The organism is Uruburuella testudinis (genome assembly GCF_022870865.1).
Taxonomy (GTDB): Bacteria; Pseudomonadota; Gammaproteobacteria; order Burkholderiales; family Neisseriaceae; genus Neisseria; species Neisseria testudinis.
Window position 1 is genome coordinate 346029 of the sequence record NZ_CP091508.1, and the last position, 461373, is coordinate 807401.

Consider the following 461373-nt stretch of genomic DNA (forward strand, 5'->3'; position numbering starts at 1 on the left):
GAGCCGGTTTAGTCGCTAGGGTGTTCTGACCATTAAGAATACCCCGGGTTTTGCATGGGCATAAAAGCCGCACCATGTATCTTGCAGCCAAAAAGCTTAAATTGCTTTACAATAACAACATGTATGTAATTTATGCGGTTTGCTATTATTCATGAACGAACACACCACAGCGCCCGCCGCCACCGGCGACGACTATCTGCTGCTCGGCCAATACGCCGAACGCGCCTATCTCGAATACGCCATGAGCGTGGTCAAAGGCCGCGCGCTGCCTGATGTTTCAGACGGCCAAAAGCCGGTGCAGCGCCGCATTCTGTATGCAATGAAAGACATGGGCTTGAGCCACGGCGCCAAGCCGGTGAAATCGGCACGCGTGGTCGGCGAAATTCTCGGTAAATACCATCCGCACGGCGATGCTTCGGCCTATGATGCGATGGTGCGTATGGCGCAAGATTTCACCCTGCGCTATCCGCTGATCGACGGCATCGGCAACTTCGGTTCGCGTGACGGCGACGGCGCGGCGGCCATGCGTTATACCGAGGCGCGGCTGACACCGATTGCCGAATTGCTGCTTTCCGAAATCAATATGGGCACGGTTGATTTCGTGCCCAACTATGATGGTGCGTTTGAAGAACCGCTGCACCTGCCTGCACGGCTGCCGATGGTGTTGCTCAACGGTGCTTCGGGCATCGCCGTCGGCCTGGCCACCGAAATCCCGTCGCACAATCTTACCGAAGTCACCCAAGCCGCGATTGCGCTGCTGAAAAAGCCGGGCATGAATGTTGCCGATCTGATGCAGTATATTCCCGCCCCCGATTTTGCCGGCGGCGGCCAAATCATCACGCCTGCGGCCGATTTACAGCATATTTATGAAACCGGCAAAGGCAGCGTGCGCGTGCGTGCGCGTTATGAGATCGAAAAGCTGGCGCGCGGCCAATGGCGTGTGATTGTGAGTGAATTGCCGCCGAATACCAGTGCGCAAAAAATCCTCGCCGAAATCGAAGAGCAAACCAATCCCAAACCCAAAGCCGGCAAAAAACAGCTCAACCAAGACCAGCTCAACACCAAAAAACTGATGCTCGATTTAATAGAAAAAGTGCGCGACGAGAGCGACAGCCAATCGCCCGTGCGCTTGGTGTTCGAGCCGAAATCCAGCCGCATCGAGCCGGAAAACTTCATCAACACGCTGATGGCGCAAACCGGCCTCGAAGGCAATGTGTCGATGAATCTGGTGATGATGGGCTTGGATAACCGCCCGGCGCAAAAAAACCTCAAAACCATCTTGCAGGAATGGCTGGATTTCCGCGTGATTACCGTCACACGCCGTCTGAAATTCCGTTTGAACCAAGTGGAAAAACGCATTCACATTCTCGACGGGCGCATGATTGCGTTTCTGCATATTGATGAAGTTATCCGCGTGATTCGTGAAGCAGACGAGCCCAAACCCGAATTGATGGCGGCGTTTGACCTTACCGACATTCAGGCCGAAGACATTCTCGAAATCCGCCTGCGCCAGCTTGCCCGTTTGGAAGGCTTCAAGCTGGAAAAAGAATTAAACGAATTGCGCGAAGAGCAAGGCCGTCTGAATCTTTTGTTGGGCGATGAGGGCGAAAAACGCAAACTGATTATTAAAGAGATGCAGGCCGATGTGAAGCAGTTTGGCGATGCCCGCCGCACCTTGGTAGAAGAAGCCAGCCGCGCCACACTCACGCAAACCACTGCCGATGAGCCGATTACGCTGATTTTGTCGGCCAAAGGCTGGATACGCAGCCGTGTCGGCCACAGTCTCGATTTGAGCCAAACCAATTTCAAAGAAGGCGACGGCCTCAAACAGGTGCTGGAAGGGCGCAGCGTGTGGCCGATGGTGGTGCTCGATTCACACGGGCGCACCTACACGCTCGATGCGGCTGAAATCCCCGGCGGGCGCGGTGACGGCGTGCCCATCGGTTCGCTGATCGAATTGAAAAACGGCGCCGAAGTGGTGGCGATGATGACCGGCCTGCCCGAGCAGCATTACCTGCTCAGCAACAGCGGCGGCTACGGCTTTATCGCCAAGCTGGGCGATATGATCGGCCGTGTGAAAGCCGGCAAAGTGATGATGACGTTGGAAGCGGGGGAGAAAGTGCTGTCGCCGCAAACCGTGTATGCCGTATCGCTGATTAACCCCGACTGCAAAGTGGTGCTCGCCTCCAGCGGCAACCGTTTGCTGGCGTTTGCCTTGGGCGAGTTGAAAGTAATGAGCAAAGGGCGCGGCCTGCAATTGATGAATCTGGCCGACGGCGAAGAGCTGGCGCATGCCGTGGTGGTGAGCACGCCTGAGTTTGTGGTGGAAAGCACCGGCAAGCGCGGCGCGGCACACAGCGATCGGCTGCGGATTCGGGATATTGAAAACAAACGCGGCCGCAAGGGCAAGATGCTGGATATATCAGGCCGTCTGAAAGGTTTGAGTGGCGGTTGACGGTGTGTGTGATGTAAATAGCCGTTGCCGTAATATCAACAATAATGGTTTTCCGCTAGAATGCAATTATTCCGGCAGGATATCTGAAGTTTCAAAACAGAATAAAAGCAACAACGGCTGCATGCGGCAGGCTGCATGCGGGTTGACACAAAGCATACAAGGTGTAACCGGATGAGCGGACACAAGCTATTCGTCAAACAAGATTGGGAAAGCCAGAGCGAGCGGATTCCGGGGCTGATTAATATCGCCCGCACATCCATCGTGTTGTCGTTGCTGGTGTTCCAAGTGTTGAGCGGCGCCCTCGATGTGAAAAACGGAACCGCCCACACGCTTTTTCCGCAGGCAGAGTTTTACAGCTGGGTGGCGGTTTACGGCGCCATGATTCTCACAGCGGCATTCAAGCCCGAATGGCAGTGGCAAACGCTCGAGCTGCCCAACGCCAGCGCCGTGGCCGACATCACCATGATGATGGTGCTGACCTACCTTACCGGCGGCATCAATACCGGTTTCGGCATTTTGGTGCTGCCTTTTGTTGCCACTTCATGCCTGCTCAGCCACGGGCGCTATCCAATGCTGTATGCCACGTATGCGGCCATGCTGGTGGTGTTGAACCTGTTTCTCAGCGGCCACATCGGCCTGGATCCGGCGCAATGGGACAATCATGCGCTGATTTCCGGCGTGTTGCTCACCGGCGCATGTTATCTGGTGGCGGCACTCACGGCATTTTCTGCCACTTATCTTCAGGCGGCCACAGAGTCGGCAGCCAAACACCAATTGGCTTACCGGCGCGTGAGCGGGCTTAACCGGCTGGTGCTCAACCGCGTGCAGGAAGCCGTGGTGGTGATTGATGCCGCCCAGCGCGTGTGGTTGTTTAACCGTCAGGCCAAAACCTATTTTCCCAGCCTGGCGGTCGACCGTCAGGAAACCGTTTTCAGCGAGCTGGCCGCCCGTTGGCGGCGCCAGCCCGATAAAGGTTTTGAAACCGATATCCACATTTACCAGCACTCAATGCATGTGCGGGCAGTGCCGCTGATTCAGGAAGAAACCGAGCTGCTGATGCTGTATGTGCGCTCGCTGCGCGAAGTGGCGGCCGAAGCGATGGCCACCAAGCTGGCCTCGCTCGGTCAGCTCACCGCCAATCTGGCGCATGAAATCCGCAATCCGATGTCGGCCATCCGCCACGCCAACGATTTGCTGCAAGAAGACGACAACGACCCCACCAGAAGCCGGCTGCACGATATCATCGACAGCAATATCCAGCGCATCGATAAAATGCTGGAAGACGTGTCGCTGATTCACAAGCGCGACAGCATCAGCCGCGAAACCATCAACCTGATGAAATTCTGGCTGGCGTTCAAGCAAGAATTCACATTGAGCAACCCCGCTGCCGTCGGCTGCCTGAAAATGAATATGGACGGTAGCAATCTGAGCGTGAAAACCGATCCTATGCATTTGCAGCAAATCATGTGGAACCTCTGCAACAATGCCTGGCGGCACAGCCGGCAGGACGAGCACGCCATTACCGTGCTGATCAAACCCAGCGGCCGCATGCACATTTCGATTGTGGTGGCCGATAACGGCAAAGGCGTGCCACCCGATGTGCGCAATCATCTGTTTGAGCCGTTTTACACCACTGAAAAACAAGGCACCGGCCTGGGTCTGTATGTGGCGCGCGAGCTGGCGCATGCCAACTTGGGCCAGCTGCACTATCATGCCGAGATGAACGGGTTTGAATTGATTTTACCGAGAGAAGACCATGAGCAAGCATAATCTGCAAGATCCGGTGCTGGTGGTGGATGATGAAGCCGACATCCGCGATCTGATGGAAATGACACTGATGAAGATGGGCTTGCGTGTCGATACCGCCGTGGGTGTGGAAGAGGCTAAGGCCAAGCTGGATGAAAACGATTATTCGCTGGTACTCACCGATATGCGCATGCCCGACGGCTCGGGTTTGGAAGTGGTGCAATACATCAGCCGGCTGCTGCTCGATACGCCGGTGGCGGTGATTACCGCATTCGGCAACGCCGATCAGGCCGTGGAAGCACTCAAAGCCGGCGCGTTTGATTATCTGCAAAAACCGATTACCTTATCGCAATTGCGCTCACTGGTGAAATCGGCCGTCACCGTTAACGAGCCGGCAACCGCCATGGCCGAGCCGGAAAGCCCGGCGCCGAGCGCCGTTGCCGGCAAAAATCAGGAAGCAGCAGCCGGTGCGGCCGCTCCTGCGCCGGTGCTGAATACGCGTAAAGGCGTTTCAGGCGGCATCGACAAACCCATGAGTGTGCCCGACGGGCTGCGCTCGCTCAAGGAGCGTTTCAGCAGCGGCGAAACCGAAGCGCACACCCCTTTGCCGGAGCAGGAATTGTTCGGCGAAGAAGACATGCCGCGCCTGCTGGGGGTATCGCCGCAAATGGTGGAAGTGCGCCATCTGATCCGCCGCTTGGCCCGCAGCGATGTGCCGGTGTATATCGCCGGCGAATCGGGCAGCGGCAAAGAGCAGGCTGCCCGCAGCATTCATGAATTATCCGCACGGGCGGCGCAGCCTTTTATTGCGGTCAACTGCGGCGCCATTCCGGAAAACCTGATGGAAAGCGAATTTTTCGGCTATAAAAAAGGCAGTTTCACCGGCGCCGATGCCGACCGGATGGGGTTTTTCCAGTATGCCGACGGCGGCACACTGTTTCTCGACGAAGTTGCCGATCTGCCCTTGGCGATGCAGGTCAAGCTGTTGCGCGCCATTCAAGAAAAAGCCGTGCGCCGTTTGGGCGATGCGCGCGAAACACAAGTGGATGTGCGCCTGGTGTGCGCCACTCACAAAAACCTGCACAAGCTGGTTGAAGAAGGCAAATTCCGGCAAGACCTTTATTACCGTTTGAATGTTGTGTCGCTGAATATGCCGCCGTTGCGCGAAATGCGTGAAGATTTGGGCGGTCTGATTCTGCGCCTGCTGCACAAACACCGCCACGGCCAGGAAATGTACCGACTCAGCCCCAAAGCGCAAGATGCGCTGTTGCGCTACAGCTATCCGGGCAATTTCCGCGAATTGGAAAATATTCTCGAACGGGCGGTCGCACTGACCGTGGGGCAGATTATCCAGCTCGATGATTTGCAGATTCAAACCGATAACCTGTTGTACACCGATGCGGCGGCCGGCGCAGAAATGCACTTGCTTGACGAAATTGCCGAGCCGGCAAAAACCAATTTGGCCGCAGGCAGCCGCCTGCCTGATTTTGTGCCGGGCCAAACGCAGATTCAGGATTATCTGGACGATATCGAACGGCGCATCATCACCCAAGCCTTACAGCAAACCCGCTATAACCGCACCCAGGCCGCCAAGTTGCTCGGCATCAGCTTTCGCTCGATGCGTTACCGTATGGAGCGGTTGGATATCAGCTAGGGTGTCTTGGTGTGTCGTTTATGGAGGAATTTTGCCCCTGAAAACGCATCTGCTGCGTTAAAAAGCCTTGCAAGATGTTCAATCTTGCTGTGTTTTTTGCCTTGCACCTGCACTTTTATCACAAAAAATCTGAATAATTCTGAATCGTCAGGACACTCTAGGCTGATGTTGGGCGCAGCGCAGGTTGATATCCGTATGATTTTTCCGCAGCAGATATTTCAGACGGCCTGACAAACATCAGGCCGTCTGAAAAAGCATTCAAATCGATATAGTTGTTCAACTGAATCCTTTTACTTGATTGTTTTGCCGCCTTGTCAGCTTGTTGTGATGAACGGATATTGAGTTGAACGGCTATAATGCCGATTTCTATCTTTGAGGCCGTCTGAAAACCATGACCACTCCTGTTTACCTGATCAACACCGACGATAAGCTGCAAGCGCAAATCCGCTCGTTCGGGCTGCTGCCGCAAACCGAAGCACCGCAAAGCGGCGAATATCTGCTGGCCGGTCATGAAGGCATCGCCCTTTGCCGCGCCGGTGAAAAAGGGCAGGTCAGGGTGGATTTTGCCGGCGGTGCGGCGCAATACCGGCGCCAAAAAGGCGGCGGCGAGCTGATTGCCAAAGCCGTCAACCACACCGCCTCACCTACCGTGTGGGACGGCACCGGCGGCTTGGGTCGGGATGCTTTCGTGCTCGCTTCGCTGGGTTTGCACGTTGACGTGTTTGAGCAACACCCTGCGGTTGCCTGTTTATTGGCCGACGGCCTGCGGCGTGCGGCGGATGAGGATGCTGAAACCGCCGCCACCGCCGCCCGCATCACCCTGCATTTCGGCGACACCTGCACCTTAATGCCGCAATGGGCGGGTTCGGCCGGCCGTCCGGATGTGGTGTATCTCGACCCGATGTATCCCGAACGCCGCAAATCGGCAGCGGTGAAAAAAGAAATGGCCTATTTTCACGGTCTGGTCGGCACGGCGCAGGATGAAGCCCGCTTGCTGGCCGTTGCCCGCGCCGTTGCCAAAAAACGCGTGGTGGTCAAGCGCCCGCGTTTGGGCCAATTTCTCAACGGCGAAGCGCCGGCCTATCAATATTCGGGCAAAAGCACACGTTTTGATGTGTATCTGCCTGAATATCCCGAGCATGGATAAAACTGCACCGCCTATTTCCTATTTATAGACAGATGGGCAAGGCTATGCGGTTTGGTTGTGAAACGCTTGCTCAAGCCCGGGTATGAATCATCTGCACTTCGTAGGCTTGCCATCATCGGATACCAGGTTTCAGGCCGTCTGAAAACCGGATTGCCAAAGCGCTGGTGCAGACACATCAACAGCGGCCGGTATATTTGTTACAATTGCTTGTTTTACCGACTTCAATTGATTGAAAAATGAACGGACAAATTCGATTCGGCCTGCGTTTGAGCGAGACCGAGCATGCGCGCTTATGGGCGCGCGTGCAAAACCATTTTGCTTGGAACGAGCGCGAGTGGCAGCCTTTGTGGCTGAACGGCGAGCGTTTGGGTTTGGTCAGCGAAAAGTGGCGGCAGCTCATCCGGCAAGACTGGCAGGGCGGGCTGGACGTGCGCGAAAGCGGCTTGGCGCTGTCTGCCGATAATTGGCTGGCGATGGCCGATAATCTGCAAAATATGGCGCAAGGCTGGAACCGCTTGGGGGTGTTGGAAGGATGGCGCAACGAAAAATTCGATGTGGCCGATGATAGCGGGCGGCCGTTGTTTGCGTTGGAACGGGCGGCATTCCGTCCGCTCGGCCTGCTCAGCAATGCCATCCACATCAACGGCCTAACGTGCCGAAACGGCGAGTGGCGCTTTTGGATCGGACGCCGCAGCCCGTTTAAAGCGGTAGACCCCAATAAGCTGGATAATTTGGTCGGCGGCGGGGTGTCGAGCGGCGAGCGTATTGAAGAAGCCATGTTGCGTGAGGGTGCGGAAGAAGCGGGGTTGCTGCCGCCGCTGCTGCAAGGGCTGGATTGCCGCAGCTGCCGTTTGAGTATGCGCCGGGTGTCGCGCGGGCTGCACCGCGAGCGGCTGCATATTTTTGATGTGGTGCTGCCGCCGGACGTGCTGCCGGAAAACCAAGATGGCGAAGTGGCGGAGTTTATGCTGATGGATTGCCATGAACTGGCCGCAGCCATGGCCGACGGCCGCTTGATGAATGATGCACTGCTGGCCACGCTGGATTTATTTTTACGCGGCGGCCTGCTCGATGAGGCACATCCGCTTGCGCAATGGTTGTCAACCTCTGCCGACTGCCGTTCGTTAATCAATTTTTAAAAAACATTTTTTAATCAACAAAGTTATGCCGCTTTCGAATCATTAAAATAAATCGGCCTTAAAGTTTCAGACGGCCTGATGTCGGCATCGGGCGGTGATGCGAACACAGGGGCGTTAAAATTTTTTGCAGAGATAACGTGCGTGCAGCATTTTTTCAAGTGTTTGATGTTAATGAATTTCTTTTCAAGTGCCTTTTGGGCGGCATGGGTATCGGCTGCCCGGCCTCAGACTTCGGGCAGAGGTTTGCGGCGGTTTGTCATGATTTTTCTGTAATTGTATGTATAATCAAATCCGCAAGCACCTGAATTCGGCGGCGCCGGCGGTTTATGCCGGCCGGCAAGTGTGCTTTTATTATCAAAAGAAAATGATATATGAGTGGTTAGAATACCCTGGGACACACAGGGATTATATGAAAATAGTTTTGCCGGTTTTGTTGTGATTTGAATTAAATTGGAATACTATTTAGTTAAAGAGAGAAGCTTCTAAGTGCCGATTAAAAAAGGTTTTTAGCAGAAAATAGTTGGAGAAAGAAAATGTCTGCCCAATCAAAACATGCATCTGTTAATATCAGTCTGATTCAGGCGCGTGAAGCGCTGATGACGCAATTTCGTCCCATATTGAATAATGCCGGCATCACCGATCAGCAATGGCGCATCATCCGCCTGCTGGCTGAAAACGGCACTCTTGATTTTCAAGATTTGGCCAATCAGGCCTGCATTTTGCGCCCCAGCCTCACCGGCATTCTCACCCGTTTGGAAAAAGCCGGGCTGGTGGTGCGTTTGAAACCCTCTAATGACCAGCGCCGCGTGTATTTGAAGCTGACCGCATCGGGCGAAAAGCTGCACCGTTCTACTTGCGAGCAGGTCGATGCGCGTTATGATGTGATCGAAGAAGTGTTGTCGAAAGATAAAATGAAGCAGCTGCAAAGCCTGCTTGGCGAATTGTCGCAAATCGGGCAACATATCAAGTGATTCCCGAACAACGATAAAACACCATGTCTTCAGACCACACACACACACCTGCATTTCAGCAGGATTTCCGTCATGCTATGGCTTCGTGCGCTGCCGGGGTGCACGTGATCACCACCGACGGCGCCGCCGGGCGTTACGGCATTACCATGACGGCGGTAACGTCGATTACCGATGAGCCGCCCACCGTGATGCTGTGCATCAACCGCAAAGCCGCCATCATTCCGATACTTTCCGCCAACCGCGATTTGTGTATTAATGTATTGTCGGCCTCGCAGCAGGATGTGGCCGAACATTTCGCCGGCATGACCAAGCTCTCGCCCGAAGAGCGTTTTGAATATCATATTTGGCACCGGGGCGAAAACGGGCAGCTGCAAGTGGAAGGTGCGCTGGCGCATCTGCACGGCCGCATCATTGCCGAGCACGAAGTGGGCACGCACAAAGTGTTTTATGTGCGCATCGGCGAAATCAAGATACACGGTGCCGAGCCGGCGCTGGTGTATTTCCGCCGCCGGTTTTGCGAATTGGCCTAAACATACGCCGCCGGCTGCCGTGCGGCTTTTTTGTGCGGGCTTGGTGCCGACACCGCTTGCAAACAGAGTGCCGGCAGATTTTGGCAAGCGGCTTTTTGCACATGTTGCCTGTGAAACAGTTATAATGGCGCCGTAAACGCTTGGTTTTTGCCGCCCTGCCGCAGCATCGGGCGTTGCCGTAATCTTCATTTAGGAAGCTGCATGAGCGAGTTGGACAGTATTCTCACCCACAACCAAACATTTGTTTCATCAGGCGAATACGCCCAATTTTTCAGTAATAAATATCCCGAGCGCGAGCTGGCGATTTTATCCTGTATGGATGCGCGCATGGTTGAGCTGCTGCCGCGCGCCTTGGGCTTGAAAAACGGCGATGCCAAGCTGATTAAAAACGCCGGCGCCGTGGTAACCCATCCGTGGGGTTCGGTGATGCGCAGCCTGCTGGTGGCGGTGTTTGATTTGAAAGTGAAAGAAATCATGGTGGTGGCGCATTATGATTGCGGCATGCGCGGCCTGAATGCCGAGGCGTTTCTCAAGCGGGCGCATGAAAACGGCATTCCCGACGACCGCATTGTTACCCTGCGCAATGCCGGCATCGATCTCGACGGCTGGCTGACCGGCTTTGATGATGTGGAAGACAGTGTGCGCCATACCGTAAGCATTATCCGCCGTCATCCGCTGATGCCCGATAATGTTGCCGTGCACGGCTTGGTGATTCATCCGGCCACCGGCAAACTGACCTTGGTGGTGGACGGCAAAACCGAATGTGCCATTACGCCCAAATAATACCCATCCATTCACCGAAGTAAACGAACAAGGCGAACCAACGCCGTTAGATTATTTTTATGAATGGGTATAACCCCATAAGGCCGTCTGAAACGGCTATGCAAACCCTGACGTAATATGAAAAAAATCGGACTTTTCGGCGGCACTTTCGACCCCGTCCACAACGGCCATATCCACATCGCCCGTGCTTTTGCCGATGAATTGGCGCTGGAGCTGGTGGTGTTTCTGCCGGCGGGCGACCCCTATCACAAAGACAGCACCCAAACGAGCGCGCGCCACCGCTTCGCCATGACCGAGCTGGTCATGGCTGCGGATGCACGTTTTGCCGTCAGCGATTGCGATATGGTGCGCGAGGGCGCAACCTACACGTTTGATACCGTGCAGATTTTCCGTCAGCAATTTCCCGGTGCGCAATTGTGGTGGTTGTTGGGGATGGATAGTTTGCTGCAATTGCACACTTGGAAAAAATGGCAGACCTTGGTGCAGCAAGTCAATATTGCGGTGGCTGCCCGCCAAGGCGAAAGCCTCAACCGGGCGCCGCGCGAATTGCACGGCTGGATTGGCGAAGCGCTGCAAAACGGCAGCCTCAGGCTCTTGAATGCGCCGATGTATGATGTCAGCTCCACCGCCATCCGCAACACACTGGCGGCAGGCGGCAGCGCCGATGAGTGGCTCGACCGCAGAGTGGCGCGCTATATCGGGCAGCAGCAGCTTTACCGAAAATGATGCCTGCCCATTTGATTAGCAGAAGTATTTCAGACGGCCTTGAATCAGCGCCGTGATAGCCTTATATTCAGATAACAAATTTAATCAACAGGATAATGAATGAACGAACAAGAACTGCAAGATTTGCAAAAAATGGTGGCCGTGGCCGTCAACGCTTTGGAAGATATTAAAGCCAAAGACATCACCGTATTGGAAACCCAGGAAAAAACCTCATTGTTTGCCCGCATGATTATTGCCAGCGGCGACAGCTCGCGCCAAGTGAAAGCGCTGGCCAACAATGTGGCGGTGGATTTGAAAGAAGCGGGTTTTGAAATTTTAAGCACCGAAGGCCAAGACAGCGGCGAATGGGCACTGGTGGATGCCGGCGATTTGGTGGTGCACGTGATGCTGCCGGCCGTGCGTGATTATTACGATATCGACACCTTGTGGGGCGGCGAGAAGCCTTCTTTCCATGCCGGCGCCGCCAAACCGTGGCATGCTGCCGACAATGCCTGATGCAGGTTAACCGGAATAAGCCGTGAAATATCAGGCCGTCTGAAACTGATTCAGACGGCCTGATGTTTTCAGTGTCATAGATATCCGCAAAAAATAATCGAATACCCATTCATAAAGGTTAAGCAAACAAGGCGGCGGGCCAACGCCGCTAGGTTGTTTTGTGAATGGGGATGACTTGCATGATCTCCTGCGGCCTTATCAGCTTATTTTTTTCTAAGATACCTGCCAACAGAAAGTCTGACCGTTATGAACATTACCGTATTGGCCGTCGGCACCAAAATGCCGCGCTGGGTCGATGAAGCCGTGGGCGAATATGCGAAACGATTCGGCCGCGATGTCAACTACAGCCTTAAAGAAATCAAACCCGAAAAACGCGGTGCCGGCGTGAATGCCGCGCAAGGCATGGCGGCGGAAGAAAAGCGCATTCTCGAAGCCGTGCCGCCGGGCGCGTTTTTGGTGGTGCTCGACGAGCGCGGCAAAGCGCCCACTTCGGTAGAATTGGCCGGGCAGTTGAAGCAATGGCAGCAAAACGGCGAAAACGTGTGCTTCGTCATCGGCGGTGCCGACGGCATGACCGACCATGTGAAGCAGCAGGCCCGCATGATGATGCGCTTGTCCAGCCTCACGCTGCCGCACGGCATGGTGCGCGTTTTGCTCACCGAGCAGCTTTACCGCGCCGTATCGATTTTGCACAACCATCCCTATCATCGTGAATAGGCCGTAAAGCTTGAGGTCGTCTGAACGCTTTCAGACGGCCTCAAGCTTTACGGTGCGGATTTAACGTTGCGCCTATTGAAAAGAAGTATTACCCATTCACAAAAGTAAGTTAACCAAGCGGCGAGCCGAAGACGGAAAAAGTCGTACGACGAGGCGCGCCAACGCCGTGAGATGATTTTTGTGAATGGGTATCAGCCGACAAAGCCGTGCAGATAGGCGAACCCATGCCGCCAGGTTGTTTTGACGACACACTAGGGTGTCCGGACAATTCGATTTACGGGTGTATTTTGCCCCTGAAAATGCATCTGCTGCGTTAAAAAGCCTCACAAGATGTCCAATCTTGCTGCGTTTTTTGCCTTGCATCTGCATTTCCAGGAACAAAAATCCCCTCATAAACGACACATCAGGACCCTAAGCCATCAAGCTGCCGGGGTGCAGTTTTTCACCAGAATATTGTCTACCGGAGTGGCCTCTTGGTTGACTTCCTGTTGCTCGTGGCGCACCAGAAAGCCATTGTCTTCCCGATAAAAGTCGGCGTTGTGCTGGTTGCTGATGGTCCAGGTGTAGTCGCCGCCGCTGAATGCGGTTAAATCTTCATTGCTCAGTTCGCCGTCGTAATCCATGGTAACGGTTTGGCCGTTGTAGCGGATTTGCGCAACCGCATGAGCCTCGCCCGCCACATAGCGCGCTTCGATGCTGCGGTCTTCATCGCAGCGGTAAGCCTGCCATCGGGCATCGTTAATCACCAGCTGGTGTTCGGCGGGTGCGATATCGTCGGGTGCGGCAGATGCGGCCGCTTCTTGAGGCGCCGAGGCTGTGCCGGCATGGTCTTGCGAAGCGGGCGAGCAGGCGGCCAGCGCCAACAGCGCAGCAACCGGCAGGAAAAAATGTGTGTTCATCATATTCTCATCATGATACGGTTGGTAACATGCGATACGATAACACAAAAATGCCGTTATGCCGCAACCGCCCGGCGCCGCGCAGTTTCTGCGTGGTCAAAACAATCTCTGCTATAATCGCGCATAAAACCCCGCTTCAGATATTAAAAGAACATGCCATGAGCCAAACCCCCTTACTTGATATTGTCGATCTGCCGCAAGATTTGCGCCGTTTGGAGAAAAAACAGCTGCCGCAATTGTCGGCGGAATTGCGCGCGTTTCTGCTGGATTCGGTCGGCAAAACCGGCGGCCATTTTGCCAGCAATCTCGGTGCTGTCGAGCTGACGGTGGCGCTGCATTATGTGTATCACACGCCGGAAGACAAATTGGTGTGGGATGTCGGCCACCAGAGCTATCCGCACAAAATTCTCACCGGCCGCAAAAACCGCATGAATACCATGCGCCAATACGGCGGCTTGGCGGGTTTCCCCAAACGCAGCGAGTCGGCCTACGATGCTTTTGGCGTGGGGCATTCTTCCACTTCTATCGGCGCGGCGCTGGGCATGGCCGTGGCCGACAAGCTGGCAGGCAACGGCCGCCGCAGCGTGGCGGTGATCGGCGATGGCGCGATGACGGCGGGGCAGGCGTTTGAAGCGCTCAATTGTGCAGGCGATACCGATGTGGATTTGCTGGTGATTCTCAACGACAACGAAATGTCGATTTCGCCCAATGTGGGCGCACTGCCGAAATACCTCGCACGCAATGTGGTGCGCGATATGCACGGCTTGCTCAGCAGCATCAAGGCGCAATCGAGCAAAGTGTTGGGCGCATTGCCCGGTGCGATGGAAATCGCCCAAAAAGTGGAACACAAAATCAAGAGCATGGCCAGCGAGAGCGAACACATCAAGCAATCGTTGTCGCTGTTTGAAAACTTTGGTTTTGCCTACACCGGCCCCGTCGACGGCCACGATGTCGAACATCTGGTCGACGTATTGCAAAATCTGCGGGCGAAAAAAGGGCCGCAGCTGCTGCACGTGATTACCAAAAAAGGGCAGGGCTACAAGCTGGCGGAAAACGACCCGGTCAAATACCACGCCGTATCAACGCTGGCGAAAGAGGGCGATGCACCGCCGGCACCCGTGCCGCCGCCCCGGCCGACCTACACGCAGATTTTCGGGCGCTGGTTGTGCGACCAGGCCGCTGCCGACAGCCGGCTGGTGGCGATTACCCCGGCCATGCGCGAAGGCAGCGGGCTGGTGGAATTCGAGCAGCAGTTTCCCGAGCGTTATTTCGATGTCGGCATTGCCGAGCAGCATGCCGTGACCTTTGCCGGCGGCCTGGCCTGCGAAGGCATGAAACCGGTGGTGGCGATTTATTCCACCTTTTTACAGCGCGGCTATGATCAGCTGGTGCACGATGTGGCGCTGCAAAACCTGCCGGTGCTGTTTGCCGTCGACCGTGCCGGCATTGTCGGCGCCGACGGCCCCACCCATGCCGGCGTGTATGATTTGAGCTTTTTGCGCTGCATTCCCAATATGGTGATTGCCGCACCCAGCGACGAGCAGGAATGCCGCCTGCTGCTTGCCACCTGTTATCAGCTGGATGCTCCCGCGGCGGTACGTTATCCGCGCGGTTCGGGAGCCGGCGCCGATGTTTCAGACGGCCTCGATACTGTGCCTGTGGGCAAAGGCGTATTGAAACGGCAGGGCGGGCAAACCGCGCTATTGGCCTTCGGCAGCATGGTGCAGCCCGCCCTGCAGGCCGCCGAAGTGCTGGATGCCAGCGTGGCTGATATGCGTTTTGTGAAGCCGCTTGATGAAGCGCTGATTATCGAATTGGCACACCGCCACGATTATCTGGTCACCCTCGAAGAAAACGCCGTGCAGGGCGGTGCGGGCAGCGCGGTGCTGGAAGTGTTGGCGCAACACAAAATCATGAAACCCGTGCTGGTGCTGGGTGTAGAAGATACCGTGACCGAACACGGCGACCCCAAACAGCTGATGACCGATTTGGGCTTGAGCGCCGATGCGGTGTTGGCGCAGATACAAAGCTGGTTGGCCGGCTAGGGTATCCTAGCGTGCTGATTGATAAGGTAAAGGCCGTCTGAAAGGTATCATTGCTTTTCAGACGGCCTTTGTATGATTATGTGCAGTTTCGCAGTATCATAGCGCATTCACACCCCCATAAGCACGGCAGCCATGATCAGCATTTTCGATATTTTCAAAATCGGCCTCGGCCCCTCCAGCTCACACACCGTCGGGCCGATGAAAGCCGCCGCTGCCTTTTCAGACGGCCTCAGGCACAGCGGCCTGCTCGGCGATACCGCGCGGATTGTGGCCGAAACCTACGGCTCGCTGGCGCTGACCGGCCAAGGCCACGGCACGTTTGATGCGCTGTTGCTCGGGCTGGAAGGCAGCCTGCCGCACGATGTGCCGTTGGCTGATATTCCCGCACGTCTGGCACGCATCCGCGAGCGGCACGAACTGTATGTACACGGGTGTACTTTGGCCTTCGACTCCGCCGCCGATTTGCGCATACACGGCGATGAAGTGCTGCCGAAACACCCCAACGGCCTGCGTTTCTGCGCGTACGATGCAGACGGCCTCGAATTGCGTGCACAGGTTTATTATTCGGTAGGCGGTGGTTTTGTGGTTACCGAAGAAGCGTTCGGGCAGGAAAACGACACCGCCGCGCCCGTGCCTTACCCGTTTGCCAGCGCGGCAGAATTGTTGGCGCAGTGCCGCACCGAGCAGCTCAATATCTGCGAAGTGGTGCTGGCCAACGAAATGGCCTTGAGCGGGGAAAGTGAAGCCCAAGTGCGCCAGCGCGTGGCGGCGGTGGCGGCTGCGATGGAAAGCTGTATCAAGCGCGGCCTGGGGGCAGACGGCGAATTGCCCGGCGGGCTGAACGTGCGCCGTCGTGCGCCGCAATTAGCCGCCAAATTGAAGGTATTGCGCGAAACCGAGATTGTGAACACGCAATTGTGGCCGATGGTGTATGCGATGGCGGTCAACGAGGAAAACGCTGCCGGCGGCCGCGTGGTTACCGCACCGACCAACGGCGCGGCGGGCATTATTCCGGCGGTGCTGCATTATTACCGCAAGTTCAATCCGCACGCTTCGCAGGCGCGGGTAGAAAATTTTCTGCTCACCGCCGGCGCCATCGGCATTCTGTATAAAACCAATGCCTCGATTTCGGGAGCAGATGTGGGCTGTCAGGGTGAGGTGGGCGTGGCCTGCTCGATGGCCGCCGGCGCCTATGCCGAAGCCATCGGCGGCACGCCGGCGCAAGTGGAAAACGCCGCCGAAATGGCGATGGAACACCATTTGGGTCTGACCTGCGACCCTGTGGGCGGGCTGGTGCAGATTCCCTGTATCGAGCGCAACGGCATCGCCGCCGAAAAAGCGCTCAAACTCGGCGCGCTGGCGTTGCTGGAAGACGGCACCGGTAAAAAAGTATCGCTGGATATGGTGATTCAAACCATGCTGCAAACCGGCCGCGACATGAAGTCCACCTACAAAGAAACCTCGTTGGCGGGGCTGGCGGTGACGTTAAAACAAAAAGCAGTGCCGGTGTCGGTGCGGGTGGTGGAATGTTGAGGGTTTGCCCGCGCCCATCCATCGCATTATCTGACTGCATGGGTGTGCTTAAATCAATCAGGCCGCCGTCTGTTTGTGTGTTAACCAGCGGTTGGCCAGCAGCGCACCGGTCACACACACCGCCATCGGCATCAGAAAAGCGCCGGATACGCGGGTCAGCTCCAACACGAATACCAGCGCGGTAAGCGGCATTTTCTGCGACACGGCCAAAAAAGCCGCTGCGCCCACCAGCGCGGCGGCTTCAACCGATAAGGGCGGCAGCATATGGTTCCAGCCGAATGCGCATGCCAGCGCCAGCATGCCGCCCAGCATCATCGAGGGCGTAATCAGACCGCCGTAGGCACCTGCCGCCAATGCCAGCAATACCACCAGCCATTTCACGGCAAACAGCGTTAAGCTGCTCTGCCCGTCGAGCAGGCCGGCAAAACCCAGTTGGTTGCCGGCCTTGCCGTTACCCAGTACCGCCGGAAAATAGACTGCCAGCAAACCGATCAGCAAAAAAGCAGCCACCGCCACCAGTATGATTTTCGGATCGTCACGCCGCATCAGCGGCAGCGGCGCGACAGTTTTGCGAAACAGTGCCACCACGGCGCCGATCAGCGGCCCCATCAGCAGCGCCCAGCCGATAAGCGCGGTATTCACAGAGGCATCGATCAGATGGTATTGCACCAAATCGCCCATGCCCCAGCGCGATACTGCCGTGGCCACCACAGAAGTGAGCAAGGCTGCCGCCACCGCAGTCGGCGACCATACGCACAATAAGGTTTCCAGCGTAAACACTGCCGCCGCCAGCGGCACGTTGTACACCGCCGCCAAACCCGCGCCGGAAGCGCAGGCAATCAACAGGCGGGCTTCGGTTTCGCTCATGCCGAGGCGGCGCACCCACGCAGAAGCGAAGGCGGCGCTCATTTCCCGCGGCGCCACTTCACGCCCCATCGGCGAGCCCAGCCCCACGGTAACGATTTGCAGCAGCGAATGGCACACCGTGGTCAAAAAAGGCAGACCTTGGCGGGGTTTGTCGAGCGCCGCTTTAATCGATACCAACGGCGCACCGCGCCGTTTGATGAGATACCAGCCCACGCCCACCAGCAGCCCGCAAAGTGCCAAAGCAGCCACCCGGCGCCACGGCGGCGCATGCTCCACGCCCAGCCGGAACGGAATTTCTCCGGCACCTGTCAAGCCATAGCCGTAGGCATGGTGCTGGATAAAATGCAGCAGCCACGACAATCCGATACCGGCCAAACCGGCAATGATACCGATGGCAACCAGGGAAAACAGTAAACGCGGTGTGAATTTCATAAATTATGATGACCGGCAACGGTGCGGCAGCCGGCATGGCTTATATGCCGGTGTGGCCGGCGGCAGCGGGATAAAGCGCCGTCAAAACCTGAAAACCGTTGTATGCGTGTCTTAAGCAGAGAGAAAACGCACATTATACCCCAGGCCGTCTGAAAATAATGATGGTGGACAGCGCAATGAAGCAAACCTGCGGTTTGCCGCCCTCTCCCCAACCCTCCCCCGCAGGGGAGGGAGCCAGGGTGTCCTGACCATTCAGAATGATTCAGATTTTTTTGTGATAAAAGCACAGATGCCAGGCAAAAAACGCAGCAAGATTGGACATCTTGTGAGGCTTTTTAACGCAGCAGATGCGTTTTCAGGGCAAAAAACACCCGGAAATCGAATGGTCAGAACACCCTGACAATCGCTTGCAGATATGTGCAGGCCGTCTGAATAGCTGTGATGTTGTTGTTTTGGATGAACGGGCAAGATTAACCGTTGCCGGCTTCGACTTCGGCTGGCGGTGAAGCTGCCAGCAGCGGGCGGATGCAGGAAAGCACCCGGTCCTGCATTTGGTTGTTATCGGTGTGGTCGTCGGTCCACCAGTGCAGAGTCAGGGTTTCGCCGCCGCTGATGCCGGTGAGGGCGATTTCGGGCTGATAAACAAAGGGGGCGCATTCGCGGCTGAGTTTGTCGAGAATTTGCGCTTTGAGCCTGTCGGCATCGGTATCGGCGGGCAGGGTGAGCGTGGCGCTGAGGCGGTGGCGGCCGTTGCGGGTGTTGACCGTTACCGGCGAAGTAAACAGCTGCGCGTTGGGAATCACAATCCGCCGCCCGTCGTAGGTGCGCAGGGTGGTGGCACGGATTTCGATGGTTTCCACCGTGCCCTCGAAGCTGCCGTTGATGATGCGGTCGCCGATTTTAAACGGCTCGTTGAGCAGCAGCAAAATGCCGGACAGCAGGTTTTGGAAAATATCTTTAAACGCAAAGCCGACCGCCACCGAGCCGATGCCCAGCGCGCTCACCAGCTGGCCGGGGGTAAAGCCGGGCACGGCCACCATCATGGCAATCAAAAAGCCGGCGAACACAATCAGCGCCGCGCCGATGCGCTGCAAAACCAACAGCAGGTTGTAGCGGTTGGCCATCCGCCGCGACAGCAGGCGTGCGGCCAGCTTTTTAAACAGCCGCGAGGCGAGCCAAAACACGATAAACAGCAGCAGCGCCAACACCAGATAAGGCACGCGCTGCCAAAACGCATCAATCATGCCGTGCACGCTTTTCATCATGCCGGCATAATGGCTGAGGCTGGTTTGGGTGTGTTCGGCAAGGGCGGAAACGGAACGGTTCATGATGTGTGGTTTTGATGTGCGGTTTTCAGACGGCCTATACAGATGCAGAGGCGCTGTGTTATTGTCAAAGCCTATTCTAACATCAAACAATCAGCCGATGACACACATCCTTTCCCTGCACACGCCAGCGTTTGCGCAACTGCCCGAATCGTTTTACCGCCGTGTATCGCCCGAACCGCTGAACCAACCTTATTGGGTGGCGCAAAACCACACTTTGGCCGCCGAAATCGGCATGCCGTCTGAAATGTTTTCAGACGGCATGTTGGCTTATTTGAGCGGCAGTGCGGCACATTATGACCCTGCGCCGATAGCTTCTGTGTACAGCGGCCACCAGTTCGGCGTGTATGTGCGCCAGCTCGGCGACGGCCGCGCCATGCTGTTGGGCGATTGGTTCGATCCGGCAGGCGGGCGCTGGGAGTGGCAGCTTAAAGGCGCGGGCAAAACGCCGTATTCGCGCTTTGCCGACGGCCGCGCCGTGTTGCGCTCGTCGATTCGCGAATATTTGTGTTCTGAAGCCATGCACGGCCTCGGCATCCCCACCACGCGCGCGCTGGCGCTGGCCGGCAGCGATGATGCGGTGTATCGCGAAGAAGCGGAAACCGCCGCCGTGGTGACCCGCGTGGCGCCGAGTTTTATCCGCTTCGGCCACTTCGAATACCTCTATCACAACGGCCGCCACGAGCAGATTGCCACGCTGGCCGATTTTCTGATCGAGCATCATTTTCCCGACTGCCGCCAAGCCGAAAACCCTTATTTTGCGCTGTTTCAGCAGATTTCGCAGCGCACGGCCGATTTGGTGGCGGCCTGGCAGAGCGTGGGCTTCTGCCACGGCGTGCTCAACACCGACAATATGTCGGTGCTGGGGCTGACCATCGATTACGGCCCCTTCGGCTTTCTTGATGCCTACGACCGCCGCCATATCTGCAATCATTCCGACACCGGCGGACGCTATGCCTACAACGAGCAGCCCTATGTGGTGCATTGGAACCTGTCGCGGCTGGCTTCCTGCCTGTTGCCGCTGGTATCGGAAAGTGCGCTGATTGATGAGTTGGAGCGCTTTCCCGACCTTTTTCAGACGGCCTATGCAAACAAAATGCGCGCCAAGCTGGGCTTGCAAACCGAGCAGAAGGGCGATGACGAATTAATCGCCGATATGTTTACCGCACTGCAAAGCCGAAAAATTGATTTCACCCTCTATTTCCGCCATTTGGCCGATGTGGGCAACCGCCACGACGACCCCTTGCCCGAAGCCCTGATGGCGCTGTTTCATGGCCCCACCGAATCGTTTATTGCCTGGATAGGCCGCTACCGCGGCCGCTTGCGCGCCGAAAACAGCGACCCGGCCGCACGCAAAATGCAGATGCATGCTGTGAATCCGCTGTATGTGTTGCGCAATTATCTGCTGGAGCAGGCGATTGCACAGGCAAAAAACGGCGACTACCGCGAAATCGAACGCTTGCACCGCTGCCTGCAAAATCCGTTTGCCGAACAAAAAGCATTTGCCGATTTTGCCGAAGCCGCACCCGATTGGGCGGCGCAGATTTGTGTGAGCTGTTCGAGTTAATTTGGGTGGTTAAGCAATAATACCCATTCACAAAAGTAAGCTAACAAGGCGTCGAGCCGAAGACAATATAGTTATAGATTCGGCAATTTTAATTCTAAAAATATTTTCTTAATTTCTATTTAAAAACAATTAGATTGATTAAAAAAAATGTAGTTATTTAATTGCCGTTTCTATAGTACGGCAAGGTGGGCCAACGCCGTTAGGTTATTTTTGTGGGTTGGTATCAGGCCGTCTGAAAGCACGATGAATCTATTCTGCTTTCAGACGGCCTGTTTTATTGTGCGATTTGATTGTGCGAGGTTTAAAAGTATCAACCGCTATTTTCTGCCACGTTTGGCGCGATTCATTCGCAAAAGCCGCCGATGCGTGTAAAAATCCAAATAGCGATTGGAAGCGCTGCTTAAAAATTGTACAATTCCAACCTTTCCCACTGATTTCAGAGCCATGCAGATCGGCGCTTATTCCGTAGACACTCCTATTGCGCTGGCGCCGATGGCCGGCATTACCGACAAGCCGTTCCGGCAGCTTTGCCGTGCGTTCGGTGCCGGTTGGGCGGTGGGCGAAATGCTCACCAGCGACCCGTCGCTGCGCCATACCCGCAAAAGTTTGCGCCGCAGTGATTTTGAGGGGGAAACCGGTGTGCGGGTGGTGCAGATTGCCGGCAGCGATCCGGTGCAATTGGCCGAAGCGGCGCGTTATAATGTGGCGCAGGGCGCGCAGATCATCGACATCAATATGGGCTGCCCGGCGAAAAAAGTATGCAATGTGCTGGCGGGCAGCGCGTTGTTGCAAAACGAGCCGTTGGTGGCAGAAATCCTGCATGCGGTGGTCGGCGCCGTTGATGTGCCGGTTACCTTGAAAACCCGTTTGGGTTGGCATGACGAGCATCAAAATATCGGCACCGTTGCCCGCATGGCCGAAGATGCCGGTATTGCCGCGCTGGCGGTGCACGGGCGCACGCGTACGCAGATGTATAAAGGGCAGGCCAGCTATGATTTGATTGCCGAAGTGAAAAGCCGTCTGAAGATTCCCGTGTGGGTCAACGGCGACATCACTTCGCCGCAAAAAGCCGCCGCTGTGTTGCAGCAAACAGGTGCCGACGGCATCATGATCGGGCGCGGTGCGCAAGGGCAGCCGTGGCTGTTTCGCGATTTGGCTTATTTTGCCGAACACGGCTGTTTGCCGATGCCGCCGGATTTGGCCGAATGCAGCGCCACGGTGTTGCAACATGTGCAGGCGATGCACGCATTTTACGGCGAAACAGCAGGGGTGCGCATTGCCCGCAAACACATCGGCTGGTATCTCGACCCGCTGCCCGGCGGTGAAGCGGCGCGGCGCGACATCAACCGGCTCGACAGTGCGGCGGCGCAATATGATGCGGTGGCGGCGTTTTTAGACCGGTTGCCGCACCACACCGATGCATGGGTTTGCGCTTATCGGTAAAGTCATGGCTTTCAGACGGCCTCAAATCATGACCGGGCCGTCTGAAAAAATGAAATTTTGCCTAGGGTGTCCTGACAATTCATATATCATCATCTTTTTTGTGATAAAAGCACATTTGCTGCGTTAAAAAGCCTCGCAAGATGCCCAATCTTGCTACGTTTTTTGCCTGGCATCTGCACTTTTATCACAAAAAATCTGAGTCATTCTGAATTGTCAGGACACCCTAGGGTAGCCTGACCATTCGATTTTATAGTGTATTTTATATGCCGATAAAAAGTTTCAGACGGCCTCTGTGTTTGCCGATGCCGTCTGAACCGTTTCCAACCGAATAACGATAACAACAAAAAGATAATATGATGCCGAATAAAACCCATAATCTGGCCGACTGTGTGTCGCAAAATATCCGTCAATATTTCAAAGATTTGGATGGTGAAACGCCGTGCGGTGTTTATGATATGGTGCTGCACCAGATTGAGAAGCCGCTGCTCGAATGCGTGATGGCCGAATGCGCCGGCAACCAGTCGAAGGCGGCATCGGTGTTGGGGCTGAACCGCAATACGCTGCGCAAAAAACTGGTGCAGCACGGCTTGATCGAATAAGCCGGATTTTTGTTTTCTTTTCTTTTTCACTCACTTGTATTATCTGCATATAAAGGAACGACGATGGCAGCAGTCAAACGGGCATTAATCAGCTTATCCGACAAAAGCGGCGTGGTGGATTTTGCGCGCGCGCTGAATGATTTGGGCGTGGAAATCCTCTCAACCGGCGGCACCGCCAAATTATTGGCCGATGCGGGCGTGCCCGTGATTGAGGTGGCCGACTATACCGGCTTTCCCGAAATGCTCGACGGCCGCGTGAAAACGCTGCACCCGAAAATCCACGGCGGCATTCTCGGCCGCCGCGACCTGCCCGAACATGTGGCGAAAATGGAAGAATACGAAATCGGCAACATCGATATGGTGTGCGTCAACCTTTATCCTTTTGCCGCCACCATCGCCAAGCCCGGCTGCACGCTGGAAGATGCGATTGAAAACATCGATATCGGCGGCCCCACCATGGTGCGCTCGGCCGCGAAAAACTGGAAACACGTGGCCATCGTGACCGACAATGCCGATTTTGCTGATGTGGTGAGCGAATTGCAGGCCAACGGCGGCGCATTGAGCGACAAAACCCGTTTCAACCTCTCGCGTAAAGCCTTCAGCCACACTGCCCAATACGACGGCATGATTTCTAACTACCTTACCAGCCTGTCGGACGACAAACTTGCCGGCGAGCCGGAAGTGGGCGCGTTTCCCGGCCAAATCAACGGCAGCTGGCTGAAAGTGCAAGATTTGCGCTATGGCGAAAACCCGCACCAACAGGCCGCGTTTTACCGTGATTTCTATCCCGCCGCCGGCAGCCTGAGCGCTTACGAGCAATTGCAGGGCAAAGAGTTGTCATACAACAATATCGCCGATGCCGATGCCGCTTGGGAGGCCGTTAAAGCATTTGACGAACCGGCATGCGTGATTGTGAAACACGCCAACCCCTGCGGTGTGGCTGTGGCCGCCGACACTTTGAGCGCCTACAAACTGGCGTTTGCCACCGACACCACCAGCGCATTCGGCGGTATCATCGCCTTCAACCGCGAAGTGGATGCCGAAACGGTAGAAGCCGTTACCGGCCAGTTTCTCGAAGTGTTGATGGCGCCGAAATTCACCGACAAGGCCAAAGAAATCATCGCCGCCAAGAAAAACGTGCGCGTATTGGAAGTGCCGCTGATGGCCGGCGCCAACCGCTTCGAATTAAAACGCGTGGGCGGCGGGCTGTTGGTGCAAACACCTGATGTCCACCGTATCCGCCGCGAAGATTTGACGGTGGTCAGCAAGCGTCAACCGAGCGAGCAGGAATGGAAAGATTTGATGTTTGTGTGGAATGTGGCCAAATATGTGAAATCAAATGCCATCGTGTTCGGCAAAGGCGGCCAAACTTACGGCATCGGCGCCGGCCAGATGAGCCGCGTGGATTCTACCCGCATCGCCGCCCGCAAAGCGCAAGACGGCGGTTTTGATTTGAACGGCGCCTGCGCGGCTTCAGATGCCTTTTTCCCGTTCCGTGACGGCATTGATGTGATTGCCGAACAGGGCATTAAAGCCATTATCCACCCCGGCGGCTCCATGCGCGACCAAGAAGTGTTTGATGCCGCCGACGAACACGGCATCGCCATGGTGCTGACCGGCGTGCGCCATTTCCGCCATTAATTTTGATGTGATAAACGGTGAGGCCGTCTGAACGCGTAGGGCATTCAGACGGCCTTTTTGAATCAGCACCGGCAGTAAAAAGAAGCATGGAATGGGCAAGCTGATAAAAATCTTTGCAACAATCCGGCAACCAGATTCATGGCAACGGCATCCATACTTTCCGGCGCAAGAAAATGAAAACTGATAGGCGGCTTATGATGCCCATTCAGACGGCCTTTGCCGTAACCCGCAGTCAGCGCCCAAACAAATTGGCAATGGCTTCCATTTGTTCATCGGTATAAGCTTGTTGCCCCAAACGCGCAGATACTGCCCATTCGCCACTCAAGCCGTGTTTGGCGGCGGTGTCGTGCCATTTTTCGATTTTGGCTTCATCAGTGGCGTTTTTCGGCAGCGGCTCGGTTTTAATAATGGATTTAGGCAGTGTCTTCATGCTTTGGCGCTCATTATCGGCTGGTGGATTGATATAGCCGTTCAACTGATACCATGCATCAAAATAGCTTGACGGCATCGGCTTGCCGCTTTGTATGATGAAGTTGGACAGCTACAGCATACGCTTTTCAGGCCGGTTTGCAAAATACAGGCCGTCTGAAGCCTAGGGTGTCCTGATGTGTTGTTTATGGAGGGATTTTTGTTTCTGAAAATGCAGATGCCAGGCAAAAAACGCAGCAAGATTGGACATCTTGCGAGGCTTTTTAACGCAGCAGATGCGCTTTCAGGGGCAAAATACACCTATAAATCAAATTGTCTGGGCAGCCTAGGTAAAGTAATTGGGTTTCAGACGGCCAGAGGGTTTGCCAACAACAAGATTTGTGTTTCAAACAACAAGCTCAAACGGATGGCCTGTATTCATTATGCTGCCATATCGGCAAACACATCACGCGCAACTGCAACGGTTTCCTCAATCAGTTCGGGCGTGTGTGCGGCCGACATAAAGCAGGCTTCGTAAGCCGAGGGGCCGAAGGCCACGCCGCGATTGAGCATGCCGTGGAAAAAGCGCTTGAATGCATCTGTGTCGGAGCGGGTCATGTCGGCATAGCTTTGCGGCGGCTGTGCGGCAAAATAGAGGCCGAACATACCGCCGATGCTGTCGCTGCTGAAGGTAATGCCCGCATCGGCAGCGGCGGCATTGAAGCCGGCCAGCAGTTGGCCGGTGCGCTCGCTGAGTTGCTCGTAAAAGCCCGGGCGCTGAATGATTTCCAGCGTTTTCAAGCCGGCCGCTACAGCCACCGGGTTGCCCGACAAGGTGCCGGCCTGATACACGCCGCCGAGTGGGGAAATGCAGGCCATGATGTCGGCGCGGCCGCCAAACGCGGCCAACGGCATGCCGCCGCCGATAACCTTGCCCATGGTGGTGAGATCGGGGGTGATACCGTGCAGCGATTGCGCGCCGCCTAATGCCACGCGGAAACCGGTCATCACTTCGTCGTAAATCAGCACTGCACCGTGCTGTTCGGTCAGGGTGCGCAAGGCGGTGATAAAGGCTTCAGACGGCCTCACCAGATTCATGTTGCCGGCAAAAGGCTCCAGAATCACGCAGGCGATTTCTGCGCCGATTTGGGCGAAGGTTTCTTCCAACTGTGTCACATCGTTATACGACAACACTAAAGTATGTTTGGTAAAGTCGGCAGGCACGCCGGCGGAACTGGGGTTGCCGAATGTGAGCAGGCCGCTGCCGGCTTTGACCAGCAGGCTGTCGGAATGGCCGTGGTAGCAGCCTTCGAATTTGATGATTTTGTCGCGCCCGGTAAAGCCGCGTGCCAGACGAATCGCGCTCATGGTGGCTTCGGTGCCGGAGCTGACCAGGCGCAACTGCTCGACGCCGGGCATGATTTTGGCGATTTCTTCGGCAATCACGATTTCTGCTTCAGTGGGGGCGCCGAACGATAAACCGCCCAAGGCCGCTTCGCGCACGGCTTCAATCACTTCAGGATGGGCGTGGCCGACAATTGCCGGCCCCCATGAGCCGACATAATCGATATAGCGCAAGTCGTTTTCATCCCAAACATAAGCGCCTTCGGCTTTTTTGATAAAGCGGGGAATGCCGCCCACGCTGCCGAAAGCGCGCACAGGTGAATTAACGCCGCCGGGAATGATGGCTTTGGCGCGGTTGAAAAGTTGCTCGTTGCGGTTCATGTCGGAAATCCTTTAATCATCAAAAATGCCGTCTGAAAACGTTCAGACGGCATTTTAACAGTTTTGACGTGCTTTTTCAGAAGCCTTGCTTTTAAAAGCTTTTCAATTTTCGGGTGCTCAACACAATAATCACGGCACTCAGAATCATGCTGCCGCCTAAAAAGGTGATGGCTGCATTAAACGAGCCGGTCAGATCACGCAGATAGCCCACCACATAAGGGCCGAAAAAGCCGCCCAAATTGCCGATGCTGTTGATCATGGCAATGGCACCGCCGGCTGCGGCTCCGGTCAGAAAGGAAGGCGGAATCGCCCAAAAGGGCGAAAAAGCCCCAAACGCGCCACACAAAGCAATCATCAGCAGAATAAAAGCCAGCACGACATTGGCGGCAGCGATATAGGCGGCGGCTGTCAAAGCGACGGCGCTGATGCTCAGGCAAACTGCCACGTGCCGGCGGCGTTCGCGTTTTTTGTCGGAATGGCTGCCCACCCACAACATCGCCAGCATGGCTGCGAAATACATGAATCCGATCAGCCAGCCGAGGTTTTGCAGGCTTAATGAGGTAACGGCTACCATGCTGCGCGAGATGGTGGGCAAAAACATATTGATGCCGTAATAGCCCATCATCCAGAAAAGATAACCGGCCGACAGCAGCAACACATATTTGTCTTTCAGTGCTTGCAGGAAGGTGTAGTGTTTGACCGCTTGCTTGGCTTGCTGCTCTTTATCCAGCGTTTGCATCAGCCAGTTTTTTTCATCGGCACGAAGCCATTTGACATCGGCAATGCGGTCATCGAGATAGAAAAATGCCATGATGCCGAGCGCCACGGCGGGCAAGGCTTCGAGAATAAACATCCATTGCCAGCCGGCCAGCCCCCAGCCTTCGATGCCGAGCAAAAAGGTAGAGAGGGGCGCGCCCAGCGCATTAGCACCGGGAATGGCCAGCATAAAGGCGGCAATGGCTTTGGCGTGGTGTTTGGTTTGGTAAAAGCCGCTCAGGTAGTGCACCATGCAGGGATAGAAACTGGCTTCTGCAACGCCGAGCAGAAAGCGCACGGTATAAAATTGCCAGGGCGTTTTGATAAAGGCCATCAAAACGGCCAGCAGCCCCCAGCTGACCATAATCCGGCAAATCCATTTGCGCGCGCCTACTTTGGCCATCATGGCGCTGCCCGGCACTTCCAGCAGAAAATAGCCGAGAAAAAACATGCCGGCACCGAGGCCGAAAACGGTGTCGGAAAACTGCAAATCCTGATTCATTTGCAGGGCGGCGAAGCTGATGTTCACGCGGTCGAGAATGGCGATAAAAAAGCAGAGAAACAAAAACGGTATCAACCGCCGGGTAACTTTGCGCACGGTGCTGCTTTCCAATGCAGACAATTGGGTATTCATGAATTTCTCCTCATTATTTATGATTGTTGTTCAGGCGTTGCAAACGCCTGTTTTTTTATCTGTATAGGTTGTATGTTGCGGTAGTCAGGCCGTCTGAAACCTAGGTTTCAGACGGCCTGAAACGGCCGCTGTCAGCCCAGCCAGTTTTTGACTTGCGAAATGACGGCCTGTGTGGAAATACCGTAGCGCTCATGCAGGGTCGGCAAGGCGCCCGCATCCAGAAACGCATCGGGCAGGGCAATGCGTTTGAAGGGCACGGTAACTTGTCGGCTCATCAACAAAGCTGCCACCGCCTCGCCCAAGCCGCCGATAACGGTGTGGTTTTCGGCGCATACGAGCAAGCGCCCCTTGCCGGCTTCGTGCACAATCGTTGCTTCGTCTAAGGGTTTGAGTGTGGGCACATGCAACACGGCCGCGTCGATATGGTCTTTTTGCAATTGCTTGGCCGCTTCCAGTGTGCGCATGGTCATCAGGCCGGTGCTGACAAACAACACATCTTTGCCATCGCGCAACAGTTTGGCTTTACCCAATTCAAACTGATAGCCGTATTCATCGAGCAGCAGCGGTACTTGGCCGCGCAGCAGGCGCATATAAACCGGCCCGCGGTAATCAGCAATGGCGTGGGTGGCCTGTTGGATTTCCAAGGCATCGCAAGGGTCGATAACGGTCATATTGGGAATGCTGCGCATCAAGGCCAAATCTTCACAGGCCTGATGGCTGGGGCCGTAGCCGGTTGTCAGCCCGGGCAGGGCGGCACAGATTTTTACATTCAGATTTTCTTCGGCAATCACTTGGTGGATAAAATCAAATGCACGGCGGGTGGCGAATACCGCATAGCTGGTGGCAAACGGGGTCAGGCCGGTTTTCGCCATGCCGCCGGCGGCGGCCAGCAGCAGCTGTTCGGCCATGCCCATTTGATAAAAGCGCTCGGGATGGGCATCTCGGAAAAGATGGATGTCGGTGTATTTGGCCAAATCGGCACTCAGCCCGACGATGTCCGGCCGCTGCTCGGCAAGGGCATTGAGTGCATGGCCGAAGGGTGCCGATACGGTTTTCTGGCCGGCCTCGGCAATCGACGCAATCATGGCAGAAGTGGTCAGGCGGGGTTTGGCGGCGGTAGTCATGCGTCTGCTCCTTCGGTTTTATCGAGAACGGCCAATGCCTGCGCCCATTCGTGTGCATCAACGCGGATAAAATGGTTTTTCTCGCGCTGTTCTAAAAACGGCACGCCTTTGCCCATCAGGGTGTCGCACAAAATCACCCGCGGCTGTGCTTCATTCAAATGGCGTGCCGTGTCAAAGGCCGTCTGAACGGCATCAATATCATTGCCGTCAACGCGCTGGACGTGCCAGCCGAAAGCGGCCCATTTGTCGGCCAATGGTTCGAAATTCAGGATATCGGTGGAGGTGCCGTCGGCTTGCTGGCGGTTGATGTCGACAATGCAAATCAGATTGTCGAGCCGGTGGTGTGCCGCCGACATGGCTGCTTCCCAAGTCGAACCTTCGTCCAGCTCGCCATCCGACATTGAGTTGTAAACAAAACCTGTTTTGCGCTGCTGTTTCAACCCCAGCGCAATGCCGACGCCGATCGGCAACCCTTGCCCCAATGAGCCGCCTGAAATTTCCATGCCCGGTGTGTATGCGGCCATGCCCGACATCGGCAGATGGCTGTCGTCGCTGCCATACACTTCGATATCGTCGGGGCTGAGGATGCCGGCCTCCATCAGAGCGGCATAATGGGCAATCGCATAATGCCCGTGCGACAGCAAAAACCAGTCGCGCTCCGGCCATTCGGGGTTGGCCGGGTCAAAGTTCATCGCATGGCAATAAGCCACAGCCAATACGTCGGCATAGCCCAGGGCTTGGCCGACATAGCCTTGCCCCTGTATTTCGCCCATTTTCACCGCATAACGGCGGATATTGCGGGCGTGTTGGTGTAAAGTCGTCATCGTTGTGCTCCGTTTAGTGAATCAGCATGCCGCCGTTAACATCCAGCGTGATGCCGGTCAGATAGGCCGATAAGCCGCTGCCGAGAAACACGCAGGCATTGGCGACATCTTCTGCATCGCCCAAGCGGTTGAGCGGAATGCCTTTCAAAATATCGGCCCGCATTTCATCGGTGAGTTTGCCGGCGGTAATATCGGTTTGAATCAGCCCCGGCGTAATGCTGTTGACACGGATATTGTCTGCGCCCAACTCGCGCGCCATTGCCTTGGCCAAACCCAAGACCCCGGCTTTGGCGGCCGAATAGTGCGGGCCGCCGAAAATACCGCCGCCGCGCTGGGCAGATACGGAAGACAGGCAGATGATGCTGCCGCCGCCGCCCGAGCGCATTGCCGGCACCAAGGCCTGGCTCATGTTGAGCGTGCCGCGCAATGAAACATCGGTAACTGCGGTGTAGTTGTCCGGCGTGATGTCCATCAGCTTCAGCGGCTGGGTGATGCCGGCATTGTTGACCAATATATCCACACGCCCGAAGGCGGCCAATACGGCTTGGGCGGCTGCGGCACAAGCGGCATGGTCGGCCACATTGCAGGCCAAACCGAGATGCCCTCCGCCCGGTAAAGCGGCGGCGGCCGCTTGGGCGGCTGTTTCGTCCAAATCCAGTATCGCCACCCGCGCGCCCTCTTCGGCGAAGCGCACGGCCGTTTTACGGCCGATGCCGCGTAAAGACGCCGCACCGGTAATCACCGCAAATTTTCCATTCAGCAAACTCATCATCACTCCTTTTGATTTTTCGTTTGTTTATCGTTTGGCCAGTATAGAAAGCTTGACATCAAGTCTACAAACGAATAAAAAGGCCGAACAGATGAATTAAATTCACCCGAATATGCGCAAAATCCCCCCGTTGAAAGCCTTGCAGGCCTTTGAAGCCGCCGCGCGTAACGGCTCGTTTATCGCGGCTGCTGAAGAATTGTTTCTCACGCCCTCGGCCGTCAGCCACCAAATCCGCCAACTTGAAAACCGCTTGGGCTTAAAACTGTTTCACCGCGGCCACCGCAGCATTGAGCTAACGGATGTGGGGCAGCGTTATGCCCGTGCCGTCAGCACTTCGTTTAAGCAGATTCAGGCGGCCACGCGCGACATCGAATGCTCGGGTAAAAGCGATATTCTGACCATTCAGAGCACCCCCAGCTTTGCGGCGCAATGGCTGATGCCGCGGTTGGCGCGCTTTTCAGCTCAGCATGATGATATCGACGTGCGTTTGAATGCTTCGATGCAAATGGCCGATATTCATGCAGAAGAGGCGGATGTTGTGATTCGTTATGGTGATGTTTTTGCCGAGAAAGGCATTGTGATGGAGAGCTTGCCGGAAGAAAATATCCAAGTATTGTGCCCACCTTGCCTGATGCCGTCTGAAGGTTTTTCGTTATGTCATCAAGTATTGATTCATTCAGAAGTCAATCTTTATCAATGGCGCGATTGGGCAGGGGAATATGGCGTTGGCGGGCTGGCATTGGATCGGGGGCCGCGGTTTGACCGGACGTTTATGGCCATTCATGCCGCTACCGACGGCGTGGGGGTGGCTTTGGAAAGCGCATTGATGGCCGAGCGGGAATTATCGGAGGGAAAATTGCTGCTGCCGTTGGCTGATATGGGCATCAAAATCAGTACGCACAAATTGCTTTATTCTAAAATTAAAGCGCAATCGCCGAAAATAGTGCTTTTCCGGGCGTGGCTTTATGGTGAGTTGGCACAATCTTGCGCTGCGGTGGATGCTTTGATTGAAGAGAGCCGGCGCGTCTGATTGCCGCCGGCATGAATATGGTCAGGGCACCCTAGGGCGTCCTGACCATTCATATATCATCATTTTTTGGCCGGTATCTGCATTTTCAGGAGCAAAAATCCCTCATATAAAGACACATCAGGGCACTTTGGTTCATCATTCGATTAACAGAGCCAAATCACCTGTCAATCGAATGGTGAGGATGCGCTAACGCTGCCAAATATAATAACGCCCTTCCGAAGCCTGCATGGCCGTGTCGATTTCGCGGCGGGTGGTGTCGGAGGCGAAATGCGGCAGGTATTGCGCAAGCGCGGCCAGCATATCGGCCATGTTTTCAGTATCTTGCGGCAGGCGCACGCCTTGGTTGGGGCGGCCGATATACCAATAAGGAAAAGGCTCGAAATCGCCTTCGATGTTGATGGCGACGATTTCGATGTCTTGCCAGGCAATGCGGCCGAATTCTTTGCCGTTGGCTTCGCCGGTCAGATAATCCGGTGTGATGGCAGCGTGATAGCTAATGGGATCGGGTTGCTGAGGAGTGAGGTGTTCGGTTTCAAACCGGTGCCATTGTTGTTTCAGGGTCTCAAACATGATGTCTCCTTAGGGTGTTCTGAATGACTGCCAGCTTGAATACGGGTGTTTACTCAAATAGGCATTGGTATACATGCCGTCTGAAGTGATTTCTTCACCGAGCCAGCTGGGGCGTTCAAACGGGGTATCTTCGTCGGGCAGCTCCAGTTCGGCCACCATCAGGGGCGCGTTGTCGCCGAAATATTCGTCGATTTCAAACACAAAGCCGCCGTATTCGACTTCATAGCGGTGTTTTTCCAGCTTGAACGGGCACATGGTGGCCATCATGGTTTCGGCGTGGGCCAGTGGGATTTCATATTCGAATTCGCTGCGCGATACATCGGAAATATAGCCTTTGAGCGTGAGCCAGGCTTGGTTGCCGATGATGCGCACGCGGATGGTGCGTTCTTTTACCACGCTCAAATAGCCTTGGCGCAGGGTTTTGGGCGTGCCTGCCTGCGTGCGCCAGCTGTCGTTTTTTAACAGGAAGCGGCGTTCGATTTCAACAGTCATGTTTCAGACGGCCTTTCAGAAGGGTTTGAAAACAACAAGATAAAGCGCAATAATCATAATCAGCACGGGTATTTCGTTAAACACGCGATACCATTTGTGTGAATAGCGGTTGCGGCTTTCTTGAAAATCCAGCAACAGCCGGTAGCAGTAAAAGTGATAGCCGAGCAAAATCACACCGAGAGTGACCTTAGTATGTACCCAGCCTTGCCCCCACCAACCGGTAACGAACGGAATGGCAAAGCCGAACACCACCGCACCGACGGCCAGCGGCGTCATAAATTTGAACAGCCGCTCAGCCATGCCGAGCAGCCGCTGGTATTCGCCGCGGTTGCCCGGCTCGACTTGAGCCAGATTCACATAAATGCGGGGCAGATAAAACAGCCCGGCAAACCAGGCGATAATGAAGAAAATGTGCAGCAGCTTAAACCACAAATACATTTCAGACGGCCTTTCAGAATAAACAGGGGTATTGTAGCCGCAAAAGGTTAAAATATGTGAAAAAACGCCGGCGCCTTTCACTTTATCATCTTACTTTCTTGCCCCACCTGCGCCTGTATGATGATTGAGCCGAACGGCGCTATATCAGCTTGAAAAATCCGGCGGATAAGGTTGCGCAGCCGTGCTTGTTTGAAGAGAAAGTCAGCCGAAATTGAGCCATTGCAGCACACGGTTGCCCCACTTGCCCGCATAATAACCAAACAGTGAATAACTTTCTTGCAGCAGAAAATGCATTTTTTTGCGTGATTCGCTGTAGCGGCTGGTGGGGGTGCCTGAAGTTTCCGCCTGCAACCCCAAATCACGCGCCATCACTGCCGCTCGGGCTGTATGGTAAGGGTCGGTAACAATCACAATGTCGGCAATATCGTGTTCGCGCAGCAGCGGTTTGATGTTGAGCAGGTTTTGATAAGTGTCGCGCGAAGTGTTTTCAAACAAAATGTCCCGCGCGGGCACTCCTTGCTTGAGCGCATAGCGCCGCCCCACTTCGGCCTCGGTCATAAAGCCTTTTTTGGGGGTGCCGCCGGTGAATACCAGCTTATCAACCCGCCCGGCCTGATACAGCGCAATGGCATGATTGATGCGCTCTTGAAACACCGGAGAAGGGCGTTTGTCCCATGCCGCCGCGCCGAGCACCACCGCCGCATCGGCATGGTATTGGGCAGGCAGCACACGGTTGCCGCTGCGGTAAACCTCGGCTATGCACATGCCGAACAGCACCAGCACCAGCATCAGGCTGAGCATGATGCCGCGCAACAGGTAATAGCGCAAGCCGTTGCGGCTGCGTAAAAGCGATATCTTCATGAACGTTCAGACGGCCTTACATGCCATCAGGCAGGATTCGGCATCATAATAATGCTTCGATATTTTCCAACGGGCGGCCGACAGCCGCTTTATCACCCGCCACCGCAATCGGGCGTTCCAGCAGTTTCGGGGTGGCGGCGATGGCGCGCAATAAATCTTCATTGCTCAAATCAGGATTGTCCAGCCCCAGTTGTTGGTATTGTTCGTCTTTTGTCCGCATCATGCTGCGCACCGAGTCGGCACCGAGTTTGCGGAAAATAACGGCCAATTCTTCAACAGAAGGCGGTGTGTCCAAATAATTCACCACATGGGTTTTTACGCCGCGCACCTGCAACAGCGCCAGCGCCGCCCGTGATTTGCTGCAACGGCTGTTGTGGTAAAGCGTTACTGTTTGGGTCATGGTGTTTCCTGCTTTCTGTTTTAATCAGCTTATTGGATTTGATTGTAAACCAGCCCCGCCGACTTGTCGCCCCCGATGCATTTATTTCAACACATATCAACAGCGGTGCATGAAAAAGCCCATGGGTATGCGGGATAGCGATACTCCCATGATACAACAACCGGTGCGATATACGACATTTAGATAAACGGTTATATTTTTAGATAATCGGTTGTTTAAAGTGATGCTTGGTTATATAATCTCTTTAAATAATTATTACCAAGCTTAATAAAACTTAAGCAAAATGCACACTTAGGGCATTAAGGCCGTGAATCTTGTTTTGAGTTCAGCCGCTTGCTGTCAAACAATATTCTCGCTCCCCAAAGCCGGCACATTAAGAATAATACCCATCGGGAGAATGGATCATGACTGAAAAATGGCTACTGGGCGGCATGATGTTGCACATCGGTATGCTGCTGCCCTATGCATTCCAATTGGCCTGGTTGGGCTGGTGCTGGCGCCAACGCCGTAACCGCCCGCGCAAGGCCACGCCTGAAAATCTTTGGGAAGACGAGCTGGTGGGCGAACCGACGCCTTCAATGTTCCGTTGAAACACCGTTTAATGCCATTCAAAAAAGCTGTTTAACACTGCGACGGCCAGCCGATTTTAATTTGATTCTAAAAAGAAAATTCGGCTCCGATGCAGGGGTAATCGGTTTCGCATGCATCTTCTGTTGAAATGGTATCCTGACCATTCAATTTAGGGGGCTTTTCACTCCTGAAAACGCAGCAAGATGTCCAATCTTGCTGCGTTTTTTGCCTGGCATCTGTATTTCCAGGAACAAAAATCCCCTCATAAACGAATTGTCAGGGCACCCTAGCCCCGCCGCCTTGCTTTTTGAAATCGATATGATGGGCGCTGTTCGAAGGAAGTATAGACAAAGGCGTTGAAAAGCCTACAATAACGCCAAATCGATAACTGAGGAAGCGTGATGAAACTTTTGTCTGCCGTTTTGCTGGCAGCTGCATTAACCGCTGCCGGCAGTGTGCAAGCTGCCGATATTCAAGATTGGAAAACCGGAGCGCCGAAAAATCCGGCAGCTTTAAAAGCCCCGGTGCGCATCGTTAATTTGTGGGCGACATGGTGCGGCCCCTGCCGCAAGGAAATGCCGGCCATGTCGGCTTGGTATCAGAAACAGCCCAAAGGCAGTGTTGATCTGGTGGGCATTGCGCTCGACAGCAGCGATAATATCGGCAAGTTTCTCAAACAAACCCCGGTCAGCTACCCGGTTTGGCGCTATAGCGGCAACGACAGCCGGGTATGGATGAAAACGTTTGGCAACAATGTCGGTGCGCTGCCGTTTACCACGGTAGAAGCGCCCAAATGCAGCTACCGGCAAACCATTTTGGGGGAGGTAACCCCAAAAAAATTGGATGAAGCCGTGAAAACCGCGCGAACCAAATGCAGAGTATAAATTCCGGTGTCGGACGTCTGTTTAAAGAAGTAGGCTGACATAGCCGGTTTATTTTTAAATCGATAAACAGATTTGATTGATTCGACCGATGTTTCATACCCATTCACAAAAACAACCTAACCGTATTGATTCGCCTGTGCTCGAAGAGGATTGGTTTTGCTAAGGCACCGAAGCGCTAAGTTAACCGGCCCTGTACGTGTGTTTTCTTTGTCCCGCCGCCGTGTTTGCTTGTTTTTGTGAATGGGTATTGGTGTTAAAGAAAATATCAACTGAGTTATCTATTGGTATAATTCCACCCTCAAAAGGCCGTCTGAGAAATTTTTCAGACGGCCTTTTGATTGGTTTTATGGTGGCAATGCCGGTGCTTTTTGAATGAGTGGCATTAACCAATCATGATGGCATCCTAATCATTCTCGGGCATTCTGAACATTCGATTGAGGTCGCGCTGCATCCATTAAGTATGCTGACAATACGGTGAGCCAATGCGGTTAGGTTATACCACCCATTCACAAAAACAACCTAGCCGCATTGGCTCGTCTGTGCTCGAAGAGGATCGGTTTTGCTAAGACGCCGAAGCGCCAAGTCAACCGGCTCCGTATGTGCGTTGTCTTCGGCCCGCTGTCTTGTTCGCTTACTGTTGTGAATGGGTATTATATGGATGAATCGGCATGATGCGGCTTCTGTTTGGGTATGGGATGCATAAGCCGGTAAAGCAAAAACCCGCTAAAAATAGCGGGTTTTATGATTTGGCTCCCCGACCTGGGCTCGAACCAGGGACCTGCGGATTAACAGTCCGTCGCTCTACCGACTGAGCTATCGGGGAATTGAGTTGCACATTATATTTCTATGTCGGCCGGGCGTCAACTGTTTTCTTGCTTTTTGAGCCGGTAATTACAGAATATCGGCAATATGCTTGGCCGACCGTTTGGCATCCAGCAAAATCAACCCGAGTTTGCCGCTTTCTTTTGCCAGCAAGGCCAATACGGCGTTGTTGCCGGCTTGGCTCAGTAAAATATAGCCGTTTTTGCCTTTAATCATCACTTGATCCAATTCCCCGCAGGCCAGTTCTTGAACAGCGCGGTTGCCTAATGCCAGTAAAGTCGCCGACATGGCGCCGACACGATCTGCATTCAAATGATTCGGCAATAAAGTGGCAATCGGCAGGCCGTCTGTCGAAATAACGGCAGAAGCGGTAATATCGGGTGATGTGCTGTTTAAGTCGCTCAATACGGAAATTAATAACTGTTCACGCATAATTTATTCCATTCGGTTGGTCGGGCGGGTGCGCTCGTTGGCCTGATATCGGGGCATATCACAAGCCTGTTCAACGGCTGCCATAACGGCTGTATAACACTTTTACTAAGGTAACAAAAGCTTCTTTATTCAAATCAGGCATACCGCCAATCACCAAAATCAGCTTGGCCGCGCCAATATACAGTGGGAAAAAAGTCAGCTCGCTTTGGCCGGAAGGGTCGCAAATGCCCCAGGCGCTGTGGTGGATATGCAGGTTGTTTTTTACCAGCAATTGATGCTTTTCCGATACCTGGGTGATTTCGCTGGCCAATACGCCGATTTCTTCAGCCGCTTCATGGTGGAAGCCGGCATTGGCAAAATAAAGGCCGTTTTCGTCTGCCAACAGCGCTTTTCCAGAATTGGAAAGTGGCTCTAACAGCTCGGGCAGTTGTTCGTCAGACATCAAAACATCATCGGTGCTGATCTGTTCGTCGCCATATAGAAATTCGAGGCGCTGCAAACGGTAGAGCAGATTCAGAGCGGTATTGATATCGCTGGTATCCGCCCATGCCAACAGCTTTTCGCTGCTGATGGTTTCTGATGTGTCTGCGCGGAGCAGGCCGTATAAAAGGGTGCGGCTGGCGCTCGGGGTATTGCCCGACACGGCATAATAGGCGCCGGCCGGGGTAACTTTAGGATATAAATTCGATTGCAAAGAAAGTGTTGAGTCCATCTTATACCTCTAATCCCGGATCGATTGAAAACAGCATCGCGCTGACTAATTGCTTGACATCATCTTCACGACGGGCATCAATTTCAAAAACAGGCACGTTAAAATTATTTTGAGCCAGATACTTCTGATAAACATCCACGCCCGGCAGCGAGCGGATATCCATTTTGGTGATGCCTACCACCAAGGGTGCGGTTTTGAGCAGCTCGCGGAAAGCATCAAGAAAAAACTGCAAATCTTTTAAAGGATTGGTGCGCGTATTGTCTAGCAGCAGAATCAGCCCCATGCTGCCTTGGCTCAAAATTTCCCACATAAAATTAAAGCGCTCCTGCCCCGGTGTGCCGTAAAGATGCACTTTGATTTCTTCATCCAGCCGGATAACGCCGTAATCCATTGCGACGGTGGTGTAGCCTTTGCGCACCAAGGTCATATCGGATGCATTGGCATCGGTTTGCACCGGCGGCTCGTCAGACAAGGCGGCAATGGCGGTTGTTTTACCTACGCCCACAGGGCCGGTAAAGATAATTTTATTTTCTTTCATGAGCCGCCCTCCCTTAGCGTTTGCCCAATAGTTTGCGCATCAAGCGTTGCAGCAGGCTGCGTGGCTGCTCGGCCGACGGGCTCACGGCTTTTTGAGCTTCTTTGGCCATTTGGTCGTCCGGCACATCGCTGCTGACATTCATGCTGTCGGCGGTTGCGTTTTCTGCTTTGGCTTGTGCGGCGGCGTATTCGTCATCGGTCGCCAAAAATCCCGTTACCGAGGTGGCGGCCAAATAATTCAGGATATCCGGCATCTCCAAAGGCATCACCTTATACAAAACATTCAGGTTGACCGATGTTTTGGTTAAAAATGCAGACAAACGCATGGATTCGGGCACGGGAGCCAAACGGGTGAGGTTGGGCCACCGTTTCAGTGTAAACACGGTTTGCGGTGTCATCGGATAGACCAGCCGGCCTTGCGCCGTCCATATCGCCATTTGCCACAAACACGACATAATGGTCACCTTGGCCTTTTCTTTCCAAATCGGATTGTCGGGCACAATTTTTGAAACCACGGCCAGATGGTCGTCTTTACTCAATCGCTCAAGCTCGGCGGCACTTACGGTAAGTAAGACGCGCTGTATGCTCGGAAACACTATCAGCACCGGCCGGCCTTCGTGCAATACGGCAATATCCTGATGCCCGTGGCTTGCTGCTTTCAGCGCCCCCAGCAAGCCACGGCGGGGGCTGAAGCGGCGGATGGTGGTTTTGCGCGGCGCCCGGCTGTCGGGCGCTTCGCCGGCAGATTCGGTATTCTCCGACACTTCAAAGATGTGGCCGCCTTGAGAGAGGCTGCGCAACACCGGAAACAAAGTGTCGAACTTAATCGGTTTGGCCAGGTAGGGGCTGGTTTCTGACGGTGTTTTACCGGCAAACATGGCCACCGGCACGCCGGGGTAGGCTGCTTTCAATTCGCGCCAGCTTGCAAGCCCCGCTTCGCTGTCGGTATCGACCAGCACCAAATCGGGCTGCTCGGCAGATTCGCGGGTAATAATTTCGTAATGGGTGGTGTGGTGCATTTTAAACGCCATACGGAATACGGCATCCTGCTGCTCGCCCATTCCTTGCAACATCACCCGCACGGTTTTGATTTTTGGTAACAGATTATCCATTATCGCCACTCTTTATTGGTTTCATTGTTTGGCATGCTGGTTGACCCGGCGCAACAAACGGCTCATGGCCAACACCACCTCTTCAGGCAGGCTGTTGACACGTTTGCGCAAGATGCGCAGGAATTGCTCCAGACGCGGCCAATCTTCGGTGCGCTCATACAGATCAAACAACATAACATACAGCTGTGACTCTTGCGGATATTGCAGCACCGCTTGCTCCAATGTGCCGACAGCCTGCTCCAGCTGGCCATACATCAGCAAAGATTCCACTTCTTTCATGGCGGCTTCCGCAGGCGATGTGTGTGTGCTGACAACGGAATCGTCTTTTTGCACCAAATCGCGGTATTTCGATTTCATTTGTAAGGAAGAGGGCTGCAAATAGCCTTTTTCCAAGCCGATTTCGCGCACTTGCTGCTCATTGGGCCCTTTTTCCAAATCATCAAACACTTCGTGATAGCCCAAGCTGTATCCCCAGCCGAGCATGCGCTCTTTTACCTGGCGCCCGTATTGACCCAAGGAGTAATAGAGTTTCCATAAATGTTTGGCAAATTGGTTGACTTCTTCATGCTGATAATCAAGCTTTAGCGCATCGATAATCAGGCTCGCCGGTTTTGGCGATTTTTGAATGGCACGGTTGTATTGACGCAACACCGTTTCGTAATCCACGGTGTTTTGCAGCAGTTTGGCGCTTTTATCGGGGCGTACAAAACCGAGAACAGCGCCCATTTCTTCTTCAGACACGCCGGCCAGTTCGGCCTTGCCGACCACAATCGGATTGCGCCCCCGCGCAGTAAATACATTGCCGGTACGGCTGCCGGTGTGAATGGTCAGCGACGGATTGACGGCTTGGCTTTCGCCCAAGCCGGTTTTTTCGCCGATTTGGCGCGCCACTTCTTTCATGCCCCAGCCCAAGCGGTTCTCTGCCAATACCCGCAGGCGTAAATGTGTGGAATCGGCCATCAGGCCGGCTTTGATGTATTCGGAGAGGCTGTTTTCCGGCAAAGCTTCATCATGTTTTTCTAAGGTTGCAGCCAGTAAGTCGATGTTGCCGGTGCGCAAGCTCAAGCCTACCAGCTCATGCACTAATTTTTCCGGCGCGCCGGCGCTCAGGCTGTCGAGATAGCCGGCAAGCGACAATGCGGCTTTGTCTTCATAGCCGAACTGTTTGTACACCTGGTATTCGGTCAGCGGGTCGACTTCTTGGGCTGATACCGAAGCGGTTGCTGTGTCGTTGTTGCCGCCCCATTCCCAATCTTGATTATCGGTTTGCTCCACCGATTGGTTGATTTGGTTGATCCAGTCGTCGGCCTCTTCCGCATTATCCCCTTGCGTAGAGCGGCGCCGTTTGGATGCTCCCGATGCTGCGGTGCGCGGTTTGGTTGCCGCATCTGAAGCCGCACCCTGCTGATAGCGCACAAACAGCAGCACCAGCAGCAGTAACACCAGCAATATGATTAATAGTGAATAATTCAAGAATATCTCCCGATACGTGTATAGTGAAATCATCACAAAACCGCCATGATGCAGCGTTTTCCCAAGCTGCGCCGGTCATTTCCGGCAGCTGTCGGACGAATCATTCTGCCGTCCTTATTGTTTTGCACTGTCCACCCAACCCGGCAACTATGCTGCTGCCTGAGCGGTATGGGTATGATCATTCGTCAGCCAGAAAATACCTGAGCCGGCAAACAGGGCGCCGATTGCGCGGCAGGCATGCCTTTGGTGCTCGAGCGCGGCTGTTTCACGAGTTTATTATAATAGCATGATTTAACCGTTTATTACATCAAAACACATTGGCATACAGGCGGTTATTTTGATGCCCGCTCAAACCAAGCGATGGATTCCACATGCGCAGTTTGTGCAAACATATTCATCACTCCTGCGGCTTTGAAGCGGTAACCTTTTGCCACCAACACCGCGGCATCACGGGCAAAGGTGGCCGGATTGCACGACACATACACAATCCGCTGCGGCAGATAGGGCGCGTGCAGCGCCTGCACCACAGCATATGCGCCGCTTCGGGGCGGGTCGAGCAGCATTTTGTCGAGCTTGCCCCACGAAGCCACTGTGGCCGCATCGGTTTCAAACAAATCGGCCGTCTGAAAGCGGGTGTTTTCCGCACATCCGTTTGCCTGTGCATTTTGTCGGGCACGCTGCACCAGCGCTTCCGCTCCCTCAATTCCCAGCACGCGGGCGCCGCATTTGGCCATCGGCAGGCTGAAATTGCCCAGCCCGCAAAACAAGTCGGCCACCTGCTCTCCCGGCCGGATATCCAGCATGGCCAAAGCCCGGTGTACCATTAAGGCATTCATCTGCGCATTGATTTGGGTAAAGTCGCCGGGGCGGAACGGCATGATTATCCCAAATTCCGGCAAACTGTAGGCCAGCGGCGGCGCAACGTGCGGATAAAACGGATAAGCGGCTTCCCGCCCGTGCTGCAACCAAATCTGCCACCCGTCTCCGAGGCCGTCTGAAAGGTTGTGCAGTGCTGTTAATGCGCTTTCAGACGGCCTGTGTTGCGTGCACACATTCAATACGGTAAGCGCATCGCCTGCTAAAAATTCCACAAACTTCACCACGCAGCCGGCCGCCACCGCCGCTTGCAATGTCGCTTTCACTTCAGGCAGCGCTGAGGACACCGCATCCGGCAACACCGGGCAAGCGTTGATATCCACCACATCTTTGCTTTTGCGCGCTTGAAAACCCAGTTGCAAACGGCCTTGCTTATCTGCCGACACTGTTAGGCGCGCACGCTGGCGGTAGCCCCAAAACATGCCGTAAATCGGTGCGAGCAGCTGCTCGGGCCATACTTTGCCGATGCGCTGCAATTGTTCTTCCAGCACCCGCTGCTTGTAAGCCACTTGCGCTTCGGGGGCGGCATGTTGCAGCGAACAGCCGCCACATGTGTCAAAATAACCACACTTGGGCCGCACCCGCGCCGCACTCGGTTGTAACACCGCCACCGTTTCCGCTTCATCAAACTGCTTTTTACTGCGTACAGGCCGGTAGCTTACCCGTTCGCACGGCAACGCGCCTTTGATAAATACCGTTTTCCCGTTGCACCGCGCCACCCCGCGCCCTTCATAATCCAGCGAAAACACCTTCGCGATGCTGACGCCTGCCCCTGCTTTGCTCATGACAAATACCTGAAATATCTGTTTACATTGACTGTTTAACCGCAAATTACAGCCGAAAAACGTATATTTTCGCACAAAACCCATCGGTTTGCGGTATGATTTCCAGCTGTTTTAAATCACCAAACCATCACTAACACAATGAAAAAATTCGGATTCAGCCTGCTGGCGCTGACACTGGGCAGCCCGGTTTTGGCCAACACACCCATTCCCGACTTCCGGCCCGCCGCAGAAGGCCAGCATGTTGTGATTAATATTCCGCAGCAGCGGCTGTTTCTCTACACCAACGGCCGCCTGACCAAAGCCTACCCCGTTGCCGTGGGCAAAGCCATGACCCAAACCAATTTGGGCGAACACAAAATCGGCCCCAAAGCATTCAACCCCACTTGGTATATTCCCAAGAGCATTCAAAAAACCCGTAAAGACGGCGTCAAAACCATTCCGCCCGGCCCCAACAACCCGCTTGGGCCGGTGTTTGTGCGTATGGGCGACCCCAAGCTCGGGTTGGGTATCCACGGCACCAACACACCGAGCAGCGTGCCCGGCGTGCGCAGCCACGGCTGTGTGCGTATGAAATCGCCGGACGCGCTCGAATTTGCCAAAACCATTTCCAGCGGTTCGCCGGCTTCGGTGATTTACCAAATGGCCACGCTGAATACGGATGCTAACAACAATCTGTGGCTGGCGGCCTACCGCGATCCCTACAATCAGAAAAACCTCGATACTGCCGCTTTGCGTAAAAGCATCGCCGCCTGGGCCAAGGCACACGGCAAAACCGTTAACACCAAGCGTGTTGAGGCGGTGTTGAAAAACCGCTCCGGCATGATTAATTGCCTGACCTGCGCATCCGGTGTCAAAGTTAAAGGTCCGCTGAAGTCGGTGGCCTGGACCAGCGGTTCGGCCGAATATACCCAACCGAAACCGGTACCGAAACCCGCGCCGGTGGCAGATGAAATCATGCCGGCCGGCAGCGCCATCGAAGTGGATGCTGAAATAACCAAACCGCAAACCGGTGTGCCTGCCCATGCGCCGATACCGGTTGAAGCGGTAGAGCCTATGCTTCAATCGCAACCGGTGCCGCCCGTGCAGCAGCCGGTGCCGCCGCAGCAAGCGCCCGCCGCCGGTCAATACCGCCCCATTGAGCGCGAAAGCACCGACAATCTGTTTTAAACGCATTAAAACGCATATTGGTTTGATATGATTGAATAGGCCGTCTGAAACATGTTTCAGACGGCCTATTCAATCATGGCGGGTGATGACCGTTATTTTTTCAGATACATGGCTAAAGTATCGGGAAAATCGGTGAAAATACCGTCGGCTTGAGCCTGATGAAACAATGCCGCATACATTTCATCGAGATTGCGCACATAAGCCGGCAGGGTTTCGCGGCGCACGGTATAGGGGTGCAGCTGCATGGCGGTGGTTTGGATATCGGCCACCATCGGCGTAACGGCGATTCGGCCGGGGCGTGATTTTTTCTCGTCCAGCAGCATATACCAGGCCGGCCCCACGCCATCGGCGTAGCGGGCGATTTCTTTCATTGCGCCGGGCTTGAACATCCAGCCGTAATCATAATTCACCCATTTGCCGCCTTGCTGCTCCTGCGTTTCGCCCCAATCGCTATAGGCCACCAATTGCACCAGCTTGATATCCATGCCCATTTGCGGCAACAGCTCGGTTTTAATGCGTTTGAGCTCGTTGAAATCAAATGTTTGCAGATAAACGGCATCGCTGTTGCGGGTGTAGCCGTATTTTTTCAACATTTCCAGCGTGGCGCGGGCAATGTCTTTGCCTTCTTGATGGTGCAGCCAGGGGGCTTTGATTTCAGGATAAATGCCGATGCGCCGGCCGCCGGTTTTTTCCAGCCCGCGGATAAATTGCAGCTCTTCTTCAAAGGTGTGGATTGTGAAGTTGCCCTGCCACAGCGGAAAGCGGTCGGGATACACCGGTATTTGGCTGCCGTTTTCGGTTTTGAAGTTTTCAGTCATGCGCAGCGAACGGATTTCGTTCAGCGTGAAATCCAACACATAATATTTGCCGTCGGCACGGGCGCGGCCGGGAAATTTTTGCGCCACATCGGTGAGGCCGTCGAGAAAGTGATCGTGTATCACCACCAAATGACCGTCTTGGGTCATCACCAAATCCTGCTCGAGATAATCGGCTTTCTGTCCGTATGCCAGCGCCTTGCTTGCCAAGGTGTGTTCGGGTAGGTAGCCGCTGGCGCCCCGATGTGCGATAACCAGTTTTTCTGCCGCCATTGCGCTGCCTCCCATGGCCAATAAGGCCCATGCCCATAAAATACGCTTCACTTTATACGCCCTTGATGTGATTGAAAACACAAAAGTGTATAAAGGTTTGATGACAAGAATAAGGCCGTCTGAAAAGCAGGCGGTAAAAAGCATATTTTTCAGACGGCCTGTATACCGCGATATCGGTGACTACTTGTTGCGGATGCGCAAAAAAGTGGCGAAACGCGGTGTGCCTTTTTGGGTAAAGCCGCGGTATTTATAGGTAACGGTGCTGCCGATGGGCGGCGGGTTGTTGCGGTCGGCATCTTTAAAACCGCTGCCGATACGGAATTCGCCGTGGCGGTTTTTACAGCTGATGGCACCGAGTTTGCCTGCATATTTGCCTTTACCTGCGTGATGGCGGGTGACGGTGCATTCTTCGTCGTGTGCCGATTTCAGTTTCAACAGCTGGCTGCTGCGGCCGCCGGCATAAGGCAGATTGGGGTTGCGCAGCATCACGCCTTCACCGCCCGCTGCTTCGATTTGTTGCAAAAATGCCTGTGCATGGGCATTATCGCGGGCGGGTGTTTGGGGAATCACCACAATCGGTGCATCGGGGTGGCTTTTTAACCAGCGCTGCAATACCGCCAGTCGCCGGTAAAGGTTGCCTTGGGCTTGCGGCACATCAAAAACATGCAGCCTAATGCCGTGCCAATCGCCCGAACCTTTGCGCACGGCGGCAGATATCTGCTCGAAGCGGCCGCGGCTGCTGTAGAGTTCGCCGTCAAGCGGATAAGGCGGAAAAGCGCCTGTATAGCCGGCCGGCGGGGTAAAAGCATAACCTTGGCGGCTGAGCAGGCGTTTGCCGTCCCAATAGGCGCGCACGCCGTCGAGCTTTTCGCTCATGGCCCAACCGCCGACATTTTGGCCTTTGAATTCCTGCGCCAGCAATAAATCGGCGGCAGGGGCGGGGGCGGAGATGAAAAACAGTGTGCAAACGGGTATGATGGCTTTCATGAATCGGTTTCCCTTTTAATGTGTTTATAATTGATATGCATATTATTACAGGCCGTCTGAAAAATAAAGGAATGCAATATGGCTTTACAATTTGAAATCATGCCGGTAACGCCGTTTCGGCAGAATTGCTGTTTGATTTGGGATGATGAAAATAAAGAGGCGGTGCTTACCGATGTGGGCGGTGATACGGCGCATGTGTTGCAGGCTGTGGCAGAGCGCGGCCTGCACTTGAAAGAAATATGGCTCACCCACGGCCACCTCGATCATGCCGGTGGTGTGCCCGAGTTGCGCAAAACGCAGACGGTGCCGGTATTGGGGCCGCATGCCGACGATGAATATCTGTTGCAGTCGCTGCCGGAGGTTACCGCTTCTTATGCGGCTTACGGCTTTCCGGTGTCGCCTGCGTTTGCGCCCGAGCGCTGGCTTCATGAAGGCGACAGGCTTTCGGTGGGGGCTTATAGGTTTGATGTGCTGCATATCTCCGGCCACACGCCCGGACATGTGGTGTTTTATTGCGAACAGGCGGAATTATTGGTGGCGGGCGATGTCTTGTTTTATGAGAGTATCGGCCGAACCGATTTCCCGCGCGGCAACCATGCGGATCTTATCAGCAATATCGCCGCCAAACTGCTGGTGTTGCCGGCGCACACCCGCGTGATTCCCGGCCATGGCAGAATGACCACAATCGGGCATGAAAAGCAACATAATCCGTTTTTATAATCGGTATATCTGTAAAAATAGTTTAAGTTGTTTCATAAATACGCCTTATTCTCATTGCAGGCTGTAGTATTGTTTCCGTGCAGCCTGATGCGGCACGTGTTTGCGGGGCAAACATTTTTTTATCAAATATAAGGAGTGAGCTAATGTCTATTGATTTGGGCCATTTGTTGCAAAGCCAATTGGGTAATGTATTGAGCCAGTTTTTAACTGCCAAAGGCGAAACAGCAGAAACCGGCGCCCGTGCCGGTGCCTTGGCGATTCCGGCCATTGTTGCCGGTTTGGTGAAAAATGTCAGCAGCAATCCGAGCAATGCTTCCGGGCTGTTTGACTTGATCAAAGGCGCGGCCGGCAGTCAGTTGACCGGTGCGGTGCCGCAGGCGGCCGAAGGCAATTTCGACAGCCTGATTGATTTGGGCAAAAGCCTGCTGCCGAATCTGTTGGGCGGCAATGCAGCAGCGGTTTCCGATCAAATCGCCCAAGAAAGCGGCGTTTCCAAAGCTTCTGCCGGCTCACTCCTGTCGCTGGCTCTGCCGCTGGTGTTGTCGGTGTTGCGCGGTCATGCACAAACCAACGATTTGAACCAAAGCCAATTTTTGGGTTTGCTCAGCCAACAGCAAGGCTGGCTGTCGCAAGCGCTGAGCGGCAATATGCTTTCAGCCTTGGGCATCGGCAGCCTGAGCGGCCTGTTCGGCGGCTTGTCTAACCTGGCCGGCAGCATCGGCGGTGCCGGCGCGGCTGCCACTGCTACAGCTGCAAGCGTGCCTGCGGCCAAAAAATCAGGCATCGGCAAATGGATTGCCTTGGCTGTGGCCGCGCTGCTGGCCTTGTTTGCCTTCAAGAGCTGCAACAACCAACCCGCACCGGCCACTGCCGAGCCTGCCGCTTCTGCGGTATCGGATGTGACGGCTTCTGAAGTGGTGGTTGAAGAAACCGTGGCCGCTTCCGTGCCGGCGGCATCTGCGCCTGAAGCCGTTGCTCCGGCAGCTGCGGATACTGCCCGTGTGGTTTATGAAGACGGCGTGGCCAAATTCTTCTTCGCTACCGGTAAAAACGATGTGGCGGAAGGTGCTGAAGTGATTGTGGCCGATGTTGTGAATGCGGGTAAAGACGGTAAAAAACTGGTGGTCAGCGGTTTTGCCGACAGCACTGGTGATGCCGCCGCCAATGAGGCATTGTCGAAGCAGCGTGCCGAAGCGGTTAAAGCGTTCTTTGAAGCCCAAGGTGTGGATGCTGCCAACATTGAATTGCGCAAACCGGAAAATACCACCGGCGCTGTAGGCAATGATGTGGAAGGCCGTCGCGTGGAAGTGAAAGTAGAAGGTTAATCACCGGGCTCTTCTTTCCGATAAAGCGGTTGCGGCACCATGATTTGTGCCGCAACCGCTTTTGTTTGTGGGCAGCAACTGTGGCATTGCGGATAGGTGTTGACGGGTGTGTGCTGTTATTTATCGGCGTGTAGCTGCGTTTTTCTGTATGAATGTCGGGCCGTCTGAAACGGATTTCAGACGGCCTCAAAGCGGGTTATCGTCGCCGGGCTGCGCAATGACGAGCAAGCACAGTTCAGATACTTGTATCCGACAAATCATTCGATATTCTTATTGATGCCTAATGATTTTGGCCGTCTGAAAAATGTCGGATTCGAGAATTTAACCTACAGGGTGTATCGCATGGGTTTTGCTCACGAAAGCCCTATGCGAATGTAAGGCCGTCTGAAAGAAAGTGCTTTCAGGCGGCCTTATATATTCAAGCCCTAAACAAGGGGCATTTCTCACGATATCTTACTTGTTTTCAGAATAATACCCGTTCACAAAAGCAAGCTGACAAGGCGGTGAGCCGGAGACGGTGCGTACGGGGCTGGTTGGCTTAGGGTATCCTGACCATTCGATTGACGGGTGTATTTTGCCCCTGAAAACGCATCTGTTGCGTTAAAAATACTCGCAAGATGTCCAATCTTGCTGCGTTTTTTGCCTTGCATCTGCATTTCCAGGAACAAAAATCCCCTCATAAACGAATTGTCAGGACACCCTAGTGTTTCAGCGCCTTGGCGACGCCGGTCTCTGAGCTCAGGCGAGTCAAAAAACAGCCGCCGTTTAAGCAACGGCGGCTGTTGGGTTTTGCTTGGGGCTTAGAAAAAGGTGCGTAATAACAAGAAGCAGATAACCGATAAGGTGGCTGCGGCGGGCAGGGTAATCACCCAGGCCAAGCCGATGGGTTTCATCAGCGCCCAATTGGCATTGCGGTTGACCAGGCCGATACCCAATACCGCGCCTACCAGAATGTGGGTGCTGGATACCGGCAGACCCAACAATGAAGCCATCATCACCACTGCGGCGGCGGCAAGCTCTGCGGTAAAGCCGGATGAGGGGTGCATTTCTGCCAAGTTGGTGCCGACAGTTTGAATCACTTCTTTACCGATAAACCATAGGCCTACAATCAAGGCCACGCCGAAAGTCAGCATGGCAATCGGCGGAACGGGCGCTTGCGTACCGATGTCGCCGGTACGCAATACGTCCATGATGGCGGCAAAAGGGCCGATGGCATTGGCAATATCATTGGCGCCGTGGCTGAAGGCAAAACCTGCGGCGGTAAATACCTGCATCCAGCTGAACATCAAAAAGGTGGATTTGCCCAAGTCTTTTCGTTTCAGGGTTTTGGCGTAAATAAATGTGGCCATCCAGATGACCGCGCCTACCATAAAGATGGTCAGATAACTGCTCAGGCTGCTCATGCCCAGGTGCAGGTTTTTCAGGCCTTTGAAAATCAGCATGGAGGCAATCATCATGCCGCCCAGAGAGGCAATCAGCGGCACCCAGGATTGCAGGGCTTTGTAGACATCAATGGTGCTTTTGCGGTTGTCGATGTCATACAGGCCTTTGTAGTATGCAGATTCAAGCTCGCTAGGGTCGAGGTCTGATTCGCCGTAGATTTGCGCATCACGCGCCATGGCAGAAGCGCATTCGATTTTTTCAGACTCGCTCAGGCTTTCGAAATATTGGCGGTGTTGCTCTTTATAGGCTTTTTTCTCTTGTTTGATGGCTTTCAGACGGCCTTCCGCATCCATATTGTAATCGAGTACGTGTTTTTTGATTTGGGAAAACAGCAGATAGGAAACTAAGCCGCCCAATACGGGAGAGAGCACCCAGGAAGCAGCGATTTGCGCCATGTTGTTCCATTGGATCAAGGCAAAGCTGTTGGCGCCGCCGCTGATGAAGCCCAAGCACAAGGCACTGCCGACGATACCGCCGATAATGGCGTGGGTGGTGGATACCGGCCAGCCCCGCTTGGTGGCAAACAGCAGCCATAAAGCGGCGGCCAGAAGTGCCGACATCATGATATACACAAACTGCATCGGCTCAAGATCCATCTGGTTGAGATCAATAATGCCTTTGCGGATGGTATTGGTGACTTCGCCGCCGGCAATCACCGCACCGCTCACCTCAAAAATAGCGGCAATGATTAATGCTTGGGGAATGGTTAATGTGCCGGCGCCGACGCTGGTGCCGAAAGAGTTGGCGACATCGTTGCCGCCAATGTTGAAGGCCATAAATACGCCGAACAGCGTGGCCAGTAAAAACATAACGGTGTGGTTGTGGTTGGTGTAGCCCAACCCCCAAAAAATAAAGTAACCGACCATTGCAATCAGCAATGCGGCAAATACAAAATTGATTTTTGTTATGCTTGAGCTCGTGGGCGTTTGAGCCATGTTTGTTCCTTGCTGTTTATCAGGATGCTGCCGAGTATAAATGGGCGTATTCTATTACAAAAAAGTGACAGGAATGTGACATTCTTATTCTATCATTATAAAAGTGCCGCAGGCCGTCTGAAAGAAACTTGAAGATGTGTTTTGATGTGGATTCATAAAGAATGGCGACGGCGGTGTAAGCAGAAGAGTGTGCATGCAAACGACAGAGCAGAGCAGAGCAGAGCAGAGCAATGCAGCCGGATTATTTTTTTGAATAGCATGTGGCTGTCGGTATAAAAGGCCGTCTGAAAACAGACGGCCTTTTATCGGCACCCGGTTTAAGAAACCACCACGCCTTGGGCGCGTTGTTTTTCAATGGTGCGGTTGATATACCATTGTTGGGCGATGGTCAGGATGTTGTTGACTACCCAATACAATACCAAGCCGGCGGGGAAGAAGAAGAACATCACCGAGAATATCATCGGCATGATTTTCATCATTTTTGCCTGCATCGGGTCAGTGGGCGGCGGGTTGAGGTAAGTTTGGATAAACATGGTTACCGCCATAATAATCGGCAGAATAAACCAAGGGTCGGGGCGGCTGAGGTCGGTAATCCAGCCGATCCAAGGTGCTTGACGCAATTCTACTGATGAGAAAATCGCCCAATACAAACCGATGAACACCGGAATTTGCAACAGCATCGGCAGGCAGCCGCCGAGCGGGTTGATTTTTTCGTCTTTATACATCTTCATCATGGCTTGTTGCAGCGCCATGCGGTCATCGCCGAATTTTTCTTTCAATTCTTGCAGACGCGGTGCAACGGCGCGCATTTTCGCCATCGAGCGGTAAGAGGCATTGGTCAGCGGATACAGCACGGCTTTCACAATCACGGTCAGCAACACAATCGCCCAACCCCAGTTGCCGACAAAGTCATGCAGCTTGTTCAAGAGCCAGAATAAGGGCGAAGCAAAAATGTGTACTTTGCCGTAATCTTTGGCCAATTGCAGATTATCAGCGATTTGGCTGATGGTGCTGGTGGTTTGCGGGCCGGCATAGAGCTCAATCGGGAAGTTCAGCCCGGCATTGTCGGCAATGGCAGGCAGCGGCACGCGCACGCCGGCGGTGTAGAGGTTTTCACCGCTGCGCTTGATATCGAGTTGGCAGGCGCCGTTGCTGCAAACGGTTTGCCCGTCTTTGGGTTGCAGAATCCAGGTCGACATAAAATAGTGCTGGATCATGCCCACCCAGCCGGAATCGGCCTGGCGCACATAATCAGCCTGGTCGCGGCCGGATGTGAAGTCGTCATCTAAATCATCGAACGGCACTTTTTCAAATTTGCCGGCAGGTGTATACACCACCGGGCCGGTATAGGTGTGGTTGAAATAGCCTTCACCGTCGGGTTTGCCGTTATCGCGCAATACGCGGTAGGCTGCATCCAGTTTGACCGGCGCACCGCTGTGGTTGGTGACATCAAAGCGCACGTTAATCAGGTAGCTGCCTTTGGTAAAGGTGTAAACTTTATCGATTTTCAGACCGTTGGTTTCAGGGGCGCTCAGGCGCACTTCCACGCTGTCGCCGTTGAGGGTGTATTGGCGCTGGGGTGCCTGAAAGGCCACGTCTTTCAAAATGGGCTGGCCGTTGGCATTTAACAACTCTGATTGGGCCACGTATGTATGGTTTTTGCTGCTGTCAAACAGCACGAAATCTTTGGTTTCGTCACTGCTGGCATTGTATTTCAGCAGAGTCAGCTGGCGCAGATCGCCGCTTTTTTCATCAATTACTGCTTTTACCGTATCGGTGGTTACGGTAATCGGCGTGGTGTCGCCCAAAACAGGTATTGCGGTGGTGTTCGCCGTGGCTTGTTGCTGGCTTTGGGCGGTTTGTTGTTGCGCCGGCGTGGTGCGCGGTGTGGGAAATATTTTTTCCCAGCCGAGCAAAATCACCAGTGCAACGGCAAAAAAAGCCATAAGTCTTTTAAAATCCATAGTTTTTTCCTGATGGTGCTTAAGGTAAGTAGGTGTGTGGCCGTGGTTTCAGACGGCCATTATATATAAACCGATAAAAAATAACAGGAAAACACAGGTGTCTGCCGTATATTTATTTGGCCGGTATCGCGCCGTTATGGCGGTTTTCACCGGATGCCCTAAGGTACGGGATCGTGACCGTGGCCGCCGAAAGGGTGGCAGCGGGCGATGCGCTTGAGTGCCAGCCAGCCGCCTTTGAACGGACCGTATTTTTGCACCGCCTCTACAGCGTATTGCGAACAAGTCGGCGTGTAGCGGCAGCGGGGCGGAATCATCGGGCTGACGGCATATTGGTAAAACCGGATCAGCCCGAGCATCAGTTTGGACAGCATCTCAATGCGCCTCCATCAAGCGGGCGAGTTGCGCGCGCGCTTCAGCAACGTTGTCGGCATCAAAGGGTTGGCGCACCCGAACCACGAAATCATGCGGGGGCAGCGATGCCTTGTGGCAGCGGAACCATTCGCGGATGGTGCGCTTCATATAGTTGCGCCGGTTGGCACGTTTGGCCGCTTTTTTGCTGACCACCAAGCCCAACCTGGGGTGTCCCAAGCCGTTGTCGCCCGATTGTAACACTTGCAATAAGGGGCGGCTGCGTTGATTTCTTAATGCAAAAACGGATGAAAAATCATCCGTTTTTAATAAGCGATACTGCTTGCCAAAGCGATTGTCCAATTTAAACGGCCAAACGTTTGCGGCCTTTGGCGCGACGGGCGGCCAAAACGGCACGACCACCGCGGGTTTTTGAGCGAACCAGGAAGCCGTGGGTGCGTTTGCGGCGGGTAACGGAAGGTTGATAAGTGCGTTTCATGTCTGTTTCCTAAATTTTATCTGAAAATCAAACCGCAAATTACACCCGAATTTAAAGGTTTTGTCAATCAATATAAATGGTTTGCGCGTAAAAGCAGGCGCAGGCCGGGGTGTGCCGTTGCAATACCGTCACAACAATGTGTTGATGGCGGTTGTGGATAAACTTCGGTATAATCCGAAAATCTTTGCAGTAATGCTCGGGCCATCTGAAAAAAGATGGGCAGCATTGAGTTTAGTGCATTGATTTTAAATATTTTCAGACGGCATCCCGTTTGATTCCACCTTTGAGCAATAACCTCATGACGCTTGCAGAATTTTGGCCGCTGTGCCTCCGACAACTTCACGACACGCTGACGCCGCAACAGTTTGATACTTGGATTGCGCCGCTGACCGTGGGTGAAGAAAACGGCGTGTGGGTGATATACGGCAAAAGCCAGTTTGCCAGCAATATGTTGCGCAATCAGTTTGCCAAGGTGTTTGAAGCGGCGCGCGAGCAATGGGCGCCGACGCAGCAGGCGTTTGTGTTTAAGGCCGGGCGCGGTCAGGTTTATGCGATGGCAGCGGCTGCAAAAGCGCCGGCTTCGGCGCAAACGCCCGAGCTTCCCGCTGCCGCGACCGCAGCAGCAGAAGCGGCTGGCCGGTCTGCCGTTCAGACGGCGGCCAAGGCGGCGGGTAAAAAAAGTGCTCAAGAAATTCTGGCTGAGCGTATGCGCCAGCTGCCTCCTGAAAGCAGCGCTTTGCAGTCTGAACCGACCGAGAAACAGGCTGAAAGCCAAAAGCAAAAACACACACAGGCGCGCGCGCATGAAGCGCAGCGTTATGTGCAAACCAATTTGTCGTCAGACTATACGTTTGCCACTTTGGTAGAAGGTAAGGGCAACCGCATTGCCGCCGCCGCCGCCCAGTCGATTGCTGAAAACCCGGGGCAGGGCTATAACCCGTTTTTCCTCTACGGCAGCACCGGTTTGGGCAAAACCCACCTGGTGCAGGCCATCGGCAACGAGCTGTTGCGCAACAAACCCGATGCCAAAGTGCGCTATATGCATTCGGATGACTATATCCGCAGCTTTATGAATGCCGTGCGCACCAACTCTTATGATGTATTCAAGCAGCAATACAAGCAATACGATTTGCTGATTATCGACGATATTCAGTTTATCAAAGGCAAAGACCGCACCATGGAAGAGTTTTTCTATCTGTATAACCACTTCCATAATGAGAAAAAACAGCTTATTCTTACCTGCGATGTGCTGCCGACCAAAATCGAAGATATGGACGACCGGCTCAAGTCGCGTTTTTCATGGGGTTTAACGCTGGAGTTGGAGCCGCCCGAGCTGGAAATGCGGGTGGCGATTCTACAAAAAAAAGCCGAAGCGGCTCATGTGGATTTGGACGAACAGGCGGCATTTTTTATCGCCAAGCACATCCGCACCAATGTGCGCGAGCTGGAAGGTGCCTTCAAGCGTGTCGAAGCCCGCAGCCGTTTTTTAAAAAAACCGATCGATATCGATTTGGCCACCGAAGCCTTGCAAGATATCGTGGCCAGCTCGTATAAAGTGATTACCGCCGATTTGATTATTGACGCGACGGCGAAATATTACCGTATAAAAATCAGTGATATACTGGGCAAGAAACGCACCCGCCAAATTGCCCGCCCCCGCCAGATTGCCATGAGCCTGACCAAAGAGCTGACCAATCTGAGCCTGCCGTCTATCGGCGATGCATTCGGCGGGCGCGACCACACCACCGTGATGCACGGCGTGAAAGCGGTGGCCAAACTGCGCGCGGAAGACCCGGAGTTGGCGCAAGATTACGAAAAACTGTTGATTATCATCCAAAATTGATTACCCCGAAGGGACAAACATGTTGATTTTACAAGCCGAACGTGATGCCTTACTCAAACCCCTGCAAGCCGTTACCGGCATTGTGGAACGCCGCCATACCCTGCCGATATTGAGTAATGTGTTGCTGGAAAACCTGCACGGCCAAACCAACATTTTGGCCACCGATTTGGAAATCCAAATCAACACCATCGGCCCGCACAGCGATGCCGAAGATTTCCGCATTACCACCAATGCCAAAAAATTGCAGGATATTTTGCGCGCCTTGCCGGAAAGCGCGTTGGTGTCGCTTGATTGGGCGCAAAACCGGCTGACCCTGAAAGCCGGCAAATCGCGCTTCAACCTGCAAACCCTGCCGGCTGAAGATTTTCCGCTGATGAGCGTGGGTGAAGAGGTGAGCGCTGTTTTCTCATTGCCGCAAGAGGCGTTTAAAAACATGCTCTCGCAAGTGCAATACAGCATGGCTGTGCAAGACATCCGCTATTATCTCAACGGCTTGCTGATGCAGGCCGAGGGCGATCAATTGCGGCTGGTGGCTACAGACGGTCACCGTTTGGCTTATTCGGGCACCACCATTGATGCCGATTTGCCCAAAGCCGAAGTGATTTTGCCGCGCAAAACCGTGCTCGAATTGTTCAAACTGTTAAATCAGCCGAGCGAACCGATTACAGTTGAGCTGCTCAATAATCAGGTGCGCTTCCGCTGCAACGACACAATCATCGTGAGCAAAGTGGTGGACGGCAAGTTTCCTGACTTCAACCGGGTGATTCCGCTCGACAACGATAAAATTTTCTTGGTCAACCGCACACAGCTGCTGGGTGCATTGGAGCGGGCGGCGATTTTGGCCAATGAAAAATTCCGCGGCGCGCGGCTGCATATCCAGCCCGGCCTGCTCAGCGTGGTGTGCAGCAACAACGAGCAGGAAGAAGCGCGCGAAGAGTTGGAAATCGCTTATCAGGGGGGTGAGCTGGAAGTGGGCTTCAACATCAGCTATCTGATGGATGTGTTGCGCAATGTGCATGCCGACGATATGCAGCTGGCGTTTGGCGATGCCAACCGCTCGACTTTGTTTACCATTCCGAATAACCCGAATTTCAAATATATTGTGATGCCGATGCGGATTTGATTCGGATAAACCAACCAACAGGCCGTCTGAAAACATGTTTTCAGACGGCCTGTTGGTTGGTGCGGTATTGAGTGCCGGAATGGGCATGATGTGTTTTTTAGGCGAAGCCCGCGCTGCCATACTGCTTACCATCACCGCCCGCAGCGAGGACAAATAGGTGTTGGTTGGTACGCCGGTTAAGCGTTTGCCAATATGTTAAGGCCGTCTGAAAACGGTGACAATGCAGTTTCAGACGGCCTTGCTTTGATGGTGTTGCCGATAACGGTGCATAACGCAGGTGTAGCGTGGGCTCCGCCCGCAAGCTTTCTGCTTAAGTTAAACCCATTCATAAAAGTAAGCGGACAAGGCGGCGAGCCAAAGACAGCATACATGTGCGGGGTTGGTTGGTTTGGTGTTTCAGCCTTGACGAAATCCGCTCTCTTCGAGCTCAGGCAGGTCGAGGCCGTTAGCTTCTTTATTATGAATGGGGTTTATGTTGATGGCATTGGAAATTGGCTGCGCACGATGTCGAGCCAGGCCCGTAATGCCGGGCTGGGTTGCTGGTGTTTTTTCCAGCCCATCGCCAGCTGCCAGCGGATTTCCGGCTGGGTTAGCGGCACGGCGGCAAAAATTTCGGGGTTCATGGTGCGGGTGTAATATTCGGGCAGCAGGGCGATGCCCATATGCCGCTCCACCATATTGGCGAGCAGATCCCATTGACTGGTGCGGCAGACTACATTAGGCGCGAAACCTTGTTGCTGGCAGGCCGTCTGAATCATGTCGTTGAGCGAGAAATTTTCGCCGAATAAAATAAAAGCTTCGTGTTGCAGGCTGCGTAAAGGCAGCGGGTGATTGTGGCGCAGGGCATCGCGGCGCATCAACACCATCAGGCGGTAGTCGCACAGCGGTATCGAGTCAAATTCGCCGGACACCGGTGCCAGCAGCTGGCCGACATCCAGCTCGTTGTTGCGCAAAGCTTTTTCAATGGCCAGCGAGCCTTCTTCCAAAAACGATAATTCAATTCCCGGCCATGCCTGCCGGAAGGCGAAAAAAGCATCGGTCAGCAGGCGGCTGCCGAGCAGCGAAATGCCGATGCGCAAGGTGCCGGTTTTGATTTGACGGTAGTCGTGTATGTCTTGCAGCAGCAAATCGCGTTCGTGCAGCAGGTTGAGCGCATGGCGGTAGACTTGTGTGCCGATGGGCGTGGGGGTGACCTGGCGTTTTTTGCGGCCGCTTTCTTTATACAGCAGCGGTATGCCCAATTGTTGCTCCAGCGCCAAGATGATTTTGCTGACGGTGGGTTGGGTCAGGTGCAGTTTGTCGGCGGCGGCAGAGAAGCTTTGCAGCCGAACCACTTCAATAAAGCAATGCAGGCTTTTGAAATCCATTATTCCAATTCCGCATAATATTGGGTTGAATAATTCATATTATGCAAAATCGGCACGCCTATAATCAAGCACATCTTTTCTCGAATCGGGTAAAAACATGGAAAAACTGATTCAATTTGTGCGCATCGGTTGCCAATTGGCCATTGTTGGGGCGGTTTGGCTGCTGGCAGAGGGCATCTGCCGCATCACTGCGCTGCCGTTGTCGTCGGGCGTGCTGGGGCTGTTTATCATGCTGGGGCTGTTGGCAGGCGGGGTGGTTAAAGTCGGTATGGTCGGGGCGGGCGCCAAATGGGTGTTGGGCGAATTGGTGTTTTTCTTTATTCCGATTATGGTATCGGTGGTGCAATATCGCGATTTATTGTGGTCGCAGGGGTGGCAGCTGTTGCTCACCATTGCCGCCGGCACGGTGCTGGTGATGCTCAGCACTGCGTTTACGCTGAATTATTGCTACCGCTTGCAACGGCGCTGGCATAAGAAATTCCATGCTTGAAACGGATAGATAATATGGATGTTGTCGCCCTTTTATGCCTGTTGTGGACTTGTGCCGCTTATTTTGCCGCCCGCAAACTGCATGCGCGCAAGCCGCTGATGATTTTGTCGCCGGTGGTTACGGTGTCGGTTGCCACGGTGTTGCTGATGCTGTTGCTGCACATTTCATACGAGCGTTATCACCACTATACCCAAGGTATCGTTTTTCTGCTGGGGCCGGTAACGGTGGCGTTTGCGGTGCCGATTTATGAAAACCGCGAAGTGATTCGCCGGCAATTGCCGATATTATCGGTGGCGATTGTGGTGGGCATGCTGGTGGGGGTGGTCAGTGCCTTTGTGATGGCGCATTGGTTTCATTTTAGTGAAGAAGTGACCAACAGCCTGATGGCGCGTTCGGTGTCGACGCCGTTTGCAGTGGTGTTGGCCGGCCAGATCGACGGCTCGGCGGCGCTGGTGTCGCTGTTTACCATTATCACCGGGTTTGTCGGCATGATTTTCGGTGATTTAATTCTGGCGTTTTCACGCATCCGTTATCATGTTGCCAATGGTGCCGCCTTGGGTAATGCGGCCCACGGCTTCGGCACCTCCCGCGCCGCGCAGCGGCATGAAACCGAAGGCGTAACCGCCAGCCTGACCATGATTTTGGCCGGCTTGTTTATGGTGATATTGGGGCCGGGCATGGTGCATCTGGTGGTTTGGCTGTTGTCTTGAACCGGTGCAAAAACGGCAACGGCTGTATCGGGTATTAGCTGAAAAAACATTCAAAATCAGGTATAATTCAAAGATTATGCGCCTGATTTCGTGATGATGAAATCCAGGCCGTCTGAAAATCCTTTCAGACGGCCTTTTCAAAGAAGCGTTTTGATTCAGCCAATGCTTCCGGCGCAAAACAGCATTTATCCAGCAAGAAAAGACATCTATGAGCGACCAGCAAAAACACGAAGAATACGGTGCCGACAGCATTCAAGTTTTAGAAGGCTTGGAAGCCGTACGCAAACGACCCGGTATGTATATCGGCGACACCCAAGACGGCTCCGGCCTGCACCACATGGTGTTTGAAGTGTTGGACAACGCCATCGACGAGGCGCTGGCCGGCCATTGCAACAAAATCGTGGTCACCATTCATGCCGACAACTCAGTCAGCATCAGCGACAACGGCCGCGGCATGCCGACCGGCATCCACCACAAAGAAGGCCGCTCTGCCGCCGAAGTGATTATGACCGTGCTGCATGCAGGCGGCAAATTCGACAACAACAGCTACAAAATTTCAGGCGGCCTGCACGGCGTGGGCGTTTCTGTGGTTAACGCCCTTTCCGACTGGGTGACGCTCACCATTTATCGCGAAGGCAAAGAACATTTTGTGCGTTTTGAAAACGGCGCCGCCGTCGCCCCTTTGAAAGTGGTGGGCGATTCCGATCAAAAAGGCACTGTTGTGCGCTTTTTGGCCAGCGAAACCACCTTCGGCGAAGTCGAATACAGCTTCGATATTCTTGCCAAGCGCATCCGCGAGCTTTCCTTCCTGAACAACGGTGTCGATATCGAGCTCACCGACAAGCGCGACGGCAAACATGAAAACTTTGCCTTTTCAGGCGGCGTGGCCGGTTTTGTGCAATACATGAACCGCAAGAAAAACCCGCTGCACGAAAAAATCTTTCACGCTTTCGGCGAAAAAGACGGCATGAGCGTGGAGTGCGCCATGCAGTGGAACGACAGCTACCAAGAATCGGTGCAGTGTTTCACCAACAACATTCCCCAGCGCGACGGCGGCACCCACCTGACCGCATTGCGCCAAGTGATGACCCGCACCATCAACAGCTATATCGAAGCCAACGAAGTGGCCAAAAAAGCCAAAGTCGATACCAGCGGCGACGATATGCGCGAAGGCCTCACCTGCGTATTATCCGTGAAACTGCCTGATCCCAAATTCTCATCGCAAACCAAAGACAAACTGGTATCCGGCGAAATCGGCCCCGTGGTCAACGAAGTGATTAACCAGGCGCTGACCGAATTTTTAGAAGAGCATCCGGCCGAAGCCAAAATCATTACCGGCAAAATCGTTGATGCCGCCCGTGCCCGCGAAGCCGCCCGCAAAGCGCGTGAAATCACCCGCCGCAAAGGCGTGATGGACGGCTTGGGGTTGCCGGGCAAGCTGGCCGACTGCCAAGAAAAAGATCCTGCTTTATCAGAGCTGTATCTGGTCGAGGGCGATTCTGCCGGCGGCTCGGCCAAGCAAGGGCGTGACCGTAAATTCCAGGCCATCCTGCCGCTGAAAGGCAAAATTTTAAATGTGGAAAAAGCCCGCTTTGAAAAAATGCTTGCCAGCCAAGAGGTTGCTACGCTGATTACCGCATTGGGCGCAGGTATCGGCAAAGAGGAATTCAACCCCGAAAAACTGCGTTACCACCGCATCATCATCATGACCGATGCCGACGTAGACGGCGCCCACATCCGCACCCTGCTGCTCACCTTTTTCTACCGCCAAATGCCCGAGCTGGTAGAGCGCGGCTATATCTACATTGCCCAGCCGCCGCTTTATAAAGCTAAGCACGGCAAGCAGGAGCGTTATCTGAAAGACGAATTCGAGAAAGACCAATTCCTGCTCGGCCTCGCCTTGGATAAAGCCCAAATCGTTTCAGACGGCCTCATTCTCGACGGCGAAGCGTTGGCCAAAACCGCCAAGCAATTCCTGCTGGCCAAAACCGTTATCGAGCAAGAAAGCCGGGTGATTGATAACTTGGTATTGCAAGCATTGCTCTACGCGGATGAGGTGGATTTGAGCAGCACCGAATCCACCGATGCCGCCATTGCCATGCTCAACCCGCTGCTGGATGAAAAAGAAGTGGCGCTCGAACGGGTGGACGGCCATGAAGGCAGCCATTTCATCAAAATCACCCGCAAGCTGCACGGCAATGTGATGATCAGCTATATCGAGCCGAAATTTCTCGGCAGCAAAGCTTATCAAACCCTCATACAAACCGCCGCCATGCTCAAAGGCTTGATCGGTGAAAATGCCGAAGTGGTCAAAGGCGACACCCGCCAGCCCGTTACCAGCTTCGCACAAGCGCTTGATATTTTGATGAATGCCGCCCAAAAAGGCATGTCGATTCAGCGCTACAAAGGTTTGGGCGAGATGAACCCCGAGCAACTGTGGGAAACCACCATGGATCCCGCCGTGCGCCGCTTGCTGAAAGTGCGCATCGAAGACGCCATCGCGGCCGATGAAGTGTTTGTGACCCTGATGGGTGACGAAGTCGAACCCCGCCGCGCATTTATCGAAAACAATGCATTGGTGGCGCAGAATATCGACGTTTGATGACGTGATTTGAGTAAAGGCCGTCTGAAACAGCAAAGGTTTCAGACGGCCTTTTGATTGCCGTTTGCTTTATACCCATTCACAAAAATAAGCCAACGCGTTAGCTTATTTTTGTGAATGGGTATAAATTAAACAGCCATCAGATATTATGAGCGGCAGGCGGCCAAACAATCTTTTACCAGCCCGGTGCCGGCGTATACCAAGCCGCTGTAAACCTGTACGGCGGTGGCACCGAGGCGCAGCTTGTCGGCGGCATCTTCACCGGTCATGATGCCGCCCACGCCGATGATGGGCAGTTTGCCCTCGAGGTGCGCAGCCAGTTGTTGCAGCACGTGGTTGGCGGCTTTGCGCACGGGCAGGCCGCTGAGGCCGCCTTGTTCGCCTGCGAGCGGGTGGGTGCCGAGCGGGGATTTGTCGATGGTGGTATTGGTGGCGATGATGCCGTCCATTTCGGTTTGCACCACCATATGGGCGATGTCGGCGATTTGGGCTTCATCCAAATCAGGCGCGATTTTGACCGCCAGCGGCACGTAGCGGCCATGCGCGGCGGCCAGTTGCGCCTGCTTGTTTTTCAAGGCGGTGAGTAGGGCGCTCAATTCATCGCCGCCTTGCAGAGCGCGCAGGTTTTTGGTGTTGGGCGAGGAAATGTTCACCGTGATGTAGCCGGCGTGGGCATAGGCTTTTTCAAGGCAGATCAGGTAATCGTCGGCGGCCTGTTCGATCGGGGTAGCGGCGTTTTTGCCGATATTGATGCCGAGTATGCCATTGAAACGGCTGTGTTCGATGTTTTTAATCATGGCATCAATGCCGTGGTTGTTGAAGCCCATGCGGTTAATTACCGCCTGGTGTTCAGGCACGCGGAACAGGCGCGGTTTGGGGTTGCCTTCTTGCGGGCGCGGGGTCACGGTGCCGATTTCGATAAAGCCGAAACCCAGTGCCGCCAGCGCATCGATATATTGGCCGTTTTTATCCAGCCCTGCGGCCAGGCCGATGGGATTGGGCAAGTCTAAGCCCATCAGGCGGGTGGGGCAGGTCTGACGGTTGACTGCGGGCAGCAGGCCGAGCTTGTAGGCGCGGTTGAGCCCGTTGAGTGTGAGATGGTGGGCTTGTTCGGCATCGAGTTTGAACAGCAGTGGGCGGAGCAGGGAATACATATTGAGGCCGTCTGAAGAGTGGGTGGATGGATTTTATTTTACCTGATTATGTGTATTTAAAAAAATAGCCCGGCAGCACCGCTTATTTTAAATATGAGTATGATCGGTTTTAGGACATCATGACTATTCGTTTCGAGGAATTTTTGCCTCTGGTTGCGCAGCTGCGGCGTTCACAAGCCCGACAAGGTGTCGGTTTGGTCAAACCTGTTTTGCGGCCGATGTTTTATGGTTTTCAGTAGTATTAATAGCCATTATCGTTTATAGTGGATTTTATTATCTGCCTGAAGGAGTAATGAATATGAGCAAGCGTATTGAAAAAGACACCATGGGCGAAGTGGCGGTGCCTGCTGAAGCTTATTGGGGCGCGCAAACCCAGCGCAGCCGTGATAATTTTAAAATCGGCGGCGAAACCCTGCCGGCACCGATGATTCATGCCATGGCTTTGGTTAAAAAAGCCGCCGCCATCACCAATGCCGAGTTGGGGCGCCTGGATGAGGCGCGGAAAAACCTGATTGTGCAGGCGGCGGATGAAGTGATTGCGGGCGGTTTGGCCGACCAGTTTCCGCTGGTGGTGTGGCAAACCGGTTCGGGCACGCAGTCGAACATGAACATCAACGAAGTTTTGGCCAACCGCGCCAATGAGCTGGCCGGCGAGCCGCGCGGCAGTTATCGGCCGGTGCACCCCAATGACCATGTCAATCAGGCGCAATCTACCAACGACAGCTTTCCCACTGCCATTCATGTGGCCGCCGCGGTGGAAATCAACCGTTTGCTGATACCGAATATTCGAGCCTTGCGCGATACTTTGCAGCAAAAAGCTGCCGCATTCGACAGCATTGTCAAAATCGGCCGTACCCATTTGCAAGATGCCACGCCGCTCACGCTGGGGCAGGAATTCAGCGCTTATGTGAGCCAGCTCGATCATGCGCTGCTGCGGCTGGATGCGGCCTTGCAAGGCTTGTATGAATTGCCGTTGGGCGGCACCGCCGTGGGCACGGGGCTCAATAGTCATCCCGATTATGCGGTGCGCGCTGCCGAAACGCTGGCCGGCCTGACCGGGCTGCCGTTTGTGACCGCGCCAAACAAATTTGAGGCGCTGGCCGCCCGCGATGCGGCCGTGTTTGCCAGTGGCGCGCTGAAAACGCTGGCAGCCGGTTTGAATAAAATCGCCAATGATATCCGTTGGCTAGCCAGCGGGCCGCGCTGCGGATTGGGCGAACTGCGGATTCCCGAAAACGAACCGGGCTCATCGATTATGCCGGGCAAAGTCAACCCCACCCAAAGTGAAGCGATGACGATGGTGGCGGCACAGGTGTTCGGCAACGACACCACCATCGGCATGGCCGGCGCATCGGGCAATTTTGAGCTCAACGTGTTTATGCCGGTGATTGCTTATAATCTGCTGCAATCCATCCGTCTGCTCGGCGACAGTTGCGACAGCTTCAACCGTCACTGTGCCGCCGGTATCGAGCCGGTGCGCGACAAAATCGATCACTATCTGCACGATTCGCTGATGCTGGTTACCGCGCTCAACCGCCATATCGGCTATGAAAACGCCGCCAAAATCGCCAAAACGGCTTATCGGGAAAATAAAACGCTCAAGCAGGTGGCGGCTGAATTGAATTTGGTCAGCGAAGCAGAATTTGATGCTTGGGTACAGCCCGAAGAAATGGTGCGGCCGAAGTAAGAGTATGCGGGTGTCGTAAGTGGGTATGGAAGCACAGTATCATTGAGCCTGTAAATGGATAGCAAACAACAGGCCGTCTGAAAAGCACCGTGGCGGTGTTTCAGACGGCCTGTTGTTTGGGCAGTGCGTTGTGCCTACCAGTTTTTATCCAATGTTTCTTGCACTTTGGCTTCCACTTCGGCGCGCAAGCGGCGGCCGAGCAGGCTGCTGAGCGGGTCTTCCGGGGTGTAGTCGACCAGCTCGGGCGCTTTAATCACATCGCGCGCCACGCTGTAAACGTTGCCGTAGTCGTCGATCAGGCCGACTTTTTTGGCTTCGTTGCCGGTGTAGATGCGGCCGCTGAAAATATCGGGGGTTTGCGTTTCGTTGATGCGGTTGCCGCGGCCGAGTTTGACCGATTTGATGAATTCCTGATGGATATCATCGAGCATTTCGGTCCAGATGGCTTGCTGTTCGGGCGTTTCGGGGGTGAAGGGGTCGCCCATGCCTTTGTTGCTGCCGGCAGTTTTCAAGCGGCGTTTGATGCCGAGTTTGTCCATCAGGCCGGTAAAGTCAAAGCCGCCGCCGATAACGCCGATACTGCCGACAATGCTGGAGGGGTCGGCATAAATTTTGTCGGCGGCAGCGGCGATGTAGTAGCAGCCGGAAGCGCACATGTCTTCAGCCACCACATACAGCGGAATGTTTTGATGGGCGGCTTTGATGCGGCGGATTTCGTTAAAGGCGATGTTCGACACCACGGGCGAACCGCCGGGGCTGTTGGCGCGGATGATGATGCCTTTCACGCTTTTGTTGGCATAGGCCCTTTCCAGGCTGTCGCGCAACATGGCCACTTGGTCGGTGTAGGCATCGCCGATGGTGCCGTTGAGGTTGATGACGGCGGTGTGCCGGCCTTTGGCAAGGGTGGTGGGTTCGCCGCCACTGCTGCCGCAGCTGCGCAGGCTGACCAGCACTGCTAAAAACAGCAGCACGGCCACGCCGCGCCAGATGTTGCGCCACAAGCGGGCGCGGCGTTGCTCCTGATAGGCTTCGAGCAGTACATCGCGCAAAGTGTCTTGCGCCCAGCCATGTTGGGTGGTGGGGGCGGATGGCGGCAGGTTGTCGCCTTCGCGGCGGATACGGTATCGCATATAGGTTCCGTGGTTGGATGAGGTTGGGGCTATTGTAGGCGTATTGAGGCCGTCTGAAAAGGAAAGGTTCGCATTTGGGGATTTTGGCTGACTGATGAAACGCGGTAGGCATCATCATCTTGCGCAGCTTTTTAACGCAGCAGATGTGCTTTTGCGCAAAAAATCTGAATAATTCTGAATGGTCAGGACACCCTTAGAGTGTACGCAGAAAGCCGGGCAGCTCTGTCAGGCTGCTTAACACAGTCAGGCATGGGGCGCTTTGCAGCTGGGCGGCATGATGTGCGCCGGTGCTGACGGCAATGGCGCGGGCACGGGCATTGGCGGCCATTTCCAAATCATAAGTGGTATCACCGACCACAACGGCATCGGCAGGGCTCAAACCCAGCTCATCGCATAATTCCAAAACCATATCCGGCGCGGGCTTGGAAGGGCATTCGCTGGCGCAGCGGGTAGCCAGCCAGAAAGCGGCGGTGCCGGTTTGGGCAATGGCGCCGTCTAAGCCGCTGCGGCCTTTACCGGTAGCCACGGCCAGCCAGTAGCCTTGCTGTTTGAGTGTTTCCAAACAGGGCAGGGCGCTGTCGAACAGGCGCATATTGTGGTTGTTGGGGTTGAGGTAGTGGCTGCTGTAGGTGTGCATCAGTTTTTCACGCAAGGCTTCATCGGCTCGCGGGGTCAGCGCTGCGACAATCCGCGCCAGGCTGTAGCCGATAAAAGGGCGCACGGCCTCGGCAGCGGGGGCATCCAGGCCGTGTTCTTCAAAAGCCGCCTGCATGGTTTTGATAATCGGGCCGGTGGTGTCGGCAAGCGTGCCGTCCCAATCGAAAATAATCAGTTTTGGAGCCATGGCTTTCCTTTCAGACGGCCTTTGCCGTGTGATACCCATTCACGAAAACAAGCCGATAAGGCGATGATTGTTGCGTATGGGCATGATGGGCGCGTATCAAGATAATTCTGAATACTATAGCAAAGTTTTAAGGCATACACACAGCTTTAATGTATCCGCAGCAAACCTGTCGGAAAACAGAGGCCGTCTGAAAAAATACCGCTTTTCAGACGGCCTGTTGCGCATTCAAGAACACAAGCGGGCAAAGCAGGCTTGTGCAGGCAGGCGCTTGGTTTGAACGGATAGTGTGCAGCGGTGCCGCCGATATTAAGGTGTTTGGCGGTAAACCGGTATTTTTCGCGACAAAAGGCGCAGTTCCTGTTCGGTGTCTTCGATTAATTCAACCGCTGTGCAGTTGAGCCCCTTGGCCAGTTTGAAAATGGTAACCAGCGAGGGCTGCTGCTGCCCCAGCTCTAAAGTGCTGACGTAAACCCGTTGGATATCGGCTTCAAAAGCCAGTTGTTCTTGCGTGAGTTTCATTTCTTTTCTGCGTTTTCGTAATGCCTTGCCAAAGGCGGTGGGGATAGCTTCCAAAATCTTCTCCTACAGTTGTAGGAATTTCATCAGTATGCTATGCTCAAGTCTTCATACTATTACATGAATTATTAAATTTAAATATTGAAAGATTCGATATGGGCGGGTTCTCAGCTTTGTCAAATATTTCTCCGCACGCTTGGAAAAGATGCGGATCATATAAAGAAGCCGGTGATTGTATGAACACAGGTGCTGTTATGCGTATCGATGCTGAGGGCGTTATTTCGGTGCGGCCCTCGGCAGGTGCGCGGGCGGCCATTGAAAGCGTGTTACGGCCGGCGCATTCGTCCATCAAAATTTCATTGCTCTGCGGCGGTCATGCCATCGGCTCGTGTTTCGGTGATTGGAACAGCCGGGAGCAGATGCTGAAGCTTTGGTTGGACAAGGGGCGGATTCAGCAAGCCATTATGCAGCATGGTGTGATTGAGTTGAGAATGGAAGATTTGTTCCACCTCGGTATGTTTAATAATGAAAATTTTGAGTGCTAGGGTGTCCGGACAATTCGATTTACGGGTGCTTTTTGCCCCTGAAAACGCATCTGCTGCGTTAAAAAGCCTCGCAAGATAGCCAATCTTGCTGCGTTTTTTGCCTGGCATCTGCATTTTCAGGAACAAAAATCCCCTCATAAACAACACATCAGGACACCCTAGTGCCCATTCGTTCTGAAGTTGCTGAAGGATTTTCGGGTGAGTCATATTTTCTACAAGGTATGCGGCCAAGCCTGCCAGTTTCATATCTGTTCCAGCAAATCAAAAACCGACCAGAAGGTCGGTTTTTGATTCAGATTTAAGGGTTAGGCGGTCCAGTCTTGCAACTTCTGTTCAATGGTTGGATGTAATAACGCCGTTTGCATAGCATCCAATGTGCGGATAGCGTGCTTGTCGGCCACTGCCAACAGCCACTTCCTCGTTTTCGGATTGTCCCAGCGGACACACCATAGGTTACAGCTGTGGGCGGCCAGTTTAACTGCCCGTTCAGTGTGCCCGTGCTTCAATGCCAGCCGTAGTGCGAGTTTGTTGCGGTTGAAGTAACCCGCTAGTTTGTCACGCGTTTCTTCACGTGACTCCTGGTTCGCAGCCAGAGGGAGAATGGTAACGGGGATTGTGTGTAGGATATTCATACAGCATAGTCTTCGTCTGATAAACTGATACAATTATATTCAAATTCCCGCCGGTCGTCTTCGATTTGCGCCATCAACCATTTCTCCGCCAAGTTGTAGACTGCTTGCGGGTCTGCATCTACATAGAGAGAGTTTTAAAGAGGGGAATTTTGCTCCCGAAAAGGCAAATGCCGGGGGCAAAAAAATATCTGTAAAGTGCATGGCCGGAATGCCTCGGGGCATTTATCTTGGCGCTTGTGTCGGCTGCAACTGATGCTGTTGTTGCGGCATAAAAATCAAGGCCGTCTGAAAGATTTTTCAGACGGCCTTGATTTTGAAGGCATATTGATTGGGGCTCATTAATCAGTATCTATATCAATATGCTTATTTGCTGCATTGCCCCGGTGCGGCCATTTTTAGTTTTGCCACGGCCGCCCTGCCTTTTTGTTCGGAAACCTGCTCCAAATTGGCGCCGCCGACAAATACCCCCAGTTTGATGTATTGGCGGATAAAGTAATTTTTGCCCGGCTCAGTAGTTATCAATAATGGGTTGGGCGAAAATTCTGATTCGGTAGAAATTTTCTGTTCGCCGCTGGGCACTTCAGTGAAGAAAAACACATGAGGGGCAGATTCACCCAAGCATTCGCCGTTGACCCAGATGTCTTTTTTAAGCGTACTGCCAAAAGAACTGTCGCGGTACACATAAAGACCGGATAGATTTCCTTTGGGGGTATCGAATGATTTGGCTTGTGCCATCTCTTCGGCAGGCACCAGATTCACAGAAGCGCAGCCGCTCACCATGATCGATAAGGCCACGATTACCGGTAATGTTTGTTTTAAAATCAGCATGACTTTTTCAATGTAATTTAAAGTTAGGTATGTTTTTGTTAAGAATGCTGATTTTAATTGAAAACAAGAATCGAAGCAACTTGAGGTGCGCGTTAATCGAACAGGCTGAGGCCGTCTGAAAAGGCAACCCTGAGTTTGAGCTGTGCCTCCGACGGATGCCTTGGCCGGAAAATAACGGTATGCAGGCCTTTGCTTTCAGACGGCCTGTTGGTTTGCCAGCATCACCATCAATTGCTGCAACTCCTGCGGCAGCGGTGCCGAAAGTTTCAGTGGCTCATCGGTGAGCGGGTGGTTTAAATGCAGCTCGGCAGCGTGCAGAAACATGCGTTTGAGGCCGATTTTTTGCAGCCGTTTGTTGGCCTGATAGTCGCCATAACGCTCGTCGCCGGCAATCGGACAGGCTTGTGATTGCAGGTGTACGCGGATTTGGTGGGTGCGGCCGGTTTTGAGCGTGGCCTCGATGTAAGTCAGATCCGACAAGCCGATTTGATGTAATACACTGCCAGAATAGCGGCCGAGCACACGGAAAATAGTGTGCGCCGATTGGCCGTTTTCACTCACGCGCACCATTTTTTCGCCTTGTGCGCCGGTGTATTTGAACAACGGCAGTTTCACATGGATTTTATCCTGCAAAAGCTTGCCCACGCCTAGGGCGAGATAGATTTTTTTCGGGTGGTCGTTGCGGATGGCTTCGTGTAGCTTCACCAAGGCGCTGCGTTTTTTAGCAATCATCAATAAGCCACTGGTGTCTTTGTCGAGCCGGTGCACCAATTCCAGATAACGCGCTTCGGGGCGGGCGCGGCGGATTTGTTCGATAACGCCGAAGCTCACCCCGCTGCCGCCGTGCACGGCCACGCCGGCCGGTTTGTTGATGACCAGCAGGGCATCGTCTTCATACACGATATCGAATAGGCGCGCCGGCGCGGCGGCCTGCATTTCAGACGGCCTTTGCTTTGCTGCGGTGCGGATGGGCGGAATACGCAGCAAATCGCCCCCGGCAATGCGGTCGGTGGGCTTGCAGCGCTTTTTGTTGAGCCGCACTTCACCGGCGCGGATAATGCGCTGGATATGGCTTTTAGGCACGCCTTTGAGCGTTTTGATGAGGAAGTTGTCGAGCCGCTGGCCGGCATCTTCTTCGGCGACGGTTAAATGATTGACCAAGTCTTTGCTAATTGTCGGCATTTTCTCTATAATCTGTTAACTGTTTCAATAAAAGCGGACGTGCCGGCAAGCGCTTGAGCGCGGCCGTTTGAAACAGCGGCAGCCTGATGATTGCGGCTGCCATATTGCGAACTGAAATATTTTATATTAAAAACGCACTCATAGGGCTGCGGATATTCGGAATCATCAATATTCCGCCGCCTTCCAAAGCATTTCCTTTGTTTGCCGCCAAGCCAGGCAGGCAAAGCAGTAGTTAAGTTTGACCTTTTCCGGCAGGTGCCTGCCCGTGCATAAGACGCCCAGGCGCAGCTTCGGGCAGTGCGGCCGCCGGACGCAATGATGAAGACGGCTCAGATTTCCGGCGGTGCGCACTTATCCGACCCTTGCGCACACGCTGCGGTGATGTCGGCATTCTGTACGGCAGGCTGCCGCACCTGATGCCGCTGCCGGGCAGCACGGGCCATCCGGCCCGCAGCAGCCCCGGAGCTTTTGAACCATTTGTGAATCATCATCTTTTTTGCGCTGAAAGCACATCTGCCGCGTTAAAGAGCCTCGCAAGATGTCTGATCTTGCTGCGTTTTTTGCCCGGCATCTGCGCTTTTACCACAAAAAATCTGAATCGTTCCGAATGGCCGCAAAGCCCTATACGGCGGCACACCGCATGTTCTTTACTCCCTTCTCGTTCGAATAATGCCCCACACGCCGTTCAGACGGCCTGACCATTGGCGGCTTAACAAGTGTCGAATACTGATTACATGCCTCGTGAGTGCAATAACGAGGTTGTTTAAATGAAACGTATGTTATTTAATGCTACGCAGGCCGAAGAGCTGCGCGTGGCGATTGTGGATGGCCAAAACCTTTTAGATTTGGACATCGAAACGCTGGGCAAAGAACAGCGTAAAGGCAATATCTACAAGGGTGTGATTACCCGTATCGAGCCGTCGTTGGAAGCGTGTTTCGTAGATTACGGAACCGACCGACACGGCTTTTTGCCGTTTAAAGAAGTATCACGCGCCTATTTTCAAGATTATGACGGCGGCCGCGCGCGCATCCAAGATGTGCTCAAAGAGGGTATGCAAGTCATCGTGCAGGTGGAAAAAGACGAGCGCGGCAATAAAGGCGCGGCGCTCACCACCTTTGTCAGCCTGGCCGGCCGCTATTTGGTGCTGATGCCGAATAATCCGCGCGGCGGCGGCGTGTCGCGCCGCATCGAAGGCGAAGAGCGCCAAGAGCTGAAAGCGGCAATGGCCGAATTGGAAGTGCCGCGCGGCATGAGCCTGATTGCCCGTACCGCCGGCATCGGCCGCAGCGTGGAAGAGCTGCAATGGGATTTCAACTACCTGCAACAATTGTGGCAGGCCATCGAAGAGGCTGGTAAGGCACACCACGAGCCCTATTTGCTGTTTATGGAAAGCTCGCTGTTAATCCGCGCCATCCGCGATTATTTCCGCTCTGATATCGGCGAAATTCTGGTTGATAATCAAGAGGTTTACGAGCAGGTGTCCGAGTTTATGAGCTATGTGATGCCCAACAACGTAGGCCGTCTGAAACTTTATGAAGACCACACACCGCTGTTTTCCCGTTTTCAAATCGAGCATCAAATCGAGAGCGCCTTTTCACGCAGCGTCAGCCTGCCCTCCGGTGGTGCCATCGTTATCGACCATACCGAAGCGCTGGTGTCGGTAGATGTCAACTCCGCCCGCGCCACCCGCGGTGCCGACATTGAAGACACCGCCTTCAAAACCAATATGGAAGCCGCCGAAGAAGTGGCGCGCCAAATGCGCCTGCGCGATCTTGGCGGCTTGGTGGTTATCGACTTCATCGATATGGAAAACACCAAGCACCAGCGCGATGTGGAAAACACCTTGCGCGATGCCCTCAAAAAAGACCGCGCACGCGTGCAGATGGGCAAACTTTCCCGCTTCGGCCTGCTTGAGCTGAGCCGCCAGCGCCTGAAGCCCGCCTTGGGCGAAAGCAGCCATGTGGCTTGCCCGCGCTGTGCCGGCACCGGCGTCATCCGCGGCATCGAGTCGACTGCGCTGCACGTGTTGCGCATCATTCAAGAAGAAGCCATGAAAGACAACACCGGCGAAGTGCACGCACAAGTGCCGGTGGATGTGGCCACGTTTCTGCTGAATGAAAAACGCGCCGAGCTGTTTGGCTTGGAAGAGCGTTTGGATGTATCGGTATTCCTGATTCCGAATATCCATTTGGAAAATCCGCATTACGAAATCAGCCGCGTGCGCAATGATGATGTGGACGAAGATGCCGCGCCGAGCTATCAGCGTGTCAACAAACCCGAAGCAGCCGAAGATACCCTGTTTGGCGGCGCCGAAAAAGCTAAAGCCGCCCGCCCGGAGCCGGCTGTGAAAGGGGTGAAGCACACCCAGCCGGCACCGACGGTGAGCGAAGCGCCGGCCGCGGCTGCTTCGTGGTGGGACAACATCAAAGTCTGGTTCAGCAAGCTGTTTGGCAGCCACGCCGAGCCCGAAAAAACCGCCGAGGCCGAAAAGCCCGCGCGCAATAAAGAAAACGGCCAACGCAACAATGCCCGCCGCAATCAAAACCGCCGTCAGAACACCCGCCGCAACAGCAGCAAACGTCAGGACAATGAGGGCGGCCAGCAGGCTGAAGCCACGGAAAGCAAAAAAACCGAGAGCAGCGATAACCGTAACGGCGGCGGCAATAACAGCAACCGCAATCCAAACCAAAATCGCCGCAATCAAAATGATAACGGCAACAGCAACCGTGAGCGCAACAACCGCCAAAACGGTCAAAACAGCGAGCGCCGCAATGACAAGGCCGATGCGGAAGCCGTAGAAAAACGCAATCATCCGCAAAGCGAACAGCAAAACCGCCGCCGCAACAACCGTAACCCGCACAGCCCGGAAGCGCCTGCGGAAGCTCCGGCCGTTGCTTTAGCCGCCGTGCCGGCAGTAGAGCCTGTGGCAAACGAAGAGCCGCTGGTGGTGCGCGTGGGTGTGGATCACGAAAGTGAAGGCGAAAGCAAAAACAACCGCCGCCGCAGCAATAGCGAGCGCAATCGCAACCAGCGTGACCGCAACCGCAACAACAAAAAGCGCAATATCCCTTCCGCCGAAAAAATCGAGCATTATCTGATGATCGAAGAGGTTGGCGATAAAGTGCGCAATGCCGTTGCACATGTGTTCGGCGAAAGCGAAGAAGCGCCGGTAGCCGTGGCTGTGGCCGCACCGCTGTCGGAGCCGGAACACGAAGTTGTTCAAATTCCCGCTACCGGCGAGGTGCAGGAAGCGGTATTGTTCGGCATTGAAGATGACGTGGAGACGGAAGGCAAGATAGCGCAGGCAACTGATGCGCAAGCAGAGCAGATGATGGTTGACAGCGCTGCCGGTAAAGTGCGCGAAGCCGTTGCGCAATTCATTGCTGCCGATACGCCTGAAGCGCTTGCCGATGCCGCCGCGCACGATGAAGTTGGCACGGCTGAAAATGCCGAAGGGCCGGTGTTGGAGGTTGAAGCCACAGCGGCGGAAAGCCCGGCTGCGGAAGTATATGGCAGCCCGGATTTGGGCAGTTTGGTGCAGGTGCAAACCCGTGCCGAAGCCGTTGCCGAGGCCGCTAACCGTATCCAACCCGAACCGGCCGCGGGCTTGCGCCGTGCCGATTTGCCGAAAGTAGTTGAAACCGATGCGGCAGATGAGCCGATGGTGCAGGTGGAAACCCGCCGATAAATCGGTTTTCTGTGGTTAAAAGCCCGGTTGTGTGAGCAGCCGGGCTTTTTGCGATATGTGAATGGGCTTGATTTGCCAGATGGTGGCAAATCCCTTACAGTAAGGCCGTCTGAATAGATGACGGAAAACTGTTATGCATTCTCAAACCATTCTCGATTTCTGGTTTGCCGAAGAAACCCGCCCGCATTGGTTTGCCAAAAGCAATACCTTCGACCGCCTGATTGAAACGCGCTTCGGCGAAGTATTGAAACAGGCCGCCGCAGGCGGGTTGGCGCATTGGCGCACCACGCCGGAAGGGCGGCTGGCGGAAATCATTGTGCTCGACCAGTTTTCTCGCAATGTGTACCGCGACACGCCGCAAGCGTTTGCTCAAGACGGGATGGCGCTGGTGTTGGCACAAGAGGCGGTAGCGCAGCCGGGGTTTGCCAACATGCCCGCCGCGCAGCGCAAATTTGTGTTGATGCCGTATATGCATTCGGAGTCGGCGCAAATCCATGCGCAGGCCGAGCCTTTGTTTGCCGCGCTGGATGACCCGCTGACGCAGGATTTTGAAAACCGCCATCGGGCGATTATCGAGCGCTTCGGCCGCTATCCGCACCGCAATGCCATACTCGGCCGCACCGATTCGGCGGAGGAAGCGGCATTTTTGCAGCAAGAAGATTCATCGTTTTAAACCGGAGGGTGATTTGGCCGTCTGAACCGTCTCGGGTTCTATGATACAAAACGAATCTTAGATAGTTGATTTTATTTGTAAAGTGTTGGATTCGAGTGAGCTGTTTTGAATCGCTTGTACAGTAAAACTCAGATCAATGTATCACCGGGAGACAAATTACGAGGGTGTAATACCCATTTACAAAAGTAAGCTAACGGCGGCGAGCCGACGGCAGTACACGCGTACGGCAAGGCGGGTCAACGCCGTTAGCTTATTTGTGTGAATGGGTATGAATGATATTTTCAGACGGCCTTCGGTATGGCTTGCCCAAGCCGTCAATAAGCATCAAGCGGCATGGCCAACAGCGCTTCGCCGCCGTGGTGTACCTGTTCGGCAAAGGTGTTGACCTGGGGCAGCACATAAGCGAAATACACTTTGGCGGTGTGTTGTTGCGCTTGGTAAAACGCTTCGCCCAACGGCGCTTGCGCTTTGCCCGCCAGCGCATCGGCAGCGGCAAGGTAGGCGCGGGCTTCGGCAATGGCGCCGAGGGTGCAGCCCATTTGTTGCAGGTAGGCGTTGGAAGCGGCAGCGGCCAATGCGGGCTGCCCGGACATTTGCGCAACAATGTCGGCCACGCTGCGTTCGGCCAGAATGATGGCCTGTTGCAGGGCATCGGCCAGCGCGGGTTGGGATTGGGCAAGCTGTGCAGCCACGGTTTTGCCGGCTTCCAGCATCGCCAGCGGCACCGCGCCGCCGTTGGCTGCGGTTTTGCGGCCGATTAAATCTAATGCCTGCACGCCGTTGGTGCCTTCATAAATCGGGGTGATGCGGACATCACGCATGTATTGCGCCACGCCGGTTTCTTCTACATAGCCCATGCCGCCGTAAACCTGTATGGCCAGATTGGTGAGCACCACGCCGTTGTCGGTGCACCAGGCTTTCACAATCGGAATCAGATAATCCAGCGTTTGCGCGGCCTGCTTGCGGGCAAGCGGGTCTTCCAGCCCGTGCGCCTTATCGATGGCGGCGGCGGCCTGCATATACAGTGCGCGTTGGGCGGCAAGGGTGGCTTTTTGCACCAGCAGCATGCGGCGTACGTCGGGGTGGTGGATGATGGTGGCCGGGGCGTGGTTTTCGCTGCCCAATTCGCGGCTTTGTACACGCTCTTTGGCATAGGCAAGCGCATTCTGATAGGCGCGTTCGGCCACGGCATGGCCTTCGATGCCCACGCCGAGGCGGGCGTGGTTCATCATGGTAAACATATAGGCCAGCCCTTTGCCGGCTTCGCCGACCAGATAGCCTTCGGCTTCTTCAAACTGCATCACGCAAGTGGGGCTGGCGTGAATACCGAGCTTGTGTTCCAGCCCGACCACATGGGCGGCATTGCGCCCGCCGAGGCTGCCGTCGGCATTCACCAGATATTTCGGCACGATAAACAGCGAAATGCCTTTGACTCCGGGTGCGGCATCGGGCAGACGCGCCAGCACGAGGTGAACGATGTTTTCGGTGATTTCCTGCTCGCCCCAAGTGATGAATACTTTTTGGCCGCTGACGGCATAGGCGCCGTTATCTTTCGGCACCGCTTTGGCGGCCACCTGCCCCAAATCGGTGCCGGCCTGCGGTTCGGTCAGATTCATGGTGCCGCTCCACACACCCTGGCTCATTTTGGGCAGATAAGCCTGCTTCTGCTCGTCAGAGGCATGATTGAAAATCGCTTCAATCGCGCCCAATGTGAGCATGGGCAGCAGCGAAAAGGCCAGATTGGCGGCGCACCACATTTCTTCGCAGGCAGCGGCCACCACCGCCGGCAGGCCTTGACCGTCGTATTCGGCCGGTGCGCGCAAGCCTGCCCAGCCGGCATCGCAATATTCATGATAAGCGCCGGCCAAATCGGGGTGGCTTTCCACTTTGCCGCCGATGAGTTTGGCACCGTTTAAATCGCCGGTGCGGTTGGTGGGTGCGAGCACTTGTTCGGCAAAGCGCGCGGCCTCTTCGAGCACTGCATCCACGGTGTCGGTATCGAGGCCGTCTGAAGCGGGTAAAGCCAAAACTTCGTCTAATTTGCCGTGCACGTGCAGAGCAAAACGCAATTCGTTGACCGGGGCTTGGTAATTCATGGTTTCTCCAATATCAATAAGCTTGTTGTTGTGGTGTGTGCTTACTTTAGCGGCAATCACGCCGCTTGCAAAGGCCGTCTGAAAGCCTTTTTTGGAGCAAAGCGCCTAATCTTTGCGCAGCGGCAAGAAAAGCGTGATGTTGTGTGGTGTTGCGGCACATCTTCCTGTCGAATGATAAACGGGTATCCAGCCTTTCAGACGGCCTCATTGGGATGACAAACCCCGCACATCCCGCTATGCTTGCATCTTTGTCTTTTCAAGCTGCAAACCCCTATGAACATTACCCGAATCATCGCTCAAGAATTAAACGCCACCGCCGCCCAAATCACTGCCGCTGTCGAGCTGCTCGATGACGGCGCCACCGTGCCTTTTATCGCCCGTTACCGCAAAGAAGCCACCGGCGGGCTCGACGACACCCAGTTGCGCACGCTGGCCGAGCGGCTGCAATACCTGCGTGAGCTGGTCGAGCGTAAAGCCACCGTGCTCAAATCGATTGAAGAACAAGGCAAGCTTACCGATGAATTGAAAGCGCAAATTGAAGCGGCCGACAACAAAACCACGCTCGAAGATTTATACCTGCCCTACAAACCCAAGCGCCGCACCAAAGCCCAAATCGCCCGTGAAAACGGTTTGCAGCCCTTGGCAGAATTATTGCTCAACACGCCGTCTGAAAGCCCCGAAGCCGCCGCAGAAAGCTATCTCAACGAGCAAGTGCCCGACACCAAAGCCGCATTAGACGGCGCCCGTGCGATTTTGATGGAACAATTTGCCGAAGATGCCGAACTGATTGGCCGGTTGCGCGAAAAATTGTGGCACGAAGCCGAGATTCACGCCCAAGTGATTGCCGGGCAGGAAACAGCAGGCGAAAAATTCAAAGACTATTTCGACCACCGCGAGCCCGTGCGCAGCATGCCCAGTCACCGCGCCTTGGCCGTTTTGCGCGGCCGCAACGAAAACATTCTTCAGACGGCCTTAAAATACCAGCCCGATGAAACGCCGATTACCGAACAAAGCGAATACGAACAACTCATCGCCAAACAATTCAATATTGAAGACCAAGGCCGCGCCGCCGACAAATGGCTGCGCGACAGCGTGCGCTTGGCATGGCGTGCCAAAATCTTCCTGTCGCTGGAATTGGATGCCTTCAACCGTCTCAAAGAAGCCGCCGACAACGATGCGATTACCGTGTTTGCCCGCAATCTCAAAGATTTGCTGCTGGCCGCCCCCGCCGGCCGCCTGACCACCCTCGGCCTCGATCCCGGCTACCGCAACGGCGTAAAATGCGCCGTGGTAGACGACACCGGCAAGCTGCTCGACACCGTGATTGTGTATTTGCATCAGGAAAACAATATGCTGGCCACCTTGGCCAACCTGATTAAAAAGCACAAGGTCAAACTGATTGCCATCGGCAACGGCACCGCCAGCCGCGAAACCGACAAACTCGCCGGCGAATTGGTGCAAGGGCTGCCCGAGATGAAGCTGCACAAAATCGTGGTGAGCGAAGCCGGCGCATCCATCTATTCCGCCTCCGAGCTGGCCGCCAAAGAATTTCCCGAGCTGGATGTCTCCTTGCGCGGCGCCGTTTCCATCGCCCGCCGCCTGCAAGACCCGTTGGCCGAGCTGGTGAAAATCGATCCCAAATCCATCGGCGTCGGCCAATATCAGCACGATGTCAACCAAAGCCAGCTCGCCAAATCGCTGGATGCCGTGGTGGAAGATTGTGTGAACGCCGTGGGCGTAGATGTTAACACCGCCTCCGCGCCGCTGTTGGCGCGCATTTCCGGCCTCAACCAAACCTTGGCGCACAACATCGTGCAATACCGAGATGAAAACGGCGCTTTCCCGAGCCGCAAAGCCCTGCTCAAAGTGCCGCGTCTGGGCGACAAAACCTACGAGCAGGCCGCCGGTTTTTTGCGCATCAACGGCGGCAAAGAGCCGCTCGATGCCAGCGCCGTCCACCCCGAAGCCTACCCCGTGGTTGCCAAAATGCTCGCCGACAGTCAAATCTGCGCCGCCGAGCTGATCGGCAACCGCGATAAAATCAAACAAATCAAACCTGCGCAATACACCAACGAGCAATTCGGCCTGCCCACCATTCTCGATATTTTGAGCGAACTCGAAAAACCCGGCCGCGACCCGCGCGGCGAGTTTCAGACGGCCACCTTCGCCGAAGGCATAAACGAAATCAAAGACCTGCAAATCGGCATGATATTGGAAGGCGTGGTCAGCAACGTGGCCAACTTCGGCGCCTTCGTCGACATCGGCGTGCATCAGGATGGCTTGGTGCATATCTCCACCTTATCCGACAAATTCGTACAAGACCCGCGCGAAGTGGTGAAAGCCGGCGACGTGGTGAAAGTAAAAGTGATGGAAGTTGATGCCGTGAGAAAACGGATTGCGCTGAGCATGCGGCTGGATGACAAACCCGGCCAAGCAGTCAAACACGACAGGCCGTCTGAACGTTCAACAGGCGCACGCCGCGATAACCGCAGCAATACACGCAGCCAGCAACGTGAAAAAGCACCGAATAATTCGGCGATGGCAGATGCATTTGCGAAGTTGAAAAGGTAGGGAATTGATGATGTAAAAATGGGAAACGGCGCACCGGAGTGCGCCGTTTAATTTTTTGGATTTAGTCACAAGGACATCACCTTGTTAACGGAAATAATCCAATCTCTTTTAAAGTACGGTCTAATTATATTAGATTAAACACGTTACTACAAGTTTCTTGTTTGGTGTATATTTACCCAAATAGTTATTTTGAATCATAAGGGAGATGTGGGTTATGAATTACCGTCTGGGTTTTGATTTGGGTTATACATCATTGGGTTGGGCTTGCATTTTGCTGGATAATGATGATCAACCATGTGAGGTACACGATTTCGGTGCGCGTATTTTCCCGTCCGGGCGGGATGCTAAAAGCAAACAACCTACATCAGTAGAGCGCCGTAAGAAAAGGGGCGCGCGCCGCAATCGTGACCGTTATTTGGCAAGGCGGTCGCGTTTGCTCGCCCAAATGATAGCGTTTGGTTTGCAACCTGAAAATCAATCAGAGCGGCGTGAGTTGGCCAAGCAAGAGCCGTTGGCGTTGCGGGCAAAAGGTATCAGCGAGCAATTAACGCCGTTTGAGCTGGGACGGGCGTTGTTCCATTTAAATCAGCGGCGAGGTTTTCAATCGAATCGAATTGCTAAACGACAAGGTGGGGAAGATGAAGCTGGTTTGAAAAAAGGCATTCATGCATTGGAAGGCCGTCTGCAAGAGAGCCGGCAGACTCTAGGCCAATATCTGTATGCCCGATTGGAAAAAAACCTTAATACCCGCTTGAGTAAGGAAGAGACTGATGAACGCTGGACTTCGCGCCAAATGTATCGGGATGAGTTTGAACGCTTGATGAAAACACAACAGATTTATCATCCGACATTGCTGGCGGATGACGTGGTTGCTGCTTTACGCGAGACTATTTTCTATCAACGTCCGCTCAAGATAAAAGAAGCCGGATTTTGCGCATTGTTGGACGGGAAAAGGCGGGCCCGCTTGGCGTATCCGCAAATGCAGCGGTTTCGCATTTATCAGGAAGTTAATAATCTGGATACGGTAAAAGAAACAGCGGATACACCGGAAATTACACCGGAAATGCGACAGCAGTTGGTTCAATATCTGTGTGAAGATTTTTCCAAGTTGCGAAAAGACGGCGTATTAAGTTGGCATGCTATTCAAAAGATTATCGGCATTAAAGGTGTGAAATTCAATTTGGATGCCTTGGGACGTGGCGGACTGCAAGCGGACACTACCTCCCGGGCTATGATGACGGCGGCTCCTGATTGGTGGCCGACTTTGGATGATACGCAACAACGGGATGTTGTAGATGCTGTGATGAGCGCACAAACCGATACCGATCTGCAGCAACGGCTTAAGGTGAAATTTGATGCACTTCCGGAAAGAATTTCTGCGGCATTGGCAAAAGTCAGTTTGCCTGAAGGTTATGGCCGTATATCGATTGATGCGGCTGAATTACTGTTGCCGCCTTTGAGCGAAGGCAAGGTTTATAGTGATGCCTGCCGGTCAGTGGGTATCAATCACAGTGATGATTATGATGGTCTGCTTTATACTCAAGGCGATCTGCCTTTTTATGGTGAGGTATTACAAAAACATGTTGTAGGCGGCATCAGGACAGCACAATATCGTGAAAAGCCTGAAGTTTATTACGGGAAAATCAATAATCCGACCGTGCATATGGCATTAAATCAATTCCGGCGGGTGCTGAATGAGCTGGTTCAACAATATGGCTGCGCTCCGAAGGAAATTCATTTGGAGCTGGCGCGTGAAACGGCGCTTTCAGCTAAAGATTTGGCCAAATTGAATCAAGAGCATAGTAATAATCGAAGAAACAATGAAAAAATCAATGAGATCCTGCGGAAATTGAATGTTGCTGAATCTTATGATAATCGAATGAAGTACCGTCTGTGGGAAGATTTGGATAATGATCCCAGTGGCCGTTGTTGTCCGCTGAGCGGTAAGGTTATCAGCTTGGATTTGCTGTTTTCATCACAAATTGAAGTGGAGCACATTATTCCTTTCTCGCGCAGCTTTGATGATTCACGCAACAATAAAATGGTTTGTTTCAAGTTGGACAATGTTTTGAAAGGAGATGACACTCCTTATGAGGCATTCGGACAGTCGGATAAGTGGCCTGATATTTTGGCACGTGCCAAAAAAATGTCACCTGATGTGCACAAAGGCGGTAAAAATGCCAGCGGGTTTCGTGTAAACAAATTTTGGCGTTTTCTGCCTGATGCAATGGAACAATTGCAAGGTGATGCTGAAAGTTTTTTGGCACGGCAATTGAACGATACCAAATATATGACACGTGTGGCACGGCGTTATGCCGAATATGTTGCCGGTAAAAACCATGTTTTGGCGATTAAAGGCAAATTTACTGCTGATTTACGTCATCACTGGGGGCTGGACGAATTAACCGGCAATTTAGTGGAAGGCCGTTTTCAAAAAGACCGCAGTAATCATCACCATCACGCTATTGATGCAATTGTGATTGCCTTGAGTAGCCCAAGCATGATTCAAAAATTAGCGCAAGCCAATAAGCGTGCATACAAGCAGGAGGCAGATAAGATGGATTTGGACGTACCATTACCGTTTCCTGATTTTTCGGTAGCGGAGATCAAAGCACGTTTGCAGACCTTGGTGATTTCGCATAAGCAGAATCATAAAAGCCCGGAGCAGGCGCGAGCGCATGGCGGCAGTATCGGCCAGTTGCATGAAGACACCAATTATGGGCACATTCATGACAATATTTATGCGACTCGAAAGGATTTGCTGGCTGATAAATTCTCTAGCCGGAAAGATATTGATGAAATTGCCAGTCGAACAATCCGTGAAGCAGTGATGGCACTGTTTGAACCTTATGCTGATGAAAAAGGCAAGCTGAAAGACAGCAATAAGACGGCATACCATCAGGGTTTGGAAGCATTTAAACAGCAATATGGTGTGAAAAAAGTGCGCATTCACCAAGCCAAGAACGGACTCATTCCCATTTGTGATTCAGATGGCCATGCTTACCGTTATGTAATAGGCGGTAATAATTTTTGTGCAGAAATTTGGATGCCAACTAAAGGTAAAAAAGCAGGGAAGTGGCAGTGTGAAATTATCCGCAATTTTGATATCAACCAGAAAAACTTCCTGCCCAAGTGGCGGCAGGAAAATCCAACTGCTATGAAAATTATGCGTTTACAAATTAATGATATGGTTGCTTTGGATCGAGATGGCAAGCGGGTCATTTGCAGGGTGCAGAAAATGAATGTGAGGGGGCAGGTTATTTTACGGCATCACAATGACAGTGAAACAAAAGACAGTACGGGGATTTCCACTTCAGCCGGAACACTGCAATCCCAAAATGCCCGTAAACTGTTTGTTTCCCCAAGTGGGAGAGTATATGACCCCGGCCGGGCAAAGCAGCCCAAACAGAAAGGCTAGCTATGTCTGTTGTGGAAATCAGCGAACAAAGTGTTTATTTGCATACTGAGAGAGGCTTCCTGCTGTTAGCAAAAGGACAGCAGGAAGTTTCCAGAATTGATTTGGACCACATCACAGCCATTATCGCTAAAGCTCATGGGCTGACTTACTCTCACAATCTTTTAGTCAAACTGTCAGAGCGGAATATTCCTTTGGTGTTAACCGACAGCAGTTTTATGCCGGTCAGCATTATACAGCCAGTGGCTGTCCATCATGCACCAGTGCCAGTGTTGGCTGCACAAATAGCAGCCACAAACGGTCAAAATAATCTTTTGTGGCAGAAAATTATTCAGGCAAAAATCAAAATGCAGGCGGCTGTATTGAATGAAATCGGTCTGCCCGATCATGATTTACTTGATCTGAGGGCAAAGGTTTCATCGGGTGACCGTAGCAATGTAGAAGCTCAAGCTGCGAGAAAATACTGGGTTTTATTGTTTGGCCAAGCTTTTCGCCGTCATCAATATGGCGAACAGCCAAATAGCTTGCTAAATTACGGCTATACAATACTTCGCAGCACTCTGGCACGAGAAATTTGTGCCGCCGGCCTGCACCCTGCGATAGGCATACATCATAAACACCGGCACAATGCTTTTTGCCTTGCTGATGATTTAATTGAGCCATTCCGTCCTTTAGTTGATTACACTGTCTATCAGCTTGTGCAGAATGGGCATGAAGATTTGTGTGCACACAGCAAGAAAATCTTGGTAGATGTATTAGAACGGCTATTAAGGGTCGATACGCGCTGGCAAACGGTTGCCAATAGTATGCAAATACTGTCGCAGAGCTTGGCAAAAAGTTATTTGAACAATAACCAAGCTTTGAAATTACCTAAATCTATGCTAAAGCGTTTTATATAGCGCTTTACAAATTTTAATTGTTTGCTTATGAAACATTCAGGATACCGAACAATGTGGCTTGTTGTGATGTTTGATTTGCCTACGCTGGATGAGGCAGACCGCCAGAGAGCGAACCGGTTTAGAAATTTCTTGAAAGACAACGGCTTTCAAATGTCGCAATTGTCAGTTTATTTCAAATATATTGGTGTTCGTGAAAATTCGCCTAAAATCATTAAGTTGATCGAAGACAATACACCTGTTGGGAAAGTGAGCATTCTGTTTTTTACTGATAAACAGTTTGCCGATATTATTTGTATTCACAATAACCAAATTGAGAGGATGCCGGATAAACCCGATCAGCTTTTATTGTTTTGATATTTTTGAGATAAAGAAAAAGCGATAACTATCTGTAATGTTGATAGTTTATCGCTTCTATTGTACTTTAAAAGAGATTGGCTTAGAACCGCAACTGGAATGCCTAGCATACCAATAGCCGCCAAATTGTACTTTAAAAGAGATTGGCTTAGAACCGCAACTTATGCTAGAATCTATGCTTTCCCACCCTCATTGTACTTTAAAAGAGATTGGCTTAGAACCGCAACATCCCCCTGCTGGGGATATTTTCAATTAATATTGTACTTTAAAAGAGATTGGCTTAGAACCGCAACAGGCGGATGTTTGATAGCGTTCGGGCTGGTATTGTACTTTAAAAGAGATTGGCTTAGAACCGCAACCCAGCCTGGTTATCACACCGAAAGAAACCAATTGTACTTTAAAAGAGATTGGCTTAGAACCGCAACAGGGACGATGGTAGACGTGTTGAACTCTGCATTGTACTTTAAAAGAGATTGGCTTAGAACCGCAACGAACGGGGTGACGTGATGAATGCGCGCCAGATTGTACTTTAAAAGAGATTGGCTTAGAACCGCAACTTCTGGTTTTCCTTCTTGATTTGTGTATGGATTGTACTTTAAAAGAGATTGGCTTAGAACCGCAACTGAGGGGGCAGGCGCATGACATTCGCACCAATTGTACTTTAAAAGAGATTGGCTTAGAACCGCAACTGAGTAATTTTACTTAACCCTACTGTTCAGATTGTACTTTAAAAGAGATTGGCTTAGAACCGCAACCATACGCCCGTTGATGCATCATAGCCACGTATTGTACTTTAAAAGAGATTGGCTTAGAACCGCAACTATATGTAAACATTAATGCCCATACTATATATTGTACTTTAAAAGAGATTGGCTTAGAACCGCAACTACTGTCAGTAAGCGACTGGTAGTTGAGGAATTGTACTTTAAAAGAGATTGGCTTAGAACCGCAACCTCGGAGGTAGCTTAAAAAACCATTGGAGCATTGTACTTTAAAAGAGATTGGCTTAGAACCGCAACCTCGGAGGTAGCTTAAAAAACCATTGGAGCATTGTACTTTAAAAGAGATTGGCTTAGAACCGCAACAAACGGCTCTGTTCTTATAGTTGATGAAGCATTGTACTTTAAAAGAGATTGGCTTAGAACCGCAACTTCGAAGAACGGGAAAAACCCAAAGCCGAAATTGTACTTTAAAAGAGATTGGCTTAGAACCGCAACGGTATCGGTAGTATTCACACCAATAAGCTTATTGTACTTTAAAAGAGATTGGCTTAGAACCGCAACTACAAAACCAACATGCCTAAACACGTTGGTATTGTACTTTAAAAGAGATTGGCTTAGAACCGCAACTAAATGCCCCTAAAAGAACAAAAGCATTGCATTGTACTTTAAAAGAGATTGGCTTAGAACCGCAACGTTGCTTCATAATAAGTACCAATGGTATGAATTGTACTTTAAAAGAGATTGGCTTAGAACCGCAACCTCAGCCTCAGGCGACAAGTGCAAGGTGATATTGTACTTTAAAAGAGATTGGCTTAGAACCGCAACGCTGTTCTTCACCGGAAGACATTAAGCCCAATTGTACTTTAAAAGAGATTGGCTTAGAACCGCAACACCTCTAGACATATTCAGCACAACAGGCGTATTGTACTTTAAAAGAGATTGGCTTAGAACCGCAACCAATGACTGGTTTTACCGCAAGCACAGGGCATTGTACTTTAAAAGAGATTGGCTTAGAACCGCAACGATGGTTCAGTAACAACAACAGTCATTCCCATTGTACTTTAAAAGAGATTGGCTTAGAACCGCAACCATCGGGTGACCCAATACCTTCTTATCTCCATTGTACTTTAAAAGAGATTGGCTTAGAACCGCAACTAAGCGCAAATGTACCTGCTGCCACCCCGCATTGTACTTTAAAAGAGATTGGCTTAGAACCGCAACTATATTTTACCGATACCTGTTTCCAGCCAAATTGTACTTTAAAAGAGATTGGCTTAGAACCGCAACAATTCAGGGCAAGGGCGGCATTGGTAAATCATTGTACTTTAAAAGAGATTGGCTTAGAACCGCAACTAATTTAATGGAGAGTGTCCGTTTCGCCGTATTGTACTTTAAAAGAGATTGGCTTAGAACCGCAACGGTGTTGTTATGAAGGACAACACAATAGCCATTGTACTTTAAAAGAGATTGGCTTAGAACCGCAACTGCTTATGCGCGCATGTCGCTGGCTCAAGAATTGTACTTTAAAAGAGATTGGCTTAGAACCGCAACCAAGCGCAATGAAACATGGTGGTACTCGTTATTGTACTTTAAAAGAGATTGGCTTAGAACCGCAACAGATAACCGACAATATCGAAGCTGGGAAATATTGTACTTTAAAAGAGATTGGCTTAGAACCGCAACATCTTGTTTGTTCTGGTTTGCCGTCTTGATATTGTACTTTAAAAGAGATTGGCTTAGAACCGCAACCTCTAATAGTTCGTGGAGATGAAATGGCCCATTGTACTTTAAAAGAGATTGGCTTAGAACCGCAACAAGACAAACCAACTGCTGTTCTGCAACCTAATTGTACTTTAAAAGAGATTGGCTTAGAACCGCAACTGTGACGGCTACCGGGTGGCTGCGGTCTTTATTGTACTTTAAAAGAGATTAGCTTAGAACCGCAACCGTACTGGTGCGCTACAGCTATTGCATGAGATTGTACTTTAAAAGAGATTGGCTTAGAACCGCAACATATGCTTGCGCGCTTCCGCGAGCCATGCATTGTACTTTAAAAGAGATTGGCTTAGAACCGCAACTGTGACGGCTACCGGGTGGCTGCGGTCTTTATTGTACTTTAAAAGAGATTGGCTTAGAACCGCAACTTTCCGTTCCTGCGTTTCCGGATAAATCCGATTGTACTTTAAAAGAGATTGGCTTAGAACCGCAACCTATGACCGTGCGTTCAACGCGGCCTTGGCATTGTACTTTAAAAGAGATTGGCTTAGAACCGCAACTTTATCCCACTCCGTTATCATTTTCGGGCAATTGTACTTTAAAAGAGATTGGCTTAGAACCGCAACTACACACCCTTATCATCCCAAGCAGTGGCGATTGTACTTTAAAAGAGATCGGCTTAGAACGGCAACAAGATGCGCTGGTGGGCGGTACTATGAAGGTTATAATTCAGAAAGTTTGATTAGATTTAAAGTAATATGCCTTCGGAAAATAATATTTATAGATTCGGCAACTTTCATTCTAAATATTCCTTGTGAATTTTATTTTCAAAAAATTTTTTATTTAAAAGATACGGTTGCTTCATTTTCTTTTCTTTTCTATAAAATAACGCGGATATAGCTATGGCTGATTTTCCCACCGAAACCCACCCCTTACTTCCATTCACTCCGCCCAATGCCAAGCTGTTGATGCTTGGCTCGTTTCCACCGCCGCGTGTGCGTTGGAAGATGGATTTTTATTATCCGAATTTCCAAAACGATATGTGGCGGATTTTCGGGCTGGTGTTTTTTGATGACAAAGATTATTTTGTCGAGGCGGGCGGTAAGGCGTTTAAGGAGCGGCTTATTCGGGATTTTCTCAACGAAAAAGGCATTGCCATCAGCGATACGGCATATAAAATCAAGCGCTTGCAAGGCAATGCGGCGGATAAATTTTTGCAGATTGTCGAGCCGGTGGATTTGGCGGCTTTGCTGGCACAGATGCCGCGTTGCAATACGCTGATGACTACGGGCGAGTTGGCGACGGATACTTTGTTGCAATTGATGCCGTCTGAAACGGTGAAGCCTGCGATTGGCGCTTTCAGTAAAGCGCAGTTTGCGGGGCGGTGTTTGAGGCTGTATCGGTTGCCGTCGTCGTCGCGGGCGTATCCGTTGGCGTTGGCGAAAAAGGCTGAGGCGTATGCGGGTTTTTTTCGGGAAATCGGTTTGCTTGAGGCCGTCTGAAGGTTGGGTATGCCCAATAAAAACGCACCATGTTGATTGCATGGTGCGTTTTTATTGGGTTGTTTGATGCGGTTATATCCATTTACAAAAGTAAGCGAACAAGGCGGCGAGCCAACGCGGTTAGGTTATTCGTGTGCAAGGGTATTATTTGGCAACCCAATCGCCTTTAATCGGGCGGGCGAAGTAGGCAAGTACGGCAATCATACACACTTCAATCGATACCGACCAATAAACGTGGCCGAGAATTTCGCTCCACAATTCGGCGGCGTTGAGGTTCCACAGCCAGCCGGTGGCGCCGTCGGCATAGGCGGGGTTGCGGAAGCCGAGCATCGGAATCAGCAGGCCGTGCATCACGATGGTGATGACCAGACCGTAAAAAGCGCCGTACCACAGGCGGATTTTCGGCCAGTAAACCGAACCGGCCACGTAAACAAAGGCAAATACGAAGCTGAACAGCCAATGGTATAAAGTCACCGCGCCGGGTACGGTTACGCCTTGGTAAACGTAATCGAGCGAGTGGGAATTAAAGCCGAGCCAGCCGAGCCAGGCATCGATGTTGGCGCCCGGCGGCGAAATTTCGCCGGGCATGCGCGGCGGCATGTTGACTTCGGAGCCCCATTTGACTAAGGAGCTGAAAAAACCGCCGATCAGGGTGGTCCAGATAATGATTTTGCAGTTGATTTGGCGGGCGGAGGCGGGGGGCTTGAGTGTGCTCATCAGATGGTTTCCTGTTGGGTTTTGTAAATTTGGTGTCGCCATTATTGGGTGGTTTATGCGTTTAGACTTTGATATAAATCAAGTTTCAAAATAAATTGTAATATTATTACAATTCGGGAGTGGTGAAAATAATTTTACTGATTTGATATTTAATGATTTTTATCGACAAGCCAATTGTCATGATGATGGTTGCGTTAACATTTATTTGCTTATGGTGTTAAATCAGGTGCGGCTCAAATAAAAGGCCGTCTGAAACGTTGGGGCGTTTCAGACGGCCTGAGGCTTATTCACAGCAATAAGCGAACTGCATTTGGTTTCAACTGAGATTTTGCTAGGGTGTCCGGACAATTCAGAATGATTCAGATTTTTTGTGATAAAAGTGCTGATGCCAGGCAAAAAAACGCAGCAAGATTGGGCATCTTGCGAGGCTTTTTAACGCAGCAGCTGCACTTTCAGGGGCAAAATACACCCATAAATCGACACATCAGGACACCCTAGGGTGTCCTGACCATTCAGAATGATTCAGATTTTTTGTGATAAAAATGCAGATGCCAGGCAAAAAAACGCAGCAAGATTGGACATCTTGCGAGGATTTTTAACGCAGCAGCTGCACTTTCAGGGGGCAAAATACACCCATAAATCGACACATCAGGACACCCTAAGGGTTCGCTTTGTCGGAACAGCTGTTAAAAGCGGTGGTGCAGGCCGAGTTGGGCGGCGGTTTGTTGGATTTTGCCGGTGTTGCCGTTGTTGAGACGGGTTTTGCTGCCTACGCGCACATGCGCCATGGAGAGGCGGGCGGAAGTGCGTTTGCTGAAGCGGTAGTCGCCGCCGAGAATGATTTGGTCGAATTTGTCGACCAGCAAATCGCCGCTGTTGACGCCTTTGGCCGCCCAGCCGTGGGCATAGGTAATTTGCGGTTTGATGTTGCCGAAGCGGTAGGTGGCGGTAACGGCGGCGTCGGTTACTTTAACGGCTTCGCTTTTGTCTTCGCGGATAGAGGCGCCGTTATAGCTGTTGAAGCCGTTGGTGAAATAGCCGATATAGCTGTTGCCGGTTTCATAGCCTTTAGCATGCTGTGCGCCTACGCCGATAAAGAGGTTATTGGCATCATAGCCTGCCAGCAGGCGGCCTACGTGGCTGTCTTTGTAGGCGCCGTTGCTGTTTTGATAGCGGTTTTTGCGCATATTGTAGCCGAGTTGCACAAAATAGCCTGCGTTGCTGTAGTTGAGGCCGGCATCGTATTGGGTTTGTTCGGGCTGGCGGTGGGTGCGGCGGTCGGCCGGGTTTTGATTGTCGCGCGGGGAAACTTGAATGTTGGCGTCGAAGCCGGCAATTTTGGGGGTGTCGTAGCGGATGGAGGCTTTGCGGTTGCCGGTGCGGGTGAATACGCCGAGGCCGAGGGCGTTGTTGCTGTACATCCACGGGTCGATATTGTCCATCCAGTTGAGCTGGTTGCTGATGTTGCCGGCGCGGAGTTTGCCGAATTTGCCTTCAAGGCCGACAAAGCTGTCGCGGGTGGCCCAGCCTTCGCGGGCGTTGATAACTGAAATGCGTTGCTCCACCTGCCAAACAGCTTTTAAATCATCGCTGATTTTTTCGCTGCCTTTAAAGCCGAAGCGTGAGGTGTTGTCAACGATTTCGGTGGCCACGGCGCTTTTTTCGCTGCCGTTGCTACCGCTGATTTTGACTTGGCCGGCGGCGATGCCGGATTTGATTTGGCCGTACATTTTCACTTCGGCGGCCGCCAGCGCGGGCAGGGCGGTGAAGGCGAGGACCAGATATTGTTTCATTTGAAATTCCCTTGGAGCGGTTGTCAGAAACCTTGGATGCGGCTGCCGGTTTTGCTTGGTGTGATGGGCAGGCCTGGCCGTGGTTGCTTGAGTGTTAAAGTGATAAGGTGCGCACAAGTACACCGTGAAAAAAGGTAATGATAAATATTTATTTGTAAAAACTCAATGAATATTCATTTTTGAAGCCGTACAAAATACTTTTTCAGCGTGGAAGCGTGCAATCGCGCCGTCGTTTTGCGGTTGGGGAGACAGTTTTGCCAAAGCCTTATTCTGATGCTTTGGGCGGTTATTGTTTTTGGCTGAATCAGGCCGTCTGAAAAGTTGGGCGGCTTGTTTTCATGTATTTGTTATAAAACCTTCACGGTGTTGTCATCATGGCTTTGTAGAGTGGCGGTATTGTCCTATGGAGAATGATGATGCTGCAACGTGAAACCGCAAGCGGCCATGCCGCTGTGCCGAGTCGTTTAACTGTGTCGCTGGCACGCTGCGATGCGGATATCGAAGAAGCGCAGCGGCTGCGCTATAAAGTGTTTGCCGAAGAATTGGGCGCCAATATCCGAAGCGCCGATGGTTTGGATAGCGACCGTTATGATGAATATTGCCGCCATTTGATTGTGCGCGACGACAACAGCGGCCGGGCGGTGGGCTGCTACCGCTTGCTCACGGCCGAAGGCGCGCGTGCGTTGGGCGGCTGGTATAGTGAGAGTGAGTTTGATTTGGGGCGTATCGCGCATCTGCTGCCGCACACGGTGGAGCTGGGGCGTGCTTGTGTACACCGTGATTACCGCCACGGCGGTACGGTGATGCTGTTGTGGTCGGGCTTGGTGAAATTTATGCAGATGCAGAAATTGGAATACATGATCGGTTGCGGCAGCATGAGCATGGCCGATGGCGGCCATTTTGCGGCCAGCCTGTATCGGAAGCTGGCGCAGGATTATCTTTGCCCACCCGAATATCGTGTGTTTCCGCATTTGCCGCTGCCGTTGCAGGCTTTCAGCCATGATGTGCCTGCCGAATGCCCGGCACTGATCAAGGGCTATTTGCGCGCCGGAGCCTATATCTGCGGGGAGCCGGCTTGGGATGCGGATTTCAACTGCGCCGATGTGCTGATTATGATGCCGATGTCGCGCGTGAGCCCGCGGTATCTCAAGCATTTTGCCAAGTAAGTTTTCAGACGGCCTCTATCGATATGAATGAATCAAAAATCAGCCTTTTACGTTTGCCGGTACGCTTGCTGTGTATCGGCTGGCATGTGGCCGGCGGGGTGTTGCAGATGGCATTTTTGTTCCGCTTTTTAAGCCCGGCGCAAAAGCGTGACCGCATTCAGGCATGGTCGCAGCGCTTGCTGTCGATTTGCGGGGTGGCGTTGCAGGTGCGCGGCCTGCCGCCGCTGCCGTGTGCCGGCGGTAATCTGTTGGTGGCCAATCATGTGTCGTGGCTGGATATTTTTGCTCTGAATGCGGTGATGCCCAACCGTTTTGTTGCCAAGGCTGAGGTTGCCCGCTGGCCGCTGGTCGGCTATCTGGCGCGGCAGACGGGCACATTGTTTGTGGCGCGGGAACGCAGCGGCAGCACGCAGGCTAAAGTGGCTCAAGCGGCGGCTATTTTGCAGTCCGGCGATAATTTGGTGTTGTTCCCCGAAGGCACCACCTCTATGGGCGACAGGCTGTTGCCGTTTAAATCAAGCTTTTTTCAGGCGGCATTGGATCGGCGCAGCGCTGTATGGCCTTTGTTGTGCCGCTATGTGGATGGCGGCGGGTGCTTGAATCCGAATATGGCTTATTGCGGCGATACCAGTTTGTGGCAGTCGTTGTGCTTGATTTTGCGGCAGCGGCAAGGCAGTTTGGTGGTGTTGGATTTTCTACCGCCGGTGCCGGCGCAGGGCAGCCGTCGCGAATTGGCTGAAAAAGTGTATGCACGAATGGCGGATAAATTGGCCGAACCGGTGTGTCTGGTGCAGACAACCTACACTGCTACCGCGCAGGAATGGGCGCGGGCAAGCTGATCGGGCATGCTGAAGAGCGTGCAAACGTGCTTGAAGGAAAAATCACGCCTGATGCCCCCGATAGCGGGAGTGGTCAGGAGGATGTTGCAGCAGATAACAGGCCGCCTGAAAGTTTCAGACGGCCTGTTATCTTTAGCCGGTTGATTGTTTGGTGGGTGTAATTTTAGGTACTATACATTCTTTTATTATAAAAAAGATTATTAAAATCAAAAGATGAGGATAAATATCGATGGATAAAGCGTAAAATAGGTTGCAAACAGGAATAATTGCTATTAACATTGCGTGATTATGAAAAACGAACGTATCCTTACGCCATCGGTATTTGCCGTGATGGCATTATTGCACATCGGTTTGATGTCGTTGCTGTGGCGCACGGGCATGCCGGTGCAAGGGGTGGTCGAACACATCGAATTTGTCGATCTGGGCGACTTAGGCGGAGGTGACGGAAAGCCCGAAGCCGCCCCCGAAGCTGTCCGCCCGCCGCCCCCACCTCCTAAAAAAGTGGTGCCCAAGCCCAAGTCGGTGGAAAAGCCGGTAATCAAGCCGGTAGTCACCAAAAATGAGCAGGCGGATATCCGTCAGAAAATCGAAAAACCCAAGCCCAAAGAGCCTGAAAAAATCGAGCCGCCCAAAGAGCCGGAGCAGCCTAAACCGCAGCCGCGCGCACAGCCGGCAGAGCAGGCGCCGGCGCGTACGGCTGCGGCCGATAACCGCGGCAGCGGCGAAGCCCGCGGCAACAATGCGCCCGGCAGCAATGAAGGCCGTGGCAGCGGTCGCGGCGAAGGCACGGGAGCCGGCAGCGGCGGCAGCGGCTCCGGTATGGGCGGCGGCACCGGTGCGGGCAGCAGCGCCGGCAATGCGGTAAAAGCCACCGGCCAGCTTCCGCGCCCGCCTTATCCGCCGTTGTCGCAGGAAAACGGTGAAGAGGGCACGGTGTTGTTGAAGATTATGGTGGCGCCCGGCGGCAAGGTATCCAATGTTACCGTAGCCAAAAGCAGCGGCCACAACCGTTTGGATCGCGCCGCGCGGCAAGCCGCACGCAACGGCCGTTTCCAAACCAAAGTTTGGACCGAATACAGCGTGCCGGTGGTATTTAAGCTTGAGTAGCGCTTGCGTGCGGGCGGTTTTTGTTCAGGATTTTCGTGCTCGAAGCGCATATGAAGATATCGGGCAAAATACCTGTCGATTAAATGAGCAAAGCGCTTAAATTGAGGTTGGCCGCCGCCGTTTGCCGGGCTTTCGCGGCAGGTGCCGGTTGAAACCGCAGCAGCATATGGTAGCAGGTATGTGCCAAACCGATTGAACCTTCAGGCCGTCTGAAAACATGCGGGCGGTTTTAATGATTAATTTAATTTATATGGAATAAAAAATGAATTTAGCTTTAGTTTTCCAATCAGGCGATTATGTGCTGATGAGCGTGTTTCTCGTGCTGGTGTTGATGAGCATCATCACATGGACGGTAATTGTGGTGCGGGCGCTGAAATTGCGCCGTGCCAAAAAAGGCAATGCCGAAGTGCAGAAGCTGATTTGGAACGCCAATACTCTGGAAGAAGCTGTGGCACAAGTGCGCGATGTTGACTCGCCCATCAGCGACCTGACCCTCGAAGCTGTGAAAGCGCATGAAAACTACTGCCAGTATAAAGACACCAAAATTGCCGCCGCCGTGCCGTTGAGCGAATATCTGGTGCGCCAGATCCGCAACAGCATGAGCCAAATCATGCGCCGTTTCGACGGCGGCCTGACCGCTCTGGCCTCTATCGGCGCCACTGCACCGTTTATCGGTCTGTTTGGCACGGTATGGGGTATTTACCATGCATTGATCAACATCAGCGAGAGCGGCCAGATGAGCATTGCCGCCGTGGCCGGCCCCATCGGTGAAGCCTTGGTGGCCACCGCTGCCGGCCTGTTTGTGGCGATTCCCGCCGTGCTGGCCTACAACTTTTTGGTGCGCGGCAACAAAACCCTGTCGCAAGATATGGATGCTTACGCCCATGATTTGCACGTGCAACTGTTAAACAGCAAGGATTAAACCCATGGCATTCGGTTCGATGAATTCCGGCGAAGATGCGCCGATGTCCGATATCAACGTCACTCCGCTGGTGGATGTGATGTTGGTACTCTTAATTGTGTTTATGATCACCATGCCGGTGCTCACGCATTCGATTCCGCTGCAACTGCCCACCGCTTCTGAAAACGCCAAGCAGGAAAATCAGCCTAAAGAGCCGGTGCGGCTGACCATCGATGCGGACGGCGCCTATTATCTCGGCGCCGAAACCGCCGACAAGCAAAGCCTGGAAGCGCTGACCGCAGAATTGAAGCAGGCGCATGATGTTAATGAAAACACCATCGTGGCCATTGCTGCTGATAAAGATGTGCCCTATGATTTTGTGGCACAGGCGCTCAATGCGGCGCGTGAAGCCGGCGTGAGCAAAATCGGTTTTATCACCGAAACCAAAGCTGATTGATGCAGAAATAAATTGCCGCAAAGGCAGATTATCATCAGCTGGATATCAGCAGGCCGTCTGAAACCTTTGTTTCAGACGGCCTCAGTGTGTTTGGGCGGATTGTTGCAGAGGCGTTCAATAAAGTATGGTTGTGCCACCGAATTATTCTGACCTTGTTGTCTGATGCTCATTTACAAAATAAGCTAACGGCGTCGGCTCGCCGCCTTGTCAGCTTACTTTTGTAAATGGCTATCAGATAGCCGGTGCTTATCAAAAACTCATTTTGGGGTTTCAGACGGCCTGACCGTTATTTAAGCCTATCGGCTTGTTCCCTCTCCCAAGGGAGAGGGAACTCGGTTGCTGTTGTTTTGCCGTTGCACGTTTTTGCCGGCGTTTGTTTTTTCCCGCCAACCTTACCGCTTCAGCAACCTGGCTCCCTCCCCTGCGGGGAGGGGTGGGGAGAGGGCGGCAAAGCGCAGGTTTGCTTTATCGCGCATTCCACCATTATCCTCATTTTCAGACGGCCTATTCCTGCGCCAACTTCGGCTGCCTTGGCAACACCTCGGCGTATATCGGGTAATCTTGGCTGTACGCACCGCTCATACCCATTCACAAAAATAACCTGACTGTGTTGGCTTGCCTTGCCGTACTCACTGTACTGTCTTCGGCAGCCGCTTTGTCAGCCTACTTTTGTGAATGGGTATCATCTGGCGGTGTTGTCGTATCTGCTGCCCGTCGCTTGCCGGCAGCCAAAAAAAGCCCGGGAAGCCCGGGCTGTGAAAACTGCTGGATATCTTTGCTTATTCCACACGTTCGCCGTGTACATTCAGGTCGAGGCCTTCGCGTTCCACGTCTTTTTCTACACGCAGGCCGCCGCATACCACTTCCACCACTTTCAGAATCACAAAGCTAACCACACCGGTGTAAACCACAGTGGTCAGTGCATCTTTCAGTTGAATAAACACTTGCGAGCCTACGGTTGCATCGCCGCCGAAAACCTGGTTGTTGAAAAACACGCCGGTCAATACGGCACCGATAATGCCGCCGAAGCCGTGAATGCCGAAAGCATCAAGCGAATCGTCATAGCCCAGTTTGCGTTTGATGACTACGGAAGCCAGGTAAGCGCCTGCTGCGGTGAGTATGCCGATGGCCAAAGCACCTTGCGGGTCGACAAAACCGGCCGCCGGGGTAATGCCCACCAAGCCGGCTACTGCGCCGGAAGCCAGGCCCAATGCTGAAGGGCGGTGACCGGCAATTTTTTCACAAGCAAGCCAGGTTAATGCGGCTGAAGCAGCAGCAATTTGGGTAACGGCCATGGCCATGCCGGCAGAGGCATCGGCAGCAACGGCAGAACCTGCGTTAAAGCCGAACCAACCCACCCACAGCATTGCCGCACCCACTAAGGTGAGCGCCATATTGTGCGGCGGCATGGCTTCTTTGCCGTAGCCGATGCGTTTGCCCAACACAATGGCTGCCACCAAGCCGGCTACACCGGCATTGATGTGTACCACGGTGCCGCCGGCATAATCGAATACGCCGCCTTCACCCATAAAGCCGCCGCCCCACACCCAGTGTGCGGTCGGCACGTAAACCAGCAGCATCCACAAGCCGGAAAACAGCATCATGGCCGAATATTTCATGCGCTCGGCAAAGGCGCCGGTGATGATGGCGGTTGAAATGATGGCGAATGTCATTTGGAAAAACATAAACACGGTTTCAGGCACACTGCCGGCGTTGGGTGATACCGTGGTCATTTCTTTGGCCATGTCCATGCTCATGCCGCTCAAGAATATGCGGTCGAGGCCGCCGATAAAGGCATTGCCGGGTGTGAACGCCAGCGAGTAGCCGATAACCATCCATAACACGCTGACCAGAGCGGCAATCGAAAAGCTGTGCATCATGGTGGAGAGAATGTTTTTCTTGCGCACCATGCCGCCGTAAAACAGTGCCAGGCCGGGCAGGGTCATAAACAATACCAGTGCGGCGGAGGTCATCACCCAGGCGGTGTCGCCCGAATTGATATCGCTGAAAGGTTTCCACCAGTCTTCGGTGCCCGCGGCCATGGCTGCGGCAGGCACAAGGGCGAGCAGGGCGGCGGCGGTCTGCTTGGTGTTGATGTTTTTCATATTGGGGTTCCTTTTCAAACCGTTTTAATTGTAATTTGATTACACGGCAACATCGCCGGTTTCACCGGTGCGGATGCGGATAACTTGATCGACAGGGGTGACGAAAATTTTGCCGTCGCCCACTTTTCCGGTGCGTGCGGTTTCGATAATGGTTTCAATCGCACGCTCCACGGCATCATCGGCCAAGACAATGTCAATCTGGATTTTGGGCAAAAAATCCACCGCATATTCGGCGCCGCGATACACTTCGGTGTGGCCTTTCTGGCGCCCGAAACCCTTGACTTCGGTAACCGTCATCCCCTGAATGCCTATATCACTCAAGGCTTCACGCACATCGTCCAGTTTGAACGGCTTAATCATGGCTGTTACTTTTTTCATTTGCTGCTCCCTTTGAAGTGTCAACAATCGGTTGCTGGATAGGTAGGCTTAACCTTACTTCACAAAGCAGCTGCTTCGCAATAGAATTGTTGACAATTTTAACAAAATGGGCAGATTTAGCAGCAATCTGCGTTAAAATGGTGAATCTATATTTGTATATTAATTTCAAAATGTTGTTAATTAATATAATATTTTATTATTTAAATAATAATTGGAATTTTATAATTTTTATTTTGATTCAGACGGCCTTTTATCGACGGTTTGGCTGTTTTTCAGATGTAATCTATTAAATTTTTGAGATTGTATTCTGCTGTATATGGAATAAAACAACAAAAAACCCGGCGCGCCGTTCACAATATTTTGGGCTGGCACGGCAGTCGGGTATAATCGCAGCTTAAAGATTTATTTTCGTTGGCATATGGTGATGGAACACGGCAAACCAGATTCGGGCGCACGGTGCTCGAAAGATAATTGAGATAATTGAGGATCGGGCTTTTTCACCATCAACAGCAGTCAAACCTACTTTTCAGAGAAGCGCCATGTTAGTTTGCAACCCCTATGAAATCGTGATTCACGGCACCACCAGCAAGGGCAAAACGTTTCGTCCGAGTGATTGGGCGGAGCGTTTGTGCGGCATTTTGTCGTCGTTTGATAAGGGCAACCGCCTGTCTTATCATGAATGGGTGCGGCCGATGCTGGTGGATAAAGTCCGCTGTGTGGCTGTTGATAAAAAGCTGGAAGAAATCAATCCGCCCATGTTCCGCTTTTTGATGGATTTTGCCGCCGACAACGATTTGCGGGTGATGGATTGCAAAGCGCTGCTGGATGAGCGCAGCGAGCAGCAGGCGCAAGCCGATGCGGAGCCTGAGCGCGTGCTGTTGGCGCGGGCCATCGAAGAAAAACAGGCCGCCGAACGGGCGGAAGATACACAGGCCTCGGTGCCCAGTGTGCTGCGTGAAATCGAAACCGGCGAAACTGCTGTGGCATTTGCCGCCTTGAGCGTGCTGCGCCCGATGCTGACCGATGTCAACCGCTTTGTGGAGCAGGTAAACAGCTTGCAGCGCAGCGAGGGCTACCGCCTGCTCGGGGTGTTTGAAGAGGGTAAAACCAATGCGGTGGCGGTGTGCGGTTTCCGTGAAGAAACCAATCTGGTCAGCGGCCGCCATATCCATATTGATGATGTGGTCACGATTCCGCAGAGCCGCGGCAAAGGTTATGCCGCACGTTTGCTGGCGCAAGTGCGCCGGATTGCCGAAGATGCCGGTATCCAGCAGATTCATATCGATTCCAATGTGGGCAGCGAGCGGGCGCAAGCGCACCGTTTGTATTTTGAAAACGGTTTTGAAATCAGTGCGCACCATTTTGTATTGAAAGTGGAATAATTGGCACGAATATTCAAACAGGCCGTCTGAAACGTTTCAGACGGCCTGTTTGAATTAAGGTTAACCGTATTTATCAATCGCGTTTGTGTTCGATATAGTCGCGCGTGCCGGCTTTGCTTTGATCGGGTTCTACCGTGTATTCGCCTTCGATAATGTCGGCATCGTTGCGGCGCGTGCGGCTGCCCGGCTCGAAAGGGTTGGGGGCGGTAAACGTGCCCGACATTTCGGCCACCGGTTTGCCTTTAAACGGCAACAGCAGCAGCAGGGCGATGGCGAGCGATACGAAGCCGGGGCTCATCATCAGTAAGGCCGACACGGTATAGCGAATCGGCCACAACAATTGATAGAGCGATACCTGCTGGCCGCTGCGCATGGTGGCGCCGGCCAGCAATACGCCCGACAGGCCGGTGTGGCGCAGCATCATCACGCCGGCGACAAAACTCAATACCATCAGCCCGAAAGTGGCACCGCCGCCCAGCCAGTCGGCCATCCACACGATAGACATGATTTCTAAAAACAGCAGCAGTAAAAAACCGATACCGAAAAAGCGCATAAGGGCATTTCCTTTATTATTGATTATGGGTAAGCAAGAGGGGCACCGGCGTGTTTTATCGGGCATCAATCACATCACCGCCGCCGGTAGGAAACCCTAAAATAAAGCCAAAAACCGCGGCTTTCAAGCTGTTTGCTTGTCAAAACGGGTAAAGTAGGGCGGCAGGCGGGGCGGGTAAAAGAAAGTAAAGCCACTGCAATCCGGTGGGGAAAACGTGTCGGAGAGGGGTTGAGATTTGTTATCCTTATTGCTTATGAACACACCAAACCTTGTTATTCTGAAAAAAATCCTGCTGGGCGCTGTGGTTGCATTTCTGGCTGCTTGTGCCGGCAGCCCGGCCAACGGCCCGGTGCCGGAGGGGCATTACCGCGTGCAGCCGGGCGACAACCTCTACCGTATCGGTTTGCGCTTCGGCCAAAGTGTGAACACGCTGGCGCGCTGGAATAATCTGCGCGATGCATCGCAAATCGAAGTGGGGCAGGTGTTGCGGGTGCGCTCCGGCGGTGCGGCGGCGACTTCGTCACGCGCCACCCGGACGGCAAGTCATACCCCCGGCCGCAGTGTTGCACCGGTTAACCGGCTGAAGCTGCAATGGCCGGTGGCAGACGGTGCGCGTAATATTATCGCCCATTATAACGGCACCACCAACAAAGGCATCGACATCGGCGGCAACCGCGGCGCAGCTGTTCAGGCGGCCGCAGACGGCAAAGTATTGTATGCAGGCGAGGGGGTGCGCGGTTACGGCAAGCTGATTTTAATCAGCCACAACAGCAGCACGCTCACCGCTTATGCTCATAACGACAGCATCAATGTGCAAAAAAACCAAAACGTGCGCGCGGGTCAAACCATTGCCGCCATGGGCAGCAGCGACACCGATAGGGTGAAACTGCATTTTGAAGTGCGCATCAACGGCAAGGCGGTCAACCCGATGCCGTATCTCAACCGCTGAGCATGTTTAGCTGAGTATGTTTAATAGAAAAAAAGAAGGCCGTCTGAAGCAAAATGTTTTCAGACGGCCTTGCTTGATTTTGCACCGGCAGCTTGGCTATACGACAATGGCGCCCATCGAGTCAGTGGGCTTGAAGGCGGCCAGAATGCCTTCGATGATGCCGATAACGCCCGGAATAAACGTCCAGCTGAAGAGAAAATACAAAATGCCCATCCACACTCGCCCAGCGCAAAATTTGTGTACGCCGAACGAGCCGAACAGCAGCGCCATCGCCACATACAGCGCTTTGTTGCAGGTATGGGGATAAGAAGCGGCGTAAGAAACAGCTTGCATCGGGTGGTTTCCTTTGGTGGTAATTAACTGCACTTAAATGGCGCAAACGGCGGCGAATTAAAGTCGATGGGTGCGTAAAAATAAGCAAATCGGTTTCAGACGGCCTGTCGGTGCGGTATTGCCATCAGAATGGCAGCCTTATCTAGGGTGTCCTGACCATTCGATTTACGGGTGCTTTTTGCTCCTGAAAACGCAGCAGACGTGCTTTTAGCGCAAAAAAGTTGATGATATATGAATGGTCAGGACACTCTAGGGTGTCCTGACCATTCGATTTACGGGTGCTTTTTACCCCTGAAAACGCATCTGCTGCGTTAAAAAGCCTCGCAAGAGGTCCAATCTTGCTGTGTTTTTTGCCTTGCATCTGCATTTCCAGGAACAAAAATCCCCTCATAAACGAATGGCCGGGACACCCTAGGATGATAGAGGCTAATCTTAAATTTCTTTATTCCGCTAACGTTTTTATCAGCTGAATCAGCCGCTGTGCTTGTTGCGCTGCTTTTTGCCGGATGTCGTTTTCTGTATAACCCGCGTTTAATGATGTGCCGTGGAAATAAACAGGCTCGATATACTGCATTTGGGTGTAATAAGCGGTTTGTGCCAGGTTTTTGCAAAATTCTTCAATTTTGAAATGATGTTCGCCCAAAGGCTGGTATTCGCTTTGCGGCGCACCCACGGTAAAGCTGGGAATAAACAGCTTGTCTTTCAATTTATCGCCGTTGCGGCCATAGGCGAATTGATATTCAAACACGGTGTCGAACCACTGCTTCAAAATGGCCGGCATGTTATACCAATAAAGCGGGTATTGGAACACGATTGCTTTGTGTTGCAGCAAGGCCGCCTGTTCTGCTCCGGCATCGATATCGTAATGGGGATACAGCCGGCAGAGGTCTCTGATTTCGATATCAAGGCCGCTGTCGGCCAATTCGGTAATGATGGTTTTGTTGGCAACAGATTGTTGGAAATTCGGATGCGCTAAGATGATCAGTGTCATGATTTTACTTTCTTTACTATAAAAATGATAGTTGCTTGAATGGTTTGAGTGTATTAGGCTGATAACGGATTTTCAATAACTATCCGATTGAATAGGTTGGCAAAATGAAAGCAGAATGTTTGACAGACAATGTGCGGCTGGGCGATAAGGTTTATCCGTGTACCGTGAGTATGGCCATGGATTTGGTGGGCGGAAAATGGAAAACGGTGATTCTTTACCATTTGCAAAGCGGCGAAAAAAGGTTTGGCGAATTGAGAAAAGCGCTGGTGTCGGTAACCGAAATGACCTTGAGCCTGCAATTGAAGCAATTGGAGCGGGACGGTTTAATCGAGCGCCAAGTGTATGGTGTGAAACCGCCGTTGAAAGTGGTGTACCGGCTCACGCCGTTTGGCGAAACCTTTATACCGGTGTTGGCTGCGATAACACGGTGGGGCAATCAAGTGGCTGCGGAGCAGGGCAATTTTGCAGTGGCAGAGAATGCCCGTTTATAAAAGTATGGCTGTTCAAATCCATCATTATGCAAGACGGTGGGCTGCTCACAGAGGCACAGCGTCAGCTTATTGTATACATGGCTATCAGGCCGTCTGAACGGCCTCAAAAGCGGATGGTGCCGTGTTCGCACACAAAAGCGTCCAGCTTGATATCATGCGCTTCATGCGGCAGGGTGTCGCACAATTGGCAGGCAAAGCCGACGCCGATTTTGTGCGGCTGCAAACGGTGGCGGGTGGCGGCCAGCGACACATCGTAATAGCCGCCGCCTTGCCCCAGCCGGTAGCCTTGTTTGTCGATGCCCACCAGCGGCAGCAGCAAAGTATTCAAGCGGTGCATGCGGATTTTTTTGCCGCCGAATTGCGGAATCTTCAACCGGCCGCGGCTGCGCACCCGTTCGGCTTGAGCGGCATCGGCGGCGTAAGGGGTAAACCACAGCCGCAGCGAATTCGGTTCGATATAGGGCAGATAAACGCAGGCGCCGCGCTTGAAGGCCGTCTGAATAAAGCCATCTAAGCGCAATTCGCTGCCGATCGGCCAATATACGCCGATATGCGCACCGCGCCTGATGTGGCGGCTGAGCAGGCGGTTGATGCGGCCGGTGGCGTGTGCGCGCTCGCGGCGGCTGAGGCTTTGGCGCGCGCGGCGCAATTGCCGGCGCAAGTCGGATTTTTCAGTGTGGGGCATGTTCAGACGGCCTCGAAAATAAAGGAATTCAGACCGGGCGAAAGCAGGGAGTTGACCTCCCAAGGCCGTCTGAAAGACTTCTAAAGATACAGTGGTTATCGGTTCAGCAAACGGCGTCCGCGGTTAATATAAGCCTGCATTTCCGTTTCGGGCACCATGCTGCCGCCGGTGCTCCAAATCAAATGGGTTGCGCCAGCCAATTGGGCAGCGCTGAAACGCCGGTGGGCCGCATAAGCCGAGCCGTCATCAAGCAGGCGGGCAATACCGGCGATACCGGCCGCGGCGGAAGGCTCGACACGGTGGCCGTCGCTGTCGGCCAGCAGCGCCAACAGGCGGAACAATTCATCATCTGCAATGGTGTAATAGCCGCTGACCAGGCGCTGCATGGCGCGGCCGACCAGGCCGGAAGGACGGCCTACGGCCAAACCGTCGGCGGCGGTGCGGTTGTCGAGGCCGATATCGGCCACCGAAATACCATCGTGCAGGCCGCTGTAAACGCCCAGCAGCATGCAGGGTGAATGCGTGGGTTCGGCGAAAAAACAGTGCACCGCATCACCAAAAGCCAGCTTTAAGCCGAAAGCCACACCGCCGGGGCCGCCGCCGACCCCGCAGGGCAAGTAAACAAATAAAGGCTTGTCGGCGCTCACTTCGATGCCGCGTTCGGCAAACTGGTGTTGCAGGCGTTGCCCGGCAACGGCGTAGCCTAAAAAAAGTTGGGCGGAATGTTCGTCGTCGACAAAATGGCAATAGGGATCGGCTTCGGCCAGCGCCCGTCCGGCAGCCACCGCTTCGCCGTAATCACCCGCATATTCCACCACGTTGACGCCGGCTGCGCGCAACGTATCTTTTTTCCATTGCCGCGCATCGGCCGACATATGCACGCTGGCTTTAAAACCGAGTTTGGCGGCCATGATGCCGATAGAAAGCCCCAAATTGCCGGTGGAGCCGACAGCGATTTCGTGTTGTGCAAACAGCGCCTGCGCTGCTGCCTGAGCCAGCAGGGCATAATCATCGCCCACTTTCAGCAGGCCGGCTTGTAAGGCCAATGATTCGGCATGATGCAGCACTTCATAAATGCCGCCGCGCGCTTTGATCGAGCCGGATACGGGCAGTGCGTAGTCGGCTTTCAACCACAGCCTGCCGGGCAGTGCCAAGCGGTAGCGCTGCGCCAGCGCTTGTTGCAGCAGCGGCGTTTCATATAACGGGCTTTCAATCAACCCGCCCGCTTCGGCGGTGTCGGCAAAGGCCGTCTGAATATAGGGGGCAAACCGCTGCAAACGTGCTGCGGCATCGGCCACGTGATCTGCACCGAACGGCACGTCGGCAATGGCTTCGGCGCAGGGCGGCAGTGTGGGGAACCAGGCGGTTTCTGCGGCTGCGGCAAGTTGCGCCAGCAGCGGGTCTCGGATGATGTCGGCATGATTCATTTCAGACGGCCTTGAAGTGGGTTGGCGGCAGTAGCAGTATATATCGTAAAGCTATTGAATATCCACGATATGTTGTTTGCATGATGGGAAATTTAACACAAGCCATATTCATCCATGGTTGTTCCGATGAATGGATATGGCTTGTTGGAATGCTGATGCAAAGTGTTTCAGGCGGCCTGAGGCCTTTGCAAAATTTCTATCTTTGGCACATTTCTTCGTTATGTGTTGCTCGAAAGCTTGTCTATTTAGTTGATATGTCTGCGATTTCTGTGCTGCGCTAACTTTGAGCTGTACGCAAATCTAGGGTTTTGCAAAAGTCTCGGCCTCTGTTTCTGTTTGGTGTCGTCAATCAGTCCAGCCGCTCAATACCACTTTGCCGACCATGTCGCCACGCTCTATCATGGCGTGTGCTTCACGCAGGTTGGCAGCGTTGATGCCGTGAAATGTATGGTTCAGGGTGCTGGTGATGTTACCGGTATCGGCCAAATCCGCCACTTGCTGTAAAATTTCGCCTTGGCGCGCCATATCGGCGGTGTGGTAGAGCGGGCGGGTAAACATAAATTCCCAATGCAGGCTCAGGCTTTTGCTTTTGAGCGGATTGGCATCGAGTGTGCCGGGGTCGTCGATTAAGGCAATGCGGCCTTGCGGAGTAATCAAGTCAACGATTTGCGGCAGATAACTGTCGGTGTGGCTGGTGGAAAACACATAAGCAGGTGCGCCGATGCCGAGTGCGGCCACTTGTTCGGGCAGCGGTTGGCGGTGGTCGGCAATAAAATCAGCACCGAGCCCGCGCACCCATGCCCGGCTTTCGGGGCGTGAGGCGGTGGCGATAACGCGGGTGCGGGTAAGCGCTTTCAGCAATTGGATGGCAATCGAGCCCACGCCGCCCGCCGCGCCGATTAACAATAAAACATCGGCACCGCCGGCAACGGGGTTGCCCACAGCCAGCCGGTCAAATAAGGTTTCCCAGGCGGTGAGCGCGGTCAGCGGCAGGGCGGCGGCTTGGGCAAAATCGAGGGTGGCCGGTTTGTGTGCAGCAATACGTTCGTCTACTGCCTGCCATTGCGCATAAGCACCGGGGCGGCTGATGTCGCCGGCATAATAAACCTCATCGCCGGGTTGGAAGCGGGTAACAGCGCTGCCTGTGGCTTTGACCACACCGGCCGCGTCAAAGCCGAGAATGCGGCAGCTGCCCGGCGGCGGTGTGTGTGCGGCGCGGATTTTAACATCGGCAGGATTGACGGAAACCGCCTGTATTTCCACCAGCAAATCATGCGGATTGAGCGTGGGAACGGGCAGCTCGATATCGATAAGCGATTGGGTGTCTGTGATGGGAAGCGGGCGCTTGAAGCCGACGGCGTGCATGTTTTTCTCCAAATGCGGTTAAAGTAGCTGTATCATGCCGTCTGAACATTTTTTTAACAAGAACGCACTTATTTTTCAGATAGTTACTTAAAAGATACCCATGAGTAAAATTCCGCACCTGAATTTTGACTGTGCCGACGGTTGTTCGGTTGAAGCCGCTTTGGCCGTTATCGGCGGCAAATGGAAAGGCACGATTCTCTACCATTTGTTTACCGGTAAAGTGTTGCGTTTCAACGAAATCCGCCGCATCTTGCCAAACGTGTCGCAGCGCACGCTCACGGCGCAGCTGCGCGCGCTGGAGCATGAAGGCATTATTGTACGCACAGTGTTTGCCGAAGTGCCGCCGCGGGTAGAATATGCCCTCACTGATTACGGCCACACACTGCATGAAGCCGTTATGGCCTTGAAAGCCTGGGGCGATGTGCACAAATTGAGGCCGTCTGATACCCATTTATTAAAATAACCTAAAGGGTGTTCTGAATTGTCAGGATACCCTAGGGTGCCCTGACAATTCATATATCATCATCTTTTTTGTGCTAAAAGCACATCTGCTGCGTTAAAAAGCCTCGCAAGATGTCCAATCTTGCTGCGTTTTTTGCCTTGCATCTGCACTTTTATCACAAAAAATCTGAGTAATTCTGAATTGTCAGGACACCCTAGCCTTGCCGGCCGGATTTGATGTAGGCCTGAAATCAAATCTTCATCAAAATAAAGGATAATTTATGTGGCACATCGTTGCCGTCGGCTATCTGTTTGTTACCGTGCTGTTTGCCGCCGCACAGCCGAGCGTGGCGCGTGCGCTGATTTATTTGGTGTTTTGGTCGGTGCTGCCGAGCCTGTTTGTCTTTTGGGCGGTCAAAACGCGGCGGCGCAACCGCTTGATGAAATTGCAACAGCAGCAAGATGAAAAAGACGGATAAATCTTTTCAGACGGCCTTGTTTCTTATATAATTTTGCAGCTTTCATTTCGAAAGCAGTTTTATTTTATTTTGTAACGCTCGCACTTGGCGCCGAAGGGTGCTTATGAATCAATAAGTTCTATGCGCTAAAGTGTTTGCTTTAACCCTTTAAGGAAATTCAATGTCACAAGTTACTATGCGCCAAATGCTGGAAGCAGGCGTTCACTTTGGTCACCAAACCCGTTACTGGAACCCGAAAATGGAACAATACATTTTCGGTGCCCGCAACAAAATCCACATCGTCAATCTGGAAAAAACCCTGCCCCTGTTTCAAGAGGCTCAAGACGTAGTGCGTCGTTTGGTTGCCAATAAAGGTACCGTATTGTTTGTAGGTACCAAACGTCAGGCGCGCGACATCATCCGCGAAGAAGCCAGCCGTGCCGGCATGCCCTTCGTTGACCACCGTTGGTTGGGCGGCATGCTCACCAACTACAAAACCGTTAAACAATCCATCAAACGCTTGGAAGAGAAAACTGCTATCTTGGAAAATGCTGAAGAAAGCGGCTTCAACAAGAAAGAAATTCTCGACATGCAGCGCGATGTTGAAAAACTGGAACGCTCGCTGGGCGGCATCAAAGACATGAAAGGCCTGCCGGACGCGATTTTCGTTATCGATACCGGTTACCAAAAAGGCACTTTGGTTGAAGCCGAAAAATTGGACATTCCCGTGATTGCGGTTGTGGATACCAACAACAGCCCCGACGGCGTGAAACACGTTATCCCGGGCAATGACGACTCAGCCAAAGCCATCCGCCTGTATTGCCGCGGTATTGCCGATGCTGTGTTGGAAGGCAAAAACCAATCTCTGCAAGAAACCGTTCAGGCTGCGCAAGCTGCCGAAGAGGCTGCTGCCGAGTAAGGTGTTTTCGAGGGGCAGCCGCCCCTTTTTTCAGGCCGTTGCAAACAAAGTTTCAGACGGCCTGTCCTTATTTACGATACGGCTCACGGGCCGTATCCCGATAAAATTGTTAGGAGTGAACAATGTCTGTAGTAATTACCGCAAAAATGGTTGCCGATCTGCGTGCCGCTACCGGTTTGGGCATGATGGAATGCAAAAAAGCCTTGGTTGAGGCTGAAGGCGATATCGAAAAAGCCGAAGAAATCCTGCGCATCAAATCCGGCGCCAAAGCCGGCAAACTGGCAGGCCGTACTGCTGCCGAAGGTGTGTTGGCTTATGCCATTGAAGGCAATGCCGGTGCATTGGTTGAAGTAAACTGCGAAACCGACTTTGTGGCCAAAGACGAAAGCTTCCTGGCATTTGCTCAAGCTGCGGCTAAAGCCGTGGTGGCCGGTAATCCGGCGGATGTGGCCGCGCTCAATGAAGTGAAAACCGCCGATGGCGAAACTGTTGAAGAGCTGCGCAAAGCCGTTATCGCTAAGTTGGGCGAAAACATCAGTGTGCGCCGTTTTGAGCGTATTGAAACCGCCAACAGCCTGACTGCCTATATTCACGGCGCGGCTGCCGGCGAAGGTGTGCTGGTTGAGTTTAAAGGTGCTGAAGATGTGGCCCGTAAAGTGGGTATGCATATCGTTGCCGCCAAACCGCAATGTGTGTCTGCCGACCAGGTTGACCAAGCGCTGGTGGAAAAAGAGCGCCATATCTACACCGAGCAAGCCAATGCTTCGGGTAAGCCTGCCGATATCGTGGCCAAAATGGTAGAGGGCCGCATCAACAAATATCTGGCTGAAGTTACCCTCAACGGCCAGGCTTTTGTGATGAACCCCGATCAAACCGTGGCTCAGTTCCTGAAAGAGCAAGGTGCTGAAGTGGTTAGCTTTGTGCGCTATAAAGTCGGCGACGGCATTGAGAAAAAAGAAGTGGATTATGCTGCCGAAGTGGCTGCTGCGGCCAAAGTATAAATCTTGAATGAAAATGAAGCACTCAGATTCGCCAATGAATCGGAGTGCTTTTTTTTGAAAACGTTTTCTGTCGGCACCCTTTGGCAAACGCCAGGGTGCTCTGACAATCCGATTTACGGGTGTATTTTGCGCTAAAAGCACATCTGCTGCGTTAAAAAGCCTCGCAAGATGCACAATTTTGTTGCGTTTTTTGCCTGGCATCTGCATTTCCAGGAGCAACCATTCCTTCATAAATCGAATGGCCAAGATGCCTTGGTGCTGTTTTAGCAATACTTAACGGTAAACAAGGGTAAAATGCGCGGCAGGTTCGTTTTCAGTAAAACATTTCAATCATCAATGACAAGCGGTTGCCGGGTTGGCGGCCGCCCGGATTTCAAAGGCCGTCTGAAAGGTGTCAGATCGCCGTTAACCGCCCGTTTTTCAGAAAGCAAGGGATTAAAAATGACACAGCAAACCAAATACAAACGCGTTTTATTGAAACTTTCCGGTGAGGCTTTGCAAGGCAGTGATGCTTTCGGCATCAACCGCGATACGATTATGCAGATTGTCGGTCAGGTAAAAGAAGTGGTGGATTTGGGTGTGCAGGTCGGCGTGGTGATTGGCGGCGGCAATATTTTCCGCGGTGTGGCCACGCAGGCTCAAGGCATGGACCGTGCCACTGCCGATTATATGGGCATGATGGCTACCGTAATGAATGCATTGGCTTTAAAAGATGCGTTTGAATCATTGGGCGTGAAAGCGCGCGTGCAGTCGGCGCTGTCGATGCAGCAGATTGCCGAAACCTATGCGCGCCCGAAAGCGATTCAATATCTGGAAGAGGGCAAAGTGGTGATTTTCGCCGCCGGCACCGGCAATCCGTTTTTTACCACCGACACCGCCGCTTCGTTGCGTGGTGCGGAAATGAATTGCGACATCATGCTCAAAGCCACCAATGTCGACGGCGTGTATACGGCCGACCCGAAAAAAGACCCCGCTGCCACCCGTTACCAAACCATTACTTTTGATGAGGCGTTGAATAAAAACCTGAAAGTGATGGATGCCACCGCATTTGCCTTGTGTCGCGAACAAAAGCTCAATATTGTCGTGTTCGGCATTGCCAAAGAAGGTGCACTCAAGCGCGTGATTTGCGGCGAAGACGAAGGCACGTTGGTACACTGTTAATGTTTTCAGACGGCCTTGCGGCAAAGATAGCGGCATGCCGTCTGAATCGGCTGCGCTTGTGGGAAAGCCGCAAGCACGGTACTATTCGCTTTTAGCCATTGATTCAGGCCGCCTGAGCCGCGTTTCAGACGGCCTATAACCCTGTTTGAGAGAATGCTTGCAATGATTAACGATATTCAAAAAAACGCCGACAGCAAAATGCAGCGCTCGTTGGAAGTGCTGAAAGAAAACCTCGCCAAAGTGCGCACCGGCCGCGCCCATACCGGCCTGCTGGATCAGGTGGATGTGGAATATTACGGCAGCCCGGTGCCGGTCAGCCAGGTGGCCAATGTGACCCTGATTGATGCGCGCACTATCGGCGTAAAACCCTTTGAAAGCAATATGACCAATGCCATCGAAAAAGCCATCCGCGATTCCAATCTCGGCCTCAACCCGGCCGCTATGGGCGATTTGATCCGCGTGCCGATGCCGATGCTGACCGAAGAGCGCCGCAAAGACTTGATTAAAGTGGTGCGCAGCGAGGCTGAAGAAGGCCGCGTGGCCATCCGCAATGTGCGCCGCGATGCCAATAATGATTTCAAGCGTCTGTTGAAAGACAAAGAAATTTCAGAAGACGATGCCCGCCGCGGTGAAGAGCAGATCCAAAAGCTGACCGACAAATACATCGGTGAGGCGGATAAAATGCTGGCGGCCAAAGAAGAAGACCTGCTGGCGATTTAAGCCGCAGGGAAAGGGCAACATGACAAGCAGTACGCAAACCATTCTGGAACATACGCAGATTCCGCGCCATATCGCCGTGATTATGGACGGCAACGGCCGTTGGGCGAAAAAGCGCTTCCTGCCCCGTGTGATGGGGCACAAGCGCGGCCTGAATGCGCTGGAAAATATGGTAAAACGTTGCGCCGGGTTGGGCGTGCGCTATCTGACTGTGTTTGCCTTTTCCACCGAAAACTGGCGCCGCCCGGAAGAAGAAGTGTCGTTTTTGATGGGCTTGTTTTTACAGGCGCTGCAAAAACAGGTGCAGCGGTTGCATGAAAACAATATGCGTCTCAAAGTGATTGGCGACCGCAGCCGTTTCGGCGCCGATATTGTGCAAGGCATCGAGGCGGCCGAAGCGCTTACCGCCGCCAACAGCGGCCTGACTCTGACGATTGCTGCCGATTACGGCGGCCGTTGGGATATTTTGCAGGCGGCCAACAAGCTGGTGCAGGCCGGGGCAACCGAAATTACCGAAGCAGCTTTGGCGCAACATCTGATGTTGGCCGGCGCGCCGGAGCCCGATTTGTTTATCCGCACCGGCGGCGAAACCCGCATCAGCAACTTTATGCTCTGGCAGCTCGCCTATACCGAATTTTATTTTACCGATACGTTGTGGCCGGATTTCGGTGATGAGCAGGTCGATGCCGCCATTGCCTCCTTTCAAACCCGGGAGCGGCGTTTCGGACGGACCTCCGAGCAATTGCCGCTCGAGCAGCAGCGGAGTTGATTTATGCTGAAACAACGTGTCATCACTGCTTTGGTTTTGCTGCCGTTGATGCTGGGTATGCTGTTTTGGGCAAATGCTTGGCTGTGGGCGGCATTCAGCGGCTTGATTGCCTTGCTGGCATTGTGGGAATACGGCCGTATGAGCGGCCTGAGCGCGGGGCAGAATCACCGCTATTTGGCCGCCACTGCGCTGTTTGGCGTGGTGGCTTATGCCGGCGGGTGGGCGTTGCCGGGTATGGTTTGGCTGGCCGTGCTGGTGTTTTGGCTGTTGATAATGCCGCTGTGGCTGAACCGGAAATGGACGCTCAAGGGCGATTGGCAGGCATACAGCACCGGCTGGCTGCTGATGGTGCCATTTTGGTTTGCATTGGTGGGGCTGCGCCCCGACCAAGAGGCGGCCACGTCTCTGCTGGCGGTGATGGGCTTGGTGTGGGTGGCGGATATCTTCGCTTATTTTACCGGCAAGGCATTCGGCAAGCATAAGCTTGCACCTGCCATCAGCCCGGGCAAAAGCTGGGAAGGCGCCATCGGCGGTGCGGTTTGCGTAGCAGTCTATATGATTTTGGTGTGGCGGGCCGGCTGGCTGGCTTTTGATACTTCCTGGCTTGGCGCCGTGCTGATCGGTTTGGTGCTGACAGTGGTCAGCGTGTGCGGCGATTTGTTGGAAAGCTGGCTCAAACGGGCGGCCGGCGTGAAAGACAGCAGTCATCTGCTGCCCGGCCACGGCGGTGTATTCGACCGCACCGACAGCCTGATTGCCGTACTCAGCGTGTATGCGGCTCTGATGGCTTTGTTCGGATAACCCTGAATATTTCAGACGGCCTTTATCAATCACTCACCGGCCGTCTGAAAACTGATATCAGCCTTCCGCCGTTTGAGAAGCAGGCGGATGATGAATTTGGGGATGAACCGGCTTTTGAGATGGCTGCCGTTTCGTTTGGATTCAAAAGCGTGGATGATCGGCAGGAAATGACGCCGACCTGTGCCGACAGCACGGATATTTGGGCGGCGTTGAGCCAAGCCCTTGAGAACATTCAGTATGGCCGGCGGAATATTATAAAATTTCGGTTGAGCCGGATATTGTCCGCCATATTTTTGACGGTTTGCCGATGGGTAAAGCGTGGTTGGTGCAACACTTTCCCGTGCAAAATGGCCGTTCGGAAACGACCGACACCCTTAAAGCGCCGATTGAGAAGAGATTGGCTATCCTGTTTGTGATGAAATCTTTTGATTTGAGCAATAAGGCCGTCTGAAAAATATCTGAAAAGTATGTGTATCAGATTGATTATTTAAAATATTCAGCCGTCTGAAATGTTTCAGACGGCCTCAAACAGAACCAAACCATGACGCAACAAGTCTTAACTGTTTTAGGCAGCACCGGCAGCATCGGCGTGAACACGCTGGACGTGGTGGCACGCCATCCCGAAAAATTCCGCATTTTTGCCTTGGCCGGCCACAAGCAAGTGGAAAAGCTGGCGGCGCAATGCGTGCAGTTCCAACCGAAATACGCGGTGGTGGCCGACGGCGAACACGCGGCCAAACTGGCGCAGCAGCTTGCCGCCGCCGGCTGCAAAACCGAAGTGCTGCACGGTGCGCAGGCCTTGATTGATGTGGCTTCGGCGGCGGAAGTGAGCGGCGTGATGGCGGCGATTGTCGGTGCCGCGGGGCTGCCCTCTGCCTTGGCGGCGGCGCAAGCGGGTAAAACCATTTATCTGGCCAATAAAGAAACGCTGGTGGTGGCCGGTGCGCTGTTTATGCAGACCGCTGCGGCCAACGGCGCGAAAGTTTTGCCGATAGACAGCGAGCACAACGCGATTTTCCAAGTGTTGCCGCATGATTACCAAGGCCGTCTGAATGCCCACGGCATCCGTTCGATTATCCTCACTGCATCGGGCGGCCCGTTTCTCCATGCTGATTTGGCAACGTTTGACCGCATCACGCCCGCGCAGGCAGTGAAGCATCCCAATTGGAGCATGGGGCAGAAAATTTCGGTGGATTCGGCCACCATGATGAATAAAGGGCTGGAGCTGATTGAGGCGCATTGGCTGTTTCATTGCCCGCCCGATAAGCTGGAAGTGGTGATTCATCCGCAAAGCGTGATTCACAGCATGGTGCGTTATCGGGATGGTTCGGTGTTGGCGCAAATGGGAAATCCCGATATGCGCACACCGATTGCGTATTGTTTGGGCTTGCCCGAACGCATTGAATCGGGCGTGGATGCTTTAGATTTTGGCAGTTTGGGCGGCCTGACGTTTTGCGAGCCGGATTTCAAACGCTTCCCCTGCTTGAAATTGGCGTATGATGCGATGCATGCCGGCGGCGGCGCACCTTGCGTGCTTAATGCCGCCAACGAAGAGGCCGTTAGCGCTTTTCTGGCAGGCGCGATCCGCTTTACCGACATTGCCCGTGTGGTTGCCCACGCGTTGGCACAAGATTTTTCAGACGGCCTCGATAGTATTGAGGCGCTGCTGACGCAAGATGCACAAACCCGTGCCGATGCACAGCAATATATTGCCGCTTTGGGCGGCTAGGAGCAGTTTTGACGATTTTAGCGTTTATTGTCGCGATTTTGATTTTGGTGAGCCTGCATGAATTCGGCCATTATGCTGTAGCGCGCCTGTTTGGTGTGAAAGTGCTGCGTTTTTCGGTGGGCTTCGGCAAGCCGTTTTTCACCAGAAAGCGCGGCGATACCGAATGGTGCCTGGCTCCGATTCCGTTGGGCGGCTATGTGAAAATGGTCGATACCCGGGAAGGCAATGTGGCCGAGACCGATTTGCCGTATGCTTTTGACAAGCAGCATCCGGCCAAGCGTATTGCCATTGTTGCCGCCGGCCCGATAACCAATCTTGTGTTGGCAGTGATATTTTATGCCCTGAGTTTTTCCTTCGGCGTAACCGAAGTGCGCCCGTTTGTGGGCACGGTGGAGCTGGCCAGTGTTGCTGCACAAGCAGGCTTTGCACCGGGCGACAGAATCGTATCGGTTAATGGCGAGCCGATTGATGATTGGAGCAAGGCGCACACCGAAATGGTGATGAATTTGGAAGCCGGCAAAGTGGCCGTGGCGGTGCAGACTGGGCGCGGCGAAGATGTTGTGCGCACCATCGATGTGGCCGGCACCCCCGCAGCGGCGGAAGTTATCAGGCGCGAAGGCAACATCGGGTTGTGGCCGTTTAAAATTCTGAACCGGGTAGGCATGGTGGTTGATAACAGCCCCGCTGCCCGTGCCGGTTTGCAGCCGGGCGACACCTTGCTGGCGGCCAATGGCGAAAAATTAGATTCGTGGCAGCAGTGGACTGATTTGTTCCGCCGCAGCCCGGGCTTGAAGCTGGCTGTTGATTATGAACGCAATGGTGAAATCCGCCATACCGATTTGCGCCCCGACACAGAGGAATTGCGCGACGGCACCCTGATCGGCAAAGTGGGCATTGCTGCCGAGCGCGACCAGGCTTGGGCTGATCAAATCAGCCACCGCTACACTCCCGGTATCGGGCAGGCATTGGTGATGGGCACGGAAAAAATGTGGCATTATTCCACGCTCACGGTAAAATTTTTCGGCAGGCTGCTGACCGGGCAGGCATCTATGAACCATATTTCCGGCCCGCTGACGATTGCCGATGTTGCCGGGCGCTCCGCCGCCATGGGTTTGCAGAGCTATTTGGAATTTTTAGCGCTGGTCAGCGTGAGCTTGGGTGTGCTGAATTTATTGCCGATTCCGGTTTTGGACGGCGGTCACTTGGTGTATTATACCGCCGAGTGGATACGCGGCAAGCCATTGAGCGAGCGCATTCAGATGATGGGCTTGCGTTTCGGCATGATAGCCATGCTCATGCTCATGCTGGTGGCCTTCTTTAACGATATAACCCGTTTGTTTGGATAATACTTTATGAAACTGAAACAAATTACCGCAACCCTGATGATGTTGGGCCTGTCGCCTTTTGCTTTGGCAGACTTTACCATTCAGGATATCCGTGTAGAAGGCCTGCAACGCACCGAACCGAGCACGGTGTTTAATTATCTGCCGGTCAAAGTGGGCGATACCTTCACCGATGCCCGCGGCGAAGAAATCATTAAAAACCTTTATGCTACCGGTTTTTTTGATGATGTACGTGTAGAAACCATGGGCAACCAAGTGTTGCTGACCGTGGTGGAACGCCCCACCATCAGCAGCCTCAACATTACCGGCGCCAAAATGCTGCAAAACGATGCCATCAAGCAGAATTTCAATACTTTCGGCCTCGGCCAATCGCAGCCGTTTAATCAGGCCACGCTCAATCAGGCAGTTGCCGGGTTGAAGCAGGAATACATCAGTCGCGGCAAACCTTCGGTAGAAATCAAGCAAACTGTTACCAAACTGGCACGCAACCGTGTTGCCATCGATATTGCCATTGAAGAGGGCAAAAGCACCAAAATCACCGACATCAGCTTTGAGGGCAACGAGCGTTATTCCGACCGCAAACTGCGCAATCAAATGTCGCTCAGCGAGGGCGGTATGTGGACGTGGCTCACCAAGAGCAATCAGTTTAACGAGCAGAAATTCGCCCAAGACATGGAGCGGGTGAGCGAATTTTATCAAAACAACGGCTACTTCGATTTCCGCATTCTCGACACCGATATTCAAACCAATGACGATCAAACCCGCCAAACCATCAATGTGAAAGTGCATGAGGGCGAGCGTTACCGTTGGGGCACGGTGCAAATCGAGGGAGACACCCGCGAAGTGCCGAAAGCCGATTTGCAAAAACTGCTGACCATGAAGGAAGGCCGCTGGTATGAGCGCGAGCGCATGGTGAACAGCCTGCAAGCGATTCAGACGGCCATGGGCAGCGCGGGTTATGCATTCAGCGAAGTCAACGTGCAGCCGATGCCCAACCCCGATACCCGCGTGGTAGATTTTGTGCTGCATGTGAATCCGGGGCGCAAAGTTTATGTGAATGAAATCAATATCAGCGGCAACAACAAAACCCGCGATGAAGTTATCCGCCGCGAATTGCGCCAAATGGAGGCCGCACCTTACGATACCGGCAAATTGCAGCGTTCGAAAGAGCGTGTGGAATTGTTGGGCTATTTCGACAACGTACAGTTTGATGCCAAGCCGGTGGCGGGTACGCCCGATCAGGTGGATTTGGATATGTCGGTCAACGAGCGCTCTACCGGTTCGCTGGATTTGAGCGCGGGCTGGGTGCAGGATACCGGCCTGGTTATGGCTTTGGGCGTGGCGCAGGATAATTTGTTCGGCACCGGCAAATCGGTGTCTGCCCGCGTATCGCGCAGTAAAACCACCCAAAACGCTTCTTTGTCGTTTACCGACCCCTATTTCACCCCCGACGGCGTGAGCTTGGGTTACGACCTTTACGGCCGCGTGTACGACCCGCGCAAAGCCACTTCCAGCACCCAACAATATAAAACCACCACCATCGGCGGCGGTGTGCGCATGGGGGTGCCGATCACCGAATACGACCGTGTGAATTTCGGCTTGGGTGCCGAGCATCTGGCTGTGAATACTTACGCCGGCGCACCGAAACGCTATCGTAATTTTATTGAAGAGCATGGTGAAGGCACGGACGGCGTGGGCAAGTTTAAGGGTTGGATTTATAAAGGCAGCATCGGTTGGGGCCGCAACAAAACCGACAGCGCCTTATGGCCGACCCGCGGCTACATCACCGGTGTCAACAGCGAAATCGGTCTGCCCGGCAGCAAGCTGCAATACTATAGCCTGACCCACAACCAAACCTGGTTTTTCCCGTTAAGCAAAAGTTTCACGCTGATGTTGGGCGGCGAAGTGGGCTATGCCAACGGCTACGGCAAAACCAAAGAGCTGCCGTTCTTTGAAAACTTCTACGGTGGTGGTTTGGGTTCGGTGCGCGGTTATGAAAGCGGCACGCTCGGCCCGAAAGTTTATGATGACGATGGCGACGTGATCAGCTACGGCGGCAATAAAAAAGCCAATGTATCGGCCGAACTGCTGTTCCCGATGCCGGGCGTGAAAGATGCCCGCACCGTGCGCCTGAGTGCGTTTGCTGATGCCGGCAGTGTGTGGGACGGTAAAACCTATACTGCTGCCGACAGTGATAATGGTGCGAGTATTTATGGCAGCCGCAGCCATAAATCTTCATTCAAAGAAGAATTGCGCTATTCTACCGGTATGGCCGTAACCTGGCTCTCGCCGTTGGGGCCGATGAAATTCAGCTATGCTTATCCGCTGAATAAGAAAAAAGGCGATGAAATCCAGCGCTTCCAATTCCAGCTGGGTACCACGTTTTAATCATGCCAGCGCCGGCAGAAGCTAAGAAAACCGGCGTTTGAAAGCATTAGGCGGCACGCGGCTATTTCGTCTGCTCTGCCGCTGAGGCAGCATTTCAGACGGCATGGTGTTATTTGATTGGCACCGCCAAGCCTGAATGGCATGGAAAGCGGAAGTGGGCGTGTTGCGATTGAAGATTGCTGCCGTATATTTGCTTGAACACCGGCGATGCTCAGGCCGAAGGGCTGTTTGAAGCCCGGGTCAACTGTTACTGGAACTTGTTATGAATAAATGTTCACGTGTCATCAGCTGGGGAGCCGCAGCAGCATTAAGTTGCGGCCTGCTCAGCCCGGCGATGGCTGCCGAGAACCTGCAAAAGCTCGGCTTTATCAACACCGAACGCGTTTATCAGGAATCACGGCAGGCGCAAGGCATTCAGAAAACACTGGAAAAAGAATTCAGCGCCCGCCAGCGCAGCCTGCAAAAATTACAGGCTGAAGGCGAAGCTGCTGAGAAAAAACTGACCGCCGGCAGCCTGCGCGGTGCCGAACGAGAAGCGGCAGTGCGGCACTTGGGCGAATTGGTGCAACAATACCGTTCGCAGCAGGCCAAATTGGCCGAAGAATACAATCTGCGCCGTAATGAAGAATTTGCCGCCTTGCAGCAAAATGCCAACAGCGTGATTGTTGAGCTGGCTAAAAAAGAAGGCTACGACCTGATTATTCAGGATGCCATTTATGTCGACAGCAGATTCGACATCACCGATAGTGTGATTAAAGCCTTAAATGCCCGCTAGAATGCTTAGGTATTCTGACTATTCGATTTACGGTGTATTTTGCCCTTGAAAACGCATCTGCTGCGTTAAAAAGCCTTGCAAAGATGCCTTCTAAATCTTGCTGCGTTTTTTATCCGGTATCTGCATTTTCAGGAGCAAAAATCCCCTCATAAACAAATTGTCCGGACACCCTAGCGCCGGAGCGGATGATTATTTTTCAGACGGCCTATAAATGATGAATCAACAGATTTACACCTTATCGCAGATTGTGGCCGAGTTGGGCGGCGAATGGCGCGGCGAAGATGTCGGTATTGCCGCCGTGCAGCCGCTGGCTGATGCCACGCCTGATCACATCAGTTTTCTGGCCAACCCCAAATATAAATCGGAAGTGGCTGCCAGCCATGCCGGTGCGGTGATTGTCAGCCCGAAAGCGGCTGATGAATTTACCGGCCGCAACCTGATTGTGGTGCAGGATCCTTATCTTTATTTCGCCAAAGTAGCCCGACTGTTTTCGCCGGTTGAGCCGGCGGTGGCGGGGGTTCATCCCACCGCGGTAATCGAACCGACGGCCACCGTGCCGGCCAGCTGTGAAATCGGGGCACATGTATATATCGGCGGCAACACCGTATTGGGTGAAGGTTGCCGCATTCTTGCCGGTGCGGTTGTCGAACATGATTGTGTGTTGGGCAGCCGGGTGGTGTTGCACCCCAATGCAGTGATTTACCACGGCTGCACTTTAGGCGAGCGTGTCGAAATTCACGGCGGCAGCGTGATTGGCGCCGACGGTTTCGGTTTGGCGTTTGCCGGAGATTCGTGGTTTAAAATTCCGCAAACCGGCGGCGTAACGCTGGGCGATGATGTTGAAATCGGTGCCAACAGCATGATAGACCGCGGCGCGATGGCCGACACTGTGGTAGGCAGAGGCACCAAAATCGATAACCAAGTGCAAATCGGCCACAATTGCCACATCGGCGAACACACCGTGATTGCGGCCTGCGCCGGGATCTCCGGCAGCACCAAAATCGGTTCGTATTGCATCATCGGCGGTGCGGCCATGTTTGTCGGCCATATCGAAATCGCCGATAAAACCACCATCGGCGGCGGCACTGCCGTTACCCATTCGATTAAAGAGCCCGGCCATTATGCCACCTGCTATCCGCTGCAAACCCATAAAGAATGGGCGCGCAATGCCGTGCATGTGCGTCATTTGAGTGACATGGCCAAAAAAATCAAACAACTGGAACAGCAGCTTGATACGCTGCAACCCCAACACAATAAGGACAATACCTAATGGACATCCAACTGCCCATCGAAGCCAAAGATATTCAAAAGCTGATTCCCCACCGCTACCCGTTTTTGCTGGTTGACCGCATCACCGCATTCGAACCCATGAAATCGCTGACCGCGATTAAAAATGTGAGCATGAACGAGCCGCAGTTTCAAGGCCACTTTCCCGGTTTTCCGGTTATGCCCGGCGTGCTGATTATCGAGGCATTGGCGCAAACCTGCGGCACGCTGGCGATTTTGAGCGAAGGCGGCCGCAAAGAAGAGGAAATCTATTTCTTTGCCGGTATCGACAACGCCCGTTTCAAACGCCAAGTGATTCCGGGCGACCAATTGGTTTTCAATGTGGAGCTGATTGCCAACAAACGCGGTATCGGCAAATTTAAGGCCGTGGCCACGGTAGAGGGCCAAGTGGCGGTGGAAGCCGAAATCATGTGTGCCAAACGTGCCGTAGAAATGTAATGCCTCAGGCCGTCTGAACGTATCCGTGCCGATCGGCAGGGTTTTCAGACGGCCTGAAATTTTTGATGCAGCCACAATAAAGGAGTGCCGTATGAGCCTCATCCATCCTACCGCGATTGTCGACTCGAAAGCCGAGCTCGACAGCAGCGTGAAAGTCGGCCCTTACACCATCATCGGCCCGAATGTACAAATCGGTGCCGGCACAGACATCGGCCCGCACGTCGTGATCGAAGGCCACACCAGCATCGGTGAAAACAACAAAATTTTTCAGTTTGCTTCGCTGGGCGCGCAGCCGCAGGATAAAAAATACCGCGATGAGCCCACCCGCTTGATTATCGGCAACGGCAATACCATCCGCGAATTCACCACCTTCAATCTCGGCACGGTTACCGGTATCGGCGAAACCCGTATCGGCGACGATAACTGGATTATGGCCTATGTGCATCTGGCGCATGACTGTGTGGTCGGCAGCCACACGATTTTCGCCAACAACACCTCCTTGGCCGGGCATGTGACCATCGGCGATTATGTGGTGTTGGGCGGCTATACCTTGGTATTTCAGTTTTGCAACATCGGCGATTATGCCATGACCGCTTTTGCCGCCGGAGTGCATAAAGACGTGCCGCCGTATTTTATGGCTTCAGGCTACCGCGCCGAACCGGCCGGCCTCAATAGCGAAGGTATGCGCCGCAACGGCTTCACGCCGGAGCAAATCGCCAAAGTGAAAGAAGTCTACAAACTCATCTACCGCAGCGGCTTGAGCTTGGATGCGGCCAAAGAAGAAGTGTTGAGAATGAGCGCCGATGCGCCTGAATTGGCCGTGTTCAAAGCATTTTTCCAAGCTTCGGAGCGCGGTATTATCCGTTGATTGTGTTGGTTTATATTCATTTTAGGCCGTCTGAAAATTGGTTTCAGACGGCCTAAATTTATGACGGCAAACGCAGATAAATGCATCAGTAAGAGATAAACAAAGATGATGTTCTTTTCATGCCGTCAAATCATTCAAAATTCCAAACGCAGCGATGCCCGGATGTTGCGCGGCGGGCCGAAGTTATGCTGGCCGTTGGCCGACATTTGGTTCAGGTATTTTTTATTGAACAGATTGTCGGCATTAACTTGGGCCGACAGTTGTTTGTTAAACCGGTAGCGCCCCATCAGGCTCACCAGCGCATAGCTTTTCTGGGTGAATTTTTGTGCTATCGGGCTGCTGAGGTTGATATAGCGGCTGCTCTGCCAGTTGATGCCGCCGCCGAGGGTGAGGCCGGCCAGGCGGTTGCTGAAATCATAGGTGGTAAAGAGTTTCAGGGTGCGTTCGGGAATGCTGGTGTTGATGCGGTTGCCGGCGGCATCTTTGCCTTTGGCTTGGGCATAGCCTAGCGAAATATTCCATTGCGGCGTCAGGCGGCCGCTTAATTCGGCTTCAAAGCCGTGGGTGCGGGTGCCTTTGGCGGCGTAGTAGGCTTGCACATTGTCGCTGCCGGGGATGATATTGCCGCCGTCGGGTTGAGCCAGGTTGTCTTGGTCGATTTTAAATACGCTCAATTGGCTGATGAGGCGGTCGTTGAAATAGCTGCTTTTGAGGCCGATTTCGTAGTTTTTGCCGCGAATCGGGTCGAGCATATTGCCGTTTTTGTCGAAAGCATTTTGTGCTTTGAAGATATCGGCATAGCTGGCATAGGCGGTGTGGTTGTCGTTGAGGTCGTAGAGCAGCCCGGCGTAAGGTGTCCACACATTGCCGGATTCATACTGGATGGCGGTGCCGTAGCTGGTGCCCTTGCTTTTCCAATTGGAAAAACGGGTGCCGATGACGGCGCTGAAACGCTCGGTGAGGTTGATGCGGGTGGCGGCAAACAGGGCGCGCTCGGTATCGGTGAGGTTGACGCTTTCGCTGCGGCTGTCCCAATCAGGCATCGGCCAGCTGCCGTCCCAGCTGTAAAAGTCGGTGGGGGCGGCAAAGCCCGTGCTGGCGGCATAGGAAAAGGTGTTGTTGTGGTTGCGGCTGTATTGGGCGCCAAATACCACATCGTGTTTGCGGCCGAAAGCTTGGTATCTGCCGTTGCTTTGCAGCTGCACGTTGTTTTGTTTGCGGATAATGTCGAATTTTCCCGGCCATACGTTGTAGCCCAGGCCGCTGTTTTTATCTACCGAGCCGGAAATATACATCAGCTTCGAATCGCTGCTGTTGCGCACATGGCTGGCTTTCAGCTCGATATGCCAATCATTGTTGAAATGATGTTTGAGGTTGCCGAAATAGCTGTAGGCTTTGCTGTTCCAAGTCGACCAACGGGTGCTGGTGGTTTTGTTAATCGGCCAGTCGGCAAAGCTGCCGTCACTGAAAGTGGCGGGCAGCCCGCCCCACATATAGCCGTTTTGGTGGTTGTTTTGATGGCTCGCCCCCACGCTCGCTTCGGTATCGTCGCCGATATCGGCATCTATCACGCCGTATAAAATATTATGGCTGTTTTTTTCATCATCAACCCAACTCTTGCCGGCCTGGCGGCTGGCCACGAAGCGGCCGCGCACGCTGCCTGCAGTATTGAGTGGCTGGCTGTGATCCAGCGTCAGCTCATAATCGTGCCAACGGCCGGCGCCGGCTTCGAATGAGGTTTTACGGGTTTTGCTGTCGGCATGCTTGCGGATGAAATTGACGCTGGCCGAAGGGTTGCCCGCGCCGGTGGTGAGGCCGGTGGCGCCCCGCACGATTTCCACGTGGTCAAACATTACCATATTGGTGAGATTGCTGCCGGCAATCCACTGGTTGTTGTAGTTCACATTCAGGCCGTCCATCTGGTATTTATCAATGGTAAAACCACGAGCGTAATAGGCGCTGCGGCCGCGGTCGATGGCTTGTACGAATACGCCGTTGGCTTTTTCCATGGCTTCGGTCACGGTGCGGATTTTTTCATCTTTCATGCGTTGCCGGGTAATCACGCTGGTGGTTTGCGGTGTTTCTTTATCGGAAAGCAGCATGCCGGTGGCGCTTTTCATGGCCGTAATGGTGTAGTCGCTGTTGTTTTCCGTTACCCGTGCGACGTTGTGGCTGCGTTCGGCGCTGACTGAAACGGCAGGCAGTTGGGTTTGATTTTCACTTTGGGGTGTATCTGCCGCCCAAACAGGCAGGGCGGTAAGCAGGGCACTGCTCAAAATGCTCGATTTGAACAGAAAATACGGGGTGTTATGCTGAATCATGAATGAAAACCCATTGTTAGATGAATCAATAAAAGATATAATTTTTACTTATTTTATCGTAAATAATTATTGTTTACAAATATTGTATCTGTATCGAGTTGGATTTGTATTCATGTAAATTATTTTTATTAACATTAAATTTTATTCGGCTGTGATGTTATGGGTTTTTATGCTGTATTGAAAATCAGTGGCTGGCGGGCTGTTTTTCAGACGGCCTTGCTGTCGCTTGTTTTATTGTCGGGTTGCAGCCGCGGGCAGGCGGAGCGGCCGATGATTGAGTATGCGCATGCCGGGCAGGCCTTTCCGGTTACCATTCATAATGCGCAAGGCAGCGTGACTTTACAGCAGGCACCCAAGCGGGTGGTGGCGTTGGGCACCGGCGCGGAAGATATTGCGGTGGAATTGGGTGTGCTGCCGGTGGCGGTCGAGGCGCATCCTTGGGGTGGCGATGGGCAGGGTTATCTGCCTTGGTTTAAAGAATATTTGGCCGAGCGCGATCTGCCGCTGCCGCCGACTTTGAATATGTATCCCGAATTGGATGTGGAAAAACTGGTGTCGTTGCAGCCGGATTTGGTGCTGGCGCCGCAATCGGGTTTGAGCGATGAAGAATACCGCCAGCTTTCCAGCTTTGCGCCGGTGGTGGCTTATCCGCACCGCGCTTGGCTGACCACCATCGACGAGCAGATTGATTTGGCCGCCGCCGCATTGGGCAGACAGGAAGCGGGGCAGGCGCTTAAAGCACGGCGGGCGGGTTTTTTTGCCGATTTCCGCCGCCGGCATCCTCAGTTGCAGGGGCTGACGTTTGCTTATATCTACGCGGGCGGGCGTGATGTGAATTTATCGCTTTATCTGCACGGCGATCCGCGGGTGGACACGTTGAGCGATTTGGGGCTGCGTTTTTTGCCGTCGTTGGAAAATATCCGCGCCAAGCCTGGGTCGATTGCCGGCACATTGGGGCTGGAGAATGTCGACCGCTTGGATGATGCGGATATTGTGGTGACTTGGTTTTCCAGTGAAGCAGACCGCGATGTTGCCGGCAGCCGCCCGCTGTATCAGATGATTCCGGCGGTGCGGCGCGGCTCTTATCTGCCGATTACCGATAAAACACTGGCGGTGGCCATGTCGGTGGGTACGCCGTTGAGCACCCGCTGGGGGGTTGAGCGCTTTTTGCCGATGCTGGAGCAGGCCGCTTTGCGTGTGCCAAAGCAAAAGGAGCAGCCGTGAGCCGTTTGCCCATCCGTTTTGCCGGCCTGTTGTTGATGATGGTGCTGACACTGCTGGCGTTGGCCTGCGGGCTGGTGTTCGGCAGTAAAACGCTGACTTTTCGTGATTTGCTGCATTATTGGTTTTCAGACGGCCTTGTGCAGAATTATGCCGATTTGGTGGTGGCGGGGCGGATTCCGCGCACCTTGGCGGCGGCTTGCTGCGGTGCGGCTTTGGGGCTGTCGGGAGCGCTGATGCAGGGGCTGACGCGCAATCCGTTGGGCGACCCGGGTTTGCTGGGGGTAAATGCCGGTGCCGCCGCTGCGATTGTGCTGTCGGCCTCGGTGCCGTGGCTGGCGGGTGTGTCGGAATTTTGGCTGGCGCTGGCGGGGGCGTTTGTGGTGGCCTTGCTGATTTGCAGCATCGGCTTGGGGCGCCGCACTTCTTATGCCCGGCTGGTGTTGGCCGGTGCGGCGGTGGCGGCGGCTTTGCAGGCTTATGTATCGGCCGCCTCGCAGCTCAATCCGATATTGTTCGACCATTTTCGCTTTTGGGGCAGCGGCTCGTTTGGTGCGGCGACTTTGCCGCAAGTATACGGCATGCTGCCGTTTTTTCTGCCGGCATCTTTGGCGGCGGTGGCCTTGGGCTATCATCTGAATCTGATTGCGCTGGGCAGCGATACGGCCAAAGCTTTGGGCGCAAACGTGCTGTTGATTCAGGCGGCGGTGCTGACGGCGGCTGCGGTGCTGGCCGGGGTGGCGGTTGCAGTGGCCGGGCCGATAACGTTTGTTGGTTTGGGGGCGGCGCATATCGTGCGGATGTGGACGGGCAACGATTACCGCTGGTTGCTGCCTTACAGCTTTTTTGCAGGTGCGGTGCTGCTGGTGCTGTCTGATGTTGTTGCGCGCACGGTGGTGGCGCCCGGCGAAGTGCCGACCGGCATCATTACGGCGTTAGCCGGCGCACCTCTGTTGTATCTGGCGGCCATGCGTTTGCCGAAGGGGAGGAAAGCATGATGCGCAAAAATCTGTTTTTGCCGCTCAAACGCCAGCACCTGTTTCAGACGGCCATGTTGCTGACGACGGTTGCTTTGGCGGTTATGGCTGCTCTATGGGGCAAACAGCAATGGTTGGGCGCTGATTTGCCGGCGTTGCTGCGCCATGAAGCGGGAGCAGTGAAAGAATGGCTGTTTTGGCAGTTGTGGCTGCCGCGTGCGTTGGTGGCAGCCGGTGCGGGCGCGGCGTTGGGCGCGGCCGGTGCGGTGTTCCAATGCCTGACCCGCAACCCGCTCGGCAGCCCGGATATCATTGGTGTGAATGCCGGTGCGGCAATGGGGGCTGTGGCGGCGGCTTTGTTGTGGCCGGGCTATGTGCCGGTAACACTGGGGGCGCTGCTCGGCTCTTTGCTGGTGCTGCTGCTGATTCTGCTGGGCACGCGCGGCAGAATGGATTTCGGTATGGACATCATCATCAGCGGCCTGGCCGTCAATGCCGCTGCGCTGGCGTTGGTGCAGTTCGGCCTGACCAGCGTGCGGCAGGAAAGCGCCCAGCAGATGGCGGCCTGGCTGAGCGGAAGTTTGGCTGCCCGCTCATGGGCGCAGGTGGAAGCGGTGTGGCTGGGGCTGCCGCCGTTGCTGCTGGCGCTGGTGTTGTTGAACACCCGCTTGGGCTTGCTGGCTTTGGGGGATGCGGCGGCAGCGGCATTGGGCGTACCTTTGCGGCGCACAGCATGGTTGGCGCTGTTGTCGGCCACGGCCTTGGCGGCTTTGGCTGTGGTGGCCGCCGGGCCGGTGGCATTTTTAGCGCTGGCCGCACCGCATTTGGTTCGCCATCTGTTCGACACCGACCGCCCGATGATTGCGGCCGCAGCGCTGATGGGCGCGGTATTGCTGCTGTTGTCGGATGGCGTGGCGCGCCTGCTGCCCACCGCTTCACAGTTGCCGGTCGGAGTGGTAACGGCCGGTTTGGGCGGCGTGTATTTGTGTATTTTGATGATTTTCAGCCGTAAAACGGCGTAAGGGCAGAAAATGTTGCGTGCGGAAAACATAACCTTGGCGTATGAAAAGCATACGGTGATTCGGAATGTGTCGTTGCAGGTCGCTGAGGGTAAAATAACGGTGTTTATCGGCACCAACGGCTGCGGCAAATCAACGCTGCTCAAAGCGCTGGCACGCCAGCTCAAGCCGGCGCAGGGCAGGGTAACGCTCAACGGCGAAAATGTTTTGCATTATCCGGGCAAAAAGTTTGCCAAACAGCTGGCCATGCTGGCGCAAAGCCCGAACGTGCCCGAGGGCATCAGCGCCCACCAGTTGGTGCGCTACGGGCGCTATCCGCATCAGCGGCTGACAGCGGGCTGGCAGCCTGAAGACGATGCGGCGGTGGCTGATGCGCTGGCGCTCACGCAAACCGGCATGCTGGCCGAACGGGCGGTAAACACGCTTTCAGGCGGCCAGCGCCAGCGTGTGTGGATCGCCATGGCTTTGGCGCAAGACACGCCTTATCTGCTGCTGGATGAGCCGACCACTTATTTGGATTTGGCCTATCAGATTGACGTTTTGGAGCTGCTGCAAAAGCTGAATCGTGAAACCGGTAAAACCATTGTGATGGTGCTGCACGATTTGAATCTGGCCTGCCGCTATGCCGATGAAATCATTGCTCTGTGTAATGGCGGTGTTTATCTGCAAGGCCCGCCCGAGAAGGTGATGACTGAGGCTACGGTTAAAGCCGTGTTCGGGCTGAACAATAAAATGATTGCCGATCCGATATACGGCACACCGATGTGTGTGCCTTATGGCAGTCGGTAGGCAGGCGATATCAGCAGCCAAGGCCGTCTGAAACACAGTTTTCAGACGGCCTTGGCTTTGCTCTGCGTATCAAATGTGCACTTTCGCCCCTAATGCGGCGATAAACTGCGCCAGCCAGGCCGGATGTGCCGGCCAGGCGGGGGCGGTGATTAAGTGGCCGTCGGTAACGGCTTCGGTGACGTCGATATCGGCATATTCGCCGCCGGCAGCGCGTACATCAGGTGCGCAGGCGGGGTAGGCGGAGCAGGTTTTGCCGCGCAGCACACCGGCGGCGGCCAGCAGCTGTGCGCCGTGGCAAACGGCGGCGATGGGTTTTTCGTCGGAATCAAAATCGCGCACGATGGCGATGACGCGCTCGTTCAGGCGCAGGTATTCGGGCGCGCGGCCGCCGGGAATCACCAGGCCGATATAATCATCGGGATTCACTTTGTCGAAATCGTAATTGAGGGTGAAATTGTGGCCGCGTTTTTCGCTGTAGGTCTGTTCGCCTTCAAAATCGTGGATGGCGGTGGCGATGTAGTCGCCCGCTTGTTTATCGGGGCAGACGGCGTGCACGGTGTAGCCCAAACCGTTCAGAAATTGAAACGGCACCATGGTTTCATAGTCTTCGGCATAATCGCCGACCAGCATCAGAATCTGTTTGCTCATACTGTGGCTCCTTTGAGTGGAACGGGGTTAATGTATTTTTTGCAAAATATAAGCATCGGCCAATTCACCGGTTATGCGGCTGCCGTCGCGGCTTAAGGCAATGATATGGTTTTCGGCAACAAAATAGCGGCGCCCGTCGCCAAACAGGGTAATGCTGTCGCCTTGTGCGTTCCAGCTAAACGTGCCGTTGCTGTCGAACACGCTTTGCGGGTTGTCGAGATATGCTTCATGCAGGCGGTAGCGGCCGTTATCTTGCAGTGTGAGGGTGGTGCGGATGCCGCTGCATGAAGCGCACGGCAGCGTGCCTTGGTAGGTGCCCGCCCAATCGAGCGCGGTGCGGGCGTTGTGGTGCTCGGGCGCGGTGTGCGTGGCGATTTCGGCCGGTGCGGGTGTGGCGCAGGCGGCCAGTGCCAGTGAGGCGGCGAGTGCGGCGGTGAGGTTTTTCATGCGAAGCCTTTCATATAGGCCGTCTGAAAGAATGGTTTGATTAATCTTTCAGACGGCCTCGGTTGATTAAATATCGGTTTCCAGATACACCACTTGGGTTTGCAGATATTCTTCCAAACCGTGTTTGCCGTCGGCGCCGCCGATGCCGGATTTTTTCCAACCGGCGTGAAAGCCCTGCATGGCCTCGAAGTTTTCGCGGTTGATGTAGGTTTCGCCGAATTGCAGGCGGCGGGTAACATAAAACGCTTCGTTCAGATTGGTGGTGTATACCGAGCTGGTGAGGCCGAATGCGCAATCGTTGGCCAGCGCAATGACCTGATCGAGCGTGTCGAATACGCCGATGGGCAACACCGGGCCGAAGGTTTCTTCTTTCATGATGTCCATGCTGTTGTCGACATTGGTGAGTACGGTCGGTTCGAAGAAATAGCCCTTGCCCTCGGCACGCTTGCCGCCGCAAACCAGCGTTGCCCCTTGTGATACCGCGCGTTGCACTTTTTCGGCCACCGCGTTGAGGGCGCGCTCTTCAATCAGCGGCCCCATTTCCAGCGCCCCTTCGGCAGCTTCGGCAGGGTTGCCGTAGCGCACGGCCTGCATGGCGGCGGTCATTTTGTCGGTAAAGGCCGTCTGAATGCTGCTGTGTACATACACGCGCTCGGCGCAGTTGCAAATCTGACCGCTGTTGCCCACACGTGAGGCGAGGATGGATTTCACCGCCAAATCAATATCGGCATCTTTCAACACAATTGCCGGCGCTTTGCCGCCCAGCTCCAGCGAGACTTTGGTGATGTTTTGCGCCACCGCTTCCATCACTTGGCGGCCGGCTTCCACCGAGCCGGTGAGGCTGACCATATCCACCTGCGGATGTTCGGCCAGCGCATTGCCGATTTCTGCACCGGCGCCGTTAACCACATTAAACACACCCGCCGGCAAGCCGGATTCGTGTGCGATTTCGGCGAAGATATGGCAGTTGATCGGCGTGATGCTGCTGGGTTTCACCACAATGGTATTGCCCGTAACCAGTGCCGGCCCCATTTTTCGGGCAATCAGAAAGAAAGGGAAGTTCCACGGCAAAATGCCTGCAATCACGCCGAGCGGGCGTTTGAACAGCAAAATGTTTTCGCGCGGGCGGTCGCTCTGAATAATTTCCCCTTCATAACGGCGCGCCCATTCGGCCTGATAATCCAGATAATCGGCGGTAAACATCACTTCTATGCGCGCCAAATCTTTGGTTTTGCCGCCCTCGGCCACGATGGTGTCGGTGAGCTCGTCGGCCCGGGCGCGGATGCCGGCGGCGATTTTGCGCAAATACGCGCCGCGCTCGACCGCAGGCAGGCGCTCCCAAGCCGGTTGAGCCGCCTTCGCCGCCGCTACCGCCCGATCGGCATCGGCACAGCTGCCTTTCGGCTCTTGCGCAATCACTGCTTCGGTGGCCGGGTTCAGCACTTCGCGCCATTCGCCGCTAAAGGCGGTTTCAAATACACCGTTGATATACATGGCTAAAGTTTTCATGGTTTCGCTCGCTTTTTATGTGCAGATTTTTTTGTAGGAAGATGTAGTTTGAGTGTAACCGCTTCAACAGCGTCTCACAAGTGTTTGACACAAAGATGAAACAGCATGGTCAGGACACCCTAGGGTATCCCTGACCATTCGATTTACGGGTGTATTTTGCCCCTGAAAACGCATCTGCTGCGTTAAAAAGCCTCGCAAGATGCCCAATCTTGCTGCGTTTTTTGCCTGGCATCTGCATTTTCAGGAACAAAAATCCCTCCATAAACGACACATCAGGACACCCTAGGCCGTCTGAAAATGCGCTGGGATAAGTGATGGAATCCAAACCTGTCGTTTGTCGTCCGCATCATGCAAAGGCAGCAGGCGCCGCTGAATTTCGGTACAATAGCCGCCTGAATCAAAAACGATAATGACCGCCTGCCATGACCGCACCACATGTTTCCACCCGCCGCCCACCCACCATCGCCCTGTGCGCCGGTGAAGCCTCGGGCGACCTGCTCGGCGCCCATCTGATGGCCGCGATTAAAGCGCGCCGCCCCGATGTGCGCTTTGTCGGCATCGGCGGGCCGCGTATGTCGGCGCAAGGCATGGAAAACCTTTATGAGCAGGAAAAACTGGCGGTGCGCGGTTTTGCCGAAGTGGTGAAACGGCTGCCGGAAATTTTGAAAATCCGCACCGGGTTGGTGCGCGATTTGAAACGCATCCGCCCTGATGTGTTTGTCGGCATCGATGCACCCGATTTCAATCTCGGTGTGGCGGAAAAATTGAAAAAGGCCGGCATCGCCACCGTGCATTACGTCAGCCCTTCTGTGTGGGCGTGGCGGCGCGAGCGGGTAAAAACCATTGTGCATCAGGTTAATAAGGTGTTGTGTCTGTTTCCGATGGAGGCGGAACTTTACCAGCAAGCAGGCGGGCAGGCCGCGTTTGTCGGCCACCCGATGGCGCAGGTCTTGCCGCTGGATGCCGACCAAAAAGCCGCCCGCCTGAAGATGAAAATCGACTTATGGGAAACCGTGTTTGCGCTGATGCCCGGCAGCCGTGTCAGCGAAATCGATTATATGGCGCCGCTGTTTTTCCGCACCGCCAAACTGTTGCTCAAGCGCTATCCGAGCGCCCGCTTTCTGCTGCCGGTGGCCACAGCCGCCACCCGCAAACGGCTGCTGGAAATACTGGCTGACGACGAATTTACCGGCCTGCCGGTGCAGCTGATGAGTGCACACGCCGATCTGGCCTGCACCGCCGCCGATGTGGTGCTGGTCACCAGCGGCACGGCCACGCTGGAAGTGGCGCTGTGCAAGCGGCCGATGGTTATCAGCTATAAAATTTCGCCGCTCACCTATGCTTATGTAAAGCGCAAAATCAAAGTGCCGCACGTGGGGCTGCCGAATATTCTGCTGAACAAAGGCGCCGTGCCCGAATTGCTGCAAAGGCGCGCCAAGCCGAAAAAACTGGCCGCCGCAGTGGCCGAATGGTATGAATCGCCGCAAGATGTGGCTGCGCTGCAACAAGATTTTCACGATTTGCACCTGCTGCTGAAAAAAGACACCGCCGCATTGGCGGCGCAAGCAGTATTGGCCGAGGCGGGCGTGGCGGAAACAGAGGCCGTCTGAATGAATATCAAATAATCAGATGAGGCCGTCTGAACGAAAAATAAATCTTTCAGACGGCCTGAATAGTATTTAAAACAAGGAAATACATCATGAATGTGTGGCTGCATGCCGGTGTTGACGAAGCAGGGCGGGGGCCTTTGGCAGGCAGCGTGTTTGCCGCCGCCGTGATTCTGCCGCCCGAGCCCGACCTGCCCGGCCTCACCGATTCGAAAAAGCTGAGCGAAAAAAAACGTGATGCGCTGGCGCTACAGATTAAAGCCCAAGCGCTGGCTTGGTGCGTGGCCTCGGCGGATGTGGCCGAGATTGCCGAACTCAATATCCTGAACGCCACCATGCTGGCCATGCACCGCGCCGTGCAGGGTTTGACGGTAGCACCGCAAAAAGTGTGGATAGACGGCAACCGCGTGCCGAAAAATTTAGGTATGGAAGCAGAAGCAGTCGTGAAAGGCGACAGTAAAATCATCCAGATTTCCGCCGCCTCCGTGTTGGCCAAAACCGCGCGCGACGCGGAAATGTATGCATTGGCCAAACGCTACCCACAATACGGATTCGACAAGCACAAAGGCTACGGCACCGCCGCACACCTGGCCGCATTGGCCGAATTCGGCGCACTGCCCGAACACCGCCGGGATTTCGCCCCGGTCAGAGCGCTGCTGGCACAGGGGCGCTTGTTCGGATGATGTGGATAAAATAATATTTTGCACATGCCTGACGGTGCAAAATCTGATGCTGGTAAATCGGGGATAGCGTTTGGTTTGATTTTGGCGTGCTACAATTCGACCCAAGTAGTCTCAACCGTGCTGGTTACTGTAGCTCCTTTTCTCATTTCGCAGTGCTACAATCATCGACGCCTTGCGCCAATGTGCTTCGAGGTTGTAGCTCCCTTTCTCATTTCGCAGTGCTACAACCATTTCAAAAAACGCGTTTTTGCTATCAATGTTGTAGCTCCCTTTCTCATTTCGCAGTGCTACAATCGACGCCGCTTGTTCTTAATGCTTGCCCGGGTTGTAGCTCCCTTTCTCATTTCGCAGTGCTACAATCCGGTCAAATTGAGCCTTTGATGTATATACGTTGTAGCTCCCTTTCTCATTTCGCAGTGCTACAATTTGAGCCGCGGGATAAAGCCGCGGTTCAGGGTTGTAGCTCCCTTTCTCATTTCGCAGTGCTACAATTTGAGCCGCGGGATAAAGCCGCGGTTCAGGGTTGTAGCTCCCTTTCTCATTTCGCAGTGCTACAATCGAATTCGCGTTCAGCGGCGGTAGTGGCAGGTTGTAGCTCCCTTTCTCATTTCGCAGTGCTACAATCAGTAAATCTTTGGGGGCTGTTTTTTCATTGTTGTAGCTCCCTTTCTCATTTCGCAGTGCTACAATTGGTTGTGCCTGCCAAGCCGCCCAACAGGCGTTGTAGCTCCCTTTCTCATTTCGCAGTGCTACAATTTCCATGTCCTCCCATGATGGGCTAGTACCGGTTGTAGCTCCCTTTCTCATTTCGCAGTGCTACAATAGCAGCGCGTTGGCATGTGCCATCGCCGCAGTTGTAGCTCCCTTTCTCATTTCGCAGTGCTACAATTGAGTGCAATCAGCTTGTCATCGCGGTTGTGTTGTAGCTCCCTTTCTCATTTCGCAGTGCTACAATCACAATTTGGAGCGAGTGCAGGCAGAGCGGGTTGTAGCTCCCTTTCTCATTTCGCAGTGCTACAATTCGATGCGGTGAATTACTGCATCAAGCAGCGTTGTAGCTCCCTTTCTCATTTCGCAGTGCTACAATCTTCAAGTGAGAAGTATGAGCCGCCGATGGGTTGTAGCTCCCTTTCTCATTTCGCAGTGCTACAATCACCACCGAAACCCGAAGCAGGCGAATTTGGTTGTAGCTCCCTTTCTCATTTCGCAGTGCTACAATAAAGCCGCCAATGCCCCAGAAGCGTTGTGCGTTGTAGCTCCCTTTCTCATTTCGCAGTGCTACAATTGCATCACGCCGTCGTTGCGCGGATTGCCGCGTTGTAGCTCCCTTTCTCATTTCGCAGTGCTACAATCGGCTGCTGGTTCAGGATTTTTATTGCCAGGTTGTAGCTCCCTTTCTCATTTCGCAGTGCTACAATGAGCTAAATCAACGGGAATTGCCAGTTTGTGTTGTAGCTCCCTTTCTCATTTCGCAGTGCTACAATTAGACAAACGGGAAACCCTTATCTGATAAGGGTTTCCCGTTTATTTTTTACTTGAAAAAACACTTTAAAACAACAGTAATTGGTCTGCATTAACCTTTTTTTCCTGATTTTTCAGCTGTCCCAAAAGCAGGTGCATGCCGGTAAATTGCTTTTCGGTCACTTCCAAGCAGCGTATCGAGCCTTCTTCCGGCAGGTTGGCGCGCAGCCGAGTGTGGTGTTTTTGCAACGCATCACGACCGCGCACGATGCGGGTGTAAACTGATAATTGCAGCATTTGGTAGCCGTCTTTTTGTAGAAAAAGTCGGAATTGATTGGCGGCTTTGCGTTTGGCGACGGTGGTAACGGGTAGGTCGAAAAAGACGATGATGCGCATAAACTTGGCCTCACTCATAGTGATGTTCTTTCAAGGGCAAAATCTCGGGCAGTTTGAGTAGTTTGGCATTTTTTTCTGCCAGGCTGTTTTGAAAAGAAGCGATGGTACGGTCGATTGCTGCCAATACACTGAATGTTTGTTGCTCCAAGCGGATTTGGTGGTGCAGTAGGGACACCAGTATTTTCTTCGCTGCGGGCGTCAGCTCGGTATTCAGACGGCCTTGATCGTGCAGTTGCCAAACCATTAAATCGACCAAAGGCCGATACGGCTCGATAAAGTCGTCGGCCAAGTTGAAGGGGTTGAGTTCGCTTTTGTGAAACAGGCCGAGGGCGGGCAGCCAGCCGTATTGAACCAAGGCACGAGCAATAGCGGCGCGCAAGACGGCATAACCGTAATTGAGGTGGCTGTTGATTTCGCTCTCTTGCCAGCGCTTGAAACGGTTGCCGAAAACGGCTTGAAAATACAGAGCGGCGGCTTGAGCCTCCATGTTGCCGGTATCTCCGGATTTGACTGCAGCGGCCATGGCGCGTAAGCGTTTGGCTGCTAAATCGTTGCCGCTTTCATCGGCAGTTTGTGCTTGATTACAGATTTTTTGGCGGACGATGGCTTGCCAGAGTTGCTTTTTTTGCGGCTCACTGGCATTTAATTGTAATTTGAGCGTTTTCAGTTGGCGGTGGTATTGGGCATAAGGCAGCCATTGGCCGCAGGGTAGAAATTGTTCATCACAGGTCAGTAAGGTAATGCCGTTTAAGGCTAATGCGGAAAGCAAGGGTGCGGTGAGTACGGTTTCCGGGCTTTCAATCACAATAACCGCGATGTCTTCCAGCGGCACGGTGTAGGCTTGGCCGTTTTGCTGTATTAACATTTGCTGTTTTTGTAGCGATAGTTTGCCGCCTTCGCGTATTAATAGACTGCGCCAGCTCATGTTTTCCCCTTGATAATAAAATCCCTGCTTCAGACGGCCTGAAGCAGGGGTAACGGTTAGCGGATAGGAGGGCGTTTTTTCGGACGGCAACGGGTGATGGTTTTGCCCAATTCGTCGATTTGGTATTTTTGGAAAGATAGTGCGGTTTTGACACCGACACCTTCCAATACTCCATTTTTACCAACAGACGTATTTAAATCATGAATGCGGATGTTAATGTTTCCTGTCCCCCTGTGGCACCCAGCAAAATAGCCGAATAGTTTAGTTTTTTTAGTAATGACCTCTATGAGATCATTAGGATATAGAGAAAATTTAAACGTAAAGCTGCTATCAATCAACTGCCAATTTTCCTCATCCTTGAATGCAATGATGGCTTGGTTGGGCAGAATACCTTTGGCCACCTGCCAGCTATAGATAGGCACCAAGAAATATTTCCCTGCTTTCTCAAACACATCTACCCGCACCATCGTGGCATTGTCGGCAATACCGTTGCCGCCGCGCACCAGTACGCCGCTTTTCTGCACCTGTTCCACCCGAACAGCTTTCACTTGCTGGCCGCCCTGTTTGTAAAATGGTTCGGCAAAGGCTTTGGCGGGGTCATTGCCGTATGCGGCCAAACGTTCTTTCAGCGCTTCATACAGTTGCGGCTCGCGCGCGCGATTGACCATGTTTTCTAAAAGATTAGGCTTTAACTGAGTGAGGGCAACTTTCAATACGCTGATGCCCTCATCCAGGCGTTTGGCTGATTTAATGGTTTCCAAGTGTCCCTGTCCGCTCATTTTTCGGTTGGGCGCTCGGGAAACAAAGAGCGGCGCGACATATTCATGCACAGCCTCTGGGCGTGAAGACAAACGCTCGCTTAATAAAGCCACCAAAGCTTCCCGCGTATCCGCTTCCGGATAATCAGGCGCGCCGTCGGGTTTGCCGAATACGCGGATCATCACTTCTTGGCGGAAAAAATCCCAAGGTTGCGGAAAATGTGGGCGGCTGACCTCACCGGTTTCCTTGTCGATTATTTCGCCGTCAAACACATTCATTTCTTGTTGGCGCACAAAACGGGTAATCCGCTGCTGCATGGCGACAGATGAACAAGCCACTACCACAGCATCAAGTGCATGATGACGGTCGTTTTCTTCCCGCACTTTACGTAACCCCCACCGTGCACGCAACAGGCTGGTGATTTGGCCGTTGGAGGCAAACACGCGCTGCTGGCCTTTGCCGTTTAGCAGCATATTGTTGGCGATAAACTGACATAAAAAGCGGGCAACATAACGGGTATCATTGAGGTTGCGGGCTTTGAAGCCTTCCTCATCTAATTTTTGCAGCAAAATGCGTTGTTTTTTACTATGATGGAAACGGCAGTTTTCCACTCGTGCCACAAATTCGCGCCAACGCGGGCTATTGCCTGCGCCGCCCAGCCACTCGTAAGGCGTTTGGCTGCCTTTGTTTTGGTTTTCTCCGGCTAAGACCAGCACTTTATTGTTGAAGCTGTCGTCCCAAGTGCGCGAAAACGGCAGGGCATGGTCTATTTCGACATAGCCTTTTTCGTTCAGACGGCCTATATCAAGCGCATGACCGGAATACAGGCATTGGCCGTGCTGATATTCGTATAAACGCAGTTTGAGAATATCCAAAGCTTTGGGATGACTGACAAAATTGGGGAAATATTCACAGAACTTTTCCACCGCGCGCAAACGGTCTCTCTGATTGTCTTCCTGGTGCTTTTTGATTTCCTGCCGGTCTTTATAGGATTTGCCGACTTCGCGGCCGGTTTCGATGTGGATTCGGGCGGGGGAGCCGTAACGGCGCACAATGCCGTTAATCACTTTGCGTGCTTGCGAAAGGGTGCGCAACACCACCGGATTGCGGATTTCATCAGCCGGAATCGGGGGCAGAAATAATGCCTGTTGTTTGTTGTGCTGGCCGTGGTGTTGGCCGTAAACAGCGGTGCAAGCCTCATCGTAACGTATGCCTTGCTCCATCAGCGGCAAAATATGCTGAAGCGCTTTCAAGGAAAGTTGGATGAATTTATCGAAACTCAATCCGACCAATAATGCCTGTAAAACATTATCGGGTAATGTATCTTTCAGATGGCCTGCAATATCTTCATCCGTTTTATAAAGCGAAAAGACACTGCCGATTTCATCTAATATTTCAGCTTTGCCGGCCAAGCCCTGCCATTCGGTTTTCAGGCCGGCTTTTTCCAGCGCTTTGCGTACCGCATGATAGGCTTTCATTTCCATCAGCGTGGCCGATTCGGCGTTATCTTTGCCGTAACGCAAACCTTTGAAATAGGCAGAATCAGGCAAGGCTAATGCCTTGCGTATTTGGACGTAGGTCAGCTTGGCCTGCTTGTAAGGCATATCCATCAGCGTACGACGCTCTTGTTCATCTAATGCCCGCTCATCACCATGGGTTTGAATACGCAGATTGTTTAACTTGGTCAGCCAGATAAAACGTTCGGCAAAATAAGTATGCTTGGCGGCTTTGTATTCCAAAGGCTCAAAAGTGCACCGCCCCAACATTTTTTGAACCGCATGACCCGACAAGGCCGGACGTTGCTGCATCAATAAGGCTTCGACTTCCTGCTTGAGGCCGTCTGAAACATGCGGATTACCGAAAGATTGCTGGGCAGCAAACAGTTGGTGCAGCTCTTGCTGTATATCTTTGCGGTTGAAGGTGTGCGAATAATCGCCGCGTTGGTTGCGGATATGATTGCTCTCTGTCAGGAATTTTTTCATCGCCAGCTCTGCCGGGCTGCGGTATTCGTCACTTTGCAGGGCTTGATGGTTTTGATTGACGCCGGTCAGCAGTCTGCCCAATTCTTTATCGGCATTGTCGCTTTCATTTTTGCGTTGTGATAAATAGCCGCGATGCTTGACCAAATGCAGCAACACTGCCGCCCATTCTTTCGGCATCAATTTCCGGCTCAAACCTTCTACCCGCAGTTGCCACGGTGTGTTGGGTAAATCTTTAATCAAGCCTTGATTATCAAAATCAGCTGCTTGCAAAATGCCTTCCCGTTTCAATAAACGGCGGGCCCGTAGCAAACGGTGGGCACGGCGGCGGATTAGCCGGCGCACGCTGCGTGCTTGACGGCGTGCTGCGGCCAAAGAGTCACCGGTTTTCGGTACTTCAGCACGCTCGAATGTGCGCACGCCGATATCAATCAGCCGGATGGGATGTTCTTCGGCATCGATTTCAACGATTGCCCAGCCGACAGAGGCAATGCCTAAATCCAGGCCGAGAATGTAGTTTAATGGTTTTAGCGGGAAAGTTGGCATGACGGTTTTCCAGGGTTGTTATGTTATGCAGTGAAATATATAACAGTTGATTATTTTTAAGCAAATATAATTGACTACATTCCTTATCATTGGTATGATAAAACTTATTGTTGCACTGCGAAATGAGAAACGTTGCTACAATAAGGCCGTCTGAAAAGATGTGCCGTAACGCTCTGCCCCTTTCAAACTTTGTTTGAAAGGGGCATCGTTTTTTGGAAGTGTCGGTATAGAAACAAAGGCCGTCTGAAACATGAGTTTCAGACGGCCTTTGTTTATTCTTTTTTCCGTTTCGCTCGCGGATGGGCGTCGTCATAAATTTTGGCGAGATGGTCGAAATCGAGTTTGGTGTAGATTTGGGTGGTCGACAGGCTGCTGTGGCCGAGCAGCTCTTGTACGGCGCGGATGTCGCGGGCGGATTGGAGCAGGTGGCTGGCGTAGCTGTGGCGCAGCATGTGGGGGGAAAGGTGCTGCGGGCTGTTTTGTGTGAGCGCCCATTCGCGCAGGCGGTTTTGGATTTGGCGCTGGCTGAGGCGGCCGCCGCGGTTGTTGGTAAAGAGGGCGGTTTCGCCGGCGGCGGTGTGGCGGTGGGGCAGGTAGGCGCGGATGGCGGCGATGCTTTGGGCGACCAGCGGCACTTGGCGTTGTTTGTTGCCTTTGCCGGTAACGCTCACCCAGCCGTCGTCTAATAGGATGTCGGTAAGGTTGAGGTTGTGGATTTCGGAAAGGCGCAGGCCGGAGCCGTACATCAGTTCGAAGATGGCGTGATCGCGCAGGGCGATGGCGGTGGAATCGGTATCGTGGTCGAGCAGGTGGTTGAGGGTTTCTTGTTCGACGGCTTTGGGCAGCAGGCCGGGCGGTTTGGGGGCTTTGAGGTGTTCGGTGGGGTCGGCCTCGAGCAGGCCTTTTTCGACCAGCCAGCGGCAGTATTGGCGCCAGGCGGAGAGTTTTCGTGCCATGCTGCGGGGGTGTTGTTCTTGCTGGGAAAGTTTTTTCAGCGCGGCGGTGAAATGGCGGCGGTGGGGCGGCTCGCCGGCGGCGGTTTCGGGCAGCAGGGCGGCGAGTTGGCTGAGGTCGCGGCGGTAGGCGGCGAGGGTGTGGGCGGATTTTCCTTGCTGTTGCAGGGTTTGCAGGTAGTCGTTTTGGTGTTGGAGCAGTTGGGTAAGTTGCATGGCGGCGGCCGTTTGATACCTGTTTGAAAATAACCCGGCTGTGTGTATGGCCTTGAGAGCGCTGTTTTGCCGGCTGATGGTTTGAGCGGGTATGAAAGAGGTATTCAGACGGCCTTCGATGGATGATGAGGCCGTCTGAATGCCCATTCACAAAAATAATCTAACGGCGTTGGCTTACTTTGTCGTACGTGCGTACTGTTTCCGGCTTGCCGCCTTGTTGGCTTACTTTTTTGAACGGGTATGAATATTATTTGGCCAGGCTGACTTCGATTTCGAGGTCGGTCAGGTCAAGCTGCCATTGTTGCATGATGTGGCGGAACAATGCCAGCTCGGCGTTGTTGAGGGCGTTGTCGCTTTTGCAGATGCGCAGGGCGGTGGCCAGGGTGTTGATGCGTTCGCTGCGGCCGGTGATTTCGCCCAGCATGATGTTGATACGCTCGGGCTGGAGCAGGTTGATGCGCTCGCTGCCGGACTCGGCTACGATGTCTTCGAGATAGTGGGCGAGCACGCGCATGAATTCGGTTTGGTTGAGGCCGACGGCTTCGTAGAGTGCGGGTTGCAGTTCGGCAAATTCGCTGGCATCGATATCGCTGTCGGCCATGATGCACATGCTGACCACGCGGGCCATGGCTTCGGGGCTGTTGGCGGGATAGTTTCTCATGAGTGGTTTCCTTTTGGATGGTTGGGGCGGCCTGTGTTTCAGACGGCCTTATAAGATGTTGCGCAAGGCCGGCGGGATGGTGCCGACTTTTTGTTGGCTGTAATCAAAGCAAACCATGCCGGTTTGCACTTTGGCGATGGTTTGGCCGTCGCCGGGGCGGTGGATGTGGTAGAGCAGGGCGAAGCCGCTGCGGCCGATGTCGGCGGTGCCGATTTCGATTTCGAGCCCGTCGCCGTGGTGGGCTTGGGCGGTGTATTGGATGGCGGTGTCGGCCATAATCAAGCCGCTGCCGCCGGCATCAAGCTCGCTGAAGCCGTGTTCGGCCAACCAGCGGATGCGGGCTTCGTGGCAGAGGCGTAATACGGCATCGTTGGCGAGGTGGTTGCCGTAGTTGATGTCGCCGATTTGCACAGTGAGACGGGTGCGGAACAAGATGTTCTCCGGCAGGGGGAGGGTGATGCGCGCCATGTTGTTTTCCTCAAATTTTTCTGATAGCTATGTGCAAATATTAACATTTATTTTACGCGCATGAGGCGGTGGGTATGTTGTTTTGTGTTAAGCTTTCATAAAGCTTGTCGTGTAGATAATGGAAAGGGGGTGGGTTATGATCTATCGTAAAATTATGGTTCCCGTGGATGACAGCAAGGCGTCTCTGCGCGCTTTGACCGAGGCTTGCGGTTTGGCACGGGCATCTGATGCCGAAGTGTTGGCCGTGCATGTGGTGGACTTGGCTCAGTTTAACTGGGGTGCGGCTGAATTTGCCAATCATGAGGCGTTGCGCATGGCGGTGGAAGATGCGGGCGGCCGTGTGTTGGATCATGCTTCGCAGATGCTGGCGCAATCAGGTGTGCGCCATGAAACCAAGATTCTGGAAAGCGGCGGCGATAAAATTGCCGATTTACTGGTGGATGAATTGCACGACGCCCATTGTGATTTGATTGTGATGGGCACACACGGTTTCAGCGGGCTGATGCATTTGCTGATGGGCTCGGTGGCCGAAGGTGTGTTGCGCAAGGCTGATGTGCCGGTGCTGCTGGTGCGTCATCAAGACGATGATTGATGCGTGTCGTTGTTTTAAAGGCATGAATAAGGCCGTCTGAAAGCAAGTATTGCCTGCGTTTTCAGACGGCCTTTGATTGGCCGGTGTTTAGTTGCCGGTTGCCGTATTATTGTGCTTCGCCCGAGGTGCGCAGCGTGGGGCATTTTTGCAGGGTGCTCATGGCGGTTTCGACAACCATCGGTGCGGTTTTTTCCAAATCAAAGCGTTGCGGGTTGGAGAGCCAGAGCTGTGCCAGGCCGTTGCAGGCTGATTTCAGGTAAATAACTGCCAAATCGATGTTTAAGTCGGCCGGCAGTTTTTGCTGACGCACGCATAATGCCAGCGCGGCGCTGAGCTGGTCGTGCCACATCAGGTTGTATTGCGTCATCAAGTTGACAATCGCTTCGTTTTTCTCGGTATGTTCGCATTTCAGGTGCAAAATAGTCATAAATTTGCGGTAGGTTTCATTGTGTTGAATGCGTTCATAGAGATTAACCAGCGCACAACGCAGATTTTCCCAGGTGTCGGGCGAGGCGTTTTCAATATCTGCGCTCAAGCTTTCTCTGAAATCTTTGAAAATGTGTTGGAAAAGGGCATCAAACAAATCTTCTTTGTTTTTGAAATGCCAGTATAAAGCGCCGCGGGTTACTCCGGCGGTTTGGGCGATTTCATTGAGCGAGGCACGCGCCACGCCTTGGCGGTAGAAGGTGTCGAGTGCGGCGAGCATCAGGTATTCGCGGGTTTTGAGCGCTTCTGCTTTGGTTTTTCTCATGGTAGTATCGGTAACAAAGTTATTGTTTGTAAAAGTGAAATGCCATTATAAGAAAAAACTTTAATACGTGCAAGCATGCATGTATAATAACAACGTTAAATTTGAGTTAGCACAATCTGGGTTGAAGTAAAACAACATTAATCGGCTGTCGGCATATCTTGGAAAATCAGTTTCTGAGTATGCCGGCAGCCTGATTGGCTTTTCGTATTGTGTCATTGTTAATCAATCATATTAATCAGAATAGGAAAGAAGAATGGCGTTTAATGCTCCTAAAACTTTGCGTGTCGCGGCGTTGGCCGTAGCGACCGCGCTGGCTTTGAGTGCGTGCGGCGGCGAAGATCAGGCCCAACAGCAGCAGGCCGGGCAACAAGCTCCGGCTCCTGAGGTGGGTGTGGTTACGGTCAGCCCTGCCGATGTGACCATCAGCACCGATTTGCCGGGCCGCCTCGAATCCCGCCGCACGGCCAATGTGCGCGCCCAAGTGGGCGGTATCATTCAGCAGCGCTTGTTTCAGGAGGGCAGCTATGTGCGCGCCGGCCAGCCACTGTATCAATTGGATAACGCCACTTATGTTGCCGGTTTGGAAAGTGCCCGCGCACAATTGGCTTCTGCCGAGGCCACACTGGCGAAAGCCAATGCCGATTTGGCGCGCTACAAACCGCTGGTAGAGGCTGATGCCATCAGCAAGCAGGAATATGATGCTGCCATTCAGGCCAAGCGCGCCGGCGAAGCAGCGGTGAAATCGGCTCAGGCGGCGATTAAGTCTTCACAAATCAATGTGAATTATTCGCGCATCACCGCACCGATTTCCGGCTTTATCGGCCAATCGAATGTTTCAGAGGGCACGCTGGTGTCGGCCAATGATGCCACGGTGCTGGCCAGAATTCAGCAAACCAATCCGCTGTATGTGAATGTGACCCAGTCGGCCACCGAAGTGATGAAACTGCGCCAACGCATTGCCAACGGCGAAATGCAGGCGGTTAACGGTGCGGTGGAGGTGAGCATTCTGCTGGAAGACGGCAGCGAATACCCGCAAAAAGGGCGCTTGCTGTTTGCCGACCCGACTGTCGATGAAACCACCGGCCAGGTGACCTTGCGCGCCGAAGTGCCCAATGCCGACAATATTCTGCTGCCCGGTCTGTATGTGCGTGTGAGCCTGCCGCAGGCGGCGATTGCCAATGCCTTTGTGGTGCCGCAGCAGGCGGTTACCCGTGGTCAGAAAGATACGGTAATGATTGTTAACGCTGATGGCAGCATGGCGCCGCGAGAAGTAACGGTGGCTCAGCAGCAGGGCAGCAACTGGATTATTACCGGCGGCCTGCAAGCGGGCGATAAAGTGATTGTCGACGGCTTGGCGATTGCCGGCATGATGGGGGCGCAAAAAGTAACGCCGAAAGAATGGACGCCGCAAGGCCAGGCTCCGGCAGCCGGAGCGGCGCCGGCTACGGCTTCGCAAGCAGCCTCTGACGTTCAGACGGCCTCAGCGCCCGCTTCTGCTTCTGCGGCACAATAAGGATGCAAAATGGCTAAGTTTTTTATTGACAGACCGATTTTTGCCTGGGTAATCGCGATTTTTATCATTATCGCGGGTTTGCTCGGCATCCAAAGCCTGCCGGTGTCGCAATATCCGGCAGTAGGTGCGCCCACCATCACGCTTACCGCCACTTATCCGGGTGCTTCTGCCCAAGTGATGGAAGACAGCGTATTGGCAGTGATTGAGCGCAATATGAACGGCGTGGAAGGTTTGGATTATATGACCACCAACGCCACGTCCAATGGCTCGGGCACCGTCAGCCTGACCTTTACGCCGGAAACCGACGAAGATTTGGCGCAGGTAGACGTGCAAAACAAGCTTTCCGAGGTAACGGCCACGCTGCCGGCCACGGTGCAGCAAAACGGTGTGATTGTGTCTAAATCGCGCTCTAACTTTTTGATGGTATTGATGATGTCGTCAAAAAGCATGAGCACGGAAGACATTGCCGATTACGTTGAGCGCAACATCCGGCCGGAAATCCAGCGGATCGACGGTGTGGGCGAAGCGCGCCTGTTTGGTGCGCAGCGTGCCATGCGGATTTGGGTGGATCCGGCCAAGCTGCAAAACTATAATTTGTCGTTTGCTGATGTTTCTACTGCCATCAACGCCCAAAATGCGCAAATTTCCGCCGGTTCGATGGGCTCGCTGCCGGCAGCTGCCGGCCAAACCATCAGTGCCACGGTTACCGTGCAGGGCCAACTGAGTACGCCTGAAGCATTCGGCGGCATCATGTTGCGCTCAACCACGGGCGGCGCCAATGTGTATTTGCGCGATGTGGCCAAAATCGAATTGGGCAGCCAAAGCTATGATACCTCCACCCGCCTCAACGGCGAGCCTTCGGTGGGTATGGCGGTGATGCTTTCCAACAGCGGTAACGCCATGGCAACTGCCGCCGCCGTGCGCGCGCAGATGGAAACGTTGCAGCGCTTCTTTCCTGCCGATATGACTTGGTCGGCGCCTTACGATACATCGAAATTTGTGTCTATTTCGATTGAAAAAGTGGTGCATACGCTGATTGAGGCCATTGTGCTGGTGTTTATTGTGATGTTTCTGTTTCTGCAAAACATCCGCTACACCATTATTCCGACGATTGTGGTGCCGATTTCGCTGCTGGGTGCATTTGCCTCGATTTGGTATCTGGGCATGTCGATTAACGTGCTGACCATGTTTGCCATGGTATTGGTGATTGGTATTGTGGTCGATGATGCCATTGTGGTGGTGGAAAACGTCGAGCGGATTATGGCCGAAGAAGGCCTGCCGCCGCGCGAGGCCACCAAAAAAGCCATGAGCCAGATTTCTGGCGCGGTAATCGGCATTACGGCGGTATTGATTTCGGTGTTTGTGCCGCTGGCGATGTTTAGCGGCGCCACCGGTAATATTTACCGCCAGTTTGCGGTTACTATGGCGATTGCGATTGCGTTCTCAGCCTTTTTGGCACTTTCGCTGACCCCCGCCTTGTGCGCCAGCCTGCTCAAGCCGATTCCGAAAGGCCATCATGAAGAGAAAAAAGGCTTCTTCGGTTGGTTTAACCGTAAGTTCACTGATTGGACCCACGGTTATGAAGGCTGGGTGGCCAAAGTGCTGCGCAAAATGTTCCGCATGGTGTTTGTTTATTTGGCACTGGCTGCAGTGGCTGTATTCTTCTTTATGCGTATTCCCACTTCATTTTTGCCGCAGGAAGACCAAGGCAGCCTGATGATGATGGTGCAGCTGCCGGCAGGTGCGAGTAAAGAGCGTACTGATGCCACTTTGGCTGTGGCCAATCAGGTGATTACCTCGATGCCCGAAGTGGAAAACTTTATCGGCGTATCAGGTTTCAGCTTTTCCGGCTCCGGCCAGAACATGGGTTTCGGCTTTGTGACCTTGAAAGATTGGACCGAACGCACCGCCGCCGGCAGTGATGCTTCTTCTGTGGCCGGTAAAATTACCGGTGCGCTGATGGGGTCGGTAAAAGACGGTTTCGCGCTGGTGCTCAACCCGCCGGCCATTATGGAGCTGGGCACCAGCTCGGGCTTCAGCATGTATCTGCAAGACCGCAGCAACAGCGGTCATGCCGAATTGCTGGCCAAACGTAACGAGTTAATCGCCAAAATGCGCCAAAGCCCGATGTTTGATGCTTCTAATGTGCGTGCTTCCGGTTTGGAAGATGCGCCGCAGCTGAAAATCGACATCAACCGTGAAGCCGCTGCTGCGCAAGGTATTGATTTTTCCAGCGTACGCACAGCTTTGGGCACGGCTTTGGGTTCGTCTTATATCAATGACTTTCCCAATAACGGCCGTTTGCAGCGGGTAATTGTGCAGGCTGATGCAGCTGCGCGTATGCAACCTGAAGACATTATGCGCATTACCGTGCCCAACAGCGCCGGTGTGGCCGTGCCGCTGTCTACCATTGCCACCATGGCTTGGGAAAGCGGCATGGAGCAGAGTGTGCGCTTCAACGGTTATCCGGCCATGCAGATTGATGGTGCGGCCGCCACCGGTTACTCTTCCGGTGAAGTGATGGCCGAAGTGCAGCGTATGGTGGATGAAATGAACGGCTACAGCCTCGAATGGGCGGGTCAGTCGCGCGAAGAAGCCAAGGGCAGCTCGCAAACCATGATTCTGTATGGTTTTGCCATTCTGGCGGTATTCTTGGCGTTGGCAGCCTTGTATGAGAGCTGGTCGATTCCGCTGGCCGTGATTTTGGTGGTGCCGCTGGGCTTCCTCGGCGTGGTGCTGGGGGTAACCGGTCGCAACCTGCTTGGCGGCTTGTTCGGCCTGCCGCCCTCTTACCTGAACGATATTTACTTTCAGGTGGGGTTGATTACGGTGATCGGCTTGAGCGCGAAGAATGCAATTTTGATTATTGAATTTGCCAAAGACTTGCAGGCACAAGGCAAATCGGCGATGGAGGCGGCTTTGGCCGCGGCGCACTTGCGCTTCCGCCCGATTATCATGACCTCGATGGCCTTTATTTTGGGCGTGGTGCCGCTGTATATTGCTTCCGGTGCCAGCTCGGCCAGCCAGCGTGCGATTGGTACCAGCGTATTGTGGGGCATGCTGATCGGCACGATGCTGTCGGTATTCTTGGTGCCGCTGTTTTATGTGGTGGTGCGCAAATTCTTTAAAGGCAGCAAGCGCCAGCAAGAACGTTTTGCCGCGCAATCAGCCGAAGCCGGTATGACTGCGGAAATGTGCGACAAATATGTTGCCGATGCCGAATCGGGCTTGAGCGAAGAAGAAAAACGCGCCATGCATGAAGACAAGGATGATTTGAAATGAAAAAATGGAATGTAAAACCGGCGCTTACGGTGGCTGCCGTCAGCTTGGCCTTGTCTGCTTGCGCGATGATTCCCAAGTATGAACAGCCTGCGGTGAATGTGCCGGAAACGTATCGGCATGATTCTGCGCCGAGCGGTATTCAGGCGGCCTCATTGGGCTGGCAGGATTATTTTGCCGACCCGCGACTGCATCGCTTGATTGAGCTGGCGTTAGAAGGCAACACCGATTTGCGCACTGCCGCACTCAACGCTGATGCCGTGCGGGCGCAGTATATGATCAGCCGCGCCGCACTGCTGCCCGGTATCAATGCCAGCGGCACCGGCAGCCGCGGCCGTGTGGCGGCTGATTTGAGTGGCAACAATAATTCGTATGTCTCTTCTGCCTATAATGTAGGCTTGGGCGTAACCGGTTATGAGTTGGACTTGTTCGGCAGGGTGCGCAGTAACAACGAAGCCGCGCTGCAAAGCTATTTTGCCAGCGTGGCCAGTCGCGATGCTACCCATCTGACGCTGATTTCAACGGTAGCCAAAGCCTATTTCAACCAGCGTTATGCAGAAGAGAGCATGGCATTGGCGCAAAAAGTGCTCAAAACCCGTGAAGAAACCTACAAGTTGTCGCAACTGCGCCACCGCTCGGGGGTGATTTCGGCGGTGGACTTGCGCCAGCAGGAAGCCCTGATTGAGTCGGCCAATGCTGATTATGCAACGGCAGTGCAGGCGCGCGAGCAGGCTAATAATGCTCTGGCACTGCTGATCAGCCGCCCGGTTCCCGCCGATTTGCCGCCGGGATTGCCGCTGGATGAGCAATTTAAAATCAACATGCTGCCGGCAGGTTTGTCGTCTGATTTGCTGCTCAACCGCCCGGATATCCGCGCGGCAGAGTTTGCCTTGAAGCAGGCCAATGCCAATATCGGCGCTGCCCGTGCGGCGTTTTTCCCCAGCATCAGCCTCACCGGCACCATCGGCACCGGCTCCAATGAGTTGAGCGGTCTGTTCCAAGGCGGCAACCGCACCTGGACGTTTGCGCCCAGTATCACCCTGCCGATTTTCAACTGGGGCAGCAACAAAGCCAATCTGGATTACGCCAAAATCATGCAGCAGGTGGAAATCGTGAACTACGAAGCCGCCGTGCAAAGCGCGTTTAGGGATGTATCTGATGCTTTGGTGGCGCGTGAGCAGCTGGACAAGGCTTATGCAGCCAACACCAAGCAGAGCAAGGCTTATGCCGATTATCTGCGTTTGGTCAATCTGCGCTACCGTCACGGCGTATCCAATGCGCTGGATCTGCAAGATGCGGAACGCAGCAGCTATGGCGCCGATTCAGCCTTGCTTGCTACCCAGCTGACCCGTTTGGAAAATCTTGCCGACCTCTATAAAGCATTGGGCGGCGGTTTGAAACGGTATACGCAAGATGAGGAGACAGCCGCAAACCGCAGCGCTCCGTAAGCCCGGCAGCCTCAGCAGGCCGTCTGAAGCCCGGTTTCAATGCTTTCAGACGGCCTGTTGCTTATTTTTCAAACAGTTTAAATGATGGGCTGATGCACTTAAACTGTGCATGATTGTTTAACATCCTGTATAATGCGCAGCCTTTCCTGAAAAATGTTTTGTTTGGGAAAAACAACATTCCTGCGGTTTATTGCCATAAAAATACAGCGGTTTCAAAAAGCTACTTGAAAAGAAACGCTGTTTCATGGTATAAATCTCGTTTTACTATTTTAGAAGTTTGGAGACTAACCATGGCACGAGTTTGCAAAGTGACCGGTAAGCGCCCGATGTCTGGCAATAACGTATCACACGCCAACAACAAAACCAAACGTCGTTTTTTGCCCAACTTGCAATCACGTCGTTTTTGGGTAGAGAGTGAAAACCGCTGGGTTCGCCTGCGCGTATCAAACGCTGCATTGCGCACCATCGATAAAGTAGGCATTGATGTCGTATTGGCTGATTTGCGTGCTCGCGGCGAAGCTTAATTTAACGATTAATTAAGGATTACTGCAATGCGCGATAAAATCAAACTGGAATCAAGTGCAGGTACTGGTCATTTTTACACCACGACCAAAAACAAACGCACCATGCCCGGCAAACTGGAAATCAAAAAATTTGACCCGGTAGCCCGTAAACACGTTATCTACAAAGAAACCAAATTGAAATAATCCGGTTTCCGACAGATACATGAAAGCCTTTGTAGCGATACAAAGGCTTTTTTATGTTTTGAGGCCGTCTGAATCAATATGAATATCGTGAAATAAAAGAAAAATTGATGCAAAGATAATAAATTTCAAATCGTACATAGCAAGCGCAGGTCGGATACTTGTATCCGGCAAATGGTTCGATATTCTTATGATTCACAATGATTTCAGCCATCTGAAAAATGTCGGATTTGAGCATCCGGCCTACAGGGTGTGTGGCGTGGGCTTTGCTCATGAAAAACTGCTCCTGAATAAATTGGTTAAGATGTCCAACTTTTGGGGAGCAGCTCAACCGCTTTCAGACGGCCTTTTCATAAAAGTAAGTGATAGTGGAGTGAAGAAAGAAGTGTGCAAGGCGGCAAGCCTCAGCAACGCAGCCGGGTTGTTTTTTGAATGGATAAGCAGCTTCTGCGTGCATAGATAGCTGCGCCGCAAACTCTGCTTCAATCTGTATCATTTTTGATATATTTGAAGATAGTGCCGGCCGTCTGAAAATTTCATATCCAATTAAAAAAGCAACGACCCATTTGCCGGCCGTTGCTTTGGTTTGCTGCATCACAGAATCAGTCGAGATTGCCCAATACGATGCGCAACATGCGGCGAAGCGGTTCGGCAGCGCCCCACAGCAATTGGTCGCCGACGGTAAACGCGCTGATGTATTCGCCGCCCATACCCATTTTACGGATGCGGCCGACGGGCACGCTGAGGGTGCCGGTAACTTTGGCGGGTGTCAGCTCGTGCATGCTGGCTTCTTTTTCATTGGGTACCACTTTTACCCAATCGTTGGCCGAGGCCAGCAGCGCTTCGATTTCGGCAACGGGCAAATCTTTTTTCAGTTTCAAGGTCAGCGCCTGGCTGTGGCAGCGCATCGCGCCGATACGCACACACAAGCCGTCGATAACGGTGGGGTGGTCGCTGCGGCCGAGAATTTTATTGGTTTCAACATGGCCTTTCCATTCTTCTTTTGACTGGCCGTTGCCCAGATCGGCATCAATCCACGGAATCAGGCTGCCGGCCAGCGGCACGCCGAAGTTGGCTTGCGGGTAGCTGTCGCTGCGTAAAAAGTCGCTGACTTTGCGGTCGATATCGAGAATGGCGCTGGCGGGGTCGGCCAGCTCGGCAGCTACTTGATTGTGCACTGCGCCCATGCCTGCAATCAGCTCGCGCATGTTTTTTGCACCGGCACCTGATGCGGCCTGATAAGTCATGCTGGTGGCCCATTCGACCAAATCGTTTTGGAACAGGCCGCCCAGCGCCATCAGCATCAATGATACGGTGCAGTTGCCGCCGATATAGTTTTTCACGCCGTTTTGCAGGGCTTGATCGATGACGTTGCGGTTGACCGGGTCGAGCACAATCACGGCATCATCGTTCATGCGCAAGGATGATGCGGCATCAATCCAGTAGCCTTGCCAGCCGCTGTCGCGCAGCGGTTGGAATACGGCTTTGGTGTAATCGCCGCCCTGGCAGGTAACGATGATGTCCATTTTGGCCAATTCGGCAGTATCGTTGGCATCCAGCAGGGTTTTGGCGGTTTGGCCGAAATCGGGTGCTGCGCCGCCCACATTAGAGGTGGTAAAGAATACGGCTTCGGGAATATAGGCGAAATCGTTTTCTTCCTGCATGCGCTGCATCAATACCGAACCGACCATGCCGCGCCAGCCTACGAATCCTACTTTCATTACAAGTGCTCCTTGGGGAAATTGTTTACAAAATATTGGTGATGTCAAGAAAACTGTTTTAACGCTTTAAGGCTGAAAAGTAAAGGTTTTTATGGTAAAACGGTAAAAAAATGTTGCAAATAGCAGCCTGTTATCTTATTTTGGAAGTGATAGATGACGGGGTAACAAGCGTATTTTTTGCGGAATATTTCTTAAGATAGGGAAAATATATGAATGAAATCAATGTGAACGGCATGGCAGAGCCGCCGGTTGAGGAAACGGTGGATGTAGAATTGGCCTCGCCCGGACGGCGCATGGCGGCTTATTTGTGGAATACTGTTTTAACGGTGCTGGCCTACCTGCCGCTTTTGGGCGCCATTATTTGGCCGATGAGCGAATACGGTTTTCGGGCGCAAGGCCTGGAGGATATGGAAACACTGATGGCGACTGATTGGTCGATGCCGTGGCTGCTGGCCGGCGCACTGGTGATTTTGGTCTATACGGTATGGCAGCTATGGTGGATGTCGCGCGACGGCCAATCTATCGGCAAAAAAATAATGGGCATCCGCGTGGTGCGCACCGATGGCCGCAACCCCGGCTTTTGGGGCACCGTGCTGATGCGCGAGATGGTTTATAATCTGCTGGTGGTTGTGGTGTCTACGGCGGCAGGCTACTTAGCCGTATTGTTTGCCGGCAGCGGTATGGAAACAGCCGACAGCATTGCCAATATCATCTCGATTGTGTTTATGCTGGTGTGCGTGGTGATGCTGTTTAACCGCTCAAAAGACCGCCGCACGATTCAGGATTATCTGGCCAACACCGTAGTGGTAAGGCTGCCGAAACGCTGATTAGCAGCCGATAAACAACAGAGGCCGTCTGAAAAGCGCGCGCAGCAAGGTTTTCAGACGGCCAACAAATTCAGACGGCCAACAAATTCAGACGGCCAACAAATTCAGACGGCCAACAAATTCAGACGGCCAACAAATTCAGACGGCCAACAAATTCAGACGGCCAACAAATTCAGACGGCCAACAAATTCAGACGGCCAACAAATTCAGACGGCCAACAAATTCAGACGGCCAACAAATTCAGACGGCCAACAAATTCAGACGGCCAACAAATTCAGACGGCCAACAAATTCAGACGGCCAACAAATTCAGACGGCCAACAAATTATGATTACCGGCTTTGCTGGCGGTACCATTCGACAAACGCATCCGGCTTCACAAAGCCCAACAGCGCCTCACTGCGCGAGCCGTCGGCATGGAGTACAAAAATCCCCGGCGGGCCGAACAAACCGTATTCTTTCAACAGCGCCTGATGTTCGGGCGAGTTGGCGGTGACGTCGATTTTAAAGAAACGGTTCATGTCCACCGCCTCGTGTACCTCAGACTGATTGAGCGTATAAGCGCCCATTTCGCGGCAGGAGATGCACCAGTCGGCATAAAAATCGAGCAATACCGGCGCATTCGGGTTTTCCGCCAACGCCGCCTGCATGGCTGCTTTCAATTCAGCCACATCAGTAAACGTGTGGCCGTAAGCCAAACCCGCTTTGGCTGCCGCGGGCGGAGTGAGGGTGAGGAAATGATGCAGCGTCGTGGTCTGCTTATTGGCGCTTTGATAGCCGAACCACACACCGCCCGCCAGCAATACCGTGCCGAGCACCAGGCTGAACGTTTTCAGACGGCCTGAAAGCTTGGGCAGCTTGGCCAGCAGCAAACCGGCCGGCACCAGCATCAGCAGCGTATACAGCGCCGCCACCAAAAGATAGGGCAGAAACGGCGTGGCCAGATACACCGCCACCGCCAGCAAAATAAAACCAAACGCATATTTGATGCCATTCATCCAAGCACCCGCACGCGGCAGCACATGGCCGCCGAATGTGCCGATAACAATCAGCGGCACCCCCGTGCCCAACGCCAGCGCATACAGCGCCAGCCCGCCGAGCGCGGCATCACCGGTTTGGCCGATATAGCCCAGCGCAAACGCCAGCGGCGGCGCCACACAAGGGCCGACAATCAGCGCCGACAACATCCCCATCACAAACACCGAAGCGATTTTACCACCGCCCAGTTTGCTGCTCTGGTTTTGAAAATAGCTCTGCACCGAAGCGGGCAGCTGAATGCTGAACACACCGAACATCCCCAGCGCCAACACCACCATCAGCGCCGCCGCCGCCAACACCACCCAGGCCTGTTGCAGCCACACCGTCAGCAAAGCCCCGGTCAGCCCCGCAAACACACCCACCAGCGTATAAGTGAGCGCCAAACCCTGCACATACACCATCGACAAAGCAAACGCGCGCCCTTTAGATGCCGATTTGTCGCCCACCACAATGCTCGACACAATCGGAATCAGCGGATACATACAGGCCGTAAAGCTCAGCCCCAGTCCCGCGAGAAAAAACGCCAACAAATTGGCGTTTAACGTATCCCAAGAAAGTTTGAAACGGCTGCTGTCCGGCGCTTTGCCGGGGGCGGCAGGCGCAGCGGGCGTATTGTCCGGCTGCAAAAAGCGCTCTTTTGCCGCTGCCGGCGCATCATTTTGCACCTGATAAAGGCCGTTGCCGTCGATGGCAAACACTGTGTCTACCGGCGGATAACACACACCCACTTCCGCACAGCCCTGATAGCTCAGCTTCAGCGTATAAGGCACGGCAGAGCGCGCATAAGGCCAATTGATTTGCGCCGCATGATGGTAAACGGTTTGTTTGCCGAAAAACTCATCTTCCTTTTCCTCGCCGGGGCTGTATTGCGGCGGCGCCAGCAAACCTTGCGGATCGGTGTCGGCCAATATTTTCGACTGATACATATAATAACCGTCGGCAATCGCAAACTGCACATTAATGCCCGCATCAGTGGCATTCACCTGCGGCACAAACGCCTGCTCCGGCGGCAGCAGCTTGGAAGCATCAACCGCCCAAGCCGCAGAGCTGAGCGCAAACAACGAAATCAAAAAAACAAGAAATTTTTTCATAACACCATGCGGCAACGAAATACGCCGCCTCTAAGCCGTTTCGGATAAATAAGCCGCCATTATCCGTGTTTTACACCTAAAGAACCAGCCTGAACGTCGCATTAATCTGCGCAAAAAAATGTTTTGAGCAAAAAAAACGGCAGGCCGGATGCTCGAATCCGATATTTTTCATATCACAGCCGTGATCGGAAATGGTAGAAGGCGCATATGTTTGGTCGGATGCAAGTATCCGAACTGCACCGCTATAAATGGGCATGAATTATCAATAGGAAAAGGCCATCTGAATGGCCGGTATATCTGTAACCATTTCAGGTAGCCGGGGAAATAAAAAACGACAGTTTTAGTAGAACATCAACGAAATTCATGCAGCAGAGCCAGCAATGCCTTCTGGCGGGAAGGGGAGAGATTGCGAAATAATTCCAGCAACAACAATTCCTCCTGAGTCAGCACCTCGCCATCGTGCATCATACGCCCGTGGCGCAGCCATTCCGGCGTGGTGTCGAGCCATTTTGCCAGCGTATCGATCTTATCGGCCGTTGGGATAGATTGGCCGATCAGCCAATTGTGGACCGCTTGAGGCGTAACCGAGTTGTTGGGGTGACGCAGATTGAAACGATTTGCCAAATCAGCGGTAGAAAGCGCCGCCATGCCTGCAGATTCAAGCGCAAAGCGTAGGCGTTTGCTGAATTCGGATTTGTCTTGGTTTGAGTGCATGATGGCATTATCAATAGCCTCATGGTTGTTTTGTAATTATTTGCTTGAAATTTTAAATTAAATAGTTGATAATGCAATAGCCTGTTAAAAGGTGTAAGTCAATCTTAAATTTTTGAACGAGGGAAATGAAAATGCCTTTAAAAACAATCGGTACATTAGCCGTGATCGCATTGAGCCTGAGTGCATGCAGCAGTAGCGGCATATCGGGTACTTTGCGGCCGGGTAATAGTACGGCTGTAACACAAACAGAAGCTGAGAAAGCTGCCGCTGAGAAAGCTGCTGCTGAGAAAGCTGCTGCTGAGAAAGCTGCTGCTGAGAAAGCTGCTGCTGAGAAAGCTGCTGCTGAGAAAGCTGCTGCTGAGAAAGCTGCTGCTGAGAAAGCTGCTGCTGAGAAAGCTGCTGCTGAGAAAGCTGCTGCTGAGAAAGCTGCTGCTGAGAAAGCTGCTGCTGAGAAAGCTGCTGCTGAGAAAGCTGCTGCTGAGAAAGCTGCTGCTGAGAAAGCTGCTGCTGAGAAAGCTGCTGCTGAGAAAGCTGCTGCTGAGAAAGCTGCTGCTGAGAAAGCTGCTGCTGAGAAAGCTGCTGCTGAGAAAGCTGCTGCTGAGAAAGCTGCTGCTGAGAAAGCTGCTGCTGAGAAAGCTGCTGCTGAGAAAGCTGCCGCTGAGAAGGCTGCTGCAGAAAAAGCTGCCGCCGAGAAAGCCGCTGCTGAAGAAGCAGCACGTTTAGAGGCAGAACGGTTAGCTGCGGAAAAAGCCGAAGCTGAGCGTATTGCTGTTAAAAAAGATGAATTGTCTAAGTTGGCTTATGGTGCAGGTTTAAACAAGATACTTGCACAAAAATTCGCTGATAATCATACCAATGTTGAAGATAATAATGTTAATGCTGCATTGGCTGGTTTTATTGCACAGGAAGCTATTAAAGCCAAAGGAGGTGATTATGGTTCAGGGTTTTCGGAGCAGACTGGAGGTGTGTCAGCTTCTGTAGAAAATAGCACGTCTATTGTAAATGGTATTGTTAATCGAGTAAGTAGACGGGTTGAAAGCTATGATTACAAAAAGTTATATAGCCAGCCGTATTCGGTAATCATCGGTAATGGTTCGGTTGAAGAGATTACAAATTATTTATTTCCCTATGGAACTAGTACATCTAAAACATTTGACTTGACTAAAATTGCAGGCTTGGTTACTCAAGAACATGCTATTCCAACTTTGGGCTTGGCCACTTATGTGGGCAAAGCCATGAATGCCAGCAGTGTTTCAGGCGATTTGAATTATACTATCGATTTCGGTAAGCGCACAGGTTCAGGTGTGATTAATGGCTTGAATGGCAGAGATATTTCTGCTGATATTTTGACGGACAGCCCCATTAGTCTATTGGAAGGGAAGTTGGCTAAAATTAATTTAAACGGTCAATCAGTGATGGGTGTAGCAAGTACTGCACGTGTAGGTGATGAGGCTTTTGGTTATGCAAACGGTAAATATTCTCTTGGCTTATTCGGGCCGAAAGCTGAAGAAATTGCAGGTTCAGTGTTATTTGATGGTATAGATAACGATGGAAAAATCGGTTTCGGCGGCCAAAGAGGTGAAATCACCAAATAAACCTTGCTAGCCGAACAGGCCGTCTGAAAACAATACTGTTTCAGACGGCCTTTATTGATAGTGAAAACATTCTAATAAACCTATGAAATCATTTAATCGTCCAACACCTTATCACGCTTTATGGCTTCTGGCGGCGGCGTGGCCGCTGTATGCGGCGGATGTGCCGTTGTCTGCTACTGAGGCGCAAGTGCCGGATCCGGTATTTTTTGAGCAAACCGAGCCGCCGAAGCCGTCTGAAAATTTATTGCAGCCGCCGGCGGTCGAGCAGGCCAAACCTGCGCCGGCGCTGAGTGAGGCAGATTTGCGCGGCAATGCGGCGCTCACCACCGAGCTGATTAACCGTGCGTTGGTGGCGCAGCAATGGGATTTATTGGCCGAACTGCTGGCCGTGTATCCGCAGGCCGAGGGTTATGATGCGATGTTATATGACTATGCGCGCGGCGCGTGGTTGCGTTCGCAGCAGCGTTATCCCGAAGCGGTGGCGCTTTATCGCGGCATTGTGGCGCAGCAACCCAATTTGGCTTACCCGCGTTTTGATTTGGGCGTGATGCTGTTTGAAAACAAGCAATACCGTGAGGCGGCCGCCGAGTTGTCGCGTGCAGAGCCGGATTTGGCCGCGCCGATGCAGGCTTTGGTGCAGCGTTATCAAGCGGCGATTGCCAAGCAGCAGGGCTGGCAGCCGAATGTGAATCTGCAATATGAGCAAACGGATAATGTCAACAATGCTTCGGCCGAGCGTGAAATTTTGCTGGGCGGCACACGCTTTGTGAAAAACGAAGAATCGCTGCCGCAATCGGCGCACGGCTTCCGCTATGGTGTGGGGTTGGCGCGTGAAGTGAATGTGGGCGGTAATCATTTTGTCGGTGCGGATGCGGGTTTTGACGGTGTGCATTATTGGGATAATCAGGACTACAGCGAACAGAGCCTGAATCTGAGCGGCGCTTACCGTTGGCGCGATTTCCACCAAAGTGCGGGTATCGTGCCTTTTGTGACGCAAAACTGGCTCGGCGGCTCGCGCTACAGCCGCCAATTCGGCGCTACGCTGGAATACAGCCGCCGTCTGAATGCGCGCTGGCAGGCTTCCGCTGCTTATACCCATATGCAGCGGCGCTATGCCGAAGAGGCTGTGGCTCAGCGGCATAATGGTGCGCTCAATCAGATTTCGGCCACGCTGATGTGGCAGCCTGCTTCAAAGTGGCTGCTGTTTGGCGGTGCGGATTACAGCCGCGACCACACCCGCGACCAATCGGAATCGTCTGCACGGAACGGCGGCCGCATCGGCGCGGTGTATGCCGCACCCGATTGGGGCGCGCGCATCAGTTTGCGTTATGTGTTGCGCGATTTCGAGGCCGACAATGATTTCTTCGGCTACCCGCGCCGTGATAAGGAATACCACGCCGGCGCCGCACTGTGGCACAACAAACTGGCTTGGAAAGGGCTGGTGCCGAAGCTGAATTTCCGTTATCTGAAAATCGACAGCAATATACCGGCTTTTTACTCGCGTTCGAGCGCGCAATGGTTTGTGAGCGTGGAGAAACAGTGGTAGGCCGGATGCTCGAATCCGACATTTTTCATATTGCAGCCATGATGGGAAATCGTAGAAACCGCCAATGTTTGGCCGGATACAAGTATCCGACCTGCGCCTATGCCTGCGTTGTCAACCGCCCCTCGCAATCTCATTGAAACAAGGCCGTCTGAAACTGCATTTTTACCGTTTCAGACGGCCTTAACCTATCGGAAAACGCTTAACCGGCGCGGTTGGCCGACACTCATGCGGCAGCGTGGGCTTGGCTCACAGAAAAAACACATCATGCCCATTCACACTTGTCAGCTTACTTTTGTGAATGGGTATAAAAGCATATAAAGAAGCCGTCTGAAGGCTTTTCAGACGGCTTCATTTATGCTTTTCGGCTTACGGATAGGCAATATAAGCGTAGGCTGAATGGTTGTGAATCGATTCGAAGTTTTCGCTTTCAACGATGTAGCCGCAGATACGTTTGTCGCCGGAAAGGGCGGTGGCCACGTCGCGTACCATATCTTCTACGAATTTGGGGTTTTCGTAGGCTTGCTCGGTCACGAATTTTTCGTCCGGGCGTTTCAAGAGGCCGTAGAGTTGGCAGCTGGCTTGGGCTTCTACACAGTCAATCAGCTCTTCGATGCCCACTTCGGCGGCGCAGGTAAGGGTAACGGTAACGTGCGAGCGTTGGTTGTGGGCGCCGTATTGCGAGATTTCTTTCGAGCAGGGGCACAGGCTGGTAACGGGCACCAGCACTTTGAGGGTGTGGCTGTATTCGCCGTTTTTCACTTCACCGGTGAGGGTAACGTCATAATCGAGCAGTGATTTGATGCCGGATACGGGCGCGGATTTTTGGCGGAAAAACGGAAACGATACGCTGATTCTGCCTGCATGCGAATCGAGGCGGGCCAGCATTTCTTCGGTGAGCGTTTTCAGGCGGCCGAAGCTTAAAGGCTCGGTTTGTTCTTCCATCAGTGCCACAAAACGCGACATATGCGTGCCTTTTTGATCGGCAGGCAGAAAAACGGTCATGGTGAGGCGGCCGACGGTGTGTTGTGTGCCTTCGGCGCCGGTGAGGCTGATGGGGAAGCGCAAATCTTTGATGCCGACCTGGTTAATCGGCATATTGCGTAAATCGCGGCTGGATTGCACGTCTGCAATGGCGTTCATGCTGGTGGATTTCCTTAGTGTAGCGGCGGCGTTGCTGCCTTGAGTATGTGTGTGCATACGGCTGAAAAACAAGGCCGTCTGAAATATTGTTTCATGCCCGCAGTCGGATGGGTGTAAGAGCCTCTGAATCGGTGAGGCCGGGTTTACGGCGGCAGCAGGGTTGATTCGGAGTGGCCTTAAATGCGAGATTATATCACTTGTGCTTTCAGACGGCATTGATTGTTTCTATTTTTGGGATAGTGGTAGAATCATTTATCTTTTTCTGCACAGGCCGACCATCATGAAATTTGCCACCGAAGCGATTCATTCCAGCTACGATTGCGACGAACACAACCGTGCGCTGATGCCGCCGATTTATCAAAACAGCATGTTTGCCATGCATGAAATCGGCGAGCAGGTTCCTTACCGTTATTCGCGCTTGAGCAATCCGACCCGCAAGGTGTTGGAAGATACCGTGGCCGCGCTGGAGCATGGTGCGGCGGGTTTTGCCTTCGCCAGCGGCATGGCCGGCATTGATGCGGTGTGGCGCACGTTTTTACGCCCGGGCGACACCATTGTGGCGGTGGCCGATATTTACGGCGGCGCCTATGACCTGCTCACCGAAGTGTATGCGCAATGGGGCGTAAACGTGGTGTTTGCCGACCTTGCCGAGCCGCACAATCTTGATCATATTTTGGCCGCGCAAACCGTTAAAATGCTGTGGCTGGAAACGCCGTCTAATCCTTTATTGCGCTTGGTCGATATTGAAGCATTAGCGGCAAAAGCCAAAGCGGCGGGCGTGCTGGTGGGCATCGACAATACCTTTGCCACGCCGTATCTGCAAAACCCGCTCGATATGGGCTGCGATATCGTGTTTCATTCGGCCACCAAATATTTGTGCGGCCATTCCGATGTATTGATGGGCGTGGTGGTGGTAAAAGATGCCAAGCTCGCCAAGCCGCTGCAAACCATGATGGTCAACACCGGCGGTGTGGCAGGGCCGATGGATTGCGCGCTGGTGCTGCGCGGCATCAAAACGCTGGCGGTGCGCATGAAACAGCATTTGGAAAACGCTGCCGAGCTGGCGCGCCGTCTCGAAGCGCATCCGGCGGTAGCCAAAGTGTTTTATCCGGGTTTGCCGAGCCATGAGCACCACGGCTTGGCCAAAAAGCAGATGCGCGGTTTTGGCGGCGTGGTGTCGGTTTATTTGAAAAACGACAGCAAAGCCGCCGCCAACAGCGTGATTAAAAACATGAAGCTGGTAAAAATGGCGGCCAGCCTCGGCGGCGTGGAAAGCTTGGTAAACCACAGCTTTTCGCAATCACACAGCGGCATGTCGCCCGAAGTGAAAGCCGGGTTGGGCATTAAAGAAGGGCTGTTGCGTTTTTCTGCGGGTATTGAAGACATCGAAGATATTTGGGCGGATATTTCACATGCGCTTGATACCACGCTGTAATCAGGCGGGTTTATTCGTTATCACATTGAATTAAATCCATACAACCGCACAACCGAGGCCGTCTGAACGCTGCTTTTCAGACGGCCTCGGTTTGTCTGTGTCAATGTGTGAAAAAATACTACATCAAGCCTCGCATTCGGCTAGAATAGGCGGGCTTTTGCATGAAACGGCAGCTAAATAATAAGATAAATGCTGAAAAACAACATAATATTGCTTTTCACCATTTATTTTCATACACACGTCTCAAGAGGCATCATCATGCATTACGATACCGTGATTATCGGCGGCGGCGCCGGCGGGCTGGAACTGGCTTCCAAGCTCGGGCGCACCCTCGGGCGCAATGTCGGCCCCGAAAAAATCCTGCTGGTCGACCGTTCGACTTTCCATATCTGGAAGCCCACTTTACACGAAGTGGCGGCGGGCACGCTCAATCCGCAGCAAGAAGGCTTGTCTTACAGCATTCTCGGCCGCTCCAACCATTTCAGCTTTATGGTGGGCGAGCTGATTAAATTTGATGCCGCCGCCAAACGGCTCACGCTTAAAGAAGTGCATCAGGCCAATGGCGATTTGATTATTCCTGAGCGCCAAATCACATTCAACCGCTGCGTGCTCGCCATCGGCAGCGGCTCTAATTTTTTCGGCACGCCGGGCAGTGAATATGCTTATGTGCTTGAAAATGCACAAGATGCGCAGGCTTTCCACAGCCATTTGCTCAATCTGTTTGCCAGAGCGGCGTATTCGCCGGCAAAACAGCTCAATGTGGCAATTGTGGGCGCGGGCGCAACCGGCGTGGAGCTTTCCGCCGAAATGATGGAGGCTTATCATGAAATCCACAGCAACAGCGGCTCGGAGCAGCACTTCCGCATCAACATCACCCTGATTGAAGCCGCGCCGCGCATTTTGGCGGGCCTGCCTGAAAAAGTGTCGGTGCAGGCGGCCAGCGCATTGCGGCAGAAACAAATCCGCGTGATGACCGCCACCAAAGTGCTGGCCATTCATGCCGACAAAGTGGAAACCGACCAAGGCGAAATCGCCGCTGATGTGATTGTGTGGGCTGCCGGCATCAAAGCCGCCGACCGCAACCGTGAATACGGCTTGCCGGTCAACCGCATCAATCAGTTTGAAGTCAACAACCGCCTCGAAACCCCTGCCGAAGGCGTATATGCCCTCGGCGATTGCGCCGCCTGCCCGTGGGAGGGCGATAAATGGGTGCCCGCCCGCGCCCAAGCCGCGCACCAGCAGGCCGACTATTTGAGCGAAGCGTTTAGCGCCGCCGACAAGGGCAAAGCGTTTGACAAAACATTTCAATACAAAGATTCCGGCTCGCTGGTGTCGCTGGGCAACAACCACGGTGTCGGCAACCTGATGGGCAGCCTTTCGGGCGGCAATTTCTTTATCGAAGGGCTGATTGCCAAATACATGTATATGTCGCTGCACCTGATGCACCATAAAGCCATCATCGGCTACGGCAAAACCGCGCTGCTGGCGCTGGCGCGCGTGGCACAAAAGCGCGTGTCCGGGCGCTTGAAGCTGCATTAGGGTGTTCTAGGCTGTCCTGACCATTTGATTTACGGGTGTATTTTGCCCCTGAAAACGTATCTGCTGCGTTAAAAAGCCTCGCAAGAAGTCCAATCTTGCTGCGTTTTTTGCCTGGCATCTGCATTTTCAGGAACAAAAATCTCCTCATAAACAAATTGTCCGGACACCCTAGCGTGTCTGTTTGCAAGAGGCCGTCTGAAAGTGCAACAGGCTTTCAGACGGCCTTTTTGTCTTTATCTGTGCAGACAGGCTATAATCGCCATTATTCAACCGCTTGCCGCCCGTTCAGATGGCCAAACGCCTGCACACCCATTACGACAACCTCAAAGTGGCGCGTGATGCTTCGCCCGAAGCCATCCGCACCGCTTACCGTATGTTGTGCAAAAAATACCACCCCGACCAAAACCGCCAAAACCCCGATGCCCACCGCATCATGAGCCTGATCAACCGCTCTTACCAAGTGCTTTCCCACCCCGAACAGCGTTGCGCCCACGATAAATGGATTGAAACGCAAATTGCCAAGCAGGATGTTGATAAAATTTCCAGCCCCATGCCCGGCGGTTTCCGCAAAGTGCAAGAGCCGCTGCCGTATGCCAAGCTGGCTCTGTGGCTGCTGGCTGTTGCGCTCATCATTGCCGCTTTGGCCTATTGCACCGCACAGCAACGCCGAGATGCACCCTTCATGCCCACCGCGTCAAGCGGCCGGTTGCCATAGTGCAGATTCCCCTAAAAAACGCAAGGTTATGTTTCAGACGGCCTGTCGATATATTCGGTATAATCAAGGCCGTCTGAAACATTGAACACGAGAACAGCATGGCCGCCCCAGCCGAAGCCAAATACACCGAAGAAACCGTGTTGTGGGTGAAACACCACACCCCCAAACTCATCACGTTTGCCATCAGCCGCCCCGAAGCCTACCGCTTCGCCGCCGGCCAATTTTCCCGCCTCGGTTTTCGCGACGGCGCCGGCTTTATCTGGCGCGCATATTCAGTGGTGTCCGCCGAATATGCCGACACCCTCGAATACTTTGCCGTGCTCATCGAAGAGGGGCCCATGAGTGCCAAATTCGCTGAAATGCAGGCGGGCGACAGCATTTTGTTGGACAAAACCGCCACCGGCTTCCTGCTGCCCGAACGTTTTCCCGACGGCAAAGATTTAATCATGCTCTGCACAGGCTCCGGCATCGCCCCATTTTTATCCATGCTCGAACAGCCCGAAATCTGGCAGCGTTTCGAGCATCTGGCGCTGGCACATTCCGTTTCCCATGCCGACGAGCTGATTTTCAACGAGCGCATCGCCGCGCTGGCCGAACACCCGTTGATTGAAGAATATTTTCACAAACTCAGTTTCGTGCCCGTTACCACCCGCCAACCCGGCGGCACGCTGCACGGCAAACGCCTGCCCGAACTGCTCAAAAACGGCAGCCTCGCCCACGCCTTCGGCCTCGAATTCAGCCCCGAAAACAGCCGCTTTATGATTTGCGGCAACCCCGCAATGGTGAAAGACACCTTCCAAGCCCTGCTGGATATGGGTTTCGCCATGCACCGCAACCGCGTGCCGGGGCAGATTATGATGGAAAACGGGTTTTAATCTTTTTTCAGACGGCCTGATGATTCAAGGCCGTCTGAAATATTCATACGGAAGCATCAACATGTCAGTTAACCACTACGAAAATTTCCCTGTCGGCTCGTTGGTGCTGCCGCGGCGCTTGCGCAAGCCGGTGCATGCGGTTTATGCGTTTGCGCGTACGGCGGATGATATTGCCGATGAGGGCGATGCAGCAGACGAGGTGCGTTTGCAAGGCTTAAATGATTTGCAAAAAGAGCTGGATACCATCTCGCGCGGTGAAACACCGCAAACGGCGCTGATGCAGCGTTTGCAGCGCGAGGCGGTGCGCCCGTTTCAAATACCGTTGCAGCCGTTTTACGACCTGCTCGATGCGTTTAAGCAGGATGTGGTGAAAAAGCGTTATGAGAATTTCGGCGAACTGGTGGATTATTGCCGCAAGAGCGCCAACCCGGTCGGGCGTATGATGTTGCATCTTTACGGTGAAACTGACAGCCGCAGCATTGCCCAAAGCGACGGCATCTGCACGGCTTTGCAGCTGATTAATTTTTGGCAGGATGTGGCGGTGGATTGGCAGAAAGGGCGCGTGTATCTTCCGCAGGAGGATTTGCGAAAATTCGGCGTGAGCGAAGCGCAAATCGGCGAGAGCAGGGTGGATTTTGCATTTCAGCGGCTGATGGCCTATGAATGTGAAAAAGCACACAAAATGCTCAAAGCGGGCTCGCCGTTGGGCAAAACGCTGAAGGGACGTGTCGGCTTGGAATTGCGGATGATTATTCTCGGCGGCCAGCGTATTATCCAGAAGCTGGAGGAGAACAAATACGATGTGTTCGCGCAGCGGCCGAAGCTGGAAATGAAGGATTGGTGGAAGATAGTGAAACGGGCGCTGCAAAAGAAATAAAGCCGGGGAGTAGGCCGCCTGAATATAGTGAAATGAAGAAAGAAGTGATATAGGGCGAAGGCCGCAGGCAGGATGCCTTGGGGTTGGGGAGAAGGCGGCAAAACGCAGGTTTGCTTCATCGAGCATTCCACCATCGCCATTAGTTTCAGACGACCTCTTTCTGCGCCCTCTTCGGCTATCTCGCCAACACCTCGGCATATACCGGACAATCTTCGCTATCTGCACCCTCATACCCATTCACAAAAATAAGCTAACGGCGTTGGCTCACCTGAACTTGAAGAGGACTGCTTTTGCTAAGGCGCTGAAGCACCCAGCCAACCAGCCCGTACTCACCGTACTGTCTTTGGCTTGCCGCTTTATCCGCTTACTTTTGTGAATGGCTATCAGATAGCCGGTGCTTATCAGAAATTCGTTTTTAGGTTTCAGGCGGCCTGAGCGTTATTCAAGCTTCGCGGCTTGTGCCCTCTGCCTAACCCGCTTCCATGGGGGGGGCGGGAACTCGGTTGCCGTTGTTTTGCCGTTGCGCGTTTTGGCCGGCGAATAAATATGACCTTGATTAATCAATATAAAAAACGGCACCTTTCAAAACGAAAGGTGCCGTTGATGCTTTCAGACGGCCTTATTCTGCGGGCTGCTCTTTGCGCGGTTCGCGGGCGGGGGCTTCCAGCAGGGCTTTGATGGAGAGGCGCACGCGGCCGCGGTCGTCTACTTCGAGCGCTTTCACGTTGACCACTTGGCCGACTTTCAGGTAATCGCCAACGTTGTTCACGCGTTCGTGGGCGATTTGGCTGATGTGTACCAAGCCGTCTTTGCCGGGCATTACCGATACGATGGCGCCGACGTTGTTGTCGAGAATTTTCAACACGGTGCCTTCATAGACTTTGCCCACTTCCACTTCGGCGGTAATCTGCTCGATGCGTTTTTTGGCGGCGTTGCCGGCTTCTTCGCTGGTGGCGGCGATGGTGATGGTGCCGTCTTCGGCGATGTTGATTTCGGTGCCGGTTTCGGCAGTGAGCGCGCGGATGGTTTCGCCGCCTTTGCCGATAACGTCGCGGATTTTGTCTTGGTTAATCTTCATGGTGTAGAGGCGCGGCGCGTGGGCAGACAGCTCTTGCGGGCCTTCTACGGCTTCTTTCATCTGGCCGAGAATGTGGAAACGGGCTTCTTTGGCTTGCTCCAATGCAATTTGCATGATTTCTTTGGTGATGCCTTGGATTTTGATGTCCATTTGCAGTGCGGTCACACCTTCGGTGGTGCCGGCTACTTTGAAATCCATGTCGCCGAGGTGGTCTTCATCGCCCAGAATGTCGGTGAGCACGGCAAATTTGTTGCCTTCGAGAATCAGGCCCATGGCGATGCCGGCCACGTGGGCTTTCAGCGGTACGCCGGCAGAGAGCAGGCTCAGGCAGCCGCCGCACACGGAAGCCATGGAAGAGGAGCCGTTAGACTCGGTGATTTCGGAAACCACGCGCATGGTGTAGCTGAAATCTTCCGGCTCGGGCAATACGGCCAGCAAGGCGCGTTTGGCCAAGCGGCCGTGGCCGATTTCGCGGCGTTTCGGGGCGCCCATGCGGCCGACTTCGCCGGTGGAGTAGGGCGGGAAGTTGTAGTGCAGCATAAAGCGGTCGGTGTATTCGCCGCTCAGGGCATCGATAATCTGCTCGTCGCGCGAAGTGCCCAAAGTGGCCACGGCCAGCGCTTGGGTTTCGCCGCGGGTAAACAGCGCCGAACCGTGGGTGCGCGGCAATACGCCGGTTTGGATGTCGATGGGGCGCACGGTGCGGGTGTCGCGGCCGTCGATACGCGGTTGGCCGTCGAGAATCTGGCCGCGCACGACATCGGCTTCCAGTTGTTTGAAGATGCCTTTGATTTGGTTGGCGGCCAGGGTGTCGGTGTCTTCGGTGATCAGCGCTTCTTTTACGGCTGCCCAGGCTTCATCGAGCTTGGTGGTGCGGGCTTGTTTTTGGCGGATTTTGAAGGCTTCGGCAATGGCATCGGCGGCGATTTCGCGGATGCGGGTTTCCAAATCGGCGTTGGTTTCAGCCGGTTGCCAGTCCCACACTTCGGGGTTGACTTCGTCGGCCAATTCGTTGATGGCGTTAATCACGGCTTGCATTTGTTCGTGGCCGAATACTACTGCGCCCAGCATCACGCTTTCGGGCAGTTGTTGTGCTTCTGATTCCACCATCAGCACCGCTTTTTGCGTGCCGGCCACCACTAAATCCAGTTGTGAGGTTTCCAGCTCGGTTTTGCTCGGGTTGAGCAGGTATTGGCCGTTAGCGTAGCCTACGCGTGCTGCGCCGATGGGGCCTGCGAACGGCACGCCGCTCAATACCAGGGCGGCTGAGGCGCCGATCATGGCGGGGATGTCGGAATCGATTTCCGGGTCAACCGATACCACCATCGCTACGATTTGGATGTCGTGGTAGAAGCCTTCGGGGAACAGCGGGCGGATGGGGCGGTCGATCAGGCGGCTGGTGAGGATTTCTTTTTCACTTTGTTTGCCTTCGCGCTTGAAAAAGCCGCCGGGGATTTTGCCCGCAGCGTAAGTGCGTTCGAGATAATCGACGGTGAGCGGGAAAAAGTCTTGCCCGGCTTTTACGGTTTTGGCGGCGGTGACGGCCACCAGCACCACGGTGTCGCCCATGGATACTTTAACGGCGGCGGAGGCTTGACGCGCGATTTCGCCGGTTTCGAGGGTAACGGTTTGATTGCCGTATGAGAAAGACTTCACATGCTTGTTGAACATTTTGTTCCTTTCGGTTGTTGCCGCACCGCTAAAACACTAATGATGCACACGTTTGCCCATGCGCATGGTTAGGGTTTCAGACTGGTGCGGCGGGATAGATATGTTTTCAGACGGCCTGATATGTTGCTTAAGGCCGTCTGAAAAGCGATTATAGCAAATAATTTGTGCACTTGAGCGGATTTGTATCAGATAAAAGGCCGTCTGAAAGCAGGTTTTCAGACGGCCTTGGCTTAATGTAAAACTTTATTCGCCGTAATACGCCTTGGTGAGGATTTCTTCCATGTCGGCCACCATCGGCAGGCGCGGGTTGGCGGGGGAGCATTGGTCTTCATAGGCCATCAGCGCCACTTCACGGCGGGCGTCCATAAAGGCTTTTTCATCCAGGCCTTGCGCTTTGAACGACATTTTGATGCCGACTTTTCGTGCCAATTCGTCGCAGGCTTTGGCAAACGATTCGACACCTTCGGCCGGTGTGCTGCACGGCAGGCCGAGCATGCGGGCGATTTCCTGATATTTCACGTCGGCTTTGTAGTAGTTGTATTTCGGCCAGGTGGCGGTTTTTTGCGGACGGGTGCCGTTGTAGCGGATGACGTGCGGCAGCAGAATGGCGTTGGTGCGGCCGTGCGGGGTGTGGAATTTGCCGCCGATTTTGTGGGCCAGCGAGTGGTTCATGCCCAAAAAGGCGTTGGCAAACGCCATGCCGGCGATGGTGGAGGCGTTGTGCATACGCTCGCGGGCTTCGGGGTCTTCGGCGCCGTATTGATAAGAGCGTTCTAAAAATTCAAACACGAGCTTGATGGCTTGCAGGGCCAGGCCGTCGGTGAAATCGCTGGCCACCACTGATACATAGGCCTCTACCGCGTGGGTGAGCACATCGAGGCCGGTATCGGCGGTAACGCTGGCGGGCACGGTCATGGTGAACGAGGGGTCGACGATGGCGATGGTGGGGGTGAGCGAATAGTCGGCAATCGGGTATTTTTTGTCGCCGTCGCTAATCACGGTAAACGGGGTGACTTCTGAGCCGGTGCCCGAGGTGGTGGGGATGCCGATAAATTTGGCTTTGTGGCCGAGCTCGGGGAAGCGGAAGGCGCGTTTGCGGATGTCCATGAATTTTTGCACCAAATCGGCAAAATCCACTTCGGGTTGCTCGTAGAAAAGCCACATGGCTTTGGCGGCATCCATGGCCGAACCGCCGCCCAGCGCGATAATGGTATCGGGCTGGAAGCTTTGCAGCAGGTCGGCGCCTTTTTTAACGGTGGCGATGCTGGGGTCGGGCTCGACATCGACAAACAGCTGATAGGTAACTTTGTTTTTGCGCAGGTTGAGCTGGTGGGTGACTTTGTCGACAAAGCCCAAGTCGACCATGGAGCGGTCGGTAACAATCACTACTTTGCTGCATTCTTTCAAGTCTTGCAGGTATTGGATGGAATCGCGTTCGAAATAGATTTTGGAGGGCACTTTAAACCATTGCATGTTGTTTCTCCGGCGGCCTACTTTTTTGATGTTTAAGAGGTTGACGGCGCTGACGTTGTTGCCGACTGAGTTTTTACCGTAAGAGCCGCAGCCGAGGGTGAGCGAGGGCATAAAGGCGTTATACACATCGCCGATACCGCCGAAAGTGGAGGGGGAGTTGCAAATCACGCGGATGGCTTTCACCTGTTCGCCGAATGCTTTGGCCAGCGCTTCATCGGCGGTGTGGATGGCGGCGGAGTGGCCGAGGCCGTCGAATTCCACCATTTCGCGCGCAAGTTTGAAGCCCTCGCTGCTGTCGCCGGCTTTGAGCATGGCCAACACGGGCGAGAGTTTTTCGCGGGTCAGCGGTTCGCGCGGGCCGACTTCGCTGCATTCTGCCACCAGAATGTTAGTGTGTTCCGGCACGCTGAAGCCGGCTTGCTCGGCAATCCAAGCCGCAGATTTGCCCACTACGGCGGCATTGAGCTTGGCGCCGCCGCAATTGCTGCTGCCGGCTTTCACGCCGAAAATAAAGTTTTCTAATTGCGCTTTTTCTTTTTTATTCACGAAATATACGCCGTAAGACTGCATTTCAGCCGCTAAATCGGCATAAATTTCCTTATCGGCAATCACTGCCTGCTCGCTGGCGCAAATCATGCCGTTATCAAATGCTTTCGACATCACGATATCGTGTGCTGCCTGCTTGATGTTGGCGGATTTTTCCACATAGGCCGGCACGTTGCCCGCGCCCACGCCGAGGGCGGGTTTGCCGCAGGAATAGGCGGCTTCGACCATGGCATTGCCGCCGGTGGCGAGAATGGTGGCCACGCCGGGGTGTTTCATCAGGCCGGAAGTGCCTTCCATCGAGGGGTGTTCAATCCATTGTATGCAGTGTTCCGGCGCGCCGGCGGCGATGGCGGCGTCGCGTACGATGCGGGCGGCGTGTGCCGAGCATTGCTGGGCGGAGGGGTGGAACGAGAAAATAATCGGGTTGCGGGTTTTCAGGGCGATCAGCGCCTTGAAAATGGTGGTAGAGGTGGGGTTGGTGGTGGGCACGATGCCGCACACCACGCCTACCGGGTCGGCGATTTCGGTGATGCCGGTAACGTCGTCTTCGCTGATGATGCCGACGGTTTTCAGATTCAGCAGGCTGTGTACCACGTTTTCACAGGCAAACAGGTTTTTGGTGGCTTTGTCTTCAAACACGCCGCGGCCGGTTTCCTCTACCGCGTGCATGGCCAGCACGCCGTGTTGGTCGAGCGCGGCCACGGAGGCTTTGGCGACGATATAGTCGACTTGCTCTTGGTTGAGCTTGCGGAAATTTTCCAGTGCGGTCAGGCCGTTGGCCACTAAAGTGTTCACTTCGGCTTGCGCCGGGCTGATGCTGGAATCGGCAGATGCGTTCATAAACATGCTCCTGATAAAGTATCGATAAAAGAAGGATAGAAATTTATAGATACAGTATAGGTAGGATTGCTACTTTGGTATTTGATGCAGGTCATGTGTGGTAATTAAATTACCTTTCTTTTGGCAGCCCTGTTGATGTATTGGTGTAAGTTTTTGAAAATTTAAATTTTTGTATCGCTGTATGATGTGGCGGAAAAGTTTTAGACGGCCTTTTTTTGTTTGGTTTGTTTGGAAATAAATAAATTAAACAGACTGATAAATCAGGCATCAATCGTTGTTTTTGGCGGTGGGAGTATTGGGTTGCTAATAAGTAATCAAACTGATATGGCGGTTTTGCCGTATGCAGAGGCCGTCTGAAAACGCGGAGAAGGTTTTCAGACGGCCTTGGTAACGGGAACGCATTTTGATGATTCGGTATGATGCCGATTCACAAAGGTAAGCAAACAAGGCGGCGAACCAAAGACCGAGCGCACATGATCGGACGCACGTACAGGTTTGCTTGATTTGGCGCTTCATTGCCTTGGAGAAACCGGCGCTCTTCGGGCGCAGGCGCATCAATGCCGTTAGGTTGTCTTTTTGAAAGGTATTATTCGCGCGGCAGGCCGTTGTTGACCATGCTGTTCATCTGTTCGCTGATGCTTTGCAGATCCATCAGCCCCAGTTGGCCGAACAGCGCCAGCAACAGAGCGCCGGCTACCATCAGCAGCAGCACGTAAACCACGTAGCCCAGCAATATCCGCAAGGCCGACACGTTGCCCATTTTCATCAGGCCGATGGCCTGCACCCAAAACGTCCACACTTGCCAAAACACGCCGACAAAGGCCAGTGAGGGCAGGTAAAACATCGCCAGCGCGGGAATTACCAGCGCTTCGGATACCAAAATAAACCCCCATAGCGGCAGCTTGGGCGCGCCGTAATAATGCAGCATGGTGCGCATCACGTGGCCGAGCAGCAGCCATTTGACCACGGTCAGCAGAATGGCAAAGGCGATGGTGCCGATGCTGTTGCCAAACATCGGCGACATGCCGGCGGCGTTGACCAGGCCGATGAGCACCAATACGGCAATAACAGCCGGCGGCGTGTAGCGGTAATGGTCGGGTTGTTGGTAGCGCAGGCGCAATACATCGAGCATGTCGCGTAATAAATGATAAAGCATCAGTCGAATACCACCGTTTTGTTGTTGTAAGAGAGCACGCGGCTTTGCAAATGCCATTTGACTGCGCGGGCAAGCACGATTTTTTCCAGATCGCGGCCTTTTTCCACCAAGTCGGCCACGTCGTCGCGATGCGATACGCGGGTGACTTCCTGCTCGATAATCGGGCCTTCGTCCAGTTCGCTGGTGACATAATGGCTGGTGGCGCCGATCAGCTTCACGCCGCGCATATGAGCGCGGTGGTAAGGTTTGGCGCCGTCGAATGCGGGCAGAAAGCTGTGGTGGATGTTAATCACCCGGTTGGGGTATTTTTCGACAAACAAGGGCGACAGAATCTGCATGTAGCGCGCCAACACGATGGTATCGACCTGCGCTTCTTCCAGCAGCGCAAATTGGCGTGCTTCGGCTTGGGCTTTGTTGTCTCGGGTGATGGTGATATGGTGGAACGGAATGCCGTGGCTTTCCACCAAGTCGCGTACCGATTCGTGGTTGCCGATAACCAGCGGAATCTCGCAATCGAGCTCGCCGATGCGGTGGCGGTGAAGCAGGTCGGAGAGGCAATGCTCGTATTGCGAAGTAAATAAAGCCATGCGGCGGCGGCTGTGGGAAAAATGCATCTGCCAGCGCATGTCAAACGCTTCGGCCACGGGCGCAAACGCCTGTTCGATGGCTTCGCGACTTTGCAGGGTAAAGCCTTGCAAATCCCATTCTACCCGCATCAGAAACAGGTTTTCCGCCGCATCTTCGTGTTGGTCGGCATGGATGATGTTGCCGTTGTGTTCTAATAAAAAGCGGGAAATGGCGTGCACCAGGCCGGGCCGGTCGGGCGCGCTGACCAGCAGGGTGGCGGTGTGTTTGGAAGGGTCGGTCATGTTGCGGTCTTTTTAATGTTATGAATGTTTAATGTTATGAATGGCATTCGGACAACTTTAGGGTGTCCTGACCATTCGATTTACGGGTGTATTTTTCCCCTGAAAACGCATCTGTTGCGTTAAAAAATACTCGTAAGATATCTAATTTTGCTGCGTTTTTTTGCCTGGCGCCTGCATTTTCAGGAATAAAATCCCCTCATAAACGACACATCAGAATACTCTGGTGTCAAACAAATCATCAGGCCGTCTGAACGGCTGTATATTGTTTTCAGACGGCCTGTGTTTTAGCTTGCGGGGTTACGCATTATCGTGCAGCTCGGCTGCATGCAGCGTGTTTTCTAGCAGCGTGGCAATCGTCATCGGGCCTACGCCGCCGGGCACGGGGGTAATCATCGATGCGCGTTGTTTCGCTGCCTCAAATTCCACATCACCGCAGAGTTTGCCGTCGGGCAGGCGGTTGATGCCGACGTCGATGACCACCGCGCCGGGTTTAATCCACTCGCCTTTGACAAAATTGGGAATGCCCACGCCGGCCACCACAATGTCGGCAGCGGCCACTTCTGCGGCCAGGTTTTGCGTTTTGCTGTGGCAGATGGTAACGGTGGCGCGCGCCAGCAGCAGCTCCAGCATCTGCGGGCGGCCGACAATATTGGAAGCGCCCACCACCACCGCTTTTTTGCCTTCCGGGTTGATGTCGTAAGCTTCCAGCAGCGTCATCACACCTTTGGGCGTGCAGGGGCGCATCAGCGGCATTTTTACCACCAAGCGGCCGACATTGTAGGGGTGGAAGCCGTCTACATCTTTGTGCGGCAAAATGCGTTCCAGCACCGCTTGGCTGTCGATTTGCCCGGGCAGCGGCAGCTGCACCAAAATGCCGTCTACATCGGGGTTGGCGTTGAGTTCGTCTACCAGTTTCAGCAATTCGTCTTGCGTGGTTTCAGCACCTAATTCGTAAGAGAGTGATTGGAAGCCCACTTTTTCGCAGGCAATTTTTTTGTTGCGCACATACACGGCGCTGGCGGGGTCTTCGCCCACCAATACCACCGCCAGGCACGGCGTGTGCAAACCGGCGGCTTGGCGCGCAGCTGTTTTTTCGGCCACCAAGTGCAGGCGTTGTTGGGAAACTTCTTTACCGTTGATTAATTGTGCAGTCATGAGTAGGCTCTTTCTCTGAGAAGCGGCAGCGCGTATTGTCGCATTTTTCGGCAGCGGTTTCATCTGTTTTATCGGGGTGTGGCCGTATGAACGCATCATGCCCGCTTTGAAAAAGTCAACCGGCAAACAGCGGGGCTTTGAATAATGTTGATATAAAATAATGTGATAAATATATTTTTGATTTTTTATCGGCGCCAGAGCTTGACGTTTTTTGCCGGTGTAGGTATAGTTCGCTTCTCTCGTCGGGGCGTAGCGCAGCCTGGTTAGCGCACCTGTTTTGGGAACAGGGGGTCGTGAGTTCGAATCCCACCGCCCCGACCAGGAAAACACCCCAGCAGAATTATGTCCGATTATGGTAGAGCGCCCGTAGCTCAACCGGATAGAGCACCCGCCTTCTAAGCGGGCGGTTACAGGTTCGATTCCTGTCGGGCGTGCCAAACAAGTTTCTTTTTGCGGTGGCTGTAGCTCAGTTGGTAGAGCCCTGGATTGTGATTCCAGTTGTCGTGGGTTCGAGCCCCATCAGCCACCCCATCATTCAAAAGCCCGCTTCCAAACGAAGCGGGCTTTTTCATTTGAATCAGATTGATATTTGTGAAATTATGTAAATAATGGTTGTTGATATTTTTAATACGGGTGCACTATAAGATTCGGCAATTTTAATTCTAAAAATATTTTGTTAATTTCTCTCTTAAAACAATTGGATGAATTTAAAAAATACCATCATTTAATTGCCGTTGCTATAGTAGCGCGGGGCTGGTTGGCTTGGTGCTTCCGCGCCTTGGCGAAAGCAGTCCTCTTCGAGCTCAAGTGAGCCAACGCGGTTAGGTTGTTTTGTGCATGGGCATGATGTGTTTTTGTGTGTCAAGCCGCGATGCCCATGCTGCTCACCATCACCGCCCGCAGCGATGCCGAATGGGTGTTGGCCGACAGCGCCGGTTAAGCGTTTGCAGAGAGGTTGAGGCCGTCTGAAAACTGTAAAAGTGCGGTTTCAGACGGCCTCAATTGTATAAACAGCAGCCCTTCGGTATCATGCCGTAATACTGAAAATAAAGAGACTCTACTATGCGAAACTGGCCGCTGCCCGACTTCGAACAAAAAATCTGCCCGCCCGAACACTTGGCCGAACGCCTCGCTGCCTTGCCGCGCCCGCTGGTGTTTACCAACGGTTGTTTCGACATCCTTCATCGCGGCCACGTCAGCTATCTGGCACAGGCCCGCGCCACCGGCGCCGCCATGATTCTGGCGCTGAACACCGATGCTTCGGTGCGGCGGCAGGGCAAGGGCAGCGATCGCCCGATTAATGCGCTGGAAAACCGCGCCGCTGTGGCCGCTGCGCTGGCGAGTGTGGATATGGTGACCTGGTTTGATGATGATACTCCCGCAGCTTTAATCGAGCTGATCCGGCCGGATATTCTGGTTAAAGGGGGCGATTGGGCGCCGGAAAATATTGTCGGCGCGGCTGAAACACTGGCGCGCGGCGGCAAAGTGTATTCGATACCTTTTTTGCACCAAACGTCGACCACTCAAACGCTGGCGAAAATCCGCGCCGTCGAGGCCGGCAAATGACAGCGTTAAAGCCGCACCACTGGCAGCTTTTGGCCGTATTGGCCGACGGCAGGCCACAGCATGTGTTTGCCCTGGGTCAGCTGTTGGGCATCAAGCCGCAGCAGATTAACGGCCTTTGGCAGCAAATGCCGCCGCATATCCGGGGCCTGTTGCGCCAACACGACGGCCAATGGCGGCTGGTGCGGCCTTTGGCGGTGTTTGATGAGGCCGATGTGCGGCATATCGGTGCCAAACACGGCTTTCAGACGGCCTTGAAACATGAGTGCGGCTCCAGCAACGATTTGATTCTTGAAGCGGCCAAACAGCCGGCTCAAGCGGTTCACCGCATGATGGTGGTAGCGCACCAGCAACGCCAAGGCCGCGGCCGGCAAGGCAAAAACTGGCACAACCGCCTGGGCGAATGCCTGATGTTCAGCTTCGGCTGGGTATTCGACAAACCGCAACACGAATTGGGCGCGCTGGCGCTGGCGGCAGCATTGGCCTGTCGGCGCGCGCTCGTCGGCTTGGGCGTGGCTGCGCAAATCAAGTGGCCCAACGATTTGGTAATCGGGCGCGACAAGCTTGGCGGTATTTTGATCGAAACCGTGCGCAGCGGCGGCAAAACCGTGGCCGTTATCGGCATCGGCATCAATTTTGTTTTGCCCAAAGAAGTAGAAAACGCCGCCTCGGTGCAGGCCGCGTTGCAGGCAGACGGTAAAGCCGCCGTCAGCGCGAGCAGTTTGTTGGATGCGCTTTTGCACGAACTTGCTTTATTGCTGCCGGCCTACGAGCAACACGGTTTCACACCGTTGCTGAATGCCTATCAGCAAGCCAACCGCGACCACCAGCGCCCGGTACGGCTGTTGCAAAACAACCAAGTTATCGAAGAAGGCACCGTCATCGGCATCACCGAACACGGTGCCTTGCGTCTGGCAACAGCGCAAGGCGAAAAACGGGTGGTGAGCGGCGAAATCAGCCTGCGGCCTGATGAGCGCGCCGCCCCTGCTGTAACACTCAAACCGCGTCGCTACCTGTTGCTTGACGGCGGTAACAGCCAGCTCAAATGGGCGTGGGTGGAAAACGGCAGCATTATTCATATCGGCCGCGCGCCTTACCGCGATTTGGGCCAACTTGGCGCCGAGTGGCGCGAATTTTCAGACGGCCTGGATAAAATCATCGGTTGTGCCGTGTGCGGAGAAACCAAAAAAAGCCTGGTGGCGGCGCAATTGCCGCGCCCCATCGAATGGCTGACCTCTATGCAGCAGGGTTTGGGCATCCGCAACCATTACCGCAATGTGGCCGAACACGGCTCCGACCGCTGGTTCAACGCCTTGGGCGCACGCCGCTTCAGCAGCCACGCCTGTGTGGTCGTCAGCTGCGGCACGGCGGTAACCATTGATGCACTCACGGATGACAACCATTATCTGGGCGGCACCATCATGCCGGGCTTTCACCTGATGAAAGAAGCCATGGCACAAAAAACCGCCAACCTCAACCGTCCGCTCGGGCGCGTGTATCCTTTTCCCACCACCACCGCCAACGCGCTGGCCAGCGGTATGCTCGATGCCGTGTGCGGCTCAATATTGCTGATGCACGCGCGATTGCGTGAAAAAGTCGGTGCAGATAAAAAAGTAGATTTGGTGCTGACCGGCGGCGGTGCGGCCAAAGTGGCACAGGCGTTGCCAACGTCATTTAATTTGGACAACAGCGTAAAAATTATAGATAATCTCGTGGTTTACGGATTACTCAACTGGATTGAACAAACATGAAATGGCTGTTTGCCGTATTGGTGGCGCTCAACGTGATGGTGTTCGGCGGCATGGTGGCCGGGCGCGTGGCGGAAAAACAAAAAGCCGTGGTCGAGCCTACCGTGCCGTTGGTCAGCGGCACACATGAATTAAGCCTGCCGCCGCCGCTGTATCACGAACACGCCCCTGCCGCTTCGGCGCCCGATTGGATTCATGCAGAGAGTGCCGAAAATAACAACAGCGGAGCCGAAGCCGAACGTGAGCAAAAAGCGCAGGAAGAAAAACTGGCGCGCGAAAAAAAAGCCCGTGATGCCCGTGCCGGCGGCTCTTTCGAGCAGGCAGAAACTGCATCCGCACAATGCAGCGCCACCGCCGCGGTAACGCTGGATGAAGATGACTACCACCGCATCAAAGGCCTGCTGAACAAATGGCCGCATGCCGCCACCCGCACGGTAGAGCAGCGCCGTCGGAGTGTGGAAAAAGCCGCCGCCCCGCAAAAAAACTACCGCGTTTTACTGCCCGGCAGCGGTGATGTGATGGCGCAAATGGACAGCCTGGCGGCAAAAGGTTTCACCGCTTCGCTGTATAACGGCGAGGTCAGCGTGGGCGTGGTGCGCAGCAAATCAGCCGCACAAGTGTTGATGTCGCGGCTGGCCGGCGCAGGCTTCGGCGGTGCGCATGTGCGCGAGCAGGAAGAGCGCGCTGCCGTTCAAACCGGCAACAGTTTGAGTATCGGCAGAATGCAGGTGTTGTTTATGTCGGTAGACGATAAAGAAGCCCAAGCCATTCAGGCCATTGTGGGCAAATACGGCAAACTAAACCGCCGCGCCTGCCGTTAATACCCATTCGCCAAAGTTAGGCGGACAAGGCAGCGAGCTGAAGAGAGTGCGCCTACGGAGCCGGTTGACTGGGCGCTTTAGCGCCTTAGTTTTTTCATGAGTGGAGCCCGCCGCTCATGCTGTTCACCTGCTGCTCACCATCACCGCCCGCAGCAATGCCGGATTATTTTGGCCGACAGCGCCGTTAAAGTGTTTGCTGATAGATTCAGGCCGTCTGAAAACGGTGAAGTGCGGTTTCAGACGGCCTTGCTTGGATAGAGTGGCCGGTAGCGGTTGGTAACGAATATCTAGCGTGGGCTCCGCCCGCGAACTTTCTGTTTGAGCTATACCCATCCACAAATTGCTTTTTAATCCGCACCCACGTTTTTTTTAATCGGGTTTAAATCAGGGTTGTCAGGTGGCAGCCAAAATTGCTTTTGAAACCGCTTTTGTTTAAGTAAAACAATGGGGTGCAGATGATCTTCAGAGGCTGTTCATTCAGTGAGAAAATCTGCCTGTGTTGCGGATGTGGAGGGGGTTGGTCATGCTGTTTGTGTCGGTTTTTTTGTGTATTCTACGGTATGCGCACAAACACAAACCCGCTGTTTCAGGCAGCGGGTTTGTGTTTTTCGGTTTTGAGTATTTGATAAAGGGAACTGTATCTCTCGTATACGCACACTCCGGTAAAAATTGAGATGGGGAACTCGGGTATTGCAGTGTTTAATGGCCCGGCAGCCATGGACGACTGGTCGGTAAAAGTGATTATACATAAATAATAATTATTATCAATACATCTTTTGCGAAATAGTAAAAATAGTTTCTAAGGTTTTGAAATATAAGCAAGTTAATTTGTTTGAAACGGGTTTCTCTAGCTTGTCAGGGGGCCTTGGGGTATTCTGGATGTGTCGATTTATGGTGTATTTTGCTCCTGAAAAAGCCTCTGCTGCGTTAAAAAGCCTCGCAAGATGTCTAATCTTGCTGCGTTTTTTGCCTGACCCCTGCATTTCCAGGAGCAAAAATCCCCTCATAAACGAATGCTCAGAACACCCTCGCCGCAGAATCAGCCGCTGTTTTTGAAATCAGCGGCAACGGCGGTGTACAGCCTATCGGTGGCCGCGCGGTTTTTCAGACGGCCTGTTTTCAATGGGCTTTTTTTGAAACCAAGATCATTGATTGCTGAAATAAGCATTGCTGCTGATGGCTTGTTGATGCCGATAAACAAACTCAATCGGCAAACATTTAGCGGTTAAATGCCGTATAATCTGCCTATTACGATTTTATTAAAGCAGCGTATCCTCATGCAGCAAACCTACCGCACCGTGGCGCGCGATCTGCTCGCCGCCAACCATCTTTCCCCCGAGCTGCTGGCGCAGACCCTGAGTTTGATCGGCCGCCGTCAAGTGGATTATGCCGATATTTATTGCCAGCGCACGGCATTTGAGAGTTGGCATTTGGAAGAGGGCATTGTGAAATCGGGCAGTTTTCAGATTGACCAAGGTGTAGGCGTGCGTGCCGTGGCCGGTGAAAAAACCGCGTTTGCCTATGCCGACAGCCTACATCCCGATTCCATCAAACGCAGCGCCGAAGCCGTGCGTGTGATTGCCGCTGCCGGGCAGTCGGCCGAAGCCAAAGTGGCAGTGCCGCATTACGGCAAAAACGTGCATGCTGTGGCCAACCCTATTGCCAGCTTGGATTCTGCCGCCAAAGTGGCGCTGCTCAATAAAGTGGAAGCGCTGGCCAAAGCCGCCGATCCGCGCATTGTGCAAGTGATGGCGGGGCTGACCTGCGAATATGATTTGGTGTATATCGCCCGTTTGGACGGCAAACACAGCGCCGACATCCGCCCGCTGGTGCGCCTTTCTGTGAGCGTGATTGCCAAGCAGGGCGATCGGCGCGAACAGGGCGGTGCGGGCGGCGGCGGCCGCTTCGATTTGGCTTATTTCGATGAAAAACGGTTGACCGAATACGTTCAGACGGCCGTGAAACAAGCGCTCACCAATCTCGAATCACGCCCGGCGCCTGCAGGTGCGATGACGGTGGTGTTGGGCAACGGTTGGCCGGGCGTATTGTTGCATGAAGCCGTCGGCCACGGTTTGGAGGGCGATTTCAACCGTAAGGAAACCAGCGCATTTTCCGGCCGTATCGGCGAGCGGGTGGCCGCCAAAGGCGTGACCGTGGTCGATCAGGGCGATATCGAACACCGGCGCGGTTCGCTCAATATCGACGACGAAGGCAACGACACCCGCCGCACCGTGTTGATTGAAGACGGCATTCTCACCGGTTATCTGCAAGACGAAACCAACGCCCGCCTGATGGGCACCGCGCCCACGGGCAACGGCCGCCGCGAAAGCTATTCTTCCGCTCCGATGCCGCGCATGACCAACACCTTTATGGAAAACGGCAGCCACGACCCGGAAGAAATCATCGCATCCATCGATAAAGGCCTGTATGCGGTAAACTTCGGCGGCGGCCAAGTCGACATTACCAGCGGCAAATTCGTGTTCAGCGCATCCGAAGCGTGGTGGGTGGAAAACGGCAAGCTGCAATACCCGGTGAAAGGCGCTACCATTATCGGCAACGGGCCCGAAGTGTTGAAACATGTGAGCATGATCGGTAACGACACCGCACTGGATACCGGCGTGGGCGTGTGCGGCAAAGACGGCCAAAGCGTGCCCGTGGGCGTGGGGCAGCCGACTTTGCGGATTGATGCCGGCCTGACCGTAGGCGGGCGCGAAGTGTAATACCCGTTTGAAACAACCTGACGGCGCAGGCTTGCTGCTTTGTCAGCTTACTTTTGTGAATGGTATGATTCTGGAAACAAACAAGGCCGTCTGAAAGCATTTTCTTTCAGACGGCCTTTGCATGTGCAGGGTTTTCATGAGCAGTACCAACGCTTCTTGCTAGGGTGTTCTGACCATTCAGAATGATTCAGATTTTTTGTGATAAAAGTACAGATGTCAGGCAAAAAACGCAGCAAGATGCTCATCTTGCTACGTTTTTTAACGCAGCAGATGTGCTTTTAGCGCAAAAAAGATGGTGATATATAACACAAGCAGGACACCCTAGGGTGTCCTGACAATTTGTTTATGAGGGGATTTTTGTTCCTGGAAATGCAGATGCAAGGCAAAAAATGCAGCAAGATTGGACATCTTGCGAGACTTTTTAACGCAGCAGATGCGTTTTCAGGGGCAAAAAGCATCCGTAAATCGAATTGTCAGGAAACCCTAACACTGTCAGGTTATTTTTATCAATAAATATAAATCACGCAAGCCGGTCAGCCACCGGCATGCTGAGCATGCGATATCAAAAAACATGCCGTCTGAACACTTTCAGACGGCATGTTTTTTACCCTGATCCGGTATCAATCATCGCCGGCCAGCGACAATAAGATATGCAGCAGGCTGCTGAAAATATTGTAAATCGAGATAAACAGGGTTAGCGCGGCGCTGATGTGGCTGTTTTCGCCGCCGTCAATCACATTGCGGATCTGCCACATAATCAGCAGTGAGCTGAAAATCACAAAACCGGCGGAAATGGTGAGCGAGAGCACGGGAATCTGTAAAAACATATTCGCTACCACGCCCACCATCAATACCACCACGCCCACCATCAGAAAACGGCCGAGTGCATTCATATCGGCCTTGGTGCGGCGAGCTACGGCGGCCATGGTAAAGAATACGGCGGCGGTCATGGCGGCAGCGATGCCGACCAGCTGCGGGCCGTTGCTGATGCTCATGCTGTATTGCAGCAGCGGGCTGATTAATACGCCCATGCCGAATGTGAACACCATCAGCAAAGCCGCGCCGACATTGCTGTAGCGGTTTTTTTCAATCAAAAAGCACATGCCGTAGAAAAAGACCAGCAGCGCGCCGAACGCCATCCAGCGGTTGCCGAACATGCTGTAAAAGTTGATGCCTGTCTGGCTGCTCAGAAAAGCGCCGGCGGCGCAGGGGATAAACGATAAACCGAGCAGGCCGTAGGTTTTGCTCAAAACGGTATTTTTCTGAACGGCACCGCTGCCGGCAGGTTGGGTGTAATCATAAACGTCGCGTTGCATGGCGTTTCTCCGTAAAAGGGGTAGGTTGCGCCGGCAATGCCTTAATGCCCTAAGACAGCCGGAATGTGCTTCAGAAAGCCGATTTTATCAGCAAAAGAGTGAATGTTGTTGAACATTCTTTTTATTTTTTGAAAGATTGGCGGGATGGGCGGGCGGCGGTGTTCAGACGGCCATCCACAACACGCACACCCAGCCCAGAATGCTCAAACTCCATTGCGGCAGCAGTTGGTCTAATGCTTGCCAAGATTGGGCTTTGTTAAGCAAAAACAAGTGGCTGAGGGCGAGCAGCAGCAGAAAAACCTGCAAACCGGCCCGTATCGGCGCGGCAGTTGCCGTTTGCGGCAGCCACAGCCACCACATCAGCGATGCTGCGGCCAGCAGCGCCGCATGGTAATACTTGGCGCGGGGCAGGCCGAGGCGGGCGGCGATGGTGTATTTGCCTGCCGCCGTATCGCTGCGGATATCGCGCATGTTGTTGAGATTGAGCACCATGGCACACCACAAGCCCAAAGCCGTGGCCGGCAGCAGCGAGCCAAGATTCAGACGGCCTGTATGCAGGTATTCGCTGCCGAGCACGCCCAGCCAGCCGAAAAACAGCAACACTGAGGCATCGCCGCCGCCGGAATAGCCGTAGGGTTTGCGGCCGGCGGTGTAGGTGAACGCAGCAATCACGGCCGCGGCACCGAGCAGCAGCCACAACAGCCACGCTTGCGGGCGGGCGGCTTGAATGGCCGGCAGCGCCACCGCCAGCAGGGTGATGCCGAGCAGGCAGCACAGCAGCGCCGAGGCGGCCAATGCATAACGCATGGTGCGCAGGCTGATGCGGCCGGCAGCCACCATGCGTTCGGGGCCTTGCCGCAGCGGCGAATCGGCACCGTGGCGGGCATCGCCGTAATCGTTGGCAAAATTGCTGAAAATTTGCAGTGCCGCGGCTGTGGCCGTGCTCAGCACCAAAACCGTGCTGTTGAAATGGCCGGCGGTTTTGGCGAGCAGGCCGCCGCACCACACCGAGGCCGCGGCCAACGGCAAAGTGCGCAACCGGGCGGCGGCAAGCCAGTGTCGGGCAGGCATGATAGGAATATGGTCGTGGATTGAAAATCGAGATTATACCCGGGCGGTGTGAAGCGGGTTTGATGCAGATAAAATAACAGCCGCCTACAAATCTGCGGCGGCCGCTGTGTTGCCGGGGTAAAGAAATAGCGCCGGTTTAATATTCTTCCTGCTGCGGGGTATAGCCCTGCACGTGGTCGGCACCTTCACCGAAAAAGTAGTTTTCCATCTGTTGGGCGAGATATTGGCGTGCGCGCGGGTCGGCCAGGCTGAGGCGGTTTTCGTTAATCAGCATGGTTTGGTGGCGGGTCCAGGCTTCCCAAGCTTCTTGAGACACGTTTTCAAAAATACGTTTGCCCAATTCGTTGGGCAGGGGGGCGAATTTCATGCCGGGGGCTTCTTTGCCCAGCTTCACGCAGTGAACCATACGGGTCATGGCGGTTTCCTTTAATTGATGTGGTTGATTCAGACGGCCTTAATTTTAATGGATAGCGGTGGCTTTGTATATCGGCCTTTGGGCTGAGTGGGGTATTCTGACAATTCAGCATGATTCAGATTTTTTGTGATAAAAGCACACCTGCTGCGTTTGTTTGCCCGGTATCTGCATTTCTTAAGAACAACAATCCCCTCATAAACGCATGGTCAGGATACTCTAACGTATCTCGGCCGGCAGCGGGGTTACAGCGGATACACAAACACTTTCGATTTGCGCCCGCTTTCGTGGTATTCCTGTTGCCGCTCCGGGGGCAAATCTTCTACCGAGGCCGTCTGAAAGCCGCGCTCGATAAACCATTCGCCGGTGTGGGTAGACAGGGCAAACAGGGTGCGGATGCCGCGCGCGCGCGCGCTGTCGAGCAAGTGTTCGAGCAGGTATTCGCCATAGCCGCCGTCTTGCGCTTCGGGCGACACCACCAGACAGGCCAGCTCGCCGCGGCTGCCTGTTTCGAATACTTTCAGCGCCACGCAGCCGTAAATCTGGCGGTCGTGCTCGAGAATAGAAAATTCGCCGATATGGTTTTCAAGGTATTCGCGGCTGCGGTGCAGCAACACGCCTTGGTCTTCCAGCGGCCGGATGAGGGTGATGATGTCGGGAATGTCGGTGCCTTGCGCCTGGCGGATATTCATAAACGCGCTTTCGGCCACCGAAGTGCCGGCGCCGTGTCGGGTAAACAGTTCGCGGATCAGGCTGCCGTCTTGGCGGCCGCTGAGAATCTGGGTGCGCTGCACGCGGTTGGCCACGGCATTGATGGCCGATTGCAACAGGCGGCGCTGGTTGGCTTGGACGCGGTTTTCATCCAGCATGGCGCGGGCTTCTTTGGCTGAGAGGTTGCTGACCACGCTGCCTTCTGCATCGAGAATGCCTTCTTGCTCGACCACGTAAATCAGTTTTTCGGCCTGCAAGGCGATGGCGGCGGCTTCGGCGATGTCGCCCATGCTCAGGTTAAAGGTTTTGCCGCTGAGCGAATGGCCGAGCGGGCTGATGAGCACGAGTGCGCCGTCATTGAGGCGCTGGCGTATGGCTTCGGTGTCGATTTTGCGGATGCGGCCGGTGTAGCCCATGTCGATGCCGTCAATCACGCCGAGCGGGCGGGCGGAAACGAAATTGCCGCCGGCGATATTCAGCGACTTGCCGCGTTGGGGAGCTTGGGCGATGCCCATGGAAAGGGCAGCTTCGATGTCTGCACGCAACATGCCGCATGCTTGTTTGGCATGCACCAGCGTGGCTTCATCGGTGATGCGGCGGCCGTTGTGATATTGCGGCGTGTGGCCGTCGGTTTCTTCGAGGGCGCTGATTTGGCTGCGCGAGCCGTGCACCACCACTAGCCGTACACCGAGGCTGGCGAGCAGGTTCAAATCGGCAGCCAGCGTCCGCAGCGCAGCGCCCGACAACAAGCTGCCGGCAATGCCGATAACCAGCGTTTTGCCGCGCAGGTAGTTGATGTAGGGGGCGGCTTCGCGAAAGTCGCCTACAAAAGAATCGGATGTGTTCATCTGAGCAGTATCAGGTAAAAGAGCTGCATAATCAATACGGTGAGCGCCACCAGCGAGGCCAGCGTCCAGTTGAAGCCTGTTTGGGTGGCGGCAGGCGGGGGTGCAGGGGCGGTGCCGGCGGGCGGTATGCCGTCGAGCAGGTCGGCAATTTCGTTTTTCGACAGCGTTTTGCGGCTGCGCACCTGCGGGCCGATGGTGTGCACCAACTTGGCGTCGGTGATGGCCGGCGGCAGCGCTTCGGGTGCAGTGTGCGCAGGTGCTTCGGTGATGTGGTTGCGCGCCTGAAACAGCCCTTCGCAGCGGCTGCACACCACGAAACCTTGGGCAACGTTGAGTTGCGCGTTCTTCACCCAAAGCTGGGTTTGGCAATGCGGGCAAACACTCACAGGCATAATCGGCTCATTGGAATGAAATGTTGATGGAATATGATTGTAGGGTTTTTCAGACGGCCTGTATATGAAAAAGGCCGTCTGAACAAGTTTGGCGCATCAATATCAAATAGATAAACCGCTCAGGCCACGCCGTAGCGCTCGCGGTAGGCTTTGACCGGCTCCAGGTAGGCGCCGAATGCGCTGTTGTTTTGCAGCAGGGTAAACAAATCATTGAGGTTGGCAATCGACACCACCGGCAGGCCGTATTGCTGCTCAACCTCTTGCACTGCCGATAATTCGCCGCTGCCTTTTTCCATGCGGTCGAGCGCAATCACCACGCCCGCAGGTGTTGCATTTTCGCCCTGAATCAGCTTCACCGATTCGCGCACCGATGTGCCGGCGGAAATCACGTCGTCGATAATCAGCACTTTGCCCTTGAGCGGCGCGCCCACCAGCACACCGCCTTCGCCGTGGTCTTTGGCTTCTTTGCGGTTGTAGGCAAACGGCACGTTCACCCCTTTTTCGGCCAACATCATGGCCGTGGCCGCCGCCAGAATAATGCCTTTATAAGCCGGGCCGAACAGCATATCGAATTCAACTTTGCTTGCGATAATCGCTTCGGCGTAAAACTTGGCCAGCGCCAGCGTGCCCGCGCCGTCGTTAAACAGGCCGGCATTGAAAAAATAAGGTGACTGGCGGCCGGCTTTGGTGGTGAATTCGCCGAACTTCAACACATTTTGTTCGAGCGCAAATTTCAGAAAATCTTGGCGGAAATCAGACATAATCGGCATCTTTCGGATAAGCTATCGGTAAAACCGCCTGAATCGGGTAAAATAAGCGCATTCAGACGGCCTCAAATGCCGTTATTTTAACATTGAGGACAGGCATGTTTAAAATTATTTCCGCCAACGTCAACGGCATCCGCTCCGCCGCCAAAAAAGGCTTTATCGACTATTTGGGCAAAGCCGATGCCGACATCGTGTGCGTGCAGGAATTGAAGGCGCAAGAGCCGGATATGGGCGACGACATGAAAAACCCGCACGGCATGTATGGCGTGTGGCATTGTGCCGAAAAGCGCGGCTACAGCGGCGTGGCCATTTACAGCAAACAACGCCCCGATAATGTGCAAATCGGCATGGGCATCGAAGAGTTTGACCGCGAAGGCCGCTTTGTGCGCGCCGATTTCGGCAATTTGAGCGTGATTTCACTGTATCTGCCCAGCGGCACCAGTGCACCCGAGCGGCAGGCATTGAAATACCGTTTTCTCGATGCTTTTTACCCCATGCTCAACAGCATGAAAGCCGAAGGCCGCGACATTGTGGTTTGCGGCGATTGGAACATCGCCCACCAAAACATCGACCTGAAAAACTGGAAAGGCAACCAGAAAAACTCAGGCTTCCTGCCTGAAGAGCGCGCCTGGATCGGCAAAGTGATTGCCGAGCTCGGTTGGGTGGATACCTGGCGCACGCTTTATCCCGAAATCCCCGGCTACACCTGGTGGAGCAACCGCGGCCAAGCCTATGCCAAAGACGTGGGCTGGCGCATCGATTATCAAATGGTTACGCCCGAATTGGCCGCCAAAGCCGTTGCCTCGCATGTGTATAAAGACGAAAAATTTTCCGACCACGCGCCGTTGGTGGTGGAGTATGATTATTCGCTGTAAAGGTTTTCAGACGGCCTCGGGCTACAAACAGGCCGTCTGAAAATACCGTTAACACACCAAACACAAACCATGCAAACCCACCAACTCGAAGACCTGACCCTGCTGCTGGTTCGCGATGCCGACGAGCCGGAAATGTGGCTCGACCGCTGGGCGTTGAGCTACCCCACCGTGCGCGTGGTTGAAATGGCGCGGGCACAAACGATTGCGCAATGGCAGCAAACGCTTCAGACGGCCTGGCAGGGCATACACAGCGAAAACGTGGCGGTGGTGGCGCACGGCGCGGGCGTGTCGGGCTGGCTTTCGTGGCTGTATCTGGCCGATGTGAATACGCAGCGGCGGATTAAAAACATGATGCTGGTGTCGCCGCTCCAAAGCGCGTTTCCCGATGACGACTGCCACACCTTGCAACGGGTGCGCTGCCATTGCAAAACCGCGCTGGTGATTGGCAGAAACGACCCTGATTGCCCGCGCGAATGGGCACAACAGCAAGCCGACTGCTTGCGCGCGCGCCTGCTGGTGTCGCCGCATCAAGGCCGTCTGAACGGGCCTTTGCAGGGCTGGCAGTGGGGCATGAAACTGATGCAGGAAATGCTGTTGGATTGAGGCCGTCTGAAAACATGAAACATACCGTTTATCTGTTTGCCGCCTGCCTGATGCTGCTTGCCTCCCTGCCGGCCGCCGCCGATACGTTGAAAATCTGTTTTCATTACGGTTGCAAAGCAGAAACCGCCGTCAACGTGTCTGCCGTTGTGAAGCAGCAGTTGGCAGCGCGTTTTGCCGGTGTGGCAGATGCCGCCGCCGAACGCGAAGCCGTGCGCGATGCGGTGCAGCAGCTTTATCTCAATGCGGGCAGACAAAGCCCGATTTATCAGGACAAAGGCGGTAATTTTTCAGACGGTACCGCCGAAGGGCGCATGGATTGTGTGGATCACAGCAGCAACAGCACCACGTTTTTAAACTATCTGGCTGCGCAAGGCTGGTTGAAATTCCATAGTGTCGGCAAGCCCGTTTACCGCCTGCCGCGTATTATCGATTTGCATTATGCCGCGCAATTGATTGAAAACGAAAACGGCGGTAAATGGGTGGTGGACAGCTGGTTTGAAGATTTCGGCGCAGCACCTGCCATTGTGGATTGGCCGGCCTGGAAAAAAGGCTGGCGGCCGTCTGATGCCCATGCACAAAAGTAAGCTCCATTCACAAAGCAAGCAAACAAGGCGGCGGGTCGAAGACAGTAGAGTGAGTACGACAAGGCCGGCCAACGCGGTGAAGCTATTTTTGTGAGAGGTGAATCAAGGTCTGTATCGTTAAGATTGTAAGCCGGAATTAAAGCCGCTACACTAAACCCCTTTTTCAAGGCCGTCTGAAAACAAGCGCGATTGCGGCAAATTTGATGCCAAGCCAAGATTTTTCCCCGCGCGCGCCTGTTGTTTCAGACGGCCTGATAACCGCACTTGCAAACATTGCGCTTGCAAGCCCGCACGTCAGCGACATTGCGCCGCTGCAAAACCGTAAAGAAAGAACCGTTATGACCGTATCCCCCGTAGCCCTGCGCCGCCAAAGCGAGCGCAAGCCGCATCCGAGTGCGCAATATTGGCGCAAATGCCAGATAGAAGCGCTGTTTGAACTGCCGTTTCTCGACCTCGTTTATCAAGCTGCCGAAGTGCACCGCCAACATTTCAACCCGCAGGAAATCCAACTTTCTACCCTGCTTTCCATCAAAACCGGCGGCTGCCCCGAAGATTGCGAATATTGCCCGCAATCGGCGCACCACAACACCGGCCTGCAAAAAGAAACCATGATGGAAGTGGCCGATATTCTTGAAAAAGCCAAAATCGCCAAAGCGCGTGGTGCCAGCCGTTTCTGCATGGGCGCTGCCTGGCGCGGCCCCAAGCCGACAGATGTGGAAAAAGTGAGCGAAATCATCAGCGCGGTAAAAAGTTTGGGGCTGGAAACCTGCGGTACTTTCGGCATGCTCGAAGAGGGCATGGCTGAAGACTTGAAAAACGCCGGTTTGGACTATTACAACCACAACCTCGATACCGACCCCGAACGCTACAACGACATCATCCACACCCGCCAACACGAAGACCGTATGGACACCCTCGGCAAAGTGCGCGGCGCCGGGCTGAAAGTATGCTGCGGCGGCATCGTCGGCATGAACGAAACCCGCCCCGAACGTGCCGGCCTGATTGCCAGCCTCGCCAACCTCGACCCGCAGCCTGAAAGCGTGCCGATTAATCAATTGGTCAAAGTGGCCGGCACGCCGCTGGCCGATGCCGAAGATTTGGACTGGACCGAATTTGTGCGCACTATTGCCGTGGCGCGGATTACCATGCCGAAAAGCTACGTGCGCCTTTCTGCAGGCCGCGCCGATATGCCCGAAGCCATGCAGGCGATGTGTTTTCTGGCCGGCGCCAACTCGATTTTCTATGGCGACAAACTGCTCACCACCGAAAACCCCGAAGAAGACGGCGACCGCATGCTGATGGAAAAGCTTGATTTGCGGCCTTTGCAGCATCATCCTGAAGGGTGAGCGAAAGGGTTGGGCAATTAATATACATGCAGGCTCGGTTGCCTGAATATATGTTAATGGTCAGGATACCTAGAGGCCGTCTGAAACGCAGCAAGCTTTTCAGACGGCCTTGTTGTTGATGAGATTGCTTGTGGTGGTTTACAACGCAGATGCAGCGTGGGTTGGGCGCACAAACGCCGTTTGGTTTGCATATGTTTTTTCGCGGGCAAAGTCCACGCTGCAATGAATCATGATTTGCCGGATTAACCAAAGGCCGTCTGAAAAGTTTGCTGCGTTTCAGACGGCCTTGTTGTTGATGAGATTGCTTGTGGTGGTTTACAACGCAGATGCAGCGTGGGTTGGGCGCACAAACGCCGTTTGGTTTGCATATGTTTTTTCGCGGGCAAAGTCCACGCTGTAATGAATCATGATTTGCCGGATTAATCAAAGGCCGTCTGAAAGGTGCTCCCGTTTCAGACGGCCTTGTTGTTGATGGGATTGCTTGTGGTGGTTTGCAACACAGATGCAGCGTGGATTAGGAGCACAAACGCCGCTTGGTTTGCATGCGTTTTTTCGTGGGTAAAGTCCGCGCTGCAATGAATCATGATTTGCCGGATGAACCAAAGGCCGTCTGAAAAGTTTATCGCCGTTCAGACGGCCTTTATCAGTATTAACGGTATTGCCGCGGTTTGAATGCCGTTTCGGGTTGGCTGTCTTTGCGCACGGCCAGCGCTTGGTTTTTGCCGGCCAGCAGTTTCAGCTGCCAGATTTTTTCGCGCATCAGCGGCAGCCATTCGCAGCCATAAAGTGTGTGGGTGATGCGTTTGGCGGCGAGCAGGGCATCGGGCGAGCGGCTGGCGAGCTGCTCGGCCAGAGCCAGTGCGCTTTCGAACGGCTGTGTGCTCAATGCGGCGGCAAAACCGTATTGCTGCGCGGCTTCGCCGCTGAACAGGCGGGCGCTGAAGATTAGTTCGGCCAAGATATCGCTGCGCACTTTGCCGCGCGCGCTCACGCTGATGCCCATATCGGGAATGATGCCCCAATGCGCTTCGCGGATGGCCCAGCGGCTGTCGGCGGTGGTGAAAGCGTAGTCGGCGGCCAGCGCCAATTGCAAGCCGGCACCGACGGCGTGGCCTTCGACTGCGGCAATCACGGGTACGGGCAGGTCGCGCCATGCCAGTGCGGCGTTTTGAAACAGGCTGCGGCAGGGTTTGGCCAGTTCCCACAACACGGTTTTGCGGTTGGCGGGATTTTTCAAGTCGGCCAAATCGATGCCGGCGCAAAAGCTGTTGCCGCTGCCGTGCAGAATCACGGTGCGCAGCCGGCGGTCGGCTTTGAGCTGTTTGGCGGCCTGCACCAGCTCGCGCATCATCTCAAAGCTCATGGCGTTTTTTTTGTCGGGGCGGTTAAGGCGGACAACGGCCAGGCCGCTGTGTTGTTCGATGCTGAGCGTGTTCATGTCGGGCTCCTGTGGGTTTCGGATGCTTGCAATAGGCGGCTGTATGGGTGTGTTGGTTTTTGAGTGGGTGTCGGGTGTGGCAAATGCGGGTGTTTCAGACGGCCTGCGTGGATTGTCTGCCTGTTTTCAAGCTTTGAACCGGCGGACGCCCGCAGCCAAGGCCATCATCAAATAAAACCAAGCCATTTTTCTGCTCCTCAAAATAAAATGTCATGATAGGTGAATGCAGGCAAGTCATCAAAAAACAGAAGCCGCAGCGGTTTGTGGCGCTTTGCGGGCGGGCTTTTCTGGATGGATATGATGTGTTTGCGGGCGGGCTGATACCTATTTCATAACCAGCCCCCTACGCGTGTATTATCTCCGGCCCGCCGTCTGGTTAGCTGGCTTTTTTTGAATGAATAGGATTCGGCGCTTTATCTGTTCAGATTAGCGGTATTGGCGGATTTGTTCAATGTCGATAGAGGAGTGAATGCACTATAGCCGTGCCGCTTTATCATCATATGGGGTTACGGCAAGAAGGATGATAAAGCGCAACGGCTGTTGCTGTGATACAGATGCCGCTGTTTTGTTTGGCTGTTTATCCCCAATAACCGTGGGGCAGCTTGGTATCGTTGAGCGGGGATTTTGTGCTTAAAAACAGGCGGTTTTAAGCACAAAATATACCCGTTAATCGAATGGTGAGGATGCGCTGAGGTGAAAATGCGGCAGCGGGCAGGGTTAAAACAAGTTGTCGATGACGTCTTTCGGGGGCTGCTGCGGTTGGGGCTGTGGTCGCGGCGCCGCAGGTCGGGCGGGCGGTTCGGCCGCACGCGCAGGTGGGGTGGGTGCCAGCGGGCGCTCTTGGGCGGGTGCTTCGGCGGCGGGTTCGCTGCGGGGTGCCGTAGCAGCCGTTGCTGTGTCGGCCGGTTGCGGGCGGCGGGGCGGCGCTTGCGGGGCGGCCGCAGCGGGTGCATTTTGGCTGCTGTCTGGTGTGGTGGAGTAAGGGGTAGGCGAGGGCATGGTCGAGCCGGGCGAATCGCCGGGCACAACGGCGGTAACGCCGCCGGTTACGGGGGTGCCGGCGCCGCGCGGCGACCAGATTTCTACGGTTTCGCCGTTATTGCGCGGGGCGGCGGTTTCTGCCGGGCGGTTGAGGGTTTGGAAAACGCCGATGATAAGCGCTGCAACGGCCAATGCCACCACGGCGAGCGCGGCCAGCAGCAAATGTTTGGGGGTGAGCCTGAATGGGGCTTTGGCGGGTTTGGTCGGTTCGGACATGTGTGTGCTCCCAATGTGGATAAGGCCGTCTGAATGCCCATTCGAAAAATAGCCGGGTCGGGTTGCGCAACGGGCGGCCGGCTCGGCATTATTTGTGCGCTGCTTTGCCCTTGTCGGTATGTTTGTAAACGGTATATCAACCGCATGCAGCCGGAGCATGTGTGCGGGCGGTTTTCAGACGGCCTGTCGGTCAGTTATCGTAGTTTTGGTAAAGGGTAACCACTTTTTGCACGCCGGCGGTGGTGCTGACTTTTTCAGTGACGGCGGCCTGTTCGGTGGGGGTGAGGATACCCATCACATAGGTAACGTTGTTGTAGGTCACGATTTTCACGCGGCCGGGATAAACGCCCTGAATGCCGAGCAGGGTGGTGCGCACTTTGGTGGTGCTCCAGGTGTCGGCGCTGACATTGCCGAAAGTGCGCGCCTGCGGGGCGACTTCGATGTAGTTATACACTTGCTGGGCGGCCTGTTCGGCACGGGCTACTTGTTCGACAAAGTTTTTTTCGCCCTCGGTGGCCACTTGGCCGAGCAGCAGGATGTGGCGGTTGTAGCTGATAACGGAAAGCGTGGGCTCGAAGCCTTGCACCTGATTGTTTTGGCGCAGATAGGTGGTGGCGGTATTTTTGATACGCAATTCCATCACTTTATCATCGGCTTGGGCGCCGGTGCTGCGCCGGTCGATGGCAGAAGCGCCACCCACGGCGGCTCCGCCGACCACAGCACCGACGCAGCCGCTTAATGTGGCGGCCACAAGGGCTGCGGCGGCCAAGGTGCGGGCGTGTTGTTTGAGGCTCATAAAACGTCCTTTCGGTAGGCATTCAGGCAGCTTTGGCGGCTGCCTGAATAAAATGCGGATGATTTCAGGAAGTTATTTTAACGTGTTATGCGTGTTTTGCACACAGCATGCTGTTGCGGTGCGGCGGGCGGTATCGTGCTCATGCATAAAAGTAAGCGGGTGAGGCGGGGCATTATTGCAATCGGGTTGTGTTATGTGGCCCTCATAGCTGCCCGCCTTTGCTCTAACCCTTCCCCGTGGCGAGGGGAGCGGGGACAGCGTGTCGTAGCGCCAACCGAATACTAGGGTATTCTGAGCATTCATATATCATCATCTTTTTTGCCCCTGAAAACGCAGCTGCTGCGTTAAAAAGCCTCGCAAGATGTCGAATCTTGCTGCGTTTTTTGTCTGGCATCTACATTTTCAGAGGCAAAAATCCGCTCATAAACAACATATCAGGATACCCGGAGATGACTAATATTTCGCTTATCCGTCAATCCGACAATCAGGTGTTTTTGTGCAGGTGTTTTTGTGAATGGGGATTACATGCCTTCCAACAACATGCTGTCGATGCAGTCGCACAGGGCGTGAATCAGCAGGATGTGCACTTCCTGAATGCGGGCGGTGCGCGGGTGCGGCACGTTGAGCAGGATGTCGCTGTCTTTGAGCATGCCGGCGATTTTGCCGCCGTCGCGGCCGGTAAAGGCGATGACGTGCATGTCGCGCTCGTGCGCCGCTTCGATAGCGGTGATGATGTTGCCGGAATTGCCGGAGGTGGAAATGCCGATTAAGACGTCGCCGGGGCGGCCCAGTGCGCGCACTTGCTTGCTGAACACCTGGTCGAAGCCGTAATCATTGCCGATGGCGGTCAGCGCAGAGGTGTCGGTGGTGAGCGCCACGGCGGCCAGCTCCATGCGCTCTTTCTCGAAACGGCCGGTCATTTCAGCGGCGAAATGTTGCGCATCGGCAGCCGAACCGCCGTTGCCGCAGGCCAGGATTTTGCCGTCGTTCATCAGGCATTGCAGCATTAATTCGGCGGCTTGGGCGGTGGGTTCGCTCAATACTTCGGCGGCCTGTTGTTTGGTTTCGATGCTTTGGGCAAAATGAGCGGCAACGCGCGCTTGTAAAGTTGTCATGATGTTAACCTGTGATGTTTTGCAGCCAATGCGGCGCTGCATCGCCCTCAATCAATACCGCATCAAGACGGCAGGGCGTGTTGGTAAGATGCTGCTGTTGCAGATAATGTTCCACACTGCGTTGCAGCTTGGCCAGTTTGGCGGGCGTGATGCTGTAGGCGGCGCCGCCGAAACCTTTGCTTTTGCGGTATTTTACTTCAACAAACAAGATTGTGTTACCGCTTTTGACAATCAGGTCGATTTCGCCGAACGGGCAGTGCCAGTTGCGCGCCAGCAGTTTGCAGCCCTGAGCCTGTAAAAAGTGCAGCGCGGCATCTTCGCCGGCGGCGCCCTGTTGGTGGTTTAAACGCATATTTTGTGATAACCCCGTTATAATGAAGCCTTTTCAGACGGCCTCTTTCATTCTTATGCAAAAACATTATCAAAAAGCCTGCGACAGCATCGCCGCGCAAACATTATATGTGGTGGCCACCCCCATCGGCAACCTGGCCGATATCACGTTGCGCGCGTTGGCGGTGTTGCAGCATGCGGATATCGTGTGCGCCGAAGATACGCGGGTAACGGCGCAGCTGTTGAGCGCTTACGGCATACAGGCCAAGCTGGTGAGCGTGCGCGAGCATAACGAGCAGCAGATGGCCGACAAAATCATCGCCGCATTGGCCGAGGGCAAAACGGTGGCGCAGGTGAGCGATGCGGGCACGCCGGCGGTGTGCGACCCCGGTGCCAAGCTGGCGGCGCGGGTGCGTGAAGCGGGGTTCAATGTGGTGCCGGTGGCCGGGCCCAGTGCAGTGATGGCAGCCTTGAGCGTGGCCGGTGTGGTGGAGCCGAATTTCTATTTCAACGGTTTTCTGCCGCCTAAGGCCGGTGAGCGGCAAAAGCGGCTGGCGGCTTGGGCGGAGGCGGATTATCCGGTGGTGATGTTTGAAACGCCGCACCGTATCGAAGCGGCGCTGGCCGATATGGCGGCCTTGTTTCCCGAGCGTAAAATCGTGTTGGCGCGTGAGATTTCGAAAACTTTTGAAACGTTTTTGAGCGGCAGCGTGGCCGAGATTCAGACGGCCTTGAAACAAGACAGCAATCAGAGCCGCGGTGAAATGGTGTTGATTCTGCATCCGGCGCAAGTGGAAAAACACAGCGAGCTGCCCGAAGCGGCGCAACAGGTGATGAAGGTGTTGGCATCAGCGCTGCCCACCAAGCAGGCGGCGGATTTGGCGGCCAAAATCAGCGGTGAGAGCAAAAAAGCGCTTTATGATTTGGCGCTGACGTGGAAAGAAAAATAAATCATCTGAGGCCGTCTGAAAAAAGTTTCAGACGGCCTCAGATGATTGGAAGCATGTAGCGATAACAGGGTATCAAGCCTGCAACCGGCACGTTATACTGAGTCTGTTTGTTGATATGGAAAGGCCGTCTGAAATGTATCGCGTACAGAGAATTTATGATTTTCACAGCCTGCCGCCGCACACGCTGGCCGTATTGGTCGACCGCCTGTATCCGCGCGGTATTCCCAAGGCGGTGATGGCGGATGTGTGGTGGTTGAAAGACCTCACCCCGAGCGCGGCGCTGCGTAAGTGGTATCACGAAGATGCGGCCGCCCGTTTCGAGGGTTTTGCCGCACGTTATCTGGAAGAATTGCGCGGCAGTGAGGCGCAGCAGGCAATAGGCCGTCTGAAAGCTTTGGCACAGCAGCAGGATGTGTTGCTGCTCACGGCGGTGAAAAACCCGCAGCAGTCGCATGTATCGGTGTTGTTGGATTATTTGGGCGAACCGTTTGTGCCGGCAGAGTGATGGCTTGAGGCTTCTTGATGTGGGATTAATAACCATGCGGGGCGGATTAAAACAATTCAACACTTAACGGTTATCGTGAAGCGGGCAGGCCGTCTGAAACGTTAAAACAGGTTTCAGACGGCCTGTTTGTGTAAGTGTTGTTGAGTTTGTTTTCAGCGTATCGAAATGGGCGCGGGAATGTGCTTTAATGGGTGGGAAGGTATTATCCGATTGATTTGAAAACAAAAGGAGTAATCATAATGAGTGCTCAAAAAGTAGCGGTTATCACCGGTTCGGGCGACGGTTTGGGCAAAGGCATTGCCAAACGGCTGGCAAAAGACGGTTTTGCCATTGTGTTGTCAGACATCAATCCCGACACGTTGAAAGCCACCGCAGCCGAATTTCAGGCAGACGGCGTCAACGTGGCATCGTTTCAAGGCAATGTTGCCAAACGTGAAGACCAGTTTGCTTTGGTGCAGCACGCCGTGGATACATTCGGACGTGTAGATGTGTTTGTCAACAACGCCGGCATTGAAGACGTGATGGCGCTGGAAGACGTGACCGAAGCCGATTTCGACCGCGTGTTCGATGTGAATGTGAAAAGCGTGCTGTTCGGCACGCAGGCGGCTGCGGCGCAGATGAAAAAGCAGGGCGGAGGCAGCGTGTATAAAATCATCAATGCCTGCTCGATTGCCGGGCATGAGTCGTATGATTTGCTCGGGGTTTACTGCGCCAGCAAACATGCCGTGCGTTCGCTCACGGTAACGGCCGCCAAAGAGTTGGCCAAACACCAAATCACAGTCAATGCCTATTGCCCGGGTGTGGCCGCCACCAAAATGTGGGACCGCATCGATGCGGAAATGGGCAAATATATGAATACCCAACCGGGCGAAGCGTTTGAGAAATTTTCAGCCGGCATTCTGATGGGGCGGCCGCAAGTGCCGGAAGATGTGGCTGCGCTGGTGCATTATCTGGCTTCGGAAGATTCGGATTATATGACCGGGCAGGCGCTGCTGATTGACGGCGGTATGGTGTTCCGCTGAGTGGCGTTGATTTGATGTTGTATCTATTCGAAAAAACAAGCTAACGTGAGTTTGAGATAAGATAATCGATGAGATATTAAACCCTTCACGGGGTTGCCCCGCTCTGTTCTCTCTCCGCTGGGACGGGGGGAGGGAGCAGAGTGCGGCAACACCAACTGGATGCGGCCAGATAAAATTTAATCTCCGGTAATCCGTCCGGTAATTATCCGGCCTGTATAAAAAATATTGCGCCGCCACGCCTGTGCGTGCGCATGAATGATCTTTGCTCAGCTTTCTGTTGTGAATTGATTTGAATTTAACGATAGATTTCTTATGTTTTTATTTTTACGCCAACAGCAGCTTACTCTCAATCGGCTGCTCTTTTTGGGCTTATTTTTTTGAATGGGTATGATCAACAAGCCGTCTGAAATGTGGGTAAACGTTTCAGACGGCCTGTTGGTATCAACGGGTATTATTCGGCTTCTTGTGTTTTTGTCACCAGAAAATCAATCATGCTGCGTACTTTGGCGCTTAAAAAGGCGCGGTCGACATAGGCGGCGTAGAGTTTGACGGTGAGTGTTTGGTAATCGGGCAGCAGCCGCACCAGCTTGCCTTCGCTCAAATCGTTGCACACCGTCCATTCGGGCAGATAGCCGATGCCGCAGCCGGCTTGAATCATTTTGCGGCACATCAAGGTGTTGTCGCTGTAGATGTTGGCGTTCAGCTCGAGGATTTCGGTGTGGCCGTTGCGGGTAAACTCGACACAGCTCATGTCGGTGTAGGAAGGCAGCACGGCTTGATGCTGGGCGGCTTCGGCCACGGTGGCGGGCACGCCGTGGCGGCGCAGGTAGTCGGGCGCGGCCACCAGAAAAAAACGGATGTCGGCAAGCGGTTTTACAATCAGCGAAGGGTTGGGCTCTTTTGATACGCGCAAGGCCAAATCGAAGCCGTCGGCAATCAGATCGGTTTGGCGGTTGGCAAGTGCGAGCTCCAGCGCCACTTCGGGATAGAGCCGGCGGTATTCGGCCAGCCAGTTGCTCACGCGCGGAGTGGCAAACCATTGCGGCATGGTGATGCGCAACAGCCCCTGCGGGGTGTCGGCGCCACCGGCGGCTTTTTCTGCGGCCGATTCCAAGGTTTCGAGTGCATAGCTGCATTGGCGGTAATACTCTTCGCCGGCTTCGGTCAGGTGAAGATTGCGGCTGTTGCGTTGCAGCAATTTGGCTTGAATGCTGCTTTCAAGATGGCTTACGTGTTTGCTGGCCATGGCGTTGGAAATGCCGAGCTTGTCGGCGGCACGGGTGAAGCTGCCTTGCTGCACCACTTCGCGAAACACTTTCAGGCTGAGTAAGGTGTCCATGTTTTCCTGTTGGGAAATGGTTGTTTAATAAAATGAGTATATATCAATGAAAAGGGAAGGGCTATACTGCACAGCATCTTAACCACACACATCAACAGGATTTTTATTATGAATGCTTTATCCCGCTATCAACCGATATTGCTGTCTGTTTTGCGTATCGCAGCGGCTTATATGTTTATGTTACACGGCTCTGCCAAGCTGTTTGCCTTGCCGCATGTGGAAATGTTTGACGGTTTGCAGCTTTTCTCGCTTTACGGTTTTGCCGGCGTGTTGGAATTTTTCGGCGGCCTGCTGCTGCTGATCGGTTTGTTTACCCGCCCGGTGGCATTTATTCTTTCCGGCATGATGGCGGTAGCCTATTTTACGGCGCATGCTTCGGGCAGCACCGTGCTGCTGCCGCTTTTAAACGGCGGTGAAGCGGCGGCCTTGTTCAGCTTTATCTTTATCTATATTGCTGCGGCCGGCGGCGGCGCTTGGGCGCTGGACAATAAATTTCATAAAGCGGGCTGACTGCTTGGGCGGGGAAATGCTTTATCATAACGGTGTTTCCCCGAAGGGTATCCTGACCATTTGATTTATGGTGCTTTTCACTCCCCAAAACGCATCTGCTGCGTTAAAAAGATGATGATATATGAATGGTCAGGACACCCTAGGGTGTATTTCTCTGTGTTGCTTTCATAAAGGAAATGAAAAATGGCTTATCAAGATGTTCAAAAAGTGGCTGAAAAGCGCCGCTCTGTTTATGCGTTGAATAAAAATCTGCCGCTGGCGAATGAGGAAGTGGCAAAAATTGTGGAACATGCGGTGCTGCACACACCTTCATCGTTTAATTCGCAATCAACCCGCGTGGTGGTTTTGTTTGGTGCTGAGCATGAAAAATTATGGCAGTTTGCCGAAGATGCGCTGCGGGCGATTGTGCCGGCCGATAAATTTGCGCCCACAGCCGAAAAACTGGCGATGTTTAAAGCGGCTGCCGGCTCAGTGATGTTTTTTGAAGATCAAGAAGTGGTGAAAAACCTGCAAGAGCAGTTCCCCACTTATGCCGATAACTTTCCGGTGTGGAGCGAACATACCGATGCCATGCACCAATATGCGGTGTGGACCACACTGGCTGAGGCCGGTATCGGCGCCAACCTGCAACACTATAACCCGTTGATCGACAATGCAGTGGCGGCAGAATGGGATATCCCTGCTTCATGGCGTTTGCGCGCGCAAATGGTGTTCGGCGGCATTGAAGCAGCGGCCGGCGAGAAAACATTCTCACCGCTGGATGTGCGCTTGAAAGTATATGGCGCGTAAGTGATTGTTGTCTAAAAAGGCCGTCTGAAACAGAAATGTTTCAGACGGCCTTTGCTTTGCAAGGTGCTGCGCGGTAACCTTGCTCGTGCGCATGAATGATTTTTGCCCAGTTTTCTGTAGTCAATTTATTTGAATTTAACGGTATCTGCACTGCCTTCGGCTCTTGCTTTTATAAATTGGCGGTATGGTAAGTGCGTTTCAGACGGCCATGACGATCATCATACATGAGGCCGTCTGAAACAAAAAAAGGCATGTTGGAATACATGCCTTTTTTGCTTCAGCCCTTATCAGGCTAAGGGTGCCAGCAGTTTGTTGAAAGCATCTTCAAACTGCTTCAAGCCGTCTTCTTGTAAGCGGACGGCCAATGCTTCCAAATCAATGCCCGCTTTTTCTGCTTCGGCCAGTTGCGCCAGCGCTTCATCAGTATTGTCGGTCAGCGTGGCTTTGGCCGTGCCGTGATCGATAAAGGCTTTCAAGGTGGCATCGGGTACGGTGTTAACGGTTTGTGCGCCGATCAGGCTGTCTACATACAGCGTATCGGGGTAAGCCGGGTTTTTAACACCGGTAGAGGCCCACAATAATTGCATCCGGTTGGCGCCCTGCGCAGCAAGCTGAGTGAAGTGCTCGCCGCCGAAAAAGGCTTCCCAGTCGAGATAGGCGGCTTTGGCCAGGGCAATAGCGGTTTTGCCTTGCAGGTGCTCGGGCAGGGTGGCATCAAGCGCGCTGTCGATGCGGGAGAGAAAGAAGCTGGCCACAACCTGAATATGGTCGACCGGTTTGCTTGCGGCCAAACGCGCCTTAATGCCTTTAGTATAAGCTTCATAGGCTTTCAGCGTTTGTTTGCGGGAAAACAGCAGGGTCAGGTTGATGCTGATGCCGGCTTCAACCAATTGTTCCAAAGCGGCAACACCGGCATCGGTGGTGGGCACTTTGATTAATACATTCGGGCGGTTGATGGCCGCATGCAGCCGTTTGGCTTCGGCAACCGTGCCTTCGGTGTCTTGAGAAAGGTCGGGCGCTACTTCCAGGCTGACAAAGCCGGTTTTGCCGCCGGTGCTTTCAAATTCGGGCAGGCATACATCGCAAGCGGCCTGCACATCGGCAATGGCGAGCGTTTCGTAACGCTGCTTGGGCGACAGGTTTTGCTGTTTGAGGTGGGCAATCTCGTCGGCATACAGTGCATCGCCGGCAAAAGCTTTTTGGAAAATGGCGGGATTGGAGGTTACGCCGCATACCCCTTGCTGCAACATCTCTGCCAACTCGCCGCTTTGAATCAGCGAGCGTGAAAGGTTATCAAGCCAGATTTGTTGGCCTAATGCTTTAACGTCCGATAAAATAGTCATCTCTGAAACCCTTTATTAGTGTTGAAACACCATCCTACCCCGAAATCAGGGCTTTGGGTAGTCTTCACAGGAACCAATCATGGCAAATAGCAAGCAGTATTTAGCGTGGGCAAGAGATGTTTTACATATTGAATCCCAAGCTTTGGATGAAATAGCCGCATCTTTAAACGAACACTTTGTGCAAGCTGCTGAGGCTCTGCTGGAGTGCACCGGGCGGGTGGTGATTATGGGAATGGGAAAATCCGGGCATATCGGCCGGAAAATGGCCGCTACCATGGCATCTACCGGCACACCGGCATTTTTCGTACACCCGGCTGAAGCGGCGCATGGCGATTTGGGTATGATTGTAGACGGTGATGTGGTGATTGCTATTTCTAATTCAGGTGAAAATGAAGAGGTAACGGTTATTATCCCGGCATTGAAGCGTAAGGCGGTTACGCTGATTTGCATTACCTCGAAAGCCACATCTACGATGGCGCGGCATGCTGATATCCACATCACGGCTGCAGTGTCGAAAGAAGCATGTCCGTTGGGTTTGGCGCCTACTTCCAGCACAACGGCCGTTATGGGCTTGGGCGATGCATTGGCCGTAGTATTGTTGCGGGCGCGTTCATTTACTTTGAATGATTTTGCTTTGAGCCATCCGGCGGGAAGTTTGGGTAAGCGCCTGTTGTTGCGTGTTGAAGATGTGATGCATGCGGGCGACGAATTACCGGCGGTGGTTTCCGGCACGTTACTGAAAGATGCGATTATACGCATGAGCGAAAAAGGCTTGGGCATGTTGGCGGTAACCGATCAGTCAGGTTGCCTGAAAGGCGTGTTTACCGATGGCGATTTGCGCCGCCTGTTTCAGGAGCGCGATAATTTTTCGGGCCTGGCGGTTGACCATATCATGCACAATAATCCGAAAACCATTGATGCTGGAAAATTGGCCACAGAAGCGTTGAAACATATGCAGCAAAACCATGTCAACGGCTTATTGGTCACCGATAACGACAACAGATTGATCGGGGCTTTGAATATGCACGATTTGCTGAAAGCGCGCATTGTCTGACGGCGGTTTACCTGCCCTTATGCTATCTAAACGGCTTCTTTCACTTCAAGCATGTTAAAATAAAAGACAAGGCCGTCTGAAACCACTCAAGCCAGAAAGAAAATTATTCATGCCAACCTGTTCCCCGGAAATCCAAACCCGAGCCGCCAAAATCAAGCTGTTGATTATGGATGTTGACGGCGTGCTGACCGACGGCCATATTTATATCCGCGATAACGGGGAAGAGATTAAATCTTTTCACACGCTGGACGGTCACGGTTTGAAAATGCTGCAAAACAGCGGCGTGCAAACAGCGATTATTACCGGCCGTGATGCACCTTCGGTGGGTATCCGCGTGCAGCAGTTGGGCATTCAATATTATTACAAAGGCATTCATGATAAAAAAGCCGCCTATGCCGATTTGCGTGAAAAAGCCGGAGTGGCTGAGCATGAATGCGCTTTTATCGGCGATGATGTGGTGGATTTGCCGGTGATGGTGCGTTGCGGCCTGCCGGTGGCGGTGCCTGAGGCTCACGAATTTACCCTGAAGCATGCTGCGTATGTGACCCGGAAAAGCGCCGGCAAAGGCGCAGTGCGCGAGTTGTGCGATTTGATTATGCAGGCGCAAGGCACGTTGGAGCCTGCTTTAAACGAGTATGTCAAATGATGAAAAAATGGCGTTACGGCTGGTTGTTTCCGCTGGTGCTTGCTGCCTGCTTGGGCGGGTTGAGTGCATGGCTGGGGCGCATCAGCGAAGTCGACGTTGAAGAAGTGGTGCTCAATCCCAAAGAGCCGCAGTATGCCATGAACGGTATTGACGGCAAGCGGTTTGATGAGAGCGGCCGTCTGAAAGAAAACCTGAGCGCCCAGAGCGCCTGGCAGCTGCCGAAAAGCGATGATGTTTATTTTTCGCAGCCGCAGTTGTCGCTTTACGACAAAGGCAGCCTGCTGTATGACGTTAGCAGCGAAGAAGCCCGCTACAACACCGATAACCGCAAAGTGTGGTTTGAAAAAAATGTGGTGTTGACCAAAAATGCCGATGCCCGGCGCCCGGCAGGTGTTTTAAAAACCGGCAGCCTGATGGTGGATACCCAAACCGAAATTGCCCAAACCGATGAGCCGGTGGTTTACCAATACGGCCAATCACACGGCACGGCCAACGGTTTGACTTATGACCACAAACAAGGTTTGTTGAATTTACCTTCACGAGTGAAAGCCATTATTTATGACCCGCAAAACCCTTAAAACCGCTTTTTGTGCCGTGTTGATAGCCGCAGCTGTTCCGGCGGCAGCGCTGGAGAGTGACCGCAGCAAGCCGATTGAAATCGAGGCCGATCAAGGCTCGTTGGATCAGGCCAATCAAGTCACCACTTTCAGCGGCAATGTGATTATCAAACAGGGCACACTCAATATCCGTGCCGGCAGCGTGCGCGTATCCCGCGACAACAACGGACAGCAGCTGATGAACGCCAATGGCAGCCCTGTGCGCTTCAGCCAAACGCTCGACGGCAACAAAGGCACCGTAGCGGGGCAGGCCAACCAGGTTGAATATTCATCGGCCACCGGCGTGGTGAAGCTGACCGGCAACGCCAAAGTGCAGCGCGGCGGCGACCGTGCCGAAGGCGCCAGCATTGTTTACAACACCCGCACCGAAGTGTATACCGTCAGCGGCAGCAAAGCAGCGGGCGGCAGAAGCGGCAAGCGGGTTACCGTGGTGATTCAGCCGAATCAGTAAACAGCCGGCCTTTGAGAGCCAGTATTTTCAGACGGCCGTTTCAGATACCGCAAGGCTGTCAAACCAAAGGCCGTCTGAAAAGATAACGTTTCAGACGGCCTTAAAACAGACTACAATAGCAAGCATATATCATCAGAGTGAATGCATATGGATATCCAACGCAGCCGTTTAAATGTTCAAAATCTGCAAAAAAGCTTCAAAAAGCGCCAAGTGGTCAAAAATTTCTCGCTGGAGATTGAAAGCGGCGAAGTGGTGGGGCTGCTCGGCCCCAACGGTGCCGGCAAAACCACCAGCTTTTATATGATCGTGGGCCTGATTGCCGCAGATAACGGCAGCGTGGAATTAGACGGTAACGAAATCCGCCATTTGCCGATACATGAGCGCGCCCGCTTGGGCTTGGGCTATTTGCCGCAGGAAGCCTCGATTTTCCGCAAGATGACGGTGGAGCAAAATATCCGTGCCATTCTCGAAATCAGCGGCACAGCCAAAAACCGGATGAATGAAGAGCTGGATAAATTATTGGCAGACTTGAACATCGAGCGCCTGCGCAACAATCCCGCACCGTCACTTTCGGGCGGTGAGCGCCGCCGTGTGGAAATCGCCCGCGTATTGGCGATGAAACCGCGCTTCATCTTGCTTGACGAGCCGTTTGCCGGGGTGGATCCGCTGGCCGTCATCGACATTCAAAAAATCATCGAATTTCTCAAAAGCCGCGGCATCGGCGTGTTGATTACCGATCACAATGTTCGCGAAACCCTACGCATCTGCGACCGGGCCTATATCATCAGCGACGGCACCGTATTGGCATCCGGCCATCCCGAAGAGCTGGTTAACGACGAACAGGTCCGCGCCGTGTATCTGGGCGAAAACTTCGACTATTAAGCCTTTATCAAGCCTTTGCCATGAGCCAAACTTTCCAGCTAAAACTGAAACAAACCCAGCAGCTGAACCAGAGTCTGCAACAATCTTTGCGTATTTTGCAGATGTCCGGTTTGGAGCTGGAGCAGGAAGTGGAAGAATGGTTGCAGGATAACCCTTTATTGGAGCGCCCCGACAGCGAAGAAGAGGGCAGCGGGCCGCAGCTTTCCGCCGATATCGGTAAAGCAAACCGCTTGAGTGGCGAGGACGCGGAAGACATTTGGGCGACACTGGCCGAAGAAGACGATTTCAACGCTTTTTTGCACAAACAGGTATGCGAACATCCTTTGAGCGACAGCGAAGCCGCGCGAGTGCACATTCTGATTGATTTCCTCGACGAACAAGGCTATTTAACCGACAGCTTCAGCGATATTATTGACCACACGCCGCTGGAATGGATGTTGGAAGAAGACAGCCTGCAAGAAGCGCTCGACCAGCTGCACACCTTCGATCCGCCCGGCGTGGGCGCTGCCGATTTGCGCGAATCACTGTTGTTGCAATTGCAGCGCCTGCCCGCATCGCCGCCACGCAATTGTGCCGCCCGCATTGTCAACCTGTTTCTCGACCAATTGGGCAAAAGCCGCCAGCAAAATATCGGCAAATTTAAAAAAGCACTGCCGCAAGACAGCACCGAAACCATTCAGACGGCCCTTGATTTGATTGCCGGTTTAAATCCTTATCCTGCTTACGGTTTTGTTTCGGCCGAGCCGACGGCGTATGTGCAGCCCGATGTATGGGTGCGGGAGGGCAAAGAAGGATGGGTAGTGAGCGGCAATGAATCCGCCTGGCCGAAAATACGCCTGAACCGCGAATACTGCACCATGCTCGAGGCCGCAGAGGGTGTGGATAAGGTTTGGAAAGAAAAATTAATCGAAGCCCGGCAAAAAATCGACAGCCTCGCCCACCGCAAAAGCACCGTATTGCGTTTGGCCGAATATATTGTTGAGCGGCAAGAAGATTTTTTTGTATTCGGCGAAATCGGCCTGAGCCCCATGCTGTTGAAAGATGCCGCCGCCGAATTGGGTGTGGCCGAAAGCACCGTATCGCGGGCGGTGAACCATAAATATTTGTCTTGCCCGCGCGGCGTGTTTGCGTTACGCTATTTCTTCACACAGGCCGTTGCCACCGAGGATGGCGAGGGCGCCAGCCAAAGTGCGGTCAAAGCCGTGATGGCGCAATTGGTTGCAGCGGAGAACAAGCAAAAACCTTATTCTGATGAAGCATTGAGCAAATTGTTGAAACAGCAGGGCATCGACATCGCCCGCCGGACGGTGGCCAAATACCGCGAAGCCCTGCATATTCCGCCGGCGCATCAGCGCAAGCCTTGAGCCGGGCGGCGGCAATATTGACCGGGGCTGCCTAGGATGCCCTAACAGCCCGAAACCCCAACCGAAGGAGTAAATCATGAACCTGAAAATTACCGGTTTGAATTTCGATGTAACTGAAGCCGTCAAAAAACATGTTGCCGCCAAGTTGGAGCGCATCAACCGCCATACAGACAATGTGATTTCTGTGACCGTTACCCTTTCGGTGGAAAAAGTTAACAAAAAAGCAGAGGCCGATGTGCATCTGGTGGGCAAAGATTTGCATGTTGAAGCGGTTGAGTCGGATATGTATGCGGCGATAGATGTATTGATGGACAAGCTTGACCGCGCTGTGTTGAAACATAAAGGCAAAAGCAACGATGTCCGTTCCGCCCCCGCCCCTGCGGTGGTCGAAGAAGAATAAAACCTTATCAGACCGATAAAAAAGCTCCGGAAATCCGGAGCTTTTTGCTTGAGGCCGTCTGAAAACCGTTTTGCAAAGTGCGGTTTCAGACGGCCTTGTTTTCCTGATTTGATGGCGTTATGCCGATCGTGCCTCTAGGGTGTCCGGACAATTCGATTTACGGGTGTATTTTGCCCCTGAAAACGCATCTGCTGCGTTAAAAAGCCTCGCAAGATGTTCAATCTTGCTGCGTTTTTTACCTGGCATCAGCACTTTTATCACAAAAAATCTGAATCATTCTGAATGGTCAGAATACCCTAGGTTGCTGAAGTGGTGAGATTGGCCATAAAAACAAACGCCGCCCCAAACGTGCAACGGCAAACATAACGGCAACCGAGTTCCCTCTCCTGTGGGAGAGGGTTAGGGAGAGGGCGCAAGCCGCGAGGCTTAAATAAGGGTTAGGCCGTCTGAAACCCAAAAATGATTTTTTGATGAGTGCCGGTTATCTGAGCGGTGCGCACAGAGAAGATTGCCCGGAGTATGCCGAGGTGTTGGCGAGAGGGCAGGAATAGGCCGTCTGAAAATGATGGGGATGGTGGAATACGTGATGAAGCAAACCTGCGGTTTGCCGCCGACTCTCCAACGCTCCCCCGCAGAGGGAGCCGCGTAGCAACTGTATTTTTGCCCGACGGGGTTAAAAATACAGCTGCTACGCTGACTGAATGTCGTTTATGAGCGGATTTTATCCCTGAAAACGCATCTGCTGCGTTAAAAAGTCTCGCAAGATGTCCAATCTTGCTGCGTTTTTTGCCCGGCATCTGCATTTTCAGGAACAAAAATCCCCTCATAAACAAATTGTCCGGACACCCTAGCGTTTGACGCCGCTCAAGCAGGCCCAGCCGTTATCCAGTTGCGGTGCGGCCAAGTCAAACCATTGGCTGTAGATGGTGCTCATTTCTTCCACCTGTTCTTCTAAAATGCCGGAAAGCACGATGCGCCCGCCCGGTTTGGTGCGCCCGGCCAGCATGTCGCCGAGCATGCGCAACGGGTTGGCGAGAATATTGGCGACCACGACATCAAACTGTTGTTCGGGCAGGGCGTCGGGCAGGTAAAATTGTGCGGCAACTTCGTTTTGTGCGGCGTTGTCTTTGCTGGCGCGGATGGCTTGTTCGTCGATGTCTACACCGGCGGCGCTGCCGGCACCCAGTTTCAGCGCCGCGATGGCGAGGATGCCGGAGCCGCAGCCGTAATCCAGCAGCGCTTCGCCGCCTTGTAGATGGTTGTCGAGCCATTGCAGGCACAAATGGGTGGTGGGGTGGCTGCCGGTGCCGAAGGCCAGGCCGGGGTCGAGTTTCAGGTTGACTGCGCCGGCATCGGGCACATCGTGCCAAGAGGGGGTAATCCACAGGCGGTCGGAAATTTTAATCGGGTCGAATTGGGATTGTGTGAGCCGCACCCAGTCTTGTTCGGGCAGGCGGTCGGTTTCGTAGACGGGCATGTCGATGCCGCACTGCTGTGCCGCTGTGCCGATGATGGCTTCGATATCGGCTTGTTCGTCAAACAATGCAATCACTTTGCTTTGCTGCCAGATTTGTTCGGCCGGCATGCCCGGTTCGCCAAAAATGGCTTGTTCGTTGGCGGTGCCGGCATAGGCATCTTCAATGGCGGCGGAAAGTGCGCCGTGTTCCATCAGGGCATCCGACAGCGGCTCGGCGATATGGTCGTTGACGGCAATGGTGGTTTGTTGGTAGGCCATGGTGTCTTTCTTTTGTGAAGGCCGTCTGAAAGGGTTTCAGACGGCATGGTATGTGGGGCGGATACGTTTCGGTATGTCGTAGTTTGTTGATTTTAACGGATAGTGCAAGGTTTAAAAAGGCCGTCTGAAAACTCATGCTTTCAGACGGCCTGTGATTGCGGCATGTTTATTCTGCTTGAGCGGCTTTGCGTGCTTCCAGCCATTTTTCCAAATAGTGGATGCTGACGCCGCCTTGGCTGAAGCCGGGGTCGGTAAACAAATCACGGTGCAGGGCAGTGTTGGTTTTGATGCCGGTCACGGCCAGCTCGGCCAGTGCGACACGCATTTTGGCCATGGCTTGCTCGCGGGTTTTGCCGTGTACGCAGATTTTGCCGATCAGGCTGTCGTAGTTGGGCGGAATGCGGTAGCCTTGGTAAATGTGGCTGTCGACACGTACACCGAGGCCGCCGGGCAGGTGGCAGCTGGTAATCAGGCCGGGACTGGGAATGAAATTGTAGGGGTCTTCGGCGTTGATGCGGCATTCGAAAGCATGGCCTTCGAGGCGGATGTCTGCCTGCGTGTATTGCAGCGGCAGGCCGCCGGCAACGCGGATTTGCTCCTGTACGATGTCTACACCGCTGATCAGCTCGGTAACCGGGTGTTCTACCTGTACGCGAGTGTTCATTTCAATAAAGAAAAATTCGCCGTTTTCATACAAAAATTCAAATGTACCGGCGCCGCGGTAGCCGATGCGTTTGCAGGCATCTACACAGGCTTGGCCGATTTGCTCGCGTTCGGCTTCGGTGATGCCGGGGGCGGGGGCTTCTTCGATAACTTTCTGGTGACGGCGCTGCATGGAGCAGTCGCGTTCGCCCAGGTAGATGGCGTTGCCGTGTTCGTCGGCCAATACTTGGATTTCGACATGGCGCGGTTTTTGCAGATAGCGTTCCATGTAAACCATCGGGTTGCCGAAAGCGGCGCCGGCTTCGGTTTTGGTCATTTCCACCGAGCGGATGAGGTCTTCTTTTTTCTCAACCACACGCATGCCGCGGCCGCCGCCGCCGCCTGAGGCTTTGATGATGACCGGAAAGCCGACTTCATCGGCAATGCGCATGATTTCAGCGCTGTCATCAGGCAGGGCGCCGTCGGAACCGGGCACACAAGGCACGCCGGCGGCAATCATGGCATGCTTGGCAGAAACCTTGTCGCCCATCAGGCGGATGGTGTCGGCGCGGGGGCCGATAAAGGTGAAGCCGGATTGTTCTACCTGGTCGGCAAAACTGGCGTTTTCTGCCAAAAAGCCGTAGCCCGGGTGGATGGCATCGGCGCCGGTCACTTCGGCAGCAGCGATGATGGCGGGTACGTTGAGGTAGCTTTGGGCGGAGGCGGCGGGGCCGATGCACACAGATTCATCGGCCAGCTTTACATGCAGGCTGTCGTTGTCGGCTTCGGAATGCACGGCAACGGTGGCAATGCCCATTTCGCGGCAGGCGCGCAAGATGCGTAAGGCAATTTCGCCGCGGTTGGCAATCAAGACTTTTTCTAACATAGGGTTCTTTCAGAATGCTTTTGCAGCCGTAGTGGGCTTGAGTTCTGACCGGTTTCAGACGGCCTGTGCAGTTTGGCCGGCCGTCTGAACACACTTAACACCCATTCACAAAAGTAAGCTAACAAGGCGGCGAGCCGAAGACGTTACAACTAGTACTAGAGTACGACAAGGTGATCCAACGCCGTTAGGTTATTTTTGTGAGTGGGTATTATTCAATAATAAACAGCGGTTCGCCGTATTCGACCGGTTGGCCGTTTTCAACCAAAATTTCTTTGACCACGCCTGATTTTTCGGCTTCGATTTCGTTCATCAGCTTCATGGCTTCGATGATGCACAAGGTGTCGCCGGCCTTAACGCTTTGGCCGACTTCGACAAATACCGGCGCGCTGGGGCTGGGGGCGCGGTAGAAAGTGCCGACCATCGGCGATTTTTGCGCTTGGCTGAAATCTTGTGCGGCCACAGCGGCGGCTGCCGGAGCGGCAGCGGGTGCTGCGGCTGCCGGAGCGGCCATCATTTGCGGTGCCGGGGCGGCATAAATCGGTTGTTGCGATACGGTAGAGCGGGTAATGCGCACTTTTTCTTCGCCTTCGGTTACTTCGATCTCGGCGATGCCTGATTCTTCAACTAAGTCGATCAGTTTTTTGAGTTTGCGTAAGTCCATATTGGTTCCTTTTGGTAAGGTATGCGCCGGCAGCGGATAAACGGCTGCCGGGATGTCTGCGCCGTCAGGCACCCGGCCTGAATACCGCAAGCTGCGGTGTAAAAGGGGAAAAAGAATGCCGGGTCATGAGCGGGAATGAATACAATTTCTTATGGTTAACAGGGTCATAATAATGGTGCATTTTCGCTAACTTGCCGTTAAATGTCTAGTAAAATATCAAAAAAAGGCGGTTTTGGCAGAGAAAAAGCTGTTTCGTTTTTTTTAAGAAAAAGGGCTTTTATGCCCGAGAGTATTTATTCTAAAGGATTTGGCGGGAAATGCCATCTTGCTGAAGCGCGAAAGTATTTTTAAGGTGCAGATAAACGCAGAGGCATTTTTTGCAGATACAGTATCGGGCATGCTGCCGGCCGGGTATTATTTTGATTTTAGGCCGTCTGAAAAAAGAATCCGCGTATAATGGCGGGCTGGATAAATATTTTGTGTTGGTGATATTAAATGCATATTTCTGATTTTGATTTTGAGCTGCCCGAAGCGCTGATTGCCCAATATCCGCCGGCGGTGCGCGGCAGCAGCCGTTTGTTGGCGGCGCTTCCGAATGCACCGTTGCGTGATGAAGTTTTTTCGGCCTTGCCGGATTGGGTGGCTGCGGGTGATGTGTTGGTGTTTAACAATACCAAAGTGATGAAAGCGCGCCTGTTTGGTCAGAAAGCCAGCGGCGGTAAAATCGAGGCGCTGGTGGAGCGGGTGTTGGATGCGGATACGGCATTGGCGCATATCCGGTCGTCGAAATCACCAAAACCGGGCACCCGGCTGGTGTTTGAAGGCGGGGTTGAGGCGGTGATGCTCGAGCGTGCCGGCGAATTGTTTTGCTTGCGCTTTGAAGGCGGGCAGACGGTATATGAAATTTTGGCACAAAACGGCCATCTGCCGTTGCCGCCCTATATCGAGCGCTCGGCCGATGACAGCGACGACAGCCGTTATCAAACAGTTTATGCCAAGCATCAGGGGGCGGTGGCGGCGCCCACGGCCGGGCTGCACTTTACCGATGATTTGTTGGCGCAATTGCAGGCCAAGGGTGTGCATTGTGCCGAGGTCACGCTGCATGTGGGCGCAGGCACTTTTCAGCCGGTGCGGGTGGAAAATATTGCCGAGCACCAAATGCACAGCGAATGGTTTGAGGTGCCGGATGCCACGGTGGCGGCGGTGGAAGCGGCACAGCAGCGCGGCAATAAAGTGTGGGCGGTAGGCACAACATCGATGCGCGCGTTAGAGTCGGCCGCCCGTGAAACAGGCCGTCTGAAAGCCGGTTGCGGCGACACCGATATCTTTATTACGCCGGGCTACCGTTTTCGTGTGGTTGACCGGCTGATTACCAATTTTCATTTGCCCAAGTCTACTTTGCTGATGCTGGTGAGTGCGTTTTCCGGCACGGCACATATTCAAGCTGTATACCGGCATGCGGTGGCGCAGCAATACCGGTTTTTCAGTTATGGCGATGCGATGCTGCTGGGGCGCTTTGACCATTCGATTTAGGGGTGTATGTTGCCCGTGAAAATACATCTGTTGCGCTTTTTGCCTTGCACCTGCATTTTCAGGAACAAAAATCCCTCTATAAACGACACATCATGACACCTTGGTCTTCTTGTGTTTTTTATTTTGATACAAACAGCAGTGCGCTATCCATAGGCTGCTCTTCTTGGCATTTTCTTGTCCTGAACCCACGTTTTGTAATATTTAGGCCGTCTGAAACGTTTCAGACGGCCTTTTTAATGCGATGCATTAAGATTGTTTTTTACGGCTGTATTTGGCGTAGGCGTAATAATGGTAAGCATCTTGCGCATTGCGGGCCATGCCGTTGAATACCACGCCGTTGATGTGGATGTTGCTTTGTGTCAGGCGGGTGAGGCTGCTGTCTAGCTCGCGCGGGGTGGTTTTATTTTGGTGTACCACCATCAGCGATGAGTCGGCCTGCTGTCCGATGATGCTGGCATCGGTGACGGACAATATCGGCGGTGTATCCAGAATCACATAGTCAAACTGCTGCCTGGCCCATTCGATTAAGGTGTGCAGTTTGTGATCCATCAGCAGCTCGGAGGGGTTGTCGTGTTGGCTGCCGTGGCTGATCAGGCTCAGGTTGGCGATGGGGGTAGGCTGGATGGCTTGGGCGGGAGCAAGTTTGCCGGACAGGATATCCGCCAGCCCTTGTTCGGCTTGTGTGCCGAACAGGCGGTTCAAGTAGCCGCGGCGCATGTCGCAATCAATCAGCAGCACTTTTTTGTCTGACTGGGCCATCACCGCAGCCAGATTGGCGGAAATAAATGATTTGCCGGCCTCGGGGGTGGCGCCGGTAATCATCAGCACTTTGTTGGCCGCTTCCATAATCGAGAAATAAAGATTGGTGCGCAGCGAGCGGATGGCTTCGATGGCCATATCGGCCGGCTCTTCGGCGGCCAGCAGCCAGGCCGGGGCGGTGGCGGATTTCAGCTTGCGGCGCATATTGTCTTGCTTTTGCTGGTTGGGAGAAAGCGGCACGATGGCGCTCACATTCAGCCCCATGGCTTCGATTTCTTGCGGGTCATTGATGCGCGGGCGGGTGGCTGAGCGCAGCAGATACCAGGCTGCCGCCAGTGTGCCGGCGGTCAGCGCGGCCAAGAGGGTAATCATTTTTTTGCGCGGCGCCACCGGTTCTTCTGCGGTAACGGCATGGTCGACCACGCGCACGTTGCCTTGTGCGCTGGCTTTCATAATGTTTAATTCTTGCTGTTTGCCCAACAGCTGCATATAGGTGGTTTGGTTGGTTTCGACATCGCGGGTGAGGCGGATGACTTCCTGCTGGGTGTTGGGCAGGTCGGCGATTTGGCGGTTAATTCGGTTTTTGGCACGCTCGAGCACGGCTAATTTATCCAGCACGGCTTTATAGGAGGGGTGCTCGCGGGTGTAGAGTTCGGCCAGGCCGGCTTCTTCGGTGCGCAGGGTGGTGATTTGGCTTTCGATGTCGATCAGGCTTTCAAGCGCGCCTTTTGCTTCAACCGGAATATCCAGCGAGCCGCTGCGGGTGCGGTATTCGTTGAGGCGGTTTTCGGCATCTTCCAGCGCGTTTTTCAGGCGCGGCAGCTCTTCGCTGATAAAAGCCAGGCCGTTGGCAGCCATCTGAACATCGCGGTCGCGGTTTTGGCTGACGTAATTATCGATGATGCTGTTGAGAATCAGGCTGATTTTTTCCGGATCGGTGCCGGTATAGCCCAAGTTGATAATCGGGCTGGTTTTGCCTTTGCTCATCACCGATAAATTTTGATTGACTTGTGCGATGGCGCTGAGTTTGGAGTTTTTTACCAACACGAATTGCTGGCCGTCGTCTGCCAGAATCTGGTTGACCTGAATGGTGGTGTTCGGGTTGATTTTCAGCGGCTGCCCCACCTGGCCTTCGATGTGGGAATCGTCGGGCAGCTCGAGGCTGTAGCTTTTATTGTTGAGGGCGGTGAGGATAATCGGCTTGTTGAGCCATTCTTGCTGCACTTCAAAGGTTTGCAGGGTTAATTCGGGGTCGACATCACTGCTCAGGTTGTGCAGCATATTGCCGATAAGCGGAAAATATTTGGGCACGATAACTTGGTCGAGCTGCAAATCGTCAACGGTTTTGCCCACCACCAGGCGCGATTGCACCAATTCGATTTCGGCTTCTGAAGGCGAAGGCTCGCTGGTGAAGAGGCTGTTGATTTCGGTGAGAATCTGGTTTTGCTTGGTTTCGATTTCCAGCATGCCGTTGGCGCGGTATACCGGTGTGCTGGTCAGGCTGTAGGCTGCGCCGGCCAAGCCGCCGAGCAGAATGGCCAGGGCAATCGGGTATTTGTGGTCGAGCAGGTTGCGGAGCTGTTGGCCTAAATCGATTTCTCCGCCGCCGTCGTTGTTTTGAGTGGGGGTAGGATACTGTTTTGCCATAAGGTTTTAACTCTCTATATCAAAATAAGGTTTCGGTGCGGATTGGGTTTGTTTATTCACAAAAACAACCTAATCGCGTTGGCCCGCCTGAGCCCGAAGCGAACCGGTTTTGCTAGGGTGTCCGGACAATTCGATTTACGGGTGCTTTTTGCCCCTGAAAACGCATCTGCTGCGTTAAAAAGCCTCGCAAGATGTCCAATCTTGCTGCGTTTTTTGCCTGGCATCTGCATTTTCAGGGGCAAAAATCTCCTCATAAACAAATTGTCCGGACACCCTTGGGGTGTCCTAAGTAAGGCGCTGAAGTGCTCAGCCAACCGGTCGGGCGCTTGGCGGTACGGTTTCGGTTTGCCGCCTTGCTAGTTGTATCACTTCTTTCTTCATGCCACGCTATGCAAGCGCGTTAAGATTGTTTGGCGAGCTTGGCAGCCCATTGGGCGGCGGCCTCTTCCAGTTGCAGATAAACGGCTTCAAATACTTCTTCACTCTGGCGGAATGGATCGGGAATGCTTTTGCGCGGCAGCCATTGCCCGAACAGCATGGTTTTGCTGCGGGCGGCAGGCAGAATATCGGCTACGGCATCGATGTGGCCGGGCTCCATCACCAAAATCAGGTCGGCTTGCCGGCACATTTCGGCGGTAAGTTGGCGGGCGGTATGGCCGGCCACGATGGTGCCGTGATTCAGTGCGGTTTTAATGGCCTGAAAATCAGCATCGCGGCCGGCCAGCGCGCGGATGCCGGCCGAGCTGACGTTGAGCTTCGGCAGCTTGCTTTGCAGCAGCCGCTCGCCGGTGGGGGAGCGGCAGATGTTGCCGACGCACACAATCAGAATATTTTGATACATGAGCTTGCCTGCCGGGTTATTGGAAGGTGTCATCCAAAGCATTGACATTGGAAATGGAATTGGTCAGCTGCGATATCACGCGGTTCCAGCGGGTAACCGGGGCGGCGGTGATATACACCACGTCTTCAGGCTGTAGGCGGAATTGGTTGCCCAGCGCATAAGCGGTGGCATCTTTCAGGTTGAGCTGGTAGACGTGGATCGGTTTCTCGTGATCGGCCGGGGCGTTGCGGATAACGAAGACGCCGCTGGCATCTGCCATCGCCTGGCTCATGCCGCCGGTGTCGCCTAAGGCTTGTGTGAGGGTCAGGCCGTGGTTGCCCATGCGCAGGGCGGATTGCCGGCCGACTTCGCCCATAACATAAACTTTGCTGTTTTCGGTGGTGGGCACATAGACGATGTCGCCGTGGCTGAGCAGATGGTTTTGCGAAAGGTCGCCGTATTGGAGGATGTCTTGCAGGGAAATGGTGCTGTCGACACCGTTATGGGTCCACTTGATGTGGCGGGTGTCGGCATTTTCGGCCACACCGCCGGCCAGGTCGATGGCATCGAGCAGGGTAACCGGGATGTTGGTAATCGGTAATTGGCCGGCCTGCCCGACGGCGCCGGATACGGTCACGCGCTGCGAGCGGAATTCGGTAACGTTAACGGAAACCTGCGGGTTTTTGATGTAGCGTTTCAGACGGCCTGTGAGCATGTTTTGCACTTCGGGCAGGGTTTTGCCGCGCACCAGCATTTTGCCGGCCAGCGGGTAAAACAGATAGCCGGCTTCGTCTACCCAAATGCCGTTGCTCACTTGGCGGCTTTGCGGGTTGATGCTGCTGGTGGGGGCGGGTGTGTTCAAATCGGCATGCGCCCACACGGCGATGTTGAGTACGTCGCCGCTGCCGACGCGGTAGCGGTAGCCGGCTTTTTGGGCGTTCAGTGCGTTGTTGTTTTGGGCAAAGCGCGGCGGCTGGCGCATGCTTTCTACCAGGCTCAGGGTGATGGGGTAGAGGTTGACGCGGCTGTCGAGCGTGCTGTCGGCGCTGTCATTTTCGTGATAGACAACGGTTTTGTTTTTGGTCGGCAAACCTGAGCCGGGGATAACGGTACAACCTGCGGTCAGTGCCAGCAGTGAAAAGCCGATAACGGTCAGTTGTTTTATGTTCACGCAAATGATCCTTCTTGGTCTTTCAAATGCCGTCTGAAAGGTTTCAGACGGCCTGATGGGTTTGTTGCCAAACCAAATCGCAGATATCGTCTTTCGGGTTGAAGCCTGTAGGCGCTTCTTGCAGCAGTTGGCGCAATGTCATTTGGTTTGACTGGCGGCAGGCCTGATCCATCCGTTCGAGTATGTCAGAAAGTGTTACCCACGGCAGCATCACTTCGTTGGCGGTCATAATGCGGGGATGAGTGGTATGTTCCACCGCATCGCCGATTAATAATTCTTCATACAGTTTTTCGCCGGGGCGCAGGCCGGTTACTTCGATGGCGATATCGCCATCGGGATGCGCCTCATCTTTTATTTCCAGACCGCTCAGACGGATCATTTGTTTCGCCAAATCAATGATTCTGACCGATTCGCCCATATCGAGCACAAACACATCGCCGCCTTTGCCCATGGCACCGGCCTGAATCACGAGCTGTGCGGCTTCGGGAATGGTCATAAAATAGCGGGTAATTTCTGCATGGGTGAGGGTGACCGGGCCGCCGGCGGCAATTTGTTTTTCAAACACCGGCACTACGGAGCCGGACGAGCCCAACACATTGCCGAAACGCACCATGCAAAAGCGGGTGGTTTGGCCGGGCTCGGCGGCCAGCGCCTGCAAAACCAACTCGGCCATGCGCTTGCTGGCGCCCATGGTGTTGGTGGGGCGCACGGCTTTGTCGGTAGAAATCAGCACAAAGGTTTCCACGGCTGCTTCGATGGCGGCTTGGGCGCAAAACAGGGTGCCGTATATATTGTTGCGCACACCTTCGATGGTGTTGAATTCGACCATCGGCACATGTTTGTAAGCGGCGGCATGATAAACCGTTTGTACGCCGTAAGCCTGCATCACGCTGAACAGGCGTCTGCGGTGCTGCACGGAACCCAGCAGCGGCAAAATTTCAATGTTCATGCCGTTTTCGGCCTGGTATTCGCGCAATTCTTTATCGATGCTGTATAAAGAAAATTCAGACAATTCAAATAAAATCAGCTTGGCGGGCTGTTGGCGGATAATCTGGCGGCACAATTCTGAGCCGATGGAGCCGCCGGCACCGGTTACCATCACCACTTTGGCGTTGATGTCGGCGCCCATCAGCTCCGGGCGCGGCGCCACCGGGTCGCGGCCGAGCAAATCGACCACGGAAATTTTTTTCAGCGAGCTGACGTTGATTTTGCCGTCGACCAAATCTTTCATACCGGGGATGGCCAATACTTCGCACGGATAAGGCTCCAGCCGCTGAAGCAGGGTTTTACGCTCTTCGCTGTTGGCGCTGGGAATGGCCAGCAGGATTTTTTCGACGCCGTAGCGCTGGATTAAGGCGCCGATTTCAGACGGCCTGTGTACCGGCAGATCATAGATAACCGTGCGCTGGATTTTGGGGTTGTCGTCAACAAAAGCGATGGCATGGTATTCGCTGACCTGTTTGATGGCTTCCAGCAGCTGGCGGCCGGATTGGCCGGCACCGTAAATAATCACGGGAGTCATCTGCTGGGTTTGGCGGCCGCTGAGCAGGGTGCGCAACATAACGCGCGAGCCGGCAATCAGCACCACCAGCATCAGAAAATAAGCCACCGGCAATGCCAGGCGCAGGCGTTGCTCAAAAATCAGCACGCTGATGAAAAACAGCAGCGCCGAAATCATACTGCCCAACACCGCGGTGGTGAGCACTTTGGTGCTGACGTAGCGGGTGACGGCGCGATACAGGCCCAGGCGCACAAACAGCAGGATGGTCAGGCCGGCGGTGGCGGCAAATGCCAGCCAGTTGGCGCTGCTGAACCATTCTTGCGAATAGCTGGCCTTCAGGCTTTGGGTAAACCAAAAGGCCGCAAAAATCACCAAGATATCGTGAATCACGAAAAAGGTTTTTTTGACGTTGCGGGGCAGGGCAAGCAGGGTTTCCAAAATCATGGTCGGTATTTCTGAGTAAAATCAGGCGGTGGCCCGGGTTAAAACGGCTTGGATGTGCCGGCAGCAGAAATCCATTTCGCTGTCGGTCAGCGTGGGGTGCACCAAAAACATCAGGCTGGTATCACCGAGGGTAACGGCATTGGGCAGGCGGGTTTTCGGCCGCCAGGGCGTGTTGTCGAAGGCTTTTTCCAAATACACTTCCGAGCAGCTGCCTTGAAAACAGGGCACGTTTAAAGCATTGAGCTCGTTGACGATGCGGTCGCGCGTCCAGCCTGCTTGCAGGTTTTCCGGTTTCACAAAGGCGTAAAATTTGTATTGCGCGTGCTCGATATCATCGGGCACCTCAACCAACCGGATGGCGGCAAACGGCTTCATGGCGGCTTCGAGTTTGGCGGCGTTGGCTTGGCGTTTGGCGGTCCATGCCGGCATGCGCTGCAACTGGATGCGGCCGATAACCGCCTGCATTTCCATCATGCGCCAGTTGGTGCCGAAGCTTTCATGCAGCCAGCGGAAGCCGGGCGGGTGGGGGCGGTTGTAGACGGCATCGTAGCTTTTGCCGTGGTCTTTATACGACCACATTTTTTCCCACAAAGCTTTATCGTTGGTGGTGACCATGCCGCCTTCGCCGCCGGTGGTCATGATTTTGTCTTGACAGAACGACCAGGCGCCGACGTGGCCGATGGAGCCGACCGGACGGCCTTTGTATTTGGCACCGTGTGCTTGGGCGCAGTCTTCAATCACCCACAGTTTGTGTTGGTCGGCCAAGGCCATGATGGCATCCATTTCAGCCGGCATGCCGGCCAGATGCACCACGATAATGGCTTTGGTATTCGGCGTTAAGGCCGTCTGAATGGTTTCGGCGCTGATGTTTTGGCTGTTTAAATCAACATCGGCAAACACCGGGTTGGCGCCGGCGGTCACGATGGATGAGGCCGAAGCGAGGAAGGTGCGCGAGGTCACAATCACATCATCGCCGGCACCGATGCCCATGGCTTTGAGCGCCACATCCAGCGCCAGCGTGCCGTTGCCCAATGCCACCGCGTATTCGGTGCCGGCAAAGGCGGCAAACTCTTTTTCAAACTCGCGGCATTCGCTGCCGGTCCAGTAGTTGACTTTGTTGGACAGCAAAACACGCGATACGGCATCGGCTTCTTCCTGGGTGAAACTCGGCCAAGGCGATAATGAAGTATTCAACATAGCAAATCCTTTATTTCGGTTAAATCGTTTATCCAGCAGCGGGGCTGGTGGGTGGCGGGAAAGTCGGCGGCATCGTGCTGATGGATGTTGTTGGCCGAAGCTTTCAGGCCGATGGTGAGCCAGCCTTGATTGTTGGGGGTGACAAAATCTTTTTTGATGTTGTCGCCGATATAAATCCATGTTTTGCCGGGATACTGTTTGCGGATAAAGTCAAACCGCTCCGGTTGCGGCTTTTCGGAGGCAAAGGCTTCTGAAATCAAGATGTGGTCAAAACAACCGCTCAAACCCAAGGCCTTCAGTTTCAAGTGCTGAGTCAGGCTGCGGCCGTCTGAAATCAATGCGCTGGCGGCAAAGCGTTGGATTAAGGCGCTCAGGTTTTCAGACGGCATATAGGGGCGGATGGCAGGCCGGTGCAGGCGGTAATGCCACAGCAGCGAGGCTTTTTCGGCATCGTTCAGCCCGCAATGACGGCACAAACGGTCGAGCCAGTCGCTTTTGTGTGTATCCAGCAGCGCCAGCAAATCTGTAGCGCTGTATTGCGGATACAGCTCGGCAAGCTGCGCACACACGGCGTGGATGCCGGATACTTTATAGTCGAATTCCGAATACAGCGTATCGTCGAGGTCAAACACAATCACGCTGTCGGCGGCGTTAATGTTCAGGCTCATCCGCGCACCAATACTTTGGCGTCGTAACGCAGCATAATCAAATCGTTTTCCCATTCGTCGAAGCAGGGAATGTTTTCACTATAGAGGTATTCGCGAATCAGCCAGCCCGGGTAATGCGCACCTGCCGCGTAAGTGAGCGGGAAGCCGCCGCCGAAGCGGGGGTTGATTTCCACGCCGTAAACGGTGTGGCTCTCTTCGCGGTAGAAAAACTGGGCGGTGATGCAGCCGCGTGCTGATTCGAGCACGGCCAGTTTTTCAGTTAAAAAGTCATACAGCCAGCCGCGGCGGGTGGCGCCTTTGCTCACTTCGCCGGAGCGCACTTCCAAACGTTCGCGCGGCACGGCGCATTTCAGACGGCCTTCACGGTCGTAATACATATCAACGGTAAATTCTTTGAAGGTGTTTTGAATGTCGATCAGCTGGCAAAACATCATTTTGGGGTCGTTTTTCAGCTCGTCGGTCAATTCTTCCGCACTGTTAACTGCTTGGGCGCCGATGCCGCGGCTGCCGTCGTAGGGCTTGGCAAAACACGGAAATTCGATGTCGTCGGGCGCGTAGATTTTCGGCGCTTCAATGCCGTAGCGGGCAAACAGGGCAACCGAATCACGCTTGTCGCGGCATTGCCGGATTAGGTCGCTGCCCGACACGATAATATGGGTGCCCGCCGCTTCAAAACGGCTGCGCGCTTCGGCCAGCTTCAATAATTCGGTGTCGATGGTTGGAACAATCAAACCGATGTTTTGTTCGTCGGCAAGTTGAAAAATACTGTCAATATAGTTTTCCGCACTGATTCGGGGCACGGCAAACGCGCCGTCGGCCACTTGGCAGGCGGAAGACATTTTCGGGTTTAAATCGGTGCAATAAATGCGGATGCCGTCTGAAAACTTGGCGGCCTCGGTTTGGAAGTCTTGCACCAGCTCCACGCGGCGGCCGGCAGATAAAATCAGAATATTATTTTTTTTCATGGTCATCGTTTCCTGTGAAGAAGGGCATGGTGGCATCACCCTGTGCCGAAATGCCTTCGCGCACAAATACTTTTTTTACGGTTAAAAATAAGATTTTCATATCCAGCCATAGGCTGCGGTTGTCTACATACCAAACATCATATTCGAATTTTTGGTTCCACGAGATGGCATTGCGGCCATTGACCTGCGCCCAGCCGGTAATGCCGGGTTTGACTTCATTGCGGCGGCGCTGAAAGTCGTTGTAAAGCGGCAGGTATTGCATCAATAAGGGGCGGGGGCCGACCAGGCTCATGTCGCCTTTCAATACGTTCCACAATTCCGGCAGCTCGTCGAGGCTGGTAGCACGCAGCTTTTGGCCGAAAGGGGTCAGGCGCTCACTGTCGGGCAGGGAGTTGCCGCCGGCATCGACCGCATCGCGCATGGAGCGGAATTTAATCATCTTAAACGGTTTGCCGTCTTTGCCCGGGCGGGTTTGGGTAAAGAATACCGGTGCGCCGAGGTTTTTGCGGATCAGGTAAATCAGCAGCAGAAATACCGGCGACAATACAATCAGCCCCGCTGCCGAGGCCAGGATATCCAATAAGCGTTTCAACAAGTCATTCATGGGCAAGTTTCTCAATCAGGGCGACGATTTTTTGATAAGCCACATCGCGCTTGAAGCGGTGCACGATTTCTTGCGACTGCACGGGGTCGTTTTGATGCCGCAGGATTTTCCGGGCAGCGGCAACAAAGCTGTCGACATCGCCCGAACGGTAGTTTGCATGCGGCAGCAGGGTGAGCACTTCGGCCACTTCGTCATTGACTTGGCTGTTTAAAATCGGTTTCTGCAAGGCCATATAATCGGAGAGTTTGTTGGTAATCGACTGCATGGCGTAGGAATGAATCGGATTGACGGCAATATCGCAGCCTTTGGCGATGGCCATCATCTCGGCATACGGCACATAGCCGTAAAAAATAATCGATTCGTTGGCATAAGCCCGCAGCTTTTCCAAATCGGGGCCGCCGCCCATAATGTGTAATGCAATCTTTTCGCCGCTGTCGAGTAGCTTTTGCACGCCTTTGCATACGGTTTCTACATCGTAGCTGAAGCTTAATGTACCCAAATAAAACAGGTGTGTGATGCCGTCTGAAAAGGTTTTGGCGGTTACCTGCTCCAGCGTTTCAAAGTCGGCACCGATATACACCACTTCGCCGGGCGCCTCGGGATTGGCTTCGTGTGCGCGGTCGAGATAGGTTTGCGATACCGCTACCAAACCGTCGGCATAACGGTAGGCACGGTTGGCGCGGGCGGCAAACGGCAGCAGGTTGTGGGGGATTTTTTTCAATACCGGCACCACCGATGAAAACGATTCCGGCCACACATCCTGTACATCGATAATCAGTTTATAGCCCAAACGTGATTTGTGTTTGCCGAGCAGAATATTGGTCGCAATTAGGGGATAAGCGGAAAAAACTACGTCTTGTTCGCCGGGTTGGCAAGCCTCCAGCCAGCGTTCGAAATCTTTGACGAATACGTCATGACTTTTGACGCGCGCGAACGAGACGTTTTTCGCATAACCGCTTTCCCGCATCAACTTGACTTTCAGACGGCCTGTTGAGGCGGCTTCGGCATCTTCAGGCCGTCTGAACGATTTGTCGTAATGTTTGAAATTGCTGGTAATCAGTAAAACATCATGCGACCGGCTTAATAATTCGGCCAAATACCAAAAACGGTTGAAATGCGGTTCGCTCGGCAGCGAGCAATAGGGGGCGACAATGGTAATCTTCATCAGCTATCTTCCTGCTTACATATGGTAGGCGGCCATGGTGGTGCGGTAGATTTCTTCATCGGAGCACAACGCGGCCACATGTGCATGCAGCGCTTTGCCCAAACGTTCGCGCAAGGCTTTGTCGTGCACCAGCGCTTCTACCGCATCGGCAAATTCATCGGCATTGCCCAACGGAATGCAATAGCCGGTTTGGCCGTTAATCACCATTTCGGAAATACCCGCCATATCGTAGGTAACGACAGGGGTGTCGTAGAGGCCGGCCTCAAGAATATTATTGCCGACGCCTGCACCGTGGTCGCCGGCACAATTGGGCGTGTTTACCAAAATATCCACCTCTTTGAAATAAGCAGTCAAATCCCGCACGCCGCCCAAAAAAGTGACTTTGTCGGCAATGCCCAAATCGGCGGCTTGAGCTTTCAGGTTGTCCATTTCTTCACCGATACCGGCGACAGACAGGCGCACGGGCAGGCCGCGGTCGATTAGGGTTTTGAAAATGGGCAGCATCAGGTGCACGGCGCGTACTTTATCCAAGCGTGAGAGTGTGCCCAGCATCAGATAATCTTTTTCGGTTTTTTCAGGCACGTAATCAGGTTTGTGCAAGGCGTTGTAGGTATAGCTGATGCGGTTGGCGGGAAAGCCGTAGCGAATCAGTTTTTCCCGTTCGTGTTTGCAGTTGCCGATGATATATACGCCCAGTTTGTCGAACAGCTTGGCGATTTTCGGATAGGTTTCCGGGTCGAGACCGCGCGCGTGGTAAAACACTTTGGTTTTGGGCGAGGCGATTTTGGCAGCAATCGCGCAGGCGGGTACGATGCGTGCCATCTGGCAATGCACGATGTCGGGTTTTTCCGCTTTCAGTAATTTGGTATAGGCCATCATGCCTTTGATGTATCCGAGTGTGCCGCCTTGGTAAAAATCAATCGGCTGCCAGCGGATGCCCAATTTTTTGGCTTCTGCAATCAACGGGCCGTCTGAAGAAGCCAGCACGACATCGTGATCATATTGGCGTAATAGTCTGCCCAAGCGGAAAGTGGCGTTTTCGGTGCCGCCGAGGCCGCTCATGGAAGAGGTGAGGATGATTTTCATGGGGTGGCTCCAGTATGGTGGCTTTGAGGTTTGTTGCATACGATATAGATAAAAATTAAAAAGTTGGGCAGCCAGATAAACGGCAGCCGCATAATGGTTGACGGTATAAAGCCGGCAACCAGAAACAGCAGCATGCTGAATACGGCGATAAACCGGATTTTGGAAGAATAATGCTTGGCGCCCGCACACGTGATGAGGTAAACGCTGACGTAAACCAGAAAGCCCAAAAAGGCGACAATGCCGAAAGCGAGATAAAGTTCGATGAGAAAGCTGTGCGGGTTGGTAAAACCCAGACTATCGCTCAAATGGCCGCTGAAATAATCACGGAAATTCCGCGGCCCGTATCCTGCATACAGAAAAGGCGGGTTGTTCCAAAAATGATTGTAGATTTCCTGGCGGTAAGAAACGGAGTTGTCGCTGCCTAAATCATATAAAAACAGATACAGCCGTGAGGAAAAACGTTCCAGAAATTCATTGCCGTTAAGCGATAATAAAAAATTCTGAATGGCGGTAGATGGAATCATATTCAACACCAGCGCGGCGGCGCCCAGCGTAAAAAGCGTGGTCAGCCCGTTTTGGCGGTAAACCAAAAACAGCAGCCACAACATGATGTAAACCATGATGGCGGTGCGGGATGCGCTGGCAAAGATCACAACGCCCAATAAGATAAACAATGCCCAACCTGTCAGCATGCTTTTTTTGTCGCGCCCGATCAGGTTGAAAAAAATCAAAACGGCGGGTGTGATGCACAGGGTGGTGGTGGCCAGGTTGTTCGGGTTGAAGAAAAGGCCTTTCAAAGTGCCGGCTTCCAAAGAAAATGCTTCATCGCCAAAAACAAATTGAAAGCCGGTGGTTAATTCGATAATTGCGGGAGCCGTGATAAAAAAGCTGAAACACAAAAGAAAAGTGCGAATAAACCTTAATTGATCGGGATGCCGGCTGATGACCAGATAGAGCATGTAAAAATAGCCGGGCAAAATGGCAAACAGCATCAGATCGGCAAACAGGGTTGCGCTCATCGGTGAAATCAAAATATGCAGCAAACTCCAGCCGCTCATGATGGTCAGCGGAATCAGTGCATTCAGAATTTTTTTAGGGAAGTCTTTCCGCTCCAACAGAAAAGCAATGCATGACAATATAATAAACAGTAATGTCATCGGGTTATCAATGCGCGGGATGCCGACTCTGTAAGACAGGGTCGGGCCGAGCATGTAGCAAACCAGCATGCTGTAGGTTAGAAACAGATAAAGGGTTGAGCTTTTGATTTTCACGTTCGGCCTGTTAAACAGAGTGGCGGGCGGCAGCTGCACGATATTGCCGGGTCAGTTGATCCACAATACTGCGCTCGCCAAATTCATTCAGGCATGCCTGCCTTAAATCGGCGGCGGCATAGCGGCTGCGTGTGTCGTATAGCCGAACCAAGGCTTCAGCCAGCGCCTGCGGGTTTTCGGTAGGAATGAGTATGCCGTTATCGGGGGTAACGATGCTTTCCGGGCCGCCGCAACGGGTGGCGATAACCGGCAAGCCTTGGGAAAGTGCTTCAATAAACACCACGCCGAACGTTTCCACGCGGCTTGCCAATACAAAAGCATCGCTTGCATACATTAATGCCAACACTTCGTCATTTTTCAATCCGCCTAAAAATGTGACTGGGGCGCCCAAATTCAAATTTTCAGCCAATTGTTGCAGTTTGGCTGCTTCAGGGCCGGTGCCGCCGATTTTGAGCTGCATCTGCGGGCGGGCTTTTAAGGCTTCGGCAAAAGCGGGCAGTAAGATATCGAAGCCTTTTTTAGGTTGCAAATGCGCAACCGAGCAGAAAGTAAAGACATCGTTGGCGGGTTTGGCCGCGAGATTGACCGGTGCTTCAAAAGGCGCGGATAAAATGTTGGGCAGGTATTGCCATTCCAGCCCTTGATATTCCCGCTTGAGCAAGGTGCAAAATTCATGGCTCACGGCAAGGCGCGAGGCACATGCTTCCGCGGCCGCCTGCATACCGGGGCGTTGCCAGTCGTGTATCAATTTGCGGGCATAAGTCGAGCTGTGTTCGGTAATCACGTAGGGAATGCCGGTTTGCTGATGAATGGCATGCGCCAGAATACCGCCGTGATTCATGCTGTGGGCATGTAAAACATCCGGCCGGCCGTGTTTGGCAACATAGCGTTTGAACAGTTTCTTACCGGCATTGACCCAACGGCGTTGATCGAGGCGTGTACGGGGGAAGAAATACATGCTGTGATAAACATAAGTCGGCACATCTTGTTCGACATAATCATCAAAACCATAATTGGCAGACAGAATGGTTTCCGGCTTGCCGCGCATGGAGCGGAACAGTGGCGCGACAACGCCGACTTTCAAGCCAGAGCGTTGCAGCGCCTGAGCCTGCTGGCGGAAAAAAATACCGTCTACATCATCAGGTGTTTCCGGATACCAAGAGGGCAGAATAAGTACGTGCATAATCGGGTTGCTCGCTAAATATATTTAAAAAAGCATGGTTTATCTGTTTTTCAGACGGCCTTGAATGGCAGCGGCCGCATGGGCCAGATGTTGTTTATGCTGCATGCATAGCCAGATAATGACGGCCAGCCAGATGACTGCAAAAATAAAGTAATTGCGGCTGTTGCCCAAATAAGTGTAGGCAAGGCCGGACAGTAAACAAAAAAAGGTGGTGCCGTATATTTTGGTTTTGGGAAGCGGCTGCCACAGGCGGCTGGAAGCTTCAGTTTTCATCACACAAAAGAGCCAGAATGAGATTGCGGTTGCCATTGCCGCGCCCCGCGCCCCCAGATGAGGCACCAACAGATGCAGCAGGCCGAAATTGCACAACAAGGCCGATAGTGCGAAAACGGTAATCAACCAGGTGCGCTTGCTGACATTGATGCCGATACCGGTCACTTCGGTCAGCGTGTAGAACAGTGGAAACAAAATACTGGAAAGCAGAATAAATTGCACCGGCGCATATTCTTGCGGCAGCAGTATGGGGATAAGCGGTGAAAAAAGCCCGACCAAACATAGAATGGCGGTGCACAAAGCCAGCATGGCTTCAACGATATGGGTTATTTTGTTGAGATGAATGCCTTCTTTAACCCATTTGAACACCATAGGAGCCCAAATGGTGGAGAAAATGCTTTGGAAAATCAAAGCTACGGCGCCAAAGCTGACGGCCATCGAATAAATGCCGAGCTCACTCAGGCCGGCGAGTTGTTTTAACAGAAAGCGGTCAACAGCAGACAGCCCCCAGTAAGCGAGGCCGCCTAATGCGAGCGGCAAACCGTAGCGCAAAGTTTCTTGCATAAGCGGCAAGCTGAACGGCGCACGGACGGCTTTAGACAGCTCATGGCGGGTTTGCAGCACCAAAACGGCCACCGTCAGCAGTTGTGCCAGCGCATACGCCAAAATCAGGTTGAAAGTGGTTTTTGGCAGGCTGAATAACACATATGCCAAAATCAAAGCCAAAATCAGAATTTTGGGAATCAGTTGGCTGAGTGAAAACGCGTAGGCTCTTTCCTGCATCCGCAAAATAACCGATAAATAACGTGCCAGTAAGGTTGTGAAGAAAAAAATCAGGCACAACAGGCCGAGTGATGCATCGGGCAGCTCAAGCACCCACTGCGCCGGCAGTTCCAGCTTGAACAGCAGCACCAGGCAGACAGCGGCTAACAGCAGCAGCGGCAAGGCCGTGATGGTTTTAAATAAAGCGGGTTTGTTGTCTGAGGCATGGTATTCACGGATATAGGCCTGATCCAGCCCTAAACTCATCACCAATAAAATCATCGCCGATACCGTTTGCAGCAAGACAATCCGGCCGATATCTTCCGGGCTGAAATACCAAGAAATCAAGGGTAAAGAAATGGCACCGGCCGCCGCGCTGCCCAGCGGACCGAGTGCATAACCCAATAATTTGTTAGCATTCATGAAAAAATTCCAAAGCAAGCATGTCGGTGCTTTTCGAAAGAAAATGGTGATTCGTTTTTATACTCATAAAAAGTAAGCTGCTCAGGCATCATGCCCATTCATAAAAATAACCTAACCACGTCGGCCCGCCTTGCTGCCTTGTTGGGTTTACTTTTGTGAATGGGTTTCAGACGGCCTGCCGCATCCAACAGGCCGTCTGAAAACAAATTTTCTCCGCCATACAGAAATGCCGCATACCGGGATATCCCCGGCATACGGCAGGAGAAGTATCAAGCCTTGATGATTTTGGCATCTTTACCCTGGAAGCGGCCGCGGGTATCGATAATCAGCTTGGCATGCTGTTTCAGCAAATCATAGTCGAATTTGTCGTGATCGGTGGTGATGACAACGCAATCGAATTTGGCAATATTTTCGGCAGTCAGCGGCTCGCTAGATAAATCGAAATAGTGGTGGCCTTCGATTTTCGGGAATACCGGTACGTGCGGGTCTGAATAGGCAATGTCGGCGCCTAAGGCATGCAGCCGATCCATCACTTCAACAGAAGGGCTTTCGCGCATGTCGTCGACATTTTTCTTGTAGGCGATGCCCAAAATCAGGATTTTGCTGTTTTTGATGGCGCGTTTGTGCTCGTTCAAAGCCAGGCTGATTTTGCCGATTACATAGTCGGGCATGTGTGAATTAACTTCGCCGGCCAATTCGATAAAGCGGGTGTTGACACCGTATTCACGTGCTTTCCAAGTCAAATAAAACGGATCAATCGGGATGCAGTGGCCGCCCAAGCCGGGGCCGGGATAATAGGCCACAAAGCCGAAAGGCTTGGTGGCGGCGGCATCAATCACTTCATGGATGTCGATATCCATTTTATCGGCCACAATTTTCATTTCATTGACCAAGCCGATGTTTACGGCACGGTGAATGTTTTCCAACAGTTTGGTCAGCTCGGCTGCTTTGGTGGAGCTGACCGGCACCACTTTGTCGATGGCCGGTTGGTAAAGTGCCACGCCCACTTCCAGGCAGGCCGGGGTATGGCCGCCAATCACTTTGGGAATGGTGCGGGTTTCGAAATTGGGGTTGCCCGGGTCTTCACGCTCCGGGGAGTAAACCAAGAAGATGTCTTGGCCGACTTTGAGGCCGCCTTCTTCGCAGCGGGGCAGCAGCTCCTCTTCGGTGGTGCCGGGGTAGGTGGTGGATTCCAGCGACAACACCTGGCCGGCGCGCAGATACGGTTTGACGGCATCGGTGGTGTTGATCACATAGCTCATGTCCGGCTCACGGTATTTGTTGAGCGGGGTGGGCACGCACAAAATCACGGCTTCCACTTCGGCGATGCGTGAAAAATCGGTGGTGGCTTCAAACAGGCTGTTGCGGGCGGCAGCGATTTTTTCGGTCGGAATATGCTCGATATAGCTTTCCCCCCGATTCAGTTTGCTGACTTTGCCCTCGTCGATATCAAAGCCCAACACCGGATAGCCTACGTCTACATAACGCAGCATCAGCGGTAAACCTACATAGCCCAAGCCGACAATACCGATTTTGGCGGTTTTGTCGGCAAATTTCTGAATCGTTGTCTCTTTCATGACGGCTCTCAATAAGATAGTTAAAGTAATAATGGTTTGAACGGCTTTGGTAAGCTCAGACTGCCGGATACCATTCAGGTTCGTATATTTGCAAACCATCATAGAGATTTACAAAAAAGAGAGCAAACAGTAATGTTTTATCGCGCAGAATCGCGGCTGTACGGTAGTTGGGGAACTTTTGAAAGCGGTAGTAACCTGCGATACTGTAGGTAAAATATCTTTTAAAAACAAATTATTTATGCATTTATGTCGTTTTCAGACCGTATATCGCGAGCGGGCTGCATCAGCCACTTGGTATCATTGCCCAAAACAGACACGGCAACCGTTTGCCAGGCACTTGTTTCATTTAATGCGGCAGGGTTTTCCGGCAGTGCAAACAGCCCGCGGGCTTGGTTGCCGAGTATTTTCGGCGCCTGATACAACACGATTTCATCTGCCAGAGCGGCTTCCAGAAATGCGCCGGCCAGCCTGGCGCCGGCTTCAACCAGCACTTCGCCGTATCCGCGCTCGGCCAGTTGCCGCAGTAAATCATTCAAATCAATGCGGCCGTGGTTTTCAGACGGCCTCAAGATACTGATATGCGGATATCGGCGGTAGGCGTTCAGACGGCCTTCGTCGGTTTCCAACGTGGCAATCAGAGTCGGGGCGCTGTCGTCTTGCACCAAATGACTGTGCAGCGGCGTTTGCAGGCGGCTGTCGAGAATGATGCGGGCGGGCTGGCGCAGAGTGGGGAAGGCGCGCACGTTCAACTGCGGGTTGTCGGCCAGCACGGTGCCGATGCCGGTAATAACGGCACAGCTTTCGGCGCGCAGTATCTGCACATCGGCACGGGCTTCGGCGCCGGTAATCCATTGGCTGCGGCCGTCTGAAAGCGCGGTTTTGCCGTCGAGGCTGGCGGCGCATTTGAGGCGGACAAACGGGCGGCCGCGTTCGATGCGCGACAAAAATCCGCGGTTGAGCATGCGCGCTTCGTTTTCAAGCAGGCCGCTTTGCACCTCGATGCCGGCGGCTTCGAGCATGGTCAAGCCTTTGCCTGCCACCAGCGGGTTGGGGTCGGTCATTGCGGCCACCACGCGGGTAACACCGGCTTCAATCAACCCTTTGGCACAAGGCGGGGTGCGGCCGTAGTGGCTGCACGGCTCCAGCGTGACATAAGCGGTTGCGCTGCGCGCCAACGCACCGGCTTGGCGCAGCGCGTGCACTTCGGCGTGCGGGCCGCCTGCCTGAATGTGGAAACCCTGCCCCACGACTTGGCTGCCGCGGGCGATTACGCAACCCACGCGCGGATTGGGCGATGTCGAAAAACGCCCTTGCCAGGCAAGGGCGAGGGCGTTTTGCATCATTTGAATATCGGTAGCGTCAAACATTTCAGACGGCCTTTGATACGAAGATTTATTTAACCAGGTTCACATCTTTCAATACGGCAGAGAGTGCTTCTTGCGAGGCGGTGCTGCTGTTGGCGCATACATTATAGATGTTGGTTTCATGAATGGCGATACAGTTTTCACGCAGGGTGTTGCCGTCGGCATCGGTTTGGGTAAAACGGTAATTCATGCGGGTGGTGGTGGCGGCGCCCGATTGTGCATCTTGCAGGCCTTCGGCAGCATCCAGCGCGCTTTTCAGGTTGGCAAAATAGGTTTTGGCATCGGTTTTGGCGGCGCCCAGATTAACGGCATAAAGAGTGATGTCGCGGCTGCTATCGTTTTGCAGCAGGGTCAGCTCGTCGGCGTTAACGTTGGCGGGCAGGGCGGCTGTGTTTTTGTCGGCTTCTTCAAACCGGCCGCCTTGAACCAGAATACGGATGTTGCCGTCGCTGCTGGTCAGGGTTTGCAAGGCATCGCCGGCGGGGGCGGATGCGGCGGCTGCGCTGCTGTCGGCAGGCACTGAAGTTTCGGCTTGTTGGCCGCAGGCGCTCAAACTCAAAAGGGCGGCAGCGGTGAGGGCAAATGCAGAGTAGTATTTCATTTTAAATTCCGTGTGTGATGCTGAAATAACGTAATCGGTGCAACAGTATAGCAAATCTGCATGGTGCGGGGCGAGATTATTCGGCTTCTTTGGGCAGGGTGGCGATGGCTTGGGTGAATTCCGATACGTCGTTAAAGCTTTTATACACCGAGGCAAAGCGCACATAGGCTACTTGGTCGATTTCGGCTAAGGCTTCCATCGCCATTTCGCCCACCAGCCGGGAAGGCACTTCTTTATGGCCGAGCCGGTAGAGGCGCTGCTCGATCAGCGCCACGGTGTCGTCAATGGCTTCTGCATCGATGGGGCGTTTGTGCAGGGCGCGTTCGAGGCTGGTGCGCAGCTTCAGCGGGTTGAACAACACCCGTTCGCCGGTGCTTTTGATAATTTGCGGCATGCGCATTTCAACGGTTTCAAAGGTGCTGAAGCGCTGGTCGCAGGCCGGGCAGCGGCGGCGGCGGCGGATGCTGTTGGTTTCTTCCAAGAGCCGCGAATCGGTGACCTGGGTATTGGCGTTTTGGCAGAAAGGGCATTTCATGGCATGGGCTTAAACGGTGGCGGGAATGGCTGATTGTAACTTAAACGGATGATTTCCGTATAGTATATGGGGTTATACCCATTCACTAAAATAACCCGACCGGCTTCAATGCGAAGAGGGTTGGTTTCGCTAGGGTTTCCTGATGTGTCGTTTATGAGGGGATTTTTGTTTCTGAAAATGCAGCTGCCAGGCAAAAAACGCAGCAAGATTAGGTATCTTGCGAGAATTTTTTAACGCAGCAGATGCGTTTCCAGAGGCAAAAAGCACCCGTAAATCAAATGGTCGGGACACCCTGGGATTATACTCTAAGGCGCTGAAGTGCCCATTCAACCGACCTCATACTTGTCTTCGGCTTGCCGCCTGGTACGCTGGCTTTTGTCAATGGCTGTATGGGTGGCGCGGAGCCGGTGTGCAGCGGTTTTTCAGACGGCCTATACCGACACGCCGGCCGCACGGGCAATGGATAGCCCTTCTTCGGCGCTCATATATACCGGGTTTGCGGGAAGATTGCGCCGCACGATATCGCCGCCTTCAAACATTACCAATTCATTCACCGCCAATTGCGCCCATTGCTCGTTAACCGTCAGCGGCAGCGTGGCAATCACCGCCACTTTGTCATCGGGTGTGGTAACGGCGGCAAAATCAATCGCCACATCGTCATCCAACAGCTTGGCCTCGCCGAAAGGCGCTTTGCGGACAATGTAATATAAGAGCGTGCTGGCGTGGGCAAACAGAAAATCACCGTTAGACATCATAAAATTAAACAGCCCGTGGCTGCGGATTTCGGCGGTAAGCGCGGTGATGGTGTCAAACAGCGTGTCGTTGTCGGGCTTTTCGCGAAACCGCCGGCGCAGCTGTTCCAAAATATAGCAAAACGCCCGCTCCGAATCGGTGTTGCCCACCGCGCGGTAATATTCGCCTTGGGCGGGGAAAAAGTTTTTCAGATGGCCGTTGTGGGCAAACAGCCAGTATTCGCCCCACATTTCGCGCATAAAAGGATGGGTGTTGGCCAGCGAAGTCTGCCCCTGCGTGGCTTTGCGGATATGGGCAATCACGTTTTCCGACTTGATCTGATAGGCGCGCACTAAATCGGCCACCGGCGAATGCGCGCTGGGTTTGTCGTCGTGAAACAGGCGCACGCCGCGGCCTTCAAAAAAACCGATGCCGAAGCCGTCGGCATGGTGGTCGGTGAGGCCGCCGCGCAGGCGGAAACCTTCAAACGAGAAAACAATGTCGGTGGGGGTGTTGCAGTTCATGCCCAAAAGCTGGCACATAAATTATCCTCAAGCAAAATCAATCGGTGCACAAAACCAAACCGTATCGTGATTGCGGCAGATAGTCAAATTACATTTCACAAGCGCACTTCAGACGGCCTCTTGATTTCAGACGGCCTGTAACCATATTAGCTTCAACTTAAAAACACAGAATCATCCGGAAAGAACCATTATGACCACAAATACCGCCGCCGCCATCAGCCATGCCGATTGCCGCACCCGTTTTATTTTCGACGATATGCCCGTGCGCGGCCTGCATGTGCGCCTGCAAGAAGTGTGGCAGCACATCGTCGGCCGCAAACACTATCCCGCCGCCATCCGCAAAGCCCTGGGCGAGTTGTTGGCGGCCGGCTCGCTGCTCTCCAGCAACCTGAAAATCGACGGCACGCTGATTGTGCAGGTGCAGGGGCAGGGCCGTCTGAAAATGCTGGTGGTGGAAGCCACATCCGAACACACCTGCCGCGCCACCGCCCGTTGGGACGAACACGCTGAAATCGGAGATGATGAAAACCTGCGCGACCTGCTCGGCGACAACGGCGTCTTCGTGCTGACGCTGCAACCGCAAGACGGCGAGCCGTGGCAGGGCGTGGTGCCGCTTGAAGGCGGCAGCATCGCCGAATTGCTGATGAACTATATGAAACGCTCCGAGCAGCTCGATACCCACATTACCCTGGCTGCTTCTGATGAGGCCGTCGGCGGTTTGCTGATGCAGCGCCTGCCTGAAGAAGAAATCGATGCCGAAGCTTGGAACCACGTGGCCACGCTGGCGCAAACCGCAACCGCCGCAGAATTGGCCGGGCTGGATGCGCAACATGTGCTTTACCGTTTGTTTCACGAAACCCCGCCGCGCGTGTTTGAGCCGGAAAACATCGAATTCGCCTGCACCTGCTCACGCGGTAAAGTGAGCGATATGCTGTTGATGTTGGGCGGTCAGGAAATCGGTGAAGTGGTGGCCGAGCAGGGCAGCGTGGAAATCGACTGCGATTTTTGCAATGAAAAATATGTGTTTGACGAAACCGATGTCAATGCGCTGTTTGGCAGCGATGTGGTAAATGCCGTGCGCGAAGAGGCGCAGCGTTTGCAATAACAGGCCGTCTGAAATCAAAAATCCCTGCCCGTGCGGCGGGGATTTTTGATTTCAGACGGCCTGTGGGTGTATGATGGTATTTAAGAATAATTGTTAACAATTTTGGAGGCGGCCATGAAGGTTTCGATTATCGGCGCAGGCGCGGTGGGCGTGGGCGTTTGCCATTATCTGCTCAGCATGGGCGATTGCCGCGAGCTGGTGATTGTAGACTTAAACCGCGAGCGCAGCGAAGGTGAACAGATGGATTTCAGCCATGTGAGCGCCTTGTCGTTCGCCAAAAACACCCGCATCATTGCCGGCGACTATCCCGATATTTCCGGCTCTGATGTGGTGGTGGTAACCGCCGGTGCGCAAATCAAAAAAGGGCAGGACAGATTGGAGCTGGCCGCGGTGAATGCGCCGATTGCGGTAGACATCGGCAAAAAAATTTCGCGCCATGCCCCCGGTGCGGTGGTGATTGTGGTCACCAATCCTTGCGATATTCTGGCTTATTTCATCATCGCCAATACCTCGCTCACACCGCAGCAGGTGATCAGCGCCGGCTGTGTGATTGATTCGGCGCGGTTGATGAAAATCATCGCCGAGCGCGTAGGCCTCGACCCGAAAAACATTTTCGGCATGGTGTGGGGCGAGCACGGCGCCCACAGCGTGATTCCGTGGAGCGCGGTGCAGGTGGCCGGGCAGAGCCTCGATGATTATTGCGAAGCCAACGGCCTGCCGCTGTTTGACAAAAACGAATTGCTGGCGCAAACCAAACAGGCGGGGCTGGAGATTTTCAACCGCAAAATGAACACCAACCACGGCATTGCCGGCAGCGTGTTCCGCATTATCCGTGCCATCGGCATCAACGAGCATTCGGTGTTGCCGGTGGGCGTATTGTTGCAGGGCGAATACGGCTTGCGTGATGTGGTGCTAAATGTGCCGGTGGTGATCAACAGCCGCGGCGTAGAGCGCATCGTTAATTACCGTTTGCCCGCCGACGAGCTGGGCGCAGTGCAAGAATCGGCGCAACAGCTCAGGCAGGTTATCGAACAGGTGGCCAAGGAAACCGGGCTGATGAAATAAATCATCATCTTTTTGGCGCTAAAAGCACATCTGCTGCGTTAAAAAGCCTCGCAAGATGCCCAAACTTGCTGCGTTTTTTGCCTGGCATCTACACTTTTATCACAAAAAATCTGAATCATTCTGAATGGTCAGGACACCCTAGCGTTGAAGCCGTGTCTGGCCGACAGAATGAATATAACCGGGCATAAAGGCCGTCTGAAGCATTTTTTAGATGTTTTTCAGACGGCCTTTATGCAGATAGGCGCCTTTTTTTCCTGCATGTTGTGTGCAGGCAGGATAGGCATTCAGACGGCCTCCGGCTTGCCACAGGCGGAAGATATTGTTATAAAAAGTTGTGGTGACACCATATCTGCGTGTTTTTAAACGCCATAAGGAGGGCAGGATGAGCAAATTGAAAAAAGCAGACATCAAGCAGGAAGTATTCGACCTTTACGATGATTACGCCCACAGCCGCATCAGCCGCCGCGATTTTATGGCCCAACTGTCGCGCTATGCCGTCGGCGGAGTGGGTGCGGCGGCGCTGGCAGGCTTTTTGCTGCCCGATTATGCGCGCGCCATTCAGATTCAGCCCGCCGACCGCCGTCTGCAAACGTGCAGCATCACTTTCGATTCGCCCGAGGGCGGCGGTAAAATCAGCGGTCAGCTAAGCCGTCCGGCCAATGTGAACGGCAAGGTCGCCAATGTGAACGGCAAGGTCGGCGGCATCATCGTAGTACACGAAAACCGTGGTCTGAACCCCTATATTGCCGATGTCGGCCGCCGCGCGGCGCTCGAAGGTTATATCACACTCGCGCCCGATGCCTTATCGCCTCTGGGCGGTTACCCCGGCGATGACGATACAGGCCGCGAAATGCAGGCCAAGCGCGACCGCAATGAAATGCTGGCCGATTTTACCGCCGCTTACCGTTATTTGAAAAACCATCCCGACTGCAACGGCAAAGTCGGTGTGGTGGGCTTTTGCTTCGGCGGTTGGGTCTCCAATATGATGGCCGCCCGTCTGCCCGACTTAGCCGCCGCCGTGCCTTATTACGGCAGCCAGGCGCCGCTGGAAGAAGTGCCGACCATCCGCGCGCCGCTGATGCTGCACTATGCCGAACACGATGAGCGGGTAAACGCAGGCTGGCCGGCATATGAAGCGGCACTGAAAGCCGGCGGCAAAGTTTATCAGGCCTATCATTATCCCGGTACCAACCACGGTTTTCATAACGATTCCACCCCGCGCTACGATGAAGCCGCGGCCAAACTTTCATGGCAGCGCACGATGGATTTTTTCCGACAGCATTTGGCTTGATGGGGAGCGTGTGCAAATATTAAGGCCGTCTGAAACAGCTTTCAGACGGCCTTTGTTTTTGATTCTTTGTTTTTGATTCTTTGTTTTTTATATATTTGACGATAACCCATTCAAGCGGCGATTTCTTCCAGCCTCAGGCAGGCGACCAGCCGGCCTTTCCATTCGCGCAATGCCGGCTCTTCCTGTGCGCAACGTTCGGCGGCATAAGGGCAGCGTTGGTGCAGGGCGCAGCCGCCGGGCGGATTGAGCGGGCTGGGCAGTTCGCCTTTGAGGTGCAAATCGGTTTTGTGGCCGTTAACACTCGGTGCGGCGGCCAGCAGGGCTTGGGTGTACGGATGTTGCGGGTTTTCGAAAATTGCTGCTTTCGGGCCGTGTTCTACTGCGCGGCCCAGATACATCACCATCACATCATCCGCGACATGCCGCACGACTGAAAGGTTGTGCGAGATAAAAACATAAGCGGTGTGGTATTGGTCTTGCAAATCCATAAACAGATTCAATACCTGCGCCTGAATCGATACATCGAGGGCAGAAGTGGGCTCGTCGGCCACCACGATTTTCGGGTTCAGCATCATGGCGCGCGCCAGTGCGATGCGCTGGCGCTGGCCGCCTGAAAACATATGCGGGTAGCGGCCGGCATGCTCGGGGCGCAAGCCTACCTGCTGCATCATGGCATGCACTTTTTGCTGTTTTTCGGCTTTGGATAGCCGGGTGTGGATGGTGAGCGGCTCGGTAAGCTGGTAGGCGACGGTTTGGCGCGGGTTGAGGCTGCCGTAAGGGTTTTGAAACACCATTTGGATTTCCGAACGCAGCTGCTTGAGCGCGCGTTTGCCCAGGTGGGCGGTGGCGGCCTGATTGATAAACAGTTCGCCTTCCGAAGGGGCTTCAATCAGCGTCAGCTGGCGTGCCAGTGTGGATTTGCCGCAGCCTGATTCGCCCACCACGGCCAGTGTTTTGCCGGCGGCCAGCTCAAATGAAATGCCGTTGAGCGCTTTGACCACGGCACGGCCTTTACCGATGCCGAGCGATACGGGGTAGTGGCGGTGCAGGCTGTCGGCTTTCAATACGATGTTGTCGCTCATGCTTTTGCTCCGAAAATCTGGCGGACGGGCAGGCTGCTATGGATGCAGCGCACATAGCCGTGGGCGCTGGGCTGCCACGGCGGCGGGGCATCACAGCGGGCTTCATGATAAGGGCAGCGCGGTGAGAGCAGGCAGCCGGTGGGGCGGTCGTATTGGCTCGGCACCACACCGGGCAGGCTGTGCAGGCGGCTTTGGCCGACGGCAAGCTCGGGAATGGCCTGTAGCAGTGCTTCAGTGTAAGGATGGGCGGGTGTTTGAAACACTTCGGGCACGGTGTTGGTTTCCACCACCTGTCCGGCATACATCACCGCTACATCTCGGGCGTTTTCGGCCACCAAACCCAAATCGTGGGTAATCAGCACCATCGCCATCTGTTTTTCAAGTTGCAGGCGGTGCAGTAAATCCATAATCTGCGCCTGCACGGTTACATCGAGCGCGGTGGTCGGCTCATCGGCAATCAGTAGTTTCGGTTCGCAGGCCAGCGCCATGGCAATCATCACACGTTGGCTCATGCCGCCTGAAAGCTGGTGCGGATAAACATTGAGCCGGTTTTTGGCATCAGGAATTTCCACCAATTCCAATAATTCGAGAATGCGCTGTTTCACCGCCGCCCCGCGCAGACCCAGGTGGGTTTTCAATACTTCGCCAATCTGCATCTGCACGGTAAAGCTGGGGTTGAGGCTGGTCATGGCATCTTGAAAAATCATCGAAATATCTTTACCGATGATTTTGCGCTTGTCGCGCGCGCTGATGGTTTGCAGGTCGCGCCCGTCGAACACCAATTTATCGGCGCGGATGGCGGCAGAGTCGGGCAACAGCCCCATCAGCGCCATCATGGTCACTGATTTGCCGGAGCCTGATTCGCCCACCACCGCCAGCACGCCGCCTTGTTTGAGCTGGAGCGAAATGCCGTCTACCGCGCGGAAAGCACGTGCGCCGCGGCCGAAAGTCACCGAAAGATTTTCAATATCGAGCAATACGGGTTGAGCCATCACGACACCTGCTTCAGTTTCGGGTCGAGGGCATCGCGCAGGCCGTCGCCGGTAAGGTTGATGGAAAGGGCAGCCAGGAAAATCGCCAAGCCCGGCCAAATGGCCAGCCACACATTGCTTTGAATGTATTGACGCGCAGTGCCGAGCATGGCGCCCCATTCGGCATCAGGCGGCTGCACGCCGAAACCGAGAAAGCCGATGGCGCCGGCTTCGAGAATGGCCGATGAAAAAATCATGGTGGCCTGCACAATCAGAGGCGCCATGCAGTTGGGCAAAATGGTAATAAACAGCAGCCGCAAGGTGCCCGCCCCCATCACTTTGGAGGCGGTAAAGTAATCGCGTTGCAGCTCCACCATGGCGGTTGCGCGGGTGAGGCGGATAAATGGCGGCAGGCAGACCAGCGCAATGGTGATGATGGTGTTGGTCATCGAGGGGCCGAGGATGGCGGCGATGATGATGGCCAGCAACAGGCTGGGATACGACATCAGGATATCGTTGACCAGCATCACGCCCTTGCCCCATACCTTCGGCCAAAAAGCGGCGGAAAGGCCGAGGGTAACGCCGACAATCATCGAAAGACCGGTGGCGCACAAGCCGATAAAGAGCGAATAGCGCGCGCCGTAAATCACCCGTGAAAGCGTGTCGCGGCCGGCATCGTCGGTGCCGAGCGGAAAAGCGGCTTCGCCGCCGAGAAAGACAGGCGGCAGCTGCTCTTTGCCGGTAAACAGCTGATAGGGGTCGTGCGGCGCCAGCAGGGGCGCCAGCAGAGCCGTGAATACCATGGCCAGCAAGATGAGCAGACCCAGCACGGCGCCTTTGTTGCGCGCAAAGGCGGTGGTGAAAAGCTGCCATGAAGCGGGCGGTGCAACGGCGGTGCCAACCGCCAGAGGGGTAGAAGAAGTGGTCATGTTTGTTGCCCTGTTATACCCATTCGCAGAAATAACCTAGCTGCGTTAGCTTGCTTTTTTGAATGGGTATTATTGTTATCGGTTTCAGGATGCATGGCGGATACGCGGGTTGATGACGCCGTATAAAATATCGACCAAGAGGCTGATCAGCATCAGCGCGGTGGCCACCAGCAAAATGCCGTTTTGCACAATCGGATAATCGCGGGTAAAAAAGCCGTCGAGCAGCCAGCTGCCTACGCCCGGCCAGCTGAAAATGGTTTCAGTGAGGATGGCGCCGGCCAATAATACCGCCGCTTGCAGGCCGACCACGGTAATCACGGTAATCAGCGCATTGCGCATCACGTGCACCATAATCACGCGGTGGGGCGACAGGCCTTTGGCGCGCGCGGTACGCACGTAGTCTTCACCCAATACTTCCAGAATGGCCGAACGGGTCATGCGTGCAATCATGGCCAGCGGAATGGTGGAAAGGGCGATGGACGGCAGGATAAAGTGTTTCACCACATCCCAAAAGGCACCGGGCTGGCCGGAAAACAGCGAGCCGAGCAGCCACGAGCCGTAAAGCGGCTGCACATCGAGATATTTGGCCACAGAAATCACGCCGGATACCGGCAGCCAGCCCAGATAATGGGCAAAAATGCCGGTCAGAATCGGGCCCAAAAGGTAAATCGGCATCGAATAGCCCGCGAGTGCGCCCGACATTAAAGTGTAGTCGAGCCACGAGCCGCGGCGCAGGGCGGCAATTACGCCGAGGGTGATGCCGATGATGCTGGCAATCATGATGGCGCAGAAAGCCAGCTCCATGGTGGGTACAAAATGGGCAAAAAAATCTTCCAGCACCGGGGTGCGGGTGCGGAACGATTCGCCGAAGTTGCCTTGCAGGATATTGGTGAGGTAATCCCAGTATTGCACCGGCAGCGGTTTGTCGAGACCCAAGCGGTGCAGTGCTTGCGCGTGCATGGCCGGGTCGACCATGCGCTCGCCCATCATCACTTCGATCACATCGCCCGGTACCAGCCGGATAAGGGTGAATGTGGAGAGGGTGAGGCCGAGATACACGGGTATCAGAATCAGAATTCGGCGTAAAACATACATCAGCATGGATGAAAGCTTTCAAAAATGGAGACAGACCGTTTCAGACGGCCTCGAATAAAGCGAAAAAACACCGCTGCGATGGAATGATTCACCGGCAGCGGTGTTCAGACGGCCTTATTCCACTTTTACGCCGTCAAAGCGCACGGAGCCGAACGGGCTGATTTTGTATTCTTTCACATTCGGGGTGGTGAAAACGGTAACCACAGAGTGGGCCATGGTGGTCCAGGGCAGCTGCTCTTTAAAAATCAGCTGGGCTTGTTCATAGTCGGCCACGCGCGTGTCGTGGTCGTTGTTGCGTTTGCCGTTGACCACCAGTTTGTCGAAGTCTTGATTGCACCAGCGCGAATAGTTGTTGCCGCCTACCGCTTCGCAGCTCAAGAGTGTGCCGAGCCAGTTGTCGGGGTCGCCGTTGTCGCCGGTCCAGCCGACAATAATGGCATCGGGTTCGCCTTTTTGAGCGCGTTTGAGGTATTCGCCCCATTCATAGGTAACCAGCTTGGCTTTTATGCCCACTTTCGCCCAATCGGCCTGCACCATCTCGGCCATCAGCTTGGCATTGGGGTTGTAGGGGCGTTGCACCGGCATATACCAGAGGTTGAATTCCTGATTTTCAGGCACGCCGGCTTCTTGCAGCAGCGCTTTGGCTTGCTCAGGATCGTAAGGCGCATCTTTCAGGGTGTCGTTGTAGCCCCATTGGGTGGGCGGCATCGGGTTGGTGGCTTTGATGCCGGCGCCTTGGTAAACGGCATTGATGATGGCATCTTTGTTGATGGCCATATCCAGCGCCCGGCGCACTTTCAAATCGCCCAGTTTGCCGTGCTCGACGTTATAGCCCAGATAGCCGAGGTTGAAGCCGGGCTGGTCCATCACGTTGACTTTGTCGGATTTTTTGGCCGCTTCGATTTCGGCGGGTTTCGGATAGGCGGCTACGTTACATTCGCCGGCCTGCACTTTTTGTGCGCGCACGGCAGAATCTTTGGTAATCGCAAAAACCAGATTATCGATGTGGATATTGTCTTTATCCCAATAATCCGGGTTTTTGGTATAGCGGATTTGGGTGTCTTTAGAGTAAGACTTGAACACAAACGGGCCGGTGCCGACCGGTTTGGTATTGATATCGGCGGCCTTGCCCGCTTTTACCAATTGGTCGGCATATTCAGCCGAGTCGATATAGGCAAACGGCATGGCGATGTTTTGCAGAAAAGGCGCTTCTACTTCTTTCAGGGTGATTTTAACGGTGTGGTCGTCTACTTTTTCAACAGATTCAATCAGATCAGGCAGCCCCATATCGGCGGCATAAGGGAATTCGGCCGGGTAGGCTTTGTTGAAATCAAAATCTTTGTCGGTGAGGCGTTTTAAAGTGAAAACCACATCATCGGCGTTGAAATTGCGGGTGGGAGTGAAATAGTCGGTTTTGCCGAATTTCACGCCTTGGCGCAAATGGAAAGTATAGGTTTTGCCGTCTTCGCTGATGTCCCAGCTTTCGGCCAAGGCCGGTTGGATTTCGGTTTCGCCGCGTTTGAATTCTACCAAGCCGTTGTAAATCGGATAGGAGCTGGCATCAAAATCGGTGCCGGAGGTATATTGTGCCGGATCAAAGCCGGCAGGGCTGCCTTCTGAACAGTAGATCAGGGTGGCGCTACCCCCCCCCATGCCGGATGCCTGGCTGCCGTCAGCGGCGCTTTCGGCGGCTTTCTCGCCACCGCATGCGGCGAGACCCAAGGTTAATGCAGCGATGGCGCTGAGTTTGAAAAACGGGTGGGACATGATGGCTTTCCTTTTGCAAAGTATGAGCAGAATCGGTGGCAGTCCGTGCCGCCTTGCCACATAATATACGCGGTAATGAAAATGTAAAGCAAGGTGTTTTTTCGTGAATAGGTAAGGTGGTTTATCCATATATGATTGATAAACAACAAAATCATATGTCGGCGAATACGGATAATGTTTTCAATTTATTGGAAAATATGTCGTATTGCCTGCATGTGCCGGGGTGGGGGTAAAAATAGTAAAGGCCGTCTGAAAATGATTTCAGACGGCCTTGGTGATGCAATGAGCGGCTGGCTTCAAGCCGAATTTATTTTTTCAGCGAATCGCGGATTTCGCGCAGCAATACCACTTCTTCGCTCGGCTCTTCCGCTGCTTCGGGTGCTTCTTCGCGTTTCAGTTTGCTGATGGCTTTAATCACGGCAAAGATGGCGGCGGCGATGATGATGAAGCTGATGATGGTGTTGATAAACAAACCCAGATTCACGGTAACGGCGCCGGCGGCTTGGGCGGCGGCCAATGAAGCATAGCCCGCTTCGCCTGCGGCGGGGGTGCCGTCTTTCAGGGTGATAAAGAGGTTGGAGAAATCTACGCCGCCCAGCAAGAGGCCGATGGGGGGCATGATGACATCGTCTACCAATGATTTGACGATGCCGCTGAAGGCCGTGCCGACAACCATACCGACCGCCAGATCGATAACGTTGCCGCGCATGATAAATTCTTTAAATTCCTGTTTCAAAGACATAATGTTTCCTTTATTGATGGTGTTAAATAAATGATAACTAATCTAAAAAGATTAGGCTGAAATAAGTAGAGGCGCATCATACCTGCTTTTGGGTAAATGATATGCAGGCAGGTGTTAAGATTTGTATGTTTGATGCATAAACAAGGCTTTAGTTCCGTTTATGCGTGAAAAAGGCCGTCTGAAAAAACAGTATGATGTAAAAAGGTTACAGTTCTGTTTCAGACGGCCTGCGGGGCAGTTGCCGAGGGTGGAATTTACGCTTCTTCTTCGGCGTCGTTTAATGCATTGATGCTGTAACCGCCGTCAACATAAGTGATTTCGCCGGTGATGCCCGAGGCCAGGTCTGACAGCAGAAAGGCGGCGGTGTTGCCCACTTCGTCGATGGTCACGTTGCGCGCCAGCGGGTTGTGCGAAGCCACATGGCTCAAGAGTTTGCTGAAGTCGGCAATGCCGGAGGCGGCCAGTGTTTTGATGGGGCCGGCAGAAATGCCGTTGCAGCGGATGCCTTCTTTGCCCAGGCAGGCGGCGGTGAAGCGGATGCCGGCTTCGAGGCTGGCTTTGGCCATGCCCATTACGTTGTAGTTCGGAATCGCACGCACCGCGCCCAAATAAGAGAGTGCCAAAATCGCGCCGTTGCGGTTTTGCATCATCGGGCGGGCGGCTTTGGCCAGCGCGGGCAGGCTGTAGGCGGATACTTCGTGCGCCACTTTAAAGGCTTCGCGGCTGATACTGTCGAGAAAATCGCCGCCCAAAGCTTCGCGCGGGGCAAAACCGATAGAGTGCACCAGGCCGTCGAGGCCGTCCCAATGTTTGGCCAAATCGGCAAAGGCCTGTTCGATTTCTTCGTCGCTTTGCACATCGCAGCGGAACACCAAATCAGAGCCCAGCGCTTTGGCCATTTTGCGCACGCGCTCTTCCAGTTTGTCGACAACATAAGTAAAGGCAAGCTCGGCGCCCTGTTCGCGGCATGCTTTGGCAATGCCGTAAGCAATCGAACGCTCGGAAATCATGCCGGTAATCAGAATTTTTTTACCTTGCAGAAAGCCCATTTTTAATTCCTTAGCAGTGGTTTTGCGTATTTGTGAAACCGCGCATTATAGCAAAAAGCAGCGTTTCGGTATAGAAAACAATGTTTTCAGACGGCCTAAGGTGTCCTGACCATTCAGAATTACTTAGATTTTTTGTGCTTGCATCTGCGTTTTATCACAAAAATCCGAATCATTCTGAATTGTTGGCAAGCCCCGGGCAATATTGCGTACAATAAGCGCGGAATCTTCTTTATATTGCTGCTATGAAACAATTATTGCTTGTTTGCCTGTGTTTGCCTGCATTGGCCCACGCCGCCCACGGTTTGGGTTTGGGGCACCCGCCGCGCTATGCGGCAGATTTCCGCCATTTTGATTATGTGAATCCGAACGCCCCCAAGGGCGGCACGCTGACGCTGCCGGTGTCCGGCGGTTTCGATACGCTCAATCCGTTTACCCTCAAGGGGGATCATGAAGCGGGTGTTGCTGCGCTCACGCTCGATACGCTGATGGTCAAAAGCGACGATGAGCCGTTTGCGATGTATGGCTTGCTGGCCGAAGATGTGCAGCTTGCTTCAGACGGCCTCTCGGTAACGTTCAGGCTCAACCCCAAAGCACGTTTCCACAACGGCGATCCGGTGTTGGCGCAAGATGTGGCCGCTTCGTTCCGCCTGCTCACGCAAGACAAAGCCGCCGCGCCGATGTATCAATTTTACTGGGCGGATGTAGCCAAAGTGGAAACCCCGGCGCCGCGCACGGTGGTGTTTCGTTTCAAACAGCGCAATGCCGAATTGCACATGATTTTGGGCGAACTGCCGGTGTTTTCGCGCAAAAGCTATCCGAAAGGGCTGGCCGCTGCGCCCAATGCGCTGCCCATCGGCTCGGGCCCGTATCGTTTTGCCCGTGCCGACGGCGGGCGTTTGAGCGAATTTGCACGCGACCAAAACTATTGGGCGCAAAACCTGCCCGCCCGCAAGGGCATGTATAACTACAACACCGTGCGCTTTCGCTATTATCGTGACGACAGCGTGCGCATCGAAGGTATCAAAGGCGGCCGCTATGATTTCGTGCAGGAAAACGTTGCCCGCAATTGGGCGCGCGCTTATTCCGAGCGTGATCTGGAAAAGCGCGGCCTGCAAAAACACGAATGGATGCACGGCAATACCGCCGGTTTGCAAGGCTTTGTGATGAACCAGCGCCGTGCGCCGTTCAACAATATTTTAGTGCGGCGCGCGCTGGTGGAAAGTTTCGATTTTGAAAGTGTCAACAGCCGCCTGTTTCACGGCCTTTACCAGCGCAGCAACAGCCTGTTTACCAACAGCAGCATGGCCGCTGCCGGCAAGCCGCAGGGCAGGGAACTGGCGCTGTTGAACACCATCCGCAGCAAACTGCCTGCCGCTGTGTTTGACGAAAATGTGACCGAATCGCCGCAAATCGACCCTGCGGCCGGCGTGCGCCCCAACCTGCTCAAAGCCCGCGCGCTGTTGGAGCAGGCGGGCTACCGCTACCGTAATGGTGTGTTGGCAGATAAAAACGGCAGGCCGCTGGTGTTGGAGTTTCTGTCGCCGAGCAAAACTTACGAGCGCATCACCGCCAAATGGCAGCGTGATTTGGCCAAAATCGGCATCCGCTTGAATGTGCGCGTGGCCGACCCCGCCGTGTATCAGAAGCGGCTCAATGATTTTGATTACGACCTCACCATTGTGGTGTATGGCAACAGCGAAAGCCCCGGTAACGAGCAGTTTAACTATTTCAGCTGTGCATCCGCCAAAACGCCCGGCACCCGCAATTGGGCAGGCGTGTGCGACCCGGCTGTGGAAGCGCTGCTGCCGCAGTTTGCCGGCTTTAAAAACCGCGAAGAGCTCACCGCCGCTGCCCGCGCGCTCGACCGCGTTATCCGCCATCAATACATTATCGTGCCCAATTGGTACAGCGACCGCCACCGCGTGATTTACCGCAACACCTTAGGCATGCCCGCGCGCGCGCCGAAGTATTATCAGGCGATGGATTGGGCGCTGAAAGCAGGGTGGGTAAAATGATGGGCAGCTATTATAGTCAAACTCAAATCAATCATCGCAAGCGGGGAAATAAAGAGGGGGCAAGTGCCGTCAATATATATCGGCAGAAAAAGGCCGTCTGAAAGCTTGAAACACAGCGTTCAGACGGCCTTTGCATTAACCGTGCGGGTTTAATCGAATTTTGCCCATACCGGCGCATGATCGCTGGGGCGCTCCCAGCCGCGGGCTTCCAAATCCACCTGCACATCTTGCAAGGTTTCTGTCAGCGCGGGGGTAATCAGCAGGTGGTCGATGCGCAGGCCGAGTTTGCGTTGGAACATGGCGCCGCGGTAATCCCACCAGGTGTAAAACGCGCCTTCGGGGTGGATTTGGCGCAGGCTGTCGGTTAAGCCCAAGCCCAAAAGCGTTTGGAACCAGCCGCGCTCGATGCTGGAGCAGTGGATTTGTTCGCGCCATTTTTCGGGGTCGTAGCAGTCGGCATCGGCGGGAGCGATGTTGAAGTCGCCGAGCAGCACCAGCTTTTCGTGGCGGGTCAGCTCGTCGCGGATAAAGTCGGTGAGCGCGGCAAACCATTGCCGTTTGTAGTCAAATTTGGGGCTGTCGAGCGCTTCGCCGTTGACGCAATACACATTCACCACGCGCACGCCGTTGATGGTGGCGGCAATCACGCGCCGCTGCGGGTCGTCGGGCAGGCCGGGCAGGCCGGTGTGCACCTCTTCGGGCGGCTGTTTGCTGATGAGGGCGACGCCGTTATAGGTTTTCTGGCCGCTCCACACGGTGTGCCAACCGCTTAATTGGAAGGCTGCGGCAGGGTATTTGTCTTGATCGAGCTTGAGCTCTTGCAGGGCGAGGATGTCGGGCTGCTCTTTGGCAAGCCAGTCTTGCACGTGCGGCAGGCGCACATTGAGGGAATTGATGTTCCAGGTGGCGATTTTCATAATGCGGCGTTCGGATAAGGGAAAGGCCGTATGATAACAAATCTTTCAGACGGCCTTAAAGAAAGCTTTGCAGGCAAAGTGCGGCGGCTGCCGGCATGCAGTTAGTCGGCGGGGTAGAGCTCGTTGAGGGTGGCGATGACGGCTTCGATTTCGGGCGACGTGAGGCGGTATTGCAGCACGCGGTGGTAGCGGGTAAATTCAATCACGCCCTCGCTGCGCAACTTGGCCAGATGGTTGGAGATGGCGGTTTGGTTGATGCCGACCGCTTCAACCAGCTCGGTAACGTTTTTTTCGCTCTCAAGCAGCAGGCATAAAATCATCAGCCGGTGGGGGTGGGCGATGAGCTTGAGCAGGGCAGCGGCTTTGGCTGTGCTGTGCTGCATTTTTTGGAGGTTCGGCATAATCGGTTCCCGCCTGGGTTTCGGATGGTTTGATTGTAGGGCAGTTGCCCGCAAACGGCAATGATTGTTTGTGATATTTCAAAAACATGGTGTTGCAGGATGCCCTAGGGTGTCCGGACAATTTGTTTATGAGGGGATTTTTGTTCCTGAAAATGCAGATGCCAGGCAAAAACGCAGCAAGATTGGACATCTTGCGAGGCTTTTTAACGCAGCAGATGCGTTTTCAGGGGCAAAATACACCCGTAAATCGAATGGTCCGAACACCCTAGGGGCTGCCTTCAATATTTTTTTTCAGACGGCCTGTATTGATTATAGGCCGTCTGAAACCATATATTGGCGTTATACTCATTCAAAAAAACAACCCGGCATGCGGTTTGGCTTGATTGCGTGCCTTGCTTTTGCTGCTGCCGTGCCGGTTTGTTTGAAACATGCCTTGATTGACCCGAATCATCCGAATCACAAAGAGAGAAAGCCATGAGCAAAACCGTTTACTATCTGAAAGATTATCAGGCGCCTGCCTACCACATCCGCCAAACCGATTTGCGCTTTGAAATCGGCGAGCCCGACACCATTGTTAAGGCGCGTTTGCTGGTGTTGCCCCAACAGGCGGGGGCGCCGTTGGTGTTAAACGGTTCGGCGCAGTTGCTGTCGCTCAAGCTCGACGGTGAAGCGGTGGCGGATTACCGCTTGGCAGACGAAACGCTCACGCTTGATCATGTGCCGTCTGAAAGCTTTGTGCTCGAAATCGAAACCCGCGTACAGCCTTATGACAACAAATCGCTGATGGGGCTGTATGGCTCAAACGGCAATCTCTACACCCAATGCGAGCCGGAAGGCTTCCGCAAAATCACGTTTTATCCCGACCGCCCCGACGTGATGAGCAAGTTTACCACCACCATTGTGGCCGACAAAAAACGCTATCCGGTGCTGCTTTCCAACGGCAATAAAATCGACGGCGGCGATTTGGAAGACGGCCGCCATTGGGTGAAATGGCTTGATCCGTTTGCCAAGCCCAGCTATCTGTTTGCGCTGGTGGCGGGCGATTTGGCCTGCACGCGCGATACGTTTACCACCCAAAGCGGTAAAAACGTGGCGATTGAGTTTTACACTTCGGAAGCCGATCAGGCCAAAGTGCCGTTTGCGGTCGAATCGTTGAAAAACGCCATGCGTTGGGACGAAACCCGCTTCGGCCTCGAATACGACCTTGATATTTACATGGTGGTGGCGGTGGGCGACTTTAATATGGGCGCGATGGAAAACAAAGGCCTGAATATTTTCAACACCAAATATGTATTGGCCGACAGCCGCACCGCCACCGATGCCGATTTTGAAGGCATCGAATCCGTTATCGGCCACGAATATTTCCACAACTACACCGGCAACCGTGTAACCTGCCGCGATTGGTTCCAACTCTCGCTCAAAGAAGGGCTTACTGTGTTTCGCGATCAGGAATTTTCGGGTGACCGCGCCAGCCGTGCCGTGCGCCGTATCGAAAACGTGAGCCTGTTGCGCCAATTGCAGTTTGCCGAAGATGCCGGGCCGATGGCGCATCCCGTGCGGCCCGCATCGTATGAGGAAATGAATAATTTCTACACCATGACCGTGTATGAAAAAGGTGCCGAAGTGGTGCGCCTCTATCACACCCTGTTGGGCGAAGACGGCTTTCAAAAAGGCATGCAGCTTTATTTCAAACGCCACGACGGCCAAGCGGTAACCTGTGATGATTTCCGCGCCGCCATGGCCGATGCCAACGATGCTAATCTCGACCAAATGGCCTTGTGGTACAGCCAGGCCGGCACGCCCGTGCTCGACATCACAGGCCGTCTGAACGCACAAGCGCGCACGTTTACGCTCAATATCCGTCAAACCGTTCCCGCCACCCCCGATATGGCGGAAAAACAGCCGATGATGATTCCGGTGAAAGTCGGCTTGCTCAACCGGCAAGGCGAAGCCATGGCATTCAGGCCGTCTGAAAACGCCGAAGCACAAACCGAAGCGGTGTTGCTGCTGACCGAAGCCGAGCAGGAATTTGTGTTGCACGGTGTGGGCGAACATGTGGTGCCTTCGCTGTTGCGCGGCTTTTCCGCCCCTGTGTATCTGAATTATCCTTATAGCGATGAAGATTTGCACCTGCTGTTGGCGCACGACAGCGACCCGTTTGCCCGTTGGGAAGCAGGGCAAACGCTCTACCGCCGTGCCGTGCAGGCCAATCTGGCCGCCATTGGGGCAGGAGAGCCGCTGCCCGAACACCACGGCCTGATTGAAGCCTTCAAACAGATGCTCAAGCAGGAAATCGACCCCGCCTTCAAAGCCATGTTGCTGCGCGCGCCCGCTACCGCCGAATTGTGGGAAGGCGCTGAAAACATCAACCCGCTGCATTATCATCAGGCGCGCGAAGCCCTGCTGGATAACATCGCCAAAGCCTGCCTCGAAAACCTGGTCTATATCCGCACTTGGGCGCTCGATCAAGAAACAGAAAGCGGTATCGAAGCACCCTATGAATATCATCCGCAGCTGGCCGGCATCCGCAGCCTGCTGGCGGCCGTGCGCCTGCTCACCATCCGCGCCGAGCGCCACGCCATGATGACGCTGGCCGCCTATTCGGGCGAGCAGCATGCCGAGCACGAAAAAACCGTGTGCGCACGTCTGCAAGACTACATCACCCGCTACGAGCAGCTCACGCCCAATATGACCCACGAAATGAGCATTCTCAACACCGTCAATCATTTGGATGAAGACGGCCGCAACCACCTACTCAGCCGTTTTGCCGAACGCTATGCCGATGATGCGCTGGTGATGGACAAATACTTTATCCTCGTTGGCAGCAGCCACCGCCCCGACACGCTCAAACAGGTTCAGACGGCCTTGCACCACCCCAAATTCAGCCTCGAAAACCCCAACAAAGCCCGCTCGCTGTTGGGCAGCTTCGCCCGCAACGTGCCGCATTTCCATGCCGAAAACGGCAGCGGTTATGAATTTATCGCCGAAAAAGTGATGCAGATTGATGCATTTAACCCGCAAGTGGCGGCGCGGCTGGTGCAGGCGTTCAATATCTGCCACAAGCTCGAACCGCAACGGCGCAAACTGATGACCATGCAGCTTGAGCGCATTGCCGGCATGGATAAGTTATCGAAAGATGTGGCTGAGATTGTCGGCAAGATTCTGTCGTAAACCGCAGAGGCCGTCTGAAAATAAATGTTCAGACGGCCTCTATATCGATGGCAAGGCGAAACTGTTTTATTTGTAAATGCGTTATAATTTCAATTCACAATGATTCTGTCTGCAAGGAAATCTTATGTATTACTTCATCAAATGTCTGAAACAATACGCCGACTTTAAAGGCCGGGCGCGGCGCAAGGAATTTTGGTTTTTTCAGTTGTTCGTCCTGCTGATTATGTTGGTGGTGGGGCTGGGGGCTGCGTTTGCAGGCGTGAGCGAGGAATCGTCGGATATGCTGATGAATGTGATGGTGTTGGCCTTTTTCCTGCCTGCTCTGGCAGTGATGGTGCGCCGTTTGCATGATATCGACCGCAGCGGCTGGTGGGCATTGTTGAACCTGATTCCGCTGGCTAATCTGGTGCTGCTGGTGTTTGCCTGCTTCGAGGGTACGCGCGGCAGCAACCGTTTCGGCCCCGACCCGAAGCAGCAGGAAGGGCTGGTGGAATAAGCCGATCCGGTGCCGCCGATTTTGCAGTAACGAGGAGGGCGCCTGTGTCGGAAATAGCGGTTTGATGATATACGCCCGTTTCAAAGGCCGTCTGAAAACGGATTAATCCGCTTTCAGACGGCCTTTGTTGTTGATATGCATCATTCTGTGGTGAATCGGTGGTTACTTTTTTCAGACGGCCTTGTAAAATCAATATAGTGAGACCTTTGCTGCATTTTTGTTGACGCAGCAATAACGGCGTGACGGGCTATTATTTTACGCTGTAAAAGCCTTTTGCCGAGATTTCATTCCGATTATCTGATGCGGATGCAGACAGACTGCCTGTTTCACGGCGCAGGCCGTCTGAAACCTTTTTTACGGAGACACCGTTGCCCGAACCCCAAAGCCGCCGCGAGCGCCGCCGCCGTGCCAAAAGCAGCCACCAGCCGTTTTGGCAGGCCGACAAGCCTTATCTGCACGAGCACAATATCGCCGATGCGCGTTTCCGTTGGCTCGGCTATGTGATGGCGCTGTTGGCCGGCGCCATTAATGCCGGCGGCTTTTTTGCGGTGGCACGCTACACCTCGCATGTTACCGGCGAATTGTCGCATGCGGCCGATAAAGCCTATCTCGGCGAATGGGGCATTGTGGCGGCGGCGATGTTTGGGGTGTTGTGTTTTGTGTTTGGCGCCGCGCATTCGAGCTGGGTGATTTTGTGGACCAAGCGCCAGCGGTTTCGCGGCAGCTTCGGCCTGTCGATGTGGCTCGAAGCGGTGTATCTGCTGCTGTTTGGCGTGTTGGGCGCGGCCACGCTGACTTTCGGCGAAACGGTGGTGCCGCCGATTGCCATTTTTTTACTCTGCTTCATCATGGGCATGCACAACACGGTGATGACGATTATTTCCGGCGGCGCCATCCGCTCCACCCACATGACCGGCACCGCCACCGATTTGGGCATCGAGCTTTCCAAACTGCTGTATTACCAGCGCAGCGACAATCCGCGCCTGCCGCATGTGTATGTCAACCAGCCGAAAATCAGGCTGTTTACCGGCCTGATGGTGGCTTTTGTGGTCGGCGGCATTATCGGCGCGTGGGGCTATCACACAGTCGGCCACCATTTTGCGCTGGCGGTGGCGCTGGCCTTGTTTGTGCTCGGTTTCGGCTCGGTGGGCTATGATGTGAAAATACGCTTGAAGCTGATGTTGGTGCGCCGCCTGCGCGCGCGCGGGCTGATGTGAGCGGTTGCGCCCGACAAATACTGTTGTTTTCAGTTGAAAGGTAATGACTTGATTTACTGTGTAATATCAAGTTAAGAAAACTTCTAATCGGATTTAATGTCGGCTATAGTGAATGCGGGGTATGGCTTGTGCCATACCGTTTGACCATTGCGGGCAGGCGCTTGATGCGGCTTGCCGGATCTCATTATCGAAAGGATATTTCCATGAAAATATTGAAACCGTTAACCTTTTTGGCTGTGGCCGCACCTTTGGCGCTGGCAGGCTGTGTAACCAACGCCACCACCGGCGAGCGGCAGGCCAGCAAAACCGCCATGTATGGTTTGGGCGGTGCGGCCGTCTGCGGCATTGTGGGCGCACTGACCCACGGCAGCAAAGGCGCGCGCAATTCTGCGTTGGCTTGCGGTGCCATCGGCGCAGGTGTTGGCGGTTACATGGATTATCAAGAGAAAAAACTGCGTGAAAGCCTGGCCAACACCGGCGTAGACGTGCAGCGCGAAGGCGATCAAATCAAGCTGGTAATGCCTGAGAGTGTGACGTTTGCCACCAACAGCGCCACCCTGAGCACTGCTGCGCAAGATGCGCTGACCCGCGCCGCTCAAACGCTGGTGCAATATCCTGATACCACGCTGACCGTGGCCGGCCACACCGACAACACCGGCTCTGATGCCATCAACGAGCCGTTGTCGCAACGCCGCGCCCAGGCGGTGGCAGGCTATCTCAACCAACGCGGTGTCGCCACATCGCGCCTGAGCACCGTCGGCTACGGTTCGCGCCAACCGGTTGCCTCGAATGCTACCGCTGAAGGCCGCGCTCAAAACCGCCGTGTGGAAATTCTGATTAATCCCGATCAGGCTGCCGTACGCGCCGCACAGCAGTAATCCGGTTTGTGTTCCCGCATGGGACACCCTAGGGTATCCTGACCATTCGATTTATGGGTGCTTTTTGCTCCTGAAAACGCATCTGCTGCGTTAAAAAGCCTCGCAAGATGTCCAATCTTGCTGCGTTTTTTGCCTGGCATCTGCATTTCCAGGAACAAAAATCCCCTTATAAACGAATTGTCAGAATACCCTAGGATATGCCCATTCGAAATCGTCAGCTTGCTTTTTCGAATGGGCATGATTATATGAAAAAGGCCGTCTGAAACACTGTTTAAGTGTTTCAGACGGCCTTTGACTTTGCTGCGGTCAGTCTGCTTTTTGCCAGGTCTGTGTGCGGCCCAGCGCCGATACGCCCAGATAGCCGCGCACTTTCAAAGCATTGCCGCCATTGGCCAGCTCGGCTTTGGCATTGTAGGTTTTGCCGCTTTTGGGGTCGTAAATTTTGCCGCCCTCATATTTGCCGCCTTTTTCTTTCAGGCCGGTGAGCACGCTCAGCCCGATCAGCGGTTTGGCCGGTTTGCAGGCCGGGCATTCGTTTTTCACGCCATCGGCCAATGAGACGATTTGACCGCTGTATACGCCGCCGCTCTGGCTGATCTGCACCACGGCTTTCGGTTTGCCGGTTTCATCGTCAATGGTGCGCCATTTGCCTTCGATGCCTTGGGCAAAAGCCAGCGGGCTGATGAGTGCGCTTAAAATGATTAACTTCTTCATGATTTCTCCTTTGTTATCCGCAACTTGAATGTGGTGCGGTTTATGAAGCATAATCAAAAAAAGTGATTAGGTGAATTACTCTAAGTGAAATAATTTATTTTAAAATCAATAAAACCGGGGTTTTCAAAAGCCGCCGGCCTTTTCGGTGTGCGTCTAGGGTGTCCTGATGTGTCGTTTATGGAGGGGTTTTGTTCCTGGAAATACAGGTGCAAGGCAAAAAACGCAGCAGATGTACTTTTAGCGCAAAAAAAAGATGATATATGACATATCAGGACACCCTACAGGCGCTATGCGGAAATATGCTATAATCGCCGGTTGATTAAAATTGCACAATTTCAGGAAGAAAATCATGAGTTTGAAATGCGGCATCGTCGGCTTGCCCAATGTCGGCAAATCCACCTTGTTTAATGCGCTGACCCAATCGGGCATCGAGGCGGCCAATTATCCTTTTTGCACCATCGAGCCGAATGTGGGCATTGTGGAAGTGCCCGATTTGCGCATGGAAGCATTGGCGAAAATTGTCAACCCGCAAAAAATGCAGCCTGCGATTGTGGAATTTGTCGATATCGCCGGCTTAGTGGCCGGTGCGAGCAAAGGCGAGGGCTTGGGCAACCAGTTTCTGGCCAATATCCGCGAAACCGATGCAATTGTGAACGTGGTGCGCTGTTTTGATGATGACAACATCGTGCACGTGGCCGGCAAAGTCGACCCGATTGCCGACATCGAAACCATCGGCACCGAGCTGGCGTTGGCCGACCTGGCGAGTGTTGAAAAAGCCATTCTCCGCGAAGGCAAACGCGCCAAATCGGGTGATAAAGAGGCGCAAAAGCTGGTGGCTTTATGCGAAAAACTGCTGCCGCATCTGAATGAAGGCAGACCCGTGCGCGCATTCGGCCTCGATGCCGATGATTTGGCGCTGCTCAAACCGCTGTTTCTGCTCACCGCCAAACCTGCGATGTATGTCGGCAATGTGGCTGAAGATGGCTTTGAAAACAACCCGCACCTCGAGCGCCTGAAAGAATTGGCCGCCAAAGAAAATGCGCCCGTGGTAGCCGTATGCGCCGCCATGGAAAGTGAAATTGCCGAGCTGGAAGACGAAGAAAAAGCCGAATTTCTGCACGAAATGGGCTTGGAAGAGCCGGGCTTGAACCGCCTTATCCGCGCAGGCTATGATTTGCTCGGCCTGCAAACCTACTTCACCGCCGGCGTCAAAGAAGTGCGCGCCTGGACGATACACAAAGGCGACACCGCCCCGCAGGCCGCCGGCGTGATTCACACCGATTTCGAGCGCGGCTTTATCCGTGCGCAAGTCATCGCTTATGATGATTTCGTGGCGCTTGGCGGCGAAGCCAAAGCCAAAGAGGCCGGCAAAATGCGCGCGGAGGGCAAAGAATACGTGGTGCAGGACGGCGATGTGATTCACTTTTTATTTAATGTCTGACATTTGTATATTGACTGCGGCGGCTGAGCATGCCGCATGATAATACCCATTCACAAAAATAACCTAACAGCGTTGGCTCGCCTTGCTAGCTTACTTTTGTGAATGGGTATAAGTGAAAAAATACAGCCGAATTTTGCGGCTGTATTTTTTTGTATTCGGCGTATGGGCAAGATATGCAGATTGTTTGCCGGGCTGCTGATGCCCGTTGTTTTGATGCAGCCTCAAAAAATAAAACTGCCGCCCCGGGTTTCAGACGGCCTCGGATGCATCAGGCCGTCTGAAAGATTGTGTTTAAACATGCATTGATGTAGGTAAATTGCCACGGCCCGGATACGGCTTTCGGTAAGCACGATTAAAACTTTGCTAAAGGTCGGCACTTTGCAGGCGTTTTCTGCTCATAATGCACACATGCCGCAAGGCCGTCTGAACGCGATGGCGCGGCGCCACCTTTACCATCATTATGCAGGAGCGCATTATGAACGCACGCAAACTTTTCATCTCGTTATTCGCCGCCACCGCCATGACCGCCGCCCCGCTGGCCATGGCCGATATGGGTCGCACTGAATCCACCATTGTCGGCGCCGCCGTCGGCGGTGTGGCCGGTAATTTGATCGGCGGCGACATGCAGTCGACCCTGATCGGCGCAGCGGCCGGCGGCGTGCTGGGCAATCTGATTGCCAAAAGCAACAGCAACTACACCCGCGAAGGCCGCTACAACAACCGCTATTACTACGGCGGTCGCGAGTTTAAAAACCGCCAAGATTACAATGCCTACCGCGAAGCCGCCCGCCGCGGCATGTTGCGCGACCAAGAAGCGCGCCGCTATCAGGCTTATCAAAATTACCGCAGCCAAAAGGTTAATGTGCGCGGCAACAGCCGCTACGGCCAACAGCAATGGCGCAACGGCAACGGCCACAACAAATACCGCGTGGTACAGCATCGGGAGCGCGGTTACGGGCATCGCCGTTAAGCATCTTGCCGTATTTAAGCTGCTTAGGGTGTTCTGAGCATCCGCCTTTTCAGGAGCAAAAACTTCATATAAAGAATGGCCGGGATGCTCCGGCATGCAGTCGGGAACAATATTTGTGTTCCCGATTTTTTATTGTGCGGTGCGCGCCATTGGGGGGGCTGACAAGTTTGATTGACGGGTGTATTTTGCCCCTGAAAATGTATCTGCTGCGTTAAAAGAGTGATGATATATGACACATCAGGATACTCTAGATGGCGATACCTCTTTTTTTAATTGGCTCGTCTCAAACCGTGGCAGGCGGCCAAGCTACAAGCTATGATGCTGACGATAAGCCTGTTGTCGTCTTGTTCGCTTACTTTTTTGAATTGGTATAAAATAAAACACTTGTATTTGCTGTAGAATATCTTGTTTGATTTCCTGAATCCGTTCAACTGAAAATAACAATTGCAACAGAGCAGAATGATTCGGTTGGGCCGCTATAATATTATGGGTTTGGCGCATCATTCGTCGTATGCGTGCATCTGCCGGCGGGTAAATGAATTATCGTGATATGATTTGCGCTTTTGTTGAAATTTAAAGGCGGGTAGGTTATGCATGATTTGGCTGTTGTCATCGCAACTGTATGTAGAAAATCATTATTGCGTGCCGTGGATTCTATATTTCAACAGGATTTTACCGGGCGCATTCAGATTTTGATCGGTGTAGATAAAGATTTAGGCGGCAATGAGCAGAAAATAAAAGCGCAGTTGCAGAAAAAATGCCCGCCCAATTGCTCTTTATTTTGGCTGAATCCGGGGTATTCCACATCAAAACGGCATGGTGGTGTGCATCGGTGTTGTTATGGCGGCTCATTGAGAAGCGTTTTATCATTTTTAGCCGATGCGCCTTTGGTGATGTATTTGGATGATGACGATTGGTTTGATTCCCAACACTGCCGTTTGACCGTGGAATCACTACAGGGCAGAGCATGGGCTTTTTCCCACTGTATTTATGCTGACGGTAATAAAAACCAAGGATTATGCGTTGATTTGTTGGAAAGCGTCGGCCCGGGAAAAGGAATTTATGTGCAAGATTTTGGCGGGTTTGTGCGGCCTTCCGGCTTATTGTTGGATAAAATAAAATGTTTGCATATTCTGCATTTATGGGCCGACTCGCCTAATGAAAATGGAGATGCGGAAGACCGTTTGGTTTTTAATCAGCTCAAACAAATGCCTTACGGTTTTACAGGCCAAGCCACGGTATTTTATACATTGGATCCTGCCGATGGCATGCATCATGCGCGGTTGGATTATATTCGGGAGCAAGGTGCTGATTTTAAATCAGTTGATAAAATAGGCACCGTTCGCGAACATAAATCAACAGCCAGTATTGCTTGGCGCAGAATCAAAAGTAAATACAAAAAATCAAAATAACTCAGCATAGTGAATGGAAATTTAATGGAATCAGTGATTCAAGACTTGCAAGCGCGCGGCCTTATCGCGCAAACCACCGACATTGAAGCGCTCGAAGCGCTGTTGAACGAACAGAAAATCTCACTTTACTGCGGCTTCGACCCCACCGCCGACAGCCTGCATATCGGCCATTTGCTGCCGGTGTTGGCTTTGCGCCGCTTCCAATTGGCAGGGCACACGCCTGTGGCGCTGGTGGGCGGGGCGACCGGTATGATCGGCGACCCGAGCTTTAAAGCCGCCGAGCGCAGCCTGAATACCTTGGAAACCGTGCAAAATTGGGTGGAAAGTATCCGCAGCCAGCTGAAGCCGTTTCTGAGTTTCGAGGGCGATAACGCGGCGGTGATGGCGAACAATTACGACTGGTTCGGCGGCATGGGCTGCCTTGATTTCTTGCGCGATATCGGCAAGCATTTTTCTGTTAATGCGATGCTGGCGAAAGAATCGGTGAAGCAGCGTATCGAGCGTGATGATGTGGGCATTTCGTTTACCGAATTTGCCTATGCACTGTTGCAGGGCTACGATTTTGCCGAGCTGAACAAACGCTACGGTGTGATGCTGGAAATAGGCGGCTCCGACCAATGGGGCAACATCACTTCGGGCATCGACACCACCCGCCGCTTAAACCAGCAAAGCGTGTTCGGCCTCACTTTGCCGCTGGTCACCAAATCAGACGGCACCAAATTCGGCAAAACCGAAGGCGGCGCGGTGTGGCTGGATGCCAAGAAAACCTCACCGTATCAGTTTTACCAATTTTGGCTGAAAGTGGCCGATGCTGATGTGTATAAATTTTTGAAATACTTCACATTCTTGAGTGTGGCCGAAATCGATGCCATTGAAGCGCAAGACCAGGCCAGCGGCACCAAACCTGAAGCGCAACGCATTTTGGCCGAAGAAATGACCCGCCTGATTCACGGTGAAACCGCACTGGAAGCGGCGCAGCGCATTTCCGCCAGCCTGTTTGCCGAAGATCAGAGCAACCTCACCGAAGCCGATTTCGAACAACTGGCGCTCGACGGCTTGCCTGCCTACCCGGTCGGCGGCAGCCTGAGCATCGTGCAGGCGCTGGTGCAGAGCGGGCTGGCCAAGTCCAACAACGAAGCACGCGGCTTTGTCAAACAGGGCGCGGCGGTGGTAAACGGCGCGAAAATCGAAGCCGACGATTATGTGCTGGCCGATGCCGACAAACGCTTCGGCAAATACACCATCGTGCGGCGCGGCAAACGCAACCATGCCTTGCTGGTATGGGCGTAAGCTTTGAGGCAGAGCAGGCCGTCTGAACGCAATGGGTTTCAGACGGCCTTTCGATTATCCGTCAAACGGCGGTAGCGATTCGAAACACAGAGGAAAATATCATGAACCACTACACCGGCATCGGCCTGCCGCTAACCGAACAGGCGCACTTTGAGACGGTGTTGCCGCGTTTGCTGGAAGAGGCGCAAACCTTGGTGCAAGGCAGCCGGCTGACTTATTATGTGTATACCGATTCGAGTATGGCGCAGCTGTGGCTGGGCACTGATGACCAAGGCGTGTGCAGCTTCGAGCCGTTTTTTCAGGGGCAGGCGCAGCGGCTGCTGTATCTCGACAGCATTTATCCGGCAGATAACGGCACCGCCTTAATCAGCGCATGGCCGTCTGAAAAGCGCGAAGCAGGGCGGCCGCTGATATTCAGCGTGCCTGATGGCGATGCTTTGCAAGAAAACCAAATCGGCAGCTGCGCCTGGGTGTTGCTGGCGGCCTTTGCTGAAGATGTCCGCCTGTTTGCCGACCAAGAAGCCTATATGCAGGCGCCGGCCGGCGAAAAAATGGATTGGCCGCTGCCCGATTTGCGGCCGGCCGGGCAAAACGGCGGCGAAGCGTATATATTGCTGACCGGCACGATTACAGCGTCGGAGCGGCGTTTGAATGAATTCGGCGGGCTGCCTTTTTACCGTTTGTCGGTTGCCACAGAAGGCGGCGAATTGGAAGCCGTGGCCGATATGGCGCTGTTTCGGCAACCCCCGCAGCCGGGCAATGTGATACAGGGTTTGTTTTGGCTGAGCGGCCGGGTGTTGGCAGAGGCCGTCTGAAAGATTGTGTTGGGCTGCAACATTTTCTTTTGCTTGAATCATATCGCTGCATAGCGTGGGTTTTGCCTGTGAAAAACTCATGCAAGCCGCGCAGTATCAACACCAAAACGAGCCGGTTCAGTTAGATTGTTTGGGTGAACAGACATCAAACATCAGGCCGTCTGAAAGCTTCAAACGTTCAGACGGCCTGATGTTGACGGTTACGGATATTCGGCTTGCGGCCGGTTTCACACTCAAGCAGCGTTTTCGCCCAAGCCGGTCAGACTGCGGGTATCAAAGGCAATCATGCGCTCTTCGTTGGTGGGCACCACCAAGGCAGCCGGAGCGGTGCCTGCGCGGGTGATGGCGCCTGCTTTGCCGAAACGCACGGCTTCGTTGGCTTCTTCGTCAAGCTGCAAACCCAAAATCCCCAAATAGCCGATGGTTTTGGCACGGATCAGGCTGGAATTTTCGCCGATGCCGCCGGTAAACACGACCGCATCCAAGCGGCCGGTAGCTACGGCCATTGAGGCGATGTATTTGGCCAGCCGGTAGGCGGTGATTTCCAACGCCAGCTTGGCGCCTTCGTGGCCTTCTTCGGCGGCTTCCTGAATAGTGCGCATGTCGTTGGAGAGCTCCGAAATGCCTAGCAGACCGGATTTTTTGTTGAGCATGTCGGTAACTTCTTTGGCGCTCATGCCGGTGGCTTCTTCAATAAAGCCGTAAGCGCCGGGATCGAGATCGCCGCTGCGGGTGCCCATCACCAAGCCTTCGAGCGGGGTCAGCCCCATGCTGGTGTCTTTAGATTCGCCGCCGAGCACGGCCGCAACCGATGCACCGTTGCCCAAATGGGCAATCACCAGCGCGGTATCTTGGATATCTTTGCCCAGCAAATCGGCAGCGGCTTGAGCCACATAGCGGTAGCTGGTGCCGTGAAAACCATAGCGGCGCAGGCCGTATTTGCGGTAGAGCTCGCGCGGCACGGCATAGGTATAGGCGTGTTCGGGCATGGTTTGGTGAAAGGCGGTGTCAAACACGCCGACATTGGGCAGGCCGGGGAAAATCGCCTGAGCGGCACGGATGCCGGTGAGGTTGGCCGGATTGTGCAGCGGCGCCAGCGGAATGCATTCTTCCAAGGTGGCGATGACATCATCGGTAATCACCACCGAAGCCGAATATTTTTCACCGCCGTGCACCACGCGGTGGCCGATGGCGGCAACCAAGCCTTGCAAGTCGTGTGCTTTCAATTCTTCCAGCAAGGCTTCTACGGCGCCGGTGTGGTCGGTGTTGCCGCTGAGCTCAACGCGGTGTTTGTCGCCGTCGGCCTTGTTGACAAACCATGAGCGGCGGCCGATGGGCTGCACTTTGGGGTTTTCATAATAGTTGAAGGTGATGTAGGCATCGGGGGTGGTCAGCTTTTCGGCCAGACAGCTTAAAATCAGCTCGCCGTTGATGCTGTCGAGCAGCGCCCCTTTAAGTGATGAGCTGCCGCAGTTTAAAACCAAAATCAGTTTGTGGTTTTCTTGTACCATGTTGGGGGTTCTCCTTTGTGTTTTTCTTATGTCTTGCGCATGCAATGTAGTGCAATGTAATTGATGCCGGCGGCTTTGTGAAATAGTTTCTGCGGATTGGTGTCATCAGAAAAGCTGATGTTTCAGACGGCCTGATGTATTGCCCCCGCCTTAGGGTGTCCTGACCATTCACCTATCAACATCTTTTTTGCGCTAAAAGCACATCTGCTGCGTTAAAAAGCCTCGCAAGATGTCCAATCTTGCTGCGTTTTTTGCCTGGCACCTGCATTTTCAGGAACAAAAATCCCTCATAAACGAATGGTCAGAACACCCTAGGGTGTCCTGACCATTCGATTTACGGGTGTATTTTGCCCCTGCCCGTGTGCATGAATGATCGTTACTCCGCTTTCTGTCGTCAATTGATTTGAATGTAACGATAGCTTTTTGTGGTTTTGTTGGCATGTAAACGGCATTTTGTTACAAGTCAACGGCTATTTATGGGATTTTCTTGTCCAAAACTCACGTTGCCTATAAAAAAGAGGCGCATCGGTGCACCCCTTTTCGCTCTGCAAGTTGCCTTGGCGGCGGTCGGTTTAAAAACAGTCGCCGGGCACGCAGACACGGCCTTCCATAATCACGCGGGCGCTGCGGCTCATGATGGCTTTGGTGACTTTCCATCCGCCGTTTTGCTGTTCGGCCTGTGCGCCCACGCGCAGGGTGCCGGAGGGGTGGCCGAAGCGCACAGCTTGGCGTTTGCCGCCGCCGGCCGCCAGATTGACCAGCGTGCCGGGAATGGCGGCGGCGGTGGCGATGGCCACGGCGGCGGTGCCCATCATGGCGTGATGGAGCTTGCCCATGCTGAGCGCCCGCACCAATAAATCGATATCGGCGGCGGCCACCGTTTTGCCGCTGGAGGCAACATAATCCTGCGGGGCGGCCACAAAGGCGATTTTGGGGGTGTGCTGGCGGGCGGCGGCCTCATCGATGTGTGTGATCAAGCCCATTTTCAGAGCGCCGTGGGCGCGGATAGTTTCGAATCGGGCCAGCGCTTCGGGGCTGCCGTTGATGTCGTCTTGCAGCTCGATGCCGCGATAGCCGATGTCGGCGGCATTCAGAAAAATGGTGGGAATGCCGGCATTAATCAGGGTGGCGGGAAAACTGCCGATGCCGGGTATGTCGAGCTCGTCAACCAGACGGCCGGTGGGGAACATGGCCGCGCCGTCGTCGTCATCGGCCGGATCGATAAATTCGATTTGCACTTCGGCGGCGGGAAAGGTGACGCCGTCAAGCTCGAAATCGCCGGTTTCCTGCACTTGGCCGTTGTGCATCGGCACATGGGCGATGATGGTTTTGCGGATATTGGCCTGCCAGATACGCACGGTGCAAAAGCCGTCGGCGGGAATGCGCGCGGCATCGATCAGGCCGTTGCTGATGGCGAATGCGCCCACGGCGGCGGTGAGGTTGCCGCAATTGCCGCTCCAGTCGACAAACGGCTTGTCGATAGATACCTGGCCGAACAGGTAATCGACGTCGTGGCCGGGTTGGGCGGATCGGCTCAGAATCACGGCTTTGCTGGTGGATGAGCTGGCATTGCCCAAACCGTCGATTTGTTTGCCGTAGGGGTCGGGGCTGCCGAGTACGCGCAATAAGATGTTGTCGCGTGCGGCGCCCGCTGTTTGGGCGGCTGGGGGCAGGTCGGTGAGCTTGAAAAACACGCCTTTGCTGGTACCGCCGCGCATGTAGGTGGCGGGAATTTTGATTTGGGCGGGGAAATGGGTCATGAATCATCCTTTGTATGCTGTTTTTCTGATGTTTTTTTAGGCAGAGAGCCATTGCCATTGTAAGGGCAATCCGCTGGGGTTTGGAAGTGTGCGGCCGACAAAAAAGAGGTTTTTTCAGGTAAAATCAGTGCTTTGATTTCAGACGGCCTGATGATGCTGACCCCCGAACATTGCGATTTATTCAAGCTGCCGTTTTTTCAGTTTGCCCAATTGAAAAAATACCAACCGCAAGCCATTCCCCAAATCAAAGCCGATTACCGGGCTGCCTGGCAAACATGGCGGGCGCTGATGATGCAGGTATCCGGCTGTTTGGGTGCGCCGTTTGCGCCGCCGCATATCGAGCGCTGGTGCAACGGCTGGCAGGTGCGGGCGCATTTTTTTGCTTTTTTCAAATATGCGCAGTATCAGGAGGGCGCGGCGATTTTGTCGGTGTTGCTCAATCGCCGCCGCTTAACCGTAAGCCTTGATTGGCACAGCCATAAAGCCGCCGGGTCGAATATTGCGTTGGCGCAATACAACCGCTGGCCGCAGGCGCTCGACCAACAGACGTTTGCCGGTTTCGATATGTGGCACGGCAGCGACAGCGAATATGCCGATTACCCTACAGTAGCGCAGCGGGCGCATTCAGACGGCCTGAAACTGCAATCGGCGGATGATTTTTTCTGCATCGGCCGCCATCTGGAACGCGATGAATTGGCGCACACCGATTGCGCCGTCTGGGTGGTGCAGACATTGCAGTCTTTGCAGCCTGTGTATGAATCTGTTTACCGCTGATCGTCATTTGTAAAAATAAGCTGACAAATCAACCGGCTTTGTGCTGCCTGTAGGCCCGTCGTCTGATCAGCTTACTTTGTAATGATTATTCGGCCGTGGCAAAAGAAAAACATCAGGCCGTCTGAAAGCCTGCTGCATGGGGCAAGCTTTCAGACGGCCTGACGGATGATGCGGGCGCTTTATGCTTTGGGCGGGGTTACATCGCGCGGCGGCACTTCGTCGGGCTGGTGGAGCAGCGTATCGGTTTCGGTGTCGATGATGGGCGGCGCATCGGTAACCGGCACTTCACTGACCGGCTCCTGCTCTTCCGGGTCGACATGCGGCGGCACGATTTCTTGATGTGCCGGCAAGACGGCGGCGGCCTGAACGGCAGCCTGAACATCGCTTTCCTGCGCCAACGGCTCCACTGCCGCGGCGGCCAGATACGATACGGTTACCGCTTTATTGCTGCGCTGCGCCAGTTGCGCCTGCAAGGCTTCTTTGCCCATCAAATCTTGCGCACCATTGCTCAGGTGTTGGATCACTTTTTGATAGCTGCGGTTTAATTCGTCTACCGCGGTGGCGGTGTCGGCAAAGTGGCGGTCGACTTTTTGACGGTAATCGCCAAACTGTTGCACCAATGCATCGTGTGCTTTTTGCTTGGCGCTGCTTTTACGCATCAACAGCCACATAATCAGCAGGCCGGCCAAGAGGCCGATCACGGCTGCCAGAGCCAACTGCATTTCCCAGGGCAGATTTGCATTCATGGTGTTTTCCTTATGGTATGAAAAAATGGCCGCGGCACACGCAACAACCGCCGCAGCCCCATTCAAAAGTCAGCCGAAGGGTGGGGCTTGATGCGGCACCCTGACAAAACAACTTCCGTTTGAGCTGAAGCGGCGTTATGCAGCCGGGTTGTTTTTTGAATGGGGATAAGATAGCGTAATCTTACCAATGAAGCGGGTGCAACACCATGCAAATTTGTTAACAATTAAATGGAAGGCGTTTCTAGGATGCCCTAGGGTGTCTGAAAACCAGAGGGAAAATACTGTATCAAGGTGTGGCGTTTTATGCGCTGCCTGATAAACAAATGCGGTAAAGTTTGATTTAAGTCAATATTTGTTGTTAAACTACACCTTCTTGATTAAAAAGAAACAACACGATGAAAAACACGATTAAATTTTTCGCCTATATCATCATCGCCGCTGTGGTGGCCGCGCTGATTTTTTTAAATTGGCCGCTCTATCAGCGCAGCGTGCCTGAAGCTGAAAACGAACAGCCCGTTGATGTGGTGGTGATCGGCGGCGGCATCATGAGTATGACGCTGGCCACGTTGTTGCAAGAATTGCAGCCCGACTGGAAAATCGAAGCCTTCGAGCGCCTTGATGCGGTCGGTTTGGAAAGCTCCAACGGCTGGAACAACGCCGGCACCGGCCATGCCGCCTTTGCCGAGCTCAATTACACGCCCGAGAAAAACGGCGTAATCGAAACCGAACGCGCGCTGCGGATTACCGAGCAATTTGAAGTGTCGCGCCAGTTTTGGGCGCATCAGGTGCGCGCAGGCCGCCTGAGCAGCCGTCCGCAAGACTTTATCAATGCCACGCCGCACATGAGCTTTGTGTGGGGCGACGCCAATATCGAATTTTTACGCAAACGCCATGCAGCCTTAGTGAAAAATCCGATGTTTTACGGCATGGAATTCACCACCGACCAGGCGCAAATCCGCCAATGGGCGCCTTTGCTGATTGAAGGCCGCGACCCGCAGCAGAAAGTGGCCGCCACCTATATGCCGCTGGGCACCGATGTGAACTACGGTGTGATTACTAACCAACTCACCGAAGCGCTGAAAAAACAGCCCAACTTCACCTTAAACCTGCAACACGAAGTGCGTGCGCTGCATCAAAATGCCGATAAAAGCTGGAACGTAACCGTTTACGACGTTGCCACTCAAAAAGAAAAAACCGTTAAAGCCAAATTTGTCTTTATCGGTGCGGGTGGTGCGGCCTTGAAACTGTTGCAGCTTTCAGGCATTCCCGAGTCGAAAAACTACGCCGGTTTCCCCGTTGGCGGCCAATTCCTTTCATTTGAAGACCCGAATCTGACCACACAGCACCGCGCCAAAGTATACGGCCAGGCCGAAACCGGTGCGCCGCCGATGTCGGTGCCGCACTTAGACACCCGCTTCCTCGACGGCAAACAAAGCATGCTGTTCGGCCCGTTTGCGCTCTACAGCACCAAGTTCCTCAAACAAGGCTCATGGTTTGACTTGTTTAGCTCGGTGAATATGCACAACGTGGCCGGCATGGTGAAAGTGGGCGCGGAAAACCTTGATTTGGTGAGCTATCTGGTGCAGCAGGCGATGCTGAAAGACAGCGATCGCCAAGCCGAGCTGTTGAAATACTACCCCACTGCCAAGCCCGATTCATGGAAGCTGATTACCGCCGGCCAGCGTGTGCAAATCATCAAAAAAGACCCTGAAAAAGGCACGGTATTGCAATTCGGCACCGAAGTGGTTACCGATCAAGACCACACCCTCGCTGCCTTGCTCGGTGCTTCACCCGGTGCCTCCACTTCGCCTTCCATCATGCTGGGGCTGCTGGCCAAAGCCTTCCCCGAGCAAATGGCACAAGGTTGGGAAAGCCGTCTGAAAGAAATCGTGCCTTCATACGGCCAGCAAATCAACAGCAGCCCGGCGCTCACCAACCAAATCCGCCGCGCCACCAGCGAAGCGCTGCAATTGCCGTATATCGAAGTGCCGGCCGATTTGGGGCAGGCGGATGCGGTGATTGAACCCGCGATTATCGTTGCCCCCGACGCAGACAGCAAAAACCTCAATCAGGAAGAGCAGGCGATGTAAGGCCGTCTGAATGGAATGAATGAAAAGTAAACCGGCCCGCAGGGGTCGGTTTTTTATTTGAAACAGGGAATACAATAATCATCATGTTATCAAACGCTATGGGTCTGGTAAAGGTAAGTAAGCATTTTGAGGATGGCTGAAAAATTGGTTTCAGACGGCCTTGTTTTGAAATGAGTAGTTGTGGGAAGAGCCTGCGCTGCGCTTGTTCGGCACAATCAATAAAATGCCGTCTGAAGTTTTTCAGACGGCATTTTTTCACTTCAATCCAATAGTATCCATCATGGTATCAATCAAGCGGCATTGCCTTCCAAAAAGTCTTGTGCGAAGCGTTGCAGCACACCGCCGGCTTCGTAAATCAGCACTTCTTCGGCGGTATCTAAGCGGCAGAGTACGGGCACTTCGAGCGTTTCGCCGTTGGTGCGGCGGATGACCAGCGTCAGCTCGGTGCGCGGTTGGCGTGTGCCGATAACATCGTAGGTTTCGGTGCCGTCCAATTCAAGCGTTTTGCGGTTGGTGCCGGGCAAAAATTGCAGCGGCAGCACGCCCATGCCGATGAGGTTGGTGCGGTGGATGCGCTCGAAACCTTCGGCCACAATCGCTTCTACGCCGGCGAGGCGCACGCCTTTGGCGGCCCAGTCGCGGCTGGAGCCTTGGCCGTAGTCGGCGCCGGCGATGATAATCAGCGGTTGTTTGCGGTTCATATAAGTTTCGATGGCTTCCCACATGCGCATGGTTTGGCCTTCGGGCTCAACGCGGGCGAGCGAGCCTTGTTTGACGGTGCCGTCTGCGTTTTTCACCATTTCGTTAAACAGCTTGGGGTTGGCGAAAGTGGCGCGTTGGGCGGTGAGGTGGTCGCCGCGGTGGGTGGCGTAGGAGTTGAAGTCTTCTTCGGGCAAGCCCATTTTGGCAAGGTATTCGCCGGCGGCGCTGGCGGGCAGAATGGCGTTACTCGGCGACAGGTGGTCGGTGGTGATGTTGTCGGGCAGAATCGCCAGCGGGCGCATGCCTTTGAGGCTGCGTTCGCCTGCCAATGCGCCTTCCCAATAGGGCGGGCGGCGGATGTAGGTAGACTGCGGCCGCCAGTCATACAGCGGGCTGGCAGCTTTTTCGGCGGCGCCGGTGTCGAACATGGGGATGTAGATGTCGCGGAATTGCTGCGGTTTGACATGTTCGGCCACGATGGCGTCGATTTCTTCATCAGACGGCCAGATGTCTTTCAGGCGGATTTCTTGGCCGTCTGAAACGCCCAATACATCGTTTTCAATGTCGAAGCGGATGCTGCCTGCAATCGCATAGGCCACCACCAGCGGCGGTGAAGCGAGGAAGGCTTGTTTGGCGTAGGGGTGGATGCGGCCGTCGAAATTGCGGTTGCCGCTCAATACGGCGGTGGCATACAAATCGCGGTCGATGATTTCTTGCTGGATTTGCGGGTCGAGTGCGCCGCTCATGCCGTTGCAGGTGGTGCAGGCAAAGGCGACGATACCGAAGCCGAGCTGCTCCAACTCGCTCAACAAACCGGCTTCTTGCAGGTAGATTTCGGCCACTTTGGAGCCCGGTGCGAAGGAGGATTTTACCCATGGTTTGCGGGTGAGGCCGAGCTTGTTGGCGTTGCGGGCGAGCAGGGCGGCGGCCACCACGTTGCGCGGGTTGCTGGTGTTGGTGCAGGAGGTGATGGCGGCGATAATCACTGCGCCGTCGGGCATTTGGCCGTCGGCAGGAGTGTCATAAGGGGCGGCCAGGCCTTTTTTTACCAAGTCTTCGGTGGCGAAACGGGCGTGCGGGTTGGAGGGGCCGGCCATGTTGCGGCCGACAGCGGAAAGGTCGAATGTGAGCACGCGCGGGTATTGGGCGGTGTCGAGTGCGCTTGCCCACAGCCCGGCGGTTTTGGCATAGGTTTCCACCAAATTTACTTGCGCATCATCGCGGCCGGTAAGTTTTAAATAATCAACGGTTTGACGGTCGATGTAAAACATGCCTGCGGTAGCGCCGTATTCGGGGGTCATGTTGGAAATGGTGGCGCGGTCGCCGACAGACAGGCTTTCAGCACCTTCGCCGTAAAATTCCACAAACGCGCCCACCACGCGCTCTTTGCGCAAAAATTCAGTCAGTGCGAGCACGATGTCGGTGGCGGTGATGCCGGGCTGGCGTTTGCCGGTGAGCTCGACGCCGACAATGTCGGGCAGGCGCATCATGGAAGCGCGGCCGAGCATGACGGTTTCGGCTTCGAGGCCGCCGACGCCGACGGAAATCACGCCCAGCGCATCGACGTGAGGGGTGTGCGAATCGGTGCCGACGCAGGTGTCGGGGAAAGCGATGCCGTTTTTCACTTGGATTACGGGCGACATTTTTTCGAGGTTGATTTGGTGCATGATGCCGTTACCCGCCGGAATCACGTCTACATTTTCAAAGGCGGTTTTGGTCCAGTTGATAAAGTGGAAGCGGTCTTCGTTGCGGCGCTCTTCGATGTCGCGGTTTTTTTGGAAGGCGTCGGGATCGAAACCGCCGCATTCTACCGCCAGCGAGTGGTCGACAATCAATTGGGTTTGCACCACCGGATTCACTTTGGAAGGGTCGCCGCCTTTGTCGGCAATGGCATCACGCAAGCCGGCCAAGTCGACCAGTGCGGTTTGGCCGAGAATATCGTGGCACACCACGCGGGCGGGATACCACGGAAAATCGATTTCCTGCTTGCGGTCGAGCAATTGGGCGAGCCATGAATCAAGCGTTTCCTGATCAACGTTGTCGGCGCGGTTGACCAGGTTTTCGGCCAAGATACGGCTGGTGTAGGGCAATGTGTCGTATGCACCGGGGCGCACGGCATCGCAGGCGGCACGGGTGTCGTAGTATTTGAGGCCGGTGCCGGGCAGGGGTTTGAGATATGGGGCGTTTGTGCTCATGGTGGTTTCCGTTTCGTATTTTTCTTGTGGGTTTCAGACGGCCTGTGTTCAGGCTTGAGGCCGTCTGAAAGGTTTTCTGAGTGGCATTGCTGTTGATTGTTTGATTGCAGGCTTTAACACGCGTTTGCTTTTCTGGCCTGCTCAATGCTGCTGCAATCTGCTCCCTCTCTCCCGTGGGAGAGTGGGCGAGGGCGGCAAACCGTCGGTTTGCGGGCGGCTGCCGGTTTTTCAGACGGCCTCAAACAGCAAAAAGCGCATCGGTGTCACACACATGATGCGCTTGATGATTCGGCACATCATGCCGTGTTTTTTCAGACGGCCTTTATTCATAAGGCCGTCTGAAAACCTTGCTTAACGCTCGTCAATCGGTACAAATTTCAAATCATCGGGGCCGGTGTAGTTGGCGCTCGGGCGGATAATCTTGCCGTCTTCGCGCTGCTCGATGACGTGGGCGCTCCAGCCCGAAGTGCGCGAAATCACAAACAGCGGGGTAAACATGGCGGTGGGTACGCCGAGTTTTTGGTAGGAAACAGCAGAAAACCAATCAAGGTTGGGGAACATTTTTTTCTCGTTCCACATCAGCGTTTCGAGGCGTTCGGCCACATCAAACAGCAGCATGTCTTCCACTTCGGCGCTCAATTCGCGCGCCACTTCTTTAATCACCACGTTGCGCGGGTCGGAAATGGTGTACACGGGGTGGCCGAAACCGATAACGATTTCTTTGCGGCCGATGCGTTCGCGGATGTCGGCTTCGGCTTCATCGGCGCTTTGATAGCGTTTTTGGATGTCGTAAGCCACTTCATTGGCACCGCCGTGTTTCGGGCCTTTGAGTGCGCCAATCGCGCCGGAGATGCAGGAATACATATCCGAGCCGGTGCCTGCAATCACGCGTGAGGTGAAGGTGGAGGCGTTGAATTCGTGTTCGGCATACAGAATCAGTGAAACGTGCATGGCTTTCACATGCGCCGCGCTCGGGCGCTCGCCGTGCAAGAGGTGCAGAAAGTGGCCGCCGATGCTGTCTTCTTCGCTTTCGAGTGAGATGGATTTGCTGTTGTGGCTGTAGTGATACCAGTAGAGCAGAATGCTGCCGAGTGAGGCCATCAGCTTGTCGGCGATGTCGCGCGCTTCGCTCACGGGGTGGCTTTCGCGCTCGGGCAGGGTGCAGCCCAATGCAGATACGCCGGTGCGCATCACGTCCATCGGGTGGGCGGCGGCGGGCAGGCTTTCCAAGACGCGTAAGACGTTGGAAGGCAGGCTGCGCATGGCTTTGAGCTTTTTCTTGTAGGCTTTGAGCTCGGCTTTGTTGGGCAGGTGGCCGTGTACCAGCAGATGCGCCACTTCTTCAAATTCGCAGTGGTTGGCCAAATCGAGAATGTTGTAGCCGCGATAGCTCAAATCGTTGCCGTGTTTGCCCACGGTGCACAAGGCGGTGTTGCCGGCGGGCACGCCTGAAAGGGCGACGGATTTTTTCGGCTTGGGGGTAACGGGGGTTTCGGTAGTCATACGGTTCTCCTGTGCAGACTTTTTATGGGATGGTGTTCAGACGGCCTTTGGCTCTTGGCGGCTTGTGGCAGGCCGTCTGAAAGGTTGCACTTGCCCACGCTGTTTATCTTGAGCGGATAACAGCGCGGGAAAGTGAAAAAGGTTTATGGGTTTTCGCTGAAAAGTTTGTCGAGCTTTTGTTCGTAGTCGTGATAGCCGAGAAAATCGTAAAGCGCCATGCGCGTTTGCATGGTATCGACTACGTTTTGCTGATGGCCGTCGCGGCGGATGGCTTCATATACGCCCAGCGCGGCTTGGCTGGCGGCGCGGAACGATGAGAGCGGATACAGCACCAGCGACACGCCGGCCTCGCCCAATTCTTGCTGCGAATAAAGCGGGGTGGCGCCGAATTCGGTGATGTTGGCCAACACCGGCACATTCACCGCATCGGCAAATTGGCGGTACATCGATAATTCGGTAATCGCTTCGGGGAAAATCATATCGGCACCGGCTTCTACGCAGGCTTGGGCGCGGTCGATAGCCGATTGCAGCCCTTCCACCGCCAGCGCATCGGTGCGCGCCATAATCACGAAATTTTCATCGGTGCGCGCATCCACGGCGGCCTTCACGCGGTCGACCATTTCGGCTGGCGATACGATGGCTTTGTTGGGGCGGTGGCCGCAGCGTTTTTGGGCGACTTGGTCTTCGATGTGCACAGCGGCCACACCGGCGCGCTCGAAATTGCGGATGGTGCGGGCGATGTTGAATGCGCCGCCCCAGCCCACATCGATATCGACCAACAGCGGCGTATCGACATTGTCGGTGATGCGGCGGGCATCAATCAGCACATCTTCCATGGTGGTAATGCCCAAATCGGGAATGCCGCAAGAGCAGGCGGCCACACCGCCGCCGGAGAGATAAATGGCTTTAAAGCCGCTTTGGGTGGCCAAACGCGCGAAATAGGCGTTGACGCAGCCGACTACGGCCAGCGGGGTTTCTTCTTGAACGGCTTGGCGGAATTTTGCCCCGGCAGATTGAAGGGTCATGTTTGGTTCTCCATACTGAATGTTTTTCTTGTGTAGTTGAATGTAGTAAGTTTTAAAAATGCTGTAAAACGCTATTTTTTTATGGTCGCCATCAGCAAAAATGATGAACGTGCGGCAAATGCTTATCGGATAAGGGATTGCAGTTTTGGTGATGTATTGTGGTAACGGGTAAAAATGATAATATATGTTTGATTCGAATTTTTTTGAATGATTTTTTCATTGAAACGGCGATTTATGATTATTTATGATGATAATGATTCAGGCCGTCTGAAAGCGTTATTTGATGCTGATGGTATTTTGGCGGCTTTCATGCCCATTCACAAAAGTTAAGCGGACAAGGCGGCAAACCGAAAACAATGCGCACATATGGCAAGGCGAGCCAATGCTGTTAGCTTACTGTTGTGAATGGGTATCAGACGGCTGCGGTATAAGGCTGCGTATGCATGTTTGCGGTGCATTTGTACGCGGCGGTGAGGTTTGACTAAGCAGTGGGAAGCCCGGTATGCGGGCGGCGGTTTCGGGCAGGCTCAATCCGCTGCGGTTTCATCCCAAGCGGTTTTCAAGGCGCTGTGAATCACGTCCATATCAAAACCGCGATAGGCGAGAAAGCGCGCCTGCTTTTGTTTTTCCTGTAAATCGGCGGCGGGCTGTTTGAATTTTTTGCGCAATACAGCAATTGCGGCGGCTTGCTCGGTATCGCGGTCGGGCATCAGTGCACGGGTGATTTCTTCGCTGACGCCTTTGGCCGCCAAGGCCTGTTTGAGCCGCAGTTTGCCGTGTTGGCGGCTTTTGCTGTGGATATAGGCCTCGGCATAGCGTGTGTCGGACTGCCAATGGCGTTCGGCAAATTCGTTTAACACGCTTTCGATTTCCTCTTCGCTTTCTGCATAAGGCGCCAGCTTGCGTTTGAGTTCGGCGCGGCTGATTTCGCGGCGGGAGAGGATATCCATGGCGCGGGCGCGTAGGGATTTTTCGGGTTTCATAGGCGGCGTGGTTGTTTGTTGGCTGGAGGCCGTCTGAATAATCCATTCACAAAAATAAGCTCAGGCGTTGACCCGCTGCCTTACCGGAATGGGGAGGAACGACGTTGGGATGCCTTAGATTTATTGAGGCCGTCTGAAATATTTTGAGCGCATCAACCCATTAAAACCATTGCGATGACACCGATTGGCGGGTATGGGCGCCGATGCTCGAATCGTCAGCCGTTTTTCAGGCGGCCTGCCGCTCATGCGTTTTCAGACGGCATCTGCTTCATTCGCCTTGATCTTTCTGCGGGCGCAGGTTTTCATAGATTTCGGGCAGGCTGCCGATCAGCCAGTCGGGCTTGGTATCGGGGTTGTGCACCAATTCCTGCATATCGCCATAGCCGAAGGTGACGCCCACGCTCATGCAGCCGGCGGCTTTGGCGGCCAGAATATCGTTGGCCGAATCGCCCACCATCAGCATGTCGGCAGGGCTGATGTTCAATACTTCGGCGGCATGCAGCAGCGGCAGCGGGCTGGGCTTTTTTTCGGCCAGGCTGTCGCCGCCGAGTATCAGGCTGAAGTAGTCGACCAGGCCGAGCTGTTGTAAGAGTTCGACGGCGAGGATTTCGTTTTTGTTGGTAACCACTACCAGCGGAATGCCCAGTGATTTGAGCAGGCCGAGGCCGGTTTCGGTTTCAGGATAGGGGCGGGTGAGGTCGCTCAAATGGTCGCGGTAGTGGCGGATAAAAAAGCTGAAGCCTTGTTCCCATTCGCTTTGGGGGGCTTGCCGGTCGCGGCTGTGGGTGAGCACGCGGTGCACGAGGTTGGCGATGCCGTCGCCCACGTAGCTCTCTACAGTGGCTTGCGGCAGCGGGCTTTTACCCAAGTGTGCGCGCATGGCGTTGGCGGCGGCGGCAAGGTCGGGAACGGAATCGCACAGCGTGCCGTCGAGGTCGAAGGCAACGGCTTGCACATGTTCGATGGCAGCTTGGGTTGTCATGGTGTAAACCTGATGGATTTTGAAAAAGCCATTGTAGCATTTTTCCATATAAAAGGCCGTCTGAAAGCCATCGGCAGGCTTTCAGACGGCCTTTCATCTCTATTTGAACAATGGCTTTATCAAGGCCGGGTCAGTTGTTTGCTCACCTGGCGGATGCGCCGTTCTTCGCCGAAAGCCACCAGCGTGAGCAGGCCGATGCCGATGAAAAGGGCGATGTAAAACACCACAAACACATCCGACCAGCCGTGCAGCGTGTGGCCAAACACGGTTAAGCCGCTGCGTTCGGGGTCGGCGATGGCGGCCAGACCCACTTTGGCGATAGAGTCGCCAAACAGATAGCCGAATGTGCCGGTCATGCCGTTGGCCACGCTGATGCCTTTTTTCGGCACAAAGCCTACCAATGAAATGCCGATTAACAGTTGCGGGCCGAAAATCAGCGCGCCCAGCAAGAATAAGGAAATATTAACCATCATCACGCTGGTGGCGTTGCGGTAGAGCATCACCACAAAAATAATCGCCACCATGCAGGCCACGGCTACAGCGGCGCGGCGGCCGTTGAGTTTGTCGGATACATAACCCCAGCTCATGCTGGCCAGAATCGCGCCCACCTCGAAATAGAAAATGGTGTTGACCGCGTCGAGTTTGTCGAAGCCCAATGCTTCGGTTACATACAGCGGCGCCCAGTTGTCGATGCCGATGCGCACGATATACACAAACACATTGGCGATACATAAAATCCAAATCCACGGATTACGCAACACAAATTGCTTGAATGCCTGCCACATCGGCATTTCGTCGGCCTGGTTGTTTTCTGCTTCCACAGGTTCGCCAAAGATTTCTTCACAGCGGTTCCAGCCCAGCTCTTCCGGGTCGTCTTTGCCGATAAAGAGGCCGGCCACACCGATAATCAGCGCAATCACAGCGGGGAAAATAAACATGCCCAATACATTGCCGCCGAAAAACGTGTTGGCGCCCCATAACGCCAGCATACCGGCAAGGGCGCCGCCGACATTGTGCGACATATTCCAAAAGCCCAAATAACGGCCGCGTTCGGTGCGCGGCGCCCAGCGCGAGATGGTGGAATAAGAAGCCGGGCCGCCGGCCGCCTGAAACACGCCGTTTAAGCCCCAAAGCACCACGAAAATGCCGATTACCGAGCCGTAGGCACTCAGCAGCAGGCCCATGGCCAATACGGTGAGCGCTGCGCCGATCAGCATCACCGAAATCGATTTTTTGGTGTTTTTGTCGCTGATGTAATAGCCGACCGCTGTTTTGCCGAGGCCGTAGGTGATGCTGAAGGCCAGGCCGATATAGCCCAGCTCAAGCGTAGAGAGGCCGAGCTGCTCTTTCATCATCGGCTGGGCGGCTTTGAAGTTGTTTCTAATCAGATACATACACATGTATGTGAGAAAGACCACCATAAAGGCTTTTAAAAACTGGCGCAGCCACATGCGCCGCTGTTCGGCGATGGGAATGCCTTTGTTGGGGATTTTCTTAATAGCGAGAAATTCTGACATGATGGTTCCTGATGAGTTTTATGTGGCAGAAATATTACGCTTTTGTGATAGGGTGCGACATGGCCGTTTTTTGAGCAAAATCAAGATTTTTATTTATTAATAAAATAATGCCGCTGTTGGGTTAAAAAACAGCAGATTGAATAGCTTGTTCAGCAGAATCAGTGCCTTATTTGTAGTGGAAAGGCAACAGTTTTTAAGATATATGTGAATATAATGATGGCGCAGTCGGGCGGAATGATTTGAGGCCGGTGCAATCATGTCTATTTGCAAAAATAACCTAACCGCGTGGGCTCGCCGGCTCAGAAGCATTTGTCGGATACCGGCATCCGATCTATCGCACGCCGTCTTGTTGGCTTACTTTTGTGAATGGATATTGTTTTGAAAACAAGTAAAGGCCGTCTGAAAGCGTTGCGGGCTTTCAGACGGCCTGTTGGCCGACAATCAATCGGTTCAGCCCAAATCAAAGGCTTTATGCAATACGCGGGTGGCCAGCTCCATATATTTTTCGTCGATCAGCACCGATACTTTGATTTCGGAGGTGGAAATCATCTCGATGTTGATGCCTTCTTCGGCCAGGGTGCGGAACATTTTCGAGGCCACGCCCACGTGCGAGCGCATGCCCAAGCCGACAATAGATACTTTGCAAACGCTGTCGTTGCCGTCGATTTCGGCGGCGCCCAGGCTTTCCTGCATTTTTTCCATCAATTCCAGCGTGGGCTGGTAATCGCCGCGCGGCACGGTGAACGAGAAATCGGTGGTGCCTTCCGCGCCTACGTTTTGAATAATCATGTCTACTTCGACATTGGCCTCGGCCACGCCGCCGAGAATCTGATAGGCCACGCCGGGTTTGTCGGGCACGCCGCGCACGTTGATGCGGGCCTGGTTTTTGTCGAATGCGATACCGGATACGGCAGCTCTTTCCATGTTGTTGTCCTCTTCAAAGGTAATCAGGGTGCCTTCGCCGCCGTCAGTCAGGCTGCTTAATACGCGCAGGCGCACTTTGTATTTGCCGGCGAATTCTACCGAGCGGATTTGCAATACTTTCGAGCCCAGGCTGGCCAGCTCGAGCATTTCTTCGAAAGTGATGGTGTCGAGGCGGCGCGCTTCGGGCACCACGCGCGGGTCGGTGGTGTATACGCCGTCGACATCGGTGTAAATCTGGCATTCGTCGGCTTGGAGTGCGGCAGCCAGGGCAACGGCAGAGGTGTCGGAGCCGCCGCGGCCGAGGGTGGCGATGTCGCCGTTGCTGTCGACGCCTTGGAAACCGGCCACAATCACTACTTTGCCTTGTTGCAAATCGGCGCGCATTTTTGCATCGTCGATTTCTTCGATGCGCGCTTTGGTGTGGGCGGTGTCAGTTTTTACCGCTACCTGCCAGCCGGTATAGCTCTTGGCAGGCACGCCGATGTTTTTCAGTGCCATCGCCAAAAGGCCGATGGTGACTTGTTCGCCGGTCGACAATACCACGTCCAGCTCGCGCGGGTCGGGGAAGTCTTGCATTTCCTGCGCCAGCGCCACCAGGCGGTTGGTTTCGCCGCTCATGGCAGACACCACCACCACCACATCGTGGCCTTCGGCGCGGGTTTTGGCAATGCGGTTGGCTACGTTTTTGATGCGCTCGGCGGAACCTACCGAAGTGCCGCCGTATTTTTGTACGATTAACGCCATGTGCTCATGCTTTCTTGCTGAAAAGGAGATAAAAAACCATCAGATTGCTGTAATCTGCGAATATTTGAAACATTATTACTATTTTTTACACGAATGACAAGGTTCATTCGGTTTTAAATTGAATTTAAGCGCAGGTGTGGCGCAATACTGTGCTATCAGGCTGAATGATGGGCAATATTCTGCTTTTGTGTGTGGTGGATTGTAAACAAAATAAGGCTGTTTTGCTGAATTAAAGTATAAGATGGCGGGATTGTAAAAGGCCGTCTGATTTTGAACTGTACCCCAAAAGTTGGACACCCCCACCAACCCATGAAAGGTACAGTTTTCTTATGTCCAAATACAGCCTACACTTCAAACATCAGGCCGTGATGCGTTATTATGCACTCAGAAGCCAACAACGCACCGCAGACGAGCTTCAAATATCCCGAACCCACTTACGCCGATGGATTGCCGCCTACGAGCGAGCAGGCATCCCCGCGCTGGAGCACCCCCAAAGCACCATGTCCAAACAACGCAAAAACCCCTTTATTACCGACAAGCCCGATGCCGAAAAAACACAGGCAGAGCTATTAGAAGAAGTCGCCTACCTCAGAGCGGAGAACGCCTATCTAAAAAAGCTCGATGCGCTGATGAAGCGCGCAAACCCAACCGAGAAAAAGCCCGCATCATCGAAGCATTAAAAACAGAACACCCGCTAAAATATCTTTGCGAATCTGCCGAACTGTCACACAGCAGCTTCTACTTCAGCAGAAAAAGCAACCAAAAGCCCGACAAAGATCAGGCAGATATGGAAGCAGTATACGCCGTTTACCAGCAGCACAAAGGCTGTTACGGACAAAGGCGCATTGCCGCCGCACTGTCATGGAACACCAAGAAAGCAGCGCGGCTGATGAAAAAAATGAATTTGAAAGCCCTCGTCAGAGCCAAGCGAAAATACCACCCGCCGGCGATGGGCGAAACATCCGAGAATCTGTTGAAGCGCAACTTTAGCGCCAACACACCCGACGAGAAATGGCTGACCGATGTCACCGAATTCAAATGCGACGGTCAAAAGCTGTATCTGTCGCCGATACTCGATTTGTATAACCGCGAAATCCGCAGCTATCACCTGTCGCGCCGCCCGAACAGCGAAATGGTAACGACCATGCTGTCACAGGCAGTGGCGCAACTGGGCGCACGCAAACCGATGCTGCACTCCGACCAGGGCGTATTGTATCGTTGCCATGCGTATCGTGAGCAATTGGCAGAGGCAGGCATCACCCAAAGCATGTCGCGCAAAGGCAATTGCTGGGATAATGCGCCGATGGAGAGTTTTTTCGCAATATTGAAGACGGAATGTTTCTACAACCGGACTTTTGCTTCGATAGAGGAATTGGAGGCGGAAATACATGACTATATCCGCTACTACAATCATGAGCGATTGAGTTTGAATTTGAAAAAACTGAGCCCTGTGGCATACAGAACTCAGTTTGCAACCGCCGCTTGAAGCGTGATTGATTCAGCGGTTTGAAAATGTCCAAGATTTGGGGGGCAGTTCAACTGCATTTTTACCGTTTCAGACGGCCTTAATCTATCGGCATCGCTGTGGGCGCTGATGATAATACCATTCACAAAAATAACCTAAAAGTGTTAGGGGGTCCGGACAATTTGTTTATGAGGGGATTTTTGTTCCTGAAAATGCAGATGCCGGGCAAAAAACGCACCAAGATTGGACATCTTGCGAGGCTTTTTAACGCAGCAGATGCGTTTTCAGGGGCAAAATACACCCGTAAATCGAATGGCCCGGACACCCTAGCCCGCCTGGTTAGCTTACGTTTGTGAATGGGCAGTAAGCAGGCTTTAAGTTGAGCAGCAACCAAGTCAAAGCAAATTTCACGGCTATATTGTTTCGATTTGCCCGTCAGTCATCACCAGCCATGCTTTTACTGCTGCTGTTTGGGCAACGGCGGCGCGGATATCGGCCGCGCTGCTGACCGCAAATGCGGTAGAAAGCGCATCGGCGGCGGCGGCGTTGTCTGCCATCACGCTGACGCTGCGGTAACGCGGGCTGCTGCTGCCGCTTTTCGGGTCAAACAAGTGGGTGAATCGGCCGGCTTCATCGAGCATGGTGCCGTAGCCGCCCGAAGTGGCCAGCGCCTGATTTTGCAGCGGCACTTTCAACAACAGGGCGCCGGCATAATCGGGATGGCGGATGCCGGCCTGCCACACATCGCGGCGGTGCGTATCCAAACCGCGGATTTCGCCCATGTCGACCAGCGCGCGTTCCAGCCCGGCTTCGCGCAGCATGTCGGTGATGCGGTCGGTGATGTAGCCCTGCGCAATACCGTTAAACGACAACGCCATGCCGGGCTTGGCAAAATGTATGTTTTTATTGTCGAAATGCACGCTGCCGAAATCAACCAGGCTCAATGCGCGTTGCAACACGGCGGCATCGGGCGCGCTGCGGCGGTCGGGCTGCTGTGCGAAATGGCGGGCATAAGCCGCCCACAAGGGCTGGATGCTGGGGTCGAATGCGCCTTGCGTGAGCGCGTGGATTTCGCGGCTGCGGCTCAACACCGCCAGCAGATCGGCCGGCGGGTTGTTCAGACGGCCTGTGCGGTTGAGGCGCGTGAGTATGCTGTCTTCCCGATACAGGCTGAAGATTTTTTCCAACCGCGCCACTTCGGCCACGGCTTTTTGAATCAGGCTTGCGGCAAAGCTTTTATCGGGATGGTAAATACGCAATTCGGCATCGGCACCGAGAGCGATGCCGCGCCATATTGTCGGTTTGGGGGCAGATGCATGCCAACTGCCGACGGCGCGGGCGGCAAACGGGGTGGCGGCCACCGCAGCCACCGCGGCGGTGATGCCGATAAAGCGGCGGCGGGTCAATCGGGCGGTGTTCATGGTTTGTTCCTTATATGAAGGCACTGCGGGCAATCATTGGGTTTCATGCCCATTCACAAAAATAACCTAACGGCGTTAGCTCGCCTTGTTAGCTTGCTTTTGTGAATGGGTTTCAGACGGCCTTGCGGTTTGCGGATGTTGGACATCAGCGGTTTCAGTTTTTCAGACGGCCTGTTATTTGAAAATAAACGATTCCGGCATGTCGTCAAAACGCACCACGCGGCCGCCGTGTTGTGCGGCAAACTGCTGTGCTTTGGCTTGTTCGGCAAACGGCAGCGCATCTTCCGCGCCCATACCGCCGACAAAATTGCTTTCAATCACGTAATAAGCCCGGTAGGCATCGGTCCAGGCATCATCGGCATTGGGGGTGTTCCAGTCGGCCACCTGCCCCATATCGGTCACGTAAATGGCAGCGATGCCTTTGGGCTCTTCCGGCAGCCGGGTGTAGCCGAACATCTGGTTGATGGTGGAAAACCACACCGGTTTATCGGCTTGGCCGTTGAGAAATATCTGCGCCTTGGGGCCGTTGTGTTCGGCCAGGTTCATGGTGCAATAATGGCCGACGGCGGCATCGGTAATCGGCTGCGGCGCGGGCGGTGGTGCGGTTTCGTTGCTGCCGCCGCAAGCGGCCAGCCACAGGGCGGTGGCTAGGGAGAGGATGATTTTTTTCATATTTGTCGCTTTCTGAAAATCCAGGCGGCCAGCGCAAACGGCACGGCAATCCACAATAGTTGCACCGCCAACAACAGCGGTGTGCCCAAATGGATTTGTTCGCTCAATCCGGCCATACCGGCATACATGGCGGTGTTTTCGTAGCCGGTGAGGTTGAGCAGGCGGTAAACATCGGCCGGGTTAAACAGCAAAACAGTTTCGAGCATGGGCGCGGTAATGGTTTGCCGGCTGTCGGCCACCAGTATGCCGAGCAGCGCCATATCGAAAATCACCACAAAAAACAGCCACACACCGATGGCAATGCCTGCCGCCGTGCCGCGCTCTTTCACTTTGGCGCTGATTAAATAACCCATGGCCAGAAAAGCCGCACCGAGCAGCACGCTGGCGGCAATTAAGAGCGCAAACGGCCGCCAGGCAGCCAAATCCAGGCCGCCGTACGCCAGTTGCAGCGCGATGCCGGCGAGGCCGTAGCCCAACGTGGTGGCGAGGGTGAGGATAATCAGATGGCCGATAAACTTGCCCACCAGCACCTGCCAGCGCGACACCGGATAACTCAACAACAGCGCCATGGTGCCGCGTTCGATTTCGCCGATCACCGCATCGTAGGCCAGCAGCATGGCAATCAGCGGAATCAGAAAAATCGACAGGCTCGACAGGCTCACTACGGTCACCGTGAGCGGATCGGCTTTCACCGAGCCGGTGGGCGAGCTGCCGAGAAAACCCAGCGACAATGCCAATGCGGCCAGCAGCAAGGTGGCGGCCAGCACCCAACGGTTGCGCAGGCTGTCGCGCACTTCTTTACCGGTCATAATCCATACGGGGTTCATACGTCCTCCCGTTGCAAAAACTGTGCATACATATCGTCCAGCGTGGGGGTGCGGATATCGAGCGCGGCGATATTGTCGATGCTGCCCAATTCGCGCAACACCGCCATTTTGTCTTCCGAACGGCATTGTGTGGAACAATAAAGGCCGTCTGAACGCTGCCAATGCGCCGGTAGCGCGGTATCTTGCTTCAACTGTGCGCGGATATGCACCGGCAGACCGCTTTGCGCCTGCAATTGGCTCATGCTGCCGTCGGCCACTTTGCTGCCGTTTTTCATCACCACGATGCGGTCGGCGTGGCCGTCGAGCTCTGCCAATGCGTGTGTGCTCAGCAGCACTGACGTGCCCCCGCTGCTCAAGGTTTTGATGATTTCGTAAAACATCTGCCGCGAAGCAGGGTCAAGGCCGGTGGTGGGTTCGTCCAGCAGCAGCACTTTGGGCCGGCCCAGCAAAGCCTGCGCCAGCGCCAACCGTTGCCGCATGCCTTTGGAATAAGTGCCGACACGGCGCCCTGCCGCTTGGGCAATGCCCACACGGGCAAGCAAATCGGCATTGCCTGCCACGGGCTGTTTTTTCAGTTTGGCGTAAAAATCCAGCGTTTCCCGGCCGGTGAGCGAGGGGTGCAGCGCCACGGTTTCAGGCAGGTAGCCGACTTGGCTGCGCTGCTGTGTGCCGGAGCCGCCGGCAATATTCTGCCCCAGCAGGTGCACTTCGCCGGCGCTGGGCGTAATCAGACCGAGCATCAGCTTGATGATGGTGGATTTGCCGGCGCCGTTGTGACCGGCCAAGCCCACACATTCGCCCGCATTCAGGCTCAAATCTATTTGTTTGACGGCATCACGGCCGCCATAGCGTTTGCTCACGCCGCGCAATACCACATGCTGTGTGTGCCCGTTCATTGCGGCTCCTTATGTTGTCGGTATTGTTGGAGAGTGGGGTTTTTAGGCGGCCTCATCAAAGGTTTGCTGTCGGCCACGCCGCCGGGCAGAATCGCGGGAAACTGCGACTGTGCCCATTTCACGATGCTGACCGCCGGGCTGTTCATCAGCAGCCGTGCCACCGGTGCGCGCCACACGATTTGGTCGATGATGCCGTTGGGACGGTAGGCGGTGTCGGCAATACCGTCGCCGTCGAGGTCGAAGGCGCTGTTGTCGCTCCAATAATTGCCGCGCCCGTTTTCTTCGCCGTCGCTCCATTCGATATGGCGGGTGCCCACGTATTTCACCTGGCTTTGGTTGCGGATAAAGGCATTGTTGAAAATGCGGTTGCCCTCGGCGGCGGCGGTAAAATGAATGCCCATGCCGCAGTTTTCAAAATGGTTGCCGCTGATGGTGTTGTAGTTGGCATTGTAGATAAACACGCATTTTTCTGCTTTGTCGACCACATTGCCGCTGATGTCGGAATGGTTGGCATAATTCAGCATCAGGCCTTGGTCGCGGCTGTTGGCGGCAATATTGTTGCGGATTTTCAAGCGCTCGGAAAACATAATCGCATAGCCGATATTGTTGCCGTCTGAAACATTGCCGCTCACTTCGCTATCGTTGGTATACATATAGTGAACGGCATAGCGCAAACGGGTGAAACGGTTGTTTTTATAAATATTTTTGGTGCTGGTATTGGAAAAAATGCCATCGCGCCCTTCGGAAATATCGTTATCCGACACCTCGGCGCCGGGCGCATTCCACACGGTTACGCCGTTGCCGCGCTCGTTTACACGCAGTTTGGTGTCGCCGACAATGCGGTTGCTTTTCACCAGCGCCCCGGCAGCACCGTGGATATACACGCCGACGGAGTTTTCCAGAATATCATTGTGCAGCACCCGCGCACGCTCGGCGCTTTGGCTGAGAAACACGCCGGCATCCATCGCGGGCAGGCTCAAGCCTGAACGGGTGATGGTGAGGCGGCTCAGACCGACATCGGGCGCGGTCACTTCGATGGTACGGCCGCTGCGGTCGCCCTCGATTTTGGCCGTGCGCGCCGGCGGCCCTTCGATGTTTAAAGGTTTGTCGATAACCAGCTTGCCGCGATAAAGCCCCGCAGCCAGGCGCAAGGTGTCGCCTGCCCGGGCGCGTGCAACGGCTTGTTGCAAATCGCTGCCGGCCGGCACATCGATAACGGCGGCCGCAGCCGCTTGGCACAAGCCCGAAGCGGCGGCCAGCCATAAGGCTGTTTTCAGAGCATTCGACATCATTGGTGTGTTTATTTTCGGTTGTAAAATAATAACGGCCAAGCCATTGATAAATAAATCGGTATGGAAAAGGCCGTCTGAAAAAGCTGCGCTGCGCCTGCTGTTGCTGTTGCCGCTTCGGCTTTCAGACGGCCTGCTGTTATGCAGCGGTTTATTTCGGTTTAACGTTCATCTGACCTGACATTTCCATATGCAGTGCGTGGCAGAACCATTGGCAGTAATACCAGTGCACACCCGGGCGCGCGGCGGTAAAGGTTACCGATGCGGTGGCTTGCGGGCCGATTTCCATGGCGATACCGTAGCCTTCCAGCGTGAAGCCGTGGGTGAGGTCTTCAATGGTTTCCATATTGGTGACCACCACGGTCACTTCATCGCCTTCGCTCACTTCAAAGCTGGGCACACTGAACACCGGCGCAACGGCGGTCATGTATACGCGCACTTTGTTGCCTTCGCGAATCACATTGGCGGCACGCTCCAGCTCCACACCGTCTTTTTTCGCCATTTCCAGCGTTTCTTCCCACATCCACGGGTCATTGCGGTCCCACGTTTGTTTCGGGTGCACTTTTGATGCCGCCACCAGCAGCATATCGTGCGGCTCGGCAAAGCTGGGGCCGTCGTGCACCAGCTTCATTTCATCGCCCGAAATATCAATCAGCTGGTCGTTTTCAGGCTTCAGGGGGCCGACATTCAAGAAGCGGTCTTTCGAGAATTTGTTTAACGACACCAGCCATTTGCCGTCGGCTTCTTTGGTTTCGCCCATGGTGGTGTGGTTGTGGCCGGGCTGATAATGCACATCGAGCTTCTGCACAATCGGGTCGACTTTTTCGCCGCCGTAAGCTTTGATGGCTTTTTCGATGTCCCATTTCACGATTTGGCTGTCGATAAACAGCGTGGTATAGGCAAAACCGCGGCCGTCGAATGCGGTGTGCAGCGGCCCCAAGCCCAATTGCGGCTCGGCCACCACCACATCGCGCGGCTGAATTTTGCCGGCAAACAAATCATCCAAGCGGCTCACATCGAGCACGGTTACCGTGGGCGACAATTTGCCGTTGAGCATGATGTATTTGCCGTCGGGCGAGGCATTGCAGCCGTGCGGCGAATTGGGCACGGGAATATAGCGGGTGTAGGGCGAATTGGCTTCGGCGCGGCCGTCTACCACTTTCACGCCGCCGAGCTCTTTAAAATCACCGTTTTTGATGCCCTCTTCAATGGCGGCGATATTAAACACTACGCACCAGTCTTGCTCGTTGGCCGAAGCTTCGTTAACCGTCAGGCCTTTTTCCGAGTTGTAACAGGTGGCAAACGAATATTTGCCCTGATAGTCGGCATCGCCGTTGTCGAGGTTGCCGTCTACCATCACCTGCCAGGCCACTTCCATGGTTTCGCCGTCAACCGCCGTATACACCGCCCAATAATTTTTCTGCGGGTCGGTCATATTGCGGCCGTCATTCGGAATCGGCACGATATGCTCGCCGTTGGCAAACACATAACCGGTTTTCGGATAACGCTGCGGGCGCAGGCCGTGTACGCCTGATATATTGGGAATCTCGACAATTTTGTCGGTTTTCATCACATCGCACCGGATGCGCGCCACGCGGTTGTTGGCCTTATCATTTACATAAATATAGCGGCCGTCGTAAGTTTGGTCGGTAAACGACATATGCGGGTGGTGCAAATCGCCGTTAGGCAGCACCGGCATATTGCTTTGCTGCAAAAACGTACGGGTTTCCGGCGTGATGCCGGCATTCAGAATGCGGCGGCTCTCGTTGGTGCGCCCCCAGCCGGTGGCGCTGTCCATATTAAACACCGGAATCCGCATCAATTCGCGCATCGAAGGCACGCCCAACACGCGCACTTCGCCCGACTGGCCGCCTGAATTGAAGGCATAATATTGGTCGAGCTCGCCCGGCCCCACATAATCGCTGTGGCCCGCAGCAGCCGACGAACCGGCCGCACCGCTGGCCGCACCGCCTTCACTGCTGTTGGAACACCCCGCCAAGCCCAGCAGGCTTGCACCCGCCAAGCCGGCACCCGATGCGGCCGCCGTGCCCAAAAACGAGCGGCGGCTCAAACCGGTTTGGTTTAATTTATCATCCGACATACTAACTCTCCTTGATTGAAGCGGCATCGCGCCTACTTTCAGACGGCCTGCCGTAACGGGTTAAACTGCTTTTCAAACAACATCTTTATCGGGCTGTATCCGACGGTTTTTCAGACGGCCTTTTGTCTACAAAATGAATCACCTGCTCCTGCTGCGCCTGTGCGCGCCGCTGCGCATCCAATTCGGCTTTGGCCGCCGCCTGCTTTTGCTTTTTCTTGTTGACCTGCACCACATGCGGGCAGTCGGTTTGGTGGTGGTAGAGCATCTGGCAGTGCAAACATTGAATGCATTCGTTGGGGTCGATATCGCCTTCGGGGTGAATCGCCTGCACCGGGCAATCGTGCGCACAGCGCTGGCAGGGGTTGCCGCACATCGGATAGCGGCGCAGCCAGTCAAACACGCGCAAACGGGCGGGAATCGCCAGCGCTGCGCCGAGCGGGCACAGATAGCGGCAATAAAAACGCTCGATAAACAAACCGGCCAGCAGCAGCACCAGCGCAAACGCCACAAACCACCATTCGCGGACAAATTTCAGAATAATCGCGGTTTTAAACGGCTCCACTTCCGATAATTTTTCCGCCAACCCCAATTCATACAGCGACACGCCGAACAGCACCATGAAAATCACATATTTCAGCGCCGCCATGCGGGTATGCACGCCATGCGGCACCACAATCTGTTTCACGCCCAGCTTTTTGGCGATGCGGTTGAGCAATTCCTGCAACGAACCAAACGGGCACAGCCAGCCGCAAAATGCGCCGCGGTTCCAAAACAAAATCGAAATGGCGGTGGCGCACCACAAGATAAACACCAGCGGATCCATCAGAAAATATTCCCATGAAAACCCGGTGCGCAAAGCTGTGGTAAAGGTGAGCACATTCACCACCGAAAGCTGCGCCTGCGCATACCAGCCGATATAAAACAGGCTGAAAGTGAGATAAACCAAGCGGAAGCGGTCGTAGAATTTCGGATATTTGGTGAGCGTATCCTGAAAGAAAAACACCGCCACCAGAATCAGCAGCGACAGCGCCACCACGCCGATCTGCCAGCGTTTGCCCTGCCAAATCTGCTTCCACAATTGTGAAGACGGTTCGCCCTCAGCCGCAGCGGCCGCACCCGCAACGGCATCTGTGCCCGGCGGTGTTACCGCGGCGGCAACCGCTACCGGCTCGCCGTCGGGGTCATCCACGGTATAGGGCTGCGGCAATTGGTAGTTTAAATCAGCGGTGACAAAAGCCTTGTCGTTCACACTCAACACGCGCTGAATCATCAGCTGCAAACGCCACGGCTCGGCGGCGTCGAATTTCACCTCTTCCGGCACGGTAAACAGCGCGATTTCTTTAAAATGCGGCGCACCGGCAGCATCAAACGCAGGCAGGCGCTGATGGTTGAGGTCGGTAAAACGGAAGCTTTCATCGCCCTGCACCACTTCGATGCGGTCGAAAATACCGCCGCGCACATAGCCCGAACCTTTAAACGAATAACGCCCTTCGCCCGCCACCACCACGGCCTGTTGGCCGGGTTTCAGACGGCCTTGCAAATCGTTCCAACCCGCTTCACCAAGCAGGCTTTTACCAATAGCCGGCTGGCTTACCAGCGCTGTATAGAGGTCGACAAAAGTATCGTCATCGGCACCTTTTTCCGGGTGCGCCGCCGCCCCGGCTTTACCGCCCGCAGCAAAAGCCTTGTTGACATCGGCCACCGTCATATGCAAGCGGGCGATGGCGCCCTCGTTAAGCAGCGCCTGCCATGATTGCACATCGGCTTTTTCCTGATTCACCAAACGGTGCGGCCGGGTTTGCACCGTCGCCGCCGCTTCGGAAGCGCCGCCTGCCGCTGCGTTGGCGGTTGCACCTGCCGTGGCCGTGCCGATGCCGTATTGCTGCGACAGTGTGCGCATCGAGCGGTAGATGCTGTCGTTAATCACCATCAGCGTTACCGTGGCGCCGCTGATGATGTCGGCCGGCGCCTGATTGTCGGGGGCAGGCGAACGAATCAGATTCAGCCCCACATAAGCCCCGATAAACGCATCCACTTTCGATTGCGGAATGCCGATCAACACAATCGGCTCGTGGTGTTCGACCAGCTTCGCGCCCTTGATGGTGCCGTCGTCGGCCACCCCCACCAAAATATCAATCGGCTTGCTCGAATAGCCGCGCGTGTTGACTACATCGGTGGTCACATACACATAGCCCAGCGGCTCTTCGCCCTGAAACACCCGCGCCACCATCGGCTTGCCTTCCGGCGCGCCAAAACGGTCGGCGCCCGGAAAAATATCTGCCGGCTGCGTTTGAGGCAGAAATTCAGGCAGGCGCTCGGCCATTGCCTGCGGCACACACAACAGCAACGCCGTCAATACCAAAAATGCCGCCGCCCCACGCCTGCATGCGGCCTGAATCCTGCTTATGATTTCAGCAGACATGATTGCCCCAATACCCATACTCGAATATTCATATTATAGGCATGATTAACATAGCTTTACTTGACAGACATCAAGGTTGGCAAGCTTAATGCCGAATGAAGTCGTTTCAATAAACAAATAAAATTTAATATTTTTTTTGAACAAAACTTCTTTTGCCATGATCAAGCCAATAAAAACACCGAATCAAACTACATTTTACTACATATATTTAAAATGAAACTTTATAGGCATAAAAAAGGCCGTCTGAACGTTTCAGACGGCCTCATATAGTGGAATGAAAAAACACGAGATACAAGGCAGCAAGGCACAGCAACGCCGCCGCACTTTTTATTGATTCACTGTATCATGCTATTGAATATTGAAATTACCCTCTCCGTTGGCAGAAGCCCTGCCTCATGGCTTGCGCCCGAGCAGGTAAATGACCGCGCTTTTGCCCCGATGGCGGCTGCCTTCACTCAAATCGCGCTCGATTTCTTCGGCCACCAGCCATTCCAGGCCGTGAAATGCGGTTTGCATTTGCGCCAGCGTGCCGAGCATGGCGGCATCTTTGGGGCCGCCGGTGCCGAGCGCAATTTGGTCGGGATGGTAAAACACACCGGCAAACATTCCGCCCGCTTGCAAAGCACCGATTATGCGCTGCGCAATTTGCGTGCGCTCCGGCTCGATAAAATGGCAAAACACGCTGGTTATCACGGCATACTGTTCAGACGGCCACGCCATGTCGGCAATATTTTGCTGCCGCGTATCGAAACGCACACCTTTTTCGGCAGCCAGTTTTTGCGCTTTGGCCAAGCCCACCGCCGACATATCCACGCCCTCGGCCTGAAAACCGTGTTGCGCCAGAAACACGCCGTTGCGGCCTTCGCCCGTGGCCAAATCCAACGCCCGCCCGCCTTGGGGCAGCTGCGGCAGAACTCGGGCGATAAATTCGTTCGGCGCCGTGCCGAACACATAGTCATCGGTTAAATAACGCTCATCCCACTTGGTCATCATTGCCCTATCCATTCGATTTTCAGACGGCCTTTAATATAACATTAAAAAGCATGATATATAGATGCGGATTGGATTTGTTGTTCAGACGGCCTGTTTAGGAATGCAGAGAGGCCGTCTGAAAACATGGCATTTATTATGAGACTTTTAGAATGCAGTTGTGAATGAGTGATTTCAGGGTGTCCTGACCATTCAGAATGACTCAGATTTTTTGTGGTAAAAGTGCAGATGCCAGGCAAAAAACGCAGCAAGATTGAGCATCTTGCGAGGCTTTTTAACGCAGCAGATGCGTTTCAGGGGCAAAATACACCCGTAAATCGAATGGTCCGGACACCCTAGGATGGCCAGCCGCCAAGTTTGCTTCTGCCCTCTAAAAATCCCCCTAAACCGCCAAACCCAATTCCGTGCCCGCTTTAATTGCGCGTTTGGCGTCCAGCTCTGCCGCCACGTCTGCGCCGCCGATAATGTGCACCGGTTTGCCCAACGCTTCGCATTCGGCCTGCAAACTGCGGTTCGGCTCTTGCCCGGCGCAGATAACGACATTATCCACCGGCAATACTTGCGCTTCGCCGTTGCGGCGGATATGCAGGCCGTCTGAATCGATTTTCACGTATTCGATGCCGCCCCACATCTTCACGCCTTTGTGTTTCAACACGGTGCGGTGAATCCAGCCGGTGGTTTTGCCCAGATTGCGCCCCACCATGCCTTCTTTGCGTTGCAGCAGCCAGATTTCGCGCGCCGACGGCGGCAGCTGCGGTTGTGGCGACAATAAGGCGCCGCGTTTGCTCATGCCCTCGTCAATCTGCCATTCCCGGCGAAACAGTTCGGGCGACAAGGCGCTGTCGGCGCCTTCGTGGCTGAGGTATTCGGCGGTGTCGAAGCCGATACCGCCCGCACCGATAACCGCCACGCGTTTGCCGACGGGCTTTTTGTCGCGCAATACATCCAGATAGCTCAACACTTCAGGGCGTTCGCTGCCGGGCAGATTGATTTGGCGCGGCACAATACCGCTGGCGAGCACAATTTCATCAAAACTCTGCAAATCAGCAGCGCCGACCGTGCGCCCCAATTGGCGCGCCACGCCCAAATCGTTCAATATCTGATCGAAATAGCGCAGCGTTTCGTTGAATTCGGGCTTGCCGGGAATTTGCTTGGCCACATTGAGCTGGCCGCCGATTTGGGCTTGCGCATCAAACAATGTCACACTGTGCCCGCGTTCTGCGGCGGTTTTGGCAAACGCCATTCCCGCAGGGCCGGCGCCGACTACGGCGATGTTTTTCAGCGTTTGCGGCGGTTTGACTTCCAATTGCAATTCGTGGCAGGCAAACGGGTTGACCAAGCAAGAGGTCAGCTTGCCGGCAAAAATATGGTCGAGGCAGGCCTGGTTGCAGGCGATACAGGTGTTGATGCGGGTATCGTCGCCGGCAACGGCCTTGCCCACCCACGCCGCATCGGCCAGAAACGGGCGCGCCAGGCAAACGGCATCGGCCAAGCCCTGCTGCAACACGGCTTCGGCGGTTTCGGGCATATTGATGCGGTTGGTGGCAATAACGGGAATATGGCTGATTTGCTTGAGTTTGCCGGTAAATTCGGCAAACGCGGCACGCGGCACCGAAGTGGCGATGGTGGGAATACGCGCTTCATGCCAGCCGATGCCGGTGTTAAACATATCCGCGCCCACCGCTTCGATTTCAGCCGCCAATACCACATTTTCATCCCATGTGGAGCCGTTTTCCACCAAGTCGAGCAGCGAAATGCGGTAAACAATCAGAAATTCTTCGCCACAGGCGGCGCGGATGCCGGCCACGATTTCACGCGCAAAACGGCGGCGGTTTTCAGCGCTGCCGCCATATTCGTCATCGCGCGTGTTGGTGCAGGGCGCGAGAAACTGATTAATCAGATAGCCTTCGCTGCCCATTACCTCCACGCCGTCATAACCTGCTTCTCGAGCAAGCCGGGCGCAGGCGATATAGTCGGCCACGGTTTGGCGCACTTCCCCGGTGGTGAGCGCGCGCGGTTTGGCCGGATTAATCGGCGCCTGAATGGCACTGGGCGCGACCGGCTCGCGGCTGATGGCATAGCGGCCGGTATGCAGAATCTGCATGCAGATTTTCGCGCCGTGGGCATGCACGGCTTCGGTGACCGTGCGGTGCCACGCCACTTCCTCGGCGTTGGTGAGCTTGGCGCCGCCCTCGGTAACCGCACCTTCGGCATTGGGGCCGATGCCGCCGGTGATAATCAGCGCCACGCCGTTTTTCGCCCGCTCGGCATAAAACGCAGCCAAATGTTCCGCCCCTTCGGGGTGTTCTTCAAAGCCCGTGTGCATCGAGCCCATAATCACGCGGTTGCGCAAGGTGTGGTGCGGCAACACCAAGGGGGTAGCCAGTGTTCTCATTGATTGCTCCTGTTTTATTATTTTCAGACTTTAATGTAGCACGACAGATTGAAAAAAACAGCTGTTTGAATGCTTTTAAATAAAGCAAATGCTCAAAAGGCCGTCTGAAAACATAAGGTTTTCAGACGGCCTCCGATATGCTAACTTCGATTTACCACAATAAAAAGGAGCAACCCGATGACGAAACGCACACCTGCGCATTACCCGATTCTCACCACCGACACCATCCGCTACGGCGACACCGACTGCCAAGGCCATGTCAACAACGCGGTGTTTTCCACCTTTATCGAAACCGGCCGCTCCGAAATCCTCTACCGCCAACAGCCGCCGCTCTGCCCCGAGGGCACGCAATTTGTGATTGCGCGGCTGGAAATCGACTATCTGCGCGAGATTTTATGGCCGGGCGAAATCGTATGCGGCACGGCAGTAGCCAAAGTGGGCAACAGCAGCGTGCGGCTGGTGCAAAGCCTGTTTTGCAACGGCGAAGAAGCCGCCTATGCCGAAAGCGTGATTGTGCTCACCGATAAAACCAGCCGCCAATCCTGCACCATCAGCGACGAAGCCCGCGAACGTTTGCTGGCACTGGGCTTGCGCGGCTAAAAGCATTTGCAGTATTCAAACACTGAGGCCGTCTGAAATATCGATGATTTCAGACGGCCTCAAAACGGGCAGATTGCTTGATGCTTTAAACCAATTTACCCTACTTTTTTAATCCGTTGCAGATGCCCCGCGGCTCGCCGGCACTGCGCCGACGGCCGCATCCGCCGCACGGCCATCCTGCTGTTTCACCCAGCGGACAATATCTTTACCCAGTGCATTATTCACGCGCTTCAATACGCTGCACGAGCTTTTAAAAGCCCCCAAAACACCGCCCATCGAGCTGCGCGACAATTGGGTTTCCGCCACTTTGACATTGTCGCGAAACAAAGCCACATCAACATGAGTGGCCTTATAATGCCCGATTAACGCAAAGCCGTAACTGCGCGCCGCATCAATGGCGATTTCCAAGCGGTCGGGATAGTCAGACAATTTACCATCTGCCTGCCGGATGCCGACACCCTGCTTGCCGCCCTGCTGCAACAGCGCGGCTGAAAAATCCGCCCCAAGATTGGTGCACTCTTTCACTACCCTTTCCGCAATTTGATTGGCATCGGCATACGGTATTTGGGGTTCGATATAATAAGTGTTCTGCGCAAACGCCGCCGAGCTCAACATCAACCCGATACCTGCCGCCATCATCTGATATTTCATTATTCTGACTTTCATTAAATTTGATAATAATTTGAAATTATATCAAATTGGATATTCAGTTGGAAAAGATAATCTCCGCCGGGGTGTCCTGACCATTCGTTTATGAGGGGATTTTTGTTCCTGGAAATGCAGATGCCAGGCAAAAAACGCAGCAGATGTGCTTTTAGCGCAAAAAAGATGATGATAGATGAATGGTCAGGACACCCTAGATAGCAAAGGCCGTCTGAAAACTTTTCCGTTTCAGACGGCCTTTGCTCCCACATCCGGCAAGCGTTATTCAATATTCTGCACCTGCTCGCGCATCTGCTCGATCAACACTTTCAATTCTACCGAAGCCTGAGTGCATTCGGCGGCGATGGCTTTGCTGCCCAACGTGTTGGCTTCGCGGTTGAGCTCCTGCATTAAAAAGTCGAGCCGCTTGCCCACGCTGCCTTTGCTCTCGCTCACAATACGGCGCACTTCGGCAATGTGGGTGCGCAGGCGGCTGAATTCTTCGTCGACATCGGCTTTCTGCATAAACAGGGCGAATTCTTGCTGCAAACGGTTATCATCGATATTGGCCACGGCTTCTTGCAGGCGGGTGCGCACTTTTTCTAAATGCGCTTCCAATAAATGCGGAAACAGCTCGCTGAGCGAATCGACGATTTCTTCCATCGCCGCCAAGCGCTCCAGCAGATGTTGTTGCAGCTTGCCGCCCTCGCGCGCACGGGCGGCGGCGAAATCTTTCAGCGCTTTTTCAAGCAGCTTTTGCACGGTTTTGGCAAAGGCTTCTTCATCTTCACCCTGGCTCGACAATACGCCGGGAAACTTCAAAATATCGGCCACACCGAGTTTGCCCAAATCTTCATGCTGTTTGCGCCACTTTTTATTCAGATAGGCCAATTGGTGCACCAGCTCCTGATTAATCGCCAATTTGCCGCCGGCGCCCGCTTCCAGCGTCTGCACTTGGATACGGCACTCGATTTTGCCGCGCACGGCATATTGTGCCACCGCTTCGCGCATATGGCTTTCCAGATGGCGCAAGTCGTCGGGCATTTTAAACTGCACGTCGAGGTAGCGGTGGTTGACGGCGCGGATGTCCAGATTAATGCGCTTGCCGCCGCTCTCGCCTGCGGCGTTGGCAAAGCCGGTCATGCTGTGGATGCTCATGGGGTTTGACTCCGTATCATAATAGTGAGTGAAAGTGCTTGAAATATACCACAGTCGAGCATGCTATAATTTGCGCCGAACGCTTACCCAGGAATAAATTTTGATGACCACTCCCTATATCCGCACCTCACGCCCCGCCGATGCCTTGCGCCCAGTCCGCATCACGCCGGGATTTCTGCCCCACGCCGACGGCTCCTGCCTGATTGAAGCGGGCAACACCAAAGTCATCTGCACCGCCACCATCGACGAGCATCTGCCGCCGTTTCTGCGCGGTAAAGACCAAGGCTGGGTCACTGCCGAATACGGCATGCTGCCCGCCTCCACCGCCGGGCGCATGCGCCGTGAAGCCGCCGCCGGCAAACAAAGCGGCCGCACCCAGGAAATCCAGCGCCTCATCGGCCGCTCGCTGCGCGCGGTGGTGGATTTGAGCAAACTGGGCGAACGCCAGATTTTAATCGACTGCGATGTTATCCAAGCCGACGGCGGCACCCGCACCGCCAGCATCACCGGCGCATTTGTGGCGCTGCATATGGCCGTCAGCAAACTGCTGGCCGCCGGCATGCTGATCCACAACCCCATCCGCGAAGCCGTGGCGGCCGTGTCTGCCGGCGTGGTGGGCGGCGTGCCGCTGCTGGATTTAGATTACCCTGAAGATTCCGGCTGCGACAGCGATGTGAATATTGTGATGACCGCATCGGGCAACATCATCGAAATCCAAGGCACCGCCGAGGGCGCGCCGTTCAGCCGGGCAGAATTAAACGCCCTGATCGAATTGGGCCACAAAGGCGTGGCCGAGCTGGTGCAGCACCAACAGCAAGCGCTTGAGGCTTACTGAGCATTCATTTATAGGCAAAAGGCCGTCTGAAAAATGAACTGCCCCCCAAATCTTGGACATTTTAAAACCGCTGAATCAATCACGCTTCAAGCGGCGGTTGCAAACTGAGTTCTGTATGCCACAGGGCTCAGTTTTTTCAAATTCAAACTCAATCGCTCATGATTGTAGTAGCGGATATAGTCATGTATTTCCGCCTCCAATTCCTCTATCGAAGCAAAAGTCCGGTTGTAGAAACATTCCGTCTTCAATATTGCGAAAAAACTCTCCATCGGCGCATTATCCCAGCAATTGCCTTTGCGCGACATGCTTTGGGTGATGCCTGCCTCTGCCAATTGCTCACGATACGCATGGCAACGATACAATACGCCCTGGTCGGAGTGCAGTATCGGTTTGCGTGCGCCCAGCTGCGCTACTGCCTGTGACAGCATGGCCGTTACCATTTCGCTGTTCGGGCGGCGCGACAGGTGATAGCTGCGGATTTCGCGGTTATACAAATCGAGTATCGGCGACAGATACAGCTTTTGACCGTCGCATTTGAATTCGGTGACATCGGTCAGCCATTTCTCGTCGGGTGTCTTGGCGTTAAAGTTGCGCTTCAACAGATTCTCGGATGTTTCGCCCATCGCCGGCGGGTGGTATTTCCGCTTGGCTCTGACGATGGCTTTTAAATTCATTTTTTTCATCAGCCGCGCTACTTTCTTGGTGTTCCATGACAGTGCGGCGGCAATGCGCCTTTGTCCGTAACAGCCTTTGTGCTGCTGGTAAACGGCGTATACTGCTTCCATATCTGCCTGATCTTTGTCGGGCTTTTGGTTGCTTTTTCTGCTGAAGTAGAAGCTGCTTTTTGACAGTTCGGCAGATTCGCAAAGATATTTTAGCGGGTGTTCTGTTTTTAATGCTTCGATGATGCGGGCTTTTTCTCGGTTGGGTTTGTGCGCTTCATCAGCGCATCGAGCTTTTTTAGATAGGCGTTCTCCGCTCTGAGGTAGGCGACTTCTTCTAATAGCTCTGCCTGTGTTTTTTCGGCATCGGGTTTGTCGGTAATAAAGGGGTTTTTGCGTTGTTTGGACATGGTGCTTTGAGGGTACTCCAGCGCGTGGATGCCTGCTCGTTCGTAGGCGGCAATCCATCGGCGTAAGTGGGTTCGGGATATTTGAAGCTCGTCTGCGGTGCGTTGTTGGCTTCTGAGTGCATAATAACGCATCACGGCCTGATGTTTGAAGTGTAGGCTGTATTTAGACATAAGAAAACTGTACCTTTCATGGGTTGGTGGGGGTGTCCAACTTTTGGGGTACAGTTCATTTTTCAGACGGCCTTTATCATGCTATCGGGTTTGAGTTTTACAAGCCTTTCAAACGGGCGATGCGGTTATCTAAAGTGGGATGGGTAGAGAGCAGCGAATCTTTTTCTTCGCTGGCAATGCCCATGGCGGCCATTTCTTTGGGCAGGTCGCTGGGGTTGCCTTTGAGGCGTTGCAGCGCGGCAATCATTTTGGGTGCGCCCACCAGTTTGGCTGCACCGGCATCGGCACGGTATTCGCGCTGGCGGCTGAACCACATCACGATAAAGCTGGCCAAAAAGCCGAATACAATCTGCAATACCATGCTGACCATAAAGTAAGTGCCTTGCGATACTTCGCCGCTGTCGTTGCGGGCAACCATGCCGGAGACGATGCGCGCCAAGAAGACCACAAAGGTGTTGACCACGCCTTGAATCAGGGTCAGGGTAACCATGTCGCCATTGCCGACGTGCGCCATTTCGTGAGCCAAGACGGCTTCCACTTCATCGCGGGTCATGCTGTGCATCAAGCCGGTGCTGACGGCTACGAGCGAGTTGTTTTTGCTGGCGCCGGTGGCAAAGGCATTGGGCTCGGGGGATTGGTAGATGGCCACTTCGGGTGTTTTCAGATTCCATTGGCGCGCCTGATTTTCCACGGTTTGCAGCAGCCAGGCTTCGGCTTCATTGCGCGGCTGGGTAATCACTTCGGCTCCTACCGAGCGTTTGGCCACCATTTTTGAAGTGAGCAGGGAAATGATGGAGCCGGTAAAGCCGATAACGGCAGAGTAAACCAGCAGGCTGCCCATTTGATCGGGGTTGCTGCTGATGCCCAGCAGGCTCAGGATGATGCTGATAACAACCAGTACGGCGATGTTGGTGGCGAGAAACAAAAAAATACGTTTCACAGGTTTTCCTTCTTTCAGTGTGGTTTGGTTTTTATTTTTTCGGGTTTGCCCGAAGCGTGGCGCCATTGTCGCAAAAAGTGGCGGGGCGGCAAAGATGCGCTTTGGAAAAGGTATGCAAATTTATGAATGTTTGGAAGAAAAGCGGATTGTTGCGGTTGGGTTGCGTAAATCAAAAGGCCGTCTGAAATCGCTTCAGACGGCCTTTTGATGAGGAGTTTGGCCGGGGATGATCGGCTTGGCCGGTGCTTAGGTGCGGATTTGGCCGTTGCCCAACACCACCCATTTTTGGCTGGTAAGGCCGTGCAGGCCGACGGGGCCGCGGACGTGGATTTTGTCGGTGGAAATGCCGATTTCCGCGCCCAAGCCGTATTCAAAGCCGTCGGCAAAACGGGTGGATGCGTTGACCATCACGCTGGCTGAGTCTACTGCGCGCAAAAAGATTTGCGCATCGGTGTAGTTTTCAGTAACGATGCTGTCGGTGTGGTGGCTGCCGTGGGTGTTGATGTGGGCGATGGCTTCGGTCAGGCTGTCAACGATTTTTACGGCCAAAATCGGGGCGAGATATTCGGTATCCCAGTCTTCTTCTGTGGCGGCTATGATGTCGGGCAGTATGTTGCGGGTGCGCACGCAGCCGCGCAGTTCTACTGCTTTTTCGGCGTATTTTTCGGCCAGCAGGGGTAATATTTCAACGGCACGCGCTTCGTGTATCAGCAATGTTTCTATGGTATTGCAGGTGCCGTAGCGGGAAGTTTTGGCATTAAAGGCGATATCCAGCGCTTTTGGGGTGTCGGCGGCGCGGTCGATATACACATGGCAGATGCCGTCGAGATGTTTGATCACGGGCACTTGGGCTTCGGCACTGATGCGCGCTACCAGCGATTTGCCGCCGCGCGGAATAATCACATCGATTAAATCGGGGCTTTGCAGCATGGCGCCGACGCTTTCGCGGCTGGTGTTTTCAATCAGCCGCACGGCATCCACGGGCAGGCCGTTTTCGCGCAGGGCCTGGGTAATCAGCTTGGCAATGGCCATATTGCCGTTGAATGCCTCGCTGCCGCCGCGTAATACGCAGGCATTGCCTGATTTGAGGCACAGTGCCGCGGCGTCAACGGTTACATTTGGGCGTGATTCGTAAATGATGCCGATAACGCCCAGCGGCACGCGCATTTTACCGATTTGCAGGCCATTGGGGCGGTTGCGGAATTCATCCATTTCCCCCACCGGGTCGGGCAGGGCGGCGACTTGGCGTAGGCCTTCGCACATGCCGGCGATGGTGGTTTCGGTGAGCTTGAGGCGCTCAAGCAGAGCGGTTTCCAGGCCTTTGGCAGCGGCCTGTGCCATATCTTCTGCATTGGCGGCCAAAATGGCGGTTTGGTGTTGCTCAATCAATTCGGCCAGGCGCAGCAGGGCGGTATTTTTTTGTGCGGTTGTGGCTGCAGCCAATTGGTAAAACGCCTGTTTGGCGGCAGCGGCGGTGTCACGCACATAGTCGGCAATATTTTGCATGTTTTCAGACGGCCTTATGCGGAGATGGTAGAAAATCTATAATAAATGCTGCAGGCCGATTGGGCAATAGCCAAACAGGCCGTCTGAATGCTTCAGACGGCCTGTTGTCGGAAACGGGCTGCTTAGAAGTTATAGCGCACGCCGAGGTTTGCGCCATATTGATGCACTTTGGCTGATTGCGAACCGATTTTGCCGAGGTAATTGTATTCTACACCGGTATTTAAGGCTAATTTGTCGGTAAACTGATATTGAGCGCCCAACACCGCGCCTGCACCTAAGCGGGTATTGGATTCGCTTTTGCTGATGTGGGAACGGGAGACTGCGGTAGTGCGCTCTTCTTCTGCATCTAAATTCAGGTAGTTGAGCCCGATGCGTACACCGGCATAGGGTGTGAGCGCAGATTGGTTGTGGAAATCGTAAATGGCAGATACGCCGACAGAGTGGGCGCTGACTTCTGCTTTGTGATAAGCATTGGTAGAGGTTTCTTGGTTTTCGAGCTGGCCGAAGTAGGTGTAATCAACCGCATAACGGAGGTTGCCGGTGTCTTTGCCGACAGCAATGCGCGCAGTGGGGCTGTTGTCTTTGAAACTGCGGCCGCTTTCTTTGGCTGTTAATTTGGAGTAGCCGGCATCGCCTTGCAGATACCAGCCTTCGGCAGCAGCCATGCTTGATACGCCGGCCAAAATGGCGGCCAATACGATTTTTTTCATGAGTTTAATCCATATTATGTGGTTGGGGGAAGTTGCTATAGGCTCAGCAATTTTCAAGGCTTCTTGATGAATCTTCTTTTTAAAACAAACAGGTTGATTTGAAAAATACGGTTATTCAATTGCCTTTGCTATAATTGTAACACAATAAAGAAACGGGTGTTAATATTATTAATATTGGTATGCATTTATAAATTATATATTTGTGTATTTTTAATATGAGGCCGTCTGAAAATTCAGACGGCCTGTTGACTGTTGTTAAAACACGCTTATACGGTTTGCGAATATTGTGCCTTGGTTTCTTTATGGCGCAAGTGGTAGTCGAACACCATGGCAATATTGCGGATGAGGAAGCGGCCTTTAGGGGTGACTTTCAGCCCGTTGGCTTTCAGATGCAGCAGGCCGAGTGCGGCCAGTTGTTGTAAATCGGCAAGCTCGTCTTTGAAATATTGGCTGAACGGAATGCCGAAGATGCTTTCGTAGAGCTGAAAATCGAGGGAAAAGCGGCACATCAAATCTTGAATGATGTTGCGGCGCAGGATGTCGTCGCGGTTGAGTTGGTAGCCGCGCATGACCGGTAGGCGGCCTGAGTCGATGGCGGCGTAATAAGCATCGATGTCACGCTCGTTTTGCACGTAGCTGCTGCCGATTTTGCCGATGCTGGAAACGCCGATGGCCACCAGATCGCAGTCGGCATAGGTGGAATAGCCTTGAAAATTGCGTTGCAGCCAACCTTCTTTTAAGGCGGTGGAAAGCTCGTCTTTGGGCTTGGCGAAGTGATCCATGCCGATAAATACATAACCGCGTTCGGTGAGGGTTTGCACGGCGTATTGCAAAATATCGAGCTTTTCTTCGCTGCCGGGCACGGCTTCGGTGTCGATGCGGCGTTGGGGTTTGAAAATATGCGGCAGGTGGGCGTAGTGGTAGAGCGCGAGGCGGTCGGGATCGAGTGAGAGTACGGTGTCGATGGTGGGCTTGATGCTTTCCAGCGATTGGTGAGGCAGGCCGTAAATCAAATCAACACTCACTGATTTGAATCCGGCTTCACGGGCCGCTTCGATGACTTCGCGCGTTTCTTCAACGGTTTGGATGCGGTTGACGGCCTGCTGCACTTTGGGATCAAAATCCTGAATGCCTACACTCATGCGGTTAAAGCCGAGCCGGCCGAGATGGTGTACGGTGTCGCGGCTTACTTTGCGCGGGTCGATTTCAATCGAATATTCGCCGCTGGGAATCAGTTGGAAATGTTTGCGTATCATGGCAAACACACGTTCGAGCTGGTCGTCGCTTAAAAAAGTGGGGGTGCCGCCGCCGAAGTGCAGTTGGGCGAGCTGGTGGCGGCCGTTGAGGTGCGGGGCGAGCAAATCCATTTCGCGTTCTAAGTATTCGATATAGGCATCGGCACGGGATTTGTCTTTGGTGATGATTTTGTTGCAGCCGCAGTAATAGCAGATGGTGTTACAAAACGGAATGTGGATATAAAGCGACAGCGGTTTGTTGAGCGCACCCAAGCTGCGCAATTGCAGGGCGTGGGTGTATTCGGGTTCGCCAAAACCGTTGTGGAAGCGGTCTGCCGTGGGGTAGGAAGTGTAGCGCGGGCCGCTGGCGGGCAGGCTGGCAATCAGATTGCGGTCGAATTCGGGTTGGGTGTTTGTGTGTATGGGTATGGTTTTCATGTTGTGTTCTGGTGTGTGAATGAATCAATTAGGCAAAGCTAAGCTAGTTTGGTAGAATGCCGATATTATGATAAACATGCCTTGACGTGAGTCAATACTCAATAAGTCGGGGCTGAATAAAGGTTGCCGATATGTCTGCACACACGAATTCAAACCAGCTCAAAGCCTTGTGTTCCACGTGTTCATTGCGTGAGTTGTGTCTGCCGGTGGGCTTGATGCCGACCGAGTTTGAGCAGCTGGATGCGGTTATCCGCCAAAGCCGCCGTCTGAAAAAGGGCGAATACCTCTTTCGGGCGGGCGAGCCTTTTACATCTCTGTATGCCATACGTACCGGTTTTTTCAAAACCACGGTGGCCAGCCAAGACGGCCGCGATCAGGTTACCGGCTTTTTTATGTCGGGCGAGTTGATCGGCATGGACGGCATTTGCTCGCATGTGCACAGCTGTGATGCGGTGGCGTTGGAAGACAGTGAAGTGTGCGAACTGCCGTTTGCCCATATGGAAGAGCTCGGCCAAAATATTCCCAGCCTGCAAACCCATTTTTTCCGCCTGATGAGCCGTGAGATTGTGCGCGACCAGGGCGTGATGCTGTTGTTGGGCAATATGCGTGCAGAAGAGCGCTTGGCGGCGTTTTTGCTGAATTTGTCGAACCGCCTGTATTCGCGCGGTTTTGCTGCCAATGATTTTATCTTGCGGATGTCGCGCGAGGAAATCGGCAGCTATTTGGGGCTGAAGCTGGAAACCGTCAGCCGCACCTTGTCAAAATTTCATCATGAGGGTCTGATTTTGGTGGAGCATAAACACATCAAAATCTTGGATCCGCAGGCATTGAAGAAAATGGTGTCAGGCTGTGCGCATGCGCTGTAAGGCATTGATTACAAGCATTTATGAGGCCGTCTGAAGCGTTTTCAGACGGCCTCATTATTTATCAATATTCAACGCATGCGGTTTTATATTCATACAAAAGTAAGCCGGCAAGACAGCCAGTCGAATGCAGTACGCACGCGCGGCGACGAGTTAGTCGGTTAGATTATTGTTGTGAATGGAGATTAAATCGAAAAATCTTCTTCAATCGGCATATACAGCATTTTATCAATACGCTCGCGTGTCAGTTGCGGGGCAAACAGGTTGATAAAATCATAAGTGTAACCGCGTAGGTAGGTATCCGGCCGTAGAGCGATATAAGTGGAAGAAGGTTCGAACAAATGATCGGCATCAACCAGCTGCAAATCGGCATCGTTTTTGGGGTCAAACGCCATTTTGGCCATAATGCCTACGCCCAAGCCGAGTTTGACATAAGTTTTCAATACATCGGTATCGGCGGCGGAAAGCGCTACTTTGGGCTGCTCGATGCGTGCTTTTTGAAAGGCGCGGGCGATGCTGCTGCCGTTGTTGAAGGCGAATTCGTAAGTGACGAGGGGGTAGCCGCTCAAATCGTTGATGCTCAAAGGGTGGCGGCAATCGAGCAGCGGATGGTCGTGCGGCACCACAATGGCGTGCGTCCATTCATAGCAGGGCAGTTTGCGCAATTCGATATGCTCATCGATAGACTCGGTGGCGATGGCAAAGTCGGCCTCGCCGCTGCCCACCATTTGAGCGATGGCGGTAGGGCTGCCCTGTTTGATGCTTAATTCGACTTTGGGATAGCGCTTGACAAAGTCGGCCACGATGCGCGGCAGCACATAACGCGCTTGGGTGTGGGTGGTGGCGATAGTAAGCGAGCCGCTGTCGTGGTCGGTAAATTCGCTGCCGATATTTTTAATATTCTGCACATCCCGCAAAATGCGTTCAGAAAGCTCCAATACGGCTTTGCCCGGCTGTGATACCGAAACCACACGCTTGCCGCTGCGGATAAAGATTTGAATGCCCAATTCTTCTTCCAGCAGGCGGATTTGTTTGGAAATGCCCGGCTGCGATGTAAACAGTGCGTCGGCGGCTTCGGAAACATTCAAATTGTGGCGGTAAACTTCCAGGGCGTAGCGTAATTGTTGTAGTTTCATAAGTGTAGGGTAGGGCTGTGCGGAAAAATGTGGGTTTTGTGCGACACGGTGCGTTAAATGTAGCATATTTCATGAGGCCTTGCCCGTTTTCTCCTTTTTTCAAAGAAAGCTTTTGTTTTTACAGAAACTATCTTGGTTTTGTAATATATGGGCATTTTATGGGCCCTCTCCGGGTGTTGCGTTTGTGCAACGACAAAGCCGCAAGCAGCGCAATTTGGTTGTAAATAAATGACACAGGATTGATTTTTCGGCATGATTCATAATTAGGAAGCGGGCCGTTTCGCAGTTGTGCTCAGGCAGCGCGCTATTGACAGTTTGCCCTTAGCTTCTTATAGTGCAAACCTGATATATCCGATTTGCCGCCGTTATTACAGCGGCCTGTATATTGGTGATTTGTGGCGTTTACACTCCGGTGTGGCCGTTGCATAACAATTTTTGATGAGGGAATAAAATGACCAAACAGCTTAAATTAAGCGCCTTGTTCGTTGCTCTGGTAGCTTCAGGCACCGCAATGGCCAGCGAAGCGCATACCAAACACGGTTACACCGTTGATCGTGAACAAACCGTGGTTCGCAACAACTACGGCGAGTGCTGGGAAAATACCTACCTGGACAAAGCGACCCAAGGCCGTATCGAATGTGGCGATGCCACTCCGGTTCAATCTGCTCCCGAATATGCTGACGAAACTGTTGCCCTGTCTGCCCAAACTCTGTTTGGTTTCGACCGCGACAACCTGCGTCCTGAAGCAAGCGAAACCTTGAATGCGCTGGCCCAACGTTTGAGCGACACCAACGTTGAAGCCGTACGTGTTGAAGGCCACACCGACTTCATGGGCTCTGAAGCTTACAACCAAGCATTGTCTGAGCGTCGTGCCAACGTGGTTGCCAACTATCTGGTTAACCGCGGCGTTCCTGCCGGCAAAATCACTGCTGTAGGTTTGGGCGAGTCTCAAGCGCGCATGACTGCTTCTTGTGAGGCTGAAGTAGCCAAACTGGGTTCACGCGTATCTCGCGCCAACAAACGTGCTGCTCTGATTGCATGTATCGAACCTGATCGCCGTGTAGACGTGCGCATCCGCACCTTGGTAACCCGCCAAGTGGCTCCGGGTCAAGTTGAAGGCGAGCGTCCTGCTGTTGACAACGGCTGGATTCCGGGCCCGAAATCTTCAATTCACGGCTACACCCGTCCGTAAGCTTGAAGATGTAAAGATAGTTTGAAGAAACCCCGCCTTGGCGGGGTTTTGTGCATTTTCAGGCGGGCGGTTGGGCGTGTTTCGGTTTATAATGTCGCCTTATTGCAACAATCGGGCATGGTTTGAATGACAGAATTCGATTTTATCCGCCGCTACCTGATGCGGCAGCAAAGTGATAAGGATGTGTTGCTCGGCATTGGCGATGATGCGGCTATTGTGCGCCCGCGCACCGGCTTCGATTTGTGTTTCAGTAGTGATATGCTGTTGGCCGGCCGGCACTTTTTTGCCGATGTGGCACCTGCCGACTTAGCGCATAAAGTGTTGGCAGTGAATATTTCTGATATGGCGGCCATGGGCGCACAGCCGCGCTGGGCGTTGTTGAGTGCGGCATTACCAAAATTGGATGAGGCATGGTTGCAGGCATTTTGTGATGGCTTGTTTGGTTTGGCCGGGCAATTCGGTATCACGCTGATTGGCGGCGACACCACCAAAGGCGATTATGTGTTTAATATCACCATTGCCGGCGAATTGCCGCAAGGGCAGGCCTTGCGCCGTGATGCGGCGGAGGCGGGTGACGATATTTGGGTGTCGGGCCGGATAGGTTTGGCTGCGGCGGCACTCAACCACCATTGGCAGACGTTGGTGCTGCCGGAGGCGGTGCATACTTTATGCGAGCCGGCAAGATTACGCCCGATGCCGCGTGTGGCCCTTGGACAGGCCTTGCTGACGGTGGCGCATGCGGCTCAAGATATTTCAGACGGCCTCGCGCAAGACATCGGCCATATTCTCAAGGCTTCGGGTGTGGGGGCGGAAATTTTTGCCGACCGGCTGCCGACCTTGCCGATATTGCGCACACTGTTGCCGCAGGCGCGTTTATATGATTATCTGCTGGCCGGCGGTGACGATTATGAGCTGGTGTTTACCGCGCCTGAGCAGCAGCGTGATGCGGTATTGGCGGCAGGCCGGGCGGCGGATACACCGGTTACCCGCATCGGCAGGGTGTTTGCCGGCGAGGGTTTGCGCATTTTGGAGGCAAACGGTAAAGAAATGCAGTTAACTCATTTGGGGTTCGATCATTTTGGCTGATATCAAACCGACTTTTTCTTGGCTGAAAAAACGGCCGTTATGCCTGCTCGGCTTTGGTTTCGGCAGCGGGCTGGCACCGGTGGCGCCGGGTACGTTCGGCACGCTGCCCGCCTTGCCGATGGCTTTTGTGTTACACCTCATCGGGGTAGACGGCTGGTGGCTGGCGGCTTTATGTGCGCTGCTGTTTGTATGGGGCATCCGCATCTGCAATCACACGGAACGTGCATTGGGTATTCAGGATTACGGCGGCATTGTGTGGGACGAGATTGTGGCCATGCTGCTGATTTTGGCATTTGTGCCGTTTTATTGGGGCTGGTGGCTGGCGGCGTTTGTGTTGTTCCGTTTGCTGGATGCGCTCAAGCCTTGGCCGATAAAATGGTTTGATGCGCGGGTGCACGGCGGTTTCGGCATTATGTTGGATGATTTGATTGCGGCGCTGTTTGCCTTGCTGATATTAAATATTGCCGCTTGGTTGATTTGATACTCTAGGGAATTCTGACCATTCGATTTAAGGGTGTATTTTGCCCCTGAAAACACATCTGCTGCGTTTTTTGCCAGGCACCTGCATTTTCAGGAACAAAAATCCCTCCATAAACAGACATATCAGGACACCCCAGGCCGTTTGAAAACTACAGTAAAATAGTAAATGATAATAATGAGAGATTTATGAACGAAATTGAAATTCAGGTGCAACCGAATTATCTGGCGGAGCAAAGCAATGTGATGAACGATAAATACGTGTTCAGCTATCATATCACCATCCGCAATCGCAGCCATGATATTGTGACGTTACGTAAGCGCCATTGGGAAATCACCGATGCACACGGCGATGTGGAAAGCGTGTCGGGTGTCGGTGTGGTGGGCGAACAGCCGGTGCTGTATCCGGGAGATGATTATGAATATAACAGCGGAGCTCATTTAAGCACGCCGTGGGGCTGCATGGAAGGGTATTATGAGTTTGAAGACAGCTATGGCGAGCGTTTTTCGGTGCCGGTGCCGCGATTTGACTTAAAAGCCGATATCACTGTGCAATAAAGAAACAAATTGTTGATTTAGGTGTTTTATCTGAAAGCCGCTAAATTTATAGCTTTAAATACTGGCTTTAATCATTAATACAGGCCGTCTGAATGTTTTTCAGACGGCCTGTATTTATTTTAAGGTCAATAAAACCAAAGCTTTGATTAAAGAGGATTAACCTCGGCTTGCATTTCTTAACGCCTTGTGCTGAAATGAAGGCCATCACAAGAAATTGTAAACAATCAGGAGAGAAGCCATGGAAGGATTGAAGAATTTTTTCGATATGCTGGGCGGCTGGGTATGGGGGCCGGCCATGCTGGTGCTGCTGGTCGGCACCGGTGTGTTGCTGACTGTAGTATTGAAAGGCTTACAGTTCAGCATGCTCGGCTATGCTTTGAAGCAGGCGTTCCGCCCGCATCCGAAAAAGCATGACGGCAGCGATCACGACGGTGATATTTCGCATTTCGGCGCCCTGATGACTGCGCTTTCCGCCACCATCGGCACCGGTAATATTGCCGGCGTGGCCACTGCGGTGGTGTTGGGCGGGCCGGGTGCGGTGTTTTGGATGTGGATCACCGCCATTTTCGGTATGGCCACCAAATACGGCGAGGGCGTGCTGGCCGTGAAATACCGCGTGGTGAATAAAAGAGGCGAAATGTCGGGCGGCCCGATGTATTACATCGAGCGCGGCCTGAATATGAAATGGATGGCCTTGCTGTTTGCATTGTTCGGCACCATTGCTTCGTTTGGTATCGGCAGCTCGGTGCAGGCCAACTCAGTGGCGATGTCGATTCAAAGCAGCTTCAGTGTCGACCCTTGGATTACCGGTGTGATTTTGACTGTGCTCACCGGTATTGTGATTTTGGGCGGTATTAAAAGTATTGCCAGAGCGGCATCGATTATTGTGCCCTTTATGGCGATTCTGTATGTGTTGGGCGGCTTGGGCATTATTTTGCTGCACGTTGATTTGCTGTGGCCGGCAATTGAACGAATCGTGAGCGATGCATTTAATTTCAGCGCCGCAGCAGGCGGTATGGCCGGCGCGGCCATCCGCTACGGTGTGGCACGCGGTGTGTTTTCAAACGAAGCCGGTATGGGCTCGGCGCCGATTGCCGCAGCCGCTGCAAAAACCGACCATCCGGTGCGTCAGGCGCTGGTGTCGATGACCGGCACATTTTTGGACACCATTATCGTGTGCAGCATTACCGGTATTGTGTTGGTGATGGGGATTTTGAGCAACCAAAGCCCGGCCGGTGAAACCGGTGCGGCGCTGACTACCCACACATTCAACAATATGCTGCCCGGCCCCGGCGGTTGGATTGTAACGTTCGGTCTGATTTTCTTTGCCTATTCCACCATTTTGGGCTGGTGTTACTATGGTGAGAAATGTGCGGCTTATGTGTTTGGAGATGGATTTGTGCCGTTTTACCGTTTGATTTATGTGGCCACCGTGATGCTCGGCACCATTGCCAGCCTTGATTTGGTGTGGTCGGCAGCAGATACGTTTAACGGCCTGATGGCGATTCCCAACTTGATTGCGCTGCTGTTGCTGTATAAAGTGATCGTCAGCGAAACCAAAGATTTTAAAGCCAAACGTCAAAGCGGCGAACTGCCTTAAAAGAAAAAGGTTTTTTCAGACGGCCTGAGGTATTCGGGCCGTTTTGTTTTGGCCGTCTGAATCATATTGATTGATATGACGGCATTGATACCTTAGGGTATCCTGACCATTCGATTGACGGGTGTATTTTGCCCCTGAAAGCGCATCTGCTGCGTTAAAAAGCCTCGTAAGATGTCCAATTTTGCTGCGTTTTTTCCTGGCATCTGCATTTTCAGGAACAAAAATCCCCTCATAAACGACACATCAGGACACCCTAGCCTGAGTGGTGTTCCGTTTTGATCGTTTGGTAGGGCAAGCCAAAATACTGCCGGCTGATTTTTATGACGCGATATCAGGCTCTGTGCCGATATCCTCAGAAAATATCGGGGTGGTTTGCGCTACAATACAGCATCAACAATGAGGCCGTCTGAAAATCATGAAAACCGTTTATTTTGTTACCGGCACCGATACCGAAGTCGGCAAAACCTTTTGCACGGCTGCGCTGTTGCAGGCGGCGGCACAGGCGGGCAGGCGCAGTATCGGCTTTAAGCCTGTGGCTTCTGAAGCGGATGCTGCGGGACGAAATGCGGATGTGTTGTGTTTGCAAGCTGCATCGGCGGTGCGGCTGCCTTATGCGCAACACAATTGTTATACCTTTATCGAAGCCACCGCACCGCATTTGGCTGCTGCAGACGAAGCACGCCCGATAGAAACGCAAGTGTTGAGCGCCGGGTTGGCAACGGTAAAGGAGGCAGGCGATTTTATTCTGGTGGAAGGTGCGGGCGGCTGGCACACGCCGGTGGATGAGCATGTCAGCTTTTCCGATTGGGTCGAGAGGGAAAAGCTGCCGGTGATTTTGGTGGTGGGCATCAAGCTTGGCTGTATCAACCATGCTTTATTAACTGCGGCCGCCATCCGGCAGGCGGGCTTGCCGTTGGCCGGGTGGGTGGCCAATTGTTTGAGCGGGCAATCACACCGTTTGACGGATTATCTGCATACTTTGCAGCAGCGCATAAGCGCCCCATTAATCGGCGTGATGCCATATCTGCCGCATGCAAAAGCAGCTGAAGCAGCGGCTTATATGGATATCGGCCTGTTGTCGGGTGATGTTGATTAACAACAAATAAACCGATTGCATTGGCCCGCTGCCTTCAGCTTGCCGCCTTACCGGTTGATTTTGGAATGGGTGTGAAACACTATTGCAGTGGTGGCAGGATGCCTGACGGTTTGGCCGGCTATTCGGCGCAGGGCTGTACCAATACCCACGGCGCAACCACCACTGCCCACATGGCTTGGTTGGCTGCCAGAAACTGCTGTGCCTGCGCTTCGCTGACTACGCCGAATTTGCCTTGCTGCATCAACCCGGCCAGTGTGGCGCTGTCGTCGTCGGCCATCATTTTGGCCACGCTGATCAAATCCAAATCATCGGCTACATATACGGCCGCGCCGCGGGCAAAATGCGGTTGCAACTCTTGCCAGCCGATGCGGGCGGTTTCGAGGTTCAGCTTGTCATCAAGCATGAGTTCGGGCATAACTCGGGCTCCTGTGCTAGGGTGTCCTGGCCATTCGATTGATAGGTGTATTTTGCCCCTAAAAAGGCATCTGCTGCGTTAAAAAGCCTCGCAAGATGTTTAATCTTGCTGCGTTTTTTGCCTGCTATCTGCATTTTCAGGAGCAAAAATTCCCTCATAAATGACGTCAGGACAGCTGTATATTGTCTTCGATTTATGGCCTTATCTACCTACTTTTGTGTGAGGATATAAGGCAAACCGGCCTGCGTTCAGGTTTCTTTAACCCGCATCGCCATCAGTGTGTGCAGGCGGCGGTTGTCGGCGCGGGCGATGGTGAATTGTAGGGGGCCGATAATGACTTTTTCGCCGCGAACGGGCAGGTGGCCGATTTCTTGGATGACCAGGCCGCCGATGGTGTCGACTTCTTCATCGCTGTAGTCGGTGCCGAAATATTCGTTGATGTCTTCGATTTCGGTAACGGCGTTGATGCGCCAGCGTTCGCTGGAAACGGCGAAAATATTGTCGGCGCTGTCATCTTCATCGAATTCGTCTTCGATATCACCGATAATCTGTTCGATCAGGTCTTCAAAAGTGACCAGCCCCGATGTGCCGCCGTATTCGTCTACTACGATGGCCATGTGGTTGCGTTGTTCGCGAAATTCTTTCAGCAGCAGGTTGAGCGATTTGCTTTCGGGCACGAAAACGGCGGGGCGTAAAACGTGCGCCAGGTTGAATTGCTCGGGGTTGAGCGTGTATTTGAGCAGATCTTTGGCATGCAGAATGCCTAATACTTCGTCTTTGTCTTCGCCGATAACGGGAAAGCGAGAGTGGGCGGTTTCAACTGCATAGGCGATAATCCGCTCGATGCTGTCGCTGACTTTGATGACATCCATCTGGCTGCGCGTCATCATGGCATCGCGCACTTCCAAGTCGGCAAAATCAAGCATTTTTTCCAGCCGCAGTAAGGTGTCGGCATCAAAAACTTCCTGCTCGTGCGCCTGGCGCAAAATATTCATCACTTCATCGGCGGTTTCGGGGGCATCGCCGGCGATGCGGCTGATGATGCGTTCGAAAAAATTCGGTTTCGACGGGCTGTCGTCCATATTCAGTTTTCGTCCTGTAGGTAGGGGTTGGGGTATGCTAACTGATTCAGCAGGCGGATTTCAAGTGCTTCCATGATTTCGGCTTCTTCATCTTCGATATGGTCGTAGCCCATCAGGTGCAAAATACCGTGCACGGTCAGATGGGCAAAATGCTGTTCGGGCGTTTTGCCTTGCTCGGCGGCTTCTTTTAACACCACTTGCGGGCAGATAACCAAATCGCCGTAAAGGCCGTCTGAAAAGGTGCCGGCAAACATGGCTTCGCCTTCGTTCAGGGCAAAACTCAAAACATTGGTGGCGTAATCTTTGCCGCGGTAGTCGCGGTTGTAGGCACGGGCTTCATGTTCATCGAGCAGGATAATGCTGATGTCGGCGCGGCGGTATTCGTTTTTCAGGGCTTGCCAGACCCAGCGGTAAAAGCTGTGCTCGGGAGGGGCGGCGGTTGCAGATTCATTGCTGAAATGCAGGGTAAAGCGTTGTTGTTGCAGTTTTAAAAAAGGATAGCGTTTGGCAGATTTCATGGGTTTCAGACGGCCTGTGGGGTATTGTTTTAAAGGGCGGCGGTGTGTTTGCTGCGCTGGAAGCGGCGGTATTTGCGCCAGCCCCAAAATGCGACCAGCAAGACCAGCAGCACGGCGGCAAACGGCACAAACAGGCTCAATACCGTCATGATTAAGGCGGTGCCGGTTTCGGCCGCGGCAACCACCGGGTTGGCCAGGCCGCCGGTGGTGGCGGTGCTGGCTACGCGGCCGGTAGCGGCGGCGCCTTTGATGGCGGCCGCGGCCCCGCCGCCTGCGATAACGGCCAGTGTCCACGTGACTGCCGGGCTTAAATCGGCGGCGGTCGAGGCCATAATGGCGGTGCCGGCCAGGCCGGCCAGCGGCACGGCTACGGTGTCGAGCAGATGGTCGATAAAAGGAATCAGATAGGCGCCGATTTCCACCAGCGTGGCCACGCCGAGAATGATGAGCGCGGGGGTGGAGGCGAGCCATTGCCAGTTTTCGTTAATCGGCCACAAGCCGAAATAGGCGGAAAGGCTGAGCGCAAACAGCGGTAAAAATACGCGAAAACCTGCGCTGGCGGCCAGACCGATGCCCAGTGCGATGCTGAGTAAGGTGGTGAAGGTCATGAGTGGAATGGGGTTTGTTGGCAGATAAGATTGGAATCATACTGAATCAGAGGCCGTCTGAACAATGCGTTTGCTTGTTTTTTCAGACGGCCTTTGGCGAGTGTGGCGTTTAGGCCAATGATGGTGTGTTCAGACGGCCTTTATGGAGCTTGGATGAGGATGGCGCGGGGGAAGTCGAAATGGTGCAGACACTCGCGCACGATCAACAGCAGCGCTTTGAATTCGGCGGTGTCGGGCAGATGCTCGGGTGTGGGGTAGCGGCTGATGTGTTGGAAAATTTGTTCTGCGGTTTCGCGGTGTAATACGCCGGCGCTATCTGCCGGCAGACCGGCTTCGGCAGCGGCGATACGAAATGTGCTTGATGTGTCGATCAGCTTTTGCAGCGGCGCAATGGCGTCTTCCACCGTCATGATGGCGTTTTCCCACTCGTATTCGCTGGGCGGATTACGACGCAGCAGGGTATCGGTGCCGATGGCAATGGCGCGGCGGCTGCCGTCGGCTAAGACTAAATCAGATTGCTGGTTGCCGATATGCAGGGTGGTGTACACAATGGCTCCTTTGAATATATGCATCTCAGTATTGGGGTGTTCCAAGCGTTCGATTGACAGGAGCAAAAATCCCCTCACAAACAAATTGTCAGGACACCCTGGGGTGTTCTGACCATTCATATATCATCATCATCTTTTTTGCGCTAAAAGCACATCCGCTGCGTTAAAAAGCCTCGCAAGATGTCCAATCTTGCTACGTTTTTTGCCTGGCATCTGTACTTTTATCACAAAAAATCTGAATAATTCTGAATGGTCAGGACACCCTAGGCCGTCTGAAAAGCGGGGCTGTCGGATGTTCGTTCTTTAAAGATAATCTTTGCGCACAGTTTACTTTCAGACGGCCTGAGCATTCATATAGCCAGACCATTCAGAGCTGCGCACCTTCTGGCGGTGTTTGGCCAGTAATTGAGGAATATCATCGGTGTGCCGAGCAATAATGGCACCGGCTTTTTTCATATTATCAATGGCCTGCTGCTCTTCCTCTGCGTTCATGCTGCGGCAGGCGCTGAGGTTGACGATAACATTCCAGCTGCCATACCAGCATAGCTGTAACACCGTAGCCTGCACGCAATATTCAGTGGCTAATCCGCCGATAATCAAGGTGTCTGCATCGCGCGCCTGTAGCCACTCGACCAGGCCGGTGCTGATGTTTTCGGCCATATCGTGGAAACAGGCGCCGAATGTGTGGGCGTGCTGCTCCATACCGATGTGCACCAGAAAGTGGTAATTGTGGGCATCAGGCAGTTGCGGCAGGCTTTGGAAGCCTTTGCTGCCGATCACGGCATGGCGCACCCACAAATCAGCCTGCGTCAACGGTTGCAACGGTTGCGGTTGTTTGATATGCCAAGCCGCACCGGGCGGATGGGCATCTTTGGTCAATACCCGGTAATCGGCCCATGCGGCTTGCCGGTTAAGATGGGGCACGATAGACAGCGCACCTTTAATAGGCAGTTCATCGGGGCAAAGCTCTGAAAAAGCTTGCTGGGGGTGGATATCGATCGCCACAATGCTCATGATGCCTCCGGGGTGGTGTGTGGTGGGTTGTGTAGATAATTATTTTGATATTCGGTTTTTATTATAGATAAACGGTAGTGTTTTGCAACTTTTTGTGACAGGGCGCAATCAGGCCGGCAGGATGGCCTTGAGGCCGTCTGAATGGGAAGCCTGAATGAGGCGGTTTGCAGGTTTGTGGCGAACCATACTGATTTAAAGCATTATCTGGCTGTGTTACCGGGCGGTTTCCATCGCTTTCTGCTTCCGCCCATCTGCCTGCTTTGGGAAACGGGCATTATTGAGCCTCACTATATTTCGATTAAAAATAGATTCTTATGAGTTTTAGCCGCTTTTTTTCAAGAAAAAACTTGCGGCGGCGGGTAGATTCTGTTTTAATACGCATCTCTCAAGGCAAGGCCAGATAGCTCAGTTGGTAGAGCAACGGATTGAAAATCCGTGTGTCGGCGGTTCGATCCCGCCTCTGGCCACCACTAACCGCAAAATGCGGTTATTTTTTTTGTCTATACAAACCTACGCGCATCTGCATCGCCCTTTGCCATGGCGTTTCAGCTGATTTTATTTTTGCGAACGGTTGATCTTGCCGAATGATCAACCTTTCATAAAACCAACCCAACCAAGTTGGCTTGCTTTTGTGCATACATTTACGGTGTCTGGAGAGGCGCTGTGAATGATGCAATAGGTTTCAGACGGCCATGGTTCTGTATTTCTTGATGTTTCCGATTCAGTGGTTTCACTAAAAAAACAATTGCAAACATGCCGGAAAGTTTCCGGTTTGTCTTTTTGTGTGCAGAAATAGCAGGCAAAGTAACGATGGCCGTCTGAAAAAATAAGCCGGCAGGGCGGTGGGCGGAAAATGTGCAGAGGGTATGGCAAGGTGGAAAACGCGTGAGGTTGTTTTCCCGAATCGGTGTTAAATATGCAAATTCGGTTCTATGTGCTGAATAGTTATCTTATAATACAGTCAAATATTATTCTCTAAAATTTATCATATCATTTATCTGTATGGCATTGCCGTATGGAAAACAGGCAGGTTATCCCCATGAGCGTCGGTTTATTAAGAGTGTTGGTACAAAGCCAGATTGTTACGCACGGCCAGGCGGAACGGTATCAGGGTGCGCTGGCGGCCGGTCAGGATATTATTCCGATGCTGTTTGACGATGGCGTTACCAACCCTAAAGCATTGGGCGAATTGTTGGCACGGGTGTTCAGCTACCCGTTGTTGGACTTGCGTTATTATCCGCGCGCAGATGTTTTGATGGATGTGCTTTCTGAAGAGCAGATGCTGCAAAACCGCTGTGTGCCGATTTTCCGGCGCGGCCGTAAGGTATATTTGGCAGTGTCTGACCCTACGCAGATTCATAATTTTCAAAAGATTGCGTTTTCTTCGGGGGTGTCGATTGATTTGGTGGTAGTGCGGGATGACCAGCTCAGCGTATTGCTGGAATGGCTCGGCCAGCGTTCGACGACGATTCTGAAAGAAATCAGCAAGGAGCAGCAGGAAAGCCATGCCGCGCAAGCGCTGTATATCGACAATGAAGAAGCGGAAGACGGACCGATTCCGCGGTTTATCCATAAAACACTTTCCGATGCGCTGAATGCGGGAGCTTCAGATATTCATTTTGAATTTTATGAGCAGATGGCGCGGGTGCGTTTCCGGGTAGACGGGCAGTTACGCGAGGTGGTGCAGCCGCCGGTGGCGGTGCGCGGCCAGCTTGCTTCCCGTATTAAAGTGATGGCAAGGCTGGATATTTCCGAAAAGCGCGTGCCGCAAGACGGCCGTATCCAAATCGCCTTTCACAAACACGGCCGACCGATTGATTTTCGGGTGAGTACGCTGCCGACATTGTTCGGCGAAAAAGTGGTGATGCGGATTTTAAATTCGGATGCCGGTGCGCTCAATATCGATCAGCTCGGCTTCGAGCCTTTTCAAAAGGCCTTGCTGCTGGAGGCCATCAGCCGCCCTTACGGTATGGTGCTGGTTACCGGCCCCACCGGCTCGGGAAAAACCGTATCGCTTTATACCTGCCTCAATATTTTAAATACTGAAAATGTCAATATCGCAACCGCAGAAGACCCGGCCGAAATTAATCTGCCCGGCGTGAATCAGGTTAATGTGAACGATAAGCAGGGGCTGACTTTTGCCGCCGCCTTGAGAGCGTTTTTGCGCCAAGACCCGGATATCATCATGGTGGGGGAGATTCGCGATCTGGAAACCGCCGATATCGCCATTAAAGCCGCGCAAACCGGCCATATGGTGTTCTCAACCCTGCACACCAATAACGCACCGGCAACCTTGTCGCGCATGCTCAATATGGGTGTGGCCCCTTTTAATATCGCCAGCTCGGTCAGCCTGATTATGGCGCAGCGGCTGTTGCGGCGTTTGTGCCCGGCCTGCAAAACAGCCATGGAGCGCCCGCCGCAAACCGCTTTGAAAAAAGCCGGCTTTAGTGATGCGGATTTGAGCACAGAATGGCCGCTTTACCGTCCGGTGGGCTGCGACAGCTGCCGCGGCAAGGGCTATAAAGGGCGGGTTGGCGTGTATGAGGTGATGCCGGTCAACGAAGAAATGCAGCGGGTGATTCTGAATAACGGCACCGAAGTGGATATTATGAATATGGCGTATCAGCAAGGCATGGTAGACTTGCGCCGTGCCGGTTTGATGAAAGTGATGCAGGGCGTAACTTCACTGGAAGAAGTGTTGGCGCATACCAACGATTAATTTAAAAGGGGAACGTATGAATCAGGCGAAAGCGGGCAGCCGCTTGGTCAGAAAAGACAAGGGCAGGCGTTTTAATTTTGAAGGCAAAAATACCAACACCGATCAAATCGTGCGCGGTGAGGTGATTGCAAAAGACGAAGAAGAGGCGCGTAAAAAATTACAGCGGCGCGGCATCCGCCCTCTGCGGGTGAGTAAGGTAAAAACCGTACGCAAGCGCCGTATCACACAGGGCGACATCACAGTATTCACCCGCCAGCTTGCCACCATGATGAAGGCCGGCCTGCCGCTGATGCAGGCGTTTGAACTGGTGGCGCGCGGCCATGTCAACCCGGCGATGACACAGCTTCTGATGCAGGTGCGTGCCGATGTAGAGCAGGGCAGTGCATTGGGCAAGGCTTTTGCCAAGCATCCTAAATATTTCGACCGTTTTTACTGCAACCTGATTTCTGCCGGCGAAACCGGCGGGGTATTGGAAAGCCTGCTCGACAAATTGGCGGTTTACAAAGAGAAAACTCAAGCCATCAAGAAAAAAATCAAAAGCGTGCTGGCTTATCCGATTGCCATTATTGTGGTGGCGGTTGCCCTGATTATGGTGATGATGATGTTTGTTTTGCCGGCTTTTAAAAAGGTGTACGGCAATATGGGTGCAGAATTGCCTTGGTTGACGCAAATTGTGATGAATATTTCGGATTTCTTCGTGCGCTACGGCTGGGCGATGATTATCGGTATGATTGTGTTGGTTTTTGTGTTGTATAAAACACATCAGCGCTCGCCCGGGTTTCAAAAACGGGCAGACGGCCTGTTGCTGAGGCTGCCGATTTTTGGTGCGATTGTCAGAAAAGCCATTATCGCCCGCTGGTCGCGCACCACCGCCACCTTGTTTGCGGCCGGGGTGCCGCTGGTTGAGGCGCTCGATTCAGTGGCCGGCGCTGCGGGTAATATTCTGTATGAAGAAGCCACGCAGGATATCCGCTCGAAAGTTACCCAAGGCTTATCGCTCACTTCCAGTATGCAGGGCACCGATATGTTTCCGAATATGGTGCTTCAGATGGCCTCGATTGGCGAAGAATCCGGCTCGCTTGACGATATGCTCAACAAGGCCGCCGAATTTTACGAAGACGAAGTGGATAATTCGATTGCCCAGCTTTCTTCCTTGATGGAGCCGGTTATTATGGTGGTGTTGGGCGTGATTATCGGCGTGTTGCTGGTGGCCATGTATCTGCCGCTGTTTAACTTGGGCAGTGTGGTGGGCTGATGATGAGCGGATGGAATATGTGGGTGCCCTTTGCCGTGCCGTTGGCTGCTTTGTTCGGCCTGCTGGTGGGCAGTTTTCTGAATGTGGTGATTTACCGTGTGCCGCTGATGATGGAGCGGGAATGGACTTTGTTTGCCAAAACGCATTTGGGGCAAACCCCGACAGCGGCAGAGTTGCAGCCTTTTAATCTGATTAAGCCTGATTCGTGTTGCCCGCAATGCCAATCGCCGGTGCGCGCTTGGCAAAATATCCCCGTTATCAGCTATCTGCTGCTCGGCGGCAAATGCGGCAGCTGCAAAATGCCCATCAGCAAACGGTATCCATTGGTGGAGCTGCTGACCGCCGCCCTGTTTGCACTGGTGGCGTGGCAATACGGCTGGAGCTGGCTGACTTTGGGCGGCTTGGTGTTGACCGCAATGCTGGTGGCGCTGGCTTTTATTGATGCAGATACCCAATACCTGCCCGATCAAATCACTCTGCCGCTGTTGTGGTTGGGTTTGCTGTTTAACTGGAACGGCGGGATGGTGTCGCTGCAATCGGCGGTGGCAGGGGCTGTTGCAGGTTATCTGAGCTTGTGGCTGCTGTGTTGGCTGTATAAACTGGCAACAGGAAAAATCGGGATGGGCGGCGGTGATTTCAAGCTGCTGGCGGCTTTGGGCGCCTGGCTCGGCATCGGTGCTTTGCCGGTAGTGGTGTTTTTGGCGGCGCTTATCGGCATTTTTGCGGCGGCAGCGATGCGTGTGGGCAAAGGGCAGCAGTTTGCTTTCGGCCCCAGCTTGGCTGTGGCCGGCTGGCTGGTGTTTGCCGCCAATCAACAAGTTGCTGCCGCCATCGGCTGGTGGCTGCGTGCTTCGGGGTTTTGAAATGGCAGTTTGGATTGGTTTGACCGGCGGTATCGGCAGTGGAAAATCAAAAGCCGCTGCCGAATTTGCACGCCTGGGGGTGCCGCTGATTGATGCGGATGCCATCAGCCGCAGCCTGACCGCTGACGGCGGCGCGGCATTGCCGGCGGTGCGTGCCGCGTTTGGTGGGGCTTTATTTGATGATACAGGCCGTCTGAAACGTGCCGAATTACGAAATCTTGTGTTCAGACGGCCTGAAGCCAGAGCGGCGCTTGAAGCCTTGATGTTTCCGCTGATTATTGATGCCATACGGGTGCAGCAGCAACACTATACGCATGCGCGCTATGGTGTTATCGATATGCCGCTGCTGGTGGAGCGGCCGCCGTTTGCCGCATTGGTGTCACGCATATTGGTGATTGATGTGGCTGAGCAAACGCAAATTGAGCGGGTGCAGCAGCGCAGCGGTTTATCGGCAGACGAAATTAAACGTATAATGGCAAGTCAGGCCGGTCGGCTTGAGCGTTTGCGCGCCGCCGATGATGTGGTCGGCAATGAGGGCACAGAGCAGGCGCTGGCGCAAAAAATACAGCGGCTGCATGCTTATTACCAAGCCGTTTTCCCCGTTTATGCAGAGTAATCCCATGATCCGTTTCGAACACCCGTTGTCTGAGCGCGTACGCAGTTTTCTGCGCATCGAGCACCTGTTTAGCCGTTTCAACACCGAAAGCGTATGTGCACAAAGCCCATGGGCGCACCATCTGGCCTTATTTACCCTGTTTGAAATCATGGAGTGTGCAGGGCGTGCCGAAGTGAAGCTGGATATCTTGCAAGAGCTGGAGCGGCAAAAACAGCTGTTGGCCGGCAGCTTGGCGCCGGATGCGCAAGAGGCCGATAAAATCAAGCACAAGCTGCAAGCCGTGGCAGAAAATCTGCAAGGTGTGCAGCAGAAATTCGGTCAACATCTGCGTGAAAACGAATGGCTGATGGCCATCAAGCAGCGCATGCAGGTGCCCGGCGGCACCAGCCCGTTTGACATGACATCTTACTATTATTGGCAGCAGCTGCCGCATGAGCGCCGCTTGGCCGATTTGCAAAAGTGGATCGGTATGCTGACCCCCACGTATAACGCCGTGTCGGTGCTGCTGGGTATTCTGCGCAGCAATACCCGCGCCGTGGAATGTGTGGCGCAAAAAGGCAATTACCAGCACAACAGCCTGGCGCAGAATATCCATATGCTGACCATTGAGCTTGATATGGCGCAACAGGCGCTGCCTGAAGTGTCGGCCAATAAATATTTCACCCATATCCGTTTTTTGAGTGTTTCACAAGAAAGTGCACGCGGTAAACAGCTGGAGGAGGATGTGCCGTTCAAGCTGATTATGTGCAGTTTTGATCCTGTGGTAGCGTAAATGATGAGTCAAGAAATTCCTGTGGTCAAATGCCCCACCTGCGGCGAAAAAGTGGCCTGGCTGCCTGAAAACAAATATCGCCCGTTTTGCAGCGAGCGGTGTAAGTTGATTGATTTAGGCGCATGGGCGAATGAAGATTACACCATGCCGGCCGAAGAAGACGAACCGTTGTCGGATGAGGTGTTGCGGCATTAAAACAGCCGGTTTTGCTAGGGTGTCCTGATGTGTCATACATCTCTCTTTTTTGCGCTAAAAGCACATCTGCTGCGTTAAAAAGCCTCGCAAGATGTCTAATCTTGCTGTGTTTTTTGCCTTGCCTTGCATCTGCATTTTCAGGAACAAAAATCCCCTCATAAACGACACATCAGGACACCCTAGGATACCCTAAGGCGCTGAAGCGCCAAGTTAACCAGCCCTGTATGTGTGTACTGTCTTTGGCTTGCCGCCTTATTGGCTTACTTTTCTTTTGTGAATAGATTTAACTCAAGCAGAAAGTTCGCGGGCGGTGCTCACGCTTCCGTCTGCGTTGCCCACCGTTATCCGCAATCCGATTAAACAAGGCCGTCTGAAACTGTGCTTTTACCGTTTTCAGACGGCCTTAACCTATCGGCAAACGCTTAACCGGCGCCACCGAGCAACACTGATTCTGCACCGCTGCGGGCGATGATGGCGAGCTGAAGACAGTACAAATGGTAGGGCAAGGCGAGCCAACGCTGTTAGGTTATTTTTGTGAATGGAGATTAAACAATATCAGGCCGTCTGAAAGTATTTGCTTTCAGACGGCCTGAACCATAGATAAGCCCGGTGTCGGCCTACACTTTCAATTTCGCCAATTGTGATTGCACTTTAACCATTTTGCTTTCCAAGTCGGCCAGTTCGGCGCGGTCTTTTTCAACCAGATGCGCGGGGGCTTTGTCGGTGTAGCCGGGTTTGCTGAGTTTGGCATTGAGTTTGTCGAGCGCTTTTTGCAGTTTTTCGGCTTCTTTCGACAAACGCGCGTTTTCGGCGGCCTTGTCGATTTCTACTTTCAGCATCAGGCGGGCGTTTTGGCACACGGCTACGGGTGCGTCGTCGGCTTCTGGCAGGTGATCCACCAAATTGGCTTCGGTCAGGCGCGCCATCATCGGCAGATATTTCAGCAGATCGGCCAAATTGCTGCCGCCTTCGACAAACAGCGGGGCTTTCACGCTCGGCGCTAAGCCCATTTCGCCGCGCAGGTTGCGCACGGAGCCGATTAAGTCTTGCAGGGCGGCCATTTTGTCGAATGCGGCGGGAACGATTTTGTCGTTATCAGGCAGCGGCCAGGCAGCCAGCATAATGCTGTCGGTGTGTTTGGCGTTGGCCAGCGGCGCCACGGTTTGCCACAGCTCTTCGGTGATAAACGGCATAATCGGGTGCAGCAGGCGCAAAATCACTTCCAGCACGCGCACGAGGGTGCGGCGGGTGGTGCGTTGGGTGGTGGGACAGCCGGTTTGCAGTTGCACTTTGGCCAGCTCGATATACCAGTCGCAATATTCGTTCCACACAAATTCATACAGCGTTTGCGCGGCCAAGTCGAAGCGGTAGGTGTCGAAGGCTTCGGCCACGGCGGCTTCGGTTTGCTGCAAGCGGCCGATCATCCATTGGTCGACAAAGGTGTAGGCCAGCGGCTGGGTTTCGTCTTGGCCGCAATCGTGCTCTTCTACGTTCATCAAGACGAAGTTGGTGGCGTTCCATAATTTGTTGCAGAAATTGCGGTAGCCTTCGGCGCGCTTGAAATCGAAGTTGATGCTGCGGCCCAGGCTGGCATAGCTGGCCATGGTGAAGCGCAGCGCGTCGGTGCCGAACACGGGAATGCCTTCGGGAAACAGCTTTTCGGTGGCTTTTTTTACTTGCGGCGCTTTTTCGGGGCGACGCAGGCCGGTGGTGCGTTTGATCAGTAGCTGTTCCAAATCGATGCCGTCGATCAGATCTACGGGGTCAATCACGTTGCCCTCTGATTTGGACATTTTTTTGCCTTCGTGATCGCGCACCATGCCGTGGATATACACATCTTTAAACGGCACTTTGCCTGTGAAGTGGGTGGTCATCATAATCATACGCGCGACCCAGAAAAAGATGATTTCGTAGCCGGTAACCAAAACATTGCTGGGCAAAAACGCTTTCAATTCATCGGTTTCAGACGGCCAGCCCAAGGTTGAGAAAGGCACCAGGGCAGATGAAAACCAAGTGTCGAGCACGTCTTCATCACGGGTGAGTTTGAGGCCGTCTGAAAGCTTTTCGGCTTCTGCTTGGCTGCGGGCAACATAAACTTTGCCGTTTTCATCATACCAAGCGGGGATTTGGTGACCCCACCACAATTGGCGCGAAATACACCAATCTTGGATATTGTTCATCCATTGGTTGTAGGTGTTGACCCAGTTTTCGGGGATAAATTTTACCGCGCCGCTGTCTACCGCGTGTTTGGCTTTTTGTGCCAGGCTCATGCCTTTGAATTCGCTCTGTGGCTCGCCGCCGTTCGGTGTGGCGCTCATGGCGACAAACCATTGGCTGGTGAGCATCGGCTCAATCACCGAGCCGGTGCGGTCGCCTTTGGGCGTCATCAGCGTGTGCGGTTTGACTTCGGCCAACAAGCCTTGCGCTTCCAAATCAGTCAGCATCTGCTTGCGGGCAGCGAAACGGTCAAGGCCGGCATAGGCGGCGGGCAGGGCGAAGCCTGTTTGCGCTTCGCCTTTGAAGTTGAACACTTCGGCTTCGGCCAATACTTTGGCTTCGAGGTCAAACACGTTAATCAGGCGGGTATCGTGGCGTTTGCCGACTTCGTAGTCGTTAAAATCATGCGCGGGGGTGATTTTCACGCAACCGGTGCCGAAATCTTTTTCCACATATTCGTCGGCAATCACGGGGATGGTGCGGCCGGTGAGCGGTAATACCAGTTGTTTGCCGATTAAATGGGCATAACGTTCGTCTTCGGGGTTCACTGCCACGGCCACGTCGCCAAGCAGGGTTTCAGGGCGGGTGGTGGCCACAATCACGGCATCTGCGGGGTTGTCGGCCAGCGGATAGCGGATGTGCCACATATTACCTTGTTCTTCCACGCTTTCCACTTCGAGGTCGGAAACGGCGGTGCCGAGCACGGGATCCCAGTTGACCAAGCGTTTGCCGCGGTAAATCAGGCCTTGCTCAAACAGGCGCACAAATACTTCGGTAACCACTTCGGCGCGGGTGTCGTCCATGGTGAAATATTCGCGCGTCCAGTCGGCCGAACAGCCCATGCGGCGCATCTGTTCGGTAATGGTGCCGCCGGAAATGTTTTTCCACTGCCACACTTTTTCTAAAAAACCTGCGCGACCTAAGTCATGCCGCGACACGCCTTGTTCGGCCAGCTGGCGCTCTACCACAATTTGGGTGGCGATGCCGGCATGGTCGGTGCCGGGAATCCAGGCGGTGTTGCAGCCTTTCATGCGGTAATAGCGGGTGAGGCCGTCCATGATGGTTTGGTTGAAGGCATGGCCCATGTGCAGCGTGCCGGTAACGTTGGGCGGCGGCAGTTGGATGGAGAATGATGGTTTGGATAAATCCATGTGCGGCTGAAAATGGCCGGCGGCCTCCCAAGCTTGGTAATGTTTGGCTTCGATTTCTGCGGGGTTGTATTTGTTTAGCATGGTGTTTTTCGAGTGTGCTGAAAAATGATTTTGAATCGTGCGATTATAACGCAATAGCCGTCTGAAACCTATGGGCATAATGTTTCAGACGGCCATTTGAATGTTGGTGTGCTATACCGGTAATGTCCATTCAAAACCATATAGTGAAATGAATAAAAAAAGTGTTACGGTGTTGCGGCGCCTTGTTGTATCGGCTGTAGTGCCTGCGGCTTGCTGCCTTGTATCACTTCTCATTCATCTATAACCTGGCTGTGTTTCCGGGCTTTGCAGCTTTAATTGTTTGCTGGTTCGAATAGGGATAAAGCCGGATGATGGCGGCTTTGACCAGGATTGCTGAAAACGAAAGCTGCCCGCCAGAGCATGAACGGGCAGTTTTTGCCGGCAGTTTGCTTATTTGCCGTTTTTAGATTCCGCTTTGGCTTCTTTTTTCAACGCGGCGTAAAGCTCAGGTTCGCGTTGCTTGAGCAGCGCGGCGATGGCTAAGTCATCGCGGTTGACTTTCGCCAGATCGATTTTTTCGATGTGCACCAAGCGCAGCAGTTCACGTACGGGTTTGGGCATGTTGCGCCCTGATTCGTAGCGTGAGCCGCCTGATTGGGTAACACCGATACGGCTCCAAAAATCCATTTGGTTCATGCCGAGCTTTTTGCGGATATCACGTATGTTTTCGATTTGCTCAAATGATTTCATGAAACTTCCTTCTTCTCTTATTGTTTAATATTAGCTTTAAGGCTGGTATACTAATCCGCGTAATAATATCATATTTCAGCAAATATTAAACGCGGCCGTTTAAGTATAAGCGTTTGGACAATAGATGCAATAGAAGTTTGACAAGATTATCCTAACAAGAATATTTATATTGACTATCGGCGTTAAGTTTTCAACATGTTATTTTAAATCAACAACTTTACCTATGCGCTGTAGGTTTTGTACTCTAAAATTGTTAATGTATGTTGCCTGCGGTTAAGGTTGGCCGCCGGCAGGGCTTACAGTCAAGATTTCATGCCCGTTTTCAGTAACCAGCACTTCATGCTCCCATTGTGCGGAGAGTGAGCGGTCTTTCGTTACCACAGTCCAGCCGTCTGCTAAAATACGCAAATGGCGTTTACCTTGATTAACCATGGGTTCGATTGTGAAAATCATTCCGGGCTTTAACACCAAACCTTTTCCTTTGTGTCCATAATGCAACACTTGCGGCTCTTCGTGAAAGCCGCGGCCGATGCCGTGGCCGCAAAATTCCTGCACAACCGAATAGCCGGCGTTTTCGGCAACCTGTTGGCAGGCATAGCCGATATCGCCCAATGTGGCGCCGGGTTTGACGGCGGCAATGCCTGCCATCATGCTCTCGTGGGTCACATCAATCAGGCGCCGGGCCTGCGGGCTGATGGTGCCGACGGCAAACATGCGGCTGGAATCACCGTGGAAGCCGTCTTTTTTGATGGTAACGTCGATATTCACAATGTCGCCGTTTTTCAGCGGCTTGTCGTCGGGAATGCCATGACAGATGACGTGGTTTACCGAGGTGCAGCATGATTTTGGGTAGGGCGGGTTGCCGTAGTTGAGCGGCGCGGGATAGCCGCCCTGCACGTTGACATGGTAATCGTAGATGAGTTTGTCTAATTCGTTGGTGGTCACGCCGGGTTTGACGAATTGTCCGATATAGTCGAGCGCTTCGGCGGCCAGGCGACCAAGTTCGCGCATTTTTTCGATTTCTTCGGGGGTTTTGATGATAACGGCCATGTGTGTGTGTCCTTTGTTTCAGACGGCCTGATGAGGCCGTCTGAATAAAATATAAAGATATGCAGCGCATACGCAGTTCGGGCAGATTATAACGTGAATATTACAGTTGCGCAGCCATCCCATGGGTTAATAAGGCCGTCTGAACCGGTTGTGCCCGTTTATAAAATAAGCTAACCGAGCCGTGTTGTTCCGCCTTGCCATCTAGGATGCCCCGGGCAGTTGATTTTTGCGGATGAGAATAGCAAGCTTTCAGACGGCCTTTTATTTGCGGGTATCCGGCTGGGGTGTTCTAGGTTGTCCTAGCAATTACTTGTCATAAAGCAGGCAAAAGAAAGGCAGATAAGTTAAAATTTTTGTTGTGAAACAAAATACACTTAATCTGCCATGCCCCGAACCCTACTCAAAGATGAATGCTGGTCAAAGCTGCTGAACATTTTGCTTGATTTAGGCTAGGCGTCTATCACAAGAAAATCTGCGCCTGACGGTAGAAGGCATCCTCTACCGCATAAGAACAGGCATACTGTGGGAGGACATCCCTCCCTCTTTAGGCAAAGGAAACTCTCTGTTACGCACCTTTCACCGATGGTCGAGTAAGGGAATTTTTCAAAGCATTATCAAAGCATTATCGGAATTTCCCGATATGGAGTGGGTGTTTATCGACGGCAGTCATATCAAAGTTCATCAACATGCAAAAGCAACCGTTGGTGAAGCAGCGGCTGTCGGTCACAGCCGGGGCGGCAATACCACTAAAATTCATTTGGCTGTTGATGCCTGCGGCAATCCTGTCGGTTTTAAGGTAACCGCCGGAACGGTAAACGATATTACTGCAGCACCGGAGTTGTTGGATGAAGTCAACTTGTCGTCAACCGAAGTGCTGACTGCTGACAAAGGCTATGACTCTGATGCGTTCAGACAACTGTTGGCGGATATGGGTGTTAAACCGAATATTCCTTATAAAAAAGACAGGGAACGGTTAAATGTATCCATGGACTGGTACTGATACAAAACCAGGCATTTGGTGGAGAATGCCTTTGAAAAGTTAAAGCATTTCCGCTCGGTTGCTACCCGTTACGACCGCTTAAAACAGCACTACGAAAGCACGGTTGCCTTGGCATGTATCATGCTGTGGCTGCCGCTATGACAAGTAATTGTCAGGACACGCTAGCTGCCGTGTTATACAAGCGCTTGCTCGAAATAAGCCAGCAGCGTTTGCGGCAGCCAGTTCAGATGGCCTCGGCCTTTGCCGCTCACAAAGCCGACATGGCCGCCGTTGGCCGGTTGCAGCAGGGTAACGTGGCGCGATACTTCTTGCTGCGACGGCAATGCCTCGGGCGGCAGAAACGGATCGTTGACGGCATTGAGCAGCAGCAGCGGTTTTTCTACGCCGGGTAGAAACGGTTTGCAGGAAGCGCGGCGGTAGTAGTCGGCAGCGTCTTTGAAACCGTGCAGCGGTGCGGTAAAAACATTGTCGAAATCACTGAGGGTTTTGCAGTGCGCCAGTGCCTCGGTGTGGAAATTGAATGTGCGTGCTTTGGGCAGCAGCGTGTTGAAAAAATAGCGGGTGTAAAGCAGACGGGTGCGGCCTTTGTCGAAGCGGGTGCCGGCAGCGGTCAGGTCGATGGGCGCCGACACTGCGGCGGCGGCGAGGGGAATGGCATGGCGGCCTTGTTCGCCTAAATATTTCGCCAAGGCATTGCCGCCGAGCGATACGCCGGCTGCGTAGATAGTGGGGTAGCGTGCGGCCAGCGTGCGCAGCATAAAATCGATTTCACGGCTGTCGCCGGAGTGATAATACACCGGCGCGGTGTTGGGCACTCCGCCGCAGCCGCGGAAATGCGCCACCACGCCGTGCCAACCGCGTGCAGCCACCGCATTCATCAGCGCTACGGCGTAATGGCTGTGGCTGCTGCCTTCCAAACCGTGAAACAATACCACCAGCGGGGCTTCGGGGTTGGTGCTGTCGAGAAAATCATAAGCTACCAAGGTTTGGCCGGTGCTGTCGGGCAGCAGTTCGCGCCGGTAAGGCGGCGGCGGGGCTTGCAAACTTTTGGCGTAGAGGGTTTGCAGATTGCCGCCCACCAGCCAGCGCGGGCTGTTGAGCGGGGGCAGTCGGTAGGGTGGTGGGGATGCGGTGCTCATGGTGGTCGGGGCTTTTAAAATCGGTAGTTTGGCTTTGTATTATAAAGTATTTAATAGAGAATATGAATATAGAATCAAATATCGGATGTGGCACTGTCAAGTGGTTTGATGCTGCGTATCATCAATAACAAGAGGCCGTCTGAAACGTTTCAGACGGCCTCTTGTTATGATGCTTTATGATTGGCGCGGCAGACGGCGGTACATAACAATATGCAGGCCGAGTACGGTGCTGGTGCCGGTAATCCAGCCGACCAGCACATCGGTGGGGTAGTGCACGCCCAACACGATGCGGGAAAAACCCATAAAAAAAGCAAATAAAACAGCGGCGGCAATCAGCAGGCCGCGGTGCGGCGTGTGCCAATAAACCAACACCCATACAGTAGCCAATGCGGCAGCAAAGGTGCTGTGGCCGCTGGGAAAAGAAGCATTGGTTTCTTCGATGATGCGCGGCCACAATTCCGGGCGGGCGCGATTGAAAAACAGTTTGGCCACAAACATGATGGCGGTGGGCAAGGCGGCGCCGAGCAGAATAAACACCGCCCAGCTGCGGTGGTTGCGGAAATAATGATAAACGGCAAACAACACTGCCAATGTGGCGGCTACGCTGGTTTTGCCGACATGGTGCAGCACAACCGCAACAGGCATCATCGCCTGCCCCATGTGCTCGTGCACCCACATCATCAACGGTTGTTCGAAAGCAAAGCGTTCGCGTTCCAGAATTTCTTCGGCAATTTCGCCGGCGAGTAATAAGGGCAGCACGATGCCGAAAAACAATACGGCAAGGCGCTTGAAAGAAGGCAGGTAGCGGGTAAGGGCGGCGGGCATGGCGGCAAAAAAATCCATATGCTAACAGATGTGGCGGCGCAGGCAAAATCCGGCGGCGGCCGGGTGCGCAAAATCAAGAAAGAAGATGATTGTTTTTAGCATTAGTTGTTGATAATTATTGCATTTTTCACAGTGGAAAATCAGGTAAACCATGATGCCGCATCGTTGGCTTGTTGTTATAGTCAACACACAAACCGACCTGTTGCATCTATAAAGCCGGGCGGTTTGGGCGCTGTTGCAGGCGCAGCATGAAAATATAACCAAACCACAACCGCTGATACACGGCGGCGTAACAACACGGAGGATGTTATGTCTGTATTTTTCTTGAATCTGATTGTTTGGATCGGCATCGCATCGCTGCTCACTTTGGGCGCGCTGTGGTTGATGGAACAATACCATTGAGCCGTTTTTCCCAACTTGCTGAAAAAGCAAAGGCCGTCTGTTTGTTCAGACGGCCTTATATATAGGTGGCGGCAGAATCAATTTTCATCGGCATCATAATCATTGGCTTGCACCGCTTCACTGTCGCCGGCCATCACCAATTTGATTTCCTGAAACAGCGCCCGAAAATTTTTCGGCGGTTTGTTCAGCTCCTGCTCTTTGCGGGTGTTGCGCACCAGCGTACGCAGTTTGGCTACATCGGCATTGGGGTAGTCGGCGATAAAAGCAGTGAGTGCATCATCACCGGCCAGCAGCCGTTCGCGGGTTTGCTCGATGCGTTGCAGCATGGCGTTGTGTGCCGCGTTGTCGCCCCGCAGTTTGGCCAGATAAGCCTCAATCGGCGCCGGATCCACATCGCGCATCAGGCGGCCGATATATTGGGTTTGGCGTTTGAGGGCGCTGTTGGAGGTGATTTTTTTGTGCATCAGCAAGGCATCGAGCAAGTCTTCCGGCAGGCCGATTTTTTTCAGCGTGTCGGCAGAAAGACGGGTCAGCTGCACGCCCAAGCTTTGCAAATCATTCATCTGCTTTTTGATTTGGGTTTTGCTTACCCACTCTGGTTGCTTGTCGCTCATATCAATATCTCATTCAATAATGGTATTTATTTTAGCACAACCGCCCGCCGCGCAATCTTGCCGATAGCCACATTTTTACCGATGCCGTCTGAAAACAGTTAAAATAAGCAGCAAATTCTAACCGGAAAACCCATGTTTAATCATAATGAAAACGAACTGATTGATTTATGCGGGCAGGCGCTCGCCTTGGCCAAACAACACGGTGCCACCGCTGCCGAAGCCGATTTGAGCGAATCGCTGGGGCAAAGCGTGAATGTGCGCTTGGGCGACATCGAGCAAATCGAATACCAGCAAGACAAATCACTCGACATCACCGTGTATGTCGGGCAGCGTAAAGGCCGAGCCAGCACCGCTGATTTTTCTGCCAAAGCGCTGCAAGACACCGTGCGCGCCGCCATCGATATCGCCCGATATACCGCCGAAGATGATTGCGCCGGGTTGGCCGATGCGGCTCTGATGGCGGCCGAATTCGGCGATACCGACAGCTATCACGAATGGAGTCTGCCTACCGAAGCCGCCGTAGCGCTGGCACAGCAATGCGAACAGGCCGCACTGGATTTTGACCGGCGCATTGAAAATTCAGAAGGTGCCGGCGTGCAAACCGGGCACTATCAATACGTATATGGTAACAGCCACGGCTTTATGCACCACGCACAAGGCAGCCGCCACAGCATATCATGCAGCGTGGTGGCCGCCGACAAGCAAGGCATGCAGCGCGATTATTGGTATGACCTCGCCCGCAGCCGCGATGATTTGGACAGCCCCGAAACCATCGGCCGCACCGCCGCAGAACGCACCGTCAGCCGCCTCGGCGGCCGCAGTCTGCCCACCGGCAATTACCCGGTATTGTTTGATGCCACCGTGGCCGGCGGGTTAATCGGCCATTTGGTCGGCGGCCTCAGTGGCGGCGCCCTTTACCGCCAAAGCAGCTTTCTGACCGACAGCATCGGCACACAAATCTTGCCCGATTTTCTGCATCTGCGTGAAGAACCGCATATTCCCCGCGCACTCGGCAGCACTTGGTTTGATGCCGAAGGTGTAGCCACCCGCCCGCGTTTCGTGATTGAAAACGGTGTTGTACAAGGCTATTTTCTCAGCAGCTATAGTGCCCGCAAGCTCGGTATGCAAACCACCGCCAATGCAGGCGGCGCGCACAACCTGCACCTCAACCATACCTGCGCCGACCGGGCAGACTTATTGAAACAAATGGGTAGCGGCCTGTTGATTACCGAATTAATGGGGCAGGGGGTCAATATGCTGACCGGCGACTACTCACGCGGTGCCGCCGGCTTTTGGGTGGAAAACGGCACCATTGCCTACCCCGTGCAAGAAATCACCATTGCCGGCCGTTTGCAAGACATGTATCGCAACATCACCGGCGTGGCCGACGATGCGCTGAAACGGTCTGCGCACAAAGTCGGCTCAGTGTTGGTTGGCGAAATGACCGTAGCTGGAGTATAAGTATAAGCAGTTGAGATGGCCGTCAAGCTCGAAGCATTTTACTTCAGCGCCCCACCTTGATCTGCGGGTGTATGGTTTCTAGGGTGCCATGGCAATTCATATATCATCATCTTTATTTGCGCTAAAAGCACATCTGCTGCGTTAAAAAGCCTCGCAAGATGCCCAGTCTTGCTGCGTTTTTTGCCTGGCATCTGTACTTTTCTCATAAAAAATCTGAGTCATTTTGAATGGTCAGGACACCCTAGGGTGTCCTAGATCACTAGATCGCCGCTTCGTTGATGATTCGGTTTGACGGCTATTTAAGGTTTTATATCACAGATAATGTTCAAATCTGCGGAGCTATCTATACTGATGTGGGTATGGATGTAAGCCTGCTTGATACGAGCTTCACAATCCCGATCTCAAAAAAAACGGCGCAACATGACCACGCCTGTCAGTATTCTCCAATTTTCATCATGCCTTTTCATCACATCGGTAGCAAAAGAAACTTGCCCGCAAGCCCGCCAAGCCGCCTCGGGCAGGCTTTTTGTGTGCCAAAAAGCAACAAAAGTCTCAATGTGTTGTAAACCTGCAAATAAGAGAATTTGTTTTTTTATCATTATGATTTTAAAATGATTTAAATTTTTGTGTGGGCTAAATCACACACTTTTCAACGTAAATGCCCACATCAAAAGCCGATAAAGTTTGTTTTTTTACAACGAAGCAATTATATTAGCAGACATGAAATCGCTAACGCTGCGATGAATGCAAAAGCTTGGATGGATTTCATATACCCCCATTTAAGTTTGTTTTCTTAAACATAGAAAAGGAATACAGCAATGAAAAAAACTCTGATTGCTTTGACCCTGGCGGCTCTGCCGGTTGCAGCTTCTGCTGACGTAATCCTGTACGGCCAAATCAAAGCCGGTGTAGAGGTTTCTCAAGTTAAAATTGGTGATGATAAATCTAAAACTGCTACCGAGATCGCTGACTTCGGTTCACGCATCGGTTTCAAAGGCCACGAGCATCTGGGTAATAACCTGAACGCTATTTGGCAAGTTGAAAACAATGTAAATGTTGCTGGCGGCGGTTCTTGGGCCGGTCGTGAGTCATTCATCGGTTTGGAAGGCGGTTTCGGTAAAATCCGTGCCGGTAAACTGGAAACCCAACTGAAAAACATGGATGCGATTGATCCGTGGGAATACAGCAACAACGCGCTGGGCTTGGGCGTATTTACCCGTACCGGTGAGCGTGTAACTTCAGTTCGTTACGACACCCCGGTTTGGGCTGGCTTCAGCGGTAACGTTCAATACACCCCGCGTGACAACGCTAATCCTACTGATAAATACACTCACGAAGATCCGTCACGTGATGCTTACTACGCTGGTTTGAACTATGAAAATGCCGGCTGGTTTGCTCAATACGGTTTCGGTTTCAAAAACAACAACTATGTATCTGGTACCAACGGCGAAACCAAAGATGGTTACGCTCACCAATTGCAAGCCGGTTATGATGCCAACAACTTGTTTGTAGCCTTGGGTGCTCAATACACTAGCGGTTGGGATACTTTAGGTTCTTACGCCGATGCATTGTCTAACGGTGCTTATGGCTACGTACCTGCAGGTACTGTTGTAGATGGTGACGTCACTCCTTGGAGTGCTGATGATAACGGTATCAAAACCATTGAAGCTGCTGCTACTGCCGCTTACCGTTTTGGTAACATCACTCCGCGTATCTCTTACGCTCACGGCTTCAAACCGAAAATGGCTGGCGAAAAACTTGACCTTGAATACAACCAAGTTGTCATCGGTGCTGACTACGACTTCTCTAAACGTACCAGCGCTCTGGTTTCAGCCGGTTGGTTGAAAGCCGGTAAAGGCGACAGCAAAGTGCAAAACACTGCCGGTATGGTTGGTCTGCGTCACAAATTCTAATCTCATGATTAGTCTTGAAAAAGAGCCTGCAATGCAGGCTCTTTTTTTATCTTGCTATTGTTGTCAAGCAGGGCAGTGCAGTCGGAAGGTATAGGTTGGGTTAGGTTTCTAAAGGCGGTAACCTAATAATTGACAAAAACATAGCGCCGCCATGGCATACATGGCGGCGCTATGTTTTTGTCAATTTAGCCGATTATCGGTTATTCTACTGCCTCTCTTTGTCGGTAATGAGGTGAGCGTGGGCCATACAGCATGCCATTCATACGACCTGCAGCCAGCAAACGTTGGCTGGTAATGCCTGCAATATCATGGCTTTTATCGCTTAAATTGCTGGCAATCTGCTGGATAGCTGCTTGCACCAACATCACCAATAAACCCTGATTGCCCTGATTTTCTGCGCTGGAAGCTGTTGCCGTGCCACTCCAAAGCTTCGCGCCGGTACGTGCATCCAGTAATACCGCTTCAGCCGTTACACGCGTGTCGCTCACCAATACCTGATAGCTGGTGCCGTAATGCTTTACTTTTAAATACAGCACTGCATCGGCACCAAAAATATCATGCAGCTTTTCGAGCTTCACCGCATGGATATCAGCCGGGCTATCCAAACCGTTTTGGCGGAAAGTCTGCTGCACCAACGCAACCGGGAATACATAATAGCCGGATTCCGCCAGCGGCATTGAAGTTTGCGATAACATTCCGTTAACCGCATTAACATCCGGTGATTCATTCAGCGGCGGCAACACCAAAATCGATTTCGGATTACTGGCTTTGAAAGCCGTATAATCATAAGGCGCAGGGGCTTGGGTAGCGCAACCGCCTAATAGCAATGCAACCGCCGTAAGCCCGATACAATATTTTTTCATCATCAACTCCCTTGAGCGGCGGCCACAGGTTTTTTCAATAAAAAATCCATAAAACGGGTAGATTCCGGAAATCGGGTTTTCTCTTCAATAAACGCTTTTTCCGCCAGCCCGGCCCGACCGGTTTCCACATACAGCATACCCAATTGGGCATACACCCCCGGCGCTACTGTTTTATTTTTTGCTGCCGCCTTGTTCAAATATTGTTCCAGCGTTGCAATTTGCGCATCAGCAGCTTGTTTGCCCTGCATCCCCTGATAAACTGCAGATGGGTATTGATCCCAATAATAAAGTGACGGCGCCGCTGTACCGCAAGCCGCTGTCAAGCACACCAAAGGCACTAAAAAAACAGCCTTCATATCCATTTCCCTTGTTGATTAAATATATGAAAAAGGCACACAAGGCGCCTATTTCCTCTGATATTGATTCTAAAGTAAGCTGATTAAGTAGACTGAAAAGAGCCTATATGCAGCAATAGGGAGCCAATAGTTTTCATGAGCATTACTTCACAGGCCGCCACGCCCCCTTGTCCACGCCATCCACCAATGTATTGACCGCCTCACGAACAGCCAAATCGAGAACCTTAGCGCTTAAGGTCGAATCATAGCCGGCGGTGCCGCCAAAGCCGATAATTTCACGGTTAGACAAATTAAATTCACCCGCCCCCTGTGCAGAATAAACCACCTCAGAAGTGGTTACATCTACCACATTCAGGCTGACTTTGGCATAAGCCACTTGTGTTTTACCGCGCCCCAAAATGCCAAACAATTGATGGTCGCCCACCTCTTTACGGCCAAACTCAGTCACGTCTCCGGTAATCACATAATCCGCTCCCTTCAACACCTGAGCCCTACCGCGAATCCCCGCTTCAGCCTTGATTTCCGGCATATTGGTGCGGTCAAGCACATTAAAGCGGCCGCTTTGCTGCAAATAAGTCATTAAAATCGTTTTCGCCTGATTGCCCAAACGATCTGCTCCATCAGAAAATACACCTTGCTGAAAGCCGGAACGATTATCAAACTTGCCCACCGCAATCGGGCTGCGAATACCTTGATACTGAGCCGCCGTTGCCGCACTGCGAACCTGCGCGGTTTCCAATACCCGCGACGATTCAGTAGCACATGCGGCCAACACCAAAGCCGTAACACCACTTAAAACAAAATTTTGTACCTGCATTATTTTCCCTTTCAATAAATAGAAAGCCCGGTTATTTATCTAAATAGCTTTCTTTTCCAATCTTATCAAAAATAAAAATTTATATCAATAAAATAAATTTTGGTTATAAAATGTGAAGCTACCGTACATCAAAGGCCGCCTGAAAACAAAATTTCAGACGGCCTTTGCTCTAAACTATAGAAACGGCAATTAAATAACTGAATTTTTTAAATCAATCTAATTGTTTTAAAAAGAAATTAACAAAAGATTTTTAGAATTAAAATTGCCGAATCTATAAATTACCTATGTCCCAGATGGTTTCAAGTGCATTATTTTCTACTGCCGTTTGTGCAGCATTGGCAGCAACATCAACATTTCCCCCTGCTAAGCCGACGGTTGTAGCTGCTACCAGTTTTGCATAGGCAGTAATTCTGGCTTTTTCAGTGTTGATTTCTTTTAAAGGCATATTGCTGAAATCAGTATTTTTAGTCAGATACTCGCCAACAATTTCGCCCACAGCGGCGCCAATCGCGCCATCTTGGCATTTGCCCTTATTCGCTGCCGCTGCTGCACAGCCGGCCATGGCATGGGCGACTTTGTGGGCGATGTAGTGGTTGTCCAAAGCTTTAATCTTGCTCGCCGCTGCACCATGCCCGGTTTGCACCAAAGCACTCAATATGGCATTTTCCAAACTGTCTTGCAGACTGCCGCCGTTGATGGCGGTGTGGGTAGCGGCGGCGGCACTTGAATTAATCAGGTTGGTGGTAAACGTACCCGCCCAACCGTAGCCGGTGTTGGCCGCTACTTGGTTGCCGGCATTGGCGGCAATATCGCCCAAACCGTTTAATACGCCGGCGGTAACGGCTGCGGTAACGACTTGCTTGGCTGTGCTGCTGCGACCAAGGTCTTTCAGGGCTTTGCCGATATCGCCTTTGTTGTTGATAACGGCGATGGCGGTTTGGCTGTAAAGGCTGGTCAGTGCTGCGGCTTTCATTGCGGCTGCGGTACTGATGGTTGTGGTTGCCGCGGTGGCACCGGCTGCGGCGCCGGTGCCGGCACCGTATGTGAGTATGGTAACAATAATAACGATAATCGCAGCACCGGCACCGGTAAGGCCTTCGTGTTTGTAGTCCCATTTTTGGTATTCGAGCTGTACCTGGTTCCAGTTGACGTCTTTGGCCATCTGTAATTCTTTCAGGTAGGCGTATTCGGGCTGTTTGGCGAGTTTCTCGATTTTGTTTTTTAATTTTAGGCCGTCTGAAATAATTAATTTTCAGACGGCCTTGGCTTTAATATTTTTCAATATTGATGAATGTTTGGAAAGTCCGTGTGTGTTCCTTGAGGAACACAGCTAATCATGCAGGCTACGCTTGCTAATCGTACCTAAATCTGCTAAATAATATTTACACTTACTCAAAACAATCTACTTTAAACATTTTTCTAGAAAATGTTATAAATCTAGGATCCTTCCTTTCTTCAAGTATACAGTTTGAATTTTTGGGCAAAATGATTAACCCTGATCTTAAACTTATCCATTTATCATTGGGAAATGTGTTTTTTTTACTAAATTGTGGATCTCTCTCTATAACATTAAAACCTTGCTCTTTATCATCTATATAAACTTGAGATCTTATATCTCTTTTATATGAACAAGAGGATAGTAGTAAAAATATAAATAAACTTAAAAAAATTTTCATAGTTAGTTTCCTGTAATTTTATGGAATAAATTCAAATAATTGATTTTCTGTTTCGATAATATACATTCCATTTGAATTAGGTTTGATAATTGTTTGTTTAGGATCGAAATTGTGCATTAACCCTGTTGGTGTTGTCATAAATGTTCCTATATTTACACCTAGCATTTGCTTTTTGCTGTGATTGTAGTAAATTCTAGAATATTCGACTCCATTAATTTTTGCATTATCTGCAATTGAAGTAATATCTTTCATCATATTAATTTCTTTTTTTACAGCTAGCTCATGAGCAAAATTATAGTATTTATCTTCTTTTCCCTGTAGAGGGATAAGATGAAATTTATCTTTAACTATTTGCTCATTAAATTCATGAGCAATGAGAGCATTACCCGTCAATACAATTTTGTTAGCATCCAATTTTTCCATGTCGCCTACGTCGAATCTCCCCGTGATCCAAGAGCCGCCAGCTGTTGAGCCATCGTTGTAGACTAGGGTAATTTGAGCAGTACCCGTTTTGTCTTGAATAATGTTGTTTAACATATTATAGAAGGCTAATTGTTTAGCATTTAAGTTTGCTGTTGTGGCATTGCCAATCGGCACAAGAGTTATGATTTCATAACCTTGGTTGTTAAATTTTCCGGTACCTTTAAGCTCAAATTTTCCATCCAGTTCATTTTTCACCTTATCATTAAATCTTTTTTTGGCTTTAGGATTACTTTTAGGATTGAAAGCCAAAAGATTATTTTCTAAGGCAGTTTTAGCCGTGTTAGCAGCCACATTCACATCCCCGCCGGCCAAGCCCGCTGCCGTACCTGCCACCAGGCGTGAGTAGGCTAGGATTTGTTTGTATTCTTCAGGGTTGAGGTTTTTAACATTTCGGCCGTTCAGTAACTTTTCGCCAACAATTTCACCCACAGCGGCGCCAATCGCGCCATCTTGGCATTTGCCCTTATTCGCTGCCGCTGCCGCACAGCCGGCCATGGCATGGGCGACTTTGTGGGCGATGTAGTGGTTGTCCAGGCCTTTGATTTTGCTGGCGGCTGCACCATGGGCCGTCTGAACCAGTGCGGCTATGATGGCGCTTTCCAAACTGTCGCCCAGGCTGCCGCCGTTGATGGCGGTGCTGATAACGGCGCTGCTGCCGGCGTTGGCCAGGTTGACAGTGAGGTTGTTGAGGGTGGCGCTGTCGCTCCATTGCAGTGCTGAAGAGGCGCCGATTTTATCGGCTACGCCGGCGGTGATAACGGCGGTAGCGAGTTTTTTGACGGTGCTGCTTCTGCCCAGATCTTTGAAGGTTTTACCTAGGTTGCCTTTGTTGTTGACCAGGCTGACTGAGGCTTGGGTGGCCAGCGACAGGAAGGCGGCATTGGCCATGGTGGCCGATATGCCGGTTACGGCGGTGCCGCTCAGTGCGGAGGCGATACCTGCGCCCGCCCCGCCGGTAACGGCGGCCAGCGCCAGCGCAATAATTGCCGCTCCGGCGCCGGTGAGGCCTTCGTGTTTGTAGTCCCATTTTTGGTATTCGAGCTGTACCTGGTTCCAGTTGACGTCTTTGGCCATCTGTAATTGTTTCAGGTAGGCATACTCGGGCTGTTTGGCGAGTTTCTCGATTTCGGTTTTTAATTTTAGGCCGTCTGAAATAATTAATTTTCAGACGGCCTTTGAGTTAATATTTTTATATTGATGAATGTTTGGAAAGTCCGTGTGTGTTCCTTTCGAAATACACCCTATTTATGCAGAGTAGGCCTGCTGAATAAGCCTGTGCTATGTTTGTTTGCCGAATTTAAGTTTATTAGTTTTAAATGTATAGTAATCTATCCAATTGTGCAAAAATTCATAAGGCCAGCTTAAATTGTATTGCTTCATAAAATCAAAAATATCCCGATAGTCTCCTTCTGCGAGAGGAGCATAGTTAATTAATTCTTTCGGTGCAATTTCATGGTCTATTCCCAAATCAAAGCCGTGCATAGATGCCAGTTTTGCATAAACTACGATTTGAGGTTGCAGATAAAAATCAAAATACGTTAAAGTTTCTTTCGCTGCCGCTCGTGCATTTTTTGGAGTAAATAATGGTTGTAATGCTGCTTGCATGGCAGGAATATCTTGCTCTGCAAAGGCCAGATAAAAATGGTAGTCGTTCATCCTTTTTAGCATCCATTTAGTTGGCTTTGGATACTCCAATACATTCAGACTCCGTTGCTTCAACCTAGCCAATTGTTTACCCCCCAACATCAGCAAAGTGTTGTAAATCATATGGCGGTTTAAATCATAGCGATCGAGAAAAGCTTCTGTATCACTGGATATCAAATCAATATTCCGTATCAAAAAATCTTTAATTTCTAGGCTGTCACTTAATATCATTGGAAACATAGGTTCTCCAATATTAATCATATCAGCCGGGAAAAAAAACGGTTCTGGATCAAAGTAACTTACACTCTTTAGAATGGCTAATTTGGAAAGAATATGGGCATGTTGCTTAAATTTTTTAACATTTTTTTCAAATAAATAGCTATAGGATGTTTTCGCATACACATCACTATATATATTTCTCATTGCACCAAAAGGGGAGCCTTTTTTTTCATCAATATACGACAGATTATCTAAACATTCTTTATTAAATGCTAGATTTATATCAGTAAGAGTTTGGGTTAGATGTTGAAATGATTCTTTATCAGTACACATTATGTTCATAGTAGTCATATTCTTTACCATTTATTTATCGTTGGAGTTTATTTTTAGCAGGAACCTGAATCGGCAAAATAACGGCTTTCCCTGTTTGGCGGTCAACACCGGTAATTGCCAATTTCAGCTTGCCATTTCGGCGGGCTTCTCGAACGGCTGCCCTTGCGGGATCGTTCATTGGAAGCTTGTCCACCACCATATCAACCCAAGCATCACTCATTTGTGTATGTCCGCCAGCGGCTTTTGCGTTCAATTGAATCGTACCATTTTTGATTTGTTTACTTTCACTGAGAATTACCACGCTACCATCTTTGGCTACCCAAACATGGTCAAAGCCATTGTTATTACCATATTTCCCACCACGAATAACTGCAAAATTATTCTGCTTTGCTAAAGAATCAAATAATTGTTCAGTTACTTTTCCGGTTTTATCTTGACCTTTTTGAACTTGATTTAAAAGCTGCAAATCTTTTTGGGATCTTACAGATAATTCCGTTTTTGCCATATTATATTTGGTTTGATTGATGTAGCCATGTTGAGTTGCTGAGGCCATAACACCATCTAAGATTTTTTTCATGCCACTTAAATCATTGGCAACTTTTGCCGTTTGATATGCCTGTTTCCCTGTTTTTAGGCCGGGAATGAAATCAGACAATGCAAAAAGATAATCAGCAACAGTATCTGCTTGTCTTATGCTATCGATTGCTCCTACTATAGGCAAAACGACGCCTGTCGCTGTTATTACATATTCTGCATATTCCTTTGGATTTTTATTAATCCAATCTTGTTGGTCTTTTTGGATTTCATCACAACGACTGCCTATGCATTTAGGATACAGAGCATTATTCTCCACCGCCACCTTAGCCGCATCCGCAGCCGCATTCACATCTCCGCCGGCCAAGCCCGCTGCCGTACCTGCCACCAGGCGTGAGTAGGCTAGGATTTGTTTGTATTCTTCAGGGTTGAGGTTTTTAACATTTCGGCCGTTCAGTAATTTTTCGCCAACAATTTCGCCCACAGCGGCGCCAATCGCGCCATCTTGGCATTTGCCTTTATTTGCTGCCGCCGCTGCACAGCCGGCCATGGCATGGGCGACTTTGTGGGCGATGTAATTGTTGTCCAGCCCTTTGATTTTACTGGCGGCTGCACCATGGGCCGTCTGAACCAGTGTGGCTATGATGATGTTAGAGTAGGAAAAATGTTTAAACAGCGTGGACAACGATTTTCCACACTGCTCAATTTATTCATTATTCAACAGTGGCCAGGGAAAATCGTTCGTTTTATAATCTGCTCTCAATAATGTTGATATATCGGTTTTTATAGCGTCAAAATTAAGAGATAGATTGCCTGCATAAATCATAGCCATGCATAGTGCATCACTAGCGATTTTAAAATTGTTTTCATTTATTGCAATTTGATACTCATCCATATAGTGCAAGAAATTGTTTATATCTTCTTTGAATTCATTATCCCAATCCCCTTCCGATGTGTAATCTTTAAACCACCTCATTTGTCCTTGTTCATGAACGATATCTTTTGATATTTTTGGATCTGTTAAGTCAAACCCTTGATTAAATCCTAAATTAATCAAGCTTTTTTTTACGTCATTTAATGTTTTCATGGAAATTTCCTATTTTAAGTTTAATTTACGACCTATTGCTGCTTTGGTTTTAGTTTGATTTACCGAACCATTCATATCGAGAACAAATCTAAAATTACCATTTTTATCAAAAATCTCTAAATGATTTTTATGTTGTCCATCCAAATAAAACCTATCACCTGTTTTTAATAGTCCTTGGCTCTTCTGAACGGTATAAACAGACTGCCCTTGATACTGAAACTTTGTCTTTTCTGAAATTTGAGAAAGTTGTTTACCAAAAGGATTGTGTTTCATATATGTGCTCATATTCGGAACACCGCCTACATTAGGGATATAAGGTTTATTTTTTGCTAAATAATCATTAACCTTTTTAGCAGCCTCTCCTCTATTGGCTTTATTAAGCTCTGTACCCACTACTATATCAATGATTGCCCTTGCATCGTTCCAATCCAATGTTCCGTCTGACAATGTAATCAGGTTGTCTGCTAAATCATACCCCTCATCCTTTAAAGTTTGTTTTAAATCTTTGGTTGTGATTTTGCCATTTCGCAACCCTTTCTTAGCGGCTTTATAAACAATTTTTGCTCCAGTAACTACCGCTTTAATAGCATTATTTTCTACTGCTGTTTGTGCTGATTGAGCCGCTACATTCACATTCCCACCGGCTATACCTGCTGTGGTACCGGCTACAAGTTTTGCATAGGCAGTAATTTTCTTAGTCTCTTGCTCTACTTGCTCTAATGTCATGCTGCTGAAATCGGTATTTTTAGTCAGATGCTCACCAACAATTTCCCCTACTACCGCGCCAATCGCACCGTCCTGACACTTATCCTTATTCGCAGCGGCCGCCGCACAGCCCGCTACTGCATGGGCAATCTTATGCGCAACATAGTGCTGATTCAGCCCTTTAATTTTGCTGGCGGCTGCACCATGGGCCGTCTGAACCAGTGCGGCTATGATGGCGCTTTCCAAACTGTCGCCCAGGCTGCCGCCGTTGATGGTGGTGCTGATAACGGCGCTGCTGCCGGCGTTGGCCAGGTTGACAGTGAGGTTGTTGAGGGTGGCGCTGTCGCTCCATTGCAGTGCTGAAGAGGCGCCGATTTTATCGGCTACGCCGGCGGTGATAACGGCGGTAGCGAGTTTTTTGACGGTGCTGCTTCTGCCCAGATCTTTGAAGGTTTTACCGAGGTTGCCTTTGTTGTTGACCAGGCTGACTGAGGCTTGGGTGGCCAGCGACAGGAAGGCGGCATTGGCCATGGTGGCCGATATGCCGGTTACGGCGGTGCCGCTCAGTGCGGAGGCGATACCTGCGCCCGCCCCGCCGGTAACGGCGGCCAGCGCCAGCGCAATAATTGCCGCTCCGGCGCCGGTGAGGCCTTCGTGTTTGTAGTCCCATTTTTGGTATTCGAGCTGTACCTGGTTCCAGTTGACGTCTTTGGCCATCTGTAATTGTTTCAGGTAGGCGTATTCGGGCTGTTTGGCGAGTTTCTCGATTTCGGTTTTGAGTTTGCCTTTGGGGATGTCGGCAATATAGCCGCCGGGCGCGCTGAACTTGGGCGGGGTGGGGCCTTCGAATTTGGGCAGTGAAAGGGTGTCGGTAACGCTGCCGCTGCCGGCCATGCTCTGCCAAACGGTTGAGTTGGATTTGCTGGTTTCTTCGGTGTTAACGCGGGTAACGATGCCTTTGAGGATGATTTGGGCATCGGCACGGGCTTTGGGGCCTACGCCTGCTTGAATGTTTGCACCGGCCAGCCCGGTTTCGAATTCGGTGCCTTCGAGCACGGTATCCCAACCGGAGCGGGTATTGACGCCTTTGGCAATCACTTTTACCGGCAGTTTGGTTTCGGTAAGCTCTTCGCGTTTGTAGTCTTTGTTTTTGATTTTGATGCCGATCAAGCGGCTGCTTTTGGTGGTTTCGCGCTTATGCAGGTGTTTGCCCTCTATGGCGAGCAGGTTGAGCGCTTCTGCTGCGGTGAGGGTAACGCTGCCTTTGGGGGCGTTGAAACGGGTAGAGTAGGCATCAATATCGCCGCCTGATTGGATGCTGATGCCGGCACCGGCATTTAATTCGGTGGGGGCGGGCATAATCAGGTGGTTGGTGTTGCGGGTGAATTTGCTTTTGCGGATAATGCCGCCGCTTTTGCTCTTGGTTTTGAGAAAGGTGTAGGCATCGTTTTCGCCGCTTTCAAGCAATACATCGCTGTAGGCCTTGATGTCGATGCGGCCGTTGGGGGCGTTGAGCTGTGATGCGCCGATAATGATGCGTGCGTTTTCATGGGCGGCGGGTGCTTCGATGTTGATGCCTTGTTTGCCCTGCAGGCGTGAGGGTTTGTTGATAATGGCTTTGTCGTAATGGCTTTTGAAGCGCTCGAGGCCGATTTCGTAGCTGTCGGCTACGCCGTCGACAAAGATGGCGCTTTGGGTTTGCCCCTCTGTTTTGGGCAGCAATCCTGCTGCTTGCAGGGTGAGTTTTTTCTCGGCCAGTATGTCGGAGCCGCTGATGTCGATGCCTTGGGCGGAAATCAGGTTGATGTGTTGGCCGCTGAGGGTGGCCTGTTTGTATTCATGGCCTTTGGGTTTGTGACCTTTAACGGTTTTGTTGATGGCTTGAATATAGAATTCGAGACGGCCTTTTTCGTTATCCCAGGCGGCCAGGCGTTTGTCTTTGGTGTTGACTTTTTTAACCGCTTCGATTTGCTGCTCCAGCGCACGGATGTCGCGGCGCAATTCGGCTACTTTTTGGGTGGGGGTGTAGTCTTTGAAGGTGCTGCGCACGGCATCGATATTCAGTGTGCCTTTGGTGGTGCCCACGGTCAAGTCTCGCCCTGCGGCAATCTTGGCCGCCTGAATGTCGGCTTCGCCGGCAATCAGTTTCATGCTGCCTTTGGCGCTCAGTGCGGAGGTAACGGCGGTAGGGTTGCCTTTGCTGCCGGCTTTGCCTGCAAGGTTGAGCTTGCCGCCGGCTTTGAGGCTGAAGTCGCCGTCGGCGGCAAGGGTGCGGCCGGCATGGATGTTGATGTCGCTTTTGGCTTCAAGGCTGATGTCGCCGTCGAGGCTTTTGAGTTTGGCATCGTTTTTAAGCAGGTTGCCGCTTAATGCTTTTACGGTTGTGCTGCCGGTTAGCGATAGGCCGCTGCCGTTGGATTTGAGATGTACGGCACCGCCCTGCATGGTGCTGTTGTTGGCGGTATGCCACCAGCCGCTGTGGATGGAAAGTATGCCGCCTGCTTTGAGGGTGTTGGCGGTGCTTTGTTTGTCGTTTTGCAGGATTTGGTTGTTGCGGCTGCTGACGGCCATATGCCGCCCGGCGTTGGCATTGAGGCGGTTCAGGTGTATTTTGCCTTCGGCGGCGATGGTGGTGTTGTGTGAAGAAGTGCTGTTTACCTGATTCAGCGTCAAATCTTGTTTGGCGGCGATATTCAGCCCGCCGCGGTTGGCGCTCAGGCGGGCGTTGTTGATGCTGACGGCGCCGCTGCGGCTTTGGGCGTCGATGGTGTGGGCGAGCAGGGTGTTTTGCTGCTTGCCGTTGCCGATGGTCATTTCTGCGCCGGAAACCAGGCGGATATCGCCTGCGGCGGCGTTGATGTCGGTGTTGTCGGTTTTCAGACGGCCTTTGCCGACCGAACCGAGATAAACGCCGGCTTTGGCCTTAAGCTCGCTGGAAATGCTGCTTTCTTGATAGGCATACGTGGTGGTTGATTGTGTTGTTTTTGTCCCTGCGTTTGTTGTCTTCACTTGTGGTTGTGTCACTTTGACAGACGGAAGGCCGTTCTTCAACACGGAGGTTTCTTTTTTGCTTGTGCCGAGCGATTTGTGGCGGCTGGAGAACCCTTTGGAAATTTCTGTAACCTCTATAACTTCTTTCACGGTTTCCAGATGCACGGGCGGGGCATTGAGATGAACATTGCCCTCTGCCAGCATGCTGACATGCCCGGCTGTGGCCTCTGCTTTTAGTCCATCTGCGGTAATATTGCCTGCTAAAGCGCTGACTTCGATATGATTACCTGCTGCCAATTTGGTTTTGCCCAATAATTTGAAATCGGTATTGCCCGGGCTGTTTTGGAAGCCGCCTGTTAAATTTATATCGCCTTTTAATGCCGTCAGCTGAAGATTGCCCGCTGTGGCTTTCAAATTCACCTTATCCACGGCAATGCTGCCTGCCTCAATGCTCAAATTTTTAGCGGCATTGAGGTTTTTAACAGCGGTGGCTTTGATGATGGCTTTAGCGCCCGCTTTCAGGTTCACGTTTTGGGTGGCGGCGGGCAGCTCTGCGCCTACGGTAAGGTTGAGGTTTTGCCCGGCATGCAGGTAAACGGCTTCGGCGGTTTTAACGGTGGTGTTGGCGTGAATATCGTTGTCGGCCAGCGCTACCACGTTTTTGGCGGCGCTGAGGCTGCCGCTGCTGATGTGCACATGAGCCGGCGCGGGCTTGGCGGTCAGTGATGCGGGCTTGGCGGCTTCGAGATGGATGCTGCCCGCGCTGCTGGCCAAATGGGCGGCGTTGGCGGCTACCCGGTCGTTGGCTAAAACGCTGATGTCTTGTTTGGCGGTCAGTGTGCTGTTGTTTTGCAGTTGGTTGCTGCCTTTGGCGGTGGTGTAAATATGGCCGCTGCTGTTCAGTTTGGCATCGTTAACGGTGAGGTTGCCGCCTGCGGCTGCGCTGATGCTGCCGCTGCCGCTGTTGGTGAGGCTGCTTTTTTGATTGATGTGCAGATGGCGGCCGGCATCGAGAATTATGCTTGAGGCCGTCTGAACGTGGCTCTGGCTGACGGTGGTATTGCTGAGCACCAAATCGCGCCCGGCATCCAACACCATCAGGCCTTTGCTCTCGATTTTGCCGGCGGCGGCATCAATATCGCCGTTGCCGCTGTTGGCTGCGGTATCGGTGGTGCTTATGCTTAAATAAGTCGGTGCTGTTTCTGTTGAAACCGCGGTGGTGCGGATTGTGCCCGTGTTTTCCACTTTGCCTGCGGCTGTCAGCACCAGCTGGCGGCCTGCCTGCAAGGTGCCGGCATTTTTCACGCCGATGCCTTTTTCATTGGCAATCAGGGTAATACTGCCGGCATACATGCTGCCCAATGCGGCGGTATCGATGGCAACAGCAGGTTTGGCGCCGTCTGCCGTGCCGTTGGTGATTTCCCCGCCGGCATAATCAATGTTTTGCGCCCCGGTAGCAACGGTCAGTCGGTTGGCCTGAAGCTTGCCCTGTATCAGCGCCGAACGGCTGAGAATTTCGGTGTAATCGGCACCGCCGCTGCCGGCATCGGCCCAGCCGCCCGCACCGACGCTTACCGCACCCCGGCGGATGTCGAGCTTTTGCAATGCGCCATCCTTAATCAGCGGCGCGCCCGTGGTCAATACTGCCCGGTGTGCATTTTTGAAGCCGCCGCCGTTCACTTGAATGCCTGCCGGGTTGGCCACGATGATATCTGCTTTCGCGCCCTCTACGCTGATGATGCCGGCCAGCTTGCTGGGCGAAGTGCTGCGGATTTCATTCAAAATCACTTTGGCCGAGCCTTTGGCCAAATGCGGATTGCTGCCGCGGTGGTTGTTTAACACCGCCCCTTTGGCATCGACATCAAACTGGGTGTAGCGGTTATGGCTGAGGCCTTTTGCTGTCGGGGTTTGAATATTGACCATCGGTGCGCCGCTGCTGTGTTTCAACACCGTTGCCCGTTGGTTGGCCGGCGCGGTTTTATCGGCCACAATCTGCGCTTGGGCAAAGCCGATGCCGCTGCATAAAACCAAACAGCCGGCCAGCATCGGCATGCCGGCAGAAAGGGTGTTCGGCAAGCCGGCCGCGCCCGGGCTTGGCGTGCCGCTGTCTTGAGCGGATTTGCCTTCGCGGGTGGCGTTTTCGGCTACGGCCATCATGCAGCCGCGCCTTTTATTGAAGATGGTTTTATGCAGGTGTTTGTTCATTGGGTTTCCCTTGGATTGAATTGAGTAAGTGTCAGGCCGTCTGAAACTATGTTTTCAGAACGCCGCAGGTTATGGTTAGAAGTTGTAGTTAAGGTTGAAGCCGTAAGTGGTAGCGGCTGTTTTTAAATGCGCCGGTTTGCTGAGGGGCTTGCCGGCAAATACGTTGTAGCTCCACACGCCGCCCAAGCGTTGTGTGCCTTTTAAGCCGATAACGGCGCCGGCAAGTTTCTGTGTGGGCAGGCCTTGTGTGCTGAGGCCGGACACGCGGCCGTAATCCAAGCCGGTATACAGTTGGTGTTCGGGCAGGTAATGCCAGTTGAGGTTGTTTTGCCAAAACCAGCCGCGCTCGCCGCTGAGGTTTTGTTCGCCGTCAAAGCCGCGCACGGTATAACGGCCGCCGATGCTCAGGCGGTCTTGCGATACTAGCGGCGATTTATTCCATTGGGCGTAAATTTCGGTGTCGTATGAAAAAACTTGCTTACCAATACCGAACGGCATGCCGGCGCTCAGCGAGGCGGTGAGGATTTTCATGCGCGATGTGCCGGGTATGGTGTCGTTGTCGTCATTGAATTCTTCCGGTGCTTTCAGGCTGCCCTGCATGCCGGTGCCGCGTTTGTAGGCCAAGATGCCGTGAATGTCTGCCCGCCCGAGCCGGGTGCGGTGGCTGAGCTCCGCGGCCCAACCGGCGGTTTGGCGGCGTTGTACTTCTATTTCGTTGTTGTCGTAGTATTTGCGGGTTTGCCGGCGCCACAGTTTGGCGGTGGCGGTGGTTTTGTGGCGGGCGTTGCGAAACAGCACCCGGCCGGCGCTGATGCTGCTGCTGTAGCTTTTGCCGTTGTAATCGATATGGCTGTTGATGCCTTCGGTGGCCTCGTGATAGCGGTAGCCGCTGTGGTTCCAGGCCCACAGCCAGTTGGCGGCAGGCACTGAATAATGCAGGCTGTAGCCGCGGGTGCCGCTGTCGGTTTTGATGCCGTCCCGGTCGGTGTAGCTGGCTTTGTGGCGACCCAAATCATGGTTGTAGCTCAAATACAGCAAATCGCTCAGGCCTAAAGGGTTGTCGATCGAAAGTGCGGCATAGCCTTGATATTTGCCGGTGGTTTTGCTGCCCGAATCATTGATGCCGATATCGAAGCGAAACGGCCGCTCTTGCTGCCAGCGCACGATAATATCGCTGCGGCCTTCTTGTTCGCCCGGCTCGATGCGGATATCGGCGGCAACGCTTGGCAGACGGCGCAGGTTTTCCAGCCCTTGCTCCAAATCGCGCAAATTCAAAATATCGCCCTGCGCATTGGGAAATTTGTTGGCAAACGCGGAAATACGGCCGCTGTGCTCGGGGCGGCCGTTGTTTTCTTCATAACGGATATTGCCGGTGCGCCCCGGCTGCACGGTAAAGGTCAGGCGGCCGGCGTTGAGATCTTGTGGGGCAATATAGACTCGGGTGGTGATAAAGCCTTGGCTGATAGCGATATTTTGCGCCAGCGTTTGCAGCTGCTGCATGCCGTTGCTGCCGATACACATGCCCGGCTGAAAGCCGGATTGCTTCATCAGCTTGGGCACAATAAAAGAAAACGTTGTGTGCTGATCGCCGCTCAGCACGATTTCATCAACGGCCATACAGGGGTGTTCGGCTTCGCCCGGCTGCCATGCGGGCTGCGCTGCGGCCTGCCGGTCTAAACGGACATCAACCGCGGGGGTGAGTTGTGCATCCAGCTGCTGTTGCCGTTGTTGGTTGCGGATAAGCTCGGCATCGCCATCATGGGCGAAAGCTGCGCCGGCTTGGCTTGAAAGTGCAAAAATGAATACTGATTTTGTGAGGGAATGCATAGAGTTTTATTGTTTATGGAGTAAAACGTTTTTAAATGTAAAGTTTGCGCAAGATATCATAATCGCTAATCGTTATCAAATAGTTTGATTTAAATTGTATAAAGAAAATACCAAAGTGTGGTAAGCCTGCAAAATAACGGCAGCGTGAATATTTTGGGGGGATGGGATGATTAAGGCCGTCTGAAACGGTGAAAATGCAGTTTCAGACGGCCTGAGGTTTCCTGATATCGTTGGCGCGGGATTTTTGCTCTCGGCTTTGGAGCGGGCGGGGATGGGGGCATTATCACTTGATTATTGATTTGCCCGAAGCCATCTTTTCCCCTAAAAGCGCTGGCAACGGCAGCTGAAGCGTTTTATACTGCATCATCTCCCATCATTGTTATTTTATTTCAGACGGCCTTGATAGATGGATGAGGCCGTCTGAAAACATCTGATTATGAATTTATTCCGTAAAACCCTGTGGGGTATTGTTGTACTTTCTGTTTTGGCGGCCGCCGGCTCGTTTTTTTCGCAATATGTCTTGGGGCTGAACCCCTGTGTGTTGTGTATTTTGCAGCGGGTGTCGGTGTTGGCGGTGGGTTTGGCGGCGTTGTTGGCGGCGTTTTCTGCACAGCGCAGCAAAGCGGTGCGTTTGGCCGGGGCTTGTTGGGTGAGCGTGCCGGCGCTTTATGGTGCGGGGGTGGCGGTGTATCAGCTGTGGCTGCAAAGTCTGCCGCCGGGCACGGCGCCTGCCTGCGGTGCGCCGTGGACTTTCCGTTTGCGCGATTGGCCGCTGTTTGATGTGTGGGAGCCGGTGGTGCGCGGTTTCGGCGATTGCGCCGTGCCCGATTATTTTCTCGGAGTGCCGCTGCCGGTGTGGAGCGTGTTGTATTTCGGTTTTGTGTTGCTGTTGGTGTGGGGGGCGTGGTTTAAAAGCCGCCGCGTGTAGTATGGCCTGATTAAAATACCGATAACAGTAAAAGCCCGGCAGTTTATGTCGGGCTTTTGCTTTTGATGGCTTTCACGTCCTCATACTGAGGGGCGGGCCGAAGGCAGTGTCTGCATACGCAGCGGCGCTTTCGTGGGTGAAATCATCTCTTGGTGCACACGTGCGAGAAAGTGAAAGCCGGTAATGTGGAACGGTTATCGGCTCAGCGTTTGTGGCGGCGATTGTATTCCACCCAAAAATCGGCGTTGTCGATGCCGCAGCTGTGCGGGTCGAATACAGGGTCGCGACCGGCCTGCTTTTGGCGTTCGTAATCACGCAGCACTTTAGCCGCCGGTTTGGTGAGCAGCAGAATCACCACCAGATTGAGATAACACATGGCGCCGAAGCCGATATCGCCCAGCCCCCACATAATATTGGCGGTTTGGATGCTGCCGAAATAGACGATGATTAGGAAAACGATTTTCAGAAACCACGGTTTGCCCGGCAGGCCGAGCTTTTCTTGCAGGTAAACCAGCGTGGTTTCGGCGATATAGTAATAAGCCATCAGGCAGGTGAAGGCGAAGAAAAAGATGGCCACGGCCACAAACCCCGGGCCGATGGCGGGAAACACGGTGCCGATGGCCGCTTGGGTGAAGGCGGCGCCCGCAGCAACGCCGGGCAGGTGTTCGACCAGGGGCGCCGCAGCATTGGGCGGAATCACGTTATACATATTGGTGGAGAGAATCATCAGCGCCGTAGCGGTGCACACCAAAACGGTGTCGATATACACTGAAAAAGCTTGCACCAGCCCCTGTTTGGCAGGGTGGGAAACTTCGGCGGCGGCCGAGCTGTAGGTGCCTTCGCCGGCCCCGGCCACATTGGAAAACACGGCGCGGCGCACCCCCCAAGAAATGGCATAGCCCGCCATGCCGCCGAATACGGCATCGATGCCGAATGCGCTTTTCATGATCAGCGCAAACATGCCCGGCAATGCCGGCAGATGGGCCAGCAGAATAATCAGCATCATGGCGATATAGGCCAACGCCATAAAGGGCACGATAATATCGGCCACATTGGCGATGCGTTTGATGCCGCCGAAAATAATCAGCGCCAGCGGTATCAGGATAATCAGGCCGGAGACCGCCGGCTTGAGGCCGAAAGCGCTTTGAAACGAATTGGCAATGGTGTTGGCCTGTACGCCGGGCACCAGCAGGCCGTAAGAGAGGGTAACGACCAGCGCCACCACAACGGCAAATAGCTTCATTTTCAAACCGCGTTCGATATACCACGGGCCGCCGCCGCGGTATTGGTTACCCACGCGTTCTTTATAGACCTGCGCCAGCGTTGATTCGACAAAGGCACTGGCGCCGCCCAGCAGCGCCATCACATTCATCCAAAACACCGCGCCGGGCCCGCCCGCGGCAATGGCGGTGGCGACGCCGGCAATGTTGCCCACGCCGACACGCCCCGACAATGAGATGCAGAATGCCTGAAAAGAAGAAATGCCGGCTTCAGAAGCTTTATTTTCTTTCAGCAGGCGCAGCATTTCTGCCAGATAGCGGAATTGCACGCCGCGGGTAACTACGGTGAAATACAAACCGACGCCCAATGCCAAATAGACCAAGGCATCACTCCAGATTAAATTGGCCAGGCCGTTAACCCATTTTTCCATGGCTGTTTCCTTTATAGATGTGGTGTGGAAGGGAAAGTGCCGGGGTGTCCTGACCATTTGATTGACGGGTGCGTTTTGGGTGGCAAAAAGCCCCGTCAATCAAATGGTCAGAATGCCCTGGTTGTGTTGCTGTCGGATAATGTTTGTTTTCAGGCGGCATCATTTATGGATATCAAAGGCCGTCTGAAAGAAATATTGATGGTTGATGCTTCATTGATAAAAACAGCCTGACCGTTGTTTTGCCTTGCCGGCTTATGGTTACTGGTTACGGCTGGGTTTTATCCGGCAAAGCGGTTGAGCCGGAAAGGGCGCAAATCGTGTGGCGGGGGCTCGTCAAAATAAAGTGCGGCGATGGCGGCTGCCGTGGTGGCGGCTTGTGTGAGCCCCAAATGCTGGTGGCCGAAAGCCAGCAAAACATTACCGCTGCGGTCAATCACCGGCAGGCTGTCGGCCGTTGTCGGGCGGCATCCCATCCATTCGGAAGCGCCGTCGGCATCGAGCGGTTGCGCCAGCATGCCTTCGGCCAGCGGCAGCAGCTTGCGGGCTCTGGCCATATTGGGCGGCGCGCGCAGCCCTGCGTATTCCACTGTGCCGGCCAGCCGCAGCCCGTTTGTCATCGGGGTCATGATGAAGCGGCGGTCGGCGCTGGAAACCGGTATCTTCAGACGGCCTTGCTCTGCCGGCAGCATCAGGTGGTAGCCGCGTTCGGTGTCGAGCGGCACATTAATGCCGGTCAGTTGTTGGGCCAGCGTTTTGGAAAACGCACCGGCCGCCAACACCACTTTGGCCGCCTGCATCATGCCTTGGCCGGTGAGCAGGGTCAGGCCGCCGTCGGCGTTGATATGAGCCTGATACACCGTGCAATATTCCTGTAGGCGGCCGCCCATACCGGTAAAGGCTGTTTTCAATGTTTGGGTGAGCGCATCGAGGTTGACGATGTGGCCGGTGTGCGGATAAAAAAGTCCGCCCGATTGGTTGGCTGCTAATCCCGGCTCGCGTTCATGCAGCGCTTCGGCAGACAGCCATTGGTTTTCCACTCCCAGGGCATTCAGGGTGCGGCCGTGCTTTTGCAGCGCATCGGCAGTTGCGTCCTGTTCGCAGACCAGCAACGAGCCTTGTATTTGCAGCCACGGTGCGAGCCGCCATTCACGGGCAAACTGCTGCCAATCGGCCAGGCAGCGGCTGTTGAGGGCGAGCAGGGCTTGATGGTTTTTTTGAAAATGCTGCGGCCGCATATTGAGGACAGCATGCCATGCCCACGGCAGCAGCTTGGGCAGATAGCGCCAATCCAGCCGCAGCGGGCCGAGCGGGTTAAGCAGCATGGCCGGCAGTTTTTTCAACAGGCTAGGATCGGCCACCGGGTAAACTTGTTCGGTGGCAATGTGGCCGGCATTGCCCCAAGATGCGCCGCCGCACACTGCGCCGGCATCCAGCAGCAACACCGGTGCACCCCGTTTGCGCAAGGTGGCGGCAATGCTCAGGCCGATGATGCCGGCGCCGATAACGATGGTGGGTGCGTTCATATCAATTGCCTTTCAGACGGCCTGAATATCAGGAAATACCCCATTTAAAAGGGTCTTGTTCATCAATCAGCAAAGTATTTTCGGCGCAGACCCACGCTTGGCCGCGTATGTTCGGCAAAATGCTGCAAGCATCGGCAGCGTGGGTATACCAGGCTTGAAAGCGGCTGCCGATAATGCTTTCCTGCTGCCAAACCGTGTCGGGCGGCAAGCGGCCGTCGGCAGCCAGGCAGGCGAGTTTGGCGCTGGTGCCGGTGCCGCAGGGCGAACGGTCGTAAGCGCCGCCGGGGCACAGCACGAAATTGCGGCTGTCGGCATGCGCTGTTTCGGCGAAAAGCTCGATATGGTCGATGGGTGCACCGCGTTCACCGCAGATGCCTTGTGCTTGCAGCGCCTGCATAATGGCTTGTGTGACGTGGGTGAGGCGTGCGGTGTTGTCGGCGCTCAGGCGCTCTTGATGCTCGTTAACCAAAAAAAACCAGTTGCCGCCCCAGGCAATGTCGCCTTTCAGACGGCCTATGCCGGGCACGTCGACGGCAACGGCTTTTTGATAACGGTAAGCGTGCACATTTTGCAGGCTGACGCTGCCGTCTTCGTGCAATGTGGTTTGGATATCGCCGACCGGTGTTTCAATGATGTGTTTGCCTGCGCTGATGGCGCCCAGATAGGCCAGTGAGGCGAGCAGGCCGATGGTGCCGTGGCCGCACATGCCTAAATAGCCGCTGTTGTTGAAGAAAATCACACCGCAAGTGTGGGCGGGGTTTTGCGGTTTGCACAACAATGCGCCAACCAAGATATCATTGCCGCGCGGTTCCAAGATAACGGCTTTGCGCCAGGCGTCGTGTCGGGTTTTCAAAATATGCAGGCGTTCTGCCATGGTGCCGCCGCCTAGGTCGGGAAAGCCTTGGTACACCATACGGGTGGGCTCGCCGGCGGTGTGGGAGTCGATGATTTTCACGGCATGATAGCGGTTGGACATGGGCGGTTCCTGTGAGAAAGTGTGACTGTGGAAAGCAGATTAGTGCAGTTCGGTCGGCATCAGGCCCGAGCTCATTTGTTGGAGTTTGGCCAGGTTTTCGCGGCTGATGCCGATGCCGCGGCTCAATGATTGCGCCCGGGCGGCATAGCGGCGCTGCGAGGGCAGCCGGGCGCCTTGTGCCGTAAATTCGGCCAGCAGCTTCTGCGTGTGTGCGGCGGGCGAAGCGGCACCGAAGGCATCCGGCGCAAACGCAATCAGCAATTCGCCGTGCCGCGGTGCCAGCAGGCGGCCGTTGTCGAGCGCCGAGCTTTCTATGCTCAGCAAATCGCCGATCAGCACGCCGGCCAGCAACTCAATCATGGTGGCAACCGCCGAGCCTTTGTGGGCGCCGAAAGTGAGCAGTGCGCCGTCTAATGCCGCGGCCGGGTCGGTGGTGGGGCGGCCTTCGGCATCAATAGCCCAACCTTGCGGCAGCGGGGTGTTGTCGAGCCGGTGCAGCTCCACTTCGCCGCGTGCTGCCACCGATGTGGCAAAGTCGAATACATAGGGCAGGCCGCCGGTACACGGCCAGGCAAAAGCCAGCGGGTTGGTGCCGAGCAGCTTGCGGATACCGCCGGCGGGCGCAACATAAGCATTGCTCGGGCACATGGCCAGGGCGGCCACACCGGCTTCGGCCAATTGCTCGACTTCGGGCCACAGCGCAGAAAAGTGTACGCAGTCGTTAATGGCCATGGCGGCAATGCCGAAGCGCCCGGCCTTTTCGGCCAGCAACGGCGCACCGCATTCAAATGCCAAAGGCGAAAAACCGCCGCGGGCGTTGACCTTGATAATCGGTTTGTCATCGCTGTGGCTGATTTCAGGCACAGCTTCTGCTTCGGCCACGCCGCCCTGCAAGGTTTTCAATACCCCGGCAATACGGTAGAGCCCGTGCGAACGGCATTGGTCGCGTTCGGCCTTCACAATGACACGGGCAACCGCATCGGCATGACGGGCAGACAAACCGCCGCCGCTAAGCGCCGCGCTGACCAAATGGTGTAACGCATCAAAAGAGAGGTAAACCTGATCGTTCATACTGCCTCCTACTAACCCGTGCGTAAAATAATGCCCATTCAAAAAAATAATCTAACGGCGTTGGCCTGCCTGAGCTCGAAGCGGGCAGAATGACCGGGCTCGATTATGGCAAAGTCGGGCGGGTGGCGGCGCATTGCTCCACCATGGCGGTTACTTCGGCGCGCCGTGCGCCGGTCAGCGGCATACGCGGCATACGCACGGTTTCGGTGCCTCTGCCCATAATGGTTTCTGCCAGCTTAATCGATTGCACCAAATCGTGTGCCGCATCCAAATGCAGCAGCGGCATAAACCAGCGGTAGATTTTCAGTGCCGTTGCCAAATCGCCTCGTTCGAATGCGGCCACCAGACCGACCGATTCTTCGGGAAAGGCGGAGGTAAGGCCGGAAATCCAGCCTTTTGCACCGAGTATCAAACCTTCCAGCGCCACATCGTCCAGGCCGGCAAAGATTTCATAACGATCGCCGAATTCATTGATCAAATCGGTAAAGCGGCGGCTGTCGGGGGCGCTTTCTTTAATGGCAACAATATTTTCTACATCTTTCAATTGATGCAGCACGCCCGAAGTGATGCCGACACGGTAAGCCGGCGGGTTGTTATACAGCATCACCGGCAACGATGTGGCCGAAGCCACTGCTTTGAAATGGGCAACCAACTCATCTTCGGTGGGCACATAGACCATGGCCGGCAGCAGCATCAGGCCGTCTGCACCGATTTTTTCGGCATCGCGGGCATATTCGACCGCTCTGGCGGTATCCAGCTCGGAAACACCGGTTACAACCGGCACGCGCCCGCGGGCGGTTTCTACCGCACCTTGCAAAACACGCCGTTTTTCTTCGGGCAAGAGCGAATTGTTTTCTCCGCAAGTGCCTAAAATAATCAGCCCGTTAACACCGTCGTTGATTAAAGCGTCCTGCACTTTTTGGGTGGCGGCGTAATGAATCGAATAATCGGCATTGAATTGGGTGGTGGCGGCCGGGAAAACGCCGTGCCAGGTGGTGTTCATACTGTTTCTCCTGCAAGGTTGGATGAAAGCGGTTGAGTGGTGGTTTGAATTAGTGTATATTGTATACATTATACAAGTCAAGAATAAATTTCATGGCGCGGCGAGATAACGTATCATTCTGAAAAAATGATGATTAGGATTGATATGAAACCGCTTTCTTTAACCGAGCAGCTGGTCGACAGCATCCGCCAGGATATTCTCGACGGCATCTATCCGCCCGATACGCAGCTGCGTCAGGATGCGTTGGCCGACAAACACGGTGTGAGCCGGATTCCGGTGCGGGAGGCTTTGCTGCAATTGGAGGCCGAAGGGCTGGTGAGCATTGTTCCGCGTAAAGGTGCTGTAGTAACCGGTTTGTCATTGCAAGAAGTGAATGATGTTTTTGAACTGCGAATTTTGCTGGAGCCGCGGCTATACCGCGTTTCCGCACCGCAATTGAACTCGGCGGCCATCGATGTGGCGGCAGAAGTCAACCGCCGCTACCGCCATGCCATCGAACACAATGAGCGTGCGCAGCTGGGGCCGCTGAATGCCGAGCTGCACATGGCGCTGTATGCCGAAGCGGCGCTGCCTAAAACACAACAGATTGTGGCGGCGCTGCTGCAAACTTCAGAGCGTTATACCCGCCTCCAGCTCAGCACCGAGAGCGCTTTGCAGCAATCGCTGGTGGAACATGAGGCCTTAATCGACCTTACCCGTGCCGGCCGTTTCGAACAGGCGGAAGTTTTATTGACCGGCCATTTAAACCATGTCTGGCAGGGCCTGCATCAGGTTTTGACCAAAAAGTAGCTTTGTCGGACAGCAGAATTCACCCACAAGGAGTTCTTATGTCACTCGAAGCGAAAAATCTGATTGGCTACCAAGCAGTTGCCGGCAAAGGTGCCGGCATTCAGGCGGTTGATCCGGCCACGGATGAGCGTTTGGCGCCGGTGTATCACGAAGTATCGGATGCGGATTTTGATCGGGCATTGGATTTGGCTCAAACCGCTTTTCTGCAATACCGCGAGCTGTCGGATGCGGCCCGGGCACAGTTTCTCGACAGCATTGCCGCTGAAATCGAAGCCGACAGCGAAGCCATTATTCAGCGTGCGATGCAGGAAACCGCCTTGCCGCATGCGCGTTTGCAGGGCGAGTGTGCCCGCACCTGCAATCAGTTGCGCCTGTTTGCCGCCGTGGTGCGGCAGGGGGCATATCGGGACATCAGGCGAGATGAAGCCATGCCGCAACGGCAGCCACCCCGGCCTGATATCCGCTACCGCAAAATCGGGCTGGGGCCGGTGGCGGTGTTTGGCGCCAGCAACTTTCCTCTGGCGTTTTCTGTGGCCGGCGGCGATACCGCCAGTGCGCTGGCGGCAGGCTGCCCGGTGGTGGTGAAGGCGCATAACGCCCATCCGGGCACATCGGAATATGTGGGTCGGGCGGTGCAGCGCGCGGCACAACGGTGCGGCATGCCTGAGGGCGTGTTTGCTTTGCTGTATGGCGAAGGCAATCGGATTGGGGAGAAACTGGTCGGTCATCCGCATATTAAGGCGGTGGGTTTTACCGGCTCCCGCGCCGGCGGCCTGGCTTTGTTGAAGCTTGCCCAAGCCCGGCCTGAACCGATTCCGGTTTATGCGGAAATGAGCAGCATTAATCCGGTTTATCTGATGCCTGATGCCTTGGCCACGCAGGCAGAAGCGCTTGGCCGTGCTTTGGTGGCGGCTATGACGATGGGCGCCGGGCAGTTTTGCACCAGCCCGGGTGTGGTGTTTGCCGCGGCAGGAGCGGGCTTTGATGCCTTTACAGCTGCCGCCCGGGCAGCTTTGGCAGTGCAAACGGCGCAAACTATGCTGACTCCGGCTATCGCCCGGGCGTTTGAGCAAGGCATCCAAAATCTGGCAGCGCACGCACAATTGCTGGCTGCCGGGGAAGCTTCCGGCGGCATTCATTCATGCCGTGCGCGTTTGTTTGTTGTTGAGGGCGATGTGTTTGCCGGAAATGAGGCGTTAAGGCAGGAAGTATTCGGTTCCGCCGCCGTGATTGTGTGTTGCCGTGATTTTGCACAAATGCAGATGTTGACCGAGCAGCTGGAGGGGCAGCTTACCGCTGCCGTTCACGCCACCGCCGATGATGATGTCGGGCAGCTCAAATCGTTGTTGTCACAGTTGGAACGCAAAGCGGGGCGGATTGTGTTCAACGGGTTTGGCACCGGGGTTGAAGTGTGCGGTGCAATGGTGCACGGCGGCCCTTTTCCGGCCACGAGCGACAGCCGCAGCACATCGGTAGGCGCCACTGCCATCGACCGGTTTTTACGCCCAGTATGTTATCAGGATGTGCCGGCCGATATTTTGCCGGAAGCTTTTTAACGCATTAATACCCATTCACAAAAATAACCTAACAGCGTTGGCTCGCCTTGCCGTACTAACTGTACTGTCTTCGGCTTGCCGCTTTGTCAGCTTGCTTTTGTGAATGGGTGTAAGCCGTTGAAGTTGATATGATAAAGGCCGTCTGAAAACATCATGTTTTCAGACGGCCTTTGATGGTAAAAAGAAACACCCCGCACAGGCAGGGTGTTTGTATCACAGTATTGATGATTCAGACGGCCTTTGAGCAAGATCAAGGCCGTCTGAAATTATCGGATTACACGTTTACTTTGTCGGCAACTTCGTTATAGCTGTCGATTTCGTTGAAGTTCATGTAGCGGTAAACTTCATCGCCTTTTTCGTTGATGATACCGATATTGGCCTGATATTCTTCAACGGTGGGGATTTTACCCAATTTCGAGCAAATCGCCGCCAACTCTGCCGAGCCGAGGTAAACAAAAGTGTTTTTGCCCAAGCGGTTGGGGAAGTTGCGGGTGGAGGTCGACATCACGGTTGCGCCTTCGCGCACTTGTGCCTGGTTGCCCATACACAGCGAGCAGCCGGGCATTTCCATGCGCGCGCCGCTGCGGCCGAGGATGCCGTAGTAGCCCTCTTCGGTCAGCTGTTGCGCATCCATTTTGGTCGGCGGCGCCACCCACAGGCGCACGGGAATATCCGATTTGCCTTCGAGCAGCTTGCCGGCGGCTCGGAAGTGGCCGATGTTGGTCATGCATGAGCCGATAAACACTTCGTCAATCTTGGTGCCGCTCACTTCCGACATGAATTTCACATCATCGGGGTCGTTCGGGCAGGCCACGATCGGCTCTTTGATATCGTCCATGTTGATTTCGATCACGGCGGCGTATTCGGCATCGGCATCGGCTTCCAGCAGTTTTGGGTCTGCCAGCCATTTTTCCATGGCCTGAATGCGGCGTTCGAGTGTGCGCGGGTCTTTATAGCCGTCGGCAATCATGTTTTTCATCAACACGATATTGGATTTCATGTATTCGATAATCGGCGCTTCGTTGAGTTTTACGGTGCAACCTGCGGCCGAGCGTTCGGCTGAGGCATCGCTCAATTCAAATGCCTGTTCTACTTTCAGATCGGGCAAGCCTTCGATTTCGAGAATACGGCCGGAGAAGATGTTTTTCTTGCCGGCTTTGGCCACAGTGAGCAAACCTGCTTTGATGGCATACAGCGGAATGGCGTTGACCAGATCGCGCAGGGTCACACCCGGTTGCAGCTTGCCGCTGAAGCGCACCAATACTGATTCGGGCATGTCCAGCGGCATCACGCCGGTGGCGGCGGCAAAGGCAACCAGCCCCGAGCCTGCCGGGAAGGAAATGCCGATGGGGAAACGGGTGTGCGAGTCGCCGCCGGTGCCTACGGTATCGGGCAGCAGCAGGCGGTTGAGCCACGAGTGAATCACGCCGTCACCCGGGCGCAGAGCTACGCCGGCGCGGGTGGAGATGAATTCGGGCAATTCTTTGTGGGTTTTGACGTCTACCGGTTTCGGGTAGGCGGCGGTGTGGCAGAACGACTGCATCACCAAATCGGCGGAGAAACCCAAGCAGGCGAGATCTTTTAATTCATCGCGGGTCATCGGGCCGGTGGTGTCTTGCGAGCCGACGGTGGTCATTTTGGGTTCGCAGTAAGTGCCGGGGCGTACGCCTTCGCCTTCGGGCAGACCGCAGGCGCGGCCGACCATTTTTTGTGCCAGTGAAAAGCCGGCATTGCTTTCGGCAGGTGCTTGCGGCAGACGGAATTCGGTAGAGGCGGGCAAACCCAAGGCCTCGCGGGCTTTGGCGGTGAGGCCGCGGCCGATAATCAGGTTGATGCGGCCGCCGGCTTGCACTTCGTCGAGCAGCACTTGTGATTTCAGCTCGAATTCGGCCACGGTTTCGCCGTTTTTCACGATTTTGCCTTCGTAGGGCAGAATGTCGACCACATCGCCCATATTGAGTGCAGATACGTCAACTTCAATCGGCAAGGCGCCGGAATCTTCTTGGGTGTTGAAGAAAATCGGTGCGATTTTGCCACCCAGGCAGACACCGCCGAAGCGCTTGTTGGGCACATAGGGGATGTCTTGGCCGGTGTGCCAAATCACGGAGTTGGTGGCGGATTTGCGTGACGAACCGGTGCCGACCACATCGCCGACATAGGCCACGAGATTGCCTTTGGCTTTCAATTCGTCAAGAAGTTTGATGGGGCCGATTTCGCCGGGTTGGTCGGGCGTGATGCCGTCGCGCGGGTTTTTCAGCATGGCCAGCGCGTGCAGCGGGATATCGGGGCGGCTCCAGGCATCGGGAGCGGGCGATAAATCATCGGTATTGGTTTCGCCTTCGACTTTGAATACGGTAACGGTGATTTTTTCAGGCACTTTTTCACGGGCGGTAAACCATTCGGCATCGGCCCATGATTGCAGGATTTCTTTGGCGTGCGGGTTGCCTTTTTCAGCCTTTTCCTGCACATCGTGGAATGAATCGAACATCAGCAGGGTGTGTTTCAGGCCTTCGGCGGCGATGGGGGCGAGCTTGTCGTTGTCTAAAAGCTCGATCAGCGGATGGATGTTGTAACCGCCGAGCATGGTGCCCAAAAGCTTGGTGGCTTCTTCGGGCGAAATCAGAGGGCTTTGGGCGCTGCCTTCGGCCACTGCGGCCAGAAACGAGGCTTTGACTTTGGAGGCATCGTCTACGCCGGGCGGCACGCGGTGCGCCAAAAGCTCGACCAGAAATTCGGCTTCGCCGGCGGGCGGGTTTTTGAGCAGCTCCACCAAATCGGCGGTTTGTTGTGCGGTTAAGGGCAGGGCGGGAATGCCCAGGGCTTCGCGCTCTGCGGCGGCTTTACGATAGGCTTCTAACATCTCTTTGTTCCTTTTACGGTTTTTCTTCTGGTGGCTTACTGCGTATGTAGTGAGCAGTAGTGCAGTTATCATAAACTAAATTTGTGTAAATAGGAACTCCCCCGGGCATAATCTTTGTGGGCGTGTACAAGCTTGTTTGAAGAGTGATTATCGTTTAAACATCAGGCTTTCAGACGGCATGGGGGATGGGGCGGAGATTGTTTGTGTTGATGTGAACGATTGTTTTTGGTTACTGCGGGCGCGGTTTCGGTTTTAGTGATGTGGTTGGGGCGGCAGGAGTGCAAACCAAATCTGAGGCCGTCTGAAAAGGCCCGTTTGAAAAAATCGAATGAGCGGCATTCAGACGGCCTCGTTTTGGGGTGCGTTGATATTGTGAGTGTATTTCCTGTGCAGGAAATCCTAGCTGAACAGCCACACTAAAAAGGCTGCCATTGCCGGGCCGCCCTGTATCCACAGGATTTTTTTGTTGGCAGTGGCGGCCCCGAAGATGGCGGCGGTGATGACGCAGCCCAAGAAAAACGCTTGCAGCGGCCGCGCTAAATCGGCCGGCGCAAACAGGCTCCACAACAGGCCGGCGGCTAAAAAGCCGTTATACAGCCCCTGATTGACAAATAAGGTTTTGATTTCTTTTTGTTGCAGCTTGTCGGGGCTGATGTTGAAAGCGCGGGCGGCACGGGGCGAGGGCACGGTCATTTCCAGCCACATAATCAACAGGTGCTGGAGCGCAACGATAAACACGAAAAGATTGAGCAGCATGGCGGTTCCTTGAGGCGGGCAGGCGTTGATCTTGAAATGAAGAAAGAAGTGCAGCCAGTAAGCCGCAGACCGTGCAGCCGCTACGGCAAGGTGCGGCAACACCGTAGCACTTTTTGATTCATTCTACGATAGCTGTTTTTTATCAACGGCATGCTCTGACGGCAGTGGTTTTTCAGACGGCTTTCGGTAGGTGTTGTTCGCTTTCGTGGCGCTCATCGGCCGCATCGTAGGCTTCGACGATTTTCTGCACCAGCGGGTGGCGCACCACATCTTCGCTGGTGAAGGTATGGAAATACAGCCCTTCAATGCCGGCGAGTTTTTCTTTGGCGTCTTTCAGGCCGGATTTGATGTTGCGCGGTAAATCTATCTGACTGATGTCGCCGGTGATAACGGCCTTGGCGCCGAAGCCGATGCGGGTAAGAAACATTTTCATCTGCTCGGGGGTGGTGTTTTGGGCTTCATCGAGAATCACGTAAGCGCCGTTGAGTGTGCGCCCGCGCATATAGGCCAGCGGTGCGATTTCGATCAGGCCTTTTTCGAGCAGCTTGGTGACGCGGTCGAAGCCCATCAGGTCATACAGCGCATCATACAGCGGGCGCAGATAGGGGTCGACTTTTTGTGCCAAATCGCCGGGCAGAAAGCCGAGTTTTTCGCCGGCTTCTACGGCGGGGCGCACCAATACGATGCGCTCTACCTGGTGTTTTTCCACCGCATCGACGGCGGCGGCCACGGCGAGATAGGTTTTGCCGGTGCCGGCCGGGCCCAGGCCGAAGACTACATCGTGGTTGAGCAGGGCGCGGATGTAGCCGTTTTGGCGCGGTGTGCGCCCGCCGATGCTGCCGCGCTTGGTGCGGAAATAATATTGGTGTTCGTGTGTTTGCGCTTCGTATTGCGCATCGGCGGTTTTGGCTTCTACGGCGGCCAGGCGGATATCGTTATCCGACAAGTCGCCTTTTTCGGCTTGTGCGGCCAGTGCGAGCAGGGCGTTGCGGCCGGCATGTGCCAGTGCGCCCATAAAGGTAAAATTGCCGAAGCGGCGGCTGATTTGGATATCCAGCGCTTTGCTCAGCGTGTCGAGATTGCTGTCGAGCGCGCCGGTGAGGCGTTGCAGCACGGCGTTGTCGATGTCTTCAAATTGCAGGTGAACGGTGTGGCTCATGGGTGTTTTCCGGGTTAGGTTTGGCGCTGCCATGTTTGCATCTGCTTGCTCACAAGTGTGGCTCATGGGTGTTTTCCGGGTTAGGTTTGGCAGATATGGTTGCGAATGCATCAAAATCAAGGCCTCAGGCCGTCTGAAAATAGGCGGTATGCAGGATGCCTGTGCCGTTTGCGGCGTTTTTATGATACATTAACGGCTTGATTGGCGATAAGGCGCATGGGGTTTCAGACGGCCTTATCTGTATGATATAGAAAGAATGTGATGACTGCCTTATCCGATATCATCCGCGCCGATGTGCGTGCGATGACTGCTTACCAAGTGGCCGATCTGCCCGAGGGCTTTATCAAACTCGATGCCATGGAAAGCCCTTACCACCCGTTTGCCGCATCCCCCGAGTTAATGGAAGAATGGGGCAGGCAGCTGGCCGCAGCGCCGATTCATCTTTATCCCAATCCGGCCGCCAGCGGTCTGCAACAGGCGTTGCGCGAAGTGTTCGATATTCCCGCCGCTGCCGAAATCGCCTTGGGCAACGGCTCCGACGAGTTAATCCAGCTGATCACCATGCTGGTGGCCAAGCCCGGCGCTACCATGCTGGCGCTGGAGCCGAGTTTTGTGATGTATCGGCATAACGCGCTCACTTACGGCATGAATTATGTGGGCGTGCCGCTCAACGATGATTTCAGCATGAACTTGGGTGCGGTGCTGGCGGCGATTGAAACGCACAACCCGGCACTGGTGTTTGTGTCGTATCCCAACAACCCCACCGGCGTGGGTTTCAAACGCGAAGAAGTGGAAGCGGTGATTGCCGCCGCCCGCGGTATTGTGGTGGTGGATGAAGCTTACGGCGCCTTCAGCAGCGACAGTTTTCTCAATCAGGCCGGTGTGGCGGCAAATCTGGTGGTGATGCGCACCGTGAGCAAAATCGGTTTTGCCGGTATCCGCATCGGTTATGCGGCAGGCAGCGCCGAAGTGATGAACGAGCTGGCGAAAATCGTGCCGCCCTATAATATGAACCAATTGAGTCTCGCCACCGCCAAGTTTGCCATGGCGCATGCCGATGTGATTGCCGGCACCACCGCCAAACTGAAAGCCGAGCGTGAGCGTATATTGGGTGGGTTGGCAGGTATAGGCCGTCTGAAAGCCTTTGCCAGCGAAGCAAATTTCATCACCGTGCGTGTGCCGGATGCGGTAGAATTGTTTGAAACCTTGAAACAAAACAAAATATTGGTTAAAAAGCTGCACGGCACTCATCCGCTGCTCGACCAATGTGTGCGCATCACTGTGGGGGCGCCCGAGCAAAACGATGCGGTATTGGCCGTTATCCGCAAATTATATGCAAGCTGAAGAATAACCTTATCTGTTTGAAACCATTTGATTGATTATCGGGAAACCAACCATTATGAATAAAGCACAACTTCATTTACGCAACCTCCAATTGCTGATTGAAGAGGCCGGCTCCTTAAGCGAGCTGGCCCGCCGCTGCGGCTACGACAACACCTCGTCGCTGTATCAGGCCAAACGCCGTTTGCAAAAAGGCCAAGAAGAGGGCGCAGAGGGCAGCCGCGGCATGAACAATTCGTTGCTCGCCAAGCTGGAAGCCGGCATGGGCAAACGCAAAGGCTGGATGGGGCGGGTGCACCCCGATCCGAAACCGGAGCCGGAAATTGTTGCAGAAATTGAGGTGGCGGAAGAAAAACAGGCCATCGAATTCAGCGGCAGCCGTTGTGCCACCGTTATCCGCAACACCAGCGAAACCCAAATCACCGTGTCGCTCAACCTCGACGGCAGCGGCCAAAGCCGCTTTGACACCGGCGTGCCGTTTCTCGACCACATGCTCGATCAAATCAGCCGCCACGGCCTGATTGATTTGGACATCACCTGCAAAGGCGATTTGCACATCGACGACCACCACACGGTTGAAGATATCGGCATCACCCTCGGCCAAGCGCTCAAGCAGGCATTGGGCGATAAAACCGGCATCCGCCGCTACGGCATGAGCTATGTGCCGCTCGACGAAGCGCTCAGCCGCGTAGTGCTCGATTTGTCGGGCCGCCCGGGGCTGATCTACAACATCGAATTCACCCGCGCCATCATCGGCCGCTTTGATGTAGATTTGTTCAGCGAATTTTTTCACGGCCTGGTCAACCACAGCATGATGACGCTGCATATCGACAACTTGCGCGGCAAAAATGCCCACCATCAGGCCGAAACCGTGTTCAAAGCCTTCGGCCGCGCCTTGCGCATGGCGGTAGAGCCCGATGAGCGCATGGCCGGAAAAATGCCTTCTACCAAAGGCACGCTGACCGCATAAATGCAGCAGATAATATCAACAGGCCGTCTGAAACCCGCTTTCAGACGGCCTTTGCATGTGCAGGGTTTTTGTGAGCAGAATCCACATTATACCCATTCACAAAAATAAGCTAACGGCGTTGGCTCGCCCACCGCCTTGTTTGCTTGCTTTTGTGAATGGGTATAACAGACGCTAACCATAAATAACCCGAAAAAAGCTTTCAGACGGCCTGATTCTTGTTATGATTAAACCACTTGAGTTTGTTTGACCACTACGACAAGGAGAAGAAAAATGAATAACAGCAACCCCACCCCCGCCCAGTTGATGGAATCGCAAGAACATGATGCGGTAAAACAAGAGCGTTGCGACGACTATCTCGAACGCAAAGCCACCGAGGCCGAGCAGGCACAGGCCGCGCCCGCGCCGGTGGTCGGGCAGAGCGCGGCAGACATCCAGCCGAAAGTCGAGGTAAACACTGATCAGATTTCCGAATGCCACGAGCCCACCTCAGCCGATGAAATGGAGGCTGAAGAGCGCGAGCTGGTGATTGAAGGCTCGGTTGACGATACGCTCACTTATGCGCAAAAACCGCTCAGTGATGAAGAGGTGCGCGAAAAATCGCTGACCCGGCTCGACCAAATCGACCCGTATCCGAAAGACGGCAAGCAATGCTGAAGCGTTTGAATCAGCGGGAAAACATAAAATGATTCGATATAAACAAACAGGCCGTCTGAAAGTTTCAGACGGCCTGTTTGTTTATGGCGGCAGTAGGGTACAGGCTCTATAAACAAAGAAACCGCAAGGTGTGGTCGATGCTTTAATTGTTAACAATTTGGGGTGGTTTTCATCGCTTCGGGTTTTTAATTTTTATTGTTTATCAAATATTTGATTTTTTAATTGCTTGAATTTGATTGTCAAACAAAATGGGTTAAGTTAGGATAAAACACAACAGGCTCAATACAGCAGGTTTGCAATGCTTCGGGCTTGCCAATCGATAACATCTATAAAGAGGAGCAGGAAATGAAACTGAATGCATTAAAACCTTTCTCTCTTGCCTGTCTGACGGCACTGGGCTTGGCCGCTTGCGGCGGCGAATCTTCAGCACCGGCAGGCAGCGCAGCATCAGATGGTGCCACGGTGCAAAGCGGACAGGGCACGCTGGATAAAATCAAATCTTCCGGCACCATCGTGCTCGGCCACCGCGATTCATCTATCCCTTTTTCCTACATTGCCGACCGCCCCGACCAGCCGGTGGGTTATGCCCATGATTTGCAGCTGAAAGTGGTGGAAGCGGTAAAAAAAGAGCTGAACCTGCCTGATTTGAAAGTGCGCTACAACTTGGTTACTTCGCAAAACCGCATCCCGCTGGTGAGCAACGGCACCGTAGATTTGGAATGCGGCTCCACCACCAATAATGTGGAACGCCAAAAACAGGTTGATTTTTCCAACGCCTTTTTTGAAATCGGCACCCGTCTGATGACGGCTGATGATTCCGGCATTCAAGGCTTCCCCGATTTGAAAGGCAAAACCGTGGTTACCACGGCGGGCACCACGTCCGAGCGTTTGCTGAAAGAATACAACGATAAAGAAAAGCTGGGCATGAACATCATTTCTGCCAAAGACCACGGCGAAGCGGCATTGATGTTGTTTAACGGCCGTGCGCAAGCCTTTATGATGGATGATATTCTGCTGGCGGGCGAGCGCGCCAAAACCGACAACCCGGCCAAATGGGTGATTGTGGGCGAACCGATGTCGTTTGAGCGCTACGGCTGTATGGTACGTAAAGGCGATACCGCATTTAAAACCGTAGTCGACACCGCATTGGCCGATACCTTTAAAAACACCGCTGAAATCGATGCGCTGTATAAAACCTGGTTTGAAAGCCCGATTCCGCCGAAAAACGTGAATCTTGAGTTTCCGATGTCGGCTCAGGTAAAAGAAATTATCGCCAACCCGACCGATCAGGCCGCACCGTAACGGTTTCAGACGGCCTGCGGATGATGAGTCAAACAGCGGCGGGTGCGGAATACAGTGCCCGCCGCTTGATTTGGCCGATTAGAGTATCTTGGTGTCGATTGGTAGGGGCTTTCACTCCTAAAATGCATCTGCTGTTTTTGCCTGGTATCTGCATTTTCAGGGGCAAAAATTCCCTCATCAATGAATGGTCAGCAAACCCTAAGACGGTTTGAGATTGGTTTGAACCAAGGCCTGTCGGCTTGCAAACATCTTGCCAATATTAAGCCGGCTGCGGCGCACTTGGTTGTATGGGTGTCTTGCATTTCGGTCTGATGTTTTAGCGGATGAAGCGATTGCGAATGGTGTTTCAGACGGCCTTTGAGCTTGTTGAGGCCGTCTGAACAAAACGATACAGACCGCCCGGGTGTTGCCGGCCGCTATCATGCCGTGAAAGTGCAGTATCAAAAAACAAAATTAAGGATGGAACATGGGCTATTCCTGGAACTGGGGCGTACTCTTCGACAGCACCGGTATCGGCAGCGAAACCTACCTCGATTGGGTGGTGTCCGGCATCGGCTGGCTGTTTCTCATCGGCGGCATTGCCTGGGTGATTGCCATGGGGCTGGGCACGCTGTTGGGCATTATGCGCACGTTGCCCGCCAAGCCGTTGCAAGCGGCTGCTTCGGCTTATGTGAGCCTGTTTCGCAATGTGCCGCTGCTGATACAGCTGTTTATCTGGTATTACGTGGTGCCGGGCTTTTTCCCCGAAGGCCTCAAACAATGGTGGTTTTTCGGCCTCGCGCCAAATACCTCCGCCATGCTGTCGGCCAGCGTAGGTTTGGGCTTGTTTACCGCCGCGCGGATTTGCGAACAAGTGCGCACCGGTATTCAGTCGCTGCCCAAAGGCCAGAGCCATGCGGCTTATGCGTTGGGTTTCAGCACTGCACAGGTTTACCGCCAGGTGTTGCTGCCGCAGGCTTTCCGCGTGATTCTGCCGCCGTTGGGCTCAGAGCTGACCAATTGCTTCAAAAACGCTTCGGTGGCTTCATTGGTGGGTGTGGCCGAGTTAATCAGTCAAACCAAAACCATTGCCGAATACACGCAAAACAATTTTGAAATCTACACCTATGCCACGCTGATTTATCTGGTGATTAACCTGGCCCTGATTATGGGGATGACTTTTCTCGAACGCCGCTTCAGGGTGCCGGGTTTGATGGCGGAGGGCAAATAATGGCTTTCGGAATCACAGAATTGCAAACCGCCGCGCCGGGCTTGATCGGCGGCATCACTACCACGCTCGAAATTGTGGTCATCGCGGTGGTGGGCGGCATGGTTATCGGCACGCTGCTGGCTTTGGCGCGTTTGTCGCCGTTTAAGGTTTTATCGTGGCCGGCGGCGCTGTATGTAAACTTTTTCCGTTCGGTGCCGCTGCTGCTGGTGCTGATTTGGTTTTATTTTGCCGTGCCGATGATGTACAACTGGGCGACCGGGCGCTATCTCACCATCAATGTGGCGTTTGCTTCTTGCGCGGTGGCCTTTATGGTGTTTGAAGCGGCTTATTTCTCAGAAGTGGTGCGCGCCGGCATACAGTCTATCTCCAAAGGGCAGGTAAACGCCGCCAAAGCGCTGGGCATGACTTACAGCCAAACCATGCGGCTGGTGATTCTGCCGCAGGCGTTCCGCAAGATGCTGCCGCTGTTGTTGCAGCAAAGCATTATTTTGTTTCAGGATACCACGCTGGTGTTTGCCATCGGCCTGGTGGATTTCTTCCGTGCCTCGTATGTGCGCGGCGATTTGATGGGCATGCTCACGCCGTATATTTTGTTTGCCGGTGCGGTGTATTTTGTGGTGAGCGCGGTGGCGACATTGGGCGTGCGGCGTTTACAGAAAAAATTGCGGGTGTAAAAAATGATTGAAATCAACAATGTGAATAAATGGTATGGTGATTTCCAAGTGCTTTCCGAATGCAGCATCAGCATTGCCAAAGGCGATGTGGTGGTGGTGTGCGGCCCTTCGGGCAGCGGCAAATCGACATTAATCAAATGCGTCAACGGTTTGGAGCCGTTTCAGCAGGGTGAAATTGTGATTGACGGCACCTCGGTGGGCGACCCGAAAACCAATCTGCCCAAGCTGCGCAGCCGTGTGGGCATGGTGTTCCAACATTTTGAGCTGTTTCCGCATCTGAGCATCACCGATAATCTCACCGTGGCACAAATCAAGGTGCTCGGCCGCAGCAAACAGGAAGCCGTTAAAAAAGGGCTGGCCTATCTCGACCGTGTCGGCTTGAGTGCCCATGCGCACAAATACCCCGCCGAGCTTTCAGGCGGCCAGCAGCAGCGGGTGGCGATTGCCCGGGCGCTGAGCATGGATCCGGTAGCGATGTTGTTTGACGAACCCACTTCGGCGCTCGACCCGGAAATGATTCAGGAAGTGCTCGATGTGATGGTGGGTTTGGCCAAAGAAGGCATGACCATGATGGTGGTGACCCATGAGATGGGCTTTGCCCGCCAAGTGGCGAACCGGGTGGTGTTTATGGACGAAGGGCGGATTGTGGAAGACTGCGCCACCGAAGCATTTTTCGGCAGCCCCCGCAGCGAGCGGGCGCAGCAGTTTTTATCGAAAATTCTGAATCATTGAATAGCAAAACGTAAGCAGGCCGTCTGAAAACAGAGCAGGCAGCGCGCAGTTTTGACAGTCTGCCGGGTATGCCGGTTTATCAAAGTAGGCCGACACAGCGGCTTATACTCCATTCGCAAAAGTCAGCGAACAAGGCGGTGAGTCGGCGCGCTTAGGTTATTTTTGTGAATGGGTATTGCTTGTATAAATGGGCATTATACCTGCACAGGTGTAGGCATTTTATCGGGTTTGGGATATAGTGGCGGCTGGGCGGTCGACCGCTGCCTGATGACTTTGCCCGAAATAAGGAGAATGCCGTGTTTATGACCTTGCTGCTGGTTACTTTTGTGCTGGCGCTGGCGGTGTCATACCTGGCTGCACGTTTGTTTGCCGGGCCGCTGCAAAGCATTTTGCAACGCATTATCGACGACCCCATCAGCCGTGCCTGGGTGCGCTATATGAAGTTTGCCATTCTGGTGGTGGGCGTATCATCCGGGGTGCGCATCGGCGAATTGGAAAAATACATCACACCGTGGCAGTTTAGTGAAAAAAGCCAGATTGTGCCCCTTACCGGCGAGCGCTGGGTGCTCGAAGTTTACCGCACCGTTATCGAATCACTGCAAGGCATTGCCTGGATGCTGCTGGTGTTTTTTGTGTTTGCGCTGATGGCGTATGTGGTGGTGCGCTTGGGCGAATTGAAGCGTAACCGCTCGGGTGATGCCGATAAAAATTAAAAATCTATAACCAAACAAACCATTATGCTGCCTAGTTTATTATTATTGATATTTGGAAAACTGCAAGATTATATCGGCCGCAACGGGCCGGTATGGCCGTGGGCGCTCTCTTACGGCCTGTTTTTAGGCTTAGTGGGCTTTGTGTTGGTGGGCGGGGAAATGTCGCCGATTGCCGCCACTGCGTTCGGTTTTTACTGCTGGGCTTATCTGATTTTGCTGCGCAGCTGGCGCGGCAAGCGCCCGAAATGGCTGGCGGTTTACTGGTTCGGCGCGTTACTGCCGCTGGCCATTGTGTGGATATCGTTTATGGTGATGCAGCGCAGTTTTTTATAAACGTGAAATATTGAGGTATGCGTGAGGCGGTTTGGGTGTTTGTCCGGGCCGTCTGAAAGCTGAAAAGCTGTGTGCGATTAAAGGGAATTGAAAATGAAAGTAGCCATTGTCGATTATGGCATGGGCAATCTGCATTCGGTATTGAAATCGGTGCAGGCAGCGCAAAAGCTGGCCGGTGTGCCTGCCGAAATCTTGTTGACCGAGCGCCCCGAAGACGTGTTTGCCGCCGATAAAGTGATTTTCCCCGGCCAAGGTGCGATGCCCGACTGCATGGGCGCGCTGCAAAAAAGCGGTTTGGGCGAAGCGGTGGCCGACGGCTTGAAAAACAAGCCGTTTTTCGGTATTTGCGTGGGCGCACAGTTGTTGTTCGACCGCAGCGAAGAGGGTGATACCCCCGGCTTGGGCTGGTTTGCCGGCGAGGTCAAACGCTTTGCCCCCAACCGGCTCGATACGCACGGCGACAAGCTCAAAGTGCCGCATATGGGCTGGAACACCGTGCACCAAACGCAGCCGCATCCGCTGTTTGCCGATATCGCACAAGACACCCGCTTTTATTTTGTACACAGCTATTATTTTGCGCCCGCCGATAAAGGCATCGTGTTGGGCAGCAGCGATTACGGGCAAGAATTTGCTTGTGTGGTGGGCAAAGATAATGTGTTTGCCACCCAGTTTCACACGGAAAAAAGCCATGACGGCGGCTTATTGCTGCTGCGTAATTTTTTGCGCTGGAACGGATAAATTGTGTAAAATACATCATTCATGCTTTCAGACGGCCTGAGCGCTCCGGCAATGGGCTTAATGAGGAAATTTTGTTTCTGAAACGCATCTGCTGCGTTTTGCCTTACATCATCAGGCCGTCTGAAACTGCCGCTGTTGCTTAACTCTGATTTACAGGCCGTCTGAAAACTGTTCGGCCTGTCTGCACACACACTGGAAATAACATGTTACTTATCCCCGCAATCGATTTGAAAGAAGGCAGCTGCGTGCGCCTGAAGCAAGGCCTGATGGATCAGGCCACTGTGTTTTCCGACCGGCCCGCCGAGATGGGCATGCACTGGTTCAAACAGGGCGCCCGCCGCTTGCATTTGGTTGATTTGGATGGCGCATTTGCGGGAAAACCGAAAAACCTCGAAGCCATCAGCGCCATTTTGGCAGCAGTGGGCAAAGAAATTCCCGTGCAATTGGGCGGCGGTATCCGCGATTTGGCTACTATTGAAAAATATCTCGATTTGGGGCTGACCGATGTGATTATCGGCACTGCCGCGGTGAAAAAACCTCAATTCGTGCGTGAAGCCTGCAAGGAATTCGCCGGCCGCATCATTGTCGGCCTTGATGCCAAAGAAGGCATGGTGGCGATTGACGGTTGGGCCACGGTAACCGAGCACCGTGTGATTGATTTGAGCAAGCAGTTTGAAGACGACGGTGTCAACAGCATCATCTACACCGATATCGGCCGCGACGGCATGATGAGCGGCGTGAATATCGAAGCCACCGTCAAGCTGGCTGAAGCGGTGGCGATTCCGGTAATTGCTTCAGGCGGCCTCACCAATCTGGATGATATCCGTGCCTTGTGTGCAGTAGAATCGAGCGGTGTGGCCGGCGCGATTACCGGCCGCGCGATTTACGAGGGCAGCATTAACTTTGCCGAAGCGCAAAAACTGGCCGACGAATTGGCCGCTGTGGTATAAGCGATTGCGCAGCAGCGCAGCGCCGCCATTCAAACAGCCAACAACAAGCGCTGTGGCGGGCATTTTAACCAAATACAGGCAAACGGGGCCTGTTGCGTCTTATACTGTTCAGCACCTGCAAACCGACCGGCCCGGCCGGAAAAAAATTAACCCATTCGGTTTGCACTACCTTGATTTAAGGGAATTTTCATGCTTGAAGCATTTGTTTTGGCCTTTTGGGCCATCTGGGCGGGCGACCGTGAAATTTATGCGCTCACCGAAAGCTTGGGCTTTATGATTTTGGTGGTGTTGCTGCGCACGGCAACAGCTTTCGAGCTGCCGCATATTGATTTGATTTGGGGCGTGGCGATGGGCATTTTATGGCTGTATGTTGCCGTCGCCTTTTGGCTGGTCAACCGCTTTTCCCGCAGCTTTGCCGGCACCATGATGATGTCGGCGCTGGCGGCGGCGGGTTATTTCTGGCTTTCGCAGCACAATGCCGCATTGGCCGCGAATTGGGTGTCTTGAGCTTTTAAATGAGACACGGCGGCTCCCGGGCAGCCCGAGCACTCGATTAGCGAATGTGCTTTTCTCAAAATTTTCTTATCAACAAATGGTTAAAAAAGTTTGGCAGGCCGCCGCTTTTTTCAGAGTACAACATTATGGCATTGGCAAAACGCATTATTCCCTGTTTGGATGTAGACAACGGCCGTGTGGTTAAAGGCGTGAATTTCGTCGGCCTGCGCGATGCCGGCAACCCCGTTGATGTGGCCAAGCGCTACAACGATGAGGGGGCGGACGAGCTGACTTTTCTCGACATCACCGCCAGCAGCGACAACCGCGACACCATTTTACACGTGATTGAAGAAGTGGCTTCGCAAGTGTTTATTCCGCTCACCGTCGGCGGCGGTGTGCGCAGCGTGGCCGATGTGCGCCGCCTGCTTAATGCGGGTGCCGACAAAGCCAGCATCAACACCGCTGCGGTTACCCATCCTGATTTGGTTAACGAAGCCAGCGGCTTTTTCGGCTCGCAGGCGATTGTGGTGGCGATTGATGCCAAAGCCGTCAATCCCGAAAATACCCGCTGGGAAGTTTTTACCCACGGCGGCCGCAAAGCCACCGGTATCGATGCGGTGGAATGGGCGCTGAATATGCAGGCGCGCGGCGCCGGTGAAATCCTGCTTACCAGCATGGATCGGGACGGCACCAAAATCGGTTTCAACCTGCCGCTTACCCGCGCCATCAGCGAAGCGGTGGATATTCCCGTGATTGCTTCCGGCGGCGTCGGCAATGTGCAGCATCTGGTTGACGGCGTGAAAGAAGGTAAGGCCGATGCCGTATTGGCGGCGAGCATTTTCCACTTCGGCGAAGTGCGCATCCACGAGGCTAAAGAGGCGATGCGCGCGGCGGGGATTGAAGTGCGTTTGTGAATGCAAACAGGGCGGGATAATCCCGCCCTGTTTGTCTGTTTTCATACCCGTTTACAACAGTAAGCTAACCTGGCGGCGAGTTGGAGGCAGTATAGGTATATGGGGCCGGTTGGCTTGTTGTTTCAGCCCCTCAGCGAACCCGTCCTCTTCGGGCTCAGACGAACCGACGCCGCCAGGGTGTCCGGACAATTTGATTTACGGGTGTATTTTGCCCCTGAAAACGCATCTGCTGCGTTAAAAAGCCTCGCAAGATGCCCAATCTTGCTATGTTTTTTGCCTGGCATCTGCACTTTTATCACAAAAAATCTAAGTCATTCTAAATTGTCAGAACCCCCTAGGTTATGGTTGTGAACGGGTATCATCGGATAAAACCGTTTTTCAGACGGCCTTTTATTTAAACAGAAGGAGCGCATCATGAAAATAGCAAAAATGGCGGCAATAGGCGTGTTTTCTTTGGTTTTGTCGGGCTGTTTTATGGCACAGAAATCTGAGCGGGTGCATAAACAGGAAGCGTATCAGCCGGCATCGGATGCGCGCTTGCGCCTTTACGGTGCTTACGGCAATCAAGAAATCCGCCTGCACCGCAACAGCCGTTGTGCCGACTGGCAGCCGCAGGCCGGGCAACGGGTGCACAGCCGTTTTGTTAACGGTCTGCCCAGGCGGATTCGCAATGAAGTGGTCGGTATGCCGGATACTGAACGCAGCGTGACGGCTGCCAAAGATAAAGGCATGGTATTGCGCGACTCTTATCGGGAATTTGTGGTTCCGGCCGGTAAGGCGCTGGTGCTGGACGCTTCCAAATCCATCACCACCGACAGCCGCCATCAAAGCTGCCGCACCGCCGTAAGTTTTGTGCCTAAGGCCGGCAAAGATTATGAAGCGGCTTTTCGTTGGTTGAACAGAAGCTGCATTGTGGAAGTGTTTGAAATCGGCGCCAAGCCTGCCGGTAACGGTGTATATCCGCGGACAATGCATCAGGTCGAACAATGCCGTGCGCCACGTACCAGTATTTAAGGCCTATTTAAAAAATATTCAGACGGCCTGAGACCTTTGCAAAATCCCTATCTTTGGCACATTTCTTCGTTATGCACTGCTCGAAATATTTCCTATATTATTGATATTTATGAGATTTTTGTGTTGACCTAGCTTCGAACTGTACTCAAATCTAGGGTTTTGCAAAGGCCGTCTGAAAGCCATTCGAATCAAAAGATAATAGCTATGCAGAACAGTAGGCCGGCGATGCGGCAAATAAACGGCTGTATCCGGCAGGCTGGTGCAGTCGGGCTGTTTTTCGCATGGGTATGAAACCGGAAAGTTTATGGATTTAAACCTTTACCAATACCTGCTGCTCGGCGTGCTGGGCATTGCCGCGGGTATCGTCAATATGATGGCAGGCGGCGGCTCCAACCTGATTTTGCCGGTGTTGATGATGTTTGGTGTGCCGGCCGATATCGCCAACGGCAGCAATCGCGTCGGCGTGTTGTTGCAGTCGGTTTCGGGGCTGTCGGGCTTTCGCAAGGCAGGCAAACTGCCGACGGAGGATTTGACGGCGATTTTGTGGCCGACACTGATCGGCGGTTTGTGCGGCGCGTTGGTGGCTTCATTCGCGCCGGTGGCGGTGTTGAAACCGATGCTGCTGATAACCATGTTGTCGGTAGCGGCATTTACCTTTTTCAAACCCTCGGCGCTGGTGCATCAGCCGGGTGTGTTGCCGGTGAAGGTGGCTGATAACCCCAAGTCGCGCATCGCTTTATGGCTGGTGGGTTTGTATGGCGGTTTTGTGCAGGCAGGGGCGGGCTTTGTGATGCTGCCGGTGTTGGCGGGGATGTTGCGCTATGATTTGGTGCGCGCCAATGCATTGAAAGTGTTTTGTACGCTCGGTTTTACGTTGGTATCGCTGGCTATTTTTATCTGGCGCGGGCAAGTGTGGTGGGACATTGGCCTGGTGCTGGCTGTCGGCAGCATCATCGGCGCCAAAATCGGCGTGAAAACCGCCATCAGCCTCAAGCCGGAAACCTTGCGCTGGATTTTGTTTGTGATGACTTTGGTGGCGGTGCTGATGGCGCTGTGGAAATAGGGCAGCGGGCAGTGCAGAGAATGCCGTCAGGTGATGGTTCAAATGGGCATCAGAGGTTTTGAGGCCGTCTGAAAATATTGGGCTGAAAGGGGAAGGCCGTGCAGTTTCATGAATACTGTCGATACGATGCCGTCGGCTTGGCGCAGTTAATCCGTTGCGGCGAGGTGGCTGCCGATGAAGTGTTGCAGGCGGCACTGGCGCGTTTGGATGAAGTCAACCCGTTGTTGAATCTGGCGGCGCAAGATTGCCGCGGGCGGGCGCAGGTATGGCGGATGCCGTCTGAAAATGCACCGCTTGCCGGGGTGCCGTTTGTGTTGAAAGATTTGCTGGCCGACTGGCAGGGTGTGCCCACTTTGTCGGGCTCACGCATGATGCGCGGCCATATCGCGCCGTGCAACAGTTATCTGGTGGATGCTTATGAGCGTGCCGGCTTGCGTATTTTTGCCAAAACCACCGTGCCGGAGTGGGGCTTGATGCCCTACACCGAATCTGAGCTGCACGGCATCAGCCGCAATCCGTGGGATGTGTCGCATACGCCCGGCGGCAGTAGCGGCGGCGCGGCGGCTGCGGTGGCGGCCGGGGTAGTGCCGGCGGCGCACGGCAGCGATGGCGGCGGTTCGATCCGCATTCCCGCCCACAACTGCGGTTTGTTCGGCCTCAAGCCCAGCCGCGGCCGCACCGACAGCGGCCCGTTGCTGAATGAGGGCTGGCAGGGCATGGTCGGCGAACATGTGCTCAGCCGTAGCGTGCGCGACAGCGCCCTGCTGCTGGATATTGCCGCGCAAACGCAGAAGCATGCGCTCTATGCCTGCCCCAAGGCTGAAATATCGTTTTCAGACGGCCTCAAGCAACCGCTTCGCCGTTTGAAAATTGCCTACTGCCGACAGCCGTGGTTGGGCGGCAGCGTGGATGAAGCTACACAGGCTGCGTTTGCGCACAGTCTGAAATTATTGGCCGATGCCGGTCATGAGCTGGAAGAAGCCGCCCCTGCTTTTGCCGATGCGGAAACATTGGGTCGGGCGATGTTGGTGCTGGTGGCGGCAGAAGCGGCCAAAATCCGCCTTCGAGTCGGCCAGGCGTTCGGGCGTAAGATAACTTATCAGGAAGCGGAACCGGCCACTTGGGCGCTGATGGCTTACGGCAGCCAGATTGGTGCGGCCGAAGCATTGTGGTCGCGTGATGTGATGCTGGCTCAGCGTCGTGCCGCCATGGTGTTCCATCAACGCTATGATGTGTTGGCCACGCCGGTATGCCCGGTTTTAACGCCGAAAGTGGGGGCTTTGGCCGTGCCGCCGGAGCAGCTGCGGATCAGCCGTTTGCTGTTGGGCAGAATGAATTGGAGCCGGCTGCTGAAACATAACGCATGGGTTGACCGCCAAAGCCTGAAAGCATTGCAGTATATCGGCTTTACCGCGCCGTTTAATATGAGCGGCCAGCCGGCCATGAGCGTGCCGCTTTATTGGCATGAAAACCGTTTGCCGGTGGGCACGCAATTTGCCGCAGCACACGGCAACGAGCAATTGCTGTTACAATTGGCGGCCGAATTGGAACAAATACAGCCGTGGGCGGATAAAATAGCGCCGCTGTAAACGGCCAAGCAAAGGATAAATCGATGGATAACAACGCTTTATTGGCAGATGTGAAATTCGACAGCCAAGGGTTGGTGTGCGCCATTGCACAAGATGCGCAAACGCTGCGGGTATTGATGGTGGCGTGGATGAACGCCGACGCGCTGCAACAAACCGCCGCCACCGGTTTTGCCCACTATTACAGCCGCTCGCGCCAAAAGCAGTGGATGAAAGGCGAAGAATCGGGGCACACCCAGAAAGTGCGCGAGCTGCGTTTGGATTGTGACGGCGATGCGGTGATTATGCTGATTGAGCAAAAAGGCGGCATCGCCTGCCATACCGGCCGTGAAAGCTGCTTTTACCGCGTGTGGCGTGACGGCGCGTGGCAGATTGTGGATGCGGTGATGAAAAACGAACAGGAAATTTACGGCAGCAGCCACCATTGAGGCCGTCTGAAAACAGGTAGGTAAAATGAGCGAAGTATTGACGCAGATTCAGAATGTTATCGACAGCCGTAAAGGTGCAGACCCCGAAAGCTCTTATGTGGCACAGTTGCTGCACAAAGGCGAAGACAAGATTCTGAAAAAAGTGATTGAAGAAGCCGGTGAAGTGCTGATGGCTTCGAAAGACGGTGGCGGCGAACATTTGGTGTATGAAACCGCTGATTTGTGGTTTCACAGCATGGTGCTGTTGGCGCACCACGGCCTGCACGTTGAAGAGGTGGTGAGCGAGCTGGCCAGAAGGCAGGGCTTATCGGGGCTGGCTGAAAAAGCGGCGCGACAAGACGGCTGAAGTGTATTAGAATCGGCCTGACAGTATGATAAAGGGCAGTCTTTTCAGACGGCCTCAAGCTTTTTCAGGCGGTTTGTAATCGATTTAAGCTGAATCGCCGCCGGCGCGGAATCGCTGCCGGTCGGCGCAAAAAAGCCTGCAAAATATGCGCCGCCGGCAGCTTCAGGCTGCGGGCGGATGGCCATAGAGAGAGAATGAAATGAGCGACTGTATTTTCTGCAAAATAGCCGACAAGCAAATTCCTGCTGCGGTGGTGTATGAAGACGGCGACATGTTGTGTTTTAAAGACATCCAGCCTGCCGCGCCCGTACATCTGCTGCTGATTCCGAAAAAGCATATTGATTCGCTGGCACATGTGCAGGCGGAAGATGGCGGTTTGATGGCGAAAATGATGCTGAAAGTGCCTGAAATCGCCGAAGCCAACGGTTTGACACACGGTTTTAAAACCCAAATCAACACCGGCAAGGGCGGCGGGCAGGAAGTGTTTCACCTGCACATCCATATTTTGGGGCGCCCGGCTTAAGGTTTTTTTAACGTTGGCCTTATGGGCGCTTTTGCCCTTGCAAATGCAGATGCGGGGTAAAAATTCAGCAGGCAGCAGGGCGGGGTTTTTGTCATCAAAAGCCGCTATGCCGGCGTGTTGGCACTGGTCTGATGCAGGCCGTCTGAAACATTTGATTGTAAATAAAAGGATTTGAAACATGGGCAGCTTTTCTATTTGGCATTGGGTGATTGTGTTGGTGATTGTGGTGCTGGTGTTCGGCACCAAGAAACTGCGCAATGTCGGCAAAGATTTGGGTGGTGCGGTGCACGATTTCAAACAGGGCCTGAATGAAGGCGAGGGCGATAAAGCCAAAAAAGATGTGATTGAGCACGAAAAAGACAAAGACGAAAACAAGCCGGTTTAAATCATGTTTGATTTTGGCTTTAGCGAGCTGATGCTGATCGGCGTGCTGGCGTTAATTGTGCTCGGCCCCGACAGATTGCCGAAAGCGGCGCGCAGCGCCGGTAATTTGATTGGGCGCGTGCAACGTATGGTCAGCAGCGTGAAGCAGGAGCTGAGTGCGCAGCTGGATATGGAAGAATTGCGCCGTGCCAAAAATGAATTTGAGGCCACGGCTGATTCGGTGCGCACGGAGCTTAAAAATCTCGGCGAGCAGACGCAGGAAGAGTTAAGCGGCATTCAGGAAGAATTAAACGAGCTTTCAGACGGCCTCGAACAACGCCCTGCGTGGGAGCGCCTGCCCCAACAGCGCACACCGGCCGATTTCGGCGTGGATCACAAAGGCGAGCCGCTGCATTCGGCGCAAGATGCTGCGTGGGCAGAATATTTAATGCCGTCTGAAGCGCCGGCACCTGCCGCGCACGGTTTTCAGACGGCCTCGTTGCGCCAGCAGGCCATGCGGCGCAAGCGTGATATGCGCCCGCGCTACCGTCCCAAACCGCAGTTGCGCGTGCGCAAGAAGTGAGTAAACGGTGTCTGAAGAATTACAACAACCCACCCAACCGCTGGTTGAACACCTGCTGGAACTGCGCCGCCGCCTGATGTGGATGGTGGGCGGTATTTTACTGTGCTTTCTGGCGCTGATTCCGTTTGCCCAGCGGCTCTATACGTTTGTTGCCCAGCCGCTGATGGCAACTTTGCCCGCGGGCACCAGCATGATTGCCATTGATGTGATTGCACCGTTTTTTGTGCCGGTGAAAGTGACGCTGATGGTGGCTTTTTTGCTGTCGCTGCCCAATACGCTGTATCAGATGTGGGCATTTGTTGCCCCGGCGCTGTATCAGAATGAAAAAAAGCTGATTACACCGCTGGTGCTTTCCAGCGTGATTTTGTTTTTTGCCGGTATGGCGTTTGCCTATTATCTGGTGTTCCCTGTTATTTTTCAGTTTTTGGCGGGGGTAACGCCCGACGGGGTCAGTATGACCACCGATATTGATAAATATCTGTCGTTTATTCTCGGCATGTTTGTGGCTTTTGGCGCCACGTTTGAGGTGCCGATTGTGGTGGTGCTGCTCAACCGCATGGGTGTGGTATCGCGCGAACAGCTTAAAGCCGCACGGCCTTATGTGATTGTGGGCGCGTTTGTGGTGGCGGCGGTTATCACGCCGCCTGATGTGATTTCGCAAGTGTTGCTGGCGGTGCCGCTGATTGTTTTATATGAAGCGGGTTTGTGGTTTTGCCGTTTTGTCACGCCGCTGGAAAAGCGTGGTGGCGCAGAAGCGGCCGAATAAGGCCGGTGCCGTTTGGTGCCTGAAGCGCTCAGGTGCTGCAAACAGCCGGAATGAATCAGCTGCGGCCGGTTTGTTCCGGCTGTTTGGCGGATAGAACTAGGGTATCCTTATGTGTCGATTTATAGGTGCTTTTTGCCCCTGAAAATGCATCTGCTGCGTTAAAAAGCCTCGTAAGATGCTCAATCTTACTGCGGTTTTGGCCTGGCATTGATATCTTCAGAGCAAAAGCAGCATGCCCTAAGCCCTTTGAAAAAGCGGAATCTGTTTTCAGACGGCCTGATATTCGTATGATGATCGGCGTGAGCGGCGTTCAAGTGATACAGCCGTTTATAGAGTGGAATGAGGAAAGAAGTGATGCAAGGCAGCCAGCCTCAAGGTGCAGTAACGCCGTAGCACTTAATCATTCATTTCACTATAACAGTAAACGGACAGCGTTGGCTGAACCATGCCTGCTGTTGTGATGCCGGTTCATTTTTTGAGTGGATATGATTTCACTTTCAATATTTCATATTTATGATGCGGCATATATATTGGAAACCAATGGGAGAACAGGCCGTCTGAAAAGGCATTGAATCGTTTCAGACGGCCTAAAATATTTGATATGACTATTCTTAAACCGAATTACCCACACTGGTCGCACACCGCGGCGGTTGTCAGCCTGGTCGGGCTGATTGCCGTCAGTTTGGCTTGGGAATTGTGGCTGGCTCCTCTGCGCCCGGGCGGGTCGTGGCTGGCCTTGAAAGCCTTGCCTTTATGCCTGCCGCTGGCGGGAATTTTGAAAGGACGGGTGTATACATTTCAGTGGACCTGCCTGCTGGTGCTGGCTTATTTTGCTGAAGCGGTGATGCGGTTGTTTGATGTTGCTTCTGCCAGCCGTTGGTGTGCGGCGGTGGCGTTGGTGTGCAGCGTGGTGTTGTTTGTATCCTGCCTGGCTTTCGTTAAGCACAGCAGAAAGGCGGTGCAGCATGTTTAGCCGTGCCCATATTTTGCCGGCGGTGCCTGATGGCCGTGATACGGTGTGGGATTGGCGCTTGTGGCCGTTGTGGTTTTGCTTTGCGCTAATCGGCGTGGTGCCGTTTTTGTCACTTTATCGGGTGGGGCCGTTGTCGAGCTTTTATCTGGAAGCAGGCTCGCTGTTGGGCGCGGTGCTGCTGTTGCTGTTGTCTGCAATCGAAGGCCGTCTGAATGTGAAATTGCCTGCGGTCAGCCTATATTTGCTGGTGTTGGCGGTGTTTTGGTGGATGCAGGCACGGGTGATGGGTTTGGTGTTCCCGGGCATGAGCGATATGGCGGTGTGGGCGTTTATTATTTTGGCGCTGGCCGCTTGGGCATGCCGGGGTTGGGTGGCTGCTTTCGGCCAAGATCGGGTGGCAGCGGTGTTTGCCTGGGCTTTGGTAATCGGCGCATCGTTGCAGGCGGTGGTGGCGCTGATGCAGTTTACCGGTTGGGCGGGCGCCGATTTTTTGCGCGGCATTATTGCCTACCGCGGCCTGCGTGAAGTGAGCGGCCAGCTCGGGCAGCGCAATCACTTGGGCCATTATCTGATGTGGGGCGTATTGGCCGCAGCCTATTTGTGGTCGCAGCGGCGCCTGCCGGGGTGGTTGGGTGTGTTGTTGGTGTCGGCATTGGCGGCGGCATTGGGTTTGGTGAATTCGCGCACAATTTTTACTTATGTGGCGGGGGTGGCGCTGTGGCTGCCTTTTTGGCGCTGGCATGCCGGCCGTGCCGGCGGCCGTGTGGTGTGGATTATGGCGTTTGCCTTGCTGGCAGTGGCGGTGGTGCAGCTTGCCATGGGTCCGGTGCTGTCTTGGTTGGCCGGTGTGGAATATGACACGGCATTGGCCAGGGTTGAGGGCAGCAGTTTTGCCATGTCTGCCCGCGATATCGAGTGGCGCAAGGCCTGGCAGGCATTTTTGGCGGCGCCGCTGTGGGGGTATGGCTGGGGCGGTTATGCGTTGCAGGGCTTTTTGCTCAACATCTCGCCGCAAGGCTACAACAGCAATCATTTGAATGTATTGTTTACCCATGCCCACAATATTGTGTTGCAATTGCTGGTGGAAGTGGGCTTAATCGGCACGCTGTTGGTAGCGGGTGGTTTTGTGGCGGCAATATGGCGTATGCTTCGGCAGCCTGCAAATGAGGCCTCGTTATTGCTGCCGGCGATGATGACTGTGTCGCTCTGCCACAGCATGCTTGAATATCCGCTTTGGTATATTTATTTTCTCACGCCGTTTGTGTTGATGATGAGCCTTTCGCCTGCACGTGAAGGCGATGCGGCCGGCAGGGTTTATGCACGCTGGCAAAACCGCAGTGGTGTGGTGCTGGCCTTATTACTGATGGCCGGTATCGCCCGCTTGGGCTGGGTGTATCATGATCTGACCGGGTTTGACCGCCAGCTTAAAAGCGATACTGCCGGTGAGGCGGCGGCAAAAGTGGCAGGTTTGCGCAAAATTGCCGCAACCGAACCAATGTTGCGCTATTATGCATTGCTCTCGCTCACCCGGCGGATTGATCCGGCAGCGGCAAGTGTGTATCCGTGGGCGGATGCGGCGGCGGAAGAAGCGCTGGTATTTAGGCCGTATGCCAATGCTTACCAAGTGGGGCTATACCGCTACCGCCGCGGCGACCGGCAAGCGGCAGAGGCATGGATGCGGCAGGTGTATGCTTATTATCCTTATATGTTGCCGTTTTACAGCGGCAAAATACGCAGCAACAGCGCATTGTCGGGGTTGCAGCCTGATTTAGATACCGCTTGCACCGCTTTCCGTAAAATCGACGGCTCGGCCAAGCCTTGCCGGTAAATGAAAAAAGTGTGCAAAATAAACCGATTGGCTTTGACTCGGGCAGGCAAAATCGGCCGGCTTGAAATGTAAAGGCCGTTGCGCCCATTGCAAAAAAGCGCAAAAGCCAAGAAACACATGCTATCAATGAAACTGATTTGCGTGTTAAGATTGCTTTTAAGTGCCGCATTGCATACGCTGCGGACGCATCACGACAAGACTACAAAAAGGATAAATCATGAGTCGCGTATTATTGGTAGATGACGACGCTTTATTAACCGAACTGTTGACCGAATACCTCTCGGCCGAAGGCCTTGATGTACACAGCGTGCCCGACGGCGAGGCAGGCGTGCAGGAAATTCTCACCGGTCAGTACGACGTTGTGGTGCTGGATTCCATGATGCCGAAGATGAACGGTTTGGATGTGTTGAAAAATGTGCGCACCCAAAGCACCGTGCCGGTGATTATGCTGACGGCCAAGGGCGATGATATCGACCGCATCATCGGTTTGGAAATGGGCGCCGATGATTATGTGCCCAAGCCGTGTACGCCGCGCGAGCTGCTTGCCCGCATCAATGCCATTTTGCGCCGCGCCCAACAGTCGGGCGAGCAGAGCAGCAGCCCCAACAGCATTGCCGTGAGCAACGTTACCCTGTATCCGGCCAAACGCCAGGCCACCATCGGCGATGCGCCGCTGGAGCTGACCAGCACCGAATTCAACCTGCTGGAAGTGCTGATGCGCCATGCCGGCCAAGTGGTCAGCAAAGAAACCCTCTCGGTAGAAGCGCTTGATCGCAAGCTGGCTAAGTTTGACCGCAGCATTGATGTGCATATTTCCAGCATCCGCCACAAGCTCGGCGATGCTTCGCTGATTCAAACCGTGCGCGGTTTGGGCTATTTGTTTGTGAAAAACTGATTTGAAAACAGATTAAATGAAACTGTTTCAACGCATCTTCGCCACGTTTTGCGCAGTGATTATCTGCGCCATATTCGTGGCGAGTTTCTCTTTTTGGCTGGTGCAGAACACCATTGCCGAAAACCATTTCCAGCAGCAGCGCACCATCGAAACCACGTTGCTGGGCAGCATTGTTTCTGCGTTTAACGTGCGCGGCGAGCAGGGCGCACGCGAAATTCTGAGCGAATGGAAAGACAATCCCGTTGCCCATAATGTTTTTGTTATTACCGGTGACGACAAACAAGACATCCTCAACCGTAAAATCGACCCGGCCACCATTGAGGCGGCGCGCAAATTTGCTGCTGAAAACAGCCGATCACCGCTGGTGCATATCGAATTTGACCGTTGGGGAGAAGAATATTTATTTTTCATCCGCGGCTGGAATGAGCAACAAATCCAGCGGCCGCCCAGCCCGCTGTTTATTCCGGGCTTGCAACTGGCGCCGATTTGGCATGAGTTTATTATCCTGACCTTTATTATTTTGGTCGGTTTGCTGCTGGCCTATATTCTGGCCAACAATATTACCAAGCCCATCCGCATTTTGGGCTCGGGTATGAACCGGCTGGCGGCGGGTGATTTGGAAACCCGGATTTCCCAGCAAATGGACGATCGTGATGATGAATTGTCGCATCTTGCTTTGCAGTTTGACAAAATGGCACAACAATTGCAAAAGCTGGTGGCCAAAGAGCGCCATCTGCTGCACCACGTATCGCACGAAATGCGCTCGCCGCTGGCACGGATGCAGGCCATTGTCGGCTTAATTCAGGCGCAGCCGGCCAAACAGGAGCAATATCTGCAACGGCTTGAAAGCGAGTTGACGCGCATGGATGCGCTGGTCGGCGAGCTGCTGACCCTGTCGCGGCTGGAAACTTCGAATATGCCGTTGGAAAAAGAAAATCTGGCGCTGGTGCCGTTTTTAACCCAGCTGGTGGAAGATTGCCAAACCATCGCCCAGCAAAACCGCCAAAGTGTGGTGATGCAGGTGGATAAAGTGCCGGAAACCGCCAAATTATTGGCCAATGAAAGCTATCTTTACCGCGCGTTTGATAATGTGATTCGCAACGCCATGAATTACAGCCCCGAGGGCAGCATGATTAAAGTGAGGCTGTATCAAGACAGCCGAAACTGGATGGTGGATGTGACCGATAACGGCCCGGGTGTCGACGAATCGCAGCTGCCGCACATCTTTACAGCGTTTTACCGCGCCGACAGCAGCGCCCACAAACCGGGCACCGGCTTGGGCTTGGCGCTGACCAAGCATATTGTCGGCCAACACAGCGGTAAAATCATCGCTGAAAACGTGCAGCCCAACGGCTTGCGGATGCGTTTTGTGTTGCCGAAAATGGCATTGCCGAAAAAGCAAAAGCAGAAAACGGAAAAAGCGGCTTCTTGACACCTGCCGGATAAGATAAGGCCGTCTGAAACTTAATTTCAGACGGCCTGATTTTTTATCGGATTGGCATATCTGTGCTGTTGCGAATATAGCTGCTGCACTGAATGATTATAGCGGGGCGGGATACCCCGTTCGCAAAAATCAGCTCACGGCGTAGCCTCGCCTGAACTCAAGGAGGGTTGGTTTTGCTAAGGCGCTGAAGCACCCAGTAATCAGCACCGTACGCGTGTATTGTCTTCGGTTCGCCGCCTTGCCGGCTTACTTTTGTGAATCAGTATAAGTTGAACGGGTGTATCAATAAACTTATTGATTAGATTCAATAATCTGTTTCAGTTGCGGCATCGGGCTGTAACCGCTTTGGGTGCGGCCGTTGGGGAAAACAATGGTGGGTGTGCCGGTAAAGCCCAATTGCTCGCCCAGCGAGGTGGTTTCGGCGACCGGATTGTCGCAGGCAGGAGCTTGCGGCGGCATTTTGCTTTCGCGCATCCATTGGGTCCAGGCACTTGTGCGGTCGGGCTGACACCAGATCAGTTCGGCTTTGCGTGCGGCATCGGGGTGCAGGCTGGCAATCGGCATCATAAAGTTGTAGATGGTGATGTCGCTCATTTTGGCGAATTCGTGCTCCAGACGCTTACAGAAAGGGCAGTCGGGGTCGGAAAATACCGCCACTTGCAGCTTGCCGTTGCCGCGCACTTCTTTGATGGCCTGCGCCAGCGGCAGGCTGGAAAAATCGATTTTATTTAATTCGGCAGCGCGCTCGTCGGTGAGGCTTTGGCGGGTGTTGATATCAATCAGGTCGCCCACCAGCATATAATCGGCTTTGGCATCGACATACACCACTTGGTTGCCGGTAACCACTACTTCATACAAACCGGCGATCGGTGTACTGCGGACACTTTGCACTTTCAGATTTTGGCCGGCATAGGTTTGCTCCAGCTTGGCGGTGAGGCTTTGAGCCAAATCGCCGCCAACTTCGCTTGCGGCTGTTGCGGCTTTGGCTGCGGGCGCTGAGGCTGGGCCGTGGTTGCTGACCGGTGTCTGGCCGCAGGCGGCAAGGGGAATCAGCGCCAGTGATAATAAGGTGTGCAAAGCTGTTTTGTTCATATGCTCTCTTTTCGATGACTGCCGCGCTGCGGATGGAATCACAACAGCCGCCGGCAATATAAATAGGAATGCCCGGGATCGGAAAACGGCCTTGATTGTATCAAAGAAAATGCTTGAGGTCGGTAAATTCGTTTGGCGCCGAGACGTTATCTGATGCTCGTTTGAAAAAAATAACCGGATTGTCTTGTTGTCTGCATGTTGTTTTCGGCCGACTGCCCCGCCGGTTCATATTTTGCCGAATGGGCGTGAAGCTTGGCGCACACGCCGGTTCGTGCCACAATGTGCCTATTCACGGAGAAATCAGCCCATGACCCCGATTTTAGCCTTTGATATCGAAACCATCCCCGATGTGGCGGGCATCCGCTTGCTGCATGATTTGCCACAGAGTGTGCCGGATGCTGATGTGGTGGCGTTTGCCCAACAAAAGCGGCGCGCGCAAACCGGCGGCGATTTTATGCAGCACCATCTGCATCAAGTGGTGGCGATATCCTGCTGCATGCGTTGGGGGCAGGATAAAATCCATGTCGGCACCATAGGCGAAATCAACGACAGCGAAGAAACCATGATTGCCAAGTTTTTCGACTTGGTTGAAACGCACACGCCGCAGCTGGTGAGCTGGAACGGCGGCGGTTTCGATTTGCCGGTGCTGCATTACCGTGCGCTGATTCACGGCGTAACCGCAGCGCGTTATTGGGACATGGGCGAAGGTGATTTCGGCGACAGCCGCGATTTCAAATGGAATAATTACATCAGCCGCTACCACAGCCGCCATTGTGATTTGATGGATTTGCTTGCCCTTTATCAGCCGCGCGCCAGCGTGCCGTTGGATGATATGGCCAAATTGTGCGGCTTTCCCGGCAAGCTCGGTATGGACGGCAGCAAGGTATGGGAGGCCTACCACGCCGGTGATGTGAAAAACATCCGCGATTATTGCGAAACCGATGCGGCCAACACTTACTTGATGTATCTGCGTTTCCGCCTGCTCGGCGGTGCGCTGGATGCAGATGAATATGAATTGGAAATCAAACGCTTGAAGCATTATCTGACCATGCAGGCCGAAGAGAAACCGCATTGGGCGGAATTTACCTCAGTCTGGCGCTGAACGGCGTTGAGGCCGTCTGAAACCTATTCACACAAGCAAGCCGGCCGGGTCAAGCCGAAAACCATGCAGATGGTATGGCAAGCACCAACACGGTCAGGTTGTTTTTGTGAATGGGTATCAAACACCGCCGGTGTTTTCAGACGGCCTCAAAACCATCATTTAGCCAATCTTGATTTGACCACCACTCATTATTTTTTTCAGACGGCCTCACTATGACACACCCACTGAAGCTCAAACAAATCACCCTGATCGGCGTCGGCCTGATCGGCGGTTCGTTTGTGCTCGATTTGAAGCGCTTGGGCTTGGTAGAAAAAGTGGTGGGCGTGGATTTGGATGCCGACAATCTGGCGCGGGCATTGGAGCGCAGAGTGATTGATGCGGCCTTTGAACAGGTATGCAGCGAGAGCATACATGGTGCTGATTTAGTGCTGATTGCCACGCCGGTTGCCACCTTGCCCGCTATTTGCCGCACGCTGGCGCCGCTGTTGGCACCGCATACGCTGGTGAGCGATGTGGGCAGCACCAAGCAGTCGGCATTGGCCGCATTTGCCGAATATCTGCCGCAACATTTGCCGCACTGCATCGCCGCGCATCCGATAGCCGGCTCCGACCGCCACGGCGCCTTAGCGGCACAATTCGGCCTTTATCAACATAAAAAGCTGATTGTTTGCCCGCATGAGCGGCAGGATTCAGACGGCCTCAAAACCCTTGAGGCCTTATGGCAGGCGGTGGGCGCACAAACCTATCGCATGAGCGCGGCCGAACACGATGCCGTTTTCGCTGCCGTTTCGCACATGCCGCATATGATTGCCTATGCCTATGTGCACCAAATCGCCGACCATCCCGACGGCCAAACCTATCTCGATTTTGCCGCTTCGGGTTTTCGGGATTTTACCCGCATCGCATCCAGCCACCCCGCGATTTGGACCGATATCTGCCTGGCCAACAAAACCAGCCTGCTTGATTTGCTGGCCGGCCAGCAGCAGCAGTTGGCTTATCTGCAAGCATTGCTGCAAAGCGGTGATGCCGATGCGCTTTACCACTATTTTGAAGAGGCGCAGCATACGCGCGATGATTGGCAGGCACGGCAGTAGATGTGTGGGTAACACCGGCAGATTCTGTCGGGCGTTATGCTGATTCATAAAATCATCTAACGGCGTTGGCCTGTCTGTGTTCGAAGAGCAAGTGTAGCTCCGCTTGGCGATGTCGATACCGCCGTAGTTTTGTGCGGTCATCATAAACCTGCCTTGCATTCGGTTGTGTTGATGGGCTGCCCGTCCGTTCCCGAAGCTGTGCTGCGGTTGTTGACCTTGAACGGATGCCGGTGGCGGCCGAGTGGGGGGCTTGCTATGATACGGCATGTTCGATATACAAGGTCGGATGCTGGTATCCGACAAATGGCTCGATATTCTTGTGGTTCCAAATGATTTTGGCCGTCTGAAAACTGTCGGACGGAAAACTGTCGGATTCAAGAATCCTGCCTACAGGGTGTATAGCGTGGGTTCTGCTCACGAAAACCTGGCGTATACAAAGGCCGTCTGAAAGAAAATGCTTTCAGACGGCCTTTTTGTTTGTATATCTATTTTGAATGGATAGACGTTCAATTTAATCATCATACGAGGCAGGCCTCAGGCGCTGCAAACAGTAGGGCAGGGCACGCTGCCGTTGTCTGTATTTTGATGAACGGGCAGCAATCAAGCGCTACAGCATCACAAATCAATGCAGACGGCTGGCCGCATTGAAGCCTTGTATGAAGGGCAGCTGAACGGCTTAGGCATGCTTAGCCCCCGGGGTTTCAGAATGTTTTACGTCAACCTCAGTTGCCTGATGTTGCGGCTTGGGCGGCATCTTGCAAGCGGGGTTCAAACGCGCTCAAATCAACGCCTGCTTTTTGGGCAGCCGCCATCACTTCAGCTACGGTTGCGCCGTTTTGCACTTGTTCGAAGCCCCACAGCAGCGAGCAGCGGGTGCCGGTGCGGCAATAGGCCAACACGGGTGCCGGTTTTTCTGTGCGCAGTTGTTTGAAGCGGGCAATATCGTCGGCATTGATTTGGGGAGCGACAACGGGTTGGTGGGCCGTATCGTTAATGCCAACTTCGGCCAGCCATTGCTGCACTTGGGCAAATGCGGGCTGTTGCGGTTCTTCGCCATCGGGGCGGTTGCAAATCACGCTTTGGATACCGAGCCCGGCGGCTTCGGCGGCGTCTTCACGGCTCAGTTGCGGGGCGATATAGAGGTTGTCGGCGAGTTTGAAAATGCTCATGGGGATTCCTTATCTGAATGGGTTTTCAGACGGCCTCAATTTGAGATACAGGCCGTCTGAAAGATAAAAAAGCATAAAGTCTGCATTATTGGCCATGCGGCAAAGCAGGGCGGTGCCGTCAGGTTATGGGTTTGAAACGGTATTATAGCCCAACCATTGTTGCAGCAAGCTGTTATCGGTAACTGACAATAAGGCGGTATCGGCTTCGGCAGCTTGCACCTGCAATTCAGTTTGCTGCAACACGCCGTGGCGGAAGTAATGCAGTGGCACGATGCTGCCTGTTTTGAGGGTGGCCCATTGTTTGTCAAAGGCGGTGCAGGCAAAACCGTTGAGCGCGATGATGCGGTCTTGCGGGCAGAGGGCGGCATTTTCGGCGCTGCCGCCGTTAAATACATGGGTGAGCGTGATGCTGTCGCCGTTTTGGGTATAGCGTGCGCCGAAATCGGCAGCGGGTTGGGTTGCGGCGGTTTTATCGAGCAAGCCGCCGCCGTGGCTGCGTGCTTCGGGCTGCCATTGCAGGGCGACGCCGACGCTTTGCAGGCAGCTGTTTAGCGGCAAGTCTTCAGTGGAATATAAGGCCGTCTGAAAAAAATCGTGCAAGTTCAGGCCGGTAATCTGTTGGCAGCGTACCTGCCATTGCTGTTCGGCAATGCCTGCGCCGGTGGCGAACCAATCGCGGTAGAGCTGCTGCATCACGCTGTCGAGACTGTGTGCGCCGCTGCTTTGCCGGCGAATCAGCAAATCGAGGCAGAGGGCGGCCAGGGCGCCTTTTTGGTAATAGCTGACGATGGCGTTGGGGCTGTTTTCGTCTTGCTTGTAGAATTTGTGCCAGGCGCTGAAGCTGGATTCGGCCAGTGTTTGTTTCAGACGGCCTTTGCCTTGTTGCACGCGGGTGATGGTTTGGGCCAGCAGTTTCAAATAGGTTTCGGGGCTGATAACGCCGCTGCGTGCCAAAAACAAATCGTCGTAATAAGATGTAATGCCTTCAAATGCCCACAGTTGTTCGGTATAGCTTTCCTGATCGAGTTGATAGGGGGTAAAGGCGGCGGGTTTGATGGATTTGACATTCCAGGCGTGGAAATATTCGTGGCTGAATAAGCCCAGCAGCTGGATATAGTCATCGTTTGGTTCGGCCATATTGGAGGCGGGCAGGCTGTTGCGGTCGGCCAGCAGGGCGGTGCTGCTGCGGTGTTCGAGGCCGCCGTAAAGCTTGTCGCCGACATGCAGCAGAAACAGGTATTCTTGAAAGGGCGCCGGCTCGGGATACATGGCCAGCTCGGCGGTGCAGATTTTTTGAATGTCGCCAACCAGCCGTTCGCGGTCGAAATCGGCATAATGACCGCTGATGGCGATGCGGTGGGGAATGCCGCCTGCTGTGAATGTCAGCGTTTCGATATTGCCGAACTCAACGGGGTGATCGATTAATTCGGCATAAGAGGCCGCCTGAAAGGTATTGGGGTCAAGCCGGGGCAGGGTAGTGGCGGTTTGCCAGTCTGCGGGCAGCTGTGCCGGAATCACTTGGTGCGGTTCGTGTTCGCGCCCGCCGACACTTAAAAACAAACAGGCGCCGTCGAAAAAAGCACGCCCGCAGGTGAGATAGGCGCCGCGTACGGATAAGTCGTAAGCGTAAACGGTGTAGCAAATTTGCCACGCTCCCGCCCGCGCTTCGGTTTGCCAATGATTTTTGCTGATTTGACGGATTTCGGCAGTTTCGTTGTTACATGTGGCGTTAATTTGGATGATATGGCGGGAAAAATCGCGGATCAGATAGCTGCCGGGCACCCAGTTGGGCAGGCTTAACTGTAAAGAAGTGTTACTGTTTTGCTCTAATTTAATGCAAATCTGCCATTGATGGCTGTGTGGCTGCGCAATGATGTGGTATTGAAGCATGAATAAGGCCTTAAATGTTAAGATTTGTATAATCTTTAAGCGCTCCTTGATTTGTGTCAAGAAACATTATGTAGTTAATCTATAATCTTACAAAAACTGACTGAAGGGAATTTTTTCAAGCCGTAAAATTTACCGTTTTGTGCCGATTTGGCTTGGTGCGGTACCGGTTTTGATTTAGAATACCCCAGTTAAGCTTCCGCTTGGTACGTTTATTTGTTATCGGCGGTGTTAAATTAAGAAAAATCGGGTATATCTTTGGTGTGGTCTGGAAAGCCGAAGCAAACCGATAGGTGTTAATTGCCATGTTTAATGGAGACCCTCATGGAAACGCAAACTTATAACTACAAGGTGGTGCGCCAATTCGCCATCATGACTGTAGTTTGGGGTATTGTGGGTATGCTGGTCGGCGTGATTATCGCCGCCCAATTGTTTGCCCCGTCCCTGGATTTGTCGAATATCGGCCCGTGGTTTCACTTCGGCCGCCTGCGTCCGCTGCATACCAATGCGGTGATTTTCGGATTTGGCGGTAGCGGTTTGTTCGCTACTTCTTACTATGTTGTGCAGCGCACCTGTAATGTACGCCTGTTTGGCGGCAATATCTTACCGGCCATCACCTTTTGGGGTTGGCAGCTGGTGATTGTGCTGGCCGCCATTACCTTGCCTTTGGGCTTTACCAGCGGTAAGGAATATGCCGAGCTGGAATGGCCGATCGATATTTTGATTACCGTTATCTGGGTTGCCTATGCAATAGTGTTTTTCGGCACCATCGCTACCCGCAAAATCAAGCATATCTATGTGGCCAACTGGTTTTACGGCGCGTTTATTCTGGCCGTAGCCCTGCTGCACATCGTTAACAGCCTGGCGATTCCTGCCGGCCCGATGAAGTCCTACTCGCTCTACAGCGGTGCGATTGATGCCATGGTGCAATGGTGGTACGGCCATAATGCCGTGGGCTTTTTCCTTACCGCCGCTTTCTTGGGCATGATGTATTACTTCGTGCCCAAGCAGGCAGGCCGCCCGGTGTATTCTTACCGCTTATCTGTGGTGCACTTCTGGGCGCTGATTTTTACCTACATGTGGGCAGGCCCCCACCATCTGCACTACACCGCGCTGCCCGACTGGACACAGTCTTTGGGCATGGTGTTGTCGCTGATTCTGTTTGCGCCTTCTTGGGGCGGTATGATTAACGGTATCATGACCCTTTCCGGCGCATGGCACAAACTGCGTACCGACCCGATTTTGAAATTCTTGGTGGTATCGCTGTCATTCTACGGTATGTCTACTTTTGAAGGCCCGATGATGTCCATCAAATCGGTGAATGCGCTGAGCCACTATACCGACTGGACGGTAGGCCACGTACATTCCGGCGCTTTGGGCTGGGTGGGCTTCATCACCATCGGTTCTATCTACTATCTGATTCCGCGATTGTGGGGCAAAAAAGAAATGTACAGCACCAAGCTGATTGAAGCGCATTTCTGGATTGCCACCATCGGTGTGGTGCTGTACATCGCCTCTATGTGGATTTCAGGCGTGATGCAAGGTCTGATGTGGGGTGCGCTCAACGATGACGGCACGCTGACTTACTCTTTTGTCGAGTCGGTAAAACAAAGCATGCCCTTCTACATGATTCGTTTTGCAGGCGGCGTATTGTATCTGTCCGGTATGCTTTTGATGGCTTACAACACTTACCGTACCGTAGCCGGTGGCAAAGCTGTGGATGCTGAAATCCCCGTGATTTCACAAACACAACACCATTAAACCTCAGTTAAATATATAGGCTACCAAAATGAAATTACAACAACTAGCTGAAGAAAAAGTCGGGTTTCTGATTGTGTTTACCTTTTTGGTGATCAGCGTCGGCCTGCTGATTGAAGTGGTGCCGCTGTTCTTCACCAAATCGGTAACCGAGCCGGCACCCGGTGTAAAACCTTACAATGCTTTGCAAGTAGCGGGGCGCGATATTTATGTGCGCGAAGGCTGCTACAACTGCCACTCGCAAATGATTCGCCCGTTCCGTGCAGAAACCGAACGTTACGGCCACTATTCTGTGGGCGGCGAGTCAGTGTATGACCGCCCGTTCCAATGGGGTTCGAAACGTACCGGCCCGGATTTAGCGCGTGTCGGCGGCCGCTATTCGGATGAATGGCACCGTATCCATTTGCTGAATCCGCGCGATGTGGTTCCGGAGTCCAACATGCCTTCATTCCCGTGGCTGGCCCGCAACGCCGTGGATGCGGATGCTACCGTGCGCCATATGAAAGCCTTGCGCGCAGTCGGTACGCCTTACAGCGACGAAGAAATCGATAAAGCCCCCCAAGATTTGGCAAACAAATCAGAGCTTGATGCCGTGATTGCTTATCTGCAAGGCTTGGGTCTGGCACTTAAAAACGTAAGGTAACATCATGGACATCAACTGGGTACGCTCATTGTTTACCGTATGGGTATTTGTCAGCTTTGTTTTGGTTTTGTATATCGTGCTCAACCGGCGCAATAAGCAAAATTATAACGATGCAGCCAACAGCATTATGGAAGACAACGACACGCCGTCTGATGACATGCCGTCTGAAGAGTCTGCCCGGTTACCCCGTGATAACGGAGCAAAATAATGAATACCACTTCCCAATTTACCAGTAATTTCTGGAATATATACATTGCCGCCATTGTCGTGCTCAGCTTCATCGGTTTGGCTTGGTTGCTGTTGTCGCAAAACAAAACCAAAATGCCGCCCAAAGGTGAAGATGTCAAAACCATGGGTCACTCATGGGACGGCATTGAAGAATACAACAACCCGCTGCCGCGCTGGTGGTTTTATCTCTTCGTGCTGACTATGATATTCAGTGCGGCTTACCTGTTTTTATATCCTGGTTTGGGCGATTACAAAGGTTATCTGAATTGGACCAGCCAAAACCAATATGAAAAAGAAGTGCAAAAGGCAGACGAGCAATACGGCCAGATTTATGCCAAATTCGCCAATATGCCGATTGAGCAGGTGGCGCAAGACCCGCAAGCGCAGCGCATCGGCAAAAACCTGTTTGATACTTACTGTATCCAGTGTCACGGTTCGGATGCCAAAGGCTCTAAAGGCTTCCCGAATCTGACCGACCACGATTGGCTGTGGGGCGGTGAACCTGACAAAATTCAAGAAACCATTGCCAAAGGCCGTATTGCCGTTATGGCGCCATGGGGGCCGGTATTGGGTGAGGAGCGTGTGAAGGATGTGGCCAACTATGTGATGTCATTGTCCAAACCCGCAGGCCAATATGATGCGGAACGTGCAGCCCGCGGCGAAGCGCTGTTTCATGGCGGCCCGGCAAACTGCTTTACCTGCCACGGCGATAAGGGGCAGGGTATTCAGGGATTGGGTCCCAATCTGACTGATGACGTATGGTTGTGGGGCGGTACGCAGAAAGCCATCATCGAAACCATCACCAACGGCCGCCACAATCAAATGCCGGCATGGGATAATTTCCTTGATAAAAACAAACTGCACATCATGACTGCGTATGTTTGGGGTTTGTCTAACAAAGACGGCAAAGCACCTGCTCCGGCTCAAGCTGCCCAACCTGCCGCCGTGCCGGCTTCTCAGGCTTCGGCACCCGCCGCAGTTGAGGACAGTGCCCGTGTTAGCGTGGATAATGGCGTGGCCAAGTTTTATTTCGCTACCGGTAAAAACGATGTGGCTGCCGATGCCGCCCAAGTGGCTGCTGATTTGGTGGCTGCCGGTAAAGAAGGTAAAAAACTGGTAGTAAGCGGCTTTGCGGACAGCACAGGTGATGCCGCCGCCAACGAAGCGCTTTCCAAACAGCGTGCCGAGGCTGTGCAAGCATTTTTAGAAGCACAAAGTGTCGCTGCCGATAATATCGAATTGCGCAAACCGGAAAATATCACCGGTGCACAAGGCGATGCAGTAGAGGGTCGTCGAGTGGAAGTGGCTGTTGAAGGTTGATAGAGCGCCGATATAAAAAGCCATGCCGATAAGCCGGCATGGCTTTTTTATTGCAGAAAATCAGCGTTGTTGATGCAGTCTAAAAAGCTGAAGATGTGGTTATATAGCCCAATAGGCCGATTTGGCCAAACCTCAGGCCGTCTGAAAACGTTCAGACGGCCTGAAGTTTGGCAGTTTTCTTTTTAGACACAGGTGTTTAAAAGGGCAAGATTATTTCATTAATACCAAGCGCCCGCCGGCAGCCTGTAATTGTTGCAATGCTTCTTCCCATGCCGCATCAATGTGGGCACAGGCCGCTCCTTCTGCTTTCAGGCCGAATTCCACGCGTGCAAGGCTGATGCGGCCGTCGTCATCCATGCCGCCTTCGGTCGGCAGGCTGTAGCTGTGTATGCCGGGATAGCGCTTTTCAATTGCCTCCATAACAGGGGCAATATGTGATTCCGGCAGATCAAAAAGCCAAATGGCGCGGTGGCTGCGGGGTGTTTGGTGGAATAGGGCGGCATAATATGTATTCAATACCCATTCCGCCATCGGGTGCGCCATAATCGGAAAGCCGGGCAGAAAATAATGTTCACAAATAGAAAAACCGGCGATGCCGTTATACGCATTGGGAATCAAATCGGCACCTGCCGGAAATTCTGCCATGCGCAAACGTTGGCGGTGGGCGGATGAGTCGAATGTGTCGCCGCGTTGGCGGGAAACTGCTTCTATATTGGCAATGCCTTCGGGGTGAAGTTGCAATGGCAGGTTTAATGCTTGCGCGGCTGCTTGGCGGGTGTGGTCATCGGGTGTGGCACCGATGCCGCCGGTTACAAAAGTCGGCAGGCCGTCTGAAAAACTGCGTTGCAATTGCGCAACCAGCAACGGGCGGTCGTCGGGCAAATATTGCACCAGGCCGAGTTGCAGGCCGTATTGCGCCAACAGCGATTTGAAAAATGCAAAATGCTTGTCTTGCCGGCTGCCGTGTAAAATCTCATCGCCGATAATGATTAAATGAAAAGACATACGTTGGCTTTCTTAAACGATAAGCGAGGTGTGGCAATGCCACGTGAAAATCAGCCAAAGGCTGGACTAATCAGCCGATTCATACAATAATAAACCCATTTTAACCATTTTGGTCCGGCTGCCGTTTGGGGCGCCGTCAAACACAGGACTTTATCGCATGAGCAACCAAAATCATACTATTTTACAAAATCTGCCGATAGGCGAAAAAGTGGGCATTGCTTTTTCAGGCGGCCTCGATACTTCTGCTGCATTATTGTGGATGAAACTTAAAGGCGCATTGCCGTATGCATATACGGCCAATCTTGGCCAGCCCGATGAAGATGATTACTCTGCCATCCCGAAAAAAGCCAAAGAATACGGCGCAATTGAAGCCCGTTTGGTCGATTGCCGCAGTCAATTGGCACATGAAGGCATTGCCGCCATTCAGTGCGGCGCATTTCATGTATCTACCGGCGGCATCACCTATTTCAATACCACTCCGCTCGGACGTGCTGTAACCGGCACCATGTTGGTGGCTGCGATGAAAGAAGATGATGTCAATATCTGGGGCGACGGTTCGACCTATAAAGGCAACGATATCGAACGCTTTTACCGTTACGGCCTGATTACCAACCCCAATCTGCGTATCTACAAACCTTGGCTCGACCAAACCTTTATCGATGAGTTGGGCGGCCGCCAAGAGATGAGCGAATTCTTGATTGCCAACGGCTTCGACTACAAAATGTCGGTCGAAAAAGCCTATTCCACCGATTCCAATATGCTGGGCGCCACCCACGAAGCCAAAGATTTGGAATTTCTGAACAGCGGCATCAAAATTGTGAAACCGATTATGGGTGTGGCATTTTGGGATGAAAGTGTAGAAGTGAAGCCCGAAGAAGTGAGCGTGCGCTTTGAAGAGGGTGTGCCGGTGGCGCTGAACGGCGAAGAATATGCCGACCCGGTGGCGCTGTTTCTCGAAGCCAACCGTATCGGCGGCCGCCACGGCCTCGGTATGAGCGATCAGATCGAAAATCGTATCATTGAAGCCAAATCGCGCGGCATTTATGAAGCCCCGGGCATGGCCTTGCTGCACATTGCCTATGAGCGCTTGGTAACCGGTATCCACAATGAAGACACCATCGAACAATACCGCATTAACGGCCTGCGCCTGGGTCGTCTGCTGTATCAAGGCCGTTGGTTTGATTCGCAGGCACTGATGCTGCGCGAAACCGCCCAACGCTGGGTAGCGCGCGCGATTACCGGCGAAGTAACGCTGGAGTTACGTCGCGGTAACGATTATTCGTTGTTGAATACTGAATCGCCCAATCTTACCTACGCGCCCGAGCGCTTGAGCATGGAAAAGGTTGATAACGCCGCCTTTACCCCGGCCGATCGCATCGGCCAGCTGACCATGCGCAATCTTGATATTACCGATACCCGCGCCAAATTGGGCATCTACACCCAAACAGGCTTGCTGCAACTGGGCGAGGGCTCGGTATTGCCGCAACTGGGTAATACCGAAGCGAAAAAATAAGGCTGAAAAATAAGGCCGTCTGAAATATAAAACGGAGCCGGAATGGCTCCGTTTTTTGTTTTATGAATGTTTGGATTCAGGGGTTGATTTAGGGTTAATATTTATTCACAAAAATAACCTAACGGCGTTGGCTCGCCACTTTAGTTAACTTATTTTTGTGAATGGGTGCCAGTCAGCTATTTTATGGTTATTCAACTGAATCATCTTGCTCTGTTGCCAGCCCTGTTCTCTTCAAACTGAGGTTGCGCCAACGCAGGTTTTGAATGGATATGAAGCATTAGAGTATATTCCTAACCATTCAATTTACGGGTGTATTTTGCCTCTGAAAATGTATCGGATATGCTTTTGGCGTAAAAAAGATAATATATGAATGGTTAGGACATCTTAGGCCGTCTGAACGTAAATCAGCCTGCTTTGATGATTCAAAGCAGGCTGAAATATTTGGTCGGAATGAGAGGATTCGAACCTCCGACCCCTTCGTCCCGAACGAAGTGCGCTACCGGGCTGCGCTACATTCCGAATAAGCTGTGCATTATAGAGGGTGATTTTTGTTTTGGCAAGCTTAAATCGGTATGTTGATTTATCTTGCTGATTTTAAATGCTTCTATTCGTAATTCGGTAATTTTTTCATACCGATTTTATCTTCGGATATGTTGTATTTGCTGTATTTTATCGGATATCTGTATTTCATGAGTGCTAAATTCGTACAAACTACTGTGGCATCGCCTAATTTGAGGCCGTCTGAAGTTTCAGACGGCATGCAATACAAAAATCGTCGGGCGTTTTTTTAAATCAGGCAAAGCAGGCCGTTGGTGCCAATCGGCGATGGTGGCGCTGATAATGGTTTGGGTGGGCAAGGTCAAATCACAAGCGATACACAGGCGGGTGGCGGGGTGGAGGGTGGCGAGGGCATCGGCCAGCATGGCATCGTTGCGGTAAGGGGTTTCAATAAACAGTTGGGTTTCGTTGTGTTGGCGCGAGCGTTGTTCCAAGCTTTTCAAGGCGGCGGGGCGCTCGGTTTTATCGGCGGGCAGATAGCCTTTAAAGGCAAAATTTTGCCCGTTGGCACCTGAGGCCATTAAAGCCAACAGCAGGCTGGAGGGGCCGATGAGAGGGTGTATTTTGAAGTGATGGCGGTGGGCGAGGGCGACCAGGTCGGCACCGGGGTCGGCCACTGCCGGGCAGCCTGCTTCACTGAGCAGACCCATATTGCGGCCTTGTTGCAGCGGTTGCAGCAGCGCCGGCAGGGTTTTGGCATCGGTGTGTTCATTTAAGGTTTGCAGGTTCAGCTCACGGATGGGAGTGGTGATGCCTAAGTGTTTTAAGTGGGCGCGGGCGGTTTTTTCGGCTTCTACCACAAAATCGGTCAGGCCGGTAATCAGGGCTTGCTCGTGCGGCAGCAGGCAGGGGGTGTCGGGCGTGCCCAGCGGTGTAGGTATGAGATAAAGTGTGGGGGTGTTGGTTGTCATCATTGCTCTGAAATAAAATGAGGCCGTCTGAAAAACTTATGATACTTATAATACAGGCATGCCTTCTGCCTGTAAAAAATCCACCAGTTTGAATATCGGCAGACCGATCAGGGCATTGGGATCGCTGCTGTCGATGCGTTGCAGTAAAGCTGCGCCCAGCCCTTCGCTTTTGGCTGCGCCGGCGCAGTATATCGCATCAGGCTCACGTTCGAGATAGCGGCTGATTTGCCGGGATGACAAGGCGCGCATGGTAACTGTGGTGGTGTCGGTATGGGTGTGCAGCCGGCCCGATGCAGTATTGAGAAGGCACAGGGCGCTGTAAAAGGTGAGCGTTTTGCCTGAGAGCGCTGCCAGCATATGTTGCGCATTTGCCACGCTCATCGGTTTGCCCAGCTGTTGTCCGTTGCACCATGCGACTTGGTCTGCACCGATAATCAATGCTTGCGGAAAAGCAGCGGCCAGAGATTGCGCTTTGCCCACGGCCAGCCTTAATGCGGTATCGGCTGCGGACTCTCCTGTGCGGGCGGTTTCGTCGAAATCAGGTTTGGCTATTTCAAAAATCAGCCCGAGCGTGCGCAATTGCTGTTGGCGGAAAACCGAGCTTGAGCCTAAAATAAGCGGGAGTTTTGTATTCATGTGTGTAAAAGCATTGACGTTAAGCTTCTGAAATTATATCATACCCCGTTTATGTTAGACCCTAATTTGATTGACCCCGAAGTGTTCGCCGCCGAAGGGCGCTGTTTGCAAGGCAAATGGGCGCTGAATCAGCTTGACGGGCGCGTTTGGTTGCACGAGTATTTGGCAGATAAGCAGGCTGAGGTGTCGTTTGTGCTGAAAGGCGGGCGGGATCGTTGGCAGCGTTTGTATTTGGATTTGAGCGTGAAAGGCGATGTGCCGCTGTTTTGCCAGCGCTGTGTCAAGCCCATGCCGTTTGCGTTTGATGAAAGCAGCCGTATTGTGCTGTTTGCTGATGATGAGGGTTTGGATGAAGCCATGCTTTCCGATGATGAATTGGAAGGGATGCTGCTCCAAAAAGCATTAGATGTGCGTACGTTGGTAGAAGACCAAATCCTGATGGCAATACCGTTTTCGCCGCGGCATGAGGATTGCGGCAATGATGCATTGGCCGAAGTCAATCAAGATAAACCCAATCCTTTTGCCGTATTGGCAGGGCTGAAAAACAGCCGCTAACCAGTTTTGTATTTTTATATTTTTAGGAGCTTGAAATGGCCGTTCAACAAAACAAAAAATCTCCCTCTAAACGCGGTATGCACCGTTCGCACGATGCGCTGACTGCACCGGCGCTGTCGGTTGACGGCAACACCGGTGAAGTGCACCGCCCGCACCACATTTCGCCCAACGGCATGTACCGTGGCCGTAAAGTGGTGAAAGCCAAAGGCGAATAATCCACTTCTGCCTTTATGAAAGATGAAAGCCAGACGATTGCCCTGAAACCGCAATTACTGGCTTTTTTGCGTTAAACAATCTGCGGTTCGCGCTGTTTGAACCGGTTGCGGTAGTGAAAATCATGACAACAAAAATCTGGTATACCTACGACGATATCCATCGGGTGATTAAAACCCTGGCCGAAAAAATCAAGGCGGCAGACGTGCAATACGATGCCATGATTGCCATCGGCGGCGGCGGCTTTATTCCGGCGCGTATCCTGCGCTGTTTTTTGGATATTCCGATTTATGCCGTTACCACTGCTTATTATGATAGCGATGACGCAGGCAAAACCACCGATGAAGTTAAAAAAATCCAATGGCTCGACCCCATGCCGGAAACCTTGCGCGGTAAAAACGTTTTGGTAGTGGATGAGGTGGATGACAGCAGGGTTACTTTGTCGTTTGTGTTGAATGAGCTGGCGAAAGAAGATTTTAATACCATCGGTATAGCTGTGCTGCACGAAAAGCTGAAAGCCAAAGCGGGCGAACTGCCGGATGGTATGCCGTATTTCAGCGGTATCACTGTGGAAGATTGGTGGATTAACTACCCTTGGGATGCCGATGATATTGATGAACACAACCGCTTGGCTGTTGAGGGTGCCCGATAGCATCGGGATGCACGGGTTGCTATGATTCATAGCAGCTTTCGGTATACGCCCCGGTCTGCCGTGTCGGGAAACTGTTGCCGCATGATTTTGTCTTGCATGTGTGTCTTACATGTGAAAATAGCTGTGAAAGTGACAAGTTAACAGCTTTTGGTGTGTCATGATGTTTCAGACGGCCTGTTTTTCGGTAAGGCCGGTTTGTCGTGTTTTAAAGCAATACCCCGAATAATGATTCCGCACGGTCTGCTTGATTAAACGGCCGTCTGAAAGCGGAAAATTGGAGCAACATTTAATGATTACATTGGCCGTAGATGCCATGGGCGGTGACACCGGCCTGGCGGTAACCGTGCCCGGCGCCGTTGCCTTTTTAAAGCAGCAGCCTAATGCCCGCCTGATTATGGTGGGCGAGCCACAATCTCTGCATACAGCGCTTGCCGCCGCGAATGCGCCGATGGCGCGTATTGAAATCCAGCCGGCAAGCGAAGTGGTGGAAATGGACGAAGCGCCGCAATCGGCTTTGAAAAACAAAAAAGATTCATCCATGCGTGTGGCCATCAACCAAGTGAAAGAAGGTAAGGCGCAGGCTGCGGTTTCTGCGGGCAATACCGGCGCATTGATGGCTATTGCACGCTTTGTGCTAAAAACCATTCCGGGCATCGAGCGGCCCGCCATCGCCAAATTTCTGCCGGCTTCTTCGGGTAAAACCACATTAATGCTGGATTTGGGTGCCAATGTTGATTGTACGGCCGAGCAATTGGTGCAGTTTGCCGTTATCGGCAGCGAGCTGGTGCAGGCCCTGCATCCTGAAAAGGGCAGCCCGCGCGTGGGTTTACTTAATGTGGGCACGGAAGACATTAAAGGCACCGATACCATCAAGCAAACCTTTAATCTGCTGAGCGGCAGCAATCTCAATTTTGTCGGCAATATTGAAGGCAATGTGATTTTCAGCGGCGAGGTTGATGTGGTGGTGGCCGACGGATTTGTGGGCAATATCGTCTTAAAAACCATTGAAGGCGCAGTGAAATTTATGGGCGGCGCGATTAAGCAGGAATTTCAGGCCAACCTGTTTACCAAGGCCGCGGCAGTAATGGCCATGCCTGCTTTGAAAGGCCTTAAAACCAAGCTGGATCCGCGCCGTTTTAACGGTGCCATTTTCCTCGGTTTGCGCGGGGTGGTGGTGAAAAGCCACGGCGGCACCGATGCGGCCGGTTTTTATTATGCGCTTGAAGAGGCTTATTATGAAGCGCGTGCCGACAGCCTGGCTAAAATCGAGCAGGGTGTGGCGGCGCAGCTGGCGGTATTGGCCGATAAAAAGCTGGAAACCAAACAAGAACCGGCAGTCGATAATATCGTATAAAACAGGGTAGAAAATATATTTTCAGACGGCATCAAAATGCCGTCTGCAAGCAAAATCATATGGCAATAGTCATGTTGTGGTAATGAAAAAACGCGTAATCTGCCCGATTTAACGTTGGGGGAAGCCGGGGATTGCCTTACAATAAACCCCTTTAACATAAAACAGATAACCCGAAGGCGATGCCCATGCAGTATGCCAAAATTCTCGGTACCGGCAGCTATCTGCCTGCCAACCGTGTCAGCAATGACGATCTTGCGAAAAAAGTAGATACTTCCGATGAATGGATTACCACCCGCACCGGAATCAAATTCCGCCATATCGCCGATGATGATGAAAAAACCAGCGATTTGGCCGTAGCCGCCGCCCGCCGCGCCTTGGATGATGCCGGGCTTGGCGCCGATGAAATCGATTTGATTATCGTGGCCACCGCCACACCCGATATGCAGTTCCCTTCCACCGCTTCTATCGTGCAGCACAAGCTGGGCGTCGCAGGCTGCCCGGCTTTTGATGTGGCTGCTGTTTGTGCCGGCTTTATGTATGCCCTCAATACCGCCCATGCCTATATTAAAAGCGGTATGGCTGCAAAGGCGTTGGTGATCGGTGCAGAAACATTCAGCCGTATTCTCGACTGGAACGACCGCAGCACTTGCGTGTTGTTTGGTGATGGTGCCGGAGCGGTGGTGTTGGGGGCTTCGGAAGAGCCGGGCATTATCGCCGGCAAGCTTCAGGCCGACGGCGCCTACCTGCCGCTGTTGAAAGTGCCTGCACACATGGCAGGCGGCCAAATATGCGGCAATCCCTATGTAGAAATGGATGGCCCCGGTGTGTTTAAATTTGCCGTAAAAACGCTGGCAAAAGTGGCTGAAGAAGTGATTGCCGAGGCGGGCATGAGTGCTGCCGATATTGATTGGATTGTGCCGCATCAGGCCAACAAGCGTATTATCGAATCCACCGCCAAACATTTGGGCTTGAGCATGGATAAAGTGATTCTTACCGTGGCCGAACATGCCAACACTTCCGCCGCATCCATTCCGCTGGCCCTTGATGCCGGTATACGCAACGGCCAAATCCGGCGTGGGCAGACCTTGCTGCTGGAGGGCATCGGTGGCGGTTTTGCCTGGGGCGCGGTGTTGATGAAATATTAATGCGCCGGGCGGGTATCATTACGGCTGCCGTATATCTGCCGTTGGTGGCTGTTTGTTCTGTAAAACTTGCGGCTTTTTATGGGGTGGTGAGCGCCTTGTTGTTTTGCCTCTATGGCTTTGATAAGGCCGCCGCCATGAGCAATGGAAAGGGTGGGCGCAAACATCGGATTGCCGAAAAAAGCCTGCATGTTGTTGCGCTGGCCGGCGGTTGGCCGGGGGCGCAGTTGGGGCGGTTGGTGTTCCGCCACAAAACCGTTAAAGCCAGCTTTATACACCGTTTTTGGCTGATGGCGGCTCTGAATGTAGCCATTACTTTCGGAATGCTATACTATAACAGATAAGCTTGAGCCCGATCACAGCCATGACTGCCGCTGTATGTGGTGTATAGGGTGTGCTGAATCATTTGATTTACGGGTTGTTTAACGCAAAAATATGATGATATATGAATGGTCAGGACACCCTGGCATGCACTAAACCGGATAACCTGATAATGCAGCCTGAAACCGGGCTGCTGTTTCTTTTTAGCGCTTTTTGAGCAGAGGAGTGATGTGATGAATTTTGCCTTTTTCTTCCCCGGCCAAGGCTCGCAGAGCCTCGGTATGATGAACGGTTTTGCAGATCAGGCCGTGGTGAAAGCTACGTTTGACGAAGCCTCTGCTGCACTCGGCCAGGATTTATGGGCCATGATTAATGGTGAAGATGCCGCGCCGATTAATGAAACCGTTAATACCCAGCCTTTGATGCTGGCGGCGGGCATCGCCACTTACCGTGCCTATCTCGAAGCAGGCGGCCAAGCCCCTGCCGTAGTGGCCGGCCACAGCTTGGGTGAGTATACCGCGCTGGTAGCTGCCGAAGCGCTGAAATTTGAAGATGCCGTCAAACTCGTGCGCCTGCGTGCCGAATTGATGCAAAGCGCCGTGCCGCAAGGCATGGGTGCGATGGCGGCTGTTTTGGGGTTGGAAGACGGCCAAGTGCAAGCCATCTGCGTCGAAGCCGCGCAAGGTGAAGTGGTGGAAGCCGTAAACTTCAATTCGCCCGGTCAAGTGGTGATTGCCGGAAATGTTGCAGCCGTTGAACGCGCCATGGCTGCTGCGAAAGAAACCGGGGCCAAACGCGCGCTGCTGCTGCCTGTGTCTGTGCCTTCACATTGCAGCCTGATGAAGCCTGCCGCTGAAAAATTGGCTGAAACTTTGCAAAATATAGAGATTAAACCGCCGCAAATCCGCGTTATCCACAATGCCGATGTGGCCGCCTACAGCGATGCGGACAAAATCAAAGATGCCCTGGTGCGCCAGCTTTACAGCCCCGTGCGTTGGACTGAAACTGTGAATGCGCTGGTTGAGGAAGGCATTACCGAATCTGCCGAATGCGGCCCGGGTAAAGTGCTGGCCGGGTTGGCCAAACGTATCAATAAAGCAGCCGTATGCACCGCACTTACCAATGCCGAACAAGTGGCGGCATTTATTGAAGCCGAAGGGTAATCGTTTTTTTTGCAGATGGTTGGGGAGGGCTAGTGTCGTCTGCAAAATATTTAATTGAATAATATATAAAACAGATATGAAATTATCTAAAAAATTAGTCATTCGCTATTTCGGGCATAAAAAAATATGCCACGATTTTGATTTCAGGAATGTTAAATCTATTCTTATACGGCCGGTGGGCGATGCAGTGGGAGATGCTGTTGCCCATATTGCTTATATCCGCCAATTAAAAGCCATTTATCCGGGGGTTCGCATCGGCGTGATTGTCACCGACCGCAATCATGATATTTATGCCTATAGTCATGAGGTTGATGAATTAATTAAAGATAAAACAATAGATTATTTGAAGCAGCGGGGAAAATGGCAGCTTTTTTTGGATTTTTACTGTTATTTTAACAGTCGGCATATTATGGCAGACCGCTTGCTAAAGCCTGAAGCTGTTATGATTTTTAATAAAATCAATAAGGCTTATTACACAACCGAAAATGTGTTGAATTATGATTTTCACTGCCCGATGGTGGAGGGAAACCATATTGTTGATGCGCTGAAAACTTCCAAAATCGCCGAATATTTTGAAATTCCTCCTGGCCGGTTTTTCTTACAAGTTGTCGAAGCCCAGTCAGAGCAGGCCAAAGATTTTTGGCAGCAAGGAAAAATACGGGTATTGCTTGCGCCGCAAGGCAGTATTTGTGACCGTCAAATACCTCCTCAAGAATTGGCACAATTGCTGAACCGTTGTGATTCCGAAAGCATAGAAACAGCGCAGTTTTTATTGTGTAATGCGCGTAACAGCGAAGCCTATTTGGCAGAACTCAAGCAATATTGCCGGGTGGATATTGAAGTAAATTTGGTTCCGAAAACCACCTTACATCAATATTTGCAATTGGTGGCATCGTCTGATGTGGTTGTGTGTATTGACAGTGGAACAGTACATGTTGCTTGTGCTTTCAACCGGCCTTTATTGGCTTTTTATGCGAATTTCCCGTCTAATTTTAGGTTGTGGCATCCCTTGCCGAATAAAGGTGTCCCTCATCTTACTGTGATTTCCGGGTTGGCAGAAGAATCTAAGCGTACCAGTGATTTTCCTTTGAATGAAGCAGTGGTTTGGCTGAGTGAACAAATCGGCCTATGTAACAAGAGGAAGAGGTGTTGAGATGCTGCTGTTAAAGAAAATGCTTGCCCATTTGTTTGGCCGGAAAAAACCCAATTTATCGTTTGATTTCGGAACAGTAGATTCGGTATTAATCAGGCCTATGGGGCATTTGGTGGGTGATAGTGTGGCGCATATTGCCTATATCCGCCAATTAAAAACGCTATATCCCGGCTGCCGTATCGGGGTGCTGGTAAACCGACGCAGCCGTCCGATTTATGAATGTTGCCCTTTGGTTGATGTATTGATTGAAGATACTTTTGCCCAATGTTTGCGTCAGTATAAAAAATGGCAGCTTTATCTTGATTTTTATGAAACGTACAACAGTCGGCACATTGTCAAAACAGCCATATTGGCGCCGCATGTGAATATTATTTTTCAAAAAGCCGACAAAGCCTATTATTCTCCTGCCAATGTACGTAATTATGACTTTCATTGCCCTCCTGAAGCCGAGGCTAAAATGGTTTCATGGTTGGAAACGTCGGTGTTGGCAAAAAAATGCAAATTGCCTAAGCCAGATGTCAGTTTGAGCCCTTGTGACAAGCATTTGGCTGAAGCGGCGAAAATGTGGCCTGTTGGAAAATGCCGTATTTTGTTGGCGCCCCAAGGCAGTGTGGCGGAACGGCAGGTTTCTCCGCAGGAGTTGGCCGGGCTGTTGAACAATATCGATAAAAGCTTGTTAATACACAGCAGCTTTTTATTGGGTCACACATCAAATAGTGCAGATTATTTAGAAGTGCTGCGGAAAGCCTGTGATGCAGATGTGGATATCCGATTATCACCGCCTACGGATTTGGCCCAATATTTAGGTTTGGTAGCTTCAGCCGATATTGTGGTGTGTGTTGATAGCGGTACAGTGCATTTGGCTTGTGCTTTCAGACGGCCTTTGTTAAGTTTTTTTGCTAATGACTTGGCCAATATTCAAAAATGGCAACCGCAAACAGCCGATGGCATACCCTCACTTATGGTTGTGTCACAGTTGCAACCCAGCAAGACTACGGCCGATTTTCCGATGCAGAAAGCCGTTTTGTGGCTGAACCAACAAATTGCGCTCAATCAGCCGGCGGTATAGAGTGTAACGGTAATAGTAAAAGCAATTGATAATATTAGGGAAAATAACCAACTGTGTTTCTGAATACTAGGGTGTCCTGACAATTCGTTTGTAGAGGAATTTTTGTTCCTGAAAATTCAGGTGCAAGGCAAAAACGCAGCAAGATTGGATATCTTGCGAGGCTTTTTAACACAGCAGATGCGCTTTCAGGGGCAAAATACACGCGTAAATCGAATGGTTAGGGACACCCTAAGCAGATAGGCCCGTGTTATCGCTGTGAAACTTAATAATAAATAATAGAGGCGGCGGGTCGAAAACAGTACGCATATACGTACGGCAAGAAGAGGCACCAAGTAGGATTATTTGATTTGGCGGCTTATCCGGCTGTCTTCGATCTGCCGCCCCGGCAGCTTATTTTGAATTGGCATCACATGCCCACTTGTGATATAAGGCCGTCTGAATAAATACTTTAACGAAAAGGATCAGGTTTATGAGTTCGCAAGACTTAAACGGTAAAATCGCTTTGGTAACCGGCGCTTCACGCGGCATCGGTGCCGCGATTGCAGATACGCTGGCGGCGGCGGGGGCGAAAGTGATCGGCACGGCCACTTCCGAGGGTGGTGCAGCGGCGATTGGCGAAAGGCTGGCGCAGTGGGGCGGCGAAGGGCGTGTATTGGATTCTGCTGCCGAGGGCAGTATCGAAGCGCTGATCGGCGAGATTGAAAAAGCCGACGGCAAGCTGGATATTTTGGTGAACAATGCCGGCATCACCCGCGACAATCTGCTGATGCGGATGAAAGAAGAGGAGTGGGACGACATCATGCAGGTTAATCTGAAATCTGTGTTCCGTGCCTCTAAAGCGGTATTGCGCGGTATGATGAAGCAGCGTGCCGGCCGCATCATCAACATCACTTCGGTTGTTGGTGTGATGGGTAATGCCGGTCAGGCCAATTATGCGGCGGCGAAGGCCGGCTTGATTGGTTTTTCCAAATCGATGGCACGTGAAGTGGGCAGCCGCGGCATTACAGTCAACTGTGTGGCACCGGGCTTTATTGATACCGACATGACCCGTGCGCTGCCGGAAGCGCAACGTGCATTATTTGAAGCGCAAACTTCACTCGGCCGTTTCGGCGAGGCGCAGGATATTGCTGATGCGGTGTTGTTTCTTGCCAGTGATCAGGCGAAATATATTACTGGGCAAACGTTGCATGTGAACGGCGGTATGTTGATGCCTTAACAGCATGTGTTTATGAAGAAGCCGTCTGAAAAATATTTTTCAGACGGCCTTTTTATTTCAGGCAATAGCATAGATAATAAAAAGCAAGGCATTAATATATTATGGATTCGGCAATTTTAATTCTAAAAATCTTTTATTGATTTCTTTTTAAAAACAATCAGATTGATTTGAAAAATGCAGTGATTCAATTGCCGTTTCTCTAACTGCTTAAAAGATTTCACACCCATTCGGAAAAATCATCCAACTGTGTTGGCTCGCTTGAGTTCAGGACAGGCTGGTTTCGCTAAGGCGTTGGCGCGCCAAGTTAATCAGCCCCATACGGGTTGTACTGTCTTCGGCTCACTGCTTTGTCGGCTTACTTTTTGAATCAGTATTATTGAGAGAAACGAATAAATATGGAGCATTTTTCCCTCGCCCCGATTGTGATTGTGCTGTTGGTTGCTGTGTTGACGGTAATTGTGTGCCGCCGCTTGAATATCCCTTCTATGCTGGGCTATCTGCTGGTGGGTTTTATTGCCGGGCCGGGTATGCTGCATCTGATTCCGCAAACGTCTGCTACCGATTATTTGGGTGAAATCGGGATTGTGTTTTTGATGTTCAGTATCGGCTTGGAATTTTCACTGCCCAAACTTCAGGCCATGCGCAAGCTGGTTTTGGGTTTGGGTGGTATGCAGGTGGTGCTGACTGTTGCACTGATATTGGGCATTTTGATGTTGCAGGGCACGCCTTTTGCTTGGGCGTTTGCAGTAGCCGGTGCGCTGGCCATGTCGTCTACAGCGATTGTCAGCCGTATTTTGGCAGAAAAAACAGAATTGGGGCAGCCGCACGGGCAGATGGCGATGGGTGTGTTGCTGATGCAGGATATTGCGGTAGTGCCATTGATGATTCTGCTGCCTGCGTTGGCCGGCAGCAGCGATAATTTATGGCTGGCCTTGGGTTTGGCGGCATTAAAAATGGTGTTGACGCTGGGCTTGTTGTTTGTGGTCGGCAGCCGGGTGATGACGCCGTGGTTCCGTTTGGTGGCCAAGCAGAAATCATCTGAGCTGTTTATGATTAATGTGCTGCTGGTCACTTTGGGCGTGGCTTATCTGACCGAGCTTGAAGGGTTGTCGCTGGCTTTGGGGGCGTTTGTGGCAGGCATGCTGTTGTCGGAAACCGAATACCGCTTTCAGGTTGAAGACGATATCCGCCCGTTTCGCGATATTTTGTTGGGCTTTTTCTTTATCACGGTAGGCATGAAGCTTGATATTGCCGCTCTGCGGGAGGGCTGGCAAACGGTGTTGATGTTGTTGGGCATCTTGCTGCTGCTCAAAGCGTTGGTAATTTTTTTGATTGCACGCTATTTGCGCCACAATATCGCCAACAGCATGAAATCAGCCATGTATTTGGCGCAGGGCGGTGAGTTTGGTTTTGTTATTTTGGCGGTTTCGCATAGTCTTGATTTGCTTTCGATAGAGTTGGAGCAGGCGGCAACTGCGGCGATTTTAGTATCGATGATATTGGCGCCGTTTATCTTGAATGCGAGCGACCGTGTGGTTAACAAGCTGGTTAAGTCGACTTGGGATATGAAAGCCGTCGATTTGCAGAATATGTTAATCGACACCATGAACAAATCAGAGCATGTGCTGATTGTCGGCTACGGGCGCGGCGGCCAAACCATCGGCCGTATTCTGGCGCAAGAAAATATTCCCTATTATGCGCTGGATATGGATGCCGAACGGGTGCGCATTGCTCACGGTGCGGGCGAGCCGGTATCGTTTGGTGATGCCAAGCGGCGTGAAGTGCTTGAAGCGGCAGGCTTGGGGCGTGCGCAAATGGTGGTGATTACGCTGAACAATATGGCTGAAACCAAACATGTGCTCAATAATATTATGAGCATGCACCCGACCATGCCCGTGCATGTGCGTGCCGTCAGCGATGATTATCTGCAAACCTTTACGGAAATGGGCGCGGAAGAGGCGGTTTCCGATACCAAAGAAACCAGCCTGGCGTTGGCTTCATACGCCATGTTGGGCGCAGGGCGTTCGTATCAGCATGTGCATCAGGTGATGATGAATATCCGCCGCAGCCGTTATCAAATGTTGGAAGATTTGTTTGTCGGCAGCGATGATGAAGCCGGATTTTATGATGAGCGCAACAGCGTTACCCGTTATGCCTTTGCCTTGCCTGAGGAGGCGCGCGCGATCGGCAGCCCGATTCATGCACTCCCTTTGGCTCATTTGAATGTGAGATTATTGTTTGTGCGGCGCAACACGCATCAACTGGCGCAGTTTGATGAGGATTTTCGTTTGCAAGCCGGAGATATCTTGGTGGTAGCCGGCCATCAGGAAAAAATAATTTCTTTTGAAAACTGGTCGCTACAAGGTAAGGCATAAAAAAATTAAAAAAACACTTGCGCAGATAACGGGATTTTGGTTTAATCACGTTCTCGCAGCAACACAGCGATGAAACGGGTGATTAGCTCAGTTGGTAGAGCGTCTGCCTTACAAGCAGAATGTCGGCGGTTCGACTCCGTCATCACCCACCATTTTTTGTGCGGAGTGGTAGTTCAGTTGGTTAGAATACCGGCCTGTCACGCCGGGGGTCGCGGGTTCGAGTCCCGTCCACTCCGCCAACCCATATAAGAAAAAGCACCGTTTTTAACGGTGCTTTTTCTTATATGGGTAAGTATGCCGGTTTGTAAAAACAGGCTGATAAGACGGCAAGCCGAAGGCGGTGCAGTTCATGCAACAAGGCGTAGCAACGCCGTAACACTTTTTTATTCGTTTCACTATAAATCGATGTGATTCGCGGGCCAAGCCTACGCTACGCAGTTGCTGAAGATTAAAATATTTCAGACGGCCTCAAACGGCCTGGTAGCATGGGTTTTGCCCGTAAAATCTATCGCAACAGCAATTAAATAACCGCATTTTTTAAAATCAATCTAACTGGTTTCAAAAAAGAAATCAATAAAAGATTTTTAGAATGAAAATTGCCGAATCTATAGGATACCTTGGCTATTCATTTGCAGATGCTTTTTGCCTGAAAACACATTTGCGTTGCAAAGCCTTGCAAGGCGGCTAATTTTGCAGCGTTTTTTGCCTGGTATTTGCCTTGCCAGGCGCAAAAATGCCGTCATAAACGACGTCGGAACGCCATCGTGACATTTGCCGAAAAATAAAAAGTCCGCATCATCAAAATGCGGACTTTTTTAAAACCGGAGTGGGTTATTCCAACACCACTTCTACGCGGCGGGCTTCGGCGTTGCTGCCGCTGCCTTCGGCATTTTCAGGTTTGCGCAATTCGATTTGCGCTTCGGGTACGCCAAAGCCGAGCAGAGCATCGCGCACGGCAAAGGCGCGCTGCTTCGACAGCTCTTCATTTTGCGCTTGGTTGCCGGTTTCATCGTGAAAACCGGAAATCACCGCTTTTCGGCCTTCTTTCACGCCCGCCAATACATCTTGCAGGGCTTCGCCGGCGCCGGCGGCCAAATCGGCTTTACCGGTGGCGAAATAGAATTTTACAATACCATTTTCAATAATGATTTTGGCATCATCATTGTTTTGGGTGTCTGCAGCCAAAATGGCATCAGCCGGGCTGCTGGCAGCCATTTCTGTTGCCGTTGCTGTTTCGCTGATGATAATGGTTTCGGAAGCGGCTGTTTGTTCCGAACCTTCAATGCGGCCGGTTTGCCAGCCCCATACTGAGAAAAATAATACGGCTGCGGTGGTCAGCGCCACAGCAGCAGCGGGCAGCCAAAAAGCCAAGCGTTGTTCGTTGCTTTCTTGATCAGACATCTCAAACTCCCTTAAAATAATCGGATTACAGGCAATAACATCAAAATTTTCCGCATTATACCCAACTTGCCGCCGATGCAACAGCTAAATCCCTGTTCAATAAGCCGCCAAAACAGTAAAATGGCGCCTTTATACGCATTTATCTATTTGGCAGGGCAAACATGCTGACATTCCAACAAATCATTTTCAAATTACAAAACTTCTGGGCGGAGCAAGGCTGCGTGGTGTTGCAACCGTTTGATATGGAAGTGGGTGCGGGCACCAGCCATCCCGCCACCTGTCTGCGTGCACTCGGCCCCGAGCCGTGGTTTGCCGCCTATGTGCAGCCCAGCCGCCGCCCCAAAGACGGCCGTTACGGCGACAACCCCAACCGCCTGCAACACTATTATCAATTTCAGGTGGCCTTGAAGCCTGCACCGGCCAATATTCAGGAGCTGTATCTCGATTCGCTGAAAGAATTGGGCATCTCGCCGCTGGAACACGACATCCGCTTTGTAGAAGACGATTGGGAAAACCCCACGCTCGGCGCATGGGGCTTAGGCTGGGAAGTGTGGCTCAACGGTATGGAAGTCACTCAATTTACCTATTTCCAACAAGTGGGCGGTATCGACTGCACGCCCGTGCTTGGCGAAATCACCTACGGTATCGAGCGTTTGGCCATGTATCTGCAAGGCGTGGAAAACGTGTACGACCTTGTGTGGGCGCAAACCCCCGACGGCCAAACCGTTACCTACGGCGATGTGTACCACCAAAACGAAGTGGAACAGTCTACCTATAATTTTGAATACGCCAATGTGGAATTGCTGCTGCAAAACTTCAACAACTTTGAAGCCGAAGCCCGCCGCCTGCTCGAAATCGAAGACGCCAGCCTCGCGCTGCCCGCCTACGAACAAGTGCTCAAAGCCGGCCATACCTTCAATATGCTTGATGCACGCGGCGCCATTTCCGTAACCGAGCGCGCCACCTACATCGGCCGCATCCGCAACCTCAGCCGCATTGTGGCACAAAAATTTGTCGAAAGCCGTGAGGCCTTGGGTTTTCCGCTGATTAAAAATAAAACGGCATAATTTTTCAGACGGCCTGAAGATTAAAAACGCAGACAACCAAGGCCGTCTGAAAACCAAAACCGATTGATTTATCAGGTAATCATGCAACCGATTGAAATTTACCAAAGCTAAAGTGGGCAAGCTTAGACTGTTTGGCTGTCGCAAACTCAGATGGCCGAGCTATTCGGACGTGACCAATCTGTGATTTCACAACCTATCTGTAATGCGCTGGAAGAAAATGAAATCAATGAAAAAAGCAATATGCAAAAAATACATATCGCTTCTACTGGCCGCCCGGTAACCTTTTATGATTTGGTAACCATCATATCTGTTGGTTACCGCATTAAATCAGCGCAAGGCGTAACATTCCGCCGTTGGGCAACCGTCTGCCTGAAAGACTGCCTGCCCGAAGGCTGCGTGCTCAACCATAAGCGTTTACAGCAAACGCAGCCGAGTGGGTGCAAGCCTTGGCGCTGATTTAAAAACTGCTGCTTCGCCCGCATTAGCCGTGGTTACACCAACCTTATTGGTGGCGTAATCCGACCCCAAACAGAAAGAAACCTTGATTCGACTGATGATGCGCATGCTGCATCAGGCCGTCTGAACAAAGAAACCAAACATTTGTAACAGAAAGTTTAACCATGACCCAAACCTTATTAATCGAACTGCGCACCGAAGAGCTGCCGCCCAAAGCCCTCAACCTGCTGGGCAACAGCCTGGCGGCTTCCATCGTTGAAGCGCTGGCAAAAGCGCAATTGATTGAAGGCGAAGCCGATTACACTGCCTACGCCTCGCCTCGCCGTTTGGCCGTGCAGGTGAAAAATGTTAAAGCCGTGCAGGCCGACCGCCGGATTGTTAAAAAAGGCCCCGCTGTGGCCGCCGGCATAAAAGACGGCGTGCCGACCAAAGCGCTGGAGGGTTTTGCCCGTTCGTGCGGCGCAGAAATCGCCGCGCTCAGCATCGTTAATGACGGTAAACAAGATGTGTATGCTTATGAATACACCCAGCAAGGCCAGCCCTTGGCAGCGCTCATCAGCGAGATTTTGGCACAGGCTGTGAAAAAACTGCCGATTCCGAAAGTGATGCGCTGGGGCAGCAGCACCCACACCTTCGTGCGCCCCGTTCACGGGCTGGTGGTGATGCACGGTGCAGATACTGTGGCTGCTGACGTATTGGGTTTGAGCAGCCAAAACGCTACCCTCGGCCACCGCTTTCTTTCAGACGGCCAAATCGTGCTGAACAGCGCCGACAGCTACGCCGAGCAAATGCGCGAACAAGGCAAAGTGATTGCCAATTTTGCCGAACGTAAAGCCGCTATTCAAACCGCCTTGAACGATCAGGCAGGCCGTCTGAACGCCCAAGTGGCCGCCGATGAAGCGCTGCTTGATGAAGTGACTGCGCTGGTAGAATGGCCGGTGGTGCTCGAGGCCGGATTTGAGGCGCACTTTTTACAAGTGCCGCAAGAATGCCTGATTCTCACCATGCAGCAAAACCAAAAATACTTCCCGCTGCTGGACCAAAACGGCAAGCTGATGAACCGCTTTTTGCTGGTGTCTAACCTGCAAGCCCAAGATCCTAGCCACATCATTCACGGCAACGAACGCGTATTGCGCGCGCGCCTGGCCGATGCCGAATTTTTCTACAAGCAAGACCAAAAAGCCACGCTGGAAAGCCGCTTGCCCAAGCTTGCCCATGTGGTTTACCACAATAAAATCGGCAGCCAGGCCGAACGCATCGACCGCCTGATGAGCATCAGCGGCAGCATTGCCAAAGCATTGGGCAGCGATGTGGCCGTAGCCGAGCGCGCCGCCCGCCTGGCCAAAGCCGATTTGGTTACTGAAATGGTGGGAGAATTTCCCGAATTGCAAGGCACCATGGGCAAATACTATGCCGCTCTTGATGGCGAAACGCCCGAAATCGCCGCCGCTATTGAGCAGCACTACCAGCCCCGCTTTGCCGGCGATGCCCTGCCTGAAGGCAAAACCGCCACCGCCGTATCGCTGGCCGACAAGCTCGAAACCCTGGTCGGTATTTGGGGCATCGGGCTGATTCCCACCGGCGACAAAGACCCATACGCCCTGCGCCGCGCCGCTTTGGGTGTGTTGCGCATGCTCATGCAACACGATTTGAACGCCGCCGAATTGATTCAGACGGCCTACAACAGCTTCCCTGCCGGGATATTGAACGACAAAACCCCCGCCGAAGTGGCCGAATTTATGCAGGCGCGTTTGGCCGTATTGCTGCAAAACGATTACCCGCAAGACGTGGTTGCCGCCGTGCTGGCCAAACAGCCGCAGCAGTTGGGCGATATCGAAGGCCGTCTGAACGCTGTAGCCGCCTTTAAAGCGCTGCCCGAAGCCGCTGCGCTGGCCGCCGCCAACAAACGCGTGCACAACCTCTTGAAAAAGGCCGATGCCGAATTGGGCGAAGTGAATGAAAGCCTGTTGCAGCAAAGCGAAGAGCAAGCCCTGTTTGCCGCCGCGCAAAGCCTTGCCCCCAAAATCGAAGCCGCGTTGGCCAAGCAAGACTTTCAGACGGCCTTAACCGAGCTGGCCGCCATCAAGCCGCAAGTCGATACCTTTTTCGACGGCGTGATGGTGATGGCCGATGATGCCGCCGTGAAGCAAAACCGCCTGAACCTGCTCAACCAATTGGCGCAGCAAATGAACGCCGTGGCCGACATTGCCTTGTTGGGCGAGTAAAACAGCGTTATGAAAAGCGGGCCGCCCCCGCTTTTTTCTTGCTGGAAAACACAGCCGGCGTGCAACAGAGGTTTTGATACCATGCCGTCTGAAACATTTTCTGCACAATGCTATAATCCGCCTATTACATTCATGCCGTCTGAAAGCCCATCATGTACGACAACATCCGTTTCCACACCGATGAAAACTACCCGGCCAACCTGCCGCCCGAAGCCGCCGTCACCCATATCGGCATGTATTGGGCGTGGGCAGCTGCGCAAGGGCTGGCCAACCCCGTGTGGCAAAGCGCACCCGAGAGCCGCGAAGATTTTGCCGCGATGCTTGAGGGCCGCATCAACGGTTCGGAATTTCTGCTCACTCATATGGACGGTGCGCTGATTCCCGAAGATTTCAACGAATTGGGGCAGCGTTTCACCTCGTTTTATTACGACGATGAAGAAGAGGGCTACGGAAAATTTATGGAAGATTATGTCGTTACCATGAATACGCCCGAGCTGGACAGCTTCTATCATGTGGCCGACAACGCCGAAAACCGCGCCGTGCTTGAAGCCGTGTTTCAGACGGCCTTTGAGCAATGGCAGCAGTCGTTGCGTTAATTCATGATATATCTTCGAAAATGAAAATTTTAATTACCGGCGGTGCCGGTTTTATCGGCTCTGCCCTTATCCGCCATATTATCCGCCACACGGAACACCGCGTTGTCAATGTCGACAAGCTCACTTATGCGGGCAATCTCGAATCATTGGCCGAAGTGGAGGCGGACCCGCGTTATGCTTTCGAACAGGTGGATATTTGCAGCCGGAGTGCGCTTGAGCGCGTGTTTGCTGTGCATCAGCCCGATGCGGTGATGCACTTGGCGGCGGAAAGCCATGTCGACCGATCTATCGACGGGCCGGCGGCTTTTGTGGAAACCAATATCGTCGGCACATACACCTTGCTCGAAGCCGCGCGTGCTTATTGGCAGCAGATGCCGTCTGAACGGCGGACGGCTTTTCGTTTTCATCATATTTCCACCGATGAAGTGTACGGCGATTTGCACGGCAGCGGAGCGTTGTTTACCGAAACCACGCCGTATGCGCCCAGCAGCCCTTATTCGGCCTCAAAAGCCTCCAGCGACCATTTGGTGCGTGCGTGGCACCGCACTTACGGATTACCGGCCATCATAACCAACTGTTCCAATAACTACGGCCCTTATCATTTCCCGGAAAAACTGATTCCGCTGATGATACTCAATGCATTGGCGGGCAAGCCGCTGCCGGTTTATGGCGACGGGCGGCAAATCCGCGATTGGCTGTTTGTAGAAGATCATGCGCGTGCGCTTTATGCGGTGATTACGCGCGCACGGGTAGGGGAAACCTATAATATCGGCGGCCATAATGAGCAGGCCAATATTGATGTGGTGCGCAGCATTTGCCGCCTGCTGGAAGAAATGGTGCCCGACAAGCCTGCCGGTGTGGCAAATTATGAAGACTTGATTAGCTTTGTGGCCGACCGCCCCGGCCATGATGTACGTTATGCCATTGATGCTGCTAAAATCCAAAACGATTTGGGCTGGCGACCGCAAGAAACATTTGAATCAGGCCTCCGCAAAACCGTGCGTTGGTATCTGGATAACCGTGAATGGTGGCGGCGTGTGCTGGATGGTTCTTACCGTTTGGAACGCTTGGGGCAGGGAGCGTTATCATGAAAGGCATTATTTTGGCCGGCGGCTCCGGCACACGGCTGTATCCGGTCACGCGCGGCGTGTCGAAGCAGCTTTTGCCGGTGTACAACAAGCCGATGATTTATTATCCGCTCTCAGTGCTGATGCTGGCGGGTATCCGCGACATTCTGGTGATTACCTCGCCGGAGGATAACGCCGCTTTCCGCCGTTTGCTCGGCAACGGCAGCGATTTCGGCATCCGTATCGAATACGCCGAACAGCCCAGCCCCGACGGCCTCGCGCAAGCCTTTATTATCGGCGAATCCTTTATCGGCAGTGACAGCGTGTGTTTGGTGTTGGGCGACAATATTTTCTACGGCCAGTCGTTCAGCCAAAGTCTGCAAAAAGCCGCTGCGCAAACCGATGGCGCCACCGTGTTTGCCTATCAGGTTAAAGATCCCGAACGTTTCGGTGTGGTGGCGTTCGATAGTAATTTCAAAGCTTTGTCGATTGAAGAAAAACCGTTACAGCCGAAATCGCATTGGGCGGTAACCGGGCTGTATTTCTACGATAACCGTGTGGTGGCATTTGCCAAACAGGTGAGGCCGTCTGAACGCGGCGAATTGGAAATCACCAGCATCAACCAAATGTATCTCGAAAAGGGCGCGCTCAACGTGCAACTGCTCGGCCGCGGCTTTGCCTGGCTAGACACCGGCACGCATGAAAGCCTGCATCAGGCCGCCTCATTCGTGCAGACTGTCGAGGAATTGCAAAACCTGCAAATCGCCTGCCTGGAAGAAATTGCCTGGCGCAACGGCTGGCTTTCAGACGGCCAATTGAAAAAACTGGCCGGGCAGATAGGCGAAAATGAATATGGCCGCTACCTGCTGCATTTGCTTGAAAATCGCCATTAACATTCATATGTTGAAAGTGCCGGTTGAACCATGAATATCATTGATACCGCCATCCCTGATGTGAAAATCCTTGTACCGGAAATTCTTGAGGACGAGCGTGGTTTTTTCATGGAAACATTTCGTGACGAATGGTTTCAAGCCTATGTCGCCCCACAAATTTTTGTGCAGGAAAGCCATTCCAAATCCGCGGCCGGTGTATTGCGCGGGCTGCACTACCAAACCGTCAATACGCAGGGCAAACTGGTGCGCGTTGTGGCAGGTGCCGTATTTGATGTGGCTGTTGATTTGCGCCGCAGTTCGCCCACTTTCGGCCAATGGGCGGGCGCGCTGTTGTCGGCGGAAAACCGCCGTCAATTGTGGGTGCCCGAAGGCTTTGCCCACGGCTTTTACGTGTTGGGTGAGGGCGCGGAATTTGTGTATAAATGCACCGATTATTACAACCCCGCCGCCGAGCACAGCTTATTATGGAACGACCCGGCTGTCGGTATCGATTGGCCGCTCACCGGCGAGCCGCAACTGTCGGCCAAAGACTTAGCGGCCAAACCGCTCGACGAAGCCGTTTTATTTGATTGAAACGTATGAACAATATTGCTATCAGTATCAATTGTTTCCGCAACGGCGGCGGCATGGAAAGCTACACCTTTGATTTGGTCAAACAGCTGCACGCCGATAGGCACGCCGTTAAAATCTATGCCGCCACATTTGACACGGCGCGGCCGGAATACCGTCAAATCGAAGCAGTATGGGTCAACCAAAAACGCATCCCAAAAAAACTGCGGCCGTTTTTCTTTGCCCGCCAACTCAACCGCCTGCGCCTTGCCGGCGAGCCGCTGATTGCCTGCAATCCCGCCGATAATGCCGATGTGTTTATCTGCGGCGGCACCCATTTGGGCTATCTGCAAGGCATGGGGCAAACCGCCAACTTGCTCGATAAACTTACCATCCGCCGCAACCGCAGCAATTACCGGAGCGCACGGCTGATTATGGCGCATTCAGAATTGATGCAGCGCGAGCTGAGCGGCCTGTATGGCGTGCCGTCTGAAAAAATCCGCGTGGTGCATCCGCCTGCCGATACCGGGCGCTTCTTCCCACAGCCCGAAAACATCGCCGCCACCCGCGCACAATACGGCTTCAGCGATAAAGAAACCGTATTTCTTTTCCCCTCTACCGGCCACAAACGCAAAGGCCTCGATATGCTGGCCGAATTTTTTGAGCAGACCGATTTGCCGGTAAAACTGGCCGTGGCCGGCTCGCCGCTGCCGCGACCGATGAAAAACGTGGTTGAGTTGGGTTTTTGCAAAAACATGCCCGAGCTTTACCGCGCTGCCGACTACACCATTATGGCCTCAATGTATGAGCCGTTCGGCCTTGTCGGTGTAGAATCCGTGCTTTGCGGCACCCGCGTGGTGTTGGCTGATAATATGGGTTGCTGTGAAGTGTTGAATGACAACGCAGGCTTTTTCTTTTCGCGCCAACAGCCGCAAACGCTTGCCGACAGCATCGCCAAAGCGGTTGCACTCAAGCAGAGCGGCAATCATAAATTGGCCGAACCGCAACAGGCATTAAGTTATAATCCCACTTTAGAATATCATATCCGCCAGCTTTACAGCATGCTGGAGGCCGTCTGAAAGGCTTAATACAATGAAACTGATTATCCTCGACCGCGACGGTGTGATTAATCACGACCGTGATGATTTTGTAAAGTCGGCTGACGAATGGGTGCCGATTGAGGGCAGTATGGATGCGATTGCGTTTCTTGCCGAAGCGGGATACACCCTTGCCGTGGCCACCAACCAATCGGGCATCGGCCGCAAATACTTTACCATGCAAGACCTGACCGAAATGCACAATAAAATGCACAAGCTGGTGCAGCAGGCGGGCGGGGTAATTGACGGCATTTGGTTTTGTCCGCACACCGCCGATTCGGATTGCGATTGCCGCAAACCCAAGCCGGGGATGGTGAAAGACATTATCGAACGCTTTAATGCCGAAGCCGCAGACACCTGGATGGTGGGCGACAGCCTGCGCGACTTACAGGCAGTGGCGGCCGTTGGCGGCAAACCCGTCTTGGTGTTGACCGGCAAAGGCAGCAAAACGCTGGCGGCTGAGGGCGAACAATTGCCGGAAAATACACAAGTGTTTGATAATTTGCTGGCATTTTCGCAATATTTGACACAGCAGGCTGATGCAAAGCCGGCGGATAAGCCATGAATCGAGGCCGTCTGAAAACTGCTTGCCCGCCCTTTGATAGAGAAAGATTTACATGCTGATTATCCGTAATTTGCTTTACTGGCTGCTGTTGTGCCTGATTACCCCGCCGATGTTTTTGCTGTTTATCCCTGCTGCGTTTTTCCCGCAAGGCGCCAATAAAATGGGGCGTGCTTGGGCGTTAACGCTGGTGTGGATGCTCAAACACATTATCGGCTTGAACTACCGTGTTATCGGGCGTGAGAATATTCCTGCCGGGCCTGCGATTATTTGCAGCAAACACCAATCAGGCTGGGAAACCTTGGCCTTGCAGGAAATTTTTCCGCTGCATGTGTATGTGGCAAAAAAAGAATTGTTTAAGCTGCCGTTTTTCGGTTGGGGTTTGAAATTGACCAAAGCCATCGGTATCGACCGCAGCAATACCGCGTTGGCCAGCCAGCAGTTGATGGCGCAAGGCCTGGCGCGTAAGAATGAAGGCTTGTGGATTGCCATTTTCCCGGAGGGAACCCGCATGCCGCCGGGCACCAAAGGGCGTTACCGCCTCGGCGGTGCGCGGATGGCCAAGCTGTTTGGCATGGATTTGGTGCCGGTGGCGCTCAACAGCGGCGAATTCTGGCCGCGTAATTCGTTTCTGAAATATCCGGGCGAAGTTACCATTGTTATCGGCCAACCTTTGCGCCACGACAGCGCCGAGCCGGAAGTGCTGATGGCACAATGTGAAGCGTGGATTGAAAACCAGCAAAAGCAAATCAGCGGAATAGGGCCGTGCGCACGCGCCCCGCATCAAGGTGTTTGAGCGGGCAGGTAAAGTGGTATGCTTGATAATTGGTTTGCGGTTTTGCCGTGTGTGGGCAACTGATGGCGCTGGCCGGTCAGGATGCCGTCTTGCCGGTTTGGCTTGATGATATGAGTATCAAAAAAGCCCCGCGTCAGTATTTATGATTTGAACGGATGATGATGCTGTTGGCACACACTCTTTCAGACGGCCGTGCGATTACGCTTGAGTTGAAACGCAGCGCCAAGAAAAATATCATTATGCGCCCGCTGGATGCCGGGCGCATCAGCGTGAATGTGCCGCCGTATTTGGGCGAGCGGCCGTTGCGGCATTGGTTGCAAACCCATGAAGATTTGGTGCTGAAAACCTTGGCTTGCCGCCCAAAAAGCGACAGCGCCGCGCAAATGCCGGCGCAGATTTGGTATCGCGGCGAAATGCATGATTTGCATATCCACACTCAAGCACATATCCGCCGCGAACAGGCCGGTTTTTTGCTGCCGTCTGCACCCTGGCCGCAACAAAAACAGCATTTGCGTCGCTATTTGACTGAACGCGCTGCCGAGGTGCTGTTGCCGCGTTTGCAGGCGCATGCTGAAAAAGTGCAGCTTTTTCCTGCGGCGGCGGCGCTTTCCAATGCCAAAACTTTTTGGGGCGTATGCCGCAGCCGCAGCGGTATCCGCTTGAATTGGCGCTTAATCGGTGCGCCTGATTTTGTGGTGGATTATGTGTGTATTCACGAGCTTTGCCATATTCCGCACCCCAATCACAGCTCGAAATTTTGGGCGGCAGTCAACCGCCACACACCGCATACCGCTGCGGCCAAGCAATGGCTGAAACAGCACGGTTCGGAATTGTTTGTGTTGGATTGAGCAAAGCGGTTAAGATAAGGCCGTCTGAAACAAAAGAAAAAGAGCTTGATAACTGCCCGGCTGCATCGATTGCCGCCGGCGCGATGCTACCGCTTCTTTCCTCTTCTGTTTCAGACGGCTTGATTATGTTTGAGCCCTAGGGTGTTCTGACCATTCAGAATTATTCAGATTTTTTGTGATAAAAGTGCAGATGCCAGGCACAAAACGCAGCAAGATTGGACATCTTGCGAGGCTTTTTAACGCAGCAGATGTGCTTTTAGCGCAAAAAAGATGATGGTATATGAATTGTCAGGATACCCTAGCCCGCTTGAGCTGGCTCGTGCCAGCATACGTGTTTGCCGTCTTCGGCCGGCTTGCCAGCTTACTTTTGTGAGCGGGTATAAGTTGAGCGGTTAAAGTTTATTTTGAACCGTCGGCATCGGCTTGCTTTTTCAGATGGTGCCTGTTTTTGGTTTTTTTGGGAAGAATATCATGAAAAAAACGGCTTGTTTATTGTGTTTGGCGGTTGCTGCCGCTTCCCTGCCGGCAGTTGCCGAAACCGTTACGCCGCCTGCCGTTGTCGCGCGGGTGGATGTGCCGCGCTATATGGGTGTTTGGCATGAAATTTCACGCTTGCCGATGAAGTTTCAAAATGCCTGCGCGGGTGAGGTTACTGCCAACTATACGCTGAATGCCGATGGTAGTGTTAACGTGCTCAACCGTTGCCGGAAAAACAATGGTGAAATGATGCAGGCCAAAGGATTGGCAAGAGCGGTTGATAAAACCGGCAGCAAACTGCGTGTAACTTTTTTGCCTGAAGGATTACGCTGGCTGCCGGTGGGCAGGGCGCCGTATTGGATATTGCGTTTGGATGAGAACTACCAAACCGCATTAGTCGGCACGCCCGACCGCCGGTATTTGTGGCTGTTGTCGCGCAGCGCGAAAATAGATGAAGCGCTGTACCAGAGCTATTTGGAAACCGCACGTGAGCAAGGCTATGATTTGAAAGAATTAATTATTAATCCGGAAGCATTTTGATTGCGGCAGGGTGAGCGTGCTTAACAATATTCATACAATATTGCTGTGGAGAGGCGCGAATTAAGCGTTTAATAAATTGAAATAATTGAATTTATTTTCAGTTGAAATTGAAAGCAGCAACAAAAATCAAGTGCTTATCATGGCTTCAGCCCTGCATTTGTCCTTGCCGGATAACACACCGGCAAGGGTTTTTCAGACGGCCTTATTTAAGTGTTTTCCAAAATCCATGTTTTCAGCAGCGGATTGTTTATCTGCCATTGGTCGGCGGTGTTTTTGCTGATTAAGTCGTGCCGTTGCAGCCGTTTGATTGCACCTTGTGTGCTGCTGCTGCTCACTTCATTGATGCCAAGCGCGGCGGCGTATTGCTTGCGGCTGTCGTTGCTGTAGGGGCTGCTGCTGTCGGTGGCCGCCATAGCCTGCATGATGGCTTGTTCTAGCGGCTTCAATTTCTGCCATACGCCTGATTCTGTGCCTTGTGTGTTGAGTTGCGCCAGCCGATAGTCTGCGGCGGCTTCAAGCGGCAATTCGGGGTTGATAATCATATCTTGAATGATGGCCCTCATATACATCGGCGTGTGATTCAGGCGCTCAAACAAGCGGTATAGCGCAGCTTTATCCAGACTGTTACCCGTGCGTTGGCAATAGATATCGGCCAGGAAGTCGGTGAAGTCTTGCCCTAGCTGGGGAAAGTCTAAGGCATGGGCAAAATGGAAAAACGGTGCTTTACTGTTGTTGAACATGGTTTTCAGCCCGTTGGTGCTGCTGCCCGTAAAGATGGTTTTTACGTGGTCTTGATGGATGTCCAAGCCTGTACGGAGTGAGCGGATCAGCCCCGCAGCCCCTGTAAAGCGTGCCAACTCCTGCACTTCGTCCAGCAGCAGCAAGGCGGGGCGGTTGGCGGCGGCAATGGTGCTAATCAACTCGACAATGCCGCCTGCGGGGTCGGCGCTGTGTTGCCGCTCGATGACAAGGCCGAATGCCTCCACTTTGCTGATTTGGCCGATAAAGGTTTTTGCCTTGCCGCCTGTTTGGATGTTTTCGGCAAATTGTTGTAAGGCCGTCTGAAAACGAATGGGAATGTTGCCATCATCGGCCATAAAGGAAAAGTAGAAGACGTTGAAACCTTGCTGTTCTGCCAGCGGAGCAATGTCTTTCAGCAGAAATTGCGTTTTACCCATACGGCGCGGGGCGAATAAGGTGAATGCGTGTGTAATGCCGCCCTGTAGGCTGTTTATCAGCTTGGCGGCATATTCGGGGCGGTGGAAATATAGCGGGTCTGCTTGCATGGTTGCGGTGGTTGCTGGTGGATGTTGTTATACATGATTATACATAGAATGGATAATTATACAAACGCTGTATAACGATGGATAAGCACCCGCAATAAAGCCGATGTTTCAGACGGCCTTTTTATCGTGCTGCAATATCTGCTTGGCGGTTTCATCGTGTCGCTTCAGAAAGTCGCGGTACTATTGCACCATTTCACGACGTTCGTTTGCATACTTTGCCAAAGATGAATAACACCTAATTCACAAAAGTAAGCGCACAAGGCGGCGAGCCGGGGATAGTGCAGCTAGGGTGTCCTGACCATTCAGAATGATTCAGATTTTTTGTGACAAAAGCACAGACGCCGGGCAAAAAACGCAGCAAGATTTGGGCATCTTGCGAGGCTTTTTAATGCAGCAGATGTGCTTTTAGCGCAAAAAATATGATGATAGATGACACATCAGGACAGCCTAGCACGGGGCTGGTTGATTTGGCGAGTCAGCGCCTTAGCGAAAACAGCCCTATTCGAGCTCTGGTGAGTCAATGCAGTTAGGTTGTTTTTGTGAATGGGTATCAGCGCCCGTTACCTTGTTGGCTGTAAGGTGTGCTGGTTGGGCCGCTATCTGATGCTGTCGGCGGTTTCGATGCGCCGCAGTTGATGATGTTTTCTGTCAGGGCTTTAATGGCGGTAATGTTGATTTCGTCTATCGGCTTCCGTCGGTGCAGGTTGGCGGAGCCATTGCGGTGTGATTGCCTCGAAGGTGTTTGCCAGAGCGGCAGCTCTTTCGGCTTTGGTCTGTTGGTTGGCGGCGGCGGGGTCTTGCCCTGTTGCAGCATATTGCAGCCTTGTTGGCGACTTCGCGAGCTTCTGTAAGTGATACGGCGAGGGATTTGCCGATTGAAAGCAGCTTTTCTTTTCCGCCAATGCGGTATTTCAGCCGCCATAATTTGCCGCCGCTGGTGTTGATGTACAAATACAGGCCACGCCCACCATTCAGTTTATAGGGCTTTTCAGCATGCTTGGCATTCTTTATTTGGCGGTCGTTTAGTGGCATTTTGGGGTATTTTTTCAGGGGTATTTCTCAATACGCCCAACTTGTGATTTATTCAGTTAGACGGCATTATGCGATTAGATACCAAGCAAGTATTCAATCAGCCTGAAAGCCTTGCCAGTATTGAATTTGATTGATTGCGTTAGATTGCATTAGACAAAAAAATAACCCCTAAAATGGGTTGGGTGGTGCGGACGGAGAGACTCGAACTCTCACACCTCTCGGCGCCAGAACCTAAATCTGGTGCGTCTACCAATTTCGCCACGTCCGCGTTGATGTTTGGGCAGGTGGCCGATTATACCGAAAGCTTTGCCAAATGCAAAGGCAGATACGGCTTGAAAAAGCGGATACTGCCCTCAACTGTATGCGCATTCATCAGGCCGTCTGAAAGCTTGCATGGTTAAGTGGTTTCAGACGGCCTGTCATATAGAAAGAGAAGGCAAGGCCATGGCGGCTTTATTGATTGAAGATTATTTGCAGACACAGGGGCTGCGTTTGCCGCCGGATGAGGTGCTGGCGGCCTATTTGACAGCACAGGCAGTGATGAACCGGGGCGAGGCGGCGATTGACCGGCATATTTTGTGGTATGAAAACGATGAAGCGGTATTGGCCGAACATATCGAAAAAAATGATGCCCATGAAAGCTTGCTCAAACAAATATTTATGGCTCTCGATTCGGTGTGCAGCCGCACCGGGCAACAAAGTGCGGTAGTGTATGCGTTGATGCCGTCTGAAAACAGCGATGTCCGGCTGGTGCGTTTGGCACAGCAGGGCGAAGTGATTGAGCAGCAAATAGCGGTAACGGAAGAGAGCGGTTGGCAATATCTGCCGAGCCGCACGGCGCAAACCGGCTGGATGAATATTGTCAACGATGTGCCGCAATGGCTGGCGCTGGAAGAATTGAAAGGCAGCCGCCACAGTTGCAGCCAAAGTCAGATGTCGTTGCCGGTATGCCATGCCGGCGGTGCCGTGCTGGGCGTGGTGTATGTGGAGCATGCCGAAAAAGAAGCTTTTGATGATGCGGCTCTGGCAGATTGGGTGGGCTTGTCCTTGGCTTTGGCTCTCCCTTTGCAGGCCTTGCTGCGGGGCGAAGAAGAGGAGCCGGAACATGATTAGTCCGGTAAAATTTGTGGCCGCCTGCCGTCTGCCGACGGAATGGGGCGTGTTTACCCTGCATGGTTTTGAAGATGTGCGCGGCGGGCAGGAGCATGTGGCGCTGAGCATGGGCGATATTGCCGATGGCGCCCCGGTGTTGGCACGGGTGCATTCCGAATGCCTGACCGGCGATGCGTTGTTTTCGCAAAAATGCGATTGCGGCCCGCAGTTGCAGGCCGCGATGCAGGCGGTGCAGCAGGCGGGGCGGGGCGTGATTGTGTATTTGCGCCAGGAAGGCCGCGGTATCGGCCTGATTAACAAAATCCGCGCTTATCAGCTTCAGGATCAGGGGCTGGATACAGTGGAAGCGAATGTGGCGCTCGGTTTGCCGGTGGATGCCCGCGATTTCACGCTGGCCAAGCATATATTTGATTACCTGGGTGTGCAGGCAGTGAATTTGTTGACCAACAATCCGCAAAAAGTGCAGGTGCTTACCGATGCCGGCATCAACGTCGCCCAACGGGTGCCGCTGCATGTGGGTGAAAACTTGGAAAACGAGCGCTATTTGCATACCAAAGCCGAGAAGCTCGGTCATTGGTTTGATATTTGACCGCCGCGTGCAAAGCGAGAAGAGGCCGGAGTTAAAGAATCTTGGCCGAATATAAAGTTTCAGACGGCTTGATGCATTTCTATCAGGCCGTCTGAAATGCTTATGGCCGTTGAACTTATCGCCATTGCAAAGATAAACGGACACGCCGACAAATCGAAGGCAGTATGCATGTGCGATGGGGCGGAACAACGCAGTTAGGATGTCCTGTCTATAAGAAACGGCAATGGAATAACTGTGCTTTTATAATTCATTTAATTGTTTTAAAAAGAAATTAATAAAAATTATTAGAATGATAATTACCAAACCTATATAAGTTGGAGAAGAACAGATTTTACAAAGGCGCTGAAGAGGCAGGCCAACCGGCTCCGTGTTTTCTATATGGCCTTTGGTTTGTTGCTTTGCCAGCTGGTTTTATAAATGGGCATTGGGGTTGAAATAATTTCATTTTTGTTTCAATTATTTGTGAATATAGTGAATGATTTCTTACGAAAAACACTTGCACGAAGGGCGGGATTTTGGTTTAATCACGTTCTCGCAGCAACACAGCGATGAAACGGGTGATTAGCTCAGTTGGTAGAGCGTCTGCCTTACAAGCAGAATGTCGGCGGTTCGACTCCGTCATCACCCACCATTTTTTTGTGCGGAGTGGTAGTTCAGTTGGTTAGAATACCGGCCTGTCACGCCGGGGGTCGCGGGTTCGAGTCCCGTCCACTCCGCCAATCCTGATAAAAAAGCACTGCTTATTCAAGCAGTGCTTTTTTGCTATTGCCGTTCAATTGAATCGTTGTACGAGGCGGGGAACGAAGATGGAATAAACCTAAACCATCATAATGATAATCGCATTAAAATAGCAGATAAAGTATCGATCTGTCAGGCCGTCTGAAAAATGATTTCAGACGGCCTGTTTTTATATCTGCCCGAAAAATAACTTGATTTTTGTGCCGTTTGGTTGCCGAGTTGCGGCATTTTTACATTTAAACAAACGTTCAGGGATGTTTATAAAAAGATTAAATGATGGTAATATTTATATGCTATTGTGAATCGGTTAATGTTGTCATTTGAAGCACTTAGCATCGTTGTTGACGGACATTTTTTGCATATTCAGGCAGAGTTTGTTGATAAGTGTTTATGCTTACTTATCTGGGTTTTATGGCGGATTCTGCTTTGTTTGTGATGGATTTGGCGATGATGTGGCGATGTTGCCATGTTGTTTGAGTAAAAAAGGTAATGGCCGGAGGATGCTTGAAGAGATATTGCGGTAATATTTTTGAGTGTTATTATCTTTAATGCATAAATTTTATTTACAGTTTCAATGTGCTATATCAAGGAAGAAATACCAATATTGTGTTAGAGTTTGTGTTCTAGTTAATATTTTTTTCAATATGCGGCTGTTGATGATGTGAGTGTCAGGCCGATTGTCAGGTAAGCCCAGGCTTATTTGTAAAGAAGGCAGATGCTGAGTTGGAGGCTGTTTTGAATCATGGGGTCGGAAATGGGTGAAGTTTGGGCGGAACAAACAGAACGGCAGGCGTTGGCGTTGGGCGTGTTGCCGGGCTATCGCGGCACCGATGGTGTTTACCGCCCGGTGAGCCGGCCTGCGTTGGAGAAGCTGGCCGAATGTTTGGCGGCGACAGCCGGTGGGGATGATGGTTTTGATGATGTGCGGGTGGTGCCGGCCGGCGCAGCGGTGTCGCTGAATCTGGCTGCCGGCTTTTCGGCGCCCGACAGTGTTTGGTTGTCGGATGAAGCAGGGGCGCGCCGTGAAGTGGCTTGGCAATGGCTTTCAGACGGCCTTTCTGTTGCCTTGCCGGCGCTGGGCGATGGTTATTACCAATTAACGGTTTCTCAAAATCAAGCACTTTACCGATGTTTTGTGATTGCGGCGCCGGCCACGGCTTACGAACCGCCGGCATTGGTCGGCAACCGCCGCTTGAACGGCTTGAGTATTCAGCTTTATAGCCTGCGTTCCGCCACAAATTGGGGTATCGGTGATTTTTCGGATTTGGCAGCATTGGTGGATTATGCTGCGGCGCGCCGGCTTGATTTTATCGGCATCAATCCTTTGCATGCTTTGTTTGGCGCCCGCCCCGCTTATGCCAGCCCCTACAGCCCTTCTTCGCGGGTGTGGCTGAATCCGCTTTATTTGGATGTTGACCGCGTGGCGGCTTTTCAGGCCTCTGCGCCAGCACAACAATGGCGCACTTCGCCTGAAATCTGCCGGCGTATTGAGGCGTTGCGGCGGAGCGGCACGGTAGATTACGAGGGTGTGTGGGCGCTGAAAAAAGCGGCGCTTCAGACGGCCTTTCTGTTTTTCGAGCAAGACGGTTCGGCGGCGATGCAGCAGCAGCGCGGCGAATTTGCTGCATTTGCCGATAAAAAAGGCGATGCATTACACGGCTTTGCTTTGTTTGAAACCTTAAACCAGTATTTTGCCGACCCGGGCATCTTGGGGTGGCCGGGCTGGCCTGAAGCCTACCGCAATCCGCAAAATGAAGCGGTGCAACAATTTGCGCAACTGCATGCGCAGGAAGTGCGTTTTTATATGTGGCTGCAATGGTTGTGCGCCGTGCAGCTTGAGGCAGTGCAGCAGCGGGTGCGCGATTGCGGCATGAAAATCGGCTTGTATGGCGATTTATCAGTAGGCGCGGCGGGCGGCGGTGCGGATGTTTGGCTGGAGCAAGCGCTGTATTGTTTGGATATGTCGGTGGGGGCGCCGCCCGATCAGTTTAATCCTGCCGGGCAGAATTGGTCGCTGCCGCCGTTGCACCCGGGCAAGCTGCTGCAAAGCGGGTGTCGCGAATTTATTAAGATTGTGCGTGAAAATGTGCGCTTATATGGTGCGCTGCGTATCGATCATGTGATGTCGCTCAGCCGTTTGTGGTGGGTGGCTGCGGGCATGCGCGCCGATGACGGGGCTTATGTGCGTTATCCGCAAGAAGTGCTGATGGCGGTGGTGGCGCTGGAAAGCCGCCGCCATCAGTGTGTGATTATCGGCGAAGACTTGGGCATTGTGCCTGAGGGTATGCGTGATTTGCTGAACCGCTATCAGATTTTTTCTTACTCGGTGGTGTATTTCAATCACGGCGAACAAGGCTTTAACCGGCCCGATGATTACCCCGAACAGGCGGTCACCGTAACCAGCACGCATGATTTGCCGCCGGTGGCCGGTTTTTGGGCAGGGCGTGATTTGGAAACCATGCGCCTGCTCGGCGTGTATGCCGACGATACGGCTTTTCATGCCGCATTCATGCAGCGGCAATGCGATAAAGCGGCGTTGCTGCAAGCTTTGAAACAAGCCGGCTTGTTGCCGCCCGATGCGCCGTTGCCGGATATGTTGACCGGGCAGATGCTGTTTGCCTTGCACCGTTTCGGCGCTGAATGCCGCAGCAAACTTTACGCCGCTCAGATAGAAAACCTGCTTGGCATGAGCGAAAACTTCAACGTGCCGGGCGTGGCCGAAGGTTATCCCAATTGGGCGGTCAAACTGCCGCTGGGCCTGGAAGATTTCCCCGCACAAGCGCAGATGGAAACGCATTTACAGATGATTCACGAGGTAGCCATGAGAAAAAACAGCCGACCAACACCTTATCCGCAGCCCGATCAAACCGAGCGCGACACTATCGACAGCCTGTTTTATGCCCGCCACGGCAATCCGTTTGCCTATTTGGGGCGGCATCGTATCGAAGGTGTGGGCGAAGTGGTGCGCTGCCTGCTGCCCGATGCACATACGGTGGATTTGATGGCACGTGAGGGCGGCGGGCTGATTGTGCCGATGCAGAAAATAGACGAGCGCGGCTTTTTCGTGGCCGTGTTGCCTGAAAATACGCCGGATTATGTGTTTAATGCACAGTATCCCGGCGTTCAGACGGCCTTTGTTACAGAAGATGCCTACCGCTTCGGCTCTTGCCTGCAATCGCTTGATTCTTGGCTGTTGGGCGAGGGCAAGCATTTGAGGCCGTATGAAACTTTGGGTGCGCACATCGTCACCCATCAAGGTGTGGAGGGCGTGCATTTCAGCGTCTGGGCGCCGAATGCGCAACGGGTGTCGGTTATCGGCGAATTCAATAATTGGGACGGCCGCCGCCATGCCATGCGCTTTCATGCCGACATTGGCGTGTGGGAAATTTTTATTCCCGCTGTGCCGTTTAACGCGCTATATAAATTTGAAATCCGCGATGCGGCAGGAAATGTGCGCCAAAAAGCCGACCCCTATGCATTTGCTTCAGAATTGCGCCCGACCACTGCTTCGGTGGTGCGCGGTCTGCCCGACAAAGTGCCCGCGCCCGCCCATCGTGCAACGGCCAATGCCATCGACAGCCCGGTCTGCATTTATGAAGTGCATCTGGGCTCGTGGCGGCGCAATCTCGACAACGGCTTTTGGCTCACTTATGAAGAATTGGCGCATGAGCTGGTGGATTATGTGAAAGAAATGGGCTTTACCCACATCGAGCTGCTGCCGATTTCCGAATACCCGTTTGACGGCTCGTGGGGCTATCAGGCCACCGGGCTTTATGCGCCCACCAGCCGTTTCGGTTCGCCGCAGCAGCTGCAATATCTGATTCAGACGGCCCATCAGGCCGGTATCTGCGTGATTTTGGATTGGGTGGTCGGCCATTTTCCGACCGACGAACACGGTTTGGCGCAGTTTGACGGCACGCCGCTTTATGAGCATGCCGATCCGCGCGAAGGCTATCATCAAGACTGGAACACGCTGATTTATAACTTCGGCCGGGCAGAAGTGAAAAACTTTTTGCAAGGCAATGCGCTGTATTGGATTGAGCGCTTAGGTTTTGACGGCTTGCGCGTGGATGCCGTGGCTTCGATGATTTACCGTGATTATTCGCGCAAAGACGGCGAGTGGATTCCCAACCAATACGGCGGCCGCGAAAATTTGGAAGCGATTGAGTTTCTGCGCGACACCAACACCATGTTGCAGCAGCAGGTGCCGGGTGCGGCCGAGATTGCAGAAGAGTCGACCTCGTTTGCCAACGTTACCCGTGCCGAAGGGCTGAATTTCCAATACAAGTGGAATATGGGCTGGATGAACGACACCTTGCGCTACATGCAGGAAGACCCGATTAACCGCAAATACCATCACCATCTGATGACATTCGGCATGATGTATCAATACAGCGAAAATTTTGTGCTGCCGCTGTCGCATGATGAAGTGGTGCACGGTAAAAAATCGCTGCTCGACCGCATGCCGGGCGACTGCTGGCAGAAATTTGCCAACCTGCGCGCTTACTATGGCTTTATGTATGCCTTCCCCGGCAAAAAGCTGCTGTTTATGGGCAACGAATTTGCGCAAGGGCGCGAATGGAATTACGACCAAGCACTGGATTGGTTTTTGCTCGATGAAGAGCACGGCGGCTGGCACAACGGTGTGCAAAGTTTCGTGCGCGATTTGAACCATGCCTACCGCAATCATGCGCCGCTGTATCAGCTCGACCAATGGCCGGAAGGCTTCGAATGGCTGGTGGTGGACGATGTGGAAAGCTCGATATTCGTATTCGAGCGCCGCGATCGTGCCGGCAATTCATTGATTGTTATCAGCAATTTTACGCCGGTGGTGCGCGAACATTACCGTTTTGGTGTGAATCAGGCCGGCATATATCGTGAAATTTTGAATTCAGACGGCCTCAATTATAAAGGCAGCGGTGTGGTTGCGGGCTCAGAAATACACACCGATGCAACAGCCTCGCACGGCAAGCCGCAATCGTTGTCGGTTACCGTGCCGCCGCTGGCAACCGTGTATCTTTACCGGGAAAACCATCATGACTGATCAAACGGCATCAAACAGCGCGATTGAAACCGGGCTGCCATACCCCATGGGTGCAGATGTGCGCGAAGGCGGTGTGAATTTCACCCTGTTTTCATCGCGCGCCGAAAAAATCGAGCTGTGCCTGTTTGGTGCAGGCGGTGAAGAAACCCGCCTGACCTTGCCGGGGCGCAGCGGGCATATCCACCACGGTTTTGTGCCGGGCTTGGCAGCAGGGCAGTGTTACGGCTACCGCGTGCACGGCCATGATTTGCCGGAAGAAGGTTTGTTTTTCAACCCGCAAAAAGTGTTAACCGACCCTTATTCGAAAGCCATCGAAGGCACACCCGCCTACGGCACGCAGGAACAGCTGGCCTGGTTTCGCGCTGAAGACGGCAGAGACAATGCTGCGGTGGCCGCCAAAAGCATCGTGGTCGGGCCGTCTGAATTCGATTGGGAAGATGACAAGCTGCCGCAAACCCCGATTGCGCAAACCGTGATTTACGAAGCGCATGTCAAAGGGCTGACCAAGCTGTTTCCCGATTTGTCCGATGCCGGCACTTACCGCGCATTGGCCGATGAGCGGATAACAGGCCATCTGAAAGCATTGGGTATCACCGCCGTGGAGCTGTTGCCCGTGCACCAGCATCTTGATGAGCAACATCTGCAAGCCATGGGCTTGAGCAATTATTGGGGCTACAACACCTGGTCGCATTTCGCTGTCGAGCCGCGCTATGCCGCTGTGCCCGAACAGGCCGCCGATGAATTGCGTGAAGCGGTAAAAGCCTTACATAAAGCCGGTATTGAAGTGATTTTAGATGTGGTGTACAACCACACCGCCGAGCAGGATGCGGGCGGGCCGATGCTGTGTCAGCGCGGCATCGACAACGCGGCCTGGTATTGGGTAAATCAGGACGGCTATTATGAAAATTGGAGCGGCTGCGGCAATACCCTGCACGTCGGCCACCGCAGCGTGACCCGCTGGGTAATGGACAGCCTGCGCTATTGGGCGGAGGCCTTTCATATCGACGGCTTCCGCTTTGATTTGGCCACAGTATTGGGGCGCGAGCCGGCATTTGATGCCTATGGCCGCTTCTTTCAGGCCTGCTATCAAGATCCGGTGTTGGTCGGCCGCAAAATGATTGCCGAGCCGTGGGATATCGGCCCGGACGGTTATCAGGTGGGGCGCTTTGCGCAACCTTTTTCCGAATGGAACGACCGTTTCCGCGATGATATGCGCGAATTTTGGGTACACCAGAGCGGCAAGCTCGGAGCCTTTGCCGAACGCTTTTCCGGCTCGGCCGATTTGTTCCGCCACGACGGCAGAAACCCCTCGGCCTGCATCAACTTCATTACCGCCCACGACGGCTTTACCCTGCATGATTTGGTGAGCTACAACGGCAAACACAACGAAGCCAACGGCGAAGACAACCGCGACGGCCACAACGACAACATCAGCAACAACCACGGCGCAGAGGGCGAAACCGATGATGCTGCTATTCTCGAAACACGCGAATACACCGCCAAAGCGCTGCTCGCCACTCTGATGCTGGCCAACGGCATTCCCATGCTGCTGGCCGGCGATGAATTCGGCAACAGCCAGCAAGGCAACAACAACGGCTATTGCCAAGACAATGACATTACCTGGCTGGCTTGGCACAAACACAATGGCCGTCTGAATGACTATGTTAAAGAATTGGCGGCATTGCGCCGTGAAATTCCCCTCATCGGCGAAGACTGCTGGTGGGACGGACGGGTGCGCTGGCTGAATACGGAAGGCGCACCGATAGAAGGAGAAGCATGGCAAAACAACGAAAGCAAAGCCTTGCAAATCCTGATGGATGATGAATGGCTGCTGCTGGTTAACGGCAAACGCGGCGAACAGTCATTCCATCTGCCTCAAGAGCGCTGGAAATGCCGTTTGGCACCGTCAAACAGCTTCCGGCACGCAGACAGCCGATGCACGGTAGCGCATATGGGCATCTGGATATTTCACAAACAAGGAGAAGCCACTCATGAGACCTGACGACACTTTATTGGCAGACGAAAACAAAGCGCCTCTGCACACTTTAGATATCGCTGAAAACACCTTGGTGCTGATTCTGGCCGGCGGACGCGGCTCGCGCCTGCATGAAATGACCGACCGGCGTTCCAAACCGGCGGTGTATTTCGGCGGCAACTGGCGCATTATCGACTTTACCCTGTCAAACTGCCTCAATTCCAACCTAAAAAAAATCGGCGTGCTCACCCAATACGAGGCCCATTCACTGCTGCGCCACCTGCAACACGCCTGGTCGTTTCTGCCCCGCGACCGCGGCCAGTTTGTCGATATGCTGCCGGCACGCCAGCAAATCAACGAAAGCATGTGGTATCGCGGCACCGCCGATGCGGTGTGGCAAAACGTGCCCATCATGCAAGAGCACTACAAGCCCAAATATGTGTTGATTCTGGCGGGCGATCATATCTACAAGATGAACTATATGCAGATGCTGCGCGACCACATCAGCAGCGGCGCCAAATGCACTGTGGGCTGTATCGAAGTCAAACGCAGCGAGGCCGACCAATTCGGTATTATGTCGGTTAACGAGAAGCTGAAAGTGCAGGAATTTATCGAAAAACCGGCCAATCCGCCCAGCATGCGTGAAAAACCCGATTCTTCGCTGGCCTCAATGGGGATTTATGTATTTGATGCCGACTACCTGTATCAATCGTTGGCCGGCGAAGTGCTCAAAGAACACACCCACCACGATTTCGGCAAAGACATCATTCCGCGCGCGCTGGAAGAGGGCGTGTTATATGCGCACCCGTTTGAGCGCTCATGCATGGGCAGAAATGCCGAGGGCAGCATTTATTGGCGCGATGTGGGTACGCTTGACAGCTATTGGCGCACCCATATGGATTTGGTTACCGAACATCCGCAGCTGAATTTGTTTGACCAGTCGTGGCCGGTGCGCGGGCTGCCCACGCAAACCATGCCCACCAAGTTTTTCTACAAACACAACAAACAAGGCCGCGTGCTCGATAATTCGCTGGTTAACGGCGGCTGCATCATCACCGATGCCGAAATCCGCTCATCGGTGTTGTTTGACCACGTTACCGTGAAAGAAAACAGCATCATTGATTCTTGCGTGGTGTTGCCCAATGTGACCATCGGTAAAAACTGCCATCTGAAAAACTGCATTATCGAGCGTAACTGCATTATCCCGGACGGCATGAAAATCGGCCTGACTCCGAAAAAAGATGCCGAACATTTCCGCATCAGCTCCGGCGGCAGTGTGGTATTGGTAACCCGTGCCATGTTGGATGCGGTTGCACAAGAATCATCCGGGTCGCAGGGAGCACCCGAGCAAGTGTAAAAATAACCTGCCGGTTTTCAGACGGCCGCTGTTTCAGACGGCCTGTGATTGAGCAAAGGCCGTCTGAAACCCATTCTGCCGCAATAAGCCGGCAAGGCAAATGAATACAGTCGGGTTGTTTTTTTAGAATGGTATGCAAACAAACCATAACAATAAGGCGCTAAACTTACAGAGCCTCTCAACCGGCCGCCGCCGTATAAGGGCGTCCTGACCATTTGATTTACGGGTGTATTTTGCCCCTGATGAAAACGCATCTGCTGCGTTAAAAAGCCTCGCAAGATGTCCAATCTTGCTGCGTTTTTTGCCTGGCATCTGCATTTTCAGGAACAAAAATCCCCCCATAAACAACACATCAGGACACCCTGGCGCGGTGCGTGGCGATGCCGCAGCGGGTTGGTTGAGAAGCTCCTTACTTTCAGTCAGGAGATTTCCATGAAAATTTTACATGCCGCTTCAGAGCTTTTCCCCTTGTTGAAAACCGGAGGCTTGGCCGATGTGCTGGGCGCATTGCCGTTTGCCCAATTGCAGCGCGGCAACGATGTGCGGGTGGTGCTGCCTTATTATCCGAAAGTGCGCGAAGCGTTGCCCGATGCGGCAGAAGTGGCCGTGCGCGATAATTTCGGCGGCCATATCATAATCCGTTATGCCGATTACAACGGCTTGGGGCTGTATCTGATTGATGCGCCGCACTTGTTTGAGCGCGCCGGCAATCCGTATCACGACGAACATTACAACGATTACCCCGATAACGTTATCCGTTTCGGCGTGTTGGGTTGGGCCGCCGCCGCATTGGCCACCGGCATGGATGAACTGTGGGGCAGGGCCGATGTGCTGCACGCGCACGATTGGCAGGCCGGTCTGGCGCCGGCTTATCTGCACGCTTGGGGTGTGGATGTGCGCAGCGTGTTTACCATCCACAATATCGCTTATCAGGGCATGTTTCAGGCGTATCATCTGCCCGAACTGGATTTGCCGTGGCAGATGTATCATGTTGAAGGGTTGGAATTCCACGGCCAGATTTCATTTTTGAAAGCGGGCTTGTATTACGCCGGCTGCATCACCACCGTCAGCCCTTCGTATGCCGAAGAAATTACCCACGAACCCGCCGCTTGCGGAATGCAGGGTTTATTGCAAAACCGTTTGGAAGAAGGCCGTCTGAACGGCATTTTAAACGGTGTCGATGAAGCGGTATGGAACCCGCAAACCGATACGGCGCTGGCAAAAAATTATCATCTCAAAGCCATGCAGGGCAAAAAAACCGATAAAAAAGCGGTGCAGCAATGGTTTGGCCTGCCGCAAGACGATAACGCTTTGCTGGCGGTGATGGTTTCGCGGCTGACACCCCAAAAAGGCGCCGATTTGCTGCTGGCCGCCCTGCAAGACACTCTGGCGGCCGGCGGCAAATTGCAATTTGTGTTGCTGGGCAGCGGCGAGCCGGAGCTGGAGCAGGCTTTCCGTGATTTGGCCGCTGCTTGGCCGCAGCAGGTCGGTGTGCACATCGGCTACGATGAGCAATTGGCGCACAATTTGATCGCCGGCGGCGATGCCATTTTGATTCCCAGCCGCTTCGAGCCTTGCGGCCTCACCCAGCTTTACGGCCTCAAATACGGCACGTTGCCGATTGTGCGCCGCACCGGCGGGCTGGCCGATACGGTGGTGCATACCGATGCGGATACTCTGAAACAGAAAACCGCCACCGGCTTTGTGTTTGAAGAGCCGTCTGCCGCGGCACTGGCCGGCGTGCTGACGCAAGCGTTGGCTTTGTGGGACAAACCCCGCATCTGGTCGGCTGTGCGCAAACAGGCCATGTTGCAGGATTTCGGCTGGCATAAGGCGGCCGAGCACTATGAAAGCTGTTATGGCCGTCTGTAAAAACCGCCTTTAAACAGCGGTGTTTGCAGATGATGATGCATACCGATTGTTTACCCAGCGCCACACAGCCTTGCATTTGGCTGCTGTAGCGGTAAAATTGTTGACAATAATTATCTGTCGGTCATTGCATCGTGCTACAATTTCAGCAACGTTTGTTCTAGGTTTTTTCTGACTATTCGTTTATGAGGGGATTTTTGCTCCTGAAATGCGTGATGCCAAGCAAAAACGCATCTGTCAGCCGAATGGATAGGATTACCCTAGAGTCGGCCGGGTGCTCGGTTGGCGGTTGTCTGCCGGGCTGTATGGCAGAGGAGGCAGCAGCGGGTGCCCGGCCGGTAATATTTTTCCACTTTTTTAATATGATTAGGATTCATCATGGCCAGACTTCCCGAATATGAATACCGCATGCCTACCACGGATGCCGACCGCATCCGCCAATCCATCGTATTTAAGCTGATTTTCATCCTCGGGGTGGATCCTAAAGACGCCAAGCCCGAACACTGGCTCAACGCGGCCATGTTTACCGCCCGCGATCTGGTTACCGAAAGCTTTTTGCGCACCCGCCGCAGCCATATCGACCACAAAAAACGCATGGTTTATTACCTTTCGATGGAATTTCTGTTGGGGCGAGCGTTTACCAATTCGCTGATCAACGAAGGCATCTACGACGCTTTTAAAGAAGCGTTCCAACAGCTGGAGCTGGATTTCGACACCGTGATCGGCGAAGAAGAAGACCCCGGCCTCGGTAACGGCGGCTTGGGGCGCTTGGCGGCGTGCTTCCTTGATTCGCTGGCCACTTTGCGCATTCCGGCAATGGGCTACGGCATCCGCTATCAATACGGCATGTTCAAACAAGAAATTATCGACGGCCAGCAAGTTGAAAAACCCGATTTGTGGCTCGATAAAGACATGGCCTGGCAGTTTCCCCGCCCCAACAAACACTATCCCGTGGCATTCGGCGGCCAGCTGCACATCGAAGACAATGTGCGTTGTTGGGAGCCGGCAGAAAAAATCACCGCCTTGGGTTTTGACGAGATCATTCCCGGCTATGGCGGCGAAGTTGCCAACCCGCTGCGTTTGTGGACCGCCCATGCCGGCTATCTGTTTGACTTGGCCGATTTCAATAAAGGCGACTATTTTGCCGCCATGCGCAATCAAACCAGCGATGAAAATATCTCGCGCGTGCTTTATCCCAATGATTCCACCGAAAGCGGCCGCGAATTGCGCCTGAAGCAGGAATATTTTTTGGTATCCGCTTCGATTCAAGACATCATTGCCCGCCATAAATGCCGTTTCGACAGCATCGACACCCTGGCCGACGAAGTGGCCATCCACCTGAACGACACCCACCCGGTGCTGGCCATTCCCGAGCTGATGCGGCTGCTGATCGATGTGGAAGGCTGGACATGGGAAAAAGCCTGGGATACCTGCTGCAAAGTATTTTCCTACACCAACCATACGCTGATGAGCGAAGCGCTGGAAACCTGGTCGCTTGATTTGATGGGGCGCATGCTGCCGCGCCACCTTGATATCATTTTTGAAATCAATAAAATCTTTTTGGACGAAGTGCGCGCGTTGGGGCTGTTTGACGAAGATTTCATCCGCCGCGTATCCATTATCGATGAAAGCAACGGCCGTCGTGTGCGCATGGCTTGGCTGGCTGTTGTCGGTTCGCACAAAGTCAACGGTGTGGCCAAAATCCATTCTGATTTGATGACCACCTCGATTTTTGCCGATTTCGCCAAATTGTTCCCCAGCCGCTTTACCAACGTGACCAACGGGGTAACGCCGCGCCGCTGGATTGCCGTGGCCAACCGCCCGCTGACCGCTTTTTTAGACAAACATCTCGGCACCAACCAATGGCGCCTGCATCTCGAAAAAATCGCAGCGCTCAATGATTTGGTGGATGACAAAGCCGTGCAGGAAGAATTTGCCGAAGTCAAACGTGCCAACAAGCAGCGGCTGGCCGACTATATCGAAAAAGAGCTGGGCATCAAAATCAGCACCGAAGCCTTGTTTGACGTGCAGATCAAACGCATTCACGAATACAAGCGTCAAGCCATGAATGTGATGCACATTATTGACCGCTACAACCAAATTTTGGAAAACCCCGATAAAGATTGGCAGCCGCGCGTGTTCATTTTTGCCGGCAAAGCCGCTTCATCTTATTATGTGGCCAAAAAAATCATCCGCCTGATTAACGACGTTGCGGAAGTGGTGAATCATGACGAGCGTATTCGTGATTTGATTAAAGTGGTGTTTATTCCGAATTACAGCGTGAGCCTGGCGCAAATCATTATCCCCGCCGCCGATTTGTCGGAGCAGATTTCGCTGGCCGGCACCGAGGCTTCAGGCACCGGCAATATGAAATTTGCGCTCAACGGCGCCCTCACCGTGGGCACGCTTGATGGTGCCAACGTGGAAATCCGCGAAAAAGTGGGCGACGAACATATTTTCATTTTCGGCAACACCGTGGAGCAGGTGGAAGCCTTGCGGCAGAAAGGCTATGATCCGCTCGATTATCTTGAAAAAGACCCCGATTTGCGCCGTGTGGTCAAACAAATCGTTACCGGCTTCTTTTCACCGCAAGAGCCCAACCGCTATGCCGACGTATCGCAGGCCTATGGCGATTATTATCAGGTAATGGCCGATTTTCGCAGCTATGTCGACACCCAATACCGCATCGATGATTATTACCGCGATAAGGGTAACTGGTATCGCTCGGCATTAATCAATATCGCCAATATGGGGCATTTCTCTTCCGACCGTTCGATTGCCGAATATGCCGAAAATATTTGGAACATCAAACCGTTGACCGAAGCAGAGCTGCCGCCCGAAGACGACCGTTTCAGCATATCTGTCTGACAACAGATTGCCGGCAGGCCTAAGGCCGTCTGAAAACCTGCGTTTGCAAGTTTTCAGACGGCCTTTTCTTAATGGCTGCGGTAAATGAATCCCCATTCACAAAGTCAGTTAACAAGAGGGTGGGCTGAAGACAGTACAGCGAGCACGACAAGTCGGGCCAACGCCGTCAGGTTATTTTTGTGAATGGATATAACGTGAGTTCGGGATAAAAAATTCCCAATAAAGAGCAGCCGATTGGTAGCAAGCTGTTGTTTGTATAAAAATAAAAAACACATCCGGACACCTTAGGGTGTCCTGATAATTCGATTTACGGGTGCTCTTTGCCCCTGAAAACGCAGCAGATGTGCTTTTAGCGCAAAAAAGATGATGATAGATGACACATCAGGACACCCCAGCGCCTGATTGTCGCTCAAATAAACCGTTTATGCCCGAACAGATTGCGCGTAAAATCCACCCATTATGAGCGAAAAAACTTGTTTCCATTGCGGGCTGGATGTGCCTGAAAATCTGGATTTACCGATTGTTTATGAAGGCGAAAGCCATGCGGCCTGCTGTGCCGGCTGTCAGGCCGTGGCACAGAGCATTATTGATGCCGGGTTGGGCGGCTATTATAAACAGCGCACTGCCGATGCCGAAAAAGCAGCGCTGCCGCCCGAAGAGATTCTGGCGCAGCTCAAACTTTATGATTTACCTGAAGTGCAGGCGGATTTTGTGGAAGCCGATGCCGATGGTGGGCGTGAGGCAGTGTTGATGTTGGGCGGCATTACCTGCGCAGCCTGTGTGTGGCTGATCGAGCAGCAATTGTTGCGCCTGCCCGGTGTGGTGCGGGTTGATTTGAATTACAGCACCCGCCGGGTCAGGGTGGCTTGGAACAGCCGCCAGGTGGCGCTTTCCGATATTTTGCTGCGTATTCAAAATACCGGCTACAGCGCCGCGCCGTATGATGCGCAAAAAGTGGAAGAGCAGGCACAAAAAGAGCGCAAACAATCGCTTATCCGCTTGGCGGTAGCCGGTTTGAGCATGATGCAGACGATGATGTTTGCGATTCCGACCTATCTTTACGGCAATGAAATCGAGCCGCAATATCTGAGTATTCTGCATTGGGGCGCCTTTTTTATGGTGTTGCCGGTGATGTTTTATTCGGCTGTGCCGTTTTACCAAGGCACTTGGCGCGATTTGAAAAACCGCCGTGTGGGCATGGATACGCCGGTGGCGATTGCCGTTGTGTTGGCATTTATTGCCGGTGTGTATGCGCTATTGAGCAATGCCGGGCAGGGCATGTATTTCGAATCGGTTGCCATGTTTGTGTTTTTGCTGCTGGGCGGGCGCTATATGGAGCAGATTGCGCGGCGCAAGGCGGGTGATGCGGCGGAGCGGTTGGTGAAACTGGTGCCGGCTTTCTGTCACAGGCTGACCGATTATCCGCACAGTGACCACAGCGAAGAAGCCGCGGTGGTGCAGTTGCAAGCCGGCGATGTGATTGTGGTGCGGGCAGGGGAAGTGATGCCGGCCGACGGTGTGGTGCTGGCCGGCGAAAGCGAAGTCAACGAGGCCATGCTCACGGGCGAAAGCTTGCCGGTGCCGAAACAAGCCGGCGCCGCCGTAGTGGCCGGCACACTTAACGCCGCAAGCCCGTTGGTGGTGCGCATCGACACAGTCGGCAGCCAAACACGGCTGGCGCATATTGTGAAGCTGCTCGACCGTGCGCTGGCGCAGAAACCCCGTCTGGCCGAGCTGGCCGATCAATATGCTTCATCGTTTGTGTTGGGCTTACTGGTGATGGCAGTGCCGGTGTTTATCGGTTGGACGCTGTATGCCGATGCACAGCAGGCATTGTGGATTACCGTGTCGCTGCTGGTGATTACCTGCCCGTGCGCTTTATCACTGGCCACCCCCACCGCGCTGGCGGCATCTACCGGCAATCTGGCTTCAGACGGCATTCTGGTCAGCGGCAGCCACAGCCTGGAAACTCTGGCACAAATCAATGATGTGGTGTTCGACAAAACCGGCACACTGACCAAAGGCGAGCTGGCCGTCAGCCGCGTGATGACTTTAGGCCGTCTGAACAGCAGCGAAGCCGGCGCAGTTGCGCAAGTGCTGGAGCAGCAGTCGGAACATCCGATTGCACGCGCCATTTTGAAGCATGCGCCGTCCGTTTCAGACGGCCTCGATATTCAAGCGGCGCAGCGACTCAACCGCATCGGCTACGGCGTGAGCGCTCAAATCAGCCTCAACGGCGAAACGCAGATTTGGGCGCTCGGACGTGCAGATTTTGTGGCCGAAATCGCCGGCGCTTTGCCTGCCGGTGCAGAAATGCCGGCGCACAACGGCAGCATGGTGTATCTGGGCAACCAGCAAGGTTTTCAGGCGGCCTTTTTGTTGGATGACGAAATCAAGCCGGATATCGCCGCGATGCTGGCCGAGCTGAAGCAGTTCGGCGTACGCCTGCATCTGCTCAGCGGCGACCGCCGTGCCGCAGTTGCTTCACTGGCGGAGACTTTGGGCCTGGATGCCTGGCATGCCGAAGCCACACCGGAAGACAAACTGGCCTATGTGGAAACCTTGCAGCGGCAAAACCGCAAAGTGCTGATGGTGGGCGACGGCATCAACGACGCACCGGTGTTGGCCAAAGCCGATGTATCGGTGGCGGTGGCGGGCGGTGCCGATGTCGCGCGCGACGGGGCCGATGTGGTGCTGCTCAACGACGATATGCGCGTATTGCCGCGCACCGTATACCAAGCCCGCCAAACCCGCACCATTATCCGCCAAAATCTGATATGGGCGAGCCTGTATAACCTGATCGCCGTACCACTGGCCGTATTCGGCTATGTTACCCCGTGGATCGCCGCCCTGGGCATGAGCCTGAGTTCATTGCTGGTGTTGGCCAATGCACTGCGGCTGCTGAAGAAAAATAAGGCCGTCTGAAAAGCATGATTTATATCATTGCGGCCTGCGTGGCAGTGAACTGTCGGTCATGCGAACGCGGGCCCCCGTTGTTTATCATTGCGGCCTGCGTGGCAGTGAACTAGGCTATTTATCGTTCAACTCTTTTATTCCCAAGCCTGTGGCGTAGAGAGCAGTTATAGATCTTTTTTAAAAGGCCGCCTGAAACCTTTAAAAAAATCAGGCTCTTTAGGTTATGGTTTAAAAAAGGTGAAATTCCCAGAGGATGTGCATTATCATGCTCAATAGCCTGCAACACCGGTTTATGAAGCAAATACCTTACTATTCTTTATCGCCATTGAATGGTTTCAAATTGCTGCTCAACCGGCCTAAAAAGCCGGCTGTGGGCAACTGATAATCGCCACTCAAATAAACGCCGCAAAATCAGTAATGCAACAACACACGCCTGTTTGGTAAGTTTTATATCCATTTAAAAATAAACAGATAAGGCCGTCTGAAACCATGGAGCTATAGGTTTCAGACGGCCTTTATTGCATGGGCAGCCCGCTTAAATGCCGCTGCCTTGTGCTTTCAATTTTTCCGTGCCGAATTCGAGTTTGCTCAATGCGGAAAGATAAGCTTTAGCAGTGGCCACCAGCACATCAGTGTCTGCCCCTTGTCCGTTGACTACGCGGCTGCCGCGGGCGAGGCGCACAGAGGTTTCACCTTGGCTTTCGGTGCCTTCGGTGACGGCGTTTACCGAATAAATCTGCAAGGTTGCGCCGCTGGCTGCCACGCTTTCGATGGCTTTGAAAATTGCATCAACGGGGCCGGAGCCGTTGGCGGTGGCGCGATGCTCTGTGCCGCCCACGCTGAACACCACTTCGGCCACGGGCTCTTCGCCGGTTTCGGTGGTGATTTTTTGCGACAGAAATTTGTAGTGGTCTTGTGACAGATTCACCATTTCGTCTGACACCAGTGCATGCAAATCTTCATCGAAAATTTCGCGTTTTTTGTCGGCCAGCTCTTTAAAACGGGCAAATGCGGCGTTGAGTGCTTCTTCGCTTTCCAACTGAATTCCCAAATCGGCCAGCTTGGTTTTGAAGGCGTTGCGGCCAGAAAGTTTGCCCAGGCTCAGGCGGTTTGCCGCCCAGCCCACCGATTCGGCCGACATGATTTCGTAGGTTTCGCGGTGCTTCAACACGCCGTCTTGGTGGATGCCTGATTCATGGGCGAAGGCGTTGGCGCCCACAATGGCCTTGTTCGGCTGCACCGGGTAGCCGGTCACGGTCGACACCAATTTGGAGCTGGGCACGATTTGGGTGGTGTCGATGCCGGTTTCGAGGCCGAATACATCGTGGCGGGTTTTAAGCGTCATCACGATTTCTTCGAGGCTGGCATTGCCCGCACGCTCGCCCAAGCCGTTGATGGTGCATTCTACTTGGCGCGCACCGCCCTGCACGGCGGCAAGCGAGTTGGCCACGGCCAGGCCGAGGTCGTTATGGCAGTGGGCAGACCACACTACTTTGTCGCCACCCGGTGTTTTGGCAATCAGCTCGCGGAAAAAGGTTTCAGTGCGGTGTGGCACTGAATAGCCGACGGTGTCGGGAATATTGATGGTGGTTGCGCCGGCTTCAATCACTGCGCCGCAGATTTCGGCCAGAAAATTGATTTCGGAACGCAACGCATCTTCGCAGGAAAACTCAACATCATCGGTGTATTCTTTGGCGATTTTCACCGCTTTCACAGCTGCTTCTACCACCTGCTTGGGTTTCATTTTCAGCTTGTGTTCCATGTGGATGGGGCTGGTAGCTATAAAGGTGTGGATACGGCGTTTGGCGGCGGGCGCAACGGCTTCGCCGGCAGCGCGGATGTCGCGCTCCACCGCACGGCTCAGCGAGCAAACGGTGGCCTTGGTCAGGGTTTTGGCGATTTCGTTCACAGCTTCAAAGTCGCCCGGGCTGGCAGCGGCAAAGCCTGCCTCAATCACGTCGACGCCGAGCTTTTCCAGCTGGCGGGCGACACGGATTTTTTCTTCTTTGGTCATGGCGGCACCGGGCGATTGTTCGCCGTCGCGCAAGGTGGTGTCGAAAATGATAACGCGTTGGTCTTTCGGCATGGTGGTTTTCTCCAGGGATTCTTGTTGTTGTAAAAATGCATTCAAATCAAGCGGCCGCCCTTGCGCTTCGGCCAGCGCGGTCAGCTTCTGCAATTGATTGAGCGGTAGCGAGCCGCGGGTGCGCCATTTGTAAATAGCCGCCGTGCTGGCTGCGTGTTGCGGATCTTGCTGTTTTAAGGCTTCGGCCAGCGCGTTGACGCCGCCGAAATAGGCGATTAAGCGGTCGATGTCCAGCTGCATGGTATCCCTTTGTCTAATTTTATCTGGGCTAGGTTTTAAGTAGATTTGATTATACTAAAATAAGACAATTTGGCAATAATTATTCTTTGATATGCTGTGTAAAGTTTGATGACTGCATTAATAAATACATTTTGTCTAATTATCTTGAGTACCGCACCGCCAAAGGCCGTCTGAAAACATGGTGATAAAACCAATGCAGCCGCTTTAAATTCGGCCGAAATATAGTAAACTGCCGGCATCTGTAATTTTTTTACCGCCATGACCACCATTCCCACCAACCGCCATACCGATATCGAATGGCGCAATGAAAGCACGCAAAAGCCGCCCAAACAGGCGCTTTTCATTGACCGTGCCAATGCCGATATGCTGCTTCAATACGCCCGTAACAACACCGCCGTCGTATGGCAGGGCGATTTCCATAACGCCAAACAGATTTTGGCAGCGCTGAAAAAGCGTATCCGCAAACCGGCTGCCCAAGCGCCGCAAGCGGATATTCAGACGGCCTTTCACCGCCACCGTCTGCAACAGGCGCAGCAAAGCCGGCTGATAAACATGCTGGCGGTGGAAATCGGCGCCGGCTTCACCCTTAATTTGCCGCGCGCGCCCGATGTATCCGCCGCGCTGGCCGATGTATACGGCCTGCCCAATGAAACGCCGTTTCTGTTGCCGCTCAACCAATTGCTCGGCTTTATCGGCGCACACGAATGGCACAAAAAAGGCGTAAACATTCCCGCGCTTGGCGGCAGAATTCACGTGCCTTTCGGTGTCTTTTCCCCATTGCGCGGCGAATATCTCGAATTATTGATGCAGGCACCATTGCCCAGGCATTACCGAACCGCCTTTGATATCGGCACCGGCAGCGGCGTATTGGCCGCCCTGCTTGCCCGCCGCGGCGTTTCCACTGTTATCGGCACCGACACCAATCCACGCGCCATCAACTGCGCCGAAGCCAACCTGACGCGGCTGGGATTAAGCCAACAAGTGCGCATCGAACACACTGATTTATTCCCCGCCGGCTGCGCCGATTTAATCGTCTGCAACCCGCCGTGGCTGCCCGCCAAACCCACTTCCGCCATCGAAGCCGCACTTTACGACCCCGATCATGCCATGCTGAAAAGCTTTCTCAACGGCGTTGCCGCACACCTCAACCCCGGCGGCGAAGCCTGGCTGGTGATTTCCGATCTGGCCGAACACCTGCATTTGCGCCATGCCGATTTTTTACAACAATGCTTTCAGACGGCCTCATTAACCGTAATCGATGTGCTGCACACCAAACCTGTACATCAAAAAGCCGCCGCCCCCAAAGACCCGCTCTCATTTGCCCGCAATCAGGAAACCACCCATCTTTACCGATTGAAACCCAAAAAATAAAGCCAAAGCCGCCTGAAATATTTCAGACGGCTTTGGCTTTTTGTAACCCCCCCCCGTAACGGTAAGAAAACCATTGTTAAACAACAGGCACGGCGCAAGTTATTTCTAAGCCGTTTTGCAGGGCAGCGAACGAATGGCTGCAACCATTGGTTTTTATAGATTTATAAGCTGCCTGTGCGGCAGTGAACCCAAAGACGGCCATCACGTCCAAACCTTTGATTTTCTAAGCTGCCTGTGCGGCAGTGAACGCATTCTGACTGATTATGCAGCAGAACAACTATTTCTAAGCTGCCTGTGCGGCAGTGAACGAAACAAAACACCCGCACGCTGACCTGATTGTTTTCTAAGCTGCCTGTGCGGCAGTGAACGGCGTCTTGCTCAAACTCCATGCCGTCAAACTTTTCTAAGCTGCCTGTGCGGCAGTGAACTTGACCCCCGCCGCCAAAGAAACCCGCCGAAATTTCTAAGCTGCCTGTGCGGCAGTGAACATGAGCGACTACGTCCCGATTTGCGCGCTGCATTTCTAAGCTGCCTGTGCGGCAGTGAACGGTCTCGCCCAAATCGACTCCGACAGCAAGGTTTTCTAAGCTGCCTGTGCGGCAGTGAACTAAACCTTATGTGTCATCGGTTGGTCTCTATTTTTCTAAGCTGCCTGTGCGGCAGTGAACCAAGTATGCGCAGGGTATGCGCGTTGGGGTCATTTCTAAGCTGCCTGTGCGGCAGTGAACTTTACGGCTTGCCCGCGGAGGTGATTTACCACTTTCTAAGCTGCCTGTGCGGCAGTGAACGCGAGAAGCCGCGTCGGTTGCAGTTAGTGCATTTTCTAAGCTGCCTGTGCGGCAGTGAACGCACACGCCGATGCGCTGCTGGCGCTCACGGATTTCTAAGCTGCCTGTGCGGCAGTGAACAATCGCACCGTATGCGGTCGCCGCAGAAGACTTTTCTAAGCTGCCTGTGCGGCAGTGAACGAAGATATTTTTTATGCGCACAACGTAGGCAGTTTCTAAGCTGCCTGTGCGGCAGTGAACAGTATCGATGCCTGTTACGTCCATGATTTTGCTTTCTAAGCTGCCTGTGCGGCAGTGAACACCACACCCCCCGAATCCCTACCACCGTTCGCTTTCTAAGCTGCCTGTGCGGCAGTGAACTCCCACGGCTTATCGGTTTTTTGCGCCAGCTTTTTCTAAGCTGCCTGTGCGGCAGTGAACATTGCAATCACATGTCTAATCGCTTTGGTTGTTTTCTAAGCTGCCTGTGCGGCAGTGAACGGTATTTGTATTTTAAAAACGCTGATGCGTGTTTTCTAAGCTGCCTGTGCGGCAGTGAACGAACATGATGGTTTTTCCGATTTCCCGATTTCTTTCTAAGCTGCCTGTGCGGCAGTGAACTGCCATCACGCGGGTAGGTGTGACAGTAGCTTTTTCTAAGCTGCCTGTGCGGCAGTGAACGAGTGGAAAGCCAGAACACAGAACGTTATGGTTTTCTAAGCTGCCTGTGCGGCAGTGAACCAGTATGGCGACGCGCCGAACGACAGCGTAGATTTCTAAGCTGCCTGTGCGGCAGTGAACCTGATGTGTACGTGGTGCGGGTGGTACAGGCATTTCTAAGCTGCCTGTGCGGCAGTGAACGCTCTCGTCGACCACCACCAGGTCATAACGCTTTTCTAAGCTGCCTGTGCGGCAGTGAACGAGACCATGTCAGGGGATACCCCTGCGATTGCTTTCTAAGCTGCCTGTGCGGCAGTGAACTAGTGCCAATTCGGCATTGGTGTAGTTATCAATTTCTAAGCTGCCTGTGCGGCAGTGAACTCTGCGCGGTCGAATGTCGCCTCGCCCGCGTTTTTCTAAGCTGCCTGTGCGGCAGTGAACCCCCCCACCGTGCCTCTTCGGATTGCTCGTACTTTCTAAGCTGCCTGTGCGGCAGTGAACGGATATGGGCGACCGGGCGCCCTATACTTTTTTTTCTAAGCTGCCTGTGCGGCAGTGAACATTGAGTAGTGAGCGGGTGAGCGTCGGTTGATTTTCTAAGCTGCCTGTGCGGCAGTGAACGGCTATACGCTGCCCGACAAGGGTACGGAGGTTTTCTAAGCTGCCTGTGCGGCAGTGAACCCTACATGAACGGGCTGGTGCTGGATACCGAATTTCTAAGCTGCCTGTGCGGCAGTGAACTATCGTGTGCAAGTGGTACTCTGCAATGTAAGTTTCTAAGCTGCCTGTGCGGCAGTGAACTCGCGGTATTGGTCAAATTCTCTCGCTGTTGTTTTCTAAGCTGCCTGTGCGGCAGTGAACGAAATTGGCGGATTGGCAGGAATACGAGGCATTTTCTAAGCTGCCTGTGCGGCAGTGAACATATCGTGTGCAAATAGGGCGCTGCAATATAATTTCTAAGCTGCCTGTGCGGCAGTGAACTGACAATCGCTTGGTGAGTGAGTGGGAAATAATTTCTAAGCTGCCTGTGCGGCAGTGAACACTGACATTGGCGCTTTCGGTTATCGGTGCGTTTTCTAAGCTGCCTGTGCGGCAGTGAACGCCTTCTTATGTGTAAGATGATGAATTTTATATTTCTAAGCTGCCTGTGCGGCAGTGAACCTTTACGTTTGTTAAAACATGTAAGAAATATATTTCTAAGCTGCCTGTGCGGCAGTGAACAAGGTTTCGGGGTGTTTGCGCCATTGGCGTAATTTCTAAGCTGCCTGTGCGGCAGTGAACAATACACACATCTTAAACAAGCGCCCCGATACTTTCTAAGCTGCCTGTGCGGCAGTGAACGGATGGAAGCCGGCGCCCTCGATATGGCCATATTTCTAAGCTGCCTGTGCGGCAGTGAACTTCGGGTAGCTGTACCACACCCGCCGCTTGTTTTTCTAAGCTGCCTGTGCGGCAGTGAACTCAAGCACGCGCTGCGAGGGGATTTCTTCAAATTTCTAAGCTGCCTGTGCGGCAGTGAACTATTGCGGCGCGCGCCGCCGCGGCGCTTGAATTTTCTAAGCTGCCTGTGCGGCAGTGAACGCAGCAGCGGCGGGGGTGATTTGGTTGTTCATTTTCTAAGCTGCCTGTGCGGCAGTGAACAGTTAGTGCACGGCGACCGCATAACGCGGTCATTTCTAAGCTGCCTGTGCGGCAGTGAACAACGTAATAAAATCAAGCTGATGGGTAAGAGATTTCTAAGCTGCCTGTGCGGCAGTGAACATTTAAAAAAGTTGAAATGAAAAAAATAAATATTTCTAAGCTGCCTGTGCGGCAGTGAACTAAGCTATTTTATCGCTCAACTCTTTAATTCTCAAGTCTGTGGTGTGGGAAACGGTTATAGGCCTTTTTTTAAGAGCCACCTGAAACCTTTAAAAACCAGGCTCTTTGGGCTGTGATTTAAAAAAGGGTTGAACATCAGCTTGCATTTGTTGCATGGCGCTTGTTAGAACGGTTTAATTTAAGTCAATACTCTATCCATATTTCTTTTTATCTCTGTATAATCACACTCAAACTGCCGTGCAGGCAGCTTAGAAATAAAAGATATTAATAGTTATTTTAACCGCCGAACAGGCGGAATGGCTTTATTTGAAGTTGTTTGTTAACACTGCATGTGCCGGCCCCTTTGTCTATACAGGTAATCAGGTTTTCTAACTGTTGCTGATAAACTATCAGCATAAAATTTTAGAGGTATCAATTTGTTTTAATATTCAAAACCTAAAAAATATTTTTATTATTTCCTAAAAAATATTTATATTAATATTTATTGACATCAGGCTCGGTGCTATCGTATGGTTATCCTGTAAAGATCAATGAGCTCAAAATAATTTCTCTATAAAGGAAAGCGTATGCAGGAAATTACACCGGAGCATGTTCGTGCGGCCATTGGGCGGTTTTGTGATGGTCTGTATCAAAAAAAGGCAGAGTCTGAGCTGAAAAAGTTGGAGAAGGCGCGTTTATCGCAAAATGAAAGTGAAATTGCCGCACTCGAAGCAACATTGGCCGAGCTTAAGCAAAAATACTTGCCGGCCCGCTGGATAGCATCGGATGCGTTGCGTTTTGCTACGCAATTAAAATTTGGATCGCATATCTCAAAAGGGGTTCACCCCGATGCAAAGGGCGACAATATTTATTTTCAGACCGCATTTACACTGCCGCCTCATCTTGCCGGTTCGCAATTGCTCTCTGAGCCTGCCTTAGATGCCAACGGCAATGCTGCCGCTTTGCCTTTGGCGGCTTTTTTAAACCTTACGATCGATGATGCAGGCCGTCTGAAACTGCGTGATTTGCTGCAGGAAAACCATGCGGCACTGCAAGGTTGTTTTGCGGATGATGAAGCAGAATCAGCTCGCATCTGCACTGTTTTTCAGACGGCCTTAAAAGCAGAAATCGATCAGCCTGTTTGCCATGAGCGCAACAAGCAGATTTTGTGGCCATTGGGGGAGGATGCGGCGGTACGGGATGATTATGTCTGTTTGGTGCCGTTGCATCCCTCGGCGCTGGTGCATGAGGTGTATCAACGCATCCATCAAATCCGTTATGGCGAAGCAAGCAAGGCAGCCAAAGAAGCCCGTTTTAAGCATAAAGAAAACGAAATGCAGCCTTATTTCACAACATTGCCGATGGGTGTGGTCAAGCTGGGCGGCAGCCAGCCGCAAAATGTCAGCCAGCTGACCAGCCGACAAGGCGGGCTCAATTATTTGCTGCCGGCTTTACCGCCTCAGTTTGCCCGCGACGGGGCGTATCAGTTAAAGCCACAGCATGCTAGTTTTTTCAACCGGTCGCTGCGTTATGCCTGCCGCGAGCCGTTTGAGAATTTGAAAAGAGTAGTGGTTGCTAAAAAATCTATTATGCAAATCCGCCATTTACGCCAAGATGCGCTCGAACATATGCTGGGGATTATTCTGGATCTTGCCGAACATATTCAGACGGCCAAACCGGCAGGTTGGAGCCGTGATTTTCCGCAACTGCCGCAAGCGCAAAAATACTGGCTCGATCCGAACCGTGCAGCGCTGGAAGGCGAAGCAGATTTTCAGACCGGCTGGGGAAATGATTGGGAAACAACGGTGCAGCAGCATTTTACTTTATGGCTGAATAGTTGGTTCAAGCAGCAATTTCCTAAAAAAGCGGCAGAATTCAACGATGCCGAATATCAACAGTGGTATCGCGATATGCGTCATGCTTTGCGTGCGGCGCAGCGGAACGGAAGGAGCGCCGCATGAAAACACCCTGTTATTATGCTGTGTTTGAACGAGTCTCTATTCAGGCGGCCAATGCGGTTTCGGGCCCGCTCAGTTACGGCTTTCCTGCACTAAACGGTTTTTTGGGCGCCATGCATGCGCTGAACCGCAAGCTGTCTGCAACCGGCATGCCGGCAAGCCTCGGTGGTGTGCTGATTGCCAACCACCGCTGCGATATACAGGCGTTTCAGGCAGATATATTCAGCGATGCGGTTTTTATCCAGAGCCGCAACCCCATCAAACGTAACGGCGAAACGGCACCCATCATCGAAGAAGGTAAGGTGCATCTTACGGTAAGCCTTGCCGTGGAAGTATTCGGCCATATCAACGATATCCAGCCGCAAGCCAATGAATTAGCGGAACAGTTGGCAAAATTGTTGTATCAGCAACGGATTGCCGGCGGCAGTGTTACCCGTATCGGCCGTTGCCGGCTTTATCCGACCCATCAAAGCGCCGATGTTCGCCGTCGTCTGCTGCCGGGTTTTGTTTTGATGAATGCCGACCGCAAACTGAAAATCATTACCGCCGAGCTGAAAAGCGGAATCTGCCACAAATACAGCAGAGGCCGTCTGAAAGCCGAAGATGGCGAAGATGGCGAACCGATTCCCACCGGTATGCCTGCCAACCCCGATGCTTCCCAGCTTGATGCCTTGCTGGCAACAGCAATGCGCTATCATCAGCCGCAGGCCAATGGCGAATGGCACAGCACCGGCATCAAATCGCGCCACGGCTGGATCGTGCCGCTGCCATTGGGCTATCAAGCTATCAGCCCCCTATTTCCCGCTGGGAAAATGCAGCACAGCCGCAATCCTGACTACCCCGCCTGCTACGCCGAAGCCCTCTACGGCTTGGGCGAATGGGTGTTCCCGACCAGGCTACCCGAAACATTGGCCGGCTGTTTCTGGCGCTATGCCGAGCCGCAAGAAAACCTTTACCTGATTACCCAAAGCACAGATGAACAAGGAGAACACTATGTCTAAACTCGAAATCGCCAGCGTATTGGCGTTTGAACGCAACCTCGATATTTCCGATGCATGGTTTTGCCAATGTGGTGATGATGGCGCACGCAAGCCGGTCAGCATTCGCGAAAAATCTGTGCGCGGCACTATTTCTAACCGTCTTAAAAACGCCGTGGCCAACGACCCCGCCAAACTCGATGCTGAGATTCAAAAACCCAACCTGCAAAAAGTTGATGTGGCCACGCTGGATGAAGACTGCCACACCCTGATTGCCCGTTTTACCCTGAAATCCCTGCCGTTTGACGGCCGCCCGAACAGCTGCAATAACCCCGATTATCAAGCCAAACTGCGACAAGCCATTGACGCCTACCTCACCGCCAACGGCACCCGCGTATTGGCGCTGCGCTATGCCGCCAATATTGCTAACGCCCGCTGGCTGTGGCGTAACCGCATGGGTGCCGAAAGTATCCGCATCACCGTCTCTAACCGGCAGGAGCAAGTGGTTATCACAAACAGCAAATCCCTTTCGTTGAATGAATTTAACAGTAACGCCGAAACCGAGATTATTGCCAATTGGATTGAGCAAGGCCTCAACGGCGTAGCCTTCACCCTGCTCGAAATCGAAGCAGAGGCCAAAGTCGGTTACGGCCAAGAAGTCTACCCTTCACAAGAGCTGATACTCGACACCGGCCGCAGCAACAAAAGCAAAGTGCTCTACCAAATCGGCAACAACGCCGGCATGCACAGTCAAAAAATAAGCAACGCCATCCGTACCATCGACACCTGGTACAGCCCCGATGCCGCCTTCCCGATTGCGGCCGAACCCTATGGCGCCGTCACCACGATGGGTGTCGCATTCCGCCAACCCAAACAGAAAAACGATTTCTACACTTTATTTGACAATTGGATACTCAAAGACCAAGCGCCGGCAATCGAACAACAGCACTACATCATCAGCGTATTGTTGCGCGGCGGCGTATTTGGAGCCAGCGGCAAGGAGTAAAGCATGAATTTAAGCCACTATATCGAATTGAAAGCCATTCCACAGGCCGATATGATGCAGGCAGAAGTCATCAGTCACCTGATGCAGCAAATTCATCGCCGGCTACCCACCTATGCCGGCCGCATCGGCACGGCTTTTCCCGGCTACAGCCAGCAACGTACCCTCGGCGGCATCATCCGTCTGTTTGGCAGCCGGGCAGATATACAACAGCTTCATGACGCCCTGCAAACCTTGGCAGACTACGCCTTAATTGATGCCCCGGCCGCCGTGCCAAGCACCCACCGGCACGCCGTATTTGCCCGTTGGCAACCGAAAGGCCAAAGCGACCGGCGTCGCGCCGAAAGCCGTCTGAAAGCCCAAGGCCTGAGTGACAGCGAAATCTGCCAACGGCTGTACAACAAACAATTGAAACAAACCGACTTACGCATCCCGTTTGTGCAAATGTACAGCAGCAGCACCGGCCAGCATTTCCCTTTGTGGATCACCTGCCGCAGCAAAAGCCAAATGCAAACCGGATTGTTTAACAGCTACGGACTCAGCCACACCACCACCGTGCCGGCATTCTGAATGCACCACATCCTTTCTCCGGGCATCTCTACAGATGCCCGTTTTTACTGCCTTTCAGACGGCCTTAGCCGAAAGAGCCATAGCCGGATTTTCACTCTAAACGCCTGCAGTAAGCGATGCTGTTTAGATGATGGTCTAGTTTATTGCCACACAGGCAGATAAAGAACAGGATTTAACGTGAGTTCGGGATAAGAAAGTTCCAAAAAACAGCAGCCTATATTATCCCGAACTCACGTTATTTATGTCCACCAAAACCCTGACCATTCGTTAAAGTGCCAGCTTATTTGGCGGTTGCTGTCTGATTTCGGCAGCGATAGGGTGGCGAATTTTAATGCGGTTTGTATGGGGTTGGGCTGGTCGGTTTGTTGTTCCAGTTCTGTGAGTGCCGCGGTCAGGTTGGCGGTAAGCCAGGGAAAAATATTGGGGCTGTGGGTGAGCTCGGCGGGGTGGAATATGTGGTTGTCGTTTCCAGTGTCGTCGTAAGGGTGGGCGTAGGCGTTTTCAGCCAGTTTGAAGCGGTAGCCGCCTTCGCCATCGGGCAGGCAGATGTAATCTTCGTGGGGACGGCTGAGGCGGAAGGGGCTGATTAAGGCGGTGTGGGCGCTGAGTGGGGCGGCACTGCCGGGGGTGCGGTAGGCGGTAACGAGGTTGGGGTGGTCGGGGTTGAGCAAGGTTTGCATGGCTGCGTGTTCGAGTGCGGCGAGGTTGGTGTAGTAGCGACGGCCTTCTTCAGGCAGTGGCATGGGAAAATCAGAGCGCAGCAGCCGGGGCAGGCTGTTAATCGGATTGATTTGTGTGCTGTCGAGTAAATCGCGGGCGGTGTCGCTATCGAGGCAGAAATCGGGAGCGGATTCAAAGCCGGGGTGGGTAAAGTTGATTTTGTCGTTGTCTTTGCCATAACGCCGGCGATTGCTTAATGCGCGCAGGTTGTGGCTCATAATCAAAATGTTGGCGTGTGTGGCGGTTTTGTTGCTGCGGTGCCGCCATACGCGCCCGGCGAGTTGGATGATCGAACGCATGGATGAGGGTTCGACAATGGCCCAGTCATAATCGTGGTCGCGGCCGACTTCGGTAACGGGGGTGCCGAGGATGATGAAAATATGGTTTTTGGCGCTGCTGTGTTGCAGGGCTGCCTGAATTTCGGGTTGGTGAAACAGGGCTTCGGGATGATGACGGTCGAGCAGGCGGTCGAGCGTGTTTTCGAGCTTGCTGCGTAACAACAGTAATTGGCGGGCATGGTAGCAGGCAAGGTGGATGGCGGTGTCGGGCGGGGCATCGCCGGTGAGCAGGGTGTGGGCGATGCTCAGCATGGGTTGGATATTGGCGAAGCGGATCAGGCCGATGCTGATTTGTTTGCCGCTGTTTGGGCAGGTTTGGGCTTCTTGTTGGTGCAGGCGGGCGGCGGCTTGGAGCAGCCTGTCGGCGATGTGCCGGTGGTCGGCATTGTCGAGCGGCAGCCAGTCGGCTTTTCGGCGGGCGGGTGCTGCGGCCAATTTTGCGGCTCGGGCGGCGGTAAAGGTGTGATGAGCTCGGGAAAAGGCGGCTGTATCGGTGCAGGCTTCGGCGTGTTTCCGGTGTTCGTCAAACCAGGCGCAAACCACCGGCAGATCGGGCAGCCCTTGTTGGGCATTCCAGATTTTCCGGCCTTCGCGATAGGCTTGTTGCAGACCGCAGACAAAATCGGGGGTAAGGGTGGCGGAGGAAAGCAGTATGCGGCTGCCGAGCATGCCTGCCCAGTAAACCAGGCGGGAGAGGGCGGGCAGGTCGGCTTGGTTGAAGTCGTCGGGTTCGTCCAGAATCAGGTCTGCGCTCAACAGGCGCAGCATGGGGGCGATATAGCGGCCGCCTCGCTGTTGCTCGCTCAGTTGCATCAGGTGGTCGATGGTACAGCTGACCAATGGGCTGTAGAGCAGTTGCCGTGCTTTGCCATCGGCGATTACGGTGCCGAAGAGTGTTTCATCTGCACCGCCGGAAAGTAATTCGGGGGCATCGGGTATTTCAGCCGGGTCGAGCAATGCTTGCGCCGATTCGCTGCCGGTTGGTAAATGTTCGGATGGTCGGCGGTAATCGTGACCGTTGCCGGGTTGGTGGTGTTCGAAAAGGGTGTGTACCGCTTTGCCGCCCACCAATACGGCGAGGTGTTCTTCGTTAAGGTTGAGTTTGGTGCGTAAGGCTTGGCCGGTTTGCAGGGTGAGTGTGCGCAGCCCCAGTGCAATGGTAAAACGGGCGCCGCGTTGCGGATTGGCAAGTGCGTACATGATGCGGGCGTTGCCCAATGTTTTGCCGCAGCCTGTGCTGGCAAGGTTGACGCCGAAAAAACCTTGTTGTTCGGAAGCTGTTTGAAAGCGGGCGGCTAAGTCATAGGCATGGTTTTGCCATTGGAAACGGGGATGGGTAGTGCGGCGGCTGAAGGCTTTGTGTTTGCCGATGGCTGGCAGCGCGCGGGTGAGTTGCGGCAACAGGCGGGCAAAGCGGGCGGTAAATGCGCCGACTCCGATTAAGTGTTCGTCGAGGGTTTGTTTGATCTGGCTGTTGAGGTCGGTGTTGGCGGCCAGCGGGAAGCCGCTGTCGCCTGATTTGCGTTGTTTGGCATCTGCTTTGAGGCTGGAATAATTGTGATCGCCTACCATCAGGCTCAGGCGCGATAAGTGCAGCAGCAGAGGGTTGAGGCCGTCTGAAAGGGCAAACAGCGGCGGATGGTTGAGTGCTTTGCCGGCCCAGCGGGCGATGGCTTTTTGCCAGCTTTTGCTTTGGGTGGGCAAGGTTCGCGCGTGCCATTGCCAGAATGTGCCGGCATCGGCCTGGCTGTGGGGGTTGTGTACCCAATAGTCGGCAGGGCGGAGGTTTTGGAAAAACTGTTCGATGCTTTGGTGCAAATAAGGGTCGTTGCTGCGTTGCAGTTGTTTGCGTTGGCGGCCGTCTGAGTAATTGATTTCGTTATAAAACGGCAGTCGGTGGTGGCTGGCAATCAGCCAGGCCACCCAGCGGGCCAATGGCGGCAGGGTGCTGAAGTCGTACTGGCAGGCTGGTTCGCGGATGATGGCGTCAACCCAGTTTGGCTCTCCGGTTTCAAATGCGGCCCAGCCGGCCAGCCGTTGCAGCCATTGTTCGTCGGTGTGGCAGCCGCTTATCATGGCTTGAAACAGGCGCAGCGAAATCCATTCGTGGCGGTAAGGGTCGGCCTCGCGACTGTGCCCTTGTAATTTGTGTTGAAAGCCGCTGCTGGCTTTGCCAAAATCGTGTAGTAAGGCAGCCAGCGTGGCGATGATTTGGATTGAGGCCGCATGTTGCCAAGTGTTTTCGTCGGGGTTTTTGAGTATGTTGCGGCGGCTGCGGTTGGTGGGTGTGCGGCCTTCGGTGTTGAACTGGCTGCGGTCGCCGACAATCCACAACAATTCGGTGTGGTTTTTACCATGTGTCCAATAGCAGGCAACGGCGGTGTTTTTGCGGGCGCTGCGGCGCAAAAGTTTGTGCAGCATGCTCAGCCCGGCTTGGGTTATCGGTGTTTGCCAAGTGCGCTCGCCGCAGCGTTCTGCGAATTGGTCGAGAATGCGGCGGGTCTCTTTGATCGCGTTTTTCCGACATTGGCTGACCAGCAGAATATTCATCCGACCGCTCCTTGCGCTGCAAGTTGTTTTAAGGTGTCGATAACATGATCGAGTGCTTCAAAGCGAGTGAGTTGTTCGATGCAGATTTGGCGGAAATCACGGGGGCTGTCGCCCGCGGTGGCAGAAATAAAGGCCTGAGGCAGAATCAGGGCATCTTTAATGATGTCGGCAGCATCGAATACCAGGCCGCCGCGCCGCGTTTTGCCATGCAGCACTGCCAGCCCGTGCGGCAGCCCCAATACCCAGCAGGCGGTGGCACCGATGCCGTAGGCCAGGTAGTTGCCGTGGTCGAGAAAAATGTTGGCCGGATCGCTGCGCTCGCCGCGTGTGCTTCGGCGGAAGAGGGCATCTTGTTGTGTGGCCTGATTGGCAAGTGCATATAGGGCGGTGGTCAGGCGGCCTTCGGCGGCCAGCAGCGACATGCTGTCGGCGGCGGTGGCAAACGCGGCCGAAAATTGTGTCAGCAAGTTGTTCAGACGGCCTGTGTCGTATTGCCAATTGAGTTTGGGCCAGCATTGGGCAATGGTTTGCAAACGCATTTGTTGTAATTGTTTGGCGCATTGCAGACGCTTGTCGTCATCAAACCAAAATGCGCACCATTGCTGTAGATATTCGGTGGGGCGGTATTCGCTTTGCGGACTGAAAAATTCACAGCCGATTTCTGCTTCGGTGCCGGCAAACAGAGGTGTGCCGCCGCCTGCGCTGAAGCCGATCATCACGCCGGCTTTGCTCAAGTCGCGTACCGCGGCCTGGGTGATGGATGTGCCGCTGCCGAGCAGAATGCAACTGGTATTGGCGATAGGAATATTCCAGTAGAGCGATTCGCTGCCCTGTTCGGTGATATATTCCACCCGGCCACCGTTTACCACAACGCGGCAATGCTCCAGATAATAAATATGGGCACGTTTCGAATGCAGAATGGTTTTCAGCTCCGATGGGGCGAGATAGGCAGGTTTGGATTTGGGCATGATAATGGCGGATGGGTTGGCGAACCCGGTTAAGGGTAGCGTAAAAATTTTAAAAAAGAAAGGTGGTTTGCTGAGGGGGAAAGTGTTTTGAATGGGTATGGTTTATCAATTAAGTATAAAGGCCGTCTGAAACCGGAGTTTCAGACGGCCTTTGCCGTTAATTATGGGTATTACAGCGCTGAAGCTTCTTTGGCAAGTTGGGTAATGGTAGCCCAGTCTTTGCTTTGAACCGCTGCTTTCGGGGTGAGCCATGAGCCGCCGACACACAATACGTTGGGTAGTGCCAAATATTCGGGTGCGGTTTCGAGGCTGATGCCGCCGGTGGGGCAGAAGCGCACGTCGGCAAACGGGCCGTAGAGGGCTTTGAGCATGGCTTTGCCGCCCACAACTTCGGCGGGAAACAGCTTCATGGTGTCGATGCCGTGTTCCAGCGCGAGCATTAATTCGCCCGGTGTGGCGATGCCGGGAATCACGGCAATGCTGCTTTTTTCGGCGGCTTTTGCAAAGTTGATGTTGAAGCCGGGGCTGATGGCGAATACGGCGCCTGCATCTTCCACGGCTTTGAGCTGTTCGCCGTTAATCACGGTGCCGGCGCCGACAATGGCATTGGGCACTTCTTTTTTGATTTGGCGGATGGCTTCGATGCCGGCGGGGGTGCGCAGGGTGATTTCGAGGGTGGGGATGCCGCCTTCCACCAGAGCGTGTGCCAAGTCAACGGCGGTAGAGAGGTCGTCGATGGCGATTACCGGTACGACTTTGCCGGCGCTGAGAATTTCGCGTGGGGTCATGTTAAGTGCTCCGAGTTTGTCAAAAAATGAAACGGTTAAATCCAGTTATTCTTGCATCATCATACAAGAGGCCGTCTGAAAAGGGTAAGGTTATCAAAGGTTTCAGACGGCCTTTCATATCCAGCCACAAAAATAATCTAACGGTGTTGGCTCGCCTTGCCGTACTCATTGTACTGCCTTCAGCCCGCCGCCTTGTTTACTTACTTTTGTGAATCGGTAGAAGCGTTATCCTAAAGGCCGTCTGAACACATTAAGCGAAATCGCCGCCGAAGCTCATGGCACCGGTTTCGGCGCTGCTGCTCAAGCTGCGGAAGCCGGCAAACAGTTCGCGGCCGACGCCGTGGGCGTTTTTACTCAGATCGGGCGAGGGGATTTCGCGGGCGTTCCATTCGGCTTCGTCGACCAACACATTCAATTCGCCGTTTTCGGCATCAAAGCGGATCATGTCGCCGGTGCGGATTTTACCGATGGCACCGCCGAGCAGGGCTTCGGGGCTCATGTGGATAGAGGCGGGCACTTTGCCGGAAGCGCCCGACATGCGCCCGTCTGTGACCAGGGCAACTTTAAAACCACGGCCTTGCAGAATGCTCAGTTGCGGGGTGAGCTTGTGCAATTCGGGCATGCCGTTGGCGCGCGGGCCTTGGAAGCGGACAACAGCTACGAAATCGCGTTCTAATTCGCCGCGGTCGAAGGCGGCCAAAACGTCTTTTTGGTCGTCGAATACGATGGCGGGCGCTTCGATGATGCGGTGGTCGGGGGTAACCGCCGATACTTTAATCACGCCGCGGCCGATATTGCCTTTCATCAGGCGCAGGCCGCCGTCGGGTGAGAAGGGGTTGGCGGCGGGGCGTACCACATCTTCATCGCCGCTTACGGCGGGGGCATCGCGCCATTCAAGTTTGCCGTTAATCATAAACGGCTCTTTGGTGTAGGCGCGCATGCCGTGGCCGACCACGGTGTTGACGTCTTCGTGCATCAGGCCGGCATCGAGCAGCTCACGGATAACGAAAGCCAGGCCGCCTGCTGCGGCGAAGTGGTTGACGTCGGCTTTGCCGTTGGGATACACGCGGGCAAGCAGCGGGATGATAGATGAGATTTCGTCGAAATCGTCCCAGTTGACGATGATGCCGGCGGCGCGGGCAAAGGCGACCAGGTGCATGGTGTGGTTGGTGGAGCCGCCGGTGGCCATCAGGCCGACAATGGCGTTGACGATGGATTTTTCATCAATCATTTCGCCCACGGGCAAAATGGCGTCGTTTTTCACCGCTTGAGCCAAGTGTGCGCCTGCTGCGCGGGTGAGTGCTTCACGCATCGGGGTGTTGGGGTTGACGAAAGCGGTGTTGGGCATATGCAGCCCCATCATTTCCATCATCATCTGGTTGGAGTTGGCGGTGCCGTAAAACGTGCAGGTGCCGGGGCTGTGGTAGGAGCCCATTTCGCTTTCAAGCAGGGCATCGCGGCCGACTTTGCCTTC

General features: G+C 53.5%; 405 protein-coding genes, 11 tRNA genes, 4 pseudogenes and 3 CRISPR repeat arrays (2 of these 423 running past the window's edge). Of the genes and pseudogenes, 223 read left to right on the forward strand and 197 right to left on the reverse strand.

All coding sequences use genetic code 11. The features are described 5' to 3' along the window. The 12 genes from LVJ83_RS01530 to rlmH all read left to right on the forward strand — a co-directional run. On the forward strand, positions 1–19 hold the 3' portion of the coding sequence (locus tag LVJ83_RS01530) for an aspartate/glutamate racemase family protein (RefSeq protein WP_244785636.1). It extends 707 nt beyond the left edge of the window; the window shows 19 of its 726 coding nt (coding positions 708–726); its start codon lies off the left edge, out of view; its stop codon occupies positions 17–19. Positions 20–151: 132 nt separating this feature from the next. Further along, positions 152–2455 carry a DNA topoisomerase IV subunit A gene (parC, locus tag LVJ83_RS01535; protein ID WP_244785638.1) on the forward strand — a complete coding sequence of 768 codons (2304 nt, stop codon included), beginning with the start codon at positions 152–154 and terminating at the stop codon, positions 2453–2455. A 171-nt stretch (positions 2456–2626) separates the two neighbouring features. Beyond that, entirely contained in the window at positions 2627–4225 is a 1599-nt protein-coding gene (locus LVJ83_RS01540) for a two-component system sensor histidine kinase NtrB (protein WP_244785640.1), read from the forward strand. Further along, on the forward strand, positions 4212–5855 hold the full coding sequence (locus tag LVJ83_RS01545; protein WP_244785642.1) for a sigma-54-dependent transcriptional regulator: 1644 nt from the start codon (positions 4212–4214) through the stop codon (positions 5853–5855). The genes LVJ83_RS01540 and LVJ83_RS01545 overlap by 14 nt, the downstream gene beginning before the upstream one ends. A 391-nt stretch (positions 5856–6246) precedes the next feature. After that, complete coding sequence (locus LVJ83_RS01550; RefSeq protein ID WP_244785644.1) at positions 6247–7002, forward strand: class I SAM-dependent methyltransferase; 756 nt, start codon at positions 6247–6249, stop codon at positions 7000–7002. Positions 7003–7238: 236 nt separating this feature from the next. Beyond that, positions 7239–8141: an NUDIX hydrolase gene (locus LVJ83_RS01555; protein WP_244785645.1), complete on the forward strand. Its 903-nt coding sequence runs from the start codon at positions 7239–7241 to the stop codon at positions 8139–8141. Between the two features lie 533 nt (positions 8142–8674). Then, positions 8675–9112: a homoprotocatechuate degradation operon regulator HpaR gene (gene hpaR, locus LVJ83_RS01560; RefSeq protein ID WP_244785647.1), complete on the forward strand. Its 438-nt coding sequence runs from the start codon at positions 8675–8677 to the stop codon at positions 9110–9112. A gap of 23 nt (positions 9113–9135) precedes the next feature. Beyond that, complete coding sequence (gene hpaC, locus LVJ83_RS01565) at positions 9136–9642, forward strand: 4-hydroxyphenylacetate 3-monooxygenase, reductase component (RefSeq protein WP_244785650.1); 507 nt, start codon at positions 9136–9138, stop codon at positions 9640–9642. 201 nt (positions 9643–9843) lie between these two features. Further along, complete coding sequence (locus tag LVJ83_RS01570) at positions 9844–10425, forward strand: beta-class carbonic anhydrase (protein ID WP_244785651.1); 582 nt, start codon at positions 9844–9846, stop codon at positions 10423–10425. 117 nt (positions 10426–10542) lie between these two features. Continuing rightward, positions 10543–11151, forward strand: coding sequence for a nicotinate-nucleotide adenylyltransferase (nadD, locus tag LVJ83_RS01575; protein ID WP_244785653.1), 609 nt, complete (start codon positions 10543–10545; stop codon positions 11149–11151). A gap of 99 nt (positions 11152–11250) precedes the next feature. Beyond that, positions 11251–11646 carry a ribosome silencing factor gene (gene rsfS / locus LVJ83_RS01580; protein WP_244785655.1) on the forward strand — a complete coding sequence of 132 codons (396 nt, stop codon included), beginning with the start codon at positions 11251–11253 and terminating at the stop codon, positions 11644–11646. 246 nt (positions 11647–11892) lie between these two features. After that, positions 11893–12363: a 23S rRNA (pseudouridine(1915)-N(3))-methyltransferase RlmH gene (gene rlmH, locus LVJ83_RS01585; protein WP_244785657.1), complete on the forward strand. Its 471-nt coding sequence runs from the start codon at positions 11893–11895 to the stop codon at positions 12361–12363. A 96-nt stretch (positions 12364–12459) separates the two neighbouring features. On the opposite strand, the gene LVJ83_RS01590 is transcribed toward rlmH, so the two are convergent. Next, a complete protein-coding gene (locus tag LVJ83_RS01590; RefSeq protein ID WP_244785659.1) occupies positions 12460–12756 on the reverse strand; it encodes a hypothetical protein in 297 nt (98 codons plus the stop codon). A gap of 26 nt (positions 12757–12782) precedes the next feature. Further along, complete coding sequence (locus LVJ83_RS01595) at positions 12783–13265, reverse strand: hypothetical protein (protein ID WP_244785661.1); 483 nt, start codon at positions 13263–13265, stop codon at positions 12783–12785. Positions 13266–13420: 155 nt separating this feature from the next. Here LVJ83_RS01595 and dxs point away from each other — a divergent pair, with 155 nt between their 5' ends. Both dxs and LVJ83_RS01605 read left to right on the forward strand, forming a co-directional pair. Beyond that, positions 13421–15307 carry a 1-deoxy-D-xylulose-5-phosphate synthase gene (gene dxs / locus LVJ83_RS01600; RefSeq protein ID WP_244785663.1) on the forward strand — a complete coding sequence of 629 codons (1887 nt, stop codon included), beginning with the start codon at positions 13421–13423 and terminating at the stop codon, positions 15305–15307. A 132-nt stretch (positions 15308–15439) separates the two neighbouring features. Continuing rightward, positions 15440–16840, forward strand: coding sequence for an L-serine ammonia-lyase (locus tag LVJ83_RS01605; protein ID WP_244785665.1), 1401 nt, complete (start codon positions 15440–15442; stop codon positions 16838–16840). A gap of 57 nt (positions 16841–16897) precedes the next feature. Here the strand turns inward: LVJ83_RS01605 and LVJ83_RS01610 are convergent, their stop codons facing one another. Both LVJ83_RS01610 and LVJ83_RS01615 read right to left on the reverse strand, forming a co-directional pair. Continuing rightward, entirely contained in the window at positions 16898–18139 is a 1242-nt protein-coding gene (locus tag LVJ83_RS01610) for a chloride channel protein (protein WP_244785667.1), read from the reverse strand. Between the two features lie 470 nt (positions 18140–18609). After that, the gene (locus tag LVJ83_RS01615) at positions 18610–19467 is read right to left on the reverse strand and encodes a mechanosensitive ion channel family protein (RefSeq protein ID WP_244785669.1); all 858 of its coding nucleotides are present in this window, start codon (positions 19465–19467) and stop codon (positions 18610–18612) included. Between the two features lie 97 nt (positions 19468–19564). On the opposite strand from LVJ83_RS01615, the gene LVJ83_RS01620 reads away from it, so the two are divergent. The 4 genes from LVJ83_RS01620 to purH all read left to right on the forward strand — a co-directional run bounded on the left by LVJ83_RS01620 (position 19565) and on the right by purH (position 24714). Next, a complete protein-coding gene (locus LVJ83_RS01620; protein WP_244785671.1) occupies positions 19565–21031 on the forward strand; it encodes a protein adenylyltransferase SelO in 1467 nt (488 codons plus the stop codon). Between the two features lie 444 nt (positions 21032–21475). Further along, complete coding sequence (gene dusB, locus LVJ83_RS01625) at positions 21476–22474, forward strand: tRNA dihydrouridine synthase DusB (protein WP_244785674.1); 999 nt, start codon at positions 21476–21478, stop codon at positions 22472–22474. A gap of 356 nt (positions 22475–22830) precedes the next feature. Beyond that, positions 22831–23073, forward strand: a complete 243-nt coding sequence (locus LVJ83_RS01630) for a Fis family transcriptional regulator (RefSeq protein ID WP_244787592.1) — start codon at positions 22831–22833, stop codon at positions 23071–23073. 63 nt (positions 23074–23136) lie between these two features. Then, a complete protein-coding gene (gene purH, locus LVJ83_RS01635) occupies positions 23137–24714 on the forward strand; it encodes a bifunctional phosphoribosylaminoimidazolecarboxamide formyltransferase/IMP cyclohydrolase (protein WP_244785676.1) in 1578 nt (525 codons plus the stop codon). 232 nt (positions 24715–24946) lie between these two features. On the opposite strand, the gene LVJ83_RS01640 is transcribed toward purH, so the two are convergent. The 6 genes from LVJ83_RS01640 to LVJ83_RS01665 form a co-directional block, all read right to left on the reverse strand. Continuing rightward, positions 24947–25144 (reverse strand): hypothetical protein, encoded by a 198-nt coding sequence (locus tag LVJ83_RS01640; RefSeq protein WP_244787594.1) that lies wholly within the window; start codon positions 25142–25144, stop codon positions 24947–24949. A 419-nt stretch (positions 25145–25563) separates the two neighbouring features. After that, positions 25564–26847, reverse strand: a complete 1284-nt coding sequence (hemL, locus tag LVJ83_RS01645; protein WP_244785678.1) for a glutamate-1-semialdehyde 2,1-aminomutase — start codon at positions 26845–26847, stop codon at positions 25564–25566. Positions 26848–26938: 91 nt separating this feature from the next. Continuing rightward, entirely contained in the window at positions 26939–28237 is a 1299-nt protein-coding gene (locus tag LVJ83_RS01650) for an MFS transporter (protein WP_244785680.1), read from the reverse strand. Positions 28238–28368: 131 nt separating this feature from the next. Next, entirely contained in the window at positions 28369–29361 is a 993-nt protein-coding gene (locus LVJ83_RS01655) for a transketolase family protein (RefSeq protein WP_244785682.1), read from the reverse strand. Beyond that, a complete protein-coding gene (locus LVJ83_RS01660) occupies positions 29358–30185 on the reverse strand; it encodes a transketolase (RefSeq protein ID WP_244785684.1) in 828 nt (275 codons plus the stop codon). The genes LVJ83_RS01655 and LVJ83_RS01660 overlap by 4 nt, the downstream gene beginning before the upstream one ends. 13 nt (positions 30186–30198) lie before the next feature. After that, on the reverse strand, positions 30199–30957 hold the full coding sequence (locus LVJ83_RS01665) for an SDR family NAD(P)-dependent oxidoreductase (protein ID WP_244785686.1): 759 nt from the start codon (positions 30955–30957) through the stop codon (positions 30199–30201). Between the two features lie 109 nt (positions 30958–31066). Here LVJ83_RS01665 and LVJ83_RS01670 point away from each other — a divergent pair, with 109 nt between their 5' ends. Continuing rightward, complete coding sequence (locus tag LVJ83_RS01670) at positions 31067–31984, forward strand: LysR substrate-binding domain-containing protein (RefSeq protein ID WP_244785688.1); 918 nt, start codon at positions 31067–31069, stop codon at positions 31982–31984. A gap of 186 nt (positions 31985–32170) precedes the next feature. Here LVJ83_RS01670 and LVJ83_RS01675 read toward each other — a convergent pair whose 3' ends face one another. The 5 genes from LVJ83_RS01675 to arsC form a co-directional block, all read right to left on the reverse strand. Continuing rightward, the gene (locus LVJ83_RS01675) at positions 32171–32554 is read right to left on the reverse strand and encodes a hypothetical protein (RefSeq protein WP_244785690.1); all 384 of its coding nucleotides are present in this window, start codon (positions 32552–32554) and stop codon (positions 32171–32173) included. 9 nt (positions 32555–32563) lie between these two features. After that, positions 32564–33046 (reverse strand): CYTH domain-containing protein, encoded by a 483-nt coding sequence (locus tag LVJ83_RS01680; protein WP_244785692.1) that lies wholly within the window; start codon positions 33044–33046, stop codon positions 32564–32566. A gap of 15 nt (positions 33047–33061) precedes the next feature. Then, on the reverse strand, positions 33062–33484 hold the full coding sequence (locus tag LVJ83_RS01685) for a CopD family protein (protein ID WP_244785694.1): 423 nt from the start codon (positions 33482–33484) through the stop codon (positions 33062–33064). A 201-nt stretch (positions 33485–33685) separates the two neighbouring features. Next, positions 33686–34345: a YdcF family protein gene (locus LVJ83_RS01690; protein WP_244785696.1), complete on the reverse strand. Its 660-nt coding sequence runs from the start codon at positions 34343–34345 to the stop codon at positions 33686–33688. A 43-nt stretch (positions 34346–34388) separates the two neighbouring features. Next, positions 34389–34745 carry an arsenate reductase (glutaredoxin) gene (gene arsC, locus LVJ83_RS01695; RefSeq protein ID WP_244785698.1) on the reverse strand — a complete coding sequence of 119 codons (357 nt, stop codon included), beginning with the start codon at positions 34743–34745 and terminating at the stop codon, positions 34389–34391. A 404-nt stretch (positions 34746–35149) separates the two neighbouring features. Here arsC and LVJ83_RS01700 point away from each other — a divergent pair, with 404 nt between their 5' ends. Both LVJ83_RS01700 and LVJ83_RS01705 read left to right on the forward strand, forming a co-directional pair. Beyond that, positions 35150–35335 carry a hypothetical protein gene (locus LVJ83_RS01700; protein ID WP_244785700.1) on the forward strand — a complete coding sequence of 62 codons (186 nt, stop codon included), beginning with the start codon at positions 35150–35152 and terminating at the stop codon, positions 35333–35335. Positions 35336–35716: 381 nt separating this feature from the next. Next, on the forward strand, positions 35717–36199 hold the full coding sequence (locus tag LVJ83_RS01705) for a TlpA disulfide reductase family protein (protein WP_244785702.1): 483 nt from the start codon (positions 35717–35719) through the stop codon (positions 36197–36199). A gap of 747 nt (positions 36200–36946) precedes the next feature. On the opposite strand, the gene LVJ83_RS01710 is transcribed toward LVJ83_RS01705, so the two are convergent. The 7 genes from LVJ83_RS01710 to rlmD all read right to left on the reverse strand — a co-directional run bounded on the left by LVJ83_RS01710 (position 36947) and on the right by rlmD (position 42948). Further along, positions 36947–37022, reverse strand: a tRNA-Asn gene (locus tag LVJ83_RS01710). Positions 37023–37090: 68 nt separating this feature from the next. Further along, entirely contained in the window at positions 37091–37453 is a 363-nt protein-coding gene (locus LVJ83_RS01715) for a roadblock/LC7 domain-containing protein (RefSeq protein ID WP_244785704.1), read from the reverse strand. Between the two features lie 70 nt (positions 37454–37523). Further along, positions 37524–38165: a peptidase M23 gene (locus LVJ83_RS01720; protein WP_244785706.1), complete on the reverse strand. Its 642-nt coding sequence runs from the start codon at positions 38163–38165 to the stop codon at positions 37524–37526. Between the two features lies 1 nt (position 38166). Next, positions 38167–38703, reverse strand: coding sequence for a GTP-binding protein (locus LVJ83_RS01725; RefSeq protein ID WP_244785708.1), 537 nt, complete (start codon positions 38701–38703; stop codon positions 38167–38169). A gap of 13 nt (positions 38704–38716) precedes the next feature. Then, the gene (locus tag LVJ83_RS01730; RefSeq protein ID WP_244785710.1) at positions 38717–39814 is read right to left on the reverse strand and encodes a DNA-binding transcriptional response regulator; all 1098 of its coding nucleotides are present in this window, start codon (positions 39812–39814) and stop codon (positions 38717–38719) included. Positions 39815–39835: 21 nt separating this feature from the next. After that, the gene (locus LVJ83_RS01735; RefSeq protein ID WP_244785713.1) at positions 39836–41320 is read right to left on the reverse strand and encodes a 23S rRNA methyltransferase; all 1485 of its coding nucleotides are present in this window, start codon (positions 41318–41320) and stop codon (positions 39836–39838) included. Between the two features lie 299 nt (positions 41321–41619). Next, a complete protein-coding gene (rlmD, locus tag LVJ83_RS01740) occupies positions 41620–42948 on the reverse strand; it encodes a 23S rRNA (uracil(1939)-C(5))-methyltransferase RlmD (RefSeq protein ID WP_244785715.1) in 1329 nt (442 codons plus the stop codon). 138 nt (positions 42949–43086) lie between these two features. Between rlmD and LVJ83_RS01745 the strand changes: the two genes are divergently transcribed. Beyond that, positions 43087–44115 (forward strand): L,D-transpeptidase, encoded by a 1029-nt coding sequence (locus tag LVJ83_RS01745; RefSeq protein ID WP_244785717.1) that lies wholly within the window; start codon positions 43087–43089, stop codon positions 44113–44115. Between the two features lie 92 nt (positions 44116–44207). Here the strand turns inward: LVJ83_RS01745 and glpQ are convergent, their stop codons facing one another. Beyond that, a complete protein-coding gene (gene glpQ, locus LVJ83_RS01750) occupies positions 44208–45254 on the reverse strand; it encodes a glycerophosphodiester phosphodiesterase (protein ID WP_244785719.1) in 1047 nt (348 codons plus the stop codon). Between the two features lie 129 nt (positions 45255–45383). Beyond that, the gene (locus tag LVJ83_RS01755) at positions 45384–46190 is read right to left on the reverse strand and encodes a DNA ligase (protein ID WP_244785721.1); all 807 of its coding nucleotides are present in this window, start codon (positions 46188–46190) and stop codon (positions 45384–45386) included. A 78-nt stretch (positions 46191–46268) separates the two neighbouring features. On the opposite strand from LVJ83_RS01755, the gene LVJ83_RS01760 reads away from it, so the two are divergent. Further along, entirely contained in the window at positions 46269–46910 is a 642-nt protein-coding gene (locus tag LVJ83_RS01760; RefSeq protein ID WP_244785723.1) for an MBL fold metallo-hydrolase, read from the forward strand. A gap of 143 nt (positions 46911–47053) precedes the next feature. Continuing rightward, positions 47054–48235: an OmpA family protein gene (locus tag LVJ83_RS01765; RefSeq protein WP_244785725.1), complete on the forward strand. Its 1182-nt coding sequence runs from the start codon at positions 47054–47056 to the stop codon at positions 48233–48235. A 479-nt stretch (positions 48236–48714) separates the two neighbouring features. Here LVJ83_RS01765 and LVJ83_RS01770 read toward each other — a convergent pair whose 3' ends face one another. The 6 genes from LVJ83_RS01770 to rpmH form a co-directional block, all read right to left on the reverse strand. Beyond that, positions 48715–48915: a hypothetical protein gene (locus LVJ83_RS01770; protein WP_244785727.1), complete on the reverse strand. Its 201-nt coding sequence runs from the start codon at positions 48913–48915 to the stop codon at positions 48715–48717. Between the two features lie 120 nt (positions 48916–49035). Further along, a complete protein-coding gene (locus LVJ83_RS01775) occupies positions 49036–50613 on the reverse strand; it encodes an inorganic phosphate transporter (RefSeq protein ID WP_244785729.1) in 1578 nt (525 codons plus the stop codon). Between the two features lie 317 nt (positions 50614–50930). After that, positions 50931–52577 carry a membrane protein insertase YidC gene (gene yidC / locus LVJ83_RS01780; RefSeq protein WP_244785731.1) on the reverse strand — a complete coding sequence of 549 codons (1647 nt, stop codon included), beginning with the start codon at positions 52575–52577 and terminating at the stop codon, positions 50931–50933. Positions 52578–52735: 158 nt separating this feature from the next. Beyond that, positions 52736–52948, reverse strand: a complete 213-nt coding sequence (gene yidD, locus LVJ83_RS01785; RefSeq protein ID WP_244785733.1) for a membrane protein insertion efficiency factor YidD — start codon at positions 52946–52948, stop codon at positions 52736–52738. 1 nt (position 52949) lies between these two features. Continuing rightward, positions 52950–53288, reverse strand: a complete 339-nt coding sequence (gene rnpA / locus LVJ83_RS01790) for a ribonuclease P protein component (RefSeq protein WP_244785735.1) — start codon at positions 53286–53288, stop codon at positions 52950–52952. Position 53289: 1 nt separating this feature from the next. After that, positions 53290–53424, reverse strand: coding sequence for a 50S ribosomal protein L34 (rpmH, locus tag LVJ83_RS01795; protein ID WP_004283944.1), 135 nt, complete (start codon positions 53422–53424; stop codon positions 53290–53292). 298 nt (positions 53425–53722) lie between these two features. On the opposite strand from rpmH, the gene dnaA reads away from it, so the two are divergent. Genes dnaA through LVJ83_RS13560 form a run of 3 tightly spaced genes read left to right on the forward strand, consistent with a single transcriptional unit; the run spans position 53723 to position 56547 of the window. Then, positions 53723–55267, forward strand: a complete 1545-nt coding sequence (gene dnaA, locus LVJ83_RS01800) for a chromosomal replication initiator protein DnaA (protein ID WP_244785737.1) — start codon at positions 53723–53725, stop codon at positions 55265–55267. Positions 55268–55286: 19 nt separating this feature from the next. Next, positions 55287–56390: a DNA polymerase III subunit beta gene (dnaN, locus tag LVJ83_RS01805; RefSeq protein ID WP_244785739.1), complete on the forward strand. Its 1104-nt coding sequence runs from the start codon at positions 55287–55289 to the stop codon at positions 56388–56390. 34 nt (positions 56391–56424) lie between these two features. Beyond that, entirely contained in the window at positions 56425–56547 is a 123-nt protein-coding gene (locus tag LVJ83_RS13560) for a hypothetical protein (RefSeq protein WP_280515220.1), read from the forward strand. A 313-nt stretch (positions 56548–56860) separates the two neighbouring features. Here LVJ83_RS13560 and LVJ83_RS01810 read toward each other — a convergent pair whose 3' ends face one another. Then, complete coding sequence (locus tag LVJ83_RS01810; RefSeq protein ID WP_244785741.1) at positions 56861–57757, reverse strand: LysR family transcriptional regulator; 897 nt, start codon at positions 57755–57757, stop codon at positions 56861–56863. A gap of 97 nt (positions 57758–57854) precedes the next feature. Here LVJ83_RS01810 and LVJ83_RS01815 point away from each other — a divergent pair, with 97 nt between their 5' ends. The 3 genes from LVJ83_RS01815 (at position 57855) to gyrB (ending at position 61559) form a co-directional block, all read left to right on the forward strand. Continuing rightward, positions 57855–58247 (forward strand): CidA/LrgA family protein, encoded by a 393-nt coding sequence (locus LVJ83_RS01815; protein ID WP_244785743.1) that lies wholly within the window; start codon positions 57855–57857, stop codon positions 58245–58247. A 14-nt stretch (positions 58248–58261) separates the two neighbouring features. After that, a complete protein-coding gene (locus LVJ83_RS01820; protein ID WP_244785745.1) occupies positions 58262–58957 on the forward strand; it encodes an LrgB family protein in 696 nt (231 codons plus the stop codon). Positions 58958–59165: 208 nt separating this feature from the next. Then, a complete protein-coding gene (gyrB, locus tag LVJ83_RS01825) occupies positions 59166–61559 on the forward strand; it encodes a DNA topoisomerase (ATP-hydrolyzing) subunit B (protein WP_244785747.1) in 2394 nt (797 codons plus the stop codon). 146 nt (positions 61560–61705) lie between these two features. Here the strand turns inward: gyrB and LVJ83_RS01830 are convergent, their stop codons facing one another. Then, complete coding sequence (locus LVJ83_RS01830; protein WP_244785749.1) at positions 61706–62713, reverse strand: quinone-dependent dihydroorotate dehydrogenase; 1008 nt, start codon at positions 62711–62713, stop codon at positions 61706–61708. A gap of 298 nt (positions 62714–63011) precedes the next feature. Here LVJ83_RS01830 and fumC point away from each other — a divergent pair, with 298 nt between their 5' ends. Further along, positions 63012–64400, forward strand: a complete 1389-nt coding sequence (gene fumC, locus LVJ83_RS01835) for a class II fumarate hydratase (RefSeq protein WP_244785752.1) — start codon at positions 63012–63014, stop codon at positions 64398–64400. 134 nt (positions 64401–64534) lie between these two features. On the opposite strand, the gene LVJ83_RS01840 is transcribed toward fumC, so the two are convergent. The 6 genes from LVJ83_RS01840 to LVJ83_RS01865 form a co-directional block, all read right to left on the reverse strand. Then, the gene (locus LVJ83_RS01840) at positions 64535–65530 is read right to left on the reverse strand and encodes a S49 family peptidase (protein WP_244785754.1); all 996 of its coding nucleotides are present in this window, start codon (positions 65528–65530) and stop codon (positions 64535–64537) included. Positions 65531–65723: 193 nt separating this feature from the next. Beyond that, positions 65724–66374, reverse strand: a complete 651-nt coding sequence (locus LVJ83_RS01845) for an HAD-IA family hydrolase (protein WP_244785756.1) — start codon at positions 66372–66374, stop codon at positions 65724–65726. Between the two features lie 306 nt (positions 66375–66680). Next, the gene (locus LVJ83_RS01850; RefSeq protein ID WP_280515221.1) at positions 66681–66947 is read right to left on the reverse strand and encodes a helix-turn-helix domain-containing protein; all 267 of its coding nucleotides are present in this window, start codon (positions 66945–66947) and stop codon (positions 66681–66683) included. A 299-nt stretch (positions 66948–67246) separates the two neighbouring features. Next, positions 67247–67681, reverse strand: a complete 435-nt coding sequence (locus LVJ83_RS01855; RefSeq protein WP_244785760.1) for a hypothetical protein — start codon at positions 67679–67681, stop codon at positions 67247–67249. 749 nt (positions 67682–68430) lie between these two features. Beyond that, positions 68431–68895 carry a DUF2846 domain-containing protein gene (locus LVJ83_RS01860; protein ID WP_244785763.1) on the reverse strand — a complete coding sequence of 155 codons (465 nt, stop codon included), beginning with the start codon at positions 68893–68895 and terminating at the stop codon, positions 68431–68433. A 195-nt stretch (positions 68896–69090) separates the two neighbouring features. Next, positions 69091–70077 (reverse strand): RluA family pseudouridine synthase, encoded by a 987-nt coding sequence (locus LVJ83_RS01865; RefSeq protein ID WP_244785765.1) that lies wholly within the window; start codon positions 70075–70077, stop codon positions 69091–69093. A gap of 767 nt (positions 70078–70844) precedes the next feature. Between LVJ83_RS01865 and LVJ83_RS01870 the strand changes: the two genes are divergently transcribed. Together LVJ83_RS01870 and LVJ83_RS01875 are read left to right on the forward strand one after the other, a co-directional pair. After that, positions 70845–73766 carry an Rne/Rng family ribonuclease gene (locus LVJ83_RS01870; protein ID WP_244785767.1) on the forward strand — a complete coding sequence of 974 codons (2922 nt, stop codon included), beginning with the start codon at positions 70845–70847 and terminating at the stop codon, positions 73764–73766. Between the two features lie 133 nt (positions 73767–73899). Beyond that, entirely contained in the window at positions 73900–74439 is a 540-nt protein-coding gene (locus LVJ83_RS01875; protein ID WP_244785769.1) for a DUF924 family protein, read from the forward strand. Positions 74440–74753: 314 nt separating this feature from the next. On the opposite strand, the gene LVJ83_RS01880 is transcribed toward LVJ83_RS01875, so the two are convergent. Further along, on the reverse strand, positions 74754–76535 hold the full coding sequence (locus tag LVJ83_RS01880) for an acyl-CoA dehydrogenase family protein (RefSeq protein ID WP_244785771.1): 1782 nt from the start codon (positions 76533–76535) through the stop codon (positions 74754–74756). A 273-nt stretch (positions 76536–76808) separates the two neighbouring features. Here LVJ83_RS01880 and LVJ83_RS01885 point away from each other — a divergent pair, with 273 nt between their 5' ends. The 5 genes from LVJ83_RS01885 (at position 76809) to LVJ83_RS01905 (ending at position 87714) form a co-directional block, all read left to right on the forward strand. Beyond that, a complete protein-coding gene (locus LVJ83_RS01885; RefSeq protein ID WP_244785773.1) occupies positions 76809–79106 on the forward strand; it encodes a Tex family protein in 2298 nt (765 codons plus the stop codon). Between the two features lie 214 nt (positions 79107–79320). Continuing rightward, positions 79321–82524: a type II CRISPR RNA-guided endonuclease Cas9 gene (cas9, locus tag LVJ83_RS01890; protein ID WP_244785775.1), complete on the forward strand. Its 3204-nt coding sequence runs from the start codon at positions 79321–79323 to the stop codon at positions 82522–82524. A gap of 2 nt (positions 82525–82526) precedes the next feature. Next, a complete protein-coding gene (cas1, locus tag LVJ83_RS01895; protein ID WP_244785777.1) occupies positions 82527–83420 on the forward strand; it encodes a type II CRISPR-associated endonuclease Cas1 in 894 nt (297 codons plus the stop codon). A gap of 51 nt (positions 83421–83471) precedes the next feature. After that, positions 83472–83774, forward strand: coding sequence for a CRISPR-associated endonuclease Cas2 (cas2, locus tag LVJ83_RS01900; protein ID WP_244785779.1), 303 nt, complete (start codon positions 83472–83474; stop codon positions 83772–83774). Between the two features lie 59 nt (positions 83775–83833). Next, a CRISPR array of direct repeats spans positions 83834–86904; the repeat unit is 36 nt; unit sequence ATTGTACTTTAAAAGAGATTGGCTTAGAACCGCAAC. Between the two features lie 210 nt (positions 86905–87114). After that, complete coding sequence (locus tag LVJ83_RS01905; protein ID WP_244785781.1) at positions 87115–87714, forward strand: uracil-DNA glycosylase family protein; 600 nt, start codon at positions 87115–87117, stop codon at positions 87712–87714. A gap of 144 nt (positions 87715–87858) precedes the next feature. On the opposite strand, the gene LVJ83_RS01910 is transcribed toward LVJ83_RS01905, so the two are convergent. Together LVJ83_RS01910 and LVJ83_RS01915 are read right to left on the reverse strand one after the other, a co-directional pair. Beyond that, on the reverse strand, positions 87859–88431 hold the full coding sequence (locus LVJ83_RS01910; RefSeq protein ID WP_244785783.1) for a YagU family protein: 573 nt from the start codon (positions 88429–88431) through the stop codon (positions 87859–87861). Between the two features lie 686 nt (positions 88432–89117). Continuing rightward, a complete protein-coding gene (locus tag LVJ83_RS01915; protein WP_244785785.1) occupies positions 89118–90224 on the reverse strand; it encodes a porin in 1107 nt (368 codons plus the stop codon). Between the two features lie 413 nt (positions 90225–90637). Here LVJ83_RS01915 and LVJ83_RS01920 point away from each other — a divergent pair, with 413 nt between their 5' ends. The 5 genes from LVJ83_RS01920 to LVJ83_RS01940 all read left to right on the forward strand — a co-directional run bounded on the left by LVJ83_RS01920 (position 90638) and on the right by LVJ83_RS01940 (position 94694). Then, positions 90638–91390: a GNAT family N-acetyltransferase gene (locus LVJ83_RS01920; protein ID WP_244785787.1), complete on the forward strand. Its 753-nt coding sequence runs from the start codon at positions 90638–90640 to the stop codon at positions 91388–91390. A 23-nt stretch (positions 91391–91413) separates the two neighbouring features. Beyond that, a complete protein-coding gene (locus tag LVJ83_RS01925; protein ID WP_244785789.1) occupies positions 91414–92229 on the forward strand; it encodes a lysophospholipid acyltransferase family protein in 816 nt (271 codons plus the stop codon). 288 nt (positions 92230–92517) lie between these two features. Beyond that, positions 92518–93336: an energy transducer TonB gene (locus LVJ83_RS01930; RefSeq protein ID WP_244785791.1), complete on the forward strand. Its 819-nt coding sequence runs from the start codon at positions 92518–92520 to the stop codon at positions 93334–93336. A gap of 262 nt (positions 93337–93598) precedes the next feature. Continuing rightward, the gene (locus LVJ83_RS01935) at positions 93599–94258 is read left to right on the forward strand and encodes a MotA/TolQ/ExbB proton channel family protein (protein WP_244785793.1); all 660 of its coding nucleotides are present in this window, start codon (positions 93599–93601) and stop codon (positions 94256–94258) included. A 4-nt stretch (positions 94259–94262) separates the two neighbouring features. After that, the gene (locus LVJ83_RS01940; RefSeq protein ID WP_244785795.1) at positions 94263–94694 is read left to right on the forward strand and encodes an ExbD/TolR family protein; all 432 of its coding nucleotides are present in this window, start codon (positions 94263–94265) and stop codon (positions 94692–94694) included. A 779-nt stretch (positions 94695–95473) separates the two neighbouring features. Here the strand turns inward: LVJ83_RS01940 and LVJ83_RS01945 are convergent. Together LVJ83_RS01945 and LVJ83_RS01950 are read right to left on the reverse strand one after the other, a co-directional pair. Then, positions 95474–96736, reverse strand: a complete 1263-nt coding sequence (locus tag LVJ83_RS01945) for an ammonium transporter (RefSeq protein WP_244787596.1) — start codon at positions 96734–96736, stop codon at positions 95474–95476. 102 nt (positions 96737–96838) lie between these two features. After that, positions 96839–97177, reverse strand: a complete 339-nt coding sequence (locus LVJ83_RS01950; protein WP_244785797.1) for a P-II family nitrogen regulator — start codon at positions 97175–97177, stop codon at positions 96839–96841. A 539-nt stretch (positions 97178–97716) separates the two neighbouring features. On the opposite strand from LVJ83_RS01950, the gene LVJ83_RS01955 reads away from it, so the two are divergent. After that, on the forward strand, positions 97717–98559 hold the full coding sequence (locus tag LVJ83_RS01955; protein ID WP_244785799.1) for a GNAT family N-acetyltransferase: 843 nt from the start codon (positions 97717–97719) through the stop codon (positions 98557–98559). Between the two features lie 73 nt (positions 98560–98632). Here the strand turns inward: LVJ83_RS01955 and LVJ83_RS01960 are convergent, their stop codons facing one another. Beyond that, positions 98633–99112: an FxsA family protein gene (locus LVJ83_RS01960; protein ID WP_244785801.1), complete on the reverse strand. Its 480-nt coding sequence runs from the start codon at positions 99110–99112 to the stop codon at positions 98633–98635. Between the two features lie 253 nt (positions 99113–99365). Between LVJ83_RS01960 and LVJ83_RS01965 the strand changes: the two genes are divergently transcribed. Next, positions 99366–100061 carry a peptidoglycan DD-metalloendopeptidase family protein gene (locus LVJ83_RS01965; protein ID WP_244785804.1) on the forward strand — a complete coding sequence of 232 codons (696 nt, stop codon included), beginning with the start codon at positions 99366–99368 and terminating at the stop codon, positions 100059–100061. 96 nt (positions 100062–100157) lie between these two features. On the opposite strand, the gene LVJ83_RS01970 is transcribed toward LVJ83_RS01965, so the two are convergent. The 3 genes from LVJ83_RS01970 to LVJ83_RS01980 form a co-directional block, all read right to left on the reverse strand. Next, entirely contained in the window at positions 100158–100394 is a 237-nt protein-coding gene (locus LVJ83_RS01970) for a TM2 domain-containing protein (RefSeq protein ID WP_244785806.1), read from the reverse strand. Between the two features lie 142 nt (positions 100395–100536). After that, a complete protein-coding gene (locus tag LVJ83_RS01975; RefSeq protein ID WP_244785808.1) occupies positions 100537–100785 on the reverse strand; it encodes a hypothetical protein in 249 nt (82 codons plus the stop codon). A 51-nt stretch (positions 100786–100836) separates the two neighbouring features. Continuing rightward, positions 100837–101385, reverse strand: coding sequence for an NAD(P)H-dependent oxidoreductase (locus LVJ83_RS01980; protein ID WP_244785810.1), 549 nt, complete (start codon positions 101383–101385; stop codon positions 100837–100839). 104 nt (positions 101386–101489) lie between these two features. Here LVJ83_RS01980 and LVJ83_RS01985 point away from each other — a divergent pair, with 104 nt between their 5' ends. Continuing rightward, positions 101490–101876, forward strand: a complete 387-nt coding sequence (locus LVJ83_RS01985; RefSeq protein ID WP_244785811.1) for a winged helix-turn-helix transcriptional regulator — start codon at positions 101490–101492, stop codon at positions 101874–101876. Positions 101877–101979: 103 nt separating this feature from the next. Here the strand turns inward: LVJ83_RS01985 and LVJ83_RS01990 are convergent, their stop codons facing one another. The 3 genes from LVJ83_RS01990 to LVJ83_RS02000 form a co-directional block, all read right to left on the reverse strand. Continuing rightward, a complete protein-coding gene (locus tag LVJ83_RS01990; protein ID WP_244785813.1) occupies positions 101980–102561 on the reverse strand; it encodes a 5-formyltetrahydrofolate cyclo-ligase in 582 nt (193 codons plus the stop codon). A 95-nt stretch (positions 102562–102656) separates the two neighbouring features. After that, a complete protein-coding gene (gene dsdA, locus LVJ83_RS01995; RefSeq protein ID WP_244785815.1) occupies positions 102657–103988 on the reverse strand; it encodes a D-serine ammonia-lyase in 1332 nt (443 codons plus the stop codon). A 345-nt stretch (positions 103989–104333) separates the two neighbouring features. After that, the gene (locus tag LVJ83_RS02000; protein WP_244785818.1) at positions 104334–105353 is read right to left on the reverse strand and encodes a zinc-binding alcohol dehydrogenase family protein; all 1020 of its coding nucleotides are present in this window, start codon (positions 105351–105353) and stop codon (positions 104334–104336) included. A gap of 100 nt (positions 105354–105453) precedes the next feature. On the opposite strand from LVJ83_RS02000, the gene LVJ83_RS02005 reads away from it, so the two are divergent. The 15 genes from LVJ83_RS02005 to lpxA all read left to right on the forward strand — a co-directional run bounded on the left by LVJ83_RS02005 (position 105454) and on the right by lpxA (position 120448). Then, positions 105454–105816: a winged helix-turn-helix transcriptional regulator gene (locus tag LVJ83_RS02005; RefSeq protein ID WP_244785820.1), complete on the forward strand. Its 363-nt coding sequence runs from the start codon at positions 105454–105456 to the stop codon at positions 105814–105816. Positions 105817–106075: 259 nt separating this feature from the next. Continuing rightward, complete coding sequence (locus LVJ83_RS02010; protein ID WP_244785822.1) at positions 106076–106273, forward strand: hypothetical protein; 198 nt, start codon at positions 106076–106078, stop codon at positions 106271–106273. A gap of 160 nt (positions 106274–106433) precedes the next feature. Continuing rightward, entirely contained in the window at positions 106434–107171 is a 738-nt protein-coding gene (gene rpsB, locus LVJ83_RS02015; protein WP_244785824.1) for a 30S ribosomal protein S2, read from the forward strand. 122 nt (positions 107172–107293) lie between these two features. Then, the gene (gene tsf / locus LVJ83_RS02020; protein WP_244785826.1) at positions 107294–108172 is read left to right on the forward strand and encodes a translation elongation factor Ts; all 879 of its coding nucleotides are present in this window, start codon (positions 107294–107296) and stop codon (positions 108170–108172) included. Positions 108173–108613: 441 nt separating this feature from the next. Further along, entirely contained in the window at positions 108614–109333 is a 720-nt protein-coding gene (gene pyrH / locus LVJ83_RS02025; RefSeq protein ID WP_244785829.1) for a UMP kinase, read from the forward strand. A gap of 162 nt (positions 109334–109495) precedes the next feature. Further along, positions 109496–110053 carry a ribosome recycling factor gene (gene frr, locus LVJ83_RS02030; RefSeq protein ID WP_244785831.1) on the forward strand — a complete coding sequence of 186 codons (558 nt, stop codon included), beginning with the start codon at positions 109496–109498 and terminating at the stop codon, positions 110051–110053. 19 nt (positions 110054–110072) lie between these two features. Further along, positions 110073–110819 (forward strand): undecaprenyl pyrophosphate synthase, encoded by a 747-nt coding sequence (locus tag LVJ83_RS02035; RefSeq protein ID WP_244785833.1) that lies wholly within the window; start codon positions 110073–110075, stop codon positions 110817–110819. A gap of 3 nt (positions 110820–110822) precedes the next feature. Beyond that, the gene (locus LVJ83_RS02040; RefSeq protein WP_244785835.1) at positions 110823–111620 is read left to right on the forward strand and encodes a phosphatidate cytidylyltransferase; all 798 of its coding nucleotides are present in this window, start codon (positions 110823–110825) and stop codon (positions 111618–111620) included. 541 nt (positions 111621–112161) lie between these two features. Continuing rightward, entirely contained in the window at positions 112162–113349 is a 1188-nt protein-coding gene (gene ispC, locus LVJ83_RS02045) for a 1-deoxy-D-xylulose-5-phosphate reductoisomerase (protein ID WP_244785837.1), read from the forward strand. A gap of 8 nt (positions 113350–113357) precedes the next feature. Further along, on the forward strand, positions 113358–114695 hold the full coding sequence (rseP, locus tag LVJ83_RS02050; RefSeq protein WP_425316012.1) for an RIP metalloprotease RseP: 1338 nt from the start codon (positions 113358–113360) through the stop codon (positions 114693–114695). Positions 114696–114701: 6 nt separating this feature from the next. Beyond that, on the forward strand, positions 114702–117080 hold the full coding sequence (gene bamA / locus LVJ83_RS02055; RefSeq protein ID WP_244785839.1) for an outer membrane protein assembly factor BamA: 2379 nt from the start codon (positions 114702–114704) through the stop codon (positions 117078–117080). 262 nt (positions 117081–117342) lie between these two features. Then, positions 117343–117855, forward strand: a complete 513-nt coding sequence (locus tag LVJ83_RS02060) for an OmpH/Skp family outer membrane protein (RefSeq protein ID WP_425316013.1) — start codon at positions 117343–117345, stop codon at positions 117853–117855. A 214-nt stretch (positions 117856–118069) separates the two neighbouring features. After that, entirely contained in the window at positions 118070–119125 is a 1056-nt protein-coding gene (gene lpxD, locus LVJ83_RS02065) for a UDP-3-O-(3-hydroxymyristoyl)glucosamine N-acyltransferase (RefSeq protein WP_244787602.1), read from the forward strand. Then, positions 119125–119580 (forward strand): 3-hydroxyacyl-ACP dehydratase FabZ, encoded by a 456-nt coding sequence (fabZ, locus tag LVJ83_RS02070; protein ID WP_244785841.1) that lies wholly within the window; start codon positions 119125–119127, stop codon positions 119578–119580. Before lpxD ends, fabZ begins: the two co-directional genes overlap by 1 nt. A gap of 91 nt (positions 119581–119671) precedes the next feature. Then, complete coding sequence (lpxA, locus tag LVJ83_RS02075; protein ID WP_244785843.1) at positions 119672–120448, forward strand: acyl-ACP--UDP-N-acetylglucosamine O-acyltransferase; 777 nt, start codon at positions 119672–119674, stop codon at positions 120446–120448. 134 nt (positions 120449–120582) lie between these two features. On the opposite strand, the gene LVJ83_RS02080 is transcribed toward lpxA, so the two are convergent. After that, positions 120583–122769, reverse strand: coding sequence for a TonB-dependent siderophore receptor (locus LVJ83_RS02080; RefSeq protein WP_244785845.1), 2187 nt, complete (start codon positions 122767–122769; stop codon positions 120583–120585). 159 nt (positions 122770–122928) lie between these two features. Between LVJ83_RS02080 and LVJ83_RS02085 the strand changes: the two genes are divergently transcribed. The 4 genes from LVJ83_RS02085 (at position 122929) to LVJ83_RS02100 (ending at position 126775) form a co-directional block, all read left to right on the forward strand. Then, positions 122929–123993 carry an iron-siderophore ABC transporter substrate-binding protein gene (locus tag LVJ83_RS02085; RefSeq protein WP_244785847.1) on the forward strand — a complete coding sequence of 355 codons (1065 nt, stop codon included), beginning with the start codon at positions 122929–122931 and terminating at the stop codon, positions 123991–123993. Further along, positions 123990–124988: a FecCD family ABC transporter permease gene (locus LVJ83_RS02090; protein ID WP_244785849.1), complete on the forward strand. Its 999-nt coding sequence runs from the start codon at positions 123990–123992 to the stop codon at positions 124986–124988. The genes LVJ83_RS02085 and LVJ83_RS02090 overlap by 4 nt, the downstream gene beginning before the upstream one ends. Beyond that, positions 124985–125989, forward strand: coding sequence for an iron chelate uptake ABC transporter family permease subunit (locus LVJ83_RS02095; protein WP_244785851.1), 1005 nt, complete (start codon positions 124985–124987; stop codon positions 125987–125989). Before LVJ83_RS02090 ends, LVJ83_RS02095 begins: the two co-directional genes overlap by 4 nt. A 66-nt stretch (positions 125990–126055) precedes the next feature. Continuing rightward, a complete protein-coding gene (locus LVJ83_RS02100) occupies positions 126056–126775 on the forward strand; it encodes an ABC transporter ATP-binding protein (protein ID WP_244785853.1) in 720 nt (239 codons plus the stop codon). A gap of 69 nt (positions 126776–126844) precedes the next feature. Here LVJ83_RS02100 and LVJ83_RS02105 read toward each other — a convergent pair whose 3' ends face one another. The 4 genes from LVJ83_RS02105 to LVJ83_RS02120 all read right to left on the reverse strand — a co-directional run bounded on the left by LVJ83_RS02105 (position 126845) and on the right by LVJ83_RS02120 (position 129641). Further along, positions 126845–127423: a DJ-1/PfpI family protein gene (locus LVJ83_RS02105; RefSeq protein ID WP_244785855.1), complete on the reverse strand. Its 579-nt coding sequence runs from the start codon at positions 127421–127423 to the stop codon at positions 126845–126847. Between the two features lie 27 nt (positions 127424–127450). Further along, positions 127451–127870, reverse strand: a complete 420-nt coding sequence (locus tag LVJ83_RS02110; RefSeq protein WP_244785857.1) for a copper resistance protein NlpE — start codon at positions 127868–127870, stop codon at positions 127451–127453. A 66-nt stretch (positions 127871–127936) separates the two neighbouring features. Continuing rightward, a complete protein-coding gene (gene aldA, locus LVJ83_RS02115; RefSeq protein WP_244785859.1) occupies positions 127937–129379 on the reverse strand; it encodes an aldehyde dehydrogenase in 1443 nt (480 codons plus the stop codon). Positions 129380–129488: 109 nt separating this feature from the next. After that, the gene (locus tag LVJ83_RS02120; protein WP_244785861.1) at positions 129489–129641 is read right to left on the reverse strand and encodes a hypothetical protein; all 153 of its coding nucleotides are present in this window, start codon (positions 129639–129641) and stop codon (positions 129489–129491) included. Between the two features lie 160 nt (positions 129642–129801). On the opposite strand from LVJ83_RS02120, the gene lpxB reads away from it, so the two are divergent. Both lpxB and rnhB read left to right on the forward strand, forming a co-directional pair. Next, positions 129802–130989 carry a lipid-A-disaccharide synthase gene (lpxB, locus tag LVJ83_RS02125; protein WP_244785863.1) on the forward strand — a complete coding sequence of 396 codons (1188 nt, stop codon included), beginning with the start codon at positions 129802–129804 and terminating at the stop codon, positions 130987–130989. An 89-nt stretch (positions 130990–131078) separates the two neighbouring features. Next, on the forward strand, positions 131079–131669 hold the full coding sequence (gene rnhB / locus LVJ83_RS02130; RefSeq protein WP_244785865.1) for a ribonuclease HII: 591 nt from the start codon (positions 131079–131081) through the stop codon (positions 131667–131669). 126 nt (positions 131670–131795) lie between these two features. Further along, positions 131796–133153: direct repeats of the CRISPR family, unit length 36 nt; unit sequence GTTGTAGCTCCCTTTCTCATTTCGCAGTGCTACAAT. Positions 133154–133217: 64 nt separating this feature from the next. Here rnhB and cas2 (LVJ83_RS02135) read toward each other — a convergent pair. The 6 genes from cas2 (LVJ83_RS02135) to LVJ83_RS02160 all read right to left on the reverse strand — a co-directional run bounded on the left by cas2 (LVJ83_RS02135) (position 133218) and on the right by LVJ83_RS02160 (position 140033). After that, entirely contained in the window at positions 133218–133544 is a 327-nt protein-coding gene (gene cas2, locus LVJ83_RS02135; RefSeq protein WP_244785867.1) for a CRISPR-associated endonuclease Cas2, read from the reverse strand. Then, positions 133537–134451: a type II CRISPR-associated endonuclease Cas1 gene (gene cas1 / locus LVJ83_RS02140; RefSeq protein WP_244787604.1), complete on the reverse strand. Its 915-nt coding sequence runs from the start codon at positions 134449–134451 to the stop codon at positions 133537–133539. The genes cas2 (LVJ83_RS02135) and cas1 (LVJ83_RS02140) overlap by 8 nt, the downstream gene beginning before the upstream one ends. A gap of 56 nt (positions 134452–134507) precedes the next feature. Further along, positions 134508–137735 (reverse strand): type II CRISPR RNA-guided endonuclease Cas9, encoded by a 3228-nt coding sequence (gene cas9 / locus LVJ83_RS02145; protein WP_244785869.1) that lies wholly within the window; start codon positions 137733–137735, stop codon positions 134508–134510. A 272-nt stretch (positions 137736–138007) separates the two neighbouring features. Beyond that, positions 138008–138904, reverse strand: a complete 897-nt coding sequence (locus tag LVJ83_RS02150) for a tyrosine-type recombinase/integrase (protein ID WP_244785871.1) — start codon at positions 138902–138904, stop codon at positions 138008–138010. Positions 138905–139151: 247 nt separating this feature from the next. After that, a complete protein-coding gene (locus tag LVJ83_RS02155; RefSeq protein ID WP_244785873.1) occupies positions 139152–139565 on the reverse strand; it encodes a hypothetical protein in 414 nt (137 codons plus the stop codon). A 48-nt stretch (positions 139566–139613) separates the two neighbouring features. Continuing rightward, positions 139614–140033: an acyl-CoA thioesterase gene (locus LVJ83_RS02160; protein ID WP_244785875.1), complete on the reverse strand. Its 420-nt coding sequence runs from the start codon at positions 140031–140033 to the stop codon at positions 139614–139616. Between the two features lie 136 nt (positions 140034–140169). On the opposite strand from LVJ83_RS02160, the gene LVJ83_RS02165 reads away from it, so the two are divergent. Continuing rightward, positions 140170–140625: a universal stress protein gene (locus tag LVJ83_RS02165; RefSeq protein ID WP_244785877.1), complete on the forward strand. Its 456-nt coding sequence runs from the start codon at positions 140170–140172 to the stop codon at positions 140623–140625. A gap of 106 nt (positions 140626–140731) precedes the next feature. On the opposite strand, the gene mtrR is transcribed toward LVJ83_RS02165, so the two are convergent. Next, on the reverse strand, positions 140732–141376 hold the full coding sequence (gene mtrR / locus LVJ83_RS02170; protein WP_244785879.1) for a multidrug efflux system transcriptional repressor MtrR: 645 nt from the start codon (positions 141374–141376) through the stop codon (positions 140732–140734). A 253-nt stretch (positions 141377–141629) separates the two neighbouring features. Between mtrR and LVJ83_RS02175 the strand changes: the two genes are divergently transcribed. The 5 genes from LVJ83_RS02175 to rpmG all read left to right on the forward strand — a co-directional run bounded on the left by LVJ83_RS02175 (position 141630) and on the right by rpmG (position 148323). Continuing rightward, positions 141630–142889: an efflux RND transporter periplasmic adaptor subunit gene (locus tag LVJ83_RS02175; protein WP_244785881.1), complete on the forward strand. Its 1260-nt coding sequence runs from the start codon at positions 141630–141632 to the stop codon at positions 142887–142889. 9 nt (positions 142890–142898) lie between these two features. Continuing rightward, complete coding sequence (locus LVJ83_RS02180; RefSeq protein ID WP_244785883.1) at positions 142899–146171, forward strand: efflux RND transporter permease subunit; 3273 nt, start codon at positions 142899–142901, stop codon at positions 146169–146171. After that, a complete protein-coding gene (locus tag LVJ83_RS02185; protein ID WP_244785885.1) occupies positions 146168–147616 on the forward strand; it encodes an efflux transporter outer membrane subunit in 1449 nt (482 codons plus the stop codon). The genes LVJ83_RS02180 and LVJ83_RS02185 overlap by 4 nt, the downstream gene beginning before the upstream one ends. Before the next feature lie 290 nt (positions 147617–147906). Then, on the forward strand, positions 147907–148140 hold the full coding sequence (gene rpmB, locus LVJ83_RS02190) for a 50S ribosomal protein L28 (protein WP_002216391.1): 234 nt from the start codon (positions 147907–147909) through the stop codon (positions 148138–148140). 27 nt (positions 148141–148167) lie between these two features. Then, positions 148168–148323, forward strand: coding sequence for a 50S ribosomal protein L33 (rpmG, locus tag LVJ83_RS02195; protein ID WP_003684373.1), 156 nt, complete (start codon positions 148168–148170; stop codon positions 148321–148323). Between the two features lie 334 nt (positions 148324–148657). Here the strand turns inward: rpmG and LVJ83_RS02200 are convergent, their stop codons facing one another. Both LVJ83_RS02200 and asd read right to left on the reverse strand, forming a co-directional pair. Beyond that, complete coding sequence (locus LVJ83_RS02200) at positions 148658–148915, reverse strand: hypothetical protein (RefSeq protein ID WP_244785886.1); 258 nt, start codon at positions 148913–148915, stop codon at positions 148658–148660. A 7-nt stretch (positions 148916–148922) separates the two neighbouring features. Further along, positions 148923–150041 carry an aspartate-semialdehyde dehydrogenase gene (gene asd / locus LVJ83_RS02205; RefSeq protein ID WP_244785888.1) on the reverse strand — a complete coding sequence of 373 codons (1119 nt, stop codon included), beginning with the start codon at positions 150039–150041 and terminating at the stop codon, positions 148923–148925. A 209-nt stretch (positions 150042–150250) separates the two neighbouring features. On the opposite strand from asd, the gene LVJ83_RS02210 reads away from it, so the two are divergent. Continuing rightward, the gene (locus LVJ83_RS02210) at positions 150251–150868 is read left to right on the forward strand and encodes an RDD family protein (protein ID WP_244785890.1); all 618 of its coding nucleotides are present in this window, start codon (positions 150251–150253) and stop codon (positions 150866–150868) included. A gap of 330 nt (positions 150869–151198) precedes the next feature. On the opposite strand, the gene dsbD is transcribed toward LVJ83_RS02210, so the two are convergent. Then, positions 151199–152995: a protein-disulfide reductase DsbD gene (gene dsbD / locus LVJ83_RS02215; protein ID WP_244785892.1), complete on the reverse strand. Its 1797-nt coding sequence runs from the start codon at positions 152993–152995 to the stop codon at positions 151199–151201. Between the two features lie 351 nt (positions 152996–153346). Continuing rightward, a complete protein-coding gene (locus LVJ83_RS02220; protein ID WP_244785894.1) occupies positions 153347–153709 on the reverse strand; it encodes a helix-turn-helix domain-containing protein in 363 nt (120 codons plus the stop codon). Between the two features lie 125 nt (positions 153710–153834). Between LVJ83_RS02220 and LVJ83_RS02225 the strand changes: the two genes are divergently transcribed. Both LVJ83_RS02225 and LVJ83_RS02230 read left to right on the forward strand, forming a co-directional pair. Then, a complete protein-coding gene (locus tag LVJ83_RS02225; RefSeq protein WP_244785896.1) occupies positions 153835–155304 on the forward strand; it encodes a factor H binding protein domain-containing protein in 1470 nt (489 codons plus the stop codon). An 82-nt stretch (positions 155305–155386) separates the two neighbouring features. After that, positions 155387–156850 (forward strand): surface lipoprotein assembly modifier, encoded by a 1464-nt coding sequence (locus LVJ83_RS02230; RefSeq protein WP_244785898.1) that lies wholly within the window; start codon positions 155387–155389, stop codon positions 156848–156850. 366 nt (positions 156851–157216) lie between these two features. Here the strand turns inward: LVJ83_RS02230 and folE2 are convergent, their stop codons facing one another. Beyond that, entirely contained in the window at positions 157217–157990 is a 774-nt protein-coding gene (gene folE2, locus LVJ83_RS02235) for a GTP cyclohydrolase FolE2 (RefSeq protein WP_244785900.1), read from the reverse strand. A 280-nt stretch (positions 157991–158270) separates the two neighbouring features. Here folE2 and LVJ83_RS02240 point away from each other — a divergent pair, with 280 nt between their 5' ends. The 5 genes from LVJ83_RS02240 (at position 158271) to hpnC (ending at position 163431) form a co-directional block, all read left to right on the forward strand. Continuing rightward, entirely contained in the window at positions 158271–159425 is a 1155-nt protein-coding gene (locus LVJ83_RS02240; protein ID WP_244785902.1) for a trans-sulfuration enzyme family protein, read from the forward strand. A gap of 258 nt (positions 159426–159683) precedes the next feature. After that, positions 159684–160964, forward strand: a complete 1281-nt coding sequence (locus tag LVJ83_RS02245) for an NAD(P)/FAD-dependent oxidoreductase (protein WP_244785904.1) — start codon at positions 159684–159686, stop codon at positions 160962–160964. Between the two features lie 289 nt (positions 160965–161253). Then, positions 161254–161679 carry a J domain-containing protein gene (locus LVJ83_RS02250; protein ID WP_244785906.1) on the forward strand — a complete coding sequence of 142 codons (426 nt, stop codon included), beginning with the start codon at positions 161254–161256 and terminating at the stop codon, positions 161677–161679. 98 nt (positions 161680–161777) lie between these two features. Beyond that, complete coding sequence (locus LVJ83_RS02255; protein WP_244785908.1) at positions 161778–162554, forward strand: ferredoxin--NADP reductase; 777 nt, start codon at positions 161778–161780, stop codon at positions 162552–162554. A 61-nt stretch (positions 162555–162615) separates the two neighbouring features. Further along, positions 162616–163431 carry a squalene synthase HpnC gene (gene hpnC, locus LVJ83_RS02260; RefSeq protein WP_244785910.1) on the forward strand — a complete coding sequence of 272 codons (816 nt, stop codon included), beginning with the start codon at positions 162616–162618 and terminating at the stop codon, positions 163429–163431. 619 nt (positions 163432–164050) lie between these two features. Here hpnC and pnp read toward each other — a convergent pair. From pnp to folD, 5 genes are all read right to left on the reverse strand, one after another. Then, positions 164051–166180, reverse strand: coding sequence for a polyribonucleotide nucleotidyltransferase (gene pnp / locus LVJ83_RS02265; RefSeq protein ID WP_244785912.1), 2130 nt, complete (start codon positions 166178–166180; stop codon positions 164051–164053). A gap of 243 nt (positions 166181–166423) precedes the next feature. Continuing rightward, positions 166424–169039, reverse strand: coding sequence for a bifunctional acetaldehyde-CoA/alcohol dehydrogenase (gene adhE / locus LVJ83_RS02270; protein ID WP_244785914.1), 2616 nt, complete (start codon positions 169037–169039; stop codon positions 166424–166426). Positions 169040–169625: 586 nt separating this feature from the next. After that, positions 169626–170195 (reverse strand): hypothetical protein, encoded by a 570-nt coding sequence (locus LVJ83_RS02275; protein WP_244785916.1) that lies wholly within the window; start codon positions 170193–170195, stop codon positions 169626–169628. Beyond that, positions 170195–171064 carry a formyltetrahydrofolate deformylase gene (gene purU, locus LVJ83_RS02280; RefSeq protein WP_244785918.1) on the reverse strand — a complete coding sequence of 290 codons (870 nt, stop codon included), beginning with the start codon at positions 171062–171064 and terminating at the stop codon, positions 170195–170197. Before purU ends, LVJ83_RS02275 begins: the two co-directional genes overlap by 1 nt. 297 nt (positions 171065–171361) lie before the next feature. Continuing rightward, the gene (gene folD, locus LVJ83_RS02285) at positions 171362–172219 is read right to left on the reverse strand and encodes a bifunctional methylenetetrahydrofolate dehydrogenase/methenyltetrahydrofolate cyclohydrolase FolD (protein WP_244785920.1); all 858 of its coding nucleotides are present in this window, start codon (positions 172217–172219) and stop codon (positions 171362–171364) included. Between the two features lie 243 nt (positions 172220–172462). Between folD and LVJ83_RS02290 the strand changes: the two genes are divergently transcribed. The 6 genes from LVJ83_RS02290 to LVJ83_RS02315 all read left to right on the forward strand — a co-directional run bounded on the left by LVJ83_RS02290 (position 172463) and on the right by LVJ83_RS02315 (position 176351). Further along, positions 172463–172540: transfer RNA gene (locus LVJ83_RS02290), tRNA-Pro, on the forward strand. A gap of 39 nt (positions 172541–172579) precedes the next feature. Then, positions 172580–172656, forward strand: a tRNA-Arg gene (locus tag LVJ83_RS02295). Between the two features lie 18 nt (positions 172657–172674). After that, positions 172675–172750, forward strand: a tRNA-His gene (locus tag LVJ83_RS02300). Positions 172751–173281: 531 nt separating this feature from the next. Then, positions 173282–173785 (forward strand): adenylyltransferase/cytidyltransferase family protein, encoded by a 504-nt coding sequence (locus tag LVJ83_RS02305; protein WP_244785922.1) that lies wholly within the window; start codon positions 173282–173284, stop codon positions 173783–173785. Next, positions 173782–175533, forward strand: coding sequence for a bifunctional biotin--[acetyl-CoA-carboxylase] ligase/type III pantothenate kinase (locus LVJ83_RS02310; protein WP_244785924.1), 1752 nt, complete (start codon positions 173782–173784; stop codon positions 175531–175533). Before LVJ83_RS02305 ends, LVJ83_RS02310 begins: the two co-directional genes overlap by 4 nt. Continuing rightward, positions 175530–176351: a hypothetical protein gene (locus tag LVJ83_RS02315; RefSeq protein WP_244785926.1), complete on the forward strand. Its 822-nt coding sequence runs from the start codon at positions 175530–175532 to the stop codon at positions 176349–176351. The genes LVJ83_RS02310 and LVJ83_RS02315 overlap by 4 nt, the downstream gene beginning before the upstream one ends. Before the next feature lie 123 nt (positions 176352–176474). Here LVJ83_RS02315 and LVJ83_RS02320 read toward each other — a convergent pair whose 3' ends face one another. The 3 genes from LVJ83_RS02320 to LVJ83_RS02330 all read right to left on the reverse strand — a co-directional run bounded on the left by LVJ83_RS02320 (position 176475) and on the right by LVJ83_RS02330 (position 177558). Then, complete coding sequence (locus tag LVJ83_RS02320) at positions 176475–176684, reverse strand: hypothetical protein (RefSeq protein ID WP_244785928.1); 210 nt, start codon at positions 176682–176684, stop codon at positions 176475–176477. A gap of 431 nt (positions 176685–177115) precedes the next feature. Then, positions 177116–177358: a hypothetical protein gene (locus LVJ83_RS02325; RefSeq protein ID WP_244785930.1), complete on the reverse strand. Its 243-nt coding sequence runs from the start codon at positions 177356–177358 to the stop codon at positions 177116–177118. Between the two features lie 32 nt (positions 177359–177390). Next, entirely contained in the window at positions 177391–177558 is a 168-nt protein-coding gene (locus LVJ83_RS02330; RefSeq protein ID WP_244785932.1) for a hypothetical protein, read from the reverse strand. A gap of 22 nt (positions 177559–177580) precedes the next feature. On the opposite strand from LVJ83_RS02330, the gene tldD reads away from it, so the two are divergent. Beyond that, on the forward strand, positions 177581–179071 hold the full coding sequence (gene tldD / locus LVJ83_RS02335) for a metalloprotease TldD (RefSeq protein ID WP_425316014.1): 1491 nt from the start codon (positions 177581–177583) through the stop codon (positions 179069–179071). Between the two features lie 345 nt (positions 179072–179416). Further along, positions 179417–179584: a hypothetical protein gene (locus LVJ83_RS02340; protein ID WP_244785936.1), complete on the forward strand. Its 168-nt coding sequence runs from the start codon at positions 179417–179419 to the stop codon at positions 179582–179584. A gap of 107 nt (positions 179585–179691) precedes the next feature. Here the strand turns inward: LVJ83_RS02340 and LVJ83_RS02345 are convergent, their stop codons facing one another. From LVJ83_RS02345 to pyrE, 6 genes are all read right to left on the reverse strand, one after another. Next, a complete protein-coding gene (locus LVJ83_RS02345) occupies positions 179692–180387 on the reverse strand; it encodes a Bax inhibitor-1 family protein (protein ID WP_244785938.1) in 696 nt (231 codons plus the stop codon). 162 nt (positions 180388–180549) lie between these two features. Beyond that, on the reverse strand, positions 180550–181458 hold the full coding sequence (gene menA / locus LVJ83_RS02350) for a 1,4-dihydroxy-2-naphthoate octaprenyltransferase (protein WP_244785940.1): 909 nt from the start codon (positions 181456–181458) through the stop codon (positions 180550–180552). Positions 181459–181594: 136 nt separating this feature from the next. Beyond that, a complete protein-coding gene (locus tag LVJ83_RS02355) occupies positions 181595–181873 on the reverse strand; it encodes an oxidative damage protection protein (protein ID WP_244785942.1) in 279 nt (92 codons plus the stop codon). A 242-nt stretch (positions 181874–182115) separates the two neighbouring features. Then, positions 182116–183429 (reverse strand): amino-acid N-acetyltransferase, encoded by a 1314-nt coding sequence (gene argA, locus LVJ83_RS02360; protein ID WP_244785944.1) that lies wholly within the window; start codon positions 183427–183429, stop codon positions 182116–182118. Beyond that, positions 183426–183821: an MJ0042-type zinc finger domain-containing protein gene (locus LVJ83_RS02365; RefSeq protein WP_244785946.1), complete on the reverse strand. Its 396-nt coding sequence runs from the start codon at positions 183819–183821 to the stop codon at positions 183426–183428. The genes argA and LVJ83_RS02365 overlap by 4 nt, the downstream gene beginning before the upstream one ends. Before the next feature lie 119 nt (positions 183822–183940). After that, the gene (gene pyrE / locus LVJ83_RS02370; protein ID WP_244785948.1) at positions 183941–184582 is read right to left on the reverse strand and encodes an orotate phosphoribosyltransferase; all 642 of its coding nucleotides are present in this window, start codon (positions 184580–184582) and stop codon (positions 183941–183943) included. A gap of 104 nt (positions 184583–184686) precedes the next feature. On the opposite strand from pyrE, the gene LVJ83_RS02375 reads away from it, so the two are divergent. From LVJ83_RS02375 to bioB, 4 genes are all read left to right on the forward strand, one after another. Next, a complete protein-coding gene (locus LVJ83_RS02375) occupies positions 184687–185463 on the forward strand; it encodes an exodeoxyribonuclease III (RefSeq protein ID WP_244785950.1) in 777 nt (258 codons plus the stop codon). A 69-nt stretch (positions 185464–185532) separates the two neighbouring features. Beyond that, positions 185533–186066, forward strand: coding sequence for an alpha/beta hydrolase (locus tag LVJ83_RS02380; RefSeq protein WP_244785952.1), 534 nt, complete (start codon positions 185533–185535; stop codon positions 186064–186066). A gap of 14 nt (positions 186067–186080) precedes the next feature. After that, positions 186081–186650 carry a hypothetical protein gene (locus tag LVJ83_RS02385; protein ID WP_244785954.1) on the forward strand — a complete coding sequence of 190 codons (570 nt, stop codon included), beginning with the start codon at positions 186081–186083 and terminating at the stop codon, positions 186648–186650. 338 nt (positions 186651–186988) lie between these two features. Then, positions 186989–187996, forward strand: coding sequence for a biotin synthase BioB (bioB, locus tag LVJ83_RS02390; protein ID WP_244785956.1), 1008 nt, complete (start codon positions 186989–186991; stop codon positions 187994–187996). 649 nt (positions 187997–188645) lie between these two features. Here bioB and LVJ83_RS02395 read toward each other — a convergent pair. The 5 genes from LVJ83_RS02395 to LVJ83_RS02415 form a co-directional block, all read right to left on the reverse strand. Then, the gene (locus LVJ83_RS02395; RefSeq protein WP_244785962.1) at positions 188646–189434 is read right to left on the reverse strand and encodes a crotonase/enoyl-CoA hydratase family protein; all 789 of its coding nucleotides are present in this window, start codon (positions 189432–189434) and stop codon (positions 188646–188648) included. Between the two features lie 717 nt (positions 189435–190151). Next, positions 190152–190691: a hypothetical protein gene (locus LVJ83_RS02400; protein WP_244785963.1), complete on the reverse strand. Its 540-nt coding sequence runs from the start codon at positions 190689–190691 to the stop codon at positions 190152–190154. 190 nt (positions 190692–190881) lie between these two features. Next, complete coding sequence (locus LVJ83_RS02405) at positions 190882–191487, reverse strand: BON domain-containing protein (RefSeq protein ID WP_244785964.1); 606 nt, start codon at positions 191485–191487, stop codon at positions 190882–190884. Between the two features lie 521 nt (positions 191488–192008). Next, positions 192009–192602, reverse strand: a complete 594-nt coding sequence (locus LVJ83_RS02410; protein ID WP_244785965.1) for a phosphoheptose isomerase — start codon at positions 192600–192602, stop codon at positions 192009–192011. Positions 192603–192606: 4 nt separating this feature from the next. Further along, positions 192607–192954, reverse strand: a complete 348-nt coding sequence (locus LVJ83_RS02415; RefSeq protein ID WP_244785966.1) for a YraN family protein — start codon at positions 192952–192954, stop codon at positions 192607–192609. A 22-nt stretch (positions 192955–192976) separates the two neighbouring features. Between LVJ83_RS02415 and rsmI the strand changes: the two genes are divergently transcribed. The 3 genes from rsmI (at position 192977) to LVJ83_RS02430 (ending at position 195409) form a co-directional block, all read left to right on the forward strand. Beyond that, complete coding sequence (gene rsmI / locus LVJ83_RS02420) at positions 192977–193882, forward strand: 16S rRNA (cytidine(1402)-2'-O)-methyltransferase (protein WP_244785967.1); 906 nt, start codon at positions 192977–192979, stop codon at positions 193880–193882. 133 nt (positions 193883–194015) lie between these two features. Next, a complete protein-coding gene (locus LVJ83_RS02425) occupies positions 194016–194387 on the forward strand; it encodes a DUF488 domain-containing protein (protein WP_244785968.1) in 372 nt (123 codons plus the stop codon). A 239-nt stretch (positions 194388–194626) separates the two neighbouring features. Further along, positions 194627–195409 carry an acetoin reductase gene (locus tag LVJ83_RS02430; RefSeq protein ID WP_244785969.1) on the forward strand — a complete coding sequence of 261 codons (783 nt, stop codon included), beginning with the start codon at positions 194627–194629 and terminating at the stop codon, positions 195407–195409. Between the two features lie 451 nt (positions 195410–195860). On the opposite strand, the gene LVJ83_RS02435 is transcribed toward LVJ83_RS02430, so the two are convergent. After that, a complete protein-coding gene (locus LVJ83_RS02435; RefSeq protein WP_244785971.1) occupies positions 195861–196748 on the reverse strand; it encodes a LysR family transcriptional regulator in 888 nt (295 codons plus the stop codon). 108 nt (positions 196749–196856) lie between these two features. Here LVJ83_RS02435 and LVJ83_RS02440 point away from each other — a divergent pair, with 108 nt between their 5' ends. Continuing rightward, positions 196857–197258: a DoxX family protein gene (locus LVJ83_RS02440; RefSeq protein WP_244785973.1), complete on the forward strand. Its 402-nt coding sequence runs from the start codon at positions 196857–196859 to the stop codon at positions 197256–197258. 183 nt (positions 197259–197441) lie between these two features. Further along, entirely contained in the window at positions 197442–198047 is a 606-nt protein-coding gene (locus tag LVJ83_RS02445; RefSeq protein ID WP_244785975.1) for a nitroreductase family protein, read from the forward strand. A 287-nt stretch (positions 198048–198334) separates the two neighbouring features. Here LVJ83_RS02445 and tal read toward each other — a convergent pair whose 3' ends face one another. Then, positions 198335–199390, reverse strand: coding sequence for a transaldolase (gene tal, locus LVJ83_RS02450; protein WP_244785977.1), 1056 nt, complete (start codon positions 199388–199390; stop codon positions 198335–198337). Between the two features lie 79 nt (positions 199391–199469). On the opposite strand from tal, the gene LVJ83_RS02455 reads away from it, so the two are divergent. From LVJ83_RS02455 to hpf, 7 genes are all read left to right on the forward strand, one after another. Further along, positions 199470–200444 carry a KpsF/GutQ family sugar-phosphate isomerase gene (locus LVJ83_RS02455; RefSeq protein WP_244785979.1) on the forward strand — a complete coding sequence of 325 codons (975 nt, stop codon included), beginning with the start codon at positions 199470–199472 and terminating at the stop codon, positions 200442–200444. A 109-nt stretch (positions 200445–200553) separates the two neighbouring features. Then, entirely contained in the window at positions 200554–201090 is a 537-nt protein-coding gene (locus LVJ83_RS02460) for a KdsC family phosphatase (protein WP_244785981.1), read from the forward strand. Further along, positions 201087–201668: an LPS export ABC transporter periplasmic protein LptC gene (gene lptC / locus LVJ83_RS02465; RefSeq protein ID WP_244785983.1), complete on the forward strand. Its 582-nt coding sequence runs from the start codon at positions 201087–201089 to the stop codon at positions 201666–201668. Before LVJ83_RS02460 ends, lptC begins: the two co-directional genes overlap by 4 nt. Continuing rightward, a complete protein-coding gene (lptA, locus tag LVJ83_RS02470; protein WP_244785985.1) occupies positions 201649–202158 on the forward strand; it encodes a lipopolysaccharide transport periplasmic protein LptA in 510 nt (169 codons plus the stop codon). The genes lptC and lptA overlap by 20 nt, the downstream gene beginning before the upstream one ends. Positions 202159–202305: 147 nt before the next feature. Continuing rightward, positions 202306–203040, forward strand: a complete 735-nt coding sequence (gene lptB, locus LVJ83_RS02475; RefSeq protein ID WP_244785987.1) for an LPS export ABC transporter ATP-binding protein — start codon at positions 202306–202308, stop codon at positions 203038–203040. Positions 203041–203060: 20 nt separating this feature from the next. Then, complete coding sequence (gene rpoN, locus LVJ83_RS02480; protein ID WP_244785989.1) at positions 203061–204404, forward strand: RNA polymerase factor sigma-54; 1344 nt, start codon at positions 203061–203063, stop codon at positions 204402–204404. A gap of 76 nt (positions 204405–204480) precedes the next feature. Beyond that, positions 204481–204804, forward strand: a complete 324-nt coding sequence (hpf, locus tag LVJ83_RS02485; RefSeq protein ID WP_244785991.1) for a ribosome hibernation-promoting factor, HPF/YfiA family — start codon at positions 204481–204483, stop codon at positions 204802–204804. 437 nt (positions 204805–205241) lie between these two features. Here the strand turns inward: hpf and LVJ83_RS02490 are convergent, their stop codons facing one another. From LVJ83_RS02490 to accB, 4 genes are all read right to left on the reverse strand, one after another. After that, positions 205242–205631, reverse strand: coding sequence for a hypothetical protein (locus LVJ83_RS02490; protein WP_244785993.1), 390 nt, complete (start codon positions 205629–205631; stop codon positions 205242–205244). Between the two features lie 20 nt (positions 205632–205651). Continuing rightward, on the reverse strand, positions 205652–206539 hold the full coding sequence (prmA, locus tag LVJ83_RS02495) for a 50S ribosomal protein L11 methyltransferase (protein WP_244785995.1): 888 nt from the start codon (positions 206537–206539) through the stop codon (positions 205652–205654). Positions 206540–206705: 166 nt separating this feature from the next. Then, on the reverse strand, positions 206706–208067 hold the full coding sequence (accC, locus tag LVJ83_RS02500; RefSeq protein WP_244785997.1) for an acetyl-CoA carboxylase biotin carboxylase subunit: 1362 nt from the start codon (positions 208065–208067) through the stop codon (positions 206706–206708). A 208-nt stretch (positions 208068–208275) separates the two neighbouring features. Continuing rightward, positions 208276–208728 (reverse strand): acetyl-CoA carboxylase biotin carboxyl carrier protein, encoded by a 453-nt coding sequence (gene accB / locus LVJ83_RS02505; protein ID WP_244785999.1) that lies wholly within the window; start codon positions 208726–208728, stop codon positions 208276–208278. Between the two features lie 495 nt (positions 208729–209223). Between accB and queA the strand changes: the two genes are divergently transcribed. Beyond that, positions 209224–210261 carry a tRNA preQ1(34) S-adenosylmethionine ribosyltransferase-isomerase QueA gene (gene queA / locus LVJ83_RS02510; RefSeq protein WP_244786001.1) on the forward strand — a complete coding sequence of 346 codons (1038 nt, stop codon included), beginning with the start codon at positions 209224–209226 and terminating at the stop codon, positions 210259–210261. Positions 210262–210507: 246 nt separating this feature from the next. Here queA and LVJ83_RS02515 read toward each other — a convergent pair whose 3' ends face one another. The 18 genes from LVJ83_RS02515 to LVJ83_RS02600 all read right to left on the reverse strand — a co-directional run bounded on the left by LVJ83_RS02515 (position 210508) and on the right by LVJ83_RS02600 (position 231551). Further along, positions 210508–212667: a polysaccharide biosynthesis tyrosine autokinase gene (locus LVJ83_RS02515; RefSeq protein WP_244786003.1), complete on the reverse strand. Its 2160-nt coding sequence runs from the start codon at positions 212665–212667 to the stop codon at positions 210508–210510. A 400-nt stretch (positions 212668–213067) separates the two neighbouring features. Then, positions 213068–213508 (reverse strand): arsenate reductase/protein-tyrosine-phosphatase family protein, encoded by a 441-nt coding sequence (locus LVJ83_RS02520; protein WP_244786005.1) that lies wholly within the window; start codon positions 213506–213508, stop codon positions 213068–213070. Positions 213509–213524: 16 nt separating this feature from the next. Continuing rightward, the gene (locus LVJ83_RS02525; RefSeq protein ID WP_244787606.1) at positions 213525–214652 is read right to left on the reverse strand and encodes a polysaccharide export protein; all 1128 of its coding nucleotides are present in this window, start codon (positions 214650–214652) and stop codon (positions 213525–213527) included. A gap of 49 nt (positions 214653–214701) precedes the next feature. After that, complete coding sequence (locus LVJ83_RS02530) at positions 214702–216603, reverse strand: nucleoside-diphosphate sugar epimerase/dehydratase (protein WP_244786007.1); 1902 nt, start codon at positions 216601–216603, stop codon at positions 214702–214704. A 21-nt stretch (positions 216604–216624) separates the two neighbouring features. Then, positions 216625–217800: a DegT/DnrJ/EryC1/StrS family aminotransferase gene (locus LVJ83_RS02535; protein WP_244786009.1), complete on the reverse strand. Its 1176-nt coding sequence runs from the start codon at positions 217798–217800 to the stop codon at positions 216625–216627. Next, complete coding sequence (locus LVJ83_RS02540) at positions 217794–218468, reverse strand: HAD family hydrolase (protein ID WP_244786011.1); 675 nt, start codon at positions 218466–218468, stop codon at positions 217794–217796. Before LVJ83_RS02540 ends, LVJ83_RS02535 begins: the two co-directional genes overlap by 7 nt. Continuing rightward, the gene (locus LVJ83_RS02545) at positions 218465–219433 is read right to left on the reverse strand and encodes an ATP-grasp domain-containing protein (RefSeq protein ID WP_244786013.1); all 969 of its coding nucleotides are present in this window, start codon (positions 219431–219433) and stop codon (positions 218465–218467) included. The genes LVJ83_RS02540 and LVJ83_RS02545 overlap by 4 nt, the downstream gene beginning before the upstream one ends. Further along, complete coding sequence (locus tag LVJ83_RS02550) at positions 219420–220037, reverse strand: sugar transferase (protein WP_244786015.1); 618 nt, start codon at positions 220035–220037, stop codon at positions 219420–219422. The genes LVJ83_RS02545 and LVJ83_RS02550 overlap by 14 nt, the downstream gene beginning before the upstream one ends. Further along, entirely contained in the window at positions 220030–221202 is a 1173-nt protein-coding gene (locus tag LVJ83_RS02555) for a glycosyltransferase (protein WP_244786017.1), read from the reverse strand. Before LVJ83_RS02555 ends, LVJ83_RS02550 begins: the two co-directional genes overlap by 8 nt. Positions 221203–221217: 15 nt before the next feature. Beyond that, positions 221218–222288: a glycosyltransferase family 4 protein gene (locus LVJ83_RS02560; protein ID WP_244786019.1), complete on the reverse strand. Its 1071-nt coding sequence runs from the start codon at positions 222286–222288 to the stop codon at positions 221218–221220. Further along, entirely contained in the window at positions 222285–223559 is a 1275-nt protein-coding gene (locus tag LVJ83_RS02565) for an O-antigen ligase family protein (protein WP_244786021.1), read from the reverse strand. Before LVJ83_RS02565 ends, LVJ83_RS02560 begins: the two co-directional genes overlap by 4 nt. A gap of 10 nt (positions 223560–223569) precedes the next feature. Beyond that, complete coding sequence (locus tag LVJ83_RS02570) at positions 223570–224742, reverse strand: glycosyltransferase (RefSeq protein ID WP_244786023.1); 1173 nt, start codon at positions 224740–224742, stop codon at positions 223570–223572. Positions 224743–224781: 39 nt separating this feature from the next. Next, complete coding sequence (locus LVJ83_RS02575; RefSeq protein ID WP_244786025.1) at positions 224782–226200, reverse strand: lipopolysaccharide biosynthesis protein; 1419 nt, start codon at positions 226198–226200, stop codon at positions 224782–224784. A gap of 269 nt (positions 226201–226469) precedes the next feature. After that, positions 226470–227777 (reverse strand): nucleotide sugar dehydrogenase, encoded by a 1308-nt coding sequence (locus LVJ83_RS02580; protein WP_244786027.1) that lies wholly within the window; start codon positions 227775–227777, stop codon positions 226470–226472. Positions 227778–228013: 236 nt separating this feature from the next. After that, a complete protein-coding gene (gene ribD / locus LVJ83_RS02585; RefSeq protein WP_244786029.1) occupies positions 228014–229144 on the reverse strand; it encodes a bifunctional diaminohydroxyphosphoribosylaminopyrimidine deaminase/5-amino-6-(5-phosphoribosylamino)uracil reductase RibD in 1131 nt (376 codons plus the stop codon). Between the two features lie 25 nt (positions 229145–229169). After that, the gene (locus LVJ83_RS02590; protein WP_244786031.1) at positions 229170–229742 is read right to left on the reverse strand and encodes a cytochrome C; all 573 of its coding nucleotides are present in this window, start codon (positions 229740–229742) and stop codon (positions 229170–229172) included. A 76-nt stretch (positions 229743–229818) separates the two neighbouring features. Beyond that, a complete protein-coding gene (nrdR, locus tag LVJ83_RS02595; RefSeq protein WP_244786033.1) occupies positions 229819–230277 on the reverse strand; it encodes a transcriptional regulator NrdR in 459 nt (152 codons plus the stop codon). 431 nt (positions 230278–230708) lie between these two features. Further along, the gene (locus tag LVJ83_RS02600; RefSeq protein WP_244786035.1) at positions 230709–231551 is read right to left on the reverse strand and encodes a class II glutamine amidotransferase; all 843 of its coding nucleotides are present in this window, start codon (positions 231549–231551) and stop codon (positions 230709–230711) included. 172 nt (positions 231552–231723) lie between these two features. On the opposite strand from LVJ83_RS02600, the gene hslO reads away from it, so the two are divergent. From hslO to LVJ83_RS02615, 3 genes are all read left to right on the forward strand, one after another. Then, positions 231724–232638, forward strand: a complete 915-nt coding sequence (hslO, locus tag LVJ83_RS02605; RefSeq protein ID WP_244786037.1) for an Hsp33 family molecular chaperone HslO — start codon at positions 231724–231726, stop codon at positions 232636–232638. Positions 232639–232728: 90 nt separating this feature from the next. Continuing rightward, a complete protein-coding gene (locus LVJ83_RS02610; RefSeq protein WP_244786039.1) occupies positions 232729–233703 on the forward strand; it encodes a lactate/malate family dehydrogenase in 975 nt (324 codons plus the stop codon). A 382-nt stretch (positions 233704–234085) separates the two neighbouring features. Beyond that, positions 234086–234994, forward strand: coding sequence for a dienelactone hydrolase family protein (locus tag LVJ83_RS02615; RefSeq protein WP_244786041.1), 909 nt, complete (start codon positions 234086–234088; stop codon positions 234992–234994). 110 nt (positions 234995–235104) lie between these two features. Here LVJ83_RS02615 and LVJ83_RS02620 read toward each other — a convergent pair whose 3' ends face one another. The 7 genes from LVJ83_RS02620 to fabI form a co-directional block, all read right to left on the reverse strand. Further along, on the reverse strand, positions 235105–236076 hold the full coding sequence (locus tag LVJ83_RS02620; RefSeq protein ID WP_244786043.1) for a peptide ABC transporter ATP-binding protein: 972 nt from the start codon (positions 236074–236076) through the stop codon (positions 235105–235107). Then, positions 236073–237068: an ABC transporter ATP-binding protein gene (locus tag LVJ83_RS02625; protein WP_244786045.1), complete on the reverse strand. Its 996-nt coding sequence runs from the start codon at positions 237066–237068 to the stop codon at positions 236073–236075. Before LVJ83_RS02625 ends, LVJ83_RS02620 begins: the two co-directional genes overlap by 4 nt. Continuing rightward, positions 237068–237976 carry an ABC transporter permease gene (locus LVJ83_RS02630; protein WP_244786047.1) on the reverse strand — a complete coding sequence of 303 codons (909 nt, stop codon included), beginning with the start codon at positions 237974–237976 and terminating at the stop codon, positions 237068–237070. Before LVJ83_RS02630 ends, LVJ83_RS02625 begins: the two co-directional genes overlap by 1 nt. A gap of 84 nt (positions 237977–238060) precedes the next feature. Next, a complete protein-coding gene (locus LVJ83_RS02635) occupies positions 238061–239077 on the reverse strand; it encodes an ABC transporter permease (protein WP_244786049.1) in 1017 nt (338 codons plus the stop codon). A gap of 108 nt (positions 239078–239185) precedes the next feature. After that, positions 239186–240838, reverse strand: coding sequence for an ABC transporter substrate-binding protein (locus tag LVJ83_RS02640; RefSeq protein WP_244786051.1), 1653 nt, complete (start codon positions 240836–240838; stop codon positions 239186–239188). 307 nt (positions 240839–241145) lie between these two features. Next, positions 241146–241580 carry a large conductance mechanosensitive channel protein MscL gene (gene mscL / locus LVJ83_RS02645; protein ID WP_244786053.1) on the reverse strand — a complete coding sequence of 145 codons (435 nt, stop codon included), beginning with the start codon at positions 241578–241580 and terminating at the stop codon, positions 241146–241148. A 254-nt stretch (positions 241581–241834) separates the two neighbouring features. Further along, positions 241835–242629, reverse strand: a complete 795-nt coding sequence (gene fabI, locus LVJ83_RS02650) for an enoyl-ACP reductase FabI (protein WP_244786055.1) — start codon at positions 242627–242629, stop codon at positions 241835–241837. Between the two features lie 242 nt (positions 242630–242871). On the opposite strand from fabI, the gene LVJ83_RS02655 reads away from it, so the two are divergent. Next, positions 242872–244644 carry an extracellular solute-binding protein gene (locus LVJ83_RS02655; protein WP_244786057.1) on the forward strand — a complete coding sequence of 591 codons (1773 nt, stop codon included), beginning with the start codon at positions 242872–242874 and terminating at the stop codon, positions 244642–244644. Positions 244645–244793: 149 nt separating this feature from the next. Here the strand turns inward: LVJ83_RS02655 and xth are convergent, their stop codons facing one another. Together xth and LVJ83_RS02665 are read right to left on the reverse strand one after the other, a co-directional pair. Continuing rightward, on the reverse strand, positions 244794–245561 hold the full coding sequence (gene xth, locus LVJ83_RS02660) for an exodeoxyribonuclease III (protein WP_244786059.1): 768 nt from the start codon (positions 245559–245561) through the stop codon (positions 244794–244796). Positions 245562–245662: 101 nt separating this feature from the next. Beyond that, on the reverse strand, positions 245663–245962 hold the full coding sequence (locus LVJ83_RS02665) for an ArsR/SmtB family transcription factor (RefSeq protein WP_244786062.1): 300 nt from the start codon (positions 245960–245962) through the stop codon (positions 245663–245665). A 70-nt stretch (positions 245963–246032) separates the two neighbouring features. On the opposite strand from LVJ83_RS02665, the gene LVJ83_RS02670 reads away from it, so the two are divergent. From LVJ83_RS02670 to LVJ83_RS13565, 5 genes are all read left to right on the forward strand, one after another. Then, the gene (locus LVJ83_RS02670) at positions 246033–246440 is read left to right on the forward strand and encodes a hypothetical protein (RefSeq protein ID WP_244786064.1); all 408 of its coding nucleotides are present in this window, start codon (positions 246033–246035) and stop codon (positions 246438–246440) included. Then, positions 246437–249133, forward strand: a complete 2697-nt coding sequence (pepN, locus tag LVJ83_RS02675; RefSeq protein ID WP_244786066.1) for an aminopeptidase N — start codon at positions 246437–246439, stop codon at positions 249131–249133. The genes LVJ83_RS02670 and pepN overlap by 4 nt, the downstream gene beginning before the upstream one ends. A gap of 124 nt (positions 249134–249257) precedes the next feature. Continuing rightward, entirely contained in the window at positions 249258–249629 is a 372-nt protein-coding gene (locus tag LVJ83_RS02680) for a DUF805 domain-containing protein (RefSeq protein WP_244786068.1), read from the forward strand. Positions 249630–249997: 368 nt separating this feature from the next. Continuing rightward, positions 249998–250846, forward strand: coding sequence for a YoaK family protein (locus LVJ83_RS02685; protein WP_244786070.1), 849 nt, complete (start codon positions 249998–250000; stop codon positions 250844–250846). Between the two features lie 203 nt (positions 250847–251049). Continuing rightward, the gene (locus tag LVJ83_RS13565) at positions 251050–251724 is read left to right on the forward strand and encodes a YiaD family glycine zipper/OmpA-like lipoprotein (RefSeq protein WP_280515223.1); all 675 of its coding nucleotides are present in this window, start codon (positions 251050–251052) and stop codon (positions 251722–251724) included. 306 nt (positions 251725–252030) lie between these two features. Here LVJ83_RS13565 and LVJ83_RS02700 read toward each other — a convergent pair whose 3' ends face one another. Beyond that, a complete protein-coding gene (locus LVJ83_RS02700; RefSeq protein ID WP_244786072.1) occupies positions 252031–252438 on the reverse strand; it encodes a DUF2147 domain-containing protein in 408 nt (135 codons plus the stop codon). 349 nt (positions 252439–252787) lie between these two features. On the opposite strand from LVJ83_RS02700, the gene ychF reads away from it, so the two are divergent. The 5 genes from ychF (at position 252788) to LVJ83_RS02725 (ending at position 258366) form a co-directional block, all read left to right on the forward strand. Further along, entirely contained in the window at positions 252788–253879 is a 1092-nt protein-coding gene (gene ychF, locus LVJ83_RS02705; protein WP_244786074.1) for a redox-regulated ATPase YchF, read from the forward strand. Between the two features lie 475 nt (positions 253880–254354). Next, on the forward strand, positions 254355–254849 hold the full coding sequence (locus LVJ83_RS02710; RefSeq protein ID WP_244786076.1) for a glycine zipper 2TM domain-containing protein: 495 nt from the start codon (positions 254355–254357) through the stop codon (positions 254847–254849). Between the two features lie 590 nt (positions 254850–255439). Then, positions 255440–256261 carry a hypothetical protein gene (locus LVJ83_RS02715; protein ID WP_244786078.1) on the forward strand — a complete coding sequence of 274 codons (822 nt, stop codon included), beginning with the start codon at positions 255440–255442 and terminating at the stop codon, positions 256259–256261. Positions 256262–256285: 24 nt separating this feature from the next. Then, positions 256286–257551 (forward strand): tyrosine--tRNA ligase, encoded by a 1266-nt coding sequence (gene tyrS / locus LVJ83_RS02720; protein ID WP_244786080.1) that lies wholly within the window; start codon positions 256286–256288, stop codon positions 257549–257551. 101 nt (positions 257552–257652) lie between these two features. Then, positions 257653–258366, forward strand: coding sequence for a hypothetical protein (locus LVJ83_RS02725; RefSeq protein WP_244786083.1), 714 nt, complete (start codon positions 257653–257655; stop codon positions 258364–258366). A 233-nt stretch (positions 258367–258599) separates the two neighbouring features. On the opposite strand, the gene LVJ83_RS02730 is transcribed toward LVJ83_RS02725, so the two are convergent. Both LVJ83_RS02730 and prpF read right to left on the reverse strand, forming a co-directional pair. Then, a complete protein-coding gene (locus LVJ83_RS02730; RefSeq protein WP_244786085.1) occupies positions 258600–259877 on the reverse strand; it encodes an acetate kinase in 1278 nt (425 codons plus the stop codon). A 572-nt stretch (positions 259878–260449) separates the two neighbouring features. After that, positions 260450–261637, reverse strand: a complete 1188-nt coding sequence (gene prpF, locus LVJ83_RS02735; RefSeq protein WP_244786086.1) for a 2-methylaconitate cis-trans isomerase PrpF — start codon at positions 261635–261637, stop codon at positions 260450–260452. Positions 261638–261790: 153 nt separating this feature from the next. On the opposite strand from prpF, the gene LVJ83_RS02740 reads away from it, so the two are divergent. Further along, the gene (locus LVJ83_RS02740; RefSeq protein ID WP_244787610.1) at positions 261791–262411 is read left to right on the forward strand and encodes a glucose-6-phosphate 1-dehydrogenase family protein; all 621 of its coding nucleotides are present in this window, start codon (positions 261791–261793) and stop codon (positions 262409–262411) included. A 179-nt stretch (positions 262412–262590) separates the two neighbouring features. Here LVJ83_RS02740 and LVJ83_RS02745 read toward each other — a convergent pair whose 3' ends face one another. Further along, positions 262591–263157, reverse strand: a complete 567-nt coding sequence (locus LVJ83_RS02745; protein WP_244786088.1) for a Z-ring associated ZapG family protein — start codon at positions 263155–263157, stop codon at positions 262591–262593. A gap of 395 nt (positions 263158–263552) precedes the next feature. Here LVJ83_RS02745 and mqo point away from each other — a divergent pair, with 395 nt between their 5' ends. Continuing rightward, positions 263553–265247: a malate dehydrogenase (quinone) gene (gene mqo / locus LVJ83_RS02750; RefSeq protein WP_244786090.1), complete on the forward strand. Its 1695-nt coding sequence runs from the start codon at positions 263553–263555 to the stop codon at positions 265245–265247. A 290-nt stretch (positions 265248–265537) separates the two neighbouring features. On the opposite strand, the gene acnD is transcribed toward mqo, so the two are convergent. Beyond that, the gene (gene acnD / locus LVJ83_RS02755; protein WP_244786092.1) at positions 265538–268144 is read right to left on the reverse strand and encodes a Fe/S-dependent 2-methylisocitrate dehydratase AcnD; all 2607 of its coding nucleotides are present in this window, start codon (positions 268142–268144) and stop codon (positions 265538–265540) included. Positions 268145–268288: 144 nt separating this feature from the next. Between acnD and LVJ83_RS02760 the strand changes: the two genes are divergently transcribed. Next, complete coding sequence (locus LVJ83_RS02760; protein WP_244786094.1) at positions 268289–268486, forward strand: hypothetical protein; 198 nt, start codon at positions 268289–268291, stop codon at positions 268484–268486. A 9-nt stretch (positions 268487–268495) separates the two neighbouring features. Here LVJ83_RS02760 and prpC read toward each other — a convergent pair whose 3' ends face one another. From prpC to LVJ83_RS02790, 6 genes are all read right to left on the reverse strand, one after another. Then, on the reverse strand, positions 268496–269647 hold the full coding sequence (prpC, locus tag LVJ83_RS02765) for a bifunctional 2-methylcitrate synthase/citrate synthase (protein ID WP_244786096.1): 1152 nt from the start codon (positions 269645–269647) through the stop codon (positions 268496–268498). Between the two features lie 143 nt (positions 269648–269790). Beyond that, a complete protein-coding gene (gene prpB / locus LVJ83_RS02770) occupies positions 269791–270672 on the reverse strand; it encodes a methylisocitrate lyase (RefSeq protein ID WP_244786098.1) in 882 nt (293 codons plus the stop codon). 527 nt (positions 270673–271199) lie between these two features. Then, entirely contained in the window at positions 271200–271655 is a 456-nt protein-coding gene (gene recX, locus LVJ83_RS02775) for a recombination regulator RecX (RefSeq protein ID WP_244786100.1), read from the reverse strand. 268 nt (positions 271656–271923) lie between these two features. Then, entirely contained in the window at positions 271924–272637 is a 714-nt protein-coding gene (locus tag LVJ83_RS02780) for a phosphoglycolate phosphatase (RefSeq protein WP_244786102.1), read from the reverse strand. 119 nt (positions 272638–272756) lie between these two features. Beyond that, positions 272757–274154 carry a hexose-6-phosphate:phosphate antiporter gene (gene uhpT, locus LVJ83_RS02785; RefSeq protein WP_244786104.1) on the reverse strand — a complete coding sequence of 466 codons (1398 nt, stop codon included), beginning with the start codon at positions 274152–274154 and terminating at the stop codon, positions 272757–272759. A gap of 450 nt (positions 274155–274604) precedes the next feature. Next, positions 274605–275822, reverse strand: coding sequence for an aspartate kinase (locus tag LVJ83_RS02790; protein ID WP_244786106.1), 1218 nt, complete (start codon positions 275820–275822; stop codon positions 274605–274607). 329 nt (positions 275823–276151) lie between these two features. Here LVJ83_RS02790 and LVJ83_RS02795 point away from each other — a divergent pair, with 329 nt between their 5' ends. The 3 genes from LVJ83_RS02795 (at position 276152) to LVJ83_RS02805 (ending at position 277643) form a co-directional block, all read left to right on the forward strand. Further along, positions 276152–276502, forward strand: a complete 351-nt coding sequence (locus tag LVJ83_RS02795) for a helix-turn-helix domain-containing protein (RefSeq protein WP_244786108.1) — start codon at positions 276152–276154, stop codon at positions 276500–276502. Beyond that, entirely contained in the window at positions 276487–277308 is an 822-nt protein-coding gene (locus tag LVJ83_RS02800; protein ID WP_244787612.1) for an IS3 family transposase, read from the forward strand. Before LVJ83_RS02795 ends, LVJ83_RS02800 begins: the two co-directional genes overlap by 16 nt. 167 nt (positions 277309–277475) lie before the next feature. Continuing rightward, positions 277476–277643: a hypothetical protein gene (locus LVJ83_RS02805; protein WP_244786110.1), complete on the forward strand. Its 168-nt coding sequence runs from the start codon at positions 277476–277478 to the stop codon at positions 277641–277643. Between the two features lie 57 nt (positions 277644–277700). Here LVJ83_RS02805 and LVJ83_RS02810 read toward each other — a convergent pair whose 3' ends face one another. The 9 genes from LVJ83_RS02810 to LVJ83_RS02850 all read right to left on the reverse strand — a co-directional run bounded on the left by LVJ83_RS02810 (position 277701) and on the right by LVJ83_RS02850 (position 290300). Further along, positions 277701–278708, reverse strand: a complete 1008-nt coding sequence (locus LVJ83_RS02810; protein ID WP_244786112.1) for an FAD:protein FMN transferase — start codon at positions 278706–278708, stop codon at positions 277701–277703. Between the two features lie 174 nt (positions 278709–278882). Next, on the reverse strand, positions 278883–279380 hold the full coding sequence (locus LVJ83_RS02815) for a nitrous oxide reductase accessory protein NosL (protein ID WP_244786114.1): 498 nt from the start codon (positions 279378–279380) through the stop codon (positions 278883–278885). Further along, on the reverse strand, positions 279377–280207 hold the full coding sequence (locus LVJ83_RS02820) for an ABC transporter permease (protein WP_244786116.1): 831 nt from the start codon (positions 280205–280207) through the stop codon (positions 279377–279379). The genes LVJ83_RS02815 and LVJ83_RS02820 overlap by 4 nt, the downstream gene beginning before the upstream one ends. Then, complete coding sequence (locus tag LVJ83_RS02825; RefSeq protein WP_244786118.1) at positions 280204–281103, reverse strand: ABC transporter ATP-binding protein; 900 nt, start codon at positions 281101–281103, stop codon at positions 280204–280206. The genes LVJ83_RS02820 and LVJ83_RS02825 overlap by 4 nt, the downstream gene beginning before the upstream one ends. Next, a complete protein-coding gene (locus tag LVJ83_RS02830) occupies positions 281100–282395 on the reverse strand; it encodes a nitrous oxide reductase family maturation protein NosD (protein ID WP_244786120.1) in 1296 nt (431 codons plus the stop codon). The genes LVJ83_RS02825 and LVJ83_RS02830 overlap by 4 nt, the downstream gene beginning before the upstream one ends. Positions 282396–282543: 148 nt before the next feature. Beyond that, complete coding sequence (gene nosZ / locus LVJ83_RS02835) at positions 282544–284493, reverse strand: TAT-dependent nitrous-oxide reductase (RefSeq protein WP_244786122.1); 1950 nt, start codon at positions 284491–284493, stop codon at positions 282544–282546. An 85-nt stretch (positions 284494–284578) separates the two neighbouring features. After that, positions 284579–286915 (reverse strand): 4Fe-4S binding protein, encoded by a 2337-nt coding sequence (locus LVJ83_RS02840; RefSeq protein ID WP_425316015.1) that lies wholly within the window; start codon positions 286913–286915, stop codon positions 284579–284581. A 393-nt stretch (positions 286916–287308) separates the two neighbouring features. Continuing rightward, complete coding sequence (locus LVJ83_RS02845; protein WP_244786124.1) at positions 287309–287908, reverse strand: class I SAM-dependent methyltransferase; 600 nt, start codon at positions 287906–287908, stop codon at positions 287309–287311. A 379-nt stretch (positions 287909–288287) separates the two neighbouring features. Further along, entirely contained in the window at positions 288288–290300 is a 2013-nt protein-coding gene (locus tag LVJ83_RS02850) for an NADPH-dependent 2,4-dienoyl-CoA reductase (RefSeq protein WP_244786126.1), read from the reverse strand. 177 nt (positions 290301–290477) lie between these two features. Between LVJ83_RS02850 and LVJ83_RS02855 the strand changes: the two genes are divergently transcribed. Then, on the forward strand, positions 290478–290900 hold the full coding sequence (locus tag LVJ83_RS02855; protein ID WP_244786128.1) for an acyl-CoA thioesterase: 423 nt from the start codon (positions 290478–290480) through the stop codon (positions 290898–290900). 108 nt (positions 290901–291008) lie between these two features. On the opposite strand, the gene LVJ83_RS02860 is transcribed toward LVJ83_RS02855, so the two are convergent. Next, entirely contained in the window at positions 291009–291551 is a 543-nt protein-coding gene (locus LVJ83_RS02860) for a hypothetical protein (protein WP_244786131.1), read from the reverse strand. A gap of 273 nt (positions 291552–291824) precedes the next feature. After that, positions 291825–292700: a YicC/YloC family endoribonuclease gene (locus tag LVJ83_RS02865; RefSeq protein WP_244786133.1), complete on the reverse strand. Its 876-nt coding sequence runs from the start codon at positions 292698–292700 to the stop codon at positions 291825–291827. 103 nt (positions 292701–292803) lie between these two features. Here LVJ83_RS02865 and rph point away from each other — a divergent pair, with 103 nt between their 5' ends. Next, positions 292804–293535: a ribonuclease PH gene (gene rph, locus LVJ83_RS02870; protein WP_244786135.1), complete on the forward strand. Its 732-nt coding sequence runs from the start codon at positions 292804–292806 to the stop codon at positions 293533–293535. Between the two features lie 86 nt (positions 293536–293621). Here rph and LVJ83_RS02875 read toward each other — a convergent pair whose 3' ends face one another. The 6 genes from LVJ83_RS02875 to hemN form a co-directional block, all read right to left on the reverse strand. After that, complete coding sequence (locus LVJ83_RS02875) at positions 293622–294539, reverse strand: IS3 family transposase (RefSeq protein ID WP_244787616.1); 918 nt, start codon at positions 294537–294539, stop codon at positions 293622–293624. After that, on the reverse strand, positions 294428–294778 hold the full coding sequence (locus LVJ83_RS02880) for a helix-turn-helix domain-containing protein (protein WP_244786137.1): 351 nt from the start codon (positions 294776–294778) through the stop codon (positions 294428–294430). The genes LVJ83_RS02875 and LVJ83_RS02880 overlap by 112 nt, the downstream gene beginning before the upstream one ends. Positions 294779–294875: 97 nt before the next feature. Continuing rightward, positions 294876–295718, reverse strand: coding sequence for a protease HtpX (gene htpX, locus LVJ83_RS02885; RefSeq protein WP_244786139.1), 843 nt, complete (start codon positions 295716–295718; stop codon positions 294876–294878). A 246-nt stretch (positions 295719–295964) separates the two neighbouring features. Then, positions 295965–297224 (reverse strand): glutamate-5-semialdehyde dehydrogenase, encoded by a 1260-nt coding sequence (locus LVJ83_RS02890; RefSeq protein WP_244786141.1) that lies wholly within the window; start codon positions 297222–297224, stop codon positions 295965–295967. Positions 297225–297346: 122 nt separating this feature from the next. Beyond that, entirely contained in the window at positions 297347–297934 is a 588-nt protein-coding gene (locus tag LVJ83_RS02895) for an opacity family porin (RefSeq protein WP_244786143.1), read from the reverse strand. A 266-nt stretch (positions 297935–298200) separates the two neighbouring features. Then, complete coding sequence (gene hemN / locus LVJ83_RS02900; RefSeq protein ID WP_244786145.1) at positions 298201–299607, reverse strand: oxygen-independent coproporphyrinogen III oxidase; 1407 nt, start codon at positions 299605–299607, stop codon at positions 298201–298203. Between the two features lie 131 nt (positions 299608–299738). Between hemN and fnr the strand changes: the two genes are divergently transcribed. Then, entirely contained in the window at positions 299739–300473 is a 735-nt protein-coding gene (fnr, locus tag LVJ83_RS02905) for a fumarate/nitrate reduction transcriptional regulator Fnr (RefSeq protein ID WP_244786147.1), read from the forward strand. A 182-nt stretch (positions 300474–300655) separates the two neighbouring features. Here the strand turns inward: fnr and LVJ83_RS02910 are convergent, their stop codons facing one another. Then, positions 300656–301606, reverse strand: coding sequence for a CysB family HTH-type transcriptional regulator (locus LVJ83_RS02910; protein ID WP_244786149.1), 951 nt, complete (start codon positions 301604–301606; stop codon positions 300656–300658). Positions 301607–302057: 451 nt separating this feature from the next. Here LVJ83_RS02910 and LVJ83_RS02915 point away from each other — a divergent pair, with 451 nt between their 5' ends. The 5 genes from LVJ83_RS02915 (at position 302058) to LVJ83_RS02935 (ending at position 306519) form a co-directional block, all read left to right on the forward strand. Further along, positions 302058–302798: an OmpA family protein gene (locus LVJ83_RS02915; RefSeq protein ID WP_244786151.1), complete on the forward strand. Its 741-nt coding sequence runs from the start codon at positions 302058–302060 to the stop codon at positions 302796–302798. 126 nt (positions 302799–302924) lie between these two features. Next, positions 302925–303884 (forward strand): thiamine-phosphate kinase, encoded by a 960-nt coding sequence (thiL, locus tag LVJ83_RS02920; protein ID WP_244786153.1) that lies wholly within the window; start codon positions 302925–302927, stop codon positions 303882–303884. After that, positions 303877–304365, forward strand: a complete 489-nt coding sequence (locus LVJ83_RS02925) for a phosphatidylglycerophosphatase A family protein (protein WP_244786155.1) — start codon at positions 303877–303879, stop codon at positions 304363–304365. Before thiL ends, LVJ83_RS02925 begins: the two co-directional genes overlap by 8 nt. Before the next feature lie 185 nt (positions 304366–304550). After that, on the forward strand, positions 304551–304919 hold the full coding sequence (gene apaG, locus LVJ83_RS02930; protein WP_244786157.1) for a Co2+/Mg2+ efflux protein ApaG: 369 nt from the start codon (positions 304551–304553) through the stop codon (positions 304917–304919). Positions 304920–305157: 238 nt separating this feature from the next. Next, a complete protein-coding gene (locus LVJ83_RS02935; RefSeq protein WP_244786159.1) occupies positions 305158–306519 on the forward strand; it encodes an alanine/glycine:cation symporter family protein in 1362 nt (453 codons plus the stop codon). A 92-nt stretch (positions 306520–306611) separates the two neighbouring features. Here LVJ83_RS02935 and LVJ83_RS02940 read toward each other — a convergent pair whose 3' ends face one another. Next, a complete protein-coding gene (locus LVJ83_RS02940; RefSeq protein WP_244786161.1) occupies positions 306612–306752 on the reverse strand; it encodes a hypothetical protein in 141 nt (46 codons plus the stop codon). 182 nt (positions 306753–306934) lie between these two features. On the opposite strand from LVJ83_RS02940, the gene bioD reads away from it, so the two are divergent. After that, positions 306935–307615, forward strand: coding sequence for a dethiobiotin synthase (gene bioD, locus LVJ83_RS02945; RefSeq protein WP_244786163.1), 681 nt, complete (start codon positions 306935–306937; stop codon positions 307613–307615). Positions 307616–307733: 118 nt separating this feature from the next. Here bioD and LVJ83_RS02950 read toward each other — a convergent pair whose 3' ends face one another. The 6 genes from LVJ83_RS02950 to LVJ83_RS02975 form a co-directional block, all read right to left on the reverse strand. After that, positions 307734–308030 (reverse strand): DUF2288 domain-containing protein, encoded by a 297-nt coding sequence (locus LVJ83_RS02950; RefSeq protein WP_244786165.1) that lies wholly within the window; start codon positions 308028–308030, stop codon positions 307734–307736. Between the two features lie 248 nt (positions 308031–308278). Beyond that, positions 308279–309112 (reverse strand): CorC family transporter, encoded by an 834-nt coding sequence (locus LVJ83_RS02955; RefSeq protein ID WP_244786168.1) that lies wholly within the window; start codon positions 309110–309112, stop codon positions 308279–308281. A gap of 2 nt (positions 309113–309114) precedes the next feature. Beyond that, entirely contained in the window at positions 309115–309630 is a 516-nt protein-coding gene (ybeY, locus tag LVJ83_RS02960) for an rRNA maturation RNase YbeY (protein ID WP_244786170.1), read from the reverse strand. A gap of 29 nt (positions 309631–309659) precedes the next feature. Further along, positions 309660–310238: a DUF4126 domain-containing protein gene (locus LVJ83_RS02965; protein ID WP_244786172.1), complete on the reverse strand. Its 579-nt coding sequence runs from the start codon at positions 310236–310238 to the stop codon at positions 309660–309662. A gap of 140 nt (positions 310239–310378) precedes the next feature. Continuing rightward, entirely contained in the window at positions 310379–310864 is a 486-nt protein-coding gene (locus LVJ83_RS02970) for a hypothetical protein (RefSeq protein ID WP_244786174.1), read from the reverse strand. Between the two features lie 255 nt (positions 310865–311119). After that, positions 311120–311800, reverse strand: a complete 681-nt coding sequence (locus LVJ83_RS02975) for an isochorismatase family protein (RefSeq protein WP_244786176.1) — start codon at positions 311798–311800, stop codon at positions 311120–311122. 394 nt (positions 311801–312194) lie between these two features. Here LVJ83_RS02975 and LVJ83_RS02980 point away from each other — a divergent pair. The 8 genes from LVJ83_RS02980 to LVJ83_RS03015 all read left to right on the forward strand — a co-directional run bounded on the left by LVJ83_RS02980 (position 312195) and on the right by LVJ83_RS03015 (position 318692). Next, positions 312195–312270 (forward strand) — tRNA-Phe (locus LVJ83_RS02980). A 569-nt stretch (positions 312271–312839) separates the two neighbouring features. Further along, positions 312840–314519: a type IV-A pilus assembly ATPase PilB gene (gene pilB / locus LVJ83_RS02985; protein WP_244786178.1), complete on the forward strand. Its 1680-nt coding sequence runs from the start codon at positions 312840–312842 to the stop codon at positions 314517–314519. 16 nt (positions 314520–314535) lie between these two features. After that, positions 314536–315774: a type II secretion system F family protein gene (locus LVJ83_RS02990; RefSeq protein WP_244786181.1), complete on the forward strand. Its 1239-nt coding sequence runs from the start codon at positions 314536–314538 to the stop codon at positions 315772–315774. A gap of 2 nt (positions 315775–315776) precedes the next feature. Beyond that, the gene (locus LVJ83_RS02995) at positions 315777–316637 is read left to right on the forward strand and encodes a prepilin peptidase (protein WP_244787618.1); all 861 of its coding nucleotides are present in this window, start codon (positions 315777–315779) and stop codon (positions 316635–316637) included. Between the two features lies 1 nt (position 316638). Beyond that, entirely contained in the window at positions 316639–317253 is a 615-nt protein-coding gene (gene coaE / locus LVJ83_RS03000; protein WP_244786183.1) for a dephospho-CoA kinase, read from the forward strand. Between the two features lie 4 nt (positions 317254–317257). Then, a complete protein-coding gene (zapD, locus tag LVJ83_RS03005) occupies positions 317258–318025 on the forward strand; it encodes a cell division protein ZapD (RefSeq protein ID WP_244787620.1) in 768 nt (255 codons plus the stop codon). A 3-nt stretch (positions 318026–318028) separates the two neighbouring features. Further along, the gene (gene yacG / locus LVJ83_RS03010; protein WP_244787622.1) at positions 318029–318220 is read left to right on the forward strand and encodes a DNA gyrase inhibitor YacG; all 192 of its coding nucleotides are present in this window, start codon (positions 318029–318031) and stop codon (positions 318218–318220) included. Between the two features lie 310 nt (positions 318221–318530). Then, positions 318531–318692: a hypothetical protein gene (locus LVJ83_RS03015; RefSeq protein WP_244786185.1), complete on the forward strand. Its 162-nt coding sequence runs from the start codon at positions 318531–318533 to the stop codon at positions 318690–318692. 145 nt (positions 318693–318837) lie between these two features. Here LVJ83_RS03015 and LVJ83_RS03020 read toward each other — a convergent pair whose 3' ends face one another. From LVJ83_RS03020 to map, 3 genes are all read right to left on the reverse strand, one after another. Then, positions 318838–321669, reverse strand: a complete 2832-nt coding sequence (locus tag LVJ83_RS03020) for a valine--tRNA ligase (protein WP_244786187.1) — start codon at positions 321667–321669, stop codon at positions 318838–318840. A gap of 390 nt (positions 321670–322059) precedes the next feature. Continuing rightward, on the reverse strand, positions 322060–322359 hold the full coding sequence (locus LVJ83_RS03025; protein WP_244786189.1) for a helix-turn-helix domain-containing protein: 300 nt from the start codon (positions 322357–322359) through the stop codon (positions 322060–322062). Positions 322360–322632: 273 nt separating this feature from the next. Next, on the reverse strand, positions 322633–323409 hold the full coding sequence (gene map, locus LVJ83_RS03030; RefSeq protein WP_244786191.1) for a type I methionyl aminopeptidase: 777 nt from the start codon (positions 323407–323409) through the stop codon (positions 322633–322635). Between the two features lie 384 nt (positions 323410–323793). On the opposite strand from map, the pseudogene LVJ83_RS03035 reads away from it, so the two are divergent. Continuing rightward, a pseudogene (locus LVJ83_RS03035) lies at positions 323794–324550 on the forward strand (IS5 family transposase). Positions 324551–324582: 32 nt separating this feature from the next. Here LVJ83_RS03035 and LVJ83_RS03040 read toward each other — a convergent pair. The 3 genes from LVJ83_RS03040 to yjgA all read right to left on the reverse strand — a co-directional run bounded on the left by LVJ83_RS03040 (position 324583) and on the right by yjgA (position 327389). After that, positions 324583–325548, reverse strand: coding sequence for a YheT family hydrolase (locus LVJ83_RS03040; RefSeq protein WP_244786193.1), 966 nt, complete (start codon positions 325546–325548; stop codon positions 324583–324585). A 174-nt stretch (positions 325549–325722) separates the two neighbouring features. After that, positions 325723–326391, reverse strand: a complete 669-nt coding sequence (locus LVJ83_RS03045) for a phosphatase PAP2 family protein (RefSeq protein ID WP_244786195.1) — start codon at positions 326389–326391, stop codon at positions 325723–325725. 461 nt (positions 326392–326852) lie between these two features. Continuing rightward, the gene (gene yjgA, locus LVJ83_RS03050; RefSeq protein WP_244786197.1) at positions 326853–327389 is read right to left on the reverse strand and encodes a ribosome biogenesis factor YjgA; all 537 of its coding nucleotides are present in this window, start codon (positions 327387–327389) and stop codon (positions 326853–326855) included. A 132-nt stretch (positions 327390–327521) separates the two neighbouring features. On the opposite strand from yjgA, the gene pmbA reads away from it, so the two are divergent. Beyond that, on the forward strand, positions 327522–328850 hold the full coding sequence (gene pmbA / locus LVJ83_RS03055) for a metalloprotease PmbA (protein WP_244786199.1): 1329 nt from the start codon (positions 327522–327524) through the stop codon (positions 328848–328850). 818 nt (positions 328851–329668) lie between these two features. Beyond that, positions 329669–330763, forward strand: a complete 1095-nt coding sequence (gene porB / locus LVJ83_RS03060; RefSeq protein ID WP_244786201.1) for a trimeric porin PorB — start codon at positions 329669–329671, stop codon at positions 330761–330763. A 200-nt stretch (positions 330764–330963) separates the two neighbouring features. Here porB and LVJ83_RS03065 read toward each other — a convergent pair whose 3' ends face one another. The 11 genes and pseudogenes from LVJ83_RS03065 to LVJ83_RS03120 all read right to left on the reverse strand — a co-directional run bounded on the left by LVJ83_RS03065 (position 330964) and on the right by LVJ83_RS03120 (position 346503). Continuing rightward, entirely contained in the window at positions 330964–331626 is a 663-nt protein-coding gene (locus LVJ83_RS03065) for a DUF799 domain-containing protein (protein ID WP_244787624.1), read from the reverse strand. 2 nt (positions 331627–331628) lie between these two features. Continuing rightward, entirely contained in the window at positions 331629–331982 is a 354-nt protein-coding gene (locus LVJ83_RS03070; RefSeq protein ID WP_244786203.1) for a DUF4810 domain-containing protein, read from the reverse strand. Positions 331983–332124: 142 nt separating this feature from the next. Beyond that, positions 332125–332799 carry a CsgG/HfaB family protein gene (locus LVJ83_RS03075; protein ID WP_244786205.1) on the reverse strand — a complete coding sequence of 225 codons (675 nt, stop codon included), beginning with the start codon at positions 332797–332799 and terminating at the stop codon, positions 332125–332127. A 292-nt stretch (positions 332800–333091) separates the two neighbouring features. Then, a pseudogene (locus tag LVJ83_RS03080) lies at positions 333092–334024 on the reverse strand (DUF637 domain-containing protein); the annotation flags it as partial. A gap of 163 nt (positions 334025–334187) precedes the next feature. Next, positions 334188–334475, reverse strand: coding sequence for a hypothetical protein (locus tag LVJ83_RS03085; RefSeq protein WP_244784648.1), 288 nt, complete (start codon positions 334473–334475; stop codon positions 334188–334190). Positions 334476–334493: 18 nt separating this feature from the next. Further along, positions 334494–336032 (reverse strand): DUF637 domain-containing protein, encoded by a 1539-nt coding sequence (locus LVJ83_RS03090; protein WP_244786207.1) that lies wholly within the window; start codon positions 336030–336032, stop codon positions 334494–334496. 204 nt (positions 336033–336236) lie between these two features. Then, positions 336237–337163 carry an Imm49 family immunity protein gene (locus LVJ83_RS03095; protein WP_244787626.1) on the reverse strand — a complete coding sequence of 309 codons (927 nt, stop codon included), beginning with the start codon at positions 337161–337163 and terminating at the stop codon, positions 336237–336239. 25 nt (positions 337164–337188) lie between these two features. Further along, positions 337189–338334: pseudogene (locus LVJ83_RS03100) on the reverse strand (VENN motif pre-toxin domain-containing protein); the annotation flags it as partial. A gap of 60 nt (positions 338335–338394) precedes the next feature. Next, on the reverse strand, positions 338395–338775 hold the full coding sequence (locus LVJ83_RS03105) for a DUF6853 family protein (RefSeq protein WP_244786211.1): 381 nt from the start codon (positions 338773–338775) through the stop codon (positions 338395–338397). Between the two features lie 9 nt (positions 338776–338784). Beyond that, positions 338785–344676 carry a two-partner secretion domain-containing protein gene (locus LVJ83_RS13630; protein ID WP_425316016.1) on the reverse strand — a complete coding sequence of 1964 codons (5892 nt, stop codon included), beginning with the start codon at positions 344674–344676 and terminating at the stop codon, positions 338785–338787. Between the two features lie 75 nt (positions 344677–344751). Then, on the reverse strand, positions 344752–346503 hold the full coding sequence (locus tag LVJ83_RS03120; protein ID WP_244786213.1) for a ShlB/FhaC/HecB family hemolysin secretion/activation protein: 1752 nt from the start codon (positions 346501–346503) through the stop codon (positions 344752–344754). Between the two features lie 436 nt (positions 346504–346939). Between LVJ83_RS03120 and LVJ83_RS03125 the strand changes: the two genes are divergently transcribed. Next, positions 346940–347431 (forward strand): disulfide bond formation protein B, encoded by a 492-nt coding sequence (locus LVJ83_RS03125; RefSeq protein WP_244786215.1) that lies wholly within the window; start codon positions 346940–346942, stop codon positions 347429–347431. A gap of 202 nt (positions 347432–347633) precedes the next feature. Here LVJ83_RS03125 and LVJ83_RS03130 read toward each other — a convergent pair whose 3' ends face one another. Continuing rightward, entirely contained in the window at positions 347634–349082 is a 1449-nt protein-coding gene (locus LVJ83_RS03130; protein ID WP_244786217.1) for an alanine/glycine:cation symporter family protein, read from the reverse strand. Positions 349083–349106: 24 nt separating this feature from the next. Here LVJ83_RS03130 and LVJ83_RS03135 point away from each other — a divergent pair, with 24 nt between their 5' ends. After that, on the forward strand, positions 349107–349313 hold the full coding sequence (locus LVJ83_RS03135) for a hypothetical protein (protein ID WP_244786219.1): 207 nt from the start codon (positions 349107–349109) through the stop codon (positions 349311–349313). 47 nt (positions 349314–349360) lie between these two features. Here the strand turns inward: LVJ83_RS03135 and LVJ83_RS03140 are convergent, their stop codons facing one another. The 4 genes from LVJ83_RS03140 to LVJ83_RS03155 all read right to left on the reverse strand — a co-directional run bounded on the left by LVJ83_RS03140 (position 349361) and on the right by LVJ83_RS03155 (position 353655). Continuing rightward, positions 349361–350605 carry an NAD(P)/FAD-dependent oxidoreductase gene (locus LVJ83_RS03140; RefSeq protein WP_244786221.1) on the reverse strand — a complete coding sequence of 415 codons (1245 nt, stop codon included), beginning with the start codon at positions 350603–350605 and terminating at the stop codon, positions 349361–349363. Positions 350606–350633: 28 nt separating this feature from the next. Beyond that, the gene (locus LVJ83_RS03145; protein ID WP_244786223.1) at positions 350634–351581 is read right to left on the reverse strand and encodes a 4-hydroxyproline epimerase; all 948 of its coding nucleotides are present in this window, start codon (positions 351579–351581) and stop codon (positions 350634–350636) included. A gap of 39 nt (positions 351582–351620) precedes the next feature. Further along, a complete protein-coding gene (locus LVJ83_RS03150) occupies positions 351621–352652 on the reverse strand; it encodes an Ldh family oxidoreductase (RefSeq protein ID WP_244786225.1) in 1032 nt (343 codons plus the stop codon). A gap of 103 nt (positions 352653–352755) precedes the next feature. Then, positions 352756–353655 carry a dihydrodipicolinate synthase family protein gene (locus tag LVJ83_RS03155; RefSeq protein ID WP_244786227.1) on the reverse strand — a complete coding sequence of 300 codons (900 nt, stop codon included), beginning with the start codon at positions 353653–353655 and terminating at the stop codon, positions 352756–352758. Positions 353656–353799: 144 nt separating this feature from the next. On the opposite strand from LVJ83_RS03155, the gene LVJ83_RS03160 reads away from it, so the two are divergent. Beyond that, on the forward strand, positions 353800–354444 hold the full coding sequence (locus LVJ83_RS03160; RefSeq protein ID WP_244786229.1) for a GntR family transcriptional regulator: 645 nt from the start codon (positions 353800–353802) through the stop codon (positions 354442–354444). A 38-nt stretch (positions 354445–354482) separates the two neighbouring features. Beyond that, positions 354483–356000: an aldehyde dehydrogenase (NADP(+)) gene (locus tag LVJ83_RS03165; protein WP_244786231.1), complete on the forward strand. Its 1518-nt coding sequence runs from the start codon at positions 354483–354485 to the stop codon at positions 355998–356000. A 274-nt stretch (positions 356001–356274) separates the two neighbouring features. Here the strand turns inward: LVJ83_RS03165 and acnB are convergent, their stop codons facing one another. The 3 genes from acnB to LVJ83_RS03180 all read right to left on the reverse strand — a co-directional run bounded on the left by acnB (position 356275) and on the right by LVJ83_RS03180 (position 360775). Then, positions 356275–358860, reverse strand: a complete 2586-nt coding sequence (acnB, locus tag LVJ83_RS03170; RefSeq protein ID WP_244786233.1) for a bifunctional aconitate hydratase 2/2-methylisocitrate dehydratase — start codon at positions 358858–358860, stop codon at positions 356275–356277. 399 nt (positions 358861–359259) lie between these two features. Beyond that, positions 359260–359616 carry a DUF1304 domain-containing protein gene (locus LVJ83_RS03175; protein ID WP_244786236.1) on the reverse strand — a complete coding sequence of 119 codons (357 nt, stop codon included), beginning with the start codon at positions 359614–359616 and terminating at the stop codon, positions 359260–359262. Positions 359617–359788: 172 nt separating this feature from the next. Next, positions 359789–360775, reverse strand: a complete 987-nt coding sequence (locus LVJ83_RS03180; RefSeq protein ID WP_244786237.1) for a PhoH family protein — start codon at positions 360773–360775, stop codon at positions 359789–359791. Positions 360776–361036: 261 nt separating this feature from the next. On the opposite strand from LVJ83_RS03180, the gene hisC reads away from it, so the two are divergent. The 26 genes from hisC to LVJ83_RS03310 all read left to right on the forward strand — a co-directional run bounded on the left by hisC (position 361037) and on the right by LVJ83_RS03310 (position 383601). Further along, positions 361037–362119, forward strand: a complete 1083-nt coding sequence (hisC, locus tag LVJ83_RS03185; RefSeq protein WP_244786239.1) for a histidinol-phosphate transaminase — start codon at positions 361037–361039, stop codon at positions 362117–362119. A gap of 55 nt (positions 362120–362174) precedes the next feature. Next, entirely contained in the window at positions 362175–363086 is a 912-nt protein-coding gene (gene hisB, locus LVJ83_RS03190) for an imidazoleglycerol-phosphate dehydratase HisB (RefSeq protein ID WP_244786241.1), read from the forward strand. 270 nt (positions 363087–363356) lie between these two features. Further along, positions 363357–363740, forward strand: coding sequence for a hypothetical protein (locus LVJ83_RS03195; protein WP_244786243.1), 384 nt, complete (start codon positions 363357–363359; stop codon positions 363738–363740). Positions 363741–364085: 345 nt separating this feature from the next. Further along, positions 364086–365042, forward strand: coding sequence for a transporter substrate-binding domain-containing protein (locus tag LVJ83_RS03200; RefSeq protein ID WP_244786245.1), 957 nt, complete (start codon positions 364086–364088; stop codon positions 365040–365042). Between the two features lie 466 nt (positions 365043–365508). Continuing rightward, complete coding sequence (locus LVJ83_RS03205; RefSeq protein WP_244786247.1) at positions 365509–366252, forward strand: amino acid ABC transporter permease; 744 nt, start codon at positions 365509–365511, stop codon at positions 366250–366252. Further along, the gene (locus LVJ83_RS03210) at positions 366252–366926 is read left to right on the forward strand and encodes an ABC transporter permease subunit (RefSeq protein ID WP_244786249.1); all 675 of its coding nucleotides are present in this window, start codon (positions 366252–366254) and stop codon (positions 366924–366926) included. The genes LVJ83_RS03205 and LVJ83_RS03210 overlap by 1 nt, the downstream gene beginning before the upstream one ends. 3 nt (positions 366927–366929) lie before the next feature. Beyond that, positions 366930–367658, forward strand: a complete 729-nt coding sequence (locus LVJ83_RS03215; RefSeq protein ID WP_244786251.1) for an amino acid ABC transporter ATP-binding protein — start codon at positions 366930–366932, stop codon at positions 367656–367658. A 302-nt stretch (positions 367659–367960) separates the two neighbouring features. Then, on the forward strand, positions 367961–368371 hold the full coding sequence (locus LVJ83_RS03220) for a hypothetical protein (protein ID WP_244787630.1): 411 nt from the start codon (positions 367961–367963) through the stop codon (positions 368369–368371). A gap of 24 nt (positions 368372–368395) precedes the next feature. Further along, a complete protein-coding gene (locus LVJ83_RS03225; protein WP_244786253.1) occupies positions 368396–368704 on the forward strand; it encodes a hypothetical protein in 309 nt (102 codons plus the stop codon). 93 nt (positions 368705–368797) lie between these two features. Beyond that, entirely contained in the window at positions 368798–369442 is a 645-nt protein-coding gene (hisH, locus tag LVJ83_RS03230; RefSeq protein ID WP_244786255.1) for an imidazole glycerol phosphate synthase subunit HisH, read from the forward strand. Between the two features lie 203 nt (positions 369443–369645). After that, positions 369646–370392, forward strand: a complete 747-nt coding sequence (hisA, locus tag LVJ83_RS03235; RefSeq protein ID WP_244786257.1) for a 1-(5-phosphoribosyl)-5-[(5-phosphoribosylamino)methylideneamino]imidazole-4-carboxamide isomerase — start codon at positions 369646–369648, stop codon at positions 370390–370392. A gap of 189 nt (positions 370393–370581) precedes the next feature. Continuing rightward, positions 370582–370899 carry a diguanylate cyclase gene (locus tag LVJ83_RS03240; protein ID WP_244786259.1) on the forward strand — a complete coding sequence of 106 codons (318 nt, stop codon included), beginning with the start codon at positions 370582–370584 and terminating at the stop codon, positions 370897–370899. Positions 370900–371033: 134 nt separating this feature from the next. Next, positions 371034–371801: an imidazole glycerol phosphate synthase subunit HisF gene (hisF, locus tag LVJ83_RS03245; RefSeq protein WP_244786261.1), complete on the forward strand. Its 768-nt coding sequence runs from the start codon at positions 371034–371036 to the stop codon at positions 371799–371801. 414 nt (positions 371802–372215) lie between these two features. Beyond that, positions 372216–372815 (forward strand): hypothetical protein, encoded by a 600-nt coding sequence (locus LVJ83_RS03250; protein WP_244786263.1) that lies wholly within the window; start codon positions 372216–372218, stop codon positions 372813–372815. 304 nt (positions 372816–373119) lie between these two features. Continuing rightward, complete coding sequence (locus tag LVJ83_RS03255; RefSeq protein WP_244786264.1) at positions 373120–373878, forward strand: sulfite exporter TauE/SafE family protein; 759 nt, start codon at positions 373120–373122, stop codon at positions 373876–373878. A 98-nt stretch (positions 373879–373976) separates the two neighbouring features. Continuing rightward, positions 373977–375467 (forward strand): amidase, encoded by a 1491-nt coding sequence (locus LVJ83_RS03260; protein WP_244786266.1) that lies wholly within the window; start codon positions 373977–373979, stop codon positions 375465–375467. Between the two features lie 23 nt (positions 375468–375490). Then, on the forward strand, positions 375491–375892 hold the full coding sequence (gene hisI, locus LVJ83_RS03265) for a phosphoribosyl-AMP cyclohydrolase (RefSeq protein ID WP_244786268.1): 402 nt from the start codon (positions 375491–375493) through the stop codon (positions 375890–375892). Between the two features lie 25 nt (positions 375893–375917). Further along, positions 375918–376238, forward strand: coding sequence for a phosphoribosyl-ATP diphosphatase (locus LVJ83_RS03270; protein ID WP_244786270.1), 321 nt, complete (start codon positions 375918–375920; stop codon positions 376236–376238). Between the two features lie 199 nt (positions 376239–376437). Further along, the gene (locus tag LVJ83_RS03275) at positions 376438–376761 is read left to right on the forward strand and encodes a histidine triad nucleotide-binding protein (protein ID WP_244786272.1); all 324 of its coding nucleotides are present in this window, start codon (positions 376438–376440) and stop codon (positions 376759–376761) included. A 178-nt stretch (positions 376762–376939) separates the two neighbouring features. After that, the gene (gene tatA / locus LVJ83_RS03280; protein WP_244786275.1) at positions 376940–377146 is read left to right on the forward strand and encodes a Sec-independent protein translocase subunit TatA; all 207 of its coding nucleotides are present in this window, start codon (positions 376940–376942) and stop codon (positions 377144–377146) included. Positions 377147–377149: 3 nt separating this feature from the next. Next, positions 377150–377707, forward strand: a complete 558-nt coding sequence (gene tatB, locus LVJ83_RS03285; RefSeq protein WP_244786277.1) for a Sec-independent protein translocase protein TatB — start codon at positions 377150–377152, stop codon at positions 377705–377707. A gap of 7 nt (positions 377708–377714) precedes the next feature. Then, complete coding sequence (gene tatC / locus LVJ83_RS03290; protein WP_244786279.1) at positions 377715–378473, forward strand: twin-arginine translocase subunit TatC; 759 nt, start codon at positions 377715–377717, stop codon at positions 378471–378473. 601 nt (positions 378474–379074) lie between these two features. Beyond that, on the forward strand, positions 379075–379446 hold the full coding sequence (locus LVJ83_RS03295) for a DUF2069 domain-containing protein (protein ID WP_244786281.1): 372 nt from the start codon (positions 379075–379077) through the stop codon (positions 379444–379446). Continuing rightward, on the forward strand, positions 379439–381274 hold the full coding sequence (locus LVJ83_RS03300) for a PglL family O-oligosaccharyltransferase (RefSeq protein ID WP_244786283.1): 1836 nt from the start codon (positions 379439–379441) through the stop codon (positions 381272–381274). The genes LVJ83_RS03295 and LVJ83_RS03300 overlap by 8 nt, the downstream gene beginning before the upstream one ends. A 217-nt stretch (positions 381275–381491) precedes the next feature. After that, complete coding sequence (locus LVJ83_RS03305) at positions 381492–382169, forward strand: response regulator transcription factor (protein WP_244786285.1); 678 nt, start codon at positions 381492–381494, stop codon at positions 382167–382169. 16 nt (positions 382170–382185) lie between these two features. After that, a complete protein-coding gene (locus LVJ83_RS03310; protein ID WP_244786287.1) occupies positions 382186–383601 on the forward strand; it encodes a HAMP domain-containing sensor histidine kinase in 1416 nt (471 codons plus the stop codon). A 303-nt stretch (positions 383602–383904) separates the two neighbouring features. Here the strand turns inward: LVJ83_RS03310 and LVJ83_RS03315 are convergent, their stop codons facing one another. Further along, positions 383905–384705: a DsbC family protein gene (locus LVJ83_RS03315; protein ID WP_244786289.1), complete on the reverse strand. Its 801-nt coding sequence runs from the start codon at positions 384703–384705 to the stop codon at positions 383905–383907. A gap of 307 nt (positions 384706–385012) precedes the next feature. Here LVJ83_RS03315 and LVJ83_RS03320 point away from each other — a divergent pair, with 307 nt between their 5' ends. Both LVJ83_RS03320 and LVJ83_RS03325 read left to right on the forward strand, forming a co-directional pair. Next, positions 385013–385807, forward strand: coding sequence for a 3'-5' exonuclease (locus LVJ83_RS03320; protein ID WP_244786291.1), 795 nt, complete (start codon positions 385013–385015; stop codon positions 385805–385807). 212 nt (positions 385808–386019) lie between these two features. Next, on the forward strand, positions 386020–386901 hold the full coding sequence (locus LVJ83_RS03325) for a prephenate dehydrogenase (protein WP_244786293.1): 882 nt from the start codon (positions 386020–386022) through the stop codon (positions 386899–386901). Between the two features lie 722 nt (positions 386902–387623). Here LVJ83_RS03325 and LVJ83_RS03330 read toward each other — a convergent pair. Together LVJ83_RS03330 and LVJ83_RS03335 are read right to left on the reverse strand one after the other, a co-directional pair. Then, the gene (locus LVJ83_RS03330; protein ID WP_244786295.1) at positions 387624–388070 is read right to left on the reverse strand and encodes a TIGR01244 family sulfur transferase; all 447 of its coding nucleotides are present in this window, start codon (positions 388068–388070) and stop codon (positions 387624–387626) included. Between the two features lie 123 nt (positions 388071–388193). After that, positions 388194–389960: a M61 family metallopeptidase gene (locus tag LVJ83_RS03335; RefSeq protein ID WP_244786297.1), complete on the reverse strand. Its 1767-nt coding sequence runs from the start codon at positions 389958–389960 to the stop codon at positions 388194–388196. Between the two features lie 321 nt (positions 389961–390281). Between LVJ83_RS03335 and ccoN the strand changes: the two genes are divergently transcribed. From ccoN to ccoP, 4 genes are read left to right on the forward strand one after another with little or no spacing between them, the layout of a single operon-like run. Next, a complete protein-coding gene (gene ccoN, locus LVJ83_RS03340; protein ID WP_244786299.1) occupies positions 390282–391718 on the forward strand; it encodes a cytochrome-c oxidase, cbb3-type subunit I in 1437 nt (478 codons plus the stop codon). Between the two features lie 28 nt (positions 391719–391746). Further along, the gene (gene ccoO, locus LVJ83_RS03345) at positions 391747–392358 is read left to right on the forward strand and encodes a cytochrome-c oxidase, cbb3-type subunit II (protein WP_244786301.1); all 612 of its coding nucleotides are present in this window, start codon (positions 391747–391749) and stop codon (positions 392356–392358) included. A 4-nt stretch (positions 392359–392362) separates the two neighbouring features. Beyond that, positions 392363–392566, forward strand: a complete 204-nt coding sequence (locus LVJ83_RS03350; RefSeq protein WP_244786303.1) for a cbb3-type cytochrome oxidase subunit 3 — start codon at positions 392363–392365, stop codon at positions 392564–392566. After that, entirely contained in the window at positions 392566–393906 is a 1341-nt protein-coding gene (gene ccoP, locus LVJ83_RS03355) for a cytochrome-c oxidase, cbb3-type subunit III (RefSeq protein WP_244786305.1), read from the forward strand. Before LVJ83_RS03350 ends, ccoP begins: the two co-directional genes overlap by 1 nt. A 210-nt stretch (positions 393907–394116) precedes the next feature. Here the strand turns inward: ccoP and LVJ83_RS03360 are convergent, their stop codons facing one another. Beyond that, the gene (locus LVJ83_RS03360; protein ID WP_244786307.1) at positions 394117–394911 is read right to left on the reverse strand and encodes a competence/damage-inducible protein A; all 795 of its coding nucleotides are present in this window, start codon (positions 394909–394911) and stop codon (positions 394117–394119) included. Positions 394912–395068: 157 nt separating this feature from the next. On the opposite strand from LVJ83_RS03360, the gene argG reads away from it, so the two are divergent. Next, positions 395069–396424, forward strand: coding sequence for an argininosuccinate synthase (gene argG, locus LVJ83_RS03365; protein WP_244786309.1), 1356 nt, complete (start codon positions 395069–395071; stop codon positions 396422–396424). A gap of 442 nt (positions 396425–396866) precedes the next feature. On the opposite strand, the gene LVJ83_RS03370 is transcribed toward argG, so the two are convergent. From LVJ83_RS03370 to LVJ83_RS03380, 3 genes are all read right to left on the reverse strand, one after another. Beyond that, a tRNA-Pro gene (locus tag LVJ83_RS03370) sits at positions 396867–396943 on the reverse strand. 230 nt (positions 396944–397173) lie between these two features. Further along, positions 397174–397893, reverse strand: a complete 720-nt coding sequence (locus LVJ83_RS03375) for an SAM-dependent methyltransferase (protein WP_244786311.1) — start codon at positions 397891–397893, stop codon at positions 397174–397176. A gap of 45 nt (positions 397894–397938) precedes the next feature. After that, complete coding sequence (locus LVJ83_RS03380) at positions 397939–398529, reverse strand: Maf family protein (RefSeq protein ID WP_244786314.1); 591 nt, start codon at positions 398527–398529, stop codon at positions 397939–397941. A 51-nt stretch (positions 398530–398580) separates the two neighbouring features. On the opposite strand from LVJ83_RS03380, the gene LVJ83_RS03385 reads away from it, so the two are divergent. The 13 genes from LVJ83_RS03385 (at position 398581) to LVJ83_RS03445 (ending at position 409981) form a co-directional block, all read left to right on the forward strand. Continuing rightward, on the forward strand, positions 398581–399084 hold the full coding sequence (locus LVJ83_RS03385; RefSeq protein WP_244786316.1) for a YceD family protein: 504 nt from the start codon (positions 398581–398583) through the stop codon (positions 399082–399084). Between the two features lie 35 nt (positions 399085–399119). After that, entirely contained in the window at positions 399120–399299 is a 180-nt protein-coding gene (rpmF, locus tag LVJ83_RS03390) for a 50S ribosomal protein L32 (RefSeq protein ID WP_089035754.1), read from the forward strand. Between the two features lie 122 nt (positions 399300–399421). Continuing rightward, positions 399422–399949 (forward strand): phosphoribosyltransferase, encoded by a 528-nt coding sequence (locus LVJ83_RS03395; protein ID WP_244786318.1) that lies wholly within the window; start codon positions 399422–399424, stop codon positions 399947–399949. A gap of 289 nt (positions 399950–400238) precedes the next feature. Continuing rightward, the gene (gene plsX / locus LVJ83_RS03400; RefSeq protein ID WP_244786320.1) at positions 400239–401303 is read left to right on the forward strand and encodes a phosphate acyltransferase PlsX; all 1065 of its coding nucleotides are present in this window, start codon (positions 400239–400241) and stop codon (positions 401301–401303) included. Positions 401304–401488: 185 nt separating this feature from the next. Continuing rightward, complete coding sequence (locus LVJ83_RS03405) at positions 401489–402448, forward strand: beta-ketoacyl-ACP synthase III (protein WP_244786322.1); 960 nt, start codon at positions 401489–401491, stop codon at positions 402446–402448. Beyond that, complete coding sequence (locus tag LVJ83_RS13570; RefSeq protein WP_280515224.1) at positions 402448–402789, forward strand: DUF1294 domain-containing protein; 342 nt, start codon at positions 402448–402450, stop codon at positions 402787–402789. Before LVJ83_RS03405 ends, LVJ83_RS13570 begins: the two co-directional genes overlap by 1 nt. Before the next feature lie 210 nt (positions 402790–402999). Continuing rightward, a complete protein-coding gene (gene fabD, locus LVJ83_RS03415) occupies positions 403000–403929 on the forward strand; it encodes an ACP S-malonyltransferase (RefSeq protein WP_244786326.1) in 930 nt (309 codons plus the stop codon). Positions 403930–404005: 76 nt separating this feature from the next. Further along, on the forward strand, positions 404006–405082 hold the full coding sequence (locus tag LVJ83_RS03420) for a glycosyltransferase family 9 protein (protein ID WP_244786328.1): 1077 nt from the start codon (positions 404006–404008) through the stop codon (positions 405080–405082). A gap of 1 nt (position 405083) precedes the next feature. Continuing rightward, a complete protein-coding gene (locus LVJ83_RS03425) occupies positions 405084–406151 on the forward strand; it encodes a glycosyltransferase family 9 protein (protein ID WP_244786330.1) in 1068 nt (355 codons plus the stop codon). A gap of 469 nt (positions 406152–406620) precedes the next feature. Beyond that, positions 406621–407367: a 3-oxoacyl-ACP reductase FabG gene (gene fabG, locus LVJ83_RS03430; protein WP_244786332.1), complete on the forward strand. Its 747-nt coding sequence runs from the start codon at positions 406621–406623 to the stop codon at positions 407365–407367. A 395-nt stretch (positions 407368–407762) separates the two neighbouring features. After that, positions 407763–409742, forward strand: coding sequence for a cation:proton antiporter domain-containing protein (locus LVJ83_RS03435; protein ID WP_244786334.1), 1980 nt, complete (start codon positions 407763–407765; stop codon positions 409740–409742). Positions 409743–409818: 76 nt separating this feature from the next. Further along, positions 409819–409894 (forward strand) — tRNA-Val (locus tag LVJ83_RS03440). A 10-nt stretch (positions 409895–409904) separates the two neighbouring features. After that, positions 409905–409981: transfer RNA gene (locus LVJ83_RS03445), tRNA-Asp, on the forward strand. Between the two features lie 592 nt (positions 409982–410573). Here LVJ83_RS03445 and LVJ83_RS03450 read toward each other — a convergent pair. Next, complete coding sequence (locus LVJ83_RS03450; RefSeq protein ID WP_244786336.1) at positions 410574–411143, reverse strand: OmpA family protein; 570 nt, start codon at positions 411141–411143, stop codon at positions 410574–410576. Positions 411144–411304: 161 nt separating this feature from the next. On the opposite strand from LVJ83_RS03450, the gene glyQ reads away from it, so the two are divergent. The 12 genes from glyQ to LVJ83_RS03510 all read left to right on the forward strand — a co-directional run bounded on the left by glyQ (position 411305) and on the right by LVJ83_RS03510 (position 422316). Further along, positions 411305–412210 (forward strand): glycine--tRNA ligase subunit alpha, encoded by a 906-nt coding sequence (glyQ, locus tag LVJ83_RS03455; protein ID WP_244786338.1) that lies wholly within the window; start codon positions 411305–411307, stop codon positions 412208–412210. Between the two features lie 240 nt (positions 412211–412450). Next, complete coding sequence (gene rhuM / locus LVJ83_RS03460) at positions 412451–412666, forward strand: RhuM family protein (protein WP_244786340.1); 216 nt, start codon at positions 412451–412453, stop codon at positions 412664–412666. A gap of 164 nt (positions 412667–412830) precedes the next feature. Continuing rightward, a complete protein-coding gene (glyS, locus tag LVJ83_RS03465; protein ID WP_244786342.1) occupies positions 412831–414891 on the forward strand; it encodes a glycine--tRNA ligase subunit beta in 2061 nt (686 codons plus the stop codon). A 152-nt stretch (positions 414892–415043) separates the two neighbouring features. Next, positions 415044–415487 carry a DUF7832 domain-containing protein gene (locus LVJ83_RS03470; protein WP_244786344.1) on the forward strand — a complete coding sequence of 148 codons (444 nt, stop codon included), beginning with the start codon at positions 415044–415046 and terminating at the stop codon, positions 415485–415487. Further along, on the forward strand, positions 415466–416578 hold the full coding sequence (gene rfbB / locus LVJ83_RS03475) for a dTDP-glucose 4,6-dehydratase (RefSeq protein ID WP_244786346.1): 1113 nt from the start codon (positions 415466–415468) through the stop codon (positions 416576–416578). The genes LVJ83_RS03470 and rfbB overlap by 22 nt, the downstream gene beginning before the upstream one ends. Continuing rightward, positions 416575–417447 (forward strand): glucose-1-phosphate thymidylyltransferase RfbA, encoded by an 873-nt coding sequence (rfbA, locus tag LVJ83_RS03480; RefSeq protein ID WP_244786348.1) that lies wholly within the window; start codon positions 416575–416577, stop codon positions 417445–417447. Before rfbB ends, rfbA begins: the two co-directional genes overlap by 4 nt. Positions 417448–417477: 30 nt before the next feature. After that, positions 417478–418020 (forward strand): dTDP-4-dehydrorhamnose 3,5-epimerase, encoded by a 543-nt coding sequence (gene rfbC, locus LVJ83_RS03485; RefSeq protein ID WP_244786350.1) that lies wholly within the window; start codon positions 417478–417480, stop codon positions 418018–418020. A 5-nt stretch (positions 418021–418025) separates the two neighbouring features. After that, on the forward strand, positions 418026–419075 hold the full coding sequence (locus tag LVJ83_RS03490) for a glycosyltransferase family 4 protein (RefSeq protein ID WP_244786352.1): 1050 nt from the start codon (positions 418026–418028) through the stop codon (positions 419073–419075). 13 nt (positions 419076–419088) lie between these two features. Next, positions 419089–419658, forward strand: a complete 570-nt coding sequence (gene gmhB, locus LVJ83_RS03495) for a D-glycero-beta-D-manno-heptose 1,7-bisphosphate 7-phosphatase (RefSeq protein ID WP_244786354.1) — start codon at positions 419089–419091, stop codon at positions 419656–419658. A gap of 52 nt (positions 419659–419710) precedes the next feature. Further along, on the forward strand, positions 419711–420451 hold the full coding sequence (locus LVJ83_RS03500; protein WP_244786356.1) for a lysophospholipid acyltransferase family protein: 741 nt from the start codon (positions 419711–419713) through the stop codon (positions 420449–420451). A gap of 158 nt (positions 420452–420609) precedes the next feature. Next, the gene (locus LVJ83_RS03505; RefSeq protein ID WP_244787632.1) at positions 420610–421299 is read left to right on the forward strand and encodes a M48 family metallopeptidase; all 690 of its coding nucleotides are present in this window, start codon (positions 420610–420612) and stop codon (positions 421297–421299) included. 471 nt (positions 421300–421770) lie between these two features. Next, positions 421771–422316: a lipocalin family protein gene (locus LVJ83_RS03510; protein ID WP_244786358.1), complete on the forward strand. Its 546-nt coding sequence runs from the start codon at positions 421771–421773 to the stop codon at positions 422314–422316. Between the two features lie 206 nt (positions 422317–422522). Here the strand turns inward: LVJ83_RS03510 and LVJ83_RS03515 are convergent, their stop codons facing one another. The 4 genes and pseudogenes from LVJ83_RS03515 to LVJ83_RS03530 all read right to left on the reverse strand — a co-directional run bounded on the left by LVJ83_RS03515 (position 422523) and on the right by LVJ83_RS03530 (position 424902). Then, on the reverse strand, positions 422523–423602 hold the full coding sequence (locus LVJ83_RS03515; RefSeq protein WP_244786360.1) for an AAA family ATPase: 1080 nt from the start codon (positions 423600–423602) through the stop codon (positions 422523–422525). Between the two features lie 550 nt (positions 423603–424152). Beyond that, entirely contained in the window at positions 424153–424416 is a 264-nt protein-coding gene (locus tag LVJ83_RS03520; RefSeq protein ID WP_244787808.1) for a hypothetical protein, read from the reverse strand. Positions 424417–424481: 65 nt separating this feature from the next. Next, positions 424482–424634, reverse strand: a pseudogene (locus LVJ83_RS03525) (Arm DNA-binding domain-containing protein); the annotation flags it as partial. Positions 424635–424817: 183 nt separating this feature from the next. After that, positions 424818–424902: transfer RNA gene (locus LVJ83_RS03530), tRNA-Leu, on the reverse strand. 176 nt (positions 424903–425078) lie between these two features. Between LVJ83_RS03530 and LVJ83_RS03535 the strand changes: the two genes are divergently transcribed. The 10 genes from LVJ83_RS03535 (at position 425079) to LVJ83_RS03580 (ending at position 443112) form a co-directional block, all read left to right on the forward strand. Next, on the forward strand, positions 425079–425747 hold the full coding sequence (locus LVJ83_RS03535) for a GAF domain-containing protein (RefSeq protein ID WP_244786362.1): 669 nt from the start codon (positions 425079–425081) through the stop codon (positions 425745–425747). Further along, positions 425740–426336, forward strand: a complete 597-nt coding sequence (gene ribA, locus LVJ83_RS03540; RefSeq protein WP_244786364.1) for a GTP cyclohydrolase II — start codon at positions 425740–425742, stop codon at positions 426334–426336. Before LVJ83_RS03535 ends, ribA begins: the two co-directional genes overlap by 8 nt. A 555-nt stretch (positions 426337–426891) precedes the next feature. Continuing rightward, positions 426892–426967 (forward strand) — tRNA-Val (locus LVJ83_RS03545). Between the two features lie 11 nt (positions 426968–426978). Further along, positions 426979–427055, forward strand: a tRNA-Asp gene (locus LVJ83_RS03550). Positions 427056–427828: 773 nt separating this feature from the next. Continuing rightward, the gene (glgB, locus tag LVJ83_RS03555; protein WP_244786366.1) at positions 427829–432118 is read left to right on the forward strand and encodes a 1,4-alpha-glucan branching protein GlgB; all 4290 of its coding nucleotides are present in this window, start codon (positions 427829–427831) and stop codon (positions 432116–432118) included. Continuing rightward, on the forward strand, positions 432111–434120 hold the full coding sequence (gene glgX / locus LVJ83_RS03560) for a glycogen debranching protein GlgX (protein ID WP_244786368.1): 2010 nt from the start codon (positions 432111–432113) through the stop codon (positions 434118–434120). Before glgB ends, glgX begins: the two co-directional genes overlap by 8 nt. Continuing rightward, positions 434110–435450 (forward strand): glucose-1-phosphate adenylyltransferase, encoded by a 1341-nt coding sequence (glgC, locus tag LVJ83_RS03565; RefSeq protein WP_244786370.1) that lies wholly within the window; start codon positions 434110–434112, stop codon positions 435448–435450. The genes glgX and glgC overlap by 11 nt, the downstream gene beginning before the upstream one ends. A 432-nt stretch (positions 435451–435882) precedes the next feature. Continuing rightward, a complete protein-coding gene (gene glgA / locus LVJ83_RS03570; RefSeq protein ID WP_244786372.1) occupies positions 435883–437322 on the forward strand; it encodes a glycogen synthase GlgA in 1440 nt (479 codons plus the stop codon). 375 nt (positions 437323–437697) lie between these two features. Further along, positions 437698–440187: a glycogen/starch/alpha-glucan phosphorylase gene (locus LVJ83_RS03575; protein WP_244786374.1), complete on the forward strand. Its 2490-nt coding sequence runs from the start codon at positions 437698–437700 to the stop codon at positions 440185–440187. A 459-nt stretch (positions 440188–440646) separates the two neighbouring features. Then, entirely contained in the window at positions 440647–443112 is a 2466-nt protein-coding gene (locus tag LVJ83_RS03580) for a heavy metal translocating P-type ATPase (RefSeq protein WP_244786376.1), read from the forward strand. 526 nt (positions 443113–443638) lie between these two features. Here the strand turns inward: LVJ83_RS03580 and LVJ83_RS03585 are convergent. Next, entirely contained in the window at positions 443639–445429 is a 1791-nt protein-coding gene (locus LVJ83_RS03585) for a 2-isopropylmalate synthase (protein ID WP_244786378.1), read from the reverse strand. 258 nt (positions 445430–445687) lie between these two features. Here LVJ83_RS03585 and LVJ83_RS03590 point away from each other — a divergent pair, with 258 nt between their 5' ends. The 5 genes from LVJ83_RS03590 (at position 445688) to cas6f (ending at position 454535) form a co-directional block, all read left to right on the forward strand. Next, the gene (locus tag LVJ83_RS03590) at positions 445688–446800 is read left to right on the forward strand and encodes a methyltransferase (protein ID WP_244786380.1); all 1113 of its coding nucleotides are present in this window, start codon (positions 445688–445690) and stop codon (positions 446798–446800) included. Between the two features lie 160 nt (positions 446801–446960). Then, positions 446961–450048: a CRISPR direct-repeat array (repeat unit 28 nt; unit sequence TTTCTAAGCTGCCTGTGCGGCAGTGAAC). A gap of 566 nt (positions 450049–450614) precedes the next feature. Beyond that, positions 450615–451988 (forward strand): type I-F CRISPR-associated protein Csy1, encoded by a 1374-nt coding sequence (gene csy1, locus LVJ83_RS03595; protein ID WP_244786382.1) that lies wholly within the window; start codon positions 450615–450617, stop codon positions 451986–451988. After that, a complete protein-coding gene (csy2, locus tag LVJ83_RS03600) occupies positions 451985–452986 on the forward strand; it encodes a type I-F CRISPR-associated protein Csy2 (protein WP_244786384.1) in 1002 nt (333 codons plus the stop codon). Before csy1 ends, csy2 begins: the two co-directional genes overlap by 4 nt. Further along, positions 452979–453968, forward strand: coding sequence for a type I-F CRISPR-associated protein Csy3 (gene csy3 / locus LVJ83_RS03605; protein WP_244786386.1), 990 nt, complete (start codon positions 452979–452981; stop codon positions 453966–453968). The genes csy2 and csy3 overlap by 8 nt, the downstream gene beginning before the upstream one ends. A 3-nt stretch (positions 453969–453971) precedes the next feature. After that, a complete protein-coding gene (gene cas6f / locus LVJ83_RS03610) occupies positions 453972–454535 on the forward strand; it encodes a type I-F CRISPR-associated endoribonuclease Cas6/Csy4 (protein ID WP_244786388.1) in 564 nt (187 codons plus the stop codon). A 239-nt stretch (positions 454536–454774) separates the two neighbouring features. On the opposite strand, the gene cas3f is transcribed toward cas6f, so the two are convergent. The 4 genes from cas3f to edd all read right to left on the reverse strand — a co-directional run. Further along, positions 454775–458143, reverse strand: a complete 3369-nt coding sequence (gene cas3f / locus LVJ83_RS03615; RefSeq protein WP_244786390.1) for a type I-F CRISPR-associated helicase Cas3f — start codon at positions 458141–458143, stop codon at positions 454775–454777. After that, complete coding sequence (gene cas1f, locus LVJ83_RS03620; RefSeq protein ID WP_244786392.1) at positions 458140–459111, reverse strand: type I-F CRISPR-associated endonuclease Cas1f; 972 nt, start codon at positions 459109–459111, stop codon at positions 458140–458142. The genes cas3f and cas1f overlap by 4 nt, the downstream gene beginning before the upstream one ends. Positions 459112–459281: 170 nt before the next feature. Continuing rightward, positions 459282–459899, reverse strand: a complete 618-nt coding sequence (locus LVJ83_RS03625) for a bifunctional 4-hydroxy-2-oxoglutarate aldolase/2-dehydro-3-deoxy-phosphogluconate aldolase (RefSeq protein ID WP_244786394.1) — start codon at positions 459897–459899, stop codon at positions 459282–459284. A gap of 250 nt (positions 459900–460149) precedes the next feature. Further along, positions 460150–461373, reverse strand: the 3' portion of a protein-coding gene (gene edd, locus LVJ83_RS03630) for a phosphogluconate dehydratase (RefSeq protein ID WP_244786396.1). It continues 615 nt past the right edge of the window; 1224 of the gene's 1839 nt are visible here — the last part of the coding sequence; its start codon lies off the right edge, out of view; its stop codon occupies positions 460150–460152.

What these genes read in the sequence shown, in the direction of transcription:
- parC (WP_244785638.1), top strand. Translation starts at nt 152, where the DNA reads ATGAACGAACACACCACAGCGCCCGCCGCCACCGGCGACGACTATCTG.
- LVJ83_RS01540 (WP_244785640.1), top strand. Translation starts at nt 2,627, where the DNA reads ATGAGCGGACACAAGCTATTCGTCAAACAAGATTGGGAAAGCCAGAGC.
- LVJ83_RS01545 (WP_244785642.1), top strand. Translation starts at nt 4,212, where the DNA reads ATGAGCAAGCATAATCTGCAAGATCCGGTGCTGGTGGTGGATGATGAA.
- LVJ83_RS01550 (WP_244785644.1), top strand. Translation starts at nt 6,247, where the DNA reads ATGACCACTCCTGTTTACCTGATCAACACCGACGATAAGCTGCAAGCG.
- LVJ83_RS01555 (WP_244785645.1), top strand. Translation starts at nt 7,239, where the DNA reads ATGAACGGACAAATTCGATTCGGCCTGCGTTTGAGCGAGACCGAGCAT.
- hpaR (WP_244785647.1), top strand. Translation starts at nt 8,675, where the DNA reads ATGTCTGCCCAATCAAAACATGCATCTGTTAATATCAGTCTGATTCAG.
- hpaC (WP_244785650.1), top strand. Translation starts at nt 9,136, where the DNA reads ATGTCTTCAGACCACACACACACACCTGCATTTCAGCAGGATTTCCGT.
- LVJ83_RS01570 (WP_244785651.1), top strand. Translation starts at nt 9,844, where the DNA reads ATGAGCGAGTTGGACAGTATTCTCACCCACAACCAAACATTTGTTTCA.
- nadD (WP_244785653.1), top strand. Translation starts at nt 10,543, where the DNA reads ATGAAAAAAATCGGACTTTTCGGCGGCACTTTCGACCCCGTCCACAAC.
- rsfS (WP_244785655.1), top strand. Translation starts at nt 11,251, where the DNA reads ATGAACGAACAAGAACTGCAAGATTTGCAAAAAATGGTGGCCGTGGCC.
- rlmH (WP_244785657.1), top strand. Translation starts at nt 11,893, where the DNA reads ATGAACATTACCGTATTGGCCGTCGGCACCAAAATGCCGCGCTGGGTC.
- LVJ83_RS01590 (WP_244785659.1), bottom strand. Translation starts at nt 12,756, where the DNA reads ATGAGGGGATTTTTGTTCCTGGAAATGCAGATGCAAGGCAAAAAACGC.
- LVJ83_RS01595 (WP_244785661.1), bottom strand. Translation starts at nt 13,265, where the DNA reads ATGATGAACACACATTTTTTCCTGCCGGTTGCTGCGCTGTTGGCGCTG.
- dxs (WP_244785663.1), top strand. Translation starts at nt 13,421, where the DNA reads ATGAGCCAAACCCCCTTACTTGATATTGTCGATCTGCCGCAAGATTTG.
- LVJ83_RS01605 (WP_244785665.1), top strand. Translation starts at nt 15,440, where the DNA reads ATGATCAGCATTTTCGATATTTTCAAAATCGGCCTCGGCCCCTCCAGC.
- LVJ83_RS01610 (WP_244785667.1), bottom strand. Translation starts at nt 18,139, where the DNA reads ATGAAATTCACACCGCGTTTACTGTTTTCCCTGGTTGCCATCGGTATC.
- LVJ83_RS01615 (WP_244785669.1), bottom strand. Translation starts at nt 19,467, where the DNA reads ATGAACCGTTCCGTTTCCGCCCTTGCCGAACACACCCAAACCAGCCTC.
- LVJ83_RS01620 (WP_244785671.1), top strand. Translation starts at nt 19,565, where the DNA reads ATGACACACATCCTTTCCCTGCACACGCCAGCGTTTGCGCAACTGCCC.
- dusB (WP_244785674.1), top strand. Translation starts at nt 21,476, where the DNA reads ATGCAGATCGGCGCTTATTCCGTAGACACTCCTATTGCGCTGGCGCCG.
- LVJ83_RS01630 (WP_244787592.1), top strand. Translation starts at nt 22,831, where the DNA reads ATGCCGAATAAAACCCATAATCTGGCCGACTGTGTGTCGCAAAATATC.
- purH (WP_244785676.1), top strand. Translation starts at nt 23,137, where the DNA reads ATGGCAGCAGTCAAACGGGCATTAATCAGCTTATCCGACAAAAGCGGC.
- LVJ83_RS01640 (WP_244787594.1), bottom strand. Translation starts at nt 25,144, where the DNA reads ATGAAGACACTGCCTAAATCCATTATTAAAACCGAGCCGCTGCCGAAA.
- hemL (WP_244785678.1), bottom strand. Translation starts at nt 26,847, where the DNA reads ATGAACCGCAACGAGCAACTTTTCAACCGCGCCAAAGCCATCATTCCC.
- LVJ83_RS01650 (WP_244785680.1), bottom strand. Translation starts at nt 28,237, where the DNA reads ATGAATACCCAATTGTCTGCATTGGAAAGCAGCACCGTGCGCAAAGTT.
- LVJ83_RS01655 (WP_244785682.1), bottom strand. Translation starts at nt 29,361, where the DNA reads ATGACTACCGCCGCCAAACCCCGCCTGACCACTTCTGCCATGATTGCG.
- LVJ83_RS01660 (WP_244785684.1), bottom strand. Translation starts at nt 30,185, where the DNA reads ATGACGACTTTACACCAACACGCCCGCAATATCCGCCGTTATGCGGTG.
- LVJ83_RS01665 (WP_244785686.1), bottom strand. Translation starts at nt 30,957, where the DNA reads ATGATGAGTTTGCTGAATGGAAAATTTGCGGTGATTACCGGTGCGGCG.
- LVJ83_RS01670 (WP_244785688.1), top strand. Translation starts at nt 31,067, where the DNA reads ATGCGCAAAATCCCCCCGTTGAAAGCCTTGCAGGCCTTTGAAGCCGCC.
- LVJ83_RS01675 (WP_244785690.1), bottom strand. Translation starts at nt 32,554, where the DNA reads ATGTTTGAGACCCTGAAACAACAATGGCACCGGTTTGAAACCGAACAC.
- LVJ83_RS01680 (WP_244785692.1), bottom strand. Translation starts at nt 33,046, where the DNA reads ATGACTGTTGAAATCGAACGCCGCTTCCTGTTAAAAAACGACAGCTGG.
- LVJ83_RS01685 (WP_244785694.1), bottom strand. Translation starts at nt 33,484, where the DNA reads ATGTATTTGTGGTTTAAGCTGCTGCACATTTTCTTCATTATCGCCTGG.
- LVJ83_RS01690 (WP_244785696.1), bottom strand. Translation starts at nt 34,345, where the DNA reads ATGAAGATATCGCTTTTACGCAGCCGCAACGGCTTGCGCTATTACCTG.
- arsC (WP_244785698.1), bottom strand. Translation starts at nt 34,745, where the DNA reads ATGACCCAAACAGTAACGCTTTACCACAACAGCCGTTGCAGCAAATCA.
- LVJ83_RS01700 (WP_244785700.1), top strand. Translation starts at nt 35,150, where the DNA reads ATGACTGAAAAATGGCTACTGGGCGGCATGATGTTGCACATCGGTATG.
- LVJ83_RS01705 (WP_244785702.1), top strand. Translation starts at nt 35,717, where the DNA reads ATGAAACTTTTGTCTGCCGTTTTGCTGGCAGCTGCATTAACCGCTGCC.
- LVJ83_RS01715 (WP_244785704.1), bottom strand. Translation starts at nt 37,453, where the DNA reads ATGCGTGAACAGTTATTAATTTCCGTATTGAGCGACTTAAACAGCACA.
- LVJ83_RS01720 (WP_244785706.1), bottom strand. Translation starts at nt 38,165, where the DNA reads ATGGACTCAACACTTTCTTTGCAATCGAATTTATATCCTAAAGTTACC.
- LVJ83_RS01725 (WP_244785708.1), bottom strand. Translation starts at nt 38,703, where the DNA reads ATGAAAGAAAATAAAATTATCTTTACCGGCCCTGTGGGCGTAGGTAAA.
- LVJ83_RS01730 (WP_244785710.1), bottom strand. Translation starts at nt 39,814, where the DNA reads ATGGATAATCTGTTACCAAAAATCAAAACCGTGCGGGTGATGTTGCAA.
- LVJ83_RS01735 (WP_244785713.1), bottom strand. Translation starts at nt 41,320, where the DNA reads ATGATTTCACTATACACGTATCGGGAGATATTCTTGAATTATTCACTA.
- rlmD (WP_244785715.1), bottom strand. Translation starts at nt 42,948, where the DNA reads ATGAGCAAAGCAGGGGCAGGCGTCAGCATCGCGAAGGTGTTTTCGCTG.
- LVJ83_RS01745 (WP_244785717.1), top strand. Translation starts at nt 43,087, where the DNA reads ATGAAAAAATTCGGATTCAGCCTGCTGGCGCTGACACTGGGCAGCCCG.
- LVJ83_RS01755 (WP_244785721.1), bottom strand. Translation starts at nt 46,190, where the DNA reads ATGAAAGCCATCATACCCGTTTGCACACTGTTTTTCATCTCCGCCCCC.
- LVJ83_RS01760 (WP_244785723.1), top strand. Translation starts at nt 46,269, where the DNA reads ATGGCTTTACAATTTGAAATCATGCCGGTAACGCCGTTTCGGCAGAAT.
- LVJ83_RS01765 (WP_244785725.1), top strand. Translation starts at nt 47,054, where the DNA reads ATGTCTATTGATTTGGGCCATTTGTTGCAAAGCCAATTGGGTAATGTA.
- LVJ83_RS01770 (WP_244785727.1), bottom strand. Translation starts at nt 48,915, where the DNA reads ATGAGGGGATTTTTGTTCCTGGAAATGCAGATGCAAGGCAAAAAACGC.
- LVJ83_RS01775 (WP_244785729.1), bottom strand. Translation starts at nt 50,613, where the DNA reads ATGGCTCAAACGCCCACGAGCTCAAGCATAACAAAAATCAATTTTGTA.
- yidC (WP_244785731.1), bottom strand. Translation starts at nt 52,577, where the DNA reads ATGGATTTTAAAAGACTTATGGCTTTTTTTGCCGTTGCACTGGTGATT.
- yidD (WP_244785733.1), bottom strand. Translation starts at nt 52,948, where the DNA reads ATGCTGTCCAAACTGATGCTCGGGCTGATCCGGTTTTACCAATATGCC.
- rpmH (WP_004283944.1), bottom strand. Translation starts at nt 53,424, where the DNA reads ATGAAACGCACTTATCAACCTTCCGTTACCCGCCGCAAACGCACCCAC.
- dnaA (WP_244785737.1), top strand. Translation starts at nt 53,723, where the DNA reads ATGACGCTTGCAGAATTTTGGCCGCTGTGCCTCCGACAACTTCACGAC.
- dnaN (WP_244785739.1), top strand. Translation starts at nt 55,287, where the DNA reads ATGTTGATTTTACAAGCCGAACGTGATGCCTTACTCAAACCCCTGCAA.
- LVJ83_RS13560 (WP_280515220.1), top strand. Translation starts at nt 56,425, where the DNA reads ATGTTTTCAGACGGCCTGTTGGTTGGTGCGGTATTGAGTGCCGGAATG.
- LVJ83_RS01810 (WP_244785741.1), bottom strand. Translation starts at nt 57,757, where the DNA reads ATGGATTTCAAAAGCCTGCATTGCTTTATTGAAGTGGTTCGGCTGCAA.
- LVJ83_RS01815 (WP_244785743.1), top strand. Translation starts at nt 57,855, where the DNA reads ATGGAAAAACTGATTCAATTTGTGCGCATCGGTTGCCAATTGGCCATT.
- LVJ83_RS01820 (WP_244785745.1), top strand. Translation starts at nt 58,262, where the DNA reads ATGGATGTTGTCGCCCTTTTATGCCTGTTGTGGACTTGTGCCGCTTAT.
- gyrB (WP_244785747.1), top strand. Translation starts at nt 59,166, where the DNA reads ATGAGCGACCAGCAAAAACACGAAGAATACGGTGCCGACAGCATTCAA.
- LVJ83_RS01830 (WP_244785749.1), bottom strand. Translation starts at nt 62,713, where the DNA reads ATGTATTCCCTGCTCCGCCCACTGCTGTTCAAACTCGATGCCGAACAA.
- fumC (WP_244785752.1), top strand. Translation starts at nt 63,012, where the DNA reads ATGAGCAAGCGTATTGAAAAAGACACCATGGGCGAAGTGGCGGTGCCT.
- LVJ83_RS01840 (WP_244785754.1), bottom strand. Translation starts at nt 65,530, where the DNA reads ATGCGATACCGTATCCGCCGCGAAGGCGACAACCTGCCGCCATCCGCC.
- LVJ83_RS01845 (WP_244785756.1), bottom strand. Translation starts at nt 66,374, where the DNA reads ATGGCTCCAAAACTGATTATTTTCGATTGGGACGGCACGCTTGCCGAC.
- LVJ83_RS01855 (WP_244785760.1), bottom strand. Translation starts at nt 67,681, where the DNA reads ATGAAACTGGCAGGCTTGGCCGCATACCTTGTAGAAAATATGACTCAC.
- LVJ83_RS01860 (WP_244785763.1), bottom strand. Translation starts at nt 68,895, where the DNA reads ATGCTGATTTTAAAACAAACATTACCGGTAATCGTGGCCTTATCGATC.
- LVJ83_RS01865 (WP_244785765.1), bottom strand. Translation starts at nt 70,077, where the DNA reads ATGCCGACAATTAGCAAAGACTTGGTCAATCATTTAACCGTCGCCGAA.
- LVJ83_RS01870 (WP_244785767.1), top strand. Translation starts at nt 70,845, where the DNA reads ATGAAACGTATGTTATTTAATGCTACGCAGGCCGAAGAGCTGCGCGTG.
- LVJ83_RS01875 (WP_244785769.1), top strand. Translation starts at nt 73,900, where the DNA reads ATGCATTCTCAAACCATTCTCGATTTCTGGTTTGCCGAAGAAACCCGC.
- LVJ83_RS01880 (WP_244785771.1), bottom strand. Translation starts at nt 76,535, where the DNA reads ATGAATTACCAAGCCCCGGTCAACGAATTGCGTTTTGCTCTGCACGTG.
- LVJ83_RS01885 (WP_244785773.1), top strand. Translation starts at nt 76,809, where the DNA reads ATGAACATTACCCGAATCATCGCTCAAGAATTAAACGCCACCGCCGCC.
- cas9 (WP_244785775.1), top strand. Translation starts at nt 79,321, where the DNA reads ATGAATTACCGTCTGGGTTTTGATTTGGGTTATACATCATTGGGTTGG.
- cas1 (WP_244785777.1), top strand. Translation starts at nt 82,527, where the DNA reads ATGTCTGTTGTGGAAATCAGCGAACAAAGTGTTTATTTGCATACTGAG.
- cas2 (WP_244785779.1), top strand. Translation starts at nt 83,472, where the DNA reads ATGTGGCTTGTTGTGATGTTTGATTTGCCTACGCTGGATGAGGCAGAC.
- LVJ83_RS01905 (WP_244785781.1), top strand. Translation starts at nt 87,115, where the DNA reads ATGGCTGATTTTCCCACCGAAACCCACCCCTTACTTCCATTCACTCCG.
- LVJ83_RS01910 (WP_244785783.1), bottom strand. Translation starts at nt 88,431, where the DNA reads ATGAGCACACTCAAGCCCCCCGCCTCCGCCCGCCAAATCAACTGCAAA.
- LVJ83_RS01915 (WP_244785785.1), bottom strand. Translation starts at nt 90,224, where the DNA reads ATGAAACAATATCTGGTCCTCGCCTTCACCGCCCTGCCCGCGCTGGCG.
- LVJ83_RS01920 (WP_244785787.1), top strand. Translation starts at nt 90,638, where the DNA reads ATGATGCTGCAACGTGAAACCGCAAGCGGCCATGCCGCTGTGCCGAGT.
- LVJ83_RS01925 (WP_244785789.1), top strand. Translation starts at nt 91,414, where the DNA reads ATGAATGAATCAAAAATCAGCCTTTTACGTTTGCCGGTACGCTTGCTG.
- LVJ83_RS01930 (WP_244785791.1), top strand. Translation starts at nt 92,518, where the DNA reads ATGAAAAACGAACGTATCCTTACGCCATCGGTATTTGCCGTGATGGCA.
- LVJ83_RS01935 (WP_244785793.1), top strand. Translation starts at nt 93,599, where the DNA reads ATGAATTTAGCTTTAGTTTTCCAATCAGGCGATTATGTGCTGATGAGC.
- LVJ83_RS01940 (WP_244785795.1), top strand. Translation starts at nt 94,263, where the DNA reads ATGGCATTCGGTTCGATGAATTCCGGCGAAGATGCGCCGATGTCCGAT.
- LVJ83_RS01945 (WP_244787596.1), bottom strand. Translation starts at nt 96,736, where the DNA reads ATGGCCGCGGGCACCGAAGACTGGTGGAAACCTTTCAGCGATATCAAT.
- LVJ83_RS01950 (WP_244785797.1), bottom strand. Translation starts at nt 97,177, where the DNA reads ATGAAAAAAGTAACAGCCATGATTAAGCCGTTCAAACTGGACGATGTG.
- LVJ83_RS01955 (WP_244785799.1), top strand. Translation starts at nt 97,717, where the DNA reads ATGTTAGTTTGCAACCCCTATGAAATCGTGATTCACGGCACCACCAGC.
- LVJ83_RS01960 (WP_244785801.1), bottom strand. Translation starts at nt 99,112, where the DNA reads ATGCGCTTTTTCGGTATCGGTTTTTTACTGCTGCTGTTTTTAGAAATC.
- LVJ83_RS01965 (WP_244785804.1), top strand. Translation starts at nt 99,366, where the DNA reads ATGAACACACCAAACCTTGTTATTCTGAAAAAAATCCTGCTGGGCGCT.
- LVJ83_RS01970 (WP_244785806.1), bottom strand. Translation starts at nt 100,394, where the DNA reads ATGCAAGCTGTTTCTTACGCCGCTTCTTATCCCCATACCTGCAACAAA.
- LVJ83_RS01975 (WP_244785808.1), bottom strand. Translation starts at nt 100,785, where the DNA reads ATGAGGGGATTTTTGTTCCTGGAAATGCAGATGCAAGGCAAAAAACAC.
- LVJ83_RS01980 (WP_244785810.1), bottom strand. Translation starts at nt 101,385, where the DNA reads ATGACACTGATCATCTTAGCGCATCCGAATTTCCAACAATCTGTTGCC.
- LVJ83_RS01985 (WP_244785811.1), top strand. Translation starts at nt 101,490, where the DNA reads ATGAAAGCAGAATGTTTGACAGACAATGTGCGGCTGGGCGATAAGGTT.
- LVJ83_RS01990 (WP_244785813.1), bottom strand. Translation starts at nt 102,561, where the DNA reads ATGCCCCACACTGAAAAATCCGACTTGCGCCGGCAATTGCGCCGCGCG.
- dsdA (WP_244785815.1), bottom strand. Translation starts at nt 103,988, where the DNA reads ATGAATCATGCCGACATCATCCGAGACCCGCTGCTGGCGCAACTTGCC.
- LVJ83_RS02000 (WP_244785818.1), bottom strand. Translation starts at nt 105,353, where the DNA reads ATGCACGCCGTCGGCTTCAAGCGCCCGCTTCCCATCACAGACACCCAA.
- LVJ83_RS02005 (WP_244785820.1), top strand. Translation starts at nt 105,454, where the DNA reads ATGAGTAAAATTCCGCACCTGAATTTTGACTGTGCCGACGGTTGTTCG.
- LVJ83_RS02010 (WP_244785822.1), top strand. Translation starts at nt 106,076, where the DNA reads ATGTGGCACATCGTTGCCGTCGGCTATCTGTTTGTTACCGTGCTGTTT.
- rpsB (WP_244785824.1), top strand. Translation starts at nt 106,434, where the DNA reads ATGTCACAAGTTACTATGCGCCAAATGCTGGAAGCAGGCGTTCACTTT.
- tsf (WP_244785826.1), top strand. Translation starts at nt 107,294, where the DNA reads ATGTCTGTAGTAATTACCGCAAAAATGGTTGCCGATCTGCGTGCCGCT.
- pyrH (WP_244785829.1), top strand. Translation starts at nt 108,614, where the DNA reads ATGACACAGCAAACCAAATACAAACGCGTTTTATTGAAACTTTCCGGT.
- frr (WP_244785831.1), top strand. Translation starts at nt 109,496, where the DNA reads ATGATTAACGATATTCAAAAAAACGCCGACAGCAAAATGCAGCGCTCG.
- LVJ83_RS02035 (WP_244785833.1), top strand. Translation starts at nt 110,073, where the DNA reads ATGACAAGCAGTACGCAAACCATTCTGGAACATACGCAGATTCCGCGC.
- LVJ83_RS02040 (WP_244785835.1), top strand. Translation starts at nt 110,823, where the DNA reads ATGCTGAAACAACGTGTCATCACTGCTTTGGTTTTGCTGCCGTTGATG.
- ispC (WP_244785837.1), top strand. Translation starts at nt 112,162, where the DNA reads ATGACGCAACAAGTCTTAACTGTTTTAGGCAGCACCGGCAGCATCGGC.
- bamA (WP_244785839.1), top strand. Translation starts at nt 114,702, where the DNA reads ATGAAACTGAAACAAATTACCGCAACCCTGATGATGTTGGGCCTGTCG.
- LVJ83_RS02060 (WP_425316013.1), top strand. Translation starts at nt 117,343, where the DNA reads ATGAATAAATGTTCACGTGTCATCAGCTGGGGAGCCGCAGCAGCATTA.
- lpxD (WP_244787602.1), top strand. Translation starts at nt 118,070, where the DNA reads ATGAATCAACAGATTTACACCTTATCGCAGATTGTGGCCGAGTTGGGC.
- fabZ (WP_244785841.1), top strand. Translation starts at nt 119,125, where the DNA reads ATGGACATCCAACTGCCCATCGAAGCCAAAGATATTCAAAAGCTGATT.
- lpxA (WP_244785843.1), top strand. Translation starts at nt 119,672, where the DNA reads ATGAGCCTCATCCATCCTACCGCGATTGTCGACTCGAAAGCCGAGCTC.
- LVJ83_RS02080 (WP_244785845.1), bottom strand. Translation starts at nt 122,769, where the DNA reads ATGATTCAGCATAACACCCCGTATTTTCTGTTCAAATCGAGCATTTTG.
- LVJ83_RS02085 (WP_244785847.1), top strand. Translation starts at nt 122,929, where the DNA reads ATGGGTTTTTATGCTGTATTGAAAATCAGTGGCTGGCGGGCTGTTTTT.
- LVJ83_RS02095 (WP_244785851.1), top strand. Translation starts at nt 124,985, where the DNA reads ATGATGCGCAAAAATCTGTTTTTGCCGCTCAAACGCCAGCACCTGTTT.
- LVJ83_RS02105 (WP_244785855.1), bottom strand. Translation starts at nt 127,423, where the DNA reads ATGAGCAAACAGATTCTGATGCTGGTCGGCGATTATGCCGAAGACTAT.
- LVJ83_RS02110 (WP_244785857.1), bottom strand. Translation starts at nt 127,870, where the DNA reads ATGAAAAACCTCACCGCCGCACTCGCCGCCTCACTGGCACTGGCCGCC.
- aldA (WP_244785859.1), bottom strand. Translation starts at nt 129,379, where the DNA reads ATGAAAACTTTAGCCATGTATATCAACGGTGTATTTGAAACCGCCTTT.
- LVJ83_RS02120 (WP_244785861.1), bottom strand. Translation starts at nt 129,641, where the DNA reads ATGGAGGGATTTTTGTTCCTGAAAATGCAGATGCCAGGCAAAAAACGC.
- lpxB (WP_244785863.1), top strand. Translation starts at nt 129,802, where the DNA reads ATGACCGCACCACATGTTTCCACCCGCCGCCCACCCACCATCGCCCTG.
- rnhB (WP_244785865.1), top strand. Translation starts at nt 131,079, where the DNA reads ATGAATGTGTGGCTGCATGCCGGTGTTGACGAAGCAGGGCGGGGGCCT.
- cas2 (WP_244785867.1), bottom strand. Translation starts at nt 133,544, where the DNA reads ATGAGTGAGGCCAAGTTTATGCGCATCATCGTCTTTTTCGACCTACCC.
- cas1 (WP_244787604.1), bottom strand. Translation starts at nt 134,451, where the DNA reads ATGAGCTGGCGCAGTCTATTAATACGCGAAGGCGGCAAACTATCGCTA.
- cas9 (WP_244785869.1), bottom strand. Translation starts at nt 137,735, where the DNA reads ATGCCAACTTTCCCGCTAAAACCATTAAACTACATTCTCGGCCTGGAT.
- LVJ83_RS02150 (WP_244785871.1), bottom strand. Translation starts at nt 138,904, where the DNA reads ATGCAACTTACCCAACTGCTCCAACACCAAAACGACTACCTGCAAACC.
- LVJ83_RS02155 (WP_244785873.1), bottom strand. Translation starts at nt 139,565, where the DNA reads ATGAGAAACTATCCCGCCAACAGCCCCGAAGCCATGGCCCGCGTGGTC.
- LVJ83_RS02160 (WP_244785875.1), bottom strand. Translation starts at nt 140,033, where the DNA reads ATGGCGCGCATCACCCTCCCCCTGCCGGAGAACATCTTGTTCCGCACC.
- LVJ83_RS02165 (WP_244785877.1), top strand. Translation starts at nt 140,170, where the DNA reads ATGATCTATCGTAAAATTATGGTTCCCGTGGATGACAGCAAGGCGTCT.
- mtrR (WP_244785879.1), bottom strand. Translation starts at nt 141,376, where the DNA reads ATGAGAAAAACCAAAGCAGAAGCGCTCAAAACCCGCGAATACCTGATG.
- LVJ83_RS02175 (WP_244785881.1), top strand. Translation starts at nt 141,630, where the DNA reads ATGGCGTTTAATGCTCCTAAAACTTTGCGTGTCGCGGCGTTGGCCGTA.
- LVJ83_RS02180 (WP_244785883.1), top strand. Translation starts at nt 142,899, where the DNA reads ATGGCTAAGTTTTTTATTGACAGACCGATTTTTGCCTGGGTAATCGCG.
- LVJ83_RS02185 (WP_244785885.1), top strand. Translation starts at nt 146,168, where the DNA reads ATGAAAAAATGGAATGTAAAACCGGCGCTTACGGTGGCTGCCGTCAGC.
- rpmB (WP_002216391.1), top strand. Translation starts at nt 147,907, where the DNA reads ATGGCACGAGTTTGCAAAGTGACCGGTAAGCGCCCGATGTCTGGCAAT.
- rpmG (WP_003684373.1), top strand. Translation starts at nt 148,168, where the DNA reads ATGCGCGATAAAATCAAACTGGAATCAAGTGCAGGTACTGGTCATTTT.
- LVJ83_RS02200 (WP_244785886.1), bottom strand. Translation starts at nt 148,915, where the DNA reads ATGCAGCAAACCAAAGCAACGGCCGGCAAATGGGTCGTTGCTTTTTTA.
- asd (WP_244785888.1), bottom strand. Translation starts at nt 150,041, where the DNA reads ATGAAAGTAGGATTCGTAGGCTGGCGCGGCATGGTCGGTTCGGTATTG.
- LVJ83_RS02210 (WP_244785890.1), top strand. Translation starts at nt 150,251, where the DNA reads ATGAATGAAATCAATGTGAACGGCATGGCAGAGCCGCCGGTTGAGGAA.
- dsbD (WP_244785892.1), bottom strand. Translation starts at nt 152,995, where the DNA reads ATGAAAAAATTTCTTGTTTTTTTGATTTCGTTGTTTGCGCTCAGCTCT.
- LVJ83_RS02220 (WP_244785894.1), bottom strand. Translation starts at nt 153,709, where the DNA reads ATGCACTCAAACCAAGACAAATCCGAATTCAGCAAACGCCTACGCTTT.
- LVJ83_RS02225 (WP_244785896.1), top strand. Translation starts at nt 153,835, where the DNA reads ATGAAAATGCCTTTAAAAACAATCGGTACATTAGCCGTGATCGCATTG.
- LVJ83_RS02230 (WP_244785898.1), top strand. Translation starts at nt 155,387, where the DNA reads ATGAAATCATTTAATCGTCCAACACCTTATCACGCTTTATGGCTTCTG.
- folE2 (WP_244785900.1), bottom strand. Translation starts at nt 157,990, where the DNA reads ATGAACGCCATTGCAGACGTGCAATCCAGCCGCGATTTACGCAATATG.
- LVJ83_RS02240 (WP_244785902.1), top strand. Translation starts at nt 158,271, where the DNA reads ATGAAATTTGCCACCGAAGCGATTCATTCCAGCTACGATTGCGACGAA.
- LVJ83_RS02245 (WP_244785904.1), top strand. Translation starts at nt 159,684, where the DNA reads ATGCATTACGATACCGTGATTATCGGCGGCGGCGCCGGCGGGCTGGAA.
- LVJ83_RS02250 (WP_244785906.1), top strand. Translation starts at nt 161,254, where the DNA reads ATGGCCAAACGCCTGCACACCCATTACGACAACCTCAAAGTGGCGCGT.
- LVJ83_RS02255 (WP_244785908.1), top strand. Translation starts at nt 161,778, where the DNA reads ATGGCCGCCCCAGCCGAAGCCAAATACACCGAAGAAACCGTGTTGTGG.
- hpnC (WP_244785910.1), top strand. Translation starts at nt 162,616, where the DNA reads ATGTCAGTTAACCACTACGAAAATTTCCCTGTCGGCTCGTTGGTGCTG.
- pnp (WP_244785912.1), bottom strand. Translation starts at nt 166,180, where the DNA reads ATGTTCAACAAGCATGTGAAGTCTTTCTCATACGGCAATCAAACCGTT.
- adhE (WP_244785914.1), bottom strand. Translation starts at nt 169,039, where the DNA reads ATGAACGCATCTGCCGATTCCAGCATCAGCCCGGCGCAAGCCGAAGTG.
- LVJ83_RS02275 (WP_244785916.1), bottom strand. Translation starts at nt 170,195, where the DNA reads ATGCTTTATCATTTATTACGCGACATGCTCGATGTATTGCGCCTGCGC.
- purU (WP_244785918.1), bottom strand. Translation starts at nt 171,064, where the DNA reads ATGACCGACCCTTCCAAACACACCGCCACCCTGCTGGTCAGCGCGCCC.
- folD (WP_244785920.1), bottom strand. Translation starts at nt 172,219, where the DNA reads ATGACTGCACAATTAATCAACGGTAAAGAAGTTTCCCAACAACGCCTG.
- LVJ83_RS02305 (WP_244785922.1), top strand. Translation starts at nt 173,282, where the DNA reads ATGCGAAACTGGCCGCTGCCCGACTTCGAACAAAAAATCTGCCCGCCC.
- LVJ83_RS02310 (WP_244785924.1), top strand. Translation starts at nt 173,782, where the DNA reads ATGACAGCGTTAAAGCCGCACCACTGGCAGCTTTTGGCCGTATTGGCC.
- LVJ83_RS02315 (WP_244785926.1), top strand. Translation starts at nt 175,530, where the DNA reads ATGAAATGGCTGTTTGCCGTATTGGTGGCGCTCAACGTGATGGTGTTC.
- LVJ83_RS02320 (WP_244785928.1), bottom strand. Translation starts at nt 176,684, where the DNA reads ATGGGTATAGCTCAAACAGAAAGTTCGCGGGCGGAGCCCACGCTAGAT.
- LVJ83_RS02325 (WP_244785930.1), bottom strand. Translation starts at nt 177,358, where the DNA reads ATGAGGGGATTTTTGCTCCTGGAAATGCAGGGGTCAGGCAAAAAACGC.
- tldD (WP_425316014.1), top strand. Translation starts at nt 177,581, where the DNA reads ATGCCGTATAATCTGCCTATTACGATTTTATTAAAGCAGCGTATCCTC.
- LVJ83_RS02340 (WP_244785936.1), top strand. Translation starts at nt 179,417, where the DNA reads ATGAGGGGATTTTTGTTCCTGGAAATGCAGATGCAAGGCAAAAAATGC.
- LVJ83_RS02345 (WP_244785938.1), bottom strand. Translation starts at nt 180,387, where the DNA reads ATGCAACGCGACGTTTATGATTACACCCAACCTGCCGGCAGCGGTGCC.
- menA (WP_244785940.1), bottom strand. Translation starts at nt 181,458, where the DNA reads ATGCCTGCCCGACACTGGCTTGCCGCCGCCCGGTTGCGCACTTTGCCG.
- LVJ83_RS02355 (WP_244785942.1), bottom strand. Translation starts at nt 181,873, where the DNA reads ATGACCCGTATGGTTCACTGCGTGAAGCTGGGCAAAGAAGCCCCCGGC.
- argA (WP_244785944.1), bottom strand. Translation starts at nt 183,429, where the DNA reads ATGAACACATCCGATTCTTTTGTAGGCGACTTTCGCGAAGCCGCCCCC.
- LVJ83_RS02365 (WP_244785946.1), bottom strand. Translation starts at nt 183,821, where the DNA reads ATGCCTGTGAGTGTTTGCCCGCATTGCCAAACCCAGCTTTGGGTGAAG.
- pyrE (WP_244785948.1), bottom strand. Translation starts at nt 184,582, where the DNA reads ATGTCTGATTTCCGCCAAGATTTTCTGAAATTTGCGCTCGAACAAAAT.
- LVJ83_RS02375 (WP_244785950.1), top strand. Translation starts at nt 184,687, where the DNA reads ATGTTTAAAATTATTTCCGCCAACGTCAACGGCATCCGCTCCGCCGCC.
- LVJ83_RS02380 (WP_244785952.1), top strand. Translation starts at nt 185,533, where the DNA reads ATGCAAACCCACCAACTCGAAGACCTGACCCTGCTGCTGGTTCGCGAT.
- LVJ83_RS02385 (WP_244785954.1), top strand. Translation starts at nt 186,081, where the DNA reads ATGAAACATACCGTTTATCTGTTTGCCGCCTGCCTGATGCTGCTTGCC.
- bioB (WP_244785956.1), top strand. Translation starts at nt 186,989, where the DNA reads ATGACCGTATCCCCCGTAGCCCTGCGCCGCCAAAGCGAGCGCAAGCCG.
- LVJ83_RS02395 (WP_244785962.1), bottom strand. Translation starts at nt 189,434, where the DNA reads ATGAACACGCTCAGCATCGAACAACACAGCGGCCTGGCCGTTGTCCGC.
- LVJ83_RS02400 (WP_244785963.1), bottom strand. Translation starts at nt 190,691, where the DNA reads ATGTCCGAACCGACCAAACCCGCCAAAGCCCCATTCAGGCTCACCCCC.
- LVJ83_RS02405 (WP_244785964.1), bottom strand. Translation starts at nt 191,487, where the DNA reads ATGAGCCTCAAACAACACGCCCGCACCTTGGCCGCCGCAGCCCTTGTG.
- LVJ83_RS02410 (WP_244785965.1), bottom strand. Translation starts at nt 192,602, where the DNA reads ATGACAACTTTACAAGCGCGCGTTGCCGCTCATTTTGCCCAAAGCATC.
- LVJ83_RS02415 (WP_244785966.1), bottom strand. Translation starts at nt 192,954, where the DNA reads ATGCGTTTAAACCACCAACAGGGCGCCGCCGGCGAAGATGCCGCGCTG.
- rsmI (WP_244785967.1), top strand. Translation starts at nt 192,977, where the DNA reads ATGAAGCCTTTTCAGACGGCCTCTTTCATTCTTATGCAAAAACATTAT.
- LVJ83_RS02425 (WP_244785968.1), top strand. Translation starts at nt 194,016, where the DNA reads ATGTATCGCGTACAGAGAATTTATGATTTTCACAGCCTGCCGCCGCAC.
- LVJ83_RS02430 (WP_244785969.1), top strand. Translation starts at nt 194,627, where the DNA reads ATGAGTGCTCAAAAAGTAGCGGTTATCACCGGTTCGGGCGACGGTTTG.
- LVJ83_RS02435 (WP_244785971.1), bottom strand. Translation starts at nt 196,748, where the DNA reads ATGGACACCTTACTCAGCCTGAAAGTGTTTCGCGAAGTGGTGCAGCAA.
- LVJ83_RS02440 (WP_244785973.1), top strand. Translation starts at nt 196,857, where the DNA reads ATGAATGCTTTATCCCGCTATCAACCGATATTGCTGTCTGTTTTGCGT.
- LVJ83_RS02445 (WP_244785975.1), top strand. Translation starts at nt 197,442, where the DNA reads ATGGCTTATCAAGATGTTCAAAAAGTGGCTGAAAAGCGCCGCTCTGTT.
- tal (WP_244785977.1), bottom strand. Translation starts at nt 199,390, where the DNA reads ATGACTATTTTATCGGACGTTAAAGCATTAGGCCAACAAATCTGGCTT.
- LVJ83_RS02455 (WP_244785979.1), top strand. Translation starts at nt 199,470, where the DNA reads ATGGCAAATAGCAAGCAGTATTTAGCGTGGGCAAGAGATGTTTTACAT.
- LVJ83_RS02460 (WP_244785981.1), top strand. Translation starts at nt 200,554, where the DNA reads ATGCCAACCTGTTCCCCGGAAATCCAAACCCGAGCCGCCAAAATCAAG.
- lptC (WP_244785983.1), top strand. Translation starts at nt 201,087, where the DNA reads ATGATGAAAAAATGGCGTTACGGCTGGTTGTTTCCGCTGGTGCTTGCT.
- lptA (WP_244785985.1), top strand. Translation starts at nt 201,649, where the DNA reads ATGACCCGCAAAACCCTTAAAACCGCTTTTTGTGCCGTGTTGATAGCC.
- lptB (WP_244785987.1), top strand. Translation starts at nt 202,306, where the DNA reads ATGGATATCCAACGCAGCCGTTTAAATGTTCAAAATCTGCAAAAAAGC.
- rpoN (WP_244785989.1), top strand. Translation starts at nt 203,061, where the DNA reads ATGAGCCAAACTTTCCAGCTAAAACTGAAACAAACCCAGCAGCTGAAC.
- hpf (WP_244785991.1), top strand. Translation starts at nt 204,481, where the DNA reads ATGAACCTGAAAATTACCGGTTTGAATTTCGATGTAACTGAAGCCGTC.
- LVJ83_RS02490 (WP_244785993.1), bottom strand. Translation starts at nt 205,631, where the DNA reads ATGAGGGGATTTTTGTTCCTGAAAATGCAGATGCCGGGCAAAAAACGC.
- prmA (WP_244785995.1), bottom strand. Translation starts at nt 206,539, where the DNA reads ATGGCCTACCAACAAACCACCATTGCCGTCAACGACCATATCGCCGAG.
- accC (WP_244785997.1), bottom strand. Translation starts at nt 208,067, where the DNA reads ATGTTAGAAAAAGTCTTGATTGCCAACCGCGGCGAAATTGCCTTACGC.
- accB (WP_244785999.1), bottom strand. Translation starts at nt 208,728, where the DNA reads ATGGACTTACGCAAACTCAAAAAACTGATCGACTTAGTTGAAGAATCA.
- queA (WP_244786001.1), top strand. Translation starts at nt 209,224, where the DNA reads ATGCATATTTCTGATTTTGATTTTGAGCTGCCCGAAGCGCTGATTGCC.
- LVJ83_RS02515 (WP_244786003.1), bottom strand. Translation starts at nt 212,667, where the DNA reads ATGGCAAAACAGTATCCTACCCCCACTCAAAACAACGACGGCGGCGGA.
- LVJ83_RS02520 (WP_244786005.1), bottom strand. Translation starts at nt 213,508, where the DNA reads ATGTATCAAAATATTCTGATTGTGTGCGTCGGCAACATCTGCCGCTCC.
- LVJ83_RS02530 (WP_244786007.1), bottom strand. Translation starts at nt 216,603, where the DNA reads ATGATTTTGGAAACCCTGCTTGCCCTGCCCCGCAACGTCAAAAAAACC.
- LVJ83_RS02535 (WP_244786009.1), bottom strand. Translation starts at nt 217,800, where the DNA reads ATGTTGAATACTTCATTATCGCCTTGGCCGAGTTTCACCCAGGAAGAA.
- LVJ83_RS02540 (WP_244786011.1), bottom strand. Translation starts at nt 218,468, where the DNA reads ATGAGCCTGAACATTAACGCCGCCGACAGCGTGATTGTGTTTGACCTC.
- LVJ83_RS02545 (WP_244786013.1), bottom strand. Translation starts at nt 219,433, where the DNA reads ATGAAAAAAAATAATATTCTGATTTTATCTGCCGGCCGCCGCGTGGAG.
- LVJ83_RS02550 (WP_244786015.1), bottom strand. Translation starts at nt 220,037, where the DNA reads ATGAATGACTTGTTGAAACGCTTATTGGATATCCTGGCCTCGGCAGCG.
- LVJ83_RS02555 (WP_244786017.1), bottom strand. Translation starts at nt 221,202, where the DNA reads ATGAAGATTACCATTGTCGCCCCCTATTGCTCGCTGCCGAGCGAACCG.
- LVJ83_RS02560 (WP_244786019.1), bottom strand. Translation starts at nt 222,288, where the DNA reads ATGAAAATCATCCTCACCTCTTCCATGAGCGGCCTCGGCGGCACCGAA.
- LVJ83_RS02570 (WP_244786023.1), bottom strand. Translation starts at nt 224,742, where the DNA reads ATGCACGTACTTATTCTGCCCTCTTGGTATCCGGAAACACCTGATGAT.
- LVJ83_RS02575 (WP_244786025.1), bottom strand. Translation starts at nt 226,200, where the DNA reads ATGAATGCTAACAAATTATTGGGTTATGCACTCGGTCCGCTGGGCAGC.
- LVJ83_RS02580 (WP_244786027.1), bottom strand. Translation starts at nt 227,777, where the DNA reads ATGAAAGAGACAACGATTCAGAAATTTGCCGACAAAACCGCCAAAATC.
- ribD (WP_244786029.1), bottom strand. Translation starts at nt 229,144, where the DNA reads ATGTTTGACGCTACCGATATTCAAATGATGCAAAACGCCCTCGCCCTT.
- LVJ83_RS02590 (WP_244786031.1), bottom strand. Translation starts at nt 229,742, where the DNA reads ATGAAATACTACTCTGCATTTGCCCTCACCGCTGCCGCCCTTTTGAGT.
- nrdR (WP_244786033.1), bottom strand. Translation starts at nt 230,277, where the DNA reads ATGAAATGCCCTTTCTGCCAAAACGCCAATACCCAGGTCACCGATTCG.
- LVJ83_RS02600 (WP_244786035.1), bottom strand. Translation starts at nt 231,551, where the DNA reads ATGTGCCAGCTTTTGGGCATGAACTGCAACACCCCCACCGACATTGTT.
- hslO (WP_244786037.1), top strand. Translation starts at nt 231,724, where the DNA reads ATGACCACAAATACCGCCGCCGCCATCAGCCATGCCGATTGCCGCACC.
- LVJ83_RS02615 (WP_244786041.1), top strand. Translation starts at nt 234,086, where the DNA reads ATGAGCAAATTGAAAAAAGCAGACATCAAGCAGGAAGTATTCGACCTT.
- LVJ83_RS02620 (WP_244786043.1), bottom strand. Translation starts at nt 236,076, where the DNA reads ATGAGCGACAACATCGTATTGAAAGCCGACAGCCTGCACCGCCACTAC.
- LVJ83_RS02625 (WP_244786045.1), bottom strand. Translation starts at nt 237,068, where the DNA reads ATGGCTCAACCCGTATTGCTCGATATTGAAAATCTTTCGGTGACTTTC.
- LVJ83_RS02630 (WP_244786047.1), bottom strand. Translation starts at nt 237,976, where the DNA reads ATGACCACTTCTTCTACCCCTCTGGCGGTTGGCACCGCCGTTGCACCG.
- LVJ83_RS02635 (WP_244786049.1), bottom strand. Translation starts at nt 239,077, where the DNA reads ATGCTGATGTATGTTTTACGCCGAATTCTGATTCTGATACCCGTGTAT.
- LVJ83_RS02640 (WP_244786051.1), bottom strand. Translation starts at nt 240,838, where the DNA reads ATGTCCCACCCGTTTTTCAAACTCAGCGCCATCGCTGCATTAACCTTG.
- mscL (WP_244786053.1), bottom strand. Translation starts at nt 241,580, where the DNA reads ATGTCTTTGAAACAGGAATTTAAAGAATTTATCATGCGCGGCAACGTT.
- fabI (WP_244786055.1), bottom strand. Translation starts at nt 242,629, where the DNA reads ATGGGCTTTCTGCAAGGTAAAAAAATTCTGATTACCGGCATGATTTCC.
- LVJ83_RS02655 (WP_244786057.1), top strand. Translation starts at nt 242,872, where the DNA reads ATGAAACAATTATTGCTTGTTTGCCTGTGTTTGCCTGCATTGGCCCAC.
- xth (WP_244786059.1), bottom strand. Translation starts at nt 245,561, where the DNA reads ATGAAAATCGCCACCTGGAACATCAATTCCCTCAATGTGCGCCTGCCG.
- LVJ83_RS02665 (WP_244786062.1), bottom strand. Translation starts at nt 245,962, where the DNA reads ATGCCGAACCTCCAAAAAATGCAGCACAGCACAGCCAAAGCCGCTGCC.
- pepN (WP_244786066.1), top strand. Translation starts at nt 246,437, where the DNA reads ATGAGCAAAACCGTTTACTATCTGAAAGATTATCAGGCGCCTGCCTAC.
- LVJ83_RS02680 (WP_244786068.1), top strand. Translation starts at nt 249,258, where the DNA reads ATGTATTACTTCATCAAATGTCTGAAACAATACGCCGACTTTAAAGGC.
- LVJ83_RS13565 (WP_280515223.1), top strand. Translation starts at nt 251,050, where the DNA reads ATGAAAATATTGAAACCGTTAACCTTTTTGGCTGTGGCCGCACCTTTG.
- LVJ83_RS02700 (WP_244786072.1), bottom strand. Translation starts at nt 252,438, where the DNA reads ATGAAGAAGTTAATCATTTTAAGCGCACTCATCAGCCCGCTGGCTTTT.
- ychF (WP_244786074.1), top strand. Translation starts at nt 252,788, where the DNA reads ATGAGTTTGAAATGCGGCATCGTCGGCTTGCCCAATGTCGGCAAATCC.
- LVJ83_RS02710 (WP_244786076.1), top strand. Translation starts at nt 254,355, where the DNA reads ATGAACGCACGCAAACTTTTCATCTCGTTATTCGCCGCCACCGCCATG.
- LVJ83_RS02715 (WP_244786078.1), top strand. Translation starts at nt 255,440, where the DNA reads ATGCATGATTTGGCTGTTGTCATCGCAACTGTATGTAGAAAATCATTA.
- tyrS (WP_244786080.1), top strand. Translation starts at nt 256,286, where the DNA reads ATGGAATCAGTGATTCAAGACTTGCAAGCGCGCGGCCTTATCGCGCAA.
- LVJ83_RS02725 (WP_244786083.1), top strand. Translation starts at nt 257,653, where the DNA reads ATGAACCACTACACCGGCATCGGCCTGCCGCTAACCGAACAGGCGCAC.
- LVJ83_RS02730 (WP_244786085.1), bottom strand. Translation starts at nt 259,877, where the DNA reads ATGGTACAAGAAAACCACAAACTGATTTTGGTTTTAAACTGCGGCAGC.
- prpF (WP_244786086.1), bottom strand. Translation starts at nt 261,637, where the DNA reads ATGACCCATTTCCCCGCCCAAATCAAAATTCCCGCCACCTACATGCGC.
- LVJ83_RS02740 (WP_244787610.1), top strand. Translation starts at nt 261,791, where the DNA reads ATGCTGACCCCCGAACATTGCGATTTATTCAAGCTGCCGTTTTTTCAG.
- LVJ83_RS02745 (WP_244786088.1), bottom strand. Translation starts at nt 263,157, where the DNA reads ATGAATGCAAATCTGCCCTGGGAAATGCAGTTGGCTCTGGCAGCCGTG.
- mqo (WP_244786090.1), top strand. Translation starts at nt 263,553, where the DNA reads ATGAAAAACACGATTAAATTTTTCGCCTATATCATCATCGCCGCTGTG.
- acnD (WP_244786092.1), bottom strand. Translation starts at nt 268,144, where the DNA reads ATGAGCACAAACGCCCCATATCTCAAACCCCTGCCCGGCACCGGCCTC.
- LVJ83_RS02760 (WP_244786094.1), top strand. Translation starts at nt 268,289, where the DNA reads ATGCTGCTGCAATCTGCTCCCTCTCTCCCGTGGGAGAGTGGGCGAGGG.
- prpC (WP_244786096.1), bottom strand. Translation starts at nt 269,647, where the DNA reads ATGACTACCGAAACCCCCGTTACCCCCAAGCCGAAAAAATCCGTCGCC.
- prpB (WP_244786098.1), bottom strand. Translation starts at nt 270,672, where the DNA reads ATGACCCTTCAATCTGCCGGGGCAAAATTCCGCCAAGCCGTTCAAGAA.
- recX (WP_244786100.1), bottom strand. Translation starts at nt 271,655, where the DNA reads ATGAAACCCGAAAAATCCCTACGCGCCCGCGCCATGGATATCCTCTCC.
- LVJ83_RS02780 (WP_244786102.1), bottom strand. Translation starts at nt 272,637, where the DNA reads ATGACAACCCAAGCTGCCATCGAACATGTGCAAGCCGTTGCCTTCGAC.
- uhpT (WP_244786104.1), bottom strand. Translation starts at nt 274,154, where the DNA reads ATGTCAGAATTTCTCGCTATTAAGAAAATCCCCAACAAAGGCATTCCC.
- LVJ83_RS02790 (WP_244786106.1), bottom strand. Translation starts at nt 275,822, where the DNA reads ATGGCGTTAATCGTACAAAAATACGGCGGCACTTCGGTAGGTTCCGCC.
- LVJ83_RS02795 (WP_244786108.1), top strand. Translation starts at nt 276,152, where the DNA reads ATGTCCAAATACAGCCTACACTTCAAACATCAGGCCGTGATGCGTTAT.
- LVJ83_RS02805 (WP_244786110.1), top strand. Translation starts at nt 277,476, where the DNA reads ATGAGGGGATTTTTGTTCCTGAAAATGCAGATGCCGGGCAAAAAACGC.
- LVJ83_RS02810 (WP_244786112.1), bottom strand. Translation starts at nt 278,708, where the DNA reads ATGAACACCGCCCGATTGACCCGCCGCCGCTTTATCGGCATCACCGCC.
- LVJ83_RS02815 (WP_244786114.1), bottom strand. Translation starts at nt 279,380, where the DNA reads ATGAAAAAAATCATCCTCTCCCTAGCCACCGCCCTGTGGCTGGCCGCT.
- LVJ83_RS02820 (WP_244786116.1), bottom strand. Translation starts at nt 280,207, where the DNA reads ATGAACCCCGTATGGATTATGACCGGTAAAGAAGTGCGCGACAGCCTG.
- LVJ83_RS02825 (WP_244786118.1), bottom strand. Translation starts at nt 281,103, where the DNA reads ATGAACGGGCACACACAGCATGTGGTATTGCGCGGCGTGAGCAAACGC.
- LVJ83_RS02830 (WP_244786120.1), bottom strand. Translation starts at nt 282,395, where the DNA reads ATGATGTCGAATGCTCTGAAAACAGCCTTATGGCTGGCCGCCGCTTCG.
- nosZ (WP_244786122.1), bottom strand. Translation starts at nt 284,493, where the DNA reads ATGTCGGATGATAAATTAAACCAAACCGGTTTGAGCCGCCGCTCGTTT.
- LVJ83_RS02840 (WP_425316015.1), bottom strand. Translation starts at nt 286,915, where the DNA reads ATGTCTGCTGAAATCATAAGCAGGATTCAGGCCGCATGCAGGCGTGGG.
- LVJ83_RS02845 (WP_244786124.1), bottom strand. Translation starts at nt 287,908, where the DNA reads ATGATGACCAAGTGGGATGAGCGTTATTTAACCGATGACTATGTGTTC.
- LVJ83_RS02850 (WP_244786126.1), bottom strand. Translation starts at nt 290,300, where the DNA reads ATGAGAACACTGGCTACCCCCTTGGTGTTGCCGCACCACACCTTGCGC.
- LVJ83_RS02855 (WP_244786128.1), top strand. Translation starts at nt 290,478, where the DNA reads ATGACGAAACGCACACCTGCGCATTACCCGATTCTCACCACCGACACC.
- LVJ83_RS02860 (WP_244786131.1), bottom strand. Translation starts at nt 291,551, where the DNA reads ATGAAATATCAGATGATGGCGGCAGGTATCGGGTTGATGTTGAGCTCG.
- LVJ83_RS02865 (WP_244786133.1), bottom strand. Translation starts at nt 292,700, where the DNA reads ATGAGCATCCACAGCATGACCGGCTTTGCCAACGCCGCAGGCGAGAGC.
- rph (WP_244786135.1), top strand. Translation starts at nt 292,804, where the DNA reads ATGACCACTCCCTATATCCGCACCTCACGCCCCGCCGATGCCTTGCGC.
- LVJ83_RS02880 (WP_244786137.1), bottom strand. Translation starts at nt 294,778, where the DNA reads ATGTCTAAATACAGCCTACACTTCAAACATCAGGCCGTGATGCGTTAT.
- LVJ83_RS02890 (WP_244786141.1), bottom strand. Translation starts at nt 297,224, where the DNA reads ATGCAAAATATTGCCGACTATGTGCGTGACACCGCCGCTGCCGCCAAA.
- LVJ83_RS02895 (WP_244786143.1), bottom strand. Translation starts at nt 297,934, where the DNA reads ATGAAAAAAATCGTATTGGCCGCCATTTTGGCCGGCGTATCAAGCATG.
- hemN (WP_244786145.1), bottom strand. Translation starts at nt 299,607, where the DNA reads ATGAAAACCATACCCATACACACAAACACCCAACCCGAATTCGACCGC.
- fnr (WP_244786147.1), top strand. Translation starts at nt 299,739, where the DNA reads ATGTCTGCACACACGAATTCAAACCAGCTCAAAGCCTTGTGTTCCACG.
- LVJ83_RS02910 (WP_244786149.1), bottom strand. Translation starts at nt 301,606, where the DNA reads ATGAAACTACAACAATTACGCTACGCCCTGGAAGTTTACCGCCACAAT.
- LVJ83_RS02915 (WP_244786151.1), top strand. Translation starts at nt 302,058, where the DNA reads ATGACCAAACAGCTTAAATTAAGCGCCTTGTTCGTTGCTCTGGTAGCT.
- thiL (WP_244786153.1), top strand. Translation starts at nt 302,925, where the DNA reads ATGACAGAATTCGATTTTATCCGCCGCTACCTGATGCGGCAGCAAAGT.
- apaG (WP_244786157.1), top strand. Translation starts at nt 304,551, where the DNA reads ATGAACGAAATTGAAATTCAGGTGCAACCGAATTATCTGGCGGAGCAA.
- LVJ83_RS02935 (WP_244786159.1), top strand. Translation starts at nt 305,158, where the DNA reads ATGGAAGGATTGAAGAATTTTTTCGATATGCTGGGCGGCTGGGTATGG.
- LVJ83_RS02940 (WP_244786161.1), bottom strand. Translation starts at nt 306,752, where the DNA reads ATGAGGGGATTTTTGTTCCTGAAAATGCAGATGCCAGGAAAAAACGCA.
- bioD (WP_244786163.1), top strand. Translation starts at nt 306,935, where the DNA reads ATGAAAACCGTTTATTTTGTTACCGGCACCGATACCGAAGTCGGCAAA.
- LVJ83_RS02950 (WP_244786165.1), bottom strand. Translation starts at nt 308,030, where the DNA reads ATGCCCGAACTCATGCTTGATGACAAGCTGAACCTCGAAACCGCCCGC.
- LVJ83_RS02955 (WP_244786168.1), bottom strand. Translation starts at nt 309,112, where the DNA reads ATGGACGACAGCCCGTCGAAACCGAATTTTTTCGAACGCATCATCAGC.
- ybeY (WP_244786170.1), bottom strand. Translation starts at nt 309,630, where the DNA reads ATGAAATCTGCCAAACGCTATCCTTTTTTAAAACTGCAACAACAACGC.
- LVJ83_RS02965 (WP_244786172.1), bottom strand. Translation starts at nt 310,238, where the DNA reads ATGACCTTCACCACCTTACTCAGCATCGCACTGGGCATCGGTCTGGCC.
- LVJ83_RS02975 (WP_244786176.1), bottom strand. Translation starts at nt 311,800, where the DNA reads ATGAGCATTGTGGCGATCGATATCCACCCCCAGCAAGCTTTTTCAGAG.
- pilB (WP_244786178.1), top strand. Translation starts at nt 312,840, where the DNA reads ATGAGCGTCGGTTTATTAAGAGTGTTGGTACAAAGCCAGATTGTTACG.
- LVJ83_RS02990 (WP_244786181.1), top strand. Translation starts at nt 314,536, where the DNA reads ATGAATCAGGCGAAAGCGGGCAGCCGCTTGGTCAGAAAAGACAAGGGC.
- LVJ83_RS02995 (WP_244787618.1), top strand. Translation starts at nt 315,777, where the DNA reads ATGAGCGGATGGAATATGTGGGTGCCCTTTGCCGTGCCGTTGGCTGCT.
- coaE (WP_244786183.1), top strand. Translation starts at nt 316,639, where the DNA reads ATGGCAGTTTGGATTGGTTTGACCGGCGGTATCGGCAGTGGAAAATCA.
- zapD (WP_244787620.1), top strand. Translation starts at nt 317,258, where the DNA reads ATGATCCGTTTCGAACACCCGTTGTCTGAGCGCGTACGCAGTTTTCTG.
- yacG (WP_244787622.1), top strand. Translation starts at nt 318,029, where the DNA reads ATGAGTCAAGAAATTCCTGTGGTCAAATGCCCCACCTGCGGCGAAAAA.
- LVJ83_RS03020 (WP_244786187.1), bottom strand. Translation starts at nt 321,669, where the DNA reads ATGCTAAACAAATACAACCCCGCAGAAATCGAAGCCAAACATTACCAA.
- LVJ83_RS03025 (WP_244786189.1), bottom strand. Translation starts at nt 322,359, where the DNA reads ATGAAATCATTTGAGCAAATCGAAAACATACGTGATATCCGCAAAAAG.
- map (WP_244786191.1), bottom strand. Translation starts at nt 323,409, where the DNA reads ATGGCCGTTATCATCAAAACCCCCGAAGAAATCGAAAAAATGCGCGAA.
- LVJ83_RS03040 (WP_244786193.1), bottom strand. Translation starts at nt 325,548, where the DNA reads ATGAGCACCGCATCCCCACCACCCTACCGACTGCCCCCGCTCAACAGC.
- LVJ83_RS03045 (WP_244786195.1), bottom strand. Translation starts at nt 326,391, where the DNA reads ATGGATTTTTTTGCCGCCATGCCCGCCGCCCTTACCCGCTACCTGCCT.
- yjgA (WP_244786197.1), bottom strand. Translation starts at nt 327,389, where the DNA reads ATGAGCGACAAGCAACCAGAGTGGGTAAGCAAAACCCAAATCAAAAAG.
- pmbA (WP_244786199.1), top strand. Translation starts at nt 327,522, where the DNA reads ATGTTTAATCATAATGAAAACGAACTGATTGATTTATGCGGGCAGGCG.
- porB (WP_244786201.1), top strand. Translation starts at nt 329,669, where the DNA reads ATGAAAAAAACTCTGATTGCTTTGACCCTGGCGGCTCTGCCGGTTGCA.
- LVJ83_RS03065 (WP_244787624.1), bottom strand. Translation starts at nt 331,626, where the DNA reads ATGAAAAAATATTGTATCGGGCTTACGGCGGTTGCATTGCTATTAGGC.
- LVJ83_RS03070 (WP_244786203.1), bottom strand. Translation starts at nt 331,982, where the DNA reads ATGAAGGCTGTTTTTTTAGTGCCTTTGGTGTGCTTGACAGCGGCTTGC.
- LVJ83_RS03075 (WP_244786205.1), bottom strand. Translation starts at nt 332,799, where the DNA reads ATGCAGGTACAAAATTTTGTTTTAAGTGGTGTTACGGCTTTGGTGTTG.
- LVJ83_RS03085 (WP_244784648.1), bottom strand. Translation starts at nt 334,475, where the DNA reads ATGAAAATTTTTTTAAGTTTATTTATATTTTTACTACTATCCTCTTGT.
- LVJ83_RS03090 (WP_244786207.1), bottom strand. Translation starts at nt 336,032, where the DNA reads ATGGCCAAAGACGTCAACTGGAACCAGGTACAGCTCGAATACCAAAAA.
- LVJ83_RS03095 (WP_244787626.1), bottom strand. Translation starts at nt 337,163, where the DNA reads ATGAACATAATGTGTACTGATAAAGAATCATTTCAACATCTAACCCAA.
- LVJ83_RS03105 (WP_244786211.1), bottom strand. Translation starts at nt 338,775, where the DNA reads ATGAAAACATTAAATGACGTAAAAAAAAGCTTGATTAATTTAGGATTT.
- LVJ83_RS13630 (WP_425316016.1), bottom strand. Translation starts at nt 344,676, where the DNA reads ATGAACAAACACCTGCATAAAACCATCTTCAATAAAAGGCGCGGCTGC.
- LVJ83_RS03120 (WP_244786213.1), bottom strand. Translation starts at nt 346,503, where the DNA reads ATGCATTCCCTCACAAAATCAGTATTCATTTTTGCACTTTCAAGCCAA.
- LVJ83_RS03125 (WP_244786215.1), top strand. Translation starts at nt 346,940, where the DNA reads ATGAATTTATTCCGTAAAACCCTGTGGGGTATTGTTGTACTTTCTGTT.
- LVJ83_RS03130 (WP_244786217.1), bottom strand. Translation starts at nt 349,082, where the DNA reads ATGGAAAAATGGGTTAACGGCCTGGCCAATTTAATCTGGAGTGATGCC.
- LVJ83_RS03140 (WP_244786221.1), bottom strand. Translation starts at nt 350,605, where the DNA reads ATGAACGCACCCACCATCGTTATCGGCGCCGGCATCATCGGCCTGAGC.
- LVJ83_RS03145 (WP_244786223.1), bottom strand. Translation starts at nt 351,581, where the DNA reads ATGTCCAACCGCTATCATGCCGTGAAAATCATCGACTCCCACACCGCC.
- LVJ83_RS03150 (WP_244786225.1), bottom strand. Translation starts at nt 352,652, where the DNA reads ATGAACGATCAGGTTTACCTCTCTTTTGATGCGTTACACCATTTGGTC.
- LVJ83_RS03155 (WP_244786227.1), bottom strand. Translation starts at nt 353,655, where the DNA reads ATGAACACCACCTGGCACGGCGTTTTCCCGGCCGCCACCACCCAATTC.
- LVJ83_RS03160 (WP_244786229.1), top strand. Translation starts at nt 353,800, where the DNA reads ATGAAACCGCTTTCTTTAACCGAGCAGCTGGTCGACAGCATCCGCCAG.
- LVJ83_RS03165 (WP_244786231.1), top strand. Translation starts at nt 354,483, where the DNA reads ATGTCACTCGAAGCGAAAAATCTGATTGGCTACCAAGCAGTTGCCGGC.
- acnB (WP_244786233.1), bottom strand. Translation starts at nt 358,860, where the DNA reads ATGTTAGAAGCCTATCGTAAAGCCGCCGCAGAGCGCGAAGCCCTGGGC.
- LVJ83_RS03175 (WP_244786236.1), bottom strand. Translation starts at nt 359,616, where the DNA reads ATGCTGCTCAATCTTTTCGTGTTTATCGTTGCGCTCCAGCACCTGTTG.
- LVJ83_RS03180 (WP_244786237.1), bottom strand. Translation starts at nt 360,775, where the DNA reads ATGAGCCACACCGTTCACCTGCAATTTGAAGACATCGACAACGCCGTG.
- hisC (WP_244786239.1), top strand. Translation starts at nt 361,037, where the DNA reads ATGACTGCCTTATCCGATATCATCCGCGCCGATGTGCGTGCGATGACT.
- hisB (WP_244786241.1), top strand. Translation starts at nt 362,175, where the DNA reads ATGAATAAAGCACAACTTCATTTACGCAACCTCCAATTGCTGATTGAA.
- LVJ83_RS03195 (WP_244786243.1), top strand. Translation starts at nt 363,357, where the DNA reads ATGAATAACAGCAACCCCACCCCCGCCCAGTTGATGGAATCGCAAGAA.
- LVJ83_RS03200 (WP_244786245.1), top strand. Translation starts at nt 364,086, where the DNA reads ATGAAACTGAATGCATTAAAACCTTTCTCTCTTGCCTGTCTGACGGCA.
- LVJ83_RS03205 (WP_244786247.1), top strand. Translation starts at nt 365,509, where the DNA reads ATGGGCTATTCCTGGAACTGGGGCGTACTCTTCGACAGCACCGGTATC.
- LVJ83_RS03210 (WP_244786249.1), top strand. Translation starts at nt 366,252, where the DNA reads ATGGCTTTCGGAATCACAGAATTGCAAACCGCCGCGCCGGGCTTGATC.
- LVJ83_RS03215 (WP_244786251.1), top strand. Translation starts at nt 366,930, where the DNA reads ATGATTGAAATCAACAATGTGAATAAATGGTATGGTGATTTCCAAGTG.
- LVJ83_RS03220 (WP_244787630.1), top strand. Translation starts at nt 367,961, where the DNA reads ATGACCTTGCTGCTGGTTACTTTTGTGCTGGCGCTGGCGGTGTCATAC.
- LVJ83_RS03225 (WP_244786253.1), top strand. Translation starts at nt 368,396, where the DNA reads ATGCTGCCTAGTTTATTATTATTGATATTTGGAAAACTGCAAGATTAT.
- hisH (WP_244786255.1), top strand. Translation starts at nt 368,798, where the DNA reads ATGAAAGTAGCCATTGTCGATTATGGCATGGGCAATCTGCATTCGGTA.
- hisA (WP_244786257.1), top strand. Translation starts at nt 369,646, where the DNA reads ATGTTACTTATCCCCGCAATCGATTTGAAAGAAGGCAGCTGCGTGCGC.
- LVJ83_RS03240 (WP_244786259.1), top strand. Translation starts at nt 370,582, where the DNA reads ATGCTTGAAGCATTTGTTTTGGCCTTTTGGGCCATCTGGGCGGGCGAC.
- hisF (WP_244786261.1), top strand. Translation starts at nt 371,034, where the DNA reads ATGGCATTGGCAAAACGCATTATTCCCTGTTTGGATGTAGACAACGGC.
- LVJ83_RS03250 (WP_244786263.1), top strand. Translation starts at nt 372,216, where the DNA reads ATGAAAATAGCAAAAATGGCGGCAATAGGCGTGTTTTCTTTGGTTTTG.
- LVJ83_RS03255 (WP_244786264.1), top strand. Translation starts at nt 373,120, where the DNA reads ATGGATTTAAACCTTTACCAATACCTGCTGCTCGGCGTGCTGGGCATT.
- hisI (WP_244786268.1), top strand. Translation starts at nt 375,491, where the DNA reads ATGGATAACAACGCTTTATTGGCAGATGTGAAATTCGACAGCCAAGGG.
- LVJ83_RS03270 (WP_244786270.1), top strand. Translation starts at nt 375,918, where the DNA reads ATGAGCGAAGTATTGACGCAGATTCAGAATGTTATCGACAGCCGTAAA.
- LVJ83_RS03275 (WP_244786272.1), top strand. Translation starts at nt 376,438, where the DNA reads ATGAGCGACTGTATTTTCTGCAAAATAGCCGACAAGCAAATTCCTGCT.
- tatA (WP_244786275.1), top strand. Translation starts at nt 376,940, where the DNA reads ATGGGCAGCTTTTCTATTTGGCATTGGGTGATTGTGTTGGTGATTGTG.
- tatB (WP_244786277.1), top strand. Translation starts at nt 377,150, where the DNA reads ATGTTTGATTTTGGCTTTAGCGAGCTGATGCTGATCGGCGTGCTGGCG.
- LVJ83_RS03295 (WP_244786281.1), top strand. Translation starts at nt 379,075, where the DNA reads ATGACTATTCTTAAACCGAATTACCCACACTGGTCGCACACCGCGGCG.
- LVJ83_RS03300 (WP_244786283.1), top strand. Translation starts at nt 379,439, where the DNA reads ATGTTTAGCCGTGCCCATATTTTGCCGGCGGTGCCTGATGGCCGTGAT.
- LVJ83_RS03305 (WP_244786285.1), top strand. Translation starts at nt 381,492, where the DNA reads ATGAGTCGCGTATTATTGGTAGATGACGACGCTTTATTAACCGAACTG.
- LVJ83_RS03310 (WP_244786287.1), top strand. Translation starts at nt 382,186, where the DNA reads ATGAAACTGTTTCAACGCATCTTCGCCACGTTTTGCGCAGTGATTATC.
- LVJ83_RS03315 (WP_244786289.1), bottom strand. Translation starts at nt 384,705, where the DNA reads ATGAACAAAACAGCTTTGCACACCTTATTATCACTGGCGCTGATTCCC.
- LVJ83_RS03320 (WP_244786291.1), top strand. Translation starts at nt 385,013, where the DNA reads ATGACCCCGATTTTAGCCTTTGATATCGAAACCATCCCCGATGTGGCG.
- LVJ83_RS03325 (WP_244786293.1), top strand. Translation starts at nt 386,020, where the DNA reads ATGACACACCCACTGAAGCTCAAACAAATCACCCTGATCGGCGTCGGC.
- LVJ83_RS03330 (WP_244786295.1), bottom strand. Translation starts at nt 388,070, where the DNA reads ATGAGCATTTTCAAACTCGCCGACAACCTCTATATCGCCCCGCAACTG.
- LVJ83_RS03335 (WP_244786297.1), bottom strand. Translation starts at nt 389,960, where the DNA reads ATGCTTCAATACCACATCATTGCGCAGCCACACAGCCATCAATGGCAG.
- ccoN (WP_244786299.1), top strand. Translation starts at nt 390,282, where the DNA reads ATGGAAACGCAAACTTATAACTACAAGGTGGTGCGCCAATTCGCCATC.
- ccoO (WP_244786301.1), top strand. Translation starts at nt 391,747, where the DNA reads ATGAAATTACAACAACTAGCTGAAGAAAAAGTCGGGTTTCTGATTGTG.
- LVJ83_RS03350 (WP_244786303.1), top strand. Translation starts at nt 392,363, where the DNA reads ATGGACATCAACTGGGTACGCTCATTGTTTACCGTATGGGTATTTGTC.
- ccoP (WP_244786305.1), top strand. Translation starts at nt 392,566, where the DNA reads ATGAATACCACTTCCCAATTTACCAGTAATTTCTGGAATATATACATT.
- LVJ83_RS03360 (WP_244786307.1), bottom strand. Translation starts at nt 394,911, where the DNA reads ATGTCTTTTCATTTAATCATTATCGGCGATGAGATTTTACACGGCAGC.
- argG (WP_244786309.1), top strand. Translation starts at nt 395,069, where the DNA reads ATGAGCAACCAAAATCATACTATTTTACAAAATCTGCCGATAGGCGAA.
- LVJ83_RS03375 (WP_244786311.1), bottom strand. Translation starts at nt 397,893, where the DNA reads ATGACAACCAACACCCCCACACTTTATCTCATACCTACACCGCTGGGC.
- LVJ83_RS03380 (WP_244786314.1), bottom strand. Translation starts at nt 398,529, where the DNA reads ATGAATACAAAACTCCCGCTTATTTTAGGCTCAAGCTCGGTTTTCCGC.
- LVJ83_RS03385 (WP_244786316.1), top strand. Translation starts at nt 398,581, where the DNA reads ATGTTAGACCCTAATTTGATTGACCCCGAAGTGTTCGCCGCCGAAGGG.
- rpmF (WP_089035754.1), top strand. Translation starts at nt 399,120, where the DNA reads ATGGCCGTTCAACAAAACAAAAAATCTCCCTCTAAACGCGGTATGCAC.
- LVJ83_RS03395 (WP_244786318.1), top strand. Translation starts at nt 399,422, where the DNA reads ATGACAACAAAAATCTGGTATACCTACGACGATATCCATCGGGTGATT.
- plsX (WP_244786320.1), top strand. Translation starts at nt 400,239, where the DNA reads ATGATTACATTGGCCGTAGATGCCATGGGCGGTGACACCGGCCTGGCG.
- LVJ83_RS03405 (WP_244786322.1), top strand. Translation starts at nt 401,489, where the DNA reads ATGCAGTATGCCAAAATTCTCGGTACCGGCAGCTATCTGCCTGCCAAC.
- LVJ83_RS13570 (WP_280515224.1), top strand. Translation starts at nt 402,448, where the DNA reads ATGCGCCGGGCGGGTATCATTACGGCTGCCGTATATCTGCCGTTGGTG.
- fabD (WP_244786326.1), top strand. Translation starts at nt 403,000, where the DNA reads ATGAATTTTGCCTTTTTCTTCCCCGGCCAAGGCTCGCAGAGCCTCGGT.
- LVJ83_RS03420 (WP_244786328.1), top strand. Translation starts at nt 404,006, where the DNA reads ATGAAATTATCTAAAAAATTAGTCATTCGCTATTTCGGGCATAAAAAA.
- LVJ83_RS03425 (WP_244786330.1), top strand. Translation starts at nt 405,084, where the DNA reads ATGCTGCTGTTAAAGAAAATGCTTGCCCATTTGTTTGGCCGGAAAAAA.
- fabG (WP_244786332.1), top strand. Translation starts at nt 406,621, where the DNA reads ATGAGTTCGCAAGACTTAAACGGTAAAATCGCTTTGGTAACCGGCGCT.
- LVJ83_RS03435 (WP_244786334.1), top strand. Translation starts at nt 407,763, where the DNA reads ATGGAGCATTTTTCCCTCGCCCCGATTGTGATTGTGCTGTTGGTTGCT.
- LVJ83_RS03450 (WP_244786336.1), bottom strand. Translation starts at nt 411,143, where the DNA reads ATGTCTGATCAAGAAAGCAACGAACAACGCTTGGCTTTTTGGCTGCCC.
- glyQ (WP_244786338.1), top strand. Translation starts at nt 411,305, where the DNA reads ATGCTGACATTCCAACAAATCATTTTCAAATTACAAAACTTCTGGGCG.
- rhuM (WP_244786340.1), top strand. Translation starts at nt 412,451, where the DNA reads ATGCAAAAAATACATATCGCTTCTACTGGCCGCCCGGTAACCTTTTAT.
- glyS (WP_244786342.1), top strand. Translation starts at nt 412,831, where the DNA reads ATGACCCAAACCTTATTAATCGAACTGCGCACCGAAGAGCTGCCGCCC.
- LVJ83_RS03470 (WP_244786344.1), top strand. Translation starts at nt 415,044, where the DNA reads ATGTACGACAACATCCGTTTCCACACCGATGAAAACTACCCGGCCAAC.
- rfbB (WP_244786346.1), top strand. Translation starts at nt 415,466, where the DNA reads ATGGCAGCAGTCGTTGCGTTAATTCATGATATATCTTCGAAAATGAAA.
- rfbA (WP_244786348.1), top strand. Translation starts at nt 416,575, where the DNA reads ATGAAAGGCATTATTTTGGCCGGCGGCTCCGGCACACGGCTGTATCCG.
- rfbC (WP_244786350.1), top strand. Translation starts at nt 417,478, where the DNA reads ATGAATATCATTGATACCGCCATCCCTGATGTGAAAATCCTTGTACCG.
- LVJ83_RS03490 (WP_244786352.1), top strand. Translation starts at nt 418,026, where the DNA reads ATGAACAATATTGCTATCAGTATCAATTGTTTCCGCAACGGCGGCGGC.
- gmhB (WP_244786354.1), top strand. Translation starts at nt 419,089, where the DNA reads ATGAAACTGATTATCCTCGACCGCGACGGTGTGATTAATCACGACCGT.
- LVJ83_RS03500 (WP_244786356.1), top strand. Translation starts at nt 419,711, where the DNA reads ATGCTGATTATCCGTAATTTGCTTTACTGGCTGCTGTTGTGCCTGATT.
- LVJ83_RS03505 (WP_244787632.1), top strand. Translation starts at nt 420,610, where the DNA reads ATGATGCTGTTGGCACACACTCTTTCAGACGGCCGTGCGATTACGCTT.
- LVJ83_RS03510 (WP_244786358.1), top strand. Translation starts at nt 421,771, where the DNA reads ATGAAAAAAACGGCTTGTTTATTGTGTTTGGCGGTTGCTGCCGCTTCC.
- LVJ83_RS03515 (WP_244786360.1), bottom strand. Translation starts at nt 423,602, where the DNA reads ATGCAAGCAGACCCGCTATATTTCCACCGCCCCGAATATGCCGCCAAG.
- LVJ83_RS03520 (WP_244787808.1), bottom strand. Translation starts at nt 424,416, where the DNA reads ATGCTGCAACAGGGCAAGACCCCGCCGCCGCCAACCAACAGACCAAAG.
- LVJ83_RS03535 (WP_244786362.1), top strand. Translation starts at nt 425,079, where the DNA reads ATGGCGGCTTTATTGATTGAAGATTATTTGCAGACACAGGGGCTGCGT.
- ribA (WP_244786364.1), top strand. Translation starts at nt 425,740, where the DNA reads ATGATTAGTCCGGTAAAATTTGTGGCCGCCTGCCGTCTGCCGACGGAA.
- glgB (WP_244786366.1), top strand. Translation starts at nt 427,829, where the DNA reads ATGGGTGAAGTTTGGGCGGAACAAACAGAACGGCAGGCGTTGGCGTTG.
- glgX (WP_244786368.1), top strand. Translation starts at nt 432,111, where the DNA reads ATGACTGATCAAACGGCATCAAACAGCGCGATTGAAACCGGGCTGCCA.
- glgC (WP_244786370.1), top strand. Translation starts at nt 434,110, where the DNA reads ATGAGACCTGACGACACTTTATTGGCAGACGAAAACAAAGCGCCTCTG.
- glgA (WP_244786372.1), top strand. Translation starts at nt 435,883, where the DNA reads ATGAAAATTTTACATGCCGCTTCAGAGCTTTTCCCCTTGTTGAAAACC.
- LVJ83_RS03575 (WP_244786374.1), top strand. Translation starts at nt 437,698, where the DNA reads ATGGCCAGACTTCCCGAATATGAATACCGCATGCCTACCACGGATGCC.
- LVJ83_RS03580 (WP_244786376.1), top strand. Translation starts at nt 440,647, where the DNA reads ATGAGCGAAAAAACTTGTTTCCATTGCGGGCTGGATGTGCCTGAAAAT.
- LVJ83_RS03585 (WP_244786378.1), bottom strand. Translation starts at nt 445,429, where the DNA reads ATGCAGCTGGACATCGACCGCTTAATCGCCTATTTCGGCGGCGTCAAC.
- LVJ83_RS03590 (WP_244786380.1), top strand. Translation starts at nt 445,688, where the DNA reads ATGACCACCATTCCCACCAACCGCCATACCGATATCGAATGGCGCAAT.
- csy1 (WP_244786382.1), top strand. Translation starts at nt 450,615, where the DNA reads ATGCAGGAAATTACACCGGAGCATGTTCGTGCGGCCATTGGGCGGTTT.
- csy2 (WP_244786384.1), top strand. Translation starts at nt 451,985, where the DNA reads ATGAAAACACCCTGTTATTATGCTGTGTTTGAACGAGTCTCTATTCAG.
- csy3 (WP_244786386.1), top strand. Translation starts at nt 452,979, where the DNA reads ATGTCTAAACTCGAAATCGCCAGCGTATTGGCGTTTGAACGCAACCTC.
- cas6f (WP_244786388.1), top strand. Translation starts at nt 453,972, where the DNA reads ATGAATTTAAGCCACTATATCGAATTGAAAGCCATTCCACAGGCCGAT.
- cas3f (WP_244786390.1), bottom strand. Translation starts at nt 458,143, where the DNA reads ATGAATATTCTGCTGGTCAGCCAATGTCGGAAAAACGCGATCAAAGAG.
- cas1f (WP_244786392.1), bottom strand. Translation starts at nt 459,111, where the DNA reads ATGCCCAAATCCAAACCTGCCTATCTCGCCCCATCGGAGCTGAAAACC.
- LVJ83_RS03625 (WP_244786394.1), bottom strand. Translation starts at nt 459,899, where the DNA reads ATGACCCCACGCGAAATTCTCAGCGCCGGCAAAGTCGTACCGGTAATC.